439 protein-coding genes, 5 tRNA genes and 3 pseudogenes (2 of these 447 running past the window's edge) are annotated in these 457969 nt (G+C 59.9%); 255 read left to right on the top strand and 192 right to left on the bottom strand.

Features of this window, described 5'->3' with window-relative positions:
* From DFR46_RS08005 to DFR46_RS07990, 4 genes are all read left to right on the top strand, one after another.
* A protein-coding gene (locus DFR46_RS08005) for an SDR family NAD(P)-dependent oxidoreductase (RefSeq protein ID WP_116235970.1) crosses the window boundary here: on the top strand, nucleotides 1-693 show its 3' portion. 111 nt of this gene lie to the left of the window's left edge; only the last 693 of its 804 coding nucleotides appear in the window; the start codon falls outside the window, past its left edge; it ends in the stop codon at nucleotides 691-693.
* A complete protein-coding gene (locus tag DFR46_RS08000; RefSeq protein WP_116235969.1) occupies nucleotides 693-1490 on the top strand; it encodes an SDR family NAD(P)-dependent oxidoreductase in 798 nt (265 codons plus the stop codon). Before DFR46_RS08005 ends, DFR46_RS08000 begins: the two co-directional genes overlap by 1 nt.
* Nucleotides 1491-1602: 112 nt before the next feature.
* The gene (locus DFR46_RS07995) at nucleotides 1603-2559 is read left to right on the top strand and encodes an aldo/keto reductase (protein WP_116235968.1); all 957 of its coding nucleotides are present in this window, start codon (nucleotides 1603-1605) and stop codon (nucleotides 2557-2559) included.
* Between the two features lie 51 nt (nucleotides 2560-2610).
* Nucleotides 2611-3390, top strand: a complete 780-nt coding sequence (locus DFR46_RS07990) for a thioesterase family protein (RefSeq protein ID WP_116235967.1) — start codon at nucleotides 2611-2613, stop codon at nucleotides 3388-3390.
* A 33-nt stretch (nucleotides 3391-3423) separates the two neighbouring features.
* Here DFR46_RS07990 and DFR46_RS07985 read toward each other — a convergent pair whose 3' ends face one another.
* Nucleotides 3424-5115, bottom strand: a complete 1692-nt coding sequence (locus tag DFR46_RS07985; protein ID WP_116237226.1) for a class I adenylate-forming enzyme family protein — start codon at nucleotides 5113-5115, stop codon at nucleotides 3424-3426.
* Nucleotides 5116-5365: 250 nt separating this feature from the next.
* Here DFR46_RS07985 and DFR46_RS07980 point away from each other — a divergent pair, with 250 nt between their 5' ends.
* The 4 genes from DFR46_RS07980 (at nucleotide 5366) to DFR46_RS07965 (ending at nucleotide 11263) form a co-directional block, all read left to right on the top strand.
* A complete protein-coding gene (locus tag DFR46_RS07980; protein WP_116235966.1) occupies nucleotides 5366-7417 on the top strand; it encodes a 3-hydroxyacyl-CoA dehydrogenase NAD-binding domain-containing protein in 2052 nt (683 codons plus the stop codon).
* A 35-nt stretch (nucleotides 7418-7452) separates the two neighbouring features.
* A complete protein-coding gene (locus DFR46_RS07975; RefSeq protein WP_116235965.1) occupies nucleotides 7453-8772 on the top strand; it encodes an amidase family protein in 1320 nt (439 codons plus the stop codon).
* A gap of 84 nt (nucleotides 8773-8856) precedes the next feature.
* Nucleotides 8857-9942: an acyl-CoA dehydrogenase family protein gene (locus DFR46_RS07970; RefSeq protein ID WP_116235964.1), complete on the top strand. Its 1086-nt coding sequence runs from the start codon at nucleotides 8857-8859 to the stop codon at nucleotides 9940-9942.
* Nucleotides 9943-9985: 43 nt separating this feature from the next.
* Nucleotides 9986-11263: an MFS transporter gene (locus tag DFR46_RS07965; RefSeq protein WP_245953750.1), complete on the top strand. Its 1278-nt coding sequence runs from the start codon at nucleotides 9986-9988 to the stop codon at nucleotides 11261-11263.
* A gap of 78 nt (nucleotides 11264-11341) precedes the next feature.
* On the opposite strand, the gene hmgA is transcribed toward DFR46_RS07965, so the two are convergent.
* Together hmgA and hppD are read right to left on the bottom strand one after the other, a co-directional pair.
* Nucleotides 11342-12634 (bottom strand): homogentisate 1,2-dioxygenase, encoded by a 1293-nt coding sequence (hmgA, locus tag DFR46_RS07960; RefSeq protein WP_116235962.1) that lies wholly within the window; start codon nucleotides 12632-12634, stop codon nucleotides 11342-11344.
* Nucleotides 12635-12850: 216 nt separating this feature from the next.
* Nucleotides 12851-13924: a 4-hydroxyphenylpyruvate dioxygenase gene (hppD, locus tag DFR46_RS07955; RefSeq protein WP_116235961.1), complete on the bottom strand. Its 1074-nt coding sequence runs from the start codon at nucleotides 13922-13924 to the stop codon at nucleotides 12851-12853.
* Between the two features lie 409 nt (nucleotides 13925-14333).
* On the opposite strand from hppD, the gene DFR46_RS07950 reads away from it, so the two are divergent.
* Nucleotides 14334-15053, top strand: coding sequence for a hypothetical protein (locus DFR46_RS07950; protein ID WP_211306395.1), 720 nt, complete (start codon nucleotides 14334-14336; stop codon nucleotides 15051-15053).
* A gap of 225 nt (nucleotides 15054-15278) precedes the next feature.
* On the opposite strand, the gene DFR46_RS07945 is transcribed toward DFR46_RS07950, so the two are convergent.
* The 4 genes from DFR46_RS07945 to DFR46_RS07930 form a co-directional block, all read right to left on the bottom strand.
* Nucleotides 15279-16010 carry a TonB family protein gene (locus tag DFR46_RS07945; protein WP_116235960.1) on the bottom strand — a complete coding sequence of 244 codons (732 nt, stop codon included), beginning with the start codon at nucleotides 16008-16010 and terminating at the stop codon, nucleotides 15279-15281.
* A 66-nt stretch (nucleotides 16011-16076) separates the two neighbouring features.
* Nucleotides 16077-17267, bottom strand: a complete 1191-nt coding sequence (locus DFR46_RS07940; RefSeq protein WP_116235959.1) for a CaiB/BaiF CoA transferase family protein — start codon at nucleotides 17265-17267, stop codon at nucleotides 16077-16079.
* Nucleotides 17267-18478, bottom strand: coding sequence for an acyl-CoA dehydrogenase (locus DFR46_RS07935; protein ID WP_245953748.1), 1212 nt, complete (start codon nucleotides 18476-18478; stop codon nucleotides 17267-17269). The genes DFR46_RS07940 and DFR46_RS07935 overlap by 1 nt, the downstream gene beginning before the upstream one ends.
* Before the next feature lie 387 nt (nucleotides 18479-18865).
* The gene (locus tag DFR46_RS07930; RefSeq protein ID WP_116235958.1) at nucleotides 18866-20050 is read right to left on the bottom strand and encodes an acetyl-CoA C-acyltransferase; all 1185 of its coding nucleotides are present in this window, start codon (nucleotides 20048-20050) and stop codon (nucleotides 18866-18868) included.
* A 148-nt stretch (nucleotides 20051-20198) separates the two neighbouring features.
* On the opposite strand from DFR46_RS07930, the gene DFR46_RS07925 reads away from it, so the two are divergent.
* Both DFR46_RS07925 and DFR46_RS07920 read left to right on the top strand, forming a co-directional pair.
* Nucleotides 20199-23420, top strand: a complete 3222-nt coding sequence (locus DFR46_RS07925) for an amidohydrolase family protein (protein WP_116237224.1) — start codon at nucleotides 20199-20201, stop codon at nucleotides 23418-23420.
* 163 nt (nucleotides 23421-23583) lie between these two features.
* Entirely contained in the window at nucleotides 23584-24762 is a 1179-nt protein-coding gene (locus tag DFR46_RS07920) for a serine hydrolase (RefSeq protein ID WP_116235957.1), read from the top strand.
* A 12-nt stretch (nucleotides 24763-24774) separates the two neighbouring features.
* Here DFR46_RS07920 and DFR46_RS07915 read toward each other — a convergent pair whose 3' ends face one another.
* From DFR46_RS07915 to DFR46_RS15040, 4 genes and pseudogenes are all read right to left on the bottom strand, one after another.
* Nucleotides 24775-26397, bottom strand: a complete 1623-nt coding sequence (locus tag DFR46_RS07915; RefSeq protein WP_116235956.1) for an alkaline phosphatase D family protein — start codon at nucleotides 26395-26397, stop codon at nucleotides 24775-24777.
* A gap of 65 nt (nucleotides 26398-26462) precedes the next feature.
* A complete protein-coding gene (locus DFR46_RS07910; protein ID WP_116235955.1) occupies nucleotides 26463-27263 on the bottom strand; it encodes a tryptophan 2,3-dioxygenase in 801 nt (266 codons plus the stop codon).
* A gap of 66 nt (nucleotides 27264-27329) precedes the next feature.
* Entirely contained in the window at nucleotides 27330-28124 is a 795-nt protein-coding gene (locus DFR46_RS07905) for a substrate binding domain-containing protein (protein ID WP_245953746.1), read from the bottom strand.
* A 9-nt stretch (nucleotides 28125-28133) separates the two neighbouring features.
* A pseudogene (locus DFR46_RS15040) lies at nucleotides 28134-28256 on the bottom strand (LysR family transcriptional regulator); the annotation flags it as partial.
* 94 nt (nucleotides 28257-28350) lie between these two features.
* Between DFR46_RS15040 and DFR46_RS07900 the strand changes: the two are divergent.
* Both DFR46_RS07900 and DFR46_RS07895 read left to right on the top strand, forming a co-directional pair.
* A complete protein-coding gene (locus tag DFR46_RS07900; RefSeq protein WP_116235953.1) occupies nucleotides 28351-29169 on the top strand; it encodes an isocitrate lyase/PEP mutase family protein in 819 nt (272 codons plus the stop codon).
* Nucleotides 29169-29501, top strand: coding sequence for an antibiotic biosynthesis monooxygenase family protein (locus tag DFR46_RS07895; RefSeq protein WP_147297642.1), 333 nt, complete (start codon nucleotides 29169-29171; stop codon nucleotides 29499-29501). Before DFR46_RS07900 ends, DFR46_RS07895 begins: the two co-directional genes overlap by 1 nt.
* A 53-nt stretch (nucleotides 29502-29554) precedes the next feature.
* Here DFR46_RS07895 and DFR46_RS07890 read toward each other — a convergent pair whose 3' ends face one another.
* Nucleotides 29555-31645: a RelA/SpoT family protein gene (locus tag DFR46_RS07890; protein WP_116235951.1), complete on the bottom strand. Its 2091-nt coding sequence runs from the start codon at nucleotides 31643-31645 to the stop codon at nucleotides 29555-29557.
* A gap of 70 nt (nucleotides 31646-31715) precedes the next feature.
* A complete protein-coding gene (locus DFR46_RS07885; RefSeq protein ID WP_116235950.1) occupies nucleotides 31716-32024 on the bottom strand; it encodes a CC_3452 family protein in 309 nt (102 codons plus the stop codon).
* Between the two features lie 243 nt (nucleotides 32025-32267).
* Between DFR46_RS07885 and DFR46_RS07880 the strand changes: the two genes are divergently transcribed.
* The gene (locus DFR46_RS07880) at nucleotides 32268-32747 is read left to right on the top strand and encodes a winged helix-turn-helix transcriptional regulator (protein ID WP_116235949.1); all 480 of its coding nucleotides are present in this window, start codon (nucleotides 32268-32270) and stop codon (nucleotides 32745-32747) included.
* Nucleotides 32748-32834: 87 nt separating this feature from the next.
* Here the strand turns inward: DFR46_RS07880 and rpoZ are convergent, their stop codons facing one another.
* Nucleotides 32835-33179: a DNA-directed RNA polymerase subunit omega gene (gene rpoZ / locus DFR46_RS07875; protein ID WP_116235948.1), complete on the bottom strand. Its 345-nt coding sequence runs from the start codon at nucleotides 33177-33179 to the stop codon at nucleotides 32835-32837.
* Between the two features lie 116 nt (nucleotides 33180-33295).
* Here rpoZ and DFR46_RS07870 point away from each other — a divergent pair, with 116 nt between their 5' ends.
* Nucleotides 33296-34459 (top strand): phospholipase D-like domain-containing protein, encoded by a 1164-nt coding sequence (locus tag DFR46_RS07870; RefSeq protein WP_116235947.1) that lies wholly within the window; start codon nucleotides 33296-33298, stop codon nucleotides 34457-34459.
* Nucleotides 34460-34478: 19 nt separating this feature from the next.
* Here the strand turns inward: DFR46_RS07870 and DFR46_RS07865 are convergent, their stop codons facing one another.
* The gene (locus DFR46_RS07865; RefSeq protein WP_116235946.1) at nucleotides 34479-35096 is read right to left on the bottom strand and encodes a class I SAM-dependent methyltransferase; all 618 of its coding nucleotides are present in this window, start codon (nucleotides 35094-35096) and stop codon (nucleotides 34479-34481) included.
* A gap of 183 nt (nucleotides 35097-35279) precedes the next feature.
* Between DFR46_RS07865 and DFR46_RS07860 the strand changes: the two genes are divergently transcribed.
* On the top strand, nucleotides 35280-36548 hold the full coding sequence (locus tag DFR46_RS07860) for an MFS transporter (protein WP_245953744.1): 1269 nt from the start codon (nucleotides 35280-35282) through the stop codon (nucleotides 36546-36548).
* Nucleotides 36549-36557: 9 nt separating this feature from the next.
* Here DFR46_RS07860 and DFR46_RS07855 read toward each other — a convergent pair whose 3' ends face one another.
* Complete coding sequence (locus DFR46_RS07855; protein ID WP_116235944.1) at nucleotides 36558-38870, bottom strand: CDC48 family AAA ATPase; 2313 nt, start codon at nucleotides 38868-38870, stop codon at nucleotides 36558-36560.
* Nucleotides 38871-39170: 300 nt separating this feature from the next.
* Between DFR46_RS07855 and DFR46_RS07850 the strand changes: the two genes are divergently transcribed.
* Nucleotides 39171-40100, top strand: a complete 930-nt coding sequence (locus tag DFR46_RS07850; protein ID WP_162843426.1) for a LysR substrate-binding domain-containing protein — start codon at nucleotides 39171-39173, stop codon at nucleotides 40098-40100.
* On the opposite strand, the gene DFR46_RS07845 is transcribed toward DFR46_RS07850, so the two are convergent.
* From DFR46_RS07845 to DFR46_RS07835, 3 genes are read right to left on the bottom strand one after another with little or no spacing between them, the layout of a single operon-like run.
* Nucleotides 40081-40842: an SDR family NAD(P)-dependent oxidoreductase gene (locus DFR46_RS07845; protein ID WP_116235943.1), complete on the bottom strand. Its 762-nt coding sequence runs from the start codon at nucleotides 40840-40842 to the stop codon at nucleotides 40081-40083. The genes DFR46_RS07850 and DFR46_RS07845 overlap by 20 nt on opposite strands.
* A gap of 10 nt (nucleotides 40843-40852) precedes the next feature.
* Entirely contained in the window at nucleotides 40853-41299 is a 447-nt protein-coding gene (locus DFR46_RS07840; protein ID WP_116235942.1) for a peptidylprolyl isomerase, read from the bottom strand.
* 39 nt (nucleotides 41300-41338) lie between these two features.
* Nucleotides 41339-42364 carry an LLM class flavin-dependent oxidoreductase gene (locus tag DFR46_RS07835; protein WP_211306394.1) on the bottom strand — a complete coding sequence of 342 codons (1026 nt, stop codon included), beginning with the start codon at nucleotides 42362-42364 and terminating at the stop codon, nucleotides 41339-41341.
* A gap of 118 nt (nucleotides 42365-42482) precedes the next feature.
* On the opposite strand from DFR46_RS07835, the gene mgtE reads away from it, so the two are divergent.
* A complete protein-coding gene (gene mgtE, locus DFR46_RS07830) occupies nucleotides 42483-43889 on the top strand; it encodes a magnesium transporter (protein WP_116235940.1) in 1407 nt (468 codons plus the stop codon).
* Between the two features lie 36 nt (nucleotides 43890-43925).
* Nucleotides 43926-44330, top strand: coding sequence for a DUF1489 family protein (locus DFR46_RS07825; RefSeq protein ID WP_116235939.1), 405 nt, complete (start codon nucleotides 43926-43928; stop codon nucleotides 44328-44330).
* A gap of 36 nt (nucleotides 44331-44366) precedes the next feature.
* On the opposite strand, the gene DFR46_RS07820 is transcribed toward DFR46_RS07825, so the two are convergent.
* Together DFR46_RS07820 and DFR46_RS07815 are read right to left on the bottom strand one after the other, a co-directional pair.
* Nucleotides 44367-45083 (bottom strand): GIN domain-containing protein, encoded by a 717-nt coding sequence (locus tag DFR46_RS07820; RefSeq protein ID WP_162843425.1) that lies wholly within the window; start codon nucleotides 45081-45083, stop codon nucleotides 44367-44369.
* On the bottom strand, nucleotides 45080-45700 hold the full coding sequence (locus DFR46_RS07815; RefSeq protein WP_116235937.1) for a class I SAM-dependent methyltransferase: 621 nt from the start codon (nucleotides 45698-45700) through the stop codon (nucleotides 45080-45082). Before DFR46_RS07815 ends, DFR46_RS07820 begins: the two co-directional genes overlap by 4 nt.
* Nucleotides 45701-45807: 107 nt before the next feature.
* On the opposite strand from DFR46_RS07815, the gene DFR46_RS07810 reads away from it, so the two are divergent.
* Both DFR46_RS07810 and DFR46_RS07805 read left to right on the top strand, forming a co-directional pair.
* Nucleotides 45808-46092: an ArsR/SmtB family transcription factor gene (locus DFR46_RS07810; protein ID WP_211306393.1), complete on the top strand. Its 285-nt coding sequence runs from the start codon at nucleotides 45808-45810 to the stop codon at nucleotides 46090-46092.
* A 1-nt stretch (nucleotide 46093) separates the two neighbouring features.
* Nucleotides 46094-46624: an SRPBCC family protein gene (locus DFR46_RS07805; RefSeq protein WP_162843424.1), complete on the top strand. Its 531-nt coding sequence runs from the start codon at nucleotides 46094-46096 to the stop codon at nucleotides 46622-46624.
* Between the two features lies 1 nt (nucleotide 46625).
* Here DFR46_RS07805 and DFR46_RS14685 read toward each other — a convergent pair whose 3' ends face one another.
* The gene (locus tag DFR46_RS14685) at nucleotides 46626-46820 is read right to left on the bottom strand and encodes a hypothetical protein (RefSeq protein WP_147297641.1); all 195 of its coding nucleotides are present in this window, start codon (nucleotides 46818-46820) and stop codon (nucleotides 46626-46628) included.
* A gap of 224 nt (nucleotides 46821-47044) precedes the next feature.
* Here DFR46_RS14685 and DFR46_RS07795 point away from each other — a divergent pair, with 224 nt between their 5' ends.
* Genes DFR46_RS07795 through DFR46_RS07780 form a run of 4 tightly spaced genes read left to right on the top strand, consistent with a single transcriptional unit; the run spans nucleotide 47045 to nucleotide 51062 of the window.
* Complete coding sequence (locus DFR46_RS07795; RefSeq protein WP_116235933.1) at nucleotides 47045-47977, top strand: SGNH/GDSL hydrolase family protein; 933 nt, start codon at nucleotides 47045-47047, stop codon at nucleotides 47975-47977.
* A complete protein-coding gene (locus tag DFR46_RS07790) occupies nucleotides 47974-49224 on the top strand; it encodes a GDSL-type esterase/lipase family protein (RefSeq protein WP_116235932.1) in 1251 nt (416 codons plus the stop codon). Before DFR46_RS07795 ends, DFR46_RS07790 begins: the two co-directional genes overlap by 4 nt.
* Before the next feature lie 6 nt (nucleotides 49225-49230).
* Nucleotides 49231-50640 (top strand): MBOAT family O-acyltransferase, encoded by a 1410-nt coding sequence (locus DFR46_RS07785; protein ID WP_116235931.1) that lies wholly within the window; start codon nucleotides 49231-49233, stop codon nucleotides 50638-50640.
* Between the two features lie 17 nt (nucleotides 50641-50657).
* On the top strand, nucleotides 50658-51062 hold the full coding sequence (locus tag DFR46_RS07780; RefSeq protein WP_116235930.1) for a hypothetical protein: 405 nt from the start codon (nucleotides 50658-50660) through the stop codon (nucleotides 51060-51062).
* Between the two features lie 62 nt (nucleotides 51063-51124).
* Here the strand turns inward: DFR46_RS07780 and DFR46_RS07775 are convergent, their stop codons facing one another.
* The gene (locus tag DFR46_RS07775) at nucleotides 51125-51742 is read right to left on the bottom strand and encodes a cell wall hydrolase (protein ID WP_116235929.1); all 618 of its coding nucleotides are present in this window, start codon (nucleotides 51740-51742) and stop codon (nucleotides 51125-51127) included.
* A 444-nt stretch (nucleotides 51743-52186) separates the two neighbouring features.
* Between DFR46_RS07775 and DFR46_RS07770 the strand changes: the two genes are divergently transcribed.
* Entirely contained in the window at nucleotides 52187-53395 is a 1209-nt protein-coding gene (locus DFR46_RS07770; RefSeq protein WP_162843423.1) for a CapA family protein, read from the top strand.
* A gap of 2 nt (nucleotides 53396-53397) precedes the next feature.
* Here DFR46_RS07770 and DFR46_RS07765 read toward each other — a convergent pair whose 3' ends face one another.
* The 6 genes from DFR46_RS07765 to DFR46_RS07740 are packed head-to-tail and all read right to left on the bottom strand — an operon-like array spanning nucleotide 53398 to nucleotide 59420.
* Entirely contained in the window at nucleotides 53398-54291 is an 894-nt protein-coding gene (locus DFR46_RS07765; RefSeq protein ID WP_116235927.1) for an RDD family protein, read from the bottom strand.
* Nucleotides 54278-55288, bottom strand: a complete 1011-nt coding sequence (locus DFR46_RS07760) for a stage II sporulation protein M (RefSeq protein WP_116235926.1) — start codon at nucleotides 55286-55288, stop codon at nucleotides 54278-54280. The genes DFR46_RS07765 and DFR46_RS07760 overlap by 14 nt, the downstream gene beginning before the upstream one ends.
* Nucleotides 55289-56626, bottom strand: a complete 1338-nt coding sequence (locus DFR46_RS07755) for a DUF58 domain-containing protein (protein ID WP_116235925.1) — start codon at nucleotides 56624-56626, stop codon at nucleotides 55289-55291.
* Between the two features lie 7 nt (nucleotides 56627-56633).
* The gene (locus DFR46_RS07750; RefSeq protein ID WP_116235924.1) at nucleotides 56634-57590 is read right to left on the bottom strand and encodes an AAA family ATPase; all 957 of its coding nucleotides are present in this window, start codon (nucleotides 57588-57590) and stop codon (nucleotides 56634-56636) included.
* Nucleotides 57580-58779 carry a DUF4350 domain-containing protein gene (locus DFR46_RS07745; protein ID WP_116235923.1) on the bottom strand — a complete coding sequence of 400 codons (1200 nt, stop codon included), beginning with the start codon at nucleotides 58777-58779 and terminating at the stop codon, nucleotides 57580-57582. The genes DFR46_RS07750 and DFR46_RS07745 overlap by 11 nt, the downstream gene beginning before the upstream one ends.
* Nucleotides 58776-59420: a hypothetical protein gene (locus tag DFR46_RS07740; protein WP_116235922.1), complete on the bottom strand. Its 645-nt coding sequence runs from the start codon at nucleotides 59418-59420 to the stop codon at nucleotides 58776-58778. The genes DFR46_RS07745 and DFR46_RS07740 overlap by 4 nt, the downstream gene beginning before the upstream one ends.
* Before the next feature lie 133 nt (nucleotides 59421-59553).
* On the opposite strand from DFR46_RS07740, the gene DFR46_RS07735 reads away from it, so the two are divergent.
* Nucleotides 59554-60477: a DUF7847 domain-containing protein gene (locus DFR46_RS07735; protein WP_116235921.1), complete on the top strand. Its 924-nt coding sequence runs from the start codon at nucleotides 59554-59556 to the stop codon at nucleotides 60475-60477.
* A gap of 66 nt (nucleotides 60478-60543) precedes the next feature.
* Entirely contained in the window at nucleotides 60544-61548 is a 1005-nt protein-coding gene (locus DFR46_RS07730; RefSeq protein WP_116237222.1) for a fumarylacetoacetate hydrolase family protein, read from the top strand.
* A gap of 202 nt (nucleotides 61549-61750) precedes the next feature.
* Here DFR46_RS07730 and DFR46_RS07725 read toward each other — a convergent pair whose 3' ends face one another.
* Complete coding sequence (locus tag DFR46_RS07725) at nucleotides 61751-62170, bottom strand: DUF2147 domain-containing protein (protein ID WP_162843422.1); 420 nt, start codon at nucleotides 62168-62170, stop codon at nucleotides 61751-61753.
* A gap of 108 nt (nucleotides 62171-62278) precedes the next feature.
* Here DFR46_RS07725 and DFR46_RS07720 point away from each other — a divergent pair, with 108 nt between their 5' ends.
* A complete protein-coding gene (locus DFR46_RS07720) occupies nucleotides 62279-63163 on the top strand; it encodes an S-methyl-5'-thioadenosine phosphorylase (RefSeq protein WP_116235919.1) in 885 nt (294 codons plus the stop codon).
* Nucleotides 63164-63201: 38 nt separating this feature from the next.
* Here DFR46_RS07720 and DFR46_RS07715 read toward each other — a convergent pair whose 3' ends face one another.
* Both DFR46_RS07715 and DFR46_RS07710 read right to left on the bottom strand, forming a co-directional pair.
* Complete coding sequence (locus tag DFR46_RS07715) at nucleotides 63202-64041, bottom strand: radical SAM protein (RefSeq protein WP_281270040.1); 840 nt, start codon at nucleotides 64039-64041, stop codon at nucleotides 63202-63204.
* Between the two features lie 186 nt (nucleotides 64042-64227).
* Nucleotides 64228-65679 (bottom strand): dihydrolipoyl dehydrogenase family protein, encoded by a 1452-nt coding sequence (locus tag DFR46_RS07710; protein ID WP_245953742.1) that lies wholly within the window; start codon nucleotides 65677-65679, stop codon nucleotides 64228-64230.
* Nucleotides 65680-65829: 150 nt separating this feature from the next.
* Between DFR46_RS07710 and DFR46_RS07705 the strand changes: the two genes are divergently transcribed.
* The 3 genes from DFR46_RS07705 to DFR46_RS07695 all read left to right on the top strand — a co-directional run bounded on the left by DFR46_RS07705 (nucleotide 65830) and on the right by DFR46_RS07695 (nucleotide 68959).
* Nucleotides 65830-66873 carry a methyltransferase domain-containing protein gene (locus tag DFR46_RS07705; protein ID WP_116235917.1) on the top strand — a complete coding sequence of 348 codons (1044 nt, stop codon included), beginning with the start codon at nucleotides 65830-65832 and terminating at the stop codon, nucleotides 66871-66873.
* A gap of 1 nt (nucleotide 66874) precedes the next feature.
* Nucleotides 66875-67960: an SDR family oxidoreductase gene (locus tag DFR46_RS07700; protein WP_116235916.1), complete on the top strand. Its 1086-nt coding sequence runs from the start codon at nucleotides 66875-66877 to the stop codon at nucleotides 67958-67960.
* A 216-nt stretch (nucleotides 67961-68176) separates the two neighbouring features.
* On the top strand, nucleotides 68177-68959 hold the full coding sequence (locus tag DFR46_RS07695; protein ID WP_116235915.1) for an arginyltransferase: 783 nt from the start codon (nucleotides 68177-68179) through the stop codon (nucleotides 68957-68959).
* Between the two features lie 11 nt (nucleotides 68960-68970).
* On the opposite strand, the gene DFR46_RS07690 is transcribed toward DFR46_RS07695, so the two are convergent.
* The 6 genes from DFR46_RS07690 to DFR46_RS07665 form a co-directional block, all read right to left on the bottom strand.
* A complete protein-coding gene (locus DFR46_RS07690; protein ID WP_281270039.1) occupies nucleotides 68971-69708 on the bottom strand; it encodes a proteasome-type protease in 738 nt (245 codons plus the stop codon).
* Nucleotides 69709-69833: 125 nt separating this feature from the next.
* Nucleotides 69834-70658 (bottom strand): transglutaminase family protein, encoded by an 825-nt coding sequence (locus tag DFR46_RS07685; RefSeq protein WP_116235913.1) that lies wholly within the window; start codon nucleotides 70656-70658, stop codon nucleotides 69834-69836.
* Nucleotides 70659-71594, bottom strand: a complete 936-nt coding sequence (locus tag DFR46_RS07680; RefSeq protein WP_116235912.1) for an alpha-E domain-containing protein — start codon at nucleotides 71592-71594, stop codon at nucleotides 70659-70661. It abuts the gene before it with no gap.
* A complete protein-coding gene (locus DFR46_RS07675; RefSeq protein ID WP_116235911.1) occupies nucleotides 71594-73048 on the bottom strand; it encodes a circularly permuted type 2 ATP-grasp protein in 1455 nt (484 codons plus the stop codon). The genes DFR46_RS07680 and DFR46_RS07675 overlap by 1 nt, the downstream gene beginning before the upstream one ends.
* Nucleotides 73049-73250: 202 nt before the next feature.
* Nucleotides 73251-73952 (bottom strand): response regulator transcription factor CtrA, encoded by a 702-nt coding sequence (ctrA, locus tag DFR46_RS07670; protein WP_116235910.1) that lies wholly within the window; start codon nucleotides 73950-73952, stop codon nucleotides 73251-73253.
* A 102-nt stretch (nucleotides 73953-74054) separates the two neighbouring features.
* Nucleotides 74055-75029 carry a LysR family transcriptional regulator gene (locus DFR46_RS07665; protein WP_116237220.1) on the bottom strand — a complete coding sequence of 325 codons (975 nt, stop codon included), beginning with the start codon at nucleotides 75027-75029 and terminating at the stop codon, nucleotides 74055-74057.
* 95 nt (nucleotides 75030-75124) lie between these two features.
* On the opposite strand from DFR46_RS07665, the gene DFR46_RS07660 reads away from it, so the two are divergent.
* From DFR46_RS07660 to DFR46_RS14800, 6 genes are all read left to right on the top strand, one after another.
* On the top strand, nucleotides 75125-75841 hold the full coding sequence (locus DFR46_RS07660; protein WP_116235909.1) for a pirin family protein: 717 nt from the start codon (nucleotides 75125-75127) through the stop codon (nucleotides 75839-75841).
* 77 nt (nucleotides 75842-75918) lie between these two features.
* Nucleotides 75919-76521 carry an FMN-dependent NADH-azoreductase gene (locus DFR46_RS07655; RefSeq protein WP_116235908.1) on the top strand — a complete coding sequence of 201 codons (603 nt, stop codon included), beginning with the start codon at nucleotides 75919-75921 and terminating at the stop codon, nucleotides 76519-76521.
* Between the two features lie 53 nt (nucleotides 76522-76574).
* Nucleotides 76575-77219 (top strand): RluA family pseudouridine synthase, encoded by a 645-nt coding sequence (locus DFR46_RS07650; RefSeq protein ID WP_116237219.1) that lies wholly within the window; start codon nucleotides 76575-76577, stop codon nucleotides 77217-77219.
* Nucleotides 77220-77282: 63 nt separating this feature from the next.
* Nucleotides 77283-77696, top strand: coding sequence for an alternative ribosome rescue aminoacyl-tRNA hydrolase ArfB (arfB, locus tag DFR46_RS07645; RefSeq protein WP_116235907.1), 414 nt, complete (start codon nucleotides 77283-77285; stop codon nucleotides 77694-77696).
* Nucleotides 77697-77712: 16 nt separating this feature from the next.
* Nucleotides 77713-78207, top strand: coding sequence for a GAF domain-containing protein (locus tag DFR46_RS07640; RefSeq protein WP_116235906.1), 495 nt, complete (start codon nucleotides 77713-77715; stop codon nucleotides 78205-78207).
* A gap of 141 nt (nucleotides 78208-78348) precedes the next feature.
* Entirely contained in the window at nucleotides 78349-79503 is a 1155-nt protein-coding gene (locus tag DFR46_RS14800; protein WP_162843421.1) for an RcnB family protein, read from the top strand.
* Nucleotides 79504-79614: 111 nt separating this feature from the next.
* On the opposite strand, the gene DFR46_RS07630 is transcribed toward DFR46_RS14800, so the two are convergent.
* Nucleotides 79615-80070, bottom strand: coding sequence for a universal stress protein (locus DFR46_RS07630; RefSeq protein ID WP_116235905.1), 456 nt, complete (start codon nucleotides 80068-80070; stop codon nucleotides 79615-79617).
* Between the two features lie 38 nt (nucleotides 80071-80108).
* Here DFR46_RS07630 and DFR46_RS07625 point away from each other — a divergent pair, with 38 nt between their 5' ends.
* From DFR46_RS07625 to lpdA, 3 genes are read left to right on the top strand one after another with little or no spacing between them, the layout of a single operon-like run.
* Nucleotides 80109-80627: a hypothetical protein gene (locus DFR46_RS07625; protein ID WP_147297640.1), complete on the top strand. Its 519-nt coding sequence runs from the start codon at nucleotides 80109-80111 to the stop codon at nucleotides 80625-80627.
* Nucleotides 80628-80656: 29 nt separating this feature from the next.
* Complete coding sequence (locus DFR46_RS07620; RefSeq protein WP_116235903.1) at nucleotides 80657-81916, top strand: pyruvate dehydrogenase complex dihydrolipoamide acetyltransferase; 1260 nt, start codon at nucleotides 80657-80659, stop codon at nucleotides 81914-81916.
* On the top strand, nucleotides 81916-83316 hold the full coding sequence (lpdA, locus tag DFR46_RS07615; RefSeq protein ID WP_116235902.1) for a dihydrolipoyl dehydrogenase: 1401 nt from the start codon (nucleotides 81916-81918) through the stop codon (nucleotides 83314-83316). Before DFR46_RS07620 ends, lpdA begins: the two co-directional genes overlap by 1 nt.
* Nucleotides 83317-83352: 36 nt before the next feature.
* Here lpdA and DFR46_RS07610 read toward each other — a convergent pair whose 3' ends face one another.
* Both DFR46_RS07610 and DFR46_RS07605 read right to left on the bottom strand, forming a co-directional pair.
* Complete coding sequence (locus DFR46_RS07610) at nucleotides 83353-83784, bottom strand: bactofilin family protein (RefSeq protein WP_245953739.1); 432 nt, start codon at nucleotides 83782-83784, stop codon at nucleotides 83353-83355.
* Nucleotides 83759-84787, bottom strand: coding sequence for a M23 family metallopeptidase (locus DFR46_RS07605; protein ID WP_116235900.1), 1029 nt, complete (start codon nucleotides 84785-84787; stop codon nucleotides 83759-83761). The genes DFR46_RS07610 and DFR46_RS07605 overlap by 26 nt, the downstream gene beginning before the upstream one ends.
* 324 nt (nucleotides 84788-85111) lie before the next feature.
* On the opposite strand from DFR46_RS07605, the gene DFR46_RS07600 reads away from it, so the two are divergent.
* Both DFR46_RS07600 and DFR46_RS07595 read left to right on the top strand, forming a co-directional pair.
* Nucleotides 85112-86035 carry an aminotransferase class IV gene (locus DFR46_RS07600; protein ID WP_116235899.1) on the top strand — a complete coding sequence of 308 codons (924 nt, stop codon included), beginning with the start codon at nucleotides 85112-85114 and terminating at the stop codon, nucleotides 86033-86035.
* Nucleotides 86032-86760 carry a sulfotransferase-like domain-containing protein gene (locus DFR46_RS07595; protein ID WP_116235898.1) on the top strand — a complete coding sequence of 243 codons (729 nt, stop codon included), beginning with the start codon at nucleotides 86032-86034 and terminating at the stop codon, nucleotides 86758-86760. Before DFR46_RS07600 ends, DFR46_RS07595 begins: the two co-directional genes overlap by 4 nt.
* 9 nt (nucleotides 86761-86769) lie before the next feature.
* Here the strand turns inward: DFR46_RS07595 and DFR46_RS07590 are convergent, their stop codons facing one another.
* From DFR46_RS07590 to DFR46_RS07580, 3 genes are all read right to left on the bottom strand, one after another.
* Nucleotides 86770-87633, bottom strand: coding sequence for an alpha/beta hydrolase (locus DFR46_RS07590; protein ID WP_162843420.1), 864 nt, complete (start codon nucleotides 87631-87633; stop codon nucleotides 86770-86772).
* Between the two features lie 25 nt (nucleotides 87634-87658).
* Nucleotides 87659-88933: a serine hydrolase domain-containing protein gene (locus DFR46_RS07585; protein WP_116235896.1), complete on the bottom strand. Its 1275-nt coding sequence runs from the start codon at nucleotides 88931-88933 to the stop codon at nucleotides 87659-87661.
* A gap of 97 nt (nucleotides 88934-89030) precedes the next feature.
* On the bottom strand, nucleotides 89031-89609 hold the full coding sequence (locus tag DFR46_RS07580; protein ID WP_116235895.1) for a uracil-DNA glycosylase family protein: 579 nt from the start codon (nucleotides 89607-89609) through the stop codon (nucleotides 89031-89033).
* Between the two features lie 305 nt (nucleotides 89610-89914).
* Here DFR46_RS07580 and rpsL point away from each other — a divergent pair, with 305 nt between their 5' ends.
* The 33 genes and pseudogenes from rpsL (at nucleotide 89915) to rimK (ending at nucleotide 111013) form a co-directional block, all read left to right on the top strand.
* Nucleotides 89915-90286, top strand: coding sequence for a 30S ribosomal protein S12 (rpsL, locus tag DFR46_RS07575; RefSeq protein WP_116237218.1), 372 nt, complete (start codon nucleotides 89915-89917; stop codon nucleotides 90284-90286).
* 24 nt (nucleotides 90287-90310) lie between these two features.
* The gene (gene rpsG, locus DFR46_RS07570) at nucleotides 90311-90781 is read left to right on the top strand and encodes a 30S ribosomal protein S7 (RefSeq protein WP_116235894.1); all 471 of its coding nucleotides are present in this window, start codon (nucleotides 90311-90313) and stop codon (nucleotides 90779-90781) included.
* 67 nt (nucleotides 90782-90848) lie between these two features.
* The gene (fusA, locus tag DFR46_RS07565; RefSeq protein ID WP_116235893.1) at nucleotides 90849-92927 is read left to right on the top strand and encodes an elongation factor G; all 2079 of its coding nucleotides are present in this window, start codon (nucleotides 90849-90851) and stop codon (nucleotides 92925-92927) included.
* Nucleotides 92928-92976: 49 nt separating this feature from the next.
* Nucleotides 92977-94167, top strand: a complete 1191-nt coding sequence (gene tuf, locus DFR46_RS07560; protein WP_116235892.1) for an elongation factor Tu — start codon at nucleotides 92977-92979, stop codon at nucleotides 94165-94167.
* A gap of 119 nt (nucleotides 94168-94286) precedes the next feature.
* The gene (gene rpsJ / locus DFR46_RS07555; RefSeq protein ID WP_116235891.1) at nucleotides 94287-94598 is read left to right on the top strand and encodes a 30S ribosomal protein S10; all 312 of its coding nucleotides are present in this window, start codon (nucleotides 94287-94289) and stop codon (nucleotides 94596-94598) included.
* Between the two features lie 189 nt (nucleotides 94599-94787).
* A complete protein-coding gene (gene rplC / locus DFR46_RS07550) occupies nucleotides 94788-95639 on the top strand; it encodes a 50S ribosomal protein L3 (protein ID WP_116235890.1) in 852 nt (283 codons plus the stop codon).
* A 3-nt stretch (nucleotides 95640-95642) separates the two neighbouring features.
* Nucleotides 95643-96269 carry a 50S ribosomal protein L4 gene (rplD, locus tag DFR46_RS07545; protein WP_116235889.1) on the top strand — a complete coding sequence of 209 codons (627 nt, stop codon included), beginning with the start codon at nucleotides 95643-95645 and terminating at the stop codon, nucleotides 96267-96269.
* Complete coding sequence (locus DFR46_RS07540; RefSeq protein WP_116235888.1) at nucleotides 96262-96576, top strand: 50S ribosomal protein L23; 315 nt, start codon at nucleotides 96262-96264, stop codon at nucleotides 96574-96576. Before rplD ends, DFR46_RS07540 begins: the two co-directional genes overlap by 8 nt.
* A gap of 2 nt (nucleotides 96577-96578) precedes the next feature.
* Nucleotides 96579-97418 (top strand): 50S ribosomal protein L2, encoded by an 840-nt coding sequence (gene rplB, locus DFR46_RS07535; RefSeq protein ID WP_116235887.1) that lies wholly within the window; start codon nucleotides 96579-96581, stop codon nucleotides 97416-97418.
* A 2-nt stretch (nucleotides 97419-97420) separates the two neighbouring features.
* Entirely contained in the window at nucleotides 97421-97693 is a 273-nt protein-coding gene (gene rpsS / locus DFR46_RS07530; protein WP_116235886.1) for a 30S ribosomal protein S19, read from the top strand.
* A 2-nt stretch (nucleotides 97694-97695) separates the two neighbouring features.
* Nucleotides 97696-98073, top strand: a complete 378-nt coding sequence (rplV, locus tag DFR46_RS07525) for a 50S ribosomal protein L22 (RefSeq protein WP_116235885.1) — start codon at nucleotides 97696-97698, stop codon at nucleotides 98071-98073.
* A complete protein-coding gene (rpsC, locus tag DFR46_RS07520; protein ID WP_116235884.1) occupies nucleotides 98073-98774 on the top strand; it encodes a 30S ribosomal protein S3 in 702 nt (233 codons plus the stop codon). Before rplV ends, rpsC begins: the two co-directional genes overlap by 1 nt.
* A gap of 21 nt (nucleotides 98775-98795) precedes the next feature.
* Nucleotides 98796-99218 (top strand): 50S ribosomal protein L16, encoded by a 423-nt coding sequence (gene rplP / locus DFR46_RS07515; protein ID WP_116235883.1) that lies wholly within the window; start codon nucleotides 98796-98798, stop codon nucleotides 99216-99218.
* Nucleotides 99219-99229: 11 nt separating this feature from the next.
* Nucleotides 99230-99442, top strand: coding sequence for a 50S ribosomal protein L29 (gene rpmC, locus DFR46_RS07510; protein ID WP_116235882.1), 213 nt, complete (start codon nucleotides 99230-99232; stop codon nucleotides 99440-99442).
* 12 nt (nucleotides 99443-99454) lie between these two features.
* Nucleotides 99455-99709, top strand: a pseudogene (rpsQ, locus tag DFR46_RS07505) (30S ribosomal protein S17); the annotation flags it as partial.
* 132 nt (nucleotides 99710-99841) lie between these two features.
* Nucleotides 99842-100210 (top strand): 50S ribosomal protein L14, encoded by a 369-nt coding sequence (rplN, locus tag DFR46_RS07500; protein WP_116235880.1) that lies wholly within the window; start codon nucleotides 99842-99844, stop codon nucleotides 100208-100210.
* Nucleotides 100211-100212: 2 nt separating this feature from the next.
* Nucleotides 100213-100533 (top strand): 50S ribosomal protein L24, encoded by a 321-nt coding sequence (gene rplX, locus DFR46_RS07495; protein WP_116235879.1) that lies wholly within the window; start codon nucleotides 100213-100215, stop codon nucleotides 100531-100533.
* A complete protein-coding gene (gene rplE / locus DFR46_RS07490; protein ID WP_116235878.1) occupies nucleotides 100526-101119 on the top strand; it encodes a 50S ribosomal protein L5 in 594 nt (197 codons plus the stop codon). Before rplX ends, rplE begins: the two co-directional genes overlap by 8 nt.
* Before the next feature lie 40 nt (nucleotides 101120-101159).
* A complete protein-coding gene (gene rpsN, locus DFR46_RS07485) occupies nucleotides 101160-101465 on the top strand; it encodes a 30S ribosomal protein S14 (protein ID WP_116235877.1) in 306 nt (101 codons plus the stop codon).
* A 10-nt stretch (nucleotides 101466-101475) separates the two neighbouring features.
* Nucleotides 101476-101871, top strand: coding sequence for a 30S ribosomal protein S8 (gene rpsH, locus DFR46_RS07480; RefSeq protein ID WP_116235876.1), 396 nt, complete (start codon nucleotides 101476-101478; stop codon nucleotides 101869-101871).
* A 1-nt stretch (nucleotide 101872) separates the two neighbouring features.
* Complete coding sequence (gene rplF, locus DFR46_RS07475) at nucleotides 101873-102406, top strand: 50S ribosomal protein L6 (protein ID WP_116235875.1); 534 nt, start codon at nucleotides 101873-101875, stop codon at nucleotides 102404-102406.
* A gap of 3 nt (nucleotides 102407-102409) precedes the next feature.
* Entirely contained in the window at nucleotides 102410-102766 is a 357-nt protein-coding gene (rplR, locus tag DFR46_RS07470) for a 50S ribosomal protein L18 (protein ID WP_116235874.1), read from the top strand.
* Between the two features lie 224 nt (nucleotides 102767-102990).
* Entirely contained in the window at nucleotides 102991-103695 is a 705-nt protein-coding gene (gene rpsE, locus DFR46_RS07465) for a 30S ribosomal protein S5 (protein ID WP_116237217.1), read from the top strand.
* Nucleotides 103696-103700: 5 nt separating this feature from the next.
* On the top strand, nucleotides 103701-103895 hold the full coding sequence (gene rpmD / locus DFR46_RS07460) for a 50S ribosomal protein L30 (RefSeq protein ID WP_116235873.1): 195 nt from the start codon (nucleotides 103701-103703) through the stop codon (nucleotides 103893-103895).
* 56 nt (nucleotides 103896-103951) lie between these two features.
* A complete protein-coding gene (rplO, locus tag DFR46_RS07455) occupies nucleotides 103952-104482 on the top strand; it encodes a 50S ribosomal protein L15 (protein ID WP_116235872.1) in 531 nt (176 codons plus the stop codon).
* 176 nt (nucleotides 104483-104658) lie between these two features.
* Nucleotides 104659-106050, top strand: a complete 1392-nt coding sequence (gene secY, locus DFR46_RS07450) for a preprotein translocase subunit SecY (RefSeq protein ID WP_116235871.1) — start codon at nucleotides 104659-104661, stop codon at nucleotides 106048-106050.
* Complete coding sequence (locus DFR46_RS07445) at nucleotides 106047-106697, top strand: adenylate kinase (protein WP_116235870.1); 651 nt, start codon at nucleotides 106047-106049, stop codon at nucleotides 106695-106697. Before secY ends, DFR46_RS07445 begins: the two co-directional genes overlap by 4 nt.
* A gap of 85 nt (nucleotides 106698-106782) precedes the next feature.
* A complete protein-coding gene (locus tag DFR46_RS07440) occupies nucleotides 106783-107301 on the top strand; it encodes an SRPBCC family protein (RefSeq protein WP_116235869.1) in 519 nt (172 codons plus the stop codon).
* Nucleotides 107302-107399: 98 nt separating this feature from the next.
* Nucleotides 107400-108758: an NADP-specific glutamate dehydrogenase gene (gene gdhA, locus DFR46_RS07435; RefSeq protein WP_116235868.1), complete on the top strand. Its 1359-nt coding sequence runs from the start codon at nucleotides 107400-107402 to the stop codon at nucleotides 108756-108758.
* 8 nt (nucleotides 108759-108766) lie between these two features.
* The gene (locus DFR46_RS07430; RefSeq protein ID WP_116235867.1) at nucleotides 108767-109174 is read left to right on the top strand and encodes a DUF3052 family protein; all 408 of its coding nucleotides are present in this window, start codon (nucleotides 108767-108769) and stop codon (nucleotides 109172-109174) included.
* Between the two features lie 73 nt (nucleotides 109175-109247).
* A complete protein-coding gene (locus DFR46_RS07425) occupies nucleotides 109248-109574 on the top strand; it encodes a hypothetical protein (RefSeq protein WP_116237216.1) in 327 nt (108 codons plus the stop codon).
* Nucleotides 109575-109631: 57 nt separating this feature from the next.
* Complete coding sequence (locus tag DFR46_RS07420) at nucleotides 109632-110111, top strand: ATP-dependent zinc protease family protein (protein WP_425453156.1); 480 nt, start codon at nucleotides 109632-109634, stop codon at nucleotides 110109-110111.
* The gene (rimK, locus tag DFR46_RS07415; protein ID WP_116235866.1) at nucleotides 110108-111013 is read left to right on the top strand and encodes a 30S ribosomal protein S6--L-glutamate ligase; all 906 of its coding nucleotides are present in this window, start codon (nucleotides 110108-110110) and stop codon (nucleotides 111011-111013) included. Before DFR46_RS07420 ends, rimK begins: the two co-directional genes overlap by 4 nt.
* Nucleotides 111014-111025: 12 nt before the next feature.
* On the opposite strand, the gene DFR46_RS07410 is transcribed toward rimK, so the two are convergent.
* Nucleotides 111026-112099: a succinylglutamate desuccinylase/aspartoacylase family protein gene (locus tag DFR46_RS07410; RefSeq protein ID WP_116235865.1), complete on the bottom strand. Its 1074-nt coding sequence runs from the start codon at nucleotides 112097-112099 to the stop codon at nucleotides 111026-111028.
* A gap of 216 nt (nucleotides 112100-112315) precedes the next feature.
* Here DFR46_RS07410 and rpsM point away from each other — a divergent pair, with 216 nt between their 5' ends.
* The 6 genes from rpsM to DFR46_RS07380 all read left to right on the top strand — a co-directional run bounded on the left by rpsM (nucleotide 112316) and on the right by DFR46_RS07380 (nucleotide 117844).
* Nucleotides 112316-112684, top strand: coding sequence for a 30S ribosomal protein S13 (gene rpsM, locus DFR46_RS07405; protein ID WP_116235864.1), 369 nt, complete (start codon nucleotides 112316-112318; stop codon nucleotides 112682-112684).
* A 72-nt stretch (nucleotides 112685-112756) separates the two neighbouring features.
* Complete coding sequence (rpsK, locus tag DFR46_RS07400) at nucleotides 112757-113146, top strand: 30S ribosomal protein S11 (RefSeq protein ID WP_116235863.1); 390 nt, start codon at nucleotides 112757-112759, stop codon at nucleotides 113144-113146.
* 98 nt (nucleotides 113147-113244) lie between these two features.
* Nucleotides 113245-114318, top strand: coding sequence for a DNA-directed RNA polymerase subunit alpha (locus DFR46_RS07395; protein ID WP_116235862.1), 1074 nt, complete (start codon nucleotides 113245-113247; stop codon nucleotides 114316-114318).
* 191 nt (nucleotides 114319-114509) lie between these two features.
* Nucleotides 114510-114935: a 50S ribosomal protein L17 gene (rplQ, locus tag DFR46_RS07390; protein ID WP_116235861.1), complete on the top strand. Its 426-nt coding sequence runs from the start codon at nucleotides 114510-114512 to the stop codon at nucleotides 114933-114935.
* An 88-nt stretch (nucleotides 114936-115023) separates the two neighbouring features.
* Nucleotides 115024-117186 carry a prolyl oligopeptidase family serine peptidase gene (locus DFR46_RS07385; protein WP_116235860.1) on the top strand — a complete coding sequence of 721 codons (2163 nt, stop codon included), beginning with the start codon at nucleotides 115024-115026 and terminating at the stop codon, nucleotides 117184-117186.
* Between the two features lie 145 nt (nucleotides 117187-117331).
* Nucleotides 117332-117844: a hypothetical protein gene (locus DFR46_RS07380; protein ID WP_116235859.1), complete on the top strand. Its 513-nt coding sequence runs from the start codon at nucleotides 117332-117334 to the stop codon at nucleotides 117842-117844.
* Between the two features lie 65 nt (nucleotides 117845-117909).
* Here DFR46_RS07380 and DFR46_RS14990 read toward each other — a convergent pair whose 3' ends face one another.
* Entirely contained in the window at nucleotides 117910-119007 is a 1098-nt protein-coding gene (locus DFR46_RS14990) for a methyl-accepting chemotaxis protein (protein WP_116235858.1), read from the bottom strand.
* A gap of 114 nt (nucleotides 119008-119121) precedes the next feature.
* Here DFR46_RS14990 and guaA point away from each other — a divergent pair, with 114 nt between their 5' ends.
* The 8 genes from guaA (at nucleotide 119122) to DFR46_RS07335 (ending at nucleotide 125420) form a co-directional block, all read left to right on the top strand.
* A complete protein-coding gene (gene guaA / locus DFR46_RS07370; protein ID WP_116235857.1) occupies nucleotides 119122-120690 on the top strand; it encodes a glutamine-hydrolyzing GMP synthase in 1569 nt (522 codons plus the stop codon).
* On the top strand, nucleotides 120687-121640 hold the full coding sequence (locus DFR46_RS07365; protein ID WP_162843419.1) for a GIY-YIG nuclease family protein: 954 nt from the start codon (nucleotides 120687-120689) through the stop codon (nucleotides 121638-121640). Before guaA ends, DFR46_RS07365 begins: the two co-directional genes overlap by 4 nt.
* Nucleotides 121641-121662: 22 nt before the next feature.
* Entirely contained in the window at nucleotides 121663-122376 is a 714-nt protein-coding gene (locus tag DFR46_RS07360; RefSeq protein ID WP_116235855.1) for an endonuclease III domain-containing protein, read from the top strand.
* The gene (locus DFR46_RS07355) at nucleotides 122363-122800 is read left to right on the top strand and encodes a GNAT family acetyltransferase (RefSeq protein WP_116235854.1); all 438 of its coding nucleotides are present in this window, start codon (nucleotides 122363-122365) and stop codon (nucleotides 122798-122800) included. Before DFR46_RS07360 ends, DFR46_RS07355 begins: the two co-directional genes overlap by 14 nt.
* A 35-nt stretch (nucleotides 122801-122835) precedes the next feature.
* Nucleotides 122836-123555: a DUF4336 domain-containing protein gene (locus DFR46_RS07350; protein ID WP_116235853.1), complete on the top strand. Its 720-nt coding sequence runs from the start codon at nucleotides 122836-122838 to the stop codon at nucleotides 123553-123555.
* A gap of 71 nt (nucleotides 123556-123626) precedes the next feature.
* Nucleotides 123627-123860 carry a hypothetical protein gene (locus DFR46_RS07345; RefSeq protein WP_116235852.1) on the top strand — a complete coding sequence of 78 codons (234 nt, stop codon included), beginning with the start codon at nucleotides 123627-123629 and terminating at the stop codon, nucleotides 123858-123860.
* A gap of 1 nt (nucleotide 123861) precedes the next feature.
* Nucleotides 123862-125058, top strand: coding sequence for a formate-dependent phosphoribosylglycinamide formyltransferase (gene purT, locus DFR46_RS07340; RefSeq protein ID WP_116235851.1), 1197 nt, complete (start codon nucleotides 123862-123864; stop codon nucleotides 125056-125058).
* Between the two features lie 2 nt (nucleotides 125059-125060).
* The gene (locus DFR46_RS07335) at nucleotides 125061-125420 is read left to right on the top strand and encodes an ArsC family reductase (protein ID WP_116235850.1); all 360 of its coding nucleotides are present in this window, start codon (nucleotides 125061-125063) and stop codon (nucleotides 125418-125420) included.
* Nucleotides 125421-125434: 14 nt separating this feature from the next.
* Here the strand turns inward: DFR46_RS07335 and DFR46_RS07330 are convergent, their stop codons facing one another.
* Both DFR46_RS07330 and DFR46_RS07325 read right to left on the bottom strand, forming a co-directional pair.
* Complete coding sequence (locus DFR46_RS07330) at nucleotides 125435-125761, bottom strand: TfoX/Sxy family protein (RefSeq protein WP_116235849.1); 327 nt, start codon at nucleotides 125759-125761, stop codon at nucleotides 125435-125437.
* Between the two features lie 8 nt (nucleotides 125762-125769).
* Entirely contained in the window at nucleotides 125770-126213 is a 444-nt protein-coding gene (locus DFR46_RS07325) for a GFA family protein (RefSeq protein WP_116235848.1), read from the bottom strand.
* Between the two features lie 93 nt (nucleotides 126214-126306).
* On the opposite strand from DFR46_RS07325, the gene DFR46_RS07320 reads away from it, so the two are divergent.
* Both DFR46_RS07320 and DFR46_RS07315 read left to right on the top strand, forming a co-directional pair.
* Nucleotides 126307-126666, top strand: coding sequence for a winged helix-turn-helix transcriptional regulator (locus tag DFR46_RS07320; protein ID WP_116235847.1), 360 nt, complete (start codon nucleotides 126307-126309; stop codon nucleotides 126664-126666).
* Nucleotides 126667-126707: 41 nt separating this feature from the next.
* Nucleotides 126708-126989, top strand: a complete 282-nt coding sequence (locus DFR46_RS07315; protein ID WP_116235846.1) for a DUF427 domain-containing protein — start codon at nucleotides 126708-126710, stop codon at nucleotides 126987-126989.
* A 6-nt stretch (nucleotides 126990-126995) separates the two neighbouring features.
* On the opposite strand, the gene DFR46_RS07310 is transcribed toward DFR46_RS07315, so the two are convergent.
* A complete protein-coding gene (locus tag DFR46_RS07310) occupies nucleotides 126996-128123 on the bottom strand; it encodes an endonuclease/exonuclease/phosphatase family protein (RefSeq protein WP_162843417.1) in 1128 nt (375 codons plus the stop codon).
* Between the two features lie 105 nt (nucleotides 128124-128228).
* Here DFR46_RS07310 and panB point away from each other — a divergent pair, with 105 nt between their 5' ends.
* From panB to DFR46_RS07280, 6 genes are all read left to right on the top strand, one after another.
* A complete protein-coding gene (gene panB / locus DFR46_RS07305; protein ID WP_116235844.1) occupies nucleotides 128229-129101 on the top strand; it encodes a 3-methyl-2-oxobutanoate hydroxymethyltransferase in 873 nt (290 codons plus the stop codon).
* Between the two features lie 122 nt (nucleotides 129102-129223).
* The gene (locus DFR46_RS07300; protein ID WP_245953737.1) at nucleotides 129224-129946 is read left to right on the top strand and encodes a tetratricopeptide repeat protein; all 723 of its coding nucleotides are present in this window, start codon (nucleotides 129224-129226) and stop codon (nucleotides 129944-129946) included.
* The gene (locus DFR46_RS07295; RefSeq protein WP_116235842.1) at nucleotides 129943-131259 is read left to right on the top strand and encodes an outer membrane protein assembly factor BamB family protein; all 1317 of its coding nucleotides are present in this window, start codon (nucleotides 129943-129945) and stop codon (nucleotides 131257-131259) included. Before DFR46_RS07300 ends, DFR46_RS07295 begins: the two co-directional genes overlap by 4 nt.
* A 22-nt stretch (nucleotides 131260-131281) precedes the next feature.
* On the top strand, nucleotides 131282-132646 hold the full coding sequence (gene der, locus DFR46_RS07290; protein ID WP_116235841.1) for a ribosome biogenesis GTPase Der: 1365 nt from the start codon (nucleotides 131282-131284) through the stop codon (nucleotides 132644-132646).
* Nucleotides 132636-132869 (top strand): sulfurtransferase TusA family protein, encoded by a 234-nt coding sequence (locus DFR46_RS07285; RefSeq protein ID WP_116235840.1) that lies wholly within the window; start codon nucleotides 132636-132638, stop codon nucleotides 132867-132869. The genes der and DFR46_RS07285 overlap by 11 nt, the downstream gene beginning before the upstream one ends.
* A 129-nt stretch (nucleotides 132870-132998) precedes the next feature.
* A complete protein-coding gene (locus DFR46_RS07280) occupies nucleotides 132999-133430 on the top strand; it encodes an Hpt domain-containing protein (protein WP_245953735.1) in 432 nt (143 codons plus the stop codon).
* A 9-nt stretch (nucleotides 133431-133439) separates the two neighbouring features.
* On the opposite strand, the gene bfr is transcribed toward DFR46_RS07280, so the two are convergent.
* The 4 genes from bfr to DFR46_RS07260 all read right to left on the bottom strand — a co-directional run bounded on the left by bfr (nucleotide 133440) and on the right by DFR46_RS07260 (nucleotide 136201).
* Complete coding sequence (gene bfr, locus DFR46_RS07275) at nucleotides 133440-133922, bottom strand: bacterioferritin (protein WP_116235838.1); 483 nt, start codon at nucleotides 133920-133922, stop codon at nucleotides 133440-133442.
* Between the two features lie 97 nt (nucleotides 133923-134019).
* Nucleotides 134020-134190, bottom strand: a complete 171-nt coding sequence (locus DFR46_RS07270; protein WP_116235837.1) for a (2Fe-2S)-binding protein — start codon at nucleotides 134188-134190, stop codon at nucleotides 134020-134022.
* Between the two features lie 59 nt (nucleotides 134191-134249).
* Entirely contained in the window at nucleotides 134250-135497 is a 1248-nt protein-coding gene (locus DFR46_RS07265; protein ID WP_116235836.1) for a DUF418 domain-containing protein, read from the bottom strand.
* 29 nt (nucleotides 135498-135526) lie between these two features.
* Nucleotides 135527-136201, bottom strand: coding sequence for a nitroreductase family protein (locus DFR46_RS07260; RefSeq protein WP_116235835.1), 675 nt, complete (start codon nucleotides 136199-136201; stop codon nucleotides 135527-135529).
* Between the two features lie 84 nt (nucleotides 136202-136285).
* Here DFR46_RS07260 and DFR46_RS07255 point away from each other — a divergent pair, with 84 nt between their 5' ends.
* Nucleotides 136286-137110: a Coq4 family protein gene (locus DFR46_RS07255; protein ID WP_116237214.1), complete on the top strand. Its 825-nt coding sequence runs from the start codon at nucleotides 136286-136288 to the stop codon at nucleotides 137108-137110.
* Nucleotides 137111-137123: 13 nt separating this feature from the next.
* Here the strand turns inward: DFR46_RS07255 and purL are convergent, their stop codons facing one another.
* The 4 genes from purL to DFR46_RS07235 form a co-directional block, all read right to left on the bottom strand.
* Nucleotides 137124-139313: a phosphoribosylformylglycinamidine synthase subunit PurL gene (purL, locus tag DFR46_RS07250; protein ID WP_116235834.1), complete on the bottom strand. Its 2190-nt coding sequence runs from the start codon at nucleotides 139311-139313 to the stop codon at nucleotides 137124-137126.
* 113 nt (nucleotides 139314-139426) lie between these two features.
* A complete protein-coding gene (locus tag DFR46_RS07245; protein WP_147297639.1) occupies nucleotides 139427-140650 on the bottom strand; it encodes a hypothetical protein in 1224 nt (407 codons plus the stop codon).
* Between the two features lie 203 nt (nucleotides 140651-140853).
* Nucleotides 140854-141294: a hypothetical protein gene (locus tag DFR46_RS07240; RefSeq protein ID WP_116235832.1), complete on the bottom strand. Its 441-nt coding sequence runs from the start codon at nucleotides 141292-141294 to the stop codon at nucleotides 140854-140856.
* Nucleotides 141295-141395: 101 nt separating this feature from the next.
* The gene (locus DFR46_RS07235; protein ID WP_245953733.1) at nucleotides 141396-141950 is read right to left on the bottom strand and encodes a DNA-deoxyinosine glycosylase; all 555 of its coding nucleotides are present in this window, start codon (nucleotides 141948-141950) and stop codon (nucleotides 141396-141398) included.
* A gap of 135 nt (nucleotides 141951-142085) precedes the next feature.
* Here DFR46_RS07235 and DFR46_RS07230 point away from each other — a divergent pair, with 135 nt between their 5' ends.
* The 31 genes from DFR46_RS07230 (at nucleotide 142086) to DFR46_RS07080 (ending at nucleotide 176255) form a co-directional block, all read left to right on the top strand.
* Nucleotides 142086-143735 (top strand): AMP-binding protein, encoded by a 1650-nt coding sequence (locus DFR46_RS07230; RefSeq protein WP_116237213.1) that lies wholly within the window; start codon nucleotides 142086-142088, stop codon nucleotides 143733-143735.
* Nucleotides 143736-143936: 201 nt separating this feature from the next.
* Nucleotides 143937-144932 (top strand): cysteine synthase A, encoded by a 996-nt coding sequence (locus tag DFR46_RS07225; RefSeq protein WP_116237212.1) that lies wholly within the window; start codon nucleotides 143937-143939, stop codon nucleotides 144930-144932.
* Complete coding sequence (locus DFR46_RS14880; RefSeq protein WP_211306392.1) at nucleotides 144933-145256, top strand: hypothetical protein; 324 nt, start codon at nucleotides 144933-144935, stop codon at nucleotides 145254-145256. It abuts the gene before it with no gap.
* 353 nt (nucleotides 145257-145609) lie between these two features.
* Entirely contained in the window at nucleotides 145610-146143 is a 534-nt protein-coding gene (locus DFR46_RS07215) for a division/cell wall cluster transcriptional repressor MraZ (protein ID WP_147297638.1), read from the top strand.
* Entirely contained in the window at nucleotides 146140-147105 is a 966-nt protein-coding gene (gene rsmH / locus DFR46_RS07210) for a 16S rRNA (cytosine(1402)-N(4))-methyltransferase RsmH (protein WP_116235829.1), read from the top strand. Before DFR46_RS07215 ends, rsmH begins: the two co-directional genes overlap by 4 nt.
* A complete protein-coding gene (locus DFR46_RS07205; protein ID WP_116235828.1) occupies nucleotides 147102-147662 on the top strand; it encodes a hypothetical protein in 561 nt (186 codons plus the stop codon). The genes rsmH and DFR46_RS07205 overlap by 4 nt, the downstream gene beginning before the upstream one ends.
* Nucleotides 147659-149359, top strand: a complete 1701-nt coding sequence (locus tag DFR46_RS07200; RefSeq protein WP_116235827.1) for a peptidoglycan D,D-transpeptidase FtsI family protein — start codon at nucleotides 147659-147661, stop codon at nucleotides 149357-149359. The genes DFR46_RS07205 and DFR46_RS07200 overlap by 4 nt, the downstream gene beginning before the upstream one ends.
* Entirely contained in the window at nucleotides 149356-150777 is a 1422-nt protein-coding gene (locus DFR46_RS07195) for a UDP-N-acetylmuramoyl-L-alanyl-D-glutamate--2,6-diaminopimelate ligase (RefSeq protein WP_116235826.1), read from the top strand. The genes DFR46_RS07200 and DFR46_RS07195 overlap by 4 nt, the downstream gene beginning before the upstream one ends.
* Complete coding sequence (locus DFR46_RS07190; RefSeq protein WP_116235825.1) at nucleotides 150774-152159, top strand: UDP-N-acetylmuramoyl-tripeptide--D-alanyl-D-alanine ligase; 1386 nt, start codon at nucleotides 150774-150776, stop codon at nucleotides 152157-152159. The genes DFR46_RS07195 and DFR46_RS07190 overlap by 4 nt, the downstream gene beginning before the upstream one ends.
* On the top strand, nucleotides 152147-153217 hold the full coding sequence (gene mraY / locus DFR46_RS07185) for a phospho-N-acetylmuramoyl-pentapeptide-transferase (protein WP_116235824.1): 1071 nt from the start codon (nucleotides 152147-152149) through the stop codon (nucleotides 153215-153217). The genes DFR46_RS07190 and mraY overlap by 13 nt, the downstream gene beginning before the upstream one ends.
* Entirely contained in the window at nucleotides 153214-154491 is a 1278-nt protein-coding gene (gene murD, locus DFR46_RS07180; RefSeq protein ID WP_116235823.1) for a UDP-N-acetylmuramoyl-L-alanine--D-glutamate ligase, read from the top strand. Before mraY ends, murD begins: the two co-directional genes overlap by 4 nt.
* Complete coding sequence (locus DFR46_RS07175) at nucleotides 154488-155696, top strand: FtsW/RodA/SpoVE family cell cycle protein (protein WP_245953731.1); 1209 nt, start codon at nucleotides 154488-154490, stop codon at nucleotides 155694-155696. The genes murD and DFR46_RS07175 overlap by 4 nt, the downstream gene beginning before the upstream one ends.
* The gene (murG, locus tag DFR46_RS07170) at nucleotides 155696-156856 is read left to right on the top strand and encodes an undecaprenyldiphospho-muramoylpentapeptide beta-N-acetylglucosaminyltransferase (RefSeq protein ID WP_425453113.1); all 1161 of its coding nucleotides are present in this window, start codon (nucleotides 155696-155698) and stop codon (nucleotides 156854-156856) included. The genes DFR46_RS07175 and murG overlap by 1 nt, the downstream gene beginning before the upstream one ends.
* On the top strand, nucleotides 156856-158262 hold the full coding sequence (murC, locus tag DFR46_RS07165) for a UDP-N-acetylmuramate--L-alanine ligase (RefSeq protein WP_116235821.1): 1407 nt from the start codon (nucleotides 156856-156858) through the stop codon (nucleotides 158260-158262). Before murG ends, murC begins: the two co-directional genes overlap by 1 nt.
* Nucleotides 158263-158264: 2 nt before the next feature.
* Entirely contained in the window at nucleotides 158265-159167 is a 903-nt protein-coding gene (gene murB, locus DFR46_RS07160; protein WP_116237210.1) for a UDP-N-acetylmuramate dehydrogenase, read from the top strand.
* Entirely contained in the window at nucleotides 159164-160084 is a 921-nt protein-coding gene (locus DFR46_RS07155; protein ID WP_116235820.1) for a D-alanine--D-alanine ligase, read from the top strand. Before murB ends, DFR46_RS07155 begins: the two co-directional genes overlap by 4 nt.
* Entirely contained in the window at nucleotides 160081-160998 is a 918-nt protein-coding gene (locus DFR46_RS07150) for a cell division protein FtsQ/DivIB (RefSeq protein WP_116235819.1), read from the top strand. The genes DFR46_RS07155 and DFR46_RS07150 overlap by 4 nt, the downstream gene beginning before the upstream one ends.
* 18 nt (nucleotides 160999-161016) lie before the next feature.
* Nucleotides 161017-162276: a cell division protein FtsA gene (gene ftsA / locus DFR46_RS07145; RefSeq protein ID WP_116235818.1), complete on the top strand. Its 1260-nt coding sequence runs from the start codon at nucleotides 161017-161019 to the stop codon at nucleotides 162274-162276.
* A gap of 122 nt (nucleotides 162277-162398) precedes the next feature.
* Nucleotides 162399-164054, top strand: coding sequence for a cell division protein FtsZ (ftsZ, locus tag DFR46_RS07140; protein ID WP_116235817.1), 1656 nt, complete (start codon nucleotides 162399-162401; stop codon nucleotides 164052-164054).
* Between the two features lie 205 nt (nucleotides 164055-164259).
* Entirely contained in the window at nucleotides 164260-166329 is a 2070-nt protein-coding gene (locus tag DFR46_RS07135; protein ID WP_211306391.1) for a CHAT domain-containing protein, read from the top strand.
* The gene (locus DFR46_RS07130) at nucleotides 166326-167504 is read left to right on the top strand and encodes a deoxyguanosinetriphosphate triphosphohydrolase (RefSeq protein ID WP_116235815.1); all 1179 of its coding nucleotides are present in this window, start codon (nucleotides 166326-166328) and stop codon (nucleotides 167502-167504) included. Before DFR46_RS07135 ends, DFR46_RS07130 begins: the two co-directional genes overlap by 4 nt.
* Nucleotides 167505-167600: 96 nt before the next feature.
* Nucleotides 167601-167906 carry a ferritin family protein gene (locus DFR46_RS07125; RefSeq protein ID WP_116235814.1) on the top strand — a complete coding sequence of 102 codons (306 nt, stop codon included), beginning with the start codon at nucleotides 167601-167603 and terminating at the stop codon, nucleotides 167904-167906.
* Between the two features lie 131 nt (nucleotides 167907-168037).
* Nucleotides 168038-169768: an arginine--tRNA ligase gene (argS, locus tag DFR46_RS07120; RefSeq protein ID WP_116235813.1), complete on the top strand. Its 1731-nt coding sequence runs from the start codon at nucleotides 168038-168040 to the stop codon at nucleotides 169766-169768.
* On the top strand, nucleotides 169768-170535 hold the full coding sequence (locus DFR46_RS07115; RefSeq protein ID WP_116235812.1) for an SPOR domain-containing protein: 768 nt from the start codon (nucleotides 169768-169770) through the stop codon (nucleotides 170533-170535). The genes argS and DFR46_RS07115 overlap by 1 nt, the downstream gene beginning before the upstream one ends.
* Nucleotides 170536-170582: 47 nt before the next feature.
* On the top strand, nucleotides 170583-171590 hold the full coding sequence (gene nagZ / locus DFR46_RS07110; RefSeq protein ID WP_116235811.1) for a beta-N-acetylhexosaminidase: 1008 nt from the start codon (nucleotides 170583-170585) through the stop codon (nucleotides 171588-171590).
* The gene (locus DFR46_RS07105) at nucleotides 171587-172357 is read left to right on the top strand and encodes a segregation and condensation protein A (protein ID WP_116235810.1); all 771 of its coding nucleotides are present in this window, start codon (nucleotides 171587-171589) and stop codon (nucleotides 172355-172357) included. The genes nagZ and DFR46_RS07105 overlap by 4 nt, the downstream gene beginning before the upstream one ends.
* Complete coding sequence (gene scpB / locus DFR46_RS07100; RefSeq protein ID WP_116235809.1) at nucleotides 172354-172932, top strand: SMC-Scp complex subunit ScpB; 579 nt, start codon at nucleotides 172354-172356, stop codon at nucleotides 172930-172932. The genes DFR46_RS07105 and scpB overlap by 4 nt, the downstream gene beginning before the upstream one ends.
* 26 nt (nucleotides 172933-172958) lie before the next feature.
* Nucleotides 172959-173210, top strand: a complete 252-nt coding sequence (tatA, locus tag DFR46_RS07095) for a twin-arginine translocase TatA/TatE family subunit (protein ID WP_116235808.1) — start codon at nucleotides 172959-172961, stop codon at nucleotides 173208-173210.
* Between the two features lie 65 nt (nucleotides 173211-173275).
* Nucleotides 173276-173767: a Sec-independent protein translocase protein TatB gene (gene tatB / locus DFR46_RS07090; RefSeq protein WP_116235807.1), complete on the top strand. Its 492-nt coding sequence runs from the start codon at nucleotides 173276-173278 to the stop codon at nucleotides 173765-173767.
* The gene (tatC, locus tag DFR46_RS07085; protein WP_116235806.1) at nucleotides 173764-174558 is read left to right on the top strand and encodes a twin-arginine translocase subunit TatC; all 795 of its coding nucleotides are present in this window, start codon (nucleotides 173764-173766) and stop codon (nucleotides 174556-174558) included. Before tatB ends, tatC begins: the two co-directional genes overlap by 4 nt.
* Nucleotides 174555-176255: a phospholipase D family protein gene (locus DFR46_RS07080; RefSeq protein ID WP_116235805.1), complete on the top strand. Its 1701-nt coding sequence runs from the start codon at nucleotides 174555-174557 to the stop codon at nucleotides 176253-176255. The genes tatC and DFR46_RS07080 overlap by 4 nt, the downstream gene beginning before the upstream one ends.
* Before the next feature lie 270 nt (nucleotides 176256-176525).
* Here the strand turns inward: DFR46_RS07080 and DFR46_RS07075 are convergent, their stop codons facing one another.
* Together DFR46_RS07075 and DFR46_RS07070 are read right to left on the bottom strand one after the other, a co-directional pair.
* Nucleotides 176526-178079 carry a sensor histidine kinase gene (locus DFR46_RS07075; RefSeq protein ID WP_116235804.1) on the bottom strand — a complete coding sequence of 518 codons (1554 nt, stop codon included), beginning with the start codon at nucleotides 178077-178079 and terminating at the stop codon, nucleotides 176526-176528.
* Nucleotides 178080-178109: 30 nt separating this feature from the next.
* Nucleotides 178110-178307 (bottom strand): NepR family anti-sigma factor, encoded by a 198-nt coding sequence (locus tag DFR46_RS07070; protein WP_116235803.1) that lies wholly within the window; start codon nucleotides 178305-178307, stop codon nucleotides 178110-178112.
* A gap of 202 nt (nucleotides 178308-178509) precedes the next feature.
* On the opposite strand from DFR46_RS07070, the gene DFR46_RS07065 reads away from it, so the two are divergent.
* Nucleotides 178510-179316: a response regulator gene (locus DFR46_RS07065; RefSeq protein WP_116235802.1), complete on the top strand. Its 807-nt coding sequence runs from the start codon at nucleotides 178510-178512 to the stop codon at nucleotides 179314-179316.
* A 290-nt stretch (nucleotides 179317-179606) separates the two neighbouring features.
* On the top strand, nucleotides 179607-180254 hold the full coding sequence (locus tag DFR46_RS07060) for a sigma-70 family RNA polymerase sigma factor (RefSeq protein WP_116235801.1): 648 nt from the start codon (nucleotides 179607-179609) through the stop codon (nucleotides 180252-180254).
* Nucleotides 180255-180263: 9 nt separating this feature from the next.
* Here DFR46_RS07060 and DFR46_RS07055 read toward each other — a convergent pair whose 3' ends face one another.
* The gene (locus DFR46_RS07055) at nucleotides 180264-180449 is read right to left on the bottom strand and encodes a hypothetical protein (protein WP_116235800.1); all 186 of its coding nucleotides are present in this window, start codon (nucleotides 180447-180449) and stop codon (nucleotides 180264-180266) included.
* A 67-nt stretch (nucleotides 180450-180516) separates the two neighbouring features.
* Here DFR46_RS07055 and glnE point away from each other — a divergent pair, with 67 nt between their 5' ends.
* The 5 genes from glnE (at nucleotide 180517) to erpA (ending at nucleotide 185699) form a co-directional block, all read left to right on the top strand.
* Entirely contained in the window at nucleotides 180517-183231 is a 2715-nt protein-coding gene (glnE, locus tag DFR46_RS07050) for a bifunctional [glutamate--ammonia ligase]-adenylyl-L-tyrosine phosphorylase/[glutamate--ammonia-ligase] adenylyltransferase (RefSeq protein ID WP_116235799.1), read from the top strand.
* Nucleotides 183228-183689, top strand: a complete 462-nt coding sequence (bcp, locus tag DFR46_RS07045; protein ID WP_116235798.1) for a thioredoxin-dependent thiol peroxidase — start codon at nucleotides 183228-183230, stop codon at nucleotides 183687-183689. The genes glnE and bcp overlap by 4 nt, the downstream gene beginning before the upstream one ends.
* Before the next feature lie 8 nt (nucleotides 183690-183697).
* The gene (locus tag DFR46_RS07040; protein WP_245953729.1) at nucleotides 183698-184495 is read left to right on the top strand and encodes a ferritin-like domain-containing protein; all 798 of its coding nucleotides are present in this window, start codon (nucleotides 183698-183700) and stop codon (nucleotides 184493-184495) included.
* Nucleotides 184496-184819: 324 nt separating this feature from the next.
* A complete protein-coding gene (locus tag DFR46_RS07035) occupies nucleotides 184820-185287 on the top strand; it encodes a M23 family metallopeptidase (protein WP_342769829.1) in 468 nt (155 codons plus the stop codon).
* 76 nt (nucleotides 185288-185363) lie between these two features.
* Complete coding sequence (erpA, locus tag DFR46_RS07030) at nucleotides 185364-185699, top strand: iron-sulfur cluster insertion protein ErpA (protein WP_116237209.1); 336 nt, start codon at nucleotides 185364-185366, stop codon at nucleotides 185697-185699.
* Here erpA and DFR46_RS07025 read toward each other — a convergent pair.
* The gene (locus tag DFR46_RS07025) at nucleotides 185696-186193 is read right to left on the bottom strand and encodes a GNAT family N-acetyltransferase (protein ID WP_116237208.1); all 498 of its coding nucleotides are present in this window, start codon (nucleotides 186191-186193) and stop codon (nucleotides 185696-185698) included. The genes erpA and DFR46_RS07025 overlap by 4 nt on opposite strands.
* Nucleotides 186194-186245: 52 nt before the next feature.
* On the opposite strand from DFR46_RS07025, the gene xth reads away from it, so the two are divergent.
* Nucleotides 186246-187019, top strand: a complete 774-nt coding sequence (gene xth / locus DFR46_RS07020) for an exodeoxyribonuclease III (protein ID WP_116235795.1) — start codon at nucleotides 186246-186248, stop codon at nucleotides 187017-187019.
* Between the two features lie 16 nt (nucleotides 187020-187035).
* Here xth and DFR46_RS07015 read toward each other — a convergent pair whose 3' ends face one another.
* From DFR46_RS07015 to lptF, 5 genes are all read right to left on the bottom strand, one after another.
* Nucleotides 187036-188184, bottom strand: a complete 1149-nt coding sequence (locus DFR46_RS07015; protein WP_116237207.1) for an N-acetyltransferase — start codon at nucleotides 188182-188184, stop codon at nucleotides 187036-187038.
* A 20-nt stretch (nucleotides 188185-188204) separates the two neighbouring features.
* On the bottom strand, nucleotides 188205-188912 hold the full coding sequence (locus DFR46_RS07010; RefSeq protein WP_116235794.1) for a sterol desaturase family protein: 708 nt from the start codon (nucleotides 188910-188912) through the stop codon (nucleotides 188205-188207).
* Between the two features lie 207 nt (nucleotides 188913-189119).
* The gene (locus tag DFR46_RS07005; RefSeq protein WP_116235793.1) at nucleotides 189120-190583 is read right to left on the bottom strand and encodes a lipopolysaccharide biosynthesis protein; all 1464 of its coding nucleotides are present in this window, start codon (nucleotides 190581-190583) and stop codon (nucleotides 189120-189122) included.
* Between the two features lie 67 nt (nucleotides 190584-190650).
* Nucleotides 190651-191754 carry an LPS export ABC transporter permease LptG gene (gene lptG / locus DFR46_RS07000; protein ID WP_281270017.1) on the bottom strand — a complete coding sequence of 368 codons (1104 nt, stop codon included), beginning with the start codon at nucleotides 191752-191754 and terminating at the stop codon, nucleotides 190651-190653.
* A gap of 3 nt (nucleotides 191755-191757) precedes the next feature.
* The gene (lptF, locus tag DFR46_RS06995) at nucleotides 191758-192957 is read right to left on the bottom strand and encodes an LPS export ABC transporter permease LptF (protein ID WP_116237206.1); all 1200 of its coding nucleotides are present in this window, start codon (nucleotides 192955-192957) and stop codon (nucleotides 191758-191760) included.
* Nucleotides 192958-193033: 76 nt separating this feature from the next.
* Between lptF and DFR46_RS06990 the strand changes: the two genes are divergently transcribed.
* From DFR46_RS06990 to DFR46_RS06980, 3 genes are read left to right on the top strand one after another with little or no spacing between them, the layout of a single operon-like run.
* Nucleotides 193034-193609 (top strand): DUF2141 domain-containing protein, encoded by a 576-nt coding sequence (locus DFR46_RS06990; protein ID WP_245953727.1) that lies wholly within the window; start codon nucleotides 193034-193036, stop codon nucleotides 193607-193609.
* Nucleotides 193610-193613: 4 nt separating this feature from the next.
* Nucleotides 193614-194588 carry a diacylglycerol/lipid kinase family protein gene (locus tag DFR46_RS06985; RefSeq protein ID WP_116235791.1) on the top strand — a complete coding sequence of 325 codons (975 nt, stop codon included), beginning with the start codon at nucleotides 193614-193616 and terminating at the stop codon, nucleotides 194586-194588.
* The gene (locus DFR46_RS06980) at nucleotides 194585-195505 is read left to right on the top strand and encodes a hypothetical protein (protein ID WP_116235790.1); all 921 of its coding nucleotides are present in this window, start codon (nucleotides 194585-194587) and stop codon (nucleotides 195503-195505) included. The genes DFR46_RS06985 and DFR46_RS06980 overlap by 4 nt, the downstream gene beginning before the upstream one ends.
* 20 nt (nucleotides 195506-195525) lie before the next feature.
* On the opposite strand, the gene DFR46_RS06975 is transcribed toward DFR46_RS06980, so the two are convergent.
* From DFR46_RS06975 to DFR46_RS06965, 3 genes are all read right to left on the bottom strand, one after another.
* Nucleotides 195526-197490, bottom strand: a complete 1965-nt coding sequence (locus DFR46_RS06975; protein WP_116235789.1) for an ATP-binding protein — start codon at nucleotides 197488-197490, stop codon at nucleotides 195526-195528.
* A gap of 90 nt (nucleotides 197491-197580) precedes the next feature.
* Nucleotides 197581-198834 carry a serine palmitoyltransferase gene (gene spt / locus DFR46_RS06970; RefSeq protein ID WP_116235788.1) on the bottom strand — a complete coding sequence of 418 codons (1254 nt, stop codon included), beginning with the start codon at nucleotides 198832-198834 and terminating at the stop codon, nucleotides 197581-197583.
* On the bottom strand, nucleotides 198831-199073 hold the full coding sequence (locus tag DFR46_RS06965; RefSeq protein ID WP_116235787.1) for an acyl carrier protein: 243 nt from the start codon (nucleotides 199071-199073) through the stop codon (nucleotides 198831-198833). Before DFR46_RS06965 ends, spt begins: the two co-directional genes overlap by 4 nt.
* 138 nt (nucleotides 199074-199211) lie before the next feature.
* On the opposite strand from DFR46_RS06965, the gene DFR46_RS06960 reads away from it, so the two are divergent.
* Entirely contained in the window at nucleotides 199212-200903 is a 1692-nt protein-coding gene (locus DFR46_RS06960; protein ID WP_162843416.1) for a TIR domain-containing protein, read from the top strand.
* Nucleotides 200904-200923: 20 nt separating this feature from the next.
* Here the strand turns inward: DFR46_RS06960 and DFR46_RS06955 are convergent, their stop codons facing one another.
* From DFR46_RS06955 to DFR46_RS06940, 4 genes are read right to left on the bottom strand one after another with little or no spacing between them, the layout of a single operon-like run.
* Entirely contained in the window at nucleotides 200924-201835 is a 912-nt protein-coding gene (locus tag DFR46_RS06955; protein ID WP_116235785.1) for an NAD-dependent epimerase/dehydratase family protein, read from the bottom strand.
* Complete coding sequence (gene proB, locus DFR46_RS06950) at nucleotides 201832-202956, bottom strand: glutamate 5-kinase (protein ID WP_116235784.1); 1125 nt, start codon at nucleotides 202954-202956, stop codon at nucleotides 201832-201834. Before proB ends, DFR46_RS06955 begins: the two co-directional genes overlap by 4 nt.
* On the bottom strand, nucleotides 202953-203990 hold the full coding sequence (gene obgE / locus DFR46_RS06945) for a GTPase ObgE (RefSeq protein WP_116235783.1): 1038 nt from the start codon (nucleotides 203988-203990) through the stop codon (nucleotides 202953-202955). The genes proB and obgE overlap by 4 nt, the downstream gene beginning before the upstream one ends.
* 57 nt (nucleotides 203991-204047) lie before the next feature.
* The gene (locus tag DFR46_RS06940) at nucleotides 204048-204641 is read right to left on the bottom strand and encodes a TetR/AcrR family transcriptional regulator (protein WP_116235782.1); all 594 of its coding nucleotides are present in this window, start codon (nucleotides 204639-204641) and stop codon (nucleotides 204048-204050) included.
* A 48-nt stretch (nucleotides 204642-204689) separates the two neighbouring features.
* Between DFR46_RS06940 and DFR46_RS06935 the strand changes: the two genes are divergently transcribed.
* Entirely contained in the window at nucleotides 204690-205556 is an 867-nt protein-coding gene (locus DFR46_RS06935) for a metal-dependent hydrolase (protein WP_116235781.1), read from the top strand.
* Nucleotides 205557-205610: 54 nt separating this feature from the next.
* On the opposite strand, the gene DFR46_RS06930 is transcribed toward DFR46_RS06935, so the two are convergent.
* The 7 genes from DFR46_RS06930 to DFR46_RS06900 all read right to left on the bottom strand — a co-directional run bounded on the left by DFR46_RS06930 (nucleotide 205611) and on the right by DFR46_RS06900 (nucleotide 210961).
* The gene (locus tag DFR46_RS06930) at nucleotides 205611-206159 is read right to left on the bottom strand and encodes a GNAT family N-acetyltransferase (RefSeq protein ID WP_116235780.1); all 549 of its coding nucleotides are present in this window, start codon (nucleotides 206157-206159) and stop codon (nucleotides 205611-205613) included.
* 165 nt (nucleotides 206160-206324) lie between these two features.
* On the bottom strand, nucleotides 206325-206591 hold the full coding sequence (rpmA, locus tag DFR46_RS06925) for a 50S ribosomal protein L27 (protein WP_116235779.1): 267 nt from the start codon (nucleotides 206589-206591) through the stop codon (nucleotides 206325-206327).
* A 2-nt stretch (nucleotides 206592-206593) separates the two neighbouring features.
* Nucleotides 206594-207088: a 50S ribosomal protein L21 gene (rplU, locus tag DFR46_RS06920; RefSeq protein ID WP_116235778.1), complete on the bottom strand. Its 495-nt coding sequence runs from the start codon at nucleotides 207086-207088 to the stop codon at nucleotides 206594-206596.
* Nucleotides 207089-207211: 123 nt separating this feature from the next.
* A complete protein-coding gene (locus tag DFR46_RS06915; protein ID WP_245953725.1) occupies nucleotides 207212-208060 on the bottom strand; it encodes an alpha/beta fold hydrolase in 849 nt (282 codons plus the stop codon).
* A 62-nt stretch (nucleotides 208061-208122) separates the two neighbouring features.
* A complete protein-coding gene (locus DFR46_RS06910) occupies nucleotides 208123-209799 on the bottom strand; it encodes a PHA/PHB synthase family protein (protein ID WP_116235777.1) in 1677 nt (558 codons plus the stop codon).
* Nucleotides 209800-209933: 134 nt separating this feature from the next.
* Nucleotides 209934-210749, bottom strand: a complete 816-nt coding sequence (locus tag DFR46_RS06905) for an enoyl-CoA hydratase/isomerase family protein (RefSeq protein ID WP_116235776.1) — start codon at nucleotides 210747-210749, stop codon at nucleotides 209934-209936.
* Between the two features lie 29 nt (nucleotides 210750-210778).
* On the bottom strand, nucleotides 210779-210961 hold the full coding sequence (locus DFR46_RS06900) for a hypothetical protein (RefSeq protein WP_116237203.1): 183 nt from the start codon (nucleotides 210959-210961) through the stop codon (nucleotides 210779-210781).
* 98 nt (nucleotides 210962-211059) lie between these two features.
* Here DFR46_RS06900 and DFR46_RS06895 point away from each other — a divergent pair, with 98 nt between their 5' ends.
* From DFR46_RS06895 to DFR46_RS06885, 3 genes are all read left to right on the top strand, one after another.
* A complete protein-coding gene (locus DFR46_RS06895; protein WP_116235775.1) occupies nucleotides 211060-212235 on the top strand; it encodes a winged helix-turn-helix domain-containing protein in 1176 nt (391 codons plus the stop codon).
* A 55-nt stretch (nucleotides 212236-212290) separates the two neighbouring features.
* Nucleotides 212291-212836, top strand: a complete 546-nt coding sequence (locus DFR46_RS06890) for a GNAT family N-acetyltransferase (protein WP_162843415.1) — start codon at nucleotides 212291-212293, stop codon at nucleotides 212834-212836.
* Nucleotides 212837-212985: 149 nt separating this feature from the next.
* Entirely contained in the window at nucleotides 212986-214491 is a 1506-nt protein-coding gene (locus tag DFR46_RS06885) for a WS/DGAT/MGAT family O-acyltransferase (protein ID WP_211306390.1), read from the top strand.
* On the opposite strand, the gene DFR46_RS06880 is transcribed toward DFR46_RS06885, so the two are convergent.
* The gene (locus tag DFR46_RS06880; RefSeq protein ID WP_147297633.1) at nucleotides 214488-215276 is read right to left on the bottom strand and encodes an esterase/lipase family protein; all 789 of its coding nucleotides are present in this window, start codon (nucleotides 215274-215276) and stop codon (nucleotides 214488-214490) included. The genes DFR46_RS06885 and DFR46_RS06880 overlap by 4 nt on opposite strands.
* Before the next feature lie 80 nt (nucleotides 215277-215356).
* Entirely contained in the window at nucleotides 215357-215740 is a 384-nt protein-coding gene (hspQ, locus tag DFR46_RS06875) for a heat shock protein HspQ (protein ID WP_116235771.1), read from the bottom strand.
* A gap of 126 nt (nucleotides 215741-215866) precedes the next feature.
* On the opposite strand from hspQ, the gene DFR46_RS06870 reads away from it, so the two are divergent.
* A tRNA-Ser gene (locus DFR46_RS06870) sits at nucleotides 215867-215955 on the top strand.
* 239 nt (nucleotides 215956-216194) lie between these two features.
* On the opposite strand, the gene DFR46_RS06865 is transcribed toward DFR46_RS06870, so the two are convergent.
* The 5 genes from DFR46_RS06865 to DFR46_RS06845 all read right to left on the bottom strand — a co-directional run bounded on the left by DFR46_RS06865 (nucleotide 216195) and on the right by DFR46_RS06845 (nucleotide 223842).
* Nucleotides 216195-217670 carry a hypothetical protein gene (locus DFR46_RS06865; RefSeq protein WP_147297632.1) on the bottom strand — a complete coding sequence of 492 codons (1476 nt, stop codon included), beginning with the start codon at nucleotides 217668-217670 and terminating at the stop codon, nucleotides 216195-216197.
* 232 nt (nucleotides 217671-217902) lie between these two features.
* Complete coding sequence (locus DFR46_RS06860) at nucleotides 217903-220257, bottom strand: TonB-dependent receptor (protein ID WP_116235769.1); 2355 nt, start codon at nucleotides 220255-220257, stop codon at nucleotides 217903-217905.
* A gap of 385 nt (nucleotides 220258-220642) precedes the next feature.
* Nucleotides 220643-221419 carry an SDR family NAD(P)-dependent oxidoreductase gene (locus DFR46_RS06855; RefSeq protein ID WP_116235768.1) on the bottom strand — a complete coding sequence of 259 codons (777 nt, stop codon included), beginning with the start codon at nucleotides 221417-221419 and terminating at the stop codon, nucleotides 220643-220645.
* 3 nt (nucleotides 221420-221422) lie between these two features.
* Nucleotides 221423-222220 carry an enoyl-CoA hydratase/isomerase family protein gene (locus DFR46_RS06850; RefSeq protein WP_245953724.1) on the bottom strand — a complete coding sequence of 266 codons (798 nt, stop codon included), beginning with the start codon at nucleotides 222218-222220 and terminating at the stop codon, nucleotides 221423-221425.
* Between the two features lie 14 nt (nucleotides 222221-222234).
* Complete coding sequence (locus tag DFR46_RS06845) at nucleotides 222235-223842, bottom strand: class I adenylate-forming enzyme family protein (protein ID WP_162843414.1); 1608 nt, start codon at nucleotides 223840-223842, stop codon at nucleotides 222235-222237.
* A gap of 128 nt (nucleotides 223843-223970) precedes the next feature.
* Between DFR46_RS06845 and DFR46_RS06840 the strand changes: the two genes are divergently transcribed.
* The 15 genes from DFR46_RS06840 (at nucleotide 223971) to DFR46_RS06765 (ending at nucleotide 238461) form a co-directional block, all read left to right on the top strand.
* A complete protein-coding gene (locus tag DFR46_RS06840; RefSeq protein ID WP_162843413.1) occupies nucleotides 223971-224549 on the top strand; it encodes an FAS1-like dehydratase domain-containing protein in 579 nt (192 codons plus the stop codon).
* Entirely contained in the window at nucleotides 224546-225013 is a 468-nt protein-coding gene (locus tag DFR46_RS06835; protein ID WP_116235766.1) for a MaoC/PaaZ C-terminal domain-containing protein, read from the top strand. The genes DFR46_RS06840 and DFR46_RS06835 overlap by 4 nt, the downstream gene beginning before the upstream one ends.
* Nucleotides 225014-225108: 95 nt before the next feature.
* A complete protein-coding gene (locus DFR46_RS06830; protein ID WP_116235765.1) occupies nucleotides 225109-226248 on the top strand; it encodes an acyl-CoA dehydrogenase family protein in 1140 nt (379 codons plus the stop codon).
* Nucleotides 226241-227041 carry an enoyl-CoA hydratase/isomerase family protein gene (locus tag DFR46_RS06825; RefSeq protein WP_116235764.1) on the top strand — a complete coding sequence of 267 codons (801 nt, stop codon included), beginning with the start codon at nucleotides 226241-226243 and terminating at the stop codon, nucleotides 227039-227041. The genes DFR46_RS06830 and DFR46_RS06825 overlap by 8 nt, the downstream gene beginning before the upstream one ends.
* Nucleotides 227031-227792 carry an enoyl-CoA hydratase/isomerase family protein gene (locus tag DFR46_RS06820; protein ID WP_162843412.1) on the top strand — a complete coding sequence of 254 codons (762 nt, stop codon included), beginning with the start codon at nucleotides 227031-227033 and terminating at the stop codon, nucleotides 227790-227792. Before DFR46_RS06825 ends, DFR46_RS06820 begins: the two co-directional genes overlap by 11 nt.
* A 1-nt stretch (nucleotide 227793) precedes the next feature.
* A complete protein-coding gene (locus DFR46_RS06815; protein WP_116235762.1) occupies nucleotides 227794-228258 on the top strand; it encodes a MaoC/PaaZ C-terminal domain-containing protein in 465 nt (154 codons plus the stop codon).
* 6 nt (nucleotides 228259-228264) lie between these two features.
* A complete protein-coding gene (locus DFR46_RS06810) occupies nucleotides 228265-228738 on the top strand; it encodes a Zn-ribbon domain-containing OB-fold protein (protein WP_116235761.1) in 474 nt (157 codons plus the stop codon).
* Complete coding sequence (locus DFR46_RS06805; protein WP_116235760.1) at nucleotides 228735-229715, top strand: VOC family protein; 981 nt, start codon at nucleotides 228735-228737, stop codon at nucleotides 229713-229715. The genes DFR46_RS06810 and DFR46_RS06805 overlap by 4 nt, the downstream gene beginning before the upstream one ends.
* A 5-nt stretch (nucleotides 229716-229720) precedes the next feature.
* Nucleotides 229721-233185, top strand: coding sequence for an indolepyruvate ferredoxin oxidoreductase family protein (locus tag DFR46_RS06800; RefSeq protein ID WP_116235759.1), 3465 nt, complete (start codon nucleotides 229721-229723; stop codon nucleotides 233183-233185).
* 19 nt (nucleotides 233186-233204) lie between these two features.
* Nucleotides 233205-234086 (top strand): SDR family NAD(P)-dependent oxidoreductase, encoded by an 882-nt coding sequence (locus DFR46_RS06795; protein ID WP_116235758.1) that lies wholly within the window; start codon nucleotides 233205-233207, stop codon nucleotides 234084-234086.
* The gene (locus DFR46_RS06790) at nucleotides 234083-235243 is read left to right on the top strand and encodes a thiolase C-terminal domain-containing protein (RefSeq protein ID WP_116235757.1); all 1161 of its coding nucleotides are present in this window, start codon (nucleotides 234083-234085) and stop codon (nucleotides 235241-235243) included. The genes DFR46_RS06795 and DFR46_RS06790 overlap by 4 nt, the downstream gene beginning before the upstream one ends.
* A gap of 14 nt (nucleotides 235244-235257) precedes the next feature.
* Complete coding sequence (locus tag DFR46_RS06785; RefSeq protein WP_162843411.1) at nucleotides 235258-235662, top strand: VOC family protein; 405 nt, start codon at nucleotides 235258-235260, stop codon at nucleotides 235660-235662.
* 42 nt (nucleotides 235663-235704) lie between these two features.
* Entirely contained in the window at nucleotides 235705-236412 is a 708-nt protein-coding gene (locus tag DFR46_RS06780) for an SDR family NAD(P)-dependent oxidoreductase (protein ID WP_116235755.1), read from the top strand.
* 219 nt (nucleotides 236413-236631) lie between these two features.
* Entirely contained in the window at nucleotides 236632-237252 is a 621-nt protein-coding gene (locus DFR46_RS06770; RefSeq protein ID WP_116235753.1) for a TetR/AcrR family transcriptional regulator, read from the top strand.
* 18 nt (nucleotides 237253-237270) lie between these two features.
* Nucleotides 237271-238461: an acyl-CoA dehydrogenase family protein gene (locus DFR46_RS06765; RefSeq protein WP_116235752.1), complete on the top strand. Its 1191-nt coding sequence runs from the start codon at nucleotides 237271-237273 to the stop codon at nucleotides 238459-238461.
* Between the two features lie 23 nt (nucleotides 238462-238484).
* Here the strand turns inward: DFR46_RS06765 and DFR46_RS06760 are convergent, their stop codons facing one another.
* From DFR46_RS06760 to DFR46_RS06720, 9 genes are all read right to left on the bottom strand, one after another.
* Complete coding sequence (locus DFR46_RS06760) at nucleotides 238485-239714, bottom strand: acetyl-CoA hydrolase/transferase family protein (protein WP_116235751.1); 1230 nt, start codon at nucleotides 239712-239714, stop codon at nucleotides 238485-238487.
* Between the two features lie 23 nt (nucleotides 239715-239737).
* Nucleotides 239738-240922, bottom strand: coding sequence for a cytochrome P450 (locus tag DFR46_RS06755; RefSeq protein WP_162843410.1), 1185 nt, complete (start codon nucleotides 240920-240922; stop codon nucleotides 239738-239740).
* A gap of 17 nt (nucleotides 240923-240939) precedes the next feature.
* Nucleotides 240940-241755: an enoyl-CoA hydratase-related protein gene (locus DFR46_RS06750; RefSeq protein ID WP_116235749.1), complete on the bottom strand. Its 816-nt coding sequence runs from the start codon at nucleotides 241753-241755 to the stop codon at nucleotides 240940-240942.
* Nucleotides 241752-242783 carry an acyl-CoA dehydrogenase family protein gene (locus DFR46_RS06745; RefSeq protein WP_116235748.1) on the bottom strand — a complete coding sequence of 344 codons (1032 nt, stop codon included), beginning with the start codon at nucleotides 242781-242783 and terminating at the stop codon, nucleotides 241752-241754. The genes DFR46_RS06750 and DFR46_RS06745 overlap by 4 nt, the downstream gene beginning before the upstream one ends.
* A complete protein-coding gene (locus tag DFR46_RS06740) occupies nucleotides 242780-243928 on the bottom strand; it encodes an acyl-CoA dehydrogenase family protein (RefSeq protein WP_116235747.1) in 1149 nt (382 codons plus the stop codon). The genes DFR46_RS06745 and DFR46_RS06740 overlap by 4 nt, the downstream gene beginning before the upstream one ends.
* Nucleotides 243929-244112: 184 nt before the next feature.
* Nucleotides 244113-244886, bottom strand: coding sequence for an SDR family NAD(P)-dependent oxidoreductase (locus DFR46_RS06735; RefSeq protein ID WP_116235746.1), 774 nt, complete (start codon nucleotides 244884-244886; stop codon nucleotides 244113-244115).
* A 37-nt stretch (nucleotides 244887-244923) separates the two neighbouring features.
* The gene (locus DFR46_RS06730; RefSeq protein WP_116235745.1) at nucleotides 244924-246123 is read right to left on the bottom strand and encodes an acetyl-CoA acetyltransferase; all 1200 of its coding nucleotides are present in this window, start codon (nucleotides 246121-246123) and stop codon (nucleotides 244924-244926) included.
* The gene (locus DFR46_RS06725) at nucleotides 246116-247594 is read right to left on the bottom strand and encodes a 3-oxoacyl-[acyl-carrier-protein] synthase III C-terminal domain-containing protein (RefSeq protein ID WP_116235744.1); all 1479 of its coding nucleotides are present in this window, start codon (nucleotides 247592-247594) and stop codon (nucleotides 246116-246118) included. The genes DFR46_RS06730 and DFR46_RS06725 overlap by 8 nt, the downstream gene beginning before the upstream one ends.
* Nucleotides 247595-247734: 140 nt before the next feature.
* Nucleotides 247735-248802, bottom strand: a complete 1068-nt coding sequence (locus tag DFR46_RS06720) for an aromatic ring-hydroxylating dioxygenase subunit alpha (protein ID WP_116235743.1) — start codon at nucleotides 248800-248802, stop codon at nucleotides 247735-247737.
* Nucleotides 248803-248959: 157 nt separating this feature from the next.
* On the opposite strand from DFR46_RS06720, the gene DFR46_RS06715 reads away from it, so the two are divergent.
* Together DFR46_RS06715 and DFR46_RS06710 are read left to right on the top strand one after the other, a co-directional pair.
* The gene (locus tag DFR46_RS06715) at nucleotides 248960-250123 is read left to right on the top strand and encodes an acyl-CoA dehydrogenase family protein (RefSeq protein ID WP_116235742.1); all 1164 of its coding nucleotides are present in this window, start codon (nucleotides 248960-248962) and stop codon (nucleotides 250121-250123) included.
* A 7-nt stretch (nucleotides 250124-250130) separates the two neighbouring features.
* Entirely contained in the window at nucleotides 250131-250502 is a 372-nt protein-coding gene (locus tag DFR46_RS06710) for a PaaI family thioesterase (protein WP_116235741.1), read from the top strand.
* A 3-nt stretch (nucleotides 250503-250505) separates the two neighbouring features.
* Here DFR46_RS06710 and DFR46_RS06705 read toward each other — a convergent pair whose 3' ends face one another.
* From DFR46_RS06705 to DFR46_RS06670, 8 genes are all read right to left on the bottom strand, one after another.
* Nucleotides 250506-251891: a sulfatase family protein gene (locus DFR46_RS06705; protein ID WP_245953722.1), complete on the bottom strand. Its 1386-nt coding sequence runs from the start codon at nucleotides 251889-251891 to the stop codon at nucleotides 250506-250508.
* A gap of 230 nt (nucleotides 251892-252121) precedes the next feature.
* The gene (mobA, locus tag DFR46_RS06700) at nucleotides 252122-252661 is read right to left on the bottom strand and encodes a molybdenum cofactor guanylyltransferase (RefSeq protein ID WP_116235740.1); all 540 of its coding nucleotides are present in this window, start codon (nucleotides 252659-252661) and stop codon (nucleotides 252122-252124) included.
* A gap of 47 nt (nucleotides 252662-252708) precedes the next feature.
* Complete coding sequence (locus DFR46_RS06695) at nucleotides 252709-253524, bottom strand: peptidylprolyl isomerase (protein WP_116237199.1); 816 nt, start codon at nucleotides 253522-253524, stop codon at nucleotides 252709-252711.
* 8 nt (nucleotides 253525-253532) lie between these two features.
* The gene (narI, locus tag DFR46_RS06690) at nucleotides 253533-254228 is read right to left on the bottom strand and encodes a respiratory nitrate reductase subunit gamma (RefSeq protein WP_116235739.1); all 696 of its coding nucleotides are present in this window, start codon (nucleotides 254226-254228) and stop codon (nucleotides 253533-253535) included.
* Nucleotides 254221-254958 (bottom strand): nitrate reductase molybdenum cofactor assembly chaperone, encoded by a 738-nt coding sequence (gene narJ, locus DFR46_RS06685; RefSeq protein ID WP_116235738.1) that lies wholly within the window; start codon nucleotides 254956-254958, stop codon nucleotides 254221-254223. Before narJ ends, narI begins: the two co-directional genes overlap by 8 nt.
* Complete coding sequence (gene narH, locus DFR46_RS06680; RefSeq protein ID WP_116235737.1) at nucleotides 254958-256484, bottom strand: nitrate reductase subunit beta; 1527 nt, start codon at nucleotides 256482-256484, stop codon at nucleotides 254958-254960. Before narH ends, narJ begins: the two co-directional genes overlap by 1 nt.
* Entirely contained in the window at nucleotides 256481-260227 is a 3747-nt protein-coding gene (locus DFR46_RS06675; RefSeq protein ID WP_116235736.1) for a nitrate reductase subunit alpha, read from the bottom strand. Before DFR46_RS06675 ends, narH begins: the two co-directional genes overlap by 4 nt.
* Before the next feature lie 12 nt (nucleotides 260228-260239).
* Entirely contained in the window at nucleotides 260240-262978 is a 2739-nt protein-coding gene (locus tag DFR46_RS06670; protein WP_116235735.1) for a nitrate/nitrite transporter, read from the bottom strand.
* A gap of 242 nt (nucleotides 262979-263220) precedes the next feature.
* Here DFR46_RS06670 and DFR46_RS06665 point away from each other — a divergent pair, with 242 nt between their 5' ends.
* The gene (locus DFR46_RS06665) at nucleotides 263221-263955 is read left to right on the top strand and encodes a cyclic nucleotide-binding domain-containing protein (RefSeq protein WP_116235734.1); all 735 of its coding nucleotides are present in this window, start codon (nucleotides 263221-263223) and stop codon (nucleotides 263953-263955) included.
* Here DFR46_RS06665 and DFR46_RS06660 read toward each other — a convergent pair.
* From DFR46_RS06660 to DFR46_RS06645, 4 genes are all read right to left on the bottom strand, one after another.
* Entirely contained in the window at nucleotides 263919-265106 is a 1188-nt protein-coding gene (locus DFR46_RS06660; protein WP_211306389.1) for an NnrS family protein, read from the bottom strand. The two genes, DFR46_RS06665 and DFR46_RS06660, sit on opposite strands and share 37 nt — an antisense overlap.
* Nucleotides 265103-266335: an alginate export family protein gene (locus DFR46_RS06655; RefSeq protein ID WP_116235733.1), complete on the bottom strand. Its 1233-nt coding sequence runs from the start codon at nucleotides 266333-266335 to the stop codon at nucleotides 265103-265105. The genes DFR46_RS06660 and DFR46_RS06655 overlap by 4 nt, the downstream gene beginning before the upstream one ends.
* 130 nt (nucleotides 266336-266465) lie before the next feature.
* The gene (locus DFR46_RS06650) at nucleotides 266466-267656 is read right to left on the bottom strand and encodes an acyl-CoA dehydrogenase family protein (protein ID WP_116235732.1); all 1191 of its coding nucleotides are present in this window, start codon (nucleotides 267654-267656) and stop codon (nucleotides 266466-266468) included.
* Between the two features lie 588 nt (nucleotides 267657-268244).
* Nucleotides 268245-269102 carry a LytTR family DNA-binding domain-containing protein gene (locus DFR46_RS06645; protein WP_162843409.1) on the bottom strand — a complete coding sequence of 286 codons (858 nt, stop codon included), beginning with the start codon at nucleotides 269100-269102 and terminating at the stop codon, nucleotides 268245-268247.
* Between the two features lie 310 nt (nucleotides 269103-269412).
* On the opposite strand from DFR46_RS06645, the gene DFR46_RS06640 reads away from it, so the two are divergent.
* Nucleotides 269413-269916, top strand: coding sequence for a MarR family winged helix-turn-helix transcriptional regulator (locus DFR46_RS06640; protein ID WP_116235730.1), 504 nt, complete (start codon nucleotides 269413-269415; stop codon nucleotides 269914-269916).
* On the opposite strand, the gene DFR46_RS06635 is transcribed toward DFR46_RS06640, so the two are convergent.
* Entirely contained in the window at nucleotides 269913-270584 is a 672-nt protein-coding gene (locus DFR46_RS06635; RefSeq protein ID WP_162843408.1) for a TetR/AcrR family transcriptional regulator, read from the bottom strand. The two genes, DFR46_RS06640 and DFR46_RS06635, sit on opposite strands and share 4 nt — an antisense overlap.
* 319 nt (nucleotides 270585-270903) lie before the next feature.
* On the opposite strand from DFR46_RS06635, the gene DFR46_RS06630 reads away from it, so the two are divergent.
* Nucleotides 270904-273807: a TonB-dependent receptor domain-containing protein gene (locus tag DFR46_RS06630; protein ID WP_116235728.1), complete on the top strand. Its 2904-nt coding sequence runs from the start codon at nucleotides 270904-270906 to the stop codon at nucleotides 273805-273807.
* Nucleotides 273808-273958: 151 nt separating this feature from the next.
* Here DFR46_RS06630 and DFR46_RS06625 read toward each other — a convergent pair whose 3' ends face one another.
* The gene (locus DFR46_RS06625; RefSeq protein WP_116235727.1) at nucleotides 273959-274516 is read right to left on the bottom strand and encodes a PadR family transcriptional regulator; all 558 of its coding nucleotides are present in this window, start codon (nucleotides 274514-274516) and stop codon (nucleotides 273959-273961) included.
* 133 nt (nucleotides 274517-274649) lie between these two features.
* Between DFR46_RS06625 and DFR46_RS06620 the strand changes: the two genes are divergently transcribed.
* From DFR46_RS06620 to DFR46_RS06550, 15 genes are all read left to right on the top strand, one after another.
* Nucleotides 274650-275828, top strand: a complete 1179-nt coding sequence (locus tag DFR46_RS06620) for a BaiN/RdsA family NAD(P)/FAD-dependent oxidoreductase (protein ID WP_116235726.1) — start codon at nucleotides 274650-274652, stop codon at nucleotides 275826-275828.
* Nucleotides 275829-275911: 83 nt separating this feature from the next.
* A complete protein-coding gene (locus DFR46_RS06615; RefSeq protein ID WP_116235725.1) occupies nucleotides 275912-276748 on the top strand; it encodes an ImuA family protein in 837 nt (278 codons plus the stop codon).
* 1 nt (nucleotide 276749) lies between these two features.
* Nucleotides 276750-278204 (top strand): Y-family DNA polymerase, encoded by a 1455-nt coding sequence (locus DFR46_RS06610; RefSeq protein WP_342769828.1) that lies wholly within the window; start codon nucleotides 276750-276752, stop codon nucleotides 278202-278204.
* Nucleotides 278204-281467, top strand: a complete 3264-nt coding sequence (locus DFR46_RS06605) for an error-prone DNA polymerase (protein ID WP_116237197.1) — start codon at nucleotides 278204-278206, stop codon at nucleotides 281465-281467. The genes DFR46_RS06610 and DFR46_RS06605 overlap by 1 nt, the downstream gene beginning before the upstream one ends.
* A gap of 63 nt (nucleotides 281468-281530) precedes the next feature.
* Nucleotides 281531-282883: a serine hydrolase domain-containing protein gene (locus DFR46_RS06600; RefSeq protein ID WP_116235723.1), complete on the top strand. Its 1353-nt coding sequence runs from the start codon at nucleotides 281531-281533 to the stop codon at nucleotides 282881-282883.
* Between the two features lie 401 nt (nucleotides 282884-283284).
* The gene (gene ccoN, locus DFR46_RS06595; RefSeq protein ID WP_116235722.1) at nucleotides 283285-284949 is read left to right on the top strand and encodes a cytochrome-c oxidase, cbb3-type subunit I; all 1665 of its coding nucleotides are present in this window, start codon (nucleotides 283285-283287) and stop codon (nucleotides 284947-284949) included.
* Between the two features lie 11 nt (nucleotides 284950-284960).
* The gene (gene ccoO / locus DFR46_RS06590; RefSeq protein WP_116235721.1) at nucleotides 284961-285695 is read left to right on the top strand and encodes a cytochrome-c oxidase, cbb3-type subunit II; all 735 of its coding nucleotides are present in this window, start codon (nucleotides 284961-284963) and stop codon (nucleotides 285693-285695) included.
* Nucleotides 285692-285853 (top strand): cbb3-type cytochrome c oxidase subunit 3, encoded by a 162-nt coding sequence (locus DFR46_RS06585; protein ID WP_116235720.1) that lies wholly within the window; start codon nucleotides 285692-285694, stop codon nucleotides 285851-285853. Before ccoO ends, DFR46_RS06585 begins: the two co-directional genes overlap by 4 nt.
* Nucleotides 285846-286781 carry a cytochrome-c oxidase, cbb3-type subunit III gene (gene ccoP, locus DFR46_RS06580; protein ID WP_116235719.1) on the top strand — a complete coding sequence of 312 codons (936 nt, stop codon included), beginning with the start codon at nucleotides 285846-285848 and terminating at the stop codon, nucleotides 286779-286781. The genes DFR46_RS06585 and ccoP overlap by 8 nt, the downstream gene beginning before the upstream one ends.
* Nucleotides 286768-288240 carry a cytochrome c oxidase accessory protein CcoG gene (gene ccoG / locus DFR46_RS06575; protein WP_116235718.1) on the top strand — a complete coding sequence of 491 codons (1473 nt, stop codon included), beginning with the start codon at nucleotides 286768-286770 and terminating at the stop codon, nucleotides 288238-288240. The genes ccoP and ccoG overlap by 14 nt, the downstream gene beginning before the upstream one ends.
* Nucleotides 288237-288689: a FixH family protein gene (locus DFR46_RS06570; RefSeq protein WP_116235717.1), complete on the top strand. Its 453-nt coding sequence runs from the start codon at nucleotides 288237-288239 to the stop codon at nucleotides 288687-288689. The genes ccoG and DFR46_RS06570 overlap by 4 nt, the downstream gene beginning before the upstream one ends.
* Complete coding sequence (locus tag DFR46_RS06565) at nucleotides 288686-290809, top strand: heavy metal translocating P-type ATPase (protein WP_116235716.1); 2124 nt, start codon at nucleotides 288686-288688, stop codon at nucleotides 290807-290809. Before DFR46_RS06570 ends, DFR46_RS06565 begins: the two co-directional genes overlap by 4 nt.
* Entirely contained in the window at nucleotides 290806-290964 is a 159-nt protein-coding gene (gene ccoS, locus DFR46_RS06560; protein ID WP_116235715.1) for a cbb3-type cytochrome oxidase assembly protein CcoS, read from the top strand. The genes DFR46_RS06565 and ccoS overlap by 4 nt, the downstream gene beginning before the upstream one ends.
* Nucleotides 290961-291215 (top strand): hypothetical protein, encoded by a 255-nt coding sequence (locus DFR46_RS06555; protein WP_116235714.1) that lies wholly within the window; start codon nucleotides 290961-290963, stop codon nucleotides 291213-291215. The genes ccoS and DFR46_RS06555 overlap by 4 nt, the downstream gene beginning before the upstream one ends.
* A gap of 57 nt (nucleotides 291216-291272) precedes the next feature.
* Nucleotides 291273-291974, top strand: coding sequence for a Crp/Fnr family transcriptional regulator (locus DFR46_RS06550; protein ID WP_116235713.1), 702 nt, complete (start codon nucleotides 291273-291275; stop codon nucleotides 291972-291974).
* Nucleotides 291975-292029: 55 nt separating this feature from the next.
* On the opposite strand, the gene DFR46_RS06545 is transcribed toward DFR46_RS06550, so the two are convergent.
* Nucleotides 292030-292692 carry an OmpW/AlkL family protein gene (locus DFR46_RS06545; RefSeq protein ID WP_116237196.1) on the bottom strand — a complete coding sequence of 221 codons (663 nt, stop codon included), beginning with the start codon at nucleotides 292690-292692 and terminating at the stop codon, nucleotides 292030-292032.
* 126 nt (nucleotides 292693-292818) lie between these two features.
* Here DFR46_RS06545 and hemN point away from each other — a divergent pair, with 126 nt between their 5' ends.
* Nucleotides 292819-294138 (top strand): oxygen-independent coproporphyrinogen III oxidase, encoded by a 1320-nt coding sequence (hemN, locus tag DFR46_RS06540; protein ID WP_116235712.1) that lies wholly within the window; start codon nucleotides 292819-292821, stop codon nucleotides 294136-294138.
* Here the strand turns inward: hemN and DFR46_RS06535 are convergent, their stop codons facing one another.
* Complete coding sequence (locus tag DFR46_RS06535; RefSeq protein WP_116235711.1) at nucleotides 294139-294354, bottom strand: hypothetical protein; 216 nt, start codon at nucleotides 294352-294354, stop codon at nucleotides 294139-294141.
* A gap of 184 nt (nucleotides 294355-294538) precedes the next feature.
* Here DFR46_RS06535 and DFR46_RS06530 point away from each other — a divergent pair, with 184 nt between their 5' ends.
* Entirely contained in the window at nucleotides 294539-295486 is a 948-nt protein-coding gene (locus tag DFR46_RS06530; protein WP_245953720.1) for a crotonase/enoyl-CoA hydratase family protein, read from the top strand.
* On the opposite strand, the gene DFR46_RS06525 is transcribed toward DFR46_RS06530, so the two are convergent.
* Both DFR46_RS06525 and DFR46_RS06520 read right to left on the bottom strand, forming a co-directional pair.
* Nucleotides 295473-297446 (bottom strand): putative bifunctional diguanylate cyclase/phosphodiesterase, encoded by a 1974-nt coding sequence (locus tag DFR46_RS06525; RefSeq protein WP_116235709.1) that lies wholly within the window; start codon nucleotides 297444-297446, stop codon nucleotides 295473-295475. The two genes, DFR46_RS06530 and DFR46_RS06525, sit on opposite strands and share 14 nt — an antisense overlap.
* Nucleotides 297447-297561: 115 nt before the next feature.
* Nucleotides 297562-299862, bottom strand: coding sequence for a putative bifunctional diguanylate cyclase/phosphodiesterase (locus DFR46_RS06520; RefSeq protein ID WP_211306388.1), 2301 nt, complete (start codon nucleotides 299860-299862; stop codon nucleotides 297562-297564).
* A gap of 281 nt (nucleotides 299863-300143) precedes the next feature.
* Here DFR46_RS06520 and DFR46_RS06515 point away from each other — a divergent pair, with 281 nt between their 5' ends.
* Complete coding sequence (locus DFR46_RS06515) at nucleotides 300144-302321, top strand: M3 family metallopeptidase (RefSeq protein WP_116235707.1); 2178 nt, start codon at nucleotides 300144-300146, stop codon at nucleotides 302319-302321.
* A gap of 138 nt (nucleotides 302322-302459) precedes the next feature.
* Here DFR46_RS06515 and DFR46_RS06510 read toward each other — a convergent pair whose 3' ends face one another.
* Nucleotides 302460-303194, bottom strand: a complete 735-nt coding sequence (locus DFR46_RS06510) for an META domain-containing protein (RefSeq protein WP_116235706.1) — start codon at nucleotides 303192-303194, stop codon at nucleotides 302460-302462.
* A gap of 131 nt (nucleotides 303195-303325) precedes the next feature.
* Here DFR46_RS06510 and DFR46_RS06505 point away from each other — a divergent pair, with 131 nt between their 5' ends.
* The 8 genes from DFR46_RS06505 (at nucleotide 303326) to DFR46_RS06475 (ending at nucleotide 311264) form a co-directional block, all read left to right on the top strand.
* Nucleotides 303326-304612, top strand: coding sequence for a 3-methyl-2-oxobutanoate dehydrogenase (2-methylpropanoyl-transferring) subunit alpha (locus tag DFR46_RS06505; RefSeq protein WP_116235705.1), 1287 nt, complete (start codon nucleotides 303326-303328; stop codon nucleotides 304610-304612).
* Nucleotides 304609-305667, top strand: a complete 1059-nt coding sequence (locus DFR46_RS06500) for an alpha-ketoacid dehydrogenase subunit beta (RefSeq protein ID WP_116235704.1) — start codon at nucleotides 304609-304611, stop codon at nucleotides 305665-305667. Before DFR46_RS06505 ends, DFR46_RS06500 begins: the two co-directional genes overlap by 4 nt.
* Nucleotides 305654-306919 (top strand): dihydrolipoamide acetyltransferase family protein, encoded by a 1266-nt coding sequence (locus tag DFR46_RS06495; RefSeq protein WP_116235703.1) that lies wholly within the window; start codon nucleotides 305654-305656, stop codon nucleotides 306917-306919. The genes DFR46_RS06500 and DFR46_RS06495 overlap by 14 nt, the downstream gene beginning before the upstream one ends.
* A 116-nt stretch (nucleotides 306920-307035) precedes the next feature.
* Nucleotides 307036-307173, top strand: coding sequence for a hypothetical protein (locus DFR46_RS14795; protein ID WP_162843407.1), 138 nt, complete (start codon nucleotides 307036-307038; stop codon nucleotides 307171-307173).
* 13 nt (nucleotides 307174-307186) lie between these two features.
* Complete coding sequence (locus DFR46_RS06490; protein ID WP_116235702.1) at nucleotides 307187-308179, top strand: hypothetical protein; 993 nt, start codon at nucleotides 307187-307189, stop codon at nucleotides 308177-308179.
* Nucleotides 308164-309057, top strand: a complete 894-nt coding sequence (locus DFR46_RS06485) for a transposase (RefSeq protein ID WP_116235701.1) — start codon at nucleotides 308164-308166, stop codon at nucleotides 309055-309057. The genes DFR46_RS06490 and DFR46_RS06485 overlap by 16 nt, the downstream gene beginning before the upstream one ends.
* Nucleotides 309058-309103: 46 nt before the next feature.
* Entirely contained in the window at nucleotides 309104-309514 is a 411-nt protein-coding gene (locus DFR46_RS06480) for a winged helix-turn-helix domain-containing protein (protein ID WP_147297631.1), read from the top strand.
* Between the two features lie 121 nt (nucleotides 309515-309635).
* Nucleotides 309636-311264 carry a TIR domain-containing protein gene (locus DFR46_RS06475; protein ID WP_116235699.1) on the top strand — a complete coding sequence of 543 codons (1629 nt, stop codon included), beginning with the start codon at nucleotides 309636-309638 and terminating at the stop codon, nucleotides 311262-311264.
* On the opposite strand, the gene DFR46_RS06470 is transcribed toward DFR46_RS06475, so the two are convergent.
* The 4 genes from DFR46_RS06470 to DFR46_RS06455 all read right to left on the bottom strand — a co-directional run bounded on the left by DFR46_RS06470 (nucleotide 311261) and on the right by DFR46_RS06455 (nucleotide 315320).
* Nucleotides 311261-312418 (bottom strand): aminotransferase, encoded by a 1158-nt coding sequence (locus tag DFR46_RS06470; protein WP_116235698.1) that lies wholly within the window; start codon nucleotides 312416-312418, stop codon nucleotides 311261-311263. The two genes, DFR46_RS06475 and DFR46_RS06470, sit on opposite strands and share 4 nt — an antisense overlap.
* Entirely contained in the window at nucleotides 312415-313461 is a 1047-nt protein-coding gene (locus tag DFR46_RS06465; protein ID WP_116235697.1) for an AI-2E family transporter, read from the bottom strand. Before DFR46_RS06465 ends, DFR46_RS06470 begins: the two co-directional genes overlap by 4 nt.
* Before the next feature lie 74 nt (nucleotides 313462-313535).
* Nucleotides 313536-314369, bottom strand: coding sequence for an S-formylglutathione hydrolase (fghA, locus tag DFR46_RS06460; protein ID WP_116235696.1), 834 nt, complete (start codon nucleotides 314367-314369; stop codon nucleotides 313536-313538).
* Between the two features lie 42 nt (nucleotides 314370-314411).
* On the bottom strand, nucleotides 314412-315320 hold the full coding sequence (locus tag DFR46_RS06455; protein ID WP_116235695.1) for an alpha/beta fold hydrolase: 909 nt from the start codon (nucleotides 315318-315320) through the stop codon (nucleotides 314412-314414).
* Nucleotides 315321-315531: 211 nt separating this feature from the next.
* Between DFR46_RS06455 and DFR46_RS06450 the strand changes: the two genes are divergently transcribed.
* A complete protein-coding gene (locus DFR46_RS06450; protein ID WP_116235694.1) occupies nucleotides 315532-315864 on the top strand; it encodes a PilZ domain-containing protein in 333 nt (110 codons plus the stop codon).
* A 10-nt stretch (nucleotides 315865-315874) separates the two neighbouring features.
* Here DFR46_RS06450 and DFR46_RS06445 read toward each other — a convergent pair whose 3' ends face one another.
* Nucleotides 315875-316492 (bottom strand): DNA-3-methyladenine glycosylase family protein, encoded by a 618-nt coding sequence (locus DFR46_RS06445; RefSeq protein ID WP_116235693.1) that lies wholly within the window; start codon nucleotides 316490-316492, stop codon nucleotides 315875-315877.
* Between the two features lie 82 nt (nucleotides 316493-316574).
* On the opposite strand from DFR46_RS06445, the gene DFR46_RS06440 reads away from it, so the two are divergent.
* Nucleotides 316575-316892 carry a 2Fe-2S iron-sulfur cluster-binding protein gene (locus DFR46_RS06440; protein WP_116235692.1) on the top strand — a complete coding sequence of 106 codons (318 nt, stop codon included), beginning with the start codon at nucleotides 316575-316577 and terminating at the stop codon, nucleotides 316890-316892.
* A 14-nt stretch (nucleotides 316893-316906) separates the two neighbouring features.
* Here the strand turns inward: DFR46_RS06440 and DFR46_RS06435 are convergent, their stop codons facing one another.
* Nucleotides 316907-317647 (bottom strand): TrmH family RNA methyltransferase, encoded by a 741-nt coding sequence (locus DFR46_RS06435; protein WP_116235691.1) that lies wholly within the window; start codon nucleotides 317645-317647, stop codon nucleotides 316907-316909.
* A gap of 377 nt (nucleotides 317648-318024) precedes the next feature.
* Between DFR46_RS06435 and DFR46_RS06430 the strand changes: the two genes are divergently transcribed.
* A tRNA-Tyr gene (locus tag DFR46_RS06430) sits at nucleotides 318025-318110 on the top strand.
* A 46-nt stretch (nucleotides 318111-318156) separates the two neighbouring features.
* Here DFR46_RS06430 and DFR46_RS06425 read toward each other — a convergent pair.
* Nucleotides 318157-318741, bottom strand: coding sequence for a DUF4019 domain-containing protein (locus DFR46_RS06425; protein ID WP_116235690.1), 585 nt, complete (start codon nucleotides 318739-318741; stop codon nucleotides 318157-318159).
* A gap of 201 nt (nucleotides 318742-318942) precedes the next feature.
* On the opposite strand from DFR46_RS06425, the gene DFR46_RS06420 reads away from it, so the two are divergent.
* Nucleotides 318943-319833 (top strand): alpha/beta fold hydrolase, encoded by an 891-nt coding sequence (locus DFR46_RS06420; protein WP_116235689.1) that lies wholly within the window; start codon nucleotides 318943-318945, stop codon nucleotides 319831-319833.
* 4 nt (nucleotides 319834-319837) lie between these two features.
* Here DFR46_RS06420 and DFR46_RS06415 read toward each other — a convergent pair whose 3' ends face one another.
* A complete protein-coding gene (locus DFR46_RS06415) occupies nucleotides 319838-320485 on the bottom strand; it encodes a TetR/AcrR family transcriptional regulator (RefSeq protein WP_116235688.1) in 648 nt (215 codons plus the stop codon).
* Between the two features lie 128 nt (nucleotides 320486-320613).
* Between DFR46_RS06415 and DFR46_RS06410 the strand changes: the two genes are divergently transcribed.
* The 3 genes from DFR46_RS06410 to DFR46_RS06400 all read left to right on the top strand — a co-directional run bounded on the left by DFR46_RS06410 (nucleotide 320614) and on the right by DFR46_RS06400 (nucleotide 322920).
* Nucleotides 320614-320687: transfer RNA gene (locus DFR46_RS06410), tRNA-Gly, on the top strand.
* A gap of 48 nt (nucleotides 320688-320735) precedes the next feature.
* Complete coding sequence (locus DFR46_RS06405; protein ID WP_116235687.1) at nucleotides 320736-321491, top strand: alpha/beta fold hydrolase; 756 nt, start codon at nucleotides 320736-320738, stop codon at nucleotides 321489-321491.
* A 97-nt stretch (nucleotides 321492-321588) separates the two neighbouring features.
* Nucleotides 321589-322920, top strand: a complete 1332-nt coding sequence (locus tag DFR46_RS06400) for a methyltransferase family protein (RefSeq protein ID WP_116235686.1) — start codon at nucleotides 321589-321591, stop codon at nucleotides 322918-322920.
* A 107-nt stretch (nucleotides 322921-323027) separates the two neighbouring features.
* On the opposite strand, the gene DFR46_RS06395 is transcribed toward DFR46_RS06400, so the two are convergent.
* The 4 genes from DFR46_RS06395 to DFR46_RS06380 all read right to left on the bottom strand — a co-directional run bounded on the left by DFR46_RS06395 (nucleotide 323028) and on the right by DFR46_RS06380 (nucleotide 328194).
* Entirely contained in the window at nucleotides 323028-323846 is an 819-nt protein-coding gene (locus DFR46_RS06395) for an arylamine N-acetyltransferase family protein (RefSeq protein WP_116235685.1), read from the bottom strand.
* A 3-nt stretch (nucleotides 323847-323849) separates the two neighbouring features.
* Nucleotides 323850-325223, bottom strand: coding sequence for a glutamate--cysteine ligase (locus DFR46_RS06390; RefSeq protein WP_116235684.1), 1374 nt, complete (start codon nucleotides 325221-325223; stop codon nucleotides 323850-323852).
* A 108-nt stretch (nucleotides 325224-325331) separates the two neighbouring features.
* Nucleotides 325332-327260 carry a proprotein convertase P-domain-containing protein gene (locus DFR46_RS06385; RefSeq protein WP_245953717.1) on the bottom strand — a complete coding sequence of 643 codons (1929 nt, stop codon included), beginning with the start codon at nucleotides 327258-327260 and terminating at the stop codon, nucleotides 325332-325334.
* A gap of 187 nt (nucleotides 327261-327447) precedes the next feature.
* Nucleotides 327448-328194: a 16S rRNA (uracil(1498)-N(3))-methyltransferase gene (locus DFR46_RS06380; protein WP_116235682.1), complete on the bottom strand. Its 747-nt coding sequence runs from the start codon at nucleotides 328192-328194 to the stop codon at nucleotides 327448-327450.
* A gap of 107 nt (nucleotides 328195-328301) precedes the next feature.
* Between DFR46_RS06380 and ubiA the strand changes: the two genes are divergently transcribed.
* The 3 genes from ubiA to DFR46_RS06365 are packed head-to-tail and all read left to right on the top strand — an operon-like array spanning nucleotide 328302 to nucleotide 331381.
* Nucleotides 328302-329219, top strand: a complete 918-nt coding sequence (gene ubiA, locus DFR46_RS06375) for a 4-hydroxybenzoate octaprenyltransferase (protein ID WP_116237195.1) — start codon at nucleotides 328302-328304, stop codon at nucleotides 329217-329219.
* Between the two features lie 46 nt (nucleotides 329220-329265).
* Nucleotides 329266-330612 carry a TldD/PmbA family protein gene (locus DFR46_RS06370; protein ID WP_116235681.1) on the top strand — a complete coding sequence of 449 codons (1347 nt, stop codon included), beginning with the start codon at nucleotides 329266-329268 and terminating at the stop codon, nucleotides 330610-330612.
* Nucleotides 330605-331381 (top strand): 3'(2'),5'-bisphosphate nucleotidase CysQ, encoded by a 777-nt coding sequence (locus tag DFR46_RS06365; RefSeq protein WP_116237194.1) that lies wholly within the window; start codon nucleotides 330605-330607, stop codon nucleotides 331379-331381. Before DFR46_RS06370 ends, DFR46_RS06365 begins: the two co-directional genes overlap by 8 nt.
* Before the next feature lie 6 nt (nucleotides 331382-331387).
* Here the strand turns inward: DFR46_RS06365 and DFR46_RS06360 are convergent, their stop codons facing one another.
* Both DFR46_RS06360 and DFR46_RS06355 read right to left on the bottom strand, forming a co-directional pair.
* Nucleotides 331388-331804 carry a CoA-binding protein gene (locus tag DFR46_RS06360; RefSeq protein ID WP_116235680.1) on the bottom strand — a complete coding sequence of 139 codons (417 nt, stop codon included), beginning with the start codon at nucleotides 331802-331804 and terminating at the stop codon, nucleotides 331388-331390.
* Between the two features lie 52 nt (nucleotides 331805-331856).
* Complete coding sequence (locus tag DFR46_RS06355; RefSeq protein ID WP_245953890.1) at nucleotides 331857-332621, bottom strand: Mrp/NBP35 family ATP-binding protein; 765 nt, start codon at nucleotides 332619-332621, stop codon at nucleotides 331857-331859.
* A 301-nt stretch (nucleotides 332622-332922) separates the two neighbouring features.
* On the opposite strand from DFR46_RS06355, the gene hflK reads away from it, so the two are divergent.
* The 4 genes from hflK to DFR46_RS06335 all read left to right on the top strand — a co-directional run bounded on the left by hflK (nucleotide 332923) and on the right by DFR46_RS06335 (nucleotide 338317).
* Nucleotides 332923-334059, top strand: coding sequence for a protease modulator HflK (hflK, locus tag DFR46_RS06350; protein ID WP_116235679.1), 1137 nt, complete (start codon nucleotides 332923-332925; stop codon nucleotides 334057-334059).
* A complete protein-coding gene (gene hflC / locus DFR46_RS06345; RefSeq protein ID WP_116235678.1) occupies nucleotides 334056-334925 on the top strand; it encodes a protease modulator HflC in 870 nt (289 codons plus the stop codon). Before hflK ends, hflC begins: the two co-directional genes overlap by 4 nt.
* Nucleotides 334926-335042: 117 nt before the next feature.
* Nucleotides 335043-336605 (top strand): Do family serine endopeptidase, encoded by a 1563-nt coding sequence (locus DFR46_RS06340; RefSeq protein ID WP_116237192.1) that lies wholly within the window; start codon nucleotides 335043-335045, stop codon nucleotides 336603-336605.
* Between the two features lie 119 nt (nucleotides 336606-336724).
* Entirely contained in the window at nucleotides 336725-338317 is a 1593-nt protein-coding gene (locus DFR46_RS06335) for a helicase HerA-like domain-containing protein (RefSeq protein ID WP_116237191.1), read from the top strand.
* Here DFR46_RS06335 and DFR46_RS06330 read toward each other — a convergent pair whose 3' ends face one another.
* From DFR46_RS06330 to queF, 3 genes are all read right to left on the bottom strand, one after another.
* Complete coding sequence (locus DFR46_RS06330) at nucleotides 338318-338734, bottom strand: acyl-CoA thioesterase (protein WP_211306387.1); 417 nt, start codon at nucleotides 338732-338734, stop codon at nucleotides 338318-338320.
* 76 nt (nucleotides 338735-338810) lie between these two features.
* Complete coding sequence (locus tag DFR46_RS06325; RefSeq protein WP_116235676.1) at nucleotides 338811-339896, bottom strand: glutathione S-transferase; 1086 nt, start codon at nucleotides 339894-339896, stop codon at nucleotides 338811-338813.
* 32 nt (nucleotides 339897-339928) lie between these two features.
* Nucleotides 339929-340375 (bottom strand): preQ(1) synthase, encoded by a 447-nt coding sequence (gene queF, locus DFR46_RS06320; RefSeq protein ID WP_116235675.1) that lies wholly within the window; start codon nucleotides 340373-340375, stop codon nucleotides 339929-339931.
* Nucleotides 340376-340496: 121 nt separating this feature from the next.
* Here queF and DFR46_RS06315 point away from each other — a divergent pair, with 121 nt between their 5' ends.
* The 5 genes from DFR46_RS06315 (at nucleotide 340497) to DFR46_RS06295 (ending at nucleotide 346816) form a co-directional block, all read left to right on the top strand.
* Complete coding sequence (locus tag DFR46_RS06315; protein ID WP_116235674.1) at nucleotides 340497-341738, top strand: hypothetical protein; 1242 nt, start codon at nucleotides 340497-340499, stop codon at nucleotides 341736-341738.
* Nucleotides 341739-341812: 74 nt separating this feature from the next.
* On the top strand, nucleotides 341813-343315 hold the full coding sequence (locus tag DFR46_RS06310; RefSeq protein ID WP_116235673.1) for a S10 family peptidase: 1503 nt from the start codon (nucleotides 341813-341815) through the stop codon (nucleotides 343313-343315).
* A gap of 125 nt (nucleotides 343316-343440) precedes the next feature.
* Nucleotides 343441-344286, top strand: a complete 846-nt coding sequence (gene sseA, locus DFR46_RS06305; RefSeq protein ID WP_116235672.1) for a 3-mercaptopyruvate sulfurtransferase — start codon at nucleotides 343441-343443, stop codon at nucleotides 344284-344286.
* Nucleotides 344241-345485, top strand: a complete 1245-nt coding sequence (gene metC, locus DFR46_RS06300) for a cystathionine beta-lyase (RefSeq protein ID WP_116235671.1) — start codon at nucleotides 344241-344243, stop codon at nucleotides 345483-345485. Before sseA ends, metC begins: the two co-directional genes overlap by 46 nt.
* On the top strand, nucleotides 345473-346816 hold the full coding sequence (locus tag DFR46_RS06295) for a mechanosensitive ion channel family protein (RefSeq protein ID WP_116235670.1): 1344 nt from the start codon (nucleotides 345473-345475) through the stop codon (nucleotides 346814-346816). The genes metC and DFR46_RS06295 overlap by 13 nt, the downstream gene beginning before the upstream one ends.
* Here the strand turns inward: DFR46_RS06295 and DFR46_RS06290 are convergent.
* Complete coding sequence (locus tag DFR46_RS06290) at nucleotides 346813-347154, bottom strand: hypothetical protein (protein WP_116235669.1); 342 nt, start codon at nucleotides 347152-347154, stop codon at nucleotides 346813-346815. The two genes, DFR46_RS06295 and DFR46_RS06290, sit on opposite strands and share 4 nt — an antisense overlap.
* 259 nt (nucleotides 347155-347413) lie before the next feature.
* On the opposite strand from DFR46_RS06290, the gene DFR46_RS06285 reads away from it, so the two are divergent.
* Entirely contained in the window at nucleotides 347414-348121 is a 708-nt protein-coding gene (locus tag DFR46_RS06285) for a TorF family putative porin (RefSeq protein WP_116235668.1), read from the top strand.
* Here the strand turns inward: DFR46_RS06285 and DFR46_RS06280 are convergent.
* From DFR46_RS06280 to DFR46_RS06235, 10 genes are all read right to left on the bottom strand, one after another.
* Nucleotides 348118-349671 carry an ATP-binding cassette domain-containing protein gene (locus tag DFR46_RS06280; protein WP_116235667.1) on the bottom strand — a complete coding sequence of 518 codons (1554 nt, stop codon included), beginning with the start codon at nucleotides 349669-349671 and terminating at the stop codon, nucleotides 348118-348120. The two genes, DFR46_RS06285 and DFR46_RS06280, sit on opposite strands and share 4 nt — an antisense overlap.
* The gene (locus tag DFR46_RS06275) at nucleotides 349668-350501 is read right to left on the bottom strand and encodes an ABC transporter permease (RefSeq protein ID WP_116235666.1); all 834 of its coding nucleotides are present in this window, start codon (nucleotides 350499-350501) and stop codon (nucleotides 349668-349670) included. The genes DFR46_RS06280 and DFR46_RS06275 overlap by 4 nt, the downstream gene beginning before the upstream one ends.
* The gene (locus DFR46_RS06270) at nucleotides 350498-351421 is read right to left on the bottom strand and encodes an ABC transporter permease (protein ID WP_116235665.1); all 924 of its coding nucleotides are present in this window, start codon (nucleotides 351419-351421) and stop codon (nucleotides 350498-350500) included. Before DFR46_RS06270 ends, DFR46_RS06275 begins: the two co-directional genes overlap by 4 nt.
* A gap of 125 nt (nucleotides 351422-351546) precedes the next feature.
* Nucleotides 351547-351960: a DUF3035 domain-containing protein gene (locus tag DFR46_RS06265; RefSeq protein ID WP_116235664.1), complete on the bottom strand. Its 414-nt coding sequence runs from the start codon at nucleotides 351958-351960 to the stop codon at nucleotides 351547-351549.
* The gene (gene lspA / locus DFR46_RS06260; protein WP_116237190.1) at nucleotides 351960-352475 is read right to left on the bottom strand and encodes a signal peptidase II; all 516 of its coding nucleotides are present in this window, start codon (nucleotides 352473-352475) and stop codon (nucleotides 351960-351962) included. Before lspA ends, DFR46_RS06265 begins: the two co-directional genes overlap by 1 nt.
* 51 nt (nucleotides 352476-352526) lie before the next feature.
* Nucleotides 352527-355301, bottom strand: coding sequence for an isoleucine--tRNA ligase (gene ileS / locus DFR46_RS06255; RefSeq protein WP_116235663.1), 2775 nt, complete (start codon nucleotides 355299-355301; stop codon nucleotides 352527-352529).
* Nucleotides 355302-355449: 148 nt separating this feature from the next.
* Nucleotides 355450-356385, bottom strand: coding sequence for a bifunctional riboflavin kinase/FAD synthetase (locus DFR46_RS06250; protein ID WP_116235662.1), 936 nt, complete (start codon nucleotides 356383-356385; stop codon nucleotides 355450-355452).
* A gap of 56 nt (nucleotides 356386-356441) precedes the next feature.
* Nucleotides 356442-357611 carry a dipeptidase gene (locus tag DFR46_RS06245; RefSeq protein WP_211306386.1) on the bottom strand — a complete coding sequence of 390 codons (1170 nt, stop codon included), beginning with the start codon at nucleotides 357609-357611 and terminating at the stop codon, nucleotides 356442-356444.
* A complete protein-coding gene (locus DFR46_RS06240; RefSeq protein ID WP_116235661.1) occupies nucleotides 357608-358105 on the bottom strand; it encodes a dihydrofolate reductase in 498 nt (165 codons plus the stop codon). The genes DFR46_RS06245 and DFR46_RS06240 overlap by 4 nt, the downstream gene beginning before the upstream one ends.
* 113 nt (nucleotides 358106-358218) lie before the next feature.
* On the bottom strand, nucleotides 358219-359013 hold the full coding sequence (locus tag DFR46_RS06235) for a thymidylate synthase (RefSeq protein ID WP_116235660.1): 795 nt from the start codon (nucleotides 359011-359013) through the stop codon (nucleotides 358219-358221).
* Nucleotides 359014-359210: 197 nt separating this feature from the next.
* Between DFR46_RS06235 and DFR46_RS06230 the strand changes: the two genes are divergently transcribed.
* Both DFR46_RS06230 and DFR46_RS06225 read left to right on the top strand, forming a co-directional pair.
* Nucleotides 359211-359600: a JAB domain-containing protein gene (locus DFR46_RS06230; protein WP_162843406.1), complete on the top strand. Its 390-nt coding sequence runs from the start codon at nucleotides 359211-359213 to the stop codon at nucleotides 359598-359600.
* A gap of 87 nt (nucleotides 359601-359687) precedes the next feature.
* Complete coding sequence (locus DFR46_RS06225) at nucleotides 359688-360470, top strand: DUF2189 domain-containing protein (protein WP_116235658.1); 783 nt, start codon at nucleotides 359688-359690, stop codon at nucleotides 360468-360470.
* A gap of 57 nt (nucleotides 360471-360527) precedes the next feature.
* Here DFR46_RS06225 and DFR46_RS06220 read toward each other — a convergent pair whose 3' ends face one another.
* Complete coding sequence (locus DFR46_RS06220) at nucleotides 360528-361220, bottom strand: class I SAM-dependent methyltransferase (protein ID WP_116235657.1); 693 nt, start codon at nucleotides 361218-361220, stop codon at nucleotides 360528-360530.
* Nucleotides 361220-362347, bottom strand: a complete 1128-nt coding sequence (gene prfB / locus DFR46_RS06215; protein WP_116235656.1) for a peptide chain release factor 2 — start codon at nucleotides 362345-362347, stop codon at nucleotides 361220-361222. The genes DFR46_RS06220 and prfB overlap by 1 nt, the downstream gene beginning before the upstream one ends.
* A 172-nt stretch (nucleotides 362348-362519) precedes the next feature.
* Here prfB and DFR46_RS06210 point away from each other — a divergent pair, with 172 nt between their 5' ends.
* Complete coding sequence (locus tag DFR46_RS06210) at nucleotides 362520-362993, top strand: GNAT family N-acetyltransferase (protein WP_211306385.1); 474 nt, start codon at nucleotides 362520-362522, stop codon at nucleotides 362991-362993.
* 20 nt (nucleotides 362994-363013) lie between these two features.
* Here DFR46_RS06210 and DFR46_RS06205 read toward each other — a convergent pair whose 3' ends face one another.
* Together DFR46_RS06205 and DFR46_RS06200 are read right to left on the bottom strand one after the other, a co-directional pair.
* The gene (locus DFR46_RS06205) at nucleotides 363014-365542 is read right to left on the bottom strand and encodes a penicillin-binding protein 1A (protein WP_116235654.1); all 2529 of its coding nucleotides are present in this window, start codon (nucleotides 365540-365542) and stop codon (nucleotides 363014-363016) included.
* Nucleotides 365543-365649: 107 nt separating this feature from the next.
* Complete coding sequence (locus tag DFR46_RS06200) at nucleotides 365650-366858, bottom strand: N-acetylmuramoyl-L-alanine amidase (protein WP_245953715.1); 1209 nt, start codon at nucleotides 366856-366858, stop codon at nucleotides 365650-365652.
* A gap of 567 nt (nucleotides 366859-367425) precedes the next feature.
* Here DFR46_RS06200 and DFR46_RS06195 point away from each other — a divergent pair.
* The 3 genes from DFR46_RS06195 (at nucleotide 367426) to DFR46_RS06185 (ending at nucleotide 372175) form a co-directional block, all read left to right on the top strand.
* A complete protein-coding gene (locus tag DFR46_RS06195) occupies nucleotides 367426-369927 on the top strand; it encodes an Rne/Rng family ribonuclease (RefSeq protein WP_211306384.1) in 2502 nt (833 codons plus the stop codon).
* Nucleotides 369928-369994: 67 nt separating this feature from the next.
* The gene (locus DFR46_RS06190) at nucleotides 369995-371392 is read left to right on the top strand and encodes a M48 family metalloprotease (protein ID WP_211306383.1); all 1398 of its coding nucleotides are present in this window, start codon (nucleotides 369995-369997) and stop codon (nucleotides 371390-371392) included.
* A 21-nt stretch (nucleotides 371393-371413) separates the two neighbouring features.
* Nucleotides 371414-372175: a DsbA family protein gene (locus tag DFR46_RS06185; protein WP_245953713.1), complete on the top strand. Its 762-nt coding sequence runs from the start codon at nucleotides 371414-371416 to the stop codon at nucleotides 372173-372175.
* Between the two features lie 21 nt (nucleotides 372176-372196).
* Here the strand turns inward: DFR46_RS06185 and DFR46_RS06180 are convergent, their stop codons facing one another.
* Together DFR46_RS06180 and DFR46_RS06175 are read right to left on the bottom strand one after the other, a co-directional pair.
* On the bottom strand, nucleotides 372197-372838 hold the full coding sequence (locus DFR46_RS06180; protein WP_116235653.1) for an RlmE family RNA methyltransferase: 642 nt from the start codon (nucleotides 372836-372838) through the stop codon (nucleotides 372197-372199).
* Nucleotides 372835-373911 carry a Ppx/GppA phosphatase family protein gene (locus tag DFR46_RS06175; RefSeq protein ID WP_245953712.1) on the bottom strand — a complete coding sequence of 359 codons (1077 nt, stop codon included), beginning with the start codon at nucleotides 373909-373911 and terminating at the stop codon, nucleotides 372835-372837. Before DFR46_RS06175 ends, DFR46_RS06180 begins: the two co-directional genes overlap by 4 nt.
* A gap of 145 nt (nucleotides 373912-374056) precedes the next feature.
* On the opposite strand from DFR46_RS06175, the gene DFR46_RS06170 reads away from it, so the two are divergent.
* Nucleotides 374057-374130: transfer RNA gene (locus tag DFR46_RS06170), tRNA-Gln, on the top strand.
* 73 nt (nucleotides 374131-374203) lie between these two features.
* Here the strand turns inward: DFR46_RS06170 and DFR46_RS06165 are convergent.
* Nucleotides 374204-374503, bottom strand: coding sequence for a hypothetical protein (locus DFR46_RS06165; RefSeq protein WP_147297630.1), 300 nt, complete (start codon nucleotides 374501-374503; stop codon nucleotides 374204-374206).
* A gap of 123 nt (nucleotides 374504-374626) precedes the next feature.
* Here DFR46_RS06165 and DFR46_RS06160 point away from each other — a divergent pair, with 123 nt between their 5' ends.
* A complete protein-coding gene (locus tag DFR46_RS06160) occupies nucleotides 374627-375508 on the top strand; it encodes a cytochrome b/b6 domain-containing protein (protein ID WP_211306382.1) in 882 nt (293 codons plus the stop codon).
* On the top strand, nucleotides 375505-376278 hold the full coding sequence (locus DFR46_RS06155; protein ID WP_116235651.1) for a molybdopterin-dependent oxidoreductase: 774 nt from the start codon (nucleotides 375505-375507) through the stop codon (nucleotides 376276-376278). The genes DFR46_RS06160 and DFR46_RS06155 overlap by 4 nt, the downstream gene beginning before the upstream one ends.
* Here DFR46_RS06155 and DFR46_RS06150 read toward each other — a convergent pair.
* On the bottom strand, nucleotides 376275-377003 hold the full coding sequence (locus tag DFR46_RS06150) for a hypothetical protein (protein ID WP_116235650.1): 729 nt from the start codon (nucleotides 377001-377003) through the stop codon (nucleotides 376275-376277). The two genes, DFR46_RS06155 and DFR46_RS06150, sit on opposite strands and share 4 nt — an antisense overlap.
* An 8-nt stretch (nucleotides 377004-377011) precedes the next feature.
* The gene (locus DFR46_RS06145) at nucleotides 377012-378223 is read right to left on the bottom strand and encodes a toxic anion resistance protein (protein WP_116235649.1); all 1212 of its coding nucleotides are present in this window, start codon (nucleotides 378221-378223) and stop codon (nucleotides 377012-377014) included.
* Between the two features lie 152 nt (nucleotides 378224-378375).
* Here DFR46_RS06145 and DFR46_RS06140 point away from each other — a divergent pair, with 152 nt between their 5' ends.
* The 4 genes from DFR46_RS06140 (at nucleotide 378376) to DFR46_RS14985 (ending at nucleotide 382036) form a co-directional block, all read left to right on the top strand.
* A complete protein-coding gene (locus DFR46_RS06140; protein ID WP_116235648.1) occupies nucleotides 378376-379299 on the top strand; it encodes a glutaminase in 924 nt (307 codons plus the stop codon).
* A 178-nt stretch (nucleotides 379300-379477) separates the two neighbouring features.
* A complete protein-coding gene (locus DFR46_RS06135) occupies nucleotides 379478-380914 on the top strand; it encodes a cytochrome ubiquinol oxidase subunit I (RefSeq protein WP_116235647.1) in 1437 nt (478 codons plus the stop codon).
* Entirely contained in the window at nucleotides 380911-381915 is a 1005-nt protein-coding gene (gene cydB, locus DFR46_RS06130) for a cytochrome d ubiquinol oxidase subunit II (RefSeq protein ID WP_116235646.1), read from the top strand. The genes DFR46_RS06135 and cydB overlap by 4 nt, the downstream gene beginning before the upstream one ends.
* Nucleotides 381896-382036: a DUF2474 domain-containing protein gene (locus DFR46_RS14985; RefSeq protein WP_116235645.1), complete on the top strand. Its 141-nt coding sequence runs from the start codon at nucleotides 381896-381898 to the stop codon at nucleotides 382034-382036. The genes cydB and DFR46_RS14985 overlap by 20 nt, the downstream gene beginning before the upstream one ends.
* On the opposite strand, the gene DFR46_RS06120 is transcribed toward DFR46_RS14985, so the two are convergent.
* Entirely contained in the window at nucleotides 382033-383007 is a 975-nt protein-coding gene (locus DFR46_RS06120) for a bile acid:sodium symporter (protein WP_116235644.1), read from the bottom strand. The genes DFR46_RS14985 and DFR46_RS06120 overlap by 4 nt on opposite strands.
* 102 nt (nucleotides 383008-383109) lie before the next feature.
* On the opposite strand from DFR46_RS06120, the gene DFR46_RS06115 reads away from it, so the two are divergent.
* Together DFR46_RS06115 and typA are read left to right on the top strand one after the other, a co-directional pair.
* Entirely contained in the window at nucleotides 383110-384171 is a 1062-nt protein-coding gene (locus DFR46_RS06115; RefSeq protein WP_116235643.1) for a TIGR00341 family protein, read from the top strand.
* Nucleotides 384172-384245: 74 nt separating this feature from the next.
* The gene (gene typA, locus DFR46_RS06110; protein WP_116235642.1) at nucleotides 384246-386063 is read left to right on the top strand and encodes a translational GTPase TypA; all 1818 of its coding nucleotides are present in this window, start codon (nucleotides 384246-384248) and stop codon (nucleotides 386061-386063) included.
* On the opposite strand, the gene DFR46_RS06105 is transcribed toward typA, so the two are convergent.
* A complete protein-coding gene (locus DFR46_RS06105) occupies nucleotides 386060-387214 on the bottom strand; it encodes an inorganic phosphate transporter (protein ID WP_116235641.1) in 1155 nt (384 codons plus the stop codon). The genes typA and DFR46_RS06105 overlap by 4 nt on opposite strands.
* Nucleotides 387215-387335: 121 nt before the next feature.
* On the opposite strand from DFR46_RS06105, the gene DFR46_RS06100 reads away from it, so the two are divergent.
* Nucleotides 387336-387752, top strand: coding sequence for a DUF805 domain-containing protein (locus DFR46_RS06100; protein ID WP_116235640.1), 417 nt, complete (start codon nucleotides 387336-387338; stop codon nucleotides 387750-387752).
* A 148-nt stretch (nucleotides 387753-387900) separates the two neighbouring features.
* Nucleotides 387901-388323 carry a hypothetical protein gene (locus DFR46_RS06095; RefSeq protein WP_116235639.1) on the top strand — a complete coding sequence of 141 codons (423 nt, stop codon included), beginning with the start codon at nucleotides 387901-387903 and terminating at the stop codon, nucleotides 388321-388323.
* Here the strand turns inward: DFR46_RS06095 and DFR46_RS06090 are convergent.
* Nucleotides 388320-388883 carry a CHAP domain-containing protein gene (locus tag DFR46_RS06090; protein ID WP_245953710.1) on the bottom strand — a complete coding sequence of 188 codons (564 nt, stop codon included), beginning with the start codon at nucleotides 388881-388883 and terminating at the stop codon, nucleotides 388320-388322. The genes DFR46_RS06095 and DFR46_RS06090 overlap by 4 nt on opposite strands.
* A gap of 151 nt (nucleotides 388884-389034) precedes the next feature.
* Nucleotides 389035-390975, bottom strand: a complete 1941-nt coding sequence (locus tag DFR46_RS06085; RefSeq protein ID WP_245953708.1) for a M1 family metallopeptidase — start codon at nucleotides 390973-390975, stop codon at nucleotides 389035-389037.
* Between the two features lie 221 nt (nucleotides 390976-391196).
* On the opposite strand from DFR46_RS06085, the gene DFR46_RS06080 reads away from it, so the two are divergent.
* Nucleotides 391197-392384, top strand: a complete 1188-nt coding sequence (locus DFR46_RS06080) for an acyl-CoA dehydrogenase family protein (RefSeq protein ID WP_116235636.1) — start codon at nucleotides 391197-391199, stop codon at nucleotides 392382-392384.
* A 120-nt stretch (nucleotides 392385-392504) separates the two neighbouring features.
* Nucleotides 392505-394025: a class I adenylate-forming enzyme family protein gene (locus tag DFR46_RS06075; protein WP_116235635.1), complete on the top strand. Its 1521-nt coding sequence runs from the start codon at nucleotides 392505-392507 to the stop codon at nucleotides 394023-394025.
* Between the two features lie 21 nt (nucleotides 394026-394046).
* Here the strand turns inward: DFR46_RS06075 and DFR46_RS06070 are convergent, their stop codons facing one another.
* From DFR46_RS06070 to DFR46_RS06030, 9 genes are all read right to left on the bottom strand, one after another.
* A complete protein-coding gene (locus DFR46_RS06070; protein WP_116235634.1) occupies nucleotides 394047-394391 on the bottom strand; it encodes a hypothetical protein in 345 nt (114 codons plus the stop codon).
* A gap of 117 nt (nucleotides 394392-394508) precedes the next feature.
* A complete protein-coding gene (locus DFR46_RS06065; RefSeq protein ID WP_116235633.1) occupies nucleotides 394509-394997 on the bottom strand; it encodes a hypothetical protein in 489 nt (162 codons plus the stop codon).
* A gap of 178 nt (nucleotides 394998-395175) precedes the next feature.
* Nucleotides 395176-395499 (bottom strand): hypothetical protein, encoded by a 324-nt coding sequence (locus tag DFR46_RS06060; RefSeq protein WP_116235632.1) that lies wholly within the window; start codon nucleotides 395497-395499, stop codon nucleotides 395176-395178.
* Nucleotides 395500-395652: 153 nt separating this feature from the next.
* Nucleotides 395653-396870 (bottom strand): serine hydrolase domain-containing protein, encoded by a 1218-nt coding sequence (locus tag DFR46_RS06055; protein WP_116237182.1) that lies wholly within the window; start codon nucleotides 396868-396870, stop codon nucleotides 395653-395655.
* 59 nt (nucleotides 396871-396929) lie between these two features.
* Nucleotides 396930-398012 carry a Zn-dependent alcohol dehydrogenase gene (locus DFR46_RS06050; protein ID WP_116235631.1) on the bottom strand — a complete coding sequence of 361 codons (1083 nt, stop codon included), beginning with the start codon at nucleotides 398010-398012 and terminating at the stop codon, nucleotides 396930-396932.
* A gap of 68 nt (nucleotides 398013-398080) precedes the next feature.
* Nucleotides 398081-399367, bottom strand: a complete 1287-nt coding sequence (locus DFR46_RS06045) for an acyl-CoA dehydrogenase family protein (protein ID WP_116235630.1) — start codon at nucleotides 399365-399367, stop codon at nucleotides 398081-398083.
* A 29-nt stretch (nucleotides 399368-399396) separates the two neighbouring features.
* Entirely contained in the window at nucleotides 399397-400866 is a 1470-nt protein-coding gene (locus DFR46_RS06040) for an MFS transporter (RefSeq protein ID WP_116235629.1), read from the bottom strand.
* 6 nt (nucleotides 400867-400872) lie between these two features.
* Complete coding sequence (locus tag DFR46_RS06035) at nucleotides 400873-401721, bottom strand: SDR family NAD(P)-dependent oxidoreductase (RefSeq protein WP_116235628.1); 849 nt, start codon at nucleotides 401719-401721, stop codon at nucleotides 400873-400875.
* A 93-nt stretch (nucleotides 401722-401814) separates the two neighbouring features.
* Complete coding sequence (locus DFR46_RS06030) at nucleotides 401815-403155, bottom strand: spinster family MFS transporter (protein WP_245953706.1); 1341 nt, start codon at nucleotides 403153-403155, stop codon at nucleotides 401815-401817.
* A gap of 101 nt (nucleotides 403156-403256) precedes the next feature.
* Here DFR46_RS06030 and DFR46_RS06025 point away from each other — a divergent pair, with 101 nt between their 5' ends.
* The 6 genes and pseudogenes from DFR46_RS06025 to DFR46_RS06000 form a co-directional block, all read left to right on the top strand.
* Nucleotides 403257-404438, top strand: coding sequence for an acyl-CoA dehydrogenase family protein (locus tag DFR46_RS06025; RefSeq protein WP_116235627.1), 1182 nt, complete (start codon nucleotides 403257-403259; stop codon nucleotides 404436-404438).
* A 59-nt stretch (nucleotides 404439-404497) separates the two neighbouring features.
* Nucleotides 404498-405634 (top strand): acyl-CoA dehydrogenase family protein, encoded by a 1137-nt coding sequence (locus DFR46_RS06020; protein WP_116235626.1) that lies wholly within the window; start codon nucleotides 404498-404500, stop codon nucleotides 405632-405634.
* Between the two features lie 107 nt (nucleotides 405635-405741).
* Nucleotides 405742-406887 (top strand): acyl-CoA dehydrogenase family protein, encoded by a 1146-nt coding sequence (locus DFR46_RS06015; RefSeq protein ID WP_116235625.1) that lies wholly within the window; start codon nucleotides 405742-405744, stop codon nucleotides 406885-406887.
* Between the two features lie 27 nt (nucleotides 406888-406914).
* Nucleotides 406915-407706 carry an SDR family oxidoreductase gene (locus DFR46_RS06010; protein WP_116235624.1) on the top strand — a complete coding sequence of 264 codons (792 nt, stop codon included), beginning with the start codon at nucleotides 406915-406917 and terminating at the stop codon, nucleotides 407704-407706.
* 229 nt (nucleotides 407707-407935) lie between these two features.
* A complete protein-coding gene (locus tag DFR46_RS06005; protein WP_116235623.1) occupies nucleotides 407936-409597 on the top strand; it encodes a GSCFA domain-containing protein in 1662 nt (553 codons plus the stop codon).
* A gap of 3 nt (nucleotides 409598-409600) precedes the next feature.
* A pseudogene (locus DFR46_RS06000) lies at nucleotides 409601-409735 on the top strand (SDR family oxidoreductase); the annotation flags it as partial.
* A gap of 4 nt (nucleotides 409736-409739) precedes the next feature.
* Here the strand turns inward: DFR46_RS06000 and DFR46_RS05995 are convergent.
* The 7 genes from DFR46_RS05995 to DFR46_RS05965 all read right to left on the bottom strand — a co-directional run bounded on the left by DFR46_RS05995 (nucleotide 409740) and on the right by DFR46_RS05965 (nucleotide 418287).
* Nucleotides 409740-410138, bottom strand: a complete 399-nt coding sequence (locus tag DFR46_RS05995; RefSeq protein WP_116235622.1) for a PaaI family thioesterase — start codon at nucleotides 410136-410138, stop codon at nucleotides 409740-409742.
* Nucleotides 410135-410611: a PaaI family thioesterase gene (locus DFR46_RS05990; RefSeq protein WP_245953703.1), complete on the bottom strand. Its 477-nt coding sequence runs from the start codon at nucleotides 410609-410611 to the stop codon at nucleotides 410135-410137. The genes DFR46_RS05995 and DFR46_RS05990 overlap by 4 nt, the downstream gene beginning before the upstream one ends.
* Nucleotides 410601-411851, bottom strand: coding sequence for a UDP-N-acetyl-D-mannosamine dehydrogenase (gene wecC / locus DFR46_RS05985; RefSeq protein ID WP_116235621.1), 1251 nt, complete (start codon nucleotides 411849-411851; stop codon nucleotides 410601-410603). Before wecC ends, DFR46_RS05990 begins: the two co-directional genes overlap by 11 nt.
* Complete coding sequence (gene wecB, locus DFR46_RS05980) at nucleotides 411841-412959, bottom strand: non-hydrolyzing UDP-N-acetylglucosamine 2-epimerase (RefSeq protein ID WP_116235620.1); 1119 nt, start codon at nucleotides 412957-412959, stop codon at nucleotides 411841-411843. Before wecB ends, wecC begins: the two co-directional genes overlap by 11 nt.
* An 87-nt stretch (nucleotides 412960-413046) precedes the next feature.
* Complete coding sequence (locus DFR46_RS05975; RefSeq protein ID WP_211306381.1) at nucleotides 413047-415137, bottom strand: glycosyltransferase family 4 protein; 2091 nt, start codon at nucleotides 415135-415137, stop codon at nucleotides 413047-413049.
* Between the two features lie 88 nt (nucleotides 415138-415225).
* Nucleotides 415226-416389, bottom strand: coding sequence for a glycosyltransferase (locus DFR46_RS05970; RefSeq protein WP_116235618.1), 1164 nt, complete (start codon nucleotides 416387-416389; stop codon nucleotides 415226-415228).
* Nucleotides 416377-418287, bottom strand: a complete 1911-nt coding sequence (locus DFR46_RS05965) for a glycosyltransferase family 4 protein (RefSeq protein ID WP_116235617.1) — start codon at nucleotides 418285-418287, stop codon at nucleotides 416377-416379. Before DFR46_RS05965 ends, DFR46_RS05970 begins: the two co-directional genes overlap by 13 nt.
* A 445-nt stretch (nucleotides 418288-418732) precedes the next feature.
* Between DFR46_RS05965 and DFR46_RS05960 the strand changes: the two genes are divergently transcribed.
* The 4 genes from DFR46_RS05960 (at nucleotide 418733) to DFR46_RS05945 (ending at nucleotide 423801) form a co-directional block, all read left to right on the top strand.
* The gene (locus DFR46_RS05960) at nucleotides 418733-420898 is read left to right on the top strand and encodes a hypothetical protein (protein ID WP_116235616.1); all 2166 of its coding nucleotides are present in this window, start codon (nucleotides 418733-418735) and stop codon (nucleotides 420896-420898) included.
* A gap of 270 nt (nucleotides 420899-421168) precedes the next feature.
* Nucleotides 421169-422185, top strand: a complete 1017-nt coding sequence (locus tag DFR46_RS05955) for a glycosyltransferase (protein WP_116235615.1) — start codon at nucleotides 421169-421171, stop codon at nucleotides 422183-422185.
* Nucleotides 422186-422863, top strand: a complete 678-nt coding sequence (locus tag DFR46_RS05950; protein WP_116235614.1) for an acylneuraminate cytidylyltransferase family protein — start codon at nucleotides 422186-422188, stop codon at nucleotides 422861-422863. It begins immediately after the preceding gene.
* 41 nt (nucleotides 422864-422904) lie between these two features.
* Nucleotides 422905-423801 carry a phosphoglycerate dehydrogenase gene (locus DFR46_RS05945; RefSeq protein WP_211306379.1) on the top strand — a complete coding sequence of 299 codons (897 nt, stop codon included), beginning with the start codon at nucleotides 422905-422907 and terminating at the stop codon, nucleotides 423799-423801.
* Between the two features lie 23 nt (nucleotides 423802-423824).
* Here the strand turns inward: DFR46_RS05945 and DFR46_RS05940 are convergent, their stop codons facing one another.
* Nucleotides 423825-424748, bottom strand: coding sequence for an SMP-30/gluconolactonase/LRE family protein (locus DFR46_RS05940; protein WP_116235612.1), 924 nt, complete (start codon nucleotides 424746-424748; stop codon nucleotides 423825-423827).
* A gap of 9 nt (nucleotides 424749-424757) precedes the next feature.
* Nucleotides 424758-425705 carry a Gfo/Idh/MocA family protein gene (locus DFR46_RS05935; RefSeq protein WP_116235611.1) on the bottom strand — a complete coding sequence of 316 codons (948 nt, stop codon included), beginning with the start codon at nucleotides 425703-425705 and terminating at the stop codon, nucleotides 424758-424760.
* Between the two features lie 434 nt (nucleotides 425706-426139).
* Here DFR46_RS05935 and gmd point away from each other — a divergent pair, with 434 nt between their 5' ends.
* Together gmd and fcl are read left to right on the top strand one after the other, a co-directional pair.
* Entirely contained in the window at nucleotides 426140-427213 is a 1074-nt protein-coding gene (gmd, locus tag DFR46_RS05930) for a GDP-mannose 4,6-dehydratase (RefSeq protein WP_116235610.1), read from the top strand.
* Nucleotides 427206-428198, top strand: coding sequence for a GDP-L-fucose synthase (gene fcl / locus DFR46_RS05925; RefSeq protein ID WP_116235609.1), 993 nt, complete (start codon nucleotides 427206-427208; stop codon nucleotides 428196-428198). The genes gmd and fcl overlap by 8 nt, the downstream gene beginning before the upstream one ends.
* A 393-nt stretch (nucleotides 428199-428591) precedes the next feature.
* Here the strand turns inward: fcl and DFR46_RS05920 are convergent, their stop codons facing one another.
* The 5 genes from DFR46_RS05920 to DFR46_RS05900 all read right to left on the bottom strand — a co-directional run bounded on the left by DFR46_RS05920 (nucleotide 428592) and on the right by DFR46_RS05900 (nucleotide 437748).
* Complete coding sequence (locus DFR46_RS05920) at nucleotides 428592-430427, bottom strand: WcbI family polysaccharide biosynthesis putative acetyltransferase (protein WP_162843404.1); 1836 nt, start codon at nucleotides 430425-430427, stop codon at nucleotides 428592-428594.
* Nucleotides 430428-430910: 483 nt separating this feature from the next.
* Nucleotides 430911-431861, bottom strand: coding sequence for a sulfotransferase family protein (locus DFR46_RS05915; protein WP_116235607.1), 951 nt, complete (start codon nucleotides 431859-431861; stop codon nucleotides 430911-430913).
* A complete protein-coding gene (locus DFR46_RS05910) occupies nucleotides 431858-433195 on the bottom strand; it encodes a coiled-coil domain-containing protein (RefSeq protein ID WP_116235606.1) in 1338 nt (445 codons plus the stop codon). Before DFR46_RS05910 ends, DFR46_RS05915 begins: the two co-directional genes overlap by 4 nt.
* Complete coding sequence (locus DFR46_RS05905; protein WP_116235605.1) at nucleotides 433195-436368, bottom strand: glycosyltransferase; 3174 nt, start codon at nucleotides 436366-436368, stop codon at nucleotides 433195-433197. The genes DFR46_RS05910 and DFR46_RS05905 overlap by 1 nt, the downstream gene beginning before the upstream one ends.
* Nucleotides 436369-436893: 525 nt before the next feature.
* Nucleotides 436894-437748 (bottom strand): hypothetical protein, encoded by an 855-nt coding sequence (locus DFR46_RS05900; protein ID WP_116235604.1) that lies wholly within the window; start codon nucleotides 437746-437748, stop codon nucleotides 436894-436896.
* Between the two features lie 967 nt (nucleotides 437749-438715).
* Here DFR46_RS05900 and DFR46_RS05895 point away from each other — a divergent pair.
* A complete protein-coding gene (locus DFR46_RS05895) occupies nucleotides 438716-439642 on the top strand; it encodes a tyrosine-type recombinase/integrase (RefSeq protein ID WP_116235603.1) in 927 nt (308 codons plus the stop codon).
* 326 nt (nucleotides 439643-439968) lie between these two features.
* Here the strand turns inward: DFR46_RS05895 and DFR46_RS05890 are convergent.
* Together DFR46_RS05890 and DFR46_RS05885 are read right to left on the bottom strand one after the other, a co-directional pair.
* A tRNA-Arg gene (locus tag DFR46_RS05890) sits at nucleotides 439969-440045 on the bottom strand.
* 17 nt (nucleotides 440046-440062) lie between these two features.
* The gene (locus DFR46_RS05885) at nucleotides 440063-440974 is read right to left on the bottom strand and encodes a phytanoyl-CoA dioxygenase family protein (RefSeq protein ID WP_116235602.1); all 912 of its coding nucleotides are present in this window, start codon (nucleotides 440972-440974) and stop codon (nucleotides 440063-440065) included.
* Between the two features lie 62 nt (nucleotides 440975-441036).
* Between DFR46_RS05885 and DFR46_RS05880 the strand changes: the two genes are divergently transcribed.
* Both DFR46_RS05880 and DFR46_RS05875 read left to right on the top strand, forming a co-directional pair.
* Nucleotides 441037-441771, top strand: a complete 735-nt coding sequence (locus tag DFR46_RS05880) for a queuosine precursor transporter (protein ID WP_116235601.1) — start codon at nucleotides 441037-441039, stop codon at nucleotides 441769-441771.
* Complete coding sequence (locus tag DFR46_RS05875) at nucleotides 441771-442085, top strand: hypothetical protein (RefSeq protein WP_116235600.1); 315 nt, start codon at nucleotides 441771-441773, stop codon at nucleotides 442083-442085. The genes DFR46_RS05880 and DFR46_RS05875 overlap by 1 nt, the downstream gene beginning before the upstream one ends.
* A gap of 28 nt (nucleotides 442086-442113) precedes the next feature.
* Here the strand turns inward: DFR46_RS05875 and purQ are convergent, their stop codons facing one another.
* Nucleotides 442114-442779: a phosphoribosylformylglycinamidine synthase subunit PurQ gene (purQ, locus tag DFR46_RS05870; RefSeq protein ID WP_116235599.1), complete on the bottom strand. Its 666-nt coding sequence runs from the start codon at nucleotides 442777-442779 to the stop codon at nucleotides 442114-442116.
* Nucleotides 442779-443015 (bottom strand): phosphoribosylformylglycinamidine synthase subunit PurS, encoded by a 237-nt coding sequence (gene purS / locus DFR46_RS05865; RefSeq protein WP_116235598.1) that lies wholly within the window; start codon nucleotides 443013-443015, stop codon nucleotides 442779-442781. Before purS ends, purQ begins: the two co-directional genes overlap by 1 nt.
* A 241-nt stretch (nucleotides 443016-443256) precedes the next feature.
* Between purS and DFR46_RS14790 the strand changes: the two genes are divergently transcribed.
* Nucleotides 443257-443421 carry a hypothetical protein gene (locus tag DFR46_RS14790; RefSeq protein ID WP_211306468.1) on the top strand — a complete coding sequence of 55 codons (165 nt, stop codon included), beginning with the start codon at nucleotides 443257-443259 and terminating at the stop codon, nucleotides 443419-443421.
* Between the two features lie 29 nt (nucleotides 443422-443450).
* Here DFR46_RS14790 and purC read toward each other — a convergent pair whose 3' ends face one another.
* Entirely contained in the window at nucleotides 443451-444230 is a 780-nt protein-coding gene (gene purC, locus DFR46_RS05855) for a phosphoribosylaminoimidazolesuccinocarboxamide synthase (protein ID WP_116235596.1), read from the bottom strand.
* 251 nt (nucleotides 444231-444481) lie between these two features.
* Here purC and DFR46_RS05850 point away from each other — a divergent pair, with 251 nt between their 5' ends.
* Nucleotides 444482-446773: a CHASE domain-containing protein gene (locus tag DFR46_RS05850; protein ID WP_116235595.1), complete on the top strand. Its 2292-nt coding sequence runs from the start codon at nucleotides 444482-444484 to the stop codon at nucleotides 446771-446773.
* 77 nt (nucleotides 446774-446850) lie between these two features.
* Here the strand turns inward: DFR46_RS05850 and DFR46_RS05845 are convergent, their stop codons facing one another.
* Nucleotides 446851-447075 (bottom strand): hypothetical protein, encoded by a 225-nt coding sequence (locus DFR46_RS05845; RefSeq protein WP_116235594.1) that lies wholly within the window; start codon nucleotides 447073-447075, stop codon nucleotides 446851-446853.
* A gap of 112 nt (nucleotides 447076-447187) precedes the next feature.
* Here DFR46_RS05845 and DFR46_RS05840 point away from each other — a divergent pair, with 112 nt between their 5' ends.
* From DFR46_RS05840 to parC, 4 genes are all read left to right on the top strand, one after another.
* A complete protein-coding gene (locus DFR46_RS05840) occupies nucleotides 447188-448126 on the top strand; it encodes a LysR substrate-binding domain-containing protein (protein WP_211306378.1) in 939 nt (312 codons plus the stop codon).
* A 35-nt stretch (nucleotides 448127-448161) separates the two neighbouring features.
* On the top strand, nucleotides 448162-448605 hold the full coding sequence (locus DFR46_RS05835; RefSeq protein WP_116235593.1) for a hypothetical protein: 444 nt from the start codon (nucleotides 448162-448164) through the stop codon (nucleotides 448603-448605).
* Between the two features lie 109 nt (nucleotides 448606-448714).
* Nucleotides 448715-449572, top strand: a complete 858-nt coding sequence (gene purU / locus DFR46_RS05830; protein WP_116235592.1) for a formyltetrahydrofolate deformylase — start codon at nucleotides 448715-448717, stop codon at nucleotides 449570-449572.
* 281 nt (nucleotides 449573-449853) lie between these two features.
* A complete protein-coding gene (parC, locus tag DFR46_RS05825) occupies nucleotides 449854-452121 on the top strand; it encodes a DNA topoisomerase IV subunit A (protein WP_116235591.1) in 2268 nt (755 codons plus the stop codon).
* A gap of 84 nt (nucleotides 452122-452205) precedes the next feature.
* On the opposite strand, the gene DFR46_RS05820 is transcribed toward parC, so the two are convergent.
* From DFR46_RS05820 to DFR46_RS05795, 6 genes are all read right to left on the bottom strand, one after another.
* Entirely contained in the window at nucleotides 452206-452577 is a 372-nt protein-coding gene (locus tag DFR46_RS05820) for a DUF6768 family protein (RefSeq protein ID WP_116235590.1), read from the bottom strand.
* Nucleotides 452577-453113, bottom strand: a complete 537-nt coding sequence (locus DFR46_RS05815; protein ID WP_116235589.1) for an RNA polymerase sigma factor — start codon at nucleotides 453111-453113, stop codon at nucleotides 452577-452579. The genes DFR46_RS05820 and DFR46_RS05815 overlap by 1 nt, the downstream gene beginning before the upstream one ends.
* A 159-nt stretch (nucleotides 453114-453272) precedes the next feature.
* Nucleotides 453273-454466: a CCA tRNA nucleotidyltransferase gene (locus DFR46_RS05810; RefSeq protein WP_116235588.1), complete on the bottom strand. Its 1194-nt coding sequence runs from the start codon at nucleotides 454464-454466 to the stop codon at nucleotides 453273-453275.
* Nucleotides 454463-455068, bottom strand: a complete 606-nt coding sequence (locus DFR46_RS05805; protein ID WP_116235587.1) for a CoA pyrophosphatase — start codon at nucleotides 455066-455068, stop codon at nucleotides 454463-454465. Before DFR46_RS05805 ends, DFR46_RS05810 begins: the two co-directional genes overlap by 4 nt.
* Entirely contained in the window at nucleotides 455065-455637 is a 573-nt protein-coding gene (locus DFR46_RS05800) for a DUF1285 domain-containing protein (protein WP_116235586.1), read from the bottom strand. Before DFR46_RS05800 ends, DFR46_RS05805 begins: the two co-directional genes overlap by 4 nt.
* A gap of 5 nt (nucleotides 455638-455642) precedes the next feature.
* Nucleotides 455643-456167, bottom strand: a complete 525-nt coding sequence (locus DFR46_RS05795; protein WP_116235585.1) for a GNAT family N-acetyltransferase — start codon at nucleotides 456165-456167, stop codon at nucleotides 455643-455645.
* A gap of 100 nt (nucleotides 456168-456267) precedes the next feature.
* On the opposite strand from DFR46_RS05795, the gene DFR46_RS05790 reads away from it, so the two are divergent.
* Nucleotides 456268-456663 carry a dihydroneopterin aldolase gene (locus DFR46_RS05790; protein WP_116237178.1) on the top strand — a complete coding sequence of 132 codons (396 nt, stop codon included), beginning with the start codon at nucleotides 456268-456270 and terminating at the stop codon, nucleotides 456661-456663.
* Entirely contained in the window at nucleotides 456660-457418 is a 759-nt protein-coding gene (locus tag DFR46_RS05785; protein ID WP_116235584.1) for an SDR family oxidoreductase, read from the top strand. Before DFR46_RS05790 ends, DFR46_RS05785 begins: the two co-directional genes overlap by 4 nt.
* Before the next feature lie 9 nt (nucleotides 457419-457427).
* Here DFR46_RS05785 and DFR46_RS05780 read toward each other — a convergent pair whose 3' ends face one another.
* A protein-coding gene (locus DFR46_RS05780; protein WP_245953698.1) for a hypothetical protein crosses the window boundary here: on the bottom strand, nucleotides 457428-457969 show its 3' portion. The gene runs 292 nt beyond the window's last position; only the last 542 of its 834 coding nucleotides appear in the window; its start codon lies off the right edge, out of view — the gene reads right to left on this strand; its stop codon occupies nucleotides 457428-457430.

Here is a 457969-nt window from a genome sequence, read left to right as displayed (position 1 = left end):
AAGATGCCGACCGTACATGAAACGGTCCAGATGATCACTGCCGACGGCGGCACTGCAATCGGCGTCGAAATGGATGCCGGCAGCGAAAGCGATGTGAAGGCGCTGGTCGACCGGGCGATAGCCGAAAATGGCGGGATCGACATCGTCTTCGCCAATGCGGGAATCACCGGCGGCTTGTCTGGCGGGCTGTTCGATTCAGACGCAGAGAGCTGGGCCGAAATACTGCGCGTCAACCTGATCGGGCCATATCTGGCGATCAAATATGCCGCGCCGGAGATAGAAAAACGCGGCGGCGGTGCGATTATCTGCACGGCTTCGGTGGCCGGCATCCGGTCGGGCGCTGGGCCGAGCTCCTATTCCGCCTCCAAGGCGGGCGTCATCAATCTCGTCAAGACGGCGGCGCAGCAGATGACGGGTAGCAATGTCCGCATCAATGCGGTTTGCCCCGGCATTATTGAAACCGGCATGACCAAGCCGGTGTTCGATTATGCGCGCGATGCCGGGAAGCTCGAGAAGATCGGCCAGCTCAATCCGCTGAAGCGCGGCGGCCAGCCGGAAGAACTGGCGGGTGCGGTTACGTTCCTCGCGTCTGACGATGCCAGCTATGTCAATGGCCAGGCGCTGGCGGTCGATGGCGGGCTGTCCTCATCCCATCCGGTTACGCGGCAGCTTCCGAAGCAGGCGGCACACTGATGGCAGAGGATTTTTTCGCAGGCAAAGTGGCAATCGTCACCGGCGGCGGGCGGGGGATCGGTGCGGCCACGGCGAGGTTGCTGGCCGGCCGCGGCGCGAAAGTCGCGATCAACTATTCGAAGAGCAAGGACGATGCAGAGGCTCTTGCTGCCGAATGCGGAGGCAATGCGAAGGCTTTTCGGGCGGACCTGTCGGCCGGCGAGGCTGGCGGGCTGGCCGAAGCCGTGAAAGCGGAATGGGGCCGGATCGATCTTCTCGTCAACAATGCCGGGACGACGAAATTCGCCAACCATGAAGATATGGATGCCCTCGATGCAGAGGATTTCCTGACCATCTATCGGCTGAACGTCGTCGCGGCTTTCGAGATGATCCGCGCCTGTACGCCGGCAATGCGGGAAGCGGGTGGCGGAACCATCGTCAATGTAGCGTCCGTCGCCGGAATTTTCGGCAATGGCTCTTCGGTTGCCTATGCTGCCTCCAAAGGCGCGATGGTCACGATGACAAAATCGCTGGCCCGGGCGCTGGCCCCCGATATCCGCATCAATGCCGTCTGTCCGGGCTATGTCGGCACCGGCTGGTTCGCCGATCGTTTCGGCGAAGAGGGGTTGAAAGCGCTAAACGCATCCATCGCAGAGAAAGTGCCGCTCGCTCATGCTGGTCAGGCCGAAGATGTCGCTGACGGCATTGTTACTCTGCTCGATGGCGCGACGCGGCTGGCCACGGGAGAGACTTTGCTGCTGGATGCCGGCGCGCATCTCGATGTCGGCCTGTCCCGGCGGCCCGGCAAGGAATTCTGAAGAAACGAACCACTGGCCCTGAGCTTGTCGAACGGTCGCCCTTTTTTATTTGAAAACACTGATAAGAAGGGCAGGGCTTCGACAGGCTCAGCCCGAACGGAGGTTGGGAAGCATGAAATATCGCAAATTGGGATCGAGCGATCTCGAAGTATCCGAGATTGCTTTTGGCACCTGGCTCACCACAGGTGTGGGGGTTGAGAAAGATGCTGCCATTGCCTGTATCGACCGCGCCTTCGATCGCGGGATAAATTTCATCGACACGGCAAATGTCTATGGGCGCGGCGCATCCGAGCTGGTGACCGGCGAAGCTCTGCAAAGCCGGGCGCGCGACAGCTATGTTCTTGCCACCAAGGTTTGGGGAAGAATGTCGGAAGCCGAGGAAGATCAGGGGCTTTCGCGCGCGCAGATAGAGAAGCAGCTTGATGCGTCTCTTGAAAGGCTGCGCACAGACTATGTCGATCTCTATCAGTGCCATCGCTACGACCCGAATACTCCGCTGGAGGAAACAATGGCCGCGCTGACGGCGGCGGTGCAGGCGGGCAAGGTGCGCTATATCGGCTTTTCCGAATGGGAGCCCGATCAGATCCAGGCGGCTCTCGATATGGTGCCGGGCGTTGAAAAATTCGTCTCCAGCCAACCGCAATATTCGCTTCTCTGGCCCAGGCCGGAAAAGGCCGTCATTCCGCTTTGCGTGGACAATGGAATTTCCCAGATTGTCTGGTCGCCCCTGGGGCAGGGTGTGCTCACGGGCAAATATAGCGCCGACGCTCCTCCACCAGAAGACAGCCGCGCGGCGAGTGATGCCATGGGAGGCTTTATGGAGCTTCTGATGCGACCCGAGGTGATCGGCGCCGTCGACCGGATCAGGCCGCTGGCCGAAGAAGCCGGGTGCAGCATGGCGCAGTTCGCGCTGGCCTGGGTCTTGCGCGAGCCCAATGTCGCATCGGCCATTGTCGGGGCGAGCCGCCCGGAGCAGCTGGACGACAATGCCGCTGCGAGCGGCCTTGAGATCGATCCGGCACTTTTCGCCCAGGCGGAAGCGATCGTCGCGGCGATCCCGCGACCTTAACCGGAAAAAACCGCCCAGCTTTCGACCTACGAAATATGCAGAGACCAGAATATGCCAACCAATCTCCAACAAATACTCGAGAGTTTCGCGCCTGCCGGCGAAGGGTACACCGTCGAGATTCCCTCGACCTGGATGCAGGGCCGTACGGCCTATGGCGGGCTCAGCGCTGCGCTTGGTCTGCATGCCGCGCAGCAGTCCGCCGACGATCTTCCGCCCCTCCGCTCTGCGCAGATATCGTTTATTGGCCCGCTTGCCGGCGAAGTGACCGTTACAACCAAATTGCTGCGGCGCGGGCGGACGGCGGCCTTTATCCAGTCCGACATCCACTCCGACAAAGGGCTGGGGCTGCGCGCGATTTACGTGTTCATGCAGGCGCTGGAATCCGAGGTCGATTATGCGCATCACGACGCGCCCAATATCGGCCCGCCGCCGCCCGACGACGCCCTGCGCTCCGGTCCGCCCGAATTTTTCACCCATCATTTCGAATATCGGGAAAGCCGCAATCCGGATGCCGAGGGCCTACCGCGCTTTACGCGCTGGCTGCGCCTTGCCGAACGCGACGGGATCGATCCGATGATCGAGATGATGGTGATGGGCGATGCGCTGCCCCCGGCGGCTGTGGCGCTGCAGTCGCGCGGTGCACCGGTGAGTTCAATCAACTGGTTCGCCAGTATCCTTGAGCCCGCGCCGGTGACTGAAAACGGCTGGTGGCTGTTGCGCACGGAATCGGATCTCGTCCGCCACGGCAACAGCAGCCAGCAAATGGGCCTGTGGTCGACGGACGGAACCGCCGTGCTTGCCGGGATGCAAAGCGTCGCGCTGTTCAGCTAAGTCGCCGCATTTCAGCACCGCCGATTTGATGGCCTAGGCTGCTGCCTCCGGAAAATAGAGTTTCGGCAGATCCTTTTTCAGGATCTTGCCGTTCGCGTTGCGCGGCAGCGTTTCTTCGACAAAGACGATCTTCACCGGCACCTTGAACTTGGCCAGCCGTTCGGCGACCCAGGCTTGCAACTCGGCCTCGCTCACCTCATGGCCGGGCGCGCAATGGACGACAGCGGCAGGTTCTTCGCCGAGCTGCTTGTGCGGAATACCGACCAGCGCGGCATCGGTTACGGCCGGATGATCGTAGAGGCAGTTCTCGACTTCGCTCGAATAGATATTCTCGCCACCGCGGATGATCATGTCCTTGGCCCGGTCGCAGATATAGCAGAAACCTTCGTCGTCCAGTTTCGCAAGATCGCCGGTGCGGATCCAGCCGTCGACAAAGGCCTCCTCATTCGCTTCCGGCTTGTTCCAATAGCCTTTGACGACCATCGCGCCAAACGCCCAGAGTTCGCCGATCTCTCCTACGGGTAACTCCCGCGTACCGTCTTCCGACATGATTTTGAGCTGCGCGACCGGAACGGGCGGGCCGCAGCTGTCCGGGCGGTTGAGATAGTCCTCGGCGCTGTGGCCGGTCACCGTGCCCGAGGTTTCGGTCATCCCCCAGCCCATGGCTGGCGAGGATTTGAAATCGCTTTTGATCTTGCGGACGAGATCGGGCGATGCCGGGGCACCGCCATAGGTGATGCTGTCGAGGCTAGAAAGATCGTATTTGTCCCGGTCGGGGTGTTCGAGAATCTGCCAGGCGATCGTCGGGACGCCGCCAGTCAGCGTGACCTTCTCGCGCTCGATCAGCTCCATCGCGCGAACGGTGTCCCATTTGCGCATCAGCACCAGTTTCGATCCGCCGGCCATCACCGGGCCCATCATGGCGGTGCATCCGGTAACGTGGAACAGCGGGATGACGAGCAGCACCGTCATCGGATCGGGCAGCGTGCCGGGCGGCGGCAGCTCCTCACCGCGCCGGAGCGCGCCGCGCGTGGTGGCATAGGCGGAGGAAAGCAGGTTGGTCAGCGAATTGCGATGCGTTGCGACCGCGCCCTTGGGCTGGCCGGTCGTGCCGCTCGTATAGAGAATGGACGCGTCGGTCTCCGGGCCGATATCGGCTTCGGGAAAGTCCGTGTCGGGAAGGCCTGCCCATTCATGGCTCGTTCCGATCAGATCGGCGAGGGCGATAACCCCCTGATCGAGATCGCCGGCGGGCCGCGTTACGATAATATTCTCGAGTGTCGGCAGGTTTTCGAGATGTGGCTTGATCCGCTGATAGAGCGAGCCATCGGCAATAAGAATTTTGGCCCCGGAGTCCGTCAGTCCATATTCGAGCTCGCCGCCCGTCCACCAGCCGTTGAGCGGAACCGCGATAGCGCCGAGCGAAAGCGTGGCGAAATAGGCCACCGGCCATTCCGGCAGGTTGCGCGCAGCAAGTGCGACGCGATCGCCTTTTTCGACGCCCATTTCGCGCAGCTTATGCGCCAGCGTTGCGGCCGCGCGGAACCAGGCGTCATAGGTCACCCGTTCGTCTTCGAAGATGATGAACTCACGGTCGCCAAAGGCAGCGCGAGCGAGCCGGGCAAAATCGGCGAAGGTGGGCGGGATGCTCTTCCAGACTGTCGTCGGCCGGCCGTTGATCTCCACCACCTCTGTCTCGAACGGACTCCCTTCGGAGGTCAGCATCGCATTGGCCCTCGCGAGGGAGACAACAGGCCAGTCGGGATGGTCGGGATTCAGATTGATCTCGGTCACGTAAATTCTCTCCAAAAGGAATGGCCGGTGGATTTGCGATTCCCCGGCTTCTGGCTTTTGCTCTTGCTATGAGGCGAAGCGCCTAATCACAAGGGGCGGCTTCCCCTTACGTAACGTCAGCCTTGCCAGCCCCCCGGTCGATGCGCGACAAGCGAAAGAAAACGCTAGCGGAGAATTCCCCATGTCAGTGATCACCACCGAACGTCATGACGATGTGCTCGTCATCATTTCAAACAATCCGCCTGTCAATGCGCTGGGCCAGGCTGTCCGGCAGGGGTTGGCCGATGGTATCGAGGAAGCGCTTGGCGACGACAGTGTTAAAGCGGTTGTGATTCGCTGTGACGGACGGACCTTTTTTGCCGGTGCGGACATTACCGAATTCGGCAAGCCGCCGCAGGGGCCGGGGCTGGGCGATGTGCTCGATACGATCGAGGCGAGCGACAAGCCCGTGGTTGCCGCCATTCATGGCACGGCGCTCGGCGGCGGCTGCGAAGTTGCATTGGCCTGCCATTACCGCGTGGCCGTTCCCTCCGCGAAACTCGGCCTGCCTGAAGTCAAGCTCGGGCTCATTCCCGGTGCCGCCGGTACCCAGCGGTTGCCGCGGGTCGTAGGCGCGGAGGCCGCACTGCCGATGGTTGTCGTCGGCAATCCGATTGCGGCCAGCAAGGCCCAAGCCATCGGGCTGGTCGACGCGATCGTCGGCGAAGAGAGTCTGGCGGAAGAAGCGGTCGCCTTTGCGCGCGCGCAGACGGATAAGCCCGTGCCGCGCTCGAGCGAGGGCACAGCGAACCGCGATGGCGTCGAAAATCCGGCGATCTTCGACGAGTTCCGCGCCAAACATGGCCGCAAACTGCGCGGTTTCGACGCACCGGCCGCCGGTATCGAGGCGGTGAAAGCTGCCGGCGAGATGTCCTATGAAGACGGCGTCAAGAAAGAGCGCGAGCTGTTCATGGGGTTGATGGGCGGCACGCAATCGGCCGCCATGCGTCATTATTTCTTCGCCGAGCGCGCCGCGAACAAGATCGAAGGCATCGCCAGGGATATCGAACTTCTGCCGATCAGAAAGGTTGGCGTGATCGGGGCCGGCACGATGGGTGGCGGCATTTCGATGAATTTCCTCTCCGCCGGTATCCCGGTGACGATCCTTGAGATGGAACAGGAGGCGCTGGACCGCGGCACGGGCGTGATGCGCGCCAATTATGAACGCACGGCCAAGCGTGGACGGATGACCGCCGAACAGGTTGAGCAGGCGATGGGCCTGCTGACGCCGACCCTGGACTATGACGATCTGGCTGATTGCGACCTGGTTATCGAGGCCGTGTTCGAGAATATGGACGTGAAGAAAGAGGTGTTCGCCAAGCTGGATTCGGTGGTGAAACAGGGTGCGCTCCTTGCTTCCAACACCAGCTATCTGAATGTCGATGAGATCGCGACGGCGACCAAGCGTCCCGAAGCCGTTCTCGGCCTGCACTTCTTCTCGCCGGCCAATGTCATGAAGCTGCTGGAGGTGGTGCGCGGCGAAAAGACCGCCGATCAGGTGCTCGCCACGGCGATGAAGCTGGCCAAGAAGATCGGCAAGATCGCCGTCGTTGCCGGAGTTTGCGACGGTTTTATCGGCAACCGCATGCTCAGCCCGCGCCAAGGGCAGGCCAATGCGCTGATCATGGAAGGCGCCAATTACTGGGAAGTCGACGAGGTTTTGCTCGATTTCGGTTTTCCGATGGGGCCGTTCCAGATGTCCGATCTTGCCGGCCTCGATATCGGCTGGCACCGCGACCCGACCCGGATCGAAAGCATCCGGGACGCGCTGTGCGCGATGGACCGGCGCGGCCAGAAAACCGGGGCAGGCTTTTATGACTATGACGAGGCGCGGCAGCGTACACCGTCCGACGATGTCAAAAAGCTGATCGCAGACTTCGCAGAGAAGCAGGGCGTCGAACAGCGCGATATCTCCAAGGAAGAGATTCGCGAGCGGCTGCTTTATCCGATGGTCAACGAAGGCGCGCTGATCCTGGAGGAAGGCATGGCGCAGCGGGCGAGCGACATCGATGTCGTCTGGATCAACGGCTATGGCTGGCCGCTTTATACGGGCGGGCCGATGTTCTGGGCCGATACGATCGGGCTGGACACGGTCGTTGCCGGCCTTGAAAAGCACAAGGAGCGACTGGGCGAGAATTTCCGCCTGTCGCAACTGCTGAAGGATAAGGCGGAGAAAGGCGAGCGGTTTAACTAGCGGCCTTCAGTCTCAACGATTCCCCGGAGAATGCCATGATTAGCGTCAGCGAGAAGACCGCCATCGAAACCGCCCAGGCCATCGCCAGAGGCGAATCCAGCGCGGAAGCGGAATGCGAAGCGGCAATTGCCCGGATCGAAGAGCGGGATGGCGACATCAATGCGGTCGTCGTTCGCGATTTCGACCGGGCCCGCGAAACAGCGCGCGCGGCTGACAAGGCAAACACCGCTGGTGAGACGAAACCGCTGCTCGGGGTGCCGATGACGATCAAGGAATCGCACGACGTTGCTGGCCTGCCAACGACCTGGGGTCTTGAGTCGGCGAAGGACTTCGTTGCGCAGAAGGATTCGCTCGTGGTCCAGCGCCTCAAATCGGCCGGCGCTATCCTGCTTGGTAAAACCAATGTGCCGCCTATGCTGGCCGACTGGCAGTCAGAAAATCCGGTCTATGGCCGAACCGGCAATCCCCACGATCTTTCGCGGGTCGTTGGCGGTTCGTCGGGCGGCTCGGCGGCGGCGCTTGCCGCGGGAATGGTGCCGCTTGAATATGGGTCGGATATTGGCGGCTCGATCCGCATTCCGGCCAATTTTTGCGGCGTCTACGGGCTCAAGCCGAGCTATGGCGTCGTGCCGCTCGAAGGCCATTTCTTCCCTGGCACGGATGGCGCCGATATTCCGCTCTCGGTCACCGGGCCGCTTGCGCGCAGCGCCGCTGACCTGGCTCTGGCGCTGGACCTGACATCGGATATCGCGCTGCCGCGAACCCGGCGGAAGAACCTGGATGAGTGCCGCCTGCTCGTCGTGACAGACAGCGACCTCGCGATTGTCGACGATGCGATTGCGGCAGCCATTGATGAGACGGTGGAGCGCTGCGAGCGCGCGGGCGCAGCGGTTACGCGGCAGAGCGACCTGCTGCCCGATCTTGCCGCTCTGCATCGCCAATATCTCCATATGCTGCTGACGGTGCTGGCCGCCCGCGATCCGGCATCGGACTATCCGCTGCCCGATTTCCCCGGCTGGATGGACATCCTCGACCAGCAGGCGCGGGCCCAACGCCAGTTCCGCGCCTTGTTCGGCGAATTCGACGCGATCCTCTGCCCCAATGCCGGCACCACCGCATTTCCGCATTCGTCGGTGCCGATGGGCGAACGCAAGCTGGTCGTGAATGGCGAGGAACGCCCGTTCGGCGAGCAGTTCGGCTGGGTCAGCATAGCCACCTATCCGGGCTTGCCTGCCGCCAGCGCTCCAATCGGTGAAGATGCGGACGGCCTGCCCATTGGGCTCCAGATCATCGGCGATTTCCACGCCGACCAGACAGTGGTTGCCCTGGCCCGCATGATCGGGGAACTGGCCTAGCCTTCCCCTTGCCATAGTCGCGCGACTATGCTTGACGTTAACGGAAACCAACGGCGCCCCGATGGCGAGCGAAAGAGGATAGCAATGGTAGGTCTTACAGACGAACAGGTGATGTTGCGCGATATGGCGCGCGAATGGTCGGACAAGGAAAATCCGGTCGCCGCTTTCCGCAAGGCGCGAGATGCCGGCCATGCCGAAGGCTATGATCCTGCCGTCTATGCGCAGATGGCCGAGATGGGCTGGACGGGAATCATCATTCCCGAAGAATTTGGCGGCAGCGACTTCGGTTTTGCCGGTCTCGGGCTGGTTCTCGAGGAGTTGGGCCGCAACGTTGCGGCGGCGCCTCTGGCGGCAAGCTCGACGGCGGCAATGGCCATCATACTGGGCGGGTCCGATGCGCAAAAAGCCAAATACCTGCCTAAAATCGCCAGCGGCGAACTTGTGGCGACACTGGCCATCGACGAAGGCGCGCATCATAATCCCGAGAAAATCGAAACCGTAGTGGAAGGCGGCAAGATCAACGGGGCTAAGGCCTTTGTCGCCGAGGGCGATAGTGCCAGCCTGTTTGTTGTGGCGGCAAAAGACGGGCTCTACCTTGTGGATGGCGATGCGGATGGCGTGTCGCGGGCAAAGCGCGCCGTTGTCGACTCCCGCAGCCATGCAGAAATCGCGTTCGACGATGTCGCGATCGGTAATGATTCCCGGCTCGCCGAAGGGGGAGACGATCTGCGTGGCAAGGTTCTCGATTGCGCTCGTGTGATTGCCTGTGCCGAGATGCTCGGGCTTGCCGTGCAGGCTTTCGCAACCACCAACGATTATCTGAAAACGCGGGTCCAGTTCGGGCAGGTGCTCTCGAGCTTCCAGGCGCTCCAGCACCGGATGGCCGAGATGTTCGGCGATCTGGAGATGATGCGTTCGGCCGTCGAGGCCGCCCTTCAGGCCCTCGATACGGATATTGGCAGCGCCGCTGAGACGGTTGCCGTCGCCAAGGCCACCGCAAACGATACGGTCCACCGTCTGACGCATGAGATGATTCAGCTTCATGGCGGCATCGGCATGACCGACGAGCATGACGCGGGCTTCTATTTCAAGCGCGCCCGCGTGCTGGAAAGCCAGTGGGGCGGATCCGGCTACCACCGCGAGCGATTCGCCAAGCTCAACAGCTATTGATCGTCCGACTGCCTCTCCGCCACCCGCCTCTCCGCCGTCATCCGTGAGCGACGGTCCGGCTGATCTGGCGCGGCGGGAAGCCGAATATGACCAGTTCGTCGAGAACAATCTCCGCGCCAACTATGTAGCGCATTTCGCCCATGGCATGCTCGGCATGACAGGGTTTCGCATATTGATGGCGCCGACTTTCCTGCCGGCCTATCTGTTTGCGCTGACCGGCTCGAACGCTCTTGTCGGGCTGGGACAGGGGCTGTTGCAGGCCGGGGCCGCCGTTTCGCCCATGATCAGCGCGTCCAATCTCGAGCACCGGACCCGTGTGATGCCGCGCGCGATCCAGATCGGCATCGCCATGCGCGTGCAGATACTGGGCCTGGCGCTTGCCGGCTTTTTCCTGACCGGTTCGCTCCTTCTGTTCGCGACATTCCTGTTCCTTTTTCTGCTGGGCTTTTTCCAGGGGCAGCAGCGCGTTGCTTTCCAGATGCTGCTTTCAAAGGTTATTCCGATTGCTCGGCGCGGGCGCCTGCAGGCTTATCGCAATGTCGCCGGTGCGGGGATCGCGGCCTTGCTTTCCTATTTTGCCGGCGCCTGGTTCATCGAACATGAAACGCTTGGCAATGGCTATGCGACGACATTCCTGCTCTGCTTCGTTCTGACCAGTATCGGCCTCTACGTCCTTTACCGTTTCGTGCGCGAGCCCGAACCGCCGACGGTGCGGCCGAAAATGTCGATACGGGAACGGCTTCGCGACTTTCCGGAATTGCTGTCCGACCGCGATTATCGCTGGTTCGTGATTGCCCAGCTTTTTGCGGTTGCCGCCCGGATATCCATGCCCTTCTACATTCTCTACGCAGCCGACCGGATGGAATTGAGCGGGGCGGCGCTTGGACTGCTGACGGTCGCGTTTCTCGGCGCGGATACCATCTCGAACCTGCTCTGGGGGCATTTGGGGGATCGGCGCGGCTATCGGTTGACGATGATCCTCGCCTTGCTGGTCTGGCTTGCGGCGCTCGCTTTGCTGCTCGTCGCAAATGGCCCGATACCTATCTTCATCGCCTTTCTTGGGATCGGGGCGTCCATGTCCGGCTATATGATGAGCGCGACGACCATCGTGCTCGAATTCGGTAGCCGGGAAGACCTGCCGATGCGGCTCGCGCTATCGACAACGGCGGAAACGAGTATGGCGGCGCTTGGGCCACTCGCGGGCGGCCTCATCGCGGCGTCCTTCGGTTATGTCCCGCTGTTCTGGATTTCGATCGGCCTGATCCTCGCCGCGCTCATTGCGATGATAGGTTTCGTTCGCGATCCCCGAACGCGTGCCTGAACTCCCGCGCTCGTGCTGAGCCCGTCAAAGCGTTTGTGCGGTGCTCCGACGGGTTTAGCGTTGACGAAATGGAGTGGTCTAAGGCAGCTTCGCCTTGTCGAATCCAGCCCAGCACTCGTCATAGCCTGTCTGCAGCAGGGATGTGTCCATGGCGAAGCGGGTCGGCCGGATCGGCAGGCAACTTTCGAACATGAAGGCCATGGTATCGTCTACCTTTTGCGGTTTCAGGTCGGTGACCATCGCGTTTTCGGTCGAGGTTTTGTCCGGCCCGTGCGCGCTCATGCAATTGTGCAGTGACGCGCCGCCCGGAGCGAAGCCGCCGGCCTTGGCGTCATATTCGCCATGAACGAGCCCCATGAACTCGCTCATGATATTGCGGTGGAACCAGGGCGGGCGGAACGTGTCTTCGCCGACCAGCCAGCGCGGCGGGAAGATCACGAAATCGCAATTGGCGGTGCCGGGGCTTGCCGAAGGCGATGTCAGCACCGTGAAGATCGACGGATCGGGATGATCGAAGCTGATCGAGCCGATCGTGTTGAAATTGGCGAGATCGTATTTCACCGGCGCGAGATTGCCGTGCCAGGCGACCACGTCGAACGGCGAATGATCGAGCGTTGTGACCCATAGACCGCCGCTGAATTTCTGGATCAGTTCGACGGGTTCGTCGCTATCCTCGAATGCCGCAACAGGGCTGAGGAAATCGCGCGGATTGGCGAGACCGTTGGAGCCGATCGGCCCGAGATCGGGCAGGCGGAACGGCGCACCGTAATTCTCGCAGACATAGCCGCGCGCTTCGCGATCGGTGAGATCCACGCGGAATTTCAGGCCGCGCGGAATGACGGCGATCTCGTTTGGCGCGACGTCGAGCACGCCCATTTCGGTTACGATCCGCAGAGCGCCCATTTGTGGAACGATCAGCATCTCTCCATCGGCGTTGAAGAACGCGCGGCCCTCCATAGACCGGTTGGCCGCGTAAAGATGAATGCCGATCCCGGCCTGGCTGTCCGCCGCGCCATTCCCGGCCCAGGTGACGAGCCCGTCGACCCAGTCCAGCTCGGCCTCGGGCGTCGGCAGTGGATCCCAGCGCAGCCGGTTGGGTTCGAAGGTCACGCCCGATATCGGCGCGGTCTCGATCCGTTCTCCGCCGCGATAGGGTTCGAAGCGATCATGCATGGCGCTCGGCCGCATCCGGTAGAGCCAGCTCCTGAGATTGCGGTCACGCGGCACGGTGAAGGCCGTGCCGGAGAGCTGTTCGGCATAAAGGCCGAAAGCAGGGCGTTGCGGGCTGTTGCGGCCCTCGGGCAATGCGCCCGCGACAGCCTCGGTCGCGAACTCATTGCCGAAGCCGGATTGGTATTTGAAGTCTGTCATTCGCCGTCTCCTTCCTTCTCCCTCGATGGGAGAAGGATATAAAGCCTTGGCACCGCAGGTGCTTAGGCGCAGTTGGATGAGGGTGAGCGGAGCTTTGCTCCGCGCGCTTTCCATGAAAGCGATTACCCCTCACCCAGCTCCGACTAGGCGACCCTTCGACAAGCTCAGGGGCGCCAAGTCTGCGCAACCCTCTCCCACAAGGGGAGAGGGAGGGCGTTACGCTTCCTCTTTCGCCGGAATCACGCCGCGATTGATCTGGTCGAGCTCGATGCTCTCGAACAGTGCCTTGAAATTGCCCTCGCCAAAGCCTTCATTGCCCTTGCGCTGGATGATCTCGAAGAAGATCGGCCCCACCATATTCTCGGTGAAGATCTGCAAGAGCAGACCGCCGCCGGTTTCCGGCGCGCCATCGATCAGGATCTTGCGTTTGCGCATCGCTTCCACGTCATGGCCATGGCCGGGAAGGCGTTCGTCGAGCAGGTCGTAATAGGTGTCGGGCGTATCCTGGAAGCGGACGCCGCGCTCGCGCAAGGCATCGACGGTGCCGAAGATATCGTCAGTCGAAAGTGCGATATGCTGGATACCTTCGCCCTTATAGTCGCGGATGAATTCCTCAATCTGCGAATGTTCGTCCTGGCTTTCGTTCAAAGGAATTCGGATCTTGTCGTCAGGCGCGGTCATCGCGCGGCTGAAGAGGCCGGTCTGCGCGCCTTCGATGTCGAAATAGCGGATTTCGCGAAAATTGAAGATGCGCTCATAATATTCGGACCAGACATCCATCTGTCCGCGCTTGAGATTGTGCGTCAGATGATCGAGCGTGTGCAGACCGACGCTGTTCGCTTCCGCCACCGCGCCTTCGACCGGCTCGAAATCGATATCATAGATGGTCGCCGCACCGGGCTTGTCGACCAGATAAAGGTTGGCCCCGCCAATGCCCTCGATCGCCGGGATGTTGAGCTCCATCGGGCCGACCTTGCCGGTGACCGGCGTTGCGCCGCGTTCGACGGCGAGTTCGAGCGCCTTGTGCGCATCGGCGACGCGGAAGGCCATCGCGTTGGCGGAAGGACCGCGCTCCTCGCGGAACTTCGCAGCCTGCCCGTCCGGCTCCATATTGAGGATGAAGTTGATGTCGCCCTGCGTATAGCGGCGAACGTTCTTGCTGCGGTGATTGCCAATATGGGTGAAGCCCATCCGGGTGAAGAGATCGGCCAGCGCATCGGGGTCGGGGCCGGTGAATTCGACAAATTCGAAGCCATTAAGGCCCATAAGGTTTTCGGGTGTCTCGGTCATAAAACTATTCCTGTAAAAGCGATCGGAGGTGCATATCGCCAGCCTTTTCCGGGCGTCTCGCCCGCTGGCGTGGGAGTGCGCGCAGAGGCGCGCGCCGGAGCTAGCTCGCGAGCGAGCGGCTCAGCCGATGGACCGTCCAATAGGCAATGGAATAGAGAATGCGGTTCATGACGCGCAGTATAGCGAAAATTTTGGGGTTTGTCAGGAGGTGTGAGGTGGAGGCCAGTGACTCAGTTTGAATGTCCGCTATCGATCCATTGCGGACGTTCCGCTTCCCAAAATAACGCCGGCACAGAGAAAGACGCAGAAATGCGATCTGTTATCATTTAGATAGTGTTTTTGACACGTTCATGTACGATCATTACACCCAATGGCAGGGCGCGCGTAACTCCATTTTGGGGAGGGCTTGATGAGTAAGAAACTCGATCGCCGATTGTTTTTGAGACGGGTCGGCGCCGCAGTTGGTGTAGGCGCATTGGGGGCTGTGGCAGGATGCGCCCATCCGCGAGGATACCAGGTCACCGACCGCGACGCCGGCAGGTACGCCGATCCGATAGGCGGTGGACGCGGCGGCGGTCGCAGTGGCATTACCGACAGCGATACCGGCAACTATGCCGACCCGGTTGGCCGCGGACGCGGCGGCGGTCGCAGTGGCATTACCGATAGCGACACCGGCAACTATGCCGATCCGGTAGGCCGTGGCCGTGGCGGCGGCCGGAGCGGCATTACCGACAGCGACACCGGCAACTATGCCGATCCGGTAGGCCGTGGCCGTGGCGGCGGCCGGAGCGGCATCACCGACAGCGACACCGGCAACTATGCCGACCCGGTTGGCCGTGGCCGTGGCGGCGGTCGCAGCGGCATTACCGACAGCGATACCGGCAACTATGCGGATCCAGTAGGCCGTGGACGCGGCGGCGGTCGTGGCGGCATTACCGATAGCGATACTGGTAGCTATGCCGATCCGGTGGGCCGTGGACGCGGCGGCGGTCGTGGCGGCATTACCGACAGCGATACCGGTAGCTATGCCGATCCGGTAGGCCGTGGACGTGGTGGCGGTCGGGGCGGCGTTACCGACAGCGATACCGGTAGCTATGCCGATCTGGTAGGCCGTGGACGCGGCAGGTAGCATCCTCGGTAGCAGGGGCGTCACGGATAGTAATAGCGACTCCAACTCTGATCGCGGCAGCTCCGGCCAGGGAACCAATCACCAGAACTTATTCGGGCATCGCATCGGCATTCAGCTGAAGCGATGTCTGGACAAGAAAATGGCCAAATGTGGATAGTCCTGGTCGGAAAGTCTGCTTTCCGCCCATTGCGGACGTTCAAACTGAGCCTCTAGCAAACAATGCCCTCAATCCCGCCCGAGCCACCAACGTTGTTCGCGGCCCGCGACATCTGTGATGGCCTGTCCGCGCGCATTCATCGCGGGTTCGTAGCGGAAGCGTTCGCGAATCAGGTGGCAGGTCGTGGCGTCGAGATCGGCATTGCCGCTGCTGTTGACCACTTCGCAGCGGGTGACGCGGCCATCACTGCCGACATACACGCGAGCGCCGACGGTGCCCTCGGCCCGGGCGCGGCGGGCGGCTCGGGGATAGTCGCGCGGGGTGATATAGCCTGCGATCCGCCGGGCGCGGGAGACCAGAGCGCCGCCGCCAGGGCCGTTTCCGCCAGCGCCGCTGCCCGTACCCGTGCTTTCGCCGCCTGCGCCGGTTCCCACGCCGGGCGTTTCGGCTGCCCCCTGCGTATTGGCTGCGCTTCGATTGGGGTCTGGCGATGCGGCGATAGTCGGCGGGGTGGGCAGCTGGATCACGGGGTCCGGCGCGACTATGGGAGTGGCTTCGGCGCGTAGATCGGGCGGAGCCGCGCCGCCCTCTTCCTCGGGATCGGGGGGTTGGGTGCTTTCGGGCGGAGGTGCGGGTTGCCGAAATTCCTGCATCTCGACGATATTGAGCCGCTCGCCAGCATCGCGGACGATATCCATCGCCAGGCCTGTCAGCAGCGCATAGCCGAGCAGCAGATGAACGAGGATGACACTCGCGATCGCGCTCAGCCGCTTACGGCTCGAGAGATTTTCAATGGCCATGCGGATCGTATCGCAGGAAGAAGCTGAACTTGTGCTGATATCCGCTGAGAAGCGGTCGCCGCAGATTTAGCCGATCACGCCTTCGTCGCGCAGCGCAGCGCGCGCATCGCCCAACAGGCCGAGCCGCTCTTCGAGCACCGTATCGGTATCCGCACCCAGCGCGGGCGGCGGGGTCGCGCCGTCCTTTGGTGAAGCCTCTAACCGGAGCGGGCTGGAGACCTGCGGAATGCCGCCAATTTCTCGGCTCAGCCCGCGATGTGTGGCCTGGGGTTCGGCAAAGGCCTGTTCGATCGTGTTGATCGGGCCATGCGGCACCTTTGCTTCGATCAGCGCCGCGGTCCATTCGGCGCTGGTCCGGGTTCGCATTGCATCGACAAGCGGGGGGATCAGGCTGTCGCGATTTTCCACGCGCGCCGCGTTCGTCCGGTAGCGCTCGTCTTCGGCCATGCCACCCTCGCCAGTCAGCGCCGCGAACCGGGCGAACTGGCTGTCATTGCCGACCGCGACGATGATCCAGCCATCGGCGGTCTCGAACGGCTGATAGGGGACGACATTGGGATGGGCATTGCCGGTGCGGCCCGGTGTGTCGCCGGAAACGAGATAATTGAGCGCCTGATTGCCGAGGCTGGACATGGCGACATCGAACAGGGCGATATCGATATGCTGGCCCTCACCCGTTTTCTCGCGCTGGTAAAGGGCGGCGAGGATCGCGGCGGCGGCGTTCATGCCAGTCGTGAGATCGACCATGGCGACACCCATGCGGCGTGGCGGACCTTCGGCATCGCCGGTGATCGACATGAAGCCGCTCATCGCCTGGATCATCAGATCGTATCCGGGCTTGTCCGCATCCGGGCCGTCCTGGCCGAAACCGGTGATCGAACAATAGACAAGTTTGGGGTTGATCGCCTTGAGGCTCGTATGATCAAGGCCATATTTGGTAAGGCCACCTCGCTTGAAATTCTCGACCACAATATCGCTTTGCGCCGCAAGATCGCGGATCAGTTTCTGACCTTCCGGCGTGGCGATATCGATGGCGACCGATTTCTTGTTGCGATTGGCGGCGAGATAATAGCCGGCCGTCCGCGCTTCGCCGTCGCCGTGCCAGGGCGGCCCCCAGCCGCGGGTATCGTCGCCCACACCCGGCTTTTCGATTTTGATGATATCCGCGCCCAGATCGCCCAGCATCTGTGTGGCCCAGGGACCGGCGAGAATACGGCTGAGGTCGAGGACGCGGACGCCGGAAAGGGCTTTGGGCATCAGCTGCTGAAAGCCTGAATGCCGGTGATCGCGCGGCCAAGGATCAGGGCGTGGACATCATGGGTGCCCTCATAGGTGTTCACCGTTTCGAGATTCACGAGATGGCGGATCACGTGGAACTCGTCGGCGATGCCGTTGCCGCCATGCATGTCCCGCGCGTTGCGGGCGATATCGAGCGCCTTGCCGCAATTGTTGCGCTTGATCAGGCTGACCATCTCGGGCGCCCATGTGCCGTTATCGATATTGCGCCCCACGGTCAGCGCGGCGTTGAGTCCGAGTGCGATCTCTGTCTGCATGTTGGCAAGCTTGAGCTGGACAAGCTGGGTCGCGGCAAGGGGGCGGCCGAACTGCTTGCGGTCCAGCGTATAGGTTCGCGCCCGGTGCCAGCAATCCTCGGCCGCGCCCATCGCGCCCCAGGCAATACCGAAACGCGCCTTGTTGAGGCAGCCAAACGGGCCGCCAAGGCCTTTGGCGTTGGGGAGGCGATTCTCTTCCGGAACGAAAACCTCGTCCATCACGATCTCGCCGGTGATAGAGGCTCTGAGGCTCATCTTGCCTTCGATCTTGGGCGTGGAAAAACCTTCCATCCCGCGTTCGAGGATGAAGCCGCGGATTACCCCGTCATCGTCCTTGGCCCAGACGACCGCGATATCGGCGATCGGCGAATTGGTGATCCACATCTTCGCGCCGGACAGCGAATAGCCGCCATCGACCGATTTGGCGCGCGTCTTCATCCCGCCCGGATCGGATCCCGCATCCGGCTCTGTCAGGCCGAAACAGCCGACCCACTCGCCGGTCGCCAGCTTGGGGAGAAATTTTTCGCGCTGTTCCTCGGAGCCATAGGCATGGATCGGGTGCATGACGAGCGAGCTTTGTACGCTCATCGCTGAGCGATAGCCGGAATCCACCGCCTCGACCGCGCGTGCGACAAGGCCATAGGCGACATGGGAAACACCTGCGCAGCCATAGCCGTCGATTGTCGCGCCGAGCAGGCCGAGTTCACCCAGTTCGGTCATGATCTCGCGGTCAAAACGCTCTTCACGGGTTGCCGTCAGCACCCGCGGCAGAAGTTTTTCCTGCGCATAATTGCGCGCCGTTTCATAGACCATCTTCTCTTCGTCGGTCAGCTGCTCCTCCAACAGGAACGGATCATCCCAGCGATAGGTGAAGTTCTTCTTTTCGGCGGGTTTTACGGCGGTTTCTGTATTCACGGATTGGCTTCCTCGGATGGATTTGCGGGGGCATTAGCATAGCCGGCCGGGGAGTGCGACATATCGGCGCAAACCCGATGTCATCAAAATCGGTGATGTGCGTCACATTCCGTTCATCGAAACTGGGCAATAGCTGTCTCACCCGGACAGGGGCGCATCGAGCGAATTTGTTCGGCACAAGCCATCATGGGATGTTCCGGTTTTATGCGACCCGGCCGGACTTCCATGGTGGCTTGACCATTTCCGTCAGACCTTCGCCTCGCTCAGGCGCCGCACCAGCCCGCTCCCCCACCCGGCCTCCCACTCAGTGTATTCTATGGGAGGCCGGGTGGGGGAGCGGGCTGGTGCGGCGATTTCCTGTTAAGGAAATTCTGACAAATAAATCTCCTAAACCAGCTCCACCGCGATCGCCGTGGCTTCGCCGCCGCCGATGCACAGGCTGGCGACGCCGCGTTTCAGGCCGCGCTTTTCCAGAGCATTCAGGAGCGTCGCCATGATCCGTGCGCCCGATGCGCCGATCGGATGGCCGAGCGCGCAGGCCCCGCCATTCACGTTGATCTTGTCATGCGGGATACCGAGTTCCTGCATGGCGATCATGGCTACCACGGCAAAGGCCTCGTTGACTTCGAACAGATCGACATCGTCGATGCTCCAGCCGGCCTTGTCGAGCGCCTTGCGGATCGCCGGGACGGGGGCGGAGGTGAATTTTCCGGGTTCCTGGGCATGGGCCGCATGGGCGACGATCCGGGCCTTGACCGGCATGCCTTTATCGTTCGCCACGCTTTCACGCGTCAGCACCAAAGCGGCAGCGCCGTCCGAGATCGATGACGCGTTGGCCGCCGTTACCGTGCCATCTTTGGCAAAGGCTGGTTTCAGCGTCGGGATCTTGTCGGGCCGGGCGTTGCCGGGCTGTTCGTCGGTTGTGACGGTTTCGCTGCCCTTGCGGGTCTTGAACTCGACTGGGACCACTTCGCCGTCAAATGCGCCGCTCTCGATAGCCGCATTGGCGCGGGCGAGACTCTCGATGGCGTAATCGTCCTGCTTTTCGCGGGTGAATTGATATTCCTGCGCGGCTTCCTCGGCAAAGGCGCCCATCAGCTTGCCCTTGTCATAGGCGTCTTCGAGTCCGTCGAGGAACATCGAATCCTTCATCACATCATGGCCTATGCGCGCTCCTGCGCGGTGCTTCTGCATCAGATAGGGTGCATTGGTCATGCTCTCCATGCCGCCCGCGACGATGATGTCGGCAGTGCCGGCCTTCAGTGCGTCGTGCGCCATGATTGCCGCCTGCATACCGCTGCCGCACATCTTGTTGACGGTGGTGGCTTCGGTGGAAATCGGCAGACCGCCGCCCATCCCGGCCTGACGGGCAGGGGCCTGGCCTAGACCTGCGGGGAGAACACAGCCCATGAGAATCTGCCCGACATCGTCGCCGGAAACCCCGGCCCGATCGATTGCCGCGCGAACGGCTGTTGCACCCAGCGCCGGTGCTTCGACGGCGGACAAGGCGCCCTGGAAGCCACCCATGGGGGTGCGAGCATAGGAGGAGATGACGATGGGATCGGCGGTCATGACAGAATTCTCTCTTTTCGTTGTGCGACAAGGTCTGTGTTCACCAGTTAGTCCTTCGATGAACGGCTTTCCAGAGCCGACGTCCAACCTTTCATATCTGCCCCTTTATGCTAGCTATCGCCGCAACAATATTTTCGAGGGGAACACCATGTCGCGGGCCATATTATTCCAATTCGCAGCCAGCGCGCTGGCACTAACGCTTGGCGCTCCGGCGATAGCGCAGGATGCTGCGGGCGAGGCTGCCGAGTGGGACGTCAACAACCCGCCTCTGCCGACGCGGCAGGTGAATATCGATGTGGCCGAAGGGACATGGATGAATGTGGATGTCAGCCCGGACGGGCTGACGATCGCGTTCGATCTGCTCGGCGATATCTATACCATGCCGATCACCGGCGGAACGGCAACCGCGATCGCCACCGGCCTTGCCTGGGAAGCACAGCCCCGGTTTTCGCCCGACGGTACGCGCATAGCCTTTACCTCGGATCGCGGCGGCGGCGACAATATCTGGATCATGAACAGCAATGGCAGCGATATGCGCCAGCTGACCAATGAGAGCTTTCGCCTGCTGAACCAGCCGGACTGGTCTCCCGATGGCCAATATGTCGTCGCGCGCAAACATTTCACGACCCAGCGTTCGCTCGGTACAGGAGAGGTCTGGCTCTATCATGTTTCCGGCGGTGCCGGCGTGGCGCTGGTCGAGCGCGCTGATGAGGCCTTGCAGAAGGATCTTGGCGAGCCGGTTTTCTCGCCCGATGGCAGCAGTGTCTATTTCAGCCGCAACACAACGCCAGGCAACCAGTTCATCTATGCGCAGGATTCCAATACGCAGCTGTTCGCCATCGAACGCTATGACATGGAAACCGGAGAGCGCGAGACGGTCGTCGACGGCCCCGGCAGCGGCCTCAATCCGCGTCCTTCGCCCGATGGCCGCTATATCGCCTTTGTCCGGCGCGAACGCACCCAGTCGGTGCTCTATGTCAAGGATCTGCGTACCGGCGAAGAGCGGCGCGTCTATGACCAGCTCGACCGCGACATGCAGGAAACCTGGTCGGTCTATGGGACCTATCCGCGCATCGACTGGACGCCGGACAGTCAGAGCCTCGTTTTCTGGGCCGGCGGCGAGATTCGCCGCGTTGGGGTGAATGGCGGCGAGGCGCAGACGATTCCGTTCCGGGTGACGGGCACGCGCGATGTTATCGATCCGCCGCGCCCGTCCGTCGAAGTCGCGCCCGACAGCTTCATGACGCGCATGCCGCGCTTCGCCAATGTATCGCCGGATGGCAGACAGGTCGTGTTCGAGAGCATGGGCCGTCTCTATGTCCGCAATACCGCCAATGGCACGCCGCGCCGGCTGACTCGCCAGACGGAGGCGTTCGAGCTTTTCCCGAGCTGGTCGCGTGACGGACGGCGGATAACCTATATTCGCTGGACCGATGACGGCCTTGGCCAGGTGCGCGTGATGAACGCCAATGGCAGCGGCGACCGGGCCGTAACCAGCGAGCCCGGCCATTATCGCCGGCCGCGTTTCTCGCCCGATGGCGGCACCATTGTGTTTGAAAAGGGCGAGGGCGGTTTCCTGACCTCGGGTGATTGGTCTGAGCGGGCCGGGATTTATGCGGTCCCCACCGCCGGTGGGGCAGCGCGGCGCGTAACCGACACGGGCGGCAATCCGCAATTCGGAGCAGGTAACGACCGGATATTCCTGACCGTCAATGAAGAGAGCAAGCAGCGGCTGATCAGCGTCGATCTGTCCGGCAACGATCGCCGCGTTCATGCGACGGGTGACCTGGTCACCAGTTACGAAGTCGCGCCGAATGGCCGATCGCTTGCCTTTACCGAGAATTACCAGGCGTTTGTCGTCCCCATGTTGCCGGGTGCGCAGGACATGCAGCTCAAATCCGATGCGACGACCCTGCCGATTGTGCGGGTGAGCGGCGACGGCGCCAGCTATCTGAGCTGGAGCAATGGTGGGGACAGGCTGAACTGGTCGCTCGGACCGACACTCTATTCGGCTGCGGCGAGTACGATCTTCCCGACTTCTCCGCCCGCAGAAGGCCAGGAGCGCCCGGCCTTCACCCCTCCGGCAAGCGGCGTCTCGCTGTCCATACCGGTTCAGGCTGCGCGGCCCGATACCCGGGTTGCGCTGACCGGCGCGCGGATCGTGACCATGCAGAGCGAGGATGGCGGCATCATCGAAAACGGAACGATCGTGATCGACGGGGACCGTATTGCCGCCGTTGGTCCGGCCAGCTCCACCGCGATCCCGGTGGGCTACCAGACCGTTGATATGGCCGGGACAACCATCGTGCCCGGCTATATCGACGCCCATTCGCACGGGCCACAGGGCACGGACGATATCGTGCCGCAGCAGAACTGGCACACCATCGCCCATCTCGCCTTCGGGGTGACGACGGTCCACAACCCCTCGACATCGTCGAGCGAGTTTTTCTCGGCAGCGGAGATGCAGCAGGCGGGGATGATCCTTGCGCCGCGTCTCTTCTCGACCGGCGAAATCGTCTATGGTGCCCGCGCACCAAGCGTTTATGCGCAGATCGACAGTCTTGAAGATGCCCGGCACCATGTCCGCCGGCTACAGGCGCAGGGCGCGCACAGCATCAAGAATTACAACCAGCCGCGGCGTGAACAGCGCCAGCAGGTCGTGGCCGCTGCGATCGAGCAGAATATCGCCGTAGTGGCGGAGGGCGGCTCGCTCTTCGGCATGGATATGGCGCTGATTGCCGACGGCAACACGACGCTTGAGCACAATATCCCCCAGGCCGTGCTCTATGAGGATGTGCTGAGCTTCTTCAGCCAGACCAATGTCGGTTATACGCCGACACTGGTGGTGACCTATTCCGGCCTCGCCGCCGATCCCTATTGGCGCGCGCATACCGATGTCTGGCGGCACCCGATCCTGTCCCGTCATGTTCCGCCCCGGCAATTGCAATCCAATAATGTCCGCCGGACGATTGCGCCGGAAGAGGATTATGTCGACGATGAAGCCGCGGCAGGCGCCCATGCGCTGGCATTGCGCGGCGTGCCGGTCTCCATCGGAGCCCATGGCCAGGAAGAGGGGCTCGCCGCCCATTGGGAAATGTGGAGCTTCGTAAGGGGCGGGATGAGCCCGCTCGAGGCGCTGCGCGCAGCGACCATCGTACCGGCCCAGTCGCTTGGCTTTGCGAACGATATTGGCAGCCTGGAGACGGGCAAGCTCGCCGATCTCGTGGTTCTCGATGCCGATCCGACCGCCGATATCCAGAATAGCGACGATATCCGTTATGTCATGATCGGCGGCCGGATGTACGATCCGGTCACGATGAATGAGACGATCACCGGCAATCGGACGCGCCAGCCCTATTTCTGGGAGTAGTATCGGGGCTGCACTTCGCCGGAGTACGACGAACCGACTCAGTCTTGCGGTGCGCTGTTGCGTAGCGGCTGTTCGCTCATTCGCGCGCAAGGAAGCAGGGCCTATACTCAGCGAATACTGGCGAGCCGCAGCTTGCCCGAAGTTCGCGAGGGGAAGGTTCGTCATGCGTTGGAAAAATTTCGTTCGGAAACCGCCTATTTGGCGAAAGGCGCTGCTGGCCGGATTGCTGGCCGTGCCGATCGCGGGTTGCGCCGGGGTTATCCCGCAGGCGACAGCCCAGACGCCGCAATCGAGTGCGCCCTATATCGCGCCGCCGCCTGCCGAGGCGCGCCAGCCGGCGCGCCGCGAACCGGTTGAGGTTACGCGCGGGCCATCGCGCCAACTCAGCGACAGCGTTACCGCTCTGGGCAGTGCCTTTAACGGCGAAGTCGGTATCGCCGTGCGCGATGTCGAGGAAGGCTGGACGGTCTCCTGGAATGGCGAACGCTTCCTGCCGCAGCAAAGCGTCAGCAAGACCTGGGTTGCGATGACGGTTCTCGATCAGGTCGATCGTGGCGAAATGTCGCTCGACCGGATGGTCCGCGTCCGCCCGGAAGATGCGGTGGTCTTTCACCAGCCGATGCTTTCCCGGATGGGCAATGGCGGGTTTCAGGCTTCGATTCGCGAGCTTTTCACCCAGGCAATGACGCGGAGCGACAATCTCGCCAATGACCGGTTGTTATGGCTTTCTGGCGGCCCGGAGGCCGTTCGCGCCTTTTTCGCCCGCAACAATCTCGAAGGATTGCGGTTCGGGCCTGGAGAGCGCGAGTTGCAGAGCGGCATTGCCGGTCTGACCTGGCGGCAGTCCATGGCGCGCGGACGACAATTCTATTCCGCCCGATCGGCACTGGCGCAATCCGTTCGCCGGGCGGCGATGGATCGCTACCTTGCCGATCCGGTTGATGGCGCGACCGCCAATGGCATGGTCGAGGCGCTGGCCCGGCTGGTGCGCGGCGAATTGCTGTCCGAACGCTCGACCGAGCTGATGATTTCAACGATGCGCGCTTCGCGCACCGGGCCGCAGCGGCTGCGCGGCGGTGTGCCTGAAGCGAGCGGTTGGCAATTCGGCCACAAGACGGGCACGGGTCAGAATCTCAACGGTATGGTTGCCGGTTATAACGATGTCGGGATCGTGACGACGCCCGATGGCCGCAACTATGCAGTGGCTGTGCTGATCGGCAACACGCGGGTCGGCATTCCCGCGCGTCAGCGGCTGATGCAGGCGGTTATGGGCCAGGTTGTCAGCCATCATCTGCGCCGCCGCTACGAACTGTTCAGTGGCGGGACTCTCCAGACCAATTAGACTCCGTCGGGATCAACCATCGGCAAAGGCCCGCGCACCATGCTCGACCCGCTTGGTGCTGCTCTGCGCCATGGCGACCGAACGTTCGCGCACCGTCTCCAGGAACAGCCATTCGCCGCGCACTTCCGCCGGGGTGAGGGTAACGGTCAGATAGCCGCGCCGCGAACTGTCGGTCCAGCGCAGGTCCGGACTGGCTTCGACAAGAAGGCCGGCGAGCGTTTCCGGGTTCATCTGCGGCAGGAAGCTCTCAAAGCCTGGCGAGGTCACGCTGTGTCCGGCCATTTCAACGCCGACATTGGCGCCATCCTGATGCAGGTCGAAGGCCCAGGCGTTGTGACTGTCTCCGCTGAGCACGATCAGGTTCGCATCCGCCTCCTGTGCGGAGGCGAGAAGCCGGGTCCGCGCGGCCGGATAGCCGTCCCACGCGTCGAGATTGAGCGGTAGCCCCGCCTGCGTCGCAGCTGCGAAAAGCGCGCCGCGCTGGCGGACCAGTGCATTATCGCTGCCGGCAATTTCGGCGGCAAGCGGCAGCGGGAAATTGGTGCGTCCCATGATCACTTGCTGGCCGAGGATCTGCCAGCGGGTTCCGGACGCTGTCGAGACAGCCAATTGAGCCGCGACCCAGGCTTCCTGTTCGGCACCCATTATTGTTCGTGCCTCGTCCGACCAGGGGCCGTCGCGAAACGCGGCGAGGCTCTGCGATACCGCGCTGCCATCTCCCACTGCCACGGCGTAATCCAGCTGTTCGCTGCGCGCAGTCAAACGGGTTTCGGGCAGGATGATCGTGGCGAGATCGCCAATCTGATAGCTGTCCCATGGTGCATCGGACACGGGCATCCAGTCATGATAGGCCTGCATGGCCGCGCGTTTTCGGGCGTTCCAATCGCCTTCGTCCGGCTGATGGTTTTCCGCCCCGCCATGCCAGGGATCGTTGGCGATTTCATGGTCGTCCCAGCGCGCGATCATCGGGAAATTGCGGTGCAGCGCAGCGAGATCGGGGTCGGCGCGGTATGTCGCGTAGCGCAGCCAGTAATCGGCAAGCGCGATAATCTCGGCGGAGGGCATCAGTTCGCGCCCGGCCAGGGCCTGTTCCTCGCTTGGATATCTGCCCATTTCATATTCGTAGAAATAGTCGCCCGTATGGATGATCAGGTCGAGATCGTTGCGCGCGGCCGCATGGCGATAAGCGTTGAAATGTCCAAAGCGGAAGTTGGAACAGGAGAAGACGCCGAGCGTGAACTCGCCGACCGGCCCTTCGGGCAGAGTGCGGGTTCTCCCGGTGACCGAAGCCGTGCCGTCCGGAGCGATGAAGCGGTAGAAATACCAGCGGCCCGGCTCAAGTCCCGGAATGACGATCTTGGCGGTGAAATCATGCGCATTGCGCGCCGTGGTTTCCCCCCGCGCCACGATCCTGCCGAATTCTGCATCCTCGGCGATCTCTGCCCGCAACACGGGTTCGCCCTCGGACACATAGCGCGTCCAGAGCAGGACGGAATTCTGCGTAGGCTCACCCGAAGCGACCTGGTGGGTGAAGCCTCGCGCGGCGAGCAGCCGGGCCGCGCCCGGCGTCGCCACGGCCGCCAGGCCGAACAACCCGCTTTGCAGAAGAAGCCGTCTGTCCATCGTAATCGTCATGCCTGTTCCTCTCTATCTCCCGGCGCTTATTGCCGCGCCACATTGCAAGCCGATGACGGCCCGCGTCAAAGTTGCGTGCGCAGGCTCCACAGTTCGGGGAAGGCGCGCTTCGACAGTGTCGATTGCAGATAGGGTACGCCTGCCGTTCCGCCAGTGCCTCGCTTGCCGCCGATAACGCGTTCCACCGTCACCACATGTTTGTGCCGCCAGCTTGCCATGGCGTCGTCGACATCGACGAGCTTTTCGGCGAGCTGGTACAGCTCCCACCATTTCTCGGTATCCCGATAGACTGCGGCCCAGCCATTCTCGACGGCTTCGCTCGGCACATAGGGTGCAGACCAGTCTCGTTCGGTTGTCTCGGCGGGGATATCGAGACCGGCGCGCGCCGCCGCGCGGTTGGCCTCATCCCACAGGCTGGGCGCATTGAGAGCCGCCCGCATCGCCGATTGTTCGGCGCTGTCGTCATCCTGATGCTTGAGATGGCTCCCGTCCTTCAGGCCCAGCATGAATTCGACCTGCCGGAATTGCGCGGATTGGAAACCCGAACTGTGGCCCAGAACTTCGCGAAAGCGCGTATAATCGGCCGGGGTCATTGTTGCCAGGACATCCCAGCTCAGGGTCATGACCGCCTGGATCCGGCTGACCCGCGCCAGCCCCTTATAGGCCGGGACGAGGGAATCCTCGCGTACCAGCGCCAGGGCCTGTTCCAGTTCGTACACTATCTGTTTGAGCCAGAGTTCCTTGGTCTGATGGATGATGATGAACAGCATTTCGTCGTGCAGCCCCGATATCGGGTGCTGTGCCGAGAGCAGCGTGTCGAGCGCGAGATAGCGCCCATAGGTCATTTCTTCGGATGATTGTGTCATGATCGGATATCTAGCTGGCCCCGCCCGGTGCCGCCAGAGGATTTAAGCGCGCTCGAGAGCGCAGTTTCACGATTCCGAACCGGCCGCCACCGGCTCTTTGGCAGACAGGCGGGACCGAATGAACGATATGAATGCCGACACCTTCTTGGGCATATGCTTTCTATTCGGATAAACGGCGGAAATTGCGGTTTGATAATTGGTCGGCGTGGCTAACATGTCGGGGAAAAGGTCGATCAGCCTCCCGGTCGATAGATCCTCGCCGATCAACCAGTCGCTCAGCAGGACAATGCCTTTCCCGTGGAGTGCATATTCCCGAAGTATGAGTCCGCTATTTGCCGACATGGTCGATGAAATGGGCACTTCTGTCTCTTTGCCCGTGGAAGATCTGAATCGCCAGACGCTCGAAAAGCCCGGCAACGGAAATATCAGGCAATCGAGTTTGCTGATTTCCTCCACCGCTTCCGGTCGACCGTTCCGTTGCAGCCATTCCGGGCTGGCGCAGGCGAAATAGCGCGTTTGAAGTATCGGTTTTGCAATCAAACTGGAATCGGGAAGCGGGCCGTGGCGAATGGCAAGGTCAAATCGCTCGCCAACTATGTCAACGATCCGGTCATTGAGCGTGATATCCAGCGTGATCCCTGGATAGGTGTCTGAAAAATCTGCCAGATGCGGGCCCAGACATTTGATTCCAAATGAGTGTGATGCGGATATTCGCAACTTTCCCGAAACTTCATCCCCGGCATCAGCCGCCCTTGATCGGATCGAGCGCAGCGCCTCGAGCGGCTCTTCCACCTGAGTGGCAAGCAACGTGGCGGCTTCGGTCGCCGCAATATTTCGGGTCGTGCGATAGAATAGGAGCATGTCCAGATCAGCTTCGAGCGCTGCAATCGCGCGGGAGATGGCCGATGGGGAAACGCCGCGCTGCCGGGCGACGGCGCTGAAGCTCCCGGAATAGAAAACCTCGCTGAAGATCTCGAGATTGGTCAAATTCATTTATGCGTGTTCCGCAATAGTGTTTCGCATTTCATGCGGTAGATGCAATTGGGCGAACGGTCTACTCCATCCCTGAACTTGAAGGAGATTGCTGATGAAGACACTTGTCGAGAAAGGGCGGGCCTTTCGCGCGCTGCACGAGACCGGAGAACCTTTTGTTCTCGCAAATGCCTGGGATGGCGGCTCGGCAAGGCTGCTCCAAGGTGCTGGCGCTGTGGCGATCGGCACGACGAGTGCCGGCTTCGCCTTTTCCATTGGCAAGGTCGACAACGAAACCGGGCGCGACGCGATCCTGGAGAACGCGCGCACTATCGCGGCGGCCACCGATTTGCCGGTTAGCGGCGATCTTGAGAACGGATTTGGAGCCGATGCTGGTTCTGTTGCCGAAACGATCCGGCGTGCCGGTGCGGCGGGGCTTGTCGGTGGCTCGATCGAGGATTCAACCTATGATGCCAGGGCGCCGCTCTACGAGACGGGACAAGCGGTTGAACGGATCGAAGCTGCGATGGAGGCCGCGCGCTCCCTGCCGTTCGATTTTACACTCACCGCCCGGGCGGAGAATTATCTCGCAGGCAGACCCGATCTGGCCGACACGATCGCACGCTTGCAGGCGTATCAGGATGCGGGGGCCCATGTTCTTTATGCTCCTGGATTGACCGACCCGGAAGATATTCGAAGCGTCGTGTCCTCGGTCGATCGACCGGTGAACGTTGTTGTGGGGCTGTCCGGAACCATGCCAGATCTCGATGCGTTTCGCGATCTTGGCGTGGCCCGGCTGAGTATCGGCAGCGCCTATGCCCGGCTTGCCTATGGCGAGGTTGTGCGCGCGATGGAGGCCATTTTGAAAGACGGAAATTTTGATGCGCTGGCCGCAGCCATGCCATATGGCGCGATATCCGAAAGGCTTTCTTGATGGATAGAAAGCCGGCGAAAACGCCAGCGCCGCCATATTATTCGGTTACGACAACGGCATCCCTTGGCAAAAAGCACGATCCTCACCGCCATGTGAGCCTTGGCCTGGCTCTGTACGCCCAGGCTGAGACGATTGACGGTTTCCTGGGGTGGGAGGTTATGATGGAAACGGATTTTTCAATCGCGATCTCCTACTGGCGTTCACTCGGATCGATTGAAACCTGGCGCCACCATGAGGGGCATTGCGGGGCAAAGCAGCTTGGGAAGAAATGGTTTAGCCACTGCATCACAAGAATTGCCCTGGTCGAGCGTGACTATGGATTCGAAGAGTAGGTCCCTTGGAATTTGCATGGATGCGGAGTGACGAGGAGATTTGACGAGAGGCCCTAGATCCGCTCCGCCTGGCTGACGCATTCGGCCGCGCGCAGGGCCGCCACGATGCGCATCAGGTGCGCCCGGTCATGCACTTCGATATCGACGCAGAAGCTGTGAAAGCTGCCATCGCGATTTTCCAGCTTCACATTGATGATGTTGGCGCCATGTGTGCCGAATATCCCGGCCATCACCGCAAGCGAACCGGGCTCATTCTTGAGCACGACCCGCAGCTGCGCCGTGCCGCCATCCGAACCGTCGCCCCAGTTGACCGCCAGCCAGTCGGCGTCATTGCCGTCGGCGAGCGTGTCGCAATCAATCGTGTGAATCTCGATATCCTTGCCAGTGCGCCGGATGCCGACGATCCGGTCCCCGGGGAGCGGGTGGCAGCACTCGGCAAGCTGGAAGGCGACCCCCGGTGTCAGTCCCTTGATCGAAATCGCATGGCCGGTCGGCGGCCTGACATTGTGCAGGTCTCCGCTTCCCATGCCCGGCATCAGGGCTTCCATCAGCGCGCGATCGTCGATTTCCTTGCGCGCGATTTTCTCCATCAACGCGTCTTCCTTGGCCAGCTTCAGGCGTTGGAGCGCCGCCTTGGTGGCTCCGCGGCCGAGCGGCGCCGGCAGCCGCGCGACAACCTGGTCGAACAGTTTCCGGCCGAGCGAGATCGTCTCTTCCTTTTCCTTCTGGCGGACGAAACGGCGGATCGCCGCCCGCGCCTTGCCGGTGACCACAAAGCTCAGCCAGCCGGGATCGGGATGCTGGTTGTCCGATCTCAGGATCCGCACCTGATCGCCATTTTCCAGCTGGGTCCGCAGCGGCACGACCCGGCCGTTCACCTTTGCGCCAACCGTCTGACTGCCGAGGTCCGTATGCACTTCGAAAGCGAAATCGACGACCGTTGCGCCCTTGGGCAGCTGGATCAGTTCGCCAGCCGGCGTGAAGGCGAAGATCCGATCCTGGTACATCGCCATGCGGGTATGTTCGAGCAGCTCTTCGGGGCTGTCGGTGGTTTCGAGAATCTCGATCAGGTCGCGGATCCAGCCGGCCTGGCCGTCCGGCCGGTCTCCCTGCTTGTAACTCCAATGGGCAGCCAGGCCATGTTCGGCCTGTTCGTGCATCGCCTTGCTGCGGATCTGGATCTCGATCCGTCGGTCTTCGCCATATTGGACGGAGGTGTGGATGGATCGGTAGCCGTTGCGTTTCGGCGTCGAGATGTAGTCCTTGAACCGGCCGGGAACCATGTGCCACTTTTCGTGCAGGATGCCGAGCGCCTGATAACAGGCGGCGACATCCGGAACGATTGCACGAAACGCCATCACGTCGGTCAGCGTTTCAAAGGAAACATGGCGCTCCGCCATCTTTCGCCAGATCGAATAGGGGTGTTTCTCCCGCCCGGTGACATCCGCGTCCACACCATGGCTGCCGAGCACAATTTTGAGCTCCTCGGCGATCCGGTCGATAATGGTGGCGCCTTCCCCTTCGCGGAGCCGGTCGAGACGGGTCGAGATCGACTCCCATGCGTCGGGCTCGAGATGCTGGAAGGACAGCGTCTGCATCTCCTTCATGAATTCATACATGCCGATCCGCTCGGCCAGCGGCGCATAGATATCCATCGTCTCGCGCGCGATGCGGCGGCGCTTGTCGTCATTCTTGATGAAGTGCAACGTGCGCATATTGTGCAGCCTGTCCGCCAGCTTGACGAGCAGGACGCGGATGTCGCCTGACATGGCGAGCAGGAATTTGCGCAGATTTTCGGCCGCGCGTTCGGTATCGGACTGGGCCTCGATCGTCGAAAGCTTGGTAACGCCGTCAACCAGGCGCGCGACATTCTCGCCGAACAGCCGCTCAATCTCTTCCTGCGTGGCGACGGTATCTTCGATTGTATCGTGGAGGATCGCGGTGGCGATCGTTTCGTCGTCGAGCCTCAGATCGGTAAGGATGCCGGCGACTTCGATCGGGTGGCTGAAATAGGGATCGCCGGAAGCGCGCTTTTGCGTGCCATGGGCATTGACCGAAAACACATAGGCGCGGTTGATCAGGGCCTCGTCGGCCTCCGGGTCATAGCTTTTGACCTGTTCGATCAGTTCATATTGTCTCAGCACCCGGCCAAGATGGCCGGGTGCTGGGATATTGCAACCAAATTAGTGGCTTTGGGGCCGGTTGAAGCGGGAATTATCTTACAGCTTCGTTGCACCGGGCGAGTTCTTCTTCGGTCAATGCTTCATTGTCGGCCGAGAAGGATACCAGCGTGCCGAGTTCGCGTGCGACGGAGTAGCAGGTGTTGGCCGGCCCGCTGCGGGCCTGATCGGTGGCGCAGCTATTGCCGTCGCAAACCCAGGGGGCTCTGCGGATCACATGAACCCGGTCGCTCGGCGCTTCGGCCAGCGTCGCCTGGTAGACGGTACGCGCCTGTGCGCCGGTGGCGGTGAACAGGAAGGCGACAGTGACGAGGGAGAGGAGAAGGGTGAGGGTGCGTTGCATGATATTCGTCTTTCTTGGACAATAGGGGAGGATTAGGTCGCGCTGCTTATGCGGCGGTTGCCATGAACAGCGCTGTGGTAGCTACGAACGAGAGAAGTGCGGTCAGGATCTGTTGCATGATTCGGGGCCTTCGCTTTAGGTTGCGAATCACTACTTAGTCGAATCAGTTTTAAGTTGCAACTAAAAACTAGTCGAGGTAGATAGATTTTGCGAATCCACCGTTTTGCAGTAGGCTGAACTCTTATGGGCAAACTAACCGAACCACTTGGCGATATTGGCGATGATGAATGCGGACTTCCCCGTGCGCTGGAAGCGATGGGGGAGCGCTGGTCATTTATGATTTTGCGCGCGGCTTTCAATGGCCTCAAACATTTTGAGGAAATGCAGTCCAATCTCGGCATCGCGCGCAACATATTGGCCAACCGGCTCGGTCGGCTCGTGGAGAGCGAAATCCTTGAGCGCCAGCCATGCCCCGATGATCGTCGCAAGATCGAATATAAGCTCACCGAAAAGGGCGAATCGCTGCTGCCGACGATGATCGCGCTTAGGCAATGGGGCGAAAAATGGGGCACGGGCGTGCCCTCAAACCCGGTATTGTGCGACGAACGCGATCGTCAGCCTGTCCAGACTATCCGGGTGCACGCGCATGACGGTCGGCCGCTCGACTGGCACGACCTGTTATGGGTCGATCAGAGCGATGTGGTTGCCGAAGCCGCCGAATAGAAACTGCTAGCCGGAATCGTTGGGATGCAGAAACAAAAAGGCCCGCGCAATGCGCGGGCCTTTTTGTTTGATCGTCCGGAAAGCGAATTAGCCTTCGTAATCGGCCGCGACATTCGTGTTGCGAGGCGGGGCGGAGGCCGTAAGGCGCAGCGCTTCGGCGGACTGGGACAGCGAACCGACTTCATCGGCTTCTTCCTCATCGTCGATCTGAACCCGCTGCAGGCTTTGCACCAGCGCCTCTTCAAGATGCTTCGGCTTGATAGTCGCTTCGGCAATTTCGCGCAGCGCGACGACCGGATTTTTATCGCGATCGCGATCAAGCGTCAGCTCGGCGCCGCCCGAAATCTGACGCGCCCGCTGGGCCGAGAGCAGGACCAGATCAAAACGGTTGGGAATCTTGTCGACACAATCTTCGACGGTAACGCGCGCCATGGCTTGTTCCAATTGTCAGCAATACGGGAAAGGCGGCGAAATAGGTCCGGGCGCGCGGATTGTCAAGAAATTCTCCCGCTTGCGGCGCGGGGCATATGCAGCCTAGAATCGTGTCCATGGCAGATCAGGAAAGGCCCCACTACCCGTTGCCGGACGTTGCCGGGCACCGTTTCGACCTGTTGTCGGAAGGTCCGGAGCGGCTCGAGGCCCTGATCGCGCTGATCACCGATGCCAGGACAAGCGTCAAACTGCTCTTTTACATCTTTCTCGAGGATTCCGCGTCCATTCGCGTGCGCGACGCGCTGGTGGCTGCTCACAAGCGGGGGGTGAAAGTGGCGCTGCTGGTCGATGGTTTCGGCAGCGCCAAGGCCAGCGATGCTTTTTTTGCGCCATTGGCCGAAACAGACTGCATCTTTTGCCGTTATGAACCCAAGCGCAGTCGCCGGTACCTTTTGCGCAACCATCAGAAAATGGCGATCGCCGACGACCGGCTGGCCATGATCGGAGGTTTCAATGTCGCGCAAGGTTATTTTGCGGCCTATCGCACCGAAGGCTGGCGCGACCTGGGGCTGAAAGTCGAGGGGCCGGCGGCCGCCCGTCTGGCCGATTATTTTGACGATATCGTTCGCTGGTCGGGAAATCCGCGCTCCCAGATGGAGGATTTGCGCGAAATCTTGCTGCGCCATCATGAGCAGGATGGGGATGTCCGGCTCTTGTTCGGCGGGCCCACGCGAGAGCTGAGCCCATGGGGCCAGACGCTTCGCAATGATCTGAACGGCGGTGCGATGATTGATGTTATCGCCGCCTATTTCGCGCCCTACGCGCCGTCTTTACGGCCGATCCGCCGGGCTGCCCGGCTGGGGCGTTCGCGAGTAATTACAGCGGCCAAGTCGGACAATAATGTGACGATTGCCGCGGCACGCAACCGCTATCGCTATTTGCTGCCGGAAGTCGAAGTGTATGAGTATCAGCCGATGATGCTGCACACCAAGCTCTACGTGATCGACGATATCGTCTATATCGGTTCCGCCAACTTCGACGTTCGCAGCCTGTATCTCAATCTGGAAGTGATGCTGCGCGTCCGCGATGCAGGTTTCGCTGCATCGATACGCAATTTCGTGGATGACGAGATTGTCGACTGCAAGCGCATCACGGCAGAAGACTATGCCCGCAGCCAGACCTTGTGGACACGGATCAAGGGGCGCCTGTCCTATTTCCTGATGGCGGTGCTCGACTATAATGTCTCGCGCCGTCTGAATTTCGGGATTGACGGCCAGTGAAGCCAGTCGGGAACGCCGGCTAGCTTTCGTTCTTCCAGCCCCAGAACAGGACCGCCGGCGGGATGTTCCACCATGACCGGCCCCTGTCGACCCGATCGAAGTTGGGCACGATATAGTCGCGGCACTTGGGCGAGAACTGATACACCAGAAACGCGCCGCCCGGGCGGACGACGCGGCCCGTCGCCTTGCCGATCTCGTCACCTACGCCGTCCGGCAGGGTAGAGAAGGGCAGGCCCGAAACGACATAGTCGGCCTTTTCAAAGCCCTTTTCCGCAACGATCGATTCGACGTCCGCGGCTGAGCCTAGCACGACATGGAACCGTGGATCGCGGATTTCGCGTCGCAGATAGTCGACGAAATCGGGATTCGTATCGATCGCGATCAGGACGGCATCGGGGCGAAGTTTCTCGAGTATGGGCCGACAAAAGGTCCCTACACCCGGCCCATATTCGACGAAAACCTTGGTGTTTTCCCAGTCGACGGGTGCCAGCATCTGCCTGATGAGCGACTTGGAAGACGGGATAATCGACCCCACCATCACCGGATGTTTCAGGAATCCTTTGAAAAACAGGGCGAGCGCGCCCGGCCCGCTGGCGGCGGTTTCGCGCTCGGTTGCTTCGGAAGCGGTATCAGTCATGCGTTTTATTTATCCTGGGAAATTGCCGGACATGCGTTCGCAAATGCCCGGCCCGATGGCAAGCCATTGCTGACTATCGCATATGCATGGTTGCCGTTAAGGGAAGGTGATGCAAACCGGATATGTGAATGACGTAGTGGCCCTTTTGGTGGCTCGGTCCTCCTGATGGCCGGCGCACCGAATATGCAGATCCGTCGGGACCGGTTCGTGGTCCTGTTCCTCGTCATGCTCACGGCAGCGGCGGGCAACACGGCAATGCAGTCGGTAATGCCGACGATCGGCCGGGCGCTCGACATTCCCGATTTCTGGGTTTCACTCGCCTATACATGGTCGGCCTTGCTCTGGGTGTTGATGGCGCCATACTGGGCGCGACAGTCAGATCGCCGCGGCCGTAAGCCGTTGATGCTGCTGGGTACCCTGGGCTTCATATCGTCGATGGCGATCTGCGGCGTCATTCTCTGGCTGGGATTGACCGGGTGGCTGCTGCCAGCGACGACTTTCCTAATTTTTGCCGCCGCGCGCAGCCTGTATGGCGGGTTCGGTTCGGCGGCACCGCCAGCCGTTCAGGCCTATGTCGCCGCGCGGACAGACCGGGACAACCGCACCGCGGCCCTCTCGGTCATCGCCTCCTCTTTCGGGCTGGGAACGATACTTGGCCCGGCGCTGGCCCCTGCCTTTGTCATGCCGATCGAAGGCGGACTTGCCGGACCGCTGATTGTTTTTGCATTTCTCGGCTGCATGGTCTGGCTGGCGCTTACATTCCTCTTGCCTAGCGATACGCCGCAGCATGAGGCGCGGGGCACAATTTCCAGCGAACCGTCCATCGGCGGCCTGTCCGTTGCATCCGCGCCGGCGCACGATGACGATGATGACGATGCTCCTGCCGGACGCTTGCGATGGCGCGATCGGCGCATTTTTCCCTGGTTGCTCATCGGCGTTCTGGGCGGGCACGGCCATGCGGCCATTCTCGGTGTCATCGGATTCCTCGTGATCGACCGCATGTCGGTGCCTCTTGGTGAGGCGCAGCAGGCGATCGGGATTGTGCTCATGGCTGGCGCGGGCGCGACACTGCTCGCGCAATGGGGTCTGATACCGCAACTGAAGGTTCCGCCGAAAAGGCTCGTTATCTGGGGCTTTGTGCTGGGAGCCGCCGGTTGTGTGGTGACGGCACTGGGGACGACGCTGCACGGTATTACCCTGGGCTTCGCAATCGCATCGCTGGGAATGGGGCTTTTCCGCCCCGGCTTTACCAGCGGCGCGTCGCTGGCCGTGAACCGCGCCGAGCAGGGCCAAGTTGCGGGAATGGTCGCTTCGGTCAACGGCGCCGCTTTTGTCGCGGCACCGGCGCTTGGGGTGCTGATCTACGGCGTGTCGATGCCGCTACCCTTCCTGATCAGCGCCGCGCTTTTCGGAATCCTCACAATCTGGGCAGCGTTCAAGCTGGAAGACTAGGCTCGGATCCTATTCATGCTTGTCTTCATTTGTCGGGCTCAGCATGCCGGGCGAAATGAAGCCGATCGGATTGATGGCGAGCGAATCCTGTTTAAGCTTGGCCGCCATCAACTCATATTCACGTTCCATTTCGCCGGTGACGCTGGCCCGGGTATCGCCCAGCGCCGCTTCGAAATCGATCATGGCGACTTTTTCCGCCGTTATCGACCGGCGCAAGGCGTATAGCCCCGCGCGCCGCGTCAAATCCTCAAGATCGGCGCCTGTGAACCTGTCCGTCCGCCCGGCCAGTATATCGAGATCGACATCGTCCGCGAGCGGCATGGTTGAGGTATGGATCGCTAGGATCCGCCGGCGGCCCGCTTCCTCGGGAACCGGCACATAGACCATCTCGTCGAACCGCCCGGGCCTGAGCAGCGCAGGATCGATCAGGTTGGGCCGGTTGGTAGCTCCTATCACGACAACCGATTGCAGCTCCTCAAGCCCGTCCATTTCGGCCAGGATTGTGTTTACCACCCGTTCGGTGACCTGCGGTTCGCCGAGGCCCGCGCCGCGCGCCGGGACAAGGCTGTCCAGTTCGTCGAAAAAGATCACGGTGGGTGCAACCTGCCGGGCGCGGGCAAAGAGTCGCGCGATCTGCTGCTCGCTCTCGCCATACCATTTGGAAAGCAGGTCGGATGATTTGGTGGCGATGAAATTGGCGTTCGATTCATGCGCCGTGGCCTTGGCCAGCAGGGTCTTGCCCGTGCCCGGTGGCCCGTACAGCAGGAACCCTTTCGCGGGGCGGATGCCGAGACGCCGGAATGCGTCCGGATCCTTGAGAGGCAGTTCCACGCCTTCTTTCAGGCGTTTCTGTACCTCGTCCAGCCCGCCGATATCGTCCCACCGGACGTTGGTCGCCTGCACCATTACCTCGCGCAAGGCGGAAGGCTGGATGCGCTTGAGCGCTTCCTCGAAATCGCGGCGATCGACAGACAGTTCGTCGAGAACTTCAGTCGGGACGGTGCGGTCTTCGAGATTGAGTTTCGGCATGATGCGCCGCACGGCCTCGATCGCCGCTTCGCGCGTCAGCGCGGCAAGATCCGCGCCGACGAAGCCGTAGGTTTGCCGCGCAAGATCGCGCAGGCTGACATCTTCGGCCAGCGGCATGCCGCGGGTATGAATAGCAAGGACCTCGCGCCGTCCGCGCTCATCGGGTACGCCAACGATAATTTCGCGGTCGAACCGTCCGGGGCGCCGCAGCGCCTCGTCGATCGCTTCCGGCCGGTTGGTGGCGGCCACCACGACGAGGTTTGCGCGTTTCTGCAGACCGTCCATCAATGTAAGCAGCTGCGCGACAAGCCGCTTCTCCGCCTCGCCGGCAACCTTGTCGCGCTTCGGCGTGATCGAATCGATCTCGTCGATGAAGACGATGGATGGTTGGGCTTCGGCGGCCTTCTCGAAAATTTCGCGGAGCTTCTTTTCACTCTCGCCATAGGCGGAACCCATGATTTCCGGGCCATTGATAAGGAAGAATTCCGCGTCGCTTTCATTGGCCACGGCGCGTGCCAGCAGGGTCTTGCCGGTTCCGGGCGGTCCATGGAGCAGCACACCCTTGGGCGGTTCGACACCGAGGCGCTGGAAAAGCTCGGGATAACGGAGCGGCAGCTCAACCATTTCGCGAACCTGGTCGATCGTTTCGCCCATCCCGCCCAGATCGTCATAGGTGACATCGGCGCGGCGCGCTTCGGTAGGCTCGGTATATTCGGTTTTCAGTTCGACAACGGTGTTCGCATCAATATGGACGATGCCCTTGGGCGTTGTCGCCGTGACGAGGAGCCGGATTTCCTGCAATGCATAGGCCGGCGCGTTCATCATCTGGCGCAGCTGGGGCGGCATTCCGGCCTGGTCGACCGGGCGCTGCCCGGCGGTCGCAACAACATCGCCCTGGGTGAGCGGTTTCATGCCGAAGCTGCGTTTCAGGGCCTCGGCATTGCCATGCAGCCGCAGATTGCGTTGGGCGGGCGCGAATATAACGCGCTTTGCGGCCTTCGATTCGGCCTTTTCAACAGTCACAAAATCGCCGGACCCGGCGCCGGCATTGGCGCGTTGAAGCCCGTCAATGCGCAGGATCGCAAGCCCTTCATCGTCCGGATAGGGCAGAACCGCGCGAGCGGGTGTTGTGCGTTTTCCGGTTATCGTCACGACATCGCCCTCCGCTAGGCCGAGCGTCGTCATCGTTTCCCGCGACATACGGGCAAGTCCCCGTCCGGAATCTTCCGGCCGCGCATTGGCGACTTGCAGCTTGTGGCCTTCGGTAACGGGGGGCGTTTCGGCGTCGGCCATGGGAACTCCGTTTCTGTGACGAAGTCCTACATAGGTGCTGACGCTGCTCTTGCGAACCGTCTCCGGCCGGCAAATCTCGATTTTCGGGCTGGTTGGCAATCGGCCAAAAAAAATCGGGTCGGCCGGAGAGGGGGGGTGGCCGACCCGAAGGTCTTAGGAGAGGATGCCTGTAAGGCCCCGCCTAAATGGGTTTCAAAATGCAATTGTGCAAATGCGAAAAGCTTGTTAAGGATTGCAGTTATTGCAACTCACCTCCCCGTGACACCGGATATGGGATTGTGAACCGGAAGGAGCCAGTTCATGCGCCGATTGCCGCCGCTGACCGCCATTGAGGCCTTTGTGCAAGTTGCTCGCTTGGGGTCGGTCAAGGCTGCGGCAGAGGAACTGTCCCTTTCTTCGCCCGCACTCAGCCGCCGGGTCCAGAATCTTGAGCATTTTCTAGGCCGGGCGCTATTCGAGCGCCGTCATCATGCGATGGTATTGACGGAGGACGGCGAGGCTTTGTTGGCGCGTGTTTCGGCGCCGCTGAACGATCTTGCCAATGCGATCGAGGTGTCTACCGGGCAGGCGGATCTTGTCCGGCTGAAGCTCGGTGTGTTGCCGCTTTTCGCTTCGCAGCGGTTGATTGGTAAATTGCCGGAATTGCGCCAGATGCATCCGGAGCTTCATATCGACATTGATACTGCGGCGCATGGGACAGCACGGCTTGGCGATGGGCTGGATGCTGCAATCACCCTCGCCCAGTCGATCGACCCGGGGCTCTACTCGCGCAAGATCGATCACAATATCATCACCCCGATTGCTGCGCGCGGTCTCGCGCTGCGTGGGGCTCCCGTTGTCGAGCCCGAGCAGATCGCCGGCCTGACGATCCTTCTGCACCGGGATATGCCGGAAACCTTCCATTTCTGGCGCAACGCGATCGGCTATCCGAATCTCGAACCCGCGGCGGAGGATCATTTCGATTCCGGCCAGCTGATGCTCGACGCGGCGGCGCAGGGGCTGGGTGTTGCCTTCATGCTCGATTCGCATCTGCACGACGCTTCCGACGATCGCTTGGGCAGCCTGTTCGATACAGCGGTTGAGAGCCCGTACAGCTACTGGTTCTCCTGCCGCCGCTCGGCATTGCGGCGCAAGCCGATCCGGCAATTCCATGACTGGCTGTTCAGCCGGGTGTGCCGCCAGGCAAGCGGTCAACCGCCAGCGAGCGAGGCTATTGCTGTAACAGCTTGACGATTTCGCGGCTCACGCTGCGCGGGGTCAGCCGGTTGGATTGGACCATTGCCTTGTTGACCGCGCCGGGGACGACGATCGCCTTGTTTTTGGCAAGTCCTTTCAGGCCTGCGGCAACCACGGATTCGGGATCGCCTGCGAAACTGGAGAACAATTTCGTATCGGCCATATCGGCCTGCTCGGCGAATTCCGTCTTGGTCGGTCCCGGGCAAAGGGCGGTTACGGCGATGTTATGCGGCTCCAGTTCCTCATGCAGCGCTTCAGACAGCGACAGGACAAAGGCCTTGCTGGCATAATAAACGGCCATGCCCGGCCCGGCCTGGAACGAAGCGGTGGATGCCACGTTGAGGATCGCGCCCCCGCCATTGGCAATCATCATCGGCACAACCCGGTGACAAAGTTGGGCGACGGCGATCGCGTTGACATGGATCATGTCGGTCTGATCGCCGATCGGCAGCTCATGAAAAGCGCCGCGCGCGCCAAAGCCCGCATTGTTGATCAGGATATCGACATGGGCTCCGGCATCCTCAATCGCCTCGACGATCGCTTCGGGCGCGTCATAGTCGCTCAGATCTTCCGATATGACGATTGTTTCCGGGCCGAGTTCCCTGGCCAGTTCCTTGAGCTTGTTCTTGCGCCGCGCGACTAGCGCAACCCGGTCACCGCGCGCCGCGCAGGCCCGCGCAAACAATGTGCCGAGCCCGCTCGATGCGCCTGTGACAAGAGTGACCGGATTGGCCATGAATAGGAGTCTAGCTTACCGTCATCGATTTGATGACGCCCGGCTGCGCGGGCGGCTCGCCTTTGGGTAGCGCGTCCACATGTTCCATCCCGGACGTTACCTGGCCCCAGACGGTGTACTGGCCGTCGAGGAATTCCGCGTCGTCGAAGCAGATGAAGAACTGGCTGTTGGCGCTGTTCGGATCCTGGGAACGGGCCATCGAACATGTTCCGCGGACATGCGGTTCGCTGTTGAATTCCTGGGCGAGGTTCGGCTTGTCGGAGCCATGCATGCCGGTGCCGGTCGGGTCGCCGCCCTGCGCCATGAAGCCCGGAATGACCCGGTGGAATACGACGCCGTCGTAAAAGCCGTCCTTGGCGAGTTCGGTGATCTGCGCGACATGGTTCGGCGCGAGGTCCGGCCGCAATTTGATGACAACATCGCCGCTGTCGAGTGAAATGGTAAGCGTATCGGACATGAATAGTGTCTCCTGGTCAGGTAATGCGTGTCGGTGTCCCTAGGCAGCCTTGGCCCGCGGCGCTAGTCCATATTCCTGCGCCACCAGCCGATAACTGTCTCGCCGGGCCGTATGATCGGACATGATGTTTACCAGCATCATCTCGTCCGCGCCATATTCCGCGGCAACCGTGTCGACCTGCGCATGGACATCGGTGGCGGTTCCGTGGATCACCCGCCGCCGGTGCGAGGAAAGTGCGGAGGGATTGTCAGCCAGCCAGTCTTCCGCCGTTTCGATGGAGGGGACGGGGATAAGGACATTGCGCCGAAGGAGCGCTCCCAGCATCGCTGCAGGCTTGCCGAGCCGCTCGGCCCTTTCGGCCGTATCCGCCGCGATCACCCAGCTTGCGACCATCACATGGGGCTGGGTCAGGCGGGAAGACGGTTTGAAACGCGCCCGATATTCGGCTGTCATCGAAGCGCCGTCAGGGTTGATGAAATCGGCAAAACAATAAGGCAGGCCCGCTTCGGCTGCCCATAATGCGCTGTCCATCGACGAGCCCAGAAGCCAGGGCTCGGGCATGCCGCCGCCCGACGGCAATGTGTCCATCAGCGGCGCAAAGGCATGATCCTCGGGCAGAGCTTGGTCGAAATAGGCGAGCAGCTCGGCAAGATTGTTCGGAAAATCATCATGGGCCATGCGCCTGCTGCGGTCGCGCTGCAGTGCCAGCATTATCCGGCCATCTCCACCGGGTGCCCGGCCAAGACCAAGGTCGATGCGTCCGGGAGCCAGCGCGCTCAGCAGACAGAAGGTTTCGGCCACTTTGAACGGCGAGTAATGGGGCAGCATGATGCCGCCCGACCCCACTCGGATCTGCGTGGTGGCCTGCGCTATCGGCCCGATCAGGGCTTCGGGTGCCGCGCCGGCCAGCGCCGGGCTCGCATGGTGCTCGGCAACCCAATAGCGGTGATAGCCCAACGCATCGGCATGGCGCGCCAGATCGAGCGTATCGACAATGGCATCGGCGGCACTTCGCCCTTCGGAAATGGGCGACTGGTCGAGCACGGAAAGGGTATAATGTGGCATTTGCCGCATAGTAACCGATCACGGTGCCGAAGAAAGGCTGACAAGCCGATCAGTTTCGGTTTAAGGCGGCGTCGGGCCGGTTGCATCGTCGGATGCATGACAAGAGGGAGGACGCCGCATGAGTGATATTGCCGCTGACGCTCCCGATACCGAAGATCCAGAGACAGAACTCGACAAGGATGACCGGCTAAAGCCTGAATTCGTCGATGCCGTTATCGACGCGGTCGAAACTGGCGACGATGAGGCGGCGCGCGAGCTGGCCGGGCGCCTCCACCCCGCAGACATTGCCGATCTGTTTGAACAGGTCGGGCGTGACCAGCGCTCGGATCTGGCTGCAGCGCTTTCCGAATTGCTGGACGGCGAAGTCCTCGCCGAGATGAACGATTTTGTTCGTGAGGATCTCGTCGACCAACTGGACAATGTGCAGGTTGCGGATCTCGCGGGGAATCTCGAGACCGACGATGCTGTCGCGATTATCGAGGATATGGAAGCCGGCGACCAGCGCGAAGTGCTCAGTGCGCTCGATCCCGACGACCGCGCTGCTATCGAGGAAGCGCTTACCTATCCGGAAGAATCCGCCGGCCGCGTCATGCAGCGCGAACTGGTCGCGGTATACGAGAATATGACGGTTGGCGATGTCATCGACTATCTGCGCGACAATCAGGACGACACGCTGGAGTTCTGGGAAATTTTCGTTGTCGATACGGCCCATCATCCGGTCGGCACATGCGCGCTGAGCTGGATCTTGCGTACGCCGAGGGAGTTCCTGATCAGCGATGTCATGAAACGCGAGCAGACGCTCATCCCGGTCGATATGGACCAGGAAGAAGTCGCCTTGCGGTTCAAGAAATATGGTCTGATTTCCGCTGCCGTCACGGACAGTTCTGGGCGGTTGGTGGGTGTGATTACGGTCGACGATATCGTCGACATTATCTCCGAAGAGGCGGGTGAGGATATTTTGCGCCTTTCCGGTGCCGGCGAAGGCGATATCAACCAGCCGGTCAGCGAAGCCTATGGCGGCCGGGTACGATGGTTGATCGCCAATCTGGGCACGGCGCTGGTCGCGAGTTTCATCATCTCGATATTCGGCGCAGCGATCGAGGAAATGGTGGCACTCGCCATCCTGATGCCCATCGTGGCGTCGATCGGCGGCAATGCAGGGACACAGACCATGGCCGTGGCCGTGCGCGCGCTGGCGATGAACGAACTGACCCGATCCAATACCTGGCGAACGATCCGCAAGGAACTGACGGTTGCGACATTGAACGGCGCGACCATCGCCATCCTTATCGGAATCGGCGCCGGACTGGTCTTTTCAAACTGGCTGCTGGGTGCGGTGATTGCCACGGCGATGCTCGTCAACATCGTGGTGGCGGGCCTGGCGGGCGTGTTCGTTCCCGTAACGCTTGAGCGCATGGATCAGGATCCGGCCGTGGCCTCCTCCGTTTTCGTGACGATGATCACCGATTCCATCGGGTTTCTTGCTTTTCTTGGGCTCGCGGTTGCGGCCGGACTGGTGGGATAGCTTGATCGGCGGCGCCCTGCGGCCCAGATAGCTCCCATGGCCAAGCTGCACATCACCAAACCCGCCGTCGGTTGCGATTCAATCGCGCGGATCCGGGAGCGGCAGGCGCCGCGGATCGCAGATGGCGAGGTGACGATTACGACGCGCTATCGCCCAACCCGCCATGAAGAGCTGGTCGGCGGTTCCATTTTCTGGATCATCAAGCACCGGCTGGTCGTGCGGCAACGGATTCTGGGTTTCGTCGAGAATGACGACGGGCGCTGGAATATCCGGCTCGATCCGAGGCTTGTTCCCGTGCGGACCCGCCCGAAGCGGGCCCATCAGGGCTGGCGTTACCTGAAGGGGGAGGATGCGCCCAAGGACTTCCACGGCGACGAAGACGGGATTGCCGAAATGCCGCCCAAAATGCTGAACGAACTGGCGAAGCTGGGCCTGGTTTAGGGTGCTGTGACGTTGCGCCAGCAACGTCCCGACAAATCAACGCCGGTTGAGAAAACCGCCGCAGCTCACATTGCCCGATCCGATACTTCGATCGGTGCAGGCCGCATCGCCGAGGACGGTTACGACACCATTGCCGACCGACGTGACTTCCGCTTGGCGCTCGGCGGCCACTTCAATGCTGCCCGGCCCGTTGAGATTGACGGTAAGGTTTTCGATCACCAGCCCGGAAGCGGATACCGTGCCCGGTCCCTCCACTGTCACCCGCCCTGTTTCCGCATGGCCGCCAACCTCCATCACCCCCGCACCGGTGACGGCCAGCGCGACATGATCGGCTTCGATCTCGCCTATTGCGAGCCGGCCATTGCCGCCCAGGCTGGCCAGCAGCCGTCCGCCTTCCATCCGGTCGATCTCGAGATCGCCGGTGCCGATAACCGTCGCCTGTTCCAGTTCATGCGTCGTCAGATACAGGATGGCGGACTGCGTTTCGCGCTCGCCCGGATAGCCGCCCCAATTGGTCGAAAGATTGCGGCGGACGCGCAATGTGTTGCCCATCACCTGCACCGAAATTTCGTTGATCGCCCGGTGGTCGCCCTCGGCATAGGCCGTTGAGCCGCTGCCGGTGGTCAGGCGCACGACGAACGGGCCGTGCACCTGGATCCGGGTGAAGCCGGTCACTGAATAGCCGCGCCGTTCGGCCGCAACAGGAATAGCGAGCGACAGGGCCGCAACTGCCATGACGGCTCGTGCAATCATATCCGGGCTTCTCCCCATTCAACCCAGCCTGCCCAGCGGGGCGAGTGTTCCATATAGCCCTTCTCTTGCTCGACGATCCTGAATCCAGCCTGAGCGACGGCGGTGCTGACCGGTCGTGTGAGATGGCATCCGCCACCGATCCGTTTCCATACCGGTTCGATCCGGCGTTGCCATTTGGCGACCTTGGCGTCGGGGGCCGCGCCATGCTCGCAAAAGAGCAGCTGGCCGCCGGGTTTCAGCACGCGTTTCGCCTCGACAAGCGCCTGTGCCTGGTCCTGCACGGAACACAGCGTGAAGGTCGTGAGTACCGTATCGAAACTTGCATCGTCGAAGGGCAGGTCTTCGGCGATGCCGCGCTCGATAGAGAAGGGCAGGCCGATAGTCTTGGCCGCCTCATGCGCGCGCGACAGCAATTCGGGCGAAGGGTCTACGCCCTCCACACTTGTGACGCGGCTCGAATCGTACAGAGCGAAATTGGCCCCGCCTCCAGCACCCAGCTCAAGCACCTTACCCTGTGCGCGGGGCACGACCTTGGCGCGGCGTTTCATGATCGGCGGTTGGGTACAGCAATAGCCGATCAACCGCGGTACCACATATTTATCCCACAGTCCTGCCATCCAGCGTTCGTGCCATGTGCCGGGCCTTCTGCCCAGCTCTATTTTAATTAAGCATTGACTTAATTAAACTATGGATTAGATTTTGCGGGATGGACCCATTTGCCGCCTTGGCTGATTCGACACGACGCAGGATTGTCGGGCTGTTGTCCGAAGAGGATCGGAGGGCAGGCGATATCTCTGTCCATTTCGAGACAAGCCCGCCGGCGATTTCCCAACACCTCAAAATTCTGCGCGAAGCCGGAATTGTGCGTGTCGAAAAACGCGGCCGGGAGCGGATTTACAGCCTCGACCCTGAGGGGCTGGCGGCGATGGAAAGCTGGGTCAGCGACACCCGCAGGAAATGGAATGGGCGTCTCGACCGGCTGGCAGACATGCTCAAAGAGGAAGAATGATATGCGCGAAGATTATGGCACCCAACTTGAAGATGGCTCGCTCCGCTTCGTGCGCGATCTGCCCCGTCCGATCGAACGGGTCTGGGACTATCTGGTCGATCCGGAGAAACGGGCGCTCTGGTTTTGCGGAGGCAGCATGGGCGGGAGGCCCGGCGACGGTTTCACCATGGCGTTCAACCATGATCATCTTTCGCACGAGCCATTACCGGACCGCTATGCGTCGATGCAGGGAGGTATCGATCTCGCTGCCCGGCTCATTGCGATCGATCCGCCACATCTCCTGATATTCAAAGGCGTCAATGAAGAGGAAGAGACCCGCATCGAGCTATCCGAGGAGAAGGGCCGGGTGCGGCTTCTCCTTATCCAGGCCCCGCCGGCCGACTTTGCCCAGTTGACCGATATGGCGGCCGGCTGGCACGCTCATCTCGGCATTCTTGTCGATCAGCTGGCCGGCGAAAAACCGCGCGGTTTCTGGACGGATCACGAGGAAGCAGCCGACTATTACCGGGCGGCGCTCAGCCCTGCATCTTGAGCTATTCCTGGTTTTTCTGCCAGTCCTGCACAGCCCGGAAATAGGGCATGCCGCCAAGCGCTGCGCCAAGCCCGATTATTCCGCCGCCCACTGCACCGCCGACACCGAGCACGAGATGGGCGACAACCGCCCCGGCCACGGCGCCGATGATGATGAACGCCAATTGCTTGCCGGTTGGTTTTGGTCGACTGGCCATGCTTCATTCCCCCTCGAAAATGCATCCCTACTCGCAGGCTATGCTGGAAACGGCCTGAAAAGCAAGGATCCCGATATCCGGTCGCTCATTGATCGATTGATTCCACTCCGGTTCATACTGATGCATGCACATGCCTTTCCCATGGAATTACGCAGGGTGCTTGCCAATCCTCTCGGCATTGGACATGAACGCGCGGCATTGGTGCCAGAAGACGGAGAGGCGCGGTGGAGAAGCTGATACTGTTGCTTGATCGAACGGCTGTTCTGTTCATCGGCATTGCTGTCGGGGCGGTGATCGGGCTTGCGTTTCTTGGCGGGAGCAATGGCGGCGAGGCGGTCGCCAGTGCGCCGGCACCGGTTGTGGTGCCTGCCGAGACGGCTTCGACTGAAGTCACGCCCAGCGAATGCGCCGTGCAGTTCAACCGCAATCTCACCCGGTCTCTGGGCGCGGGCGAACCCGTGCAAATCGGTGTGTTCGGCGACAGTTTCGGCGATGGCCTCTGGGCGGCACTGTACCGGGGGTTTCGCGGCGATGAAGATTTCGTCGTCCATCAATTCTCGCGTCAGTCGACGGGTTTTACCCGCTATCGCAGCCTCAATATATTCGAGGATATTTCAGAGCGCCTCGCTGAACAGCCTGTTGATATTGCAGTACTTTCCTTCGGCGCGAACGATACGCAGGGCATCTATACCGGCAATTCCGGCGCGGCGTTCATGAGCGAAGAATGGCAGGAAATAGTCGGCGAACGCGTCGATGCTATTGTCCAGTTGCTGCGCGACCAGGGGGCCATTGTCTATTGGGTCGGCCTGCCGAAAATGCGCCGGGAGAGTTTCGATGCCCAGATCCAGCAGCAGAACGCATTTTACGTCGCGCATATGCGGCAACTCGGCGTACCCTTTATCGACACCGTGTCGCTCAGCGTCGATGAGGCGGGGGACTATGTTGCCTATCTCAACAATCCCGAAACAGGAGCACGAACCCTGGCCCGCGCCAATGACGGCATCCACATGACCGGCATGGGCTATGGTTTCCTCACCCATGCGCTGGAACAACGGATTCGCGGCTATGTCGACAGTGCCCGTGCCGAAGCCGTGCGTGAGCGCGAGCGGCGCAACGCCGGCAATGAAAACGCCGAAACCGGGCAAGCAGACGGATGAAGGCAGCGATTGTATTGACGGCGCTGGCTGCGGCCCAGTCGGCATCGGGGACATGCACCGAAACGCTCTGCTACGAAGATAATCTCGCGCCCTTTTTCGAGCGGCTGGAAGCGAGCGAGAGCGGCGGCGCGCCGGTCCATATTCTCCAGATCGGCGATAGCCACACCGCTGGCGACATGATCACCAATGGCTGGCGCGAAGAATTGCGCGATCGCTACGGCCATGGCGGGCGCGGTGTTCTTGCCGCTGGTCGACCCTATGGCGGCTATCTGACCTGGGGCGTTACCGCATCCCAGACCAGCGGCTGGGAAGTGAATTCGATCTTCGGGCGCGGCTATGCGAATTACGGGCCGCCGCTGGGCCTTTCCGGTTTCAGCCAGACGGCGCGGGCGGAAGGCGAGATGCTGGGGATATCGGCAGATTCTCCCGACCAGTCTTTCGACCGGATCATTGTGTGCGCGATCAGCCAGCCGGGTGCCGGCACACTGACCATGCGGCTCGGTTTCGAGACAGAGCGTTGGGAGCTGGACGGCCCGGCCCGGCAAACCGCCTGCCGGACGGTGGACAGCGATTATCCGCAGCTTGGCGCATCCGTGACGACATTGGACGATCGCATCGTGACGGTCACGTCCTTCGCAACGATGCGGCAGGAGGGCGGTGTTGTACTTTCCAATCTCGGTGTCAGTGGCTCCCAACTGGTTCATGTCGGGCGGTCGAGCGACGAGGTGGCAACGGCAGAATTTGCCGCTTATGCGCCGGACCTGCTCGTCATCGCTTTCGGCACCAATGAGGGCTTTTCACAACAGTTGACCGCGGCCGGGTTCGAGAGCGATTTACGGGCGCAGGTGAACCGCTTGCGCAGGCTGGCGGGGCGGGAAATTCCGATCCTCCTCATCGGCGCGCCCGATGCCAATACGCGGAACCGGGCGCTTGCCGACAATGCCGGCCCGCCGTCTCCCTGTCCCGATCCTGCGGGCGTGAACAGCGGGTCTCGGCCTTGGTACACGCCCACTTTGCTCGCAGAGCTCAGGGACCGACAACGGCGCGTCGCGCGTGATATGGGATTGGCATTCTGGGATTGGAATGCGGCAATGGGGGGGCGCTGTAGCGCGCATCAATGGCGCAATCGGGAGCCAGCACTGATGCGCGGCGACCATGTTCATTTCAACCAGACCGGGGGCGCTAGGATCGGTCAAATGCTGTTTGCCGACCTTGAAAGGGCGGCCGCAGCGTACAGCGAACGCTAACAGCCGGTGCTGTTTCCCACGCTCACCTTCGGGCTGTTCTTCCTTGCCGTTTATGCGGTTGCATGGGGCCTGAAAGGCTCCAATGAATGGCGCAAGATATTCCTGCTGGTCGCCAGCTGGTTCTTTTACGGCGCCTGGGACTGGCGTTTTGTCGCACTGCTGATTTTCAGCGGGTTCTTGAACTGGGGCGCGGCGTGGCTGATCGTCCATTTCGAGAACGATCAGAAGCGACGCAAACTCTTCCTTGTTCTCGGGGTGATTGCCAATCTGTGTATCCTGGGCTGGTTCAAATATTACGGCTTCTTCATGGAGCAATTTGCCGCCCTGCTGGCCGGGTTCGGCTGGGAACGCGACCTTTACATCATGCAGGTCGTCCTCCCTATCGGCATCTCCTTCTTCACCTTCCAGGGGATGAGCTATCTCATCGATATCTATCGCCGGCAGACCGAGCCGGCGCGGCTGCTCGACATGGTGCTCCTCATGTCCTTTTTCCCGCATCTCGTGGCCGGGCCTATAGTGCGGGCTTCGCATCTGATCCCGCAGTTTCAGAGCGTACCGAAGATGGACAGGGGCATGGCCGCGATGGGGTTGCTGCTGATTATCTGGGGCTTGTTCAAGAAAGCGGTGATCGCCTCCTATCTCGCCACGGAATTCGTCGATCCCGTGTTTTTCGATCCCGCCGCACATTCCAGCCTGGACCTGATCCTCGCCGCCTATGGCTATGCGGTCCAGATCTATTGCGATTTCTCCGCCTATAGCGACATGGCCATCGGGTTGGCGGCATTGCTCGGCTACCGCTTCCCGCACAATTTCAACCAGCCATACCGGGCGGCTTCGCTGCAGGATTTCTGGCGGCGCTGGCATATCAGCCTGTCGAGCTGGCTGCGCGATTATCTCTATATTTCGCTTGGCGGTAGCCGCCACGGCAGGGCGCGCCTCTATCTGGCGCTGATGACCACCATGCTGCTTGGCGGGCTCTGGCACGGCGCGAGCTGGAATTTCGTGATCTGGGGTGCCATCCATGGCGGCGTACTTGTCGCCGAACGGCTCTGGCGCGAATACAGGCCTGCGCAATGGCCGGAGCTGCCGACCGCCGCCGGCATTGTCATCACTTTCCATATCGTCACGCTGGCCTGGATTTTCTTCCGCTCGGCAACCTTCGACGATGCCAGCCAGTATCTGGTGGGGATCGCCGCCCTGGATTTCACGACAACGACGCTTGCGCCGCTCGGCCTTGCACTGATCCTGATCGGCACAGCGCTGCATGCGCTGCCGTCCAACGCCATCCAGCGCAACGCCCTCTGGGTCCGTAGACAGTCTGCCGTAATGGTTGGCCTGGGTGCGGGCGCGTTGATCCTGATTATCGACGCGATGCGGCCTGAGGGCGTCGAACCCTTTATCTATTATCAATTCTAGGTGGAAAGGCGCGAGATATGAGCAATGCTGACATGACTTCGCCGGTCGACCTGCCGCCTCCGGACGGCGAGGAGCCGCATCCGTTGCTCTGGGCTTCGACCGCGATTGTCGTGGCGACTGGTTTCCTCCTACTGTTCAACGCATCGGCACTCCGCGGCTGGGCATTCGAGCTTGAACCGAGTTCGCAGAATGAGCGCGTCGTCGCAGTTGCCGATGGCTGGTATCAGAAGACCGAAATCCTTTATCTTGACCGGCCCGTGGCAGCGATGAGCAGCTGGTGGCTTGCGGTCAAGGCGCTGGAATTCGGTTCGGCAGACGAGGCGGCGGACAGGGAAATCGGCCCAGATCCGGTCGCTGTGGAGGAAGGTACCTCACGCTCCGCGACAGATGATGCGGAAGGTCCGGGCTTCTCCCTACAATAGCAAAGGCCGCCTCCCCGCAATGAGAAGACGGCCCATGCGACCCGGTAAGGAAGGGGGATTCTCTACCGGTAAAAAATATGGTCTTCGATCTGCGTTACCCGCGGCCGCGACCGGTGGAAACGCGGCGTTACATAAGCCGCATGATAGAATACGGCTTCGCCGACGACCGGATCGCTGATCCCGTTCCGGGCATCGAGCGCAACTTCCATCGCATTTTCCCAGCGCTGATCGTTACGCGAAGGGTTATAGGCGTTGGTGTTGAAAAACTGCCCGCGCTGGTGCGCGACGGCACAGATCGAATTCGGAAAACGCGGCGATTCGACGCGGTTCATAACGAGCTGCGCAACGGCAAGCTGACCAGTCATCGACTGGTTGGCCGCTTCATGGCGGACGATTTTCACGAGGCAGATCAGATCGGCATCCACGGTATCGTCGATTGCCGCGACTTCGGTTACGGGGGCTTCCGCTTCCACTGCCTCTTCCGCGATGGTAGCGGCTTCATCGTCGAGCTGGATGACAGGTTCCAGAATTTCGGAACCCGGCACTGCGACAGGGCTTTCGATACCGCTGGCGGCAAGCAGCTCACCATCGACATCGTCAAGAACGGTGTCTTCGCTTCCAAAAGCGAAACCGGTTGCCATCGGTAGGGTGGCAACCGCAACCGCAGCGACTGCGGCCATTCCAAAAATTATGCGTTTACGTCCAAAGGACATAAAGTCTCCATCAGATGCGCCAAATGGCGCGGGTCGGCGCCAAAAACATACTCAAAACTACTTGCTGACCCGCTCTGCATTTCACGGCTTGCAAGATGGACGCAGGGGCGACGCATCTGTGCCTTGTTCGAGCACCTACCTAAATTGTGCAGTGCAGCATTACAAGCTGATTACGATGAGCTGAGGACCCAACGGGACGACTTGCGCAACAAAATTACAAGATATCCGTTAGGTGAAATCCGGTAAGCCATTGAATTATAACGAGGCTGAGTCAGTTCCAAAAAGAAACACGATGAATTTTCGATGAAATTTGCTCTTTGCGGTTTCGACTCGCCGATATGCATCTGGCTCTGCTATTCAGGTTTTAGAGAATCGCCCAGAAGCACCTGCAGAACAAGAGATGAGGATGAAATGCGCCGATCGCCGTTGGTATCGATAGTCGCTTTTGGCATGTTTGCCGGGGCCGTGCTCGGCGGCTGTACCGAGGCGCAGACAGCGCCTCTCGGGATGGCCGCAAGCCAGGGCGCCGGTGCAGTGGCGGTCGCACCCTCGCTAACCAAAAGTGCCGCGGTTCAGAATAATATGCCCGTCAGCGCGCAAGATAGCGCGGTCGAGGCAGAACGGACGTATAGTATAGTCGGCGTCGGCGACATGATGATGGGGAGCGACTGGCCACAACCGGGCATGGATCCACGCGTCACCCCCGGCGCCAATGCATCTGCCGTACTCGGACAGGAGCTTGCGGGCATATTCACCGATGCCGATGTCGTGTTCGGCAATTTCGAGGGAACGCTCCACAGCAGCAGCAGAGAAGCGAAAGCCTGCGGCTCATCGCGCTACTGCTATGTCTTTCGCAGCCCGCCTTTTCATGCGGAATATCTGCGGCGTGCCGGATTTACGTTGATGTCGAATGCGAATAACCATTCGCGCGATTTCGGCGAAAGCGGCCGCACGGCGACTGTCACAAATCTGACCAATGCCGGCATTGCCGTGGCAGGCGGCGACCGGGATGGCATGCGCATTGCCACCCAGACGCTGGACGATGGCAGGCGGGTGGCGCTGGTCGCCTTTGGGCATAATCCGGGCCTGCTGCGCGTGCAGAATTATGCGCGCGTTACGGAAATGGTCCGCGCAGCAGATGCCCAGGCGGACATCGTGATGGTCTCCTGTCATATCGGGGCAGAAGGCGCTGCCCATGACCGGGTTACCCGGGCAACCGAAACCTATCTGGGCGAGGATCGCGGCAATCCATACCGGTTCGCACGTACCGCCGTCGATGCGGGCGCCGATATCGTGTTTTGCCATGGCCCGCATATCCCCCGAGCGGTCGAGGTCTATCAGGGGCGCTTCATCGCATACAGCCTTGGCAATTTCTGGACCTATGGCCGGTTCAACCTGAGAGGTCATAACGGCCTCGCTCCCGTTGCCCGGCTTGAGGTGGATGGCGAAGGGGCGCTGGTTTCGGCCGACATCGTGTCGGCGCGGCAGGATCGCCCGGGCGGGCCTTATCTGGATCGTAGCAATGCAGCCGCGCAGCGGATCGCGGAGCTTACAGCCCGCGACTTCCCCGAAGGCCGGGTGTCGATCGATGCAAGCGGACAGCTGGACTGGCCCCGCTAGGCTCAGCCTTGCGCCTCTCCGCTATCGAATTTGTCCAGCCGCCGGTTCCCGAATAGCATCCGGCGTTCGAGGCGCGTGCTCAGCGCTGAGTAATAGGCGCTGAGGAAAGCGCGGTCGTCTTCCCCTTCGCTCCAGTCCCAACCGATCTTGCCGCGGATCGTGGCCGCCACATTCTCTTCGGTCCCACTGTTGCCGGATCTGAGAACATTCTCCAGCGTCTGCAGCTCATATTCGCCATAGGCATCGAGCTGCGCGTCGGTAAAGGCGAAGGCCCCGGCTTCTGCGTGGTTTTCGCTGGCGAGATCGACAGCAAGCTTCCGGCGCGGAGCGTGCACGACCCAGGTTCCCGCGATGATGTCGCCGGCGCGCAGTCGATCCCTGTTGAACAGAGGAAAGAACAGGAAAAGCCCGGCCCATACCAGGCCGATCAGTGCGATAACACCATCTACCCCTTCGCCACCACCCAGAAAGGCCAGCGGCAGGAATATCTCGATCTCGCGCATCATATTGCGCGCTATGACGGCATCGGCGGTTAGCCGGCCACCATCGCGGGCCACAACGCGCAGCCCCATGACACGTTTGCCGAGAGTTGCCGAGCGCCGGCCCATTTCGAACGCGATGAAATAGAAATTCCGGAGCAGGAAAAAGCCGAGCAGCCAGATTACGCCGACAATCTCGATGCCGTCGACCGAGCCGGTGCCGAGCGTTCCGAGCCCGGCTGCGACAACGACGATCGAGAAGACCACCAAAATCGCGATCAGCAACAAAAAATCGAGAATGAAAGCGCCTGCCCGCTGGCCTGCCGTCGCCAGTTTCAGTCGCAAATCCACGCCTTCGGGGGTAATCAGCGTACGCTCGGTATGCGCGGCCGTATATGCGGGGCTAGCGCTCGCCACGGTCAAGCCTCGGAATGTAGAAATAAGTGCACCAGACTGTGATCATCAACGCCGCTATCGCATAGCGGGTCCAGTCGTCGGTGATGAGCTGGCGGCCAAAGCCTTCCAGCAAACCGGCAAAAAGCAGCATGACGATTACGCCGATCATCGCAGTTGCTGCCGTGCGCCCGGCGTTGCGGGCTGCGGCAAGGCGGGTCTGTGCTCCCGGAAACATTATCCTGGTGCCGATGTGAAGCCCCGCCGCGCCCGCCAATGCAATGGCAAACAGTTCGGTGGAGCCATGGATTAGGAGCCAGCCGCCAAGTTCGAAACCGAGCCCGTTTCCTGTGAACAGGGCGATCATGGCACCAAGGATCGCACCATTGTAGACCATCAGCAGAGCGGTCGGCACGCCAAAGGCAAAACCCAGCGCAAAGGCAAATATCGACACCTGCGAATTATGGGTGAACAGATAGGTCGCAAACACGCCCAGGGGGCTTTCCCCGCCATCGTCGTAAAGCGTTGCTCGCAAGGCTTCGGTTGTCGCATCCGGGCCCCGGTCTCCCGCAAGCTCGCCGGGAATAATCGCGCTGAACCAGTTCGGATCGTTGCTGACCAGCAGATAGGCGGCCAGCGTTCCGGCCAGCATGAGGGCGATGGACACCAGCGTTTCGCGCCACAGGGCCCGGATTGCGATCGGCCAGTCCTCGGTGAAAAAGCTTATCGCCCGCTGGCCGAAACTGGTGCGCACACCATAGACGAAGAAATAGGCCCGGGTGCAAAGCCCTTCCAGATAGGCGATCAACGCCATATCGAGCGATGTGGCGCGCGCCACGGAAAGCGCCGAGAGCGCCGAGCGATACAGGACCGGCAGCTCGAGCAGGTCTTCGTCGGAAAGCCGTTTTACCGAACCGCCCTCGGCCCGCCGCAGCAACTCTTCGAGCCGCGCCCAGTCCGCTTCGCGTTCAGCGCGGAATGTGCTGCTGCTGAAGACGGCCTGGTTGGCTACGCTATCCATCTAGATCAGGCTCCGGCGTTTGAGGTCGATGTAATTGGCAACCAGCCGTGTTCCGACCTCGTCATGGTTCGCTTCGAGCACATGTGCGCCCATCCGCTGCAGCCGCGCGATGACGATCGCCCGTTCGCGCAGCAGGGCGCTGGCTGCCACGGCGCGGGAAACGTCGTCCGGTTCCTCCGGCTTTTTTTGCGCTAGCGCCGTCAGTTCGGCATCGCGCAGCACTACGAAGAGAACGAGATGCCGGTCGAGCAGACGGCCGGCCGAGCGGAGCATGAGCTCGGCGCTGGTCGGGTCCGCGAAATCCGTAAAGACAATGACCAACGACCGGTGGTGAAGCTGCGAGGCCAGCGTCGTCAGGGCGAGCGTGTAATTGCTCTCTTCCGGCGCATATTCGATATCGGCGGCAGCACGCTGCAGGGCAGAAAAGGCCCGCGCGCCGGTTACGGTTGGGCTGGCTAGCTGCGGTCGCCCGGCAAAGGCGAACAGGCTCGCCCGGTCACCCGCCTTCAGCGCGACATAGCCAGTCAACAGCGCCGCCGAGATCGCGCGATCTATCCGCGGCAGCCCGTCAATCGGTTCACACATGGTCCGCCCGGCATCGAGCGCGAAAACGATATGGTTGTTGCGTTCGGTGCGATATTCCTTGGCCAGCAATGTCGTATGCCGCGCCGATTGCTTCCAGTCGATCGTGCGCCGATCCATGCCGGACTGGAATTCGGTCATCGAATCAAACTCGGTGCCGTCGCCCCGGTCGAGCTGGGCGATCAGACCGTAAGCGGCATCGCGCAGATAGAGCTGGATGCCCTTGTCCTGGATGAAACCGATATTGGGCGTAACGAGTATTTCCGTGCCGAAATAATCGCGCGTCTGAATCCAGGCGAGGCCGAGCGGTCCCGTCCAGCGGGCCCAGAGATGCCCGATGGTTGCCTTGCCGCGCCGATTGGCGGTGAAGACCGTGTCATGTTCGGCCCTGCCGTCGATCATGAAAGTCCGGCCACGTCGTCCGCCGCCTGCATCAAGCTTCTCGTCGATGCCCAGTGCGACTTCGATCTGTTGCGGCGTACCACGCCTTTCGATTGTGCCATCGCCTTCCCGGAAGCACAGTCGGCTCGTCACCGTAAAGGCTTCGCCGACACCGGTCGTGCTGGGTTTGTCGATCTCAACATCGAGCCGGCGTGCGCGTTTCGCAGCCAGGGCATCGAGCAGGATGAGCGCGCCCATGATCGCGATCCAGATTAGCCCGAAATACCAATATTGCGGGACAACCACGCCGATGACGAGCGCAGCCGGGGCACCGAGCGCCACTAGCACAACCGAACGGGCGGTCGGATAGATCATGCCTGTATCACCGGGGCGCTTCGACCTGTTCGATCAGTTTCTCGACAATGCTATCGGCATCGCGTCCGTCGATCTCCGCGGCGGCGGAAAGGATGACCCGGTGGCGCAGCACGGCCGGTGCGAGAGCCTTCACATCGTCGGGGATCACATAGTCCCGGCCGTCGAGCGCGGCACGTGAGCGCGCTGCACTGGCCAGCATTGCCGCCGCGCGCGGGCTGGCACCGGCATCCAGATCGGCGGTTTCGCGGGTCGCCCGGATCAGGGAAACGATGTAATTGGTGACATCGGGTACCAGCTTCACGCTGGCGACCACTTCAATCGCAGCGGCAATCAAGGCCTTGTCGGCTACACATTCAATCGCGAAATCCGCGGCCTTAGGTGCGCCGAACCGGCTGCCATGTACGGTCACGATCTTCTGCTCCTCTTCCTCGCTCGGATAACCGACGGCGAGCTTGAAGAGAAAGCGATCGAGCTGTGCTTCGGGCAGGGGATAGACGCCCTGCTGCTCGATCGGGTTCTGGGTTGCGACAACCATGAAGCGATCGGAAAGCGCATGCGTTTCCCCGTCGATTGTGACCGCGCGTTCCTGCATCGCTTCGAGCAGGGCGGCCTGGCTTTTAGGCGGTGTCCGGTTGATCTCGTCGGCGAGCAGCAGTTCGCAGAAGATCGGCCCGCGGGTGAGCTTGAACTCGCTGGTTTGGAAGTTGAACAGGTTCGCGCCGATAATATCGCTGGGCATCAGGTCCGGCGTGAACTGGATGCGGCCGTAATCGAGCCCCAGCGAGCGGGAGAAGCATTGTGCGAGGAAGGTTTTCGCCGTTCCGGGCGGACCTTCGAGCAGGCAATGACCAGAGGAAAACAGCGCGATCAGCAGGTGATCGACAATCTCTTCCTGCCCGACGATCGCCTTGGCGATTTCGGCATGAATGCTCTCGCCCAGCGGTTTGATGTCTTCAACCTTCATGAGTTACGGCCTTTCTCCATTCGTAAAGCGCCCTTGCGGCGTTGCGGATATCTTGGCGATTATGTGCGCGCTGTGCCGACAGGGCGAGCGTAGTGAAGCGGGGCATGGTCGCCGGACCCAGCCCGTCGAGCCAGCTGTCCAGCGCCTCGCCGCTGAGTTGGCGCGGATTGCCTATCGCGGCGACCGCGGCTTCGCGGGTCATGGCGGCATAGCGCTGGCTCGACAGATGTTCGCGCCTGGCGACGCGCAGCAGTTCGGCGCTGTTGTCGACCAGCGCGCGCTTGCCAAAGGCGATGGCGCGTGCGGGCCTCAATGCTGGACCGAAACGGTACATCGCCTGCACCCCGGCAAGCAGTGCAGCGGCTAGAAGACACAGGGTCATTGCAAGAAACGGCGGTTCGAAGGCCAGGGTCAGCAGGTTGCGGGAACCGCCAAAGCCGTTGGCGACAAGCTCGAACCAATAAGGGCCGCCCGATTCATTGAGCTCGGCGAGTAGCAAAAGTGCCGCGCGCGCGCTGCCGGGGTCGGCCAGTGTCTGGTTGTTCAGGAAATCGGGATCGGAAAGGATGTAGATTTCGGTGTCGGTAACCTGGGCCAGGACGGATTCGTTCTTCGCGGTTTCCATCAGCGGCATCAAGGCCGGGCCGGAGATGGTCTGTAGGTCGCCTGGCGTCAGGAATTCGGTATCCCTCAGCATCCCGCTCTGCAGGCGCGATCCGGCAGGGGTCGCGCTCGTCGAAACGGAAATATCAGCGACACCGGAGAGCATCGCCGTGACGCTTCCCCCCATGCCCGACCGAAACCATTGCACCCGGTCCCGCTCGCCGTCGACCGGCAGGGTGCCCCATTTAGGAAGGACGATCAGCAACGGCCCGGATCCCTCATTGAGCAGTGTTTCCACCCGTTCGGCATTGCTGCCCGGTTCGAGCGTGAGGAGGGTCAGTCCCGGATTGTCCAGCATCGCTTCGCTGCGCACATAACGGACATCGGCACCTGTATTCTCGAGCAGCCTATACACGCCGCGGAAACCCACTGCCGATGTCGAAAGGCCGTGCGCGCGGCCATCGCGGCCGCTGCGAATATCGGGGGCGTAAGCGGAAAGGATCAGGAACGCGGCGAAGCCGACAACGCCTGCAATCACCAGCAGGACGACGGTCCGCGCGCGGAAGGGGGATGCATTTTCGCTCATGCCCAACTCTTGCCAAAGGCGAACTGTTCATAGGCCGAACGCGCCTCCGCCCAGCCTTGTTCATCGACAGGCTGGACGGCGAAAATGCCGCGTTCGACGATATGGGCAATGGATGAGAAGGCGGTGCGGGCCGGGGCGGGCAGGGCGGCGGCGTCGGAAATATCGCGGCTGGTCAGCGCCGGGCGCATGAAATCGGGCAGTCGTTCCTCGATATCCGCAATGCTTCGAAACAATAGCAGATGCGCGGCTTCGGCATAGCGCCCCTGTTTCGCCATTGCGTCGGCCTCGCCCAGCAACCCATGGGCTGCTTTGGCTTCGGGACGCCAGTGTTCGGTGCCGGCTTCATCCTCTTCATCGCTGGCTGCAGGATCGGAAAAGCGGCGGTATAGTGCACGCCCGATACTGAACAGGATGATCGCGGCAAGGCCTCCGACGACAATCCAGAAAAGCCCCTGCCAGACAGGACCAAGCGTTTCGAGCCAGCGAAGCAGGTCGGCGAGCCAGTCCGGCGGTTCGCGGGGAACCGGCGGTTCGAACTCGGTCATCTCCGTCTGAAAACGATCGCTCTCGATCAGCTCGCGATAAGCCTGATCGAATGTCTGCGCATTTTCATTTCCGGTTGGCGGTGCCGCTGCCGTCATACGCTTCGAAATCCCCTTGCGACCTCAGACTGCATATCGCGCCTTTCGTCCCATGGCGAGGCTGGGCTGGACATTTCCGGGCCAATAAGAAAAACCGGTCTGCCCGTAACTCGCTGCGAGCGTAGGAGAAACAATGGCGACGCTGCCTTCGGAAAACCCCCGGTTCAGCTTTGGCGCGACCGTGAACGACATGTTTTCGGCGATTGGCCGCAATTTTCTGCTGATGACGGGCCTGGCCCTGATCTTTGCCGGTGTGCCGAACGCCGTCTATTCGGTGGTTACGCTCAATGCCATGGAGGGTCTGTTTGGCGTGGCATCCCCGGATATCAGGCAGATATTGACCGATTGGAGATTGCTTCTTGGCGGCGGCTGGCTGGTTGTGACCCTGTGCGGCGTCTTTGCGCAGACGGCGATATCCTGGGTGGCGCTGCGCGGGCCGGATGAAGCATCGCCGTCCATTGGCGATGCCGTTGGCGCCGCACTGCGCCATTTTTTCCCGGTGCTGGGAATCATGCTGATCTATTATCTGGCGATATTCCTCATCGCCGGGTTGCCCGCGATGGCGCTTTTCGGGCTGGCTGGCGTCTCTTTCACGGAGGGCTTTTCCAATCCCGATGGATTGGTCGCCGCCAGCCTTTCCATAATGCTCGTCACGCTGTTCGTGATCTTCCCCCTCCTGCTGTTCCTGATGGTCGTCTGGATCGCCGCCATTCCTGCGGCCATCCAGGAACATCTCGGCCCGATCAGGGCGCTTGGGCGAAGCTGGGCGCTGACCAGCGGACATCGCTGGAAGCTTCTGGCGATGGTCATCATCTTTTCCATTGTGGTGATGATGGTTTCGGGCACGTTGAGCGCGGCGACAATGCCGATGATGGCGTTCGACATGTCTGGCGGGGGCAATCCGTTTTCCTGCATGATGCTGGCGACGGTTCTGCAATCCCTGCTCGGATCGCTGACACTGGTCGTCACCTATCCGGCCCTGACCGCGACCTACATGAATTTGCGGATCGCCAGGGAGGGTCTTCTCCGGGAGAATGTGGGCGATATTTTCGATTAACCCAAAACGCCTTTGGACCGGGATGGTTCACCGGGCTATGAGGGGATATTCATTCAGGAGATACAGATGAAATTGGGATCGCTCAAGGCAGGCCGGGACGGGCAGCTGGTCGTTGTCAGCCATGATCTCGCCTGGTGTGCGGATGCATCGCACATCGTGCCAACGCTGCAGGCCGCGCTCGACGATTGGGATAGTGTCGCACCGCAGCTTCAGAATCTGGCGACGGATCTGGCGCACGACGTGATACCCAAGCAACGGTTTCACGAGCATGATGCAGCCTCGCCACTGCCGCGCGCCTATCAATGGGCGGATGGCTCGGCCTATGTGAACCATGTCGTCTTGGTGCGGCAGGCCCGCGGTGCGGAAATTCCGGACAGTTTCTGGGAAGATCCCTTAATGTATCAGGGCGGCTCGGACGGGTTTATCGGTCCGCGCGATCCGATTCCGCTTCCCGACGAGGAATGGGGCTGTGATCTCGAGGCCGAGATCGTCGTCGTCACCGGCGATGTGCGGCAGGGCGCGAGCCGCGAAGAAGCGCTTGGCGCGATCCGGCTGGTGGGGCTCGTCAACGATGTATCGCTGCGCAACCTGATCCCGGCGGAGCTCGGCAAGGGATTCGGTTTCGTCCAGTCGAAGCCGGCCAGCGCCTTTTCGCCCGTGTTCGTGACGCCAGACGAACTGCCGGGCTGGAAGGACGGCAAGCTGCACGGACCGCTGATGGTCGATCTGAACGACAAACCGTTTGGGCGGGCCGATGCGGGCGAGGATATGACCTTCGATTTTGGAACGCTCGTCTCGCATCTCGCCAAGACGCGCAACCTGATCGCGGGTTCGATTATCGGATCGGGCACCGTCTCCAACCGCGATGCCGATGGCGGCCCGGGCAAGCCGATCGACCAGGGCGGGCTCGGTTACAGCTGTCTCGCCGAAGTTCGCATGGTCGAGAAGATCCTCGAGGGCGAGATGAAGACGCCTTTCCTCTCGCACGGCGACACCGTGCGCATCTGGATGGAAGACGAGCACGGCCATGCCACGTTCGGCACGATCGAGCAGGAAGTGGTGAAGGTTTAGTATTTGTCAGATTCAACCTGGCGGTTAAGCGCTGCACCGGATTTTGTTTGTCAGACCTTCGGCTTCGCCTCAGCCGCCGCACCGGCCCGCTCCCCCACCCGGCCTCCCAATGAGTTTACCCTGTGGGAGGCCGGGTGGGGGAGCGGGTCGGTGCGGCGATTTCGCGCTAACGAAGGTCTGGCAGACAAAAAGGTCCGACAAGTTACCTACGCGTCCAGTTCTGCGACTGGCAGATAATTCCGCCGAGCACGCAACCCGTAACGCGCAATGTCCCGTCCCGGTTCAGCCGAAGGCGGGCATTGTAGCTCCGGCCGTTTTCCGGGTCGTAGACCTGCCCATGACGATATTGGCCGCGGTCGAACCGGAAACCGGTAAGCACGCGCGATCCCTCTATCCTGCGGTTGCGCAGATTGGGATCGGGATTGTTGACGTCGCGCTGGCCTGCTTCGGTCGGTACGAGGATGCGGGTGATCCGGCCGCATAGCGTTTCGCCGCACCGTCCGATGGCGATCACCGCGCGATTGTCTTCGGTCAGCCAGTTTCCGGTGATGCCGGATTGCGCGGCGGCAGGCGCGGACAGCGCGAGCAGGCCAAGCATTGCTGCGAACGAAAAGAATTTCATCAACCTCTCCAACATATTGGATCGCCCCGATCAGATCGCGCCTAGCGCGATTTCCCCTGCTGCACTAGACCCGGACATCTGCATTGCCGCTGAACGGAGTAGGGCTGGATGAGCGACGGGGAATGGGTGATCGGTGTTGTCGGCGGTTCGGGGTTGTATGCGATCGATGCGCTGGAAAATGCTCAGTCGATCCGGGTTGAGAGTCCCTGGGGGGAAGCGTCGGACGAGCTCGTGATCGGCGAGATTGCCGGCAAGCGTTTCGTGTTCCTCCCGCGCCACGGCAAGGGCCACCGGATATCGCCGAGCGATCTCAACTTCCGCGCCAATGTCGATGTGCTGAAGCGTGCCGGTTGCACCGACTTGATTTCGCTTTCCGCCGTGGGTTCGCTGCGCGAGGATCTGCCGCCGGGCAAGTTCGTGATCGTCGACCAGTTTGTCGACCGGACCTTTGCGCGCGAGAAGAGCTTTTTCGGGGCCGGTTTGGTCGCCCATGTCTCGATGGCCGATCCGGTGTGCGGCAGGCTTTCTGATATGACCGAAGCTGCAGCGAAGGCGGCGGGCGCAGACGTTCATCGCGGCGCAACTTATCTGGCGATGGAAGGGCCGCAATTCTCCTCGCGCGCCGAGAGTGAGCTCTATCGCCAATGGGGTTGCGACGTGATCGGGATGACGGCGATGCCGGAAGCCAAGCTCGCGCGGGAGGCGGAGCTGCCTTATGCGCTCGTCGCGATGGTCACCGATTACGATTGCTGGCGCGACGATACGGCCGATGTCGAAGTCCACGATATTCTCGAAACCTTGCAGGTCAATGCCGGCATGGCTGCGCAAACGGTCGTCGAGTTTGCGAAGGCTCTACCCGATGAACGCCCCGCCAGCCCGCTCGATACGGTTCTCGATCACGCGATCATCACTGCACCGGATGCGACCGACCCGGCGTTGAAAGCGAAGCTCGATGCGGTTGCAGGCCGGGTTTTCGCGGCGCGAGCTGGTTGATAGCAAGTCTCAACCTGCCAAGGAAATGCTGACGATAACTAAGCTGTGCAGCTCGCTCCGCCCAGCACGCAGAAACGCGCGCAATGGGGGTGATTGAGCGGCACATCGCGGCTGGCTTCGGCCAGAGTTTTGCCCATCTGGAAATCCTCGCCGTAAGGCAGCAGCGTACAGGCGGTGACCATCGGCCCGTCCGCGCCTTTGTGTTTCACCACCATCCGGCTCGATGCGCACATCATCGCATCCGGATCGACATCGAGTATGCCCCAACAGGCGGTCGTGATCTCGGGGACGTCTGCGTCCGCGTCCATTTCCGGGAACAGGACGAGCCGGGCCGGGTCCAGAGCGTTGATCGCGATTCCGGTTTCCGCGAACAGCGCCGCATAGCCGCTACGCGCCATTGCATCGTCTTCATGCGCGAGATGACGTCCGGCGACGGCGATGGAAAAGCCGTTGTCGGATAGCCATTGAAGGCCGGCCATGCCCGTGTCCCAGCTATCGGCGCCGCGTTCGGCCTCATGCGCGGTCTGGGTGTAATGATCGAGGCTTACGCGGAAGGTCATCCGGTCGCCGTAGCGCGCCTTCAGGTCGAGCAGCGCCTCTTCGAACCGCCGCATCGGCCGCATCGCATTGGTGAGGATAAGCGCCTCGAACCCGCGCGCAAGGCAGCTTTCGAGCATCGAAATCATGTCACGATTCATGAAGGGTTCGCCTCCCGTGAAGCCGATCTCGCGCGTTTCGAGTTCATCGCGCTCAATCTCGTCCAGATAGGCGTCGACCTCAGCGAGCGTCAGATAGACGAGCGCATCATTGGTAGGAGAGCTTTCGATATAGCAGCTCTTGCAGGCGAGATTGCAGAGCGTTCCCGTGTTGAACCACAGCGTCTCCAGCCGATTAAACGCAATGTGCGCGCGCGGCTCGCCCTTGGCCGTTACAGCCGGATCGCGGAACTTGTCCCGTGCGATCGGCGCTGCATCGGCGATTTCGAACGGCGAGGGGCCGGGAAGGGGCTTGGTGGCGATGGCGGGTGGTCCTTTGTGTCGATCCGCTGATAGGGGCTGCAGGCTCTAAAGCAAATATTTGGCGCGAAACTGCGCCCAGCGTTTCGCCGTGTTGCCGAAGATTGTCGGCTCCCAGACGGCAAAGCCGGCCTGCTTGGAGATGTCGGAACGTGTCGGATAGGGGACGATGGCGCCGCCGATCGCAAAGGCATTGGCCTTGCCGCCGATGGCCAGGCTCCAGGGCAGCAGCAATTCGCCGGCATGCGGGCCGACCACGGTCACGCCGAGGATCTTCTTGCCCTTGCGGATGACTTTCAGGAAGCCGTGCGCATCGTTCTCCGCGCGGGCCCGGTCATTCCCCGCAAAATCCTGTCTGGTGATGGCGATTTTGTCGCCATATTTTTCGCGTGCGTCTTTCTCGGTCATGCCGACATGGCCGAGCTCGGGATCGCTATAGGTGACCCAGGGGAGCGCCTTGTAATCAGCCTTGCTAGGCAGGCCGAGCGCGACCTGCAGCACGATGAGTGATCCTTCATAGCCCGAGGCATGGGTGAAGCGCGGGCCGACCCGGCAATCGCCGATCGCATAAATGCGCTTGTTCGAAGTCCGGCGTCGCGCATCGACCGGGATACCGCGCGGGCTCCATTCGACGCCGCCGTTTTCGAGGCCGAAGCCGGTGAAATCGCACGTTCGGCCCGTGGCGACGAGCAGATGGCTCGCCTCGACCGGATCGCCGCTATCGGTTTCGATACGGACACCGCCGCCCACCGGGCTGACTTTCACGACATCGGTGCGTTCGTGCATGACGACGCCCTCATGCTCCAGCTTCGCCTTGACGACGGCAACCGCTTCCGGGTCGTCCTTGCCGAACACCGTGCCGCGTTCGAACACCGTCACCTCGCTGCCGAGGCGGCGGAAGCTCTGGGCCATCTCCATGCCGATCGGGCCGCCGCCCATGATCGCCAAGTGGTTCGGCCGCTCGGTCAGGCCGAAAATCGTTTCGTTGGTCAGATAGGGCACGTCCCCGATCCCTTCCACCGGCGGAATGAAGGGCTTGGACCCAAGGGCGAGGCAGATGCGCGGCGCTTTCAGCCTCTGTCCGTTGACCTCTATCGTCGACCCGTCAATCATTTGCGCCGTACCGCGAAAAACCTCGACACCGAACTCCTCTTCGAAACGCTCCTGGGAGTCGTCTACGGCAATGGCGGCAATCGCGGCCTGCACATGATCGTGCACTGCCTTGAAATCGATTGCGGGATCGACATTGGCGATGCCGTATTTTGCGCTCTCGCGCATCGCCTGGGCGCGCCGCGCCGCCGTTATCAGGGCCTTGGAGGGGACGCAGCCGGTATTCAGGCAGTCGCCACCCATAGGGCCTTTCTCGATCAGCGCGACCTTCAGGCCGAATTGCGCGCAGCCGCCGGCAGCGGTCAGCCCGGCGGATCCCGCGCCGATTACGATCAGGTCATGCGTGCGTTTCACGTCGATCCATTCCTTACCATTGCCGGGACTTGCCATTATTTGGGCTTGTCGCTGCCCGTTGCGGTGCTGCCTCGACCAGGATTTTCGCGACGAGTCCGATAGAAGTTACAATGCCCGCGCATTTGTGTAACCGGACGGTGCATCAATACGAAGCCCATCTCAACATCCCTCCCGCCGGAGACAACAGTGAATATCGAGAATAGCCGCGACTATTATGGCCAGGTTCTACAAGGCTCCGACGATCTGAAGACGGACGCCTGTTGCACGATGGAAGCGCCGGTGCCTGAAGTTATCGCGGCACTGGCCCATGTCCACCCAGATGTGAAAGCGCGCTATTATGGGTGCGGCCTGATTGCACCGGAGGCAGCTGCCGGCATGCGCATTCTCGATCTTGGCAGTGGATCGGGTCAGGACGCCTATTTGCTGGCCCAGCTGGCGGGTTCTGAGGGCAGCGTTGTCGGGGTCGATACGACGCCCGAACAGCTTGCTGTAGCCCGCGAGCATCTAGATTGGCACGCGGACCGGTTTGGCTATCGCAATGTCGAATTTGTCGAAGGCGATATCGAGCGGCTCGATACGCTCGATCTGAAGCCGGCCAGTTTCGATCTCATCGTCTCCAACTGCGTGATCAATCTGGTTGCGGACAAGGCTAAGGTGTTTCGCGATGCCCATACCCTGCTGAAACCGGGGGGCGAATTCTACTTTTCCGATGTTTACGCCGAGCGCCGCGTGCCCGCCGCTTTGCAGGCCGATCCGGTGCTGCACGGCGAATGCCTGTCCGGCGCGCTCTATTGGGGCGATTTCGACAGGCTGGCGAAAGAGGCCGGTTTTCGCGATCCCCGGCTCGTGACCGACCGGCCCCTCGCGATCGGCGATCCGGCCGTTGCCGATAAAGTGGCGGGCATCCGTTTCTTCTCCGCCACCTATCGCCTGTTCCGAATCGACGAATTGGAACCGCGCTGCGAGGATTATGGCCAGGCCGTCCGCTACAGGGGCACGATCCCCGGCCATGAGCGCGCCTTCACGCTCGACGGGCATCACTTCATTGAGAAAGGCCGGATGTTCGCCGTATGTGGCAATACGTGGCGGATGCTCGCCGACACACGCCTTGCCAATCATTTCGAGTTCTTCGGGGATTTTTCGACGCATTTTGGCATCTTCCCGGGCTGCGGCGATCTGATGCCTTTCAGGGAAGCGCCCGCGAGCGACGATATTTCGAGTTGCTGCTGAATTGACCTGTTATCTTGTTACCGGAGCGGCGGGCTTGCTCGGCGGCGAAATCGCGGCGGCGCTGGCCGACAAGGGGCATCGCGTGATCGGCCTTGTTCGCAAGAGCCGGACCGTGATGCGCGGCAATGGCGAGCAAATGCCAGCCGGCGACTGGCAGGGCGGCATACCCGAGCCGGGCAAAATCCTGCTTGTCGAGGGCGATGTCCGCGATCCGCATCTCGGCCTGGAACGCCAGGCTTATGACCGGCTGGCCGGGCAGGTGGATCGCATCGTCCATTGCGCGGCAATCGTGCAGTTCGATGCCGATCCGGAAATCTATGAAGCGGTCAATATCAATGGCACGGGCCATGTGATCGATTTTGCCAGGGCTCGTCCCGATGCTCCTGCCGCGCTCGTTGCCGTCAGCACTGCCTATGTCTGCGGAGAACGCGACGGCCCGATTAGCGAAGCCGATGCGGAAAAGCCCGATCGGTTCGCCAATCCTTATGAAGCCAGCAAATTTGCTTCGGAGGCCAAGGTCCGCGAAGTGATGGCCGACGGAATGGCGGCGGCCATCGCCCGACCAAGCATCGTGGTAGGGCGCTCAAAGGATGGCGTAATTGCCGCATTCGATACGATCTACATGGCATTCAAACTGCTGGCTGAGGGGCGTATCAGAACGATCCCGTCAACGCCGGGCGCGACGCTCAACTTCGTGCCGCTCGACCACGCCGTAAATGGTATCGTAACGATTGCCGAACGGATCGAAGAGGCGCAGGGCAAGGTCTTCCATCTTGTCGCCGGCTCTCCGATGCCGGTGGCCGATTTTTTTGCGCTGGTGCGTGACTATCCGCAATTTTCCAATCCGGACCATGTTCCGCCGGAGCGGTTTGATCCCTCGATGCTGTCGCCGCTCGAACAGCGTTTCCATCGCCGCGTTGCCGCGCTCTACACGAGTTACTTCCAGCGTAATCCTTTGTTTTTGGAGAGTAATACCGAAAATCTCATGGGATGCGGAGGGCCAGCCGCCGACGAGGCTCTGATGCGCAGGCAGATCGACTTTGCGATTGGCGCAGGCTTTCTTCCCGCCGAGTCGGTCACGGCCTGACACGCCTGTCCGGCGTTCGCCTGCAAAGCAGCACCAAAGTGGGACGGCCGAAACGGTTATCCACAATCTGGGTCAAGCCTTGTGGTTAATCTTCACAAGAAATTGCCGTTCCGGCGCATTTTAACCCTTTATTTAGGGTAAACGGTCTTCCCAAGGTCCGGTCATCCGGTCATAAAAGTGTCTGATTCTTTCAGCTTGATGAGAGGCGGCCTTACGGTGAGCGCACCTTTTCGGTTTCCCAGATTTTTCGTAACGGCGCCCAGTCCGTGCCCCTATCTGCCCGGCAAAACGGAACGAAAGGTGTTTACGGAGCTGCGCGGGCCGCACGCGCCGGAACTTAATGAGGCGCTCGGGCGTATCGGATTCCGGCGGAGCCAATCTGTCGCCTATCGTCCGAGCTGTGCCGGATGCCAAGCATGCGTTTCCGTCCGTGTGATTGCCACCGAGTTCAAGCCCAATGCCACCCAGCGCCGATTGATGCGGCGTAACAGCGATCTCGAGATCAGCGCCTGCGAGGCTTGGACTACGGAAGAGCAGTTCGCATTGCTGCGCCGCTATCTGAGCGTTCGCCATCCCGATGGCGGAATGCACGATATGGACGAGATGGATTTTGCCGACATGGTCGAGCAAACACCTGTAGATACGTTCATGATCGAATATCGCGAACCGAGCGTGGATGGAAAGCCGGGCCGGTTAATTGGGGCCTGTCTGACGGATCGCCAGTCTGACGGCCTTTCGATGATTTACAGCTTCTTCGATCCCGATCACCCCGACCGGGACGGGCTGGGCAATTATATAATTCTCGATCATATCGTCCATGCGGCGAAAGCGGGATTGCCGTATGTCTATCTCGGCTATTGGGTCGAGGGCGCACCGCGCATGCGGTACAAGGTCCGTTACCGGCCGCTTGAAAGGCTCACGCCGAAGGGCTGGGAAGCATTCGAACCGCAGCCCGTGCAGAAAGTATCCGCCAAGACGATGCTAGCCAGCGCCGAATAGCCGGACTGGCCTTAGCGGTCATTTTCCATAAAGGGCGGCATCGGAATGGATGCGCGAGCCTCGACAAGTGCAAGCGCCCATTTGGATGAAAGCAAATCGAAATATTCGTCCGTTTCCTCAATTCGGAGAAACCGGACAGCTTTACTCTCGTTTGTTGGAAATATCGCCAGATCGAGGGGGCGTCCGACACTGAGATTGGACCGCATCGTTGAATCGAACGAGACGAGCCCCGTTTTCACAGCATCGTCGAGCGGTGTTTCATATTCGAGCGCGCGATCCAGCATCGGCTTGCCATATTTGGTCTCGCCAATCTGCATGAAGGGTCGGTCGGGCTGGCAACTGATAAAATTGCCTTCCTTGTAGATGTGGAAGAGTCTCAGGGGCCGTCCCTTGAACCGTCCGCCCAGGAGCATTGACCCGGAAAAGCTGTACTGGCTGTTTTCGCCCGCAGCATCCTTGATCTCGTCGCTGGCCAGATGGAGCGCTTCGCCGACAAGGCTGGCCGCGCGGTGCATGTTCGGCATGTCACGAACAAAGCGTCGGCCGTCGCTGTCTTCATCTTCTTCCAACCCCTCTTTGAGAAGTGCGAAAGCAGACTGTGTTACCGAGAGATTGCCTGCTGTGCAGGCGATGATCGTGCACTCCTCGCTCTGTTCTATGATGTGGAGCTTCTTGTAGGAGGAAATATTGTCGACGCCCGCATTGGTGCGGGTATCGGCCATCATTACAAGCCCGTCTTTCAAAAGCATTCCGAGGCAATAGGTCATAACATTCCGGTCGATAAAATCGTGATGTCAGCGGTTAGCCGGGAAGAACAGTGGCGAAAAGGACTGAATTTCACGAGGACGCAAATCTTCCTGTTCCGGCTTCCCGCCTAATTTTGCGACTGGCTCTGGGCTTGCGTAACGCGCACGTCAACGGAAAGCGATTCATCGCCGCCGCCTACACGCCGCCCGGCAATGGGTGCGGCGTCGCGATAGTCGAGGCCGATGGCAGTGCGAACATAGGCATCGTCCGGGCTGATTCCGTTGGCCGGATCGAAACCGACCCATCCGATCGACGGCAGACAGGCTTCTGCCCATGCATGGCTGGCTTCCTGCTGCTCCGCACCGTCGCGGCGAAACAGATGGCCCGAGACATAGCGGGCCGGGATGCCCATCGCGCGCGCGGCGGCGCAGAAGATATGGGCATGGTCCTGGCAGACACCCTGGCTCGCTTCGAATGCTGTAGCGGCATCGCGCTCCACCGCGTCGAGTGTCGGCTCGAAATGAATGCGCTCCAGCAAGCGCGCCATAAGAAGGTGCATCCGCTCCAGCGGGTCCTTTTTCGCTTTCGCTATCTCTTTTGCGAATTTCCGGATTGCCTCGTCGGCCCGGCTCAGCCCCGTTGTGCGAAGAAAAGCCTGAGTGGGCAGCCTCTCGCCAGCATCCTCGACCATTCCCGAACGGTCGTCGGTAAGCACCTCGCCCGACACACGCAGCGCAACATTGCTGATCGGCCCGTCGATATAGAGCGTGGTGACATGGTTGCCGAAGCCGTCGCGATGGTTGCGCAGCCGGGCGTCGCAATCGACATCGATGTGCCAGTCGACAACATGCTGGGCGGCAAAGTTGATTGGGGTGACCCGTAACAGCTGAACAAGCCTGCGCTGCGGCTCGCTAAACACATAGTCCGTGCGATGGTCGACATGGAGGCGCATTTAATCGAACCGGAACTGTCTGGTGATGGCCTGGCTCAGCAAGCGGTTTTCCTCGATAAAGGACTGGAGATACTGGTGCAGGCCGCCCGTGATGATCTGGCGGATTTCCGTTGCCCTGATCCGTTGCTGTCGCAGTCGTGCAAGCCGGTCGGCCTCACCCTGATAGCCGGTGAACTTTCCCAGTTCCAAAAGCAACGAAGCCACTTCATGGACTGTGGCGGCAATCGATCGCGGCAGTTCGCGCCGCAGGATCAGCATTTCGACCACGCGCCGCGGCGAAAGGCCATCGCGGTATAGCCAGCGAAAGGCGGTGTTGGCGGAGACGGTCTGGAGGATCGTACCCCATTGATCGCGATCGACCATGCCGCCCACTTCCTCCCCCTCCGGCAGGATGATGTGATATTTGACATCTATCAGCCGGGCGGTGTTGTCGGCGCGCTCGACATTTTCGCCCAGCATGAGGAAATAGTAGCTTTCCTGCCGGAGCATCCGGTGAAGGGCGCCTTCGAAGCCGCGATTTTCCGCGATCAGCGCTGCGAGCAGATTGATCGTTCCCTGCGCGCTCCCGACCGAACTGCGCCCGTCAATACCAAGCCAGGCTCGGTTGATGGATTCCCACCCCTCGCGGGTCAGGGCCGTACGGACGGCACGGGCATTCATCCGCGCGGTATAGAGACAATTGTGGATCGAGTTGGGATTGTCTTTCGAAAAGGTGAGGAAGTTGGCAACATTTGTCGGTGTTATGGATTCATCCGTTTGCTCGAAATCCTCGCGCGCAGCGGCAACGGAAAGGGCGCTAGACCATGCCGCTTCGCCCGCCGGACGTGCGGAAAGCGCGTCGAGCCGGAGAGTCGCTTCGACTAGGCGCGCGGTAAATTCCGCACGCTCCATATAGCGGCCAATCCAGTACAGGTAGGAGGCGGTACGGGCGAGCATCAGTCCTGCGCTTCCGCCCGTTCGCTCTCGGGCCGCAGGACAAGGCTGTCCTTCGTTCCGCCGCCCTGGCTCGAATTCACGACCAGCGATCCTTCTCGCAAGGCTACCCGCGTCAGGCCGCCCGGAACTGTCGTCACACTTTTACCGTCTGACAGGCAGAAGGGCCTGAAATCGACATGCCGGCCCTTGATACCCTTGTCGGTCAGTGTCGGCACCGTGGAGAGGTCGAGTGTCGGCTGCGCGATATAACCGTCCGGATTGGCCTTGAGCGCGGCCCGAAATTCCTCGATTTCCTCCTTTGTCGATGTCGGGCCGACAAGCATGCCGTAACCGCCCGACCCGTCGACTTTTTTCACCACCAGGTCGGCGAGATTGTCCAACGTGTATTTGAGTGCATCGCGCTCGCGGCAGCGCCAGGTTTCCACATTGGGAAGCCTGGCATCCTCACCCGAATAGTATTTCACGATTTCCGGCATATAGGAATAGATCGCCTTGTCGTCGGCAATACCGCCGCCCGGCGCGTTAATCAGGGTCACATTACCCGCGAAATAGGCGGCCATTAGCCCGGGTACGCCGAGCATCGAATCCGGCCGGAAGACGAGGGGATCGAGAAAGTCGTCGTCGATCCGGCGATATATTACGTCGACTCTCTTGCGGCCCTCGATAGTGCGCATCCAGACGATATCGTCGTCGACGACAAGATCGGCAGCCTCGACCAGTTCGATCCCTATATTGTCGGCGAGGAAGCTGTGCTCATAGAAGGCGCTGTTGAAATGGCCGGGCGTCAGCAGTACGCAGCATGGGTCGCCCGGTGCGCCTTCCGGCGCAACCGCCTGCATCATCCTGCCCAGAGCGTCGGGATAGCCGTCCACCGGTTCCACCTCGAACGTCTCGAACAGTTCGGGGCAGAGCCGGAGCATCGCCTCCCGATTCTCCAACATATAGGAAACGCCGGACGGCGTGCGCGCATTGTCTTCCAGTACGAGAAACTCGTCGGGTCCGGTTCGCACCATGTCGATCCCGCAGATATGCGCATAGATGCCATGCGGTGGGCGATGGCCGTTGACCAGCGGAGTGAAGCCCGGGTTACACAGGACGAGATCTGCAGGAACCACACCGTCTTTCAGAATTTTCCGGTCGCCATAAACATCTTCAAGGAACATGTTGAGCGCCGTTACGCGTTGCTCCAGCCCGACGGAGAGCGAACCCCATTCCGCAGCGGTAAAAATACGCGGAACGATATCGAAGGGGATGATCCGTTCCGCTTCGTCTTCATCGCCATAGACGTTGAACGTGATACCGAGCTGTCGGAAGGCGGCTTCTGCGGAGTTCTGACGGCGGCCCAGTTCGCGTCTCGGGGTTTCGCGGATCCATTGTGCGATGGACTCAAAACCGGGCCGGGGCTTTCGCCCCCTGCTCTTTCCCCAAATCTCGTCAAAATATGTTCTTGCCATTGTGCATTGTAATCAATGCACGAGCGGGGTCTTTTGTTCAACTCACCTGGCGGCGCTTGGCGATATGAGCGCGCATATTGCCGGTCAGGAAGGCCGGGACGGAGTTTGGGCCGCGGGCAGATGAAAAAGGCCGCGGCCTTTTCATGCCGCGGCCTTGCCCCATTATCAAGATTCGGAAACCCCGCTCAGTAGCGTGAAACGATCAGGCGACCTGCGCCTGTTCTTCCTCTTCCGGGTCGCGCAGCACATAGCCGCGGCCCCAGACGGTTTCGATGTAATTTTCGCCGCCGGATGCGAGGCTGAGCTTCTTTCTGAGCTTGCAGATGAAGACGTCGATGATCTTGAGTTCCGGTTCGTCCATGCCGCCATAAAGGTGGTTCAGGAACATTTCCTTGGTCAAGGTCGTGCCCTTGCGTAGCGAGAGCAGCTCGATCATCGCATACTCCTTACCGGTCAGGTGAACGCGGTTGCTATCCACTTCAACGGTCTTGGCGTCGAGATTAACGGCGAGCTTGCCGGTCTTGATAACCGACTGGCTATGGCCTTTGGAGCGGCGCACAACAGCATGAATGCGGGCGACCAGCTCTTCGCGGTGAAACGGTTTGGTGACATAATCGTCAGCGCCGAAGCCGAAGCTGCGGACTTTGCTGTCCATCTCGGCAATGCCGGAAAGAATGAGCACCGGGGTCTGGACCTTGGATAGGCGCAGCTTTTTCAACACGTCATAGCCGTGCATGTCCGGCAGGTTCAGGTCGAGCAATATGATATCGTAATCATAGAGCTTGCCCAGATCGAGGCCTTCTTCGCCAAGATCGGTGGTATAAACATTAAAGCCTTCGGTCGTGAGCATCATTTCAATGCTCTTTGCCGTGGTGGGCTCGTCTTCGATCAGCAGCACGCGCATCAGGTTACCCCTTGTTTGTGGCACCGAACGAGAACATGTCCCGAACGGCTGAGTGCAATTCATTAACCATGAGAGATATGAACGCAAAAGGTTAAAGGCCCGTTAACTCCGCGAGTCGCGCACCTGTGACATTTGGGACTCAGTGGTTTGCGGGCTGGAATTGTGGGTCTTTTCCCATGACGACCGGCCGAACCGTTTGGCCAGAAAATCGACCAAAGCCGTCACGCGCGTCGGGCGCAGGCTACCGGGAGGGGTGACCAGATGGAGCGCGACGGACGGCGCCGACCATTCTGTCAGCAATTTTTCCAGGCCCTGCCCGTTCTCATGCTGTTGCAACATGAAGTCGGGGACAAGCGCTATGCCATGTCCGGCTTTGAGAGCCGGTATCATCGCATCGCTGTTATTGGCGCGCAGCGGGCCGCTTGGCCGAATATGCGCTTCCTCGCCATTTTTGTGAGTGAAGCGCCAGCTCTCCGGATTGGGCAGATAGGCATAGCAGAGACAATCATGGTCTTTGAGTTCCGATGGGTGCGCGGGGCGGCCGCGGCTTTCGAGATAGGCTGGCGAGGCGACCAGATGGCGGCTGACCGGCGCGAGGCGGCGCGCTTTCAATGTGCTGTCGGGCAATGCGCCGATCCTGAGCGCGGCGTCGAACCCGCCAGCGACAATATCGACGACCTCGTCGCTCAGATGGAGATCGATGGCGATATCCGGGTAGAGCGCCAGAAAATCCGGCAGTGCCGGGCCGACATGGGCAATGCCGAAACTCATCGGCGCGGCAAGGCGGACCAGCCCGCGCGGATTGGTTGCTTCGTCGCGCGCGGCGTCCTCCGCTTCCTCGCCAAGGCTGAGCAGTTGCTGAGCTCTCCCGGCAAGCTCCCGTCCGCTTTCCGTCAGCGACAGATGGCGTGAGCTTCGGTGGAAAAGCTGCACGCCCAGGGACCGTTCGAGCCGGCTGACGGCCTTGGATACGGTCGCCTTCGAAATCGTGAGCTCTTCCGCAGCAGCAGTGAAAGACCGCAGTTCGACGACTTTGGCGAATATCGCCCAGGCTTCGAGATCGGGTAGATTGGGCATAAAATGGAAACGATGCTTTTCCAATGTTTCTATTTATTGCCAATCGCAGAGCGCTATCTGGGTGTCAACGAGATAGTAAAGCAAGGAACAGTCAGATGATCGAGAAACGCCCTTTCACCAGTCTTGGCCATGCCAATCATGGTTGGCTCAATGCCCGCCACCATTTTTCCTTTGGCGATTATCGTGATCCCGCACGGATGGGCTGGGGCGCGCTTCGCGTCTGGAATGATGACGAGATTGGCGCGCAAAGCGGTTTTCCCACCCATCCGCATCGCGATATGGAAATCGTCACCTATGTTCGTCAGGGTGCCATCACGCACCGCGATTCCATGGGCAATGAAGGCCATACTCTGGCCGGCGATGTCCAGGTGATGAGCGCCGGTACGGGCATTCAACACAGCGAATATAATCTCGGCGACCAAGAAACCCGGCTGTTCCAGATATGGATTGAGCCGAAGGAGAATGGCGGCATGCCGCGCTGGGACGCCAAGCAGTTTCCCAAGGGCGATCGTGCCGGCTCGCTCGAAGTGTTGGCCAGCGGTTTCAACGCCGATCTTGAACAGGGCGCATTGTGGATCCGCGCCGATGCCCGGCTCTCCGGTGCCACGCTAACGAGTGGTACGGAGATCGAACATGAAATTGCGGAGGGATATCGCGGCTATCTGGTCGTTTCGGAAGGGCGGTTGCGGGTCAATGGCGTTGATCTCGACGCCCGCGATGCCGCTGCCATTGCCGATGAACCGTCGCTCAGCATCGAAGCGCTGGACGATACCGAGTTTCTCCTCGCTGAAGTTCCAGCCGCCACGCACTAGCGAAAGAGGGGCCTGACCGCTCCTCGTTCGATCTCACACCCGATTTTCCCATTTTCCATCGTTCCAAGGAGATTCCGATGTCCATTACCCATGCTCCCACCCTGCTGCGTATCGATTCCAGCGGTCGTTCCGCCGGATCGAATTCCCGTGCGCTTACCGATCATCTGATCGCCAAACTCGCGGCGGAAAATCCTGATGCGGCAATTGTAGCGCGCGATGTTGCCCAGGGTTTGCCGTTTGTTAGCGACGATTGGATCAACGCCAATTTCACAGCGGCGGAAGAGCGGGATGACAGCCAGGCAAAGGCTCTGACGCTTTCCGATACGCTGGTCGCTGAGCTTGAAGCGGCCAAGATAATCGTAATCGGCACGCCCATTTACAATTTCGGCATTCCGGCAAGCCTCAAAGCCTGGATCGACATGGTTGCCCGTGCGGGCAAGACCTTCAAATATACAGACACCGGGCCGGTCGGCCTATTGGAAGGCAAAAAGGCCTATGTGGCAATTGCCTCCGGCGGAACCGAAGTCGGCAGCACGATCGACTTTGCCAGCGGGTACTTGAAACATGTGCTCGGCTTTCTCGGCATTCATGACGTGGCGTTTTTCGCCGCCGATCAGTTGATGATGCATGGCGATGAAAAGGTTGCGGCAACCAAGACGGCCATCGACGCTGTGGTTTAGCAGGACACCGCTTTCTGTTGCTTGCCGCGCACCGCACTGTCATGGCGGGGCGCATGTTGGATGATCGCATCCTCTTCTCCGACGGCGAGGCTATCGTCATCGACAAACCTGCCGGTTTGCCCGTAACGCGGACGAAGCGCGGCGGTGATTGTATCGAGGACCGGCTAGAGGAATTGCGCATGGGCTTTGCCCGGTCGCCGATGATTGTTCACCGCCTCGATCAGGATACCAGCGGCTGCCTTTTGCTCGCGCGCAATCCCAAGGCGCTTAAGCGCTTCAACCGGAGTTTTTCCGAGGGTCTGATAACCAAAGTCTATTGGGCTGTGCTCGATGGCGAGACCGATGGCGAAGAGGGGCTGATCGATATCCCGCTTGAGAAAAAGTCGACCCGCGAACGCGGCTGGTGGGTGGAGGGGAGCTCGCGCGGCAAACCAGCAAGGACGCACTGGAAACGGCTGATAACGGACGGCGGCAAAACGCTGATCGAATTTCGACCTGAGACGGGGCGAACGCACCAGCTGCGCGTCCATGCACAAGAGGGGCTCGGCGCACCGATCATGGGCGATCCGGTCTATGCCAATGGCAAGGGGCCGATGCTGCTCCATGCGCGGTCGATCGGTGTGCCCCGCCAGGGCAAGGCGGCGATCGAGGCGGAAGCCCGGGTGCCGGACAGTTTCGGCGACTGGACGCCTGGCTAACCGAAGGGTTGCGTTTGCTGACCCGATTTGGACAGCTCCTCCCGAGTTCGGTTAAAGGGGCGCATGGCCGGTTTCGATTTCTCCACTATTCCTCCCGATGCCGTCGAGGAGCGCCATCTCTCTGGCACGGGCCCTGGTGGGCAGAATGTCAACAAAGTGGCGACGGCCGTGCAAATGCGTATCAACGTCTTTGCGCTTGGTCTGGCGCCGTCGATATATCGGCGACTGCGGGAACTGGCCGGCAACAGGATGACCGCAGAGGGTGTGCTTGTCGTTACCGCGCGCAACCATCGGAGCCAGGAAGCCAATCGCCGCGAGGCCATTGCCCGGATTACCGCATTGCTCGAAAAAGCCCATCACCGCCCAGCCCGCCGGATAAAGACCAAGCCGAGCCGCGCGGCCAAGGCAAGGCGGGTGGACAGCAAAAAGGTGCGCGGGCAGATCAAACAGGCGCGCGGTAAACCGCAAATCGACTAGAATCAGGACCGTTACCATGCACAGTTTCGATATCGCCGAACCTTCGGACAAGGCGGCGCTCTATGCAGACCTCGTCTCGGCGGTTGACGGCCTGACCGCCGACGAACCCGATGCAATCGCCAATATGGCCAATATCGCAGCCCTGCTCTGGGAATATCTGCCCGATATCAACTGGGCGGGATTTTACCGGATGATTGATGACGAGCTTGTTCTGGGGCCCTTCCAGGGAAAGGCGGCCTGTATTCGCATAAAGGTGGGGGCGGGTGTTTGCGGAACGGCTGCCGCGACGCGCGCTACGCAGCTCGTCGACGATGTCGAGGCGTTTCCGGGCCATATCCCCTGCGATGCGGCTTCAAGGTCCGAACTCGTCGTGCCGATCATGGTCGAGGGCGCATTGATCGGGGTTCTCGATATCGACAGTCCGATCGCCGCGCGATTCGATGCGGAAGATGCCGCGGGATGCGAGGCGCTCGTTGCACTGGTCGCGCCGAGGGTCGTCGAAACCCCGTAGGACACCCATAGCAACTGCCTCAAATCGGGACAGAAATGCGCGATGCGCGCCGTGGCATGAACCGGGCAAAACTGTTAAGAATGTATGAATGCCGGGGGCCATGACGCTCTTTGGCCGATTAATTCTATGGAAGGGCATATTATGCGTAGCTTAGCTTTTCTGGGCCTTATGGCGTCCATGACGATGATTCCGGTGACGGCGCAGGCACAGACCGACTCCGGAGCAAGTTCATCCGCTGCGGGCGTTGCCCTTGCGACCCAGGCTATGCGCGGCATGAGAGGCAATCGTGGCGGTCATGGCATGCGTGGTCGTCATGGTACGCGCGGCGGCAGTTATGGCAGGACGCGCGTTTGGCGCGGAGGCGGTCGCTTCAACCGCGGTACGCGCTTCTTTGCCGGCGGGTTCCTGCCCAGCTATTTTCTCGCGCCCCGCTATTATGTGGTGAACTATCCGAGATACGGTCTGGTCCAGCCCCGCAGCGGTTATCGCTGGGTACGCTATTATGACGATGCCTATCTGGTCGACGGGCGGGGTCAAATTGCCGACCAACGCTATGGCGTGCGCTATGATGGGGGTGGCGGTTATTATGGTGACGATGGTCGCACCTACGACGATCGTCGCTACTATGACGACCGACGCTATTATGATGACCGGCGCCGCGGTAGTTCGGGCGATGCGGCGGCAGGCGCTGTCATTGGCGGCATTGTCGGTGGGATTGCCGGAAACCGGATTGCCGGCCGTGGCAATCGTACGGAAGGTACGATTATCGGCGGCGCCGTTGGCGCCATAGCGGGCGGTGTGATCGGCAGCGAAGCCGGACGTTCCGACCGTTATGACCGGCGTTACCGTGAGGGGCGCTATCGTGGCGACCGCCATGATCGTCACCATGCGGACTCCCGCTATTCCGAAGAGCGGCGACATTATTATCGCGGTCCCGTTCCGGAATATGTCGGTCGCGGCGATTATTACCCGCCGGCCGCTCCGCAGATGGAATATGGCACCGATTATGATCGCGGCTACCGGACGGAAGAACGCTATATCGAGTATCCGCCCGTCCAGCAGGTGCCGCCTGTTCAGACGCATATTGGCGTGAGCGGCCCGGGCACCTATGCGGTCAATCATTCCAACGGCGTGTCCCAGAGCGCCACGACGACCATCGTTCTGAACTCCGCTCCGGCGACAACCACCACAACGACAACCTTCATCGAAGAGGAAGTCGAATATGTCGCACCGCGTCGCAGGGCGCGCCGTGCGGCCCGGCCGGCCAGGCAGGCACGCAGTTGCAATTGCCGGTAGGCCAGCTTCTCTGCTCCCGGGGGGGAGCAAGGGGCAAGGAAGGGCGGTGGGAGCGATCCTGCCGCCCTTTTTCAATTGCGCGGCCTGGATGAAGGCGCAGGCGCGGCTTGCCTAGCCGAGCCGCTCCAGTTCCTCGAAGCTCAACGCGCCGGGCACGATGATGACCGGGCAGGGCAGCTGGCCGGCGACACTACCGGCAAAATGGGCAACGAGCGGGCCGGGTGGTCCCTCCGCGGCGGCCCCCAGCATGATACCGGCGATATTCTCGCTCTCGTCAATGGCCTCACGCACCATCTTCACCGGGTCCCCTCGTTTCACGACAATCTTGGGGTGCACACCCGTCGCCTCGACCAGTTCGCCGGCCGCCTGGGCAACAGCGGCTTCCGCGCGCAATTGCGCCTCTTCCTCGAAGGTCGCCTCGACGGCTGCCCAGTTCACGAATTCCTGTGGCGGGATCAATGCGACGATCTCTACGGTCCGGCCAAGCCGGATGGCCCGCACGGCCGCATAGTGCAGTGCCGCGCGCGCTTCCGGTGTTTCGTCGATCACTACCAAATAGGTCCGCATCGCGACCCTCCCCCTATCGATAGGAAGATTGGGGGAATATGATCGGGCTGGCAAGCGGGCGGGCATCGTTCAGGCTGTTCCTGGCCGCGTTTCGCCGCTACGGTAACCGCCGAAAATATCTTGGGAGGGCGCGCTCCATGCGCAACGGAATTTTCTGGATCGTCAGTGTGCTCGCGTTGCTGTGGAGTCTGACGGGCCTTTACGACCTCTACATGACGCTGACCCTCAATCAGGATTATCTTGCCCAGTTCCCGCCGCAGATGCTGTCGATGATCGAGGCATTTCCCGAATGGCGGCGCCTGCTCTGGACGACCAGCGTGTTTCTCGGTGTGATTGCGGCCGCTCTGCTGTTGCTCCGCCGTGTGATGGCCGAGCGCGCCTTCTGGGCCACCGCCGTGATGATGGCGATAGGCTTTCTTGGCTATGACCTGCCGTTCGCCGACGGAATCACAGCCTATGGCACGTTCGGCGTCGTTTTCTCCCTCATTTTGATAGCGATCCAGATCCTCTTGGCTCTTTACGCGCGCTGGGCGGCGCGGCATGGATTGCTCAAATAGATACCGACCTATGAAGTCAGGGACAAACCATGCCGATTGAACTCAAAATGCCTGCCCTCTCGCCGACCATGGAAGAAGGGACACTGGCCAAATGGCTGGTCAAGGAAGGCGATGAGATCAGCTCGGGCGATATCATGGCTGAGATTGAGACCGACAAGGCGACGATGGAATTCGAAGCGGTCGATGAAGGCGTGCTGGCGAAGATCCTGATTCCTGAAGGCACGGACGAAGTGCAGGTCGGCACGGTTATCGCGATCATTGCCGAGGAAGGCGAGGATGCGGCGAGCATCGAAGCTCCGGCGAAATCGGAAGCCCCGGCGAAGAAGAAGGAAGAGGCACCCGCCGCTGAGCCAGCGTCCGCTCCGGCGGCTCCTGCGAAAGTGGCGGCGCCGGCTCCCGCGCCCGCCGCGCCATCCGGCGACGGCGATCGCATCGCGGCGAGCCCGCTGGCCCGCCGTCTTGCCGAACAGAACGGCCTCGATCTGGCGCAGCTTTCAGGGAGCGGGCCAAGGGGCCGGATCGTCAAGGCCGATATCGAGGCCGCGCTCGAAGGCGGGGCTGCGGCAGCGCCCGCATCCGCGCCCGTCGATGCCGGCGATATCCCGCATGAGACGGAAAAACTCTCCAATATGCGCAAGACGATCGCGCGCCGCCTGACCGAGGCGAAGCAGACCGTTCCGCATATCTATCTCACCGTCGATATCCAGCTCGATGCGCTGCTCGATCTGCGCAAACAGCTCAACGCGTCGCTCGAACCGCGCGACATAAAACTCTCGGTCAACGACCTTTTGATCAAGGCGCTCGCCGCCTCGCTGATGCAGGTGCCGAAATGCAATGTATCCTTCGCGGGCGACCAGCTGATCAGCTATCACCGCGCCGATATCGCCGTGGCGGTCAGCATCCCGGGCGGCCTGATCACGCCGATCGTGACGGGCGCGAACGAGAAATCGCTGTCCGCCATCTCGGCCGAGGTGAAGGAGCTCGCCGGCCGCGCGAAGGAGGGCAAGCTCCAGCCGCACGAATATCAGGGCGGCACGGCGAGCATTTCCAATATGGGCATGTTCGGCATCAAACAGTTCGACGCTGTCATCAATCCGCCCCAGGGCATGATCATGGCGATCGGCGCGGGCGAGAAACGGCCCTATGTGGTCAATGAGTCCTTGCAAATCGCAACCGTGATGAGCGCCACCGGCAGCTTCGACCATCGCGCCATCGACGGCGCGGACGGCGCCCAGCTTATGCAGGCGTTCAAGCAGCTCGTGGAAAATCCGTTGGGGATGCTCGCATAATGACTAACCAATACGATCTCATAATCCTCGGTTCCGGCCCCGGCGGCTATGTCGCGGCGATCCGGGCTTCGCAGTTGGGCATGAAGGTGGCGATCGTCGAGCGGGAGAAGCTGGGCGGGATCTGTCTCAACTGGGGGTGCATCCCGACCAAGGCGTTGCTCCGCACGTCCGAAATCTATCATTATATGACCCATGCCGAGGCCTATGGGCTGAAGGCGGAGAAGACGGGCTTCGATCTCGCCAAGGTCGTCGAGCGCTCGCGCAAGGTGGCAGGGCAGCTCAACCAGGGCGTCACCGGGTTGATGAAGAAGAACAAGGTCGATGTGCATGAAGGCTTCGGCACGATCACGGCCAAGGGGAAGCTGACCGTCAAAACCGAGGACGGCAAGACGATCGAGCTTTCCGCGAAATCCATCATGATCGCGACCGGCGCGCGGGCCCGCGATCTGCCGTTCGCCAAGGCGGACGGCAAGCGCATCTGGACCTATCGCCACGCCATGGTGCCCGAAGAGGTACCGTCGAAATTATTGGTCATCGGCTCGGGCGCGATCGGCGTCGAATTCGCCAGCTTCTATTCGGATATGGGCGCCGAGGTGACGATCGTCGAAATGCTGCCGCGCATCCTGCCGGTCGAGGACGAGGATGTTTCGAAGCATATGCTGAAGGCGCTCAAAAAGCAGGGCATGACCATCATGACCGGCGCGGGCGTCGAAAAGCTGGAGGCCGGTGCGAAATCGGTCAAAGCCGCGATCAAGGACGCCAAGGGCAAGGTCGCGGAAAGCGAATTCAGCCACGCCATCGTCGCCATCGGCATCGTCCCGAACACCGAGGACACGGGCATCGACGCGCTGGGCGTGAAGACCGGCAAGAACGGCCATATCGAGGTGGACGGCTTCGGCCGGACCAATGTCGAGGGCATTCTCGCCATCGGCGACGTGACGGGCCCGCCCTGGCTTGCACACAAGGCGAGCCATGAAGGCGTCGTTGCCGTCGAGAAGCTGGCGGGCGAAAACCCGCACGCCTTCGAGACGGGCAATATCCCGGGTTGCACCTATTCGCGGCCGCAGGTCGCGTCTGTCGGGCTAACCGAAGCGCAGGCGAAAGAGGCCGGGCACAAGGTCAAAGTCGGCAACTTCCCTTTTATCGGCAATGGCAAGGCGATTGCGCTGGGCGAGGCGGAGGGCTTCGTTAAAACCGTGTTCGATGAAAAAACGGGTGAGCTATTGGGCGCGCATATGATCGGCGCGGAAGTGACGGAGCTGATCCAGGGCTATGCCGTTGCGCGCCAGCTCGAGACGACCGAGGCGGAGCTGATGGAAACCGTCTTCCCGCATCCAACGCTGAGCGAGATGATGCACGAAAGCGTACTCGACGCCTATGGCCGCGTCATTCATATGTAGGTTGTATGTCTGGCAGAGGCGCGTCTCTGCCGAAAGCTAAAGCGCCGAAGTCTGGGTCGGCTTGGTGGCGGGCGCTTCGTCGACCAGCTTCAGCGACGCATCCTTGGGGTCGTCCTTCTGGAGTGTACCAGCGCTTTTATACCGGAAGCTGCCTTCGACATGGCCGCCTGTTTCGATGCTCAGCTTTTCATAGGTGACATCGCCGATCACCTTGGCCGATGCTTCGACGATCAGCTCCTTGGCGGTGATGGAGCCTTCTACGCGTCCGGCGATGCGGGCCTGTTCGGCACTGACATTGCCCTTGACCGTGCTGTTATTCGCCTGGACCAGCGTCGCGCAGCGGATATCGCCCTCGATCCGGCCATCGACATGCAGGTCGACAGAAGCGTCTATATCGCCCGTGACGGTGACGTCCGAGCCGATGACCGAAAAGGTCGACCGGTTATCCGCGCTCGACGGGATCGCCATTTCTTCTTTCGGCGACGGATTGGATCTCGAGAACATCGCGGTCTGCCTCCAATAGGGGCCGGGGATTTACCGCCCGGCCGTTGATTCGCACTTCATAGTGCAGATGAGTGGCAGTGGAACGGCCTGAGCTGCCCATTCTGCCGATCCTGTTCCCCCGGCTGACTTCCTGACCGACTTCGACGTCGATACCCGAAAGATGCGCATAACGCGTTACCACGCCGGCGCCATGATCGATTTCGATGCAGCGACCATAGCCGCCTTTCCAACCCGCAAAACTCACGCGGCCCGGGCCGGTAGCCAATATACCCTGGCCGGTGGTGCCGCGGAAATCGATCCCGTTATGCATTGCGCGGCCCCGCGTGAACGGGTCGCGGCGCAGGCCAAAAGGGCTGCTCATCGAGCCATAGGCGGTCGGCTGGGCAGAGGGAATTGCGCGCAGCGAAAGCTCCATCACGGCCAGGCGGTTCAGGGCAATCTCGAGATCGGCGATCTCGCTGTCTATGGCGCCATTTTCGGTTATCGCCGTGTGCACCGGCTGCAGCGGGCCGCCCTGGGCCTGACGGCTCATCGCGCGTGGGTCGAAGCCGAATCCGCGAATGGCCTCTGCCGTCTGCCGCGTGCGGGCTTCAACCGCACCGCGCAATGCACGGGCAAAAGCGACCTGATGTTGTTCGAGTGCCTGCAGGGCGGCCGCTTCGGGAATGGCGGCGCCGGTTTCGTCGGCGTCCGCGCCGTCTTCGGTCGCAGCCGCATCGCCGTCTTCGATATCAAGATTGCCGAAATGCCGCCGGACAAGCGCGTCGAGAACTGCCTGGCGCTGCTCGACGCGCGCAACCTGATCTTCAACCGAGCCGCGATACTCGGCGACGCGCGCTTCGGTTTGGATGACGTGCTGTTCGCGTTGGTCAAGTGCGATTCGGTCGCTCGCACCCTTTACCTGAAGCCCGACCATGACCAATGTCACGGCCAGCCAGGTGAAGGCTCCCAAAGCCGCGATCGACACGACCCTGATCTGTAACTTACTGGAAATCCTGAAAAAGCGCAGCTTACCGCCGGAGCGGATATGCAGCTCATGGTCAGGAAAAAGGCCCTTGAACCGAGACCATAGGCTCGGGCCTTCCTTTAGATTTCTAGACACGTGCAACCCTGTGAATTGAAATTTGTGAAGTCCCGCTAGCAACAAAATGCTGAAACAGCGAATCTATCGAACCCAGCCGCGATGAATCGTTGGCGACTCGGGTCGAGTCGACGGAACAAACGCCCGGTGCGTGTTTTTGGGGCTCGTTTTTGCTTGGAATGGCGGGCTGCCGCCGCCTATAGCGCAACGATGGGCAAGGGAACACACGACTATCGCGAGGACCCGCGCAATGCGGCGATCCTGATCAATATCAATGGAGATATCCTGCCACGTGCCGAAGCAATGGTATCGGTGTTCGATTCCGGTTTCATGCTGGGCGACGGCATTTGGGAGGGGCTACGCGTTCATCAGGGCCGGATTGCCTTTCTCGACCAGCATATGGACCGGCTGTTCGAAGGCGCCAAGGCGATCGACATGGATATCGGGATCGACCGGGAAGCACTTGAACGGAGACTCTACGAAACAATCGATGCCAATGGCGATTCCGAAGGCGTGCATATCCGCCTGATGGTGACGCGCGGTATTCGCTCGACCCCATATCAGGACCCGCGCGTCGTGGTGTCCCCGGCAACCATAGTCATCGTACCCGAATATAAGGAGCCTCTGCCGGCGACGGTCGAAAACGGCATCCGGCTGTTTACCGTTCATGTAAGGCGCGGCGACCCCGCGGTGCAGGATCCCAAGCTCAATTCGCATTCCAAACTCAATTGTATCACGGCCTGTATCCAGGCGACCAAAGCGGGTGCCGATGAAGCGCTGATGCTCGATCCCCAAGGTTTTGTGGCGACCTGCAACTCTACGCATTTCTTTATTGTACGTAAGGGGGAAGTGTGGACGTCGAGCGGCGATTATTGCCTCGGAGGGATTACCCGCAGCACGGTTGTCAACCTGTGCCGCGAAGCCGGAATTCCGGTGTTCGAGAGGAATTTTTCGCTGACCGACGTTTATGGAGCGGATGAGGCTTTTGTGACTGGTACTTTCGCTGGAGTCGTTCCCGTTACCGAGGTTGACGGACGCAGGATGACGGAAGGCAGGGGGCCCATGGTGAAACGATTGCAGGAGTTGTATGGCGCGCGCCTTGCTGCCGACACCGCTGCGCGGTCGCGCCCGTGACCGTCCGGATCGCAATGTGGTCGGGACCGCGCAATATCTCGACCGCAATGATGCGCAGCTTTGGCAGCCGGCCCGACTGCACGGTTTCGGACGAGCCATTTTACGGGGCCTATTTGAAGGCCACGGGGTTCAAACATCCGATGGCCGACGCGATCATTGCCGATATGGATTGCGACTGGCGATCCGTGGCCCGCGCGATGAACGGCAATCCTGCTAGTGGTGAAGCTATCTGGTATCAGAAGCATATGCCCTCTGAAATGGTCGGGGCGGTCGGAATACAGGACCTGACTGCGCATCGGCACGCATTCCTGATCCGCGATCCGGAGCGGATGATCGCCAGCTATGCGAAGAAGATGGAGGCCGTTTCCTTCGAGGATATGGGGCTGGAACGGCTGCACCTCTATTTCCGGATGGAGGCGGATCGGCTGGGCCATGCGCCGCCCGTTGTCGAAGGTGCGGATATCCTCGATGCACCTGGACTAATGCTGGAAAAACTGTGCGATGCGCTCGACATTCCCTGGGACCCGGCGATGCTCGAATGGGAAGAGGGACCACGGGACACGGACGGCGTATGGGCACCGCATTGGTATGGGAGGGTCGAACAGAGCACGGGGTTCGAAGGCGATGATCGCGGAAAGGTCGAGATATCCGACCAATATCGCGCGCTCGCCGATCGTTGCCGCCCTCATTATGAAGCGCTGAGGGCGCACCGCCTGATACTGTAGATGGCGCGGTCAGCGCGTCGCGCATGCGTCCTTGCTCTCCCAGCTGGCCGTGCCCTCGATAGAAATTTCGCGTCCCTGACTGTTTTCAAGCGCATCGATCCAGCCGACGAGCAGCGGTTCGACCAACCGGATATTCGGTCGATGCCGGACCCCAGCGATGATGGCGAGGGCGGCGAGCGAACAGCTTGTCGCATAGAGACGCCGTGAATGGGCAGGCTCCACATAATCGTCGTCCGCTCCATGGATAAAAAGGATCGGTTCTGTGACGCGGCCCAGCGTGGCGATGCTCGCCCAGCTGTCCGGAATAAAAATTTCGCTGAAATAGGGGGCCGCTTCATCAAGATCGCTGAAGGTGGCCAATGTTATGACTCCCGCCAGCTCTTCTCGCGCGGCAAGCTGGATCGCCACCGCGCCGCCAAGCGAATGGCCAAAGACATATACGTCGGCATTGCTTCCCGCCTGTTCGCGCGCGAACCGGAAAAAGGCCCGGGCGTCTGCAACCAGGCCAGCCTCGGTCGGCGAGCCCGGATTGTCATTGAAGCCTCGATAGGAGGCGACAAGGACACCGCGTCCACTGGCTGCGATCCGCTGGACATATCCGGCCATCCGTCCCGCATTGTCGCGCCTGCCGTGCAGGACCAGTATAATGTCCTGATTGCCATTGGTCGCAGGCCAATAGAGGCCTGCAAGACCGAGCCCATCCTCCGTCGTGACGGAAACGCGCTGCGGTGCCGCTCCATCCCATTCCGGCATGGCGATGGGGCCGACCGGTGGCGCATAGAGCTGCTCACGTGCAAAATGTGCACAGCCCGATTGCGCGACCAGCATCGCAATGCTGACCAGGAACAGGAGCATGAATTGGGCGCGCGGCATATCCGGTCGCCTAGCTGTCCCGATCTTAACGGGAACTGTCCGCCGCTTCAGGATCGATCCAGTTGGCGTCGGGCAGACCGTATAGCTGATCGAATACATCCATCGGAATGCCGAATGGCCGGCCATTGCCGGAATTCGAGAGCACGACCACGCCGGTCCGTAACGCAGGATCGAACATGATCATCGCCCGATACCCGCGCACGGCTCCGCGGTGGGAGATGACGGTATGGCCGGCATAGTCATAGACGCGCCAACCCAGCGCATAATGGGTATTGGATATCCTCTCCGCGTAGCGCCGGTTGCGCCGGTCTTCGCGTTCCGTACGGACAACCGGGCGATGGGTTGTGGCGAGTATCGAGGGGGGAACAATATCGGGCGCGCCATTAACCTGTGCCTGCATCCACCGGGCAAGGTCGCGGATCGATCCGTTCATACCGCCGGCGGCCGGTATCCGGTAATAAGGCTCCACGACCGGCACCTCTATGCCTTCGCCGCGATGGCTGCGGGCCCAGCTCTGACTCTCGAACAGACCGCGGCGTGATACGCTGGCAGTCCGCATGCCGAGCGGCTGCAGCAGGCGGCGTTGCACGGCAATTTCATAGCTTTGCCCGGTAATGCCCTCGATTATCTCGCTCGCCGCATCGAAGCCGATATTCTGATACCGATGGCAGGTGCCCGGTGTGCAGACCTCAGGACGGCTGCCAAGCGCCGTGCGCAGGATCAGTGGATCCTCGCCGGCTTCGAGTCGGTTGTCGAGCGCGTTGCGTTCAATGCCCAGCCGGTGAGACAAGAGATCGGCAATGGTGATGCGCATCTGGCCGGATGCCGGCAGCCGCAGCGAGGGCGCAAACCTGGAAACCGGTGCGTCGAGATCGAGGGCACCGTCTTCTGCCAGCAGCGCTATCATTGTCGATGCGATGCCTTTTGAGAGCGATGCCCAGCGGAAAACAGTGTCGACTGTCACCTCCTCGCCGCTGCCATACAAGGTTTCGCCATAGCCGCGTGCAAATGTGATCTGGCCATTTTCCATGATCGCAACCGAAAGCCCGACCATCGTACCTTCTTCCATCAGGGCGTCTATTCGGCGTTCGATCTCGTTGTAATCGATCAGCCCGGACCGGCCGTTGAGTTCGATAATATCGCCGCCCGGTTCCGGCGTGGCCTCTTCCGGCGGAGCGAGCGTGACGGACAAGGCATTGGATACGGCGTGGGTTGGAAAGGGCCCGCCGATAATATCCGCCATGAGCAGCGTGCCGAGCGCGACAATTGCCAGAGTTATAGGAAGGGCGAGGCGGTTCATGGACAGGGAGGAGCGCCGTTGATGGTCATGGAACTACAGGAGTTTGCAGCGCGGTGATGGCAGAATATCGCATGAGAGAACAGTGCTTATTGCACCGTCAATCGCGTAGCGCCCCGGCAATTTTCCGGCGCAGTACGGGGAGCAGTTCGGCTGCGAACCAAGGATTTTTCGAAAGCCAGATATTGTTGCGCGGGCTGGGATGGGGCAGCGGTATCTCAGCCTCGCCAAAATCGCGCCAGTGCCTCACGGTCTCCGTCAGTGTCCGGTGCGGCGTATCGAGATGCCAGCCCATCGCATATTGCCCGATCACCAGCGTCAGGCGGATATTCTTCAGTCCTTCAAGCAGGTTTTTCCGCCATGTCGTGGCGCAGATGGGCGGCGGAGGAAGGTCGCCGGACTTGCCCGTTCCCGGATAGCAGAACGCCATGGGCAGAATGGCAATCCGCTCGGGATCGTAAAATGTTTCCGGGTTCACGCCCATCCACTCCCGCAGCCGATCTCCGCTGGCATCGTCGAACGGGATACCGCTTGCCTGAACCTTTCTGCCCGGCGCCTGCCCGGCGACGAGGACGCGGGCATTTGCACCCGCCTGCAAAACAGGCCGGATTGGATCGGGAATGGTTCCCGCGCACAGCCGGCAGTTGCGTACGGAAGAGAGATGGACGTTCAGCTTCATCAATCAAACTCTCTACGCAATCTCGATGCACTGTGCACCTGCGACATATTGTTGCGCTTGCGCCATTGACCGTCTGCCGGACCGGGGCTATATCGCCGCCCGTCCCGAGGATCGGTAGTAGGGTTTAACCCGGAGACGATTCGACATGGGACAATGAGCTTGAACATTGCCATTGGCGTGTATGGGGCCTTGCGGAGCCGTTAGCGGTTGCCGGAAGGCCTTTGTGCGTTTCCGGCTTCCGGATACCGGACTCGGAAACATGCGGCGTGCCCGTGACAGAGTAACTGACAAAGGTGAAGGGCTTCATGCCAACGATCAATCAGCTGATCCGCAAGGGTCGCACGCCGCAAAAGGCGAAATCGAAAGTGCCCGCGATGGAGGCGAACCCGCAGAAGCGGGGCGTTTGCACGCGCGTTTATACGACGACCCCGAAAAAGCCGAACTCGGCTCTGCGTAAGGTTGCCAAGGTCCGCCTGACCAACCAGCGCGAAGTCATCAGCTATATCCCGGGCGAAGGGCATAACCTGCAGGAGCACTCTGTGGTGCTGATCCGTGGTGGTCGTGTACGCGACCTTCCCGGCGTCCGCTATCATGTGCTGCGCGGTGTTCTCGATACGCAGGGTGTGAAAGACCGCCGGCAGAGCCGTTCGAAATACGGCGCCAAGCGTCCCAAATAAGATTGATCGAAGAGGTTTAACGATATGTCACGTCGTCGCCGTCCCGAGAAACGGGAAATTCTGCCCGATCCCAAATTTGGAGATCAGGTGCTTTCGAAATTCATGAACAACCTGATGTACGACGGCAAGAAATCCGTCGCTGAAGGTATCGTCTATGGCGCGCTCGACCAGGTCGAAGCGAAATCCAAGGCCGATCCGGTTCAGGTGTTTCATGACGCATTGAACAACATCAAGCCCGGTGTTGAAGTGCGCAGCCGCCGCGTTGGCGGTGCTACCTATCAGGTGCCGGTTGAGGTTCGCCCGGAGCGCGCTCAGGCGCTGGCCATTCGCTGGCTCATCGGCGCCGCGCGCAGCCGTGGCGAGAATACGATGGCGGCACGCCTTTCCGGTGAGCTGATGGATGCGTCCAACAATCGCGGCAATGCGGTCAAGAAGCGTGAAGACACGCACAAAATGGCTGAAGCCAACCGCGCCTTCTCGCACTATCGCTGGTAACCGGCGCCGGTAGCACAGACACTGAACTGAATTCGGCCCTGCTGGCCGATCACTGGAGCAATTTGAAATGGCCCGCGACACTTCGATCGAAATGTATCGTAATATCGGCATCATGGCGCACATCGATGCCGGTAAGACGACGACGACCGAACGCATCCTCTATTATACCGGTAAGTCCTACAAGATCGGCGAGGTCCATGATGGCGCGGCGACGATGGACTGGATGGAGCAGGAGCAGGAGCGTGGTATTACCATTACCTCTGCTGCAACAACGACGTTCTGGAAAGATCACCGGATCAATATCATCGATACCCCGGGCCATGTCGACTTCACGATCGAAGTCGAGCGCGCGCTTCGCGTCCTCGATGGCGCGGTTGCCGTGTTCGACGGCGTTGCCGGTGTCGAGCCTCAGTCCGAGACCGTGTGGCGTCAGGCCGACCGGTATCAGGTGCCGCGGATGTGCTTCATCAACAAGCTCGACCGCACGGGTGCGAATTTCGACATGTGCGTCGAGATGATCGTCGATCGCCTCGGCGCGACGCCGCTGGTGCTGACTTTGCCGATCGGTCTCGAATCCGACCTTAAAGGTGTTGTCGATCTGGTCGCCAACAACGCGATCGTCTGGAAGGACGAATCGCTGGGCGCGGAATTCGAAATCACGGACATTCCCGCCGACATGGTCGACGCTGCCGCCGCCGCGCGCGAAACGATGCTCGAGCTTGCCGTTGAGCAGGACGACGATGTCATGACCGCCTATCTGGAAGGCAATGAGCCGGATATGGCCACGCTGAAAAAGCTCATCCGCAAGGGTACGCTGGACCAGAAGTTCGTTCCGGTACTGTGCGGCTCGGCCTTCAAGAACAAGGGTGTCCAGCCTTTGCTCGATGCTGTGGTCGACTATCTGCCGAGCCCGGTCGACGTTCCCGCCATCAAGGGCATCAAGCCTGGCGACGAGGAATCGGAAGAAACGCGTGCTGCCGATGACAGCGCCCCGTTCTCCGCGCTGGCTTTCAAGATCATGACCGACCCCTTTGTCGGTACGCTGACCTTCTGTCGCATCTATTCCGGCCAGCTTTCGCGGTCCGACCAGGTTCTGAACTCGGTCAAGGATTCGAAAGAGAAAATCGGTCGCATGCTGCTTATGCATGCCAATGACCGTGAGGATATCGATGTCGCCTATGCGGGAGACATTGTCGCCATCGCCGGCCTGAAGGATGTGACGACGGGCGATACGCTGTCTTCGTCAAGCGCGCCGGTTATTCTGGAGCGTATGGACTTTCCCGATCCCGTTATCGAGGTTGCCGTTGAGCCGAAGACCAAGGCCGACCAGGAAAAAATGGGCATCGCACTCAATCGCCTCGCTCAGGAAGATCCGTCTTTCCGCGTGACCAGCGACTATGAAAGCGGCCAAACGATCATCAAGGGGATGGGCGAGCTCCATCTCGAGATTCTCGTTGATCGCATGAAGCGTGAATTCAAGGTGGACGCCAATGTCGGTGCGCCGCAGGTTGCCTATCGCGAGAGCCTGGCCAAGCCGGTTGAGCTTACCTACACCCATAAGAAGCAATCGGGTGGTTCGGGTCAGTTCGCCGAAGTCAAGATTGCAGTTCAGCCGGGCGAGCGCGGTTCGGGCATTGAATTCGAAGATTCGGTCAAGGGCGGTAACGTTCCGAAGGAATATATACCTTCGGTCGAGAAAGGTATGCGTGAAACGGCCGAAACCGGTTCGCTCATCGGCTTCCCGATCATCGATTTCGCGATTCAGCTGCTCGACGGTAAATATCATGACGTCGACTCTTCTGCGCTTGCATTTGAGATTTGCGGCCGTGCCGCAATGCGCGAAGTGGCGCAGAAGGCCGGTATCAAGCTGCTTGAGCCTGTTATGAAGGTTGAGGTTGTGACCCCGGAAGACTATCTGGGCGATGTAATCGGCGACTTGAACAGCCGTCGCGGCCAGGTTCAGGGAACCGATAGCCGGGGCAATGCGCAGACGGTGGATGCGATAGTACCTCTTGCTAATATGTTCGGCTACGTTAATGAGCTGCGCTCGTTCAGTCAGGGGCGTGCCCAGTATACGATGCAGTTCTCTCACTATGAGGAAGTGCCGCAGCAGGTTGCTGATGAAGTGAAGGCCAAGCTTGCATAAAGGTTGGCAGCTAGATTTTTGAAGACGTAAGAAAGACAAGGAATTAATTATGGGCAAGGCAAAGTTCGAGCGGACCAAACCGCACTGCAATATCGGCACGATCGGCCATGTTGACCATGGCAAGACAACGCTGACAGCTGCAATTACCAAAGTTCTCGCGGAATCCAGCGGCGGCGAAGCTGTCGATTTCTCCAATATCGATAAGGCTCCTGAAGAGCGTGAGCGCGGCATCACCATTTCGACAGCGCATGTCGAATATGAAACCGAAGCACGTCACTACGCGCATGTCGATTGCCCGGGTCACGCCGACTATGTGAAAAACATGATCACCGGTGCCGCCCAGATGGACGGTGCGATTCTCGTTGTGAACGCAGCTGACGGCCCCATGCCGCAGACCCGCGAGCACATCCTGCTTGCCAAGCAGGTCGGTGTGCCGGCGATGGTCGTTTACATGAACAAGGTTGACCAGGTCGACGACGAAGAGCTTCTCGAGCTCGTAGAAATGGAAATCCGCGAGCTGCTTTCGAGCTACGATTTCCCGGGCGACGATATTCCGATCGTTAAGGGTTCGGCTCTCGCCGCTCTTGAAGGTCGCGACGACGAGATCGGCAAGAACTCGATCCTCGAGCTGATGAAAGCTGTCGACGATTACATCCCGCAGCCGGAGCGTCCGCTGGACAAGCCGTTCCTGATGCCGATCGAGGACGTGTTCTCGATTTCGGGTCGCGGTACGGTTGTTACCGGCCGTGTAGAAACCGGCATCGTCAACACCGGCGACGAAGTTGAAATCGTCGGTATCAAGGATACGTCGAAAACCACGGTTACCGGCGTTGAAATGTTCCGCAAACTCCTCGACGAAGGCCGTGCCGGCGACAATATCGGTGCGCTGCTTCGCGGTGTTGAGCGTGAAGGTGTTGAGCGTGGTCAGGTTCTCGCCAAGCCCGGTTCGATCACGCCGCACACCGAATTTTCGGCTGAAGTTTATGTGCTGTCGAAAGACGAAGGTGGCCGTCACACGCCATTCTTTGCCAACTATCGTCCGCAGTTCTATTTCCGCACGACGGACGTCACCGGTGAGATCACGCTGCCCGAAGGCACCGAGATGGTCATGCCCGGCGACAATGTTAAGCTCGGCGTGAAACTGATCGCGCCGATCGCCATGGACCAGGGTCTGCGCTTCGCTATTCGCGAAGGTGGCCGCACGGTCGGTGCAGGGGTTGTCGGCGACATCTCTGCATAGTATAGGATGTGCATAGCCCGCCCGATTCCTTTATGGAGTCGGGCGGCTTGCTTTTGTTTTAATTGGTTTTAGAGCCCGGTTCCGGCCGGGTTTTGGCTCTTTCGCATCGGTAGTTGGACATGGAAACGCAGAATATTCGTATTCGTCTGAAGGCATTCGATCATCGTGTGCTCGATCAGGCAACTGGCGACATTGCCGATACGGCTCGCCGTACTGGTGCACTTATTCGCGGACCCATTCCGATGCCTACGCGAATTGAAAAATTCACGGTGAACCGTGGCCCGCATGTCGACAAAAAGTCGCGCGAGCAGTTCGAGGTTCGCACGTATAAAAGGCTGCTCGATATCGTGCAGCCGACGCCGCAGACGGTCGATGCGTTGATGAAGCTCGATCTGGCCGCTGGTGTCGATGTTGAGATTAAGCTGGCCTAGCCAGAGCGCCGCCCGGAGTTGAGGGTGGCAAATATTGGGATACCGCGCAGCGATGCTGTGGTCTGCGTCCCCCGTCTGCTTCGCGGTTTTCGCGAGGCGCTCAGCCCGGACGGGGCGATGCATGGAAATTTGGGTTGATCATGCCCGCGGCAATCATGTCGTGGGCCTCTGTTGAGGAGAATTGCTGTGATGCGCAGTGGCGTTATCGCGAAGAAGATGGGGATGACCCGCCTGTTCCAGGCGGACGGTCGGCATGTGCCAGTTACCGTCCTGCAGCTGGACAATTGCCAGGTGGTGTCGGTCCGCGAAGCAGAGCGCGACGGATATACCGCCGTGCAGCTGGGTGCCGGTACGGCCAAGGCGAAAAATGTTTCGAAGCCGGTCCGTGGCCATTTCGCGAAAAATGAAGTTGAGCCCAAATTGCGGGTTGCCGAGTTCCGGGTCGACGAAGAAGCGCTGCTTCCCGTCGGTGCGACGCTGACGGCAGACCATTTCGTCGCCGGCCAGATCGTCGACGTTACCGGGCAGACGCAGGGCAAGGGTTTTGCCGGTGCCATGAAGCGGCACGGCTTTGGCGGCCTGCGCGCAACGCACGGTGTTTCGATCTCGCACCGTTCGCACGGTTCGACGGGGCAGCGCCAGGATCCCGGCAAGGTGTTCAAGAACAAGAAGATGGCCGGCCATATGGGCGATCGCCAGCGCACCCAGCAGAATCTGGAAGTCGTGCGCACGGACGCCAATCGCGGCCTTATCTTCATCAAGGGTTCGGTTCCCGGTCACAAGGGCGCGTGGCTCATCATCAACGATGCCATGAAGGTTCCCCTTCATGCCGACGCGCCGATCCCGGGCGGCCTTCGCCGCAATGCCGATGAAACGGCAACCGAGGATGCGCCGGCCGGCATGATCGAAGATGCCGCGGTGCACGAAGCTGCAACCGGCCCAACCGATGCTGAAATCGAAGCGGCTGCAGCTGCAGCGCCTGCCGAAGAAGCCTCCAAGTCGGATGAAAATTCCGGCGATGACGCGAAGAAGGAGGGCTAAGCCATGAAACTCAAGGTTAAAACCCTCGACGCAAAGGCCAAGGGCGATATCGATCTGAAAGACGATATTTTCGGCCTCGATCCGCGCGCCGATATCATGCACCGCGTTGTGACGTGGCAGCTCGAGAAGCGCCGTGCGACGGCGCGTCCGACCCGGGAACGGTCGGATGTAAACCGCACCGGCAAGAAATACGGCAAGCAAAAGGGCGGTGGTACCGCTCGTCATGGCGATCGCCGTGCTCCGATCTTCATCGGTGGCGGCAAGGCTCATGGCGCGCGCAAGCGTGATTTCGATCCGTCGCTGAACAAGAAGGTTCGTGCGCTCGGCCTGAAAATGGCGCTCTCTTCGAAAGTTAAGGCCGAAAGCCTGATCGTCGTGGAGAATATCGATCTCAAGGAAATGAAGACCAAGGCGCTCAAGGGTCATTTCGACAAGCTTGGCCTGGGCAAGTCTGCGCTGGTTATCGACGGCGAGGCCGTGAACGATAACTTCCGCAAGGCATCGGCCAATATCATCGGCGTCGATGTGATGCCGGCGATGGGTGCCAACGTCTATGACATCCTCAACCATGATACGCTGGTCCTGACCCGCGCAGCGGTTGAGCAGCTGGAGGCGCGCTTCAATGGCTAAAAAGAAAACCGAAGCGGTTGCGCTTGAGCATTATGACGTGATCAAGGGTCCGCACATCACGGAAAAATCCACTTTGCTGAGTGAAAACAACGCGGTTGTTTTCCGGGTCAGCAAGGATGCGACCAAGCCCGCCATCAAGGCGGCTGTTGAAGCACTGTTCGATGTTCGGGTGACCGGCGTGAACACGCTGATCCAGAAGGGCAAGAAGAAGCTCTGGAAGGGTCGTCCCTACAAACGGAACGACATCAAGAAAGCGGTTATCACGCTTGCTGATGGTGATTCCATTGACGTTACGACGGGGATCTAGTCATGGCACTTAAATCAGCCAAACCGACGAGCCCTGGCCGGCGCCATCTCGTCATCGTCGACAAGTCCGGCCTCTGGAAGGGCGGACCGGTCAAGTCGCTCGTCGAAGGCAAGCGCAAGACCGGCGGCCGCAACAATATGGGCCATGTCACCGCGCGGGGCATCGGCGGCGGTCACAAGCAGAAATATCGCAAGGTCGATTTCAAGCGCCGGAAATGGGATGTGGAAGCCACGGTCGAGCGGATCGAATATGATCCCAACCGGTCCGCATTCATCGCGCTGCTGAAATATGCCGATGGCGAACTGTCCTACATCATCGCGCCGCAGCGGCTCGATGTTGGCAACACTGTGATCGCTGGCGAAAAAACCGATACCAAGCCTGGCAATGCCATGCTTCTGGGGCAGATGCCGGTCGGCACAATCTGCCACAATATCGAAATGCGCCCGGGCAAGGGCGGGCAGATCGCCCGTGCCGCCGGCACCTATGTTCAGCTGGTGGGCCGCGATCGCGGCATGGTGATGGTTCGCCTCAAATCGGGTGAGCAGCGCTTCGTTCCTGCGGATTGCATGGGCACGGTTGGTGCTGTTTCCAATCCGGACAACAGCAACACCTATTTCGCCAAGGCAGGCCGCAATCGCTGGCGCGGCATCAAACCGCTGACTCGCGGTGTGGCCAAGAACCCCGTTGATCACCCGCATGGTGGTGGTGAGGGCAAGACATCCGGTGGTCGTCATCCGGTTTCGCCAACGGGCAAGTCCGCCAAGGGCGCCCGTACCCGTAATCCCAAGGCTGCCTCGAACAAGATGATCATCCGTTCGCGGCACAAGAAGAAGAAGAGGTAGTCATGGCCCGTTCCGTATGGAAAGGTCCCTTTGTAGACCTTCATCTCCTGAAGAAAGCCGAAACGGCGCAGGACGAAAACTCGAACAAGCCGATCAAGACCTGGTCGCGGCGTTCGACGATCCTGCCGCAGTTCGTTGGCTTGACCTTCAACGTCTATAACGGCCGCAAGTTCGTGCCGGTGTCAGTGAATGAGGACATGGTCGGGCACAAGCTCGGCGAGTTCGCGCCGACCCGCTTCTTCCCCGGCCATATGGCCGACAAGAAGGGACGCTAGGCATGAGCAAGCAAGCCAATCCCCGCCGCGTGGCCGACAATGAAGCTTACGCTGTCGGCAGTTCGATTCGCGGATCCGCGCAGAAACTCAATCTCGTCGCCGGTCTGATCCGCGGCAAGAAGGCTGAAGAGGCGCTCAACGTGTTGAGCTTCTCGAAGCGCGCCATGGCGGTCGACGTTCGCAAGGTTCTGCAGTCGGCGATCGCCAATGCGGAGAATAACCATAATCTCGACATCGACGCGCTGGTCATCAGCGAGGCAAGTGTCGGCAAGGCGCTGACGATGAAGCGCTGGCGCGCTCGTGCCCGTGGCCGTTCGGCCCGGATCATGAAGCCGTTCAGCCGCATCCGCATTGTCGTTCGTGAAGAGGAAGACGCGTAATGGGTCATAAGTCCAATCCGATAGGCATGCGCCTCCAGATCAACCGGACCTGGGACAGCCGCTGGTATGCCGAAGGCAGCGAATATGGCCGGTTGCTGCTCGAGGATCTCAAGATTCGCAAGTTCATCATGGAAACGGTGGCCCAGGCCGCTATTTCCAAGGTTGTGATCGAGCGTCCGGCAAAACTGTGCCGCGTGTCCGTCTATGCTGCCCGCCCCGGTGTGATCATCGGCAAGAAGGGCGCCGACATCGAGAAGCTGCGCAAAAAGCTCGGTGAGATGACGGAAAGCGACGTGTCGCTTAACATCGTCGAAATTCGGAAGCCCGAAGTCGATGCGCGTCTCGTGGCCCAGTCGGTCGCAGATCAGCTCGAACGCCGGATCGCTTTCCGCCGCGCCATGAAGCGTGCCGTTCAGTCGGCCCTGCGTCTCGGCGCAGAGGGTATCAAGATCACGTGCGGCGGTCGTCTCGGCGGTGCCGAAATCGCGCGTACCGAATGGTATCGCGAAGGCCGCGTGCCGCTTCATACGCTGCGCGCCAATGTCGATTATGCCGAAGTCGCAGCCCATACGGCTTATGGCGTCTGCGGTGTGAAATGCTGGATCTTCAAGGGTGAAATCATGGCCCATGATCCAACGGCGCAAGACCGGCTGATGGTCGAGGCTCAGACCTCGGGCGTTCGTCCGGCGCAGCGACGCTAGTTTTTAGGAAGGTACGGCACGATGCTGCAACCCAAACGCACGAAGTTCCGCAAGGCCTTTAAGGGCCGGATCAAGGGCAATGCGCCTGGCGGTACGGATCTCAATTTCGGATCCTTCGGCCTGAAGGCGATGGAGCCCGAGCGGATCACGGCTCGCCAGATTGAGGCGGCACGCCGCGCGATCACGCGTCACATCCGTCGTCAGGGCCGGTTATGGATCCGCGTTTTCCCGGATGTTCCCGTGTCCAAAAAGCCTGCAGAAGTTCGTCAGGGTAAAGGTAAGGGTTCGCCGGAATATTGGGCGGCTCGCGTCAAGCCCGGCCGAATTTTGTTTGAATTGGACGGCGTTCCCGGCCCGCTCGCTAAGGTTGCTTTCGAGCGTGCGGCCGAGAAATTGCCGATCAAGACCAAGGTGGTCGCCCGCCTTGGTGAGTCGATTTACTAGGAGGCGCCGCAATGGCACGGCCAATCGAGGACCTTCGGGTCAAGAATGACGATGAGCTGGCAGCAGAACTTGCTGACCTGAAGCGCGAGCAGTTCAACCTGCGCTTCCAGTCGGCGACGAACCAGCTTGAACGACCGGCCCGGGTAACCGAAGTCCGGCGCAATATTGCCCGTATCAAAACGCTGCAGGGCGAACGCGCTCGCGCGGCCGCTGAAACGGCTTAAGGAGTTTTTGCAATGCCCAAGCGCGTGCTGACCGGGATGATTGTGTCGGACAAGACCGACAAGACGATCGTCGTCAAAGTCGAACGGAAGGTGAAGCACCCTCTGTACGGCAAGATTATTCGGCGTTCGAAGAAATATCACGCCCATGACGAAAAGAACGAGTTCGCGATCGGCGAAACCGTTCGGATCGAAGAAACGAAGCCGATTTCGAAGCTCAAGACCTGGAAGGTCGTCGGGCGGGTCGATGTGAGCAAGGCGCCGAAGCATGTTGAGAAGATAGACATTGCGGAAAGCAAGGATGTCGATCTGGAAGCGGCGCGCGAACCGGAAGCAAAGACCGAAGCGTAATTTTTGAGGTTTCTCCGCTTCGGGCGGAGATGAGGAAGAAGGAACGGATCGATGATCCAGATGCAGTCAGTTCTCGACGTCGCCGATAATAGCGGCGCCAAGCGCGTCCAGTGCATCAAGGTGCTGGGCGGCTCGAAGCGTCGTACCGCGACCGTGGGCGACATTATCGTCGTCTCGATCAAGGAAGCTGCGCCGCGCGGCAAGGTCAAGAAGGGCGATGTCCATCGCGCTGTGATCGTGCGCACTCGCAAGGATGTGAAGCGCGCCGATGGCTCGACGATCCGTTTTGACAGCAACGCCGCTGTTCTGGTGAACGCCAACAAGGAGCCGATTGGTACGCGTATCTTCGGCCCGGTCGTTCGCGAACTGCGCGCCGCCCGTCACATGAAAATCGTCAGCCTGGCACCGGAGGTTCTCTAGTCATGGCCGCTAAAATCAAAAAGGGCGACAAGGTCGTCATTCTGGCCGGCAAGAACAAAGGCACGCACGGCACGGTAACCAAGGTTCTGCCGAAGGTGGACAAGGTTGTCGTGGAAGGCGCGAATATCGCCGTCCGTCACCGCAAGCCGACCCAGCAAAACCCGCAAGGCGGCATCGAGCGCAGCGAAGCACCGCTGCACGTCTCGAACGTCGCGCTCGAGGATCCGAAAACCGGCAAGCCGACCCGGGTCCGCATGGAAACCAACAAGGATGGCAAAAAGGTTCGCGTTGCAGCGCGCTCCGGGGAGACGATCGATGGCTGATTACGCACCACGTCTACGCGCCGACTATAAGGATCGCATCGTCAAGGCGATGACCGAAAAGTTCGGCTACAAAAATCACATGCAGGTGCCGCGGATTGAAAAAGTCGTCATCAACATGGGTGTCGGCAAGGCCGTGGACGACAAGAAGCGCGTGCAAAAGGCTGCGGCGGAGATGGAAAAGATTGCCGGCCAGAAGCCGGTTATCACCATCGCCAAGCAGTCCATCGCCAGCTTCAAGCTGCGCGAAGGCATGCCGATCGGCTGCAAGGTAACGCTGCGCGGCGATCGCATGTTCGAATTTGTTGACCGGCTGACCACTATTGCGATGCCGCGTATTCGGGATTTCCGGGGCCTGAACCCGAAAAGCTTCGACGGACGCGGGAACTTCGCAATGGGTCTCAAGGAACAGATGGTATTCCCCGAGATCAAATATGACGATGTCGACGAAGTACGCGGCATGGATGTAATTGTTACGACGACGGCTACGACCGACGAAGAGGCGCGCGAACTGCTCCGGCTGTTCAATTTCCCCTTCCCGCCGGAAGCCGACGAAACCGAGAACGAAGAGCAGAAGGCAGCGGCGTAAGCCCGTTCCCTTCTCGCAACAAGGAGCGAGAACTTAAGTCATGGCGAAACTGAGTTCCATCAAGCGGAATGAGAAGCGCAAGCGTATGGCCAAGAAATTTGCGGCCAAATACGCCAAGCTTAAAGCAACGGCGAACGACAAGTCACTCGACGATGGCGAGCGACTGATTGCGCGCCTCAAAATGGCGGAAATTCCGCGCAACGCGAACCCGACCCGTATCCGTAACCGGTGCGAGCTGTCCGGGCGTCCGCGCGGCTATTATCGTAAATTCAAACTCTCGCGCATCGCGCTTCGGGATCTGGCCAATAAGGGCATGATTCCCGGTGTGACGAAGTCGAGCTGGTAGGGGTAACGCAATGTCTATGACCGATCCCCTGGGTGATATGCTCACCCGCATCCGCAATGGCCAGCAGGCGAAGAAGGACTCTGTGATGAGCCCGGCTTCCACCCTGCGCGCGCGCGTACTCGAAGTATTGCAGCGTGAAGGCTTTATTCGCGGCTACACGGAGGAAGAGCTCGGCAAGCATAAAGGCCTGCGCATCGAGCTCAAATATTTCGAAGGCCAGCCGGCCATTCAGCACGTAGCGCGCGTCTCGACCCCGGGCCGCCGCGTTTACAGCGGATCGAAGGATCTGCCGCGTGTGCGCAACGGCCTTGGCATCACCATCGTCTCGACACCACGCGGCGTGCTTTCCGATGCGGAAGCACGCGAGCAGAATGTCGGCGGCGAAGTGCTGGCGGAGGTGTTCTAGGATGAGCCGTATCGGTAAACAGCCGGTCGCAATCCCCGATGGGGTAACGGCCGAAATCAAAGGCAGCGAACTGAGCGCCAAAGGCAGCAAAGGCACGCTGACGATGACGCTGATCGACGATATCTCCTATGAGATTGAAGACGGTTCGATCCTCGTCAAGCCAGCCAACGACACGAAGCGAGCACGCGCCTATTGGGGCATGCAGCGGACGTTCGTTGCCAATCTGATCGAAGGTGTCTCCGAGGGTTACACCAAGGTGCTCGAGATCACCGGCGTTGGTTATCGCGCGCAGATGCAGGGCAAGACCCTGAAGCTGCAGCTCGGTTTCAGCCATGATGTTAATTATGCGATTCCCGAGGGCATCGAAATCAAGACGCCGGATCAGACGACGATCGAGATCAGCGGTATCGACAAGCAGAAAGTCGGTCAGGTCGCTGCAGAAATCCGCGCATGGCGGAAACCCGAACCCTATAAGGGCAAGGGCATCAAATATCGCGGGGAATATGTTTTCCGCAAAGAAGGAAAGAAGAAGTAAGCCATGTCAAAACGCCTTACTCCTTTCGAAAAACGCCGTCAGCGCGTTCGCGTGGCGCTCCGCCGCAAGGCTGGCGGTCGTCCCCGTCTCTCCATTCACCGTTCGGGCCGGCATATCTATGCGCAGGTCATCGACGACAAGGCTGGCACGACTGTTGCCGCGGCCTCGACGCTCGACACGGACTATAAGGGCAATTCCGGCGCTAACGTTTCCGCAGCTGCGGATGTTGGCAAGCGGGTTGCCGAACGTGCTGTCAAAGCCGGCGTCAAGCAGGTCGTGTTCGATCGGGGCGCCTTTCTGTTTCACGGGCGCGTCAAGGCGCTCGCCGATGCCGCCCGCGATGGCGGACTGGAGTTTTAATGATGGCTGACGACAAGAAGACAGAAGCCGCACCGGAAGAGGCGAAAGCCGAAGAAACCGAAGCGAAAAAGCCCGCTGCCAAGAAAGCTGCGCCTAAAAAGGCTGCTGCGAAGAAGGAAGAGCCGGCTGCGAAAAAGGAAGCTGCTCCCGCCGAGGAAACGCCTTCAGCGGAAGCCGCAGCCGAGAAGACCGATGTTCCGGAACCGGTGGTTGCTGAAAAGCAGCTGGCAGAAGACGCCACCACCGAGACGGTAACCCCACCTGCTGCGGAACCGCAGGCCAAAGCGCGTCCCCCACGGGGCGGTCGCGGTGGCGGCAACAATCGCGGCGGCAACAATCGTGGCGGCGGCCGCGGTCGTGGCGGTCGTGACAATCGCCGCGACGATGATGGCGAAGATCTGGTCGAGAAGCTCGTCCATATCAACCGCGTCTCGAAAACGGTTAAAGGCGGTAAGCGGTTCGGTTTCGCCGCGCTGATGATTGTCGGTGACGGCAAGGGCCGCGCCGGTTTCGGTCACGGTAAGGCGCGCGAAGTGCCTGAAGCCATTCAGAAAGCGACGGCTGCTGCCAAAAAGGCCATGATGCGGGTTCCTCTGCGTGACGGCCGCACACTGCATCATGACGGCCAGGGCCGGTTCGGTGCGGGCAATGTCACCGTGCGTTCGGCGCCTCCGGGTACCGGCATCATTGCCGGTGGTCCGATGCGTGCAGTGTTTGAAAGCCTCGGCGTTGCTGACGTTGTGACCAAGTCGGTCGGCACGTCCAATCCTTACAACATGATCCGGGCGACCTTCGAGGCGCTCAAGGATCAGTCGAGCCCGAAATCGGTTGCGGCACGGCGCGGCATGAAAATTGCCGAGCTGGTTCAACGTCGCGGTGATGTCGGTGCCGAAGAAGCCAAGGCAGAAGCCGAGGCGGTTACGGAGTAACGAACATGGCTGCAGCGAAAAAAAATACGATCAAAATCAAGCAGGTCGGGTCGCCGATCCGCCGCAAGCCGGATCAGCGCGCAACGTTGATCGGCCTTGGCCTTAACAAGATGAACAAGACGGTTGAACGCGAAGACACGCCCGCTGTGCGCGGCATGATCAGCAAGGTTCAGCATATGGTCGAAATTCAGGACAGCTAAACACACGCCTCCGCCCGGAGGCGATAGCGCGAACCAAGCGAAAGCGAGTGCAGACAATGAAACTCAACGATCTCAGAGACAATAAAGGCGCCCGCAAGGAGCGCACCCGCGTCGGTCGCGGTATCGGTTCCGGCAAAGGTAAGACCGGCGGCCGTGGCATCAAGGGCCAGAAAAGCCGCTCGGGCGTAGCCATCAAGGGTTTCGAGGGCGGCCAGATGCCGCTCCACATGCGTCTTCCGAAGCGTGGCTTCAACAATCCGTTCGGCAAGGACTATGCCATCGTCAATGTCGGCGCGGTCCAGAAAGCCATCGACGAGAAGAAGATCGACGCCAAGAAAACTGTCGACCAGGCTGCTCTGAAAGCGGCGGGCCTTGTGCGCGGCGGGAAAGACGGCGTGCGCCTGCTCGGCAAGGGCGAGATCTCGGCCAAGGCGAATTTCGCCGTAGCCGGTGCCTCCAAGGGCGCGGTCGAAGCTGTCGAAAAGTCTGGCGGCAAAATTGAAATGCTGGCTCCGACCAATGTCGAGGTGAAAGCAGCCAAGGCTGAAAAGACCGAAACCAAAAAGGCAGCCAAGGCGAAGAAATAGTTCCATCGTCACCCCGGAGCTGAGCCGGGGGTCCAGGGCGGCGTGCGATATTGTCTATGGCCCTGGTTTCCGGATCTATGCCGGGATGACGGTTGAAGTAACAATCGAGCGGGCCTTGCTGTTTGGCACTCCCGTTCCGATATAACGGTCTTCGCGGATCGGGGATGGGATAGACGATGGCAAGCAACGCCAATGCCGGAGCAGGGCTCAATCTGGGAAAATTCGCCCAGGCTACGGAGCTACGCCAGCGGATCTGGTTCACCCTTGGTGCGCTGATTATTTTCCGGCTGCTCAGCTTCGTGCCGCTGCCGGGCATCGATCCCGTTGCCCTCCAGCAAGTCGTTTCGACTATGCAGGATAACACCGGCGGCGGCGGTATTCTCAATGTCTTCAACACATTCTCGGGCGGTTCGCTGGAGCGGATGAGCATCATCGCGCTCGGCATCATGCCCTATATTACCGCGTCGATCGTCGTACAGATGGCCGCAGCGCTTTCCCCCACGCTCAACGCGATCAAGAAGGAAGGCGAAAGCGGGCGCAAGAAGCTCAACCAGTATACGCGCTACGGCACCGTCGGTCTGACTATCGTTCAGGGTTATTTCCTCGTCGTCGGTCTGGAAACCATGGGCGCGGCCCAGGGCGTCCAGGTGGTTGTCAGCGACAGCATGATGCTGTTCCGCCTCGGCGCCGTGGTCAGCCTTGTCGGCGGTACGATGTTCCTGATGTGGCTTGGCGAGCAGATCACGTCGCGTGGCATCGGCAACGGTATTTCGCTGATCATCATGGCGGGCATTGTCGCCCAGATGCCGACCGAACTGATACAGCTGTTCGCATCGGGCCAGACTGGCGCGATCCCCACCGGCTATGTCGTTGGTTTCCTGCTTCTCTTCATCGGCCTGATTTTCGGCATCTGCTTTATGGAACGCGCCCAGCGCCGCGTTCTGATCCAGTATCCGAAGCGCGCCCAGCAGCGCGGCGGCATGACGCAGGAGAAATCGCATCTCCCGCTCAAGATCAATACGGCCGGCGTTATCCCGCCGATCTTCGCGTCATCGCTGCTGCTGATGCCGCTGACCGTGGCGCAGTTCATGTCGGGCGGGGTCACCGATACGAGCGGCACGGGCAACGAGCTTCTGCTGACGATCACCAACGCGCTGGGCCGCGGCGGTTCGCTCTATCTGCTGCTTTATGCCAGCCTTATCGCCTTTTTCTGCTTCTTCTACACGGCGGTTGTGTTCAACCCCGAAGAAACCGCGGACAATCTGAAACGCTATGGCGGCTTCGTTCCGGGCATCCGCCCGGGTGAACGGACTGCGGAATATCTCGATTATGTACTGACCCGAATCACTGTGGTTGGCGCAATCTATCTGGTTACCATCTGCCTGATTCCGGAATTCCTCTCGACCCAGGTCGGCATCCAGGCCTTTGTGCTTGGCGGAACCAGTTTGCTTATTGTCGTCAACGTCACCATTGATACTGTCAGTCAGATCCAGAGCCACTTGCTTGCGCACCAATATGGTGACCTGATCAAGAAGGCGAAACTGAAGGGCGGGGGACAGCGTCGGTGAATATAATTTTGTTGGGCCCGCCTGGTGCGGGTAAAGGCACCCAAGCGTCCAAGCTCGAAGACGAGCGCGGCATGGTCCAACTTTCCACCGGCGATATGCTTCGCGCCGCCGTGGCTGCGGAGACTCCGATCGGCCTCAAGGCGAAAGACGTTATGGCGCGCGGCGATCTCGTTTCCGACGAAATCGTCACCGGCATCCTCTCCGACCGGCTCGATGCGGACGATGTGAAGCAGGGTTTCATCCTTGATGGCTATCCGCGCACCGAGGCGCAGGCGCATTCGCTGGACGCGCTGCTCGCCGAAAAGGGCATGAAACTCGATCATGTTGTTGAACTTGTCGTAGACGAGGATGCGCTGGTCGAGCGGATCACCGGCCGCTTCACCTGCGCCAAGTGCGGCGAAGGCTATCACGACACGTTCAAGCTGCCCAAGGTTGCCGGCGTTTGCGATGAATGCGGCTCGACCGAATTCAAGCGGCGCCCGGACGACAATGCCGAAACGGTGCGCACCCGGATGGAAGAGTATCGCACCAAGACCGCGCCGATCATCCCGCACTACGAGCCGAAGGGCCTTGTCCGCCGGGTCGATGGCATGGCGGATATCGAAGCGGTCAGCGATTCGATCGATGCGGTTCTCGACGCGGGTTGAGCCCTGTCGGACCGGGGCCGTGCGCCGGCCCTCGCACAATTGAAAATCTTCGCTATGCTTACCCTTTCCTAGCGAGGGGGAAGCGATGACCGTCCGAGTGAGTGTGATCCTGGCGGCGTACGTCGTTGCGGCGCCATCGCCCGCCGAAGTGACGCTGTCGGACACCGGGTTCACTGCAACCAACAGCGCCGCCGTATCGGCCCGGCCGGCAGATGTCTGGGCGGCCCTGATCAATCCGGTGCTCTATTGGAACCCGAACCATAGCTGGTTTGGCGATGCCTCCGGCTTTTCGCTCGATCCGGTCGCCGGGGGTTGTTTCTGCGAGAGCAATGGCGACGGCGGCAGTGCAGAGCATATGCGCGTGGTGATGGTGCAACCGAACCGGACACTGCGGCTGTCGGGCGCGCTCGGCCCTCTGCAGGGCGAAGGGCTGGCCGGCGTTCTGACCTGGCAGCTTGACGAGATCGAAGGGGGGACCCGTGTCACCCAGACCTATTCGGTGGGAGGGCATATGCAGTTTGATCGCGAAGAACTGGCCCCGGTCGTGGATGGTGTCGTTCGCGAACAGCTGGAACGGCTTACCGCGCTTTTCCCGAGCGATTGATGAGCTGGTCACGCCATTCGGGTCTGCTACACTGATTTCCGAACCGGGCTCGAATCGTCCGGCGGGGCGCGCTTGGTATTTTAACGGGGGAAGAGATTATGGCAGTTGGCGATCATGTAGATCTTGAAGGCTTCATGGCTGGCGTCGAGAAGCGCAATCCGGGGCAGGTGGAGTTCATCCAGGCGGTTCGCGAAGTCGCGCAGGACATTTTCGAATTCATCGAAGACAAGGAAGAATATCACGAGGCGCAGATTCTGCGCCGGATCGCCGAGCCCGACCGGGTTGTCTCTTTCCGGGTCTGCTGGGAAGACGATAATCACTGCATCCGGGTCCAGCGCGGGTGGCGCGTCCAGAACAACAATGCGATCGGCCCCTATAAGGGCGGGATCCGCTTCCACCCTTCGGTTACAGAAAGCGTGCTCAAATTCCTCGCTTTCGAGCAGACTTTCAAGAATTCTCTGACCGGCCTGCCCATGGGCGGCGGCAAGGGAGGATCCAACTTCAATCCCAAGGGCAAGTCGGACAGCGAAGTGATGCGATTCTGCCAGTCCTTCATGACCGAACTCTATCGCCATATCGGCCCGGACACGGATGTGCCGGCCGGCGATATCGGCGTGGGCGGGCGCGAGATCGGCTATATGTTCGGCCAGTATAAACGGATCACCAATCGCTGGGAGGGCGTCCTCACTGGCAAGGCCCGCGAATATGGCGGCTCTGCCATGCGGCCCGAAGCGACCGGCTATGGCGCGGTGATCTTCCTCCAGAACATGCTCAAGCATCAGGGGCAGGATGTCGAAGGCAAGACGGCGGTGATTTCGGGCTCAGGCAATGTCGCGACCCATGCCGCGGAAAAGATCGCCCAGCTGGGCGGCAAGGTGCTGACCCTTTCTGACAGCGGCGGGTTCATTCACGATCCCGACGGTATCGACCAGGAGAAGATCGACTGGGTCAAGGAGCACAAAACCCATCGCCGCGGCCGGATCAGCGAATATGCCGACACGTTCCCGAATGCCTCTTTCCATGAAGGCGCGCGCCCCTGGGGTGTGGCATGCGATCTGGCGCTGCCCTGTGCGACCCAGAACGAACTGAACGGCGAAGAGGCGAAGACGCTTGTCGACAACGGCGTGATCGCGGTTTCCGAAGGCGCGAACATGCCGACCACGCTGGAAGGCGTGGATATCTTCCACGACGCGCATATCATGTATGCGCCGGGCAAGGCGGCCAATGCCGGCGGCGTTGCGGTTTCCGGTCTCGAGATGAGCCAGAATTCCGAGCGGGTGTCCTGGAACACCGACCGGCTCGGCGATCTGCTGCAGGATATCATGACGGATATCCACGCCCAATGCGCGCAATATGGCGGCGGAGAGGGCGATAATTATGTCAATTATGTCAAAGGCGCGAACATCGCCGGCTTCAAGAAGGTCGCCGATGCGATGCTGGCCTTCGGCGTCGTCTAAGAGCATTTATGCCCGCGGGCTATTCGGGAACACCGCTGGCGAAGAAGCTCGGCTTCGGGGACGGGGCGACCGTCTGGCAGCGCGGCGTTCCCGATAGCGTGCGGGCGACAATTGACGGCCAGGCGGATGTGATATGGGAAGCGGGCGATATCCGATCTCCCGTTGCCGCGCATATCTTTGCTACCGAACGTGCCGAGATGGAGGAGCTGCTTCGGGTCTTGCGAAGCAACATGGCACAGCATGGCTTTGTTTGGATGTCCTGGCCGAAAAAGGCTTCGAAAGTCCCGACGGATATTACTGAGGATGTGATCCGCACGGTCGCGCTGCCCATGGGGTTCGTGGATATCAAGGTTTGCGCCGTCGATGAAATCTGGTCGGGCCTGAAACTCGTGATCCGCAAAGAGCTGCGCAGGTGACCCTGCGTGTAACCCGATGCGCCTGGGGTCCGAACCGGTCGTCATCGGCACATCTTCTGCCGCGGAGGCTGCAATGATCGAAGCAATCAATACATGGTTTCTGAGCCTGGGCGCGGATTATGGGGTCAATCCCTATATCTTCGGCGGCATCTATGTGGGGGCAATTCCCTTCTTCCTGGCCACTGTCGGGTGGATGGTTCGCCGGAAACGCCAGGGCCTGCCGATCACCTTCCAGCTTATCATCGCCGGCTTCCTGGCGATGTCCGCCTATATCTACCTTATCCTTGCCGGTCAGAATCTGGCCTGGTGGGTTTATGCGATAATCGCGCTGCTGGTGCTCTACTCCATCTGGTCGCTGATCAAGAAAGCGCGCGAGCCGGCTGCCGAACCGAACATGTAGCGCGCCGCCACGTCAAAGAGATTGCGCGGGGTGGCAGGAACGCGGTAGTTGCGTTTGGTGGAAATAAAGAAACGCATTGGTCGCAAACGGCTCAGGGAACCGGTCGAGATCGGATGGTGCGAGCTGGTCGATTTGCCCGATCTCGGGCTGTTCGGCATGCATGCGAAGATCGATACCGGCGCACGTACTTCGTCGATCCATGCTACGCGCATCCGGACCTTTGAACGGGATGGCGAGGAATGGGTCCGTTTTCATTCGCCGCGCTCGGCAGGCCATGGCCCGCAGGATTGCGAAGCGCGGCTGATCGAACGGCGGCTTGTTACCAGCTCGAACGGTAGCCGGCAAAACCGCTACGTCATAGGGACGACGGCCCGGCTCGGTCCATTGACCTGGCAGGCCCAGATAACGCTTGCGAATCGCGCGACAATGGCGTTTCCGGTTTTGGTCGGACGCCGAGCATTGAAACGCGGTTTTCTCGTCAACAGCGGCAAGAGATGGTTGCTCGGCAAACCACCCAAAGAGGAAGGCCTGTCATGAAAATCGCAATGCTAGCGCGTAACCCCAAGCTCTATTCGCACCAGCGCCTGGTTGAGGCGGCGGAGGAGCGCGGCCATACGATGCATATCCTGAATACCCTGCGCTGCACGATGAACATTACGTCGCACCGGCCGTCGATCCTTTACAATGGCGAGACGCTGACCGGTTTCGATGCGGTGATCCCGCGGATCGGCGCATCGATCACCCATTACGGTCTTGCCGTGCTGCGCCAGTTCGAGATGATGGGAGTTTGGCCGCTCAACGAAAGCGTCGCGGTGGGGCGCTCGCGGGACAAGCTGCGCTCGATGCAGATTTTTGCCAAACACGGCCTTGGCCTTCCGGTCACCGCCTTCGCGCATGATCCCAAACAAACTGACGAAGTACTCAAGATTGTCGGCGGCGCTCCGGCGGTGATCAAGCTTCTGGAAGGGACGCAGGGCATTGGCGTCGTGCTCGGCGAAACCGCCAACTCCGCCAAATCCGTGATCGAAGCTTTTCGCGGCCTGAACGTCAACATCCTGGTGCAGGAATTCATCAAGGAAGCCGGATCCAGCGATATCCGGATTTTCGTCGTCGGCGGCAAGGTCGTCGCCGCGATGATGCGCACCGGGGCGGAAGGCGATTTTCGCTCCAACCTCCATCGCGGCGGTACGGCGAAGATGGTCAAGATTACGCCGGAGGAACGCTCGACGGCAGTGCGGGCGGCCAAGGTGATGGGGCTCAATGTCGCCGGCGTGGACATATTGCGCGCCAATCACGGGCCGGTGATCATGGAGGTGAATAGCTCGCCAGGGCTTGAGGGCATCGAAAATGCGACAGGCAAGGATGTTGCCGGCATGATTATCGAATTTATCGAAGCCAAGGCGAAGCCGGGCAACACCAAGACGCGCGGCAAGGGATAACAGGCCTGCCGCCTAGAGAAGTTCGTCCTCGTCGAGCATCACATCAGACAGGATCGTATCGGTGATTTCGTCGACCCGGTCGGCGACCGTGTCGAACCGCTTGACCTCGGCGATATGGATCAGCGCATCGCCCTGATTGACGATCGGCAGAGTGGAATGGCCGATTATGATGCCGTCGATGGGGCTGCGCACGATTTCTTCCTCGTCGCCGGCCGGATCACCCACCTTTGCCAGGGCCTGGTCTTGCGACACGATCGTGCCGGCATGGGCCGTCAGATTGGCGATACCGCCGCGCGGCGCCCGAACCCAGGTGCTGCGCGTCGAACGTGCTGGCGTCGGCAGCTGTTTTTCCAGTCGTTTCGAATGGATCATCCCCATCGCGCACATGACCCGCATGACCCCGTTAACGCCTGTCCGGATCGAAAAATCGTCAAAGCGCAGTCCTTCTCCCGCTTCATACAGCAACATTTCGACACCGGCATCGAGGGCAACCTTGCGCAACGATTTTTCGCGCAAAGCTGATGTGATGACGGCGGGTGCGCCGAACGCGAAAGCCATTTCTTCGGATCTGGCGCAATCGGCGCTGATCCGAATCTGTGGCAGGTTCATCCGGTGGACGGCGGCGGAATGCAGGTCGATGCCGAAATCGCTGCGTTCAATGATCTCCGTACGAAACAGATGGGCAAGCTGCCCGGCCAGTGACCCGTTCGGCGAACCCGGAAAGGAACGGTTGAGATCGCGACGATCCGGCAGGTAGCGGCTGTTGCCGACAAATCCGTACACATTGACGATCGGGACGCAGAGCAATGTGCCTGCCAGCGTCTTGGGCGATATCTTCTTGAGCAGCCGGCGGACGATCTCGACGCCGGTAATTTCGTCGCCATGGACGGCAGCGCTGACGAACAGTACGGGCCCCGGCTTCCGGCCGTGAACGATGCGCACGGGCAGAGACACTTCATTGCCGGACGAGACCCGGCTGATTGGCAACTCGAAGGCGCGCAGGCTGCCGGGAGCGACACTATCGCCTGCAAATTCAAAGGGGCTGGCCGTGTCGGAGTATGGATGGGGTTTCGATTGTTCGGTCATGGGCGATCCTTAAGGCGCAACGGTCTAGCCGGGAACGGGAATTCCCGCCAGCAAGCTTGACACAACAGGGCGAAATTCCTATTTCACCCCCACTCCGAAGACACCGGTCTACCCGGCGGCGCGATTCGTGCGTCCGTCGGGTTCGTTCGTTTTCGGTTCATGAAGCTTTGAGATGGGCAGCTAGCCAAGCGGCCCGTGGAGCAGGAGAAACATAACGTGGCACGTATCGCAGGGGTCAATATTCCGACCCACAAGCGCGTCGAAATCGCGCTAACCTATATCCATGGCATTGGTCCGACAACGGCCACCAAGCTGACGGAGCAACTCGGCATTCCTTCCGAACGCCGCGTCCAGGACCTGACCGACGCCGAAGTCGTTCAGATTCGCGAGGCGATTGATAACGATCTTACCGTTGAGGGCGATCTTCGCCGCGAAACGGCGATGAACATCAAGCGTCTCATGGACCTTGCCTGCTATCGCGGGCTGCGTCATCGCAAGGGCCTCCCGGTCCGCGGCCAACGCACGCACACCAATGCGCGCACCCGCAAGGGCAAGGCCAAGCCGATCGCCGGCAAGAAAAAGTAGCGAATGTTTTGCGCGCCGCATGAGCGGCCGCGCGAAGCGTTCTTCCAGGATATTTAGGTAGGAATTGAAACCATGGCTCGCGAACCACAACGGGTAAAGCGCCGTCAAAAAAAGAACATCACATCGGGCGTGGCCCATGTGAATGCGACCTTCAACAACACGCTCATCACCATCACCGATGCCCAGGGTAATGCCATCAGCTGGTCCTCGGCCGGGATGATGGGCTTCAAGGGCAGCCGCAAGTCGACGCCTTATGCTGCGCAGGTTGCCGCAGAAGACGCCGGCAAAAAGGCCCAGGAACATGGCGTACGCACGCTGGAAGTTGAAGTGAAGGGCCCGGGCTCGGGCCGTGAATCGGCACTGCGCGCACTGCAGGCGGTTGGTTTCACGATCACTTCGATCCGCGACGTAACCTCCATCCCGCATAATGGCGTACGGCCGTCCAAGCGTCGTCGCGTCTGATTGCGTAACGGGAGGCGGTGGGCTCCGCGCTTCCGAAAAAGAACCGTTTTACAGGCAGAGGCCAGCCCCGCCTCCGCCAAGATGCCAAGGGGAATACCGTGTCCGTTAATATGAAAAACTGGCAAGAACTGAAGAAGCCCAACGGTCTTGAAAAGAAGTCGGGTGGCGATGCCACGCGCAAGGCGACCTTTGTTGCTGAACCGCTGGAACGCGGCTTTGGCCTGACGATGGGCAATGCGCTCCGCCGTACGCTTCTGTCGTCGCTGCAGGGCGCCGCGATCACGTCGATCAAGATCGAAAATGTGCTCCACGAATTTTCGTCGCTGGCCGGCGTTCGTGAAGACGTCACCGATATCGTGCTCAACATCAAACAGGTCGCTATCGCGATGGAGTCGGAAGGCACGAAGCGCCTCCAGCTTTCCGCAACCGGCCCGGCCGATGTTAAAGCCGGTGATATCACGACATCGGGCGACATCGAGATCCGCAATCCGGACCTGCTGATCTGCCATCTCGACGAAGGTGCGACGCTCAACATGGAGCTGACCGCCAGCACGGGCAAAGGCTATGTGCCGGCTGCCCAGAACCGTCCGGCCGATGCGCCGATCGGCCTGATTCCGGTCGACAGCCTGTATTCGCCGGTAAGCCAGGTGGCTTACAAGGTCGAGAATACTCGCGTTGGGCAGGAGCTCGATTATGACAAGCTGACACTGACCATCGAGACCGATGGCACGGTGACCCCGGAAGACGCACTCGCCTATGCGGCGCGCATCCTTCAGGACCAGCTGCAGCTTTTCGTGCATTTCGACGAAGAACTGCCAGCACCCACGCAGACGATCGGCGAAGCAGCCTCACCGGGCATGCTCGGCGGCGCATCGGCCGAAGGCGATGCCAACCAGCTCAACCGCTACCTGCTCAAAAAGGTCGACGAACTGGAACTGTCGGTGCGTTCGGCCAACTGCCTCAAGAACGACAATATCATCTATATTGGCGATCTCGTGCAGAAGACCGAAGCCGAAATGCTGCGGACGCCGAATTTCGGTCGCAAGTCACTGAACGAGATCAAGGAAGTCCTTGCCACCATGGGCCTGCGCCTCGGCATGGACATCCCCGGCTGGCCGCCTGAGAATATCGAGGAAATGGCCAAGAAGCTGGAACAGGAACTTCTTGGTTAGGTAAAACGGCACCGGCTCACTCCCCCTCCCGACCTCCCACTCAGTGTATTCTATGGGAGATCGGGAGGGGGAGTGGGCCGGTGCCGAACCCGCCATGAGGCGGGAAAAGAGGTGTTGGGCGGCGACCCTTTTCAACTGCCGCCTGGTCCGGGGTACCTCACACGGCCCCTGAACGAACGAAGGAATGAACCATGCGGCACAGAAAAGCGCATCGTAAACTCAATAAAACATCGAGCCATCGCAAGGCGATGTTTCGCAACATGGCGGCGGGCCTCATCAAGCATGAGCAGATCCTGACGACTTTGCCCAAGGCTAAGGAGCTCAGGCCCTATATCGAGAAGCTGATCACGCTCGCGAAAAAGGGCGGCCTTTCGAATCGCCGCCTCGCCATGTCCCGCCTGATGGACGAAACCCAGCTCAAAAAGCTGTTCGACGTTCTGGGCGAGCGCTATTCTGATCGCAATGGCGGTTATTGCCGGGTCATCAAGGCCGGCTACCGCGCCTCCGACGCCTCGCCGATGGCGGTGATTGAACTTGTCGACCGCGACGAAGACGCGAAGGGCCAGGATTCCGGCCCCGTCGAAATGGCCGAGGACTATGAAGAGGCGATGGCCTGATCGGCTGACTTCACAGCTTCCCATTTCGGGATTTTCTAAAGGGATCGCGGCTGCTAGGCTTGCGGTCCCTTTTGCTTTGAGGTGTCCGATGACCGCTGCCCGATTGCTCCTCCCGCTTGTCTGTCTCGCCGCGCCTACCCTGGCCGGCGCCCAGGGATCCGCACCCATGGAAACACCTCTCACCTATCCCGATACCGAGCGCGGCGATGTTGTCGAGGAGCAGTTCGGGGTGGCGGTTGCCGATCCCTATCGCTGGCTCGAAAACGATGTGCGCGTCGATCCGGCGGTGCGGGATTGGGTGACGGAGCAGAATGCGGTCACCGATGCCTATCTCGAAACGCAGCCGGGGCGCGATGCCATTGCGGCGCGGCTTGCCGAACTGTGGAATTATGAGCGGGTTGGAATCCCAGCAAAGCGCGGCAATCGCTATTTCTACACGCGCAATGACGGGCTGCAGAACCAGTCGGTGCTCTATATGCGCGAAGGCCTGGACGGCGAGCCCCGGATTGTAATCGACCCGAACAGCTGGTCGGAAGATGGTACAACCGCGATGGCGCAATGGGTGCCATCGCCCGATGGCCGCTACATCGCCTATGGCGTCGAGGATGGCGGCACCGACTGGCGGACGATCCGCATACTCGATGTCGAAAGCGGCGAGACGCTGGCAGACGCGGTCGAATGGGCCAAGTTTACCAACATCGCATGGGTCGAGGGCGGAGCCGGATTTGTCTATTCGCGTTTCCCGGCGCCCGAAGCCGAAGGTGAATTCCAGTCGCTCAACATGAACCATGCGATTTACTATCACGCGATCGGCAGCGACCAGTCCGAAGACCGGCTGATCTATGCGACGCCGGACCGCCCTGCACTCAACCATTTTGCCGAGGTGACTGACGACAAGAGATGGCTGCTCATCTATTCGTCCGAAGGCACTGACGATGCCTATGAGATGACGCTGGGCGATCTGACGCAGGACGGTGTGCCCGTTCGGGCGATCATCACCGGGTTCGAGAATAACTGGGACCTGGCCGGGTCATCGGGCGATGCTCTCTATTTCCGCACGAACCGCAATGCACCGCGCGAGCGGATCGTTCGGATGGACGTGTCCGGCGATGCGCCTGTCATCACCGAACTGGTGCCGGAAGACGAAGCGACCCTGGAAGGCGCTTCGCTGGTCGGTAACCGGATCATCGCCACCTATCTTGTCGATGCGCGCAATGAAGCCCGGGTCTTCGACCTTGAGGGCAATCTGGTAAGCACGGTGGACGTGCCGGGTATCGGCAGTCTTGGCGGTTTCCGCGGCGGCCCGGAGGATCCGGAAACCTTTTTCGCCTTTGAAAGCTTTGCCCAGCCGACAACGATTTACCGCTATGACAGCGCAACCGGAGCAACCGATGTTTTTGCGGAACCCGAGGTCGCTTTCGATCCTGCCGATTATACGGTCGAACAGCGTTTCTATGCATCGGCTGACGGGACGCGCATTCCGATGTTCATCGTCCACCGGGCGGATCTCGATCTGGACGAGAGCCGTCCGACTTTGCTCTATGGTTATGGCGGGTTCAACATTTCCCTCACCCCTGAATTCATTCCCGCGCGCGTCCAGTGGATGGAGTCCGGCGGTGTCTTCGTGCTCGCCAATATTCGCGGCGGCGGGGAATATGGTGCGGCCTGGCATGATGCGGGGCGTTTGCAGAACAAGCAGAACGTGTTCGACGATTTTATCGCTGCGGGCGAATTCCTGATCGCCGAGGGCATTACTTCGTCCGACCAGCTGGCCGTTCATGGCCGCTCCAATGGCGGGCTGTTGATCGGCACGGTGGTCAATCAGCGCCCTGACCTGTTCGCTGCTGCCATCCCCCAGGTCGGTGTTATGGACATGCTCCGGTTCAATCGGTTCACGGCGGGTCGCTATTGGGTGGATGATTATGGCCATCCCGACCGGGAAGAGGATTTCCGGACGCTCTACGGTTATTCGCCCTATCACAATATCCCGGAGAGCGGAGATTATCCGGCGATCATCGTACCGACAGCGGATACCGACGACCGCGTCGTCCCGGGGCACAGCTTCAAATATATGGCGGCCCTGCAGCATGCCGAGCTGGGCAACCGGCCTCGCCTGATTCGGATCGAGACGCGCTCGGGCCATGCGTCGGGCGGCGCGGGCAGGCCGACCCGTCAGCTGATTTCCGAATATGCCGACCTGTGGGCGTTTATCGGTTATTGGACTGGAATGGAGGTTCCCGACACCGAATAGCCCGGATATCCGGCATTTTATTGTTCATTAAATCGTGAGTTTATATTAACGACGCCCTACAGGCGAGTTCAGTCGGTGCTCAGAGCGACTCCCCTAAACCGTATGCAGTTCTTCAGGAACTATATGCAGCAAAGGAGCCGCAAACATGAATATTCTTGGAAAAACCCTTATGGGCGCCACCGCAGCGACCGCCCTTGCCGTCGCTGCTCCAGCCCAGGCCCGCGATCGTGATGGCGTTGATGCCGGAGATGTTATTGCAGGCGCATTGATCCTCGGCGGGATCGCTGCGGTTGCCGCTGCCGTTTCCGATGGTAACGATGATAATCGCTATGATCGCCGTTACAGCCGCAATGACGATTATGACCGCCGGTACAATCGTCGCCACCAGGGCCAGCGCATGCGTCCTCGGCGCGCCATTCGCCAGTGTCGCCGCGCCGCCCGGCATGAAGCATCGCGCTATGGCCGTGCGCAGGTAACCGAGATCACCGAAGTCGACCGCCGGCGTGACGGATATCGTATCCGGGGTCGGTTGCTCGTCGAGGAAGGCCGTTATGGGCGCCGGGGCCACTATCGGAATGCCGGATATGACGAAGGCCGTTTCTCCTGCCGGATCCGTTATGGCCGGATCGATCGATTGAGAGTGCGTGGCCTCAACTAGGAAAGGCCGTCGCTAGAAGAAAGGGTGCGGAATCGGCATGGGTTTCGCGCCCTTTTTCATGCCCGTCAGGCGGCCTTGTCCCGGGCCGCGCCGTCCGGCCGGTCGCTTTCATCGCCCAGGCCCAGAACAGCCAGCAATTCCTCCGGACTGCGCATTTCCCGCTCGATCACGCTGCACAGCTCCAGGCCGCCAAAGCCGTTTTCGATTTCGCCCCTGGCGAAGGAGATGCTCTTCTGGCCCAGGGTATAGGAGCCCCGTTTCTCACCGGACTTCTGCAACGGATAATGGGTGCCAAAACTGTCTCCAGCCGAACTGCCGACGATATTGTCATCCTTGTCGAGCAGGAGGAAGCGATCACCTTTGCGGTTATTCTGGTGCAGCATGCCCTGAACGGCGACGAGCGAATTGGCGTACCGACCCCAATCATATTCGAGGTAGAGCGCGCCGATAACATCGCCGCCTTCCAGGCCGTGTTCGCGAACGCCGCAAACGAAAAATACGCATGGCCGGTCATTGCCCTGCGGATTGAGCCAGATTTCATCGGCCGACCACTGATCGGCGCTGGCGGTATGAATGGCGCGTTCGAATTGCGGCTGTCCCTTCAGGTTGAAGGCCATGAATGTGGGGTTTTCCTCGATGCTCAGCTGGATCGTGCCGTCCGTCGAAACGAGAAAGGCGTTGCGGTAGAAATCGGAGAAGGCGAATTGCATGCGCAGCCGTTCGCGCGCGGCAGCCTTTTTTTCCACATCTGCCAGATCCTGCAGAAAAGATCGGATGCTGGGCTCGGTGGCGAGTATTCGTAAATCTATGCTGCGCTCGGAAATACCGCGCAGGGCCAGGTCGTTGAACGCATGGGCGAGGTCGGCAAGCCGGGCACCTTCCAGTTCGTCGACCAGCTCGTCGACGATATCGGTGCTTCGGGAAAGCCGGTCGATAATCGTTTGCCTAAAATCGCTGGCCGCATTCGAGGCGCTGGTGGCAAGCGACTTCACCTCCTGGGCGACGATCGCGAAGCCGCGCCCGGCTTCACCCGAGCGCGCGGCTTCGATCGTGGCGTTGAGCGCGAGCATCTTGGTTTGCTGGGCGATAGCATCGCTGGCGGCGGCATAGCGGCCAGTTTCATCCTCGAGCAGGTCGAGCAGGGCCTTGATACGTCTCGGCATGGAAGCTCCATCAAAGTCGACCGGATCCTTCTAGTTGCCAAAGGCTAATGACCGGTTAACCATGTGCGCGCCCGATTGCTGGACAGGCCCGGCCTGCAAATCTATTGCCCTGTCATGACAATTCAGACCTCTTTTCACGGCGAATCGATCCTGATCGTCGACTTTGGCAGCCAGGTGACGCAGCTGATCGCACGCCGCGTGCGCGAAGCGGGTGTTTACTCCGAAATCGCCCCCTTCAACGCGGCCGAAGAAGCTTTTGCGCGCATGCAGCCCAAGGGCGTTATCCTGTCCGGCAGCCCGGCATCCGTGCCCGATGCGGATAGCCCGCGCGCGCCCGATGTGATCTTTGAGAGCGGCCTGCCGATCCTCGGCATCTGCTACGGCCAGCAGGTCATGACCGAACAGCTTGGCGGGAAGGTGGAAGCCGGCGAAAGCGGCGAATTCGGCCGCGCCTTTATCGAGATTTCCGACGATTGCGTGCTGTTCGACGGGCTTTGGGAAACCGGGGAGCGACACCAGGTCTGGATGAGCCATGGCGACAAGGTGACCCAGTTTGCCGAAGGCTTCCGGATCGTGGCAACCACCGAAGGCGCGCCTTTCGCGCTGATTGCAGACGATGCCCGGCGCTATTACGGCACCCAGTTCCATCCCGAGGTCGTGCACACACCGGATGGCGCAAAGATGATCGCCAATTTCGTCCGCCATGTCTGCGGCTGTGCCGGCGACTGGACGATGGCGGAGTTCAAGGCCGCCAAGATCGCCGAAATCCGCGAACAGGTAGGCGACGGCAAGGTTATTTGCGGGTTATCGGGCGGCGTCGACAGCGCTGTCGCCGCTGTGCTGATCCACGAAGCGATCGGCGACCAGCTGACCTGCGTGTTCGTCGACCATGGCCTCATGCGGCAGGGCGAGGCCGATCAGGTCGTGTCCCTTTTCCGGGGGCATTATCACATGCCGCTCGTCCACCGCGATGTGGAGGAGATGTTCCTCTCCGGGCTGGCAGGGGTCACCGACCCCGAGCTGAAGCGCAAATTTATCGGCAAGACCTTTATCGACGTGTTCGAGGAAGAGGCCAAGGAAGTGGGCGGGGCGGATTTCTTGGCCCAGGGTACACTTTATCCGGACGTGATCGAGAGCGTCAGTTTCACGGGCGGCCCCAGCGTGACCATCAAATCGCACCACAATGTCGGCGGGCTTCCGGAACGCATGAACATGCAACTGGTCGAGCCGCTGCGCGAGCTCTTCAAGGATGAGGTCCGCGAACTCGGGCGCGAACTCGGCCTGCCCGACGCGTTCGTCGGCCGCCATCCGTTCCCGGGCCCCGGCCTTGCGATCCGCATCCCGGGCGAGGTGACCAAGGAGCGCTGCGACATTCTCCGCAAAGCCGATGCGATCTATCTCGAGGAAATCCGCAACGCCGGGCTCTACGACGCGATCTGGCAGGCCTTTGCCGTGCTGCTCCCGGTGAAAACCGTCGGCGTGATGGGCGACGGGCGGACCTACGATAATGTGTGCGGCCTGCGCGCCGTGACCTCGACCGACGGCATGACCGCCGACGTCTATCCCTTCGACGCGAGCTTCCTGACCCGCGTGGCGACGCGGATCGTCAACGAGGTGAAGGGCATCAACCGGGTGGTGTATGATTATACGTCGAAGCCGCCGGGTACGATTGAGTGGGAGTGAGCCAGCCTCGTTTTTGGCTTAAAGCTTTTTGGGGATTTGATCCCGATAATGAAGGTTACCTCGGCTTCACTAACGAGGGCGGTCGTACGCGTCTGCTTGAGAACTACGAACCCGGCGATCTTATTTTGATATATGGCGCGGATAGCGAGCTGACCGCTGCAGAGGAACGTCGACAGGTTCTCGGTATTCTGGAAATCGTTCCAGAACCGATAAAGGATGTGGACCGGATGTCCGAGACCGGGAAGCATCGCAAAGAAGTGAATGGTTGGACAGATCGGTGGACGTATGCCGTGCCGGTAGTCCGAGCATGGCAATTTCGGCAGAAGGTCGGTGTTTCCGATTTATTTCCTGATACTTACACTCATAAAAATGCCAGAGTCCTTGGTTCCTACGGGGTCTTAGTGACCGAACGGGAAGCAAAAAACGTTATGAGCTGGCCAACTCGTCAACTTTCAGTTTACGGGATGACGCCGTTGGCTGAAGGCAATCAAAGTTTTCAACCGTTCGAAGAGCATTGGCAACCAACAAAAGGACCGAAGCCAAGCTTTGGGAAGCGAGAATTCGAAACCGAAGATAAGGGTAGCTTTCTTTATCTGATGAAGTTCGATGGAGATTTGTCTTCTTTCATGGGCGGACGCGCACATGAGTATGTCGGCAAGGGCTTATATAAAGTTGGCCGAACTTCTCATCTTGAGCGCCGTTGCAAAGAGCTGAATTCAGGTTTTCCGCCAGCTTGCGGCAGCCGTTGGAGAGTCATCCAATCATCGCGAAAATTTGAGTCCTCTAATGATGCGGACAATGCAGAGTCAGATCTGAAATCCCTTTTCAAGAAGGAGTTTAGCAGCGTCGGCGGTGAGTTTTTCGTTTGCTCAGAAAAATCTGTCGAAGCGAGGTTCCACGATATTTCGCGACGTCTTGAGTCCATTATCGGCCCGCCGCGACATGAATAACGAGATTTAACTTCGAGTAGCCATGCAACTCCCCCTCGGCCCGGACCCGCGCACCGAAACGCTCCAGCGTACGCATGACCTGTTGATCGCCCATTTCGGCCGGGTGATCCGCCCACCCGAGAAGCGCCGGGATCCGGTCTGGGTGCTGGTGCAGGGCGTGATCGGGGCGCGGACGAAGACGATCCATTCGAACCGCTCGGCCGACCAGCTGCTGGCGCATTTCAGCTCCTGGGAGGCGGTCGCGGCGGCGTCGGAGGCGGAGCTGTTGCGCTTTCTTCAAACCGCGACCTTTCCCGAGCTGATGGCGGAGCGGCTCAAGGCGTGTCTCATGGAGATTGTCGAGCGGCGCGGGGCGGTCACGCTCGATCATCTGCACAATCTGCCCACCGAAGAGGCGATGGACTGGCTCGAAAGTCTGCCGGGCGTCGCGCGAAAGGTGAGCGCCGGTGTGATGAATGCGAGCACGTTCAAGCGCGCCGCGCTCGTTATCGACACCAACCACCGCCGCGTGATCCAGCGCATGGGGCTCGTGCCGGCCAAGGCCGATACCGCGAAGGCGTATGACACGCTGATGCCGATCCTGCCCGAGACGTGGACCCCCGAGCATGTCGACGAGCATCATCTGCTCGTGAAGCGCGTCGGCCAGCGCTTCTGCCGCCCGCAGGAGCGGCATTGCGCGGCATGGCCTGCGCGGCCAGAGTGCCGGACGGGGAGGGTAGAGGATGACGGCCATTGATGAGACGGATATCGCCGCCGCGCAGGATAGCGACCGGGATGCCGTTATTGCCCTGTGGCGCGCCAGCGGTCTGACGCGGCCGTGGAACGATCCGGTGGCCGATTTCCGGCAGGCGGTCGAAAACTCCACGTCCGACATTCTCCTCCTCCACGAAGCCGCGACCCTGATCGCAACCGTGATGACTGGTTTCGACGGGCATCGCGGCTGGGTCTATTATCTCGCTGTCCATCCCGATCATCGCCGAAAAGGGCTGGGCAAGCGGATGATGGCGGCGGCCGAAGCCTGGTTGCGTGCGCGCGGCGCGCCGAAGATCCAGCTGATGGTGCGCAGCGACAATGCGGATGTGATCACCTTTTACGAGGCGCTTGGGCTGGCGCGGCAGGACGTGGTAACGCTCGGCCGCCGGTTCGACCGGAAGGGCTGATTCCGGAGCCGGGGGCGATAGAAGGGAGACAGGAGATGCTGGAGCCGCTGGGGCCGGATATCTGGGTCGCGGAAGGCGGAATCGTCAATTTCTTCGGGTTCGCCTATCCCACGCGCATGGTCGTCGTCCGGCTGGAGAATGGCGGTCTGTGGATTTGGTCGCCCGTTGCGCTGACGGACGAACTCGCCGAAAGCGTAGACCGGCTAGGCCCGGTGCGCCATCTCGTCAGCCCCAACAAGCTCCATCATCTCTTCCTGCCCGAGTGGAAGGAGGCCTATCCCGATGCCGCGCTTTGGGGCCCCGAAGAGACCATCGGGAAACGGCAGGATCTGACATTTGCCGGCGCGCTGGACGACGACCCGCCGGATGTATGGGCGGGCCAGATCGACCAGTATCACTTTGCCAATTCCTCCTTTCTGGAAGAGACTGTTTTTTACCACCGCTCCTCCGCGACCGTGATCTTCGCCGACCTTTCCGAGAATTTCAGCGAGGCCTTTCTCGAAAAGCACTGGTCCTGGTGGCAGCGGCCGATCGCGCGGCTCTGGTCGATCGTCGAAGGGAAGGGCTATGCTCCGCTGGAACTGCGGGCAACCTTCCGCAATCGGGAGACGGCGCGGGCGAAACTGCGCGACCTCATCGCAATCGGGCCCCGCAATGTCGTGATGGCGCATGGCGAGATCGTGCGCGATGACGGAACGGCCTTTCTTCGTCAGGCCTTTGCCTGGCTTCTGAAGGAAGAGCGCCGGCACAGCTGACGGACCGCCCGGTTTTCGTTTCGGCGCCATCGGGGCTTGAGGCGATACCGGCAGAGGCGTAACCAGCGGCCATGAAGGTCAAATATCGGGTCATCCATCAATCGAAATCGATCTGGCAGGCGCTGGCGCGCGGCCGCTCCTGGACCGAATGGTATCTGGCCCAACGAAAGGGATTCTGGGGCTGGAAGACGCTCGGAACCTATCAGACCGTCGAGGAGGCGGAGCAGGCCTGCGCCGAACATGCCAAGGGCGAACTGCTGAACTGCGGCTCGCGGATCGTTTCCGAATTTGCCGAGAGGGAATAGGATGACGCCGACCGCCAGGATCCTGCTGCTCGGTTCGGGCGAGCTCGGGAAGGAATTCGCGATTTCCTGCCAGCGGCTCGGTTGCCATGTGATCGCCTGCGATTCCTACGATAACGCGCCTGCGATGCAGGTGGCGGACGAGCGCGAAATATTCCCGATGCTCGATGGTGCGGCGCTGGGTGCGGTGATCGAAAGGCACGCGCCCGATTTCATCGTGCCCGAGATCGAGGCGATCCGGACCGAGGTGCTGGCCGAGTATGAGGCGAAGGGATTTCGTGTCGTGCCTTCGGCCAGGGCGGCGCAGATGACGATGAACCGCGATGCGATCCGCGATCTGGCATCCGAAGAACTCGGGCTGAAAACCTCCACCTATCGCTATGCGGAGAGCCGCGAGGAATTGCATGCGGCGGCGCAGGCGGTCGGCATGCCCCTCGTCGTGAAACCGGTCATGTCCTCTTCGGGCAAGGGGCAGAGCACGGTGCGCGACATGGGTGAGGTCGATGCGGCATGGGACTATGCGGCGGAAGGCATGCGGGGCGATCGGCAGCGCGTGATCGCCGAGGCGTTCGTCGATTTCGATTATGAGATCACGCTGCTCACCGTCCGCGCGAAGGATGGCGTGCATTTCTGCCCGCCGATCGGCCATCGGCAGGAGCGCGGCGACTACCGCGAAAGCTGGCAGCCGGCGGCGATGTCAGAAAAGGCGCTGGCCGCGGCGCAGGACATGGCGGCGAAGGTCGTCGAAGCCCTGGGCGGGGACGGGCGCGGCTGGGGCATTTTCGGCGTCGAGTTCTTCGTGAAGGGCGATACGGTCATCTTCTCCGAATTGTCGCCCCGTCCGCATGACACGGGGATGGTCACGCTTGTTTCGCAGGATCTCAACGAGTTCGATCTCCATGCCCGGGCGATCCTCGGTCTGCCCGTCCCGCCTATTGCGACGAAAGGCGCATCGGCCAGTGCGGTGATCCTAGCCGATCGCGAGGCGGAGGATTTTGCCATTGAAGGTGTGGAAGACGCGCTGGGCAAGGGGGGCGACGGCTGCCATATCGATGTACGACTGTTCGGCAAGCCGGTCACCCGGCCATGGCGACGCATGGGCGTCGCTTTGGCGCGCCTGGATGACGGCACGGTTGAAGAAGCATGCGCGGTGGCTGTGGAAGCGGCGGCGCACATCAACATTGTTTACAGGGAAGAATGACGATGGATCCGACTCTCTATGGCATCCCCAATTGCGACAGCATCAAAAAGGCGCGGAAGTGGCTCGAACGCCGCGGCGTCAACTACGCCTTTCACGACTATAAGAAAGCCGGCATCGACGAGGCCAAGCTGCGCGAATGGATGAGCGAAGTGGGCTGGGAAGTGTTGCTCAACAAGCGCGGAACGACTTTTCGCGATTTGCCCGACGAGATGAAGGCGGATGTCGATGAGGATATTGCGGTGGCGCTGATGAAGACGCATCCCTCAATGATCAAACGGCCGGTTCTAGAGAGCGAAGGCCCGCTGATCGTCGGGTTCAAGGGCGGCGAGTATGAAACGGCGCTCGGACTGGAGCCCGAATAAGGCTAATTGACCGCCTATTTGGGCGGTAGGCTGCCGACAAACCGTTCGGCCATCGCGATCCAGTTCTCCAATCCGGCTTCCCGCGCCGCATGTTCCTCAACCCAGATGATACCGCCCATCTTGCGGCCGTTGAAGTTGACCAGTTCCGCGCCCGGCCTTTCGAGCGCCTCTGCCTGCAAATCCTTGCCGACGCGGAACATGAAGCGGCCGACTTCGACCCCGCACAGCATATTGCCGTTGAGCATCCAGCAATAGCCGCCGAACATCGCCTTACGCTCGACATCGGGCCGGGCCGCGAATGCCGCTTCCAGTTCGTCGGCGAGATGCGGATCATAAGCCATCGTGGCAACTACATGGCATCGGCGATTACCTGTTCCGGCCCGCCCTCGGGGATGGTGTCGAATCTCGGCAGGGTCGGGTCGATATGGTCCCAGGTCGCACCTCGGCTCGCATAGACGACCATTTGCGGGCTGACGATATCGGGATCGTCAAGCGATGAGGCGCGCACAAACACCATGCCCGGCATCGCACTGTTGGTGGACAGGATCGCGCAGCCACAATGCGCGCAGAAATGACGGCTGACGATGTTACCGCTATCAGCGGGATGATCGTAGCTCGTCGTTTCGCCGGTCTGTCGATAAGCGGGTTCAGGCAGGACTATATGAGTGCCATGGCCCGTACCGCTCGCCTTGCGACAATCGACGCATTGGCAGTGCGCGGTCATCACGGGATCTGCGGCACTTTCATAGCGGACATCGCCGCACAGACACCCACCTGAAAAACCCTCACTCATGTCATGCTCCCTTACTTGCGATTCGCTGGATATTATGCGCATCCTATCCATATGACTTGTAACTTGCAATTTAAAAGTCACTAGGAAAAGCTGATGTCCGATATCTTCCGCTCTGGCTGCCCGATTGCCACGACACTCGATCTGGTCGGCGACAAATGGACGCTCGTGCTGATCCGCGACATGCTGAACGGCAAGGCGCGCTATTCCGAATTTCTGGACTCGCCGGAGCGGATAACGACCAATATCCTAGCCAGCCGACTGGAAGCGATGACTGCCAACGGCCTTGTCGAGCGTAAACCTTATCAGGAACGGCCAACCCGCTACGCCTATCGCCTTACCGAGAAGGGGAGCGAACTGCATCCGGTGCTTTTGGCGATCTGCGCGTGGGCCAACCGGCACTATCCGGAAAGCTGGGTACCGCCTGCCTCTTTCATGGAGCCGCTCGAGGCCTAGATTAAACCCTTGAACCCCTATCAGCCCCGAAAGGAACTCCCATGGTCACCGCTAGATGGAATGGCGAGATTATAGCGCAGAGCGATGCGACGATCGTCGTCGAGAACAACCATTATTTTCCGCGGGTCGCGGTCAACGAACATCTGCTGGTCGAGAGCGATACGAAGAGCTTCTGTCCCTGGAAGGGCGAGGCGTCCTACTATTCGCTCAGCGTTGCCGGCGAAACGAACAAGGACGCGGCCTGGTACTATCCCGATCCCAAGGAGAAGGCGGCATCGATCCAGGATCATATTGCCTTTTGGAAGGGCGTCGAGGTCGGCTAGGCGCGGTTACTCCTCGCCCGTCGCGCGTTCCATCACCTGGTCTTCGCGATAGGCCTGCATGACTTCTTCGAGATCGCCGGCATCGTCGGCCTCCGCTTCCTCGGGCGTGTTGAGCCTCTCTCCCTCGCCCGGGACGAGACAGACTTCGGCGCGCACCGGCAGGTGATCGGACCCGACGGCCTCGCCTGTGCTCAGGCTGTAAAGGCCGAACTCCTCGGTGAAGAACACATGGTCGAGCGGCCAGCGAAACGCCGGGAGCGAGGCTGGAAAGGTCGCATAGAAACCGCGCCCGATTCGCGGATCGACATAGCGCCCGATCCGGCGAAACAACTGGGACGTTTCGGACCAGCCAACATCGTTGAAATCGCCAACCGTAAAGGTCGGCATTCCGCTGTCGCGCGTCATCATCGCGGCGATGGCGATCTCCGCATCGCGTTCTTCAGTATCCTGGCCGGGATGCGGAGGGCGAGGGTGGAGGGCGGAAAGCCGGAAAGCATTGCCGGCGGGGGTCTGCAAAATTCCATGGAAGGATGGTGTGCCCGGCTCGGTCAGGTTGACCATGCGGCCTTCGCTGACAGGCAGGCGGGACGCAAAAACCAGGCCATATTTGTTGGAGAGGGGCGCTTCGAAGCGATGGGAGAACCGGGCAAGCGCCGGCTCCATTGCCGCGATCCAGGCCGCGTCGGTCTCCATAAGTACCAGAATGTCGGGATTTTCCCGCGCTATCAGCGCCAGAGTGCGATCATAGTCGCGATTGTCCTGCAATACGTTGAGGCTGAGCGTCAGGAAACAATGGGCTTCGCGCTCATCGTCCGTGATGTCGATGGTCTGCGCTTCGACGCTAGCCAGCACCGTGTAAGGCCAGATATGGCCTGCATGGTAGGCGAGCGCCGCCAACAGGGTCGCGCTCACCGCCCAGCGCCATCGAAAGCGAATGAAGCAGATCGCAAGAAACACCAGCAGCCCCACGGTGAGCAGAGCGAGCCGCGGGAAATCCCATATCCGGATCCACCACTGATTGGAGGGGACGGCGCTGGCGATCGTTGCGAGAATGATGAAGAGCGCTGCCAGGGCAATCAGCGCGGCTGCGGCGAAGCGCCATGAGAAACCGCTGCTTTTTTCTGAAGCCGTCAATATTGTGCCTTCCCAAATTGCCAGCAATGATAACGGCTACTCTCTTCCGAGGCGTATCGTTGCGATAGCTGGCCAATCCTCTCAGACAAAGCTAAAACGCGCGCCATGTCTACCACCTATACCCTCGATACCAAAACCGATCGTGCGCATCCAACGCCCAAGCCGATGAAACGGCTTACCGTGCCGGCTATCAGGTCACGGAAAACCGACGGCAAAACGGGCGAACCTCTGGTCATGCTCACGGCCTATACTGTGCGCGCGGCGCAGCTGCTCGATCCGCATTGCGACATGTTGCTCGTCGGGGATTCTCTCGGACAGGTCGTCTACGGTCTGGATTCGACGATTCCGGTGAGCCTCGACATGATGATCGCGCATGGCGCGGCAGTGGTCAGGGGCAGCTATCACAGCGTCGTGATCGTCGATCTGCCGTTCGGTTCCTACGAGGAAAGCCCGGAACATGCGATCCGTTCGGCGACCCGCGTGATGAAGGAAACCGGCGCCGCCGCCGTCAAGATGGAGGGCGGCGAGGCGATGGCCGGAACAGTTGCGTTTCTGACGGCGCGGGGCATTCCGGTGATGGGGCATGTCGGCCTGACTCCCCAAGCCGTAAACATTCTCGGCGGCCACAAGGTGCAAGGCCGCGACGATGCGACAGCGGCCAAGGTTATCGCGGACGCCAAAGCGATAGATCAGGCCGGTGCCTTCGCCATCGTTATCGAGGGTGTGATCGAGCCCATCGCCATCGAGGCGACACGGGCGGTATCCTGTCCCACAATCGGTATCGGCGGATCGGCGCAATGCGATGGCCAGGTGCTGGTGACCGAAGATATGCTTGGCATGTTCGATCGCGTCCCGCGGTTCGTCAAGAAATTCGACGACCTGGCGACGAACATCAGCAATGCCGTTGAAACCTATGCTGCCGACGTGCGCAGCCGGAGCTTTCCCGAAGAGGCGCAGACATATCAACCCAAGAAATAGGACCGCCGCCGCGGCCGTGGTTCACAATTGCTTTCCCTTGGCGCGGCGCGCCGCTAAGGTCCGCCGCCATAACGAATTGGAGACGAGAGTTGGCGATTGCGCCGCAAGATAATTCCGCTTTCATGCGCGAAGTCGACGAGGAGGTCCGCAAGGAACAGGCGGTCCAGTTCTGGGACCGTTGGGGCAAGTGGATCGCCGGACTGGTTATCATCGGCCTCGCGGCCTTTGGCGGCTGGCTTTACTGGAGCAACCAGCAGACTTCGGCCGCTGAAGCCGAAGCCGAGCAATTGTCCATGTTGCTCGAAGGTTTGAGTGACGGAACCAACACGGATGTGGAAGACGAGCTTAGTGCGCTGGCGGAATCTCGCCGCCCGATCATTCGCGCGGAAGCCTTGCTGACCCAGGCAGCACTGGCGCTGCAGGGCGAGGACCGGGCACGCGCCATAGAGGTTTTTGCCGTTATTGCTGCGGATGACGGGCTTCCGCAACAGTTTCGCGATATTGCCACGATCCGCCAGACGGCCGTCGAGTTTGAAGATATGGAGCCGCAGGCGGTGATCGACCGGCTGGCAAGCCTTGCAGTACCAGGCAATCCATGGTTCGGCAGCGCTGCGGAACTCACCGCGGTAGCGATGATCCGGATGGGCGATGAAGAAGGTGCCGGGGCGCTGTTCGCCCAGATGGCGAATGACGAAAGCGTTCCCGAAACGCTTCGGACACGTGCGGTTCAGATGGCCGGCGTATTGGGTGTGGATGCCGTGCCGGATGAGCCGGTAGATATGGAAGAACAGACTGTTCCGAACCAGCCTCTGGCAGCGGAAACAGCGGAGGAAGCAAGTTCATGATGCGTATTCTGATTCTCTCTTGCGCGGCGCTTGCGCTGAGCGGTTGCGGCTTGTTCAGCGGCAGCGACGATGCGACGCCGACGGTTGGCAATCGCACACCCATACTGGTTTCCGAGAATGACGTTCAGGCAGATCCGCAAATTGCCAGCGTTCCCGTTGTCCTGCCGCCGGCTGCGGTAAATGCGGGCTGGACCCAGCCCGGCGGCAGCGCCAGCAAATCGCTTGGCCATCTCGCGTTGAGCAATATGCCGGTTCGAGTATGGTCGACATCGATCGGCGATGGCGGCGGATCGCGCGCACGCCTTGCGGCGGCTCCGGTCGTGAGCAATGGCCGGGTCTTCACGATCGACACCGAAGCGACCGTGCGCGCCTTCGATGTGCAGACGGGCGGCGAAGTCTGGTCGATGCGGTTCGGCACGGAGATCGGCAGCGAGCCGGCTCTTTTCGGCGGCGGGATCAGCATTTCCGGCGATCGCCTCTATGTGACGAACGGTGTCGGTTATGCGGGCGCGCTCAATATCACCGACGGCAGCCAGATCTGGAAAGTACGCCCCGGTGGCCCGTTGCGCGGTGCGCCGACGATCGCCAACAATAATGTCTATGTGTTGAGCCAGGACAATCAGATTTTTGCGCTCGATCCCGCCAATGGGGAAACGCGCTGGACGGTGTCGGGTACGCTTGAAGTGTCCGGTGTGTTCGGCGTTGCCGCTCCTGCTTCAGCGCAGGGGACGCTTGTCGCCGGTTTCTCTTCGGGGGAGCTGATCGCCTATCGCTATGAAAACGGGCAGATTGTCTGGCAGGATGGTTTGAACCGCACGAGTATTTCCACGTCGGTCTCGACGCTTTCCGATATCGATGCGAGCCCGGTGATCGACAGCGGGTTTGTCTATGCCATCGGCCAGGGCGGCCGCATGGTGGCGCTTCGGCTGATCACCGGTGAACGGATATGGGAGGTTAATGCCGGGGGCCTGTCCACGCCCTGGATCGCAGGCGACTGGATGTTTGCCGTTACCGACGATGCCCGTGTGATGGCAATCGCCCGCGCCAATGGGCGTATCCGCTGGATCACGCAATTGCCGCGCTATCGCAATGAAGAGAAGCGCAAGGGCCCGATTTTCTGGCGCGGACCGGTTCTGGCAGGCGGGCAGCTTGTATTGGTATCCAGCCGTGGCCATCTGGTTTTCATGGATCCGGCATCGGGGACTGTAAGCCGGACCGATGAACTGGACGAAGGTGTCGAACTTTCGCCGGTCGTTGCCGACAATACACTCTTCCTGCTCGACAGCGATGGTGAACTGAGCGCCTGGCGCTAACGATAGAGAGAGGCGCATAGTCATGGTGCGGCTGCCCGTTATTGCGATTATCGGCCGCCCCAATGTCGGCAAATCGACGCTGTTCAACCGGCTCGTGGGCAAGAAGCTTGCGCTCGTCGATGATCGGCCGGGGGTTACCCGCGATCGGCGCGAGGCTGAGGGACATCTGTTCGACCTTGATTTCAAGATCATCGATACCGCCGGCTATGAAGACGAGGATCCTAAAAGTCTGCCGGGACGGATGCGCCAGCAAACCGAGCGCGCCATCTCCGATGCGGATGTCGCGCTCTTCATGTTCGACGCGCGAGTTGGCCTTACGCCGCTCGACGAAGAAATCGCCCGCTGGCTTCGCGGTACCGAAACTCCGATCATTCTCGTCGGCAACAAGGCCGAAGGTCGCGCGGCAGAACCCGGCCTCTATGAAAGCTACAAGCTGGGTCTTGGTGATCCCGTGCCGCTCAGTGCCGAGCATGGCGAAGGCATGGCAGACCTGTTTCAACTGTTGCAGCCGCTCATTGAAACTGATGCATTTGGTGAAGACGGTGAAGAAACAGAAGATGAAGGCGGCCCCCTGAAGCTCGCCATCGTCGGCCGCCCGAATGCCGGAAAATCGACACTTATCAACAGGATGTTGGATGATGACCGGCTGATAACGGGTCCCGAGGCCGGTATCACGCGCGATTCCATCGCGGTTCCCTGGGAATGGCAGGGAAGACCCGTCGAACTGATCGACACAGCCGGGATGCGCAAGCGCGCCAAGGTGCAGGACAAGCTCGAAAAGCTGTCGGTCGCCGATGGCCTGCGCGCCGTAGATTTTGCCGAAGTGGTGGTTCTGTTACTTGACGCGACGCTCGGCCTCGAAGTGCAGGACCTGAAGATTGCGGACCGCGTTCTGGAAGAGGGGCGCGCGCTCGTCATCGCCATTAACAAATGGGATATCGCGGCGGACAAGAAGGCGCTTTTCGAAGGCATCGGTACCGCCCTTGATGAGGGGTTGGCACAGGTGCGCGGAGTGCCGCTGGTCGCAATTTCGGCGGTTTCGGGTAAGGGTATTGACGATCTGATGGAAGCGGCTTTCACGGTCCGCGATGCATGGTCGAAGAGGGTTACGACCGGCGAGCTCAATCGCTGGTTCCGCGATGCGGTGGAACGCAACCCTCCGCCCGCGCCCAAAGGCAAACGCATCAAGCTGCGCTACATGACCCAGGCGCGCAATCGTCCGCCCAGCTTCGTGCTGTTCGGCTCGCGCGTCGACAAGCTCCCGATGAGCTATCAGCGCTATCTGCTGAACGGCATCCGCAACGACCTCGGATTTGGCGGAATACCGGTTCGATTGACCATGCGATCGCCGAAAAACCCATACGGGAATGGCGGGAATGACCAATAACGCCGCTGCCGGAGATGCAACCGTCGATATCGATGCCCGGGGGCTGAAATGTCCATGGCCTGCGCTCCGCCTCGCGCGGGCGATGCGGACGCAGAAATCCGCGGCGATCGTCGCCGACGATCCGATCGCACCGGCGGAAATCTCATCCCTGGCGGCGGAGAAGGGCTGGACGGTCGAGGAAATCCGGACCCCATTGGGCACCGGATGGCGTATTTTTCGTTAAAATCCGCGGCTCGGGGCCGGTTTTGCGGGTTAATTGCCTGAAACCGATGCAAATATTTCCGTGGGTAAACCAGTTGTTTACGCTCCCCGGCTAATGACAGGACGGGGCTTTTGGAAAAGGGAGCGCGTCGTGTCGTTCCAGAACGTAGATTTGGTGGATTGGACAGAGTTTGATTCGGTTCGGGAAGAACTCGGATCGAATTTTGCGCGCATACTCCGATATTATAGCGAAGACGGAATCAAGTCGGTCGAAGCAATCGAAGAAGCGATCCGCAACAAGGTTTCCGCGGCCCTGATCGTGCCAGCGCATACGCTGAAGGGTGAATCGCTCCAATTTGGCGCAATTCGCGTGAGCATGATTGCCGAAAAGATCGAGATGACTGCCCGTCACCTTGTCGAGATTCAGCAGACACCGGAAGAGCTTGTGCCCGATGCCGCCGAGCTGCGCCCCGCGCTCAAAGAGACGATGGAGAGGCTGGAAGAAGCGACAAATCCGCTCGTCCAGCGCCACCATGGCATTGACGAGCGGCATGCCGCCAATCAGAAATTCGGCAGGCTTTAAGAGGCCGGACTAGCCGTCTTCCGCCGGTTTCGACTGAAGCTGGCAATAGTTTTCGATCCCCATCCGCTCGATCATGTCGAACTGCTGTTCGAGGGTGTCGACATGATCCTCCTCGCTATCGAGAATCGATGCAAACAGATCGCGGCTGACATAGTCGCGAATCTTTTCGCAATGTTCGATCGCGTCCCTGAGCAGGGGGATCGCTTCATTCTCGAGTTCAAGATCGGCCTTGAGGATTTCTTCGACGCTTTCGCCGATCCGCAGACGCCCGAGCAGCTGGAAATTGGGAAGGCCGTCTAGGAAGAGAATGCGTTCCGTCAGCTGGTCGGCATGCTTCATCTCGTCGATCGACTCTTCATATTCGAACTTCGCGAGCTTCGCGATGCCCCAATTGTCGAGCATCCTATAATGCAGGAAATATTGGTTGATCGCGGTCAGCTCGTTCTTGAGCGCCTCGTTCAGGAATTCGATGACCTTTGCGTCGCCCTTCATGCCGGACCTCCTTGTTCTGATCCGGGCGTTATAGCGGCAAGGATGGAGGGAGAGAAGGCCAAAAACCCCCAGTTTTCGGGGCTTTCAGATGTTGATGCTACGCAGTCGCAGTTTCGGATTGTATAATCTGCCGTGCAAAGGATACACATTGGCCGCACCGGGCCTTGCATCCCATCTGCGCATAGGCGGAAGATGGGGTCGCGGCCCCCTTCTGGGCGGCAGCGCGAAGGTCTTTTTCGCGAATCGCATTGCAGATGCAAACAACCATAGCCCTGCCATAGCGCTAATGAGATTAAGTCGCAATAATAAAAATGACCCCCGCCCATGTTATTTACGGATGGGCTGCAACTCGCGACGGGCAAGGCTCCGCCAGAGCCATTCGAGCGGACCATAGCGGAAACGTTCGAGCCAGGGCTTGGACCAGAGCAGGATCAGCACCCAGACGCAAAGGACGACGATATAGAGCGCTGTGCGGCTCAGCTCGCCATACAGGCCGAAGCCATAGCCGTAGAAGATCGTCGTGCAGACGAGGCTCGTGCCGATATAGTTGGTGAAGGCGGCGCGGCCGGCCGCCCCGACCCGGGCGATGAACTGGCTTCCGGCAGACGATTTCACCCAGTAGAGGATGAGCGCGGCATGGGCGAGGATTACCGCCGGGTTGATGGCGGTCTGTGCGGCGAAGTCCAATGCGAAAATCGTTACCGCGTCGAAGCCGTTTGCCATCGTTATCAGGGCAATCCCCGTTAGCAGCGGAAGGCCGATCAAATAGCCTGTCCTGGCGTAACGGGCGTAGCTGGCCCGATCCCATTCGCCGGTCAGGAAGCCGCTCTTCAGTCCGGCCATTCCGAGCAGCATCAGCCCCAGCGTATCGAGCGCGGCGGTAAGGTTTGCCTGTATCGGGTCCCAGAAGCCCGGCCCTAGCCGATGGGCGAGAATATCGGCATAATTCCCGCGATACCGCGCGAGTTCCTCGGCAAGTTTATCGGGCGGCATCGTACCGAATTGCGCATCGATCGCCAGCCATTGCCGCACCAGTTCCGCATCGGCGCCTGGCGCCAGAGCCGATTCGCGCAGCAGCCATATCGATCCGGCCAGCAGGGCGAGAAAGATCGCCTGCACCGCGATCAATATGATCCCGAGCACAACCAGTTTATGCGTTTCCATCTTGCGAAAGAAAAAGGCGATCGAACCGATCACCGCGTAGAGCATCAATATGTCGCCATACCAGATTGCGTAGGCATGGATGGCCCCGAACAGGAGCAGCCAGGTCATGCGAGAATAATGGGTGAGGGCGGGGCTCTGCTCCTTCGCTTCGGCGCGCTGGATGACGAGCAGCATCGAGGCGCCGAACAGGACGGAGAAGAGCCCGCGCATCTTGCCGTCCGCCAGCACGAAATTCGTAGCCCAGACAGCCAAATCGACCGGACTCTCTCCACCATAGGCAAGCGGTGTGAAATAAGCGGCGCTTGGCAGGGAGAAGGCGACAATGTTCATGAGCAATATGCCCATCACCGCGATACCGCGTACGACATCAAGGCTGATGAAACGGCTGTCCGTTGATGCAGTGCTGGCCATAGCGACGATTCCCCCTCCGACCCCGAAGGCTATAGCCAGCTGGCTATAGCGTCGAGCTGCTTTTTGCTGAGTGCATGAGTAGGGACTGTCGCGTCGGGAGCCGGTTTGCCGGCAACGACAATCATCATCGGTTTTTCGTTGGCCGGACGTTCGCACACCTCGTTCAGGAACTTCATCGGATTGGGTGTGTGGGTCAGCGTTGCCAGCCCGGCATCATGCAGCGCCGCGATAAGAAATCCCGATGCGATGCCTACCGATTCCGTTACATAGTAATTCTGCTTGTCGTCGCCCGGATTTGGCCCGCCGCGTCGCTGCCCGAAAATCACGATCAGCCAGGGCGCGATCTCGAGATAGGGCTTGTCCTTATCGGTGCCGAGCGGTGCGAGCGCTTCGAGCCATTCATCGCTGGCCTTGGTCTCGTAAAAAGCTTTCTCCTCCACCTCGGCCGCTTCGCGAACCGCCCTCTTCCTCTCGGCCGAGCCGATAACGGCGAAATGCCAGGGCTGGTGGTTCGCGCCATTGGGCGCTGTGCCGGCTGCGAGAATGGCCTGTTCGATCACCGCGCGCGGGACGGGTGCATCGCTGAACTGGCGACATGTCCGCCGGGTCCGGATTGCTTCGTAAAAACTCTTCGCACGCGCGATTCGTTCTTCGTCCGGATAGGCGGGAAGATCGGCATAGGGGACAGTATCATGGTCGGTCATGACGCCTGATAGACGGTGACGCCGCCCTCGCAAAGGGGCGGGCTTGCTATTGACATCAATGTCAGCAAATAGCATTTCATGCGCATGGAAACGATAGCTGCAATCTCGGATATGCCTGTTGCCGTGCATCCCGACCGGCCGCGGCTCAGAAAGCGGCCGCTGAAAGCGCTGCACCATTTCCGCGAACTTCTGAAAGACAAGGAAGATACGGAACAGGTTTTCTGGATTTTCGAGGCGCTGGCGCGGAAATCCTTCCGCGATGAAGCCGTCCGGTTCGGGACCAGCGAGCAGGGCCGCGCCATCCATGCCAGCGAACCCTATCTGCCGACCATTCTCGACGATCATGATCGGCTCCGCGCCATGCCCGAAGGAAGCGTCGCCCATGCCTATTGCGATTTCATGGAAGCCGAGGGCCTTACGGCCGCCGGCCTCGTCGCGGAAGGCGAGAAGATGGGCAAGCCGCGCTATAATGATCTGATCCAATGGTATGGCAACCGGAACCGGGATACGCATGACCTGCTGCACGTCCTGACCGGTTATGGTCGGGATAGCCTGGGCGAACAGTGCGTCCTGGCCTTCACCTATGGCCAAGATCCCTCTTTCGCCCATCTCTTCATCGCCTATGCTGGCGGCTTCAACCTGAAGAAGGAGACCGGGACAAGGGCACCGATTTTCCGCGCGATCGGAGAAGCGAAACGCCATGGCAAGGCCGGCCCGCGGGTGTGGGAGATGAACATCACCGAACTGCTCGCCGAGCCCCTTGATGCAGCGCGCGAACGGCTGAACATCGGGGTGCCTCGCGCCTATCATGAAGCGCACCGCATCCTGCGCGAAGAAGGCCGCGATCCATACGATCTGCTGGCGAAGAGCGGGCCGTCGGACGGCATGGAATCCGCCCAGCCCGCCTGAGCGACGATCCGCTCTAGCGGCCCATCAGATTTTCGAAGAAGCTTTCATTGGCCGCGCGCAGATCGGCGAGCGGGATGTCCGCGCCGTTCACGCGAACGGCGTCGCCGCCAACCGTTCCGATTTTTTCGAAAGGAACCGCATTGCGATCGAGCGGCGCATCGGTGCGATAGGTTACCAGATAGCGCGCCTGGCACTCGTTGAAGGCGAAGGCCGCGTCCATCGCATCGAGTTCGATGCCGATGTTGCCCGCCAGCGCCATTTCCGTGACAGCGACGAGGAGGCCGCCATCGGAAATGTCATGCACCGCAGTCACCGCGCCTTCATCGATGAGCCGGCGGACAATATCGCCATGGAGCTTCTCATCCTTCAGATCTACGCGCGGCGGCGGTCCGTCTTCGCGGCCATGGATTTCGCGCAGCCATAGCGACTGGCCAATATCCGGATAGCTGGCTCCGATCACGGCCAGACATTCGCCTTCGGCCTTGAAAGCCACGGTCGCCATCTTCTCGATATCGTGAAGCAGGCCGATGCCGCCAATAGCCGGCGTCGGCAGGACGGGCGTAGCCTTGCCGTCGGAATCCGTCGTTTCGTTGTAGAGTGAGACATTCCCGGAGACGATGGGCATATCGAGCGCGGCACAGGCCTCGGTCATGCCTTCGATACAACCGACGAACTGCCCCATGATCTCGGGTTTTTCCGGGTTGCCGAAATTCATGCAGTCGGTCGTCGCGAGCGGCTTGGCGCCGACTGCGGAGAGGTTGCGATAACATTCGGCGATCGCCTGCTTGCCGCCCTCGACCGGGTCGGCCTTGCAGTAGCGCGGCGTACAATCGGTGCTGATCGCAAGGCCCTTGCTGGTGCCATGGACGCGGACGACAGCGGCATCGCCGCCGGGCCGCTGGATCGTATCGGCCATGACCATATGGTCATATTGCTCCCATATCCATCGCCGCGAGGCGAGGTCGGGCGAGGCCATGAGCGTCAGCAGGTCTGCGCCGATGTCCGTGCTTTCCGGGATGTCGGTTAGCGGGGCAGCCTTGGGCGTCGGAACATGGGGGCGATCGTAATTGGGCGCGTCTGCGGCGAGCGGCCCAAGCGGAATATCGCAGACGGTTTCGCCCTCGAAAGTGAGGATCATGTGCCGCGTATCGGTGACTTCGCCGATTACCGCGAAATCCAGTTCCCATTTCTCGAAGATGGCACGGGCCATGTCTTCGCGGCCCGGCTCCAGCACCATGAGCATGCGTTCCTGGCTTTCCGACAGCATCATCTCATAGGGCGTCATGCCTTCCTCGCGGCACGGCACCTTGTCCATGTCGAGGATGATGCCGACTTCGCCGTTGGTCGCCATTTCGACGGATGAGGAGGTCAGCCCCGCCGCGCCCATATCCTGGATTGCGACGATCGCGTCCGACGCCATCAGCTCCAGACAGGCTTCAATCAGCAGCTTTTCGGTGAACGGATCGCCGACCTGAACAGTCGGGCGCTTGTCCTCGCTGTCTTCGTCGAATTCCGCGCTGGCCATGGTTGCGCCATGGATGCCGTCGCGGCCGGTTTTCGAGCCTACATAGACGATCGGATTGCCGACGCCCGAAGCCGCCGAATAGAAGATCTTGTCGGTATCGGCGATCCCCACCGTCATCGCATTGACGAGGATGTTGGTGTCATAGGCCGAGTGGAAATTGACCTCGCCGCCGACGGTCGGCACGCCGACGCAGTTCCCGTAACCGCCGATGCCGGCGACCACGCCGGACACGAGATGCCGTGTCTTGGGATGGTCCGGCCGGCCGAAGCGCAGCGCGTTCATGTTCGCCACCGGCCGCGCGCCCATGGTGAAGACATCGCGCAAAATACCGCCCACGCCGGTCGCCGCGCCCTGATAGGGTTCGATGAAGCTGGGATGGTTGTGGCTTTCCATCTTGAAAATTGCGGCCTGGCCGTCGCCGATATCGACGACCCCGGCATTCTCGCCGGGACCACAGATGACCTGCGGGCCTTCCGTCGGCAATTTCTTCAGATGGCGGCGCGAGCTTTTATAGCTGCAATGCTCCGACCACATGACCGAAAATATGCCAAGCTCGACGATATTGGGTTCGCGGCCCAGTGCCGAGAGGATGCGATCATATTCATCGGGCGCGAGCCCGTGTTCGGCGACGATTTCTGGGGTGATGCTCTGTTGCGATTCTGAGGCGGTGTCTGACATGCGAAGCGCCTTAGCGCTGGCGGAGCGATTCAGCTAGAGCGAAACGGCGCTCCCATGGGCACATGACAGGATACGTGTCTGCAATGGCGATATTCTTTTCCAGCCTGTTTGAATTACCGAACCCGTACTGTTGACGATATGCGGTTCAGGTCCTCGGTCGAAGTCTGGAGAGCCAGTAGCTGGTTTATCAGAGAAATGATCTGCAGTGACCGGTCATCATAGGCCGCAGTGGGCACCGACTGACCGCCATGGGCGTCCAAATAATACCGGTTTCCGCGATAGTTCACGCTGACTGCCGCACTTGCAGAGCCCTGTCTCAGATTGAACAACAACACAGTCGACCCGTTTTCATCTCTGACCAGCGGCGTGTATCGCGCCCTGAGAATCTCGCCGAGATAGTAAATTATGCCTTGTGTCGATCGAATATGTACTTCGGTTCCGCCATTTCGGCCGAGAGTGGCGCTTTCCGAAGCTGCGCAACCGCTCAGTGCGTTTTGGATACGGTCCGGGAAGGCGAAAGTGATTTCGACATCGTCGTCGCGCTCAACCGACACGATATGGCCGGGAGGGCTGCCTTCACGTTCCGGAGCCTGACCGCTCTGCTCGATCTCATACCGACTGGAATTCGGCGCCATGAGCATGTCCGCCAGATCATTGCCGTTCAGCTCGATCAGGAACTGCGATCGTTTGTCGGTCGAGATACCGATGTCGATCTCTGCGAAATCCTGCAGGTCGATGGCAGCTGGCACAACAGTATCGCTTGTTGCCGGGTTCGAGCCTCGCGAAAGTCTCGATTGCGCAAAAGTATAGGGGTGGTTCTCGATCGTAATCTCGTTCGTTCCGGTTGAGGTAGTCGCCTCGCCGCCGGACTGTCCTTTGTCGCCGGCACCCGCGATACAGGTGATCCGCTCGATGAGCAGGGGTGCCAATATGTCCTCCCGCCATCCCTGTTGCAGAAGCAAGGCGATGGTTGCGGGCCGAACTGGTGTCAGCGCTCCTCGGACAAAGTCGTTCGAATTGAGCGGGACTACCGTGAAGCTGGGCTCCGAACTCATACTAACGCCCAGCGATGGTTTGGTGGTATTCGCATTGTCAGTCGCCGGATTGCCGTCACCGACAAGACTCAGATCCAAATTGGCTTCGGCCCCGATTGCTATCGCGCCCTCGATCTGTGAAACGCTTGAGTAATAAAGGGGTTCCCGGTGTTGCGCTCGCAAGATATTCAGCAAGATCATCTCATTGCGCGTATCGGCGATTACGCGGTTATAGTCCGTCGCGAAATCTGTGATAGGTGTTTGCAGGGATACGCAGCCCCCAAGCATTGCTATCGCCGCCAAAAGTCCGGATGTCCTTGAAAACCGTCCTCTCATCTGTTGCCCCCAAACCGCTGATGCCCCAACCGCAGATCGTGGATATAGTGGATTTGCGCCCATTTATCCAGAACCGTGCAATGACAGGTCGGTCCGATTCGGGCGCAACGAAAAAGGGCCGGCAGCGCGATGGCGGCCGGCCCGGTGAATGGTAAAAGGCAAGCGCCCGTTTAGCTGTGGCAGCTCTGCAATGCGCCGCCGTTGCGGGCAAACTGGATGCTCGACGCGTCGCTCTCTCCAACCAGCGTATAGCCTTCCGCGGAATAGCGAGGCGGGCCGGAAGGTGCTTCCGCGGCTTCCTCGCCGCCTTCTTCAGCAGCAGCCATGGCAACATTGGGAAGCAGGGTCTGAATGGCGTCCCGCTCCATGGAGACACCCACCTGGCTGTCATTGGTATAGAAGCTGACATAGACGACGCTGTTGTCGGCACAGCGGAAGCTGGCTTCGCGCGTGCGCATCGGCGGCAACTCTGCGGGAGACAGCTCTTCAATCTCTTCGTGATTGGGATCGGCCATGCCGCCAACGATTTCGGGTTCAGACTCGCCGCAGGCAGCAAGAGCGATAAGGGCCGCCACCGGAGCGACCGCGAGGGGGGATATGATTTTAGTCATGGGCGCGGCTTTTCGCGATTGCAGTATGTTTCGTCAACCGTGTTTTTATGACAATTCCATGACCGTAGCCTGACCTTCGATCAACGCCGTCCATTCGGGCGCTAAAAATTCGGATCCTGATCCTCTGTGCCACTCTGGCTGTCCAAGCGATCTTCGGGCTTGTCAATCATGCTTCCGATTACCGCCCAGTGAGAGAGTTTTTCCCCGAATGGCATGGCTGCATAGGCAGGGCTGGAAGAGGGAAGATCGACGAGGCGGTAGCGCCCGCCTAGCTCGCCGAGCTGCTCGCGGCCGATGTTAGCGGATTTTCTGCCATTGAATACAATGGCTTGTAGCGAAGGCAGGGAGTTCGCCAGTTGGCACAGATCATTGCCGCGCGCGTCGCGAATGGCGCTGTCCAGGCTGCCCGTGCGCCGCGCTTCGGCAATCACATCCCATAGCCCGATGTGACGACCGAGCAACGCCTCCAGCCGATCCCGATAGGCAAGTCCGCGCAGGTCCGTGTCGATGGCGCCGCCGACCAGATCCCAGAAGCTGTTTTGCGGATGGGCATAATATTGCGCCTGACGCAGCGATTCTTCTCCCGGCAGGCTGCCGAGAATCAAAATCCGCGTGTGGGGATCGACGACCGGAGGAAAGGAGCTTTTGCGGCGCACGGATGGGAGATGCGGCGATCGGGCGGGGGGATCAAGAGCGATTCTGCCGGTTTGACCGCTTCCAGCCCATTGCGGAGCGCGCCATTGTCCGTACATACTGTTATGCAACCCACGCATCTGCAGGAGCATCAGCGAATGAACGACGGCACCAATATCTGGAACTATGCCAATATCTGGGAATCGATTGCCGCGGCGCAGCCTCTGGAAAATGCGGTTGTTCAGGGCGAGGATACCGTGAGCTGGGGGGAGTTCGATCGCCAAGCCGACGGGCTTGCGAATTTCCTCGTCGATCAGGGATTGGAGCAGGGGGCAAGCGTCGCCGTCTATTCCCCCAATCGCGCGGAATTCCTTGTCGGATATTTCGCGGCCTTCAAGGCCGGACTGACGCCGCTCAATATCAACTACCGTTATACCTCGTCCGAACTTGCCTATCTGATCGACAATGCCGACGCGAAGGCGGTACTGTTCGATATCGCCTATGCGAAGATCATCGAGGAAGTGCGTGAGACGCTCGGCACCGTTACGCGCTGGATCGCGATCGGCGCCGATGAGGATAACTGCCCGGACTGGGCCGCACGCTATGAAGAAGCCGTCGCGACGGCACCCGCCAGCCGGCCCTATGAGGCGCCCTGGGGGCGGAGCAATAAAGACTTGCTTATGATTTATACCGGCGGGACGACGGGGATGCCCAAAGGGGTGATGTGGCGGCTTCATGATCTTCTGGCGAAGAGCGAATTCGGCGCCGTGCCCATGCTGGGCGTGCCGCCGCTCGAGCGGCCTGAAGATGCCGGCCCCCGCGCCGTCGCTTCGCCGATCAAATCGCGCTCGCTGATCGCGCCGCCATTGATGCATGCGACCGGACTGCTCACTTCCTTTGCTGCACTGGTTTCGGGCGGAACGGTGATTCTGCTGCCGACCGGCAAATTTTCAGCCGAGGAGATGCTCGACATCGCGGCCCGCCACAAGGCGACACGATGCACGATCGTCGGCGAACCTTTCGCCCAGCCGCTGCTGGCAGCGCTCGACGCCGAGCCGGGGCGCTGGGATCTGTCCAGCCTTTTGCTGATGACATCGTCCGGCGCCATGTGGACGCGCGAGACGAAACTCGGCCTGATCCGTCATATGCCGCAGGTCAACCTGATCGACAGCTATTCCTCGTCCGAAGCGCTTGGCATGGGGATGTCGGTTACCAATGCGCAGGGCGAAACTGAAACAGCCCGGTTCGAAACCGGCGAAACATGCGCCGTTTTCACCGAAGACCATCGCCGTATCGAACCGGGATCCGGCGAAAAGGGCATGCTTGCGGTCGGCGGCTACTGCCCGATAGGCTATTATAAAGACGAAGAAAAATCGGCGAAAACCTTTCCCGTTATCGACGGCGAACGATGGAGTATGCCCGGCGACTGGGCGATGGTGAACGAAGACGGCACGCTCGAAATTCTCGGCCGCGGTTCGCAATGCATCAATTCCGGTGGCGAAAAAATCTTCCCAGAGGAAGTAGAGGAAGCGTTGCGGCGCCACGAAGCGGTGCGCGATGTAGCGGTGACCGGTTTGCCGGACCCGCGCTGGGGTGAACGTATTTGTGCCGTGGTGGAATTGATGCCGGGCGCCGAAAATCCCGGCGACGTTTCTTTGGCCGACTGGGTGCACGGCCAGCTCGCCGACTACAAAACGCCGCGCAGTTTTGTCTATGTCGAGAGCGTCGGCCGCGCGCCGAACGGCAAGCTGGATTACAAAGCGATCAAGCAAACCGCGCTCGAGGCCGAAGAAAAAGCGATCGCATAGCCCGCGGAGGCGGAGCGTAGAAGCGGAGGCGATCGCGGTACGTACGGTAATGAAGCCGGATCGGTTGCATATCGGCCCGTTTGGCATCCGCATCTTCCGGCCTTCGAAATTCCGTTCGCCGCATGGTCAAAGCTACGGCTATCCGCTCCCCAAGCCAAGATTGCTTGCTCCGTGAAAGCCGCATGGGGTATGCCTTCGAACATGACCATTATACCCAATTCCCTCGCGCTTATCGGCAACACGCCGCTTGTTCGTCTCAACGGCCCGTCCGAGGAAAGCGGATGCACCATTCTCGGCAAGTGCGAATTTACGAACCCCGGCGGTTCGGTGAAGGATCGGCCCGCGCTCTACATTGTTGAAGAGGCGGAAGAGCAGGGTCTGCTCAAGCCGGGCGGCACAATTGTCGAAGGTACCGCAGGCAATACCGGTATCGGGCTTGCGCTCGTCGCCAATGCCAAAGGCTATAAGGCGATCATCGTCATGCCCGACACCCAGAGCAAGGAGAAGATGGATACGCTGCGCGCGCTTGGCGCCCGGCTCGTCCTTGTCCCGGCCGCGCCCTATTCGAGCCCCTGCCATTTCGTGCACCAGTCGCGCCGGATCGCCGAGGAAACCGACAATGCGCTCTGGGCCAACCAGTTCGACAATATCGCGAACCGCCGTGCGCATATCAAAACCACGGCCCGGGAGATCTGGGAACAGACCGATGGCGAGGTGAATGGCTTTACCTGTGCCGTCGGGACCGGCGGAACGCTGGCCGGCGTCGCGATGGGGCTGAAGGAATTTTCGGAAGATGTGCGGATCGCCCTGTCCGATCCGCACGGCGCGGCGCTGTATGAATATTATGCCCATGGCGAGCTGAAGTCCGAAGGGTCTTCGGTGGCGGAAGGGATCGGCCAGGGCAGGGTCACCGCCAATCTCGAAGGCGCGCCGATAGACACGCAATTCCGCATTTCTGATGCGGAAGGGCTGGCCTGGGTGCACCGAATGCTTTCCGAAGAAGGGCTTTGCCTGGGCCTTTCGTCCGGAATCAACATCGCCGGTGCGGTGGCGCTGGCCAAGCAGATGGGGCCCGGCAAGACGATCGTCACCATCCTGTGCGACAGCGGGCTGCGCTATCTTTCGACACTGTACAATGCCGATTGGCTGGCCGAAAAGGGGCTGGCCGTTCCGCCATGGCTGGAAGAGGGGGACTAGGTGGTCGAAAATTCCGCAAACGATAGCCCCGATCCGCGTCAGGAACGGATCAATCGGATACGGATCGGCGCCACTGGCCTCGCCACTATCGTCCTGATCGTCCTGCTTGCCGCGACCTTTTCCGGCACGGCGAGCAATGAACCGGAATTGACGCCCGAAGGCATGGCTGAGCAGGCGCAGGACGATAGCGCTGCGGTTGCGATCGACGAGCAGCCCCAGGAGCCGCTTGCCGAACTGGGTGTGGCTCCTGGCCCCGGCCCGGCTGAAGATCAGGCAGCGGAACCCGCCACCGAGCCCCCGGCTGCCGATTCTCCCGAAAACTGAGTCGCGCGAATCCGGCCGCTCTGAGTCGGAGATGGCCCGCGCCCGTCACTGCCTATCCGTAGATCCCGTCGATTCCGCGCCTGCCCGGTTGGTTGGGCGGGCTTTCTGCCGCATACCCCGTCTCCAAGACAAAAGAAGAACATCGTTGCATTTGCGCGGTTTTGATGGTCAGGTGAGTCAGGGGGTGGTATAAAAACCCATAAAATACCCATGAAATGGTATTGATACCCAGCGTTAACCTTGATACGCAAATCGTCCTGTAAAGGGGCAGGGCGTTCCCAACATTCAATTTCGGCGCTGAATTTTCGTGATTCAGCGATGGGGAGAGCTTTGCGCCGCAGGAGAGGATCGGCGTGGAATTTTCAATTCCCTTTGGTGGACAGGCGTTGAACGCCGTGGATGGGAAGGGGCGCGTTTCGCTTCCCGCCGATCTGCGCGCGACTGTCGATCGCCGCGCCGCACAAGCCAAGGCCGCCAATATGCCGGTCGACGACAAGCTACTCTATATCTCCGAAGACGAAGAGCTGCCCTGCCTTACGGGCTTCGACGAGACAGAGTATTTTTCACTTGCCGCCGAGTTGCGGGCTCAGCGGGCGCGCGAAACCCGCGAGGAAGGACGCAAGAGCCTGATTCGCCGCGACGGCGGCGGTGCAGAAACTTTCGCGCCGCTCCAGCGGACCGTGTTCGATAAGGCCGGCCGGATGGTGTTGTCCGGCCTGCTGCGGGAAGCTGCCGGGATCGGGGATTACGCCTTCTTTGTCGGCAACGGCCCCTATTTCGATATCTGGTCTCCGGAGCGCGGCCATGCGCATTTCACGGCGACCGGGGATCGGCGCATGATCCGCATTCTCGAAAGCCTGTGCCGGGACAAGGGAGTGGCATTATGACCGTCACGACCGACCCCCGCCATGAACCCGTTCTGATCGACGAGGTGATTGCCGCGCTCGATATCGCGCCGGATGAAATCCATGTGGACGCGACTTTCGGCGCCGGCAGTTATTCGCGTGCCATGTTGGCCAATGGCGCGGTCGTCTACGCCTTTGACCGGGATCCGGATGCGATTGCAGAAGGTGCGGCGCTTGCCGAAGAGAATGAGGGGCGGCTGCATCTCATTGCGCGCCGTTTTTCCGAGATGCGCGAGGCGCTTGCGGAACAGGGCGTCGATCGGGTTGATGGTGTGGCCATGGATATCGGCGTGTCGTCGATGCAGCTCGACCGGGCAGAGCGAGGCTTCTCCTTCCAGGCGGACGGGCCGCTCGACATGCGGATGGAGCAGGTGGGCGAAAGCGCCGCCGATTTCATCAACACGGCGGACGAGGGCATGATCGCCGATACGCTGTATGCCTATGCCGAAGAACATCGTTCGCGCCGTATCGCCCGCGCCATCGTTGCCGCACGTCCGATCGAAACGACCGGGCAGTTGGCGGCGGTCGTCCGCAAGGCAGTCGGCCATCACCCCGGCGCACCCAAAGATCCCGCGACGCGCACCTTTCAGGCGATCCGCATTCACCTGAACCGTGAGCTGGATGAGCTGCGCGACGGGCTTGCCGCCGCCGAAGCCGTGCTGGCGCCGGGCGGGCGGCTGGCTGTCGTTACCTTTCACAGCCTTGAAGACCGGATCGTCAAACAGTTTCTGCGGGAACGCAGCGGGCAGACGCCTGGCGGGTCGCGCCACCTGCCTGAGGCCGTGCAGGACGGCCCCGCTCCCAGTTTCGACAAACCTGCCAAACCGACAAGAGCCGGTCAGGCCGAGCTCGACCGCAATCCGCGCTCGCGATCAGCAACCTTACGCAGCGCTCGGCGCAGTGCAGCGCCACCCTGGCCGTTGCAGAGGAGGGTACCAGCATGACCATTACGCGCAAATTCAGCTCGGTCGCATGGGCCGCGGCCGTCGCTTCGGCTGCGCTCAGCTGCTATCTGATTTCGCACCGCGTGTCCGCGGAGCGCAATGCACTGGAAGATATCGAACGCGATATCCAGATAGCGCGCGACGATATTCTCTCGCTCAACACAGAGTTCCAGACGCGCAGCAGGATGAGCCAGATCGAGGTTTGGAATCGCCGGGATTTCATATTGACAGCGCCCGGCGCCGGCCAGTTCCTCGAGGGCGAATTCGCGCTGGCAAGCCTGATCGAAGGGCCGCAGTCTCCCTCGCCCGTCCGGCAGGCGTCGGCACCCGATGACATGGCCGATACGCCCGACGACCGGCAGGTCGACGAGGATGTATTCGAAGCGCCCGACGCAGGCGATATTCCGCAGGTCCAGCAGGCATCCTATCTTGTTCCGGACGGTATTGCAGCCAGCGCGCGGGGCGAACGCATCGCCTTTCTCGATGCCCAGCTGCGTGGTGACATCGCCGGCCAGGCGGCTGTTGAGCAACGCGAGGAGGACGGCGCGGATCAATGAGCCGGCTCGAAGCCAAACCTGCCGAAGTGCGTAAGGTGAGCCTGCGACGGGAAATGCAGCCGATTGTCCAGCAGCGGCTGATGATCGTGATGCTGCTTTTGTTGTTCGGTGTGGTTGCAGTGACGGTCAGGATCGGCTGGCTGACGGTATCGAGTGGCGGCGAAGCCTATGCTGCAAGCGGCGACACCACCCTTCCTCCCCGGGCCGATATCGTCGATCGCAACGGCGTCACCCTGGCGCGCACTATCGATGCCTGGTCCATCGCGATCCATCCCGACCGGGCGATAAGCGCGCCCGAAGAGCTTGCTCCCCGTCTCCAGGCGCTGATGCCCGAACGATCTGTCGAAGACTATCTGGACATCCTGAATTCGGACCGGCCTTTTGTGTATCTCCGCCGCCGCGCGCTGCCCGAGCTGGTGGCCCAGGTGAATGCGCTTGGCGAGCCGGCGATGGAATATCTGCGCGAGCCCGAACGCCTCTACCCGCAGACCAATCTGGCGGCCCATGTACTCGGCTGGGTCAATCTGGACGGTGAAGGCGTTACCGGGATGGAGGCCGTGCTCGAAGAGCGGCTGATGGATCCTGAACAACGCGGCGAACCCGTGGCGCTCTCTGTAGACAGCCGGGTGCAGGCCGCCGTGCAGAGCGAGCTGGCAACGGCCATGCGCCGCTTCAATGCGATCGGCGCGGCGGGGATCGTGCTGGACGTGCATACGGGCGAATTACTTGCTCTGACCTCGCTCCCTAATTTCAACCCCAATGCCGCAAACCGGTCGAGCGACCACGCACGTTTCAATCAGGCGACGATGGGCTTTTATGAGCTGGGCTCGACATTCAAGCCGATCACCATGGCCGCGGCGATCGAAGAGGGTGTCGTCACCGATATTTCGCGCCGCTACAATGCCGAAGAGCCCCTCGAAATTGGCCGTTTTACCATCAGCGACGATCATCCCCAGCGCCGCTATCTCAATGTACCGGAAACCCTGGTGCACAGCTCGAACATCGTAACGGCGCGGATTGCGGACCAGCTCGGAGCGGAGCGGATGCAGGCGGTGTTCCGCGAACTTCATTTCGACGATCCCGTAGAGTTTGAACTCCCGGTGCGCGGCCGGCCGATCTGGCCCGAATACTGGGCGCGGACGACGATCATGACGGCGGGATACGGGCATGGCATTGCCATCACTCCGCTCCACCTCGCCAACAGCTATGCGACGCTGGTCAATGGCGGGGTGTACAGGCCGCTTACCCTGATGCGCCTGCCGTCCGATGCCGTGCCCGAGGGCGAGCGCGTGTTCAGTGAAACAACGAGCGATCAGATGCGGGGGCTGCTGCGCCTGATCGTGCAGGAGGGCACCGGTCGCAACGCCGATGCCGATGGCTACCGGGTGGGCGGGAAAACCGGAACGGCGGAAAAGGCCAGCGAGGGCGGGTATCGACGCAATGCCTTGATCTCAACCTTTGCCGCGGCTTTCCCGATGGACGATCCTCAATATGTAATCGTCATCATGCTCAATGAACCGCGCGGCGATGCCGGGACGGGTGGCGCATCCACCGCCGGCTGGACGGCGGCGCCCGTGGTCAGCCGGGTGGTGTCGCGGATCGGGCCGTTACTTGGCGTTATCCCGAGTGAGACCCGCGATATCGATACGGCCAATTTGCGGGCGATGCTCTGGCGTGCGCCATCGGAGCGGTCATGAAGCTATCGGCACTCACGGAATCGGGAACCGGCGACAGTCCGGTGGTGACGGGTTTCGCCATCGATCATCGCAAGGTTGCACCGGGCACGATCTTTGGCGCCTTTCGCGGCGAGAAGTTTAACGGCGAGGATTTTATCCCCGATGCAATTGCGGCGGGGGCCATCGCCATCGTGTCGCGCCCCGAGGCGATTGTCGAAGGCGTTCCCCATATCGCCGACGAAGTGCCGCGCCGAGCGTTTGCCCAGCTGGCGGCAAAATTCTTCGCGCCATTTCCCGATATCAGCGTTGCCGTGACGGGAACGAACGGCAAGACATCGACGGTAGAGCTGACGCGGCAGTTGTGGCGCATGGCCGGCCAGAATGCCGCATCGATCGGTACGCTTGGCGTCACGACGGCCGATGAACAGGTGAAGACGGGCCTCACCACGCCCGATATCGTTACCTTCCTTTCCAATGCCGCCGGGCTGAAACGCGAAGGCGTCACGCATCTCGCCTTCGAAGCCTCCAGCCATGGTCTCTCCCAGTATCGCACCGAGGGATTGCCCGTCGGCGCGGCGGCCTTCACCAATCTGAGCCGCGATCATCTCGACTATCATCTGACGATGGAAGCCTATCTGACGGCCAAGCTGCGGTTGTTTACCGAAGTTGTCGACAAGGATGGAACGGCGATCGTCTGGGCAGACGATCCGTCCAGCGCCGAAGTCGTCGCGGCTATCGAGGGGCGCGGTGTGCGCGGCATTTCGGTGGGCGCGAAAGGTACAGCGATCAAACTTGCGGACCGGGCACCAACTCCGCTTGGCCAGACGCTGGTGGTCGAGGCCGAGGGCCAGACTTTCACGATCAAGCTGCCGCTGATCGGCGCCTATCAGGCCAACAACGCGCTTGTCGCGGCCGGCCTAGTCTGGGCGACGGGCGGCGATCTGGCAACGATATTCAGTAATCTCGCACGGGTTCAGCCGGTGCGCGGACGGCTTGAGCGCGCAGTCATCAGTCGGGCCGGCGCGCCAGTATATGTCGACTATGCGCATACCCCCGACGCATTGCAGGCCGCGATCGACGCGTTGCGCTGGCACGCCAGGGGCCGGCTGATTACCGTATTCGGTGCGGGCGGCGATCGCGATACGGGCAAGCGCCCGTTAATGGGGGCGGTCGCAACGAAATATTCCGATCATGTCATTGTGACCGATGACAATCCGCGCTCTGAAAATCCGGCGGGCATCCGCAAGGCGATCCTGATGGGGGCGCCGGGTGCCGTCGATATCGGTGGGCGCCGGGAAGCCATTGCTGCGGCTATCGACGAGGCCGGTCCGGACGACATCGTCCTTCTGGCCGGCAAGGGCCATGAGCAGGGGCAGCAAATTGGCGATCGCACCTTGCCGTTCGACGACGTAACGGTCGCCCGGGAGTGCGTGGCGTGACTGCGCTCTGGACCTCGGATGAGATCGCCGCAGCTGTCGGTGGCGAAGCGCATGGCGCATTTTCCGCCGATGGCGTAGCCTTTGACAGCCGCGAGGTCGGCCCGGGCGATCTGTTTGTCGCGCTCAGGGGCGAAGCGACGGACGGGCATAAATTCGTCGATAGCGCGTTCGGCAACGGTGCGGCCGGCGCGATCGTCAGCGAAGAGTGCGGCCACCCCCATATCCGCGTCCCCGACACCGTTGCCGCGCTTGATGCCCTGGGCATTGCATCGCGCGCGCGCACCGAGGCGAAAATCATCGGCGTGACCGGATCGGTCGGCAAGACGAGCGCGAAGGAAGCGCTGTTCGCCGCGCTCGATCGTTCCGCCGAAGGGCGGACGCATCGTTCGGTCAAAAGCTACAACAACCATACCGGCGTGCCGCTCAGTCTGGCGCGGATGCCCGCCGGGAGCCGGTACGGCGTGTTCGAAATGGGCATGAACCATGCGGGAGAGCTTTCCGCGCTCACCCGGCTGGTCCGCCCGCATGTCGCGATGGTGACCGCGATCGCCCCGGCGCATATCGAGTTTTTCGACAGCATCGAGGCCATCGCGGATGCCAAGGGCGAGATTTTCGAAGGACTGGAGCCGGACGGCACCGCGCTCATTCCTTATGACAGCCCGCATCGCGACCGTCTGATCGCGGCGGCAACCCCGTATGCGGCCCGGATCAGGACCTTCGGCCTTGGCGAGGGCGCGGATATCCGTGCGGTCGAGATATCGCGGGAGATCACCGGCACGATAGTCAGCGCGGTCCTGCCGGAGGGTGAGCTGACCTTCACCATCGGCCTGCCAGGCGAACACTGGGTTTCCAACGCGCTCGCCGTGATCGGCGCCGTAGAGGCGGTCCGCGGCGACCTTGCGGTGGCCGGGCTCGCCCTGGCCGAAATGGCCGGTCTGCCCGGCCGCGGTGCGCGGTCGGCGATCCCGCTCGAAGACGGAGAGGCGCTGCTGATCGACGAGAGCTATAATGCCAATCCGGTGTCGATGGCGGCCGCTCTCGATACTCTGGGCGACGAACCGGCCGAGCGCCGCATTGCAGTGCTTGGCGCGATGGGCGAGCTGGGCGAGGACGCCGAAACCTATCATGCCCAGCTGGCCGGGCCGATCGCCGGTGCCGGCGTCGATATGGCCGTGCTTGTCGGCGCGCCGATGAAGGTGTTGGCGGACGCGCTTGGCAACACAATCGACTTGGTTCATGTGCCCGACGCCGCTGCGGCGCTGGCGAGTCTCGAGGGGGAGATTCGCGCCGGTGACGCCGTGCTCGTCAAGGGAAGCAACTATATTGGACTGGCCCGTCTCGTCGAGGCGCTGGCCAGCGGAAAGACAACATGCTCGATCTGATCGCCAGCTATTTCGACTATGCGGGACCGTTCAACCTGTTTCGCTATCTTAGCTTCCGCGCCGGCGGAGCGACGGCGACAGCGTTGCTGATCGGCCTGATGATCGGGCCGCGTTTCATCGGCTGGCTCAGGATCAAGCAGGGCAAAGGCCAGCCGATCCGCGAAGACGGTCCGATCACCCACCTCAAAAAGGCCGGCACGCCGACCATGGGCGGACTGATGATCCTCGTTTCGCTGACTGTCTCGCTGCTGCTCTGGATGGATCTGACGAACAAGCTTGTCTGGGCCTGCCTGTTTGTGACGCTTGGCTTCGGGCTGATCGGTTTTCTCGACGATTACGACAAGGTCACTAAGCGGCACCATGCCGGGATCTCCGGCAAGATCCGGCTGGTTGCCGAATTTGCCGTGGCCGGCATCGCCTGCTGGATCATTCTCGGCGAGACGGGCACGAACCTGTACCTGCCATTCTTCAACGGCCCGGTCGGCGATATCGGCTATGCCTATTATGTCTTCGCGATGCTCGTGATCGTTTTCACCGGCAACGCCGTGAACCTGACCGACGGTCTGGACGGGCTGGCGACGATGCCGGTGATCATCGCCTCGGTCGCTTTCATGATGATCATCTATCTTGTGGGGCGGGAGGATTATGCGACTTATCTCGGTATTCCCTATGTCGCAGGGGCAGGCGATCTCGCGCTGATCTGCGCGGCCACCGTTGGTGCGGGACTTGCTTTCCTCTGGTTCAACGCGCCACCTGCTGCGGTCTTTATGGGCGATACGGGCAGCCTCGCGCTGGGCGGCGCGCTCGGGGCGATCGCCGTCACCGCCCATCATGAGGTTGTATTGGGGATCGTCGGCGGGCTTTTCTTCCTCGAGGCGGCTTCGGTCATCATCCAGGTCTTCTTCTTCAAGCGGACCGGCAAGCGCGTTTTCAAGATGGCGCCGATCCATCACCATTTCGAGCAGATGGGCTGGTCTGAGCCGACCGTCGTCATCCGCTTCTGGATCATCTCCTTCGTGCTGGCGCTGGCCGGCCTGTCGACGTTGAAGCTCAGATGAAGCCAGCGCGCGCCTTTGCCGGAAAACGCTATGCGGTGCTCGGTCTCGCGCGGACCGGGCTTTCGGTCGTCGACTATCTGTGGAATTCGAGCGCCAGCCTTGTCGCCTGGGACGACCGCGAGGAAGCACGGGAACAGGTGCAGGGCAAGGCAAGACTGGCCGACCCGCTCGGCATGGACCTTGGCAAGTTCGACGGCATCGTGGTTTCGCCCGGCGTGCCGATAAACCGGCACCCCATTGCGCAAAAGGCGCGCGAAGCGGGGGTGCCGCTGATCGGCGATATCGAACTGTTCGCCCAGGCCCGCGCCGAACTGCCGCCGCACAGGGTGGTCGGCATCACGGGGACCAACGGCAAATCGACGACGACGGCGCTTATCCACCATATCGTCAAGACCGCAGGCATCCCCGTGCGGCTCGGCGGGAATATCGGCAAACCGATCCTCGGCGAACAGGAGCTGGAAGAGGGCGGCGTTTATGTCCTCGAACTCTCTTCCTTCCAGATCGACCTGACCCAGAGCCTGGATTGCGATGTCGCGATCCTGCTCAATGTCACGCCCGATCATCTCGATCGCTACGAGAATTTCGAAGCCTATGCCGCATCCAAGGCCCGGCTGTTTGAAATGCAGTCGGCCGGCCATGCGAAGATCATCGCGATCGACGACGCGCCGAGTCAGGCTATCGCCGCCGGGGCCGAAGGGGCCGTCATGCAGATTTCAGCGGGTGGGTGCATGGACCAGTCCAACTGGCCCGCGCTGCAGGGGCCGCACAATGCCCAGAACGCCATCGCCGCGATGAGCGCCGCGCGCCGGCTCGGCATAGGCGAAGAGGCGATCGAGGCAGCGCTGCGGACATTCCCCGGATTGCCGCACCGTATGGAACGGGTCGGAGACCGGGGCGGCGTCTTGTTTATCAATGATAGCAAGGCGACCAACCCGACATCGACGGCGCCTGCGCTCGCCGCCTATCCGGCGATCCACTGGATAGTGGGCGGCCGGGCGAAGGCGGATGACCTTGATGCGTGCGAACCGTATTTTGGCCATGTGCGGGCGGCCTACACAGTCGGCGAGACGGCGGCCACGTTCGAAAAACTGCTCACGCCATGGATGCCGGTCAGTAATTGTGGAACGATACGACAGGCCGTGCAGATCGCTGCCCAGGCCGCACGGCCCGGAGAAACGGTGCTGCTCTCTCCGGCATGCGCTTCGTTCGACCAGTATCGCGATTTTGAAGAACGTGGCGACGATTTCCGCGCCGCAGTTGGAGGGCTGTCATGAATATGGAGGCCACCGTCGTGAAAGCCAGCATCGCGAAAACCGGACGCCGCCCGCTTGGCGATTATATCGGCCGTTCCCATCAGGGCCCGCTCAGCGAGTGGTTTTGGGAAATCGACCGCGTCCTGCTGCTGCTGGTCACGATCCTGATTTCGATCGGGCTGATCGCGGTCGCCGCGGCATCGCCCGCCGCCGCCGAGCGCTATTCGGGTGACAGCTTTCAGTTCCAGCAGCTTCACTATTTCTATCGCCAGATCATCTGGTTCAGCGTCGGCATTCCGATCATGCTCGTCATCTCGACCATGCCCAAGGAACTGGCCAAGCGCTTCGCACTTGCCGGTGCGGTCTGTTTCTTCGTCTTGCTGGTTTTCGTGCCGTTTCTCGGAAACGAAGTGAACGGCGCGCGGCGCTGGATCGGTTATGGCATGGCCACGCTCCAGCCTTCGGAATTCCTCAAGCCCTTCTTCATCGTCGCGATCGCCTGGTTGCTTTCCCTGCGCGTGACGCAGGATCATACGCTGCCCGTCGTTCCCGCCACGGCCATCGTGACCGGCGTGATCGCGCTGCTGCTGATGCGGCAACCCGATTTCGGCCAGACGGTGATTTTCGGTTCGGTCTGGATCGTGATGCTGATGATTTCGGGCGTGTCGACCAAGCTGCTTGGCGGGCTTTCCGCGCTCGGCGTTGGCGGTCTTGCCGCCGCCTATTTTTTCTATCCGGTGGCGACGACGCGGATCAACAATTTCCTCTTCGCTGATGGCGACAGCTATCAGGTCGACAACGCGATGCGGACGCTGACCAATGGCGGTTTTTTCGGAACCGGGCCGGGCGACGGCGAAATGAAATACCGCCTGCCCGAGCCCCACACCGATTACATCTTCTCCGTGATCGGCGAGGAATTCGGTCTCGTCGCCTGTTTTGCCATCGCCCTGCTTTTCGGGGCGATCGTGGTGCGGGTCTTTGTGAAGCTGATCAACGAAGAGAATATCTTCTATGTACTTGCGGCCGCCGGCCTTGCCACCCAATTCGCCATTCAGGCGCTCATTAACATGGCAGTAAATCTCGATATGGCACCCTCCAAGGGCATGACATTGCCCTTCATTTCCTATGGCGGATCGTCGATTATCGCGCTGTCGATCGGCTTCGGCCTGTTGCTCGCCTTTACCCGGCGCAATCCGCATCTTCCCGCTTTGGACAAGAGGCTCTGATGGGCAAAAGGCACTTCGTTCTCGCAGCAGGCGGCACGGGCGGGCATATCATCCCGGCCTTTGCGTTGGCGACCGAGCTCAAGAAGCGTGGCCATTATGTCGCGCTGATCACCGATGAACGGGGCGCGGCGATTCCTGGCACGTTCGAAGGCGATGAGAAACATATCCTGCCTGCCGGCCGCTTCACGAAAAACCCGCTCGGCTGGTTTGCCGCGGCGCAGAATATCTGGCGCGGCCGGGCGATGGCACGGCGGCTTTACGAAAGCTTCAACCCGGAAGCGGTTATCGGTTTTGGCGGTTATCCGGCGCTGCCCGCCGTGCTCGCCGCGCTCAAGGACGATATTCCCTGCGCCGTGCATGAGCAGAATGCGGTGCTCGGCCGCGTCAACCGTCTGCTTGCCAGCCAAGTCGATGCGATCGCCGCCGCCTATAAGCAGGTGGGCCGCCTCAAGGACAAATATCTGGGCAAGACCCATCTAATCGGCAATCCGGTCCGCGAAGAGGTTTCGATCCTGCGTTCTCAGCCTTTTCCCGCGCTCAGCGAGGAGGGAATTTTCCGGGTTCTGGTGACCGGCGGCAGCCAGGGGGCGAGCATCCTCTCCAATGTCGTGCCCGACGGGCTGGCCTTGCTCCCCTTGTCCTTCCGCCGCCGCATGCAGGTTACCCAGCAATGTCGCGAGGAAGATATCGAACGCGTGCGGGATCGGTACGCCGATCTCGCAATCCCGGCGGATCTCGCCACCTATCTGCCGGACCTGCCTGAGCGGCTTGGCTGGGCGCATATCGTGATTGCGCGCGCAGGGGCCTCGACAATAGCCGAGCTTACTACCGCGGGTCGTCCGGCGATTCTCGTTCCGCTGCCGATCGCCACCGATGATCACCAGACCGCCAATGCGCGCGAGATGGAGGCCAGCGGCGGCGCGCGGGTGATCAAGCAGAGCCATTTTACCCCGGCCGAACTGGCCAAGCAGATGCAGAAGCTCGGCCTTGAACCGGAAGCGCTGATGAATGCTGCCGGGCGCGCACGCAATGCCGGATATCCCAACGCCACGCGCGATCTTGCCGATCTTGTCGAACGGCTCGGTCAGGGGCTGGGCGGCGAAGCGATACCGGCTGGCCAGCCTTCCGGCCTGCGCACAGCAGTGCAGGGAGCGTCCTGATGCACGGATTCGGAACCGATATCGGAATCATCCATTTCATCGGGATAGGCGGCATCGGCATGTCGGGTATTGCCCGCGTGATGCACAATCTCGGTTATACGGTGCAGGGGTCTGACATCGCCGAAGGCCCGGCCGTGGAAGCGTTGCGCGAAAAGGGCATGACCGTGTTTGTCGGCCATAGCCCAGAAAATCTGGGCGATGCGGCGGTGGTGGTAACCTCGACTGCGATTCAGCGCGGCAACCCAGAAGTCGAAAGCGCGCTTGAGCGGCGCATCCCGGTCGTCCGCCGGGCCGAGATGTTGGCCGAGCTGATGAAGCTGAAAGCAACCGTTGCGATAGCCGGTACCCACGGCAAGACGACGACAACCTCGCTGGTCGCCGCGATGCTGGATGCCGGCGAGCTGGATCCGACGGTAATCAATGGCGGTATCATCAATGCTTATGGTGCCAATGCGCGGGTCGGCGAGGGCGACTGGATGGTCGTCGAAGCCGATGAAAGCGATGGCAGTTTCCTCAGGCTCGATGGCACGATCGCCGTCGTCACCAATATCGATCCGGAACATCTCGACCATTATGGCTCGTTCGACGCGGTCAAGGACGCCTTTGTCGAATTTGTAGAGAATGTGCCCTTTTACGGTGTGGCCCTGCTGTGCCTCGACCACCCAGAGGTGCAGGCGATTATTCCGCGCGTCCGCGACCGCCGGATCGTTACCTATGGCTTCACCGCCCAGGCGGATATCCGGGCCGAAAATATCGAAGCGGAAAATGGCGGCAATCGCTTCGATGTCGTGGTGCGGGATCGGGACGGGGAGTCTCGCCGGATAGACGGCATCTATCTCCCGATGGCGGGCCGCCACAATGTGCAGAATGCGCTGGCCGCGATCGGTGCGGCGTTGGAGCTTGGCATCGACGACGCAGTGATCGCGAAGGGTTTTGCCGCATTCGGTGGGGTGAAGCGGCGCTTCACCAAGGTCGGCGAGATCGATGGCGTGGCGGTGATCGACGATTATGGCCATCATCCGGTGGAAATCAAAGCGGCACTGGCGGCAGCGCGCGAGGGCAGTGCGGGCCGTGTGTTCGCGGTTGTCCAGCCGCATCGTTTTACGCGCCTGCGCGACCTGCTCGCCGATTTCGAAATTGCCTGCAACGATGCCGATTCCGTTTTCGTGACCCCGGTCTATGCCGCTGGCGAGGAGCCGATTGAGGGGATTTCAGCCGACACGCTGGTCAATGGCCTCAAAGAACGGGGCCACCGTTCGGTACAAGCGATTGCCGATGAAGCCGAACTGGCGGGGGCGCTCGCTGAAGCGATCGCAAGCGGCGACATGATCATCTGCCTTGGGGCGGGCGACATTACCCGATGGGCGGCCCGGCTGGCCGACAATATTGGGGAGGTGCGCGCATGAACATGACGGACACCTGCACCGGCGTTCCTCCGCTCGAGGGCACGGTGAAACGTGGCGGCAGCCTGGCCGATTTCATCTGGTTCCGCTGCGGCGGTCCCGCGGAATGGCTGGTTCGCCCGACGGATGTCGAAGACCTGTCCCAGTTTCTGAGCCAGCTCGATCCCGCCATTTCCGTGCTGGCGGTTGGCGTGGGCTCCAATCTCATCGTACGCGACGGTGGTGTTCGGGGCGTGGTTGTGCGTCTGCCGAAGAGCTTTGCCGAAATCACCATCGAAGAGGGCAATCGCGTTCGCGCCGGCGGTGCGGCCATGGGCATTACGGTTGCCAGCAAGGCGCGCGATGCCGGGATCGCGGGCCTTGAGTTCCTGCGCGGCATACCAGGTACAGCGGGTGGCGCGGTGCGGATGAACGCCGGAGCTTACGGCCGCGAAGCGCAAGACATACTCGTCGAGGCGACATTGGTGATGCGGGACGGCACGGTCGAGGTCTGGCCGCTCGAGCGGTTCGAATACAGCTATCGCCATTCTGCCGTTCCGGCCGGCGCTATTATTGTCGAGGCGCTGTTCGAAGGCGTGCCGGGCGATCCCGAAACGATCGGTGCCGAAATGGAGAGGATCGCGGCCGAGCGCGAGGCCTCCCAACCGCTGCGTTCGCGCACCGGCGGCTCGACCTTCAAAAACCCGCCCGGCGGGAAGGCGTGGCAGCTCGTGGATGCTGCCGGATGTCGCGGACTAACGATCGGCGGCGCCCAGGTTTCCGAAAAACACACCAACTTTCTGCTCAATATCGGCGGGGCGACGGCTGCCGATATCGAAGCTCTGGGCGATGAGGTTCGCCGCCGGGTTTTCGAGCATTCGGGTGTCGAGCTTGAATGGGAAATCCAGCGCGTGGGAGATGCCGAATGACGGGCAAGCTTCATATCGCGGTTCTGATGGGCGGCTGGTCTGCCGAGCGCGAGGTTTCGCTGATGAGCGGAGAGGGCATTGCCGATGCGCTTGAAAGTCTGGGCCACAGGGTGACGCGCGTCGATATGGATCGCAATATCGCGCTGGTACTGGACGGTGTGAAGCCCGACATCGTGTTCAACGCGCTGCACGGTACACCCGGCGAAGACGGATCGGTGCAGGGCATGCTCGATCTGATGCAGATTCCCTATACCCATTCGGGTATGGCGACCTCGGTTGTTGCGATCGACAAGGTGCTGACCAAACAAGTGCTGATGCCGCACGGCATTCCCATGCCCGGCGGGCTGATCGTCGAGAGCGAAAGCCTGTACACGGCAGACCCGATGCCGCGGCCCTATGTTCTGAAGCCGGTCAATGAAGGCTCCTCGGTCGGTGTCGCGATTGTAAACGATGAGAGCAATTACGGTTCGCCGATCGGCCGAGATACGGTCGGACCCTGGCAGGAGTTCGAGACCCTGCTCGCCGAACCCTTCATTCGCGGGCGCGAACTGACAACGGCGGTGATCGGCGACGAAGCCCTTGCTGTGACTGAGCTCGTGCCGAAAAGCGGCTTCTACGATTATGATGCGAAATATACCGACGGCATGACCGAGCATATCTGCCCGGCGGACGTTCCCGACGACATTGCCGGGCTCTGCAGGGAGATCGCGCTCAAGGCGCACCGGCTGCTCGGATGCCGCGGCACCAGCCGCTCGGATTATCGCTGGGATGACACCAAAGGCGTGGACGGATTGTTCCTGCTCGAGGTCAACACCCAGCCGGGGATGACGCCGCTCAGCCTCGTGCCCGAACAGGCCAAACATGTCGGACTGAGCTATGCCGAGCTCGTCCAGCGGATAGTGGAGGAAGCCTTATGAGCCAGACCCGAAAACCACGCCGGACAGCTGCGCCCAAGAAGCGTGCCACCGTAAAACGCAAACCGGCCAGGAAAGCGCAGCGCCAGCCCATGTCTGCGCAGCTCGCCACGGTTCTTCCGATGCAGGAAGACACGATCCGCCGTACCGGAGGCTGGATGGTGATTGCCCTTCTGGCAACGCTGGTGATCGGCGCGGCGATGATCCTGCGTCTGCCGCAGCTCGCCGCATGGCAGCTGGGTGAAGGCGTCGGCCGTCTCGGCTTTACGGTCGAGCGTGTGGAGATCCAGGGGATCGACCAGATGGAGCGCCTGCCCGTATATGCCGTCGCGCTCGATCAGCCATCCATGGCCATGCCCAATGTCGATATCGCCGCGATCCGCGCGCGGGTGGAAGCGTTCCAGTGGGTCCAGTCGGCCCGCGTGACGCGCCGCCTGCCCGATACGCTCGTCGTTTCGATTACCGAACGCACGCCGACGGCAATCTGGCAGCATGACCAGACGCTCTATCTCGTCGACAGCGAGGGCGAGGTGCTTGAGGAAGTGGCGCTCGATGCGATGCCGGACCTGCCGCTCATCATTGGCCCGGCCGCCAATCGCCAGGTTGCCAGTTTCGAACTGCTGATGGATCGCGCACCCGCACTGCGCCCGATGCTGTCTGGTGCGACATGGGTCGGCAACCGGCGCTGGGATCTGCGCTTCCAGTCGGGCGAGACGCTGGCCTTGCCGGAAGGCGAAGAAGATGCCGGCCGGGCGCTGCTGAATTTTGCGCGGATGGACAGCCAGAACGGATTGTTGGGCGAGGGTTTTCGCCGCTTCGACATGCGGGTGCCCGATCGCTTCGTCGTGCGCGTCGCGCGCGAGGCCGAAGCCGCGCCGGCGCAATCCGATGACAGCGCGGATTCCGATACGATCTGAACAGGGGGAACGGGGACTATGGCACAGGGCCGCAACGACAATCTGATCACCGTGCTCGATATCGGGTCTTCAAAGATCTGCGCGATGATCGTCCGCAATCCCGAAGGCAGCGATTTGCAGGTGCTGGGCACCGGCCAGCGCGAAAGCCGAGGAATCCGCCGCGGCTATATCGCCGATATGGAACAGACCGAGGCGGCGATCCGCGCTGCGGTCGAACAGGCAGAACGTATAGCCGGGATCAATATCGACAGCGCCTGGGTCGGCTTTTCTGCCGGTGGCCTGGTCAGCAAGGTCACCACGATCGAAGCCGATCTCGGTGGTTATCGGATCGAAGATGCGCATATTCGCGACCTGCATATAGCCGGACTCAATGCGATTGACCCCGAAGACATGGAAATTCTCCATGCCCATCCGACGCTGTATACGCTGGATGGGCTCGAAGGCGTCAAGAATCCGCTCGGTCTCCATGCCGATCAGCTCGGCGTCGACATCCATGCCGTGCTGACCGAACGTTCGCCAATGCGCAATCTCGATCATTGTGTGCGCAGCGCCTATCTCGGCGTTGAGGGCATCGTCGCTTCGCCGGTCGCCACCGGTTATGCCTGTCTCAGCGAAGAGGAGCGCGAGCTTGGCGTGGCGCTGGTCGAACTTGGCGCCGGGGTCACCAATGTTTCGCTTTTCGCGGGCGGGATGCTCGTCGGGCTGACGTCCATTCCGATTGGCGCAGCCGACATCACCGATGCCGTTGCAACCCAGTTTGCAATGCCGCGGGCCCAGGCGGAACGGATCAAGTGTTTCCATGGCTCCGCCACAACCAGCCCGCGCGACAATCATGACATGATCGACATCACGGGCAATTCCGATGAGGAAAGCAGCGATACGCCGCGTATTACCCGCGCCCAGCTGATCGCCGTCATCCGCGAACGGCTCGAAGACCTTATGGCGGAAGTCGGCAAGGCTCTGGACGCGATGGGCTTTGCCGGCCCGGTCGGCCGACAGGTGGTGCTGACCGGCGGCGGTGCCGAGCTGAAAGGCATAGCCGATTTTGCACAAGGGGCGCTTGGACGGACCGTGCGGACGGGCCGGCCGATAGCGCTCGCCGGGTTGCCGGAAGCGCATTCGGGACCGGCTTTTGCGACGCTTGCCGGGCTTGCCAGGTTCGCGGCCGAGGGGCCGGTGGACCTGCGGGTCATGCAGGATGAGGCGCAGCTTGTGCACCGAACGGCGAAAAGCGGACTGTGGAGCCGATTCATGACCGCGTTCAAGAGTGAGTATTGAGCGATAAAGCGAGCTTTATCCACGAGTCGCACCACTTTTTCGCTGGCTTCGCCGAGTCATTCTGTTGTAGTAAAGGTTAACACTCTGATCAGGATGCGAAATCGCAAGGGGGAGACCAAGTCATGAGCATCGAATTCACCCGTACTGAAGTTAGCGAATTACGCCCGAAAATCACCGTGATCGGTGTCGGTGGCGCTGGCGGGAATGCGATTGCCAACATGATCGATGCGGACGTGCAGGGCGTCGATTTCATCGTTGCCAATACCGACGCTCAGGCACTCAACCACAGCGATGCGGACACGCGCATTCAGCTCGGACCGAAGATCACCGAGGGCCTCGGTGCCGGATCGCGTCCGGAAATCGGCCGCGCCGCAGCGGAGGAAACGCTTGCCTCGATAGACGATGCGCTCGATGGCTCGCACATGTGCTTCATCGCCGCCGGCATGGGCGGCGGCACGGGTACTGGCGCTGCTCCGGTAATTGCCGAAGCGGCCCGCAAAAAAGGCATTCTTACGGTTGGCGTCGTTACGAAGCCGTTCAGTTTTGAAGGCTCGCGCCGGTCCAAATCGGCCGATTCCGGCATCGAAGAACTGCAAAAGCATGTCGATACGCTGATCGTCATCCCCAACCAGAATCTGTTCTTGATCGCCAACCCAGACACGACGTTCAAGGACGCGTTCAAAATGGCCGACGAGGTTCTCCAGCAGGGTGTGCGCGGGATCACCGACCTGATGGTTATGCCCGGCCTGATCAATCTCGACTTTGCCGATGTCCGCTCCGTGATGGAAGAAATGGGTAAGGCGATGATGGGTACCGGCGAAGCCGAGGGGGATAATCGCGCCCGCGAAGCTGCCGAAAAAGCAATCGCCAACCCGCTGCTCGATGGTGTTTCGATGCAGGGTGCGAAGGGCGTTATCATCTCGATCACCGGCGGCGAGGATATGCGCCTGATGGAAGTCGACGAAGCGGCCAACCATATCAAGGAACTGGTCGATCCCGATGCGAACATCATCTGGGGTTCGGCGTTCAATGACGATCTGGAGGGCAAGTTGAGGGTTTCGGTCGTGGCGACCGGTATCGAGGCCGAAGCCGGTGGCGAAGCCAAGCCGCTGCCTGCGAAGGTGTTCACCTTCCCGTCAGCTCGCGACAAGGCAGAGGAAGCAGAGCCCGAAACAGCCGAGCAGGTCGAAGAGACGGTTGAAGAGATGGCTCCGCTTGCAAAGGATGAACCGGAGATCGCCGAACCGGCCGAGCCGGAAATCGAAGAAATTGCGGCCGAAGACAATGCGGCAGAGGTCGAAGCTGTTGCCGAAGAGGCTGCTCCGGAAACGCCTGCCGAAGCAGAGGCTGAACCGGCGACGCTGGTATTCGACGATACGGCGCCGATTGTATCCGAACGGACGCCAGTACGCACCAGGCCTACCTTCACGGTTCGCGCGGCGGGCGAAGAGCCGCGCCAGATGTCGGCAGACGCTCAGGCGGCGGCCGATGCAGATGAAGACGAGCTTTTGCTCGATGCCGGCAATATCGTGTCCTCGTCGGATACGCCCGACAAGGAAGCGGTCCCCGCTTCCAGCAAATGGATTTCAGAGGAAGGCGCTGCGAAAGAGGCCCCTGCGGCCAAGCCGGCTCGTTCGGGCGGAACCTTGTTCGAGCGGATGTCTAACATCGCGCGCGGCGCGGCCAAGGTGGATAGCGGAGAGAAGAAAGCGGCCTCCGGCGGCGATCGCGATTCGCTCGACATTCCGCAGTTTCTGAACCGTCAGAACAACCAATAACGGATAATTCCGGCATCTTCTCGCCACTTTGGTGTCGGGGAATGCCGGTCTTTTCCTCTTCGCCGTCAAAGGACAACGCTTTGTCGCGTAACGGTGCAATCAGGGCCGTGCGTTCGGAAAACACGCCGTCTATAATCGACCGGTGATGGTTCACCGAAATTCCGTATCTAAGCCGCGCAGCGTCCGGCGTGCCCGCACCCTGTGCTTGTTAGCCCTGCTGGCGGGTACCGCGCTGCCCGTCCAGGCCCAGCAGAGCGACGCTTTCCCGTTTATGAATCGCGCGAGCGACGGGCAAACGCCGGCGCAGAATCTGGGCCGCTATCTGACGATGCTGGCGGATAATCCCAACAATGCACAGGCGCTTGTCGGCGCGGGGCGCGCGGCGCTCGATATTGGTGATGCGGATGCCGCGCTCGGCCTGTTCGTTCGTGCCAACGACCTGAGCCCGCGAAATGGCCAGGTGAAGGCTGGCCTTGGCGGGGCTCTGGTACGCCTCGAAAGGCCATTGGCGGCCATGCAGCAGTTTCGCGAGGCCGAGCGGTTGGGCGTCCGCCTTTCGGAATATGCTGCGGATCGCGGGTTTGCCTATGATCTGCTCGGCCAGCCGGAACTGGCCCAAGCCGATTACAGAGTCGCCATCGCGCAGCGATCGACGCCGGAACTTCTGAAGCGACTGGCAATCAGCCAGGCGATCTCGGGCGATCGGAACGCGGCGCTCCAGACGCTTGACCCCCTGTTGCGCGCTCAAGACATGACGGCTTGGCGAACCCGCGCCTTTGTCATCGGATTGACCGGCGAGGATGTTCGTGAAGCGGTCGAGGCTGCGGCCATCGCCATGCCGCGCCGCGAGTTGGAGATCCTGACGCCCTATCTCGGGCGATTGTCGAGCATGAGCAATGCCGGCAAGGCGCAAGCGGTCCATTTCGGGAATTTCCCGGCAAGCGGAGACGGGCCACGCTATGCATTGAGCGATTTTCCGGAACTGGCGGCCGCCGGAACGCCGGGCGCCGGTCTGGTGCCGCAGGGAGCCGCGCTGGGCGCGCGCTCTCCAGCCGAAATTCGTCGCGACACGGCGCGCGAACAACGCCGCCGCGAACGTCGCGAGGCGGTTGCCCGCAGGCTGGCCGCACGCGAAACCCAGTCCCGCCGCCGTCCGGGCCGCAGCAGCGCACCGGTCGAAGTCGCGCAAGCGGCTCCGCCACCACCTCCTCCGCCGCCACCTCCACCTACACCTCCGCCTCCACCGCCGTCAGTTGCGGTGGAGCAGACAGAGCCTGACATGCCGGAAACTCTGGGCCCTCGACCCGGCTTTTCGCAGCCGTCGGCTCCCGTGGAGGCCGCAGTGGCAGCTGACGTCGAGAACGGCAATGTACCGGTGACGCCGAGCAGTTTTTCGCTCGCCGATCTCGAGGCCGATCTGCGCCGCAGGGCGCAGCGCGAGCAAGTTGAGGAGACGCAACAGGCCCAGGGCCCTGCACCAGAATCGCTCTTGCCGGCGGCGCTCGCTGCGATCACGCCCGGACCGCCACCGCCACCGCCACCGCCACCGCCACCGCCACCGCCACCGCCACAGTCTGCTCCCGTTCCCGCTCAGGCCGAGACGCCGGCTGAAACGACCGCCTCGGCAGCACAGGCCGAACCCGCGCGCAGCTGGGTGCAGCTTGCAACCGGTCCGACCGAGGAGGGGATGCGGTTTACCTATCGGCGCTATGCGCGGGCCAATGCGATTTTTGCCGGGCAGGAGGGCTGGACAACGCCGCTCGGACAGACCAACCGGCTGCTGGTCGGCCCTTTCGCGAGCGGCGCGGCAGCACAGGAATTCATCAACACACTGGCCGAAGTCGGAATCGAAGCGCTTCGCTGGCGCAGTCCGGAAGGGCAGGCGATCGTGCGCCTCTACAGGGAAGGGCTTTCTCCCCAGCCTACCGAAGCCGCCATGGCCGCGGGATCGACCATGTCCGCTCCGGCCGCAGAGGCTCTGTCGGCAGCACCTTCGCATCCGGCACGCCACTGGGCGCAGGTTGCCATCGGCCAGCAGGTCGATGCGCTGCGCTTCACCTATCGCCAGTTCTCGCGCCGTGCACCGCAGGCGTTCGAGGGCAAGACTGGCTGGTTCACGCCGCTTAATGCCACGAACCGGCTGCTGGTCGGTCCGTTCGAGAGCCGTGCGGAAGCGCAGGCCTTCCTCAATGCGGCGTCAGAAGAGGGCGATATCCAGGGTCTGACCTTCCGCAGCGCCGAAGGACAAGAGATAGAACGTCTCAACCGCCGATGACGACGCTCGCGCTTTTCGCATCCGATCCCGCCCATTCGCGCGGCCGCCTGCATAACGAAGGCCGGGTTGCGCTGCCTGTCGAGGTCAGGGGGCCGCGCGATGCGTTTCAGCGCGACCGCGATCGGATTATCCATTCCGTCGCCTTTCGCCGCTTGCGCCGCAAGACGCAGGTATTTGTCGCGCCCGATGGCGATCATTTTCGCGTTCGCCTGACTCACAGTCTGGAAGTCGCGCAAATCGGTCGCACCATAGCGCGTGCGCTCGGGCTGAACGAGGATCTGACCGAAGCCCTGTGTCTGGCGCACGATATCGGCCATCCGCCGTTCGGCCATGCCGGGGAAGACGCGCTGCAGGCCGCGCTGGCCGATGCAGGCGGGTTCGATCACAATGCGCAGACATTGCGCATGCTGACCCGGCTCGAACATCGTTATCCCCTGTTTGCCGGGCTCAATCTGAGCTGGGAGACTCTGGAGGGATTGGCCAAGCATAACGGCCCGGTCGCCGCCCCGCCCTGGGCCCTGCGGGATGTCGACGATGAGTTCCCTCTCGAACTGGGCAGCTACGCCAGTTTGGAGGCGCAGGTCGCGGCGCTTGCCGACGATATTGCCTATGACAATCACGATATCGATGACGGCTTGCGCGCTGGGCTGTTCGGGGTCGATGCCCTGATGGAGATTCCGGGCATAGCGGAGATATGGACGCGTGCCGCCGCCCGGTTTCCCGATGCCGGGCCCGATCTTCTCGCCTCCGAAGTGATCCGCGAGCAGATCGGCCTGATGGTCAACGACCTGATCGAAGAGACCGAGCGCGCCATTGCCGAATCCGGTGCCCGAAGCGTCGAGGATGTCCGCGGGGCGGGGCGGTCTCTGGCGGTCTTTTCGCCCGAAATTGCCGCGCATGAGCGATCCCTCAAGGCCTTTCTCTATGCCCATATGTACGAGCACCCCAAGCAGGTCGAGGTGGCCGATGCGGTGTGCGATGTCGTCGCCGGCCTGTATGCGGCCTATCGCGATGAGCCGTCGCTGATGCCGGAAAACTGGCGTCGATCTCTGCCGGACGACGAGCCGCACCGGGCGCACCATATCGCTGATTTCATTGCGGGAATGACGGACAGCTATGCGATTCACTGTTACCGGGAGACGGTTGGCCCCGTCGCGCTGCCCGAGGGTTTTTAGGGGCGTCGGCAATGGCCCCGGCGACGGTTGCTTCGGCCACGCCCCGGGCATATCGTACGACCGATAATCCATTCGACCAAAAGATGAGGTGAAATTATGGCCAGCGATACATTGCATGCCCCGCGCGAGAAGCTCTCCAAGGAAACGCTGGCCATGCATCACGCGATCGTGTCGCTGATGGAGGAGCTGGAAGCCGCCGACTGGTACAAGCAGCGGGCCGATGATTGCGAAGATGCGGCGCTCAAGGGCATTCTCATGCACAATATGCGCGAAGAGATAGAGCATGCCGCGATGATCATCGAATGGCTGCGCCGCAACAGCGACGATTTCGCCAAGGAATTGAAAGAGTATCTGTTCACCGAGGGCGATATCGCGGCCCTGGAAGAGGTTGCGACCAGCTAGCGGCACGTCCGGTCCGTCGGTCCGGACGCGCGAGCCCTGCGCAGGCCCCGGGCGGGCTTTGTCCTTCGCGCTTCAAATGCCCGTCGATATCGCCTATCCGCCCGGGCTTGGTTTGAAGATCGGATTGTAACGTGACCCTCTACACCCAGTTTGCCGAGCATATCGGCGCGATTCTCGACCGGCTCGAGGCTGCGGGCGACATCCCCGCCGGGATCGACCGCAAGAATGTGGCCGTCGAGCCGCCGCGCGATCCTTCGCATGGCGACCTCGCGACCAATGCGGCCATGGTGCTGGCCAAGCCGGCTGGGAAGAACCCGCGCGAACTGGCGGCCTTGATAGCACCCAAGCTTGCGCGGCTGGACGGTGTGTCCGGCGCAGAGATTGCCGGGCCCGGTTTCATCAATATCCGGCTGGACGAAGATGCCTGGCGCGATGAGCTGCGCACGATAGCGGCTGCAGGTGGGGATTACGGCAAATCGGCTATCGGTGCCGGTAAGACGGTCAACATCGAATATGTCTCCGCCAATCCGACGGGCCCATTGCATATGGGCCATTGCCGGGGTGCGGTGGTCGGCGATGCGCTGGCCAATCTTCTTGAATATGCGGGCCATAAGGTGATCCGCGAATATTATGTCAACGATGCGGGCGGGCAGGTGGATACTCTCGCGCGCTCGGTGCATATCCGGTACCGCGAGGCCCTGGGCGAGGATGTCGGCGAGATACCCGATGGTCTGTATCCGGGCGACTATCTGAAGCCGGTTGGCGTAGCGCTGGCTACCGAATTTGGCGATTCCTATGCGCAAGCCGAAGAGGGCGAATGGCTGACGCTGTTCCGCGAGCGCGCCGTGGCGGCGATGCTGGAGCTGATCCGCTCCGATCTCGCTCTGCTCGGTATTCGCCATGATATCTTTGCGTCGGAAGCCGATGTGCAGGCAGCGGGCAAGCCGCAGGCCGCCGAGGCGGAACTCCGTTCGCGCGGCCTTGTCTATGACGGCGAGCTTGAGATGCCCAAGGGCAAGACGCCGGACGACTGGGAACCGGTCGAACTGCCGCTGTTCAGGTCCACCGAATTCGGCGACGATCAGGACCGGCCGATCCGCAAGTCGGACGGGTCATGGACCTATTTCGGCAACGATCTCGCCTATCATTTCCAGAAAAGCCAGACGGCCGATGTGCTGGTCGATATCTGGGGCGCCGATCATTCGGGAACGGTAAAGCGGATCAAGGCGGCGGTTGAGGCGCTGACCGGCGGCAAGACCGAGTTTGACGTCAAGCTCGTCCAGATGGTCGGGCTGCTCCGCGATGGCGAGCCGGTGAAAATGTCCAAACGCTCGGGCAGTTTCGTGACGCTGGCTGATGTCGTCGAGGAAGTCGGCAAGGATGTCGTGCGCTTCACCATGCTGACGCGCAAGGCTGATGCGCAGATGGATTTCGATTTCGCCAAGGTGGTGGAGGCATCGAAGGACAATCCGGTATTCTACGTCCAATATGCCCATGCGCGGATACGGTCCGTGCATCGCAAGGCCGCGGCCGAAGGGATCGATATCTCCGGCGAGGCGGATCTTGGCCTGCTCGATGGAGCGGAACTGGCGCTGGTAAGGCACGCCGCGCAATTCCCGCGCATCGTGGAGGCCGCGGCGGGGGCTTATGAACCGCACCGGGTTGCCTTTTACCTGTTCGATCTTGCCGCCGGATTCCACGCACTCTGGAACCGCGGCAACGATCATCCTGACAAACGCCTATTGGTGGTTAATGATCCCGGTTTGACACGTGCACGTCTGGCCTTGGCGGCCGGAATCGGGCAAATCATACGCAACGGCCTTGCAATCATGGGGGTTGAGGCTGTCGAGGAGATGGAGTGATGGGTAACGAGGACGCGCTGGACGCAAGCGAGGAAGATCGTCTGCCGTGGCTGGAAGCGGTCGAAGAGGATGAAGACGAAGGCGTTGGCCTTCTGACGCTGATCGGCGGTATCCTGGGTGTTCTCGTGGTCATTGCTCTGGTTATCGGCGGCATCCTTTGGTTGCGCGGCCAGGATGGCGCTGCGCCCGATGGCGCGGAACTGATCGCGGCACCCGAAGAGGATTACCGCGTCCGGCCCAGTGAGGCCGGCGGCATGGAAGTGGAAGGCGAAGGCGACGCCGCCTTTGCCGCAAGTGAGGGCGGGAGCCCCGAAGGCCGGATCGACCGCAGCGCAACGCCCGAAGAACCGGTCACCGGAACCCGGGTTGCGGCAACGGCGGGCGAAAACTCCGGCAATGACGCCGATGGCCAGCCAACCGGTGCGGCAAGCGCGCGAATCCCGGCGAGCAACAGGCAGCTTGCCGAGTCTGCGCCGCGAACGTCGGGCGACAATGCAGCAGCCTCAGCGGGCGGCGCTACGGCGGCCAGCGGACGACTTATCCAGCTTGGCGCATTTTCCAGCGAGGCGGCTGCCAACAGGGCGTGGACGCAAATGGTATCGCAGAACAGAACGCTGAGTTCATTGACGAAATCGGTCACACCGGTCCAGGCGGGAGGGCGGACACTTTATCGTCTTCGCGCCGCTGCCCGCTCGCGCGACGTGGCCCGATCGCTCTGCTCCAGCTTGCGCAATGCCGGGCAACCGTGCAGCGTGGTGGTCAATTGACCTGTGGCCGTTTGGCCGTGAACAAGACCGTCAACTAAGAGAGCCGAATGAAGCCCGTAGTCTTTGGCATTGCCGCGGAAACGCTGAATGACGAAGAACGCGCGCTGTTTCGTGACTGCGATCCGGCAGGGTATATCCTGTTTGCCCGCAATATTGCGGATCGCGACCAGCTCCGCGCGCTGACCGACGATCTTCGCGAGGTGTCGGGTCGCGGAAATGTCCCTATCCTAATCGATCAGGAGGGCGGCCGGGTGACGCGGATGAAACCGCCGGCCTGGCCCGAATTTCCGCCTTGGGCGAAGTTCGACGCGTTATACGACATAGCTCCTATCTCGGCGATTGAAGCGGCACGCAGCAATGCGCACGCGATCGGGCTGACCTTGGCCGAATGCGGGATCAACGTCGATTGCCTGCCGCTGCTCGATGTCCGCCAGCCCGGCGCCCATGACGTGATCGGTGATCGGGCATTGGGTTTCGAACCGTTGCGGGTGGCCGCACTTGGCCGCGCCGTGCTTAACGGGCTTGGCGATGCCGGGGTGGCGGGCGTGGTCAAACATATTCCGGGCCATGGCCGCGCGCTGGTCGATACGCATAAGGCTTTACCGCGCGTGACGGCGTCTGCGGAAGAGCTGGCTACCGATATCGCTCCGTTCAAAGCTCTTGCAAACGCGCCGATGGCGATGACCGCGCATATTGTTTTCGAGGCCTGGGACGGCGATCGCTGCGCAACGCTCTCACCGACGATCATCAACACCATCATTCGCGGCGAGATCGGTTTTGACGGGCTGCTTTTTTCAGATGATCTCGACATGCAGGCACTTGACGGGGATCCCGCGCGCCGTGCAGCTGCGGTCGTTGAGGCGGGATGCGATATCGCGCTCAATTGCTGGGCGCGGATGGACGAGATGAAAGCGACCGTCGCGCTGCTCGACGATATCTCGGCAGCGTCGCGGGCGCGTCTCGACCGCGCGATGGAGAGTATCGGGCCCGCCCGTACGGCCGACGCGCTCGACGCGCTGCTCGACAAACGCGATAGCCTGTTGGCTCTGGCATGAGCGAAGCGAACGACGATAAATTTGACGATGCGCCGGAAATCGCGGTGGCGGAACGGCTGACGCTCGATCTTGACGGCTGGGAAGGCCCGCTCGACTTGCTGCTTAGCCTTGCGCGCACGCAGAAGGTCGATCTCAGGGAAATCTCGATCCTGGAACTGGTCGAGCAATATCTGGCCTTCATCACCGATGCCAAGGCACTGAAACTCGAGATCGCGGCCGACTATCTCGTGATGGCGGCCTGGCTTGCCTATCTCAAATCCTGCCTGTTGCTGCCCAAGGACGAGCAGGAGGACCCCAGCCCCGAAGAGCTGGCGCTCAGGCTTCAGCTACGGTTGCAGCGCCTCAACGCGATGCGGGAAGCCGGAGCGAGGCTGATGGCGCGTGACCGGATCGGACGCGACGTGTTCCTCCGCGGCGCGCCCGAGGGCATTCATGTTGTCCGGAAAAGCCGATGGCAGGCCGAGTTGTACGATCTGATCGCGGCCTATGGCCAATTGCGGGCGCGCACCGAACCGGCCGTTCATATCGTCGCGCATCGTCCGGTGATGACGCTCGATGCGGCGCTGGAGCGGCTTGAACGGCTGATCGGCCAGTCGGTCGACTGGGCAACCCTGGAAAGTTTCCTCCCACAAAGCGCTGACAATGCCTATCGCAAGTCGGCTCTTGCTTCGAGCTTCGTCGCGGCCCTTGAGCTGGCGCGGCAGGGCAAGGCGGAACTTCGGCAGGAAGATCATTTCTCCGACCTTATGGTGAGAACAGGTAAATGACCGAAATATCAGACGATGTCCGCGCGGTCGAAGCGGCGCTCTTTGCGGCCGAAGAAGCTCTTACGCTCAATGATATTGCCCAGGCGGTTGGTGAGGATGTCGATGTCCGGGCTGCGTTGGAAGAGCTTACGGGCCATTATGCCGGACGGGGCATCGGCCTGGTCGAGCGCGGCAAGCGCTGGCATTTCGAAACCGCCCCGGACCTGGCCCATGTTTTGCGCCGTGAACGCGAAGAACCCCGGAAATTGAGCCGTGCGGCAACCGAAACACTGGCGATCATCGCCTATCACGAACCGGTCAGCCGGGCCGAAATCGAGTCCATTCGCGGCGTGCAGATATCCAAGGGTACGCTCGATGTTCTGATGGAAGCGGGCTGGGTGCGCCCCGCCGGTCGCCGTGAAACTCCGGGAAGACCGTTAATTTATGCAACAACCCCTGTTTTTCTTTCGCATTTCGGGTTAGAGACTCGGCGCGACCTACCCGGGCTTGACGATCTGAAAGCTGCCGGGCTGCTCGATCCTGTGGATACCGCGCTCGAAGAACTCGAGCTGGAATCTGCTGAACAGGATGACTAACTAGGCGTGTAAATAGGAGAACTATTATGTCGCCAGGTATTTGGCAGATTGCAATTGTCGCCATCGTTATCATCGTGCTGTTCGGCCGTGGCCGTATTTCGGGCATGATGGGTGATCTCGGTAAGGGTATCACCAGCTTCAAACGCGGCCTGAAGGACACCGACGAGAGCGATACCAGCGCCTCCTCGTCGGAAGCGCCGCGTATTTCGTCTTCGCCGCCCGCAACGCCGGCTTCGGAAACGACAGTGGAAGCCACGCGCGAAGACAGCGCCAGCTGACACCGTGTCTTGCGCACGCCCGGTCGGGCTGCGTGAATTCCGGCCATTGAGGTAGCGAAGCGCCTATGTTCGATATCGGTGCAGCCGAACTCCTGCTTGTCGCGATAGTGGCGCTTGTCGTTATCGGTCCAAAAGATCTGCCAGCGGCCCTGCGCGGCGTCGGGCGGGTCATGGGGCAGTTGCGCAGCTTTACCAGCCAGTTCCGGTTCAGCCTGGATTCCATGATCCGCGAGGCAGAGATGGAGGGCCAGGAAAAGGAATGGGCGCAGCGCAATGCCGATATCATGGCGAAACATCCGCACAGCGAGGGCGATCCCGATTCCGGTCAGGAAATGCAGGGCCAGCCGCGCGACGAGGCTCCCGCAGCGCAGGATACCGTATCGCCGGGCGATGACGGGGGGGAAGGGGCGATGAAGCCGCTCAAGCCGATTGCCACGGACGAATCGGGAGAGATTTCTTCGGGCGAAGCGGCATCTGCGCCGCAGCCATCGGCAGAGCCCGGTGCCGGTACGGCGGAGGATTCGTCGCAGATCGATCTGTTCGGTGGCAAGTCATGAGCAGCGAATTGCAGACCGAACCCGAAGAGATCGACGAAGTCGATGCCAGCACGGCGCCGCTGCTCGATCATCTGATCGAATTGCGGAATCGCCTCTTATGGTGTGTGCTCGGCTTCATCATCGCATTCGGCTTCTGCTTCTATTTCGCGACGGAGATTTTCGCCTTTCTCGTGCATCCGTTGCAGGAAGCCTTTCCGCCCGGGCAGGGCAGGCTGATCTATACCCAGCTCTACGAGGCGTTTTTCGTCGAGATAAAGGTCGGCATTTTCGGGGCGTTCGTCATCGCCTTTCCGCTGATCGCCTGTCAGATATGGCTGTTCGTCGCGCCCGGCCTGTACAAGAATGAGCGTGGCGCTTTTTTACCCTTTCTGTTTGCGACGCCCGTCCTGTTCACGCTTGGTGCGGCGCTCGCCTATTTCGTCGTCATGCCGTTGGCATTTGAATTTTTCCTTGATTATCAAGGGGAGGTGAGCGGGTTGGATCAGGAGGCGCTGCCAGCGATAGGAGAATATCTGTCTCTGGTCATGCGGTTCATCATCGTTTTCGGACTGGCGTTTTTGCTGCCGGTGCTGCTGCTGCTGCTCAACCGCGCGGGCCTTGTCGGCCGGGCGCAGCTGATCCGCGCACGCAAATATATCATCGTGGGCGTTTTCGTCATCGCCGCGATCTTCACGCCGCCCGACCCGGTTACCCAGCTGATGTTGGCTGTTCCGCTATTGCTGCTCTTTGAAATGACCCTCGTGATTATCTGGTTCACGGACAGGCGCGGCAAAAAGGACAAAGAGACTTGAACCGCGACTTGCTCTTCCTACGCGAGCAGGGGGAGGGTTTTCCGGTTCGCGACGGGTGCCGGGTGAAACCGCTGATCGATTCGGCGGAAATGTATCCCAGGCTCGAAGAAGAAATGCTCGCCGCGGAGCGCAGTGTCTGGCTGGCATTCCGCATCTTCGACCCATCGACGAAACTGCGATCCGATGCAGCGCGCGCCAAGGGGCTCGAAGATTGGGCGGGGCTCATCCGCGACACGGTAAAACGCGGTGTCGAAGTTCGGATGCTGCTGGCGGATTTCGAACCCGTAATGGCGAATGACCTTCATGCGGGATCCTGGAGCAGTTTTAATCAGATCCAGGATGTACGCTCGGCACTGACCGAAGCGGAACAGGAACAGCTGCAGATCATAGTTGTCCAGCATGCCGGTGAAATCGGATGGTTCTGGCGGCAGATATTGCGGTTCGCCCTGCGCAAGCGGGTCCGCAAACTGATACGGCACCTTCTGGATAAATCCAGCCATGTGCGACACGCTTTCGAAGTGCGCCCGGGCTTGTGGCGATGGCTGCACTGGGAAGGCGACCGACCAGCCGGATGGAAGTCCGGGCCGCCGCCGAGACTGTGGCCGGCAACCTATCATCAGAAAAGCGCGATAATTGACGCGAAAACCGCGTTTATCGGCGGGCTTGACCTGGACGAACGTCGCTGGGACGATGCCAAGCATGATCGACCGGCAGACGAAACCTGGCACGATCTTTCAGCCTTTGTCGCAGGGCCGCTGGCCGCTGACGCAGCCCGCAATTTCACCGAGCTCTGGAATCTCGAACTGCCGCGTTTTCGCGAGATTGTCGACCAGTGGACCAGCGATGCGTCACGCACTATTGCGGCCGGTCCGCTCAGCGAGGCGATAGCACCGGAACAGGGAGAATCGCTGAGCGAAGGCAAGGCCACTACCCAGCTCCTGCGGACGCGGTCGCGCGATGCGACATCCATATTCGCGCTCGGGCCGGTTCCCGACATCCGCGAACTCAAAGCAGCTCATCGCAACCTGATCCGTTCGGCCCAGAATCTGCTCTATATCGAAGCGCAATTTTTCCGGTCGCGGGAGGCCGCAGATTGGGTGATCGAGAGCCTACGCCGTAATCCCGGGCTCGATGTCATTATCCTGATAGCCAATGTGCCAGAGGAAATCGCCTTCCTGGGCGCTGGCGACAATCCCGCCCATCGTCATGGCGAATATCTCCAGGCCACGGCTCTGAGTCGTCTCCTCAAAGCTGTTGGCCCGGACCGGGTGGGGCTGTTTACGCTGGTTCGCGACGAACCGGCCGACGATGCCGAGCATGATTACGCGGGCAGCCGGGGAACCGCCTTTGGCTCCGGGATCATATATATCCATGCCAAATTGCTGATCGCCGACACGCAGGCATGCCTGATGTCCTCCGCCAATATCAACGGGCGGAGCTTCGAATGGGATACCGAGCTGGGCTTTTTATGGTCGCAGGAGGATGCGGTTATTGCGGGCTTCCGCGACCGGCTGTGGTCACGCCTTTCAGACGGCGCGCTTTCCGGTACATCCGGGCTGGCGGACTGGCGCAGCCTGGCGGAGCAAAACCGCCTTGCCGAGCCGGATAAGCGGCGCGGGTTCGTCGTGCCCTATCAACGTGGTCGGGCGTGCCGCTTCGGCGGTTCGCGTCTCTATGTGCCTGACAATATGGTCTGACCGTTTCCGGTTGGGAACGCCGGTCTCTAACGACGGTTATTATCGCGGTTTGGGCGGGGAAATTATTAAGCCCGGAAGCGCCTTCCGGGGGGGATGGAGGCGCTTCCGGGCTAATTTTTGGATAGCGAGAGCGGGGGGCAAAAAGGTCACTATCCGACTAGCAGAACGAGGAACGGCGCGATTGGTTCCCAAAAAATTCGGAAAAAGAGGAAAAAAATCCAAAAAACGTTATAATTCAATTATTTAATGGAAAATTCTTTTTTTCGTCCGTTACAATATCGGGATCAATATCGCATATATTGTGCCGGACTCGTCTTCGTCCAGGCTGGCCTGCAGTTGACGCGCCATACCGGTTAATACCCTCCGATACCGTGGAAACGAGCTTCGTTCCGATGCCCGGGCAAGGGCCGCAGAACGAACCGACAGCCGGGCGCACTGATCCGGCAATGCCTGGACGGAAAGGGCGATTTCGAGCCGTCCGCCGGACAGCATGGCGAGTTCAACCAGTTCGGTGATGAGGAACGCCGCCGGTGCTGCGATATCCTGACTGACGCGGATCGGGTCGACATCCAGGGTGATCGCAACCTCGACGTTCGGCGGAGCGCTTTGCTGAAGGCCCGAAGCGAGTTCCGCAATGACCGGCCGGATCAGCAATCCATTGTCGGTATCGAGTTCGGAAAACAAATTTCGCTGGACGATCGCCAGTGCATCAACCCGGCGCTGGATTGACGCATACGCGGCGGCGCTGTCTTCGGATTTGGCGGCGCGCGCATGTAGGCTCAAAAGGCTGGCGATGATTTGCAGATTGTTCTTAACCCGGTGGTGGACCTCCCGGGTGAGGCGGGTTTGTTCTTTCAGGCCGATGGCAAGCTGCTCTTCGTGACTGCGGAGCGTGTCGAAAGCCTTTTCGAAGGCTTGTGCGAGTTGCTGAATTTCAATCGCGGAGATCCGAAACGTCGGAATTTCAAAATCAGTTTCACCTTCAGCATGGCGGACCACGGCACGACGCAGTTGTTTGAGCGGACGGATCAGAAGCTGAACAACTGCAATCCAGCCAAGAAAGGCGGCGATGCCCCACATCAGTATCGGAAGCACGATCCCGAACAATTCCGCCGAGGTCAGCGGCGCGCGCACAAAGCTTGCGGTCAGCAGAAAAGTGCTGCCGTCGACGGGTTGGGCCGCACTCACAATGGCATCGCCCGAAACGGTTTGGGACCATGGCCGCACCAGGATCATATCGTCATCGTGCGACAAAGCGATCTGGAAATTGCGGTCCAGCATCGAGGGGCGCGGCAGAAGGGCAAGAGATTCGCGCGTCAGTTCGGCAACCCCGGTCAGGCTTCCGTCGGCGCTTGTCTCCGCCAACAAAATCAGACCGTGGTCGGCATCCAGCGTTACTTTGGCGGTTCCGTTGTCCGGCAGGTCTTCGATCAGGCCGGACATAAACCCATCGGTGGCGCAAATCTGTTGGCCTTGCCGGTCCAGCAGGGCGAAGGTTGGTTTTCGGGTGTCGACGGCGACGGCCGCGTCCAATGTGTCCTGACACTGGCGTTCGATATTCTCGCTTCTGGATAGCGTTGTCAAAGTCGATCGCAGGCTGAACTCCGTGTGGGAGATCGCGGTGGACAGGTGCCTGGCTCCAACCTCGGCCAGCAGTTTCACTTCGGCGAAGCGGCTGTCTCTGGCTCCGTTGGCGGCGTTGATCGATGAAAAGACCGCAACAGCGCCCAGCGGCAGAAGCGCGAGACCTAGCAGGACAAGTGTCTTGATACTGGTGGGAAGTCTTCTGAGGCGCTTTTGAGGGCTGTCGGTTCGGCTGGTCATCGGATTGGCTTCAAAATTGCCACTCAGGGATCAATTGAGTTTGCCGAGTAAATCCAGCATCTCTTCTGGAATATCCTCGCTGACGGCCTCGTCATATGCAGAGCGCAGGGCATCTCCAATGTCGGCGCCGTCCTTGTCCTTGGAGGTGTCCGCAGCTGTGCCGATATTTTTCTTGTCTGGCTTGCGCAGATTTTTGCCAACTGAAGCCAAGATCTCAATTCCCGTCATACTCACGACCGTGCCCCTCCTAGCCTTTTAGTCGCGGGTTTCGCAACTGCGAATACTGTGCCGATGTTCCTTTCTTTCAAACCGACCGGATGTTTGATAATATTAGCCAATTCCAATTGGCGTGAAAATCGAATTTTGCTCTTGAGTTCGTTCGGTCGAACCGCCTAGTCAGGTCGGCAATAGTGCAACGGAGGAATCGCGAATGGCGTCATTGGGTGAGCAGCTTGCGCCACATCTTTCTCTCTTGAGGCGTTTCTCACGTGCTTTGACCGGCGATCAGAAACAGGGCGATGTGTTCGTCAGGCGAACGTTGGAATCGATTGTCGCCGAACCCGGCGCATTTCCCGAAGATGTCGATCCGCGACTTGGTCTGTACCGGGCCTTTCTGGAGATCTGGGCATCGACCAAAGATGCGGAGCATGCGGTCGCGCAGCTGGCGGAAGGCGATCATAAGAGCGAAGCGATCGCCAATGCGCGGCTTGCCATGATCGACAAAGTTTCACGACAGGCGCTGTTGTTGATCGAGGTCGAGGGTTTCTCGAATTCGGAAACCGCCTATCTTCTCGGTCGCGCGGAAAGCGATGTCGAATCGCTGATCGCGGAGGCGCGCGCCGAGATCGAAGCGCAGTTGAAAACCGAGGTTCTAATTATTGAGGATGAGCCGATCATCGCGATGGATCTGGAATCCATTGTTCGGGATCTTGGCCATTCGGTAACGGGTATCGCGGTGACGCGGGACGAAGCCGTTGCGGACGCGGCGAACCGCACGCCGGGACTGGTTCTCGCTGACATCCAGCTTGCCGATGACAGTTCGGGTATTGACGCCGTCCAGGACATATTGGCGAAAATCGACGTTCCCGTCATATTCATTACCGCTTTTCCCGAGCGCTTGCTTACCGGCGAGCGCCCGGAACCGGCGTTTCTGATAACCAAGCCGTTTCAGAATGCGACGGTGAAGACTGCTATCGCCCAGGCGCTGTTCTTCAACAAAACAACTGTGCCTGCCTAAATCCGTTATCCGTATCAGTTGATTTGATTGATGCTACACAACGCCGAGATGGGACGAAAAGGATACAAATGCCTGATAGCCGACCCCATTTGTCCAAGAATGACGCGCGTGCCGGAACGACCCCGAAAATGACCCGGACAGTTCTGGTCGTTTCGCTTGCGCTCATCGTTGCGGTATTCGGAATTTTGTTTTGGGCATGGTAATTTCGGCGCGATCCGTGTATGCGCATGCAGAAAATATCGAATATCACGTAAGATATTGATTTAATTGTGAAATTATACGTTCAGTAAATGAGTTTACCGGGGGGTACTGCAATTTCAAAGGCGGACAGTTCAAATGATGCGGCAGCGGAATCCGAACCGCTCAGCGATTCCGATTTCAAAGATCAGCTCGCCGAGGTCATCCCGCATCTCAGGGCTTTCGGCCGGTCATTGTCGGGGAATCGGGACACGGCCGACGATCTTGTCCAGGAAACATTGCTCAAGGCCTGGTCGGCCCGCAGCCGGTTCCAGGCCGGCACCAACATGCGTGCATGGACCTTCATCATCCTTCGCAACCTGTTTCTCTCGCAGATGCGCCGATCAAAGTTCACCGGGGAGTGGGACGATCTTGCCGCCGACAAACTGCTCGCCGCACCGGCTAGCCAGGATCGTCACGTCGAATTGGGCGATTTGCAGAGAGCGTTGATGGAATTGCCCGAGACGCAGCGCGAGGCGCTGATTCTGGTTGGGGCCGGCGGTTTTGCCTATGAAGAGGCTGCCGAAATTTGCGGATGCGCTGTCGGCACAATCAAAAGCCGCGTTGCGCGCGGCCGGACCGCGCTTGAGGAAATCATGGAAGACGGGAAGCTTGCGCCGCGGCAAACGCAGGAAAGCGACAATGAGAAGACGGCGATCCAGGAAATCATGAATGAAGTGGACGATCTCAGCAGTCGCTGAGTTGTTGGCCTATTTCAGCAAGTTGAGCAGTTCGTCTATCCTGTCGCCCCGCTTTACTTCCAGATCGTCATCTTCAAACGCCCTGCGCAGGCAATTGCCGATCAAACCCGCTTCATTCGGCCGAAAATCGAGACGGGCCCGGCTATCGGCGTGATTGCGCGAACCTGATTGAGGACGAGGCGAATTGTCGCTCATGCTCCAACAACGTAAGAGGCGCGAAATAGTTTCCTAGCGCTCAAAATATGGGGTTGCCCCAAACATCATGCTGAACATTTCCGCAAAAAACCGGATCGTTGATGCACTTGGTCGCGCCCGGGCCCATGCCCCGTTTCTCAATCGCCTGATCGAAGCCAATCCCGAATTTGTTGCAGAGCTTGAAACAGGCGATTTTTCAGAGCGGTCCAGTGACTTTTTACAGCGCCTGGAGCCGGTGCAGGGCAATCCGATGCAGCAACTTCGCCGCAACCGGCAGACGTTGGCGCTGTACGCCGCAATCGGGGACTTGTCGGGCCAGTTCACGCTTGAGGATACCGTCGGATTGCTCTCCGATTTCGCCGATTATGCATTGGACGCGGCGATTGCAGCCGCTTTTGACGAGCGCATGCCGGGAGAGGTGCCTGCCGGTTTCGCGGTCATCGCACTGGGCAAGCATGGCAGCCGCGAATTGAACTATTCCTCGGATATCGACCTGCTGTTTCTCTTCGATCCCGAAACCATGCCGCGCAGGCCGAAAGAGGAGGCGCAGCAGGCCGCCGTCCGGATCGGACGGCGGGTCGCCGAGATCCTGAACCAGCGCACGGGCGACGGATATGTATTCCGGGTTGATCTGCGGCTCAGGCCATCGCCGGAGGTAACGCCCATCGTGCTGACGATCGGTGCTGCGATTGCGCATTATGAAACCAGCGCCGAGCCCTGGGAGCGTGCCGTTTTCATTCGGGGGCGCGCAGCTGCCGGGGATATCGCGTTAGGGCAGGGCTTCCTTGATGCCATCCAGCCCTTCGTCTGGCGGCGATCGCTGGATTTCGGGGCGATCCGTGCGATCCGGGCCATGTCCCATCGTATTCGGGACCATTATGCACAAGGCCAGAAGTTTGGCCCGGGCTTCGATCTCAAACGGGGGCGGGGAGGCATTCGCGAGATCGAATTCTATGCCCAGATCCATCAGCTCATCCACGGCGGGCGTGAGCCGGAGTTGCGCGCGCCTGCCACGCTCGATGCTCTTTCAGTGCTGGGAGAGGCCGGCCAGATTGCGGCGGAAGACAGTATGCAGTTGGCGGATGCCTATCGCCTGTTTCGGACGATCGAGCATCGCTTGCAGATGATCGAGGATCAGCAAACGCATAGCCTGCCCACCGATCAGGCGGCCCTGGACCAGATCGCGCGGCTCCACGCCATGGCGGATGGCGCGACTTTGCTCGAAACGTTGTCAGGGCCGGTGGATTATGTCGGTACGCTCTACGATCAGCTGGACGACGAACGGCAGGAGAGGTTGCCTGGCGATCAGGGCCGTCTCGAACATGCATTGAAGCAACAGGGTTTCGCAGAGCCCCGGGACGCGCGGCACCGGATCGATGGATGGCGCGCGGGGCGGCTGCGTTCGACCCAATCCTCGGTGGCGCGCGAGGCGCTGGAGGCGGTATTGCCGTCCCTTATTTCCGAAATGGGCAAATCGCCGGACCCGACCGGCGTGATCAACCGGTTCGATGTGCTGCTCGATCGCATGCCCAGCGCCGTAAACCTGTTCCGCCTCCTCGAAGCCCGTCCGGGATTGTCGCATATGCTGGTTGCGGTGCTCAGCCACGCGCCGGCGCTTGCCGACGAACTCGCGCGTCATGCGGAGCTGTTCGATGGCCTGATCGATGCGACGGCGCTTGATTCGCCCGAGCCCCTGGACGAATTGACCGAGCTGCTGGAAAGTCGCAGCGCTTCGGCGGATTATCAACGGCGTCTCGACAATATGCGGCGGTTGGTAGGCGAGGAGCGTTTTGCGCTGGGTGTGCAGCTGATCGAAGGGCGAAGCGACCCGCTCGACGTTGCCGCCGGCTATTCGCGCGTTGCCGAAGCCGCGCTCAGAATACTCGCCGATGCGGCAGTTGCCGAGTTTGAAACCGTGCATGGCCGGATCGACGGCTGCGAGCTCGTGATACTGGCGCTTGGCCGATTGGGCGGGGAGGCGCTGACTCATGCTTCCGATCTCGATCTGGTTTATCTGTTTACCGGAGATCATTCAGCGCGATCCGATGGAGAGCGGCCGCTGGGTGCGACCAGCTATTTCCAGCGGCTGGCGCAGCGGGTTACGGCCGCGCTCAGCGTGCCGACGGCCGCTGGGCCCTTATATGAGATCGACACCCGGTTGCGGCCGTCGGGGGCGCAGGGGTTGCTGGCTGTCTCCTTCGACAGTTTCGAAGCCTATCATCGCGACAATGCTTGGACATGGGAACATATGGCCCTGGCGCGTGCACGGCCCGTCTATGGGTCGCAAGGCGCGCAGGTTGCTTTGAGGGGGATGATAGCTGCGATCCTGCGCCGGGAGCGGGAAACCGGGCCTCTGATCGCCGATATCCGCAAGATGCGAGAAGGGATCGCCGATCACAAACCCGCGGCGGGGCCGTTCGACGTGAAGCTTATCGAAGGCGGACTCGTCGATCTCGAATTCTGCGTTCACCTGATCCAGCTGCGCGATCATGCCGGACTTCATCCTCAGCTTTCCAAAGCCATCGCTGAGCTTGTTGCTGCGGGTTCGCTCGATGCCGGATTGGGTGCGGCGCACGATCTTCTCACGCGGATGCTCGTGACGTTGCGGCTGGTCGCTCCAACCTCGAAAAACATCGACAAGGCGAGCCGGGAACTTGTTGCCCGGCGATGCGGCATGGCGGACTGGGACGCGCTGCTTGCGGACTATGCCCGGGCAAGGCAATGCGTGACCACGGAATGGCACAGGCTTGCCATGATTCAGCAACAGGGAGATCATGAGTGATTGAAGAAGGCCAGATGGCACCGGGTGTGAAATTGCAGCTGTCGGATGAGAGCGAAGCAAAACTGAGTGCCTATCGCGGCAAGCCCGTGATACTTTATTTCTATCCCAAGGACGATACGCCGGGCTGCACCAAGGAAGCTATCGCCTTTACCGATCTTGCAGACGAATTCGCACAGGCCGGCGCGACCATAATTGGCGTTTCGAAGGACCCGCCGGCGAAACATGTGAAATTTGCCGCCAAACATGACCTCAAAATCACTCTCGCGACCGATGCAGATGGTTCGGTGACGGAGAGTTTCGGCGTCTGGGTCGAGAAGAATATGTATGGCCGGAAATATATGGGAATCCAGCGCGCAACCTTTCTGATCGACAGCGACGGCAAGGTCGCCCGCGTCTGGCCCAAGGTCAAGGTCGCCGGGCATGCCGAAGCCGTGCTCGAAGAGGTCAAGGCGCTCTGACGGCTCCTGTGACGCAACCCAGCCTCGCTTCGGCCGTGGCCGGCGTTCTGAGGACGGCGGACCCCAAAGCGAAGATATTTGCGGCGCGATCGACGGCAAGGGCTTGGCGGCGCGGGCATCTGGCCCATCTGTTCGACGAACCGATGCCGGACAGGCCCGCTCGCCCGCCCCGGCCCGAACTGCTTCCGCCCGCGAAGATGCCCCGCCGCGGAAAGGGAGGATCGGAGCGCGGGCGTATCGCGATGCTCCATGCAATCGCGCATATCGAATTTGTCGCGATCGACCTGGCATTCGACATGATTGGCCGTTTCGGCGCCGAATTTCCGGCAACCTTTGTGGATGACTGGATGCGTGTCGGCGCGGAAGAAGCGATGCACTTCGCGTTGCTTGACCGCCGTCTCAAAGCGCTCGGGTCGGGATATGGCGTGCTTCCGGCCCATGACGGCCTGTGGGAAGCGTCCGAAACGACGGCGCATGACGCTTCCGCCCGGCTGGCTATCATACCGATGGTGCTGGAGGCGCGCGGGCTGGATGTGACCCCTGCGATGATAGAACGGTTCGCTCAGGCCGGGGACGGGGCGTCGGCGGACATATTGGCGCGGATCATGGATGACGAAATCCGGCATGTCGGATTCGGCGTCAAATGGTTTGAATCATGCTGTGAAACGCTCGATGTTGCGCCGCAGCAACAGTGGAAAAGGTTGGTTTCACGCTATTTTGCCGGACAGCTAAAGCCGCCATTCAACGATTCAGCGCGCCGACAAGCCGGTTTGACCCGGGATTTCTATATGTCGCTTGCCAGTTAGACACTTCGTTAACAATGTCGCCTCACACCGGAAGCGGGGAGGCACAATACCGTCTCCGGGATGAGCAATTTTTCTGGTTTGCGCGTCGGATGGCGCTGCAGACCGCTAGTAACGGGTCGCAAAACCATTATGATTTCACGATTTTTCGCATTCGCCGGACGCTGTGTTTCAGTTCCTGCTTTTGCTTTCGCCGCTGTTCTGGCCGTCTGTGCCGTTTCAGCACCGGCTTCTGCTCAGACTACAACATCTGCCAGCGTCGAAAGTTCCGACGTTCGGGCATTATTCGCAAGCTGGCGGCAGGATGAGCGCCAACGCCGCGGTGTGATGGCTATTCCGTCGCTACAGCCTGTCGAAGGCTATCGCCTGACGAGTAGCTATGGCACGCGGAGCGATCCGTTCCGCCGGGGTCGCCGGATGCACAACGGTCTCGATATGGCCGGCCCGATCGGTACGCCGATATATGCAACCGCAGATGGCATTGTTGGCCGTGCACAATGGGTTGGCGGTTACGGCAAATATGTGGAAATCAATCATGGCGGCGAGATCCAGACTCGCTACGGCCATATGTCGGCAATTCTGGTCCAGCCAGGCGCACGCGTCACGCGCGGACAACTGATCGGTCGGATGGGATCGACGGGTCGCTCGACTGGCAGCCATCTGCATTATGAAGTGCGTATCTCCGGGCGCCCGGTCAATCCCGTGCCTTTCCTGACATCCGGCGACTATCTTGCTTCATTGCCCGCGACGAGCAGCCCGGCAGATGGTCCGGTCGCCGTTGGTGCCGGCCAGTAACGCTCTCCTGTTCCGGGAATAGAGAAAAAGGGGTTGCCTGCTTGTCGTGGGCGGCCCCTTTCCCTATTTTGGGGACATGACAGACGCTCCCACCATTGATTTGACCTCGTCTGCCGCAGCGCGCGTGGCTGCTATTGCGGATCGCCAGGGCAAGCCGGCAATATTGCGGTTGGCTGTGGACGGTGGCGGGTGCGCCGGTTTCCAGTATCGTTTCGAGCTTGCCGACGGCGTGACGGATGACGATGTCCTCACTGAACGCGATGGCGTGCAGCTGGTTGTCGATACGATCAGCCTTGATCTCGTGCGCGGCAGTTCGGTCGATTTTGTTGAAAATCTCGGTGGGGCGGCGTTCCAGGTCAACAATCCCAATGCCCAGTCGGGCTGCGGCTGTGGGACCAGTTTCTCGGTCTAGCTTAAACCGAGCTGCATGGCGCAGCGGCGGCCAGCATCGAACCCATGTGCGATTTCCTCTTCCAGCTCGGCTGTGATGGCCGCTGGTGGACTGGGCCATTCCTCAAAACCGAGCCGCGCATAAAAGGGCCCGTTCCAGGCCAACTCCCGGTCTGTCGTCAGCGCTATGCGGTCGAACCGCCCGCGCGCCTCCTTGATGCCCGTTTCCATCAACGCCCGGCCCAGGCCGTGCCCCTGATATTCAGACGCCACTGCCAGTTCATCGATATAGAGCAGCCTTTCGAGCGGGGTAGCGCACAGAAAACCCGCGCATTCGCCCTCATGCTCGGCAACCCAGAGGGTGCTGCACAACAATGCGCGCTCCAGCGTGGCGCGGTCCAATGGCGGATCGTCCATGGCGAATTCCATAACGGTGCCGCGAAACAGCTCGCTTGCCGATAGTTCAATTGCTGCAAGCTCTCTGATGTCCGCATGCTCGGCAGGTCTGATCGCCATATTCTGCCTTCCCACTGGCTGTTCGTGTTTCGACAAGGCATAAGTGTTCGCCATGAAAATTGCGACCTACAATGTAAACGGTATCAACGCCCGCTTGCCCAGGCTCATCGAATGGCTGGATGAACAGAAACCTGATGTGGTTTGTTTGCAGGAACTGAAAGGCGATGGCGACCGTCTGCCGATCAAGGCGATAGAGGAAGCCGGCTATGGCGGCGTCTGGATGGGGCAGAAGGGTTTCAACGGCGTTGCGATTCTCACGCCGGGCGGCGATCCGCGGGAATATCAGCGCGGCCTTCCCGGAGATCCGGAGGATGTACAGAGCCGGTATATCGAGGCGGAGATCGGCGATGTCATCGTCGCGTCCATCTACCTGCCCAACGGCAATCCGCAGCCGGGACCGAAATTCGATTACAAACTGGCTTGGATGGAGCGGTTGCTGGCGCGCGCTGAGGAACTGTATGCGCTTGAGCGGCCGGTAATACTCGCTGGAGATTATAACGTCATTCCCACGGACAATGATGTCCATTCGCCGGCTGCGATGGAAGATGACGCGTTGACCCAGCCGGAAAGCCGCGCTGCATTTCGGCGGCTGGGAGCGATGGGCTGGACGGATGCGCTCCGGGCGCGCTTCCCTTCGGGCAAGATCTGGACCTATTGGGACTATCAGGCCGGGGCCTGGCAACGCGATGCGGGGCTGAGGATCGATCACCTGATGCTGAGCCCGGTTGCCGCCGACCGCCTCGTCGATGCCGGCGTGGACAAGGAGTATCGCGGCCGGGAAAAGGCCTCCGATCATACGCCAGTATGGATCATGCTCGCCGAATGAGCCTTTTTGGGCTGCGCTACAGGGCCTTTTCGAAGATCGAATAGGTTCGGTTGATCTCGCCATTGATAGCATCGGCGATGGCGTTCATGCCCTGATTGTCTTCGAGGATCCAACCGACCTCAGCCCGGTCCGCGCCATAATTGTTGACGCCGCGTTCGCGGATCGTTTCGATCATCATGAAAGCCAGCTGGCTCGCAAGCCGGCTGTTCTGGTGCTTTTGCGCGACACCCATGAGGGGCACTCGATAGCCCGACCAGTGCTTCTTCCAGAGCCCGTAAAGCAGCTTCGCCCAGTTGAATGGCAGCAAAGAGCCGCCGCTGGTCTTGAGGACCTCATTGATATCGGGAAGTGCCAGCATGAATGCAGCGGGCTCGCCGTCATATTCCGCAATCAGGTTAACCTCTGGAATGATCGCGGGTTTCAGCTTCTTTTTGACATATTGCACTTCGCTGTCGGTGAGAGGAACAAAGCCCCAGTTTGCGCTCCAGGCTTCGTTGAGCAACGACAGGATCGTTGCCGCTTCCTCCTCATACCGGCTCATATCGATTGGCCGGATCACAATACGGCCATTCTTCATGCCGGATTTCACAATCCGATCGATGATTGGCGGAAAACCGCCCTTCACCGGAACGATAAAGGTGTGGAGTTTCTTGGCTTCCTGATGGCCCAGCGCTTCGATCCATTGCTGATAGGCCGGGTTGTGATGTCCCATCATGATCATCGGGCTGTGATCATGACCCTTGGTCAGGAGCCCGGGCTCATCCCAGATCGACAGGCTGAGAGGCCCCAGTGCGCGGGTCATGCCCTGTTTGCGGAGCCACTGTTCAGCCGCTTGCATCAATGCGGCGGCTACATCTTCATCCGCTGCCTCAAACAGACCCCAATTGCCGGTGCCGGGCCCCATACCCTGCTCCGGGGGCTGCTCCAGGGCGAGATGATCGATATGTGCAGAGATTCGCCCCACCGGCTGTTCACCGCGCCATGCGACAAACAGCTGTACGGTGGCATGCTCATAAAAGGGGTTTTTGCCCGGTGTAAGCAACTCCGCGACATCGCTGCGCAATGGCGGGACCCAGTGCGGGTCATTGGCGTTCAACTGATAGGCCGAATCGACAAAGGCTTTGAAGTCTGCCTTGCCGGCGACTGGACGAACAGCAATTTTCATGGTCATGCGGCGGGGGCTGGCTAGCCCTGCGTGCGCTGGCTCGGATGCCCGGTGGCCACCCCGCCCGACAGCTCGCTGACCCATGGATAGCGCTTCGCTTCCTCGGGCGTGTAACCGAGGTTGAACACCGTCGGGCTTTTTTCCTTCCGGTCCGGACGTTCGTAGAATGTGCCGAACGCTTTGTCCCAGAGGAAGCTGGTGATGCCGTAATTGCCGTTCTCATCATGGAAATGATGGGCCATGTGCCGCGCCTTCATCTTCGCAAGCCACGGATTGCGGGGCTTGTACTTCAGATGCTGGATGCAGTGGCAGAACTCATAGAAACAGGTGATCAGCAGGCCGGTGCCGACAGCCGCAGCTGCGCCGCCAATACCGCCAATCAGATACCCCACGGGGGTGAGGAACAGGATGATGGTCGGCAGAGTCGTGTAGAGCGCGCCGAAAAGCACTTCGAGATGGTTCGGATCCTGATGATGATCATAATGGATACGTTTCCAGACCGATGCGAAGACCTTGGTCTTGTACATCCAGCGGCCGTGCAGCACCCAGCGGTGGAGAATATACCAGGCCAGCGGGTAGAGGACGATCGCCGAAACGATGCTCGCCACAGTCTGGACTAGGGGCACAGGCTGCCATGCATAGACGCCAAAGGAGACGACGGCGAGAACCAGATAGGCGATGATCGCCGGATACTGAAAATATGCGACAACGAGTTCTTTTAGCGTCATCTTGTCCAGATAATGTGACCGCTTCCAGATTCCTGGCCGCGATGTTGCTAAGGCTCTCACGTCTAACTTCCTTTGTTCATTGACCTTTATGGGTCCGTAGCCGGGCTGCGGACTGCTCTATTGAGTCGCATATGAACAGGCAATGAGGCAGCTTTGCGACGAAAATCGAGCGCTTCTGGTGCCGGACAGACCGACTCGGCGTACCGGTTAGATGAGGCCGGTCCGCCGCGCGAAAGCGCCGAGCGCCTCGCGGTCTCCCTGATCGAGTCCAAGACGCAATGTCACCCAGCACAGTGGGGCGATCAAGACAAACAGAGCAATGGCCCGAACCGGAGCTCCCAGCGGCTCGAAAACCATGCCGAACAGAGTTAGTAATGCGACGCCCACGCTGCCGGCAACCAGCCCGCGCAGAAAGGCGAAGTCGAACGGATGGAGGCCGTCGCTCAATTGAAGTTCAATCACGGCGGCAAGGGCAATGGCTACGGCCCCGCAGCTGACGGCGAGCGCCATTCCTTCCGGCCCGTGCTCGGCAACCGACATCCAGCTGACAACCGCCCAGACACAAACTCCGATCATGCTGTTGATCAGCGGTAACAGGCGGTGGCCGGTCATTTCGACGATTGGCGTTGCCGGCCCGATTACCGCTTCGCCCATGCGCCCGAGTGTCAATATGACAAGCGCGACCATCGCGGTTTCCGCGCCCGGGCCGAACAGGCTCAATATGTCGGAACCGAGAAGGATCAGGAGACCGCCGATCGGCATAACAAGCGCAACCGAAAGGCGGGAGGAAAAGGCATAAAGAGGTGCTATCTTGGCGCGGTCCAGCGCGGCCTGTGCCGAACTGAGTGGGGCGAGTACATAGAGAAAGGCCTGCCGTACGATCAGCGGAACCGATGCGACCTTGCGGGCAATGCCGAACAACCCGGCAGCCGTGGCGCCCTGGGCACCGGGCAGGATCAGGTTGAGGATGATCGGCGGGAGATCGTTCAATATGCGGCGGGCAATGGCGCTTGGCGACAAGGCTATGCCGGAGAGCAGGATATGGAGGCGCAGCGCCGCCGGAACCGGCACGCGCATCATCAGGCGCAGATCATAATAGCGGCCGAGCAACCGCAGGGAGAGGATCGCCACGAGAAACAGCGACAAGAGATGCGCGAGGAGCAGGCCGATACTGGTCCATCCGGCGAAGAAAAAGCCGATGGCAAAAACGAGCCGTGCACATTGTTCCCAGAATATCCGCAAGCGGATTTCCGGCCCGAAGGCGCGGCGCGCGCGGGCGGCCGATGTCGCCACTTCGACAAAAGTCCAGAGCGGCAGGGCCCAAGCGAACAGGGCTATCATTTGCGGAAGCCGGGCGGCGTCTTCTGGTGCGGCAGAGATACAGCCAGCGATCTGCGGCGAAAAAAAGGCTATGAGTGCGGCGATGAGCAAGGCCGGGATCACTGTTACCAGCAGCGCGAATTTTACGGCGCCATGCGCGGATTCTTCATTTTCGACCGGAACAATCCGTTGCAAGGCCTGGGTCAGCGACAGGTCGACAACCTTCTCGGCCATGTTCACGGCAGACCAGAAGACTATGTAAAGGCCATAGGTCGCGATGCCGAACAGCCAAGTATAGATAGGCTGTGCGACGACTTCGATCAGTGCGCCCATCCGGGCCATTGCCGCCATCGCAGCACCCTTGGCCACATCGCCGCGATCGACCGTCGTCCCGTTGGTCTGGCCTTGCGTTATCGCCTTATTCCTCGGTTCGAATCAGCACGGCTTCGCCGATGAGCAGAAACAGGACGAAGGGAGCCCATGCCGCAAGCAATGGCGGGTATGCGCCGATATTTCCCATTGCGAGGGCAAAATTGTCGGCGACGAAATAGGTGAAGCCCAGCGCCATTCCGATGATAGCACGGATGAAGAGCTGCCCCGAGCGCGCGAGACCAAAACCGGCAACCGCACCCAGCAGCGGCATCAATAGTGTGGAGAGCGGCCCGGAAATCTTGTGCCAGAGCCCGGCTTCGAGCGAACTGGTAGAACGCCCGGCCGCTTCGAGATCCGCGATCGCCTGGCGCAGTTCGAAGAAATTCAGCGAACGCGCTTCGACATTGGCGAGCGTGAACTGATCCGGCGTTACGCCTTCGGCGATGACAATCGATTCCGGGCTTGTTTGTTCGACGGCGGAAACATCGAATTGCCGAGGGTTATCGAGCTGCCAACCCGATCCTGTATAGGTTGCGCGTTCGGCGCTGACGAGGAATTCGATCACGCCGCCCGTCCGGTCATAAACCGTAACACCTTCCAGCCGGGTGGTATCGCCTCGTCCGGAAACGCTTCGGGCATTGATGAGATCGTTCCCGTCCCGCACCCAGACATTGGTCGCACCGGCGCGCTCGTTCGGAATGGGGCCATAATCGACTGCCTCCCAAGCTGTCAGCGTACCATAGGCCGGTGCCACCGCACGTTCGTTGAAGATGAACAGCCCGACGCCGACTATGAAACTGGTGAGGATCAGCGGCGCGAGAATCTGATGGGCGGACGCTCCGGCCGCTTTCATCGAGATGATCTCGCTGTTGGCGTTCATCGATCCGAGCGCGATCAGGGTTCCCAGCAAGGCGGAAAAGGGCAGAAAGCGCTCGATAAGCTGGGGGACGCGCAGTGAAACATAGAACCAGAGTTCGGCCTCGCCATTGCCTTCCGGCGCCAGAATTTTGCCGGACTCGCCAAGCAGATCCAAGGTCATGAGTATTACGACCAGGCCGCCCAGAACCGCGAATGTGCGGGTCAGGAACATCTTGGCCATGTAGAGCGAGATGGTTCGCGACGGGAAGAATTGAAGCTGCGGAGTTTTCACGGATCAGTTCCCGATGGGCCGTCGCCGGCGCAGGAACAATCGCCTGACAAGCGTCGCCAGTTTTGAAAAACCCTTTTCGAGGGCGCCGATCGGCTGCCCGCCGGGCACATAGGCGATATGGTAGTACATCCAGACAATCAGGGCCGCGAACAAGAGAAATGGCAGCCAGAGCGATACGAGGGGATCGACGCGGCCCAGCGCGGCGACGTCTTCACCATATTGGCATATCTTGTGAAAGGTCGTGATCATCACAACCGACAGAAACACGCCAAGCGCCGATGTCGATCGCTTGGGTGGAACCGCAAGCGCAACCGCCAGCAGGGGCAGCAGGAACATCATGAGGACCTCGGCTATTCGGTAGTGAAAATTCGCCCGGCTGGCGAGACGCAGTTCTTCGGACGCCGAGGCGTCCCCTCCCACTTCGGCCAGTTCGAACAAGGTGAGTTCGCGATGTTCCCCGCCACGGCCCCGGAATTGTTCGATCCTTGGCAGGTCGATCGGCAGGTCATGGCTTTCAAAACTGAGGACGCGGGGGCTCTCGAAATCGGCCTGGTTATGGATCAGCCGACCGTTGGTGAGGCGCAGGAGGATGGTGTCTTCCTCATCCGTCGCCATGAATGTGCCATGGTCGGCTGAAACCGAGAGCTCGCGGCCTTGCGGGGAGACCGTACGGACGAAGATGCCGGAAAGGTCGCGCCCGTTGTTCGTGCTTTCCTCGACCCGGAGCGTCATATTGCTGCCGAGATTATTGAACTCGCCGACGCTGATCGACGCCCCAAGGGCACCGGAGCGCAGCTCGAACTGCAGGTTTTCGTAGGAATAGCGCGCTATGGGCTGAAAATAGCTGACGATCAGCAGATTCAGGATCACGAACCCGATCGTGAAGAGATAGGGGACGAAAAGCAGCCTGCGATAGCCGATCCCGCAGGCGCGAAAAACGTCGAGTTCCGAGGACAGGGCAAGCTTGCGAAACGCAAAGAGGATGCCCAGCATCAGCCCAACCGGAATGGCGAGAGACAGATACTCGGGCACCAGATTCGCCAGCATCTGCCACACGACGTTCACTGGCCCGCCCTCGCGCGCGACGAAATCGAACAGGCGCAACATCTTGTCGAGCACGAGCAGCATCGCAGCGATAATCAGCGTTGCGACAAGCGGCACGACGATCAGCCGGAACATATATCGATCGGTGGCAGTAAAAATTTGCAAAGTTCAGACGCTCCGTGACCATAATTTGGCCGCAAGCATTGGGGATATCCAACAGAAATAGGGGATTAGTTTGACTTTTGCCATGCCTGATCTGGGCAAATGGGCCTGGCAGATATCCTTGGAGTTCAATTTGATGTTCGTAAGCAAGATTATTCCGGTGGCTGCGGCTCTGTCCATGGCGGCAATCGCAACTTCGGCCGACGCGGGAACGCGGGTTGCCAACGATCTTTCGCAATGCCGCGCCGGTGCGACCGGAACGGCAGCACTTGTGCGTGTCGTGGGCTTCCGCGATGCCAATGGGCGCGTGCGCGTCCAATCCTATGGCGGTGAAAGCAGCTGGCTGGAGCGTGGGCAATGGCTTCACCGGGTCGATGTGCCCGCCCAGCCCCGCAGCCGCAACATGACCGTCTGCCTGCCGCTGCCGGGCCCCGGAACCTACGGCATTGCCGTCCGGCATGATTCGAACGGTAACAACAGTTCCGACCGGCGCGACGGCGGCGGTTTCTCCCGCAATCCGGATCTGTCCTTCCCGTTCAATCTCCAGCCGGATTTCGACGAAGTCTCATTTCGCGCCGGTCGTGGCGTTACGCGCATCAATGTTGTCCTGAATTATATGCAAGGCACATCAGTGGAACCGATCAGCTAACGCGATGGTGTGCGTCGCCCTTCTCTCCAACCCCCGCTCGACGGGGAATGTCGCCATGTTGCCGCGCATTCGCAAATTTTGCGCGCAGCGGGCGGACATTTTCCACTACGAGGTGGAGGATGTGAGCCAGATCGGCGATGCGCTGCAGACCATTGCGAGGGTCGACCCCCAGATACTGGTGATCAACGGTGGCGACGGGACGGTGCAGGCAACGCTGACCGAGCTGCATCACGGCAAGCATTTTGCCGATACGCCGCCGCCCGTTGCCGTGCTACCCAACGGCAAGACCAATCTCATTGCCCTCGATCTCGGCGCCGAAGGCGATCCTATCGAGGCGCTGAAGCGGATTATGGAGCTCGCCCGGTCGGATCTCACCGATCATATCGTGAGCCGGGAACTGATCGCGCTGACCGGCGGCAACGCGAATGGCCGGCCTGTTCTGGGCATGTTCCTCGGCGGGGCGGGGCTTGCCGATTCGATCCTGTATTGTCGGCACAAGATTTACCCGCTCGGCCTGCCCAATGGATTTAGCCATGTCATCACGGCGATTGCCGTCGTGTTTTCGGCCCTGTTCAGGATCAAGGCTCGTTTCCTGCCGCCACAGACACGGCCGATTAGCGTTACCCTCATCCACCAGGGCGAAATTCAGGGCAAGTTCGCACTGTTGATGGTGACGACGCTGGAACGCCTGCTGCTCAACAGCCAGACCAATCTGGGGTCGACGACATCGGGGCCGCTCAAGCTGATGATGGTTGAACAAAAACCGCTCGCCTTGCTGCGCGCGCTATGGGCAAGCCTTTTCGGCCGGCTCGAGGGTTCTCAGCTTTCCGGCGTCCATCTCAGCCACAGCAATGAAATCCGCATCGAAGGCGACCGATCGAACGTCATTCTGGATGGTGAACTGTTCGAGGCACGGGCCGAACATCCGATTGTGCTGACCCCGACCCTGCCTGTGCCGTTTCTTTCCCTGGCCGCGTGACGCCCCTTCAGGATCTGGTGCGCGAGGAGCTTTCTGCTCCGGTGGACGCGCGCGTTGCTGCCTTTGCGGAACATGTGGCTGAACTGTTCGGCGATTCCGCTCGGGCGGTCCTTTTCTATGGATCCTGCCTGCGAACGACCGAACTCGAAGGCCAGATGCTCGATTTCTATGTCATCGTATCCGATTATCGAGCGGCATACGGCAAGCGTTGGCTGGCAATGGCCAACCGGCTGATTCCTCCCAATGTCTTTCCCGTCCAGCATGACGGGCTCCAGGCGAAATATGCGGTATTGAGCGAGAGCGATTTTGCGCGGTTGGCGTCATCGCGGACGCGCAATGTTTCCGTTTGGGCCCGTTTTGCCCAACCGGCCCGGCTCGTATGGAGCCATGATATGGATGCTACCGAACGAGCTGTCTCGGCAATCTCGCTGGCTGCTCCCGCGCTGCTGGAAGCCGCGCTGCCGATGGCGGAAGGCGATGTCAGCGCGCTTGATCTGTGGCGCCGGGCTTTCGCCCTGACCTACGCTGCGGAACTGCGCGCCGAACGGCAGGGCAGGGCCGCCTCGGTCGTCGATTTCGATCCTGATCGCTACCTCCGCTTCACCGCTCCTGCGTTGGCGGCGCTGGGCATGGATGTCGAAGTCGAAGAGGATGAACCGCTCCCGCTTGGTATTCACAAGCCGAGCCGTGCCGCACGATGGACATGGGTGCGCCGCCGGACTGAAGGCAAATTACTGACCCTGGTCCGGCTCGCAAAGGCGAGCGCGACCTATGCGGGCGGGGTCGACTATCTGGCGTGGAAGATCAATCGGCATGCGGGTACGCAGATCGCAGTCAGGCCCTGGCAAAGGCGCTGGCCACTGCTTGGGGCGGCATTTCTCCTGCCGCGGCTGCTTATGCGCGGAGCCGTGCGTTAGGCGCAAACGGGCAAGTTGCTTCAACCTTCCGATTCCGAAGAGTCCAAAGTCGCCATTTCCACAGCGTCGGCAAGGGCGGCGATGGTAAACGGTTTGCGCAGGACCCCATGCCCGGAAAATTGCTCGCTATCCGCTGCTTCGCCGGCATATCCGGTGACGTACAGGACCGGCAGGGCAGGGTGGCTGTTCGCGATCTTCGCAACCAGTTCCGGGCCGGTCATTTCGGGCATCACAACATCGGTGAGAAGCAAGTCGACATCAGGGCGTTCGGCAAGGATTTCGATCGCTGTCTGGCCGTTGGTGCAGGCAAGAACGGTATGGCCGAGTTCTTTCAGGCTCGCGGCTGTCGACCTGCGTACACGCTGATCGTCTTCCACCATGATTATGGTGCACGCACCATTGGCTTTGTCGTCGCCGACATATCCGTTGCCGGATGAAGCGGGTTTGCGGGCTGTAACGTCGCCGTTGAAGCGTGGCAGGAAGAGCGACACGGTCGTGCCTTCGCCCGGGGTTGAATCAATGTCGACATCGCCGTCCGATTGACGGACAAAGCCGAATATCTGGCTTAGGCCAAGGCCCGTGCCCTTGCCGACCGGCTTGGTCGTGAAAAAGGGCTCGAAGACATGGTCGATCACATCCGCATCCATCCCGCACCCCGTATCCGTGACGGCGATCTGCAGATAGTCGCCAGAGGGGATCTGGCCGATTTCCCCGTCTGTGAGCTTCCGGTTGCAGATTGCGATTGTTAACTCGCCTTTGCCATCCATCGCGTCGCGCGCGTTTACGGCCAGGTTCAGCACGGCATTTTCCAGCTGGTGGGGATCGACCCAGACCGGCCAAACTTCGTCATCGGCGACGATGGAAACGGAAACCCGTTCGCCGATCGAACGGCGGAGGAGATCGGTGATGGATGCAATCAGTTCAGCGGCGTCGGTTCCTTCCGGCAGGAAAGGCTCGGCGCGTGCGAAGGTCAGCAGACGCCGGGTAAGGGCGGCCGCCCTATTGGCGCCCTCAAGCGCGTTTTCGATATGTGCATTGGCGCGGTCCGGCTGTTTGAGAAGCTTGCGCTTCGCCAGATCGAGACCGCCGATGACGACCGCCAGCATATTGTTGAAATCATGGGCGATTCCGCCTGTCAGCTGACCGACGGCTTCCAGTTTCTGGACCTGGTTCAGTTTCTCTTCGGCCGCTGCGCGTTCGGCCATCTCGGCGCGCAGCTGGGCGTTCAGCGCCTCAAGCTCAGCGGTGCGCCGGGCGACCGCATCTTCCAGTTCATCCGCACGCTGATCGGCGTGCGATCGTTGGCGGAACGCCTGGACGGTCGTGTAGGCGAGAAACAGGGCCGCGAAGGCGAGGATAATCCCCGCTACCGTCAGCAATGTCGCCAGCAGGCGGGCGCGATCGTTGGTTTCGATGCGGGCAGCCGAACGTTCGCTGAGCAATTCCCGTTCCTGTTCGGTTATCTGTTCGAGAGTCCGGATCGCCGACACGCCATTCTGGCTGTTCGCAACGCTGTTGTATCGCGCAAGGGCATCGAAATTTTCTCCGGTGGCCGCCAAGCGAGCGGCTACGACAAGCTCGCTTCCATAGTCGATATACAGCGTTTCAAGCGCTTCCGCTCTCGCCGCTTGCGACGGGTTTCTGCGAAGAATACGCTGGAGTTGCTCAATCTGCCGACCGGCTTCGCGCCATTCGTTGCGATACAGTGTCGCCGGAATTTCGTCGCCGTTGATAATGAACCTGCCAAGCGCCGCTTCCGATCGCGCAATCGACTGCTCGATGCTCCGCGCAGTCATGATGATTTCGAAACTCTGCCGTTCGCTTCGCGCCGCGGCGTCACGCTCATTGTTAGATTCGGTGACGAGATAGATGAGCGCCGCGAACAGCACTGCAAGCACAAGCGCCGCCGCGCTGGCGAGTCCGCTACCCCAAACTTCATTGCCGGAAGAATCGAACCCGCTCGTCCGTTCCAATCCCTCTGTCATAGCGCCGCGACTATACAGCGTTCAGGCGGTGCGGGATAGCAGGACAGTTGCATTCGTCCTCCGATCAGGATCGGTTGAGCCTGCGAAATGCTACGAAATCGATCCCGTGGCCTTGCCCGCCGCCTCGAACATGTCGAGAATCTGTTCAACCTGCTCGGCAGTGTGTTCTGCGCATAGCGAGCATCTGAGCAGATAGACGCCGGCCGGGGTTGCCGGTGGGCGCGCCATGTTCACATACAGGCCCTGTTCCAGCAGCGCCTGCCACATGCGCACCGCTTTTTCCTGATCGGGAAGCAGAACGGCGAGAATCGCACTTTCCGGTTCTTCCGTTGCGAGCGTAAAGCCGAGATTCCGCAGCCCCTTATGGAGCCTTTTGCTGTTTTCCCACAGATGAGCACGCTTATTCCCTGCATACATCAGCTTGCGAATCGACGTTGTCGCGGTAGCCACGACCGAGGGCGGGAGCGAAGCCGTGAAGGTATAAGGGCGGCAGACAAGCCGCAGGAAATCCGTTTGCGGATGGTTCGAGACGCAGAAGCCGCCGACAGTGCCGACGCTTTTCGAGAATGTGCCGATGATGAAATCGACCTGGTCCATCACGCCTTGAGCTTCAGCTACGCCGCGGCCATGTTCGCCGAAAAAGCCCATCGAATGCGCTTCGTCGACCAGTACCATCGCGCCATATTTCTTGGCGATGGGTACCATGATGTCGAGCGGCGCGATGTCGCCAAGCATGGAATACACGCCTTCAAGAACGACCAGCTTGCCCGCCTCTGGGGGGAGCTTGGCAAGGCGTTTTTCGAGGTTTTCGGGATTGTTGTGGCGGAACCGCACGATATCTGCGTTGCCGAGAAAGCAGCCGTCATAGATGGATGCGTGGCTGTCGGCATCGAGGATCACATAATCGCCCTTGCCGGCCAGCGTTGAAACAATGCCGAGATTGGCTTGGTAACCGGTGGAAAAGACCATCGCATGGTCCATCCCGTAAAATTCCTCCAGCGCTTCCTCACACGCCTTATGGCCCTGATACGTGCCATTGAGGACGCGGCTTCCGGTTGTGCCGGCACCGAATTTCTCCAGCGCCTCCTTGCCTGCCGCGATCACGTCCGGGTCGAAAGTCATGCCCATATAATTGTAGGTACCGAGCAGGATCGTGTCCTTGCCGTCGATAACCGCCTCGGTTGGCGATTTGACTTCGTCCATGACGATAGCGAACGGATCACGTACACCGGTTTCCAGCAGGGTATCGCGTTCCCGGATCAGGGGCGCGAATTTGGCAAACAGATCCGCGGCTTTCGGCTCTTCGGTTGCCGGGGTGGTTGCATGCTCGGTCGTTACCGTCATTCTTTCGACTCCTCGACGGCGTCAACAAGTTGGCCAACGGTCTCGATTTCGGCTTGCTGGTTCATGGTGATGACGATGTCGAACTCGTCTTCAATCGAGGCCACAAAGTCCATTACTGTCAAGCTGTCCCATTCCAGATCGCCAGCAAAGGTCGTGCTCTCTCCAAGCTCCACACCTTTGGCGTTGAATGGTTCTATCAACGCTTCCACGGAAGCGAAGGTCGTCGCGCGGTCAGTCATAAAGCATCCCTAAAATGTATCAAAATGGCTTGCCAAGGGAATGCGGCGGTAAAACGGCAAAGCGATGACGACGGCGGCGTTTTGGAACTCGGCTCGGTTCGATGGTATGCAACCGATTCGGGCGGGGGGCCAACCATAATGACCGATGTCTTCATCAGCTATAAGCGCGAAGAACGAAACCGCTGTATCGCCATCTATAACGCGCTGCTCGACCTGCGGCTCTCGGTATGGTTCGATGCGCATATCGATCCCGGCACGTCCTTCGATCGGGAGATTGAGCGCGAAGTCCAACGGGCCAAAGCGATTCTGGTGCTGTGGTCCCGTCGCGCCAAGGAAAGCGATTGGGTTCGCGCGGAGGCGCGCCTCGGGAAACAGGGCAACCGGCTTGCCGCGGTCCGTCTCGACGACTGTATCTTGCCGCTCGAATTTGCATCGGTGCAGACAGTCGACCTGTTCGAAACGGATTCGATCAGAGGCAGCGAGGAATGGGCGCGGGTTACCGACAGGATCGGCGGCCTCGTAGGGCGGCCAGGGCTCGGCGATTTCGTCCGCTGCGAGCAATCGGCCGATGCCGGACGCTGGCAGTCATGGATTGATCGGTTTGCAGACGTTCCATTGGTGCCGGTCGCCGAAGGCCGCCTCAAGGCGTTGCATATGGCCATGCCGCAAGGCAGCGGCCGTGTGCCCGGCGGCCGGAAAATTCCCGGCGCCGAATCCGGGGGCGCCAGTTCGGACATCCCCGTACAGGAGGAAGAGGAGGCCGAGAGCGATACTGCGGCGGACGTGCACGCGCAAAGGACCGCAACCGGAGCGGCGATCCCTGCCGAGCCTCCCCGCCGGCCGGCGGACTCCGAACCCTTCGAAGATCGAAAAAATGGCGACGATCGCCGTGCACATATTTTCTGGGCCCGCGCGCGCGAAATCGCGGAACGGACGACAATTTGGCAACGGGCTGCGGTCGGAGCGGCGCTGGCGGTTATATTGCTGCTATTTCTGTGGCCGTTCACCGGCGCGCAAAACGACGCGCGGGAGGTCGCAGCCGAAACAGCCGGCGAGGCGACGGATGAAACGCCTTTCGCGATCGATTGCGAGGCGATCGGCGATCCGGGCGAGCAAATCGTCTGCGATAGCGAAGAGCTTCGCGCGCTCGACCGCCAAACCGCAGAGCAATTCGGGGAAATGCGCGAGGGTGCCGACGAACAATTGAGGACGATGCTCGATATTGCCCAGAACGCCATGATCCGGCAGCGAAACAGATGCGAGACCACCGGCTGCGCACGGTCTGCCTATGAGGAATTTCAGGAACAGATGGCGCTGGCCGTCAACGGAGAAGATGCGCCGCTGGAAGAGGGCGAAGACGGAGAAAGTGCTGGCGAAGAGAATGTCGAGACAGTGGAAGAAGCGCCGCAGGAAACGGAAGGCGAGCGGCGACAAAGGCTGGCCATGTCGCTGGCCCGAAACAGGCTCTCGAGCGCGCGCTCCTATCTGGTTGCGCGGGGCGTGGCCGCAAGCGACATATCCACCTCGATAGTTACCGAGAGCCTTGCAGGCGTCTCCACCGCCGACGGCGTCAGGGATCAGCAAGCCCGGAGGATAGAAATCACTTTCGGCCCGGACACGTCCGCACAAACGGACAGGGTGCAGCAACGCCAGGCCGGTGCGCCGCCGCCCCCGCCATGCGAGTCTGGCCCGTACCTCATTTTCTTCGACTGGGAAGACGCCGGAATCCGGCCCGATGCAGGAGCGGTCCTTGACGCCGTTGCGGCTACCTACCAGTCAGGCCGGTGTCCGACGAGAATATTGATGCAGGCGAATCTCTCCCCAACATGATGGCCGCGAGGGCCGTTCGACTACCGCAGCCAACCCTGTTCGCGATACCATCGGGCCGTGTCGGCAAGCCCGGCTTCATACGGAATCGAGGGCACCCACATGTCTGCCGGAGGCGTGAGCGCGGGGTTCGCAACCCAGTCTGAGTGGCAGAAATAGCGGGCCCGGTCGGGCGTGAGCTTTGCGTTTTCGCCTCGGAACAGGCGGTCCAAACGCGCGCCGAGCCGTACGAGAGGCGCGGGCATCGATACTGCCCTGACCGATCGATCGACGGCGCGGCCCAGCGCATGGGCGAATTCGACATGGCAGAGGCCGTTGCGCGTCCCGTCATCGGGTTCGTAGAACGCGCCGATGGTCGCGTCCGACGCGATCGTCGCTAGGATGAGGCGGCACAGGTCCTCGACATGAATCAGCGACGTCCGGCCTTTTGGCGGCAGGATCACCAGGCCGCGCCTTGCCATGGCAAACAGCTCGAGCGTTTCGCGATCTCCTGGACCATAGACCGCCGGCGGACGGATGATCGTCCAGTCGAGGCCGGAGTCCCGCACAATCTTTTCGGACTCGGCCTTGGACCAGCCATAGTCGGAGACATTGGGTTCGCGGGCGGTGAGCGAGGATATATGGATAAATCGGCTGACCCCGGCCCTGCGCGCTGCATCGACCATATTTTGCGTGCCGGCGATGTTGGGGGCCTCGAAACCGGAGCGATCGGCCGCCCGGATTGCGCCCGCAATATGGATGACGGCGTCTGCGTCTTGCGACAGGTCATGGAGACTTTCGCGATCTCCCAATGTGCCCGGAATCCAGTCCACATCGTCGCAGGCAGGCCGCTCCGTGCGGGTCAGGGCCTGTACGCGATGGCCCGCGCCAACCGCCAGCGACAGCAATTGGCGGCCGACGAAACCGGTGCCACCAGTGACCGCATAGACGCTCAAAAGAGAACCATGTGATCCCGGTGGACGATCGCCGATCGCGGCGCATAACCAAGGATCTCTTCGAGTTCGACCGACTTTTTACCGACAATCCTGGCAGTCGATACACTGTCATATTCCGCAAGACCGCGGGCGATGACCTTGCCGTGCTTGTCGGCGATATCGACAACATCGCCGCGTTCGAACATGCCCGAAATCGCCACAGCGCCCGCGGAAAGCAGGCTGCCTCCGCCGCGCAATGCCTCCACCGCACCGAGATCGATGACGATTTGTCCCTGCGAAGTCAGCCGGCCTGCAAGCCAGGCCTTGCGGGCCGAGGCTGGCGGCTGGGCCTTGAAGATCGTGCCGACATTGTCTTTTGCATAGCTGCCGAGCGGATTGGACCGTTTGCCGGAAACGATCGCGAGCGGAATTCCGGCACTCGTCGCGATTTTTGCCGCTTCCAGTTTCGACACCATGCCTCCGGATCCCATGCCGGATCCGGATCCGCGATCGGCCATGGCCATGATATCGTCGTCGATATCCGAAATTTCGGGGATCATTTGCGCCCCGGCATCCTTGTCTGGATTGGCATTGTACAGCCCGGCAACGTCGGACAGAAGGATCACGCCCTTGGCGCTCCCTGCCTGCCCCACGCGAGCCGCGAGCCTGTCATTATCGCCGAAGCGGATCGCCTCGGTGGCTACCGAATCATTCTCGTTGACGACCGGAATGGCGCCGAGGCTGAGCAATCGGTCCAGCGTGGCCGAGGCGTTAAGATAGCGTCGTCGGTCTTCGAGATCGCCGAGGGTAACCAGGATGAGTGCCGCCATCATATCGCGCGCGCCAAGGAGTTCGGCCCAAGCCTGCGATAATGATATCTGCCCGACTGCCGCGGCGGCCTGGGCATCTTCCAATCCCCGACTCTCCGCCTTGTCGAGCTCTAGAATATGTGAACCCAGGGCGACCGAACCGGAGGATACGACAATGATTTTCTGGCCCCGCGCATGCCGGTCGGCAATGTCGTCTGCCAACCCGGCCAGCCATTCCCGGCGAACGGCACCGTCTTCGCCGACAAGCAGGGCAGAGCCGATCTTGATGACAAGACAGGAGCAGTTATCGGGATCGAAAATATCGGCACTCATGACAGCGGGGTCCATTCGCGATCTTCGGATTGCTCACTGGTATCGGGAGATGTGCCGATTTCCTTCACGACATGGTCGAGAACCGTTTCCAGTCCCGCACCGGTAGCGCCCGAGAGCGGCAACACCGTGGATCCGCTTGCTTCGGCGAGTTCGGCGCAAAGCGCCTCCATTAGCTCTTCATCGAGCAAGTCGGCCTTGTTGAGCGCCAGAATTTCCGGTTTGTCCGCAAGCCCGGCTCCATATCCGGTCAGTTCTTCTCGCACTGTTTTCCAGGCTGCAATCGGGTCGTCGACGGTCGCGTCTATCAGATGCAAAAGCACCCTGCAGCGTTCGATATGGCCGAGAAAGCGGTCTCCGATGCCAGCACCCTCAGCCGCTCCCTCGATCAGGCCGGGAATGTCGGCCATGACGAAATCCTGGCCCTTGTGCAGGACAACACCGAGCTTGGGATGGATCGTCGTGAACGGATAGGCACCGACCTTCGCCTTGGCGTTGGATACGGCATTGAGGAAGGTTGATTTTCCGGCATTGGGCATGCCGAGCAATCCGGCATCGGCGATGAGCTTGAGCCGCAACCACACCCACAGCTCTTCGCCGGGTTCGCCGGGCTGATGCTGGCGCGGCGCGCGATTGGTCGAACTTTTGTATGAGAGGTTCCCGCGGCCGCCAATGCCGCCTTCGAGCATGGCCTTGCGTTGGCCGACCTTCGTAAAATCGGCGAGCACGACTTCCTTGTCTTCGGAAAGGATTTGCGTACCTACCGGAACCTTGATCACCAGGTCCTTGCCGCCGGCGCCGGTTTGTTGTCTGCCGGCACCGCCTTTTCCGCGCGGCGCCTTGAAATGCTGGGAATAGCGAAAATCGATCAGCGTGTTGAGGCCTTCGACCGCCTCGAACACGATATCGCCGCCCTTACCGCCATTGCCGCCGTCCGGGCCGCCATATTCGACATATTTTTCGCGCCGGAAGCTGACGGCTCCGGGGCCGCCCGCGCCGGACTGAATATAAATTTTGGCCTGGTCGAGAAAATGCATGGATTATGTGTAGGGACTCGCACTGCCTGCCGCTAGAGCTAGCGAACGCGATTCGAATTATTGGTCGTTTGCGAAACCGTAGGATGCGCGGGATGCGCTCAGTTGCTCGGTTGCCATGTCGCGCGCCGTTTCGCGCGGCAGGCCGAGCGATTTGGCCAGGGCGCCGCCCAGCAGGGCATCGCCCATTGCCCACAATACCAGGCCGAGCGTGTCCTTGTGCATCGGCAGATCGTCATGTCCTTCGCCGAGTTGATCCACCAGATTGTGTATCGTTTCGACGATCGGGTTGAGAGCGTCTTCATTGCCGGTGAGAATCATCCAGCTTGCAAGGGCGCCAGCGCCCTCCTTGTCGAACGCGTCGAAGGTAAGGTCGACGATTTCGCGTGGCTCGCTCTCTCCCGCGCGCGCCTTGAGCACAACGGCTCCGATTGAGGTGCAAACGTTCTCCGCGAGCGTCCGGGCCAGCTCGCGCTGTAGGCCGGATGCCGATCCGAAATGGTGCAGCAGATTGGCATGGGTCCGCCCGATGCGCCCGGCCACCGCCTTCAGGGTTACGGCCTGTGGTCCGGCTTCGATCAATATCTCGCGCGCCGCCTGCAATGCTGCCGTTCTACTCTGCTCTGGCGTGAGGCGCTTTCTCACTATTGACATCGATGTAAGTAGCCTTCAGATGCTGAATAAATTCAATGGAGTCGCACCATGGCCAAAGACAAGACACCTGTCGACCTTGAGATAACCCCGCGCGACCGCCGGTTCGGGCGGGATATCCAGCAGAAGCGCTGGTGGATGAACAATGATCCGGTTGCCACAGCTTTCTATAATGCGCTGTCCGTCACTTTTCCGCGCGGCGAGGCCTATTTCATCGAAGCGGTGAAAGCGCATCGCGAGGGCGTATCCCCGCGGCTCGCACGCGAAATCCGTGCATTCGTGCAGCAGGAAGTGATGCACACGCGGGAGCATGTGGCCTTCAACCGCAAGGTTACCGAAACCGGCTACGATATCTCGGAACTTGAGAAGACCGTCGAGGAATCGATGGAAAAAACCAAGGACCGCCCAGCCATTATCGATCTGTGCGTTACCATGGCGCTCGAACATTATACGGCGATTCTCGCACACCAGTTCCTGCATTACAAAGATCTGCTCCATGGCGCTGACCAGGAATGGGGCGATCTGTGGCGCTGGCATGCGATCGAAGAGATCGAGCATAAGGGCGTTGCCTATGACACCTGGCTCCACGCGACCAAAGACTGGTCCCGCTGGCAACGCTGGAAGGTCAAGGCGCGCGTCATGCTGCTCGTGACCATGATGTTCTGGCCCAAGCGGGTTCGCGGCATGCGTACGCTGCTTGCCCAGGACGGCATCACCGGCTGGCGGGCACTGGCGCGGATCAACTGGTATCTGTGGGGGCGTCCGGGCCAGCTTCGCCGCGCGCTCAAGCCTTGGCTGGCCTATTTCCTGCCGGGTTTCCATCCGTGGAACCATGACGACCGCGCGCTGATCCGGCTTGCGGACAGCGATTATGTCGATGCGCTGCTGCCTGAGAACAGGGAAGCGGTCGCCGCGTAGGATACCGGGTCATGCGCCGTTTTCCGGCACATGACCCGCGCATATGGACGGCTTTCACGCAGCGAGGGCGGATGGAGCGCTAAGCGCCATGTCTTCCTCCACGGATTCGAACATTTCGCATTCGACATCGTAACCGCGCGCGAGAGAGAAGCGCCGCGTATATTGGCCGATCCGCCTGAAACCCAGCTTTTCGAGCACCCGGCCCGATGCCGGATTATCGACGAAATGCCCGGCAATGATCCGGTTATAGCCCAGCGATGATCGAACCGCAGCAAGGGCGGCCTTCGCTGCCTCCGTCGCATAGCCCTGATTCCAGCTGTCGGGCCGTATCCAATAGCCAAACTCTGGCGCGCCCTCGCCTTCCATGAAGCCGATTCTCCCGATCAGGCGAACCGGATCGACTGTCCGGTCAATGATCTGGAAGTTTGGATATTCCGATTCCTGCTCGCGTGCGAGATACTCCTCCGCATCCTTCTGGGTGTAGGGCCAAGGTATCCGGGCGGTATTCCGCGCAATTCTCTCATCGTCGACCGCTTTGGCGAGGGCAGGGGCGTCCTCTGCCCAGCCAGGTCTCAACAACAGTCTCTTAGTAACCGCGAACATGTCTCTCTCCATGTCGCCCCCAACGAGCCCTTAGGCGCGTTCGATGACGATTATATGAGGGAGACAATAAAAAAGGGAGACCGGGTCAGCCCGTCTCCCTCAATCGGCCCCGTTTCCGGAACCATCGGGCTGCCCTCCCAGAGGACAGCCCTTTATCGACTGTCCTTATTCCGCCGCTTCGGCCATTTCCACGCCCACATAGGTGCGGTTGTTGCGGCCTTTTTTAAATCGGACGGTGCCGTCCACGAGCGAAAAGATCGTGTGGTCGCGGCCAAGACCGACATTGTCGGCCGGAATCCATTTGGTCCCGCGCTGACGCACGATAATGTTGCCGGCAACGACGTTTTCGCCACCGAACTTTTTGACGCCCAGGAATTTCGGGTTTGAGTCACGACCGTTGCGTGACGAACCGCCTGCTTTCTTATGTGCCATGGTTACGCGTCCTTATCGTCTGTCTTCGGCGCTGCCTTTTTGGCAGGCGCTTTCTTGGCCGGAGCCTTTTTCGCAGCGGCCGGCTTTGCAGCTTTGGTCGTTGCCGTCTTTTTGGCCGGGGCCTTTTTCGCAGGCGCGGCTTTCGCCGTGTCGCCATCGTCAGCCTTTGCAGCGGCCTTTTTCGGTGCCGCTTTCTTCGCCGCGCCGATTCCCGTGATCTTGATCTGGGTCAGCATCTGGCGATGGCCGTTTTTCCGGCGGTAATTGTGACGTCGCTTCTTCTTGAAGACGATGATTTTTTCGCCGCGGCCCTGTTCGACGATCTCGCCGGAAACGGTGAGGCTCTTCGTGTCCTTCAGGGTGGCGCCTTCGCCAGCCATCAGAACATCGTCAAACGAAACCGAATCACCGGCTTGGCCAGCGATCTTCTCGATTGTGATTACATCACCTTCAGCGACGCGATATTGTTTGCCGCCCGTGCGCACGACTGCGAACATGGTACCCAACTTTCATCTGTTTTGCGATCCGCACGAGCACAAGGCCACGGCCAAGCCCCCGCGCGGGAAAGCGCGCCAAATATGGGAAGCGCGCCAGCTTGTCAACCGATTGCCATGCCTTAATCAGGCCGCCTCGGCGCTTTCTGCATCCTCTGCGCGATCGAGAAATTCGCGCGCATGCGTTATAAACTCTTCCGCATGGCTGAGCATGAACAAATGCCCGCCATCCTCGATGAGAATGAGCTCGCTCCCCGGGATCAACGCATGCAACATTCGCCCGTTTATCGGCTGCACGATCGGATCGCGATCGCCGGTCATGATCAATGTCGGTTTGCGCAGGAACGGTAGCGCCGGCGCGCTTGTCCAGCCGAACATCGCCAGAAGCTGATAGAAATAGCCGATCTTGGAGGGAGCCTTGATCCGGTGGATATGGCCGTCGGATCCTTCGGTCGATCCGCCATAAAGCGTTTTGAAGTGCTTCTCCATGAAGCTCGGATCGATATAACGGCGTGGGTCCACCATTTTCGAGAGCGCTTCGAACTTGCCGGGAACCATCAGCATGCCGGCCGTCGTAGCGACCAGGATCAGTCTGTTTACGCGGTTGCCATGTTGCAGAGTGAAGTGCTGCGCCATCGCGCCGCCCCAGCTCACGCCCATAACGTCGACCACCGGCATTTCGTAGCGATCCAGCAAAAGCGCGCTGATCCGCGCCATGATAAACGGGTTGTAGGGGATGGTCGGTTCCGGCGATTCGCCGACACCGGGCATATCGAAAGTGATAAAGTCCCGATCGTTCAGCATTGTCGGCAGGGGCGCCGCGACTTCCGTATTCGCGCCGATGCCGTTGAAGAACAGCAACGGCGGCTTGCCGTTGGACGGCCCCGAATAGCGCCAATAGGCAACCTGCAATTGCCGCCCATCGACGGTTTCTAGGGTGTATTCGGGTGCTTCCATATGGCTGGCTTTGGTCATTGATGACTTTCCGTTGCTTGGGGGCTGCCGGAGATCAGCAGGGATTGGCCTGTTCGGGAGGACTATTCCAGAACATAGGTGCCCGGCGCGGCCTCCATTGCCTTGTTCGTCTTGCTGCCAAGCATTTTTGGCGCGGCTTTCTCATCCCCGGAGCGGGCCTGAAGCCATTCCATCCAGTAAGGCCACCAGCTATCCTTGATTTCCTCGGTGCCTTCCATCCATTTATCCACAGAAGCGGGCGGCTTGCCCTTCTTTTTCATTTTGAAATATTTGGCCTTTGGATTGCCCGGAGGATTGAGGATCGCCTGCATGTGACCGGCCTGCGACAGGACAAATTCGACATTTTTCGAGCCGAACAGCTGGGTCGAGCGATAACAGGCGCGCCACGGCGTGATGTGATCGGTAACCCCGCCTAGGATGAACATATCGTTCTTGACCTTTGTGAGGTCGACGGTGTGGCCGGCAATGTCGAACTTTCCGGGCTCGGCATAGGCATTGGCCTCGAACAGATCGAGGAAATCGCCCATCAGCGTCGCCGAGAGGTTGGTCGCATCCGCATTCCAGAACAATACGTCAAAAGCGGGCGGATCGTCGCCCATCAGATAATTGTTGATCACATAGTTCCAGATAAGGTCGTTCGGCCTGAGCCAGGCAAAACTGCGAGCCAGTGAATTCGCTTCGATCACGCCCTTGCGCCTGGCGCGCTGCTTGGCGAGCGCGATACCATTTTCGGATACGAGGGAACTTGCCTCGGTATCGCCGGGCTTGGGCTCGAGCACGCAAACCATCATGGTCGCCGCGTTGATGCTGTCATCCTTCTCCGCGGCCAGCTTGGAGAGCAGGACGGACATGGTCTGCCCGCCCGAACAGCCGCCCGACACGTTAACTTTGTCCGAACCGGTGATTTCCTGCACCGTGGCGAGCGCGCGGATACAGGCGTCGACATAGTCGTCCATGCCCCACACGCCCATGTCTTCCGTCGGGTTGCGCCAGCTGATGACGAACGTCTGGATGCCGTGATCGACCTGAAATTTCACCACGCTTTTTTCTGGTGAGAGATCGTTGATGTACATTTTGTTGATCTGCGGCGGGATGGTGAGCTGCGGGATCGCATAGACTTTGTCAGTGCTCGGCTGATACTGGATCAGCTCCATCATATCGTCGCGGTACACGACCGCGCCGGGCGATGTGGCGACATTCTCGCCCAGCTTGAACGGCTTCTTATTGACTTGGCTGACCATGCCCTGGTTCTTGGTCAGGTCTTCATAGGCGTTCTTGAGGCCCTTGATCAGGGAAAGTCCACCACTGTCGATGGCCCGTTTCTGCGCCATCGGATTGCCGGCAAAACTGTTGGTCGGAGACAGCGCATCGATCACGATCTGGGAGATGAAGCTCGCCCGATCCTTTTCCAGCGCATCGAGCTCAAGGTCTTCGATCCAGGTCTTTGTGCCTTTTTCCACTGCGAGGAAATACTGCATCCCCGCTTTATAAAAGGGATTGAAGGTGAAGGCAGGGTCCATGAACCGCTTGTCGCGCGGGTTGGGCGCCAGTTCCGACTTGCCCGTCATGATCTGCACCACGTCTTCGGAAAAACTCGATGCGTGCTTGAACGCCTTTTGTGGATCGCTGGCGGTTTCCCGCAGCAGCATGGCTATGGCGCCGACAAAATCCTCGCGCGCCAGGCCGACAAGCGGCCCCAGTGCCATGGTTGCTTCCGGTTCGCCTTCGAGCTGCGCCATCGCATCATTCTCCTAGTTTTCTTTGAAGGGTGGCGCGTCGGGAGCGCGCCTGTCAATTCTTTTGCGCGTACCGTTTTGGGAAGGGCGGTTGGTGGCGCGAAGGAGTTCAGGCCTATGCTGCCGATTTTCTACGCTTAATCGCCTGTAAAATCGGGTTTTCTCTTTTCAAGAAAGGCAGCCACGCCCTCTTTCTGGTCCGCGCTCATGGAGGTCAGCAGAAACTGGTCGCGATCCATATAGCTGGTCGCATGGTTCAATGCTCCCGCAGCGGCATTTATCGCCTGTTTGGTCATGCGTAGTGGGATGGGCGGCATAGCGGCATAGCGCTCCGCCAGCGCCCTGGCTGCATCCAGGGCGCTGCCGGGCGGCGCAATTTCGTCGACCATCCCCCATTCCAGAGCCTGTGGGGCGTTCAATTTCTCACCGAGTATCGTGAAGCGCTTCGCGCGCGACGGGCCGATCAGCGAAACGGTTCTCGGATTGCTCTGCCAGCTCATATTCATGCCGAGCGGGATCTCGGGCAATCGGAAATGGGCGTCTTCGCCAGCGATCCGGTGATCGCAGGCGATTGCCAGTGCAACGCCCCCGCCGATGCAGAACCGTTCCACGGCCGCGATGGTTAACTGTTCCAGCTTTTCCCATGCCGCGCACATATCCGGTCCGACTTTCAGAGCCTGGCGGCGGTCCAGCAGCGTCGGCTTTTCGGGTGCTTTGCTGTCCGGGGTCTTGAGATCGAAACCGGCGGAAAAGCCGCCTTTGCCAGCCAGGACGATCGCCGAGCTCTCGGTGTCGTCGGAGAGCATGCGCGCACAGTCGGTGAGTTCGCGCATCGCATTGTTCGACAGGGCGTTCATGCCGTCGCCGCGATCGAAGGTGACGATAACGACACGGCCATCGCGCTCCAAGGAGAGAAACTCGCCGAAGCGCTCCGGTTCGGGCGTTTCAGTCATTTCGATTCCTTCCCCGCTATCGTTCTGGCCTAGTGAAGCTTGGCGATCTTCAGCTTGTCCGCCTTGGCGCGTTTCTTGACGGACTCCTCGCTGCGGGTGAGCGCCTTTGCGATCTGCTTCAGCGGCACGCCTTTTTGGGCAAGCCGGTGTAGCTTCTGGATTTCATCGCTTGTCCAGGCCTGCTTGTGTCGTTCGAAACGTTTTTCCGCCATGGCCTCCATTCACAGCATATCGCCGCCGGATGCAATGGAAAGCATTGTCGCCGAATGCTGTCTTCCTCTTTCCATCCATCTGATGCACTGTCCTGTGAATGGGCCTGAAGATATCCAATCGCGACGCGCGTCGGCTCTGGATCGATGCACAGGGGCTCTCGCAAACCCCCACGGGCCCGCTCGATGTGATGGCCATTATCCGCAGGCTGGGGTTTGTGCAGCTTGATACGATCCAGGCCGTTGCACGCGCCCATCATCACATCCTGTGGTCGCGCAACCAGAATTATCGCGAACCGATGCTGGATCGGCTGCTGGCGGAAGACCGCTCGATATTCGAGCATTTCACCCATGACGCTTCGGTTTTACCGATCGAAACCTACCCCTATTGGCGGCGACAGTTGGACCGACTGGGCGAGAGGACAGGGCGCTGGGCACAAACACGTTCCATGGTGGATGCCGAGGGGATGGCGGCGATCAGGGCACGGATCGAGGCGGAAGGCCCGCTTTCCACCCATGCCTTCGATACCAAAAAGACCTCGAAGGAGATGTGGGCGCGCCCGCCGCATAAGCTGGCCCTCGATCATATGTGGTATGCTGGCGAGCTGGCGACATCGCATCGCACCAACTTCACCAAATATTACGATCTGAGCGAGCGGGTGATCCCGGGCCATGTACGCGAAGAGGTGCGTAGCGATGCGGAACAGCTCGATTGGCTATGCCGCGCTGCGCTCGACCGGCTGGCCTTTGCCAGCGAGGGCGATGTCATGCGGTTCTGGGGCGCGGCGGCACTTGCCGAGGTAAAGGCCTGGCGGCGCGCGGTGGCCGATGAGCTGGTCGAGGTCGAGATCGCCTGCGCGGACGGCACGAAGCTGCCCCTCTTTGCTCCGGCCTCGATAGAAAAAAAGCTGGATAATGCTCCCGCGCCAACATCGCGTCTGCGCATCCTCAGCCCCTTCGATCCGGTCGTGCGGGACCGGTCCCGTATCTCGCGCCTGTTCGGCTTTTACTATCGCATCGAGATCTTCGTCCCTGCGGCCCAGCGGAAATGGGGCTATTATGTCATGCCGATACTGGAAGGGGATCGTTTTGTCGGACGGATCGAGGCGAAGGCGGACCGCAAGGCGGGCGAGCTGATTGTCCACAATACCTGGCCTGAACCCGGCGTTAGATGGGGGCGTGCACGTTGGCAGAAGCTGGATGCCGAGCTCGACCGGCTCGCACGCTTCGTTGGAATGCAGACAGTGATCTGGAAGAAAGGTGCACGCGATGGCTGAGATGGACATTCGACTCCCCGAAACAATGCGCAGGGCCGCCCAATCGGATTGGCGAATGATCGGAGCGATCACCGGGGATGCGTTCCAAAACGATCCCGTTTCGAGCTGGGTCTTCGGGAACAAGCGGCCCATGGCGGCGGTGTTCGGCCGGATGGCGCGCGATATCTATCTGCCACACGGCATCTGTCATCTCGCGGGCGACGATGGGGCGACCCAATGGCTGTTGCCCGGGGTGAACAATACTATGCCGCTCGCCGGGCAGATGAATATTGCATGGCACATGATCCGTGGCGGCGGTTTCGGCTCGCTGAAACGGGGAATGAGTGCGGGGAGCGCTATGGCGCGGCATCACCCCAAAGAACCTCATGCCTATCTCTATACTATTGCAGTACGCGCATCGGCACAGGGACGGGGCCTCGGCCGCGCGCTTCTGGCGCCGATGCTGGACGCATGCGATCGTGCGGGCTTGCCTGCCTATCTGGAAAATTCGAACCCGCGCAATCATAGCTTCTATGCCGGGCAGGGTTTCGATCATATCGAGCATTTTTCGCCAGGGCCCGCCGCACCGCCGCTGGAAGCCATGTGGCGGGAGCCGCGCTGAGACACTAAGGCGATCCGATATCCTGTGTCGTTTGGGGATAGGAACGCCCCGGATTGGCGCTGCTGTATCAAAATCCGCGATATTGCATTAGTTTCGCCAATTGCAGTGACAAGAATCCGGGAATACCGGATCTGCCCTGGGAGGAAATGATGCAGCAGCTTAGCCCGATGGACGCGTCTTTCGTTTATATGGAGACGCCATCGACACCGATGCACATCGGATCGCTGGCACTATACGACCCGTCGACATCGCCCAATGGCAAACTCCGTTTCAAGGAGGTTCTTGAGTTTATCGAGGGCCGGCTGGACGGGGCTTGGGCCTTTCGGCGGCGGCTGGTGCGCGTGCCTTTCGATCTCGATCATCCTTATTGGATCGAGGATCCCGATTTCGATTTGGAATATCATGTTCGGCATGTCGCCCTGCCCGAGCCCGGGGACTGGCGGCAGTTGTGTATTCTCGCGGCGCGGCTGCATTCCCGTGCGCTCGATCTCACCAAACCGCTCTGGGAATTCACAGTGATCGAGGGCCTCGACAATATCGAGGGCCTGCCCAAAGGCTGCATCGCAATCCTCTCCAAAATCCATCATGCGGCGATCGACGGCATGTCGGGGGTTGAAATCACCACGGCCGTGCATGACCTGACCCCCGATGTGCCGGAGCGCAGCTTCGACATGAACTGGAAAGCGGACAGTAAACCGGCCGATGCGGAGCTTCTCGTGCGCGCGCAGATCAATGCCGTGCGCCAGCCCTTCAAGATCGCCGATATCGTCGCCCGCAGCATTCCGGGCATGGCCAAGGCCGGCGCCGGCCTGCTGACGCGCGACCTGAACCTTCCATCCAGCGGCAGCGCACCCAAAACCCTGTTCAACCAGACCATCTCGCCGCACCGGGTGTTCAACGGCGTTCGGTTCGACCTTGCGGATATCAAAGCGATCAAGACGGCCGTTGAAGATGCGACCGTGAACGATGTAGTGCTTTCGATCTTCGGCGGCGGCCTGCGCAAATATCTGATCTCGAAAGACGATCTGCCCAAGGACGACATGACGGCCATGGCGCCGATTTCAGTACGCTCGGACGATCAGAAGGCCGATCTGGGCAATCAGGTCTCGGCGATGATCGTCGGGCTTGGCACCCATATCGAGGACCCGGTCGAGCGGCTCAATTATGTCCACGACAAGGCGCAGAAATCGAAGAATCTCACCAATGCGATGGGCGCGCGCAACCTCTCGCGCATGAGCGGGATGATGCCCGGCGCGCTGATGGGGCTCGGCGCGCGGCTCTATGCCCGCGCGGGGCTTGCGAGCGCGCATGCACCCGCCTTTAACTGCGTTGTCACCAATGTGCCGGGTCCGCCGATGGATATCTATTTCGCCGGAGCGCGGCTGATCGAGCAATTCGGTGTCGGCCCGATTTTCGACGGGATGGGGCTAATCAATATCGTCTACAGCTCGGGCGGCACATTGACGCTTTCCTTCACCGCCGATCGCGAAGCGGTCAGCGATCCTGAAAATTACGCCCAGGCGCTACGCGATACGTTCGACGAACTGATGGCCGCATTGGTCGCTTCCCAGCCCAAGCCCAAACCCAGGAAAAATGCGGCGAAGAAATCGGCGGCAAAGAAATCGAAGGCCAGGCGCAAGGCCGCAGCCGGCTAGTTGTGCGAGGGAAAAATCGCCGACTGGAGGCCCCTGGCTTCGAACGGCGCCCATTCGCCTTCTGCCTGGGCCAGGCGATTGGCGATCAGATAGAGGACGGGCCCGTTCACGCCGAGGCCGCAATGGCTACCATAAACGCCGACATTTTCCGAATGGGCGCTCTCGGTCACCAAACAATTCTGCCATGGCACGACGCCATCCGCCTTTGAGTATACGGCCGTGGTCGGTACTTTCGGTACTGCGGAAATTTCAGCCATCTGCTGCTGCATCTTGGCGCTGCTGACCCGTTCACCGGTTGCTGCCTCATAGACGCGCCACACAGTGGTGGACTGCGCATGGCCGCGCATCGGCGAACCAAGAGTAACAACCTGCCTTATCATTTCAGGCACGCGCTGGCCGAGCTGGCGCGACATGGAGCCGCCGAGGCTCCACCCGACGAGGCTGACCTTTTCACCAGTTTCCTCGTGAATTTCGTGCAGCTTTTCGATCAGCAATTCGCCTTCATGACCGATCGCCTTGGGGCCGAGGTTGCGGCCGAGGTCCCAGCAATATGTGTCATAGCCCAGCCGGTCGAGATAACGCCGGATGACCCGCGTCGAACGGCCGCTGGCCATAAAGCCCGGCAGTACCATCACCGGATGGCCATCGCCGCGCGGGGCCGAATAGAGCAACGGCGAGGATAGCGGCAGGGTTGCCATCTCGAACGCCGCCCGATGCAGTTCGGAAAAGGCCAGAAGGCGGGACGGGCGGGGTACTGCGCTATGGTCCATTGCTGCGGTTGCCAAAACTATGCTCTCCTGCATGTCATGTGGTGTTATGTTTTCCTGTCGTTTCCACATGGCGGCAGGATTTGTCGGCTCGGAGTCTAATGGCGATGTTCGGGTTTCAGCGTGTAACGCCCCTTGGTAATGCCATCGAAAATGCCGGCAATGGCCGGATGGTCGATCGGCTCTTCGCTTTCGTCATGCAGCAAGTTCTGCTGGCTGACATAAGCGACATAGCTGCTTTCCGCATTTTCCGCGAGCAGGTGATAAAAGGGCTGATCCTTGCGGGGACGGATATCCTCCGGAATGGCCTCATACCAATCGTCGCTATTGGCAAAAACGGGGTCGATATCGAAGATAACGCCGCGAAAGTCGAACATGCGGTGCTTCACGATATCGCCAATCGTAAAGCTCGCATGCGCCACTGGTGGCGCGTCTTTCGCGAAAATATTGCGTTCGCGCGGGGAGGGAATATCCGGGTCCATTGCAAATAATGTAGGTGCGGCCCCCTCTGGTGACAAGCGCGGACTTGGCAAGCGCTGTGGGGTAAGCTAATGCGCGCCGCTTGAACGGCCCGCCCGGCAGCAATGCCGGTGTACCTTGATTCTTGCGGAGAGGTGCCGGAGTGGTCGAACGGGGCGGTCTCGAAAACCGTTGTGCCTTATGGGTACCGTGGGTTCGAATCCCACCCTCTCCGCCAAATTATAACTTAAAAACAATTAGATAGAGATTCTGGTATTTGCGGAAGCACGACCCAGATTCCGTCTTCGGGACGCGGGATGTCATCCTGTCATTTCATCCGGCTGCCCTGACGATGAAGCGACGGCGGTCTCGAATCCTGTCAGGATGCTCTTCAGGCGAGATTTGTATTAAAAATCAATCGAATATAACTCTGGAGCCTCAAGCCTATCCGGCAGTATTGCCTTCCCTACGCGAATTCTAATTGGCGTAGCAGACGTCTGACGGGTTATAGCCAAGGTCTTCATTGCCTGTCGCCGTCAACTGCCGCGTTTCCACGACCGGAGAACCGGCCGCATAACCGCTATGTACGGTGGCAGTCATACCAGCGATATTGATCGAGATACGCGGTGAACTGGAACGACGCCGCCTGGTGAAAATCATGGTCACATTGCCGAGGTCACGGTCCCATTCATCGTAATAAGAGCAGCCATTTTCGTCCGACATATCGATCCATGATCCGGCCCCGAGCCGGCGAAACTGGCCTCCCTCATAATCTATGGTCGTCATCTCGGTCGCGGTCATATCGCGTCTTTGCGATGCCGTTTCCCAGGCGAATTCGGGAGTAGTTTCCGTGATTGGATAGAATTGGTCGACAACGCCGTTCAGGCTGAAAACAGAGAGTGATCGATTGTCGAGTTCGATCAGCGCATAAACTTCATTTGCTTCATTATAGGCGAGCAGATGGCTATCGCTGCTCTCCATGACGTCATAGGGCAGCGTCTCAGTGGCCCGTTCCAGGTCCCCATGGACGGCGAAATAACTCCACTGATCGTCCGAAATTCGCGAGAATACCCCGATACGGGTTTGGATGGTTTCCAGGGGAAAATTGCCGGATCCGCTATCCGTTGCCGGTGAGGGAATCGGGGCGGGCCGATCGTTGCAATCGCGCATCGGATCGAAATCCCGCTCTCTTGACACCTCTGTCAGGCGATACCCGTCGATCGGCGATCTCACGCCTGCGTTCAGCCTTTCGGCCTGCATCCCCATCGTATCGAGGTAGATTGTCAGGACGATATCGTTTTCCTCGTCCCAGATGGAGAAATCGATCATACCCGCGGACCAGGAGCGATAGATGCTGCAGTGGCCATCATCGTCTCGCCTGATCCATTGCCCGTACAGGCTGCGGCGCAACTGTCCGCCTTCGAAATTCGCTGTTTGGAGATCATACATGCTGGGGCGGTGCGGCCGCGGATAGCTGCGCGGGACCGCTTCGGCCGCCGTGACCTGATGGGACCGTATGAGGGAGCCATCGGCGGCACGGATGAAGATCGCGCCGTTGCTGAAGGATATGCTGGCGCGAACATTCCGGTCAGCATCATGAAATGACAATGCGTTTCCCCCGGGCCTGCCCGTAACGAGATCATAGGTGAAGACCTCGCCGGAATCTCTGGTTTCCGTCCAGCCGTCTGACGATTCCCGGAATATTCCGCCATCATAACGGAAAACTGTCGCGTCCTCCTGCGTCACGCCATTGAATGAAAAGTCCCTTCTGAGCTCCGGCGGCGGAGATTTTGATGCGGTGTTATCCTGTTTCGCAACCATATCGGCCGCGACTGCTTGCGGGACCTGCGTCTGCGCGGGCCAGGCCCACATAGCCAGCATTGCCGCACCCGCCAGCCGCAATCCCCATTGCGCCGTGGCCTCACCTGCCCCGTTCATTTGCAAATATTCCATACTGTCCCCCGCTACAAAGCATAGTTAGAGCAGTGCCGGGCCGGGAACGCCAGAAACAATTAAGGCCGGTTAGCCGTACGCGACGGCAATTGGGCCGGTCGGCAAGAAGGGCGGAGCATCTTCGACGAACTACCCCTCTTGCCGGGGCTATCGGCGGCAGGCAGCATTACCCAAAAAAAGAAGGCGGGGTTTGCCCGACAAACGGACAGACCCCGCCTTCAGGAGAGACATGCTAGTAGCGGTAGCCGACGGATATGCCGTAGGTTGCCGGCGCGCCGGTCAGACGTGAAACATAGTCGGTGAGATGGGTCACATTGGTCCAATAATGCTCGTTTGTGACGTTGCGGCCCCAGACCTGCGCCGTCCAATGGCCGTCTGCGGCTTCTATGCCGGCCCGCAGATCCACCAACGTGGAGGAAGGCAGCTGGAACACCGGATTGTTGCCGAATGCCGCCGGACTGCTGCTGCGATAGGTGAGCGATCCGCCGACAAAGCCGCGAAGCCCGCCTGCACCGATCGGGAATTCATATTCGGCATCGCTCACGATCTGCCATTCCGGGGTGTTCGGAAAAGATTCCCCGACATAGCTGGTCAGCCCGCCAAACGGGCCTCTGGGCTCAGCGGGAGCAACTGGGTCCGTCAGCACTTCGGAAGCAACATAGGTGATGCCCGTGCTGAGCCGCAGACCTTCAACCGGGCGGGCGGCCAGATTGACCTCGAAACCATAGACTTCGGATTCCGGTATATTAACCAGCTGGGGCAGGGGACCGAACACCGGCGTCAGCACGATGCCTTTGAGCTGCTTGTCCTCATAGTCATTGTAAAAGGCCGCGAATTCGATGCTGAACCGGTTGTCGATGGTCGACAGGCGGGTGCCGGCCTCGAAGGCGAGCACGGATTCCTGCGTTACCGGGGTGAACTGGCTGGAGAGAATGCCTGGTACGAGAGCATAACTGCCGGATTTATAGCCGCGGGTGACATTGGCATAGATCATCGCATTGTCATTGAAACGATAGTCGGCACCGAGCCGCCATGAGAGATTGTCTTCATCGAGGCTTGAATTGGCAAGGCCGGGGGCAAAGGTGGTTGCGTCCAGTGTGACGCAGCCGCCTGCCGGAATGGTCGTTGGCGTTCCCGAGAATATCGTTGCCAGGAAGCTGAAGGCCTGGGCGGCGCTGACACCTACTGCGCCGGCACCGGCATCCCGGATACAGCCGCTAAAGTCCCGATTCTGCGATGCATAGCGCGCAGAACCCTGCAAGGTCAGCTGGTCGGTTACGTGGAAATCGAGACTGCCGAAAACAGAAATCGTGTCGATGGACTGATTGGCTATCTGCCCGAGCGGCGTGAATATGAACGGCCCGATCTGGCTGTTCGTGCCCTGCGCGTTTGTCCGCGTCGATTCATTGGCAATCTCGTCCTGGTAATTACCACCGATCATCCAGTCGACCGGGCCGGACGTGCCGGCAAAGCGCAGTTCCTGGGAGAAGGTTGTCAATTTGGTGTCATGCTCCTGCACCAGGAAAGCGTTGAAGGCGGTGCCGTCGATATCGATCGGCGAATCTCCGCGGAAATCGGAATAGGCCGTAATCGACGTCAAGGTGATATCGTCCGTCAGTTCCCAGTCTGCACGAAGGGAAACCTGCCGGAAATCATCGCCGCGCGTAAGATCGGTATTGGGATCCCAATCGGCTTCACGCGGATTGTCGCCGGCCACCGGAGACGCATTCATCGCATCCGCGACGAATTGGGTCAGCGGGGTGACGGGAACGGCCGGCGAGAATTGCACAAACTGCGCCGCCTGGTTTTCCGATCCGTCATGCCAGGCGCTGAGGCCGAGCTGGAAGGAGAGCCGGTCGCTTGCCTGCCAGTCGATCAGCAGGCGTCCGTTGATGAAATCCTTGTCGCCCAGCCGGTCATTCGGGCGGGTCGTGCTATACTGCCAGCCGCTGGAGCGTTCGACCTGGATCGCTGCGCGGGCCGTCACCGTGTCGGTAAGCGGGCCGCTGATAAAGGCCGAAAAATCCACTTCGTTGAACCGGCCGACGCTCAGGTCGACACCGGCTTCGAAACTGCTCGTGGGTCGGGCTGCGACGAAATTGATGGCACCGCCGGTCGAGTTCATTCCGAATAATGTGCCCTGGGGTCCCTTGAGCACTTCGACCCGCTGGAGATCCATGATCGCACCGCGCGCCATCACCGAATAGGGAAGGGCGACCTGGTCGATATAGGCGGTTACGGTCGAGCCGGCCGTCACGGAATTGTCGTTATAGCCGATGCCGCGGATCGAGAGGATCGGCGTACCGAAAGCGCTTTGCTGGGCGCTGAAGCCGGGAACGGCCTGACCAAGCTGCGAAGGTTCGCTGATGCCGCTCCGCACGAGGTCGTCGCCGGTTATGGCGGTGATGGACATCGGAACGTCAGTGAGCCGCTCCGAACGCTTTTGTGCGGTCACGACGATTACGCCGTCGGAAACGCCGCTCTCTTCGGCCGCCGGTTCCGATGTTGTCTGCCCCTGTGCTGCCGTGAAAGGCAAAATGCACAACGCGGTGCCGACCAGATATGTGTTTATGATGTTCCTACGCATGTCCCAACTCTCCTACAGATTTCATGGCGATTGTCTCGTGGTTGATTCGGTGTGGGCGGGCGTCCCCCAAGGCCTGACGACATTGTGGGCGCGCCCCGGTTGAATGCATATGCGCGGCTGAATGGCGGATGCCGTAACGGCGCCTACCCTGCATGCGCAGCGTGCATGTGGATCATTTCTGCGAGCTTCCCCTTCCCGGCGGTCGATCTTTTTGATCGGATCCTATGCGCCTTCATCCCTGGGAGCCTTTGAACCCCTCTTTGTGAGGATTGGGGTAAGTGAGGCTTTGCTCACATCCTACTCGTCTTGGTTCCGGTACGGTTATAGATTGGCTCGAAAGGAGCCCTCGAAAAGCAGAAGCGCACCAGGGTCTGGCGCCAGAAATTCAGCGCTCAAAGGCCTCGACGACCGTTTCCGAACGGGCGGCTACCGTATCCCGCCATTCGGGATGGGTCGGCGCGTGGAGACGCTTTGCGAGCATGGCGTCAAGGATGATCCGCGCGGCTTCGCCAGGCGCTATGACGCGCGACAATTCGGGTGGGAAGGACGGCTGGGGCGCGTCCGGGTCGGTCGGCTGAATGGCCGTTGCAATCCATCCGGGGCAGGCAACCGTTACACTGATTCTCGTAGAGTCGAGTTCTTTCGCCAGCACTTCGGATAGGCCGACCACTGCGAATTTCGTCGCGACATAAATTCCAAAGCCTTCGAGCGGAAGAAGCCCTGCCATCGAGGCGATATTGACAATATGGCCGCTGGTCTGCGCGGCAGTCATCCGGGGCATGAAAGCGGATATGCCGTTAGCGATTCCGAGCAGGTTGACCCCGATAACCCGGTTCCAATCCTCTTCGCTGGTGTCGACCAGCGGCTTGTAGATCGCAATTCCCGCATTGTTGATCAAATAGTCGCACCCGCGAAAGCGGTCATAACATGCCTGAGCCAGCGCGTTGACCGAGTCCCTGTCCGCGACATCGGTGTGCACGGCCAGCGCCGCGCCGCCATCGGCGACGATGCCCTCGGCAACCTCGCGCGCATGGTCCATGTCGATATCGGCGATGACGACGTTACAGCCCTGGGATGCACAAAGCCGGGCAAGCGCCTTGCCCAGTCCCGATCCAGCTCCGGTAATCACGGCGGTTTTCCCGGCCATAATTTCGAGATCCATCGTCTAGCGCCCAACGAACACGGGTTTGGAGCGATTCTTGAACGCGTCGACGGCGATCTTGTGATCTTCCATCAGCATGGTCAGATTCTCATAACCCGCCGCCCGGTCGATAACCGCGTTGGCGGTTACCTTCAGCCCGGCGTTGATCGATGCCTTGGTCCATTTGATGGCATGGGTTGCGCCGTTGGCCAGCCGGTCCGCCATGGCGGCCACCGCTTCGTCAATTTCTTCGACCGGAACGGCTTCTGTGATCAGGCCGATCTCGGCGGCTTCAGCGCCGAAAATCGGATCGCCGGTGAGCAGATATTTGCGGGCCCGCGCATAGCCGATAAGCTGTGGCCAGATGACGGCGCCGCCGTCGCCTGCGACAAGGGCCACCGACACATGCGGATCGGCAAAGCGCGCGTCGGGCGTCGCGTAGACAAAGTCGCAAAATAGCGCGAGCGAGCAGCCCAGCCCGACCGCCGGACCGACGACGCGGGCGATGATCGGTTTTTCAAGATCGAGCAGCGAATTCTGGATCCTGCGGTCATTCTCAATACTGGCGGACGTCGCGATCGCGTCGCCCTGGAGCGAAACCAGCCAGTCGATATCGCCGCCGGCGCTGAACGCATCGCCCGCCCCGGTCAGGACCACCACCGAGACTTCGGGATCCCTGTCGATATCGTAGAAGATGCGAGAAAATTCGTCGTGAAGTTGCGGATTTACGGCGTTCTTCACCTCGGGGCGGTCGATCGTCAACGTCAGGATCGATCCGTTTTTTTCGATCTTGAGCGCTTCATAGGCTGCGTAATTCATCATGGGTCTCCAATCGATTATTGTTCAGGGGAAAGGTCGAAATGGGCCTGCATTTCGGGAATGAGCTCATGCTTCTTGATTTTGCCCGACGGGGTTGCGGGCAGGGTATCTACAAAGGCGATGTAGCGGGGCACCTTCCAGCGCGAGACACGGTCCCGACACCAGGCGCGGATCGTGTCGGCATCGGCATGATCAGGATGCGAGGGCCGCAGCACGGCGCACATTTCTTCGCCATATTTTCCATCCGGAAGACCAATCACGGCCGCTTCGGCGATATCGGGATGCTCGATCAGATAGGCTTCGATCTCCGCCGGATAGAGATTCTCTCCGCCACGAATGATCATTTCCTTGAGCCGCCCGACGATCGCGACATAGCCATCGGCATCCATCGTCGCGATGTCGCCAGTCTTCAGCCAGCCATCGGCATCGAAGGCCTGGCGGGTTGCCTCGGAATCTCCATAGCGCAACATCTTGCCAGGGCCGTCTGCGCATAATTCCCCCGGGACGCCGCAGGGCTGAACGCGCCCGGCGCTGTCGACCACCTTAAGACTAACCCCGGGAAGGGCGACGCCGCTCGTCGCAATCTTCTTGTCGGCATCGTCGCCGGGCCGAACGCTGGCGCTGACCCCGCAGCTTTCGGTCTGGCCATAGCCATTGAGCATTTCGACGCCGAACATGTCTTCGCATCGCTTCAGGAAAGGAGAGGGAACGGACGCGCCGCCAACGACGATGCGTTTCAGAGCCGAAAGGTCGCGCGACTGCAGAGTGCCTTCCTCCATGATGGCGGTGAGCATGGAGGGCACCCCGATAAAGCCGGTACAGCGTTCCTGCTCCAGAATGTCGAGCGCTTCGCCGGCGCGAAAGATATGGATGGGCAGTGTCGTTGCGCCAACGATCAGCGATCCGGGCGTGGAATTGCCGGAACCGCCGACATGGAACATCGGAAAGCCATGGCAGACCCGGTCGCCGGCGCCAAAGCCCCATCGCTCGTAGGTCCGTGCGGAGATTGTCGCGATCGATCCGTGCGGCAGCCAGGCCGCTTTGGGCACTCCCGTCGTGCCCGATGTATATTGGATCATGAAAAGGTCGGCCGGATCGACTTGCGGCAATGCGCCCGAATCCGGTGCGTTCGCAAGCAGGTCGTCGAGGTCGCCGGAGAGCGAATAGATGCCGCGCAGGAGCGGCGTACCGGAAGCGGCGGCATCGATGGTCGCCCGCATCGGATCGCCGCCCACTGTGTCGGCATGGAATATCGCGGCGACATCCGAAACGGCGAGCGCATATTGCAACTCGGCCGCCCGGTAGAGCGGGTTGATGGCGACGATCACCATCCCGGCCTTGGCAATCGCATATTCGAGCAGGATCCAGTTGGGATGGTTGGGAGCCCAGATCGCGATTCGCTCGCCCGGCTTGTATCCCGCCCCGATGAGCGCGTGCGCCAGTCTGCTGGATTGGGCATCGAGATCGCGGAACGTCCAGCGGACTTCTTCGATTTCGGGCTGGCAGGCAAAGACGACGGCCTCGGCATCCGGCCATGCTGCAGCAGACCGGGAGACGGCGGCGCCAATGGCGATATTGTCGCGTTCAGGACCATCGGCACTGCCGATCCACAAAGACTGCGCCAAGCCCAATTATGCCTCCCTATCCGCTTTCTGTTCAGGGTGCAGAACTAGTCGCATATGAAGGGCTTTCGCTGCTCGCATATCGCTCGCAGTCCGGTCGCGTTGTGCCTCGGGCGATTGCGGCACGGTGGATGTCGGTTCTAGATGGCTGGCATGAAATGCGCGTTCTCGAAGCGCGCAGCGAGGATATCGAAATGAATGATTTGCCGCAGCAGGTGAAGGACTGGCTCGGGAAGCCGGTGATCGTTGTCGATCACGTGGTGACTGTCGAGCAGGGCCTGTGGACCAATTTTTGCGTGGCGGTGGAAGACGGCAATCCGCTTTACTGGGATTATCCGCTTTCACGAGACGAGACGGAATCCGTTATTGCGCCGCCAATGATGTTACCGAGCTGGGCGATCGAGCATGACTGGCTTCCCGATCGCGCAGGCCCCGGTATGCGCACACTGGAACTGCATTTCATGGTCAAGGATGCGCTGGGCATCAAGAACGGGCTTGTAACCGAGGTCGAACTGGAGCTGCACGAGCCGTTGCGGCACGGCGACTCCGTGCGGGCCGAGCAGATATTACGTAGGGTCGACGAAGAGCGGGAGACGAAGCTCGGGGTCGGTCGAAACTGGGATATCGATGTGGTGTACCGCAAGCCCGATGGCAGCCTGGCGGGTATCCAGTCGCTCCATTTTCTGGGTTATGGAAAGGTTGAGGCATGACCAGAATACCGAAGCCGCATATCGGTCTGAGTCTGCCGGAGCTTGCCCTGCCGCTGACCCGCAAGCTGATCGTCATGGGCGCGGCCGCGACCCGCGACTGGCAACCTCAGCATCATGATCCCGATTGGGCAAAGGAAGCCGGCCTGCCCGACATCATAATGAACAACTATACCCAGGCAGGCCTTATCAGCCGTTTCGTCACTGACTGGAGCGGCCCGATGGGGCGGATAGGGCGGTTGCGCTTTGCGATGCGGCGACCGGTCTGCCCGGGCGGAACGGCGACGATCAATGGCATGGTGGTCGATCTGTCGGCCGAGATCGACGCGATGACCTGGGTTGAGATCGATATCGAGATCGCTGTCGATGAAAAACTCGTCACCACGGCAACGGTAAAACTTGCCTTGCCCGCCACAGCGCAATCGCGTTCGCCCTGGCATTGCCCGGCCATGAAATGGCGGCCCTGAGGAGCCCTCCAAATGTGAGCGCGAACAGAGTTGAGATGGAAGGGCGGGGCCGCGCACAACCCTGACTGCAGCAATGGCACAGGGCGGCGTACATCATGGAATTGGGACTATCCGAAGAACAGACACTGCTCCAGGATATGGTGCGGCAACTCTGCGAGGATCGGTTCCCGCTTGAAACGCTGCGGCAGATAGAGGCCGAACCTGACGGATTTCCGCGCGCATTCTGGCAGGAGCTTAGCGAACTTGGCGTGCCAGGCATTGCTATTGCCGAGCAATATGGCGGCCTTGAAATGGGGCTGTTCGAAACCGCTTTGGTGCATGAGCAGCTGGGCCGGCATCTCGCGCCGACACCGCATTTCGTCAGTTCGATTCTGGCTGCCCAGTTTCTTGCTCGGGCTGGAGACGAGGCCATGTGCAGCCGCTGGCTGCCGTCGATTGCCGATGCCAGCCAGATCGTTTCCGTCGCATCTGAAGAGCCGGGGGTCGGGTTCGATATCACTCGCCTGTCGACTGTGTTCGAGCGAAAGGGCGATCGGCTCTGCCTGAACGGGAGCAAGCATTTTGTGCCTTTTGCCACGGTTGCGGATCAGATTCTTGTTATCGGCCGTTTTGCTGCAACCGGTGCGATAGCCGCTTCCATTATTCCGCGGGACACGGCGGGTGTCAGTGTCCGGGGCCAGGCCAATTTGGCCACCGAGCCCTATTACAGCATTACATTCAGCGAGGTTATCGTTGCCGAAGAGAATTTGGTCTGTGGCGGCGCGGATATCGCTGCCGCCTGGCGCGGCGCGATGTTCCGGGCGCTTGTTGTGCTGGCGGCGCAGGCTGTCGGCGCGGCGCGGCGTATCCATGAAATCAGCACAGCCTATGCCAAGGAACGCGAGGCTTTCGGTCGGCCGATCGGCGGGTTTCAGTCGATCGCCCATTATCTTGCTGACGCTCTGGTCGAGATCGAAGGCTGCCAGACGCTGGTCCATCAGGCCGGTTGGCTGCACGACAATGGCCGCGCGTTTGAAGCCGCCGCGGCCATCGCCAAGCTCCAGGCCTGCGCCATGTTCAGGCAGGTTTCCGCGCTCGGCATTCAGGTGCATGGCGGCATGGGCTATACGACCGAAGCCGATCCCCAGTTGTTTTTCCGGCGCGCCAAACAGTGGCAGTCGCTCAACTGGGACGACGCGTATCTCGAAGATCAGATCGCACGGATGACGATCGACGGCGAGGCGGCCGATGTTTGAGACGCTCGCCTATGCGGTCGAAGATGGCATCGCGACCATCTGCCTCGACCGGCCGGATCGCCATAATGCGATCAACCAGCAAATGCATCTCGAGCTTCCGCAGGCTTGGGACGCCTTCAACCGAGACCCGGAAGCCGTGGTCGCAATCGTGACGGGATCTGGCGGGAAAGCCTTTTGCACCGGCGCCGATGTTGCGGACCTGCCGCAACTGGATCGCGACAACGCTCCGAGCCATGATGCAATCCGCTGGACCGGTTTGCAGAATCGCGTCTGGAAGCCGGTAATCTGTGCGGTTAACGGCCTCACGGTCGGCGGTGGCCTGCATTTCATCGCCGACGCAGACATCGTTCTGGCCAGCGAAACGGTGAGCTTCTGCGATACCCATGTCAGTGTCGGTCTGGTGGCAGGATTGGAGCCTGTGTCGCTGGCCCGGCGGATGCCGCTGGAAGCGGTGTTGCGGCTCGCTCTGCTCGGGCGCGACGAGCGGATGCCGGCTGAACGGGCGCTCGCGCTCGGCATGGTTGGGGAGCTTGTCTCCCCGGACGCGCTCATGGATCGGGCACGGGAAATGGCGGCGTCGATTGCGAAGAATTCGCCGTCGGCCATGGCGCGGACCAAAAGGGCGATCTGGCAGTCGCTCGAACTGCCGCTGGGCGCGGCTCTGGACGGCGCCTGGCAGGAAATACTGACCCATAATGAGGGGCCGGACTTTGCCGAGGGTGTCGCGGCTTTTCTCGAGCAGCGTGCGCCGCAATGGCAGCCTTTCGATCCGGAGACTCTCGATGACCGGTGAGCGTGAAGTGCAGACGGAGCGGGACGGCAAGGTCGGTGTCATTACGCTGGACCGGCCGGACAAGCTCAACGCCTATACGCCGGACATGGGCGACGAACTCGTCGATGCCTTCCGTACGTTCTCCGCGGATCCGGAAATTGGCGCCATCCTGCTGACGGGCAACGGCCGTGCCTTTTGTGCGGGTGCCGACAGGGCCTTCCTGAAGGGCGAGCGTGGACGCAACGGACTGCAGATCGGGGAAGAGCATTTCATCGACGGTTTTGTCAGCGAGCTTTTTGCCATCGAAACGCCGATCATTGCGGCCGTGAATGGGCCGGCCGTCGGTATCGGCGCGACGATGTTGCTGGCGCTCGATATGCGCATAGCGTCGGAAAGCGCCAGTTTCGGTTTTCCTTTCGCGAAGCTCGGCCTGATGCCGGGTATGGGGTCTACCGTTCTGCTTCCCGCGATTGTCGGCCTGTCGCGAGCGAAGGATATCCTGCTCAGCGGCGCGATGCTGACGAGCGTAGAGGCGCTCGAAGCCGGTCTGGTCAGTCGAATGTGCGGCGATGACGAACTGCCCGAAACTGCTCGCGAACTGGCCCACAGGGTGGCGGGCAATGACGGGTCGGCCATGGCGGCGAGCAAGCGAGCATTGGCCGGGCAGCTGGGCACAGCGCTTACGAATGCGATCAAAGACGAACAGCGCGAAGCCCAAAATCTGGCGCATAGACGCGTCGCAAGACTCTATTCTCTAACGAATGACGGATAAGATGGACGAGATACGATATGACGACATAGCGGCGCTCACGGCCCGCAAATCGGAAGAGTTCGGACCCTGGAGCGCGCCGCTGGACGTGCCGCAGGAGATGATCACGGCTTTTGCCGAAATGACCGGCGATCGCCAGTGGATCCACGTCGATCCCGAACGCGCCGCCCAAAGCGCCTTTGGTTCTACGATTGCGCATGGTTTCCTGATCCTCGGTCTGTCGACCATCATCAAGAACAATGCCGATTATGCGATCGTCGGCCATGGCAATGCTTTGAATTACGGCCTGGAACGGGTGCGCTTCGTCGCCCCGGTTCCCGCCGGTGCTGCAATTTACGGGCACACGCGGATCGTCAACGTTGCAGAGGAAAAGGGCGGCACGATGCTGACGGTAGGCGTCGCAATCCATGTGGTAGGGGCCGAAAAACCGTCGGTCTGCTTCGACTGGAAGCTCCTGTATCGTGGATGACCGGGCATGATTGAAACCATCCCGCTTCCGACGACGGACGATCCGGTCGATCGCGCATTCTGGCAAGGATGCATGGACGGGCGGTTGCTCGTCCAGAATTGCAACGATTGCGGCCATGTCCAGCATCCTCCGCGGGCCATGTGCCCGGCGTGCCAGTCGATGGAACTCGGCTGGAAGCAGACCTCGGGCAAGGGAACGGTCTGGTCTTACACGATGCCGCATCCCCCCTTGCTCCCCGCCTTTACGGAGATCGGGCCCTATATCGTGGCGGTCGTCGAGCCCGATGATTTCCCCGGCCTGCGGATCGTCGGTGCACTGAGCAATCCGGAGGGAGATTCCATCGGCGGAATCGACCCCGATGCGGTTCGGATCGGCACACCCGTCCGTCTTACATTCGTTCAACTCGCCGAGGATGTCGCCCTGCCATGCTGGTTTCCAGCAGGGGCTGGCATCCCCCCGGAAAAGGAAATGCAGCAATGAAGATCAAATCGCTTGGCTATATCGGCATTGGTAGCACCGACCCAAATGCCTGGCTGACCTTCGGGACGGAAGTACTGGGGATGATGCCAGCGCGCGCCATTCCGGGAGAAGGCTGGGGCGGCCCTGGAGATAACGAGGCCGCAAGCGGCAAACCCGGCACGGCGCCCGATGGCAGCGTCTATCTCAAGATGGACGAGCGCCAGTGGCGGATCGCGGTCCATCCGACGGACGGCTCGCGCGACCTGCTCTATATGGGGCTCGAACTGGACGGGCCTCTCGAACTCGAAGCCGGTATCGTCGAACTGCGCGAAGCGGGGCACGCGGTTCGCGAAGGCAGCCCCGATGATGCTTTTGGCCGCGCGGTTACCGCTATTGCCTATTGCGAAGATCCAAGCGGCAATCCGATCGAGCTCTATTATGGTCCGACGACGGACTATAAATTCGCTTCGCCCGTTCCCGGGCTGGAATTTGTCGCCGGGCATCTTGGTGTCGGTCATTTCAACCTGTTCGTGAACGATCAGCCCGCCTGTTTCGATTTCTACACGCGGCTCCTTGGGTTCAAGCTGTCGGATTATATCCGTTACGGCCCGGATGCCGCGCTCCAGTTCCTGCGGTGCAACGAACGGCACCACAGCCTGGCGATGGTCGATCTGGGCGGCGGCAACGCGCTGCAGCATATGCTGGTCGAGATGGCCACGATCGACGATGTCGGCATGGCGCTCGACCGGGCCAGGCAATCGGGTGTGGCCGTCGTCAGTTCGCTCGGCCGCCATCGCAACGATGGCATGCTTTCTTTCTACATGCGTTCGCCGGGGAATTTCGACGTCGAAATAGGCTGCGGCGGAAAGCGGCTCGACGAGACATGGTCTCCCAACGAGTTTTGCGAAGGCGATGTCTGGGGTCATGACGGGCTGGTCGAAGCGGTGATCGAGGCCGGCGAAGCCGCTCGTCAGCGGAACGCGGAAGGATCGTCCTGATCGCCATGCCGGATACAGGTCCAATCACCGTCGACACCGAATATCGGCTGGAAGATCGCTATTCGCGCACCGAAGGGCGGGTTTTCCTGTCCGGGTCGCAGGCGCTGGTCCGCCTGCCGATGATGCAGCGGCAGCGCGATGTCGCGGCCGGTCTCAACACAGCGGGATTTATTTCCGGATATACCGGTTCGCCGCTCGGGGGCTATGATATTGCCCTCAACCAGGTGCCGGACCTGCTCACGGAAAATCACATCCATTTCGAGCCGGGTATCAATGAGGACCTCGGCGCAACGGCGGTCTGGGGATCGCAGCAGGTCGGCCTGTTCGGCAATGCGCGCTATGATGGCGTGTTCGGCATCTGGTATGGCAAGGGGCCCGGCGTCGACCGGTCCGGCGATGCGCTGAAACATGGCAGCTATTCGGGGGCGTCTCCCCATGGTGGCGTGCTGGTTCTGGCCGGCGACGATCACGGTGCGAAATCATCGACCATCGCGCATCAGAGCGATCACGCCTTTATCCATTTCGGCATGCCTTTTTTCAACCCGTCATCGGTACAGGATTATATCGATTTCGGCTTGCATGGTTTTGCCATGTCGCGCCATTCGGGCTGCTGGGTAGGCATGAAATGCGTGACCGACACCATCGAGAGTAGCGCTTCGGTCGATATCGACCCGAACCGGATCGAGATTGCCCTGCCGGAAGACGAAAACACCGATGGTAAGCGCAGCGCGCGCTGGATGGTGCCGGCGCTGGTTGCCGAGAAACGGCAGTATCAGGAACGCATTCCGGCGGTTCTCGCCTATGTTCGCGCGAATAATCTGAATCGCACGATACTCTCTTCTTCCCGCAAGAATCTGGCGATCATCACGACCGGGAAGAGCTTTCTCGATGTGATGCAGGCGCTGGACGATCTCGGCCTCGATGCCGCGCGGAGCGAGGCACTCGGCGTTTCGCTCTACAAGGTTGCGATGCCCTGGCCGCTCGAGCCCGAGGGTATATCCGCATTCATCGAAGGCAATCGCGAAATTCTCGTCGTCGAGGAAAAGCGCCCGATTATCGAAGACCAGATTGCACGGCTGCTCGTCAACATGGCCGACCATCCCGGGCTGCTCGGCAAGCAGGACGCGACGGGCGCGCCGCTCTTCTCGGCCGAAGGAGAGCTTGCGCCGGCCACGATTGCGCAGGTGATAGCAGACCGGCTCAGGATGCTGGTTGGTGAGGGCGATGCTCTGGGCTGTATGGCCGCACTCGGCAATGACGGGGACAATAGTGTTTCCGGGACGGCGGCACTTGCGAGAATGCCAAGCTTCTGTGCCGGTTGTCCGCACAACCAGTCGACCAAATTGCCGGAGGGAAGTGTCGCCTTTGGCGGCATCGGCTGCCATGGCATGGCAACCTTCCTGCCGGAACGGAACACGCCGACCCTGTTCCAGATGGGCGGCGAGGGGGCTCCCTGGATCGGCATCGCGCCCTTTACCGAAACACCGCACATCTTTCAGAATCTTGGCGACGGGACCTACTATCATTCGGGGTTGCTGGCGATCAGGGCGGCCGTCGCCGCAGGCGTCAACATCACATATAAAATCCTCGTCAACGATGCGATCGCGATGACCGGCGGGCAGCCGATCGCGGGCAAGATGCGGGTCGACCAGCTTTCCAAACAGGTGCAGGCCGAGGGTATAGGGGCGATTGCGGTCGTTACCGATCATCCTGAAAATTATGGCGCGGACGCCGATTTCGCGCCGGGTACAACAGTGCATCACCGCCGCGAACTGGATGCGGTCCAGCGTCGCATGCGGGACATTCCGGGTGCAACGGCGATCATCTATGACCAGAATTGCGCAACCGAACTGCGCCGCCGCCGAAAGCGCGGCAAGGCTGAAGATCCTGACCGGCGGCCGTTTATCAATCCCCGGATCTGCGAAGGCTGCGGCGATTGTTCGGTTCAGTCCAACTGCATTGCGATCGAACCGGTTGAAACCGAATTCGGGCGTAAGCGGCGGATCAATCAGTCCGCCTGCAACAAGGATTTTTCCTGTCTCGAAGGCTATTGCCCGAGTTTCGTGACCGTCCACGGCGGACGGCCAAGAAAGCGCGGCGGCGGTGGCCACAGCTATCGGAATATCCTTGCCGATGTGCCCGCTCCCGAGCCCGCCTCGGTTGCCAAACCGTTCAGCCTGCTTGTTACCGGGATCGGCGGCTCCGGTGTGGTCACGCTGGGCGCGATACTGGGCATGGCAGCTCATCTGGAGGGGAAAGGCTGTTCGGTGCTCGATGTTACGGGCCTTGCCCAGCGCAACGGCCCGGTAACCAGCCATGTGCGCGTTGCCGTCTCGCCGGAAGCGCTTCAGGCCACCCGCATATCCGCCGCCGATCTGGTGATCGGAAGCGATATCGTCGTCACGGCGAGCGCGGACGTGCTCGGCCGAATGCGCTCGGAAATGACCCGCGCCATCGTCAACAGCCGTGTTGCGCCAACATCTGATTTTGCGAGCAATCCTGATCTCGATCTCAGCGCCGGCAAGATGAAATCGCTGATCTCCCAGTGCGGTGATACAGTCGAATTTATCGAGGCTAGCCAGCTCGCCTATGCGCTGATGGGCAATGAGGTGGGCGCCAATCTGATGCTGGTCGGTTATGCCGCGCAGCGTGGCTGGTTGCCGATTTCCCTCGCTGCGCTTGATCGCGCGGTGGAGCTGAACGGGACGGCTGTCGAAATGAACCGCGCGGCCATCGCCTGGGGCAGGATCGCAGCGCATGATCCGGCAAAGCTAACTGGCGTGCTTGCACCCGAAAAAGCAGACGAGGTCGAGGATCTCAACGCGATTGTCGATCGCAACGCAGCCGAACTCGAACGTTATCAGGATCGCGCCTATGCGGATCGCTACCGCGCGTTAGTCGATCTGGCGCGCGGCGCTGAGCGGCAACTGGACGATGTCCGCGACGATCTCGCCCGGGCCGTTGCGCAATATTACTTCAAGTTGCTCGCCTATAAGGATGAATATGAGGTCGCACGCCTGCTGAGCGGCGCAGAGTTCCGGCGTACGCTGGAAGAAGAATTCGAGGGCGATTTCCGCATCGAATATCATATGGCGCCGCCGATCCTCCAGCGACGGGATCCGCAGACCGGGCGCTACCGCAAGCGCAGCTTCGGTGGCTGGATACGGCCGGCAATGGGCCTGCTCGCGAAATTTCGTCGGTTGCGCGGTACGCCTTTCGATATCTTCGGCTATGCGGCGCACCGCCGTCTCGAGCGGGGTCTTATCGCCGAATATGAGAGCGATATCGCGATGCTAACCGGGCGTCTCGATCCGGCGAATCACGATGTGGCCGTGCGCATTGCCGAATGGCCCGAACAGGTTCGCGGATACGACACCGTGAAGGATGAGCATATCGCCAGGATGCGGGATGCGAAGCGGGAATTGATCATCGAACTGGAGGAGGCCCGGCGCGAAACCGTGCCTGCCTAAAGACAATGGGAAAAGCAGAATGAAGATTCTTGAAGGCAAGGCGGCCGCGGTTACCGGCGGCGGGCGCGGCATTGGCAGGGGGCATTGCCTGGCGCTGGCCGAAGCCGGCGCGGGGGTGATCGTCAACGACATCGATCCCGAGGCTGCGGCCGAGGTCGTCGGAGCCATCGAAGCGGCGGGCGGCGAAGCCTTAGCGAGCGATGCGAATATCGGCAGTCGGGCCGGTGCCGAGGCGCTGGTCGAGGCCTGTATAGACCGGTTCGGCAGGATCGATGCCATGGTCAACAATGCGGGTAATTTACGCGACCGGTCTTTTCTCAAAATGTCGGACGAGGAATTCGATCAGGTCTGGACTGTGCATGTCAAAGGAACCTTCTGGTGCAGCCAGATAGCGGCGCGCGCGATGCGCGAGGCGGGTCAGGGCGGTGCGATCGTCAACACGACCTCGGGCGCGCATTTCGGCAGCTTCGGCCAGACCAACTATGCGGCATCCAAGGGCGCGATCGCGTCCATGACCTATACCTGGGCACTGGAACTTGCCCGCTACGGGATTCGCGTTAACGCGATCGGCCCCACAGGCACCACCCGCATGTCTGACACTTTTGCCGGTGAGAAACTGCCTTTTGTCGATCCGGAACTGAACGGCCCGCTGGTGGCCTTCCTGGCGAGCGACCTCGCCAAGGCGGTCAGCGGCCAGATTTTCGGTTCGGGCGGCGAACGCGTCGCGCACATGGTCCAGCCGCACTACGGCAAGACGCTGGTGCGTGAGGGCGGATGGACGATCGAAGCGCTTGCCGAGCATTTCATGCGGCAGCTGCCGGGGGAATTCGGTGCGCTCGGGATGCTGGGCCAGCCCTATCCGTTCCATGACGGCGTGAAAGCGCCCGAGCCAGCCGCATGAGCGGGAGCGCCGCCTTCAAGGACAAAACCGCGATAGCGGGGATTGGACAGACGGCTTTCGCCAAGGGATTGCCCGAGACGGAGCTGCAGCTCGCCTGCATGGCGATCCGCGCCGCGCTGGACGATGCGGGGGTGGATGCGAGCGAGGTCGACGCACTGGGCTGTTTTACCCAGGAGACGACGCCGGAGTTCGAGATCGCCCGTAATCTCGGTTTTGGCGAGTTGCACTATTTCAGCCAGGTGGCCCATGGCGGCGGGGCGATTTGCGGGGCGATCGGCCAGGTCGCCATGGCGGTTGCGCTGGGCATTGCCAATGTTGGTGTCGTCTGGCGTTCGCGCAAAAGGGGTGATCCTTCGAAACGGCAATGGGCTGGCGTCCAGCCTCGGATCGACGATCACTGGAAATGGTCCCGGCCGCACGGCCTGTCGCGCCCGGTCGACGAGGTCGCCATGATGATGCAGCGCTACATGCATGATCATGGCGCGACGCGGGAGGATCTTGCCGCGGTCGCGCTGGCCCAGCGGGCCTATGCGAATAACAATCCCGATGCGCTGATGCGGGAAAAGCCGATGGACATGGCCGCCTATTTGGATGCGCGGATGATAGCCGATCCGCTGTGCCTGTTCGACAATTGCCTGGAAAGCGACGGGGCTATCGCAATTGTCGTTACCCGCGCGGACCATGCGCGCGACCTGTGTGAGCGGCCGGTTCTCATCCACGCTTTTTCCCAGGGCATGACGCGCGAACATCAGCTGATGACCGACTATCACGGGGCCGATCCTTTCCGCAGTTCTTCGGGCGCAACCGCTGACAATTTGTGGCGGCAGTCCGACATTGGGCCGTCTGATATCGGCGTTGCCCAGATCTATGATGCTTTTTCCCCGCTCGTTCTGTTCAGCCTTGAAAATTACGGTCTGTGCGGACGTGGCGAGGCGGCGGCATTCGTCGCCGGGGGCGGAATGGGGCCAGACGGCCCATTGCCGGTAAACACTTCGGGCGGAAGTCTGTCCGAAGTTTATCTCCATGGCGCCAACCTTGTGACCGAGGGCGTGCGCCAATTGCGGGGTTCGGCCATCAACCAGGTCGAGGGTGTAGAAACCTGCCTGGTCAGTACATGCGACAGCACGCCCAACGGCGCGCTGGTCCTCAGGCGCTAGAGGGGAGAGCCATCATGGCACTCAAAGTTACGGATAAATCCGTCGATATTGGCATCGTGACGACCAATGAGGCGGCGATGCGGGGTTTCTATGAGCAGTTGCTCGGCCTGCCGGAAGTCGGCGAAGTGCCGATCGGCGATACCGGCCGGATCGTCAAACTCCAATGCGGCGGCAGCATCATCAAGCTGTTCGTTCTCGCCGAACCACCGCAGCGTGATAGCGGCTCCGCCCACTATCTGGCCGCAACGGGCCTGCGTTATTTTACGATTCCGGTCGGAAACCTTCGGGAAAGCATCGATATTTGCCGGGCGGCGGGCGTCGTCATCGTGAACGATGTCGTCGAGCCCCGCCCCGGCCTTCTGGCAGCCTTGATTGCCGATCCGGACGGGAACACAGTCGAACTGATGGAAACGGCGTAAGCGCATTGCCAGAGGCAGGCGCTTCTTGGGAGGGGTAAAAGCATGAATTCGATATCCGGACAGACGCTGGTGATTACAGGCGGGGGCAGGGGCATTGGCTTTGCAACGGTGAAGCGGTTCGACCAGGCAGGGTTCGAGATCGTCAACCTCGCGCGCTCGCCGATCCCTATGGATAGTGCGCGGCAGATTACCGTGGATTTTGCCGAGAGCGGCTGGGAAGAGGCCGTCGGCGAACAGCTGACCGAGGCGCTGGATGGGGCCGGCCGGATCTGCCTGGTCCATAACAGCGCGTTCCAGCAGCCGGGCGACGTCGCGCAAATCGATATGGCGGGCCTCAGAAATTCGCTTGAGATTAACGTGGTGGCGCCGGCCGCTCTCAACCGGCTCGTCCTGCCTTCCATGTCGGAGGGATCGTCCATCATTTATGTAGGTTCCACCCTGAGCCAGCGCGCAACCCGGGGCATGGCCGCCTATGCGACGAGCAAGCATGCCGTGGCGGGCCTCATGAAAAGCACGGCGCAGGATCTGGCCGGCACGGGTATCCATACGGCCTGTGTCTGCCCGGGTTTTACCGACACAGAGATGCTGCGGAGCTATGGCGGGGAGGCGTTGGAACATCTGGCGTCGCTGGTCACGCAAAACCGCCTGATTGCGCCGGAAGAGATTGCCGAAACGATCTTTCATGCTGCCCAAAGCCCCGTGCTGAACGGGGCAATGCTGCAAGCCGATCTGGGCTTCATTGAGCCCTGATATTTGCCGCATTTCAGAACGCGAGTTTAATGTGAGCAAAGTTTCAGTTTTTGTGATAGCACTGAAATTGGATTTCGCGATGCCGAAAACGGACCACGCGAAGAACCGGGACGAAGCCAATCAGTCTCAGCCGATACTGACCGGGTTGCAAACCCGATTGGGGTTCGGCGGCTAAACGCTTCACCGATACGCCGGTCAGCGGCGGAGGAGAGACCGTATATGAGTGCACTGGAAACCCAACTTGCCCCGCGTAAAGTACCGCAGCAGCAGCGAGCGCAATTCACCGTCGATTGCATACTGAAGGCTGCCGAATCGATCATCCTCAAAAGCGGGTATGACGCGGCAACGACCAATAATATCGCGGAAGTCGCCGGGGTGAGCATCGGTTCGCTCTACCAGTATTTTGCAAGCAAGGAAGCAATTGCCGCGGCGCTCGTCGAAAGCGCTGTGATGAACGCGACCGAGGTGCTGCGTGACTGCCTGATCGAGAATATGACGAAGCCGCTTGATGAATCGGCGCGGGAAATTATCCGATCGATCCTCGAAACGCGCAAGCGGTACAGCTTCATCTTTCTGCGGCTGCCGCGCGAGGTTCCGAAACTTGGCCGCCTGTCGCGCAACGTGACGACAGAGAAATTCCTCTACAATACGATACGTGCCTATTATCAGCAGCATCGCACCGAGATTATGGTCGCAGACCTGGAAGTCGCGATGTTCGTTGCCGAACATATCATAATCGGCAGTATCGATGCCTATCTGGACAATAATGCCCCGGTCGTTTCCGACGAGCAGCTCATTGAGCAGCTGTCCGATGCATTTGTGAAATATCTTACCAAATGACAGTAACGGAGCCCGCCAGTGGATTTTGATTTCGATGCCGATCAGCTTGAATTTGTAGCTGAGGTCAGGGCTTTTCTCGATGAGGTTCGGCAATGGCCCGATGCGGCCGATATCATGTGTCCCGAGCGCGAATCGGATTCGATCCTGGCCGACACGCCAGCGCGCAAGGCATTCAATAAAGAGCTTGCGAAACGGGGCTATCTCGGCATGTCATGGCCGCAGGAATATGGGGGGCAGGGCCGCCCGGGCATCTACGAGTATCTGCTGAATGAGGAACTATCGCGGGTCGGCGCGCCGCTGATCGGCAAGGGCGTGGGTTGTGTCGGACAGACGATCATTCGCCATGGCTCTGACAAGCTGAAGCAGGAATTTCTGCCGAAAATTTTGCGTGCCGAGGTCGAGTTCGCCCTTGGCTATTCCGAACCGCATGCCGGCTCGGATCTTGCGGCACTCAAGCTGCGCGCAGAGCGGGAAGCCGGCGGCTGGCGGATCAATGGCCAGAAAATGTTCACGACCTCGGCTCACTTCGCCGACTGGTACTGGCTTGCCGCCCGGACCGATTTCGACGCCCCCAAGCACAAGGGGATCAGCGTTTTCCTCGTCCCGATGGATCAACCCGGGATAACGATCCATCCCATCGAAACCATGGGCGAACATGTCACCAACCAGGTGTTTATCGACGATGTCTTTGTCGAAGACGCCTATCTGGTTGGTGAGTTGAACCGGGGATGGACCTATATTTGCGAAGCTCTCGATTACGAGCGCTTCACTTTCTACACGTTCAGCCCGCTTGAAGAGAAGCTCTTCGCGCTGCGCGACCTGTTGCGAACTGCCCAGCGAGATGGGGCGCCGGTTATTGCCGAACCGCATGTCCGGCGGCGGCTGGCGAAGCTCACGGCCGAAGTCGAAATGTCCAAGATGCTGCAGAGGCGGGTGATCTACGCGTCGTCGCAGGGCCGGGTCCCGAGCATCGAGGCGGCTATGTGCAAGCTTTACAGCACGAGCCTGCATCAAAGGCTTGCGGATTTCGCGCTCGACAGTCTTGGCACCGAAGGCTTGCTGCACAAGGACGATGCCGAAGCGCCGGCGGCGGGCAAATGGGAATGGTCCTACCGGGCAACGGCGCTCGACACGATCGGCGCCGGCACTTCGGAGATCCAGAAGAACATCATCGCGCGGCGGGCGTTGGAGCTACCGCTCACCTATTGAGGGCGCGCGTCGCCTGATGCGGCTTACGAATAGCGTTTCAGTGCCGGCCGCGCATCGGGCGCGGCAATATCCGCCAATGCCCGTGCGCGTTCGTCCGGTGTTTTTCCGCGCAATTCGGCAATACCATGTTCCGTCACGACGAAGTCCACATCGGCGCGAGGGACCGTGACTGGCGCGTCGTCGGGAAGCCTGGCAACGATACGTGAGCGCGTCCCACTCGTGTCGGTTGCAGGCAGCGCAATGATCGAACATCCACCCGGGGAGCGATGCCCGGCAGCCGAGAAATCGGGCAAACCGCCGGCTGCGCTGACGATACGGTCGCCAGCTTTCTCTGCATTGACTTGGCCAAGCAGGTCGACTTCGATCGCCGAATTCACTGTGATTAGTCCATCGATATTCGCGAGCGTCGAGGGGTGATGGGTATGCTGGATCGGGTGAAGGCGAAAATCTTCCCGCCCGTCCAGCCAGTGATAAAAGTCGGTATCTCCCGTTAACGTTGCGCAATGCATCGGGCTATCCGGATCGATCGCCCCGGCTTCGACCAGCGTCCGGATCTCTCCCGATATCAGTCCGGAATGGATTCGAAGACTGCGATGGCCGGTCAGTTTCGAGAAGAGCCTGCTTGGTACCCGCCCAATGCCGGTTTGTAGCGTCGCCCCGTCACCGATCAGGCGGGCGAGATGGTCGGCGATCGCATCGGAAACCGGGTCGCCGCCCAGGTTGTTGCTGGGAAGACTGAGAGGAGGCGTAGTGTCGACAAGGCTGTGACTGAACCGGTCGAGTGACAGACAGGCATTGCCCGGGAGAACCGGCAGGGACGGAGAAATGATCGCAATTCTCTGCGATGCTGTCTGAAGAGACGTTTCGACAAATTCCGCAGACAGACCCGGTGTCACCATCCCGCTCCTGTCGGGAGGGCTTACCGGAATGAAAACCGTGTCCGCTGCGAACGCCCGAACGCTCTCCGTCACGCCGAAATAGGTCGAAATAACCTGTCGATAGGTGTCGCGGGCTTTCGCGCCGGCCGGAAAAAAACCGGAAACGCGTGCAGCGTTGTCGAACAGGGCGCAATCGAACCGATTGATACCCGATACGAACGAAGTAAGGATCGTGAGCCGCGAGATGGCCGAGGGGTCGTCGGCGATGATGGCATGGAGGCTGCGCGGTTCGCCCGACATCCCCTGCAGGAACAGGGTCTCGGCTTCTCGCAACAGCTGCCTCGCGCCAGCGGCGTCGATCTGTTTCGCGCCCATCGGATGCTATGCCAGGATCGCAGCTATTGCGGGCGAAACCGGATGGGCATGGCGGAATAGCCTTGCAGAAACTCGCCAACGATACGCTTGCACCCGGCCTGTTCGATCTCGAAATCGGGTATCGAACCGATCAGTTCTTCAAGGAGTACGCGGCCTTCCAGGCGCGCCAGATGCTGGCCGAGGCAGAAATGCAGACCGGTGCCGAAAGACAGATTACGCCGCTGGCGCCGCTTGATGTCAAACCGGTCGGGAGCATCGAATTCGCGCTTGTCCCGGCATGCCGCTGCATAGAGGAACAGGACGGACTGTCCGGCGCGTAGCTCCTGTCCGTGCAGTTCGGTGTCCTGGGCTATGCGCCGACCGAGCAGGTTGGTCGGCTGATCGTAGCGAGCCGCTTCCTCAAAGGCGTTGGCAACGAGAGAGATGTCATCGCGGACAAGCGCCAGCTGGTCCGGATGCTTGTTGAGATAGTAGATGCTGCCTGCCGTCGTCAGGGGTACGGTGTCTGACCCGGTAATCACCATCGCGAAAATGCTGTAGAAAATCTGTTCGTCCGACAGCCGCTGGCCATCGACTTCAGCGTTGAGCCAGGTGGAAATATGGCTCTGCTCCGCTAGAGGCTGTTTGCGGTATCTATCGATCAGTCCGTAGATATATTCATGGGCTTCGACAAAGGCTTTCGCGCCGGCTTCGGTCGTTCCCTGCACGCCGGATTCACGCTTGAAAAAGCGATCCACCAAGCTGCGAATATGCTGCACCTCTTCCAGCTGCAGGCCGGTAAAAGAGGCGATCATTTCGAGCACGGTGCGGCTGCCCAAGGCATAGACATCCAGTTCGCCCTGTTCGAGCATCGGCTTCAGATGCTTGCGGACAACCGTGCGGACCTGGTCTTCGACCACGGCAACCCTGTCCTTCCGATAGGATTTCCCGATCAGGCCGCGATGTTTGGAATGTTCCGGCGGATCCATGAACAGAAAAACATTGGGCGGCGGTTCGCTCGCCAGAAACAGGGCATCTGGAGAGGTGCCATGGGTCGCCGTGAAATTCTTGCGATCCATGCTGGCCTGCCAGACATCTTCGAAGCGCGATAAAGCCCAGCAATCGAGATCTTCGATATAATAGGCCGGGGCTTCGTCCTGCATGCGCTTGTACATCGGCCAAGGGTTGGACCACAGGTTTTCATCATAGGGTGAGTATCGAAGGGTCATTGATTCCGAACCTTTCATTAGGCTTTGGAGGTGATTTTGCTGATGGCCGCTGCAACGGCCGCGTCATGCTCGGTGCCGTGATGGGCGAGGGCCTGCAGCCCGGCGCAATGATCGAGAAAATCGTCGAGCGGCATCCGTTGTCCCATGGCGAGCAGCCTTTTTGCGAGCCGGATCGCCCGTCGGGGCTGACCGGCAAATCCGGCGGCGAGCACGAGGGCGCGATCGAGTAGGGCATCGGGTTCGCACAGTTCGAGGAACAGCCCGATTTCAAGCGCTTCGTCGGCTTCGACCAGGCGCCCGGAAAAGGTCATCTCTGCAGCGCGTTGCGTGCCGACCACGCGCGGCAGGAACCAGGCCCCGCCATCGCCGGGTACCAGACCGAGCGTGACGAAGGATTCGGCGACCTTGGCCCGGCGCGAACCCAAACGGATGTCGCACATGCAGGCAAGGTCGAGCCCGGCTCCGATCGCTGCGCCGTTAACAGCCGCGATCACGGGTATTTCAGTACGGTAAACGGCGAGGCTCATCTTTTGGATACCGCGCCGATAGGCGTCCTGAACCGCCATGGGTTCGCCGCCGAACATGCCCGATTTCGAGGCCATGTCCTTGATATTCCCACCCGCGGAAAACGCTCTGCCGTTGCCATTGAGGATCAGCGCCCCGACCCGCTCGTCTTCATTCGCCCAGTTGCAGACGTTGACGATATCGCCAATCAGAGCTGTTCCGGTCAGGGCGTTGCGGACATCGTCGCGGCAGAAACGCAACAGGGCGACACCGTCGGTCAGACTGAGATCGCTGTCGGTGCATTGTGGAAGATCGCGCGCTGGGCTCATGACTGGCCTCGCTGCTCTCTGGCAAGCACATCGTCGCTGCGTGCGGTGAGCCAGTTCCAGAGCGGATCAGGCCGCGCTTCCAGGGCGAACCGGCCGAGCCATAATGCCCAATGCCGCTCATTACCAAATTCGCGAGCCCAGGCCTGGGCCTGCTGGCTGAAATGACGGAGAGAATATTCGCGGGTAAACCCGATGGCGCCATGGACCTGATGGGCGATATCGGCGGCGAGGGTAGCGGCGCGATTCGCCCGGAATTTGGCGGCGGCCATTTCGAATTGTGCATCGCCAGCGAGGGCCGCCTGACAGGCGCTTGCCGTGGCGCAGGAAGCCGCCGCATTTTCCTCGGCCAGCATCGCTAGCTGGTGCTGGATCGCCTGAAAACGCGCCAGCGGCCTGCCGAACTGCGTCCGGTCCAACGCATGGCCGAGGGTGATCCGGAGCATTGTTTCGGTAGCACCGGCAATCTGGCAGGCCCGCATCAACGCGGCTTCCGAGAAAAATGCCCTGTCGCCGGTTTCGAGTGGGCCGTTCGCCACACTCGTCGAGATGTTGCACCGTAAAACAGCGCCGGATTTGGCGGACGGGGAGCGATCCGCATTGCCGGTCGGAAGCAGCGACCAGCGATCCGGTTCCAGCGCGAAAATCCATTGCGCTTTCGCAAATCCGGCGCCGTTGCGCAGGACGAGAACGTCTCCGGTCCGGGATTCCGCGAAAGCAGGCTGGATTATGCCCTCGGGAATGTCTTGCCCCAGTCGATGGAGCCAATGCTGCGCGAGGATATTTTCGCCGAGAGGAAGGGTGATGCCATAACTTCCCAGGGCCTTGAAAACCGGGCCCGCATCTTCCCAATTGCCATCGAATCCGCCGGCCTGTTCGGGAATCAGCAACCGGGTGAGCCCCAGGCCCTCGATGGCCCTCCAGTGACGAGAGAAATCTTCGGCGGAAAGATTGTCCCGAACGCCGTTTTCGACGAGCTTTGTAAAAAGCTTGTCGACCATATCCAGCAGCATCGCCCGATGTTCGCTCATCGGAGGCCAAGCCCGCGGGCGATGATGCCGCGCAAGATTTCGCGAGTGCCGCCGCGCAGGGAAAAACTGGGCGATGCGCCGACCAGATAGGTGAGCGTCTCATCCAGTTCGCCGCTTTCATCGGCGATGTCTGCCTGGTCCCACGCGGCTTGCAGATCGCGAGGCACCGACTGTTCGAATTGCGCGCCAAGATCCTTGACGATCGAGGCTTCGACCATCGGGTCGCCGCCCCGTTCGAGCGTGCCGGCAACCGCCAGGGACATTTGCCGCAGCGTCCACAATTCTGCCGTCCAGTGGCCGACCAGTGCGGTCAGCGTTTCGGAGGGGTTCTCGGACAGCGCCTTCAGCGCCTCTTCGATGAGGACATGGCTGCTGAGAAAACGCTCCGGGCCGCTGCGCTCGAGCGCCAGCTCCGCATTGACCTGTGCCCAGCCATTGCCCGGTTCGCCGAGAAGCATGTCGGCAGGCACCAGGACATCGTCCAGGAAAATCTCGCAGAAATGCGCGTCGCCGGTCTGGTCCTCAATGGGCCGGATGGTAACGCCCGGCGAGGAGAGGTCGATTATGAGTTGGCTCAGGCCGGTGCGCCGATCGCTTTCGTCGCTTCCGGTCCTGACAAGGGCGATCATATAGTGTGCGTGCTGGGCATGGGATGTCCATATTTTCGAGCCCGTGACGCGCCAGTCTTCCCCGTCGCGCCTGGCCTCTGTCCGCAGCGCGGCGAGATCGGAGCCGGAATCCGGTTCGCTCATGCCGATGCAGAAATAAAGCTCGCCGGCAGCCATGCGTGGCAGCAACCGGGCCTTTTGCCTTTCGCTCGCGTAACGCAGCAGCATCGTGCCGCTCTGCCGGTCGGCAAACCAGTGCGCGGCTACCGGTGCGCCTGCGGCAAGCAGTTCCTCCACGATCCGGTAACGGACAAGATGGCTAGCCGCCTTGCCGCCGAATTTTTCCGGCCAGGTGAGGCCGATCAAGCCTTGCTTTCCCAACTCTTCGCTGAACCGCGCGTCGCAGGCCGACCAGCTTCTGGCCCGTTCGGCGGGCGAGAACGGGTCCAGCTGCTCATCCAGAAATGCGCGGATATTCTCGCGTTCCGGTGCGCCTTCGGGCAATACGCGGATTGGCGGGAAATCGGGGATCATCATACTGGCGTTTCCCCGTACAAATGCGTGACCGGACCTGAGCCCAACTGGGTCTCTTCCAACTGAACTATTCGGTCTCAAAGACTATCGGAGGACCCAATCAGCAGCACCTCGCATCGCGCTCACTTCTGGCCTCCGGGCCGGACGGCCAGCTGGCGGTCTCCCGGTCCCGCTATGGAAGCGCGCCCTAAGTGGCGATGTGAAAGCCGCCATCGACCGAAAGATGTTGGCCGGTCACATAGCTGGCGGCGTCGGTGAGGAAGAACCATGTGGCCGGGGCGACTTCCTCGGATCCGGCAAAGCGGCCGAGCGGAATCTGTTTGAGATAGCGATCGCGGAATTTCTCGGCGCGGATCGTGTCGGTCATCGGCGTCTCGACAACGCCGTAACAGATGCTGTTCACCGTGATATTGTGGCGCGCCCATTCGCGAGCCGCGCTCATCGTCAGACCGAGAACGCCCGATTTCGCCGCGCCATAGTTGATCTGGCCTATCGTTCCGCGGCGTCCGGCATCGGAGGAGATGTTGACGATCCGCCCGGGAGCGGCGTCGCCATTGCCCGCCTTTTCGATCAGGGCCTGGCCGACCGCGCGCAGACACAGAAAGGCGCCCGTCAGATTGACGTCGATGACCTGCTGCCAGGTTTCAAGGCTCATTTCATGGGCCATGGCGGCACGGACGATGCCAGCATTGTTGATCAGGCCGTGAAGATCGCCGAAATGGCCAAGCGTCTCGCTCACCAGCGCGTTGACCTCGGTTTCGTCGGCCACATTGGCGGAGATGCAGTGCAGGTTCGGACTGTCGATTTCGTCGGCAACCTGCTCCAGCGCCTCTGCGTTGATGTCGACGAGTGCGATCTTTGCGCCCTTTTCGATGCCGAATTCGGCAAGCGCGCGGCCCACGCCCTGTGCGCCGCCGGTGACGATATAGGTTCGGCCTTCCAGCCCGAATGGGTCAGTCATGCAATTTCTCGCTTCTATGATTGGGAAAAGGGCGCGTTCAGCATGTTCCGATGACGGAGATGCTGCACACATTCTTGTTGGGAAAGCCGCCCAGATTGTGCGTCAGACCGAGCGTCGGCGCATCGAGCTGCCGGTCTCCTGCACTGCCGCGCAACTGCTGGTAGAGTTCATAGACCATGCGCAGTCCGGTTGCGCCGATCGGATGGCCGAAACATTTGAGGCCGCCATCGATATTGCACGGAATTTCGCCGTCGCTGTCATATTTCCCGGCCAGCACATCCTGCCAGCCACGGCCGATATCGGACAGGCCCAGATCCTCCATCGTCACAAGCTCGGTGATCGAGAAACAGTCATGCACCTCGATCAGGTCCAGCTCGGCGCGCGGATCCCTGATGCCGGCTTCGCGATAGGCGCGCTCCGAGGCAATTCTCGTCGTCATCGCATAGCTCCCGTCCCAGCTGTCATGGCCGATTTCGGAACCGTTGCTGAGGGCAAGTTGCATTGATTTGACGGTCACCAGCGGGCCGCTGCCGCCCAGTTTTTCGGCGATTGCCGGGGTTGTCACGATAGCGCAGGCGGATCCGTCGCTGACACCGCAGCAGTCGAACAGGCCCAGTGGATAGGCGATCATCGGCGCGCCGAGAATCTTTTCCTTGGTCACCCGCTTGCGCAGATGGGCCTTTGGATTGAGCGCGCCGTTTTCGTGGCTCTTCCAGGACACATGGGCCATCGCTTCCTTGAGCTGATCCATGTCGATGCCATGGCTGGCGACATAGGCGCTGGCGAACTGGGCGAAGCTGCCCGGCGCGGTTACGCTGGGAAACCACAGGTCTTCGAATGTGCCCTTGGTGCGCTCCGGCAAGCCGCCATAACCCGTGTCCTTGAGCTTCTCGACGCCGAGCGCGAGCGCGATGTCATAAGCCCCCGAGGCAACGCCATAGACCGCGCCGCGCAGCGCTTCGGTTCCCGTGGCGCACATATTTTCCACGCGTGTCGCCGCGATGTTGGGCAGGCGCAGCGTGGAGGAAAGCGAGAGCGCGGACTTGCCGGGCCCCTGATCGTCCGAGGACAGGCCGAACCAGGCCGCCTCGATCCGGTCGCGCTCGATATTGGCGTCGGCCAGTGCTTCGCCGAAAGATTCGACCATCAGGTCTTCGGCGCTGCAATCCCAGCGTTCGCCGAACTGCGAACAACCCATGCCGACGATGGCAACCTTATCACGAATACCTTCAGCCATTGGCGTTTCCTTTGGATTGGGGGGATGGGGAGCGCGGCGGTACGGCCTTCCAGCAATAGCGCCGGAATTCGCGCTTTTCGTCGATATCCTTGATGCGAAACTGCATGGCGAGCGGGGCGTCGACCGAGACCTCGCCCGGTTCGAAGTCGCTGAATTCCAGCATCGCGACACCGCCGCCTTCGAAGCGGACATTGCCGTAAACAAGAGGCGGGTTGAAGGAGAGTGCCAGCCAGTCCTCGGTAAAGGATTTCACCGAAGCGGGTTTGTCGGCAAACGGCTCGGGCTGCTGGGTGTCAGTCTGCCGGCATTCGGGATTGGCGCAGATCCGGCTCATAGGAAACTGGGGCGTGTCGCATGCAGTGCAGCGTCCGCCGATACAGCTCGTTACCGTTTGGCGGTGCCGGTAGAAGGCGGACTGGGCAGTGCGGTTGTCGCGTTCGGCCCGCATGCCCCAATCCATCGCGACATGCCCGTTGAAGGAGAGGAAGCGCAGATAATTGTCATCCGCGACGCCGCTTTCCAGCATGGCGTCGGTCCCGGTCATCGCGGCGGCTTTACCGATATTGCCGGTCGCCCGAAACAGGAGCGCCTCTGCGCCCTGCCCATATCCCAGAACCAGGATGAGATCGCCCGGCGCGGCGGACTGCAGGGCCTTGGTCAGCAGCAGCAACGGATGGCCGGTACCGGTATCGCCGCAATTGGCATGAAGGTCCGGTGTGACGGCGCCTTCCGGGATACCGCAGCGACCGGCCACGGCCTTCGCGTCGCGTCCGCCGAGCCCGGCGACGACGAAATGCGCGATTGCCTCGCCGGCAGTACCGTTTTGATCGAGCAGCTCCTGCACGATCGGCGGAATGATCTTCATCACGCCTTCGTCGCGTGCCCAGCGCTCTTCGAGCTGGTAATCGAAATCGGAATCGCTGGTCCGGTAATGATCGGTAAAGTCGATCGAAACCGCCGTGCCGCCAAGATAGTCGGCGATCAGCTCCTCAGATCCGGTGACAAGAGCTGCCGCCGCGTCGCCAAGGCGCAGTTCCTGCGCGCTTCCTGGCCGGGTCAGACGCTTGTCGGATGCCACGACTATGGTGTCGCCCGGGCCGTCAAGCGCCGTGCGAAGGGCACCCACGCCGGCCCGCAAAGACCCGCCGGCATCGGTGCTCCTGATAGCGGAGGGGAGGGATACTGCCTCGGCGATCAGGCCCGCATTCTGGCGATCGGCGAAGGGCATCGTCGTCGAGGCGAAGAAAAGGGCCTCTATCGCAGCGGAGTCCGGCAAGGCCGAAAGCGCAAGGCGGGAGGCTTCCACCGCCATTGTCAGGCTGTCTTCATCATGCGCGCAGATGGCACGGTCGCCCCTTGCCGCGGAGGCCAGTCCGGGATTGGCCCAGGCATTGGCTGCGCCGATGGCTTTTCTCGCCAACCTGCGCCTCGGCACATAGGCACCGAACGAAACGATCCCGCGATGTTGCAATAGAGTCTCCTGTGACAAGTCGGCCCCGGGCCGGGCGCAGCATCCGCGTGCGGCCCCGCCCCCTGGCGAATGCCGATCTCGCTAAGCCGAGCCCGGCTCAGCTTGAACTCGCATCGAAGTCGCTGGCGGTATGAGCGCGGTCAGTTCGGCGTCGCGCCGCTTGGCCTGTTGCTCTGCGCATTGCGTTCGGATCGGGCCATCTGGCGCAAAATACCGCGCATCTGGTTTATCGCGGCGTCCGCTTCCAGGGCGGTGCGGGCGATCGGTTCGTCCGGTTCTTTCAGGAGCAACTCCTGCTGGGCCTCGATGATGGTGCGGTCTTCTTTGAAAGCCGCCAGCGTGCCGCCGAGCAGCTGTTCCAAGGAGGCTTCGGGCTCGCTTCGGGGCAGGCCGATCGAAAAGAAATAATGGGCGGTATTGGCGGTTTCCGGCGTTACCGCCTGCGCGCTGAAATTGCCCAGGGCATCGTCGATTGCGATCGCCTTGCGGGGTGCCTCTCCGGCGGGCTGCATTGCCGTTCTGACGGTAAGAATGCCCGGGGCGTCGAATTCATAAATGTTGAGCAAGTCCATCCGCGCGTTTTCGGGAAACGCGCTCCTGAAAATCGGCGGTGGGGGAATGTCCGGGAACCAGCGTTCGAACCGGAACCCTTTATCCCGTCGCGACATATCCGGTTTGCAGGACCAGTCGGCTCCGCCGCCGAAGGTGTTGCGATGGACAAATTGCAGATGGGAAAAATCGAGAAGGTTATCGTGGATCAATCGCGCATCGGCCGCATAGTGCAGATAGCCCGTCCGCATCTGGAACGAGGGATCTCCAAGCGGATTTATGTCCGGGATCAGGGTCTCATCCATCAATTTCGGGTCGCCCGGCCAGACCCAAACCCATCCTGCACGGTCAATTGCGGGATAGGTGGTCGCGCGGGCGGTTGGCGGGATAAGGTCCTGCCCGGGAATCTCCAGGCATTGTCCCTGCGGATCGAACAGCATGCCGTGATATCCGCAGCGGAGATTGTCGTTCTCCCGAATACCGCAGGATAGCGGAACGGAACGATGGGGGCAGCGATTGCGAAAAGCGACGATTTCGCCGGTCGAGATTCTGAAGAGGGCGAGGCGGTGTCCGAGGATCGTGCGATCGAGCACCGATATATCGTCTATTTCATTGCTCCAGGCCGCGACATACCAGCAGTTCTCGGGAAAATCGCCCATCTTGTCCTCGCTTTTCCGGCGAGACTATCCGCTGGCCTGCTCACATTTTACTCGCGATGGAGATGGCCAATCTACGCCAATTGCGAGTTTGAACTGAGGTGCAGGCGTCCTAGCGATTGGCCCCTCTCGATCACCGCCATTTGCGAAAGGGCATGCCATGAACGCCGCCGGAGAAGCCGACCACATTGTGATGCTGCGCGACACCATGCGCCGTTTCATCGACAAGGAAATGCCGCGCGAGCTGGCCCAGAAATGGGACAAGGAGAACGTCTTCCCGCGCGACGTGCATGACAAGCTTGTCGAGCTTGGCCTGACGGGTCTTACGGTTGCCGAGGAATATGGCGGCAGCGGGCGGGACATTACCGCGACGATCATGGTCATTGAGGAATTATGCTCGCGCAGCATGGCGGTTGGCTGCGCTTACATCCAATCAACCTGCTATGCCGGCCTTAATATCAGCGAAGTCGCGAGCGAAGAGCAGCGCCGGACATTGCTGCCAAGGGTCGCGTCCGAAGGGCTGATGGTCGCCTATGGTTTCAGCGAACCGGATGTCGGAGCCGATCTGGCGAGCGTTCGGACAACGGCCGTGCGCGAAGGCGACGAGCTGGTCATCAATGGCAATAAGCGATTCTGTTCAGGCGCGAAGATCTCCGAATATATTTACGCCCTGGTCCGCACCGGCCCGGTGGAAGAAAAGTACAGAAACCTGTCGCTCGTTTTGATCCCGCCCGATTCCGAGGGAATTGAGATGACGGCGCAGGACACGATGGGCCTGAAAGGTGGCGGAACGTTTGATATCAGTTTCGATGACGTTCGTGTGCCGGTTTCCAATGTCGTCGGCGGCGAGGAAGGGCTCGGTCAGGGTTGGTCCAAACTTGTCGGCCCGGGGCTGGATATCGAGAAGATTGAAGTGGCGGCCATGGCGCTCGGCATTGCGCGCGGAGCCGTGAATGACGCCTGGAACTATGCGCAGGAGCGCGTTCAGTTCGGCAAACCGATCTGTACGATCCAATCGGTCCGCCACATGCTCGCCGATGTGAAGACAAAGTTCGAAGCCTGTCGCCTCATGACGTACAATGCCGCTGCGTTGATCGATGCCAATCAACCCGCCGCGGCAGACACATCGATGGCCAAGCTGTTCGTCTGCGACACGGCGCGCGATATCGTGCTGACCTGTCAGCAGATCATGGGCGCTTATGGCTATGTTCGCGATTTCGACATGCAGCGCTACGTGCGCGATGTTCTCGTCATGCCCATCTTGGGCGGGTCGTCGGCAATCCAGCGGAACAATATCGCCAATCTGCTGAAACTTCCGCGCTAGGCCGTTTGTGACCAGCGGTTTCAACGCGCTGCTCGGGCTGAACATTGTCGGCCTGTCCGACGAGCGGTTCACAGTCGAACTGGATGTCGACGACCGCCATATGCATGATCTGGGACAGGTGCATGGCGGCGTCTATCTGGCGCTGGCGGACACTGTTATGGCCCGCGCCGCACGCACCCGGATCGATGCGGACGAATATTTGCAGACCGTGGACTTGCGGACGAGCTTCCTGCGGCCTTGTGCGGAAGGCCGGATTGTCGCGGGCGCCTCGATCATACGGTGCAGCAAGCGGTTCGTGTTTGTCGAAGCCGAACTGGAAAACAGTTCTGGGAAATTGCTGGCGACGGCATCGGCAACCATGGTGCGCACCAGACGCTGACGCCTAGTCGTGCTCGGCAATCTGGCCGGCTCCGTTTAGTGAATAGCTGAACGAATCGTCCGGATAGGGCAGCATTGTGGCGTTCCAGGCTTCCCAGTCCGCCCTGAGCTCGGCGAAAATTTCGGGTTGGTGATCGGCAAGATTGGCGCGTTCCTGGCGATCCCTGGACAGGTCGAACAGATATTCATGGCCATTGATGCTCAACCATTTCCACTGGCCGAAGCGCACGGCTTTCTGATCGTTCGCCTTGTGACGCCAATACAGTTTGCGATCTACCGGTTCCGCCGAACCGGTGATCTGCGGGAGGATGTCGATCCCGTCGGCCGGGTAGCGCGGATCGGGCGTGCGTCCTGCGGCAGCCAATAGAGTCGGCATGAAATCCATCGACATCGCAGTCTGCTCGGAAACGCTTCCAGGCGCGATGCGGTCCGGCCAGCGGATCAAAAGGGGTACCCGGATACCGCCTTCGAGAAGATCCCCCTTCATGCCGACATAGGGCCATGTGTAAGAAAAGCGCTCGCCGCCATTGTCGCTCGTGAAAACAATGATCGTATTGTCAGCCTGATCTGACCTCTCAATGGCATCGAGCACCCGCCCGATACCGCGATCGAGCGCGCCTACCATCTCGGCATAGGTCGCCTCGCTGCCGCCGTCATGATGGAGGAGATAGCGGATATGGCGCGACGCCTCCTCATCCTCGGGGCCTTCCCAGGGCCAGTGGGGGGCGGTGTAGTGCAGGCTTAAGAACAGCGGAACCCGATCTCTCGCGGCCGCGGCGATATCGGTTGCCGCGCGATCCGAGAGCAAGTCGGTCAGATAACCGTGGCGTTCGATGATCTGCTGACCTTCGTAGAGGCCGCTCCCTCCGGAGCCATCGATATGATCGCTATGGCTGAAATAGTCTGCATAGCCGAGCCGGACGCCGAAAAAACTGTCATAGCCGCTGAGCGTGGGGCCATAGTCGGGCAGGGATCCCATATGCCATTTACCGACCAGACCCGTCCGATAGCCAGCATTGCGAAACTCGGACGCGATGGTCGGATGCTCAGGCGGAAGGCCGACGGGTTCGGGTTCCGCGCCTATTGGCTCCTCAAGGCCACCGCGCAGCCGATATTGATAGCGCCCGGTTGCGAGCGCAAAGCGGGTCGGCGAACACACTGAAGAATTGGCATAGCCCTGGGGCAGTATGACGCCGCCGGTGCCGATACTGTCGATGTGAGGCGTTGAATATTCGGTTCGGCCCAACAGGCTGATATCGCTGCATCCAAGGTCGTCCGCGAGAATGAACACGATGTTCGGTGGGCGCCGGGATGGGCTTGCATGGGCATGCCCCATAGAGGCCGCGAGTGCGCCGACGCCTGAGATAAACTGCCGTCGATTGAAAGGCATATTGCCCCCTGTGCTGGCTGGCCCAGGCCGGATTGGGTGCTCACCGTCGCCATGGATATCTGTGCCGGTGAATGGCCGGGCTGAGTGTCGGGCCGAACCGGCCTTGCCGGCAACTCGCATTCGGTTGTCTTTTTGCGTTGCGATTGGACAGCGACCGTCTGGGTGCTGCAGCGTGACTGGCCTCGAACGTGCGGCTCATCAGGAAATGGAGAGGGGGTTGCGGATACCCGCTAGGCGCATTGCCGCAGTCGTTCCAGATCTTCGGGACGGTTAATATTCACCAGCGGTTCCGGCAGCGTTATCCGCTTTGCGCCGATCATATCGGCAAAGGCATAAAGGGAGCGGCCTCCGCTATCGAGAAACCTGTCGAGGGGGCCGGCAAGGGCGGTAGGCCAGCAGCCAATGACGGGCAGTTCGGCAACGATCGCAGCGCCATCGCCCGACAGGCGATCGGCAATGTCCGCAGGGAGGTTCAGGATATCGCACCCGGTGCTGAGAACTGCGCGCATATTCCGGCGCCGTGCATAGTGCAGGGCTCCGGCCAGGCCGCCCAGGGGGCCGAGACCCGGTTCCGGATAGTCCGCGACACATGTGCGGGCCGGCAGCCTCCGCCCGCAGATTATCAGTTCGGATACCTGCGGCTCCAACTGTGCAATGGCGCGGTCTATCAGGCGTTCGCCGTCAACCAGGGCCTGGGCCTTGTCCGAGCCGAAGCGGCGCGCCTGGCCGCCCGCCAATATCGCTCCGCACAGTCTGGCTTTACTCCCCATTCGGGGCCTCGCTTCGCAAAACCTGGATTGGTTCTTTACGCATTTCTCTACTGGACCAGAGGGCTGGCATTGCCCTGAAGGTCGAGGCCCTGAAGTTCGGCCCGCCCGGCGAGGATCCCAATATACTGGGCGACAGCCCGTCGCCAACTTGCCTCTTCCAGATAGTCGGCAATCCGAGCGCGAACGGCTTCGAACGGGAGCGTCTCGCCGGCCATTTTGCGACCGACTTTCAAGACATGCGCGCCGTATCGCGTTTTGACCGGGACCGGGCAGAGTTGCCCTTCCTCGAGATTGAACAGAAAGGTATCGAACTCGTCGACCGTCTGACCGGGGCCGAGTTGCCCCAGATTTCCACCTTGATCCGCCGACGGACAGGCCGAATGCAGCTTGGCCAGATCGGCAAAGTGCTCGGGATTGTCCTTCAGCTCCGCGATGATGCCCTGAGCATCGGCGACGGCCTTGCTATAAGCGGTTTCGTCATCCTGCCGCGCCGCGAACAGGATATGGGAGGCTTCAGCCAGATCGGGGCTCGTGAACCGGGATTTGTGCTGCTCATAGAAGCGCAGACAGGTTTCTTCATCGGCTTTGGGCGTCTGCACTTCCTGCTCGAGCAGGGCCTCTATCCGGGCGTCTTCGGGCGCCAGCTCGCGGCCTTTGTCATCCTTAAGCTCAGCGACTTCGATTTCCAGTCGCTCCGCTTCGCCGAGAAGCAGTGCTTTGACCGCCAGGGCCTCTGCTGCTGCGGCCCATGCCGTTTCGGGGTTGTCCGAGGGATGGTTCTGCGCCTCGGCGGCAATCGCCTCGGGCGGAACTGGTGTGCCATTGACGCTGATTGGCTCGCCGCCCTGCGGATGTTCGCTCATGCCGGTGATCATGACAGCGCCTTTTTGCTGCGCACGATCTGGTATCCGGGCCGCCAGATATAGCGGACCGGGGCGGACAGCATGTGAACCAGCCGTGTGAAGGGAAAGAGCAGCAGGATCGTCAGGCCAAGGAAAAGATGCGCCTTGAAGATCGGATGAACGTCCAGAACATAGCTGGCTGCACCCGCTTCGAAGGTGAAAATTCCCTGCGCCCAGGACATGAATTTCACCATTTCATGGCCATCGAGATGGTCGAGCGAAACAAAAATCGTCGCCATGCCGAGCACCAGCTGCAACCAGAGCAAAAACAGGATCGCTATGTCGCTGAAGCTCGAGGTGCGGCGGATGCGTGGATCGAACAGCCGCCTGTGCAGGAGCATCGTCGCGCCGACAAAGGCGAACAGGCCGGCCACGCCGCCGGCAACGATTGCAAGAAGCTGTTTTGCGCCATGGCTGACGCCGAGCGCATCGAAAAATGCGATGGGGGTCAGCAATCCAACGAAATGCCCCGCGAAAATCAGCAGCACACCGAGATGGAACAGTACCGATCCCACCATCAGCTGGCGGCGGCGCAGGAGCTGGCTCGAGCCCGACCGCCAGCTATAGGGTTCCCGGTCGTAGCGAATGACGGACCCGATCGCGAGCACGGAGAGCGCGATATAGGGATAAATGCCGAAGACCATATTGTTCAAAAAATCAGCCATTGTTCGCGCTCCCGCTCTGAACGGTTTCGGCCCCTGCCGCCTTGGCCGGGGAAGTGATCTCAGCCGCCAGCCGATCCAGCATTCCGTCGACCTTTGGGCAGCCTTCATCGGGAGAGCCGGGCCCGAAAGTTACATTCTCGGCCTCCCAAACGGCATCGAGGGCCTCCAGGTCGTCAGGATCGTCGTCGGGCTCGTCGAGCAGCGCCTTGATCGCTTCGGGGTCAACCTCAGCCATCGCAGCGAGTGCCAGCAACACGGCCGCATAGCCGCTTTCCCGTTTGGCGAGCCTCTCGCCGAGCGCGGCTATCACATGAGCCGGCTGGCCGAGCAGATCGATCGCGTCCTCTTTGGGCAGCGTCGAGATAAATTCGAGAAAAAGCGGGATGAAATCGGGCAATTCCTTGCTGTCGATCTCCAGTCCGCGATCCTCGTACATGGCCTTGAGGTCGACCATGGCCTGACCGCGGTCCCGGCTTTCGCCATGGACATGCTCGAACAGATGCAGGGAGAGAGAGCGGGTGCGGTCGAACAGCAGCACATAACGCTCCTGCAGATCGAGCAACTCGCGGCTCCGATATTCGTCTATCAGCCGGTCCAGCGCCGCCAGATGCTCGGTCGGAACCAGGCCTTCGCCTGTCAGGATGTCGCTAAACTCGCACGATGCGGCCTGAATATCGATTGTCGGATAGGCCAGCAACAGCGAGAGGACCTGGAAGCTTTTTACCGTCATCAGAATATCTCCGTCGGCGTCTGGACGCGTTTCTTCGTCGGCGTGCCGAACAGGTTCGGTTCGGAGGATCCCCCCGAACAGCCATTGCCGAATGAAAAGCCGCAGCCGCCGCGCACATCATAGGCGTCCTCCACCTCTTCCCGGTGCGTGGTCGGGATGACAAAGCGATCCTCATAATTGGCAATCGCCATGATGTGATACATGTCCTCGACCTGCTGGACGGTCAGGCCGACCTTTTCGGCCGTATCGGATGCAATGACACCGTCTATGGTTTTCGAGCGCATATAGCTGCGCATGGCGAGCATCCGCTCGAGGCACAGCGCGACCGGCTCTTCCTTGCCCGCCGTGAGCAAATTGGCGAGATATTTGAGCGGGATACGCAGCGAACGGACATCGGGCATGTCGTCATTGACCGCTATCTGCCCGGCATTGGCCGCCGCGTTGATCGGCGACAGGGGCGGGACATACCAGACCATCGGCAGCGTCCGGTATTCCGGATGGAGCGGGAAGGCGACCTTCCAGTCCATCGCCATCTTGTAGACGGGCGATGTCTTGGCCGATTCCAGCCAGGCATCGGGAACGCCATCCTTGCGGGCCTGTTCGATCACCGCGGGATCATTGGGGTCGAGGAAGATATCGAGCTGGGCCTGGTAAAGATCCTGCTCGTCCTCGGTCGATGCAGCTTCCTCTATCCGGTCAGCATCGTAAAGCAAAACGCCGAGATAGCGGATGCGGCCGACACAGGTTTCGGAACAAACGGTTGGCTGGCCGGCTTCGATCCGCGGATAGCAGAAGATACATTTTTCGGATTTGCCGGTGTTCCAGTTGTAGTAGATCTTCTTGTAGGGGCAGCCCGAAACACACATCCGCCAGCCCCGGCATTTCTCCTGGTCGATCAGGACGATGCCGTCTTCCTCGCGCTTGTAGATGGCGCCAGAAGGGCAGGCGGCGACGCAGGTCGGGTTAAGGCAATGTTCGCAGAGCCGCGGCAGGTACATCATGAAGGTATTTTCGAACTCGCCGTAAATGTCCTTCTGGATGCCCTCGAAATTGTAGTCTTCCGAGCGTTTGGAGAATTCGCCGCCGAGGATTTCCTCCCAGTTCGGGCCCCATTCGATCTTTTCCATCCGCTCGCCCGAAACCAGCGAACGCGGCCGCGCCGTCGGCATAGCTTTCATTTCGGGCGCGTTTTGCAGATGCTCGTAATCGAAGGTGAAGGGTTCATAATAATCGTCGATCTCGGGAAGGTCGGGATTGGCGAAAATTTTCGCCAGCACCCGCCATTTGCCGCCCATCCGCGGGCGGATCCGACCACTGCGTATCCGTTCCCAGCCACCATTCCAGCGGTTCTGGTTTTCCCAGTCCTTCGGATAGCCGATGCCGGGCTTGGTCTCGACATTGTTGAACCATGCATATTCCATGCCTTCGCGGCTGGTCCAGACGTTCTTGCAGGTGACGGAGCAGGTGTGGCAGCCGATACATTTATCGAGATTCAGCACCATGCCGATTTGTGCGCGGACTTTCATTCTGCTGCCTCCATATCCGGGGACAGCCTGTTTTCAGGTCCGTCAAGCCAGTCGACATCCGTCAGTTTGCGAACGATCACAAATTCGTCGCGGTTCGATCCGACCGTTCCATAATAGTTGAAACCGTAGCTTTGCTGGGCATAGCCGCCGATCATATGGGTCGGTTTCAGGATCGCGCGGGTAACCGAGTTATGGATGCCGCCGCGATTGCCCGTGACCGGCGATCCTGGCACGTTCACGATCTTTTCCTGTGCATGATACATGAACAAGGTTCCCTCTTTCATGCGCTGGGAGACGACGGCCCGGGCAACGAGCGCACCGTTGGAATTGAACGCCTCCACCCAGTCATTATCCACGATCCCGGCTTTGGCCGCATCGATTTCCGACATCCAGACAATCGGGCCGCCCCGCGACAGGGTCAGCATCAGGAGGTTGTCGGTATAGGTTGAATGGATGCCCCATTTCTGATGCGGCGTGATGAAGTTCAGGATTACATGGTCTTGCCCCTCGGCACGATCGAGCATTGGCTTGACGGCCTTGGTGTCGATCGGCGGGCGATAGACGCAGAACCCTTCGCCGAATGCCCGCATCCATTTGTGATCCTGATACAATTGTTGCCGTCCGGTCAGCGTCCGCCAAGGGATCAGCTCATGAACGTTCGTGTAGCCGGCATTATAGCAAACGCTTTCGCTCTCGATTCCCGACCAGGTTGGCGACGAGATTATCTTGCGCGGCTGGGCCACCACATCGCGATAGCGGATTTTCTCATCTTCCTTGGGCCGCGCCAGATGCGCATGATCGCGCCCGGTAAAGCCTTCCAGAGCCTCCCATGCCTTGACGGCGACCTCGCCATTGGTTTCGGGTGCCAGCATCAGAATTACCTCGGTGGCGTCGATATCGCTTTCGATCTTCGCCATGCCCTTGGTCGGGCCTTCATCGGTCACCACGCCGTTGAGCGCTTTGAGATGATCGACCTCATCTTCGGTGTTCCAGCCAATGCCCTTGCCGCCATTCCCAAGCTTGTCCATCAACGGGCCAAGAGCCGTGAATTGCTTGTAAAGGTTGGGATAATCGCGTTTCACGACCGCAATTTGCGGCATGGTCTGGCCGGGGACGGGATCCACCTCGTCCTTGGTCCAGTCCGCAACATCCATAGGCTGGGCGATTTCGCCTGGCGTGTCGTGCAGGATCGGCGTCAGGACGACATCTTCTTCCTCGCCCAGCACTTCGGGCGCGATCTCGGAGAATTTCTTGGCGATCGTCTTGTATATTTCCCAGTCGGAACGGGACTCCCAAACCGGATCGACGGCAGCCGACAGCGGATGGATGAAGGGGTGCATGTCCGAGGTGTTAAGGTCGTTCTTTTCGTACCAGGTCGCGGTCGGCAAAACGATGTCCGAATAGACGCAGGTCGTCGACATGCGGAAATCGAGCGTCACGAGGAGGTCCAGTTTTCCCTCGGGGGCTTCCTCATGCCAGACTACGTCTTCGGGCTTGGTATGGCCCATCTCGCCAAGATCCTTACCCTGCACACCATGGCTCGTGCCGAGCAGGTGCTTGAGCAGATATTCGTGGCCCTTGCCGGACGAACCGAGCAGATTGGATCGCCAGACAAACATGTTGCGCGGCCAGTTGGCCGGATCGTCGGGATCGTGACAGGAAAGTTCGAGATCGCCGGATTTAAGCGACTCCACGACATAGTCTTTCGGCTCTTTTCCAGCCTCTTTCGCCGCCTTCGCAATATCGAGCGAATTGGTTTTGAGCTGGGGTGCGGAAGGCAGCCAGCCCATCCGTTCGGCACGAACATTGTAATCGATCAGCGAACCGCCCCAATCGCCTTCGGGCGCGGTGGGCGACATGATCTCGCTGACGTCCAGCGTTTCGTAGCGCCATTGATCGGAATGGGCATAGAAAAAACTTGTCGAGTTCATCTGCCGTGGCGGCCGGCTCCAGTCGAGGCCGAAGGCGAGCGGCAGCCAGCCCGTCTGCGGGCGCAGTTTTTCCTGTCCGACATAATGCGACCAGCCGCCGCCGGACTGCCCCACGCAACCGCACATGATCAGGAGATTGATGATCCCCCGATAGTTCATGTCCATATGGTACCAGTGGTTCAGCCCGGCCCCGAGGATGACCATCGATTTGCCTTTGGTCTTTTCGGCATTGGACGCGAATTCGCGGGCAACGGTAATGATATGGTCGGCGGGAACCCCGGTTATCTGTTCGGCCCAAGCGGGCGTATAGGGTTCGTTCTCGTCGTAACTCTTGGCCAGGTTATCGCCGCCCAGCCCCCGATCGAGGCCATAATTGGCCATGAACAGGTCATAGACCGTGGCGACATAGGCTTCGCCCTCCGCCAGCGCGATTTTCTTTACCGGAACCCGCCGCATCAGCGTGTCGGGATGGTCTGTTCCCTCGAAATAGTCATGATCGCGATTGCCGAAATAGGGAAAGGCGACATCGAGGACGCCGTCTTGGTCCTGATCGAGAATATTGGTCAGGCGCAGTTTTGTATCGTCGCCGCTGCTTTCCTTCTCTTCCAGGTTCCATTTGCCCTTGTCGCCCCAGCGAAAACCGACCGAGCCGTTCGGAGCAACGATAGTGCCGGACTTTTCGTCGAACGCGACCGTCTTCCACTCGCCATTATTGTCTTCGCCCAGCGCACCCTCGAATTCGCTGGCACGGACCAACCGTTCGGGAACATATTGCCCGTCCTTCGCGACGAGGCGTACGAGCATCGGCATATCGGTATAGCGGCGGGCATAGTCTTCGAAATATTGGGCCTGCCGGTCGAGATGATATTCGCGCAGGATGACATGGCCCATGGCCATGGCCAGTGCGGCGTCGGTGCCCTGTTTGGGATGGAGCCAGATATCCGAGAATTTGGCCGCTTCCGAATAATCGGGCGAGACGACTACCGATTTGGTCCCTTTGTAGCGCGCTTCGGTATAGAAATGGGCGTCCGGCGTACGGGTCTGGGGCACATTCGAGCCCCAGAGCATCAGGAAGCCGGCATTGTACCAGTCGGCGCTTTCGGGAACATCGGTCTGCTCACCCCACGTCATCGGCGAGGCCGGCGGCAGATCGCAATACCAGTCGTAAAAAGACATGCATGTGCCGCCGAGCAGCGACAGGTAACGCGATCCGGCTGCATAGGAGACCATCGACATGGCGGGGATCGGCGAGAAGCCGATAACCCGGTCGGGTCCATGTTCGCGGGCTGTATAGGCGTTGGCAGCTGCGATGATCTCCGTCACCTCGTCCCAGTCGGCGCGGATGAAGCCGCCATGGCCGCGGATCTTGGTGTAGGAATCCCGTTTCGCCTTGTCCTTTACGATTGAAGACCAGGCGGCAACGGGTTCCATCGTCTTGCGGGCCTCGCGCCACAGCTTGACGAGCCGCGATCGCACCAGCGGATATTTGAGCCGGTTGCCCGAATAGATGTACCAGCTGTAGCTCGCGCCGCGCGAGCAGCCGCGCGGTTCATGATTGGGCAGATCCGGGCGGGTTCGCGGATAATCTGTCTGCTGGGTTTCCCAGGTGACGATCCCGCCCTTGACGTAGACCTTCCACGAACATGAGCCGGTGCAGTTCACGCCATGCGTCGAGCGCACGATCTTGTCGTGCTGCCAGCGCTTGCGATATCCGTCTTCCCAGCGGCGATCCTCTTTCGTGGTCACGCCGTGCCCGTCCGAAAAGGACTGTTTGGCGGTGAAGAAATTCAGGCGATCGAGAAGATGGCTCATGGCATCTATTCCTTACTGGGCGGGCTGTGGTTGGAGCGGGATTTCACGGCCGCGTTCGATATCGTGGAGCAGGCCGCCCCGGCGCGAGTAAACGAACCAGGTGACCACGGCGCAGGCGGCGTAGAAGATCAGGAAGCCCCAGAGCGCTGCATTGGGCGCGCCGGTCATCGAAATCGACGTGCCGTAAGATTTCGGGATGAAGAAGGCGCCATAGGCGGCGATCGCGGAGGTGAAGCCGATAATCGCTGCGGACTCCTTTTCTGCTCCGCGCAGCCGCTCAGCTTCTGGAAGCTCCGGCATAAGCCGTGCCGTTTCCTTGCGCATGATGATCGGGATCATCTGGAAGGTGGAGGCATTGCCGACGCCGGTCGCGAAGAACAGCAGCATGAACATGGCGAAGAAGCCCCAGAAAGCACCCGGTTGATCCTTGATCCCGAGGAAATAGAGAACCCCGGCAACCGCGACGATCATCACGAGAAACACCCAGAAGGTAACCCGGGCGCCGCCCCATTTGTCCGACACCCACCCTGTTGCAGCGCGCGAGATCGCGCCGACCAATGGCCCCAGGAACACATATTTGAGGGAGTCGATTTCGGGGAAGGCGATATTGGCGAGCAGCGGGAAGCCTGCGGAATAGCCGATGAACGAGCCGAATGTGCCGGTGTAGAGGAAGCACATGATCCAGTTGTGCTTCCGCTGGAAAATTACCGCCTGTTCGGAGAAGCTCGCTTTGGCCGAGGCTATGTCGTTCATGCCGAACCATGCCAGGGCGGCGCTGATCAGGATGAAGGGTATCCAGATAAAGCCGGCATTCTGAATCCAGAGCGGGTCACCGCCTGCCACCGGTTGCGGATCGCCGCCAATTGCTCCGAACACGCCCATCGTGATGACGATCGGTACGACGAACTGCATCACCGAGACCCCGGCATTGCCGAGCCCCGCGTTCAGCGCGAGCGCATTGCCCTTCTGCCGTTTCGGGAAGAAGAAGCTGATATTGGCCATGGACGAGGCGAAATTGCCGCCACCGAAGCCGCACAGCAGAGCCAGCGTGAGGAAGATGAAATACGGCGTTTCCGGGTTTTGTACAGCATAGCCGATGCCAAAGGCCGGGATGACCAGCGACAGGGTGCTCAGCGTCGTCCATAGCCGTCCACCGAAAATCGGAACCATGAAGCTGTAGAAAATCCGTAGGGTTGCGCCTGACAGTCCTGGAAGTGCGGCCAGCCAGAAGAGCTGGTCGGTCGAATATTCAAATCCGATAGCCGGGAGTTTCGCGACCACGACGGACCAGACCATCCAGACGGAAAAGGCAAGCAACAGGCAGGGAATCGATATCCACAGATTGCGCTGGGCGATCTTCGCTCCCTTGTCGGCCCAGAACTCCTCGTCCTCGGGTCGCCAGTCGGTGAGCGTTGCCGCTTTCGTCTCGCGATGCTCTTTCGGCTTGTGAATATCCTGCATTTCCGGAAATTCGGGCAGCTCGGACAATTTCTCGCCAACGGCTTTCTGTTCCATCTGCCGCACCGCGAAGTGCATCCAGAGCATGGCAACGGCGACCAGCGCAAAGAGCAGCATGAAGCAACTCGTCCAGATTCCGGTCAGGTCGTTCATCGCGCCAAAGGCGATCGGCAGGATGAAACCGCCAAGGCCGCCGATCATGCCGACAAGACCACCGACCGCGCCGACATGGCCCGGATAATAGACGGGAATATGCTTGTAGACGGCCGCCTTGCCGAGAGACATGAAGAAACCGAGGACGAAGATCGCGAGAACGAACGGGACCAGCCCCATCGACGTCGAGAATGCGATCGGCCCCTCTATCCCGTGAATGATATAATCGGTTTCGGGATAGGACAGCATGAACAGGCACAACAGCGACACGCCGAAGGTCGCGTACATCACTTTACGCGCGCCGAATTTGTCCGACAGATGGCCGCCATAAGCCCGAAAGAGGCTGGCTGGGATCGAATAGGCAGCCGCCAGGATGCCGGCCGTTTTGATGTCGAGGCCGTACACATCGATCAGATAGTGCGGCAACCACAGAGCAAGAGCGACAAAGGCCCCGAAAACGAAGAAATAATAGAGCGCAAAACGCCAGACCTGCTGGTTTTTGAGAGGTTCGAGCTGCGTCAGCATAGACCGCGGTTTCTCACCGCTTTGCTTGCGCACCTTGCGTTCCGGATCGTCTTCCGTTGTCAGCCAGAAGATGATGGCGGTAACCGCAAGCACGGCGGCCCAGACCTGGGCGACCGATGTCCAGCCATAAGCGACGAGCACCATCGGCGCGAGCAATTTGGTAACCGCGGCACCGACATTGCCGGCACCGAAAATGCCAAGCGCGGTGCCCTGCTTTTCGGTGGGATAGAATTTGGAGACATAGGCGATGCCGACGGCAAAGCTGCCGCCAGCCAGGCCGACACCCAGTGCCGCCAGAAGCATGACCGGATAGCTGGTCGCATAGGATAGCAAGAACGTCGCCGCGGCCGCGCACAGCATGGTGAGCGTGTAAACCAGTCGCCCGCCATATTGGTCGGTCCAGATGCCGAGGAAGATACGCGACAGAGATCCGGTTAGGATCGGCGTACCGACCAGCAGGCCGAATTGCGCTTCGCTCAACCCGAGATCCTCTTTGATCTGGATCCCGATGATCGAGAAGATTGTCCAAACCGCAAAACAGATCGTGAAGGCTGCTGTGCTCATGCCCAGCGCTTTGTGTTGCTGGCCCGGTTTCAAGTCGGCGACGTCCTGCATTTCTCGTTCCCCTGATCACATGTGAGTCGCAATGCGCCCAATGCTCGGAAAGGGTCTGCGTGAGGGGCGAGGGAGGCATCTTGATTTATATCAAATATGTAGCTTTGCATAAGAAAATCAGGCATTTATTGGATCGTTATTTGACAAATATCGATCCACTTCCGGTATGTCGGCAAGGCATAGCTTGATATTTGTCAAATGTTGCGGAAGGTCGAAACCGCACAGCAGAAAGATTCCTTCCCATGCGCCCTGAAGATATCCCGGTCGTCCGCAACTTGCCGTTATTCGCCGATATGGACGATCGGCGATTTGACGAACTGGTCAAGGCGGCGCTGCTCCAGACCTTCCCTCCCCAGGTAGATCTGATCCGTGAAGGCGATCCGGCCGATTTTCTCTATGTGCTGGTCGAGGGTGCGGTTGAACTCTATGCCGGGCACAATGGCCGCGAGACGACGATGGCCGTTATCGAGCCTACCTCAGCCTTCATTCTGGCGGCCGTTTTGAACGATGCCGTTTTCCTGATGTCGGCGCGGACATTTCTGCCTTCGCGAGTGATGATGATTCCCAATGAGCATATTCGGCGCTGTTTTGCCGAAGACAAAGCCTTTGCTGCGGCCGTCGTCGCCGAACTTTCTCAAGCCTATCGTCAGCTCGTCAAGCAACATAAGGAGATCAAGCTCCGCCTGGCCGCCGAACGGCTGGCCAATTATCTGCTCCGCCAGTCCCAGGCGCGCGGCGATCCAACCCACTTCAAGCTGCCGGCGGGCAAGGGTACGATAGCGGCGCTGCTCGGCATGACGCCCGAGAACCTCTCCAGGGCCTTTGGCGCATTGTCCGCCTATGGTGTGAGAGTAAGGGGCGGCAGCATTCATATCGACGATGCGGCCCTGCTCGCCGACTTCGCCAAGCCGACGCCGCTGATCGACGGCGTTGAAGAAATCTATGAGCGGCGCGGCGTGAAGAGCATCGGGCCGTAAAGGATCGCGAATAACAGGAAACCAGATATCCAGAGCGTGCCGCTGATCGTCATGACCAGTGCATAGTCGCTCATCGCGAATGGGCCGGCAATCCGTGTGGCAGCGCCGAGAAAGATGAGCGCGTAGATTGTCACCGTACCCGTGCCTGCCTCCAGCGGGCGCCCGCAATGGCCTAAAGTCGCCCGCGTCATCACCGCCATCGTCAATTGTCCGATCGCTCCGGCAGTCAGAACATGCAGGGCGAGTGTCGGGGAGACGATATCGGGCCTGAGAATGGATGCCCCAATCGCGAGGAACGCCGCCATCAACCACGCATAGGCAATATGCAGAATCGCAACCAGCGGTTCGGCGAAGGTTGACCAACCCCGCCAACGCGCAAGGCGGACAAGGTGAAGGATACCGACGGCCAGCAGCGCATAGCCGGTGCCCGAACGGTCTGGGGCGGCGACCCATCCGATCATCACGAACCCTGTCGCCAGCAGCACCACCTTGTCGAAGGAACCGAAGGGTGAGGGCAGGGGGTGCCGATCCTGTTTCTTCATCCAGTTGATGGTGAAAGACGGAATGATCCGTCCGCCAATCAGCGACATCAGCATGGCGGCAATGGCGAGCCCGGTTCGCTGGCCAATGCCGAACGGCAAGGCAAGGTGGGATTCCAGGTGGAACAGAATATTGCCCAGCGCAAACAGGCTGACGAAGAAACAAATAGGCAGGTTACGCCAGTTCCTGCCGTTGAGGACCTCGCGCCAGGCAAACCCCGCAAGCAGGAGCAGGAAGGCGCTGTCCGCGGTCGCCACCAATATTCCGTCACCCGACGCCATCGCGATGCGGCCTGCGATCCAGGTGAATACGAACAGGAACAGCGGCAGCCCCATGACCGGCAGTCGGCCCGTCCAGTTCGGGATGGCCGTCATCAGGAAGCCGGCAATGATGGCGGCCAGATAGCCGAACAGCATTTCGTGCACATGCCAGCGCATGGGGTCTCCGCCAACGCCATATCCATGGGTGAAGGCGGCCAGCCAGAGCGGGATGGCCAGAGCCGCAAAACAGGCGCCCAGGAAAAAGAAGGGGCGAAAGCCGTGGCTCAAAAACGCAGGGCCTGTATAGGCACGCCGCTTTTCGCCGGCCGTAATTTCGGCAGCGCCGCTCAAAAGCTTATCTGTGTCGTTAACCAGAATTTTCGGGTGTCGGTCGCGAACCGGTCTGCGTCATAGTCCGCATATTTGACCGCAACCGACCATCCGGGGCGAAGCGGTACCGTGAATTGGGCATTCCACTCTCGGCCATAATGCATGTCCGCGCGGGTCGAACGGAAATCGTGATAGGCGATCCGGAAGGCGCTGTTCTGCAAAAAGCCGCTGCGGAATGGCCGGATGGTTGCATCGGCGTAGAGATCGCGCAGTCCGTTCGGCGGGGTCCGGAGGAATTTGTCGGACCAGCCGTTAAAGGCGTGGAGTGTCGCGAGCGGCGTTTGCAATGCATCGACCCCGTTGCCCCCTAGGCGCTCATAGCCGAGCCGGAGGGCGACCGGCCCGGCTGTGATTCCGGGCTGGAGGAGAAGATAGGAAAGCGAAAAATCGCGTGGGTGGCCGGCATGGTCGCTCTGGCGAGCATATTCGGCCGCATATGTGAGGGTGATGTCGCCACCGGCCGGTTGCTGGCCCGTCAAACGCAGACCCCAGGTTCGCGATGAATTTACCGGAGCATCGGGAATATCGAGCAGATAGCCATAGGCGCTGATCGTTCCGACATTTTCCACATCGAGAGATCCGCGGATCATGTGAATGTCATTGTCCCGCCAGATACCCTGCGGAGAGTCGGGCCCGAATATCCGGTTGACCCGCCAGGCATAGCCATAGGTTATGCTGGTCGCGGGCGACGGGTGCGCCGTTGCAAAGGCTGCATCGAAAGTCTGGTCATTCTGTCGCCATCCAACGGAGCCGATCCAGCGTTGATTGTCGATATTGATAACCTGGCGACCGACGCGGGCGTCGACGCGGTCGGGAAGCTGCCAGCGAATATAGGCCTGATTGAGCAGCAGGTCTTCCGGATCGGCGACGACGGGAAAGGCACCCCGGCCATTGACGGTATCGTTGAAGTCCTCCGGTCCGAGATGCACGATGCCTTCGGCCTGAACATGGGCGCTTAATCCATTCCATTCCCGTGTCCGAACCCCGGCGCGGATCCGCAATGTCGAAGCGGTTGCGTCATTCGCGAATCCGTCCTGATCGACCAGTTCGAGTCGGTAGCGAAAATCGACATAGGGATCGATGATCGGCGGCGCTTCTTCGGCCGTATCCGTTTCGGTCGCACCGGCGATTGCCGGAAATCCGCATAGCGGCGCAATGATCAGCAGACGAGTGAGGAATCGCTTTTTCATAGCGCCGATTTAGCGAAAGATCGCAACAGATATTTGATATATATCAAATCAAATCGAGCTGGAGATTTGCCGAGACGAGCGTTTCCATGCGTTGCTGTTCGCTAGTCGCAGGGAAGGCGGGTGACCCCGCCTATAAACCCAGGACCCGCTTGGCGATAATGTTTCGCTGTATTTCGTTCGTGCCCCCATAAATGCTCTGCGCGCGCGTACCGAAATAGCTGGCAACACCGGGAGCTGCGAAACCGGAGTCGCCCGTCCATTCGGGGCTGACACTGTCGTTGAATTTGCGCATGCCATGATCGGCTGCGGCTTCAAGGAACAGGGTTGTTATTTCCTGCGCGATTTCGGTTGCCATGATTTTCAGGATCGATGCTTCGGTGCCGGGGGAGCCGCCATCCCGTACCGAGCTAAGCACTCTCAAAACGGTAATTTCCAGCGCATCGACCCGGATTTCCACCTGGCTCAACCGGCTTGCGAACTGGCTGTCATCGATCAGGCGCCGGTTTCCGCCGGCAGGAATATGGGAGGCGATGGCGCGAATGTCGGCCAGCTGCTTCCGTTTGCCTCCGATCCGGGCGTAAGAAGTACGTTCGTTGCCCAGCAGATATTGGGAATAGGACCAGCCTTTCCCTTCTTCTCCGATGCGGTTGGTAACGGGTACCCGGACATCCACGAAGTCGCACTGGCTCAGATGATATTTGCCATCGATGGAGATAATGGGTTTCACAGAGACGCCCGGCTGGTCCAGCGGGCAGCAAATGAAGGTGATGCCCAGCTGCTTCTTTTCTTCGCGGGAGGTGCGCGTCAGCAGGAAAATCCAGTCCGCATGCTGGGCTGCCGAAGTCCAGATCTTGGTGCCGCTGAGCACATATTCGTCGCCGTCCTGCACTGCGGAGAATTGCAACGATGCAAGATCAGAGCCAGCTTCGGGTTCGCTATAGCCCTGGGCCCATCCTACCGATCCATCGGCAATCCCGGGCAACCAGCGCGCCTTTTGTTCGTCGCTGCCAAATGTGTAGATAACCGGCCCGACATAAACGACACCCATAGGTGTGACGGTTGGCGCACCGGCGCGTTCCAGTTCTTCGTCGAAAATATATTGTTCTTCGATCGACCAGCCCGGGCCGCCATGTTCGGCGGGCCAGGCGCTGGCCAGCCAGCCCTTTTCTCCGAGCGCCATTTCGGCACGCCGGACCTCGTCTGTCGTCAGACTGGCCCCGGCTTCCATTTTCCGGAGAATCTCTTTCGGATATGCGGTGGCAAAGAAAGACCGCACCTCTGCGCGAAAAGGTTGCAAGCTCGGGTCGGCATCCAGGTTCATGATCGCATATATCCTCTTTTCAAGGCCTATATAGATCGGTGAACCCAACGTCACCCGAACCGGTGCGTTGATAGGGCGGCGCTCTCTGGTGGGCCGGCGGAATGCTTGACCGGGGGGCTGCCGCTGGCGGCGCGCAATCCACCGGGAGCCATGGCTTGCGGATCACGTCCGGCGGATGGAAATTTCGGGTGTGGGTCAGAGAATTCCGCTATTTTTTTTAGAAAGCCCTGTGCCGGCCTTCGGCATCAGTCGATCTCGCGATCCGCATGGGCTGCCCGCAGAAAAATGCGCGGAACGGTTTGCCACATATATTCTGGCTGGCGGTGTCTTGGGTCGGGCAGTCCCGATCGGCCCGTGGTCATGTTTCATGGATTTCTGCTCGAATTCGATCCTCGTGGAAGTTCGCCTCCTGTGGTCATCAGGTGCGATCAATCTAAACTCTGTCGAAACAGTGATGTGCGGATTTCTCTCACGGGAGCCGCATCAGCGAAAGCGGCCCGGTGCCCGATAGTGACGAACAAACGGTTCTTGATGCGAATTTGCAGAGGTTTGGGACGAGCAATCAGGTCGGTTGCGGACTGGAAGCCATCAGGCGGCGATATGCCCTGTCCGGAGCAGGCCTTTCAGTTGCTCCTGATTGCCGGCGCTGACCGGGAGTTGGCGCCCGCCTTGCAGATGGATGTCTTTGATACGGCCATCGGCCCGCGTTACGGATGCTATGGAATCCGCGCGCGCAAGATGCGACCGGTGCACCTGGACGAAGCCGTGGCGGTCCAGCTGTTTCTTCATTTCCGCCAGAGTCGTGCGGTGCAGGAATTCCGATTCCCGGGTGATGAGGGCGACATAATTGCCCTGAGCACTCGCCGCGATCACATCGTTTATGTCGACAATGTCGACCCTGGACGCCGAACGCGCCATGATCTTGCCACCGCCTATCCCGAGCTCGGTCGGCAGGGAATTTCTCCTGATTGTCCCGAGTATCTGTCCAGACAAAAGGGCAACGATAAAAAACAGGATGTCCCATATCCAGTCGCGAAACTCGGTTGCCTCAATGATAACGTCAATCGTGGTGCCCCAGAACGGCGCCATAACAAAGGTCATGCTGACGAGCATAAGGGCAAAAATAGCCAGTCCCACAACGACCGTTTCAGCGGCTCTCGCCAACCAGCTATACCGAAGCACTGCCTGACGAAACCCAGTCAAGACGACCGTCGGGGCGGCAACCAGCCAGGGCAGGAAGCCGATGGCGGAAATTGTTACGCGTTGAATCCATGTGGCATTGGGAACATCGCCGTCGAGATAGGCTGCGGTGCCAAAGGAAAGCACGAAAATGACGACGAGGGGCGTCGTAATCAGGGCTATCCACAGAAAAAGCGCCGCAGAACGCTTGGACAGCAAGCGCAGATAGGGCGAGGTCATCCTGTCGGCCGTGTCCATTGTCGTCATGGGAGTGCCGCCATCGTCACGGCTTTGCACATGCCGTTTTCGGCTGGCCTGGAAGTTGTGAAGTGCATGGTCATTGCACTGGAGCATCCCTTTGGTCGTGGTCTGGAAGTGCGCTCATCTTGTTGTCTCTTGCTTATGCCTGAGTCGCCCCAATTCCGCAACTGGTTGTATAAATAACGAAATCGTGCGACATATTTCCGACGAAAAACTGTCGAACTATACATTAAGGGGTGCAAATGAAGTTTCGCATTGATCTCCGCGAGTTGCTGTTCGCGCCGTCGGGTGTCGCCGCCGGATTGCGGTCGTCCGCGTGACCGATTTCGCCGATGAACTTGGCCCGGCTTATCTGAACCTTGTCATACGCCGCCTGGCGCGGCGGCTGTCCGCTGACGGTAATGCCTATTTCAGCCATTGTGATCTTGCAATTCCCGCTCAGGCTACAGCGATAATGGCTTATCTCGCACGCCGGGAAAATGTGTCTGCGGCATCCATTGCGGATGCGTTGGGATATTCGCATCAGGCGGTTGCCAAGGCGGTCGACAAGCTGGAGCGTGCCGGACTGGTGGTAAGCGGGATAACCAAGGCGGACTTGCGGGTGCGCGGTCTTTCGATGACCGAAGCAGGGCGTTCCGAACATGCCAGGCTGGAGGCTGTCACCGACCAGATCCATTCGGTATTCTCATCGATATTTGATGAATCGGGTGTGGATCTGTTTCGGGCCATTCGCCAGTTTGAAAAGGCGCTGGACAGAGATTCGCTGTTTGACCGGCTTATTGCCCAAAATACCGAAATTGATTGCCTCACGCCAGATTAAGCCGCTGCGGGCACGCGCCGGTCCGGATTGCTGTCGCCGAATCCATCGAATGTGCAGGTGGCGGCAAAAACCTGTTTGGCAGTCGTTGCGACGGTGTTTTCGAATTGCGTGTTCGGGAAATTGTCGCGCCCGAGCAGCTTCGGAAGGGCGAGCGTGGCTTCAAGTCTGGTCAGATATGCATCCCGCTCGCCGTGAAGAACGTACAGATCCAGGCCGTTCCGCGATCCAGCTTGCGCGATCGTGTTTTCAAGGCCCTGGCAGAGCGGTTCGGCAATTTTCTGGTTGTAGGCCGCTTTGACAAAGGGATTTGTATGCTGGTCGCGAAGGCAGAGAAACAGAAGCTTTCGATACTCGTCGCTGCCGACGATACCGGCGGCGTATCTGATATATTCCTGAATGGACTGGCTGACCGAAAGCTTTGAGTGAGCAGTGAAACTGTCCCTATTGGTGATCGTATCGACAAGGCGATTGATGGCGGCGCGGTAGATATCTTCCTGGCCGTCGAACGAATAATAGATCTTCCAATAGCTGGTACCCAAGCGTTCGGCGATGTCGTCGATACTTACATTTGGCCACGGCTTCTCAAGATAGAGATCGAGAACACCGTCGGCGATTGCGGCTCGTCTCGTCTGCCAATTGATGCATGGTGTCGCCGGCCGACTTTCCATCTTTAGACCTTTCATAATAATACGTGAAGCATTAAAAATACATATATGAATGTCACGGTCAACTCATGAAAACTCGAATTATCTTCCGTTAAATGACGATATATCGGGTGTGCTCTCTCTGTCACAGGGAGTTATATAATGCGTCACGTAGTAAAAAAATGTTGAGCGAAGCAAGACGCGCCGTCATAAGCGCCCCACCAAATCATGTGGCGCCCGATCAAGGGCCGTTCGCATGATGGCTATGGTTTGAAACAGGCGCGAACCCGGAACCTTTGGTTCGACTGGTCCGTGGGGCGCCTCAATAAGGGGTTTGATTTCGATGATTGACAAGACTTCCAGCACAGGACCGCGCACGCGCAAATATGTGGTTCGGAGCCTGATGATAGGTTCGGCCGCGAGCGCGCTGATCACCACGCCAGCTTTCGCGCAGAATAATGACGAACTGGCGGCCGCCACGGCTAATCAGCCAGCCATCGTTGTTACGGGTTCGCGCATTACGAACCCGAACCTCGAACAGTCGAGCCCGATCCAGGTCGTTGGCACTGATGAGATTGATTATCGTCAGGCAACCAACGCTGAAGAGCTGATTGGCGAACTGCCGGGCATCGCTGCTGGCACCAACAACTCGGTCAACAACGGTTCGAACGGTACGTCGACACTGAACCTTCGTAACCTCAGCTCGACACGCAGTCTCGTACTCCTGGACGGTACGCGCCTTGTTCCTTCTACTCTTGCCAGCCAGACCGATTTGAACATCATCCCGGTCGCGCTGGTCGAGCGCGTTGAAGTCATCACCGGCGGCGCATCGTCGGTGTACGGTGCCGACGCCATTTCGGGCGTTGCCAACTTCGTGCTGCGTCGTGATTTCGAAGGTCTCGAAGCGGCCATGACATACGGCATCACCGAGCGTGGCGATGGCGAGCGTGTTCGCGGAGACCTGACCCTGGGCGCCAATTTCGATGACGGCCGCGGCAACGCAGTCCTCTCGATCGGTTACCAGGAAGTCGACGATGTCCTGCAAGCCAACCGCGCAATTTCGCAGGTGGCAACCTTTGGCGGTCAACCGGTCGGCTCGGGCACAACAGTGCCGACACGCTTCAACGGCCAGCAGGTTGCGCCAGATGGGTCGCAACTGGTTCCGACCTACAACACGTTCAACTTTGCGCCGTTCAACTATTTCCAGACGCCGCTTGAACGTTACAACATCTTTGGTTCGGCCAATTATGAAGTCACGCCAGGCATCGAAGTTTACACCCGCGGCATGTTCACGAACAGCACGGTCAGCCTGCAGCTTGCACCATCCGGCCTGTTCGGTGCGCCGTTTACGCTGCCGCTGAACAACCCGTTCATCAACGACACTGTCGGGCAGCAGATTTGCGCCAGCTTCGCTGTGCCGATCGATCCGGTAACCTGTCAGGCTGCGCTTGACGCGGTTGATCCGAACGATCCCGGTTATCTTGCTCCGCAGACAATCATCAACCGCCGGTTGGTTGAGCAGGGACCACGTAGCAGTGACATCGTCACCAACCAGTTCCAGATCTGGGCCGGTGTGCGCGGCGATCTCAGCCCGACGATCAGCTATGATGTCTATGCGACATATGGCGAATCGCAGCGCACCCTGACGCGCAGGGGCTGGGGCCTGAAGTCGCGCATCGAGCAGGCGCTCAATGCGATCAGTCCAACACAGTGTTTCGATCCATCGAACGGCTGTTTCCCGATCAATCTTCTCGGCGGGGGAACGGGCACGAACATTGATCCGCGTTCGGTTGCCTTCTTCAACCAGCCTTCGGGCTTCACCGACTCGACCTCGCTGTCGGTCGTCAACGCTTCGCTCAACGGTACGTTTGGTGAGACGGGCTTCTTCACCCAGACCCCGATCGGCTTCGCTGTCGGTGTCGAATATCGCGAATATAGCGCCAGCCGTGTTGCCGACGTTTCCGCCGGTACGCAGGGCGAAGTTCTCGGTTCGGGTGCTCCTTCACCAACCTTTACTGGTGGCTATGACGTCATTGAAGGCTTTGCCGAACTGATCGTGCCGATCCTCGAAGACGTTCCGGGCTTCTACAGCCTCCAGGCTGAAGGCGCGATCCGTGTGTCGGATTACTCCAACACCGGCACCAGCACGACCTGGAAGGCGGGTGGTAGCTGGGAACCGTTCGAAGGCTTCCGCTTCCGTGGTATCTATTCGATATCGGTTCGTTCACCCAACATCGGTGAGCTGTTCGGTCCGGTCACCACGGGCCTTACCGCGCTGACCAACGATCCGTGTCAGCTTGGCAATCCGGTTGGCAATGCAACGCTGACCGCGATCTGTATTGCGCAGGGGGCCCCGGCTGCCACGATCGGTATCATTCCGGTTCCGTCTGCCGCGCAGATCAATGCCACGACGGGTGGTAACGCCAATCTCGATACTGAAGAAGCCGAATCGATCACACTCGGTCTTGTGGCGACCCCGCCGCAGGTTCCGGGCCTGGTTGTCTCGGTCGACTACTTCAACATCAAGGTAACGGGTGCCATTACGAACCCGGCGCCGGGCGACATTTTGACGCCCTGCTTTGGACCGAACAATGATGGGGCGGGCTCCGATGCCACAGCATGCGCCAACATTCGGCGTAACCCGATCAACGGTTCGTTGAACGGCGGTGGCGAGACGCTGGGTCTTATCCTGCAATTGTCGAACCTGGGCGAACTGGAAACCAGCGGTGTCGATTTCCGGGTCAATTACACGTTGCCGATGAGCTTCGGTTCGATCAACTGGGATCTGAACGGCACATGGACCGAAACGCTGACGTTCAATGCAAACCCGGCAAACCCGATCAACATCACTCGTGAATGTGTTGGTCTGTTCTCGCCTAACTGCGAGCCGATTACACCGGAATGGGCGTTCAACCTGCGGACGACAGTCAGCATTGACGATCTTGTCGATATCTCGCTGCTGTGGCGCTGGATCGATGGCGTGGAATATGAGTTCATCGGTCAGGGTCAGGGGTTCCTGCCAGAATCGGAAGCCTTTGACGCTGCGAACTATTTCGACCTGACGGTCCGTTCGAATGTCAGTGAGAATTTCGATCTGACGATCGGTATCCAGAACTTGCTGGATCGCGATCCGCCGCAGACCAGTTCGTTCATCGGTTCGAGTTCGTTCAACTCGGGCGACACCTATCCGACGAGCTATGACACGCTGGGTCGCCGCTACTCGGTGACCGGCAGGCTCCGGTTCTAGTTAGAACGTTTGGTCACGTTCTTGTTGGTGGCGGGGGTGAAACCGGAAGTCTCACCCCCGCCATTTTTGTCCAGACGATATGCAGTTGGATCGTCAGAATTCGCAATGGACGTACAGAGTCGGCGGCGGAAAATACGGCCGCCTTGTGGCTCTAGTCTTTGTGCCTACCGCTCTTTACGATCTTGCCCAAAACCCTGTCGAGCCAGTCCATGCGTGAGCGCAAGCTGCTAACCACATTGTCGTGAACGGCCTCCTGATAGGGAAGCTCGACCTCCTGATCATAGGCAATCTGCTCTTCGAGCTTGGCTGAAAGCTCGGCCTTCACATCGACCAGCCACAAGATCCGTTCTTCCTGCGTTAGCAGGTCGAAGGACATCAGTTTAGTGCGGAGCGGATCGTCCATCAGGAGATGCGACGACTTGATGTCAAGGACCCAGTTGCGGAGCGCTTCCTGCCCTTTTTTGGTGCATGTCCATGTCGCCGTCCCGCGGGCGTCGCCCTCGACCGCCACACTCTCAACCAGGCCGGCCTTGGCCAGCCTTTTGATCGTCGGATAGACTTGGCCGAGACTGGAGTTAAAGGCCGCAACCGGGCTCATTTCGAAGATCTTCACGATTCTGTACGCTGTAACCGGCTGGGTACGGCGTACCAGATCAAGCAAGGCCCCTTCATGGTCGCTAAGGCGCGGCGGATCTTGTTCTTTGTTCATCTTGGCCTGCCTTATCTGATTAGAAACAGACCGCCAACTCAGCTTGGATGCATCCGATGAGGTTTGTTTGCCAGCCTGCCGCTTAGCCCAGATCAGAATTGCCAAATAGCATCGAAGTGTTCAGCACCGGCGGATGGCCAATTCCTCTCATGATGTGATCATTCTTGGCGCCGGGGCTGCTGGCCTGCTTTGCGCCGCGATAGCGGGGCAGCGCGGGAAGCGGGTTCTGCTGATCGAACGCGCGGACCAGCCGGGCAAGAAGATACTGATTTCGGGCGGTGGGCGCTGCAATTTCACGAACATCCACACTGCGCCGGATCGCTATCTTTCGGCCAATCCGCATTTCGCCAAATCCGCGCTCAGCCGTTATGGTGCGCAGAATTTCATCGCGCTCGTCGATCGATACGGGATCGCCTGGCATGAAAAAACACTCGGCCAGCTCTTCTGCGACGGCTCTGCCCGCCAGATTGTCGATATGTTGCTCGAGGAAGGCGCGAAGGGCGTCGTCGACCTGGTCTGCGGAGAGGAGATCGCCGACACAAGTCACGCCGATGGCCGGTTCCGGGTGAAAACAGGCAACCGGACGGCGGAGGCTCCGGCGCTGGTCATCGCGACGGGCGGGCCATCCATTCCGAAGATGGGAGCGACCGGCTTTGCCTATGATCTGGCGCGGCAGTTCGGCCTGAAGGTTGTCGAACCGCGCCCGGCGCTCGTCCCGCTGACATTGGGCGGCGATGACATATTGTTCCGGGAACTTTCGGGAGTTGCCGCAGATGTCGTCGTGCGATGCGGCAAGACGGCGTTCCGCGAGGCGGCGCTGTTCACCCATCGCGGACTTTCGGGGCCAGCCATTCTGCAGATATCCTCCTATTGGCGGCATGGCGAAACGGTCGGGATCGATTTTTTGCCGGAACGGGAAAGGGGCTGGCTCCTCGAAACCAAGCGCAGCACCCCGAGCGGTACGATACGTGCCCTGCTGCGCGATGCTTTGCCGGATCGGCTTGCTACAACGCTGGCAGAAAGATTGGCGTTGGGCGGCGATCTCGGAAATATGACGGACAAGGCGCTGAACCGGGCAGAGGCACAGCTCGCCGATTGGCGTTTCGCCCCGAACGGCACCGAGGGTTTTGCCAAGGCCGAAGTTACGGTCGGCGGGATCAGCACGGCCGAACTGTCTTCGAAAACCATGGAGGCCCAATCGGTACCGGGCCTGTATGCAATCGGAGAAGCGGTGGATGTGACGGGCTGGCTGGGCGGCTATAATTTCCAATGGGCCTGGGCCAGCGGATGGGCGGCCGCGCAGGTGCTCTGACAGACGGACTTTCGCTGTCTGGCCGCTTGCCCGCTTGACTCCTGCCTTATCAGTCACGCTATAAGAACAAAACAAGAACAGTTATGCGTGAGTCGGCTCCTATCCTCTCCGCGCTTCGGGCGCGCCTGGCGAAAGATGCGCCTGATCGTTCGGTAAACCGCGCGGACGGGAGCTCCGATATTCTGGCTTTGGGTCATGCATCGCTCGACGACTATCTTGATGGAGGTTTGCGGCGTGGACAGCTGCATGAGATTTTTGCCGGTGAAGGCGAAGATGGTGGCGCGGCCACTGGCTTTGCCACGATGCTCGGCATATTGGCGCAAGGGACGGGGAAGGGCGGTGCCAGGCCCCTGCTCTGGTTACGCAGCGAAGAGGCGCAAAGGCGGGGCGGGCGGCTATATGGAGCGGGTTTTGCCGAGCTGGGCGGCGATCCGGCGACGCTTGTCCTCGTTACCGTTCCCGACACGCTGGCCCTGTTGCGCGGAGCGGCCGACGCGCTGCGCTGCGGCGGGCTGGGCGCGGTAATCGTCGAATGCTGGGGCAATCCTCACTTGCTGGACCTGATGGCCAGTCGCCGGCTGACGCTGGCGGCCGAACATTCGCGTGTCACGGCGCTGATGCTGCGGCTAGGGGGCACGCCTGCACCGAGCACCGCCGATACGCGCTGGTCGGTATGCGCCGCGCCGTCCCGCCCGCTGGAAGCCAATGCGCCGGGCTCTCCGGCCTTCGACCTTGCCTTGCTCCGCCGCCGCGCCGGCCCTGCGGGGAAAAGCTGGCGGCTGGAATGGCATCGTGACCGGCGCATTTTCCATGAAGTCATTCCGGAGCTTGGGCGGGAAACGAAGACTTCTGGCGCTCCACTTTCCGTTCCTGTCGGCGGACAGGCTGAAGATTTGCGGGTCATCGCCCTCAGCGCCTGACGTGCCGCTCGCCTTTGTCGAAAAGGTGAAGGGTGCGATGCGGATCAGGGCGGTCGACCGGACGGCACGGGCGCTGGGCCTCGGGCCCGGCCTGACACTGGCCGATGCGCGGGCGCGGGTGCCGGATCTGGTTGTGGAGGATTATGATGCCCCGGCCGATACCGGCTGGCTCGACCAGCTGGCGGACCGATGCGTACGCTTCACCCCGATGGTGGCGATTGATCCGCCGGACGGGCTGCTGCTCGATATTACAGGCTGCGCACATCTGTTCGGCGACGCGGAAAATCTCACTGCGACGATCAGCGCATGGTTTGGCGAGATGGGCGTGATGATGCGGTCCGCCCGCGCGTCGACGGCCGAGGCTGCGCACGCTCTTGCACGTTTCCATCGGGGAACCGTTAGCGACGAGCAGGCGGCGGTCCGCAGCCTGCCCGTTGCCGCCCTGGAGCTTGATAGTGAGAGCGACCTGGGGTTGCGCCGTGCTGGGCTGAAAACAGTGGGTGCGGTTGCGAACCGGCCAAGGGCGGCGATTGCAGCGCGTTTCGGTGCGGCTTCGGTGCTGGCGCTCGACCGACTGCTGGGCGTAGCCGAAGCGCCGCTCAATCCGCGCTATGCGGAGCCGCCGCTTGTTCTTGAGCGCCGTTTTGCCGAGCCCATAGCGAATACGGATTATGGGCTGCGTATATTGCGGGAATTGACGGAGGAAGCGGCTGTAGAGCTGGCCGAAAAGGATCAGGGCGGCCGTGCTTTCGAAGCGATATTCATCCGTTCTGACGGACGGATTCAGCGACTGCAGGTCGAGACGGGTCTGCCAACGCGCGACAGCGACGCCATTATCCGGCTGTTCAGCGAGAAGGTGGAAACGCTTGCCGATCCGCTCGACCCGGGTTTCGGGTTCGATAGTGTGCGGCTTTCCATCCCCAGGACCGAAGCCTTGCGCCCGAGCCAGAAACATCTTGAAGGCGAAATGCCCGGGGAAAGCGATATCGCCGCGCTGGTCGATCGGCTGAGCGTTCGGCTCGGTCGTCACCGCGTGCAGCGGTTGCAGCCCTGCGACACCCATATTCCCGAAAAAGGCCAGGCCGCGCGGCCTTTTATCGAGGTGTCGGCGCATAAGTCCTGGCCGGTACCGAAAGCAGGAGAGCCGCCATCCCGTCCACTCCACCTGTTCGATCCGCCAGAGCGCATCGCCGTGCTTGCCGCAGTGCCGGACGGGCCGCCGCACCGCTTTACCTGGCGGCGCAAAGTCCATGATGTCCTGCGCTATGAAGGGCCGGAACGCATTGCCTCGGAATGGTGGCGCAGCAAAGGCGATCCACTGGGTGAGAAGCGACTGACGCGCGATTATTACCGGATCGAGGATGCGAACGGCCATCGATACTGGGTGTTTCGTCATGGCCTGTACGGGCGCGAGAAAACCGATCCGGACTGGTATCTGCACGGGTTGTTCGCGTGATGGCCGGCTTTGCTGAATCTTTTGCCGAACTCGCCGCCGCGACCAACTATTCCTTCCTGCGCGGGGCTTCGCATCCGGGCGAGATGGTGCATGAGGCCATTCGCCTTGGCATGGCGGGCATCGGGATTGCGGATCGCAATTCGGTCGCCGGTGTGGTGCGCGCGCTTATCGCGATGCGGGATGCGCTTGAAGATTTGCCTGAAGACCGGCGCGCCGCATTCCCGTTTCGCCTGGTCGTTGGCGCGCGGCTCTGCTTTGTGGACGGTACGCCGGACATTATCGCCTATCCGGCCACTCGCTATGGCTGGGGGCGGCTCACGCGCCTGTTAACTGTTGGCAACCGGCGCGCAGTGAAAGGCGATTGCCTGCTTCAGCTCAAGGATCTGCTCGAACATTCAGAGGATCTGCTGCTGACCGCAATGGCTGATGAAAGTGATGAATTTGCGCTGCGGCGTTTACAGGAAAGCACGATGGATCGGCTCTGGCTTGGCGTGACCATGCCGCGATCGGGTTGCGATCATCGCGTGCTGGAGAAACGCGCCTGTTTTGCAGAAAAACTCGCCATTCCGATGCTCGCCACCAATGATGCACTCTATGCGACGCCGCAGCAGCGGCAGCTTCACGATGTCCTGACCTGCATCCGCGAAGGCACGACTATCGCCCATGCCGGGAAACTGCTTGCCACCAACGCCGAACGCCATCTGAAACCGCCAGAGGAGATGGCGCGGCTGTTTCGCGATTATCCGCAAGCGATCGCCGCAACGACCGATCTCCTGGCGCGCATCGCTTTTTCGCTGGACGATCTGCGCTACGAATATCCGCATGAGCCTGTGCCGAAGGGCTGGGAACCGCAAAGCTGGCTCGAGCATATCGTGATGGAGGCGGCGCATGAGCGCTATGGCAGAGCCATCCCGCCCGAGGCGCAAAAGCTGATCGACGAGGAGTTCTCGCTGATCCGGGATCAAGATTACGCCTATTATTTCCTGACCGTGCACGATGTCGTGAAATTCGCGCGCGCGCAGGATCCGCCGATTCTCTGTCAGGGGCGGGGGTCGGCCGCCAATTCGATGGTCTGCTTCCTGCTCGGCATCACCTCGGTTGATCCGGTCCGCTACAATCTCCTTTTCTCCCGCTTCGTGTCGCGCGAGCGCAAGGAGCCGCCCGATATCGATGTCGATTTCGAGCATGAGCGGCGCGAGGAGGTGATGCAGTATATCTACGATCGTTACGGCCGGGAGCGCGCCGGGATCGCGGCGACGGTGATCCATTACCGCCCGCGCAGCGCCGTTCGCGAGGTCGGCAAGGCGCTGGGGTTTTCGGAAGATGTCACCACCCGGCTTTCGAGCACGGTGTGGGGCAGCCATTCGCGCGCGATGCAGGAACAGCGGATCGCCGAAAGCGGGTTCAGTCTCGACAATCCCGAGATTGCGCGCCTCAAGGCGCTGGTCGACCAGATCCTCGAATTTCCGCGCCATCTCTCCCAGCATGTCGGCGGCTATGTCCTCACCGAAGGGCGGCTCGACGAGCTTGTGCCCATCCATAACGGCGCGATGAAGGACCGGACGTTCATCGAATGGGACAAGGACGATATCGACGCGCTGGGCCTGATGAAGGTCGATATCCTAGCGCTCGGTATGCTGACCTGCATCCGGAAAAGCTTCGATCTTATGCGGTTGCACGGTCTGGGCGACTATGCGCTGGATACGATCCAGCATGAAGACGCAGCGGTCTACAAGATGCTGCAAAAGGGTGACAGTATCGGCGTCTTCCAGGTCGAGAGCCGGGCGCAGATCAACATGCTGCCCCGCCTCAAGCCTGCGGTGTTTTACGATCTTGTCATCCAGGTAGCGATTGTCCGCCCCGGGCCGATCGAGGGCGATATGGTACATCCCTTTTTGCGGCGGCGGCAGGGGATCGAGAAGGTCGTTTTCCCGTCCCCCAATGCGCCGCATGATCCGGATGAACTGAAAACTGTGCTCGGCAAGACCATGGGCGTTCCGCTGTTTCAGGAACAGGCGATGAAGCTTGCCATCGTTGCAGCGGAGTTCTCGCCAGAAGACGCCAACCGGTTGCGCCGCGCCATGGCGACCTTCCGCAATGTCGGGACGATCGACCAGTTCGAGAAAAAGATGATCGAGGGTATGGTCTCGCGCGGCTATGAGCGCGATTTCGCCGAACGCTGCTTCCGGCAGATCGAGGGATTCGGCAGCTACGGTTTTCCCGAAAGCCACGCATTGTCCTTCGCTCGGCTCGTCTATGTGTCGAGCTGGATCAAGTGCCACCATCCGGCGGTGTTCACCTGCGCCTTGCTCAATTCCCAGCCCATGGGTTTTTACGCGCCCGCCCAGCTTGTCCGCGATCTGCGTGACCATGGCGGTGAAGTGCGTGAGCCCGATATCAACGCCAGCACTTGGGACAACAGCCTTGAGCCTTTGGGCGACGATCTCGCCCTGCGCATCGGCTTTCGCCAGATTGACGGATTCCGGGCGGAATGGGCCCAGCAACTTGAGAAAGCCCGGGAGAAAGGCGCATTCATTACGATGGAGGATCTCGCGCGCCGTGCAAATCTTCCTCGCCGTGCACTCCGTCTGCTTGCCGATGCCGATGCCTGCCACTCGATCGGCAAGAATCGCCGCCAGTCGTTATGGGATGTGCAGCGCATGCCGCAGAGCGAGCTGCCCCTTTTTGCTGCTGCCAAAGAATGCGAGCTACGGGATGAAGCCGATCCGAACCTTCCTGCAATGCCGCTTTCCGAACATGTTGTCGCCGATTACCAGACGGTGCGGCTCTCGCTGAAAGGCCACCCCATGGCGTTTCTGCGCGCGCTCTTCGAAAGCGAAGGCGTACTGAGTTGTGCTGCGACCAACGCCGCGAAGAACGGCAAACAGGTCCGTACGGCAGGCGTTGTCCTGATCCGCCAGCGCCCGGGCAAGGGCAATGCGATCTTCATCACGATCGAGGACGAAACCGGCATCGTCAATGCGCTGCTCTGGGCCCGGCATCTGGAGCGGTTGCGCCGTGCGGTGATGGCTTCCCGGCTGATGGAGATCCATGGCGAGATACAGCGGAGCGCGGAAGGCGTCGTGCACCTGATGGCGACGCATGTCGTTGACCGTACAGAGGCACTCGACAGGCTATCCGACGGGCAGGGCGTGGAACCGGAATTGTCGCCTGCCGATGAAATCAGGAATTCCCAAATTCCGCGCGGGCGGGGGCATCCGCGTAACGTACGCATCCTTCCGAAATCGCGCGATTTTCATTGAGGGCTGGCCGTGCCGAGTTGGCTTGTTATATGTACTGGGTCCCAAACGAGATCGGGTTCCTGAATGTTCCGCCATATCCGCCTCGCTGCTTTGGTTTTGTGCTGGTTCGTTCTGCCTAATGCTGCCCTTGCTGAAGAGGCCGCGGCCGATCGTTTGCGCACCATCGCTTCGGAGGCTTATGACGGCAATCGTCCCGGCGCGAGCGTGATCGTGTACCGCAATGGTGAGATCCTGCTGCACGAAGCATATGGCCTGGCCAACCTCGAGCTGGGCGTGGCGATGACGACTGCGAACCGGTTTCGGATTGCATCCGTGACCAAGCAGTTCACCGGTGCAACCGTTATGCGACTGGTCGAGGATGGGGTTCTCGATCTGGACGCAAATATCCGCACTTACCTGCCAGACTTTGCCGATAAAGGCGATACAATCACCTTGCGTCACCTGTTGGGACACACATCCGGGCTCTACAACTACACTAATCATGATGATTACGAGGCAATCGCCCACACCGATATCAGCCTCCAGGACACGTGTGCCTATTTCGAAGACCTGCCGCTCGACTTTCCGGTCGGGAGCGAATGGTCCTATTCCAATTCCGGCTATGCATTGACGAGCTTGATCATCGAGACCGTCACCGGTCGCGAATTCGAAGATATTGTGGCCGAGCGGATTTTTGCGTCGGCTGGCATGACCCAGTCTCAATTCCAGCTAGCTGGACAGGTGATGGCCAACAGTCCCAACCAATACTGGCATGGCGAGAACGGTTTCTATCCGGCCCAGCGGGCAGGGATATCTGGCCATGGTGACGGTGAGATATATTCGACGACCGGCGATTTGCTTCAATGGTATCAGGCGTTGCGCGATGACCGGCTCTTCAATGCCGAGACGCGCGAAACCTTCTATGCCTCACAAATCCTGCCAGACGGCCGGGATACACGCTATGGCCTGGGCCTCTTCCACGGCCGCGTCGGCCCCTATGCCACCTACGAACATGGCGGCAATGTCGGCGGCTGGCGGGCCTATGTGATAATGGTGCCCGAACAGGATGCTTTTGTCGCCCTGCTTGCCAATGCCAATGACACTGATGAAGGCCTTATCGCGAGCCGTCTGATGAAAGCCGCGCTCGGTCTGGAAAACGGCGCATCGATTGAAATTTCTCTCGAGCAGGCCGCGTTGGAGGGATTTGTCGGTACCTATCGGCATGGACCAGGTGACGTGCGCCGGATTCGCTTCGAAGCCGGCCGCATCCAGTCGAGCCGAGGCGGCGGAAACTGGCATAATCTCGTTCCCATCGGTGAGAGCCGGTTCATGTTCCAGGCGGATCCCGATACCCAGATTCAGTTCACCGATACGGGGCTGAATGTTAGCTATCGTTACGGTATGGATCACGAGGCCGTGCGAATTGAGGAAGAATAGCATCGTCGCGCGGCAATGCTATTGTGGAACGAACCTCGATCTTTGTAATTGTCACGCGTTGGGCAACAATGCAGCAATGTCGGGAAATATCCTGCCCCTACGAGCTATCGGCGTCGGATATCTCAATATTCTCTACATGACAAAATCTCGCGATTTCACTGCGGCATAGGCCAAATCGGTGCTGCGATTGCCAGAAATTTCGATAATTTCGTGATTGCGCTTCCCCTTTACCAGCCGCGTAGCGCAAACTTTTCCCGGACAAGCGGAGGTGGGGTACCAAAATGGAATTGCTCTGCCTAAAGGCTCATTAATTGCATTCAGGGCAGCTTCTTGATCCCGATCAAAAAGGAGCCCAACATTGTCCACTAGTGGCGGGGCACGCTTTAGCAAGGGAAGGGCGCATGGAAACTCTGACAATGAAGGTCGGCAGCTTGCTGCTGGTCGCATTTCTGGCATTTGTGGCTGCAGCTTCGGCCGCCGATAGCGGTTTTGCGGTCCATATGTGGATCGTGGTTGCGGCGGCTCTGCTCGCGACATTCGTGATTGCGAACAAGGCGGATTTTGCCGCCCTGGCCAGAGGAGGCGCGCCCAAGCCCGATCAGAGCCGGTATGACGACGACCCGGTGCGCTGGGGCGTTATTGCGACCGTTTTCTGGGGCATGGCGGGATTTCTCGCCGGGCTTTATATTGCGCTCCAGCTCGCCTTTCCGGTTCTCAATCTCAACCTTGAATATACGACGTTCGGGCGACTGCGCCCGCTCCATACGTCGGCCGTTATCTTCGCTTTCGGAGGCAATGCGCTGATTGCGACGAGTTTCTATATCGTCCAGCGCACCTGCCGGGCGAGGCTTGCCTTCCCTGGCCTCGCCCGCTTCGTTTTCTGGGGCTACCAGCTGTTCATCGTGCTGGCGGCCACCGGTTATCTGCTCGGCATTACGCAGAGCCGCGAATATGCCGAGCCCGAATGGTATGTCGATCTTTGGCTGACGATCGTCTGGGTCGCCTATGCTATCGTCTTCATCGGCACGATCGCGAAGCGCAAGGAGCCGCATATCTATGTGGCGAACTGGTTCTTCCTCGCCTTCATCCTGACGATTGCAATGCTTCATATCGTCAACAATCTGGCCGTGCCGGTCAGCTTCATGGGGTCAAAAAGCTATTCGGCTTTTGCCGGTGTGCAGGATGCCCTTACGCAATGGTGGTACGGGCATAATGCGGTCGGCTTCTTCCTGACGGCCGGCTTCCTCGCCATGATGTATTATTTCGTGCCGAAACAGGCCGAACGTCCGGTCTACAGCTACCGGCTGTCGATCATTCACTTCTGGTCGCTGATCTTCCTCTATATCTGGGCAGGTCCGCACCATCTCCATTACACTGCACTGCCGGATTGGGCGCAGACGCTGGGTATGGTGTTCTCGATCATGCTGTGGATGCCGAGCTGGGGCGGTATGATCAACGGCCTGATGACTCTCAATGGCGCCTGGGACAAGATTCGCACCGACCCGATCATCCGTATGATGGTGATGGCGCTCGCCTTTTACGGGATGAGCACCTTCGAGGGGCCTATGATGTCGATCAAGGCGGTCAACTCGCTCTCGCACTATACTGATTGGACAATCGGCCATGTGCATTCGGGCGCGCTGGGCTGGAACGGCATGATAACCTTTGCCGCCATCTACTATCTGGTACCGCGACTATGGGCGCGCGAACGGCTCTACAGCCTGCGCATGGTGAACTGGCATTTCTGGCTCGCGACGGTCGGGATCGTTCTCTACGCCGCCTCGATGTGGGTTGCCGGCATCATGCAGGGCTTGATGTGGCGGGAATATGGGGCGGATGGCTATCTGGTCTACGCCTTCTCCGAAGTTACCGCTGCAATGCACCCGATGTATCTGATCCGGGCGACGGGCGGTCTCCTCTATCTCGCTGGGGCCATCGTTATGACCTACAATGTCTGGCAGACAATCGCCGGACGTAGCCGGACAGAAAAACCGATGAGTGACGCGGCCTTCGATCCCGAAGCGGATCGCCCGATCGTCTCCCCGCAAACCGTTCCAGCCGAATAAGGACGCGAGACATGGCATCCCGATTTTTCGATCACAAAAAGCTCGAACGCAACGTCACCCTGCTTGCTATCGGTGCATTCATCACCGTGGCGATCGGCGGTATCGTCGAGATTGCACCGCTATTCTACATCGACTCGACAGTAGAGGAAGTGGAGGGTGTGCGGCCCTATACGCCGCTCGAACTGGCCGGACGGAACGTTTATATCCGCGAAGGCTGCTATACCTGCCACAGTCAGATGGTCCGTCCGTTCCGCGACGAAGTGGAGCGTTACGGCCATTACAGCCTGGCGGCGGAAAGTATGTACGACCATCCCTTCCAATGGGGTTCGAAACGGACGGGGCCGGACCTTGCCCGCGTCGGCGGCCGCTATTCGGACGAATGGCATGTCCAGCATCTGACGGATCCGCGCTCGGTGGTTCCGGAATCGATCATGCCGCCCTATGCGTTCCTCGCAACCCGCGAAATCGACTTTGAGGATATTGACGGAGACCTCGGCGCGCTGAGCTCAATTGGCGTTCCCTATGACGAGACGATGATCGAAAATGCGGCAGCCGATTTCGCGGCACAGGTCGATATTTTCGGCGATGCAAGCGGCCTTCGGGAGCGTTATGGCGACGTCCAGATACGCGATTTTGATGGCAATCCGGCAATGCTGACGGAGATGGACGCGCTGATCGCCTATCTCCAGATGCTCGGCACCCTTGTCGATTTCGAGGCGGCGGCGGCCCAGGAGGAAGCGCGATGAGCTACGAAGCCTTTCGCCATTTTGCCGACAGTTGGGGCCTGTTATTCATGGTCCTTGTGTGGATCGGTTTTGCCCTTTGGGCATTCCGCCCGGGCGCCAAGCAGCATCATGAAGACGCCGCAAACATGATTTTCGACGAGAGTGAGAACGATGGCTGACAAACGCGTCGACGAACCCACGGGCACCGACTTTGTCGGGCATGAGTGGGACGGTATCGAAGAGCTTGATACGCCGCTGCCGCGCTGGTGGCTGATCATATTCTATGCCTGCATCATCTGGGCGGCGGCATATACCGTCGCCTATCCGGCCTGGCCGCTTATCAATAGCGCAACCCAGGGGGTACTCGGTTATTCGAGCCGAGCCGAACTGGCTGAGGACATGGCTGCGGTGGAGGCCGAGCGCGCGCCGCTGCGCGCCGCGATAGCCGAGATCTCGATCGAAGACTTGCCTGCCGATGAGCAGTTGATGCAAACAGCGGTGCAGGGCGGACGCTCCGCCTTTATCGTGCATTGCGTGCAATGCCATGGCTCCGGGGCCGCGGGCAGCGCGGGTTATCCCAACCTCAATGATGATGACTGGCTCTGGGGCGGCGATATGGCAGCGATTGAATATACGCTGATCCATGGCATCCGGAACCCGAATCACGATGAAACCCGTATTTCGCAAATGCCTGCATTCGGCGCAGACGGTATATTGAACGACCGCCAGATTGCCGATGTCGTTTCCTATGTTCGCACGTTTAACGGCGCGGAAGAAGCGAGTGCCGCATCGGCACGGGGTGCGGAGCTCTACACTGCCAATTGTGCTGTCTGCCATGGTGAAAATGGCGGTGGCGACCAAACCCAGGGCGCGCCCAATCTGCGCGATACAATCTGGCTTTACGGTGGAGATCGCGCCGCGATCACCAATACTGTGACGAACAGCCGGTTCGGTGTGATGCCGCGCTGGGGCCATCGCCTCGACCCAGTAACCATCCGGATGCTCGCGGCGTATGTCTGGTCGCTGGGCGGCGGTGAAACTGCGCCCACCGTGCCTGACGACGAGGGCGAAGATGTTGCCGAGGCGCAGAGCAATGAACCTGGCTGACCTCGCCGCGCCGGAAGGATCGCCCAAGCCCGATCTCTATGAGAAGCGCAAGGGCGTCTATCCCAAGGCGGTGAATGGCAATTTTCGTCGCCTGAAATGGACGATCATGCTGTTGACGCTGGGCGTCTATTATATCACGCCCTGGATCCGCTGGGATCGCGGCCCCTACGCGCCGAATCAGGCTGTGCTCGTCGACCTCGCCGGGCGGCGCTTCTATATGTTCGGCATCGAGATCTGGCCTCATGAATTCTACTATGTAGCGGGTCTGCTGATCATGGCCGGCATCGGCCTGTTTCTCGTAACTTCTTCGGTGGGCCGGGCCTGGTGCGGCTATGCCTGTCCGCAAACCGTGTGGACGGACCTTTTCCAGCATGTCGAGCGTTGGGTCGACGGGGATCGCAACGCGCAGATCCGTCTCGAAAAAGCGCCATGGACGTCCAAAAAGGTCGTCAAACGCGTTACAAAATGGGGGATATGGCTCCTGATCGCGGTGGCGACAGGCGGCGCATGGATCTTCTACTTCGCCGACGCTCCAACGCTGTTCCTGTCCCTGTTCACGGGAGACGCGCCGTTCGTGGCCTATGCGACCATAGGCGTGCTGACATTCACCACCTTTACGCTGGGCGGGTTCATGCGTGAACAGGTGTGCATCTATATGTGCCCCTGGCCGCGTATCCAGACGGCAATGATGGATGAAAAGTCGCTTACGGTGACCTATAAGGACTGGCGCGGCGAACCGCGGAGCCACGGCGTAAAGCGGTCGCGCGAGAATCCGGGCGTTTTCGGCGACTGTATCGATTGCGACCAGTGTGTCGCCGTCTGCCCGACCGGTATCGATATCCGCGAAGGGCCGCAAATCGGCTGCATCACCTGTGCGCTTTGCATTGATGCGTGCGACAAGGTCATGGGTCAGATCGGCAGGCCGCGCGGATTGATCGACTATGCAACGCTTGAGAGTAGCGAGCTTGAGGCAGGCGGGGCCTCCGTGCCTTCGCTCAAGCGCACGATATTCCGGCCGCGCACACTGATTTATTTCACGCTTTGGGCAGGTATCGGTCTGGCCATGCTCTTTGCTGTCGGTACGCGTGACCGGCTGACGATCAACGCTATTCAGGAGCGTAACCCGACCTTCGTCCAGTTGACTGGCGGTCAGGTTCGTAACAGCTTCGACGTTAAGATCCGCAATATGGAAAACCGGCCACGCACGATGACGCTTGAATTGGAAGGCCTGGAAGGCGGGGTTATGTGGGCCGGTTCCGGCAACCGCGATCAGGCCCTGCGCGCGTTTGACATTACCGTGCCCGCAGATCAGCTGCTCAACACCCGGGTGTTCGTTGCGGCCCCACATGACGGGGAAGCACGGGAAGATTTCACCTTCATCGTCACGGCAACCGGTGGCGAGGAAGAGGAAACAGCCTTTGAATCCGCCCGCTTTTCCCGCCCCGGAGCAGAACAGTGACCCGGCGGTTCAATGGCTGGCACATGACCGCCATCCTTGTCGCCTTTTTCGGCGTAGTGGTTGCAGTCAATATGGTGATGGCGACCTTTGCGACGCGCAGCTTCGGCGGCACGGTTGTCGATAACAGCTATGTCGCAAGCCAGAATTTCAACGCCTGGCTCGAAGCCGCGCGGGAGCAGGGCAACCTGCAATGGGCCGAGACTGTCGAGCGGGGCGAGGACCGGGTGGCGGTCACGATCGATACGCCCGAAGGGCCGTTGTCTGGTGCGGTTGTAACCGGCATTGCCAGCCATCCTGTTGGCCGGGCCGACGAGGTTTTGCTCTCCTTCGCAGAGACTGGCGATGGCATGTACCGGAGCAATGAAGCACTTGGCAGCGGTCGCTGGCTCGTGCGGATTGAAATTGTGAGAGGCGCCGAGCGTAAACGGGTGCTGGTCGATATCCGATGAACGCACCGCTCCAGGCCAAGAAGCCGGTTTCGGCAGAGGAAAGCCGCTTTGCAGTGCCGGATATTCATTGTGCGGGCTGCATTTCAAAGATTGAGCATGGCCTGATGGCGCATGCCGGGGTTCATGCCGCGCGCGTCAATTTCACTAGCAAGCAGGTTTCGATCGCGCATGACAAGGCACTGTCCGATCTCGATCTTGCGGAGGCCATTCGCGGCCTTGGTTTCAAACCGTCCCTGATCGCCGAAGACCGGAGTGACGAGGCGGCTGCCGCTGCGGGTCGTGAATTGCTCAGATGCCTGGCCGTTGCCGGGTTTGCCGCAATGAATGTGATGCTACTTTCCGTCAGCATCTGGTCTGGAGCCGATGGCGCTACGCGCACATTGTTTCACTGGATTTCGGCGCTGATTGCCCTGCCGGCAATTGCCTATGCCGGCCGGCCGTTCTTCCGTTCTGCATGGCAGGCGCTTCGCCATGGCCGGACCAACATGGATGTGCCGATAGCTATAGGCGTGACGATTACCGCCGCGATCAGCCTGTACGAGACGATTGTCGGCGGCGATCATGCTTATTTCGAGAGCGCGCTGATGCTGATCTTCTTCCTGCTTGTCGGCAGGGCGCTCGACGCCATGATGCGCCGCAAGGTTGGCGATGGCGTGGCGGCGCTGGCCCGCCAGTCGGCACCGGGTGCGCTGGTGATCGACAGCGACGGAAGCAGCGCATGGCACAAAGCCGCGGAATTGCGACCTGGCATGATCATGCAGTTGGCGGCGGGAGAGCGCCTGGCGGGGGATGGCATTGTCGTCGAGGGCGAAAGCGCGATCAATGCGTCGCTGCTGACAGGCGAAAGCGCGCCGCAATCGGTGGGGCCCGGGGAACAGGTTTTCGCCGGTACGCTGAATGTTGCCGCACCGCTCACGGTCAAAGTGACGGCCGCCGCCGACGATACGGCGCTGGCCGATATCGGGCGGCTGATGGCGACGGCGGGTCAGAGCAAGTCCCGCTATGTGCGGATTGCCGATCGCGGGGCCCGTCTCTATGCGCCTGTGGTCCATTCACTTGCTCTGTTGACCTTTGTCGGCTGGATGATGGCGGGGGCGGACTGGCACCAGGCGCTCCTGATCGGCGTTGCGGTGCTGATAATCACCTGCCCCTGTGCGCTTGGCCTGGCGGTGCCGGTGGCGCATGTCGTCGCGACGGGTTCGCTGATGAAACGGGGCATTCTTGTCAAACATGAATCGGCGATCGAACGGCTCGCCGAAGCTGATCGCGCGGTTTTCGACAAGACAGGGACACTAACGCTCGACCGCCTTGTGGCGGAGAATCTCGAAGAGCTGAACCATGATCAGAAAGCCATTGCGCTTGCCCTGGCCCGCGCTTCGCGACACCCCCTGGCCACGGCCATTCGGGAGGGTCTTGAATCCGAGGGCGTTCGCGCAGTTTCCATCACCGGGCTGGCCGAACTGCCGGGAACCGGAGTGACCGGGATTTACGAGAAGACCAAGGTCGCGCTTGAAGCGCCGGAGGGGTCGCAATCAACCCCTGCCGTAGCATTGACCATCGGCGATGATCGTACGGCGATTATCCGTTTCCGCGATACACTTCGCCCCGATGCCGAAGAAGCGGTCGCGGACATCGCCGGCCTTGGTTTGCCCGGCACTATTCTCTCTGGTGACAAGAGCAGCGCAATCCAGCCGATCGCCGGCGCGCTCCATCTGACCGCTCAGTCGAACGCCCGTCCGGACGACAAATGCGAGGCGCTTGAGCGGTTGCGCCGGCAGGGCCATCGTGTTTTGATGGTGGGCGACGGGTTGAATGACGGCCCGGCCCTGGCCGCCGCCCATGTTTCCATCGCGCCGGGTTCCGCCAGCGATGTCGGGCAAAATGCGGCCGATCTGGTTTTCCTCGGAGACAGCCTCGCACCGATCCCCTTTGCGATCCGCGCTGCGCGGCGAACCATGGATATCGTGCGACAGAATTTCGGTTTGGCGCTGATTTACAATGTGGTGGCCGTGCCGCTCGCGATCGGCGGTTTCGTAACGCCGCTGGTTGCCGCCGTCGCCATGTCGCTTTCGTCGCTGATCGTTATCGCCAATTCGCTTCGATTGCGGAGGGTTCGATGACAGGACTGGCTATCCTCATTCCGGTTGCGATCGGCCTGGGTCTCGCTGGTCTTGCCGCCTTTTTCTGGGCTTTGTCCAACAATCAGTTCGAGGATCCGGACGGCGCGGCGGCCCGGATTCTGGACGATGACGATGATGAGCCGGTCGGGAAATGAAGATAATCGAGCAGCTTTTTGCGGTCGGCGCATTGCTTGGCCTTTCGGCAAACGGGCTTGTTCCCCCGGCCACCGAAGAGAATATCCTGTGGGCCGAGGTGTGCGGGCGCCCGGGCATGCGCGTCGCGATCCCGCTAAATGGCGAGCCGTCTAACGAAAAACGCGATTGCGCCGAGGCCTGTCATGCAGCTTTGTGCCGCAAGTCGACCGGCGATTTGCGCAACGGCGGCGCTCGCGGCGCCGTTGTCTGATCCGTATAGCGACAAAAAACGGCTGACCTCGCCGCTTTCTTCCGCTAACCCGGCCGCATGTCCAGCTGTGATACCTGCCTTGTTCGCAATCGGGCCATCTGCTCCGTGCTCGAAACCGATGCGCTTGATGAGCTGAATCGGATCGGCCGCCGCAAAAATGTGCGCCGGGGCGAGACCGTAATCTGGGAAGGCGATGATGCCCCCATCGTTGCCAACGTCATCGATGGAATGCTGAAACTGACAACGGCGACCGGCGATGGGCGCGAGATGATTGTCGGCATCACCTATCCGTCCGATTTTATTGGCCGGCCGTTCGGCGCGAGCAGCTCCAATTCGGTGACTGCGCTGACGGACGCGCAGCTTTGCGTGTTTACCCGCTCCAGTTTCGACGGCTTCGCCAAACAGCATCCGGGTCTTGAGCATGAATTGCTCGAACGGACGCTGGGCGAGCTGGATCGGGCCCGGGACTGGATGTTGCTTCTCGGCCGGAAGAGTGCGGCCGAGCGTGTGGCGTCCTTCCTCATCGAAATGTCGAAGCGTCTTGGCGGACGGGCCTGCGAGGGGCCGACGGGCCCTGCGGACCGGTTCGAACTGCCGCTGTCGCGCCAGCAGACAGCTGACATATTGGGTCTCACTATCGAGACGGTCAGCCGTCAGCTTGGCCGGTTACGCGATGCGGGTATGATTTTGACGCCGGACCGGCGTACGATTGAAATCACCGACTGGGCCGGGCTCGAACATGAGTCCGAACGCGGCTGAAAAAACGGGCAGGCCGCAGAGGGTGGCGACCTGCCCGAGAGGGACGCATTACCGGTTAGAGCCGGAACCCGATCCCAATTCCGAAAACGAACGGGTCTAGGTCGATGTCGACCTGTTGTGTGCCGAGCGTCGCGTTGCGCAGCGTCGCCGTGGTATCGATGTCGATGTATTTGATGTCGAAATTGAGAAAGATGTCCTCGTTGAGATCGACGTCCACACCCGCCTGCAGGGCCCAGCCCCAGCTGTCGCTTAGCGACACCGATGTCGGCCCGACGGCGTTTTCAAGGCCGTTGGTCGCGTCCTCGGAATAGAAGACGGTGTAGTTGACGCCCGCTCCGACATAGGGCCGTACCGAGCTTTCCGGCGAAAAATGATACTGGGCGGTGAGAGTCGGCGGCAGAACCCAAGTCGATCCGAGTTGGCCAATCCCACCGGTCACGCCCGATGTTCCGCCGAAATCATGCTGGGTCGTCGCGGCGATCAGCTCAAAGCCGATATTGTTGGTCGCCATATAAGTGATGTCGACTTCCGGTGCGAAACTGTCGGTGACGTCTACTTCTTCGCCGGGAAAGGCAGGGAGGATCGATCCGGAATCCTCGTTGGGGGAAACCACGACCGCCCGGACCCGCAACAGCACATCGCCAGCTTCGGCGAAGGCCGGGGCCGGAACAGCTGCAATGGCGAGCAGGGGCAGGAGGGGAAGCGCACGCATGATCATACCTTTCAGTTCGGTTTGTATGGCCATGGTCTGGGGAAAAGGCGGCACCGGCTCTTTGATATCAGTCAACCGCTTCTTTGATTATGGTCAAGGAGTCGCACGCTATCATCTGGTCTCTGGCGAGGCATGTGGCCTTATATCCCAGAATTGCTCGAGCAACCCGTTCCGCGATATACGAGCTATCCCACTGCAGCAGAGTTTGAGCCGGTAGATGCCGGCTTTCACGAGGCCGGATTTGATGAACTGGCTCCGGGCACCGCCGTTTCGCTTTATGCCCATATCCCGTTTTGCGACAAAATCTGCTGGTACTGTGGATGCAATACAGGTGCCGCCAATCGCGCGGACAGGCTAACAGCCTATCTCGATGCGCTGCATATGGAAGTCGAAACGGTTGCCGAGCGCTTGGGGAACCAGAGGCCGGTGACCCAGCTGGCCTTTGGCGGCGGCAGCCCGAATGCGATTGAGCCGGTCGATTTCGTCAGGTTGCTGGATCATATCCTGATCGCTTTCGACGCGTTGGATGCGCGCATATCAATCGAACTTGATCCGCGCAGCCTGACAACCGAATGGATGGCATTGCTAGGCCGGGCGGGGGTCAGTCATGCAAGCCTCGGCGTACAGACATTCGATGCCGGTTTGCAGGCGCGGATCGGGCGAATACAGCCGGTAGAGAGCATAAAGCGAGCGGTTGCAGGGATGCGCGACAATGGCATTGCCTCGCTCAATTTCGATCTGATGTACGGGTTGCCCGGCCAGACCATTGCCGACCTCACGGCAACGCTCGAACAGGCCGTGGCGCTGAAACCGGAGAGGATAGCCCTGTTCGGCTATGCGCATCTGCCAGCCGCCATCCCGCGCCAGCGCCAGATTGATGCGAGCGACATGCCCGATGGGCGGGCGCGGTTCGAGATGGCCGATCTTGGTTTCTCCATGCTGACGGCTGCAGGCTATAGGCCTATCGGCTTCGATCATTTCGCGCTCCCGGACGATCCGTTGACGCTGGCCTGCGAAACCGGCGGTATGCGCCGGAACTTCCAGGGATTCACCGATGATAAGAGCGAAACCCTTATCGGTCTTGGCGCCAGTTCCATCAGCAGTTTTCCGGATCGTCTGGTGCAAAATCAGAAGAATAGCGGGCGGTATCGAGAACTGGCGGGTGCGAACAGACTGGCGACGGAACGCGGCATTCTGCGCGGAGCGATCGATCGAAAGCACGGGGCGGTGATTGAAGATCTCTTATGCGCGGGCACGGCAAATATCGGCGTGCTGGATATCTCTCCCGACACTCACATCCGGCTAGGCAAGTTTTGCCAGCTGGGCCTGCTGGAGCAGAATGCGGATAATATTGCCATTACCGAGGATGGCAGACCTTATAGCCGGGCCATCGCCAGTCTCTTCGATCTCCATCGTATTGCTGAGGAGCAGCGCTTCAGTCGCGCGGTCTGATCATTCCTGACGCCGGGCGAAGGCCAGATCTTGAAAGCGGATGATATGATCTGTGTGCCGGATTTCGGGAAGCCGTGTGAAACGCCCGACAAATTGCTCGCAGCCGGCGCTCAGGCGAAATGTGATTATCGTTCCGTCATCGAGATGAAACTTCGCTTCACGGAGCTGAACATAAGGCTTGTGCGCGCCAGGTGTGCGGTTTCGGTCCATCGTCATGACATGAACGCCAGAACTTAAGAAATTATGGACGGACCCCTTGCGGACGCGGTTCGTTAACCATCTTCGATCGGTCGACGTAACTCTGTCTTGCAACGAGACCGTTGGAAAAAAACCCGAATATAATTTGCTCGGTGAAACCAAATATGTTTAGATTCCATATACCTTGTTCGGAGATTGTTTAGTGGACCAGAGCAGGATCGGATCGACGGACAGTCACACGCTCTCTGAAGAGGTGGCGGATGCGTTGCTCGAGGAAGCCGAACTTCGGCAACTGACGGACCAGGAACCGTCGCCACTTTTCGATCTCGGTCAACTCGATGTAAGCTGGGATGCCGAACGCAAGGCCCTGTGGACCTATATGACGCCGACCGGGCGGCCGAGTTTCAACCTGCCGATGCTCGGCGATTTCGATGTCTGGCAGAATGAGATTACGCGGCTGTACGGTGATGGCGGCGAAGAATTGCGCTATCTCATACTAGGATCGCGCTTTCCCGGCGTTTGGAACTTTGGCGGGGATCTGGGGCTTTTCTCGAACTATATTCGCAGCCGGGACCGCCAGGCTCTCGTCGATTATGGCCGGGCCTGTAACAATATTCTCTTCCGGAACATGAAAAGCCTGGATTTGCCGATTGTAACCATAGGACTGGTTCAGGGGCAGGCGCTCGGCGGTGGTTTCGAGGCGCTGATGTCCTTCAACGTCATCATTGCGGAGCGGAGCGCGAAATTCGGTTTGCCCGAGATGGCATTCGGCTTGTTTCCGGGCATGGGCGCTCATGCTCTGCTGGCGCGGCGACTGGGGTTTGCAAAGGCCGAAACGATGATCCTCAGCGGCAAGACCTATACTGCCGCGGAGATGCAGAAACTGGGCCTTGTCCATTATCTCGTCGAAGATGGCGAAGGCGAGCAGGCGGTTATCGACTATATCAGCCACAACAGCAGGCGGCATGCCGGCAACCGCGCTGTGTATAAGGCCAGCCGTGAAGTCTGGCCGGTTTCGCTCAAAGAACTGAACGCCATTGTCGATATCTGGGCGGATACAGCGCTCAAGCTGAAAGAGAGCGATTTGCGGCTGATGGAAAGACTGGTACGTGCGCAGACAAAATTGTCTGCAAAACTCAGCGCTGGTTGACGATTTTCAACGGGCCGTCGTCGGGCAATTCTTCCTGTACGAGGCGCTCGGTCGCCTGGGCTGCGGTCATTGGTCTTGCATAATAGTAGCCCTGGACACGGCTGCAGCCCGCCTCGCGTACGCGCGACAGCTGTTCTTCTGTTTCCACGCCTTCGGCCACTGTCGCCACATCGAGTGATTTGGCCAGCTGTACGACCGCGCCGATAATCTTCTGGTCCGTGGGGCTGTTGCCGATGTTGCGGATAAAGGACTTGTCGATCTTGATCGTGTCGAATTCCCAGCTGCGCAGATAGGTGAGCGAGGAAAAGCCCGTGCCAAAATCATCAAGGCAGAGGCGCAGGCCCATCTTTTGCAGCTGACGGAGCAGGGAGTTGGTGTGCGGATTCTTGTCGAGTAGCACCGATTCCGTGATTTCGAGCTCGAGCCGGCGGGCAACCATGCCGGTATTAACCAAGGTTTCGATGATCGTAACCGGAAGATTGTTCTGCTTGAGCAGGGCCGGCGAGATGTTGACCGATATGTGCACATCCTCCGGCCATTCGGCAGCCGCCTCGCAGGCTTTGCGCAGTACCCATTCGGTGATGTCGCCGATCAGGCCTGCGCTTTCGGCGACGGGAATGAACATCGCAGGGCTGACATCACCCAGTTCGGGGTGCTTCCACCGCAAAAGCGCCTCGCAGCTTTTGGTTCGGCCCGTCGCAAGGTCGATGATCGGCTGGAAAAGTACCGTGAATTCGTCATTTTCCAAGGCGTCGGTCAAACCGGATTCGATCTGGCGCAGCATGAGGAAATCTTCATGCATGAACGGTTCGAATATCTGGACACGCTTTCCGCCCTCATTTTTCGCGTGGTAGAGCGCGATATCGGCGTTTTTGAGCATGATTTCGCTTTGACGCCCATGATCGGGAGCAACGGCGACGCCGAGAGATGCCGCAACCTCTACGATGTTTTCGTTGATGCTGACGGGCTGAGATACCGATTCGAGAATCTCGGCGCCGAGCGTGCCTGCCTCTTCGGAACTGGACACAAGCGCCATGATCACGAATTCGTCGCCGCCGAACCGGGCAAGCCACCCGCGATCGCCGAGTACGGCTTTTACGCGCTGGGCGGTGACGATCAGCACTTTGTCGCCCGCGAGATGGCCGAGCGTATCGTTGATTGTCTTGAAATGATCGAGATCCATCCAGATCACAGCGAGTTTTTCTGATTCATCCGGGTCGACTGCATCGAGCAGCTCGCCCAGACGCATCTGCATCGCGAGACGGTTGTCCAGGCCTGTCAGCATGTCGCTACGCGCCATTTTTTCAAACCGTGCTGCGACTTCGCTCTTTTCCTGCTTGCCGGAAAGAGCCGTGTAGACGACCTCATAGGTCTGCAGGCTGATATCGACCATGCCCATCATGAAGATGATAGTGCACAGGCCGAGAGTTATGCTTAGCGGCGTTCCTGTGACAAAAAGACCGATAGCCATGGGAAGTGTACCCAGGCAGAGCTGGCCGATAGCGATAATCGGGCGGCCTGCGTTGCGCGCGGCAACGCCGGCGGAATAGCCGGTTGCCATGATTGTCGCCATCAGCAGGAGCATCGTCTCGCTGCTTTGGGTGAGGGTTAGGAATGCCTGGGCACCCAAAAGCGATGCATAGAGCCATGCGCCGATCTCGTAGATGCGCTCCCAATGCAATTGTTCGTCGGGCGAACCCACAGTCTTTCTGCGAATATAGATAACCGCACTGAAGATGCGCAGAATGCCCACAAGATGTATAGCGATGGAGCAGATCAGCAGGGAAAGGCTGCCGGATGCATAAGCGATACAACCGGCCGTCACGCTGCCGGCGATAGCGCCGATGGCAAGGGAGGCGGGCGATGTATAGAGAGTGCCAACAAGGGCTCCGCGAACCTGTCGCGCCAGCGAGCTTTCCGAAGCCGCTAAATGCCGTAATTTACTGCCGACAGTCGGCATCTAAATCTCCCATGCCCAATAGTGATAATGGCATATGGTTAAGGATATATGGGTGTTTGTACCCGCGATCAGATATTTTCCGGCGCGGCAGGGGCGGAATATCGCCCGCTCGAGGCTAGCCGACAAGCCGGTGTTCCCATTTGCTGCCGACAATTTCTCTTGTCCGTTCGATCGGCATCGGCCTTCCGAACAGATAGCCCTGTATCTGATCGCATCCGAGGTCGCGCATTCGGTTGAAATCCTCTGCTGTTTCAACCCCTTCGGCAGTGATCGTGAGACGAAAACTATTCGCCAGCATTACAATCGCCTTGATGATTGAAATCGTTTCTTCCTGGGTTGCTGCATTACGAACGAAGCTGCCATCGATTTTCAGCTTGTGAAAAACGGCCTTGTTCAGATAGCCGAGCGACGAATAGCCGGTACCGAAATCGTCGAGAGCGATACCGACGCCTAGCCCGCGCAGACGTTTCAAAACGTCGACGGCATTCCCGGCGCCGCTCATAAATACCGATTCCGTTACTTCGAGTTCAAGCCGGTTGGCAGGCATGCGCGCCTTTTGAAGCGCACCCGATACCGTGTTCGGCAGCGCCGGAACGACAAGCTGGACCGGCGATACGTTGACTGCGACGGTGATTTCGTCGGGCCAGGTCGTCGCATCTATGCAGGCCTTGCGCAGCACCCACGCCCCCAATTCTTCGATGAGACCGCTTTCTTCGGCAATCGGAATGAAAACGGCCGGAGAGATAGGACCGCGCGATGGGTGGTTCCAGCGCAGCAGGGCCTCAAAACCCGTAACCCGTTGCGTGGATGAAGATACCAGAGGCTGGTAGAGAAGATGGAATTGGTCGGTGCCGATTGCCTGGCGCATATCATGTTCCAGCCGGACACGCTCTTCAGCGTCGACCTGCATTTGCGGATCGAAATTGCAGAAAGTGGCGCGTCCCAGCGATTTCGCCTGATAGAGGGCGAGGTCCGCCTTGCGCACCAGATCGTCAACTGTATCCCCGTCGATCGGGCCATAGGAGCAGCCGATGCTCAACCCGATCCTGATCTGGACGTTGTCGATCATATAAGGTTCGCTCACCGCGGCGATCAGCTTTTCGGCCAGCGCTTCCACGCCGACCCGGCTTTGGGCATCGTCGAGAACGATGGCGAATTCATCGCCGCCGATCCTGCCGACCGTGCCGCGTGGGCCCACAAGGTCTCTCAGCCGCCGTCCAACGGTTTTCAGAACGGCATCGCCCTTCGGATGGCCGAAGGTGTCGTTGACCGGTTTGAACCCGTCCAGATCGAGGAACATGATCGCGCAGGGAATGTTCTTCTGCTTGGCTTCGCTCAAAGCGGTATCCAGCAGGGTTCTGACGCGAGACCGGTTCGGTAGGCCCGTCAGGACGTCAAGATTGGCGAGATGTTGCAGCTTGGCATGGGAGCTTTTGGTGTCGGTAATGTCCAGCCCGACGCCCCGATATCCCTGAAACTGGCCATCTTCATCGATGATTGGGCTGCCGGACAGGGTCACCCACCGGCATTTGTTTTCAGCACCGACCTCAAGCTCAATCTTGTCGAACCGTTCCCTGTTTGCCAGAATTTGCGACAGGCTTTGCTTGTTGCCCAGCACTGTTGCGAGAGGCTTGCCGAGCAGCTGATAAGTGGCTGCGCCGACCAACTCGCCCATTCTCGGCGATACATATGTCAGTTGGAACTGGCTATCGACCTGCCACAGCCAGCCGGCGCCGCGGTCTTCATATTCCTGAAGCAGGTACCGGATATCGGAACGCTTGGCCGCGAGCACACCTGCACGGTCAATCTGGCCCTGCCAGGAACGAGCGAGCAGGAGAAAGCCGACAAGCGCAGCACCGGAATAGGCGATCAGGATGGCGATGCCGGGGAATGCCATCGCGCCGCCGCCATAATAGGCCGCAAAGGCGAGGCCGGCACCGAGCAGGGAAATCCAGAGGGTGATCGCGGCGGGTATAACGGCGACCGAAATACCGCTCACCATCATCATTGCGACAAGCCCGCCGGTAAAAGCATAGTTGATCGGGGCGCCGGAAAGAGCGGCATATACCGGCATCGCGATCCAGAGCGCCGCTCGAATTGCACCGTCGAGCGCGGCGATCCTGATTTTCATGACAGGTTGCTGATCGCTCCGCCGGACCATGGTTGTGCGGTTCAGCCAACGCGCGGAAATATAGGTCGCGGCGATGATCAGGCCGAGCCAGCCGAGCAACACCAGCATGGGAAGGTGCCGGTATTCCAGAAGGGCGAATACGACCGCGCAAATGGTCTGGGTTGCCCCGGAATAGAGCGTGAAGCGGGAAAGGATCGTGAGCTGCGCGTTGCGCACTTCGCCGGCAGGCGCGTGGCGTTCTTCAATCCTGTGTGCAGGATTGCGGGAGTCATTTTTGCGCCGCATGGGCGATTGTGCTTCGCGCACTCGCAGGGAGTCTTGTGCTGCCATCGGCTCCGGCTCGAATTAATGCAGCCTCCTTTTAGGCATGAAGACTTTGATGCTTGGTTAAGACGGCGTTGGGAATAAATATACTGGATCGGCTGGGGCCCGCCCGTCGCCTGCGCCGCAGCGAGCGGAAATGCGTTATATATTTTGCGAATCCCACCTTTTTCGCATAGATGACGGTCAATCGATATTGCAGGGTCGCCGTTCGGCTGGACCCTTGCATCTTTAGGAGAGCATCAATGCGTCAAGCCCTTTATCTTGCGGTCAGCGGACTAGCCCTGACAGCGTCTATCACGCCTTTTGGACAGGATGCCGCCATGGCTAATCATCACTCCGAAACCACGGAAGCGCCGGCTACCGAAAATCCGCTTCTTGCCGACTGGACAGGCCCGTTTGAAGGCGTGCCACCCTGGGATGAGATGCAGCCCGAACATTTCGCGGGCGCTTTTGAAGCTGCGATGGCGGAAGCCCGCGCCGAGGTGCAGTCGATCATCGACAATCCCGAGGCGCCCAATTTCGAGAATACCAATCAGGCGATGGAACTGATGGGCGATCGCATGAGTAATATATTGTCGATGTTTGGCGTCGCGGTAAGCAATGTCAGCAACGACGAATACCGCGCCGTTCAGGGCGAATGGTCGCCGCGTATCGCCTCCTTTTATCAGGAACTTTACCTTCAGCCCGAGCTGATCGCACGGTACCGGGCGGTTTATGAAGGCCGTGAAGATGCGGACCTGACACCTGAACAGTTGCGTCTTGTCGAACGGGATTATGAGCAGTTGCTGCGTCAGGGCGCATTGCTTGAGGGCGAAGATCGCGAACGCCTTGCGGCTATCACGACGGAACTTGCCGGGCTCTACAGCGAATTCAGCAACAAGGTGCTGGCCGACGAGGAAACCTATATCCTGCTCGACAGCGAAGACGATCTGGGGGGGCTGTCGGACAGCTTCATCAGCTCGATCCGTTCTGCCGCTGAGGAGCGCGGCGAAGAAGGCTGGGCGCTCGTCAACACCCGCTCGGTCATGCAGCCTTTCCTGCAAAATTCGACGCGGCGCGATCTGCGCGAGCAGGTCTGGACGGCCTATGTGAATCGCGGTGACAATGGCGATGCCAATGATACGAACGATATCATCGCCCAAATTCTTGCCCTGCGTGCTGAACGTGCGGCGCTGCTCGGCTTTGAAACCCATGCCCATTGGCGGATGGCCGATACGATGGCCGGCACGCCGGAAAATGCCACCGACCTGATGATGCGTGTCTGGCCGGCTGCGGTCGCGCGCGTTCACCAGGAAGTTGCCGATATGCAGGCAATTGCCGATGAAGAGGGCGCGGGCATCACGATCGCGCCCTGGGACTATCGCTATTACGCCGAAAAAGTCCGGCAGGCGCGCTACAGCATCGATGAAGCCGAGATCCGGCCCTATTTTCAGCTCGAAAATATGGTCCAGGCGATGTTCTACGCTGCGGGCCGTCTCTACGATCTCGAATTCACCGAAAATACGGGCGATGTGCCGGTTTTCCAGGAAGATGTCCGCACCTTTGTTGTGACGGACGGTCGGGACGGTTCGAACGTCGGGCTTTTCTATCTCGACACCTATGCGCGGACAGGCAAACGCTCCGGCGCCTGGATGACGACCTATCGCAGCCAGCAGACGCTGGGCGGTGAGCGCAATGTTCTGGCTTCGAACAACAACAATTTCACCGAACCGCCCGAAGGCGAGCCGGCATTGATCAGCCTCGACGATGCGCGCACACTGTTCCACGAATTCGGCCATGGCATCCATTATCTGTTGCAGGATGTATATTATCCGGGGCTCGCGGGAACGCCGCGCGACTTTGTCGAATATCCAAGCCAGGTGAACGAAAATTGGGTGCTTACGCCCGATGTCCTCAACCGCTTCGCGCGCCACGTTGAGACGGACGAACCGATGCCGCAGACGCTTCTGGACCGGATTGCGGCGAGTGAGACATTCAACCAGGGCTTCTCGACAGTCGAATATCTGTCGTCGGCCCTTGTCGATATGATGCTGCATAACCGCACCGAGCCGGTTACCGATGTTGACGCGTTCGAGCGCGAGACGCTGGAGGCGATCAACATGCCGGACGAGATTGTGATGCGTCACCGTTTGCCGCAGTTCAACCACCTCTTCTCGTCCGACTCCTATTCGGCCGGCTATTACAGCTATCTCTGGTCCGAAACGATGGATGCCGACACCTGGGAGGCCTTTGTCGAGAGCGGCGATGTCTGGAATCGCGAGATCGCAGACCGCTTCCGCGCGACATTGCTCTCGACCGGTAACGAAACCGACCGGGCGGAAGCCTATCGCCAGTTCCGCGGCCGCGATCCGGACGTGAATGCGCTACTCAGGAAGCGCGGATTTCCGGTGCCGGAGGCCGATGCCGATACCGACGACTGATCGGGAATGATCTGATCAGTAAAAGGAGGGAGGACGACCTGTCCTCCCTTTTTGCCTGTCAGATTAGTTCAACGGCCCGGTGTGGCGGCAATTCCGGTGGATTGTCGCGGGGAAATCAGACGGTGTTCGTGCTGATGGCTAACGCCTTGCGGTAAGTACCGGGTCAGTTTCGGAATATAGGGTCAAGCTTCCATCGTCATCGACCTGGAGGCTGATGACGGTGCCAAGCGCTGCGAACAGCTGGCGTTCCAGGCGGCTCGCTTCGGGATTGGTACAAGCGCGCCGTGTTGATGCGACCGGTCCGATGCTCAGTCCTTCGTCCAGGGTATATGTCGCAGTGAACCGGTTGCAGCCGCCATTGCCACTCATACCGCCCGAACCGTCAAACGCGAAGCTTAGCCCTGCGCTTTCGGATACGGTTTGGCCCATCAGTTCGGTCACGATCCAGTCTTCGCCCCGCAACACGTCCTGCGGGTCGCCGCCACATCCCGCGAAAGCATAGCCATCGACGAAGACGCGAACCGATTTGGGGTAGGGCGTATCCGACATGCCGTCGCCGCACAGGCGATCTTCAATCAGCACGATGAAGTCGCGCTGCCCCTCATTTTCGGATCGGCTGCTGAACACCGTGGCGCCGCCTGAATATTGGGACTCGGGCCGAGCCGCCTGGGCGGTAAGCACGTCGAAATGCTCAAATGACAATCTCTCATCGGTGATCCTCAACGTCCAGAAGGGTTCCGTTCCGAGTCCGCGAAACCCGGTCCAGGGATCTGCTGCCGTTTCCGTTTCCGTCTCCGCGCCGTGGTGATCGGCTTTTGCCGGAGTGGCACAGGCAATGGCGAGAAGGGCGAGGGCGGCAGAAAGCTGTTTCATAGTGCTTGTTCTCGCAAAATCCGGACCCGCGATCAATCGCAGATATGGGCCAAATTCAAGGGAGCTATCCGAAGGCCGTGTAATTATATTATAAGGGGTGACATAAACGAATCGGCTGGACTGGATATCTGATGGCTAGCGATACCGAGCGGCGCAATCTGCCGCCTCTTGAACTTCATGTGCCCGAGCCGAAATTTCGGCCGGGCGACGATGCCGATTTTTCGGACATCGCGATACCGACTGTCGGTGAAACACGGCGGCCCGATATTGCCGACGATCATCGCGATATGCCGGACCTTTCGTACGGACTGGTCCGTGTGCTTGATGATGACGGGAAAGCGGCTGGCCCCTGGGATCCGAAGCTCGATCCTGAAACACTGCGCAAGATGTTGCGCGCCATGGCGCTGACGCGCGCCTATGACGGACGCATGTTTCGCGCCCAGCGCCAGGGCAAGACAAGCTTCTACATGAAATGCACGGGCGAGGAGGCAGTGGCTGTTGCCGCGACCTTCGCGCTGGACCGGGATGACATGACTTTCCCGTCCTACCGCCAGCAGGGCATATTGATCGCGCGGGACTGGTCTCTCGTCGATATGATGAATCAGGTCTATTCCAACAAAAAAGACCGGCTGATGGGCCGCCAGCTGCCGATCATGTATTCGACCAAACAGGGCGGCTTCTTCTCGATCTCGGGCAATCTCGCCACACAATTCCCACAGGCCGTTGGTTGGGCAATGGCCAGCGCGGCGAAGGGCGACACGCGGATCGCGGCGACCTGGACCGGTGAGGGTTCGAGCGCGGAGGGCGATTTCCACTCCGCCTGTATATTCGCTTCTGTCTACCGGGCGCCGGTAATCATGAATGTCGTGAACAACCAATGGGCGATCAGCTCGTTCAGCGGGTTTGCGGGCGGCGATGAAACAACCTTTGCTGCGCGCGCGGTGGGCTATGGCCTTGCGGGCCTGCGCGTCGACGGGAATGACGCGCTGGCCGTGTATGCCGCGACCCAATGGGCTGCCGAACGCGCGCGCACGAACAATGGCCCGACCCTGATCGAGCATTTCACCTATCGGGCGGAAGGCCATTCGACCTCTGACGATCCGGAACAATATCGTTCGGCCAATGAAGCGGCGGATTGGCCGCTTGGCGATCCGATCGCGCGGCTGAAAAAGCATCTTATTTCAATCGGCGAATGGGATGAAGAGCGTCACGCCGCGATGGATGAGGAGGTCGCCACCCAGGTGAAGACCGCCCAGAAACAGGCCGAGAAGAACGGCATATTGGGCCATGGCCTCCACCAACCGCTGGAAACCATGTTCGAGCAGGTTTTCGAGGAGATGCCCTGGCACCTGAAAGAGCAGATGCAGGACATGCTCGACGAAAATGATGCCGCAAACGGGGTATGCAAAACGCGATGAGCAAGGGCGAGGAAAACAAGGGTGCCACCACACAGCGCAACATGATCCAGGCGATCAACAACGCCATGGACGTGTGCATGGAGCGCGACGATAATGTCTGCGTATTCGGTGAGGATGTTGGCTATTATGGCGGCGTATTCCGCGCGACGGCGGGCTTGCAGGAAAAATACGGCAAGACGCGCAGCTTCGATACGCCGATTAACGAATGCGGGATTATCGGCGTGGCGGTCGGCATGGCAGCATACGGGATGCGTCCGGTCGCGGAAATCCAGTTTGCCGACTATATCTATCCCGGTCTCGACCAGCTGGTTTCTGAGGCTGCGCGGCTGCGCTACCGGTCGGCCGGGGAATTCACATCACCGCTAACGATCCGCACGCCCTTTGGCGGCGGTATTTTTGGCGGCCAAACCCACAGCCAGTCGCCTGAAAGCATCTTTACCCATGTCTGCGGCGTGAAAACGGTGATCCCGTCGACGCCTTATGACGCCAAGGGCCTCCTGATCGCTGCGATCGAAGACCCGGACCCGGTCGTCTTTTTCGAGCCCAAGCGCATCTATAACGGCCCGTTTGACGGTCATTATGATACGCCGGTCCTGCCCTGGTCCAAGCATCCGGCGAGCGAAGTGCCGGATGGCCATTATGCAATCCCGCTCGGCAAGGCCAATGTCCTGCGTGAAGGCAGCGCGGTCACGATGCTATGCTATGGCACCATGGTGCATGTGACCGCTGCGGCCGTTGAGGAGCTGGGGATCGACGCCGAAGTGATCGATCTGCGTACGCTGCTGCCGCTCGATATGGAAACCATAGAGGCATCCGTGAAGAAGACCGGGCGGTGTGTTATCGTCCATGAAGCAACCCGGACATCCGGCTTCGGCGCCGAGCTTTCCGCGCTCGTCCAGGAGCGCTGCTTCTATCATCTCGAAGCGCCCATCGAGCGGGTGACGGGCTATGACACGCCCTATCCGCACAGCCTGGAATGGGCGTATTTCCCGGGGCCGGTGCGGCTGCGCCTCGCAATTGAACGCGTGATGGAGGACGTTAGTGGCAACGTATAAATTCAAGCTTCCGGATATTGGGGAGGGCATAGCCGAGGCAGAGATAGTGGCCTGGCATGTGCAGGTCGGCGACGAGGTCGAAGAGGATCAGGGCATTGCCGATGTGATGACCGACAAGGCGACCGTCGAGATGGAATCGCCGGTTACCGGCAAGGTCGTGGAACTGAACGGCGAAGCGGGCGAGATGCTGGCCATCGGTTCCGTTCTTGCCGTGATCGAGACCGATGACATTCCCGACGAAGACGATGTTGCGCCGGTCGTTCAAAAGGCTGCACCGGAGCCCGCGAAGGAAGAACCGACTGAAGCAGCGAGCGAACCGGAAACTGTCGCGCCTGCGTCAACTCCTGCGCCTCAACCAGTGGCTGAGGCAGCACCCGCGCCGTCGCCCAGCGCGCCCATTCTCGCATCGCCCGCCGTGCGCGAGCGTGCCCGCGACCTTGGTGTCGACCTCGCCCAGGTTCAGCCGCATGGCGACCGGATCCGGCATTCCGATCTCGACGCCTATCTGAGCTATGGCAGCGGACAGGGCTATCGGGCTCCCGGCCGCTCGAGGAAGCGTGAAGACGAAGAAATCAAGGTTATCGGCATGCGCCGGCGGATCGCTGAAAATATGGCAGCCTCCAAACGCAACATCCCGCATTTCACCTATGTCGAGGAAATGGATGTTACCGAGCTTGAGGATATGCGGAATGACCTGAACGGGTCTCGCGGCGATCGTCCCAAGCTTACCGTCCTGCCCTTCATCATCGCGGCGATCTGCAAGACGCTGCCCGATTTCCCGATGCTCAACGCCACCTATGACGATGAGGGCGGCACGGTCACGCGGCATGGTGCAGTACATCTCGGCATGGCCACGCAGACCGATGCCGGTCTGACCGTTCCCGTGATCCGCAATGCGCAGGATATGAACGTCTGGCAGCTGTCGCTCGAAATCGCGCGGCTTTCCGAAGCGGCCCGGACCGGCAAGATCAAGAGCGAGGAGCTTAGCGGCGGCACGCTGACCCTCACTTCACTGGGCCCCTTGGGCGGCATCGCGACCACACCGGTAATCAACCGGCCCCAGGTCGCGATCATCGGGCCGAACAAGATTGTCGAGCGACCGGCCATCATCGATGGCGAGCTGGAAGCGCGCAAGCAGATGAACATTTCCATCTCCTGCGATCACCGCGTGGTCGATGGCTATGATGCGGCAAGCTATGTTCAAGCGCTGAAAAAACTCATCGAAACGCCCGTCCTCATCTTTACCGACTAAGGCGCCGATCCGGTTTGAGGGGCGGGGCTTTCCGTTCCTCAAACATTACAAAAGCTTAAATATTATTCGGGCCTGGATCGCCCTACTTCCCTGATTGAACGAAACAGGGGGGCGTCGTGGAAGATCGTGCAATCGATATTGAAGAACTGCCGGAGCTGGAGACCAGCGTTGCTGCGCATGGTTCGAACGTGCAGCAGGAGGTTGGCGGCGCCCAGTGCATCGCCATTCTGATCATCAACCCGCCCAGCAGCTGAACTGGCAACAGCGATGAAGCCGCGTGATGAATTTCGGGCCTGGCTCGACTGCGCAGACCTCGACAATACCGGACGGGAACGCACGGCGGCAGCGCGCCGCCGCCTTGAGGCATTCCCGCCGGTGGCGGCTTTCTTGCAGGCTGTAGAGGGGCTGGGAGAAGATGAATGTGGCACTATCGGCACGGCGATAGAAAAGCTGTTCGCGGACACGGACTGGGTGACCATGCTCACTCGGGACTGGATCGGGGAGGCGGGAAAAGACTGTTTCTTCGTGCCACCCTTTCGTCCCGCGTCGGGCGCTTTTCATGAAAGCGCCCTGCTGCTCGAACTGCCCGGTGTCACCATATCTCTGTGCGCCATCGACTCCGCCCGGCTGCGCGCATGCAAGCGTCAGAGACAGGAAAAGGGATCGGTCTTTTTCTCCGGCAGCCGCGCCTGGTTGAAATTTCTCGAACCGGGCGGCCTGCGCATGTCTTTTTGGGAAAAGCATGGCCGGAGCGACACAAATCCTGATGCAGGGACTCAATGTCTGCGCCTGGGTGATAAAGAGATTGCCCAGGCCGAACTGCTCTCCATCGATCTGGCACAGCGAAGCTTTGTGTTCGACCATGCCGATAGCCTTGTGCTCTTCCTATACGGGGAGCTGCGGGTTGGCGGTGCAGAACTGGCGCGGGAATATGAGGCCGACTCGGGCCAGTGTGTCGGCCGGAGCAGCGGCTCGGAGGCCTGGTCCCGGGTTCAGCTCATGGCGAGCTTTCTCTCCCGTTTCGGTGTGCCTAGCGCACCGGCCGTTTTTAATCGGGTGATAGCCGAAGCACCTTTTTACGTACGCTGGGATGTGATGCGGGAATGGGTTTCCCTGGATCCGGTCTCGGCATTGCCGCGATTGACCGAAATGGCGAGAAACGACCCGCATCATGAAATTCGGTTTGCCGCATGCCAGACCCTGGATCTGCTCCGGCGCCTCTCCGGCCCGAAAAGTCCGTCAGTATGCCAGTCGAGCTAAGCTGCCCCGATACCGATGCGATCGGTTTGGAAGAGTTTGTTGAGTCGGTCGACGCGGGCAATGTCGATCCCTGCGACGAGGCCTCGCTCGCTGCGTTTGCACCGCAGCTCGGCAGGCTGGCGAACAATCGCCGCTTTCTGGCCGAGTTCGTCATCCGGGAGCTCGAAAACCGCTGCGGCGAACAGGCGCGCCACAACCGTTACGGCATACAGGTTGTCATGCTCCATGCCGGCAAGGGGTATTTCGTGCGGGCAAATTTCTGGCCCTCGGAACGTGACAGCATCGTCCGGGCCAGCGGCCAGCACGCTTTTTTCTACAATCTCCCGCACGATCATAATTTCAGTTTCCTGACCGTCGGTTATGCGGGCCCCGGTTATTGGAGCGACTATTACGAATATGACTATGAGGACGTCGCCGGATATCCGGGCGAGGCCGTACCGCTGCGCTTCATCGAGCGCTCGCGGCTGGAACAGGGTCGGGTGCTGCTGTATCGCGCGCACCGGGACATTCATCGTCAGTTGCCGCCCGAAACCCTCTCTGTTTCGATCAATCTTATCGGATCGTCATCCAGATCCGGTTGGTCCGATCAATATCGTTTTGACCTTGAGGAGAAGAAGATTGCCGGCCTGCTCACAACCATGCCGAGCGCGATGGTGATGCGGGCGGCGCTTGCGACAGGCGGTGAGACGGGCCGGGCGCTTGTCGCGGATTTCGCCGGTCGCCATCCCAGCGATCATGTGCGGTTCGATGCCATTGTCGCACTTGTCGACGGTGCGGGCGATGCGGAGACCAAGCAGGACATGCTGGAACGGGGCGCCGGCGATCCCAGCGGGCAGCTTGCCGGTCTTTGTCGCAACTGGCTGAACCGCTCCGACTGAATGTTACGGGCTGAACCGGGTGTCCGGCATCGCAGGTCTGTCGAATATGGCCATAGTGCATCTGGCTCTTTCGGTCTTGTGCGGGCAGGTTTCGGCGATGGATGTCGCCCGTTTCGAATTTGGCTTTGATCGTCTTCGTATCAATCTTCTTCACCGCCGGGTTCGCTATGACGGGAAGCCGATCTCTCTCTGTACGCGCGAGCTGGATTTACTCGTGCACCTTGTCTTGCGATGTCCGGTCATCGTTTCGCGGGCGGAACTGCTGCGCCATGTCTGCAAGCTCTCCATCGATCCGGGGACCAATGTGATCGATGTGCATCTCTGCCGGCTGCGCTCGAAACTGAGGGAAGTGGGCGCGGCGCGTCTGATCGAAACGGTCCGGGGGGAGGGGTATCGCCTGGCGATTTCCCATGTGGACTGCCGCTCAATCCATCGCTCCCTGCCCGGCAAAGTGTAACATTGCCGTCGAGAGAGCGGTTGCCTAGTGTAATCGTATCGGTCCATATGCCGAAGAAATCGGGATATGCGGTGGTAGCAGGGGGTTAGCATCGGCCGATTGCAGGATTTTGGGGGCGGGAATGGGCGCTGAAGGCGCGGACACGAGCGGTCAAAGGCGCCCTGTAGCCTTTATCAGTCATCACAGTTCCCAGGTCGAAACCGCCCGCCAGCTCAAAAAGGTATTGGGCAGCAACGGCGTGGATGGCTGGATGGCGCCCGACGATATCGATCCGGGTCGGCCGTTCGATCAGGCGATTATCGAACAGGTGCGTCGGTCCGACCTGATCATTCTCTTGTTCTGTTCGCGGTCCGATCAGTCGCGCCACGTGAAGCGAGAGCTGATGATGGCGGAAAATGGCGACAAGCTTATCTTTCCCGTCCGACTTGAGAATATCGATGCGGAAGGCCTGGCTTATTGGCTGAACGACTATCAGTGGATCGACTGGTTCGACCGGCGCGACGATACGATCCAGCGGATGATCGATACGATCAAGCGGATCGTTGCGATGAGTGTGGCCAAGGAGCAGGCGGGCGAACCTGTCGCTTCTGCAATTGTACCGCCGCCTGAGGAAAGCGCCGTCGCTTCGCCTCCTGCGGTGCCGCCGGTCCCGCCAGAAGAGACGGAAAGTGAAAAGGAATCCGAGACCGAGCCGGTTGCCGCCGACATCGGCGTGCCGTCTGTAGTGCCGCCGACTCCACCCGCCGAGCAGTCGCCGGCACAGGCGACTGCAAAGTTGCCCGAGCCGCCCGACACCCCGGATCAGCCAAGCCCGTTAAAGGTGGCACCCGTTGCATCGGGGCGCGCCGCGCCCGGGGACGGGGAAGCCGGAGGCAACCCGCCGAACCGGAAGACGATGATGGTTATCGGGGCGGCAGTGCTGGCGATAGTCGTGATTCTCTTGCTATTCTTTTTCCTGTCCGGTGGAGAATCCGGTGAGGAAGCTGAGAATAGCGTCCTTTCGCCAAGCGTGGATTGCGCCAATACCGATCTGGCCAGCCATGGCATCATTTGCGCCAGCGAAGCGCTGCGCAGTCGCGAAAGCGAATTATCGGATCTCTATGAGGCCGTTTTGACGCAGGCCGATGGTCAGCAGCGGATTGCCCTGCAACAAGGTTATGCCGCCTACCAGGCGCGGCGTGACGAATGCCGGACGGCGGCTTGCGTCGCCACCGTCTATGATGCCCGGGAAGGGGAACTCGGTCAGTATGATCTGCCTGTGGAGGCCGACCCGGACCCCGCCGCAGAGGAAGACCAGTCGGAAGAAGCAGCCCCGGAGATGCAGGTGCCCGAGAGCCCCGGCGAGACGGCACCGGCAGAACGCACACCGGCAGCCGAGCGGCCGACCACGCCGGTTGAGACACGGCCGGCCGAGACGCGGCCTGCTGCGCAACCCGATCCGCCCCGCACAACCAGGACCACGCCTCCCGAGCCGATCGGAAATCCGGGAAACTGGGTTCGCGCGAGCGACTATCCGGCGAATATCCTGCGTAACGGCGAGGAAGGTACGTCGCGCTTTCAGGTGCGGGTCGGCGCAAACGGTGTGCCGACCGCCTGTTTCACGATCGGGTCGAGCGGTCATTTCCAGCTCGATGCCAGGGCCTGCAACATGGTGATGAGCCGGGGACGCTTCCGGCCGGGACGCGATGCTTCGGGTAATCCCGTGGCCGGGCTCTATTCGGGCAGCTATCGCTGGCGCGCGCCGCGCTAGGCAAATAATTGGTGGGCAGCCGCCAGCTTTTCGGCCGCGCTATCCAGCACATCGTCGCTTTTCGCGAAGCACAGGCGGACGATGTTGGTGACCGGCTCTGTTTCGAAAAAGGGCGATATCGGGATCACCGCGACGCCGGCTTCTTCGACCAGCCGGATCGCAAAATCCCGGTCGGTCATGACGAGGCCGGACCGTGTAAGGTCGATCGAGAGGAAATAGGTCGCCATACCGGGCAGCACGGCATAGCCGCCGGCGGACAAGGCGTCGGTGAGCCGGTCCCGCGAAGCCTGATACCCGGCGCGCATGGCCGTGAAATAGGTCATGTCCTTGCCGAGTCCGTAGGCGACGGCGGCCTGCAGATTCGGTGGGGTCGTGAAGGTCAGGAACTGGTGGGCCTTGGCGATGGCCGCGGAGAGCGGTGCAGCCGCAATGACCCAGCCGACCTTCCAGCCGGTGAGCGAAAAGATCTTGCCGGCCGAGCCGATCTTCACGGTTCGCTCCCTCATTCCCGGCATGGTCAGGAGCGAGCGGTGCGTATGGCCGTCAAAGACGATATGCTCCCATACTTCGTCGCAGATCGCGATCAGGTCATGCCTGACGCAGAAATCGGCGAGTAGGGCGAGTTCTTCATCGCCGAGCATGGTCGCGGCCGGGTTGAGCGGGCTGTTGAGGATGATGAAGCGGGTCTTGTCGCCAACCGCCGCTTCGAGCATTCCGGCGGCGATCGACCAGTCAGGCGGGTGTGTGGTTACGAAGCGCGGTACGCCGCCTGCCTGCCGTACAAGCGGTGCATAGGCATCATAGGCAGGCTGGATCAGTATCACTTCGTCGCCGGGGGTGACGAGGCCCAGGATCGAAGCGGCCAGTGCCTCAGTTGCGCCGGATGTGACGAGAGTTTCGCTTTGGTCGTCGAGATCCAGCCCCTGATGCGCGGCATAGTGGCTGGCGATAGCGGCCCTGAGTTCGGCTATACCCCGCATGGGTGGATACTGGTTCCAGCCTGAGAGCACCGCCTCCGCTGCGACTTGCCGCACATCGTCCGGCCCCTCGGAATCGGGAAACCCTTGTCCGAGATTGATCGCCCCGCTCGCCCTGGCCCGGCTCGACATCTCTTCGAAAATGGTCGTCGGCAGTGCGCTCAAAACCGGGTTCATTCGGCCGAAGCGCCCCCTGCCGGCCTTTTCGGTTCCTTCTGCAACACCTGTTCGATGTAGACGCGCTGGACCAGAACAAAACCGACCACGGTAAGCGGAGCGGAGAGGAGGATGCCCACTATGCCGAACAGGCTGCCCGCCGCCACGACCGCAAAAAGCAAGACGGCCGGGGAAAGGTCGACCGAGCGTTTCTGGATGATCGGCTGGAGGATATTGCCCTGCAATTGCTGGATCAGGACATAAACGCCGAGCGTCCATGCTGCCGTAACCGGGCTGACGCTAAAGGCGACGAGGACCGCCGGGATGCCGGCGAAAACCGGGCCGATGAACGGAATGAAATCGAGCAGGGCCGCGATGATCGCAAGGGCCGCCGCGGAAGGTACGCCGATAATTTTCAAGGCAACATAGATCAGGATGCCGACAATGAACGAGGACAGGATCTGCGCTCTCAGCCACAGCCCGAGCGCGCGGCCGATATCGTCGCAGGTCTTGCGGGCCAGTGCTTCGCGCTCTTTCGGGATCAGCCGTAACAGGCCTTCGCGATAGAGCTCGGGCTGGGCGGCGAAGAAGATCGCTCCGGCGAGAACGAGGATGACATTGGTCACGGCCCCGCCGGCCGACACCGCAAAACTGCCTGCGCGCCTCGACAGGCCGGAAATCTGCGCCATGATATCGCGGCTGGCCTGCCGCACATCATAGTCGATGCCCCAGCTGTCAAAAGCGACCTGGGTCGCATCGATTGCTTCGGGTATCCTGACGGCCAGGGCCGCGAACTGGGTGATGATAAGCCCGCCAAAGACCCAGGCCACCGAACCCAGCAGCGCGAAAAGAGCGAGCACGGCCAGCGTAACCGACAATCCCTGGGGGAGGCCGAAACGCATGAACTGGCGCGCAATGGCGCGAAGGATGACCGCGACGACGAGCGAGGCGAATATCAGGAGCAGAAGATTGCCCAGCGCCAGGATGACCGCAGCCAGCGCCACGATAGCCAGCACGGCGAAGCAGCGCCTTACAAAGCTGTTATGCGATGCCTGATCGTCCATGATTTACCTCTCTCGCCTCCGCGTCGCTTTATCGGCGCGATTTTGCCCGCGGGCAAGCATTTGGCGATACCGTTTCAGCCGAGCCGTTGGGCATGCCAGCGCAAATGCGCGTCCATGAAGGTAGAGATGAAATAATAGCTGTGATCGTAGCCAGTGCGAAGAGTCAGCGTGAGCGGAATATCGGCCTTTGCGCAGGCTTCTCCCAGCAGATGCGGTTTGAGCTGTTCGTCGAGAAAATTGTCGGCCTCGCCCTGATCGACGAGAATCCCCGAAATCCGCGCGCCGTCTTCGATCAGCGCGCAGGCGTCATAGGCCCGCCAGGTCGAGCGATCGGTACCGAGATATCCGGTCAGCGCCTTATGGCCCCAGGGGCAATTGAGTGGCGATACTATGGGTGCAAAGGCTGACACGCTGCGAAAGCGATCGGGGTTACGCAATGCGATAGTGAGCGCGCCATGCCCGCCCATCGAATGCCCGGTGATGGATTGGCGCTCCATGTCGGCCACCGGAAATTCCTTGGCGATAAGCGCTGGCAGTTCTGTTTCGATATAGCTGCGCATCCGGAAGTTCCTGGCCCAGGGCTCTTCGGTCGCATCGACATAAAAGCCCGCGCCCTGGCCAAAATCATAGGCTTCTTCATCGGGAACATTATCGCCGCGCGGCGATGTGTCGGGCGCGACAAAGATCAAACCGAGCTCCGCACAAGTGCGCCGGAACTCGCCTTTGTCGGTGACGTTCGCATGGGTGCAGGTCAGCCCCGACAGATACCAGACAACCGGCAGTTTCGCCCCTTCATCATGATCGGGAACGAACACGGAAAACCGCATCTGCGTTCCGGTTTCCTCGCTGTCATGCGTGTATATGCCTTGGGTGCCGCCAAAGGCCCTATGGGTCGAATCTGTTTCCATGATCGCGATGTATCATTCTTTGATCCGCGCGCGATAGACTGTTCAGCCGGAGAGCAACGCCCGCATCGCCGCCACCAGGGCCAGGGGCTGATCGACCATTATATGATGTCCGCTATCGGGAATCGCGACGAACGGCGTGCCCGTCGGCATGATCTCGTGCAGATGGGTCAAGGCTTCTTCATCCATCAGTGCCGAGCGTTCGCCATAGAGAACGGCCATCGGGCAATGCGCCTCCCTCACCATTTCGGCAATTTCGAGATGTTTGGTGCTGCCAAATCCGTTGGGATCGAGCGACCAGCTCCAGCGCCCCGGTTCGATCTCGACAATTCCGTCGCGCGCGATCATGTCGGCGACATAGTGATTGTCGCACGATTGCGGGGGCAGAAAGCGGAACCGGGCCAGACCTTCCTCCAAACTGTCGAAATATCGTCGCTCGCGCCGCGCAGGGCCGTGCTGGTCCGGCGAATGGCGCATTTGAAGCGAGGAGTCGATGATGAAGGCGCGCCCGACCCAGCCCGAAGGATCGGCAGCTGCCGCCGCAGTGGGTGCGCTGCCGAAACTGTGTCCCGCGACGACCGGTTTGCCGGCCGCAAAAAGCCCGACCGCCTCGGCAACGGTTCGCATGTCCTCGGCATGGCCTGCGATCGAATATTCATCCTTCCAGCCCGAATTTCCCATGCCCGCCATCGACATTGCGGCGACCCGATAGGTATCGGCAAAGAAGGGCGCGATATGCGCCCACCAAAGCCCATGGGCCCCGCCGCCATGCAGCAGGAACAATCCCGGTTTGCCCTCATTGCCCCAGGTGAAGCATTCGATAGCGGCGCCGTTGCTCTCCACCTCGTGGCGTTCTGGCCTGTGAGTCAGCGCTTGGGTGAACCAGTCCGGCGCATCGGGTTTGGCGCCTTTGTAGGAAGCGAGAACATTGGCGGGAGGCGGCGAAGCGTTCATGGCAGCTATCGAGCATGACTTTACGCTAACGTCAACTGCGAAAGAGCGGCAAAGGCTCCATTGTCCATTAACCTTTCCGGCGCTGGTACGAATGCCGCGTGATGCGCGATATCCGCCAGCGGACTGCAAATTAGCTCGATGTTAACCGCGTCGTTCAATTCAATGTTCACGAACTTGGCCGATACCCGGATGAACGAGAGAAGGGATATCGATGTCCATCACCGCTCAATTGCTGACCAGGGTCGACGATACCGTCGAACGCCGATTGTGTTCGCGCACGCCGGTGGCAGTGCAGGCCGGATTCCGCAAATCTGGCCTGGACGCGGCCAGGGCGGATATCAGCAACCTTTCGAGGACGGGATGCAAGGTCGATAGTGCGATCAACCTACGCGCAAAAATGCAGGTCTGGATCAAATTGCCGGGGCTCCAGGCGATGCCGGCAACGGTGATCTGGGTGAATGGTTTCGAGGCCGGGTGCGAATTTTCGGCTCCCTTTTACGAGCCGGTGCTCGACAATTTTCTGAGCCGTCACAAGACTGCGTAAAAAACGGTCTCTAGATGACTTGCGTATTGTAGGAATGCCAGGCGAAAATAGCTGCCGTGCCGCGATGCGGCCGCCATGCTTCCGCCGTCTCGCGAATATCCTGCTCGCTGGGTCGTTCCGCTTGTCCCAAAATCTTCCCCGTTTCTATTCGCACGGCGAGATCGCCGGCGGGCCAGATGTCCGGGCGCCCTTCGGCGAACAGCAAATAGACTTCGGCGGACCAGCGGCCGATGCCTTTTACAGCAGTTAGGGCCGCGATGGCTTCTTCATCGTCCTCCGGAAGCGCGTCGAGGTCGAGAGCGCCCGATACAACCCGTTCCGCCAGGCTGCGTGCATATCCGCTTTTCTGCCGGCTCATGCCGGCACCGCGCAGTTCTTCGTCGCTTGCCGTGATGAAATTTTCCGGATCGGATGCATCGCCGAGCGCATCGGAAAGCTTACGCCAAACGGCATCGGCGGAGGCAACGCTAACCTGCTGACCAAGAATGGTGCGCAACAATGTTTGATAACCGCGATCCCGGATGCGGGGCGGTGGGTAGCCGATTTCGCCGAGGCGTTTGCCGAAGGCGGGTTCAATCATCGCCAGAGCATCCATCGACTTTTGCAGCTGTTCTTCGCCAATTCCCACTTATACGGCCCTTGATTTCATCTGCGGGCCATCACATAGCCGCGCCGCAGCATTTGTCGAACCTGCCCAAAAGGAACTGTTCATGCCCAAGCTTATTGTCGTCAATCGCGATGGCGAAGAAACCACCGTCGATGCGGATAACGGCCTCACCGTGATGGAAGTAATCCGTGACAATGGCTTTGACGAGCTCCTTGCTCTGTGTGGAGGATGTTGTTCCTGCGCGACCTGCCATGTGCATGTCGATCCGGAATTTGCGGCCAAACTTCCCGAGATGGACGAAGACGAGAATGATCTTCTCGACAGTTCCGACCATCGCAATGAAAGATCGCGCCTTTCCTGCCAGATTCCGTTCGAAGACGAACTGGACGGCCTGAAAGTCACGATCGCGCAGGAAGACTGAACCCGGCCTTCGGTCTATTCGCTGGTCGCCGCGGCATAGAGCGCGATTGCAGCGGCGTTCGAAACATTCAGGCTCTCGATCTTGTCGCTGATCGGCAGGCGAGCAACGGCGTCGCAATGGCTTGCGGTGTTCGGGCGCATCCCGGCACCCTCCGCGCCAAGAACCAGCGCAATCCGCTTGCTTCCCAAAGCATCGGACAGGGTGAGTTCGCCTTCGCCGGCAAGGCCGATTCGCCAGAATCCCGCATCGGCAATCTGATCCAGTGCCCGGGCGAGATTGACGACCCGGCACCAGGGCAGTGTTTCCAGCGCCCCGGACGCGGATTTGGCCAGTACTCCTGATTCGGGCGGTGCGTGCCGGTCCTGCGTAACCAGGCCCAGTGCGTTGAAGGCGAGGGCGGAGCGCATGATTGCGCCGGCATTGTGGGGATCGGTCACCTGATCGAGAACCACCAGGGGGCGGCCATCCTCGGCACCCGCGAGCAGATCCTCCATTCCGATATCATCAAGGGGCTCGACTTCGATCACCAGTCCCTGATGCGGCGCATCCTGCGGCACGAGGCGGCCGAGATCGGCAACTCCCGCCATTTCGATCTGCAGGCCGGAGGGAATATCGACACCGGCTATCCCTTCATGCGTCGCCCAGAGTTTGCGAATCGTCCGTGCCGGATTGTCCAGTGCAGCAAGCACGGCGTGACGCCCCCAGAAGCGTGGTGCGCGGCTCTCGCGCTGTTTTGCCTTGCGTCTCTTTGCCATAGGGCCGTGCTTTCTGGGGTCAGGCTCCATTGGCTGCGCGGAGCGTGGTTTGAAGCGCTTGGCCTTGGCGGGAGGAAGGAAAGCGCGGCGATAGCCGTGCTATTGCAAGTTTTTCCGACGAAGCACAGAGGCGAAGCGATCAAATCCCGAAGGGACGGCGAAATGACATCGATCTCAAGCAAAAAATCGCCCTTTAAAAGGCAGTCAGCCTTCCCGCCGGGCAGTTTCACTCGATATCTTCGTCATTTCGCCGCCACGCCCGTGCAGCCAATGGAGCCTGACCCAGGTAACCGGCGTTGACAGGCAAGCGGTGTTTCGCCATTGAGCCGCCCTTCACCGCGTTAGTTGCATGGCTATTGCCGGTGTTTGATCCCGATGGACGGGTGGCCGAGTGGTTAAAGGCAGCAGACTGTAAATCTGCCCGCGTAAGCGTACGCTGGTTCGAATCCAGCCCCGTCCACCATTCTCGAAAATCGATGTGCTCAGGCGGTCCGAAGATGTCTTCGGACTCAGCGATTGATAACAGGCGCGCGGGGCCGGTACCGGCGTTCGTCCGATTCCGTCATGATTACAGAGGTCTCGCCAAAGGGGCGGTTTAGGAGCGTCCCTCCGCCGAAATACCATTGGCCGCCCCTGAGCGCCATGGCGACATATTCAGGCTGTGGCGGCGCGGCATTTTCATATTCGGTTGCGAGGGTGAAAAGCACATATTCTATGCCGGGGCGGTAGCAATGGCCCTGTTCAGAACAGGGCAGCTGCTCCGCGGTAACTTCCGCCTGGCCCAGGATAGCGTATGAAATCAACGCGCCGTTGGTGCGCCGCGCGTTCCTCATCACCCGATTCCAGAGGCCGCGTGGACGCCACCGGCGGATACGGGAATGGGTGAGCCGCCATTGTTCCGCATAATCACCGGCCCGATATGATTCGATCCAGGCAGCCAGCGCTTCGCGCGCATTTGCGACACTGGCTGACGGTGCCCCCTCCGGCAGCTGTGATTGGTTTGCAGCGGGGGAGGCCATTTCCGTGCCCGGTGCGCCCAGGAGAAAGAGGCAGGCGATGCCCGTTCCGTGCGAGATGCGGTGCAAGATGCTCATGACTGGCAATATCTCCCCCTGCGGAGCGTTATCGGTATTCGCGCCTGTCCTCTCAAACCCCATGCGACAAAGTTGCGATTCGGCTCGACAAAAAGCCCCACTTGGGAGGGGGTGAACGGCGCGCCATGCCGGGCACGCGGCATTTCGGGCGCGACAAACGACATTTTTTTCCTATAAACTGCGTTCCGGGGAGACAGGACAATGCAGCTTACCGCCAACGGTATCAGCCTTGAAGTGGAAGATCATGGGGACAGAAATGATCCCGCGCTCCTGCTGATAATGGGTTTTTCGGGTCAGCTTTCCCTCTGGCCCGACGCCTTTGTCGACGGGCTTGTCGATCGCGGGTTTCGCGTCATTCGTTTCGACAATCGCGATATCGGGCTCTCGGACAAGCTGCATGGCGTGAAAGCGCCGCATCCGATCTGGCAGCTTCTGGTCAAGCGCTTTTTTCCGGGTCGCCGGCTGGCGCCGTACCGGCTTACCGACATGGCGGCCGATGCGGTTGGGGTGCTCGATGCGCTGGAGATAGCGCGCGCGCATGTTCTGGGCGTTTCGATGGGCGGGATGATCTCGCAAATCCTCGCCGCCGACTATCCCGAACGGGTTTCGACGCTGATGCCGGTGATGACCTCGACCAATGCGCCTGGGCTTCCCGGCCCCGATAGCGAGGTCAGGAAAGCCCTGATAAAGGCGGCGCGCAACAGGCCGGAGACAGCCGAAGAGGCTTTGGAATCCGGCATGAATTTCTTCACCGTGATCGGTTCGCCGGGCGGGGAGGAAAGGCGCGCCGAGATCGAAGAGCTGATCCGCAAGAATGTCGAGCGCAGCTTTTATCCCGAAGGCCCCTCGCGCCAGATGGCGGCAATCATCGATACCGGGAACCTGAGGCCATGGGCGTCGCGGGTGCAGGCGGATACCGTGGTGATTCACGGCGCGGACGATCCTCTTATTCCTTATGCGTGCGGCGAGGATGTCGCGGCCCATATCGACGGCGCCCGCTTCGCATTGATCGACGGCATGGGGCATGACCTGCCGCAGGACAAACATGCACAGCTTACCGATACTGTCGCGGAGCATTGCCTGGGGCGTTGAGGCGCTATTCGCTGCGATAGACGCGCAGGAAGATATTGATCCCGCGGCGAACATGGCTCCTGATTTCGTCCCGGCTCGTCATTTTGGCGACGCCGAACCGGGCTTCGATATCCTTGAAACCCCTCCACAGGGAGAGGAGATCCTCTGCGGCCCGTTGGGGCTCGTCCAGCGTCAGGTCGCCGCGTGCTTGGGCGGCTTCCAGAATGGCTGTCAATTCGCTGCGCATCGTGCCCGGACCGGCATCGAAAAACCGTCTGGTCGCTTCGGGATGGCGCTGTTTGCCGATGGCGAGCATCGAATCGAAATAGAAATGCTGCTCCTCAAGCAGAAAGCCCATCAGGGTGCAGCCGAAATTTGCGAGCTGTGCCTCCAGCGTCGCGGCATCCCGATTGGCCTTGCTGATGATTTCGGTCATATGCCGGGCCTGACGACGGACCAGGGCTTCCAGCAGACCGATTTTGTCGCCGAAGCGATTGTATATGGTGACCTTCGAGACACCGGCCTGCTCGGCGATGCCTTCTATCGAGGCCGCGCCAAAGCCATGACGGAAAAACACGGCTCTCGCCGCGTCGAGAATGGCCTCTGTCTTGCGTTCATCGGTTGGTCGTCCCGCACGCAGCGGCGCGGTAACCCTGGTGTCTTCATGGTTCATCACGGGCAGTCTTGCACATGTTATGGCCTAACGTCACCTGTAATCCCCACGTTAATGATAGGGGCAATACGCAGCCGGATATTGCATATGGTGTAGCAACCGCCTAACTCCCGCCTCGCGCGTGGCGAGCGGGTATAGCTCAATGGTAGAGCACTAGCCTTCCAAGCTTGTGATGCGGGTTCGATCCCCGCTACCCGCTCCAGCGTTTTCCAGTTCGACGCGTGTGCAATTCTGGGCTATCCCATGCGCGATGGGAACCACCAAGATTTTTGTGCACGGCGTGCCGGATACGCCGGCGATCTGGGGGCCGCTTGTCGCGGCGCTGGGCGAACTGGATGGTCCGGTCCGATGCCCAGCATTGCCCGGCTTTGTAGACGCCGCGCCGGACGGATTTCCGGCGACCAAGGAAGCCTATACCGACTGGCTGATCGACTATATTCGCGCTGCCCATGCCGAGGCCGGACCGGTCGACCTGATCGGGCATGACTGGGGCGCGGTACTCGTGCTGCGCGCGGCGAGCCTCGTGCCCGAACTGGTCCGCTCCTGGATCGTCAGCGACGCGATGATCGACCCGGATTATCGTGGCCATCCGATGGCGCGCAAATGGAATACGCCGCTGGTCGGCGAACTGGTCATGGCGCTCGCCCGGCCGGCTGCTCTTGCCAAGGGGCTGGCCGGGGCCGGCATTCCCGCCGATATCGCGGCGCATGACGCCGAAACCTGGACGCGCGGCAAGAAGCGGGCGATCCTCAAACTCTATCGCAGCGCAGACGGCCTGCGCTTTACCGGCGACTGGATCGAGCGACTGGCCGATATGCCGAAACAGGGGATTGTCGTCTGGGGCGAGACCGATCCCTATGTCGAGCTGCATTATGCGGAAGCTTTTGCCGAACGCTGGGCGGTGCCGCTGCACATTGAGCGCGGCGCCGGGCACTGGGCGATTGCCGAGCGAGCGGACAGCATCGCCGCCCGGATCGCGACATTCTGGGCGGATATTCCGGCCTGACTGGCTGAAAACCGGGATGTGAAGCAGGTTTTTCGCCGCTTCGCCCCATCGCCGATCTTCATCTAATACTTACCATTATTCCCTAGATTTGCGCCCTATGAACGTGCACCGCGATATCGCGCCGTCCGCCGGGGCCGCGCATGCCGATCCGCGGCCGCCCTCGGCGGTCTCCAGCGGTGTCGGCTTTGCCGGGCTTTTCGGCCTGTTGACGGCGATCGTTGTCGGGCGGATGACGGGCGCTAACGGCCCGGTTTCCTCGATGCTCGCCGTTATCGCCTGCGGCCTGCCGATGGTGCTCTGGACGGTGTTCGTCGACAGGGCCTGGAAGAATGAAAGCACGGGTTTGGACTGGTCGCGCAGTCTGAAATCGCATGACGAGACCCGCGAGATCAGCATCGCCAAGCTGGCCGGCCTCTGGGCGACCTGGGCGATCATCGCCGCCATCTATTGCATCGCGCGCTATTACTGGGACGGGCAGTATCTGTTTGCGATGCGGATGCTGGCCTGGTCCGCGCCTGTGCTGTTCTTCGTCTCCATCCCCTATATTTTCTGGATCGACCGGCGACTGAGAGAGCCGAAGGACGGCGCCTATATGCTTGGCGCCTGGTTAATGGGCGAGCGCGCCGGTATCGACCGGGAAAAGCTGGTCGGCCATTTCCGCAGCTGGGCCGTGAAGGGCTTTTTCACCGCTTTCATGATCTCCATCGTACCGGGCAACTGGTTCGAGGTGCTCAGCTGGACCAATGCGCAGATCACATCCGATCCCGTTGCGATGAGCCGCTTCCTGATCGGCTTCCTGTTTCTGGTGGATGTCGCCTTTGCCACGGTCGGCTATGTGCTGACCCTGCGCCCGCTCGATGCGCATATCCGTTCCGCCAACCCCTATGCGCAGGGCTGGGTCGCGGCGTTGATCTGTTACCCGCCTTTCATCCTGATGAGCCCGGGCGGTCCGCTCGATTACAGCCAGAACACGGCCGACTGGAGCTATTGGCTGCAGGGCGCACCCGCCGTGATGCTGGGGATCTATGGCGGCGTGCTGGTGCTGCTCACGGCGATCTACAGCTGGGCGACGGTCGCTTTCGGCATCCGCTTTTCCAACCTCACCCACCGGGGCATCCTCACCCACGGCCCCTATCGCTGGACGCGCCACCCCGCCTATGTCTCCAAGAACCTCTTCTGGTGGCTGGCGACCTTGCCGTTCATTGTGACCAGCGGAAATCCGGTCGACATGATCCGCAACACAGTCATCCTGGGGCTTGTCAGCGGCGTCTATTACTGGCGCGCCAAGACCGAGGAACGCCACCTGATGGCCGACTCCGCCTATCGCGACTATTTCGACTGGATGGAGCGAAATGCGCCCGTGCCGAGGCTGTTTGCATGGGCGACGGGGCGGCAGAGCAAACCGGGTGAGATGGTGCCTACGGGATAGGCATTAGGCCAGGCCAATGGGGAAGATGGCGCTAAAAGGAAGGCTTGCAGCGCTGCGACTGCATATTTCGTACCGATGCGCGGCTTGCGAAAATCGTGGAACGGTGTTCAGCCCGGCGCTGTACCCTTCATAGCCCATAACCGGGCAATGTCTTCGCGGGGCATCGGTATCCCGAAAGTCTGCGAAAGCAGAGTTTCCAGATCTTCCGGCGCCTCGAGCGTGCACATAGTCAAGCCGTTTTCGTTAAGCGTCTCGTGGACCGGCAGCGTGAGCATCTCTAATCGTCCCTTCCGATAGCCGTTGACGACGAGAGTGCGGCGGAAGGGCGAATCCGGGTGCGACTGCTGCCATTGGTTTCGCGCCTCCAATAAGGAAATGTCGGTAATGCCGGGCGCAAAATCGAACGACGGCGGCATCACGCCTTCATGGCCGTGAAACCGCCACCAGATTGAGTCGATCTTTTCCAACCGAAAATGGGCGGGGCCTTGTGCGAACGACCCCTCCGTGAGCTTGGCCGGCTCAATCAGGCCTTTGCCGAATCCAGCATCAGCAACATAGACCCTGTCCAGCTGGACAAGCATCACCAAGTGATTGCCGATCATCTCGTCGCCTCTGGCGGCCCGGTTGACTGCCCCTGCGAGCCATGTGACCTGAAATCCGATGGCCTCGAGCATCCAGCCCATCAGACCGTTCATTTCATAACACCAGCCGCCACGTTTCCGGTCGACGATCTTCTCGAACGCGTCGACAGGATCGCGGGTCAACGGACGGCCGAGCGCGACATCGATATTCTCCCAGACAATATTCTCGACATGACCCCGGTGGACGGCCGTCAACGTGGCGAGGTCGGTTTTCGGCATACCCGTAAATCCTATCGTGTCGAGATAGGCGGAAAGCTGCGTGGCCGTCGGCGATACGGCGCTCATGGCTTAAAAACTCTCTTCCTCATACACTTTGGTCACGTCGCCGCCCCAGGCGCCGTGATAGCGCTCCAGCAGGCGTTCAGCGGGGGTCTTGCCGCTGGCGACGATCTCGCGCAGCGGATCGAGAAAGCCGCTTTCATTGTCGCCGCTGCCGTTGAGGCGGCCACGCGCGCTGAGCCCGGCGGTGGCGATGTCGAGGATTCCGGGGGCGATATCGCCCAGGGAGCGGCCGCCCGGCACCGGCGCTTTCAGACCGAGTTTAGGGACGCTATCGCGCAGCGCCTCACGCTCTTCCAGCGTCCAGCCCTTCACCATGTCCCAGGCCGCATCGAGCGCGCCCTGATCGTAGAGCAGGCCGACCCAGAGCGCGGGCAGGGCGCAAATCCGGTTCCACGGGCCGCCGTCCGATCCACGCATTTCGAGGAAGCTTTTGAGGCGGACCTCGGGGAAGATCGTCGAGAGATGATCGTTCCAGTCCTCCAGCGTCGGCTTCTCGCCGGGCAGGATCGGTAGTTCGCCGTTCAGAAAATCGCGGAAATCGAGGCCCGAGGCGTCGAGATATTTCCCGTCGCGATAGACGAAATACATCGGCACATCGAGCGCGTAATCGGCATAGCGCTCATAACCGAAACCGTCCTCGAAAACGAAGGGCAGCATGCCGGTGCGGTCCGGGTCGGTGTCGGACCAGATATGGCTGCGATAGGAGAGGTATCCGTTGGGCTTGCCCTCGGTGAAGGGCGAGTTGGCGAACAGCGCGGTGCCGAGCGGCTGGAGGGCCAGCGCGACGCGGAATTTCTGCGCCATGTCCGCCTCGCTCGCATAGTCGAGATTGGTCTGGATGGTGCAGGTGCGCAGCATCATGTCGAGCCCGAGATTGCCCTTTTTCGGCATGTAATCGAGCATGATGCCGTAACGCCCCTTGGGCATGATGGGCAGTTCGGCGCGGGTCTTGTCCGGCCACATGCCCAGACCGAGAAAGCCCTTGCCGGTCTTTGCGCCGATGGCTTTGACCTGTTCGAGATGGCGGCCGGTTTCGGCGCAGGTCTCGTGCAGATTGTCGAGCGCCGCACCGGACAGTTCAAGCTGGCCGGCCGGTTCCAGGCTCACCGTGCCGTCGGCGCCGCGCATCGCGATGACCTTGCCATTTTCCTCGATCGGCTCCCAGCCGAACTCGGTCAGCGCGAGGAGCAGGTCCCGGATGCCACCGGGTTCGTCGTAAGAGGGGGCGTGGTAATCGCCGCGGCAATAGACGAACTTCTCATGCTCGGTGCCGATCAGCCATTCATCGACTGGCTTTTCGCCGCCGGCAAACACGCTCAGCAGCTCTTCGCGGTTTTCGATGGGTGGTGCGTCGCTTTTTGAAACTGTTTTCGTGCTCATGGATCGCCTTTAGCCATGTTGGATGCTGCGCACCAGTATAGGAAGGCTTGGCGGGGTCCAAGAAAAGGCGTCGATACTGGTTGGCGGGACGCCTCAGCTTCGTCAGGCCTAGTCGACGGTCGCCCGGAATTTGAGGGCAAAAGCCGCGCTGGGTCCGAGGGAGGCGGCGGTGGCGGTGATCGTCGTGCCGCTGATCGATGCGCCGAAGGGATCGCTTTCGTCAGCTCCCGTCGCGTTGTCGTCCTCGGCGGTGGATGCAGCTGCGCAGTTCGGGCCGCTGTTCAACGATCCGGCGGTATAGGTGATATCGGCGGGCAGCGCGTCGGTCGCCGTCACCGATGTCGCCGTTGCCGAACCCGGGTTCGATATCAGGATGCAATATTCGATCACAGCGCCAGGAATGGCATAGGGATCGGTTGTGGCATTGACTGGATCGCTGATGAGGGAGCTGATTTTGGTGACGCTGAGTGTCGTTTCGGGATTGCAGAAATTGAAGTCGTAGATCGACGCCGCCTGGCCGTCGGGATCCGCAGGCGCGGTTGTGTGGTTGCCATAGACTATCGTCACCGTGTCGACCGGCGAGAGGAAGGTGACGACGACATTGCCATCGGCGGAGCTCCCGCCGGACCCGGCATCGCCGATTGCGACATTGCCGATCACATAGTTGGCAATGCCGTTGGTCAGGACGGGTGTCACCGGCGAGCCGTTGAATGTGCCCGTCACCGTCAGCTTGTCTGCGAAATCATTGGCGGCAAAGTCGATGTCGAACACCGTGAACTGCAGGCCGGGCACTGCCGTCGGCAGGGTGAGGACTGTGGTCGCGACCTGGTCGCGGTTCGAATATTCCAGATACTGGTACAGGGCCTGCTGTGTCCCGCCGAACCCGCCTGTATTGCTGCTCGTGTCATCCGGCGTGGAGTTTACGAAGGTGCCATTCGTCGAGATATCGAAAATGATCGTGCCGATATTGGCGACGTTATAGCTCGCATTGAGCGCGCCGGCCGTCCAGCTGCGGGTGTTCCAGTCGAACAGGGTCCGGTTGATCGGCAGGCAGACGGCGGAGAGGCTTGGCGGCGTGCCGGCTGTGCGTGTGCCCGAAACCGTGAAGGTCGCCGTGTCATAATCGTCTTCGCTCGAAACGCCGTTGCCGGGCGTTGAATCACTGTCGGCAACCGATGATGCCGAGACTTCGGCAGTGTTGGTGACGGTGGCACCCGAGGTCGCCGTGACGGTAGCCGTGATGGTCAGCGTTCGCGTTTGCCCGGGGGCGATAGACGGCACGGTCCAGGTCCCGCTGCCGCTGTTATAGGTGCCATAGCCCGAATGGCTGGAATAGCTGACACCAAGCGGCAGGCTGTCGGCAACCGATACCGCTGTCGCGGTCTGGGGCGAACCGCCCGAATTGGTGAGCGAGAGCGTGTAGGTGATGCTTGTCCCGTTCGCCGGGCTGCTGTTGCTGACCGATTTCGAAAGTGTGAGATCGGCATAATTGGTCGGGGTCTGTGTAAGAAACAGGTCCGCCTGGTAGAAATTTCCCGAATCCTGATTGTAGCGATCACAGATTTCCAGTTGCCAGGTGCCCAGCGAATTCTGCCCGTTGAACGCGGACAGCGCGTTGGCCGGTGCAAAACTGCGCTGATAGGGTGGAACGGTGGTTCCAGCAGTCGCAGTGTCGTCGGCTGTATGGGTTGTGACGGAGGTTCCTGCCGAACCATCCATCCGCACGTTGAAATTGTTCGCGCCGTCTCCGGTGCCGGTGAAAATCTGCACCCGGGTACCGGATGGGGAGCTGAGATACATGAGCAAGTCGCCCCGGTATGTGTGGGCGAGCAGAACGCCGATATCGACATCGGAAACGATATAGCTGGTGCCAACCGAGAAATTCCGCACCAGATAGCCCGAAGCGCTGCAGGGCGTTGCGGTTTCGTTGACCGCGCCGTCTATTGAGTTGGTGTAGACTGTCGTTTGCGCATGGGCGGCGACGGCGAAAAAGCTCCCGATGAACGCCGCGCACAGATATAGCCACGACTTCAGCACGACAAAGCTGAAATCGAAACTTCGAATTTGTGCAATGATCCCCCGACTATGCATGGGGCCGGAATAGCGAAAGCCCGCTAATTTTTGGTAAATATTGTGCTAAATCTTACAAGCGGGATCATGCCGTCTCTGGGGACCGATATCCGCTCCAAGCACCTACGATCTTTAGATAAATATTGTGAACCAGCTAATTCCAGTCACCCCGGCCAGCCATCCAGAGGCTGATTGCGGCCGCCGCAGCGGTATCTGCGCGAAGAATCCGTGGGCCAAGAGAGACGGGTGCCGTCTGGGGCAGGGCGCGGATTGCCCGGTCTTCGTCATCCGTGAAACCGCCTTCCGGCCCGATCAGGATGGCCGCTGGTCCGTCATGGGCAACCAGCGCGGCGCGAAACGAATCTCCGCCCCGCTCCGCCGCATAGAATAGCGTCCGATCCTCCGGCCAGTCGCTCAGCAGCGCGGCAAGGGGCGTCAATTCCGACAATTCGGGAAGAGCTGTTCGCTCGCATTGTTCGGCGGCCTCGATCAGATGGGCTTTCAGCCGCTCCTGTTTGAGCTTGTCGACAATCGTCCGCTGCGTGCGGACCGGGACCATGCGGGCCACGCCCAGCTCGCAGGCCTTTTCCACCAGCCAGTCGATCCGGCCTTTCTTGATTGGCGCGAAGCATAGCCAGAGATCGGGAACATCATCCCGCTCGCGCAATTTGCCCTCGACCCGCAATATCGCATCGCGTTTGCCGATATGGGCGATCTCGGCGAGCCATTCTCCGGTCCGGTTGTCGAACAGTTTGACTTGCGCGCCTGCCTTCAGCCGCAGCACGCGGACCAGATAACTGGCTTGGGCCGCGTCGATGACGATCTCTTCATCGATGGCCAGGGCCGTATCGATGAAAAGCCGTGGCAGGCTGCCGGGAGGCCAGGCGGGCGTTGCGGGCATAATTGTCTCAAAACTCCGTTTGGGCCAAGCCTGTCCAAGCCCTGTTCTTTCTTCAAGGAAAATCGGCTCTTCGACAAGATCGGGGCAATCGGTTTATGAGGCGCCTGATGACCCAAGCTTCCGACTCCGCGCTCCCAGATACCGAGCGACACTGGTTGATCGCCGCCTTGCCTGCCGCGGCGCGCCCCTTTGGCTTGTTGGCCCGTTTCGACCGGCCCATCGGGTGGTGGCTGCTCTTCTGGCCATGTGCCTGGAGCGTGGCGCTGGCTGGCGGCGCGCAGGAGCGCTGGGATCTGTTGCTGTGGTTCCTGCTCGGCGCGATCGCGATGCGCAGTGCCGGCTGTGTCTACAACGATATCGTCGACCGCGATCTCGATCGTAAGGTGGAACGGACGCGCTCGCGGCCGCTGGCCAGTGACAGGGTGTCGGCGCGGGCGGCATGGATCTGGCTGCTGTTGCTGTGCCTGATCGGCCTGGTGGTCCTGCTGCAATTGCGGTGGGAGGCGCAGCTTGTGGCGCTGGGCAGCCTAGCCCTTGTCGCCGCCTATCCTTTTATGAAGCGGATCACCTGGTGGCCCCAGGCCTGGCTCGGCTTGGTTTTCAGCTGGGGCGCCTTGGTCGGCTGGACCGCAATCACGGGCGACTATGCGCCGGCCATGATCTGGCTCTATGCCGGTTCCGTGTTCTGGGTCATCGGGTATGACACCATCTATGCCCTGCAGGACATAGAGGACGATGCACTGGCCGGAGTGAAAAGTACGGCGCGAAGATTTGGCAAGAATGCTCGTGCCGGAATTGCGTTTTTCTACATAGCCGCGTTGATATGCTGGTGCCTCGCGTTCTGGCAGATTCGGCCGCAATTGTTGGGGTTGGCGGCATTGCTGCCGGCGGCGCTGCATCTAGGCTGGCAGATAATCACGCTGCACCGGCAAAATGGCAAGGATGCACTCGCCAAGTTCCGGTCGAACCGCGAAGTGGGCCTACTTGTCGCACTGGCCTGTTTTGTCTTGGGGGCGACCGCCTGACCCTATTCGGGGTGACAAGCCCTTACCGCCTCCCTAAATCGCCCCCATGCTTACCGTCACCGAAGCGCAGGCGCGCGTCTCCGATCTTGTCACTTCCGCGAAAAATGCCGGAGCCGATGCAGCCGATGTGCTGTATTCTGGCGGGGTGTCCACCGAAGTTCAGGTGCGTCTGGGCGAGCTGGAGGATGTGCAACGTTCGGAAGGGGAAGAAATCGGGCTGCGTTTCTTTGTCGGCCAGCGATCGGCCAGTGTATCGTCTTCGGACCTGTCGGCGGATGCGCTAGCAACCCTTGTTGAGCGTGCGGCGGCGATGGCACGCGAAGCACCCGAGGATGCCTATGCCGGGCTTGCACCGGCGGACAGGCTTTTTCATAATGCCCTACCGGATCTCGATATCGACGATGGCTGTGATGCCGAACCCGAAGCTCTGCGCGCGAGCGCGCTGGAGGCTGAAGATGCGGCACGCGCGGTAGACGGTGTAACGAACAGCGAAGGCGGAGGAGCGTCAGCCAGCCGGTCGATCATGGCTCTGGCGACCAGCCACGGCTTTTGTGGCGGGTACCAGGCGTCGAACTATGGGTGTTCGGCGAGTGTTATTGCCGGCGAGGGTAGCGATATGCAGCGCGATTATGCCTATCGCACAGCGCGCCATCTTGCCGATCTCGATAGTGCGGCCAGCATCGGCCGGCGGGCCGCCGAAAGGACTGTCGCGCGCCTCAATCCGGCGAAACTTCCAAGCGGGGCCATGCCAGTCGTGTTCGATCCGCGCGTTTCAGGTGGGCTGCTCGGCCATTTGATCGGTGCAATCACAGGCTCCGCTATCACCCGGGGCACGAGCTTCCTGCGCGATTGCCTTGGCGAACAGGTTTTTCAGACCGGCGTTTCGGTGCTCGACAATCCCCTGCGCAAGCGCGGGTTGCGCTCGCGACCCTTTGATGGCGAGGGGTTGCCAGTAGCCGAAAGCGCGATCATCGACGATGGCGTACTGACCAGCTGGCTGCTCGACAGCGCATCGGCCCGCCAGCTCGGCCTGGAACCGACCGGTCATGCCAAGCGGGGGATTGGTGGCCCTCCAGGTGCGGGAACGAGTAATCTGCATATGAAAGCCGGCGCCGTATCGCGAGACGATCTTATCGCTGACATCGCCCAGGGCGTTCTGGTGACGGAACTGATCGGTATGGGCGTGAACCCAGTCACCGGTGACTATAGCCGCGGGGCATCGGGCTTCCTGATCGAAAACGGCGAAATCGGCGCACCGGTTGCCGAAATCACGATCGCGGGCAATCTGAAGGATATGTTCCGCGAACTGACGCCAGCCGATGATCTGGAGATTATTCGCGGTGTCGATGCGCCGACCCTCCGGATTGACGGCATGATGGTTGCCGGTGCCTGAAGTCACGCTCGCCCGGATAGCCGAAATCGCTGCCGAGGCGGCGGAGAAGGCGGTTGAACGCTGGCAAGGCGAATTGGAAATCTGGGAAAAATCGCCGGACCATCCGGTTTCCGACGTCGATCTGCTTGTCGACGATTTCCTGCGGGAAAGACTGGCCGCGCTGGATCCAGAAGCCGGTTATTTATCCGAGGAAACGGTCGATACTGCCGCGCGGCTCGGGAAATCGCGAGTATGGGTTGTCGATCCGATAGACGGCACGCGTGACTTTATCCGCGAGCGGACGGGTTGGTGCGTCTCGGTCGCGTTGATCGAAGACGGCCAGCCGATCTTCGGCGTACTCGAAGCTCCGGCGCGCGGCGAACGCTGGATGGCCAGCGCGGGCGGGGGCGCGACGCGCAATGGTTTGCCGATCGGCGTGAGCAATCGCACGGCCCTTCCGGGCGCGCGTATCCCCTACGCCAATCTGGAGAAGGGCTCCGACCTGGTCGCCGTCGAGCAGCCCAATTCCATTGCCTTGAGGATCGCCATGGTGGCGGCGGGCGAGGCCGATCTCGTGGCGACTCTGCGCTGGGGCCATGAATGGGATGTCGGCGCGGCAGCCCTGATTGCAAGCGAGGCTGGGGCAACGGTTACCGATGCGCTGGGCGCGCCGCTGATATTCAACACCCATGCGGCGGAAGCCTTTGGCGTGCTGATCACCGCGCCGGGCATTCATGCGGCGGCGGTTGAGCGGCTGCGCGAGGAAGCCGAGCGGCTGTCGGTTCGATAGGCCGGACTAAAGGCCCAGCCTCGGTATTTCCTGTGCCGGACATTTGTTCATCACAACTTTAAGCCCTGCCGCTTCGGCACGCGCGGCTGCCGCTTCGTTGATCACGCCAAGCTGCATCCAGACCGCCTTGGCGCCGACGGCTATTGCCTGGTCAACCGCTTCTCCGGCGGCTTCGCTGTTGCGGAAGATATCGACCATGTCGACCGGTCCTTCGATATCCGAAAGAGCGCCGACGACAGGCGTACCGTGGATTCGCTGGCCTACGCTTTCCGGATTGACCGGAATCACTTTAAAGTCCTTGTGGAGCAGGAATTCGAGCACATGATTGCTCGCGCGTTCAGGATTGGACGATGCGCCGACCATCGCGATAGTCCTGGTTTCGGTAAGCAGGGTCTTGAGCTCTTCGTCGTTCGTCAACGGCATCGAAATTTCCTCGGTTTTGGAATGGCTCGGGCTTCGAAATGATCGGTGGGTGTTACCCATCCATCCAGTCGGTCAGTTTTCCAGCTATCGTGTTGAAGGCGTCCGCACTTCTGCCATTGCTTGCGGCGGGCGGAACGCCATTATCCGAAGCCAGTCGGATGTCGATATCGAGCGGGATCCGGCCGAGAAAATCATAGCCAAGTTCTTTGGAGGCCGCTTCTGCGCCGCCGGTTCCGAACGGATCGGAGATTGCGCCGCATTCCGGGCACTCATAACCGGCCATATTCTCCACAAGCCCGATAATCGGCACGTCGGCTTCGGTGAACAGGTGGATCGCCCGCCTCGCATCGATGAGCGCCAGATCCTGCGGCGTCGACACGATGAGCGCGCCGGCCGGTTTGTATTTCTGTACCATCGTCAACTGCACATCGCCGGTGCCGGGGGGAAGATCGATGATCAGCGTTTCGGTGTCGCCCCAGTCGGCATCGATCAGCTGGCCCAGCGCATTGCCGGCCATCGGACCGCGCCAGGCAATGGCCTGCCCGGGTTTGACGAGCTGTCCCATGCTGAGCATCGAGATCCCGAATTCGGTTTTTACCGGGACGAGTTTTTTATATTCATTTGCAGTCGGCTTGCGATCCTCGGCGCCCAGCAGCCGCGGTTGCGACGGCCCGTATATGTCGGCGTCGATCAGGCCGACGCGAAGGCCGCGGCGGGCGAGTGCGATGGCCAGATTGGCCGAGAGTGTCGATTTGCCGACCCCGCCTTTGCCCGAGCCTATGGCAATGATCCGCCGGGTCGTGCGCTTGCTTGTCATGGCGACCCGGACGGTTTTGACGCCGTCGATTGCCTCGAGCGCCCGGTTGATATCGGCTTCGATCAGCGCACGTTTGTCTTCATTGATATCGGTTACGTCTAGGATAACGCTGGCAATGCCATCTGCAAAACGCGGGGCGGGAGCGCGTTCGGAATCGATCAGTCCTTTACCGGAAACTGGATCGACAATGCCATTGAGGGCGGCGGTGAGTTGGTCGTTTATTTCGGTCATCTCGGTCAAATAGGGAGCCGTCGGGCAAATGACACTGTTTTTCCCTGCAAGGCTTCCTATAAAGAGAGCTATGAGCGTTTTAACCGGTTTAGGTGCCAGACTTGGCACATTCTTGAATAGCGAGGGCCGCGGCCCTTGGGGTGGCCGCGGCAGCGGTGGACCGGGCGGCAATGGCTCGGGCGGTGGCGGAGGCGATGATGGCCCCAAAAACCCCTGGTCGCAGCCGCCGCGCAAAAGGCCTACGGGTAGCCAGGGCGGCCCGACAGCGCTAGACGATTTGCTGAAGCGCGGCCGCAGCCAATGGGGCGGCAGCGGCGGGCGCGGCCCCAACCTGCCGACCTTCGGCGGCCGACCGATTTGGTTCTGGGCGATCATCGTTCTCGTACTGCTATGGCTCTTTTTCACGTCTTTCCATCTGGTGGGCCCGCAGGAGCGCGGCGTGCTGACACGGTTTGGAAACTATCAGGGAACGTTCGAGCCGGGCGTGAGCCTTTCCTGGCCCGCGCCAATTGACCGTGTGCAGATTATCGATGTCGACAATATCCGGACGATCGACATTGGCGGCGGCGGAGAGAATGCCGAAAACCGCGTGCTGACCGGTGATCAGAACATTGTCGATCTCGCCTATCAGATTCGCTGGAACATCAAGGAACCGCAAAATTACCTGTTCCAGATCGCGGATCCCGACACGACCATCCGGGAAGTGGCCGAAAGCGCCATGCGCGCCGTCATGGCGCGGATCACGCTCGACGAGGCCATCGGATCGGGCCGTGCCGAAGCCGAGCAGCGGGTTCAGGTGCTGATGCAGGAACTGCTCGACGGCTATGGCGCTGGTGTGCTTATTCAGGGCGTCGCGATCGAAGAGGCCGATCCTCCAGCAGCGGTGGAAGAGGCATTCCGCGAAGTATCTGCTGCCCAGCAGACCGCCCAAACCTATCTCAACGACGCCCGCGCCTATGCGCAGCAGCTGACCGCACAGGCGCAAGGTGAGGCAGCCGCCTTTACGCGCGTCTATGAAGAATATCGGCTGGCGCCCGAAGTGACGCGTAGGCGCATGTATTATGAGACGATGGAACAGGTTCTGGGCCGCGTGAACATCACGATTGTCGAAAATGACGGAGTCACGACATATCTGCCTCTGTCCGAGGTGCAACGCCGGGCTCGCCAACAGGCAACGCCCGCGCCCCAGACAGGAGAAACTCCATGAGCGTCGTGAGCCGCGTAGCCCGCAACCCGATCGCTTATGGCATTCTTGCGGTTGTTGTCCTTGTCACCATTTTCAGCAGCTTCTCGATCGTCCCGGAGACCCGACAGGCGGTTATCGTCCGCTTCGGCCAGCCGGACCGGATCGTCAATCGCTATGAACCTGGGGTTGCCTTCGGTTCAGGCAGTGCCGGGCTGATGGCGCACATACCCTTTGCGGAACAGGTCGTGTGGATCGACCGCCGCATCCAGAATGTCGAGATGGAGCGCCAGCAGGTGCTGTCGACGGACCAGCTCCGGCTGCAGGTCGATGCATTTGCCCGCTATCGGATCGTCGATCCCCTGCAGATGTATATCTCTGCGCGGACCGAAGAACGTGTGAGCGAGGCTCTGCGCCCGATCCTCGCTTCGTCGCTGAGGAACGAACTTGGCCGCCGGCCATTCGCGGCGCTGTTGAGTCCCGAACGGGGCCAGGTGATGGATAATATCCAGGAGAGCCTGAACCTTGCCGCGCGCCAGTACGGCGCGGAGATTGTCGATGTGCGGATCAAGCGTGCCGACCTTCCGGAAGGACAGCCGCTGGAATCGGCCTATGTGCGGATGAGTTCCGCGCGCCGTCAGGAAGCGCTAACCATTCGCGCCCAGGGGGCCAAGCAGGCCCAGATTATCCGGGCCGAGGCCGATGCGGAAGCGGCGCGCACCTATGCGGAAGCATTCGGCGCCGATCCCAATTTCTACGATTTCTATCGGGCGATGATCTCCTACCGGTCGACTTTCGGAGTGACTGGCGGTGATTCCGATCAGGGCGAAGCAGCGATCGTGATGTCTCCCGACAACGAATATCTGCGCCAATTCCGTGGACAGCGCTAACTAATCGACCAACGGCATTGTGACCCTCTATGTTCAATATGTGTTAAGGCGCTATTGCGCAGATAACAGACAGGTGTCGTAACCGGATCAAGTGGAAGAGATTGGAGAATTATGGCCGTGCGTTACGCTTATGCGATCACAGGAATTCTACTGGCTGGAGGCACAGCGGCGACATTGGCGCTGCAGCAACCGGTTGGCGCGCAAGTTGCCCAAAATGCCCCCTCAGCCATGCCACGGGCTAGCGCCCCCGGCAGTTTTGCCGATCTGACGGAGCGGCTCGCGCCCTCGGTCGTAAATATTTCAACGACGCAGACGATCGAGGTGCAGGGACAAAGGCGCAATCCCTTTGCCGGCAGCCCCTTTGATGATTTTTTCCGGCAGTTCGGTCAGCAGCGGGGCAATGGCGCCCCGATAACCCGCGAAGCGACTTCGCTGGGTTCTGGCTTCATCATTTCGACAGACGGCTATGTGGTTACCAACAACCATGTGATTTCGTCCCGCGGCCGCAATGGCCAGCCGGGAAGCAACCCCGTGGACACGATCACGGTGACGCTGTCCGACCGTACCGAATATGAAGCGCGGATCGTGGGCAGAGACCCGGCATCTGACCTTGCCGTTCTGAAAATCGACGGGACGGATTTGCCGTTCGTCAATTTCGGGGATTCCGACGAATTGCGCGTGGGTGACTGGGTGCTTGCGATCGGCAATCCGTTCGGCCTTGGCGGCACGGTGACAGCCGGTATCGTTTCCGCTCTCCAGCGGACGATCGGGCAGGGCGGTGCCTATGACCGCTATATCCAGACAGACGCTTCGATCAACCAGGGTAATTCCGGTGGCCCGATGTTTGATCTTTCGGGCAATGTTGTCGGCATTAACAGCGCGATTTTCTCACCGACCGGCGGCAATGTCGGTATAGGTTTCGCGATCCCTGCATCCGAAGCATGGCCAATCGTGCAGACGCTGATGCGCGGTGAACGTGTTCAGCGCGGCTATCTTGGCGTTTCGATTCAGCCATTGGGCGACGATATCGCCGATTCCCTTGGTTTGCCGCATAATCGCGGCGAGATCGTTGCGCGCGTCGAGCCCGGCGAAGCGGCACAGCGCGCGGGCATTCGGCAGGGCGACGTGATTGTCAGCGTCAACGGTCGCGATGTGACGCCGGACGAGACCCTGTCGTATATCGTTGCCAATCTTCCGGTAGGCGAACGCGTGCCGATCACCCTGATCCGGGATGGCGAGCGCATCCGCGTTACTGCGACGATGGGCGAACGGCCGACGGACGAGGAACTGATCGCCCGCGCGCAGCAGAACCAGCAGGAAGATGAAGGCCTCCAGGAGCCGACCAAGGAAGACCCGGGAAGCGACGAATCCGAAGCCACGATGGAGGCCATCGGTATCGGCTTCCAGACGCTGACGCCGCAGATCGCCCGCCAGATCGGTATTCCCGGCGGCGTGCGAGGACTGGTAGTGAATCAGGTCGATCCTTCGAGCGATGCCGCTCAAAAGGGTATTCGTCGAGGGGATGTGGTTCTCTCGATCAATCGGACCGCAACGCTGCAACCCTCTGACGCTGTACGGGTAATTACCAGTGCGCAGCGGGCCGGACGCGGTTCGGTTCTCCTGCTGCGACAGCGCGGAAACTCCATTCCGCTCTATGTCGGCGTCGATATCATCGAATAGGCGTGAACCCCCGGCCGCGACCAAGCGGCGGGGGGCGCACATGAGTCTGAGGATTGGCGGTTTGCATCGCCAATCTGGCCGTCTATCGTTTCCGCAAAGGCAATTTTGGGGGCGTATCGATGAGTGAATCGGCAGGCATATTTCTCGGCAAGGGCGGGGGCGAAAAGCAGTTTCTCAACCTTTCCCGCGCCAACCGGCACGGTCTGATCGCCGGCGCCACGGGCACCGGCAAGACCGTTACCGTGCAGGGCTTGTGCGAGAGTTTCTCCAATGCCGGCGTTCCGGTTTTCGTGGCCGATGTCAAAGGCGACCTTTCCGGCGTTGCCATGCCCGGCAGCGAGAGTTTCAAGCACCATGACAAGCTGATCGAGCGTGCGCAGGAGATCGGCCTGGAAGAGTATCGCTATCTCGACAGCCCGACGATTTTCTGGGACCTGTACGGCGAAAAAGGTCATCCGATCCGCACGACTATCAGCGAGATGGGGCCGCTCCTGCTCGGGCGGTTGATGGATCTTTCCGATGCCCAACAGGGCGTTCTGGAAATTGCATTCCGCTTTGCCGACGACGAAGGCATGCTGCTCCTCGACCTCGAAGACCTGCAGGCGATGATGGTCGCCACGTCGGAACATGCGAAGGAATTGTCGGCGCAATATGGCAATGTGTCGCGGCAGAGCGTTGGCGCTATCCAGCGCAAACTTCTCCAGCTCGACAATCAGGGCGCTGCCGAGTTTTTCGGCGAACCAGCACTCGACATCGACGATTTTTTCCGCAGCGACGATCAGGGGCGCGGTTTCGTCAATATTCTGATGGCTGACAAGCTGATGGAACAGCCGAAGTTATATGCCACTTTCCTGCTCTGGCTGATGAGCGAACTTTTCGAAGCTCTCCCCGAGGTCGGGGATCCCGACAAGCCAAAGCTCGTCTTCTTCTTCGATGAAGCGCATCTGCTCTTCGACGATGCTCCGGATGCGCTTCAGGACAAGATCGAACAGGTTGTTCGCCTGATCCGGTCCAAGGGAATCGGCGTCTATTTCATCACGCAGAACCCGATCGATATCCCGGAAAAGGTTGGTGGGCAGCTGGGCAATCGTATCCAGCATGCGCTGCGCGCCTTCACCCCGCGCGACAAGCGGGCGATCAAGGCGGCGTCGGAGACATTCCGGATCAATCCCGATCTCGATGTCGAGACCGCGATCACCGAGCTGAAGGTCGGCGAAGCGCTGGTTTCGACGCTGATGGACGATGGCGCGCCATCTCCGGTTGAACGGACGCTGATCCGCCCGCCTTATTCCCGGATGGGGCCGATCTCTACGGGAGAACGGGCGGCGATCCGCGCAGCTTCCCCTATCGGCGATATTTATGATGAGCGGGTCGATCGCGAATCTGCCGCCGAGATATTGGAGCAGAAGGCTCAGGATGCCGCGGAAACCGCTCAGGAGGTGGCAGAGCAGGGCGAGGAGGCAGTGCGTGAACGGCCGCGCAAGAGCAAGTCGCTCTGGGCAAGGGTAGGCCGGGCGGCGGCAGGCGCGGCCGCCGCGTCCGCCGGGGCCGCATTGGGGCGCAGAATGTCCGGACGCACGAGCCGCGCCAATCCGACGGCATCAGCGGCCAGCGCCGCGGGCAGCACAATCGGTAATGAGATCGGCAACGCGATCGGCATTCCGGGCGTAGGCCGCTTCGTCCGCGGCGTACTGGGCGGGCTGTTGCGCTAGTTAGCGTCCAGATTTATCGGGCAGGAAGAGCGCCGCGATTTCCTCGGCAATACGGGCCGGGCGCAACGTTTCCGCGTCGATGCAGCACCAGCGGGATTTTACCTCGGCCAGCACTTCTTCCCCGCGTTTGATGACGGTGTCGTAAAAGGCGCTCGCGCCCTGCACTTTTTCGACGACGACCGAAGCTATTACGTTGTCGTCGAGAAATGCGGGTTTGCGATAGGTGATTTCGTGCTTGAGCGCGACCCAGAGGTGCGCTGCAACCGCCTGAGGTGGTGCGATTTTCTGCCAGTGCGCTAGAACGGCGTCCTGCACCCAGTTCAGGTAATTTGCGTTGTTCACATGACCCATGAAATCGATGTCTTGCGCATCGACGGCAATAGGGTGCTCATGGCGGGGAAGGGCAATATCAGTCACGATTTTCCGGATACTCGTTTACACGTTCGACCACATATATAGCTAACAACTATGTCAGTAAAGCGACTGTCCGCCGCTAGGCTTGGCTCATCGCCCCATTGCCGAAGTTGATGGAAGGAAAGGGCGCGAAATCCTGGAACGCCGATCCGCCGACCGCCTCGAGAAGGGCATCGACCGCCGCTTTGTCCGCACCGTCCAGCGCGCGATAGAATTCCAATGGCCGCTGGAGCATCCAGAGGGAGAAGGGCGAGGCAAACCGCTCGTTGGCCACACCCTCGATAGTATAGGGAGCCATGCCGACCGCGCGCGGTACGGCCGCCCCGGGATTGGTTTCGGTCCAGGCAGTATAGAGTTTCGCAACTTGTTCGAGATGCGGCAACTGCTCGTCCATCATGCGACGCAGCACAGGCAGCAACGTTTCCGGTATCGCGTCATCCTCCAGGAAATCGCCGGAAAGGGGCATTGCGGCGTCCATCATCCGCTCGACCCACAGGGCGACATTGGGAGCAAGCCGTTTCATCAGCTTGCCGGATTCCGGATCGCGGTAGAGATGGGCATAAAACGGCCCGATCAGGCCGTAATCGCCTATCGACGGCCTCGTGCCGAGCAAATAGTCATGCTCCGTGAAATGGGTCTCGAGATCCGCGAGCAGCGCTTCATAGCTTTGTTCGATCGCGGGGATTGTGGTGTCGTTGATGCCGAGCATCGGGACAAAGCCCTTGAACCGTTGACCGATTTCGCGGCCGCGATCGGCCTGCTCTTTCGCGCTGCCGTCCGGCAGATTGGCCTTGCCGAATTCGCCGTAAATCCATTCCTCATTATAGTTCCAGCGATAATGCATGGCGGGAATAACGAGCCATTCATCGCCATAGAGCTCGAACAGCAGGGCGACGAGTTTCTGCACTGGCGTGTCCGGATAGACGGATGGTCCGCCCGCTTCGGTCTCGAAATGATCGATAATGCTCGTCGTATCCTGGATGATCGTGCCATCCTCCTTCCGGACGACCGGAACGACGGGATAGCCGACCGCCGGGATGATAACGTCCCGCATCACTTCCGGAGACGGCATCTGTTCCTCATAGTCGATCCGTTTCCAGTCGAGATAGGATCGGGCCTTGCCTGAAAAGAGCGAGGCGGGTGCTCCATAGAGGATATGCGTCATCGATATGTCTCCGCGATGGGAAAGGGGGAGCCCTAACCGCGTCCGCGATAGGGCGGGACTCCCTGATCCGGCAGCCACAGCCCTTCGGGCGGTGTGCCGGATTGCCAGAAAACATCGATCGGAATGCCGCCACGCGGATACCAGTAGCCACCGATGCGTAACCATTGCGGCTGCATCTCCTCGAACAGTCGTTTGCCGATACCTACGGTGCAATCTTCGTGGAATGCCTGATGGTTACGGAAGCTTCCGAGAAACAGTTTTAAAGATTTGCTCTCAACAATCGTCTGGCCCGGCGCATAATCGATGACCAGATGTGCGAAGTCGGGCTGGGCAGTGACCGGGCAGAGCGAGGTGAATTCCGGTGCGGCGAATCGCACCAGATACAGCTCTCCCGTACGCGGGTTGGGAACATAATCGAGCGATGCGTCTTCGGGAGACGAGGGCAGAGACGAGCTCTTGCCGAGATGCTTGGCGTCCATGGCGCTCATCTAGTCGATTTGGTGGTTGATGTCATTCCCGGCATGCGGTTCACTGACGATTAAGCTGGCGCAGCGTTGGTTCTACGCTGTATCGGGGCTGGGGCAGAATAGGGTAGCAACAGTGCGGCGTAATGCGTTTTTCATACTTGGAATTCTGGCGGCATTTGCCGCGCCGCTTGCCCCTGTCTCGGCGCAGGAGGCCGAAACCGAGGCTGAGACCAGCCCGACTACGCAGTCGCAGCGACCACCTGTGTTCAGCCTGCCACCCGGTGAAGTCCGCGAACAGGCCCAGCCGAATGTGCAGGGACCGCGGGCTCCCGGTGTCTCCTCTCCGCGCCTGATCGATCCCGATGCCGATCCAACGCCGTCATCCTCTGTGAACACTTCCCGCCCGGCCATGACTTCGCGCCAGCCCGATCCAGCTCCCGCCGTAACGGTGAGCAGGCCGCAAAGCGCGCCAGATCATGCCGCCCAGTCCAGAGTATCTGTTTCGCGGCCGCCATCTAGCGCGCCGGAAACCGATTCGTCGTCGATCGCGGACCTGCCGCGGCCGCTGATCGCCGATCAGTCACCGGTGCCCGAACCGGCTGAGACGGACGCAAGTCCGGTCGCCGATGCGCCTCTCGATCAGCGCGGCATTGCATGGTGGGTCTGGTTGCTCGGGCTGGGCGCGATTGTCGGTCTTGCCGTTGTGATACGGATAGTGAGCAGCCCGAAGCTCGTTAAAGAAGAGGAAGCCCCCGAGCTTGCACCTCTTATTCGGAAAAAGGCACAACCAGACGCCGAACCAGAAGCGCATCGAGCACCGACGCCAGCTCCAGAGACACCAACGCCAGCTATGGCCGCAGCACCTGTCGCGTCGCCCGCTGCGGATGCACCGTCCCGGATCGAAGTCGATTTCCAGCCCTTGTCGGCGCGTCTGTCCACGCTCGGATTGACACTCACCTATCGGCTGACGCTGTTCAACATCAGCGATGGGCCGCTGCAGGACATTGCCGTCCGGCTGGGGATGCGCTGTGCCGATAGCAGTGCGATGGAAAGCGCGGCCGAAGCCGGCCCACCCTGTGTTTCGTTCGACACGCTGGAGGCCGGTGCCTCGCATACCCATACGGGTGAAATCCGCCTCGATCCCACGGTCTTCAAACCGCTCCAGTCGGATGGCAAACCCATGCTGGTACCCATTGTCGATATGGTCCCCTGCTACAGGGACAGCGACGATGTGCTGCATGAAATGCATGCCGCGATGCTTGTCGGTCGCGAACTGGAACCGCCAACGCCGAAAATGCAGCCCTTCTGGCTGGAACGGGGTTTTGGTCAATTTGGCGCGATCGGTTGCCGGATGCTGAGCGTCAAAACCGCCTGACCCTGACCTTGCTTCGCTTGTCGCTATCGGCGCTTCATGCCATAGATTGGTTGATTTTTTCAGAGGGGTAGCGCATGATTTTCCGATCGATAGCGGCGGGTTTGGCGATTCTGGCAATGACGCCGGCACTCGCCCAGGAAGCACAAGAAACCGCCGCCCAGCCAGCGGTGGAAATTCCCGATCCTGTCGTTTCGGTTACCCGACATCGCGGTGCATTCGGCGGCCAGTCATTTGCCTATACAGCAACGGCCGGAGAGACTTATCTGACGGATGATGACGGCAATCCCAATGCCCGTATTTTCTCGGTCGCCTATATCCGCGATGGCGGAGATGTCTCGCGGCCCATCACGTTTCTGTTCAACGGCGGGCCTGGCTCCGGGTCGCTATGGCTGCACATGGGGGCGTTCGGGCCGCGCCGCGTCGCGATTCCTTCCAACGGTACGGATGACGGCGCGCCGCCTTATCGCATGATAGACAATCCGGACAGCTTGCTCGACGTTACCGACATCGTCTTTATCGATCCGGTCGGTACGGGATTCAGCACGACTCTCGGTGATACGGAACCAACGGAATTTTGGGGTGTCGATGCCGATGCTCGATCGATTGGCACTTTCATCCGGCGCTGGCTGTCCGAAAATGGCCGCTGGAATTCACCGAAATACCTAGGCGGGGAAAGCTATGGCACGACACGGACGGCCGCCGTCGTCAATGTGCTTGAAGGCAGTTTCAACGATGTCGCGTTTAACGGATTGCTGCTAATTTCGACGATCCTGGATTTCGGGGCACAGGCAGAGGTTCCGGGCAACGAGATGCCTTATGTCCTGCATTTGCCGACGATGGCCGCGACGGCATTCTATCATGGGCGTGCGCCGGCGGACGTTTCCGACCTTGAAAGTCATGTTGCGGCGGCGCGCGAATTCGCCCGAGGCGAATATCTGACAGCACTGATCCGGGGCAGCGAGCTGCAAGCCGATACGCGCGCCGATATCCGCCGCCTTCTCGCCTATTTCACGGGCCTGTCGGAGACGTATCTTGAGCAAGCCGATCTGCGCGTTTCTCCGCGCCGTTTCTACAAGGAGCTTTTGCGCGATCAGGGGCTGACAGTGGGGCGGCTCGATTCCCGCTATACGGGCCGCGATTATGACAATGCTGGGGAATCGCCGGACAATGATCCGAGCTTCTATGGGATCGATGCCAGCTATACGGCGGCGCTCAACAGCCATGTCCGCGAGACGCTCGGTTTTAACCCGGATCGCCAATATGTGACGATCGGCGGGGTCAGCGAATGGGACTGGGATTTGAGCCGAGGCGGCAGGGACAGCACCTATTATCGCAGTGTCGCGCCCTATATCGGTCGCGCGATGCGGGAAAATAGCGGCCTCAATGTTTTCGTCGCCCAGGGCTATTTCGATTTCGCCACACCGTTTTTCGGCGCCGAATATGCGCTGTCGAGAACCGGCATGCCCACTGAACGTATTCACTATCGCTATTATGATGCAGGCCACATGATGTATGTGAACGAGCCGGAACTGACCCGGCTGACACAGGATATTCGCGCTTTCATTCGCAGTCGGTGATCTGGCTGGCCGGCAAAGTCCCCACGGGCAGGTCATTGTCCATTTGGTGAGGGAATCCCTCGACTAGGCCGACGGCCAAAGCTAAGGATTGGGGGACTCGAAACCCAAGCAGGAATTAGTTGAACATGGAAATGCTCGTCTCGACCGAATGGCTCGCCGGAGAAATGGGAGCCAGCGATCTGCACATCATTGATGCGACGCAGTTCCTTCCCGATGCAGGGCGCGATGCGAAGGCAGAATATGGCTTCGAGCATATCCCCGGCGCGGTTTTCATGGATCTTGAAGAGGTGTGCGATACGTCGAGCAATCTTCCGGGAATGCTGCCGACTGCGGAGAAATTCGCCAGCCGGATGCAATCGCTCGGCATCGGCGATGGCCGCCGTATCGTGATCTACGATAATTCGCCGCTGCACAGCGCCGCCCGCGCCTGGTGGATGACCAAGGATGTTTTCGGTGCGCATAATGTTGCCGTTCTGGATGGCGGCCTCGCCAAGTGGAAAGCCGAGGGCCATGCCGTCGAACAGGGAAAACAGCAGGTTCGCCACCGGCATTTCACGCCGTTTCATGACGACAGTTCGGTTCGCGATCTTGACGCAATGAAAGCGCTGGCCGGATCGGACGAGGTCGAGATCGTCGATGCCCGCCCCGAAGAACGTTTCAGGGGAGAAGGCCCGGAACCGCGCCCCGGTGTTGCGCCCGGCCATATTCCGGGTTCCAAAAATGTACCGCATTCCACTCTGTTCAATGATGACGGCACCTGGAAGCAGGGTGACGATCTGAAGGCAGCCTTCACCGCGGCCGGGGTCGATCTTGGCAAGCCGATGGTTACAACCTGCGGCGGCGGCACGACGGCGGCGGTACTTCTGTTCGGTGCCAAACTGCTCGGTAAGGGCGATGTGGCGCTCTACGATGGTAGCTGGGCCGAATGGGGCGGGCAGGCGGATACCGAAAAAGCGACCGGAGCCGCGTGAGGGGAGGCGGGTCCGACAAGAAACCCGCGACGCGCCTTGTAACGGGCGGTCGGCGCAAGGAATGGACGGGTGCGGTCGTTAATCCGCCGGTCTGGCGCGCCAGCACCCATTTATATGATTCCGTTGCAGATATGCGCGCTGGCAAGGCCAGTAACGAGGATGGCCGTTTTTTCTACGGTCGGCGCGGATCGCCGACGCAATGGGCCCTTGCCGAAGCGCTGACCGAGCTGGAACCGGGTGCGCATGGGACAATGCTGTTTCCGTCCGGCGTTTCAGCGATTGCCTGTGCGCTGCTGGCTGTGTTGAGGCCCGGCGACGTGCTGTTGATGGCTGACAGCAGCTATGACCCGACCCGCAGCTACGCCGAAGCCTTCCTGAAGAAATGGGGCGTGGAAACCCGCTATTATGATCCTTTGATCGGCGCGGGTATTGCCGATCTGATCTGCGAGCGGACCCGCGCAATCATGATGGAAAGCCCGGGCAGCCTGACGTTCGAGATTCAGGATGTGCCCGCAATCTGCGCCGCTGCGAAAGACCGCGGTGTAACGACCCTGCTCGACAACACCTGGGCGGCTTCCTATTTTTTTCGCGGTATCGAACATGGCGTCGATATTACGATCCTTGCCGGCACCAAATATATTGTCGGCCACAGCGATGTGATGTTGGGTTCGGTCACATGCACCGAGAAATACTGGCAGCGCGTGCGGCGCACGGCGCAGCAACTGGGACAGGTCATTGCCCCGGACGATGCTTATCTCGCGCTGCGCGGGCTGCGTACGCTGGATGTACGAATGCGCCAACACCAGGATTCAGCCCTCAAGATCGCGCGCTGGCTCGCCGGTCAGCCCCGGGTCGCCCGAGTGCTGCACCCGGCGCTGCCCGACTGCCCCGGACACGCCATCTGGCGGCGAGATTTTTCCGGATCCGCCGGACTGTTTTCCTTTGTCATGGATGGCGGGGATGCCGATGCCGTTGCGGCATTTGTCGATGGGCTCGCGCTGTTCGGTATCGGCTATAGCTGGGGTGGATATGAGAGCCTTGCCCTGCCAGTCGATCCTACGCCCGACCGATCGGCCACCGAATGGAAGGCCGAGGGACCGGTAATCCGGCTCAACATTGGCCTGGAAGACTGCGCCGACCTGATGGCTGACCTTGCGAAGGGCCTGGAAAGATACGAGAAGACAGCATGCAAGAGGTAATCGCCCTTCTCACCCGTATCGGGGTTCCCCTGCCGGACGATCTCAACTGGCTCGCTGTTGCGATCGGCCTGTTCTTCGTCGGGACCGGTACGGCGATCGGCTGGGTCATAAGCCGTTGGGCCGGGCAGCATCTTGCGGGTTTCTGGGACAAGGCTGTCGGCGATCGCGCCGAGGGGCTCAGTGCGCGAATGGTGCGTATCATCTACCACGCTACCGTTTCGATTGTCCTCGCAATCGCGTTCTTCGCCATGGACTGGTGGACCTTTACCGATCTTGTGATTGGAGCAGGGTGGGGCCTGTGTGCAGGTTATCTGGTCTGGCACATTGCGAGGGCGATCAATTTTTCCCGCTGGATTTCGCTGACAGTGGGGCTGTTCACGTTCGGCGTGATCCTGAGCAATGCGGTCGGCGGACTGGAACGCGTCACCTTTGTCTTCGATCGCATCGGGGTCACGGTCGGAAGCACCCGGATCTCTTTGCTCACGGTCATGATAATCGTCATTACGGCGCTCGCGCTGTTCGCCGTCGTCCGCATCATGCGCCGTGTCATCAGCCATTCGATCCAGAGTTCCAGCGGTCTTGATCCGGCCCAGAAACTGCTGGCCGACAAGCTGGCGACCGTCGTCATTATGGCGGCGGCCTTTTTCATCGGTATCGATATTCTGGGTATCGACCTTACGGCGCTGGCCTTCTTTTCAGGTGCGCTTGGTCTTGCCGTCGGTTTCGGCATGCAGAAGACGGTCGGCAATCTGATCGCCGGCATCATTCTGCTTATGGACCGCTCGATCAAACCTGGCGATGTGATTGCGGTCGGCGAGAGTTTCGGTTGGGTCAATAAGATCGGTGTACGTGCGGTTTCGATCATTACGCGTGACGGCAAGGAACATCTGATACCGAACGAAAACCTGATGACCGAAGAGGTGGAGAACTGGTCCTATTCCAGCCTGGAGGTCCGCGTTCATATCGAGGTTGGCGTATCCTATAACTGTGACATTCGCTTGGCGCAGGAATTGATGGTCGAGGCGGCGCTTGATGCTCCGCGTGTTCTCAAAAGCCCGAAGCCCAAAACACTCTTGTTCGAATTTGGCGATTCGTCGGTGAATTTCGATGTACGCGTCTGGATCAAGGATCCCGAAGAGGGTGTTGCCAATGTCCGCTCGGAGATTCTCAACCGGATCTGGTGGAAATTCAAAGAGAATGATATCGAGATTCCGTTCCCGCAGCGCGATCTTCACATCAAGGAATGGCCGGAAGGCAAACCGATGGCGCTGGCCGGGGATGACATAGCCGCGTCCGCACCGGTGGCCCCGCCAAAGCCGGGCGCCAGCTAAAGCCCGACAAATCTGCCGAGCTGGAATATGCGCTGACGCAGGTGGCGCGCCAGTTCTTCCGCCGCGATCGATGCCTCCGGGCCTTTGCCGAGCAAGGCGCGCGCGCCGGCTGTGGCGGCAAGAACGGTTTGGTCCGCGACCGATTGAAAGCCGTTCCTGGCTATGCCCGGTGTCCGGCCGAATGCCCTGCGCAATGTCGCTTCGTCGGGAATATCGCGTGATTTCGCATCCTGAGGCACCATCTGTTCGACGATTGACAGCACTGTATAGAGCCGGGAAACCTGCTCCAGCTCGGATCCAGCGCTTTCCTGCGCAACTATCTGGTTTTGAACGGTCATTGTACGGCTCTTTTCATATCCGCTGTCATAATCGCCCAAAGCTTCTAATATTTGGCTAAGCTCACCCCGGCGCAGCGAGAATGTTGCAGCGCAGCAACATTCTTGATCTTTTGCGCTCTATTCTTTGAAATATCATTGTGTGCATGTGCGAACATCTGCATGTTCATAATCAATAGCCCTATCGGTCCGCCTTTGCAGGACAGAGAGCGAGGGGTGCGCTGGGACGAATAGAACCGTATTCGAACAAAAAGGATATATTATGCGCACCTCGATTTTTGGCCTCGCTCTTTTCGCCACCACCGCCATCGCCACGCCGCTCCATGCCGAAGAACTTGGCGGCGGTTTCAACCTTTCCGGCAATGCCGCGCTTGTGACGGACTATCGGTTTCGTGGCGTTTCCTTTTCTGACGAGGATATCGCGATCCAGGGCGGGATCGATATCGAGCATATCAGCGGTTTCTATGTCGGCACCTGGGCGTCGTCGATCGAGGACAGCCCGGTTTTCGGCCATACCGAGCTGGACATTTATGCTGGCTGGTCGGGCGAAGTCGCATCGGGCCTCAGCCTCGATGTCGGCATACTCGCCTATCTCTACCCGAACGGCAATGTCGGCGATGCCGACTATGTCGAGCCCTATGCCTCGCTTACCTATGCAATCGGCCCGGCCGAAGTCACGACCGGGGTCGCATGGGCGCCGAGCCAGAATGCGATCGGCAATGACGACAATCTCTATGTCTATTCCGATATCGGTATCGGTATTCCGGGTACGCCAGTCTCGGTTGGCGGCCATCTCGGATACACCGATGGCAGCCTGTCGGTCGATCCGGACGGCGATTATTGGGATTGGGGACTGAGCGCCGAAGCCGTATTCGGCATGCTCTCCGTCGGCGTCGCCTATGTCTCGACGGCGGTGGACGGGCCGGGCACGGACGGCGCGGTTGTCGGTACGCTCGGCGTCAGCTTCTAAACGCCCGAGGCCGTGACAAGTTTTTGCGTTGCCCGATGGGCCGGTGTGGCGATTATCCGCTGCGCCGGCCCTTCTTCGACAATCTCTCCCGCCTCCATCACCGCAATGCGGTGACAGAGCCGCCGCGCAACGGCGAGATCATGGGTGATGAACAACAGCGCCAGATTGCGCTTTTGGCGGAGCCGTTCGAGCAGATCGAGGACCCGGCCCGCGACAAGGACATCGAGCGCCGATGTCGCTTCGTCGAGCACCAGCATCTCGGGCTCGCTGACCAGTGCCCTTGCGATGGCGACCCTCTGCGATTGGCCGCCGGAAAGTGCGCGCGGCAGACGATCGGCAAACTCGGCCGGCAGGTCGACCTCCTGCAGGGTCGCTCCGACGAGTTCAGCCCGATCCCCTTTTCCAAGCCCCGGGCGCAAATGGCGAAGCGGTTCGGCGATGATATCCGAGACCTGCCATTGTGGATCAAGGCTTGCAGCCGGATCCTGAAAGACCGGCTGGATCAGACGGCGATAGCGGGGGAGCATGCGCTTGCGTTCGGGCAGGGTCTCTTCGCGCCAGCAAACCTGCCCGCGATCAAGCGGCCCAAGCCGCGCAATGGCGCGTGCGAGCGTTGATTTGCCCGACCCCGACCCCCCGACGAGCGCCAGCGCTTCGCCTTCATGCACGGTCAGCGATGCACCGGAAACCGCCTCGATGCGGCCCCGTCGCCAGCCGGGGCGGGGAAAGGAGACATGGACATTCTCGGCCAGCAGGAGCGGGGCCCCCGTTTCGGCCAGATCGGGCGGTGGATCGGTCAGCCTGGGCGTCGCTGCGACCAGCTCCCGCCCATAGGCGCTGGTTGGGGCGGCAAGATGCCGGGCAGCCGGGCCGCTTTCCTCGACCCGGCCGCCGCGCAGCATGACCAGCCGGTCGGCATGGCGGCCGATGGCAGCCAGATCATGGCTGACCAGCAGAAGGGCGAGGCCGTCCTCGCGCCGCAATGTGTCGAGCAGGGCCATGATTTCCGCACGCAAACTGGCGTCGAGCGCGCTGACGGGTTCGTCGGCAATCAGCAGTTTCGGCCGGTGGGCGATGGCCATGCCGATCAGCGCACGCTGTCGCTGGCCGCCCGACAGGCGGTGCGGAAACTGATCGAGCCGGTTTTCCGGTTCGTCGAGGCCTACACGGTCCAATGCCGCAATCATGTCGCTGCGCGAGGGCGGCGGTGCACCGCCTTGCCGCCAAGCCTCGGAGAGCTGCGCGCCGATGGTCAGGTGCGGAGTAAGGGCCGTCAGCGGATGCTGGAAGACAAAACCGACATCCTTCCCGCGTATCTGCCGCAGCGTGGCCGGATCGGCGCCGATCAGTTCCGTCTTGCCGAGCCGGGCCGACCCGGCCGGGATACCGGGCGACAGGCCGAAAGGCGCAAGGCAGCTCTGGCTCTTGCCCGAGCCCGAGGCCCCGGCCAGCGCGACGCACTCGCCTGCACCGACCGCGAAACCGACATCCTCGACGACGAGCTCTCCGTCGATCCGGACATGCAGCCCGTCGACGGTGTAGACGCTCATCGGGCCAGCCTGTCGCGCAGGCGCTCGCCCGCGATGGTCAGGCAGACGATGACGAGGACCAGCACGCCGCCCGGTATCAGCAGGGCATGGGGCTGGAGATCCATATCGTCGGCGCCTTCTTTGACGAGGATGCCGAGCGAGGTCAGCGGTTCCTGCACACCCAGCCCCAGAAAGGAGAGGAAACTCTCGACCATCACGACCTGCGGCACGGTGAGGAGCAGATAGGCGAGCGCAACACCGGCGACATTGGGCAGAATATGGCCGGTCAGGATGCGCACAGGCGAAGCCCCCGCGGCCTCGGCGGCCGTGACGAAGGGGCGTTCCTTCAGCGCGATGACCTGTCCCCGCACGACCCGCGCCATGGTCAGCCATTCGACCGCGCCGATACCGATGAAGACGAGGACGATGCTGCGTCCGAACACGACCATCAGCAGGATGACGACAAACATGAAGGGGAGGGCGTAAAGCCCGTCGACGATCCGCATCATTGCCTCGTCGATCCTGCCGCCGCACCAGCCGGCGATCGCGCCCCATGCCGTTCCGATTATCAGCGCGACCAATGCGGCTGCTAGCGCCACGGCGAGCGTGACGCGCGTGCCGACCAGAGTGCGGGCCAGCAGGTCACGGCCCACCGTATCGGTGCCCAGCAGGTGTCCGGGTGCGAAGAGCGGGGCGCGGACAGCGTCCCAGCCGATCGCGCTGTGCGTCCAAGGCAGGAGAGGCGGAACGACCAGGGCCGCAAGCGCGATCGCCGCGACGATCAGGAGCGGGATGCGGCCCGGTCTGCCGCGGCCAGTGCGGGGATTGTCTGGGGTGGCCCGGCGGTTCATTCGGCACGCATCCTCGGGTCGAGCCAGCCATAGATGAGATCGGCAACGAGATTGAACAGGATGATGAGCCCGGCATAGAGGGTGACGACGCCGAGCACGAGCGGATAGTCGCGGTTGAGCGCGCCTTGCACGAAATAGCGGCCGAGGCCGGGCAGGGCGAAAACCGTTTCGATGATGACGGCACCGGTGAGCAGGCCCGCCGCTGCGGGACCGAGATAGCTGGCGACCGGAACGAGCGCCGGCCGCAGAGCGTGGCGCGCGATGACCTGGCTTTCGGCGAGGCCGCGTGCCCGCGCCGTGCGAACATGATCCTCGTTCAGCGCCTTTGCGAGGCCCGCCCTGGTGAGTTTGGCAATGGCACCGGCAAATGGCAGGGCGAGGGCGACGACCGGGAGGACGAGATGGGAAGGGCTGCCAGCTTCCCAGCCCGAGACCGGCAACCAGCCCAGGCCCAGCGCGAAGATCAGCACGAAGAGCGGCCCGGTGACGAATACTGGCAGGGCCGTCAGCAGCGTTGCGGCACCCATGACCGCTTCGTCCTGCCATCGCCCGGCGCGAACTGCGGCCCAGAGACCTCCACCGATGCCCAGCGCGCAGGACAGCAGCAGAGCCAATCCGCCGATGGTGAGCGAGACCGGCAGGCCCTGCGCGATCAACTCGCTGACGGTGAAGTCCCGATAGACGAGGCTCGGCCCGAAATCACCGCGCACGATCCTGCCGATATAGAGTATGATCTGTTCGCCGAGCGGCAGATCCAGACCATAGGCCGCATCCAGTGCTGCGCGGGTCTCTTCGTCAAGCGCGCGTTCGCCGTCGAACGGACCACCGGGCGCAAGCCGCATGAGCACGAAAGAAAGGACCACGACGCAAAGCAGCGTCGGGATCGCGGTTAGCAGTCTACGGAAGAGGAGGGCGCGCATGAATCGCTTACCCCGCCCGTCGGGGCTGAGCGTGTCGAAGCCCTGTCCTTAATTCTTCAACGGGAGAGAGAAAGAGCAACCCTTCGACAAGCTCAGGGTAAACGGTTTCTCTCAAATCTCTCGCCTTATTGCGGTGTCGAAACCGTCGCTTCGGGGGCATCGCCCTCGGGCGCATTCAGGATCGCCTGCGTCGTCGAGCCATAGTCGACCGCTTGGGTATCGGGATCACCGACATTGCTGCGAATGCCGGGCCGGGCCGAAGCGGGATCGGCTTCGCCGATTAGCGCTGCTTCAGCCGCACTGCGCGGAGCGGGGCCGCCGAACATGGCTTGCAGGGCCTCGGTGCTCGAATCGGCGCCGCGGGCTGCCGGTTCGCCGGGGCGCGGCGGGGTCAGTGCGAAATCGGGCGGAATCACCAGCGGCGCGGAACGCGACACGAGAAACTCGTCAGGACGATCCCGACCACCGCCGAAAACGCTGCATGCCGAAAGACTTGCGCCCATCACAACAAGGCTCGTTACCACCATCACTTTACGCATTACTCTGTCTCCGCCGGTTCAGGCTTGTCGCGTAGCAGAAAAGCCCGCAACACCAAAATCACAACCCCCATGGTAATCGCCGCGTCCGCGACATTGAAGACCAAAAAGGGCTGAAAGTCTCCAAAATGCAAATCGATAAAATCCGCGACATAGCCGTAGCGGACCCGATCGACGAGATTGCCGATCGCGCCGCCCAGCACAAGGCCAAGGGCCAGCACATCCTGTGTGCGCTTTTCCCGCCAGATCCAGATTACCACCCCGAGCGAAATCGCACCCGTCAGCCCGACAAGCAGCCAGCGCTGCATATCGGACGAAGCAGTCAGCATACCAAGCGAGACACCGCGATTTTCCACCCAGGTGAAATTGAGGATACTCATCAGCTCGATCTGCCCGCGCTGGGGCAGTTGGAGCAGTGTAATGATCCAGTATTTCGATATCTGGTCGATCAGGAAAATCGCCAGTGCGAGGACGTAACCAATCACAGTAGCACGCGCTAAGCGCTTGTTTTCGCTCATGCTGCGATCCGCCAGGTTGACACTGGTTGACACAGGTCGGGGGTTAGAGCGCTAGGCACCGATCACCTCCGCACAGCGTCCGCACAGCGCGCCGTCTTCCTCCACATCGGGCAGAAGACGCCAGCAGCGGCCGCATTTGCTGTGGTCGGTTTTCTTCACACTGTATGTCTTTGCATCGTGAACAGCCGCGACGATAGCCACTTCGGCGAAGGTCTCTTCATCGAATGGCATATCCCGGATCGGCATATACAGTTCCGCTTCCAAACTTGAGCGAATGATCTTGTCGCGTCGAAGCGGTTCTATCTGTTCTGTGGCGTGTTTCCGAATTGAAACGATCTCATTCCATTTTTCACGATGTTCAAAAATCCGCCATTCGGGGTTAACCGCAGGCCATTCTTCCAGATGGATCGACCCGGCATCCGGATAGCGTGTCTGCCAGACCTCTTCCGCCGTGAAGCAGAGGACCGGCGAGGCATAGCGCACCAGCGCGTGGAACAGCGTGTCGAGCACCGTGCGATATGCGCGGCGCTTGGGATCGTCCGGCGCGTCGCAATAGAGGCAATCCTTGCGGATATCGAAGAAGAAGGCGGACAGGTCTTCGTTCGCAAAATCGGTCAGCGCTCGGACATAGCGGGGGAAGGCGTAATCGTTGACGGCTTCCTTCAGCGTCGCGTCCAGCTCGGCCAGCAGGTGCAGCACATAGCGCTCAAGCTCCGGCATGTCGGCAACGGCGACACGCTCGCTCTCGTCGAAATCCGATAGCGCGCCGAGCATGTAGCGGAAGCTGTTGCGCAGCTTGCGGTACATGTCCGTCACGCCTTTCAGGATTTCCGGGCCGATCCGGTGATCCTCGGTGAAGTCGACGGTCGAAGCCCAAAGGCGCAGGATATCCGCGCCATTGACGTCGATGATCTTCTGCGGATCGAGCGTGTTGCCGAGGCTCTTCGACATTTTGAAGCCCTTGGCGTCCAGCGTCATGCCGTGGGTGAGCACGTCCTTGTAGGGTGCGCGTCCCCGCGTACCGCATGATTCCAGAAGACTCGACTGGAACCAGCCGCGATGCTGGTCCGAGCCTTCGAGATAGAGATCGGCGGGCGAACGGAGATTGGGCCATTTGCCGCTCTCCAGCACAAAGGCATGGGTCGATCCGCTGTCGAACCAGACATCCAAGATGTCCGTGACGACTTCCCAATCGTCGAGGCTGTATGTGTTGCCGAGCAGCGCCTGGTGATCGGCGGCGAACCATGCATCGGCCCCGCCATTGCGTACGGCCTCGATAATCCGCGCATTGACCTCGGGGTCGTTCAGATAGTTTCCGTCCTTGTCGGCATAGACAGTGATCGGCACACCCCAGGCACGCTGGCGGGAGAGCACCCAGTCCGGGCGGCCTTCGACCATCGAGCGCAGACGCTTGCGGCCCCGTTCCGGCACGAAGCGGGTTGTGTCGATTTCGGAGAGGGCGGTTTCGCGCAGGGTTTTCCCGCTCTCCAATGCCTCATCCATCCGCACGAACCATTGCGGCGTGCAGCGATAGATGACCTTGGCCTTGGATCGCCAGCTATGCGGATAGCTGTGCTGGAAATCGTCCGACGCCGAAAGCAGCGCCCCGGCTTCGCGCAAATCCGAACAGATCGGCCCTTCGGACGAATTGAACCGCTTGTTGATGACATTGCCCGCCCGCTCGTCGCCGCGCGGCAGCCAGAGCCAATCCTCGCGATAAACGCCATCGTCATCGACCGCGAACACAGGATCGATGCCATGTTCCTTGCAGGCAAAGAAATCTTCTTCGCCATGATCGGGCGCCATATGGACAAGGCCGGTGCCGGCCTCGGTTGTCACATGATCGGCGGCGATAAAAGGGCGTGGGTTGGCGAAAAAGCCGCCGAGCTTGTGCATCGGATGACGGGCGATAGTGCCGGCGAGCATGTGTCCCATGACATCATTGATAGTCGTTAGCTCAATGTTGCCCATCCGCGCCCGGAACTCGTTCCACAACTCCGATGCGACAAGGTAGACCGGACCCGTGCCGTCGAGCGCCTGAATCAAGTCGTATTCAATACCTTCTCCGTACGCGATCGCCTGGTTGACCGGAATCGTCCAGGGCGTCGTTGTCCAGATAACGGCATGCGCGCCGACCAACTCGGGGATCGGGCTTTCCGTAATCTCAAATGCCACATCGATCTGCGTCGACTGAACATCCGCATACTCGACTTCGGCCTCGGCCAGCGCTGTCTTCTCCACCGGTGACCACATCACCGGCTTCGCGCCGCGATAGAGCTGGCCGCTTTCGGCGAATTTCAGAAACTCCGCGACGATGGTCGCCTCGGCGTCGAAATCCATGGTGAGATAGGGCTTGTCCCACTCGCCCATCACGCCGAGCCGCTTGAACTCCTCGCGCTGCACATCGACCCATTTCGCGGCATAGTCGCGGCATTCCTGGCGGAACTCTGCGGCGGGAACCTCGTCTTTGTTGCGCTTTTTCTTGCGATACTGCTCTTCGATTTTCCACTCGATGGGAAGACCGTGGCAATCCCAGCCCGGAATATAGGGCGCGTCCTTGCCGAGCAGGCTCTGCGAACGCGCGACAAGATCCTTCAAAATCTTGTTCAGCGAATGGCCGATATGGATATTGCCGTTCGCATAGGGCGGGCCATCATGCAGGATGAATTTCTCGCGGCCTTTGCGCGCCTCGCGCAGCTTGCCGTACAGGTCATGCTCTTCCCAGCGCGCGAGGATGCCCGGCTCCTTGTTGGCCAGGCCAGCTTTCATCGGGAAATCGGTCTTCGGCAGGAAAACCGTGTCTTTATAGTCGGGCTGTTCGGACATTTGGGGCGATGTAAGGGGGAAGGGGCAAGGCGTCTAGCGGTTTTACGCCGGGAGTTCGTCACCCCGGACCTGATCCGGGGTCCAGAGCTGTATGCGAGAACGTGTTTGGCCCTGGATTCCGGATCAAGTCCGGAATGACGATGATGTTCTAGAGCACGTGCCGCGTCAGCCGTCTTTCGGCTTCCGCGCAATCTTCGGCCATCTGCACTTTCAGCGCGTCGAGATCATCAAACTTCGCTTCCTCGCGGATGAAGCTGACGAGTTCGACGGCAATCGTCTGGCCGTAAAGATCGCCGGTGAAATCGAAGAAATGGGGTTCCAGCAGTTCGGTTGGCGGATCGAAGCTCGGCCGGATGCCGAGATTGGCTGCGCCGTTCAGCGTGCGCCCGTCGGGCAGGCGGCCGCGCACCGCGTAAATTCCGTATTTCGGCCGGATATAGCTGCCGAGGCGGATATTGGCGGTCGGGTAGCCCAGTTCGCGGCCCTGTTTTGCGCCATGCTCCACCACGCCTTCTATGGTGAAGGGCCGGGTCAGGAGATGGGCGGCGGTTTCGCAATCGCCCGCCTTCAGGGCCGCGCGAATGCGGCTGGACGAGATGACATACTCATCTTCCGTAACCGGCGCTGCGATTTCCGTGAAAAAACCGCGCGATTTTGCATAGTCCGCCAGCATCACGACATCGCCCTTGCGGCCCTTGCCGAACACGAAATCATTGCCGGTAACGATGCCCGCGACGCCAAAACGGCGGAGCAGGATTTCCTCGACGAAATCCTCGGCAGATGTGCTGGCCAGCTCGTCGTCAAAGGCGAACACCATCATCGCATCGGCGCCTGCTTCCTTGAACAGCTCTTCGCGCTGATCGAGCGTGGTCAGTCGAAAGGGAGGCGCATCGGGCTGGAAATGACGGACGGGATGCGGATCGAAGGTGGCGACAATAACCGGGCGGTCATCGTCATGGGCGTGCTGAACGGCCCGGCCGACAACGGCCTGGTGCCCCCGGTGAAAGCCATCGAAATTGCCAAGTGCGATAACGCCGCCCCGCAAATCACCGGACACGGTATCGCGGTGGAAAAGCCGCTGCATCGGATGCCTATAGGGGCGCGGGACGAGAGCGGCAATGCGGCTCCATCACCAGCCCCTCAGCCCTGCGGAAGCCCGTCACGCAGCAGGCGGATCACATTGCCGCCCATCACCTGCGCGATTTCTCCCTCGCTCAGGCCCGCTTCCATCAGCAGCTGTGTGATGATCGCAAGCTCGCTCGTGTCGAAGCCGACCATGGTCGAGCCGTCATAGTCTGATCCGAGACCGACATGCCGGACACCCACAAGGGCGCGAACATGGAGGATGGACCGGACGACATTGGCCGGCTCGAACGAACAGAGTGCGCCGTCCCAATAACCGATGCCGATTACGCCGCCGGTTGCGGCGACCGCGCTGATCTGCGCGTCGTTCAGGTTGCGGTTTACATCGCACACCGCCTGTACGCCGCCATGGCTGGACACGACGGGCCGGGTCGCCATGGCGAGGATTTCGTCGACCATGGCCGGGCTGGCATGGGCGATGTCGATAATCATCCGGCTTTCTTCCATCCGCCGAATGATGTCGCGTCCGAAATCGGTGAGCCCGCCTTTTTCAAGCCCATGCATCGATCCGCCTAGCTCATTGTCGAAGAAATGGGTCGGGCTGGCCATGCGGAAACCTGCATTGAACAGCCGGTTCAGATTGGCGGCTTCGCCCTCCAGATTGTGCAGCCCCTCGATCGAGAGCATCGCACCCGTTACCTGCTCTCCGCGCTGCCGGTCGGCGAGCAGCGTATCGATATCGCGCCGGGACCGGATGATGCGCAGCGTTCCGCCGCTGTTTGCCTCGGCTCGCGCCAGCTTGTCGGCATGGTAGAGCGAACGTTCAACCAGGGAGCTCCAGGTCCGGAACGGCTGGAGCTGGGCGATGGCCAGCCAGAGTATATTGTCACTATCCGCTGAGTTGGAATCATAGTTGAGGCCCGGCGGCGATTGGGTCACCGACGAAAAAACCTGCAGCGCGACATTGCCATCCTGCAGCCGGGGCAGGTCCACATGGCCGCGCGCGGCGCGATTCAGCAGATTGCGATCCCAGAGCAGTGTATCGCCATGCATATCGGCAATGATGAGCCGTTCGTGCAGCGCCTGGGCCTCGGGAGAGACTGTCGGCAGTGCGACATCCGCACGCTGGTTCATGCCGCGTTCGAGGATGCCCGGGCCAAGCGTAAAGAACAAAGCGGCCAATATGGCGATTACCAAAAAAACGCCGATCAGGATTTTGCGGATCATGTTTTGCGCTCCAGAGTGACGAAACTGAAAGCGGGTTGACCGCTTTCTGCCGGGAAATCCTCCCGCGCCGTTTCTGTCCATGTTTCGGGGTCGAAATTGTCGATACTTGCATCGCCGTCCGGCTCGCAATGGACTTCGGTCAGCTCGATACGGTCGGCCCGGGGCAGGAACAGGCGGTAGATTTCAGCGCCGCCGATAATGGCGATATCGCTATCATCCCCGGCCAGCGCAAAAGCCTCTTCCGGGCTGTGCGCAACTTCGGCTCCTGCCGGCGACCAGTCCCGCGATCGCGTCAGCACGATATGGCGGCGCCCCGGCAATGGGCTCGGAAAGCTCTCGAACGTCTTGCGGCCCATGATCATCGGTTTGCCCATGGTGCTCTTCTTGAAGCGCTTCAGGTCCTCCGAAATCCGCCAGGGCAATCGGCCATCCTTGCCGATAACACCGTTATCGGCGCGGGCGAGGTAGAAGACGATGGAAGGCTTGGCGGGCATTGGGCTCTATCCACTCCGTTTGAGTTGAGCTTGTCGAAGCCCTGCTCTTTCTGTCAGCTGTTTTAAGGAAGTACAGCCCTTCGACAAGCTTGGGGCAAACGGTGGGTGAAAAACTATACCGCCACCGGGGCGGCGATATGCGCGGCCGCCTCATAGCCGGCAATCTCGAAATCCTCATAATCATAGCCGTCGATGCTGCCTGGATCGCGGAGGATATTGAGGGTCGGTAAAGGGCCCGGGGTGCGGGTCAGCTGTTCGGACACCTGGTCGAGATGGTTCACGTAGAGATGGCAATCGCCGCCGGTCCAGATGAAGTCTCCGACGTCCAGCCCGCATTGCTGGGCGAGCATATGGGTGAGAAGGGCATAGCTGGCGATGTTGAACGGTACGCCGAGAAACACGTCGCAGCTGCGCTGGTAGAGCTGGAGGGAAAGCTTGCCGTCCGCGACATGCGTCTGGAACAGGCAATGGCAGGGCGGCAGCGCCATATTGGGCACATCCGCCGGGTTCCACGCCGAAACGATCTGCCGGCGCGATGCGGGGTGGGATTTGATCTGTTCGACCAGATCGGTGATCTGATCGATATGCACGCCGCCCGGGCCGATCCAGTCCCGCCATTGTTTGCCGTAGACCGGCCCGAGATCGCCATCCCCATCGGCCCATTCGTCCCAGATCTTGACCTTGCGATCCTGCAGCCAGCGGACATTGGTGTCGCCGCGCAAGAACCATAAAAGTTCGATAATGATCGAACGAATATGGAGTTTCTTCGTGGTTAGCAGCGGAAAGCCCTGCGACAGATCGAAGCGCATTTGATGGCCAAAGACGGAGAGTGTACCAACGCCCGTGCGGTCGTCCTGACGGACTCCGTCGTCGCGTATGCGCCGCATGAGATCGAGATATTGCTGCATCGTTCCGGCCTTATGGCGAAGAGGGTGCGTCCGGCCAAGCGGGATAACTTTGTCCGATGTGGAGGATTCGGTGCCAAGTCCCACCATCCCGGGGGTATTTCTCATCGGTTCCGGACCGTTTGTCGTTTACATCCAATTTTTGGTCAGCCTCGGCATTGAGGCATGGTGATTGCGGATCGGATGTTCGGGGAGGGAGCATGGCTGCAACTGGGGCACTTTTGAGCAAAACAGGGGTCGACGCGGGGCTCTTCGCTCCGCTCGTCGTGCATCATTGCCATGAGCATGCGGTTGTGGCCCATCTCGATGTGAGGGGCCGTATGGTTGCCCTCAGCGAGGCGCAAGGAAGCGAAGAGCGTATCATCCTCCCGCTCCGCAGGATCATCGGCGATGCCCTTGCCCATGACGGGCGCGCCGTGATGCTTGCCCACAACCACCCTAGCGGCGATCCCACCCCGAGCCGGACCGACATCGAGACTACCCGCAAGCTCGCAGACCTGCTCCGGCCGCTCAACATCCGCGTCTATGACCATCTGATCCTGACCCGGAACGGAGCCTCGACAAGTTTTCGCGATCTCGGCTGGATCTAGGCTCCGAACCTGGCTGTCAGCCGGAGAACCTTGATACGGCGACGGAGTTGTTGCACCATCCTCGGGCGCTTCACAGGGAGAGGAGCCATGAGCACCGGCGAACACGCCCAGATCGCACCGGCAACGGTCGCGAGCGATCTCAATCTAAGTGACCTTCGCAACGCACTTGCGGCGGGATGGAGCGACTTCAGGGCCTATCCTGCATTCGGCCTGTTCTTCGCCGCGATTTACGTTGGCGCGGGCATGTTTCTCTATTTCGCCCTGTTCTCGAGAGGTGAGATCGGCTGGCTGGTCCCGGCCGCGGCGGGGTTCCCGATCCTCGCGCCCTTTGTCGCCGTAGGGCTGTATGAAGTCAGCCGTCGCCGCGAAACCGGATTGCCGATGAGCTGGGGCGCGATCCTCGGCGCTCTGCGAGGGCGTGGCGACGATCAGATTTTGAGCATGGGCGTTATCGTGTTTGTCGCCTTTGCGTTCTGGCTTATGGTCGCGCACGGGATTTTCGCCATATTCCTTTCGGGATCGGGAATGGGGACGGAATCGATCGAATTTCTGCGTACCGAAACCGGAATCGTCATGCTGGCTGTGGGCAGTGCCGTCGGCGCGCTGATGGCGCTCGCCTTTTATGCGATCACCGTCGTCAGCCTGCCGATGCTGGTCGATCGCGATGTCGATTTCATAACCGCAATCATCGTAAGCTTGGCAACGATGCGCTCGAACAGTTTCGTGCTGCTGGCCTGGGCGGTGATGATTGCGGTGGCCCTGTTTGTGGCCATGATTCCCTTGTTTCTGGGGCTCCTCGTCGTGCTGCCGGTGCTCGGTCATGCGACATGGCATCTGTATCGCCGCGCGGTCGACGAGCCTGCGGCATAGCGCCCTCCGTCGTTCCCGGCGCGATATGGCTACCCGATCATTCTGCCGATCCGGCGCTCAATCCTGCCCGCAGGGCTCGATATCGCCGGGATCGGGGCGCGGGCCGGCTCTGACGAACATGGCAAAATAACCGCCGATACCGGGCATCTCACGAAAGACGACTCGGCGATAGCCGACAGCTTCGAATTCGCAGTTCAGAAGGTCCGGCGGGGTGCCGTGCCGGTTGGTGGGCCGGTCCGCATCGACGACGACAACCCGGCCGTCGTCACGCAGGGCAGGGCGCATGTTCCAGAGAAACTCGTAGGGACTTTCGATCTCGTGATACATATGCACCATGAAAATCCGGTCGAAACTGTCTGCGGGCAATTTGGGATCGGCAAACTCGCCCAGCCTTACGCTGACATTGTCGAGCCGTTCGCGCGTGACCCGCTCGGCCAGCCTGTCGCGGGTTTCCGCAATGACGTCCTGAGCCAGCACCCGGCCAGTTTCGCCCACACGCGGGGCCAGGCGGATCGTGTAATAGCCATTGCCGGCACCGATATCGGCCACGGTCATGCCCGGCTCGATCTCCGCCATGTCCATGACGGTTTCGGCTTCGTTGCGTTTGTCGCGCGTTTCCTCGTCGGAAAACTGGCTGGAAATAATGTCGGATACGGGGCGGTCGGCCGGCGGGAAGTCGGAATCACCGGATCTCCCCAAAGCGTTGCAGCTTCCGGCAAACAGCAAGAGCAGGCACGCGGCACGGCGCATCAGTCTATATCCTCGACCTCGACTTTTTCCCCTGTCACCTGCTGCGATAGCGCCGCAGCCATGAACTTGTCGAGATCGCCATCCAGAACATCGGAGGGCGAAGAGGAGGTTATGCCTGTCCTCAGATCCTTCACCATCTGATAGGGCTGGAGGACATAGGACCGGATCTGGTGGCCCCAGCCGATATCGGATTTGTTGGCCTCCACCGCATTGGCCTCTTCTTCGCGGCGGCGCAATTCGGCTTCATACAGGCGCGCCTTGAGCATGCTCATCGCCTCCGCCTTGTTCTTGTGCTGAGATCGGCCGCTCTGGCAGGCGACAACGATACCGGTTGGCTCATGCGTGATCCGCACCGCGCTGTCGGTCGTGTTGACATGCTGGCCGCCCGCGCCGCTTGCCCGGAAGGTATCGATCCTCAATTCGCTTTCATTGATCTCGATATCGATATCTTCGTCGATCACCGGATAGACCCATACGCTGCAGAAGCTCGTGTGGCGGCGCGCCGAGCTGTCATAAGGCGAAATCCGGACAAGACGGTGCACGCCGCTTTCGGTTTTCGCATAGCCATAGGCGTTTTCGCCTTTCATCTGCAGGGTTACGGCTTTTACGCCGGCCTGCTCGCCCGCATGATAATCGACAATTTCGACCTTGAAGCCGCGCCGCTCGCCCCAGCGCATATACATACGCTGGAGCATTTCGGCCCAGTCCTGGCTTTCGGTGCCGCCGGCCCCGGCGTGAATTTCCAGGTAGGTATCGTTGCCATCGGCCTCACCGGCAAGCAGCGCTTCGGTCTTGTCGCGCTCGGCACGTTCGGCCAGTTCGGCGAGCGCCTCGATCGCGTCGTTGATCAGTCCCTCATCGCCTTCGGCTTCCGCCATCTCGATCATCTCGGCCGCATCGTCGCGTTCCTGGCTGATCGAGCGCACTGCCGTAATCGCGGTGTCGAGCCGGCCGCGTTCGCGCATTACCTCGCGTGCCGCCTTGGGATTGTCCCACAAGGTCGAATCTTCAACCTTGGCGTTGAGCGCATCAAGTCGCTCCTTCGCCACGTCCCAGTCGAGGAACCGTCGCAGGAGGTTCACAGCCTGGTTGATCTGTTCGATATGGGCTTGCGCTTCAGCGCGCATAGGGTGTTAACTCCGGATAATGGGATAAGCGGCTTCTCGAAATAGCCGCTGGAACCCAATAGTAAATGATAGTCCGCCAGTCGAGCCGTATAGTTGGGCTCCCGGCGGGAGAAATAATGGCGGGGGCAATATCATCGAAATTCAGAGACTGGAAACCGAGCGGCTCGCGCTGGTGCCGCCGACTGCGCGGCATGCGGCGCTTTACGAACGCTTTTATACCGATGCCGACGCATCCGCGCCTTATGGCGGCCCGATAACGCGGGCGCAGGCGTGGAGCAGGCTGGCTCAGGATATCGGCCATTGGCAGCTCCGCGGATTCGGCGTCTGGATTATCGAGACGAAGGACGCGCGCGCGGCGGTTGGCACCTGCGGTTTCTGGCAGGGGCTGGATTGGCCCCGCGAATTGACCTGGTGGCTGACCCCCGATGCCCGCGGGACGGGATATGCGACTGAGGCATCCCGGGCGGCGATCAGCCATGCCTATGCCGGTTTTGGCTGGTCTGAGGTGCAAACATATATGGACGACAGCAATGAAGCGGCACGAAAGCTCGTTTTGCGGCTGGGCGGCGAGATGGTTGAGCGGATTGCTTTTCCGGACGGGAAGATGCGGGATCTTTTCAGTATCCCGAAACCGGGAAAGAACTGATTGGCCGGATCGGCAGCGGACTAGTAAATTCCGCCCTCGGATTGCAGGAATTCGCTGTCGTTGCGCGGCGCATTCGACTCAATTGTGTTCTGCGCTTCCTCAAGCGGCACGGCACGGACCGGGCGGCGGGCGACGACATCGCGGCGGATTGTTCGGGTCGGCTCGCTATCCGGCCGGAACGCTTCCCAGATGATAGCACTGCGCGGATCCCGGCTCGGCCAGCCGCCAAACACGCGGCGACCGCTCCGCCGGTCAATACGAACCATGCGAATTCCGCGCGGCGCCCGGAAGGGAACCACGGCCCGGCCTTCCATCGTTTCGGCCATGAACTGGCGGAAGATCGGCGCGGCCAGAGTGCCGCCCGCGCCATAGCCCAGCGAGCGGGCTTGACGGTCATAGCCGAGATAGACGCCGGCAACGATATTGGGTGTGCCGCCCACGAACCACACGTTGGTCGGGCCTGTCGTCGTTCCCGTTTTGCCGAACACCGGCCGGTTGAGATCACGGAGCAGGGTCGCTGTGCCTCGCTGGACAACGCCCTGCAGGATATGCACCATCTGGAACGCGGTCATCGGGTCGACAACCTGTCGGCCGGGGATGGGGGGACGCGGCATGCGCTCGCCGTCCCAGTCGCGGGCATTACATCCTTCGCAGGCGCGCCAGTTGGCCGGGTAGATCACATCGCCATCGCGATTCTGGACATAATCGATCAGCGATGGCCCGACATCGCGGCCATGATTGGCGAGCATGCCATAGGCGTTTACGAGGCGCAGAACCGTAGTATCGCCGGCTCCGAGCGATGTGGAAAGAAATGGCTCGTGCTCTCCGATCCCGGCATTGCGTATCAGTTCGACGACATTTTCCATGCCGATATCGGATGCCGCCCGCACCGTCATCAGATTGCGTGAATTTTCGAGCCCCCAACGCAGGGTTTGCGGTCCGGCAACCCCGCCGCCGGAGTTGCGGAAGCATTTGTTGCCGAGGCGCGCCCCCTGGTACACACAAAATGGACCGTCGACTATGATCGAGGCCGGTGTCATCCCGTTCTCGAGCGCCGCTGCATAGACAAAAGGCTTGATGCTCGATCCCGGCTGGCGTTCGGCCTGCGTTGCGCGATTAAAGGCTTCGAGGGTCGAGCTGAAGCCGCCCTGCATGGCAAAGACGCGCCCCGTCTGGACATCTTCAACAACCATGCCGCCCGAAATGTCCGGAACCCTGGCCAGTGCATAGCCGCTGCCGGTCGGGCGGACGGTGATGATGTCGCCCGGTTCGATCGTCGAAAAGGCCGTGCCGCCGCCGCGCCGCGCTACCGAGGCGGCCGAGCGCGGAAGGGACGCCGTCTCGCCATCCGAAAATCCGATCTGCGCCGCGTTTCCATCTTTCGAGATAACAACCGCAACGCGCCAGTCTTCGTAGCCAACGCTGAGATTGGCGCTACGAAGACGCGATTGCCATTCGCCGTCATCCATCGGGATCGAAGCGACCGGCCCGCCCCAGGGGCGGCCGCGATCGAAGCGCAGCAGCCCGGCGCGCAGCGAGTTTTCGGCGCTGGTCTGCATGTCGGGATCGTATGAAGTGCGCACCCACAGGCCGCCCGTATAGATGCCATAGGGGCCGTCTTCGGCATTCTCTCCAAAGCTGTCGACCAGGATCCTGCGGACCTCTTCCATATAATAGCCGCCGACATTGTCGGTGACCGACTGAGTGGTGCGTGTGGTGCCGAGCGGCGTCGCCCGTGCGGCGCGATGCTCCTCCGCTGTAATCCAATCATTTTCGAGCATCATGTTGAGCACGAGATTCCGGCGCCGGAGCGCAAGATCGGGATTGGTTATCGGGTTGTACCGGGATGGCGCCTGGGGAAGCCCGGCCAGGAAGGCCGCTTCATGCAATTCGAGATCGGCGACATCCTTGTCGAAATAGGCCCGGGCGGCGGCCTGCACACCGTATGAATTGCGACCGAGGAATATCTGGTTGAGATACAGTTCGAGTATCTGTTCCTTGGTCAGAACATTCTCGATCCGGGTGGCCAATATGGCTTCGCGAATCTTGCGGGTGATCGAATAATCGTCCGTCAGGAGCAGGTTTTTGGCGACCTGCTGCGTAATCGTAGATCCGCCGCGAGCGCGTTCGCCGGAGCCCATCTTGGACACATAGTCGATAACCGCACCGAACAATCCGGTATAATCGAGGCCATTATGGGAGAAGAATGTCTTGTCTTCCGCCGCCAGAAAGGCGCGGATGAGAACGGGAGGAAATTCCTCATAAGCCAGCTCTACCCGGCGCTCACGCGCGAAGCTTTGTACCGGTTCGCCGTTCACGTCGCGCACGAACGTAGGAAGGGCAGGTTCGTAGTCGAGCAGGCTTTCCGCCGAAGGCAGGTCCCGCATGAATGTCATCCAGAACGCTAACATCGCGATCAGCGCAACTACCAGCAGATAGAGCGGCCAGCGGTAGCGGCGCTTGCCCAGGACGCGGCGGGCACCTGCGATGAAGCCGGTCGCCTCACGGCGCAGCTTTACATTCATGTCAGGTTCGGTGGCTTCCGTCATCGCGCGCCGGTTTACCAGCTTTGGCTATCGATGCCAGCCGGTTTTTGAACCCGCGGAGTTTCGCGGCTGCCCGTCTTCGGGCCAGGTCAGCGCGACCGGCCGACGCGTCAGTCCGTGCTTGCCGTGCTCCGCGCAAAATGGGTTTGAATCGCTGTCGCGAGCCCGTTGGCGATCGCTCTTTGGCCTTCGCGCGAGAACAGACGGCGTGCGTCTGATGCGTTGGTCAGATAGCCTGATTCGAACAAAATAGACGGCATATCCGGTGCTTTTAGGACCGCAAAATCTGCGGAACGGTGAAAATCGCTTCGAAAGGGCACAGCGCTTCCCGCTTGGCGGCGCAACAGGGATGCGAAACGCGCCGAAATATTCATGGTTTCGCGCTGTGTAAGGTCAATGAGAATCGAACGGACATCTGCATCCGCACCGCCCAAATTGACTCCATTGATGACATCGGCGGCATTTTCGCGTCCGGCGAGTCGGGCGGTTTCGCGGTCGGAAGCCACTTCGGAAAGCGTGTAGATCGTTGCACCATGTGCATCGCTATTTTCCGCGCTGTCGGCATGGATGGATATGAAGAGTTCTCCGCCAAGTCGGCGTGCGATTTCGTAGCGTTCGCGCAGAACCAGAAAGCGATCGTCGCTGCGGGTCAGCGCAACGCGGACGCGGCCAGAAGCAAGCAAGGCGTCGCGGGTGGCCAGAGCAATGGCAAGCGTAGCGTCTTTTTCATGGCGATTGCCGAATGGCGAGATTGCACCTGGATCATGGCCGCCATGGCCAGCATCGATCACGACCAGCGGGCGTCCGCGCGGGCCCTGAATTTCGGGCAGTTCTGTCTGTCCTGCAGGGGTTGCGCGCGGCAGGCGAACCGTCAGTTCGCCGCGGCCGCGCGGCGGACGGGCGCGAAACGCCATTGGCGGCAGAAAGCTCGCCCGGCCGGCATTCGCCGCGCTCGCAAAGCGGAGCTGGCTCACAGGCTGGATATCGAGAGTGAAGGTACGGCCATCGTCAGAAAAGCTGCCGTTGCCGAATATTGCCGGTCTGGCGAGATCGAGAACGAGCCGGGCGGTTTGCGGGTTATATTGCCCCTGGCGCACGGCCCGAACGGGGCCGGCTTGTCCGCTGCCCTGGCCGGCGCGCGCGCCGGCTACATCGATAGCGATCCTGTATGGGTTTTCGAGAACGAATGCCGAGGCGTTTTCGACATAGTCGTCGAATTGCACGGTAATCCGTTCCGGAGTCACGTCCACGGCCTCGATGGCGGTCGCCAGAGCGGGCTGCCAACCGATTATCGCGAATAAGGCGAATAGCAGGGACATGGTCCCATATTGCCGCGCTTCGCCCCTCTTGGTCCAGCACAAAGACATCATTAAGGTTACCCTTGTTGGTTTTTCTTCGATGTCGGGACTAGGGTTGGCGCTTCAAAACGGGGTGTAAAAGTCCAGTTAACGGCGAGTTCACTATGTTTGCCCGATGTTTATCTGCCGTCGTTGAGATGCTTTTTCTTGCGGCGGCCGGGCGGCGCTGCTAGCGCAATTGCGATCAGGGGGTTGAATGTGCCGGTCGGCATGGCAACGTCCTGACCCATATGGCCGATGAATTTTCACGCGGCCCACCAGGTTGACGCTGCATGAGGCACATATTTCCCGAACAACAGGCGATGCGCGAACCGCGCCGTCTTGCGTTCGTGGGAATCAGTCCCGCCCCCGAGGCCGGACATGCCAAGGCAGCAGAAGCGATTTTTCTTAATTCACCCCGAATGGGCGCGACGCCTCATGTGCGTATCACAAGGATTGCGCACGGTGCGGCCGCAAATCGCTCATTCCCAATAATTCACATGCCTGCCCGGCCCCGTTGGCCTGCCTGGCATGTTCGGAGAAACATAAATGGCAACGCGTATGCTAATCGATGCGCGCCACCGGGAAGAAACCCGTGTGGCGGTCGTCAAGAACAACCGGATCGAGGAATTTGATTTCGAATCCGAAGAGCACAAGCAGCTCAAGGGAAATATCTATCTAGCTAAGGTTACCCGGGTCGAACCGTCGCTTCAGGCGGCGTTTGTCGACTATGGCGGCAACCGGCACGGCTTTCTGGCCTTCAGCGAAATTCATCCCGATTATTACCAGATCCCCAAAGAGGATCGCGAAAAGCTGCTCGCCGAAGAGGTAGAGCAGGCCAAGGAAGAGGCGCAGCTCCGGGAAAGCGAAGATGATGCGCATATCAAATCCGATGCCGGTGAGTCCGGCGAAGAGGGCGAAGAAACGGAAGTCGAGGAAACCGGCGATGCCGACGCTGACGAAGAGCCTCAGGACGAGCCTTCGGTCCAGAATATCCGCAAGCGCCGGATGGACTTGCGCCGCCGGTACAAGATCCAGGACGTTATCCGCCGCCGCCAGGTTCTGCTCGTCCAGGTCGTCAAGGAAGAACGCGGCAACAAGGGCGCTGCGCTGACCAGCTATCTTTCGCTTGCCGGGCGCTATTGCGTTCTTATGCCCAACACGTCGCATGGCGGCGGAATCAGCCGGAAAATCTCCAATGCGTCGGACCGCAAGCGCCTGAAGTCGGTGATTTCCGATCTCAGCTTGCCCGATACGATGGGCTGTATCGTCCGCACGGCGGGCATGACGCGGACCAAGACCGAGATCAAACGCGATTTCACCTATCTCGCCCGCCTCTGGGGCGAGATCCGGGAGGCCACGCTCGGCGCCACGGCACCGTCCAAAATCTATACCGACAGCGATCTCATCAAACGGGCGATCCGCGATATCTATAATCGCGAGATCGACGAGGTGCTGGTTGAAGGCGAGGAAGGCTACAAGGCCGCCAAGAACTTCATGAAACTGCTGATGCCGAGCCATGCGCGCAAGGTGAAGCAATATGCCGAAGTGACGCCGCTGTTCCAGCGTTATCAGGTCGAAGACCAGCTGGGCGCGATGTATCAGCCCGTCGTCCAGCTCAAATCCGGCGGCTATCTGGTGATCAACCCGACGGAAGCCCTGGTGTCGATCGACATCAACTCGGGCCGCTCGACGCGCGAACACAATATCGAACAGACTGCGCTCAAAACGAATATCGAGGCGGCGCGCGAAATCGCCCGCCAACTGCGTCTGCGCGATATGGCCGGTCTCGTCGTGATCGATTTCATCGACATGGATCACCGGTCGAACAACCGGAAGGTCGAAAGCGCCCTCAAAGACGCGCTGAAAAACGATCGCGCGCGTATTCAGGTCGGGCGGATATCCTCTTTCGGCCTGCTTGAAATGAGCCGTCAGCGCCTGCGGACCGGCATGCTCGAAGCGTCGACGCATGAATGCCCGCATTGCGAGGGAACGGGTCTGATGCGCACGGCATCGTCGGCCGGGCTTTCCGCGCTTCGGATGCTCGAAGAGGAAGCGGCCAGGGGCAAGGGCTCGAAACTGGTGCTGACCTGTTCGCGCGATGCGGCCGTCTATGTGCTGAATTCCAAGCGCAGGGAACTGGGCGAGATTGAAGAGCTGTACGGCGTTTCGATCGAAGTGCATCCCGATCGGACATTGGAAGGCGCGGCGATGGAGGTTTCGGCCTCCGGCCCGGCGCCGACGAAGAAGGTCGAGATCGTTCCGCTCGCGCTTGACGACGATGATGATGACGAGATCGAAGAGGAAGATGAGGAACAGAGCGATGAGGATCGGCCCCGTTCGCGCCGTCGGCGTGGCCGCCGGGGTGGTCGCGGCCGCCGCAGCAAGCCGCAGTCGGGCGATTCCGAATCCGGAAATTCCGAAGGCGAAGAAAAGAGCGAAGGCGAACAGCGCCGGACTGCCGATAGTGACGAAGATGGCGACGGTGCGCCGCGCAAGAAATCGCGCCGGGGGCGGCGCGGCGGTCGTCGCCGGAAGCCGGCTTCGGAAGGTCAGGATGGCGAGCTCGCTAACGAAAATGGCGATGACAAGGGCGACGAGAAGACGGAAGATGCTCCCGCGGCGGATCCTGTAGCGGCTGACACTGCTGCCGAGGAAAGCGAGCCTGCAAAGCCGAAGCGTCGTCGTACGCGGAAAAAGGCGGAGCCCGAAGCGGAGCCGGCGTCCGAAGCTACCAAGGCAGATGAAGCGTCCGCTGAGCCTGCTGCCGAAGAAAAGCCGGAGAAGCCGAAACGCGCTCCGCGCCGCCGCACCGCCAAAGCTGCGGCGGAAAAAACCGAGGCGGCTCCGGTTGCGGAAGCCGCTGCTGAAACGGAAACGCCCGCGGAGTCGGCACCGGCAAAGCCGAGGCGTTCGCGGAAAAAGGCTGAGACGACTGCGGCTGGCGATACGCCGGCTGCGACCGAAGAGCCGACGTCCGAAGCCGGACAAAGCGGCGGCGGCAACGAGCCCGTCCGGCGCGGCTGGTGGCAGCGGACATTCGGCGAATAGAATAACGATGTTCTCCGGGATCCAGTTTTCATCCCCGGTTCAGGCGCAACGCCCGAAAGCGGTTGCGATGACTGGGTCCCGTTCGTTTCACGCCGTTCCCCTGCGCTTGCTTATGCGGGCGAGCCTGGTGCTGCTGCTCGGTCTGGTGATGGCCATCAGGCCGGTTGCCGCACAGTCCATATTGCGGGACGCGGAAACCGAGATGCTGCTCAACGACATTTCCGAGCCGTTGATCGCGGCGGCCGGTCTCGAGCCCGGTGGTTTCGAGATCGTTCTGGTCAGCGACCCCAGCATCAACGCCTTTGTCGCCGGCGGGCAGCGCGTTTTCATTCATTCGGGTCTGATAGTCGCTGCCGACAACGCCAATGAAGTGCAGGGCGTCATCGCGCACGAGATCGGCCATGTCACTGGCGGGCACTCGATTGCCATTCAGGAGGCAGCGGGCGATTTCGCGGGCATCAGTATTCTATCCCTCATACTCGGCGCCGCAGCGATTGCGGCCGGCGCACCGGAAGCAGGCCTTGGCTTGCTTTCCGCAGGCCAGCGCGCGGCTATCGGCAATTTTCTCGCTTTCAGCCGATCTCAGGAAGCCACTACCGATCTCGCCGGGGCGCAGTATCTCTCCACGGCCGGGATTAGCGGACGCGGCAGCCTTGCTTTTTTCCGGCGACTGCAGAATCTCGAATATCGGCTCAACATTCCGCAGGATGAGGGTAGCTACGACCGAACCCATCCGCTGACGCGCGAACGGCTCGCGATCCTCGAAGAGCTTTATCAGAACGATCCGGCCTGGGCGGTAGAGACCGATCCGGCCCTTGAAGCTCGTTTCCAGCGCGCGCGCGCCAAGCTGATCGGCTTTATTTCCGAACCCGAACAAACGCTGATTACCTACCCCGAAAGCGATACCAGCGTGCCCGCGCGTTACGCGCGCGCCTATGCATGGCACAAACAGGCTTTTGCCGATCGGGCGCTTGCCGAGGTGGACGCATTGCTGGCTGGTGCGCCGGACGATCCTTTCTTCCTTGAACTCAGAGGGCAGATACTGCTGGAGTCAGGGCGGCCGGATGAGGCTCTGGAGGATTTACGAACGGCTCTGGCCAATTCGCGCAACAACGCCCTTATCGCTTCGCTTTTCGGCCATGCCCTGATCGCGACCGAGGATCCCGATCATCTCGCCGAGGCGCGGCGGGTGCTCCGCACCGCGGTCCAGCGTGACAATCGGAATCCTTTCGCCTGGCGCAGGCTGGGCTATATCTATTCGCAGGAGGGCGACATTGCCCGCGCCTATCTGGCGACGGCCGAATATGCGACTCTGGCGGGCTCTCCGCAGGAGGCTCTGGTCAACGCGCGGCAGGCCATGCAGGGGATCCCGAGCGGATCGCCCGATTGGGTACGCGCGCAGGATATTGCGTTGATCGCTGAAACTGCCATTGAACAACAGGACGGCCGCCGCCGCAATCGGTAAGCGCTGGGGACAGGAATTCGAATGACCGTTAATCGCTGGATGTTGAGCGGCGCTGTTGCGCTGATCGCTGCTGTGGCAGCCTTTTTCCTGCTGCGCGCCGATGGGTCGCAGAGCGTTGAGGGCCAGACGGCCGTCGACCTGCCTGCCGGCCTTGAACGCGCCGACCTCGAAATCGTCATCCGCGAGTATATTCTCGCCAATCCCGAGATCATTCCCGAAGCCATGGAACGGTTGCAGGAGCGCCGGATGGTGCAGATGATCTCGACGGTGCGGGACGGTCTGGAAACGCCGTTTGAGGGTGCCTGGGCCGGCTCCGCCAATGCCGATGTCACGATTGTCGAGTTCTTCGACTATGCCTGCGGTTTCTGCCGTACCAGCCTGCCGGATATTGAACGCCTGCTGGCCGAGGATGACAATCTACGCGTTGTCTATCGCGAATTGCCGATCCTGAGCGAGGAAAGCGTGGAGGCCGCACGGGTCAGCCTGTCGGCGGCCCGTCAGCGTCAGTATAATGATTTCCACCATGCACTGTTCGCGGCTGGCCGCCCGGGCGACGCGACGATTGCCGAGGCGCAGCGTAGCGCGGGGCTCAGCCCGGCCCGTGTGCGGAGCGATATTGCGGATCCGGCGATCGAGGCGGAAATCCGCAACAACCGGGAACTTGCCGGCAGGCTCGAACTCACCGGGACGCCTGCATTTGTGGTCGGCGATCGGATATTGTCGGGTGCGGTTGGCTATGAACGCCTCAAGGAAGCGGTCGAAGAAGCGCGGCGTCGAGGCTAGATATTCCGGGGCGGGTCGCCCCTATGATCGGCCCTTGAACCCTTTTGCGATGACATACCATTCCGATGAGCCCTTGCGGCTGGCTGGGGGTTTGGCATGTTTTACGCTCGCGAAATTGCGCTTGAGTTCGGCCACCATCGTGTTGTCTGCGCCGCCCGCCAGAACTTTTGCAATGAAAGTGCCGCCCGGCCTCAATATTTCGGTGGCAAAGAGTGCGGCTGCTTCGACCAGTCCCATCGTCCGCAGATGGTCTGTCTGTTTATGGCCAACCGTATTAGCCGCCATGTCGGACATGACGAGATCGGCCTCTCCGCCCAGCGCTTCAGTGAGTTTTTCGGGGGCGTCCTCATCGAGGAAATCCATCTCGAATATCGTCACGCCCTCGATCGGATCGGTGGGTAACAGGTCTATCCCGACAATCTTTGCATGGGGCACTTTCTTACGCGCGACCTGCGCCCAGCCGCCCGGTGCGATGCCAAGGTCGACGATCCGCTGTGCGCCTTTGAGCAGTTCAAACCGCTCATCCAGTTCGATCAACTTATAGGCGGAGCGCGCGCGGTAGCCATCCGTTTGCGCGCGCTTTACATAGGGATCGTTGATCTGCCGTTGGAGCCAGCGACGGGAAGACTCAGAGCGGCCACTCACCTTGCGTACCTGTTTCATCGCCTGTCCTGTGCCATCATGGAGCGTAAAATGCCTTCGCGAATGCCGCGATCGGCAATGCCTATGCGCTCTGCGGGCCAGATGTCGAGGATAGCTTCGAGGATCGCGCATCCGGCCACGACAAGATCGGCCCGTTCCGCACCGATACAGGGAATCTCGGACCGCTCCGGCACGGATTTATAGGCAAGGTCTGTGCTGACCATGCGCAGGGCCTCTGAAGGCAGGACGAGTCCGTCGATCTTGCTGCGATCATAGCTGGGCAGTTCGAGATGTACGCTCGCCAGGGTCGTGACCGTGCCGCTGGTGCCCAGGAGTCTGGGCTGGTAGCCGATCGTTGGCAGGGTGGAGGCGAAATCAGCAAAGCTCGCCGCAACGCGGCTGCGCATTCGCTGATAGGTTTCGAGCCGGTCATCCAATGTCGTCAGGTCGTTGAATTCCTTCTCGGCAAGACTCACCACACCCCAGGGCGCGCTGTACCATGAGAGGATTTTAGGCTCGCCGGCCTTTGCGCCTTCGGTTCCCGGATCGATCAGCACCAGCTCGGTTGAGCCGCCGCCGATATCGAAGATCAGCGCCGGGCCGTCGCCGGGCTCAAGCAGGATATGGCAGCCCAACACCGCCAGGCGGGCTTCTTCTTCCGGGCTGATGATGTCGAGCGCGATGCCGGTTTCCTCACGCACGCGGCGGACGAAATGGCGGCCATTGGCAGCGCGGCGACAGGCTTCGGTGGCCACAGACCGCGCCAGACTGACATGCCGCCGCCGCAATTTGTCACCGCAGATGGCGAGGGCTGAAACCGCGCGGTCGATCGCCGCATCGCTCAATCGCCCGGTTCTCGAGAGACCTTCGCCGAGTCTGACGATTCGGGAAAAGGCATCGATAACGGTGAACCCGTCCGCTGCAGGCCGGGCCACGAGCAGGCGGCAATTATTGGTGCCGAGATCGATGGCGCCATAGCTGCGCCGGCTATTGAACTTCTGACGATGCCGGGATGTGTCACCGGATTTCCGGTTGGCTGAGCCACCCGAAGCCAGTCCGGGTTCCGATTTGGGGCTGGCGATGTGTTCGTCCACGCCGTTTTCTTCTTCTGATCTTATGTTTTCCGATACGGCTTGTGCCGCCGGTACTTGGCGGTGAGACTAGCGCAAAGACACGCCAAAGAGCAAGCGGAGCGGATTGACAGCATTTGCATCGCTCCCTATGTCGCCGCCTCCCGGTTGCCCCGTCGTCTAATGGTAAGACTACGGACTCTGACTCCGTCAATTGTGGTTCGAATCCACACGGGGCATCCAGTTTTTCCCGTAAGCAAAAGAAAAACGCCGCCGGTTTCCCGGCGGCGCTGATATTCGCTTGGGGGACCTCGCCCTAGAATTCGACCGCGACCGAATCTTCACCGTTGCCAACGCTCGCATCGATATTGTCGCTTTCGACATCGAGACGGGCGCCATCGGGGCCGATGCTGAGCCTTGTGCCATCGCCGGCGTCGGCCTGTGGGGCTTCGTCGGCAATCAATTCGCCGGCATCGACCGACGGGTCGGCATCATAGGCGCCGTCTGCGCTTGTTTCGATGGTTTCGCTATCGGTGCTGGCTGTTTCCTCACTGGCACAGGCGGAAAGCTCGATTATGGCGGGCATCGAAAAGGCGACAATCATGGTCTTTTTCATGGATTCCTCCTTGGTCCTTTTGCGATAACGCATGACCGGTCCCGGTGTTCCATTCTCCATCTGTAACGTGATGGCGATATCCAGCGAATTGAGCGATAAGCGCTGAATGGAAAGGGTGCGGATATGGCGATAGAAGAGGATATGGCGGCCGAGCCGCAACCGGGTGCACTGGTAAAGCGCCACCGTATTTCCACGCGGCTCTGGCACTGGACCAACGCGATAGCGATCATCGTCTTACTGATGAGCGGGCTTTCAATCTTCAACGCGCATCCACGGCTCTACTGGGGCAGCTATGGCGCCAATCCCGACACTCCCTGGCTACAAATCTCGAACGAGGGGAATCGCGGCTATCTACAGATCGGCGAAACGCAGATCACGACTACCGGCGTGCTGGGTCGCTGGCGCGAACCCGATGGCGATATCTCGACCCGGGCATTCCCGCATTGGGCAACGATCCCCGGCTATTACAGCCTGGCGGCCGGACGGCTCTGGCATTTCTTTTTCGCGTGGATTTTCGTGTTGTCGGGGCTTGCATATTGGGCGTGGAGCTTTGGCAACAGGCACATTCAGCGCGATCTCAAACCCAGCCGCAAAGAATTGTCGCCGAAGCATATTTGGAACGATATCGCGAGCCATGCGCGGCTTCGCTTTCCGACCGGCGCGGCGGCGCTCAAATATAATATTCTGCAAAAGCTCAGTTACCTGATCGTGCTGTTCGTGCTGCTGCCGCTGATCGTGCTGACCGGCCTGACCATGTCGCCGATGATGGACACGGCATGGCCCTGGTTGCTGGATCTGTTTGGCGGGCGGCAATCGGCGCGGTCCATCCATTTCATCGTGGCGTTCCTGATAGTCCTGTTCATCGTCGTGCATCTGGCGATGGTTGTTTTGGCCGGGCCGTTCAACGAGGTTCGTTCGATGATCACCGGCAAGTTTCGTTTACCGAAAGCGCGCGGGGATGCACGGCCACTCCGCCCTGAATTTGCCGAGGAGCAGGCCCAATGAGCAAGCTGATTACCACCCGCCGCAAACTGATTGCGGGTATCGGCAGCAGCGTCCTCCTTGCGGGTTGCGACAGCTGGAGCCGGAGCGACCGGGTGAAGAATATCCTCGCGTCTGCCGAAGGGCTGACGATGCGGGCCCAGCGGCTGGTGACGGACCGCAACGCGCTGGCCCGTGAATATACGATGGCCGATCTTTCTCCCAGCTTCCGGGCCAATGGCAGCCGGACGGCGGACAGTGTCGAAGGATCCGAATATCAGGCGATGCTCGCGAACGGATTCGCCGATTTCCGGCTACGCGTGGACGGACTGGTGTCGCGGCCGCTGTCGCTGTCCTTGGCGGATCTGCGCGCTATGCCCAGCCGTACCCAGATCACCCGGCATGATTGCGTCGAGGGCTGGAGCGCTATCGGCCAGTGGAAAGGCACGCCGCTGTCCCGCGTGCTCGATCTGGCGGGCCTGCGAGACAACGCCAACTATATCGTCTTCCATTGCGCCGATACGCTGGGTCGGCAAAACCGGCCCTATTATGAGAGCATTGACCTTATCGATGCTTTCCACCCGCAGACTATCCTGGCCTATGACATGAACGGTGCGGCGGTGCCTGAACGCCATGGTGCGCCGATCCGAGCCCGGGTCGAGCGGCAGCTCGGCTATAAACATGCAAAATTCGTGATGCGGCTGGAAGCGGTCGCGAGCCTTGACGGGATTTACGGCGGCAAGGGTGGTTATTGGGAAGATGTAGGCGATTACGCCTGGTATGCGGGGATTTAGGCGCTCTCGTCGCTGCGAATATCCTCGTCGCCGCGATATTTGAGTTCGAGATATTTGCCCTGCGTCGCCAGCGCGTCGAGTTCGCCGCTCGCCAGTTGGCGGGTCATCCGGCTGATCTCTTCCTCAACGATTTCTAGCCCGTCTGTCAGCTGTTTCTGCGGGGTATGGCCGCCATGACTGGGGTTGCGGCGGAGATGGTCGGGCACGCGCTTATACCCTTCCACCAGTTCGGGCAGCTCGACGCCGACAAGACGGCGCACTTCCACGGCAGCCGGTTCGCGCGGATCGAGATTGGCGAGCTGCGGCCGTAGTTCCTCCAGCCGGGTCGCGATCTTGTCGAGCGTGCGATTGGCCGGAGCGGGCAGTGCAAGCCGCTGCTTGGAGAGCCATGCTTCCGTGTTGGAGGGAAGGGCTGGCAGCTCGCTCTCCATCAGCTTTTCCTGGGTCACTTCCTCGCCCTGCGGCGCGATCAGGAAAGCAAAGCCGACAAGCGTGGTGATAAGCAGGGTCAGCATCACCCATGAAAAGCCGATGCTGCTGATGATGCCGCCGACAACGCTCATGCCGATCACGATGGCGATGGCTGCGATGACGGCGCGGCGCAGGCGGCGCACCAGCGCCTCATTGCGGCGCTGGCGTTGCCGCCGGGCGAGCTCGCGCGCCTGTGGCGAGACCCGGCGGAGGAGCTCGTCGGCCTGGGCGAGGATGCGGTCGCTGGTAGTCACGCTTTCCCCTAACCCTCAATCGCTTCGAACGGTGCAGACTGGCTTTTCGCCGCGCCCTCGGCCCGGGCGATATAGCCTTTCGATTTCTCGACCTCATCGGTGAGCACATTCACTGTCTGCTTCATCGAACCCAGTGCCTCCAATTTGAAGCGGTCAATCTCGTCCATCGTGTCATAGATGTTCTGGAAAGCGCGTTGCAGCGTTTCGAGCGGGATAGTGGAGGCTGCCGCCTGCTGATGGATCGTGGCGGTCTGCGTACGCAGCATCTCGCCGGTCGAATCGATCATGTTCGCGGTCGTCTCATTGAGAGCGGTAATCTGGCCGAGCACCAGCCGCTGGTTCGTCATTGCCTGGGCGACGGTAACCGCGGTGCGCAATGCGCCCACGGTCGTTGTCGAGGCGCGGTCGACGCCCTTGATGAGCTCGACATTGTTTTTCTTCACCAGGTCGAGCGCGAGATAGCCCTGCACCGACACCGCCATCTGGGTCAGCAGGTCCTGGGTCCGTTGCCGTACATAGAAAAGTGCGGATTCCTTGATCGCTTTGGATTTTTCCGGATCGATTGATTCCAGCTCGACGGCCTTATCTTCAAGGGCTGAGTCCAGCGCCTTGGCGACGTAGATCATCTCCTCGAGACGGCCCATCGCATCCCAGAGCTTCTGACGTTCGACCGCAATTGCCGCATTGTCCTTGATCAGCTCGTCCTTGCCCGAGGCAAGGCGCTTGAGGATCGCTGCAATATGGTTCTGCGCGCTTTTGTAGGAATCGAAATAGACGCGCAGCTTGTTGCCCCAGGGGATGATGCCGAACAGCTTGCGCTTGGACGTCATGTCGCCGCGCTTGCCAGGGTCGAGATCCTCAACCGTGCGGCGAAGTTCCGAAAGATCGGTGCCGATCGCCGAGTTTTCGTCCATCGAGCGCACAGGCCGGTCAAGAAAACGGTTCGACTGCCCCGCGGCATCGGCGATTTCCTTGCGCCCCATGCTCGTGATCTGATCGACTTTCTCGCCAAATTCCGGGCTGTTCGCATCGAGACCGACCAGTTCGTCGACAAAGCCGGCCACCTTCTCGTTATGCTTGGCCTGTTTTTCCGCATCGACAGGAACAAGGCCCACGGCCTTTTCCGCCGTGACCGCCGGAATGGGATCAGGTGCATCTAGCGACAGGCTGGTCGCGCTTTTCGTCGCGGTCGTCGTTTCGGTCGGCGGTGTCGTTGCCATGTTTGATTCCTTCTCCTCGGACTTCACCCTAGATGCCGCCCGAACGTTGGTTTTTCAAGGTGCGTGTTACACACATAATACACTTGGGGCAATATAGCATCTATGCACCGATATCCCTTGGCTTTCACCTCTATTCGGCGGCATGAAGCGATATGGACCTAGATAGCATACTCAATCACGTGGCCGAAAAGGTCGAGCCGCACCGCGGAAGCGGCAAGGTGGCCAATTATATTCCCGCCCTGGCTTCGGTCGATCCGAACAAGTTCGGCCTGGCGATAGCGACGAAAGACGGCAGCTGCTACCGGATCGGGGATGCGCAGGAAGCCTTCTCGATCCAGAGCATTTCCAAGGTTTTCACATTGTCACTGGCGTTGCAGAAAATGGGCGATGCCCTTTGGGAACGGGTCGGGCGCGAACCGTCCGGCTCCGCTTTCAATTCGATCGTCCAGCTTGAGCACGAAAAGGGAATCCCGCGCAATCCGTTGATCAATGCGGGCGCCATCGTCGTCACCGATCATCTGGTTGAGAATGGCGATGCCGATGCGGCGATCAACACTCTGTTGGGCGTTTTGAGGGATCATGCGGAAGATCCCAGCATCGATATCGATTATGAGGTCGCGAAATCGGAAAGCGAAACCGGTGCGCGCAACCGTAGCCTTGCCCATTTCATGGCGAGCTTCGGCAATCTCGATAATGAGGTGGAGGCCGTGCTCTCCGCCTATTTCCGCCATTGTGCGCTGTCGCTCTCATGCAGCCAACTCGCCCGTGCTGCCCTGTTCCTGGCGTTTGACGGCGAAGACCCGGTCACGGGCGAACGGATCGTCACGTCACAGCGCTGCAGACGGATAAACGCGGTGATGATGAATTGCGGGCACTACGACAATTCAGGCGATTTTGCGTTTCGGATCGGCCTGCCTGGCAAAAGCGGCGTGGGCGGAGGTGTTCTCGCCATTGCTCCCGGTGAAGGCGCAGTTGCCGTCTGGTCGCCCGGACTGAACGACGCCGGGACGTCCACCGTTGGCGCCATCGCGCTTGAGGCGCTGATGGCCGAGACGGGCTGGTCCGTTTTCGGATAGGAGGCACACCCGCATGCCGCGCACTGAGACGCGAGCAATCCATGATTTCGCTTCGACCCTCAAGAGCCCGCACTATCGGATGGAAGTATTGACGATTGCAATTCTTGCAACTGAATGGACGCACTTCGCAGAGGATGGGTGATGCATTGTCGGTCTCTTCGGGCTAGATTGCCTGTCCATGGCCGAGACCGAATTAGCCTTGCTCCTGGCGCGAATGCAGTTCGCCTTTACCGTCAGTTTTCATTTCATCTTCCCCTCATTCACCATCGGGCTGGCGAGCTATCTCGCCGTCCTTGAGGGGCTGTGGCTGAAGACCGGGAACGATGTGTATCTCCGCCTGTTCAAATATTGGCTGAAGATATTTTCGCTTGTTTTCGGGATGGGCGTCGTTTCGGGCATCGTCATGTCCTATCAGTTCGGTACCAACTGGGCGATCTTTTCCGATCGTGCGGGGCCGATCATCGGGCCATTGATGGCCTATGAAGTGCTCACCGCCTTTTTCCTGGAAGCCGGTTTCCTGGGCGTCATGATGTTCGGCATGGATAAGGTCGGCAAGAAGCTGCATTTCACGGCTACGGTCATGGTCGCTATCGGCACCGCAATCTCGGCTTTCTGGATTCTCTCGGTAAACAGCTGGATGCAGACGCCGACCGGCTTCACGACCAACGAGGTCGGCCAATATGTGGTCGACGGCGGATGGTGGGATGTCGTATTCAATCCGAGCTTTCCATACCGGCTCGTGCATACGGTGATCGCTGCCTATCTGACGACAGCGTTGGTCGTTGGCGGCGTAGGGGCGTGGCATCTGCTCAAAGGCCGCGATCTGCCCGGCGTGAAAAAAATGTTCTCCATGGCGATGTGGATGGCGGCGATTGTCGCACCGATCCAGATTTTCGCGGGCGACATGCATGGCCTCAATACGCTGGAGCACCAGCCGATGAAGATCGCCGCGATGGAAGGGCATTTTGAAAGCTATGAGCGCGCTGCGCCGCTGATCCTGTTCGGGATACCCGATAGCGAAGAGGAAGAGGTGCATTATCAGGTCGCCATTCCGGGCCTGGGTTCGCTGATTCTCAGGCATGATATCGATGCCGGGCTGGACGGTCTGGACACGGTCGCACGGGAGGATCGTCCGCCGGTCGGCATCGTCTTCTGGTCGTTCCGGATAATGGTTGGCCTGGGATTTCTGATGGCCGGCCTTGGCCTGCTCAGCCTGTTGGCGCGCTGGCGGGGGAAATTGTACGACTGGCGCTGGCTGCACCGGTTCGCGCTTGCGATGAGCCCGGCAGGGTTTGTCGCCGTGATTGCCGGCTGGATAACAACCGAAGTAGGCCGCCAGCCATGGGTCGTCTATGGTCACATGCGTACATCAGAGGCTGTCTCCGCGATTGACGCGCCAGCCGTCGGCACGTCGTTGCTTGCCTTTGTGGTCATCTATTTTGCAGTCTTCGGCGCGGGCACGCTCTATATTCTCAAGCTGATGTCCAAGCCGCCGGCGCACAGCGACTCCGAACTTGGCGACATGCCGGTCCGGGCGGCGGGGATCACCCCGGCTGCCGGTCTCGAACTGGAGGATGGAAATCCGTCCCCCGATCAAGAGGAGGGTGCGACATGAGCGATCCCATAGTGACGATCATCTGGGCCGCGATCATTGCCATCGGGATAGCCGCTTATGTTGTGATGGACGGTTTCGATCTCGGCATCGGTATTCTCTTTCCGCATCTCAATGTCGGGCCGGAGCGGGATATGGCGATGAACAGCATCGCGCCGGTCTGGGACGGAAACGAGACCTGGCTGGTGCTGGGCGGGGGCGGGCTGCTCGCAGCTTTTCCGCTCGCCTATGCCGTGATCCTGCCTGCGCTGTATGCGCCGCTTATTGCAATGTTGCTCGGACTGATTTTCCGCGGCGTCGCCTTCGAGTTTCGCTGGCGCGATCCCGGTCATCGCCGTTTCTGGGATTTCGGATTTTTCGCCGGTTCGCTGATCGCGACGCTGGCACAGGGCATCACGCTCGGCGCCCTGTTGCAGGGAATCGAAGTGCAGGACCGCGCCTATGCCGGCGGGTGGTGGGACTGGCTGACACCTTTCAGCCTGTTGTGCGGTGCCGGGCTCGTTGTCGGTTATCGGTTGCTTGGCGCCTGCTGGCTGGTGATGAAAACGACTGGGACGCTCCATGTGAAGGCACGGCGGTTTGCCAAATGGCTGACGCCTTTCACCCTGTTCATGATCGGCGCGGTCAGTCTCGCTACACCCTATGTCGAGGAACAATATTTCACGCGCTGGTTCGAATGGCCAGGCCTTGCCGTCACCATCCCGATGCCGCTGCTGGTGCTGGGCGCGGCCTACATGCTCTGGCGCGATCTCGAATCGGGATATGACTACCGGCCTTTTGTCTGGGCGCTCGGCCTGTTTCTGCTTTCGATGATCGGCCTCGGTATTTCGATGTGGCCCGATGTCGTGCCCGGCAGCATCTCAATCTATGAAGCCGCCGCCCCGCGCGAAAGCCAAATATTCATGCTGGTGGGCGCGGTGATCCTCGTACCGGTCATCCTGGGCTATACAGCTTGGGCCTATTGGGTGTTTCGCGGCAAGGTCGATGAGACCGGCTATCATTAAGGACGCGCGCAACCGGGAGCGCCCGCTCTGGCAGAAGCTTGCCTGGTTTGTGGGGCTATGGGCGGCGAGTGTCGCAACGATTGCGGCAGTGGGCTTCGTGCTGAGACTCTGGATCGCTTAGCCGGGCGCGTGCCTCGCCCCCATTCGGGCAGCCATGATCGCCGAGACGGTCATCATCGGCACATAGTAGACGAGCAGCGGCACGATGATCAGCCCGGCCTCCGCTCCGGGGAACAGGATGCGGGCCATCGGCGTTCCCGATATGACGCTCTTTTGCATCGCGGCGAAGAGCAGGGCGGTGCCGTCACCAAAATTGAACCCGAGCACCCGTGCGGCGAGCATCGCCGTTCCGATCACCAGCGCCAGCAGGACTAGCATCAGGGCGAGCAGCAGCAGGAAGCGGCCCAGGCCGAGCCCGTCCAGCAAACCGCCACCGACCGCTGCGGACAGCGCGACATAGATGGCGAGCAGGATGGTCAGCCTGTCCAGCGTCCGACTGACACCGGGATGGGCTTCGACCCAGGCTCCCACGGCGGGCCGGCACAACTGGCCCACGGCGAAGGGCAGGGCGAGGATCAGCACGACCTTGCCGATGCCGGATATGTCGATCGGAGCGCCGGATGTGGACAGCAATGCGGCAAACATCAGGGGCGTCAGTACGACGCCAAGCATCGAGGAAAGTGCCGCCGCGATAACCGAGGCCGCGATATTGCCTCGTGCCATCGACACCATGGCGATGGACGATGCGACGGTTGTCGGCAGCGCACACAGGAAGAGAATGCCCGGGACAAAGGCCGGATCAATGAAGGGGGCGGCAAGCGTGGTCAGCGCGAGGCCCAGCAGAGGGAAGGTGAGGAAGGTAAATCCGACAATGGCGAGATGCAGCTTCAGCCGGGTAAATCCGCCCAGTACCGCCTGGCGGCTGAGCCGGGCGCCATGGACGAAGAACAGCAACACGATGCAGATCGTTGAAACCGTTCCCAGTAAGTCCAGCGCCATTCCGCGCGCGGGCAGGAGCGCCGCCACACCGACCATCGCGAGCAGGATAATGATGAACCGGTCGGGAACGAGGATTGATGCGAGGCGTTGCATCGGGCGGCTTTAGCGCGCTTTGCCCAATTGGCGATAGCGTACGCTTTTGTTCGACACGCGCGGCCAACCGGCTAGACTGCCCCGATTGAAGAGCGAGGTGCCATGTCTGCGCGAATAGTCGATATCATTGTGCCAGATGCCGAAGTGGCGGGGGCCCGCGAGGTTATCGGCCGTCATTGTCGCCGTTTCTGGCAGGAGATGGTGCCGGATGGGCGCGAAAAATTCTCCTGCATCGTGCAGCCGCGATATGTTGAACGCTTGCTTGCTGAACTTGATCAAAGTTTCGGTGCGATTGAGGGATTCTCGACGACCGTTGCGGCGCTTGAAGCCGTCCTGCCGCCGCTCGAGGAAACGCCGGAAACCGCCCTTCCCGGGCCAGATCTGCCGCCGCCGACCCGGCTGGAAGCCTTTTTCAGCCGGGATCGGATCAGTACCGACGAGATTTACGATGACATCGCGGAGAGCATCGCGATCAGGCCCTCCTATCTGTTGACGGTCGTCCTGTCGGCGGTGATCGCCGCGCTTGGCATGCGCAGCGGACAAGTTGCTGTAGTGATAGGTGCCATGGTCATCGCGCCGTTGCTTGGTCCCACCATGGGCATGGCACTGGCTGCGACAGTCGGCGATCGGGACATGGCATGGCGGGCAACGCTCACGCTTGCCGTCGGTGCGCTCGCGGCGCTTGTCGCGACCTTTGGCCTGGGTTTCTTGATCGTCGTCGACCCGACGGTGCCTGAACTGTTCAACCGGTCGATCGTTTCGCCTGCCGATGTCGCGCTGGCGCTGGCTTGCGGCGCGGCCGGTGTGCTCGCATTCAGCCGCGGCGCATCACTGTCTCTGGTCGGGGTGATGATTGCTGTGGCCCTCGTGCCGCCGATCGCCGCGGCCGGGCTGTTCTTCAGCCAGGGATATGAGGTGCTCGGCTTCAATGCGCTGTTCCTCTTCGCGACAAACCTGGTCTGCGTGAATCTTGCCGGGATCGCGATGTTCCTCTTCCAGGGCCTGCCGCCGAAAAGCTGGCGGATGACCGGAAGCATCGCGGCAGTATGGGCGGTTGTGCTCATGCTTTTCCTTGCAGTCATGGCTGGCAGGATCGCTTTTGGCATCGGATCGAAAGGTTTGATCGAGCAGGTGCTGGATCTTATAAGCGCGCCCTTGGGTTAATCTCTTGTTGCGGCGCACCAGAGTCTCTATATGCGGCCGGTAATCTGACGCTCCTTACAATTGAGAGATACCCTATGGGCCTTCGTAACGTGGCCATCATTGCTCACGTCGATCATGGCAAGACCACGCTCGTCGACCAGCTTTTCCGCCAGTCCGGCACCTTTCGCGAGAATGAGCGCGTCGAGGAACGGGCCATGGATTCGAACGAACTCGAGAAGGAGCGCGGGATCACGATTCTCGCCAAATGCACGAGCGTCGAGTGGAACGGCAACCATATCAACATCGTCGATACGCCCGGCCACGCCGATTTCGGCGCCGAGGTGGAGCGTATCCTGTCGATGGTGGACGGGGTTATCCTGCTCGTCGACGCGGCCGAAGGCCCGATGCCGCAGACCAAATTCGTCACCGGCAAGGCTCTGGCGCTCGGCCTCAAACCGATCGTCGTCGTCAACAAGATCGATCGGCCAGATGCGCGCCCGGCCGAAGTGCTCGACGAGTGCTTCGAGCTGTTTCTCGCGCTCGAGGCCAATGACGAGCAACTCGATTTCCCGACGCTCTATGCGAGCGGCCGTTCCGGCTATGCGGGCAAGGAAGACACGGTTCGCGACGGCGATCTGACGCCGCTTTTCGAGACCATCATGGAACATGTTCCCGAGCCCGATGCGGACCCCGATGGCGAGTTCAAGATGCTCGCAACCTTGCTTGATCGCGACAATTTCATGGGCCGCGTGCTGACCGGCCGTATCCAGAGCGGTCGGCTCGAGATGAATATGCCGATCAAGGCGATCGATGCCGAGGGCAAGGTTGTCGAAAGCGGCCGGGCAACCAAAATTCTCGCCTTTGAAGGACTTGAGCGCGTTCCGGTGGAATCCGCGAAAGCAGGCGATATCGTCGCCATCGCGGGGCTGACCGACGCCACCGTATCGAACACGATCTGCGCGCTGGAAGTCGACACGCCGATCGATGCACGCAAGATCGATCCGCCGACGCTCGCCATGACCTTTGCCGTCAATGACAGTCCTTTTGCCGGCAAGGATGGCGACAAGGTCCAGAGCCGCGTCATCCGCGAGCGGCTTGAAAAGGAATCCGAAGGCAATGTCGCGATCAAGATCAGCGAAAGTGCCGAAAAGGACGCGTTCGAAGTCGCCGGCCGGGGCGAGCTCCAGCTTGGCGTGCTGATCGAGACCATGCGCCGCGAGGGCTTCGAGCTCTCGATCTCGCGCCCACGCGTGCTGTTTCGCGATGGCCCCAATGGCCGCGAAGAGCCGTATGAAACCGTGGTTGTCGATGTAGACGACGAATTTTCCGGTACGGTCGTCGAGAAGATGGCACTCCGCAAGGCCGAGATGACCGATATGGCGCCTTCGGGCGGCGGTAAGACGCGGATTACCTTTTCCGCCCCGTCGCGCGGCCTGATTGGCTATCATGGCGAGTTCCTGTCCGATACACGCGGCACGGGCATTATGAATCGGGTATACGAGAAATACGGGCCCTATAAGGGCACGATCGAAGGTCGTTCGGTTGGTGTTCTGATTTCGATGGAGCAGGGTCAGGCGATCGCCTATTCGCTCAACACGCTGGAAGATCGCGGTATCCTGTTCGTTTCGCCTGGCGATGCACTCTATCAGGGCATGGTGATCGGCGAGAATGCAAAGCCGCAGGATCTTGAGGTTAATCCGACCAAGACCAAGCAGCTCACCAATATCCGCTCATCGGGCAAGGACGACGCTATCCGCCTGACCCCGCCGCGCCGGATGACCCTGGAACAGGCGATTGCCTATATCCAGGAAGACGAACTCGTCGAAGTGACGCCCAAGGCGATCCGTATCCGCAAACGCCACCTCGATCCACATGAGCGGAAAAAGGCGTCACGCAAGGTGGATGCAGCCTAGGCCAGCCATCCGATTGCAAAGGCTATTCCCGTCGCGACCGGCAAAGTGGCGACCCATGAAAGCACGACGTTGCGGACGACGGACAGATCGAGCGTTCGGCCCGCCGCCCCGGTGCCGATGATCGAGCCGACGGACACATGCGTCGTCGAAACGGGCATCCCGAGGCGGCTTGCGAACAGCACAAGGCCCGCGGTTATCAGGTTCGCGGAAATGCCCTGGGTCGTGTCCAGCTGATTGATCCCGTGGCTCATCGTTTCGGCGACACGGCGCGACAATAACCAGCCGCCCACTGCCATTGCAGCGGTTATCGCCAGGGTTGATACAATGCCGTCGAACAGATTTGCGGTGAGCAGCAATGCCGCCAGCTTGGGCGCGTCATTGACCCCGCGGGCAAAGCAGATGGTGCCGGCTGAAAACAGATGCAGCCCGTCGCGCAGGCGGCTGACAGACGCGCGGGCGACGGGTTGGGCACCTACGGCGCATGCCTCTTGTGAGGCGATAACCAGGTGGGGTGCCAGGCAGGCCGCGTCCTTCCGCTCGACAAGGCCGACATTGGTTGTGGGCACCGGTTGCCCGCCGACCAGACAGATGCAGTCTGCTCCGGTTGGTTTCGAACCTATCCGGCTGAGAATGAAATAGACGGCACAGGCCATCAGCGCGGCGAGGATCGGGCTGATGAGCAGCGGTAACAGGAATTTCGACCCGAGATTTCCAAGATTGAGCGCGCTGGTGCTATTGGCGAGGCCAGCCCCGATCAGGCCGCCGACCAGCGCATGGGTGGTCGAAACCGGAAAACCGAACCGCGTTGCCAACATCACCGTGATCGCCGCGCCTCCGCCGACGGCCAGCGCGAAAGCCGGTGCGTTTGCAAGCGCGTCGGGAACCAGCCCCTTGCCGGAAAATTGCAGGACGAGGGTGTCTGCGATCAGGATCGAAGCGATACCGCCAAGGATCGTAGCGCCGGTCGCCAGTATAAGGGCCTGCCGATAGCCGAGCGAGGCCGATCCCCATATCGTCGCGAAACCCTTGAAATTATCGTTGGCCCCGTTGCTGAAGGCGAGGAACAATGCGGTCGATGCGAGAAGGATGACGAGCAAGGCGGGCCTTTCGGAAACGGTAGAATTGCGGAATGTTCCGGATGCCCGGGTCATTCGGCTGAAAAGGGTCGTCGGTTACAGGGCGTCGATGACGCCAGAGCGCAGGCGAATTGCCAAGATTCGAAATTCCATGCATGTTCCCGGGCGGGGTTGCATTCAAAGGGGGGATTTTCCGATGGAATGGATGTTGATGCCGCTCAGGCGCTATGCGGATTTTGAGGGGCGGTCGCGGCGGCTGGAATATTGGATGTTCTACCTGTTCACGCTCATCCTCGGCATGGCCGCGGGGGTGGTTCTCCTGGCCATCGCGCTGCTGCTCTACACCATGAATTTCAGCGAATCCGTGATGGGGATGGTGCTGGTGCCGCTCTACCTTGTCCTGTTTATCGGCTGCATGGCGCTTCTCGTCCCGACCCTTGCCGTCGCCGTCCGGCGTTTTCACGATCAGGACAAATCCGGCTGGATGATCCTGCTTGCGCTGATTCCCTTCGTTGGCGGCATCATCTTCCTCGTCTTCATGTGTCTGGAGGGGACGCCCGGCCCCAATCGCTATGGCCCCGATCCGGTCGATGACCGGGAACGGACAGGCTAAGCGCGCTAGCCCGGCTACAGTCATGAAATCGACTGCTCCCTGCTCGCAATCTCATTCTGTCTGGCTTAGTATCGACGTGGACAGCATCTGATGTTTTGGAGGATATGTGAGGCGAAGGTCGTACTGGTGTGCCGCGGCGGGGCTGTTGATGCTCACTGCATGCAATCCGAATGTCGAGCAGAATAGCGGATCGGGCACGGCGCCTATGGATCGCGGTGGGGGCGACAGCTCCAATGAGCTGGTGCAGCCGGTGGTGGTCGGCCAGTTCGGGCCGCGCTTCGATGCGTGCCAGGCAACCGGGGTTGTTCGCGGCGTAAGTGGTGAATTGCCGGTGCGGGCTGCGCCTTTCGATCAGGCCCGACAACGCGATACGTTAGCCAATGGAGAGCTGGTGTTCGTCTGCAATCGCAGCCACGACCAAAGCTGGCTTGCGATCATCTATACCGGGAATGGAGACATTTCCGATGCGTGCGGGGTGTCCGTTCCGGTCGCTTCGCGCCGCGAATATGACGGTCCCTGCCTGAGCGGATGGGTTTCGTCCGCCTTTATCCAGCTGCGCGCTGTACGCTAGTCCAGGTTTTCGATTAGCTGACCGATCGGGTCGGTGGAATCCGGATTGTAATTGGCAAGCAGAACCCGGTTTGCATCGACCTGGGTGGCCGCGACCTGCACTTCCGGTTCGGCCGGTTCAGCCTCGTCCGAATAGATGAAGCCATATACCGGATAGTTGGTGATGCCGAGCTGGCCGGTGGGCGTGTGCCAGACCTTAACGACGCTCCAGTCGTTGTTCGACGAGACATCTTCGGCAAGCACGTTGCTTTCCACCATACCGCGGCGCGACCAGTTGGCATGATTCAGGCGAATCTGGCGGTTGTTCACCACTTCGCGAACCATGGCGACATGGCCGAGGCGCATCCGGCCGTGTGGACGGAGAACCATGACGGAGCCGGCTGCGGGCGTGCTGCCGCGTTCGTAGCGGCCGGCGGCCGATGCCCACCAGGTATGGGCGTTGCCGCGAATTTCGATGTCTGAAACGCTGCGTGCATAGGTAACACACTGCCAGCGGGCTTCCCGCGCCTCGGCGGGAGAGGCAGCGGACAAGGTAAAAATTACAACGGCAATCAGGCTCAAAACTGCCTGTAAACGACCCGGAAACATGTGCGACCCTCAAAAACAGATGCGATGAATAAGCATCTGCTAGTGCCCTTTCCCGAGAATAGCGTGAAGCGAAAGGGTTAACGCGACAAATGGTTCAGAGTCGGGGTTAAATCGCGGAACTTTCTCAGTCGTCCGACGTGCCGACCGTTTCATCGACGGTGTTTGTGGTAACCGAATGGTATCGCGGCCGTGCTTCGGCATAGATTCGCCGGGCCAGAGGCTGGCCCCATTCGCCTTCAGCCATCAGTGACTCGAACAGTGGCGCGACAAATTTGCGCCGGCCCATGCCCAGCAGAAAGTCTTCGGCGGAATCTCGCGCATCGTCATACCGGTTGGCGATGGCGAGTTTGAGCCAGGCGAAGCGGATTTCGCTGTTGCGGGCTTCGTTCAGACCGAAGGTCGTTTCGAGTGCCTCGAGCCGGTCGTCGTCCAGCTCACGGGGCAGTCCTTCCAGAAAGCGCTGGCGTTCCTGGGTTGTCCATTCCCGCCAGTTGACGACCGTCACGCCGCCGCTCTCTGCGAAATTGGCGATCGCCTGATCGACAGCGCGGAACCGGTTCGATTGTATATGGACTGCATTTTCCGGCAATCCGGGCTCGTAGATCCAGCGTTCGAGGCCCAGATCGTCGGCTTCGCTACCCGTGAAGAGATTGGCGCGAAGGTCGGCAATGAGCCGTTCGCTTGTTTGCGGCTGGAAGGCATTGCGGGAAAAATAATCGCCGAGCCATGCGTCGAACCGCGCGCGGCCCACCGTTTCCTCGATGGTTCTCAGGAACACCGCGCCTTTCTCATAGGCGATATCGGTCATGCCGTCATCGGGATCGCGCCCGGCAAGATCGAGATGGAGCTGCGTATCGGGTGATGTCAGTCCGCCCAGATCCTCGATATCGTCCATCATGTCCGTCCAGCCGAGATCGGCGAGCATGGCGGCGCGTTCGCGGCCATAGACCGCCTCCATGATCCGGTTCTCGAAATAGACGGTGAAGCCTTCGTTGAGCCAGAAATCGTCCCAGCTCGCATTGGTGACGAGATTGCCGGACCAGCTATGTGCCAGTTCATGCGCGATCAGGCTAACCAGCGATTTGTCGCCAGCAAGGATCGTTGGCGTAACGAAGGTCAGCCGGGGGTTTTCCATCCCGCCGAACGGGAAGGAGGGCGGCAGGACGAGAAGGTCGTACCGGCCCCAGCGATAATCGCCATACAGGCCTTCGGCTGCCGTGATCATCTCCTCGATATCTTCGAATTCTTCGACCGATGCTGCCAGCATGGACGGTTCTGCATAGACGCCGCTGCGCTCTCCCAGTTCCTGGAACGCCAGATCGCCGGCCGCGATGGCGATGAGATAAGGTGCAACGGGTTCGGCCATGCGAAAACGGAAAGCGCGGCGGCCCGGTTCGCCGTCGATCATCTCGCCCTCGGGCGTGAGCATCTCGGCGCTCATCACGACGCGCAATCCTTCCGGTGCGGTGATCCGCGCGTCCCAAGTCTGCCGGATGCCGGGGCTGTCCTGCGTGGGAATCCAGGTTCGGTTGAGGATCGCCTGTCCCTGGCTGAAAAGGAACGGATCTTCGCCGCCGGCCGTTTGTTCCGGGCCAAGCCATTGCAGGGCTTCGGCACCGGGCGCCGAGGCATAGGTAATCTTGACCTGTTCGGCCCCTTCGAGTGAGATTGTCAGCGGCGCGCCATGCACATCGCCGCTATCCTCGCCCATCTGCCACTGCAGGGCTTCGCCGTCGCCATTCACGACTTCCCGGATTTCGAGATCCTTGCTGTCGAGCACCACTTGTTCGGCATCCTCGGCGACTTCGAGGTCGAGTGTCGCCGAGCCGACCATGCGCTGTGCTTCGAAATCTGCATTCAGATCGAGCGAAACATGGGTGACACGGGCTTCCAGCGGGCGGGCATAGCTGTGGCTGTCTTGTCCTTCTTCGCTGGCGAAGATGCTCGTTCCGTCGTTCGCCATCGCACCGTTTCTGTCATTGCTTGCGCCGCCGGTGCCGCAGGCCGCCAGCAATGCGGCCGCTGCCAGAGGCGCGAGGAAACGAAAGGGGTGAAACAACATCATGATCTCCGGTCGAATTGGCCTGGGGCGCAGACTAGCCGCTCAACTTTTGCCCGTCACGCTGAACTTGAATCAGTCCTGTTGAGCGCAAGCATGGCCGAATGCTGCCAGACACATGACTAACGGTTGCTGAACCAAATTCAGCTGCGCGATCTCTTGACCTTGCCCGCCATTTCGCCGACAATTGACGTGAACGTAAAGCAGAGCCTTTTAGGAGAGTTGTGATGGCCGTCGCTGAATCATTGGAAAATTTTCGTACCGAGGTGCGCGACTGGCTCACGGATAATTTCGATCCCGCTCTGAAAGGCCGGCACAACCCGTTGGGCATGGTGGACGGACCGACGGATATGTCACCCGACATGGTGGCTTGGCGCAAGGCGCTCGGCGAGCGCGGTTTCGGTACGCCGAGCTGGCCGAAGGAATATGGCGGCGCGGGATTGTCGCCCAAAGAGGTCGCCATACTGGATGAAGAAATGCGCAATGTGGGCGCCTATAATCCGATCGGGGGACTGGCCATTGGCATGTTTGCGCCAACGCTCATGGAATATGGCACCGAAGAGCAGAAGCTGAAATGGCTGCCGCCGCTTTCCGACGGCTCGATGCGCGGGTGTCAGGGCTATTCGGAACCGGGTGCGGGGTCCGATCTCGCCAATGTGCAGAGTTTTGCCGAAGACAAGGGCGACCACTATCTGATCAATGGCCAGAAGACCTGGCAGTCCGGCGGGCAATGGGCGGATTTCTGCTTTGGCCTGTTTCGCACCGATAAAGCCCATAAGCATGACGGGATCACCTTCATCCTCGTCGACATGAATTCACCAGGTGTCGAGCGCCGCCCGATCAAGATGATCTCCGGCGCCTCGCCCTTTTGCGAGACATTTTTCACCGATGTGAAAGTACCGAAAGAAAATCGTGTCGGGGAAGAAGGCAAGGGCTGGACGATCGGGAAGCGCCTGCTGCAGTTCGAGCGTGCAGGGATTGGCGGCGGTGGTGCCCGCGGGATGCTGCGTTCGCTGGCCGATCATGCCAAGCAATATGTCGAGCTCAACGACAATGGCGAAATTGTCGATCAGGTGTTGCGCCAGAAAATCATCAAACATGAGATGGCCGTGCGCAATTTCATGGGCACTGTCGGCCGTGCCCGACGGGAGGCACGGGCGCAAGGCGGCCCGAGCGCGACCAGTTCGGTTCTCAAAAATGTCGGCGCCAAGCTGGCACAGGAACGTAGCGACCTGATGGTCGAAGCGATGGGCATGCAGGGGCTTGGCTGGGAAGGCGAGGGCTTTGACGCGAACGAGCTGAAAGCGACGCGCACCTGGCTGTGGAATCGCGCCGTGACCATTTATGGCGGCTCGACCGAGATCCAGAACAACATCATCTCCAAACGCGTGCTCGGGATGCTTGATCACCAATAACTCGTTGATTGAACACAGTCGTCATTCTGGGCTTGATCCGGAATCCAGAACTGTAGGCGATTTGCCTTTTTCCCCTGGATTCCGGATCAAGTCCGGAATGACGTGTGAGAGGATAAGACCATGACCACCGCTGCCGAGATGTTGCAAAGCGAATTCTGCTCTTTCGCCGATGTCATTCACGCCCATGCGACCGAAAGGCCCGGTGCGGGTGCGATCGTGGCTCCAGGAAAGAGGCTGACCTTCGCCGAGTTGGACAGCTATGCAGACCGGATCGCGGTCGGCCTGCAGCAGCACGGTGTGCAATCGGGAGATTGCGTCGCCATTTGCGGTCTTAACGGCTGGGCCTATGCGGCGCTTTGGGTTGGCATATTGCGGGCAGGGGGCTGTGTCGCGCCGCTTGCGCAGAGTTCGACGCCCGAGGCGCTTGTGCTGATGCTGGCGGACAGCGCAGCGACCCTTTTTTTCGCCGATGCCAATATCGCGTCAGAGATGGATCTGCCCGATACGGTTACCCATGTGTCGCTCGACAGCGATGCCGCGTTCGGGGCGTGGTTGCCGGAAGAGGGCGTTTCGCCGGATCCCGTCGCGATCGATCCGGAACAGGGCTTTAACATCATCTATTCCAGCGGCACGACCGGAACCCCCAAGGGCATCGTGCACTCGCATCAGATGCGCTGGCGGCAGGTTACGGCCTTTGGCGGCGCGATCTTCACGCCAGACTCTTCGGCCATTCTCTCCACGCCGCTCTATTCAAACACCACGCTCGTCACCTTCCTCCCGTGCATCGGTAATGGCGGGAAAGCCGTGCTGATGCAGAAGTTCAAAACCCGGGAATTCCTGGAACTGAGCGAGCGCGAGAAGGTTACAACCGCGATGCTCGTGCCGGTGCAGTACAAGCGCCTGATGGAAGAGCCGGATTTCGACAGCTTCGATCTTTCGGCTTACCAGGTGAAATTCTGCACGAGCGCGCCTTTTGCGGCAGAGCTGAAAGCGGACATATTGAAACGCTGGCCGGGTGGGCTCGTCGAATTTTACGGAATGACCGAAGGCGGGGGCAGCTGCGCGCTTCGCGCCCATGAATTTCCGGACAAGCTCCATACCGTTGGCCAGCCCATGCCGGGCCATGAAATCCTTCTGATCGACGAGGAAGGCAAGCCGGTGCCGCAGGGCGAGGTCGGCGAGATTGTCGGGCGCTCGGGCACCATGATGAAAGGGTATAAGAATCGTCCCGAACAAACCCGGGAAACCGAATGGTATGATGAAGCGGGCAACCGTTTCATCCGAACCGGCGACGTCGGCCGGTTCGATGAGGACGGGTTCCTGACGCTGATGGATCGTCGCAAAGACATGATAATCTCAGGCGGATTCAATATTTATCCCAGTGACCTGGAAGCGGTTGTTGCAGAACATCCTGAGGTTGAAGAAGTCGCCGTGATCGGAGTTCCGAGCGAAGATTGGGGCGAATCGCCGGTTGGCGTCGTGGTCGGCCCGAGCGATGCCGAAGCGGTCAGGAACTGGACCAATGAAAAACTCGGCAAGACGCAGCGGCTTGCCGCTGTCCACATCGTCGACGAGCTTCCGCGCAGCGCAATCGGCAAGGTGCTCAAGCGCGAATTGCGGGACAGACTGAAGCTTGGCTAGCCATGCCCGCTGTGGCCGCGTCTATTCCGGATTGTTGACCCTGTCGCAGCTGAGCTGGGGCGCACCCGTCACATCGGTATAATAGCGGCAATCCACGGTGAGCTCCGCGCCGGATTCCGCATCGCGCACTATCGCCCGCCCGGTATAGCGGGAGCCGTCCGGGGCAAGCTCCATCGTGATTTCGGTAACTTCCGCGCCCTCGGCTTCATAGGCGTCCCGCACGGCATTCTCGACGAGCATCTGCTCCCTCGCGGCAGTCTCTTCCTCGGTGAGCGGAGCATCGCGGGATGGCGCGTCGGACGCAGAGCAGGCGACCAGCGCAAGGCCCGCACCAACAGCGAGTGTAACATTCGGAAGGCGTGACATTTCGATCCCCAAATTGCCTGGCTGAGAATGGCAGAGTGCGATCTTATCCGGCCTTTTGTTCCCAGATGCCAGTGCAGAATGAGCGTTCCCGCCACATCGACCGACAATCCCCGATTGTCAGGGAGAACATTGCCAGTCGGACGCGTCTCCTGCGAGATTGAAGGTGCAGTTGTGGCGAAACGCCTGGCCGCTATTCGGGTCGGTATAGTCCACATGGCCCGCATAGGCCTGCTCGCCATTTTCAGTCAGCTCTGCGCTGACCTGCGCCGCGCCGCGCTCCGAATAGGCGGTCACAATCACCTGCTCCAGATCCTCGATTCTCGGCAAACACTCCCAGGAAACTTCGGTGCCTTCACCCGGTTCGGCAGTGCAGGCGAGGTTGCGCACTGTTCCCGTGTCGGGAATGGTGAACTCGACTTCCCCGGTATAGCTGCCGTCATCCGACGGTTCGAGCCGGACCGAGATATTCTCATAACCCTCGCTCTCGTAATTCTCGACAATCGATTCCTCGATATCCTCCTGGCTTGGTCCGCCGATGCTGAATGAGCAGCCAGCGAGAGCAACAGCCAGCGCCGTTGCCGCGAGAATTCCGAATTTCCGTGTCATGATGATACCCCCAGTCTGAGTCGCGCCCTGACCGAAAAACTGGGGCAAAGCGGGTGAGGAGTCAAAGCGGGGCCGGGCATCGTCCGATAGTCGGGCCGGATGGATGTCTGCTTGCTATTCGAAAAATTGCGCTTCCGATAACGCGAACCGATTGATCGGGGCGTTATCCGGGCTCAGCCTATTGTTCGCAGTTGAACGAATATTGGCCGTCCTCCGATGGCTCGGCGAGGCAGGCGACTTCGATTTCCTCGCCGCTATTCGGTTCGACAACTACCGCCGTTCCGGAATAGGTTATGCCGTCCGCTTCCGGGGCGAAGGTCACATCGACAACTTCCATGTCGCGCGATGCATAATCGTCGACAATGCCCTGTTCGAGCTGGGCAGCCAGCGAGTCGCCCGCTTCACCGCTCTCACCGGCATCGGCCGCTTCTTCGACCGTTTCGCCTTCCTCTACGCTGACGCTGCAACCCGCGGTCAGAGCGGCTATTGCGCCTATATACAAGGCTGTTCGCAATCCTCTCATTTGTCTACTCCCCCAGTCAGACGCATCGAAATTGGTTCACGCGCCACGCGCATGCATGCTCGCGAGAGGGGCAGATGTAAAGAATTGCGACCGTTCGCGCCGCGATGGCCGACACCGCCGGGCCCGGTGCAATCAGGCCAGTGCGGAGTAGATCAGTGTCTTCAGCTCGCGCCGGATCGGGTAGACGTTGGAAGGCTGGAGCTGGGTCATGAACACCATCGTCAGATCCTCGAGCGGATCGACAAAGAAGGCGGTCGAATACAGGCCGCCCCAGTAAAATTCGCCTTTCGATCCCGGAATCATGGACCGGGCGACATTGTCCGTCACGGCGAAGCCGAGTCCGAAACCGGTTCCGGCATTCTGCGCCTCGCTGAACATGGCCTGCGACATTTCGGTCAGCTGCTTGCCTTCGGGCAGGTGGTTCTGCGTCATCAGGGCGATGGTCTTGCGGCTCACGATCCGGGCATCTCCCAATGCGCCCTTGCCGAGCAGCATCCTGCAGAAGCGGTGATAGTCCGCCGCCGTCGAGACTAGCCCGCCGCCGCCGGAAAGCAATTTGGGCGGCTTGGACCAAAGGCTCTTTTCCGCCCGGTCATACATGACTGGCTCTTTGGGGTTCCAGGTCCAGCAATCGCCGAGGCGGCCGGTCTTGTCTTCGGGTACGGTGAAGAAGGTGTCATGCATGCCGAGCGGCGCGAAGATATGCTCGGCGAAATAGGCGTCGAGGCTCTGCCCCGATACCCGCTGGATCACCGCGCCCAGAACATCTGTCGAGACCGAATAGTTCCAGGACGTGCCCGGTGAAAATTCCAGTGGAAGGCGGCCCAGTTCCGCGATGAAGCCGTCAAGATCGTAATTGCCGTGCCAGTTCTCCAGCTTCCGTTCGCGATAGGCGAGGTCGATATTAGAGCGGTTCTGGAAAGCATAGGTCAGCCCCGATGTATGCCGAAGCAGGTCGACCATCCGCATCGGGCTGTCGGTTGGTCTGGTCGTGAAGGGCACGGCGCCCCCGCCGCCTGCATAGACGCCGATATCCTTGAACTCGGGGAGGAAACGATGAACCGGATCGTCGAGCGCAACCTTGCCTTGCTCGACCAGCTGCATGAAGGCGATCGAGGTCACCGGCTTGGTCATTGATGCGATGCGGAACAGCTGGTCGTCTGCGACCGGAGTTCCGTCTTCCCGGGCAATGCCGCCGGAATCGAACAGCGCGACATCGTCGCCCCGGCCAACAAGCAGCTGAAAGTTTTTGAACTTTCCGCTCGCGATATAGCCTTTGGTGAGAAAGGCGGGGAGGCGGTTCAGTCGTTCGGGGATGAAGCCAAGGGTGTCTGCATCGGCAGTCTGCATGTGTCTGCTTTCTTCATTCATCGTCACGCCGAAACAGCTTCGGCGTAACGATTTGCAACCTAGTCGAACATGATCACGGAACGAACGGAATCACCGCCGCGCAGCTTGTCGAACCCGTCATTGATTTCTTCCAGCGTAATCCGCTCGGCAATCACTGAGTCCAGATCGAGCCGCCCGTCGAGATAATAGGCGACCAGCTTGGGCATATCGCGCATGAAGTGCGCCGACCCCATCAGCGAACCCTTGATCGATTTGCCCTGCAGGAAATCGGGCCCGTGAATTTCCAGCATTTCGCCGGGGGCAATCATGCCCAGCACGGTTGCCGCGCCGCCTCGCCTCAGCACTTTCCAGGCGATTTGTACGCTGTCCGTCCGGCCAACGGCTTCGACTGCATAATCGACACCGCCGCCGGTGGCTTCGATCACCTGTTTGACGACATCTTCGTCCCGCGCATCGAAAGTTTTGGTCGCGCCCATTGCCTTGGCCAGTTCGCGTTTCGATGCGACGGGGTCGATGGCGATGATATCGCCCGCGCCGGCGATCTTGGCGGCATTGATGGCGGAGAGGCCGATCCCGCCGGCCCCGACAACCGCCACGGTTTCTCCGGGTTTGAGGCCGCAATCGTTGAAGATCGACCCGGAACCCGTGATCACCGAACAGCCGATCAGGGCTGCCCGATCCATCGGCATGTCTTTGTCGATGGCGACACAGGCATTTTCGTGCACCAGCATTTTTTCCGCAAAGCCCGAAAGGTTGAGGAACTGGGTGATCGGTTCGCCATCTCTGCTCAGCCTCGGGGCATCGCCTTCGGCGCGCTTGGTCGACGGGTCGACACACAGGCTTTGCTGGCCATTCTGGCAGAGGTTACAGGTTCCGCAAAAGGGCGCGAGAAAGGTGATGACATGATCGCCGACTGCGACATGCCCAACTTCGCTGCCCACGGCTTCCACCACGCCTGCGGCTTCATGTCCCGGAATGGTCGGAAGGGGATAGGGATAGACGCCATCCACGAAATGCAGGTCGGACCGGCACAGGCCTACCGCCTTTGTTTTGATCAGGACTTCGCGGGGCCCCGGTTTGCCGATCTCGACATCATGGATTTCGAGCGGTTTGCCGGGTTCGACAAGAAGGGCAGCTTTCATTGTGTTTTCCTGTGTTCTGGTTCCTGTACCCCCTCCCCGGAGGAAGGGGGTGTAGCGGTTTCAAAGAACTAGCGCGTAACGCCAAGATCGCCGCTGGACATTGCGCCGTCATCATCGAGCGGCGCATGGCGACCGAATTCCCAGCGGGCGACGGCGCGGGCATGGACCTCGTCGGGCCCGTCGGCGAGCCGCAACGTACGCTGGCCGGAATAAGCCTTGGCAAGACCAGGATCAGTGGTGACGCCAGCGCCGCCAAAGGCCTGGATCGCATCGTCGATAATCTTCAGCGCCATGGTTGGTGCCGAGACTTTGATCATCGCGATCTCGTTGCGTGCGGACTTGTTGCCAGCGCGGTCCATCATGTCGGCGGCCTTCAGACAGAGCAGCCGGTTCATCTCGATATCGATGCGGGCCTTGGCGACACGCCATTCCCAGATCGAGTGATCGGCAATCGTTTTGCCGAATGCGACGCGCGACTGGAGCCGCTTGCACATCTTCTCGAGCGCGTCCTCGGCGACGCCGATGGTACGCATGCAATGGTGGATGCGGCCCGGCCCGAGCCGCCCCTGTGCGATCGCGAAGCCCTGGCCTTCGCCGAGCAGAAGGTTGGTCACGGGAACCCGGACGTCCTTCAGTTCGACTTCCATATGGCCGTGCGGCGCGTCGTCATAGCCGAAGACCGGCAGGTGGCGGATGATATTCACGCCCTCGGCATCGACCGGCATCAGAATCTGCGATTGCTGCGAATGGCGGTGTGCGTCGGGGTTGGTCTTGCCCATTACGATCGCGACCTTGCAGCGCGGATCGCCGAGCCCGGAGCTCCACCATTTGCGTCCGTTGATGACATATTCGTCACCATCGCGTTCCATCCGCGTCTCGATATTGGTGGCATCGGACGAAGCGACGGCGGGCTCGGTCATCAGGAATGCTGACCGAATCTCGCCGTTCATCAACGGGCGCAGCCACTGCTCTTTCTGCTCGAGCGTGCCGTAGCGATGGAGCACTTCCATGTTGCCGGTGTCGGGAGCCGAGCAGTTGAAACATTCCGACGACAGGCCGACGCGGCCCATTTCCTCGGCGCACAGCGCATATTCGAGGTTGGTCAGCTGCTCGCCTTCGAATTCGAAACTCTCGTCGACATGCTTCTGCCCCGAATGCGGTGGCATGAAGAAATTCCAGAGACCTGCTGTTTTGGCCTTGGCTTTCAGCTCTTCCAGTACCTCGCTCGTGCCCCAACGATCTTCGGGCGGGAACTCGGCGGCGTAATCGGCGACGCGGGGCCGAACTTCCTTGTCGATAAAGGTTTTGACGCGGTCTCTGAAATGTGTCTCGCGGTCGCTTAGGGTGAAATCCATGAGTGTCTCCTTTGGCTTTTTCGTGGATATTAGGGTGTTTCAGTGAGGCCGCGCATGCGTGCGATGCGGGCATGGTGATCGGCCTCCTTGATGGGAAAACGGGTCATGACATAGGCTGCTATAAGGCCCAGGGTCACGATTAAACTGACATAGATCAAGGCCAGATTGGTAAGCACTGTGTCAGCGACTTCGCCGGGGACAGCCTGTTCGGGGAATGCGGCAAAAGCGAGAATCGCCGCGGATATGAACACGCCGCCGCCCGACACGCATTTCTGGATGAAGAACTGGCCTGCGAAGAACAGTCCTTCCGACCGCCGGCCCGTTTTTTCCGCATCGTCCTCGATCACATCGGTTAGCATGGACGATTTGAGAATAAGGGCGGCGACCAGGGAACCGGTGCCGATGGCAATGAAAAACAGGATTGTCGGCATCAGCATCGGGTCGCCATTTTCAGGGATGATCCCGAGCACCCGGCCGATATAGGGCAGCGGCTGGAGGATCACGGCTCCGACTAGGAAAATCGCGGCCGCGCGCGGCTTGCCCACGCGGCGGGACAGCATGCTCGAGCCGATCACCGCGCCCAATATCCCGAACAGCAGCGTAAACACGTACCAGGCCAGCGCCGACGTGCTCAACTCCCAGAAGTAGGTGATGAAATAGGTCAGCAGCCCGAACGATATGCCCTGGCTCACATTGGCGCAAAAGCCGCCCAGCATGAGAATGAGAAATGCCCTGTTGCGCAGCGAGGCGAAGATGCCGCTGAACGTTTCCCCCAGGGTCATCCGCACCCGTTCAACCTGCGGCAGATATTTGATCTCGCTATGCGTGCCGAACGCGGACAGCATGATCGCGCCGGACATGATCACCGATGCGATGATGGCGTAATCGCGATAGCCCTGCGGGTTGAGCTGGCCGTCCGGATAGGCTTCCGTAGGTGCCAGCAGAACGGCAAAGGTGAAGAGCAGCATGGTCGCGCCGCCCAGCCAGCCGAAGAAAAAGCGCAGGCCGAAAATGCGTGTGCGTTCATGATAGTCGCTGGTCAGTTCCGGCCCGAGCGCCGCCATCGGCACTTCGAAGCAGGACATGGTCACCCGGACCAGGAAGGCGATGCCCAAAATATAGAAGAACATGCCTGTATCGCTGGCTTCGGGCGGGTTCCAAAGCAGCAGGAAAAACAGGCCCGCCGGAATCGCCGACAGATACAGGAAGGGATGGCGGCGGCCCCATTTGGTCCGCAGATTGTCTGACATATGGCCGACGATCGGATCGAAAAAGGCATCCATCACAAGGGCGATGAGCACTGCCGTGCCGACAATTGCAGCCGGTACGCCGATCACCTGATTATAGTAGATTAGCAGGAGCAGCGAAAAGCCGTTGTCCTTGATCCCGAATGCAATCGCCCCAAAGCCGAAGAAGAACTTCACACGGCCGGGAACCTTCCGGTCCATGGGGACGGCACGTTCGCGCGGTGCTTTTTCGGCTGGGGATGTGTCGGTCATTGCGGCTTACGCCTCGCCGTCGGCTTGCGCCTGAATAAGATCGAGCAAGCCGGGCGTGTCTGGATCCCAGCTGTGGCGATGGCCGACCGTGATGCCGCCATCGACGGTCAGGTCGATACCGGAAACAAAGCCGCCCTGATCCGAGCTGAGATAGAGCACAGCCTGGGCGATGTCTTCCGGCATGCCCGACCGGGCGACCGGCTGCGCCATCGGGGAAAAGGCGTGGATGGCCTCGTCGATCTTCCTGGCTTCTTCGGGTTCGTCCTTTCTGGAATCGGCGAAGATGTTGGTCATGATGAAGCCGGGGCTGATCGAATTGACGCGGATATTGTGGACGGCGAGCTGGGCGGCGGACAGCTTCGACAGATGCCGCACACCGGCCTTGGCCGTTGCATAGGCGACCGGACCCCATCCCGCTTCATGGGCGTTGATCGAAGAGGTGTTGACGATCACGCCGCCGCCGGCCTTTTTCATATGGTCGACCGCATAGCGCGTGCCCATGGCCACGGACCGGAGCAGCAGGTTCATCGTGCTGTCCCATCCTTCGGCGGTCATTTCGTCGATCCGCTCGGGCGCGCCTCCGGCCCCCGCATTATTGAACAGGATGTCGATGCCGCCGAAATGGCCGGCGGCGCTGTCCAGCAGGTCCTTGATCTCGCCCACTTCGCAGACATCGGTTTTCTGGAAGGCGAGGCGATTGTCGAATCGGGTATCCGCAGCCATCGCATCGCCGGCCTCAGCGTTGAGATCCCCCATCATCACCTGGGCCCCCTCGGCGATGAACGCCTCGGCTGTCGCCCGGCCGATGCCGGATGCCCCGCCAGTAATTACGACGCGTTTACCTTCGAATCTCATAATATTCCTCTCTGTTCCTATGCTAGGCCAATGCGTTGCGGCTTGAAACCCATTGTCGGGTCAGGGGCCGGATGAAGGGGATGCGGACGGCCATCACGATGCCGGTGCCTCATCGCGGCGCTTGAGCAGAACGCCCGCGCGCCAATAGTGGAAAATCGCCCAGGGCGTGGCCATGGCGACGATCAGCAGGGCATAGCGCAGCGATTCTTCGCCGAAGCGTGGTTGCAGCAGATCGCTGAGCACGCCGATCAAAGTCGGTCCGATGCCAAGCCCGATCAGGTTGATGACGAGAAGCGTGATCGCCGCCCATAGCGCCCGCAGCTTTACTGGAGCCAACCCCTGGATCAGGGCGAAAGTCGGCCCGAGATAGCTGGACGCAAACAGGATCGAGATGCCGTAAAGAATGATGCCGGTGGTCGGATCATCGACCAGATAGATGCCGACTGCGAAGGGGAAGGCGATGAGTTTGAACACTGCCACCATCGCGCTTTGCGCCCAGGTGCCCCAGCGCCGCGCGACCCAGTCGGCAACCTTGCCGCCACCGACGCCGGAAATGATGCCGATAACCATCAGGATCGGCGCGATCACCATTGCGATCTGGGCGACGGAAAGACCGAAGGAGCGCTGATAGTAGGTCGGCCCCCAACCGGTGAGGGCATAGCCGATCAAGGAAGTGAGCGTGACGCCAAGGACAAGATGGCGGGCGGCTGGCATCTGCCACATCGAGGCGAAGCCTTCGCGCAGGGACGGCATATCGCCAGCTTGGGCGGCCAGCTGGTTGGCATCTGAAAGGCCGCGCCGGGGCTCGACGACGAACAACCGGACGAAGATCGCCAGAACGATTCCGGGGATACCGATGCTGACCATCGCCCAGCGCCAGCCATAATAGGCCGATATCGTCCCGCCGATTATGATGCCGAGTCCTGCGCCCAGCGTAACCCCCAGCGAATAGATCGCCATCGCCCCGGCCCGTTTTTCCGGCGGATAGAGATCGGCGATAATGGAATGGCTGGGCGGACTGGACCCGGCTTCGCCGATCCCGACGCCGATTCGCGCGAGCAGCAGATGGGTGAAATTCTGGGCAAGGCCGCACAGAGCGGTCATAGCGCTCCAGATTGTGAGGGCGGCGGCGATGATATTGCGCCGGTTCATCCGGTCTGCGAGCCGGGCCACCGGGATCCCGAGCGTCGCGTAGAAAAGCGCGAAGGCGAAGCCGGTAAGCAACCCGAGCTGGGTATCGGAGAGCAGCAGGTCCGCCTTGATGTCTTCCAGCAGAATCGCGAGGATCTGACGGTCCATATAGCTGAAAAAATAGGTGAGGGTCAGCAGCCCCAGCGTCAGCGATCGGCGGCGCAGGGCCCGCTCGTCATCAGTTTCCTGACGCGGCGCAATTGCTTGAGCAATGTCCGGCAAATCCACTCCCAAAACGCGCACCCGGTCTTTTGCCGGCTATTCGCTATGCTGGACTTGAATTGACGTGCACGTCAAGCGTACAATCGAAAGAAAAATGAGCGACTCCTGAGGAGCACCCGAATATGTCCGACCTTGAAACTTTCCGCGCGGAGACGCGCGACTGGCTGGAAACGAATTGCCCGGCTGAAATGTGCGAACCGGTGCGCGATGACGACGATGTTTTTTGGGGCGGTCGCAACGCGACGTTCAAAAACGAGGCTCAAAAAGCGTGGTTCGAAGCCTGTGTCGCCAAGGGCTATACCGTTCCCGAATGGCCGGAGGCTTATGGCGGGGCGGGGCTGAGCCCGGTCGAAGGCAAGGTTCTCAAACAAGAAATGGCGCGGATCAAAGCGCGTCCGCCGCTATCGAGTTTCGGGATTTGGATGCTCGGCCCTGCGCTCCTGCAGTTTGGCAACGAAGAACAGAAGGTGCATTATCTGAACCAGATTGCGCGCGGCGAGATTCGCTGGTGCCAGGGATATTCCGAACCGGGGTCGGGTTCCGATCTCGTCAGCCTGCAGACCTTTGGCGAGGACAAGGGCGACCACTGGATCGTCAACGGACAGAAAATCTGGACCAGCTATGCCGACAAGGCCGACTGGATCTTCTGCCTCGTTCGCACCGACAAGAGCGACAAATATCGCGGTATCAGCTTTCTGTTGTTCGACATGGAAAGCGAAGGCGTGTCGACAAAACCGATTCTGCTGATCTCGGGAAACTCGCCTTTTTGCGAGACATTTTTCGACAATGTGAAAGTGCCCAAGCATCAGATTGTCGGCGAGCTCAATCGCGGCTGGGATGTCGCCAAATATCTGCTCGGTCATGAGCGCGAGATGATTTCCAACATGGGCGGCGGCGATGGCTCGGGATCGCTTGGCAAGGCGATGAAGCCGAGTCTGGGAACCGATGCGATGGGGCGGCTCGACGAGCCCATATTGCGGGCCCAGCTCGCCGAACTGGATGTCGACGCGCTGGCGTTCAAGGCGATGGCCGAGCGGTTCATGGACGAACTGAAGACGAAGAAGAACCACCCGGCCACACCCAACATGATGAAATATGTCGGCACCGAACTGAACAAGCGCCGGCATGAGCTGGTTATGAGCGCCGGCGGTTCCGAGGCGCTGGAATGGGAGAGCGAAGCATCGGGCGGCGGTGCGAAATCGCGCGACTGGCTGCGCACCAAGGCGAACAGCATCGAGGGCGGCACCAGCGAAGTGATGCTCAACGTGATCTCGAAACGGATATTGGAACTGCCGGACGGCTGAAGCCGCCTGATCGCACCGACCAGTAATCCGACAAGATAAGCAGAAAGAAGAGAAGCAGGATGCCCCTTTACCTCAATGACGACCAGGCGATGTTGCAGGACAGCGCCAGCGAATTCATGAAGAACGAAGCGCCGGTCTCGCATCTGCGCGAATTTCGCGACATGAACTGCAAGGATGGCTTCGGCCATGCGTTGTGGAAGCAATTTGCCGAAATGGGGTTCACTGGAATCCTGGTAAGCGAAGAGGATGGCGGCCTCGGACTCGGCAATGTCGAGGCGGGTATCGTGCTTGAGGAGATCGGCCGGAACCTGACGCCGTCACCTTTCCTCACCACTTCGGTTGCGGGCGTCGAGGGGCTGAACGCGGCTGGCAAGGATATGCGCGATCGCTGGCTGCCCGGCATCCTGTCGGGCGATACCGTTCTGGGCCTTGCCATCGACGAAAGCACCAAACATCGCCCGGAAAATATCGCCATGAAAGCAGAGCGTTCCGGTAACGGCTTCCGGCTCAATGGCAAAAAACAGTTCGTGATCCAGGGGGGCTCCGCGGACATGATGATCGTGGCCGCTCGCACGGGCGGCACTGCGGGCGAAACGGACGGCCTGACCGTGTTCGCCGTGGAAAAAGATGCAGCCGGCCTGTCGGCGGAAAGCGCCCGTCTGGTGGACAGCGCCATGGCCGCCCATGTTGAATTCGACAATGTCGAAGTGACCGCAGACGCGGTGATCGGTGAAGTCGACCAGGGCTGGGATGTGCTCACCCGCATGCTGCGCGCCGGGCGCGTCGGTTCCGCTGCTGAAACGGTCGGGGTGGGGGCCGGAGCGATGGACATGACCATCGACTATCTCAAACAGCGCAAGCAGTTCGACAAGGTGATCGGCTCCTTCCAGGCGCTCCAGCATCGCACGGCTCATCTTTATAGCGAGATGGAAGTCGCCCGTTCCGCCGTTATCAAAGCGCAGCAGCTGCTTGACGAAGGCAATGACGGGGCCGAGCTGATGGTGTCAGTTGCAAAGGCCAAGGCCGGGCGTGCCACCAACCTTGCCGTGCGCGAAGGCGTACAGATGCATGGCGGCATCGGTATGACGGATGAATATGATATCGGCCTCTATATGAAACGGGATCGCGCGCTCGCCGAATTCATGGGCGATGCGAATTATCACGCCAACCGCGTGGCGGAAATGAACGGCTATTAGGCCATAATGACACACCCGTTTGGGCTGAGCGTGTCGAAGCCCCGTTCTTTCCTGAAGGAAAGGACGACCCTTCGACAGACTCTGGGAGAGCGGATTGGGAGAGTGAAATGGCTTTGGATGACGAAACCTTTAACCAGCTTCTCGAAACCATTCGCCGTTTCGTTCGCGAGCGACTGCGCCCGCTCGAAGGCGAGGTCGAGGCCAACGACGCCATTCCAGCCGACGTTGTCGAAGAGATGAAGGCGATGGGCCTGTTCGGGCTGTCCATTGCGCCCGAATATGGCGGCATCGGCCTGACGATGAGCGAGGAAGTGCGCGTCGCCTTCGAACTGGGCGGTACGACCCCGGCCTTCCGCTCAACCTTCGGCACCAATGTCGGGATTGGCAGCCAGGGCGTGGCGATCGCGGGGACCGACGAACAGAAAGCCGAATGGCTGCCCAAAATGGCCAGCGGCGAAGTCGTCGCCAGTTTCGCCCTCACCGAACCGGATGTCGGATCGGATTCAGGCGCGGTGAAAACCAGAGCCGTGCGGGATGGCGACGTGTACCGGCTCTCCGGCACCAAGCGATACATCACCAATGCCGACAAGGCTTCGGTCTTCACCGTCATGGCGCGGACCGGAGAGGAAGCGGGCGGGCGAGGGGTTTCCGCCTTTCTCGTGCCGCGCGATCTGCCGGGCGTTTCGGTCGGCGAACCCGAAAAGAAGATGGGTCAGCAAGGCGCCAAGGTCTGCGATGTCATTTTCGACGATACGCCGGTGCCGGCGGCCAATCGGCTGGGCGCTGAAGGCGAGGGTTTCAAGGTAGCGATGCAGGTGCTCGATCGCGGACGCCTGCATATCAGCGCCGTATGCGTCGGCATCGCGGACCGGCTGATCGCTGACTGCGTGGCCTATGCGATCGACCGCAAGCAGTTCGGCCAGTCTCTGGCCGATTTCCAGCTTATTCAGGCGATGATCGCCGACAGCAAGGCGGAAAGCATGGCGGCAAAAGCGCTGGTGCTCGAAGCCGCCGCCAAAAAGGACGCGGGTGAACGGATTACGCTCGAAGCCGCTGCGGCCAAATATTTCGCCAGTGAGATGGTCGGCCGCGTTGCCGACCGCGCCGTGCAGATTCATGGCGGCGCTGGCTATATTGCCGATTATGGCATCGAACGCTTTTACCGCGATGTGCGGCTGTTCCGGATCTATGAAGGCACGAGCCAGATCCAGCAGCTGATCATCGCGCGGGAAACCATCAAGAACGGCGGGTAACGCCGCGAACAGGAAGGAATTAGATCAATGGATATCGCAAAACTTTTCAGCCTCGAAGGCCGCACCGCACTGGTAACCGGCGGCTCGCGTGGCATTGGCAAGATGATCGTCGAGGGCTTACTCTCGGCGGGTTGCCGCAAAGTCTATATCTCGGCGCGCAAGGAAGACCAGATCGCCGCCGCCGTGGAGCATTTTGGCGACAGGGTGGTTGGCATTCCGATGGATATTTCCACCGTTGAAGGGTGCAAGGCGCTCGCTGCGGCGATTTCGGAGCATGAGGAAAAACTCGATATCCTCGTCAACAATGCCGGTGCGGCCTGGGGCACGGATTTCGACGAATTTCCGGAGGCTGGCTGGGACCGGGCGATGGATTTGAATGTTAAATCGCCATTCTTCCTGACCCAGGCGCTGCACCAGTTGCTCAACAATGCGGCAAGCACCGAGCAGCCCGCCAAGGTCATCAATATCGGATCGATTGACGGGATGCGGCTCAACCCATGGGAAACCTATAGCTACCACGCATCCAAGGCGGCGATCCTGTGGCTGACCAAGCGGATGGCGGCCCGGCTGATTCAGGACAATATCATCGTCACGGCGATTGCCCCTGGCGCCTTTGCGTCGGACATGAACAAGGCCGCGCGCGATGCGGGCGATGCCGTGGCCCAGTCCATTCCGGCGAGGCGGATCGGCGAAGCCGAAGACATGGCGGCAGCCGCCATCTACCTTGCCAGCCGCGCGGGAGACTATGTGATCGGCGAAACGCTGACCGTCGATGGCGGCCTCGTCCATGCCGATACAAGGACCAGCATCGCGGGTTGACCGTTCAGCCCTTATCCCTGACGAGCAGGAAGTTCATCCGTGCCGCTGCAATCGGTTGCCGCCGCCCGTAGCTTAAGCTGGAAGGCTCTCGAGAGGCTAACCAGTTCTATAAACGTCTTTTTCTATCCGCCTTCTGATAAATTTGATTGTGTGATCGGAAGTCGATCCTCTCGTTCATATCAAGAAGTGGCTACCTTGCGCTCTTCGTCAGAAGCTATAGATCGAATCCATGCCTATTGTATCATTGAATGGCCCTGAGGCGTTGCGTATCCGCAAGACTAACGGTCTTGCCACTTGGGGCGTCAGAGACGAAGAAAATCGTATCGAACCGATTGCCAAACCGGCTTTCGATGTTCCCTTCCGGCTCAAACCGGGCGAGCGCATATTTACCATTGGCTCCTGCTTTGCACGCCATATCGAAGGAGAATTGCGTGATCGTGGTTTCAAGATACCGATGCGCGACCTTTTCACAAAAGGTGTGTTTGAAGGATTGCCGCCCGAAATTGTAAATAACTTTGGTACTCCCTCGATCTTTAACGAGTTTGCCTGGGCCTTTGGCGAGGAGGAGTTTGACGAGGATCAGGCGATCCTTGAGGTTGGTCCCAACAAATATGTCGATCTGCATATGGTCAACAGCATTCGGCCAGGCCCGCTAGCTGACGTACTCGCGCGCCGCCACGGACTGATGGAAGTGACGCGATCACTTGCAGATTGCCGGTTGCTTATAATAACCTTGGGCCTTGCCGAAGTATGGTGGGATGAGGCTGCACAGGTCTATCTCAACACGGCACCTTTGCCGGGCGCGATGAAGGCAAATCCTGAGCGTTTCTCGCTTCATGTTCTGAGTTTTCAGGAATGCCATGACTATCTGCAACGGGCGTTGGATATCGCCTTCAAGCATGGTCGTGATGACCTTCGCGCTATAATCACCGTCTCGCCAGTACCGATGATGGCAACCCATCGCCGTGACGATGTCATAACAGCCAATTGCTATTCAAAATCGGTCCTGCGAGTGGTTGCTGAGCAGATCGTCGCGGGTGATGATCGCATCACATATTTTCCGAGTTATGAATCTGTGACCTTGACGGACAGGCGCATCGCCTGGGCCGATGATTTCGTTCACACGACGCGGGCAATTGTGAAGTTCAATGTCGAGCGAATGGTCAATGCATACCTAGGAAATCGCGAAGCGGGGCAGGAGGTTTTGCCAGGTGTTGAGGAGTTTCCTACGGAATCGGCCGAAGCCCTTCTGTTTGCCGACAGGGCACGCGAGCAAAGGGTGAGGGGAGACCATGCCTTTTTCGAGGAACATGCCGGGCGGGTGAAAACATCGCCGGCATTCGCGATAGAGTATGCTCGCTTTCTTGTCTCAGATGGGCGCCCAAAAGAAGTTCTCGAAGCGGTCGACGGGTTGGAGCAGAGCGAAGCGAAATTGTTGCGCGCAAAAGCACATCTCAGCCTTCGCGACTATGATGCTGTCTTGGCATCGGTGCTGCCTCTCTGCAAACCGGGAACCAAGGGTATTCAACATTGGACGATGTTGATCGAGGCAAGGGCAGCCATGCAGGGCAAGGCGGGCATTCTTGATGCCGAGAAACTCTGGATGGAAACATCCCCCCGGCAGCGCATTCAGATTCTAACCTATATCGGAAATGCGCTGAGCCTCAAGAATGAGCATGACGAAGCGATTTCCCGGTTGGAGGAAGCTATTGAATCAGGCGAGAGCCCTCCGTTGGCGTCGATAGCGTGCGCCAAGTCTCTGCTTGCAACCGGCAACCCTAAAAGGGTTAAAACCTTGCTGGAAAAGGTGACCGGCAACACCGAATGGCAATTCAAACAGATCAAGACCTTGCTGAGTGAAGCAAGCCGTCAAAGCGCTGAATCGACTTAAAATGTCGGCGAAGCCGACGACATGGCCGCGGCGGCGATTTATCTGGCGAGCCGCGCCGGCGATTATGTGATCGGTGAGACGATCACCGTCGATGGCGGCCTCGTCCATGCCGATACAAGGACCAGCATCGCGGGCTGACCGTTCAGCTCTTATCCCTGACGAGCAGGAAGTTCATCCGTGCCGCTGCAATCGGTTTCGACTCCTCTTCCTGCCAGGCGAAGCTTTCGACATTGGCCATCCGCTGGCCCAGCCGGGAAATCACGGCTGCGGCGTAAGTGAGCCTGGCGCGGCCGCCGCGCATATAGTCGGTCGTTACCGTGATCGGTTTGATCTGCACCGTGGCCTCTTCGTCGCCCAGCGCATCGCGGAGCGAGGCAAAGGCGGCGATTTCCAGCAGGCCTGCTATCGCGCCGCCATGGAGGAAGTTCGGCCGGCCCTGGACATGGCTGCCAAAGGGCATCGTCAGTACGATCCGGCCGTTATTGTCGCGCGACGTTTCGATGCGCAGCGCCTGCGCATAGGGAGGGAGCGCGATTGTCATTCCGGCGCTCCCAGGAACATGAAGGTGCCGGCGACATTGGCTATCGGGCTGTCGGCCTCGCCGTCGTGGGCGAAACCGCGGACAAAGGCCACATTCCTGGTGTAGCGATAGCATTCCATATGGGCCGTCACACGCTGACCGACCTTGGCGGGCCGCAGATAGTCGACGCGCAGATCGATCGTGACTGTCTGGAAGAACTTGCCGGTCGTCAGCATGATGCACATGCCGGACGCCATATCGCACAGGCTGATGATCGGACCCGACGCTAGGATTCCCGTCGCCGGGTCGCCGACAAGTTTCTCGTCATAATCGATCGCCAGTTCGACCCACTTGTCGGCGTTGGCGACATACTGGACGCCGATCAGCCCGTTATGGCTGTGCTGGTTGAGCATCTTGAAAAAGGCGCGCGGGCCGATTTCGCCCGATGTAAGCTTTTCGCGAATCGCGTTCACATCATGCTGGTCAGGCGACATGGGGTGATTCCCGCCACAGGCCGACAGCGTCGATCACGGTGCGGCCTTCGACATCGCCTTTGCGTTTTAGAAAGGCTTTATGGCCAACCAATAATGCCACAATATCGGATTTGGCGAGAGCTTCGTCGAACCCGGCGAGCCTGATATTGTCATGCCTCCAGAGCCTTTCCGGCAAGGCGTTTACATGCGGTTCGACCGCGTAGATCTCGAATCCCTCTTGTGCCAGGCCGACGGCGATATCGATTGCCGGGCTTTCGCGCAAATCGTCGACATTGGGTTTGAAGGCGAGGCCAAGGCAGGCAATTTTCTTAGTTCCGGCTTTTTTCGCTGCCGCGCGGATCTTCTCGATTACGGATTTCGGACGGCCGTCATTCACGCGCCGTGCCTCGGCCATCAGCCCTGTCAGGTCGTTATTGTCGGAAATCAGGAACCAGGGATCGACGGCGATGCAATGCCCGCCAACGCCCGGTCCCGGGTTGAGAATATTCACCCGCGGATGCCGGTTGGCCAGCTCGATCGCCTCCCACGGGTTGAGCCCGTGCGCTTCGCCGACATTGGCGACCTCATTGGCGAAGGCGATATTGACGTCGCGATAGGCATTCTCGATCAGCTTGACCAGTTCGGCGGTCTTGGCGTCCGTCATGTGAATTTCGCCGCGCACGAAACTTTCATAGAGATCGCGGGCGCGTTCCGCGTCCGCCGGTGTCAGGCCCCCGACGATGCGGTCGTTCTGGACCAGTTCCCTGACCATCTGGCCCGGTAGAATACGTTCCGGGCAATAGGCGATGGCCACTTTCAGCGTTTCGCCCTCGACAAGATCGGGGCGCGCTTCCCGAACGATGGCGGCCACGCCATCGGTTGCGCCCAAAGGGCTGGTCGATTCCAGGATGATCAGATTGCCAGCCTCCAGCACGGGCGCGACTGAACGGGCAGCGGCCTCGACAAAGGACATGTCGGGCGATTTGTCATCGCGGATCGGCGTGGGGACGGTGATGATAAATGCATCTGCTGGTTGCGGTTCGGTATAGGCTTTGAGTCTTTCGCTGCTGACCGCGCCGCGCACCAGCATGTCGAGATCGGGCTCGGAAAAATGCGCCCGGCCCTCGTTCAATTCCTCGACAATATGTTCGGAAATATCTGTTCCTTTGACAGCGAAGCCCGCCGAAGCCAGCGTCGCAGCTGTAGGCAGGCCGATATAGCCCAGCCCGACCACGCAGACTGTTTTGAATTCATTGGGCATTTTTCATTGCCTTCACGATCTGTGCGGCGGCGGTACCGTCGCCAAAGGGGTTTCTGATCGCGCTTACCCGCGCATATTCCCCTTGATCGTCGATTAAGGTTTCGGTTTCGCTAACGATACGGTCGATATCGGTGCCCACCAGTCTGCACGTGCCCGCCTCTATGGCTTCCGGCCGTTCCGTCACGTCCCGCGTGACGAGCACCGGCTTGCCGAGGGAAGGGGCCTCTTCCTGGATGCCGCCGGAATCCGAAATGACGAGATGGGCTCGGTCCATCAGATAGACGAACGGCAGATAGTCCTGCGGTTCGATCAGATGCACGGCTTCGGTGTCCGATAGGACGGCGTTCGCAGCGCGCTGGACATTGGCGTTGAGATGCACCGGATAGACGATTTCGGTATCGCCCCGCCGGGCAATGCGGACAAGCGCCTCGCACATCCGTTCCAGCCCGCCGTCGAAATTCTCCCGCCGATGCCCGGTAACGACGATCAGTTTCTTCTCGGGATCGAGAAAATCGAACTGCGCGTCGAGCTCTGCCTTGCGCGCTCCACCCGCGTGGATATCGCCGACAACGGTCAGAAGCGCATCGATCACCGTATTGCCGGTCACGAAGATGTGGTCCGGATCGGCGCCTTCGTTCATCAGCGCTTTGGCGGCCTGCTTGGTCGGCGCAAACAGCCATCGCCCCATCAAATCAATGACGCGGCGGTTCATCTCTTCGGGCCAGGGCGCGTAAAGATCGCCGGTGCGCAGCCCGGCCTCGACATGCCCGACGGGGACCTGTTCGTAAAAGGCCGCCATTGCAGCCGCCATGGCCGATGTTGTGTCGCCATGCACGAGAACCGCATCGGGGCGATCGGCGGCGAAGATATCGCGCAGGCCCGTCATCGTGCCCACGGTCACATCGGTAAGCGTCTGCTGCGCCTTCATGATGTCGAGATCGATGTCGGGTGTAATATCGAACAGAGAGAGGACCTGGTCGAGCATCGAGCGATGCTGTCCGGTAACGCAGACGGTGGTTTGGAAAGCTGGGTCCGCGCGGAAGGCTTTGACCACGGGGGCCATTTTGATGGCTTCCGGCCTAGTGCCGAAGACTATGAATATTTTCATTAAAATCCTCAAACCAGGCTTCAGCGATATCAGGTCAGTCGCAACTGTGTTGCATGCTAATGCCTTTGGACGAGCTAAAAAATCAAGTCAGACGGACGCGTTCCGTCGATAGAAACTATTGTTGTGGACGGTTGGGGTATCAAAATACTTGGTCAGCAGGTTTGACAATGTATCGTGATCAATACCAATTTCGCTCTCCGCGCGCTGGTAAACATCCTCAACGCGACGGGCTGCTTCGGTCCAACTCCGTTCCGCTTTTACGAACGCCCGAGCGCTATTTCCAAGCCGTTCCCGCAACGCTGGATCCGAAATAACACGCTCCAGTGCCGCACGCAGGTCCGTGGCATCGTCCTTATCAAACAGAAGGCCGGTACGGTCGTCCTCGATCATATCCTGTAGCCCCCCGACATTCGATCCGATGACGGTCTTTCCCGCTGCCATCGCCTCCAAGGGCTTGAGTGGCGATACAAGCTCGCTCACCGCAAGGGCTCGCCGCGGATAGGCGCAGATATCAAACAGTCCATAGAGCCGCTGTGCCATATCCGGCGATACGCGGTCGACGAGCCGGATTGCATTGCCCAAGTCAAGTTGGTCGATCTGGCGCCGTAGCCCCTGTTCGATCGATTGTGGGTCGTTTGTATTTTTCGGGTCTGCACCAACGAGAATCAGCTTGATATGTTGATTGTTGCGGATCAGCGGGGCGGCGGCTTCGATCAACAGGTCCAGGCCTTCATAGTGCAGCATGGCACCCATATAGCCGATAACAACATCGCCCGGCTCCACCCCATATTCGTGCATCAAGGCTGAATCCGGAGAGGCGGGAGTGAAGCGGTCGGCTTCAACGCAATTGGGAATGATTGTGATGCGCGCATTGTCTGCGCCCATGCCGATCAAATGATCCCGCATCTGGTTGTTGAGAGTCATAACCTGATCCGCCAGCGCTAACACGATGGCTTCCAGGGCATTGTCCCTGGCTGCCTGTGGCGTGGTTGCAAAACCCGGTTGCCTGGCCTCACGGGTGATCGCCCAGAAACTGCGAACTTCGTACACAAATGGTAGACCTGCCCGGTTTGCAGCGAGGGCCGCCGGGAGTGCAGTCCAGAAATTGGTGGCGGCATGGACGATGCCGATCTGGTTTGCTGCGAAAGCCTGTTCGAAATAAGCGGCGGCTTCGGCGATATAGCCGAATGTTCGGCCCCTGCGGCCAAAGCCATTCTCGAAATGATAGGGGATGCCATCGATTAGCTGCTGCCCAGACGGCATTTCGTCAGGCAATGCTCCATCGCTCGGAAAGCCGGGTCGCGCGAATGCGGCCAGCGGACGACCTGCGTTGGTAATCGCTGCGGCAAGCGAATGGCTGCGCATCGCATAGCCGCCATGGGCATAGTTCCGCGCATTGTGCAGGCAATAGGCGATTTTTCGATGCACAGCAGTCTTGCGGGAAGTGGGGCGCGGCATCCGGCGCAGTTCGTCAACGACATCGCAATAGGCGCGCAATTCAGCAATATGGTCCTGAAACGGCCCGTTCGCCAGGTCGGGTTTTGCTTCGAGGGCGGCTTCGGCAGCAATGATCGCACTACGATAATTTTGGGCGTTGGCGTATGCGAAAGAAAGGAGACGCAACTGATTTGGCGATTTGCGAATTTCGGTTGCTCTGGACAGCAGCTGTGCTTCGGTTTCGAAGAATCCGAGCCGACGCGCAACCGCCGCACAACCCCGTAAAATTTCGAACCTAGTATCTTGATCAAGTTTGGCAAATACGTCGTCGTTGAGAGGCAGATGACGACAGAGCTTGCTTAGCACCGACACGACAGCCTTAATTATCTGGTTATCTTCAAGGGCTATGAGTGTGTTCAGCGGATCGGGAAGCGTGGCTCCAAAACATCGGAAATGCGTATCGCTTCCCTCAGGTGCGTTTAGAAAGATCCGCTGTCCCGGTGCTCGTATAAGCCAACTCATTGACCGAGATGAAGCTTCGAGAGCTTCTCCAGATTCAAATATTTCGGACTTGAACGGTGTTGGGTCGACCGAAAGCTGAATAGGACCGTTCGCGTGTGTGAAGTGGACCCATGCCCAATTCCCATTCTTCTGTGGCGTAATAATTTCAACTTGGCCGTCTGACGAAGAAACTTGCCTCTCTGCCATCAGGTCGGCGTCATGAATGGAAACTATCAGCATGCGTCTGGCTTCAGGATTTCTTTCGTTGGGGTGCGACGTGGCAGGCATGGTTTGTAACTAGCGCTCCTCTCTGACGACGTGGATATGACTAGTTTGCCGTCGAGCTGATCAGCTGGTCTATACCAGCAAGAAAAAGGTCGGAGACAGCGTCGGGATCAAATTTGTTTTTGAAGCCTTTGTTGGCAGTTTGCAGTGATGGAGATACACCGACAAGCGCTGCAGATAGTGAATGCACCTCATTCCTGTCGTACGTTGATACTCCATAGTCAGTGAGTGCGGAAAAGGCCGGTTCGTCTGGCGCAATGACAGGACAACCGAATGTCAGTGCCAGCATGGCTGCTCCTGAGTTTAATTGATTGCCCGCGTAGGGCAAAACAACGGTGTCAGCAGCCCGAAAATAGAGCTGAACCTTTTCGTCGGCGATCTTTTGAGACACGAATCTTATCGCTGGATCTTCGGATATCAGTGTGAGAATCTCATCTACGTAAGCCGCATCACTGGGAAAGCCCGCTATGGCGAGCCGCAGTTCAGGGTGTGATTCAGCGCGGGCTTTTCGGAATGCCGCGATAAGGTCTTCGAGCCGTTTATAGGGTCGGATAGAACCAAAAAAAAGCAGAATGGTTGATGATGGGTCAAATCCTAGCGCATCCCTAGCTTCCTCTCTCGATATTTGGTCAGCATGAGCAGGCCCATAATGGGGGTGCGGCGCAAACAGAGTGTGAGTTGGGCGTTCACCGATCAGATTCTCGAGAAGCGCCGGATGACTTTTATCCATGAAATGAACCAGGTCGAACCGCTCGATGATCCGGCGCCTCAATTCGATGTCTGTCTCCGGAAAAGCTGAGTTGTGAGGCAGCAAATTATGTGCTGTCCAAACCATCTTGCAGGCGGTGCGTTGCTGGAATTCCAAGATCAGTTCAAAGGCATCATCAATATTCTGCCTAAATACCACTTCGCTGTCCGCTGATTTTGAGAGTTGTCCAAACCAGTGCGCGTGGAAAATTACCGGACCTGGCCAGTAAATCTCTTTGAGATCATCAAGCTTGCCAATTCCTTCTACGGCATATCCAAATTTGGCGGCATTCCTGTAGAGCAGGGATTGATATTTGTTCACCCTGGAGGATGGCCAGCAAACAATTAGCGCAGGCAGAGAATTTTCAGCATTTGAATGCTCGCAAAACTTCCTCGCCAGCGAATCTGCTCGGCTGCAAGGTAGCGGCGCAACAAGTAAAGGGTCTTTCATATCTGACATGCCGCTTGTTCATGATGCTCTCGGGCGGCGGCATAGACATCGTTATAGAGTTTGACATTTGTAGACCAACGACGCTGTTGCTCGACCCACCGACGAGCCTGTTCGGCTCTGCGAGATGCGGCAATAGGGTCTTGCAAAATCTGTTCCATAACGCCGTGGAGACTTTCACTGTCGCCTGTCTTGAAAAATAATCCCCGCTCTTCAGCGCCGATCAACTCGCGGAATACTGGGTGGTCAGACATGATAACGGGAGCGCGCATAGCCATAGCTTCTATGGCGGTCATGGGCGAAACATAGTCGGATGTGCAATCGGGGATTCGCGGATCGACGAAGATATCGATTGAACTGTATGCAGCCAGTACCTCTTCATAATCGATGGTGCCTGTGAATATTACAGAGCCACCAAGTCTGAGTTCCGAGACGTGCTGTTCAAGTTCCGTTCGAACCGGTCCGTCGCCCACGATGAGCAAGCGTGTCTCGGAATGACGAGCATGTAGACGCGCAAAGGCGTCGCATAATATCTGATGACCCTCCCGCTTCGAGATATTGGAGATGCAACCGATGACCTGATGGCCGTCAAGCTTCCAGCGCTCTTTGAATTCTTGCGTTACACTGTTTGACGCCGTTTTGAGAAACCGTTCGTCGACTGAATTTGGAATGATGGATATTTTGCCAGCAGGTACACCGAAGCCAACAAGATCTTCCGCCATTGCATCTGATATCGTTACTATAGCATCGGCTTCCGCCATGCACCGGTTCTCTTGTGCCGCACGTAGCTGTGTATGCGGTGCATTGAGTATCCCTTCGAAAAAATCGGTCCATTTGTGCTCATGAAACGAGCGTACTTCATAAACAAAAGGTATGCCGCGACTCTTTGATAGAGCTATGCCCTTCAATGCATTGTCAAAACCGCGAAATCCGGATGCCGCATGGATGATTGATGGATTAACGCGCGCGCATATATGTGCGAGCAGCTTGGTATCGAACGTAAGGAGTGTGTCGCGCGGGATTTTTTTTCGCGGCATATTCTGGAAGTGGCAGAACCAAGTTTCGACGCCATCATTATCTACTGTGAATATTCCGTCGCGCGTTGCGCGATCGATCGCCAGTTCGTCGGAAATTCTAGTTGGGGCCACCGATATGATGGGTTCAAGTCCCATTTCTTTTTGATGTGTAGCAATAGACCGATTGCGCACCGCGTGTCCGTTCAAATCAAGCGGATAGATTGTTTTGAAAATGTGAAAAATTTTATGTGGGTCCGCCTCGACAGAAGGCTGTTTGGGAAGCGGCGGAAGCCAATCGGGGGCAAGTTCGATAAGTTGCCCCCGTTTGCGGCGTAGCGCATGGGCTGCGCCGTCTGTTCCCGTCTTGAACCACCGGGTTGCGGCTAATTTAACCGCAAGTCTCAGGTCTCCAATCTGCGTTGCTTCCGTGGTTAGAGTAAGTAGGCGCTTTTCGTTCAATTGGGCGAGTTTTTCAACGTCGAGGTTGCGCGCTATGTCCAGCGAAAAGGCAGTTTGCGGCCGCTCCGAGTTCGCTTCACCGATGCTTGGTTCGGTGGGTTCGCTTTTCAATTCTATGCGATGTCGACGATAGGCGATCCATTCTCTTGCCAACGTGTAAGGTAGGACAAACATACGCAGCGGGTTTTTAAAAGCCCGAACCAGTTGCAACCCGAAGCGATAGGCAAGCTGATTTTCTACGGCCCGCGTTGATTGAGCGACGGCATCGCCTTGGGCGCGCGTTGCTTTGCGAAGTTGTTCTTCGTGGGCGGCTTCAAGTTCGCCAACGGTGTCTTCATAAATTTGTAATTGCGATAAAAGCGCTCGCACAACATCCGCAGGCGTTTCTTCATCGCCGTTTGCAGCTTTCGGGTTGGATGATTTTTCCATAGTCATTTAAGTCGTCGCTCAGCTATGCGTTTGGAATTGTCAACTTTGCTAGCTGTGGCTTAGGGCCATGCTTCAATCAGGGTTTCATTCCAATAGTGCTGGGCACACACACGGTAAGGATTTTGCTTCACCCGGCCCGCTGTGTTGTACGATCAATTGGCCGACGAAGCGAATTTGGCATTTCGCGGGCGTACTCGTTCAGGGTATTTGGTCTCTATCCAAAGGTGTTGTCATCCTCCTTCAGGATCGCAAGTTGACCTTGCTGATATATTCGCAGATCAGTATGGCCCACCCGTGGAAGCACGGAATTTCGCGCACAATATGGGGAACTTTTAATGCTCATGCGCAGGTTCACAGAGCATGGGCTACTCTGGGATCGGGTCTTTTCAGGCATTGCTTTTTGCCGGATCTTAGCGCGATTTTGTCTTGGTTCGCGAAAGAAGGCTATTAGATGCGGATAGCCTTCCTCGCCGAAACTGCCGCGAAAGGGCAAGATGCAACCGAAAGGCGACGTGTAGCCCATCTCTGGCGTGCGTTAATTCGCATGGAACACGCTTTTCCGGAATTCATCGATGCGAACCAACCCTGCTCGATATCGCAGGGATCACGCGCTCGGGGCGATGGCCCTAAGCAAGTTGTCTGGGATGTCGTGGTGAATGCGACCAATGACCCTAATGCTGCGGATGCATTCTATGCGGCCGCGAATAGGATCTGGGTTCCACCCTCCGATGCCAGTGCGGTCAATCCACATAGCATGAAAAATTGCGACGCGACTTGGCTTTGGGAAGACGGACCGTCGAATGAGTCGCAAGCTCTGGCCGATCACATTCTTCCTGACATATATGAGACAGCACTGGATCATTCCATCGCAACCTATCCTGAAGGAGCGATCCTTGCTGATTCTTCGATTGTCGAGAACCAGAGCCACGGGATAGTCGAACTACTGAAGGCGAATCCGACAGGTGAAACAGGGTTGCCAGTCGAACTGACGCAATTGTTGGCGCCAAGTCTGGACTTCGATCAATGCTCAATCGTACCGTATGAGAATCTCGAAGCGCTCGGGCGAGCATCGGTTCTTATTAGTGACTTCTCTCCGGCCTACCGAGAATTGGCATTCACCGCGCTCAACAATGGTGCGAAAGCGATCCTAGTCGGGACTGGAAAATACATCGTTCTCGGCGGTAGACGTTATGGCATTCCGCAGTCGGATGATGAGTTGATTGCCGGCGAGGCAATGGGATGGTCCAGTACACAGCAGCGGACGTTCGATGATCTGACGAGATCAGTGAAATCGGCATTACAATCGATAACCAGTGGGACTGGTTTTTATACAGCCGAGTTGGATAACTCCACAGTATTCGAGTGTGAATTGAAGAGGCACTCTTTCAACCCACACACTGGCCTCTTGATCGCGTTCGTCTCCTGTCGCTGCCCTTTTATCAATGACATGATCTTCGATGGTCTGGCCGTTATTTCGGGAGATACCGAACTTCCTGATGTTCGTTGTCGAAGAAATGCACCTGCCGACATAGAAAATGGACTGCTGCTGCGAATAGTGGCGTTTCTGCCTGCTGGATTGTCTGTTCAGGACGTCAACATACAAATCTTGGTTGAAGGGGTGATTTCTTACGATGTGGCGCTACCTCCAACCATAACATTCCAACAGGCCGGTTTTTTATGCGTAGAGAGTGCGGGAGAAGACAGGTGGGCTGTCGAGCATTGGAGCGCATCGTCGAAGACGTGGATAGATTGCTCAGATGGGGAGGTCATCGACCAATCGATTGTTCCGAACGCAACTGGTCTGCATTTTTGTCGATCCACCATTCGTATTGACACCCAAGATAATAGAATGACAGCCCAACCTGATGAGGGTGTTGGGCAAACACTCTTCGGAAGTGGCAGGTATATGGCGCCTCAGAGCGTCTCTTCTGACAGGCTCGTGCAGTTGAAAGATGCGTATCGTGGGCAGTCCGCCTGGCTGATCGGAAATGGCCCATCAGTAAGACCCGCCGATCTCGACCGTCTGCAAGGACGACTTTGTTTTGCATTTAACAGATTTCATCTCGCTTACTCCGAAACCTGTTTGCGGCCGCAATTTACGCTGTGCAGCGATCGCCAGACGATCGAAGATTTTTTCGAAGAAATCGTCGCGCAAGCGGGAGGAATGGTAATGCTGGCCCAAGCTGATCGCCCCGATAAATCAGGCGCGGCGGAATGGCTCCGGGTGGCGCCGGTCTTTCCTCCGTTATTCTCGAAGAACCCCGCCGTTCGGGTATCGGCAGGGGGATCTTCGCCATTTATTGCGATGCAAGTCGCCCATTATCTCGGGATCAGGCGGCTCTATCTTTATGGTATGGATTTCACGTACAAGGTTCGGAAGAACGCACTGAGCAAGGATCCCATGCGGGGGGGGGTCGGTGAAGGCAATCACTTCATAACAGATTATAGAGCGGGGCTACCATGGTCGCCGCCCAATACTTTGAACATACTTATGGCCTTTCTAACTGCGCGTGAGATTTTCGCCGCCGATGGGGGGAGCATACGAAACGCTACGCGAGGCGGGGCGCTCGAGATGTTTGAGCGGTATGATTTTGAAAAAGCGTTGAGGGACGAATGATAAAACTCGATGAATTAAAACTCTCTAGTGATTTCAAAATGGACGAACTCCAAATTTGCTCCACATTCTTATCGAATATATTTTCATTCCCTCACAAATGCTGTTGTTGTTCACAGCTTTTTGTTCGTCATTCTTGCGCAATTCACACGCAATCTTCCTACTTTCCGACCAAGGGTAGTGGTTGTTTTCATTCGGCAATGTAGCTAGACGCGCGACTGCGCTCGTGGTGTGCGCGGTATGATGCGGCGTATAATTCGGTGCTAGGAGCTTATGAGAATAATGTCTGATCCAGGTCGGTCGCCCGCGGTCCCCCGCTGCTCAATCGTTATTCGCTGTTTCAATGAAGCTGAGCATATTGGTCGGTTGCTTGAAGACATTGGTCGCCAGACCCTTGCGGATATCGAAATCGTTGTCGTTGATTCCGGGTCAACTGATGGGACCGTAGATATTGTCCGTCGTTACCCCACGCGGCTCGTTTCGATCAGCCCGTCCGAGTTTACCTTTGGCCGAGCGCTCAACATCGGGTTCCGTGCGGCGCGTGGCGAGTTTGTCGTCGCTGCCAGTGCGCATGTGTATCCGGTTGACGATGACTGGCTCGCAAACTTGCTGGGCCCGTTCGAAGATGAACGAGTTGGGCTAGTTTATGGTAAACAGCGAGGACCGGAAAGTTCACATTATTCGGAGTTGCGCTTGTTTGAGAGCTGGTTTCCCGAAGAGTCCAACGCTGATCAGGACCATCCCTTTTGCAATAACGCCAATGCGGCGGTCCGCCGGGCATTGTGGTTGGACCAGCCCTACGATGAGAGCTTGACGGGCCTTGAGGATCTCGACTGGGCGAAGAAGGCGATGGCGCGAGGGCATCGCATCGCTTATGCCGCCGATGCCACGATCATTCATGTTCATGACGAGACCTCGGCTCAGGTCCTGAACCGCTACCGTCGCGAAGCTATCGCGCTCAAGCATATTTATCCAAGTGAACGGTTCAGTTTCTGGAATTTTCTCCATCTTTTTGCCAGCAACGCGCTCTCGGATCTCGGCCACGCCCGTCACGAGGGTGTTCTGATCCGGCGGTTCTGGGATATCGTCAGTTTCCGTTTTCTGCAGTTTTGGGGCACATATAAAGGCTATCGCCAGTCTTCGCTGACCAATGCCGAAATGCGCCAGCGCTTCTATTATCCGAGTGGCCGCGCGCGTGATCGATCTGATCACGGCCGGAAGAAACTTAAATCGGAAAACGGGGTTACAAGCGAAAACCGGTCTGCCGGGTCACTCACTAAGGACAGCTAGATGAACCAGACAATAGCGGCGATCGTTCCGATGCGGCACAGCAGCGAACGTGTGCCGGGCAAGAATTATCGCGATTTCGCCGGCAAACCGCTCTATCATTATGTTGTCGAGACGCTGCGCGATTGCCCGAGCATAGATCAGGTGGTCATCGACACCGATAGTGATCTTATCATGCAAGATGCGCGCGAGCATTTCCCCGATGTCGAATTGCTCGAGAGACCTGAACATTTGCGATCAGGCATGACGTCGATGAATTCCGTACTAGAACATACGATTACGCAGATTGAAGCCGACTATTATCTGCAAACACACAGCACCAATCCGTTGCTCGGCGCTGATACGCTGGAGGCGGCGCTGCAGCGATTTTTCGATGCGATGCCTGATTATGACTCACTGTTTTCCGTGACGCGGCTGCAAACGCGACTTTGGGATGAGCTTGGCCGGGCAATCAACCACAATTCCTCTATTTTGTTACGCACTCAAGACTTGCCCCCGGTTTATGAAGAGAATTCATGCTTTTATCTGTTCACCGCTGATATTCTGTCTCGCTATCAGAACCGCATTGGTGCGCGCGCGATGATGGCGCCGATCGATCCGATCGAGGCGATGGACATCGATGAAGAAGTTGATTTCAAGCTCGCCGAGGCGGTGCAACTGATGCGGGAGCGCGGCGAATGAGCCATCATGTTCTCATCTCCTGCACGCATTTGCAGCGCGAAATGCATCGCTATCATGACCGCTTTGTAGAACGTGAGATCACCTATGATTGTCCGGATTTCTCACAACAACTGGTCGAAAGTGAACTGCTTGAGATCGTTGATCGCTATGACGGTGTGATCGCTGGTGACGACGAGTTTACCGCGAAAGTAATTGAGCGCGGCAAAAAGCTGCGAGTGATTGCAAAATGGGGCATCGGCATGGACGGGATTGCGATCGACGCAGCGCGTGAACGCGGCATCGAGGTGTGTAATACGCCCGACCTGCTGTCGGAAGAGGTCGCAGATGTCGCGATCGGCTATGCCGTTATGTTGGCCCGTGAATTGCACAAGATTGATCAGGCAGTGCGCGCTGGCGAGTGGTACAAACCGCGCGGCATTTCTCTTGGAGGAAAGGCAATCGGTCTCATTGGGGCGGGCGGTATTGGACGTGCGGTCTTGCGCCGTGCTCACACCATGGGGATGGAATTGCTCGCGAGCGATCCTGCTCCGCTGCCTGATGAATTTGTACAGCAGACAGGCGTCGAACAGGTGGCGCTCGACAACATGCTCGAACGCGCTGATTTCATCGTCCTGACTTGCGCCCTGACCCCGCACAACCGCCATATGCTTTCAACTGAGCAATTCAGCCATGTGAAGTCTGGCAGCTATCTGATCAATGTTGCTCGCGGACCGCTAATAGACGAGGCGGCGCTCATCGAGGCTTTGAACGAAAACCGGTTCACTGGTGCCGCGCTTGATGTGTTCGAAGAAGAGCCGCTGGCGGCCGATCATCCGCTGCGCAGCTTCGACAATTGCATCTTCGGTAGCCACAATTCGTCCAACACGATCGATGCTGTTCTGCGGGTCAATGAGGCGGCGATTGCCAACCTGTTCAAGGGGCTTGGGGTAAACCCCTAATCTTCATTCCTGCTCCGATGAGATCACATAGGGGGTCCGAAGTGACTGAGCCGATTGGCTCTATTGCCAGTGACATTCGTTTGGCAGCCGAATAAACTACCATCAAATCGGGTTGGAGTTGGCGTATCTATTGCCGCGCTGGTCACGAAGAGTCTGTTTTGGCGGTCATCGCCGAAGACACAATTTGTCGGATTGTTCGCGGGCAGTTCGACAATTCGGTCTACACGACCATCGGGTGATATCCGCAACAGGCAACTGCCGCCGAAACGGCAATTCCATAGATAACCTTCCGAATCGAGTGTCGATCCGTCTGGAACCCCGCGAGGATGATCCGCAAGCAATTCACGTTCGTCAGTCAATTTCGCCTTTCCGGCTTTCCAGCCAAATGACCAGATTATGTTGCGTAAAGAGTCGGCGAAGTAGAAGCGATTGCGATCTTCGTCCCAGCACACCGTGTTGGCGATGCCGATTTCGTCTTTGACGATTTCAAAACCGTTGTGATCAATACGGTATAGCGAACCCATCACTTTTTTAACAGGCAGCGGCTCACCGTCCGGGCCGAGGTTATTTTGCATCGATCCAATCCAGATCGAGCCGTCGGGCGCGATTTGCCCGTCGTTGAGCCGTACTTCCGGATAGCTGTCGAGTGTGAATATTGGATCGGAGATACTCTCCTGTTCGGGGCTCCAGAGCACGATGCGTGACGCCATGGCGAGCACGATCTCATTGCGTTCCCGTCCGAGCATTATTGAAACGACTGGCTCATCGAACAGCCAGCTTTTGCAGCAGCCGCCATGCGGGTCATAGCGGTAGACAGCAAACCCGTTGATATCGCACCAATAGAGCTGTCCGATCCGGTCATCCCAGACGATACCCTCGCCGCACAGATTTCCTGCGGGGAATACCTGCTGGACATTCAAAATTGTTAAAGGCTTTGGCATGGTCATAAGGGAAGCTTAAATCTGTTCAATGTCAATCGGAGCCACGGTGGTCGCTTTTCCCCGGTTGAGGGCATCCAACACAAGCTCGAGCGGGCGAGTTTCGACGCTCGATTGATGACGATCAATCAAATTAGCGAATTTGCCATAGACCCGCTCATATTCTGCCGTGCCCTCGGTGGGCATCGTGCGACCGTTAATGTCCAGGCGCTTGCCACCGTCCAGCAACAAGAGTTCGCTTCCACCTGACAAGATCGAGATTGCCCAGACCGGTGCTCCAGGATGCAATAAGTCGAGACTTGCCAATCCGATCGGCCTCCCGTTCAAAGCAAATTGCAATTCCGCCGTTGCCGGAGTTGCGACATTTTTCGGGATGAACAATTCTGCTTCGGAAATCGACAATGTGCCGGGAAGAATATGGTCCAAGATGGAGAAGGCGTTTATTCCCGCGTCGAACACGCCAAACCCGTTTTCGCGCCAAAGCCAGTTTTGATTGGGGTGCCAATCGTTGACATGTTCGAGCCAGCGGAGTCGCAGTTCGTGCACTGGATGGCGCTCCAGCCACCGCGCTGCCGCATCGACCGCAGGGTTTTCCACGCTATGCCAAGTGGCGAAGATGCTGCAATCAACGGGATTGGGCAGTTCGCGTAATTTTTCCAGATCATTGGCCGTAGCGACTGGTGGCTTTTCGAGCATGATATGCCAGCCTGCCTCAAGGCACTGACCAATAAGTGATACGCGATCCGAAGGAGGCGTGCACAATGCAACCGCATCGATCTGCAAGTGCGATTTCTGCAATGCAGCAATCGAGGTGAAGCAGTCAATATTCGCATACGTGCTGACAGGATCTACGATCGCGGTGAGCTCGAACCGGCCCGAATCTGCGATTGCGGGCAGGTGATTGGCCCTAGCGCTGACACCAAATCCGATTAAGGCAAGTTGGAAGTTGATTTTCTGGTTCCGCATCTATGGATAATTTTTGAGAAAATCCGGATTGTTGGTGCAGGCACCATATCTATTATAACAGCTCTGCGGTTGCGAAAGAATCAACACGCCGCATAGCGGTGTATTGCATCTAGCCGACATCGCATTCTGCCGAAAGTCACTCATTTGTGGGAGAGCTCGCGCAATATTAATAGATCGACTCTTCGGGACTAAGAAATTTCTGCCGAAATTAGTCTAAGAATTCCCGGCTCACAATCCAAAGTTACGCTTGTATTTTGGGTTATATACTGCTTGGGATTTGCGATTGCAGCGGCCTGCGCCCAACGAATCTTCCCTTGAGGATGAAATAGTTGTTGCGGGTTGAGTTAAGCATATTGGCTTTCTGAAATGGGGCCTTTACTCACAGAGCCATCTATATGAATCCCATTTTGATAAGCGCTTAATAAGGAGAAATCATGTCCCGCGGCAAAACTGCACTTGTAACCGGTATCACGGGGCAAGACGGTGCTTATTTGGCAGAATTGTTGCTTGGTAAAGGATACACCGTACATGGCGTCAAGCGACGTTCGTCATCCTTTAATACGGCGCGTGTGGATCATCTTTATAATGATCCGCATGAACATGAGACACGTTTTCACATGCACTATGGTGACATGACGGATTCGACGAACATCATTCGCCTGGTTCAGGAAACGCAGCCGGACGAGATCTATAATCTTGCTGCGCAAAGCCATGTTCAGGTGAGTTTCGAAACCGCTGAATATACGGCGAATGCTGACGGCATTGGGCCTTTACGTCTCCTAGAAGCTCTACGCATATTGAAACGGGAAGACGAGGTTCGATTTTATCAGGCCTCTACTTCTGAGCTTTATGGCAAGGTTCAGGAAGTTCCGCAGTCGGAAACAACACCTTTTTATCCGCGCAGTCCATATGCAGCGGCAAAGCTCTATGCCTATTGGATTGCGGTCAATTACCGCGAAGCCTATGGTATTCACGCGTCAAACGGCATCCTTTTCAACCACGAAAGCCCCATACGCGGGGAGACCTTTGTCACCCGCAAAATTACCCGTGCGGTCGCTGCAATCGAGCTGGGGCTTCAAGAGGCTCTCTATCTTGGAAATATCGATGCCAAGCGGGATTGGGGTCATGCCCGAGACTATGTCGAAGGCATGTGGCGTATCGTGCAGCATGACAAGCCTGATGACTGGGTATTGGCAACCGGCGAAACGCATACTGTGCGGTCTTTTGTCGAAGCGGCTTTCGCTGAGGTCGGACGACATATTTCCTGGGAAGGAAAAGGCGCTGACGAACTAGGGCGCGATTCGAAGACAGGTGCAATCCTCGTCAAGATCGACCCGCGCTATTATCGACCGACCGAAGTTGACCTTCTAATTGGCGACGCCTCTAAGGCACGAAAACACCTTGGATGGACGCCGAAAATCACCATGGCTGAACTCGTGCAGGAAATGGTGGTTGCCGACCTAGATACCGTCAAAGCCGAAGCTGGGCGCAATGACAGGCATGAGTAGGGGAGCGGTGTCACAACTTTATTCCCTCAAAGGCAGGCGGGTCTTTGTTGCCGGCCATCGCGGCATGGTGGGTTCTGCGGTTTGCCGACGTCTCCAATCGGAGGATTGCGAGATAGTAACGGCTGGACGTGAGCAAGTCGATTTGCGGGACCAAGCGCAGGTGCGCGCCTTCCTGGCCGATGTCAGGCCGCAGGCGGTCGTGTTGGCCGCAGCGAAAGTCGGGGGGATTGTCGCCAATGATTCCTATCCGGCGGACTTTCTATATGAAAACCTCGTCATCGAGACGAATGTCATTGAGGCTGCATTCCGGAACGACGTTGAGAAGCTCCTGTTCCTTGGTTCATCTTGCATCTATCCCAAATTCGCGCCCCAACCCATACCAGAGTCGGCGCTTCTAACCGGGCCGCTCGAGCCAACAAATGAATGGTATGCCATTGCGAAGATTGCCGGCCTCAAGCTGTGTGAGGCGTATCGCAAACAATATGGCGTGGATTATATCTCTGCCATGCCGACAAACCTCTATGGACCCGGCGACAATTTCGACCTTACTTCCAGCCATGTCCTGCCCGCTTTGATCCGCAAGGCGCATAAAGCGAAGGAGCAGGGTGAGTCCGGGATGGTTATATGGGGAACTGGAAGCCCCCTCCGTGAATTCCTGCATGCCGACGACTGTGCTGACGCGCTGGTTTTCCTGCTGAAACATTATTCCGATGCCGAGCATGTCAATATCGGTTCGGGCGAAGATATCACAATTGCGGACCTAGCGCGCCTCGTTATGGAAATCGTGGGCTTTGAGGGCGAACTGGAGTTCGATACTTCGAAGCCTGACGGCACTCCACGCAAGCTCATGTCGGACGAAAAGTTGAAGAGTCTGGGGTGGAAGTCCTCAATCAGGCTGCAACAAGGTATCGCTGATGTCTACGATTGGTGGTTAGAATCTGGAACGTATATCACTTCGTCAATTGATCCGCCCACAAGTCTGTAACCGTTACTCGACAGATGTTCTCTAGCACTGCCCTATCCAGAACAGGCCGCCATAACGGGAGACAGAGGAGAAGCCGCTGACAACGGAGATTACCGACCTCTCTTTGCACGGTGGCCGGGGCAATTGTCGCCGGATTACAGCCCTGCCGCGCAATAAAGGTTGGTTGGCGAAGGCAAAGCCGGTCCGGAACAATAGAGAAAATGCTGCATACGCAAAGCAGCGACGATACTGACCGAATGCGGGCATACCTATTAAGACGCGCTCGCGTCGCACTGATCGCTCGGCCGTGCGCCACTTCATCGCAAACGATCTCCCTCTACTGATTGATCATAGCCCCGCCGCCAAGATTTCAACGCTATCGGTGGGCTATTCCAAAAGACTCACTCGATCGAACTAAAATAGTCTTCGAGGAATGCTAAATCGATCATATTCTACTTTCTGCGACCACGCAAAAGCTGCGTCGACGAATGACGAAAGCGCTCTAGGCGACACCGCAGCGATATCTGTCTGAATCATCCGTCTGTGCTTCTGAGCGAAAGCAAATCCTCGCTGATAATCGTTCCAAATGTGCTTTCTATGACCATGGAATATCTGTTTCCCAATCGAATTAGTTCCTGACCGGGAAACATCAAAAAGCTCCAAAGTCAGGTCATTGTGCTGACCAACGAATAGATACTCTGTATCGAACAGGACGAAACCTCGTTGATCCAGAAACTCAAGTAAGCCAGGTTGGCCACCATACTCAATCCACATCCAATGGACAGTTTCGAGCAGATCTCCCATGCCCTTCAAGGCTGGCAGTTCACCACCTTGAAGGTCCAATTTGACGAAATGTGCTTCGTTGATGTTCAGTTCTGCAAGACTATCGTCCATGCGCACTACCGGTACCTCATATCGATCACCGGGCGCACTTTGATCATTTGAAGTCTCAAGCTTGCCAACAAAGCTCGTTCCTGTCTTCAGAAACGATGTTCGGATTGACTTTTTCGTCGTGTCGGTAATCAGAAAAGAGGCCGTCCCGTTCGAATCACCCAGAGCGCTTGGTACGAGCGTTAGATCGTCGTGTGTATATATAAATTCTTCTACATTGTTGGCGTTGGGCTCGTAGGCCACCACACGCACATCACCCATCTCGGTCCTATGAAACATTTTTTTCGCGGTTTCCCCCAACCCTGCACCACCATCGATCAAAACACTACAGTCAGGTCTGAGCGCACGATATTTCGGCAATATTTCTGAAAAGCACGGAACTCTTATGTCGGAAATCAATGAACTAATATACATATTTGAACTCCTTTTTCTTTTATCTACTGCAATCGTTTTGGTACTTTGAGGATTTGTATTGGTCTTGTAGTCCCTATATCTCTCGATCATTTCATCAATATTTAAATTTTCCGGGAACCTTTTTCTATTTGATCTGCAGATTGCCAAAAAATCTTCAAAATTTTTGTAAACGATGAAGTATTCGGCAACTAGTTTTTCATGCTCAAAAACTTCGCCATTAGTCATATAATTCGGCCGTCTAACTTGGACATTCAGATCCCTCAGCAAACTGTTAGGAATCGCTGCGCGATTTTCTCCGAGATACTGCATTTTTGGAACTGAAAACTGCTCTCTAATTGGAAGTTCAAGGATCTTCAGCACTTGTTCAGCGACATGCCAAAGTACTGAATTTGGTGGATGATTATAGGTGAAAAACGGATCTCCGCCACGCAGCCGGTCTTTCACGATATCCATGACCTTGATGTCTGTGGTCGCTTCCTTCGATCTCGACTCGGATAGACATGCCTCGAAGAACGGTCGATGATCGCCGTCACCTTGACTTAGGATGATGGTCGTCTCTTCTATGCTCAGGCCGGCGAGAAATGCGGCCACAATTCGGAGGTCATGATACTCGGAGAATGGGCCAGTCAATGTCCCAGCATCTGGCACCCTCAAATAGGAAAGATAAGGAAACAATCCGCGGAAATAAATGGACGGAAAAGAAACAAACGTTTTGGTTGGATACTCATTCTTCAGCATCTCGGTCGCGAGAGGACCAAAATTGTCGCTAATTGGCTGATGCACAATGACGTCGCATGCTTCTACGAGTTGCTGTATCCTAGGAATGTCCGAACTAGTGAGAGTATGAACCGCCGGACAGCGAATGATCTCGAGATCGGAATTCGCCAATCCGAGCAAGCTTGATACGGGACCGGCTTGGCAGTTCGCGTACACCATCAATTTCATTTTCTGCTCCTTCTCAACCTTGCTTCGACCCATTCGTTCGAGCCAATTTTAGCGACGAAATCTTTGGAACGCTAAGCCATATAGCGTTAGCCCGATTTTCAAAACGGCACAGCACAAATCCAAATCTCAAATCTTATAGAAGGTTTCACCCTGTGCACTTTGCGCCGCAATTCGGCTGTTCGTTACACGGCGCTTTCATCGAGCACAGGGCGCGCCAGTAGTTCGGGCTCCCAATCTGGCCTTTATCCCTTCATATTGGGTCCCCTGGTAGCGCTCCTACCCGGGCTGGTTGAAAACTGTGCCAGTCAATCTGCATGATGGCGGAGCCAGGCGACGATGCGGGCGTCCTATAGTCTCGAAAGCTCTCCGACTGTTGGATCCGTCAGCTTCAACCGCACAGACAATTTTTTCTATTTTGATGTTTGAGCATGCTCTCCCTGAAGCCGATTGCGCTGAGAAGATTTGGTTGACGTCAGATTGTCGTCAGCATTCGAGAGGGGCGTTAGCAGCAGCCGCGAAATTTGGATCATAATCCAGCCGTTCGCACAACGTCGAATAACTGGGACTCTCGCACTCTTGCGACTTCAAGCTATCGGGGATCTCTTGACGAGGCCTTCCCTGGATCACATCGCCTCTCCGCCCGCTATCGCCAGAAAGAACGACGCCCTGCATAATCTCCTGCCAGTTGGACGCAATCGAAATCTCATAGAACGAAGCGATCTTTGCTAAAATTTCGCTGGGACGCGCCACAAAATCCTCATATCGGAAAACTGGACTCTCCGCGTAGGCATCAAGGAATGCATGGTAACGCCTCGCATACTCCTCCAGCGTTTTTGGTTCGAAATGAATCCAATTTTGTCGCATAATCGACAGGAATGAATCGAGGGGATGCCGGACCGTAATCACGCTCCTTACTTCAAATTTTCCACGCAGGAGATTTTTCATCACTGGCCGTGAACCTATATCATTTTCCGTGCAGAAATGAGAATGTGTGTGATCGCGTAAAATGAGCGTTTGACCTGCCATCCGCAGCTGTTTCCGAAACACCTCAAGCCCGGCTAGAAACACGGCTCCAGCCCCGCTCCGTTGATATGCCCGCACACCTATATCGCCGAGTGCGACTATGTCTGTCGGTCGAAAAAGCCCTGCTTTCTTGTCTAAAGAGCTAAATGGATCGACCTCGCTCAGTAGGATAATGTTTGGTTGCGCTGCGATTGCACGGCTAATCAGTGTCCCACCTGTGCCGGCGAAATGATGAATCGTACGCAATCGAGCTCTCTGAAAGCCATTTTGGGCTCTGAGCTTTTGGCAATCGGAAAGTAGGTCAACAATTGATCTGGATGCGTCTTGTGATTTGACTTCCTGTCCCGCGTAGGGTGACAACAAACCTCGCAGAATCTTAAAGTGGAATTTCTGTGCATCCGTGAAGGTCAAATTTGACGCCCTTTCTTCGCCTTTGAGCTTTTCGGCGACGTCGATTTTCCGTTGTCCTCTTGTTTCGACTTATCTGAGATAGGATTTCCCTCAACCAATCTTTCCAATTGATCTGCCACCATCGCCAAAAGTTCGTTTTGCTCGTCTTTTTCTATGCGGACGTTTTCATACTTCGATTGGAGGTACTTCAGATCATTTAAGGATGCGAGCCGTACTCGATCGGCAGCGGCCAGTTGTTCCGACATTTCAGACTCATATTTTTCTCGATCTTCAGCTTGTTTCGCATTTTTCGATTGAGCATCAGCTAGAGCGATGTCGAGCTTCGATATGCGCTCATTCAAGGCTTCACGATCAGCTTCAAGCTCCGCAATTCGATCAACCTGTTTGGTACTCGCTGATTGCGCATCAGCTAAAGCGGAATCCAGTGCTGATATGCGCTCATTCAAGGCTTCACGATCAGCTTCAAGCTCCGCAATTCGATCAACCTGTTTGGCGATCGCTGATTGTGAATCGGTTCGGGCGGAATCCAGTTCCGATACGCGGTTGCGTAACGTCTCACTGTTGGCTTTCAGCTCGGTAATGCGGGCCTTTACTTCCTCATGGCCCGATTTTGCTGCGGAAAGGGCGGCTTGCAATTCCGAATCGCGAGTATTTGCCGCAGTTATCTTCGTTCTCAATCTGCCAATCTCGGCCAATAACCGTTTCTTTTCGCGGTCAATAGTAGCCTCGAGAAACGGACGGTAGGGGTCACTGTCAGGCCTAATCGAAACCTCGTATCCGGCTTCTTTCAAAATCGCTTCGCCATCTTTGATCAAACCTTCACCAGCATATAGTTCGCGATACCCATTGCGAAGCTGGACCGCGGAGAAGCAATTGAGCAACTCTGCGGCGCGCAATCTTTCCAGAATGCCGACTGCTTCACCTGGAGCATCAAGGATTAACCAGTTCTCAGCGTCCTGATTCAGCTCTAGACTCTCGCAAAGTTCGGCTGGATCCAAGGGTTTCATCGGAATTGTCGCCGTCGTTCGGAGGCCGGGATACACGTCGAGCAGTCCTGTCGGGGATCGCAAACTGCTAAGGCCAGAGAAAGAAAGCCGGTGAAACGTCCGCAGGGTGACATCAGCTGAAACGGCACGTAAAACAATGCGAACAGTATCATCGGCCAGATCGGCAAGCCTCAATGCGTGTTGGAAATCCGCTTCGACCAAAGTAATCGACCGCGCATCGACCGAGCGTAACTTTTCGACTTCGCGGCCGTCACCTACTCCGACGTACAAAATATTCTCGACTGGCAGTCGCAGACCAAGGGGTACCCGAAAGCTCATGGATGACATTAGGCTTGCCGTTCGGGCAACAAGTTGGCTTTGATCCATCGCAGCGGCGCCGTAGCGCGCCAAGATCCTGATTGCCGAATTTCGGATATCAGCGTTTCCCGCTCTTTGATATTCTCTCGTAAAACAGAAATTTCTTCAGTCTGCAGTTTCTGCTTCTCGTTCTGAACTTGCAACGCACCACGCAATGAATCGGCCGCCTTGAGCCGACTTTTGATTTCTCTATACTGTGCTGCAATCTCCTGAATGGTTAAATCGGATGGTACTTGTATATTTGCGGGACGTAATGCGCTCGCCTGCATCTCCTGGAAAAGGCAATGAGCGACCGCATCGCGCTCAAGCACGATACGTGCCAGAGCAATGCTGGCCGCACAAGGGACCGATGTCGAATCGCCATCAAAATTAGGAAGTTGGATCGATTTTTCAGCAAACGCAACACGATAGAGATTCGGATCTTGCTGAACATTTTCAAGCTCGACGAGAATCAATCTGTCGCGGTTCTTTCGAACGACATCTAACATTTCAGAAGCCCAAAGCCGCCATCTCGCAAGAAACGCCTTGTGATCGCTATCTGCCTCGATGACACGCGACAACATCAGAATGGGGTCTTCATAACAGAGCAGTAAAGCTCCCGAATTCTCGGCCAATTCGATTTTCACGTCACATGCTTCTGTGGGATTCCAAAGAGACGTGGTTTCGATTGAAGTGATCGCGACAGCAGGTCCTTGATTTTCGCCTGCTTCTGCATTCACCCCGTGTTGATCAAGAACGACCTGAAGTAACTTGGTCCACGTAGAATCGCGGAGATATCCCATTGCCGCGTTCCGAGTCGCAGATGCGAAGTCCGAATATCTCTCCAGAACCCATTGGACCCCCTCAGCCAAGGCCTGGCCCGTCGGGCGAACCGCGACGCCTGTGCCGTGCCGGACAATTTCATCGGCAAGCCACGTCCCTTGGACGGCCACAACTGGAATCCCCAGCAACATAGCATCAACGAGCATTCCCGACGTTCGATTCGAAAACGCCTCCGGAAGGTATGGCACAACGATTACATCGGCAGATTTCAGCCATGAAACGAAATCATCATTCTCGAAGTCTTCCTCGACAAGGATCGTATTCGTCGATTTCAACGCATCGAGCACGGCTAGCATCGCGCCAGGTGTGTTTTCTGCTTTTCTTGCGCGAAAGGACACTTCCATCCGATCTCCCCGATCGAGTATTTCGCAAGCCTTCGCGCCGATGGCATAGCCCTTTTCGGGCCTCGCACCGCCGGGGAATAGTATCCGAGCGGGTCTATCGCGTCTTAACCAGCGCTCTGAGTCCGAAGCCAATCGCTGCGCCGCGACATCGCCAAAAGTGGTTGACGGGTGCGGCAGGACCGGAATCTCAATAGAATAGTCGACAAAATAGTCGGCGGTGATCTGCTGAGTGGAATGCATGATTCGCACTCTGCCCGTGCCCTTCGCCAGCCGCTGAATCAGTGACCGCCATTGATTGGTATAGGCTGGATCGGTAATATCGAACCCATAGGCCCAAAAGAGGTTGATCACCGCCCTCACGCGAGGATGGCTAACCAGAACGTGCTCAAGGATATCCGCTACTTCGATTGAACCGCAGTACATGAAGAGCAGGATGTCGCCTGACACTTTTCTTTCCAGCTCGCGAATACCCTGCTCTATCTCTGTCGCGAACGCATCGAGATCTTCCGTCTTTACGTCTGGCCACTTGTTGCCCAACGTCCAGCTGTGCCGCGAGAAAACGGGAATGATCTGATCCTTTTTTTCTCCCGCCAAGTTTGAAAGTTCCTTCCTGCAAAGGATATAGAAATCCAATCCAGCATTTTCTGCCACTTCGCCCAGTCGACGATCATAGGAAAGAAAGTGTCCCCATTCTCCCTTTGCATCGGGATCGATAATGGCGACGGTCTCAGGCAGATAGCATTGCCCTTCTTGGTCTTCGGCCCGCAAAAGATCTGTCCCGTTCCGCGCAAACAACGCGGGTAGATATGATTGTGTTTCGTTAACGCAGGTGCGACCGTCACTTTCCAAAGCGCTCAAAACCGTTTCCAAATTTCGGTTATGTTCTAGATAATAGTCATTATAGTCGATAGCGAAGAAAGCAGGATGAGTGGTCTTAATGTCATCCATCTTGTCTACAAATTGCGCCTTTTTGTCATGTGCCCAGAATGCCGAATTTTGAGAAACCGGACGTCCATCGCATCCGGCAATATGGATATTTCGCGAAAAGGTCGAGGCAAGCGGTAGAAGCATTAGGGTCAGGATATTTCCATATGGCTTCAGCCTGAAGTTCTCTGTGAGATCGGACGGCGGCACCATTTGCGCGTCGAAGGGAATCCCAACGATGCGATCGTGAACATGTTGCGGCAGATAGGTCAAATAGATCTGAACATCGCGAAGCGGGCAGACTAACCACGCTTCCGTCTTGTCCATTGCCTTGACCAAAGCTGTTCTGAACGCGGCAGCATAATTTGAGCATCCTGCGTGGAATATCGGGTCTCCTGCGGCAATGATACGCGGAGCAAGTTTGTCCAGTATGTCATCGTTCATTACGATCGAATTTGCGACAATCGTCAAACCATCTGCAAAATCGTTTTCATCTACGAATTTACTGAGGGATGGACCGGTTCCGAAAACGTATGACTTGTCATGCTCCCCAATGTCATCTGCCATTTCGGCAAATTTCTTTGAGAACTTCTCCGCTTCAGCCTTCTCATCTCGAAAAGCATGTAGCGTCGCCCAAAGGTAGAACGATCCTTCCATCCGAACGTTCTGTGGATCGATTCTAAAAAAACGCTGGTTCCCTGAGAATCGTCTCGATTCATCTGCAAAAGCCGAAAACGACCCCTCGTCTGCCAACAAAAACAGGTGCTTCCTAGGATCAACCGAATTGAGGTTCGACCGCAAGGTTTCTTCGGACGTAAGACTGATTTTTGCCTTCAGTGCGTCAATATGCTGTTGAATATGAGTATCCAGATTATCCGGAACATTTATATCCTCGATATCTTTTTCTTTTGCTTGGATTTTGATTACACCGATCTTGTCGAGATATGGCGAGAGGTGCCAAGCCAAACGGCAAATGAGATCGTTCCAGCGATCTTGCTCTGCGAAACATCCCGCAACGTACACATTAATCGTATTTTGCATCTCAAACGCCATCCGTACCGGTTCTCCGTTTTGGTCGCAATTTAGCTGCCTAGCAGATAACGCGGAATAGCGAATTAACCGATTGAGGCAATTGCTAAAGCAGTCACCGTCGCACAGATCGGTTGCCACAGACGTATTTTTATACCTATTCGATCGGCAGCAGCGATATTTGTTCGTTCCAGGCAAATTTTTTCATTGCGGGTAGATTGCGACGACCGAGTGGTTTCTGATATAATCTCCCGCGAATTTGAGATGCCGATTGAGGTTTCCTCTGCAAACCGTGCCAAAAATAAGCGTATGCGACTTCTTATAGCGAGATGCGGGAGGCCTGACTTGGAATGAACCGAAACGCGCAATCGAATGTTGAATGAACGTTTCAAAGTTTTGGGCCCACAACATGCGGTTATCGGCGCAGCGCCTACGACTGGGTCGGTGCCGGTTGCTGACAGTCCGGTTTCAGCGGTCGACATGCCAAAAGCGGGCATTCCGCTTACGACCCATAGCGGATTGAAGACTTCACTCTGATCCGGTCAGGCCTTACAATCCTCTGATGCCGTCATCAGGATGGCGATAGACAAATCGGAATGGCCAAAGATGCTGCACGCTCACAGCACGAAAACCCAGAGCGTGGATTTCCGGCTCATGGATCTGAATTGTGTCGGCTGTGTCAGACCACGGCCTTACAACATTGTGATCAGACATTGTGAAAATCTGTGCCCTGCGATTGAAGGGCATTACGGAACCGACCCTGTTAACGACATGGCCGCTAACAAAGGGAGCCGCGCCGAGGGCCAAAAAACGGCGCAGTCCGGCCAGTTTCGCCATTTGCCACATAGCTGACATTGCAGTGCTACGCCTGCGCCGAACGCTTCCAGTGACAATGGGCTCGCCCCTGTTGCCCGTCACTGCAAACTCTAAACCCTTGGGTGAATCGCCTTTGAACAGATCAAATTCGCCATATTCCGCATTCAGGCCAAGATACTCATTATTGTACGCGATTACCGGCCTCGTATTGTTCCAGAGGCGCATACACACGGTTGCCCATTTGGGTCGTGTCGCCATGGCCAAGGGGAGTGCAAAAGGTGATGCGCCAATGCTCCGGTCTGCATCGTCGCTCGTCAGAACGAAAAACTGAAGCTCACAATGCGGCCCCATGCTTGCTTCGTGGAAATCGGCAAGGATGAAGCCTGCTGCCATCCGGCCCCTGAATGTGGCAACCGGGTGGATCGCTTCGTCAGCAAGGTTTGACTGCAATGCATCGCCGTCAACCGACCCAAAAACCAGAAGCGCCTGGCCATCATGAACCAGATAAGGCGTGGGCGCCTTTCCGGTCGACAGATCAACACTGGACGTGATCGGATTGTCCTCAAAAATTGCAGTTTTCTTCGACACTTGCTTTCCACCTTTTGCAGAGGTTTAGACTTGCCTGATCTATTGTCAGCTTAGCACCAGCAGCCGGCTTTCGGACAGCGTCCAGTCAATGCTCGCTTTCCACCAATCTCGGTCATTTGCTAGCGCAACGCCGAAAATGCGAAGCGGACCGTCTGCTAACGACCTAACAGCGGAAGCTACTTCCGCTACGCTCGCTAACGACAGTCGACCAACATTATCGTTTCTCTCCGCTCATATCTGGAGGCATAGCTTCTTTGGCCCGATCACCCGCCAGTAGCAGCACTGCGGCGAGCATATTTGCCCAAGGCGAGGTATCGCCGCATATGGAGTGTTTGATCAGACTCAGGAAACGCGTCGAAGCGAAATCAACATTGGAGGCGTATCTGTATGGTTAAGGCGCATTCCTGCCCGCGCTGCTCAATTGCGATCTCAAGTAAGCCGCGAACCGCTAAAGGTCAGCTTCCAGGATTAGCGATCGGTTTTGAGAACGGTCGATTTTGGGGCGCAAAACGGACATCTGGTCGATCGGCACTCAATGTCCGCTATGGGTCGGAGGCGAACGTTGTCGGCACCTCCACCGTCTTCATTGTGGCAACATCGAGACCCCATGATCACATAACATCCGCTAGAGATTGAAAGCCGACATCCAGACTGGACTTGCTGCGAGAACTCAGCATTGCTGTGTGACAGATGGCCGTTCTCCGCTGCCGCAAAGCTATAGTATCCAGTATCGACTTCGTCGTTCTCGCATCAATCAAGCGCTGCGCGTTATTTGTCCACGAAGTCTAAAAAGTTGGGCGTCCTTGTTTTCAATGAACGTATTTATTTCTGTCATTCCATATAAGGCTTTTAGCTGATTTGTTATTATTAATATCAATATATTTTAATACAAAATTCAATATTAATTTAATAATTGAAATGGATTTGGAGTTTAACATTCAAAATTAGATATAATCGGAGTACCGTAATGATTTTTGGTGGAATTATTAGCAGATTATTTGATATAGAAAATAATATGAGACCAAGTTTTGAAAGTGTTGCAGATACTTGGCTATCAATGGTCGCGGAGAAGAATAATAGAAGCTGGCGGCAGCAGCGCCGTCAGCTAGAAATGCACGTGCTCCCGTATTGGGGCAAACGGCCCATTTCAAAGATACATCGTTCCGACGTCCACGAACTTCTTGATAATTTGGATGGAAGCGTGCTCCCGAACCGAATTTTGGCTCTACTCAAAACCATCTTCCAATATGCTTGCTCTCGGGATTGGATAGTGGCCTCTCCTGTGGCCGGAGTTTCCAAGCCGCGCAGAGAAATACCGCGGTGCCGAGTGCTTGAAATGGAGGAAATAGGCCGAGTGTTTTCAGCTGCCATGATAGTCGGTTATCCATTCGGGTGTTTTGTACAAGGGCTGATCTTAACTGGACAACGGAGATCCGAGGTTGCAGCAATGACATGGAATGAAGTTAACCTCGCAATCAAGGTGTGGCGACAATCTAGCGAAAACAAAGGCAGGCGCGCGCATATCGTGCCACTCTCACCAATGATGTTGCAGCTTCTGGTTGATGTTCCTCGCCGCGGAAACTTTGTGTTTTCCAATGATGGAACAACTCACGTCAGCGCTTACAGCAAGGGAAAAAGGAAGATTGAAAGCATCCTGCCTGGTGTCGGAGGAGCGATCCAGGACTGGCGTTTTCATGATCTCAGGCGATCCGTGGCGACGCATATGGTGCGTCTAGGTGTCTCAGAAACGGTCGTAAAACGAATGCTGAACCACAGCCCTGGAAATGTGCTAACTCAGACTTATCTATTGCACTCGTACCAACCAGAACTTCAAAAGGCCTATGACAAATGGGAGTTTGAGCTTGCACGCGTAGTGAGGGTGCGTGCAGATTAAGGGCGTCTTTTAGGGCCGCCGTTTTCATGATTGCGTTCTTATCGTGATTTCCTCCTCCACGGCACTCTCGGTTGAGAAGAAAGCTGAAGCATGAGGGCTGGAAATAAGCATGCAAACCCGAACGGTTCCTACAATTCCCTGGTTTGCTCACGTTATTCCCTGTTCACCCGAGTAATTTACCCTGTTATGCAGCATAGGGAATATGACCGAGAAACCCTTGAATCGTGAGGGCTCTCGGCAAGTGGAAACACGAGAAACTCACCAAAATTCAAAATTTTCCCAGTAGTTTCCCACAAAACAGGGAAACCCGAAATGCACAATTGAGTTGGCGCGCCCGGCAGGAGTCGAACCTGCGACCTCAAGATTAGAAGTCTCGCGCTCTATCCAGCTGAGCTACGGGCGCGCGCTGCATCCCTGTAGCTAGCTGCCGAGCGGAATAAAAGGCTGTGGTCGGTGATTGCCGTATAGCGACAGCCGGTCCGTCCCGGGAACGGCATCGCCGCGGCGGTGAAAGCCGAAGACATTGGCGACGACGAGCGTGTTGCCGGGCACGGGATAGCTTTGCGGTGGCGGCAGGCCGAGCGCGGCCAGCTCCTCTCTCTCGATGCGGAAGGAGCCGGTCATACCCCGGCGATTCTGCTGCAGGCGCGCCTCCACCGCCGCCTCGGCTTTTTTCTCTTCCCAGGCGATGCGTTCTGGGGTCAGCTTGTGGCTGCCGGGCACATAGACGAACGGGCCATCTTCCTCGCGCACGGGATCGATGAAGAACCAGTATTTCATGCAGTTGAAAAAGGTGTCGCGATGGAATTCGCGTTGCTGGTCCGGGATCTCGGTGTCGTCGCCATTGACCGTCTGGTAAATCCAGTTGCGGCGCGCCGCCATCGTCTTGCCGGTTACGATGCGGGCGAGGCGCTTGAAGCGCCGGTTGCGCGGAAAGGCGGCGGCGAGTGGGCCGGGTCTGATGAAGCGGTTGAGGGTGCTGCCGTCGAACCGGTCGAAACCCCAGTCATGCCGGTCGCTGTCGCCAAAGCCCCATACTTCCGGTTTTGCGGGCAGCGGGGTGATGGCCTTTGCGGCGTCGACCGAGGCATGGCACTCCGCGCGCAGGGCATCGAACTCGTCGGCGGGCAGGAAATTCTCGATCGCGACAAAGCCCTGGTCGAGCAGGTGCTGCTCATCCCTGTCATAGCGGTGGACGGTCTGCGCGCGGCGGAACCGCGATATCGCCTGCGCCGCTTTCAGCCGTTTGCGATGCATGCCCAGCCGGTTCAGTCCGGGATGGCCGACCCATGGGTCGCTGAACACCTTCATGGATGTGAAAATCGAATACATCGCGCGACTTTCACGCCAATTTCGGCTGGATTGCAAGGCGGAGTTGGGGCAGGGGGAGGGGCATGAGCGACACACCAATCGAGAAAATCGACGCTTCCGTGCTGGGCAACCGGCGGATGCGCTATTTCGATTTCGTGATGGTGGCCTTTGTCGTCATTCTGCTCCTTTCCAATGTGATCGGCGCTGGCAAGGTCGCCAATGTCGATCTGCCCGTGATCGGCGCCTATGCGTTCGGCGCCGGTATTCTCTTCTTCCCGCTTTCCTATGTGATAGGCGACGTGCTGACCGAGGTTTATGGCTATGCCCGGGCGCGGCGGTGCATCTGGGCCGGCTTTGTCGCGATGCTGTTCATGGCGATAATGGCCGCGGTCGTCGTTGCCATGCCGCCCGACGGCAACTGGGCCGGGCAGGACGCCTATGAGCAGGTGTTCGGGCAGGTTCCGCGGATCGTGTTCGCCTCGATCGTCGCTTTCTGGGCGGGCGAGTTCGTCAACAGCTATGTCATGGCGCGCATGAAAGTGTGGACCCGGGGCCGGCATCTCTGGTCGCGGACGATCAGCTCGACGATTTTCGGCCAGGGCATAGACAGCCTGATTTTCTACCCACTCGCCTTTTGGGGCGTGTGGGACAACAGGCTCGTCGTCACTGTCATGATTACCAACTGGATGCTCAAGGTTGCCTGGGAGGCTCTGCTGACGCCGGTAACTTATGCCGCAGTCGGCTGGCTCAAGCGGCGAGAGGGGCTGGACGTGTATGACGCGCATACGGGTTTCACGCCGTTCAAGACGGCTGTCTGATGAGCGTCTTTCAGGAGACGAAAATCCTGCTGCTCGATACGGTCGGCCTCTCCAGGGATGCGCTGCACATCTATGTCGGGCTGATCGTGTTTTTCGGGACCGCGCTGACCTTCCGGCTGCCGCTGAGCGATATCCGGCCATGGTGCGCCGTCCTGCTGGCTGCGATACTGGGCGAGGTCTGGGACATTTACGATACCGAAGTGATCGGTGCGACGCAGGTCTATGCAGGCAACTGGCACGACATCTGGAATACGCTGTTCTGGCCGACCGTGATCATGCTGCTGGCGCGATTCACACGGACCGAGATGCGTTAGTTCCTCAGCAGGTGCCTGTCGGCAATCCTTAACCCAGCGCTTGGACCAGCCCGTCGAACAGCCGCTTGCCATCGGAACCGCCATGGGCGGGTTCGATCATGCGTTCGGGGTGGGGCATCATGCCGAGAACATTGCCGGCCGCGTTGACGATTCCGGCGATATTGCGCGCCGATCCGTTGACGCTTTCGTCATAGCGGAAAGCGACATGGCCTTCGCCTTCGATCCGGTCGAGCGTATCGTTATCGGCGAAATAATTCCCGTCATGATGCGCGACGGGAATGGTGATCGTCTCATCGGATTGGTAACCGCTGGTGAACGCGGTCTGGCTCGATGCGACTTTCAGCGCGACATCGCGGCAGATGAAATCAATGCCGGCATTGCGGAGCAGTGCGCCGGGCAGCAGGCCCGCCTCGGTCAGCAGCTGGAAGCCGTTGCAGACGCCCAGAACGGCAACGCCGCGATCGGCAGCCGCCTTCACTTCGCGCATGATAGGAGAATTGGCGCCGATCGCGCCGGAGCGCAGATAGTCGCCATAGGAAAAGCCGCCGGGTAGCGCGATCAGCCCGATACCGTCCGGCAGTTCGGTTTCCCTGTGCCAGACCATATGCGGTTTTGCACCGGTCGCCTGCTCAAGCGCCACCGCCATATCGCGGTCGCAATTGGATCCGGGAAAGACGATGACTGCGCTCTTCATCAGGCGGCCTCTCTCTCGATCTCGAAATTCTCGATAACCATATTGGCGAGCAGCTTGCGGCACATCGCCTCGATATCCGCGTCGGACACGGAGTCGTCTAGATCGAGTTCAATCAGCTTGCCCTGGCGGACATCGTTGACGCCCTCAAAGCCCAGCGATTCCAGCGCGTGATGAATGGCCTTGCCCTGGGGATCGAGGACCCCATTTTTCAAGGTAACATGGATACGTGTTTTCATGGTTTGCATCTCCCCGCAGGGCCAGAGTCGCGCGCTCTATGCTGCCATCGCCGTCCCGTGGCAAGGGGGTAGCCAGCACAGCCTGTGCAAGCGCGGTTTCGCGGGCGCTGGCGGAGCGGGAAGAACAGGCCCAGACGTGGCAAGGCTGCCAAAGTGTTTATACGCCGTTTACCGAATCTCAATGCCCGTATCGTCAGACTGTCGGCGCCCGCATTCCGCGCGCGGCGACAAGAGGTTGTTTTTGGGAGCCGTTGCCATGGTCGTACTGGCGTTGGGTATGTTTATCGCGCTGTTCGCCTTTGGCGGGGAGCTGCTAGGCTATCGCGATCCCGAGGGCATGGTGAAGTTGGCGCTTGTCGCTACCTTTGTCTTCGGGATTATCTGCGGCAACAAGATTGGCCGGTAAGCACCTGTTTTCCGGTCCTATTCCGGCTGCTATTTCCCGCGTTTCTTCCGGTGCTGCTCCAGATCGAGCACCTCGTTTTCAGCGCCTTCCGGCAACAGTCCGAAGCGCCGGGCGACTTCCTGATAGGCTTCGACCTCTCCGCCGAGATCGCGGCGGAACCGATCCTTGTCGAGTTTCTCGTCGGATTCCATATCCCACAAGCGGCAGCCATCGGGGCTGATCTCGTCGGCGAGTAGCAGCCGTGGATATTCATTTTCCCACACCCGGCCAAACTCGAGTTTGAAGTCGACGAGGCGGATGTTGATGGCGGAAAACAGGCCGCACATGAAATCGTTGATGCGGAACGCCATTTCGGTGATGTCGCGCATCTCTTCGTTGCTGGCCCAGCCGAAGCACTCGATATGATCCTCGCCGACCAGCGGATCGCCCAGTGCATCGTCCTTGTAGCAATATTCGACCAGCGCCCGGGGAAGGGGGGTGCCCTCTTCCAGGCCGAGCCGCTTCGCCAGGGTGCCGGCGGCGACATTGCGGATGATCACTTCGATAGGAACGATCTCGACCTGACGAACAAGTTGCTCGCGCATGTTGAGCCGCCGGATGAAGTGATGCGGGATGCCGATATGGCCGAGGCGCGTGTAGATATGCTCGGAAATGCGGTTGTTGAGCACGCCCTTGCCGTTGATCGTGCCCTTTTTCTGATTGTTGAATGCGGTCGCGTCATCCTTGAAATACTGGATGATCGTTCCGGGTTCCGGCCCCTCATAGAGGATCTTGGCCTTGCCTTCGTATATCTGACGGCGGCGGGTCATCGCTCACACTCCGTGAAAAAGAAACACGCCCCGGACGCGGTGGATAACGCGCGGACCGAGGCGGGGCGAAACCATATAGCCGAGTATGGGAAGGCGCGCAATTGTGCACGGCGTGTAGGCCCGGGAACGAAAATCCGCTTCATGCACAGAAGCCCTTCGCCACATGGTCGCCGGTGAAGAACTTGTCCGTTAAGCTCTCAGGCGACGATAAAAAGAAACGAATAGCGAGAGGTCGGGGCTGTAAATTGAAGATGAGTATTCAAAGGATATTGGTTGTCGGCGGTTTGTTGCTCGGTCTTTCGGCATCGTTATTGATTGCAATTCAACTATCGCGAACAAATGATGCCCGGGTTGGCGATCGTTTTGCCAGTTCGGCTGAAGCAATTGTCGGAGCGGTCGAAAATCAGATTGAAACCCAGTTGACGCTGCTGCGCGGCACCGCTGGGTTTTTCGCTGCCTCAGAAGCGATCACCGTCGACGAGTTTGGCGCCTATATCGACCGGCTCGATCTGGAGCGCAATTATTCGGGCGTGCTTGGAATCGGGTTTTCGGTAACACGCGCTGAACGTGTCGCGCTGGAGCGGCTGGCCAGCCAGCTCGACCCCGGCAGAATGGTGCAGGTTGAAGCCTGGCCGGAAGGCGACCGGGACGTCTATTCGACGATCCTCTTTCTCGAACCGCGTAACGAAATGAATATGGAAGCCATCGGTTTCGACATGATGAGCGAGGAAACCCGCCGTACTGCAATGGAAGAAGCAGCGCGTACGGGACGAACGACGGTGAGCGGCAAGGTACAGCTGGTCCAGGAGATCGATCCCGAGAAGCAGCCTGGGTTTCTCGTTTATTCGGCGCTCTATCGCAATGCCGGCGGTGCTGGGCGGGAGGAGCATTACGGCTGGGTCTACAGCCCGCTTCGCGCCTATGATCTGTTCGATTCATTATTTCCACAGGACGATCGTGCCGATGTTTCGATAAGCATCTACGATGGCGCGCCGTCGCAGGACAATCTCCTTTATCGTTCCGCCGCAGCACCGGACGATGCGATCAATCGGACCGTCGAGACGATCAATGTCGGCGGGCGGCAATGGTATATTGAAGTGGTTGCGCTTCCGGGTTTCGCATCGGGGATCAATTCGGCGCTACCCTGGATAGTGGGGCTCGTCGGCGGGTTGATCACGCTGACGCTGGCATTGCTGCTGTTTCAGCAAGTCCGCGCGGCCGAGCGGGTCGACCGGCAGGTGAAAAGCCGCACCGCCGAACTCCAGGCGACCAACACTCGCCTTCGTGACGAAGTTACGGCGCGTGAAAAGGCGGAGTCCACCGTCCGCCAGATGCAGCGCGTGGAGTCTGTTGGTCAGCTGACGGGCGGCATCGCGCATGATTTCAACAATATGCTGGCGATTGTTGTTGGTAATCTCGAAATGGCGAAGCGGCGGTTACAAAACCCAGAAACGCTGTTGAAATTCATCGATCAGGCGAAACTGGGTGCGGAGCGGGCTGCTGCGCTGACCCAGCGGCTTCTCGCATTTTCCCGGCAGCAGCCTTTGTCGCCGAGCCGGGTGGATCCGAATGCGCTGATCACCGGGATGAAAGAGCTGTTGGCGCGAACGATCGGCAAGCAGGTCGATGTGCGGACGGAACTTTCCGCAGACATCTGGCCGACCCTTGCGGATGCAGGACAACTGGAAAACGCCGTCCTCAATCTCGCGATCAATGCCCGGGACGCGATGGAAGACGGGGACATGCTGACCATTGTCACGTCGAACGATGTGCGGGAGATCTCCGGCGGTTCGCAAGCCGGGGTGATGGATGAATTCGTCGCCATTACCGTCCGCGATACCGGCAGCGGTATGTCTCCAGAGGTTCAGGCGAAGGCGCTCGATCCGTTTTTTACGACGAAAGAAGTCGGAAAAGGAACGGGGCTGGGGCTGAGCCAGGTGTTCGGTTTCGTCCGTCAGTCTGGCGGGGACCTTGCAATCGAATCTGCCGAGGGTGAGGGAACGGCGATCACGATCTTCCTTCCGCGCTTCGTCGGCGAGGATCGCGGGGAAGATGCTGCCGAGCAGCCGGACGCATCCCGTGTCGATATTCCGGGCGGAATCTCACAGGAGATGATCCTGGTGGTCGACGATGAGGAGCAGGTGCTCGCGATGACCGTCGAGCTATTGCGCGAGCTCGGCTATTCGGTGATCCATGCTCCCGGCGGCCAGGAGGCGCTCGACAAGCTCTCCGGCAATCCGGGCATTCGCGTCGTCCTGTCGGATATCGTCATGCCCGGCATAAACGGGTATCAGCTGGCTGAGCGCGCTCTGGCGGCCGTTCCGGACCTGAAATTCGTGTTGGTCAGCGGTTTCGATACGATCGGTGAAAAATCCGCGATTGTCGAAGAGCATGGGATAGCAAAGCTTCAAAAGCCATTCACGCGGCAGGAACTCGCCCTGGCAATCCGCGCCGCTTTCGATGCCGCAAGAGGCTTTGGCGATAGTGATGGCGGGAGCGGGCGGGCCTGTGAAGCGTCCGATGATCCCACCGATGAAGCCTAGCCCGTACGGAGCAGATAGCCCGAGGGCCGACAGGGCCACCGCATCGCGATGACCCTGTCGGATGGGGGCATTCAGGTTCAGGCGCCGGTTGCCGGTCCGACTGCCGCGAGGATCGTGGTTCCGCTCACCATCGCTGCGGCAAGCATGGCGGTGCCATGGAAGCCGACATTGCGGGCGTTGCGCATCAATGCATGGCGTGTGCCTGTCAGGCCGTTCGCGCCGTCTTCGGCAATCTTCTTCAGCATGATGCCGACGCTGTCGTGATCGGCGTTCCAGATCCGGGAATCAAATTCATCGCGCATCGTCTGTCTCCTTCGGTCAATCGCTCAGTGATGGTGCGGAGATAGGTGACATCGCCGGAAGCCGCCAACTAAATGCTCGACACAAAGCATAAGGAGAGCTTATATCTATGTTATGCGCACACTGCCTCCCTTGTCGGCGATCCGGGTGTTCGAGGCGGCTGCCAGACACCAGAATTTCACCAATGCGGCCGAAGAGCTCGGCATGACCCAGGCGGCAGTCAGCTATCAGATAAAGTTATTGGAGCGCTGGCTGGAAGCCCCTTTGTTCTTGCGTGAACGTGGGCGCGTCGCGCTGCTCGACACGGCCGTCCCGCTTGCGACCAAGGCCACGGCCGCGTTCGACTTGCTCAGCGACGCGGTGGCGCGGATGCGCGAAGCCGATGACAGCCAGCTCACAATCAGCAGCTACGGGACCTTCTCAAATCGCTGGCTGGCGATGCGGCTCGGCAATTTCCAGCTCAACCAGGCCAATCTCGCTGTCCGGCTGGACGTGAATGACGGGCTCGCCGATTTCGCGCGGGACGATGTCGATGTGGCGATCCGCATCGGCAGGGGCGGATGGCCGGGCCTTCACAACCAGTTCCTGATGCGCGTGCATTATGCGCCCATGGCAAGCCCGGAATTTATCGCCGCCCATGGGCCGCTCGATACCCCCCAGCGCATTATGGCCTCGCATCTCCTGAGCCCGGACGATCGCTGGTGGATCAACTGGTCGGCCCATCACGGGATTACCGATACCAAGCCGCTGCCGTCCGTGCGGCTCGATTCCCAGATGATCGAGGGGAGTGCGGCGATCGCGGGGCAGGGCATCGCGATCCTCGACCCGGCCCTGTGGGCGGACGAGCTCGCCGATGGCCGTCTCGTCCAGCTCGGCAAGGCGATTTACGGCCGCACCAGCGTATGGATCGTCTGCCCGGAACTTCAGCGCAACCAGCCCAAGATAAAAATGTTTCGCGACTGGCTGATCGAAGAAGCGGAAAATCATCCAATGCATGCGATCATTCGTCTCGATCCGGACGATCCGCGCCGGGAGGTCGATAGCGGGCGCTAAACAGAGCATAGAAAGCGAAAAAAGGAGGAAGGACTATGGATTTCAGCAATATGGATACCGTGATTTCGGGGATTTACACGGCGATCTCCGGACCGCCGGGCGGCCAGGATTGGGAGCTGGAAGACCAGCTCTTTCACGCCGATGCACGGCTTGTGCGGACCCGGGTTGCCGAAGACGGTACGCCGATCCACTTCGCCTTTTCCGTTGACGAATTTCGCGAGGCGACGATCCCGCTATTGGCCGACCAGCATTTCTATGAGATCGAAACCAACCGTAAGGTGTTCCAGTTCGGCAATATCGCCCAGGCGTTCAGCGAATATGAGGCGCGCGATGCGAAGGAAGATGGCACCCTGATGTTCCGCGGCATGAACATGATCCAGCTGTTCTGGGACGGCGCCCGCTGGTGGATCATGCACATTATCTGGGACAATGAGCGCGATGGTGTGACGCTGCCCGATGCCGACTGGTATCGGAGCTGAGGCAGCCGAATTGTGTGTGTTTGGAACGAATGAATGCTTGCAATTGAAAGGGTTCGGCGAAAGGAACGGCATTCGCCTCCCTTTGAAATGCAAAACCCACAGGATAATCATGGCAAGCCATATATTGACGCTGACGGCAGAAGACCGGGTGGGGATTGTCGCTGCCGTGACGGGGTTTCTGGCAGAGCATGACGGCTTCATTCTCGATAGCCAGCAATATGCGGACCTGGAAGCCAACCGCTTTTTCATGCGGGTCGAGTTCAAGGATGCAGGGCCCAAATTCCCGGCCGGCACCGACCGGCTCAGAGCGGCGTTCGGCGAAGTCGCGGATCGCCAGGGCCTTGATTGGCGGCTGGGCCGGAGCGACGTTCATCCGAAGATCGTCATTGCCGTTTCGAAAGCCAGTCACTGCCTGAACGATCTGCTGCACCGCTGGAAAACCGGTGCGCTTCCGGTCGAGATTGCGGGTGTCGTTTCCAACCATGAAAGCTGCCGGGCGCTCACCGAATGGCACGGCGTGCCCTTTCACCATCTGCCGGTGACCGACGCCAATCGCGAGGCACAGGAACAGCAGATGCTGGCGATCATGGCGGATGCAGGTGCGCGCACCCTGGTACTGGCCCGCTACATGCAGGTCTTGTCGGGCGAGCTGGTTGAGCGACTGGCCGGACGGTGCATCAATATCCACCATAGTTTCCTGCCGGGTTTCAAAGGCGCGCGGCCCTATCACCGCGCCTATGAGCGGGGGGTAAAGCTGATCGGGGCGACCGCGCATTTCGTCACGGCCGATCTCGACGAAGGGCCGATCATCGAACAGGCCGTGGAGCGCGTCGATCACCGGGCCAGCGTCGACGATATGATCCGGATCGGCCGGGATATCGAGGCGCAGGTTCTGGCGCGCGCCGTGAAGTGGGTCGGCGAACGCCGGCTGCTGGTCAATGGCACGCGTACCGTGGTGTTCAGCTAGGCAAAAAACGGTTTCCGCTAGTGCAAGCTGGCTCAGATGCTGCAATCGATCTGAAAATATGCTATGCGAGTCGCACCACCCGGGGATAAATGCCCGGGCGACATTGACGGGAGCCATAGCTTCCCGCCCAGCCTCCTCGGCCGCTTAACGCGAACTGCGAATAGCGACACGGGGAGGTTTCATTTTGAGCCTCGATGATGAATTCGAAGGTTGGGATTTTCCTCCCATTTTTGTGGAAAGCCCTCTCGCAGCCCTAGCGCGGCCCTGCTAATCCGCAGCCCATGACTATCGATACCGCCGACCCTGCCGATTCAGACGACCCGTTCGATCGTATCGCCGATGCGCCGTTCGACGAGGCTATCTCCGAGCGGTATCTCGTCTATGCGCTGTCGACGATAACGGCGCGCTCGCTGCCCGATCTGCGCGACGGGCTGAAGCCTGTTCACCGCCGCCTCCTTTGGGCGATGCGGCTGCTTAAGCTTGATCCGGCCAATGGCTATAAGAAATGCGCGCGCGTTGTCGGCGATGTGATCGGCAAATATCATCCGCATGGCGATCAGAGTGTTTATGATGCGATGGTCCGGCTCGCCCAGCCTTTTGCCATGCGCTACCCGCTGGTCGACGGGCAGGGCAATTTCGGCAATGTCGACGGCGATAACGCGGCCGCCATGCGCTATACCGAAGCGCGGCTGACTCATGCTGCGATGGACCTGATGGACGGCCTGAACGAAGGCACCGTCGATTTCCGCCCGACCTATAACGGCGAAGAGGAAGAGCCAGAGATTTTCCCGGGCCTGTTCCCGAACCTGCTCGCCAATGGTTCTAGCGGCATCGCCGTGGGCATGGCGACCTCTATTCCGCCGCATAACGCCGCCGAGTTGATCGACGCTGCGACGCACCTGATTGAGAATCCGAAGGCCGAAGAGGCCGAGTTGATGGATTTCGTGCAAGGGCCGGACCTGCCAACAGGCGGAATACTCGTCGACAGCAAGGATGCGATTGCCGAAGCCTACCGCACCGGGCGCGGTGCCTTCCGGGTTCGCGCGCGCTGGCATCAGGAAGATCTGGGCCGCGGCGCATGGGAAGCCGTGATCACCGAAATCCCGTTTCAGGTGGCAAAGTCGAAACTGATCGAAGCCATCGCCTCTCTGATTGCTGAAAAGAAATTGCCGATCCTTGCCGATGTGCGTGATGAGAGCGACGAGCAGATCCGTATCGTGCTGGAGCCGAAGAACCGCACGATCGAGCCTGATGTGCTGATGGATTCGCTGTTCCGGCTGACGGATCTCGAGACGCGCGTCTCGCTTAATCTCAACGTTCTCGATGCCAACCGCACGCCGCGTGTGATGAGCCTCAAGGAAGTACTCGGCGAATGGCTCGAGCATCAGTTTATCGTGTTGGTCCGCCGGTCCGAGTTCCGCCTCGGCAAGATCGACGACCGGATCGAGCTGCTCGATGGCTATATCGTCGCTTACCTCAACCTGGACCGGATCATTGAAATCATCCGCTATGAGGATGAGCCGAAGAAAGTGATGATGGCGGAGTTCGAACTGAACGACCGTCAGGCCGAAGCCATTCTCAATATGCGGCTGCGCAATTTGCGCAAGCTGGAAGAGATGGAGCTTCGCCAGGAACGCGAAGATTTGCTCGCCGAGCGGGAAGATCTGGACAAGCTGATCAACTCGAAAGCGCGCCAGAAAACGCGGATGAAGAAGGATCTGGCGGGTCTGCTCAAACGCTATGGCGCCGATACCGAACTGGGCCGCCGCCGGACTTTCCTTGAGGAAGCCGCCCCGGCGCGCGAAATCCCGCTCGAAGCGATGATCGAGAAAGAGCCGATCACGGTCGTCATGTCCGAGCGCGGCTGGATCCGGGCGATGAAGGGGCATATCGACGCCGCCGGTCTTGCCAAACTGAAATATAAGGAAGGCGACGGCCCCGCCTATGATTTCCACGCCCAGACCACGGACAAGCTGCTGCTCGCCGTGGATGATGGCCGTATCTATACGCTGGGCGGGGACAAGCTGCCCGGCGCGCGCGGTTTTGGCGAACCGGTGCGCTCAATGGTCGATATCGAGGACGGCGCGGAAATTGCCGGGCTGTTGAAGGTGGAGCCGGGCGGCCGGCTGCTGCTCGCCAGTTCCGCCGGCAAGGGCTTCGTCGCCAATGCGGAAGAGATTGTCAGCACGACCCGCAAGGGCAAGGTTGTCGTGAATGTGAAGGGCGGGGCGAAGCTCATCGTCGTCCGCGCGATCCCCGAGGGCGCGGATCATGTCGCGGCGATCGGCGAGAATCGCAAACTGCTGATCTTTGCACTGGATGCGCTGCCCGAAATGGCGCGGGGGCAGGGCATCATGCTGCAGAAATACAAGGATGGCGGGCTCTCAGACGCGATTGCCTTCACGCTGGAAGAAGGATTGAGCTGGGCCATGGGCGGCGATACGGGCCGTACCCGCACCGAGACCGAACTTGGCGACTGGATCGGCAATCGCGGCAGCGCCGGGCGGATGCCGCCAAGGGGTTTTCCGCAGGATAATCGATTCTCCTGATTTGTCCTCCTGAACGTGTTTCAGGATTCACTGTGCATTTGCAGACAGGCCTCAGCGAAATAAGAGGTGGATGCTGAAACACGTTCAGCCCCGCTCCTCAATCCGCGCGATCCTGAGCTCAATGCGCTTCAACTCGCGAAGTACAGTCATCAGATTCATTCGCTCGAAAAACCATTGTTTGATCATTCCGGTTGAGATGAGGGCGGCCAAGGCACCAAGCGCCCAGACGAAAAACTCCCTGTCGGTTTCGGCGATCGTCACGCGGTAGATTGTGTAGAACATCACCACTGCCATCAGGAACGCGACTACAAAAACCAGCTTCGCCCAGCCGCCAAGCGGGCCGGAGAGCGTGTCGCCAACCTGGGCGAACAGCCCCCGCTCGCTGTCGAGTTCGTTCAGAAATTCCTGGTCGTCTGCGTCGAGCGCGGCGCGCAGCCTGTTATCAACTTCGGTCATCATATTTCTCCTTCCAATAGGGTCTTGAGGGTTTTACGCGCGGTAAAGATGCGCGATTTTACGGTGCCGAGCGGTACGCCGGTCGCGGCTGAAATCTCGTCCAGTTTGAGCCGTTCGACGAAATAGAGCGTCGCGGCAATCCGCTGGTCTTCGGGCAGCCTGGCAAAGGCTTGCGCAATCGCCGCCTGATCCTCCCCGCGCGGCGAAATTGCCGGCGCATTGTCCTCGGTCAGCTCGTCCGAGCGGGGGCGCAGCTTGGCATGGGCCTTGATCTTCTCCGCACAGCGGCGGCGCAGGATCGTAAAGGCCCAGCCGGGGAATTTTGCCGGATCATTCAGCCTTTTCAGCCCGGCAGTGATGCCGAGCCAGCATTCCTGAACCGCTTCGCGTGCCAGCTCGTCATCGCCGGTAAAGCGCCGCGCAGAACGCAGCAGCCGCGGCTGCCAGCGCGACGCCAGCCGCTCCAGCGCCCGCCGGTCGCCATTCTGGACATGCAGAACGAGCAATTCGTCATAAACCCGCCCGCTCTGATCCATCCAGAATGTCTCCCGTTACGGGTATATAGTCAGCGGGGAGGAGGAAAAGGTTCGATTGTTTTTCCTTGTCATCCTGAACTTGTTTCAGGATCCACTCTGCATTTCGGTAAAGCCTGCTCAGATTGAGGGGTGGATGCTGAAACAGGTTCAGCATGACGCCTATTCTAGCAATGCCGCCGCAATTTGCTTGACCCGCGCCTCATTCGGAAAGTCTTCCGCGATCCAGGCCTCCTCAATCTCGCGCAGTTTCGCCGCCACTTCCGGCCCGGTTTCCATGCCCATCGCGATCAACTCGCCACCCTTGAGCGGGAAACGTGGGGGTGGGTTGGCGATCAGATGGGCGAGGCCATTGCCGGTGACGATATCGTTGGTCGGGCAGAGCAGCAGTCGGTCGATCGCGCCCTCCATTCCGTGGCGATAGGCAAGCGCGCGCGGTTCGGCCGTGTCGCCGGGAATGCGCGCGGTTGCCGTGGCAAGGCGGGTGCGCTGGGCGCGCGACAGCTTGAGGCGGGTGGCGACGGCGCGCGCGGTGTCGGGCTCGGGCGGCAGCAGGGCGGCGAGGCGGCGGACCGGATCGCTGGGCTGATCGAACCGTTCCTCGCGCCCGATCAGGCGGGCCAGCGCATTGGCGCTCACAATCTCCGGCAGTATGGGCGCGAAGATGCCATGTTCGATCATCAGTGCCACCGTGTCCGCCGGATTCGGCAGAGCGAGTGTCTTCAAAACCTCGTCGGCAATGCGTTCGCGCGAGAGCGCCATAAGGCTGTTGGCGTGCTTCTCTGCTGCCGCCAGCCCAGCTGGATTGGGCAAGCCTTCCCCAAAACGCGCATGGAAGCGGAAGAAACGCAAAATCCGCAGATGATCCTCGGCAATTCGCTCGGCAGGCAGGCCGATAAAGCGCACGCGGCGGGCGTCCAGATCAGTTTCTCCGCCAAAATAATCGAAAATCTCACCGGACAGAGGGTCGGCGGAGAGCGCGTTGATCGTGAAATCGCGGCGGGCGGCGTCTTCCTCCCAATCCTCGCTATATTCGACCGTCGCATGGCGGCCATCGGTGGAAACGTCGCGGCGCAGCGTCGTCACTTCGATGACATGTTTCTCGGGAAGGACGGCGGTGATCGTGCCATGCTTGATCCCCGTGGGCACGGCCTTGATCCCGGCGGCCTCGATTCGCCTCATGACCTCGTTGGGCGGAAAAACGGTTGCGCAATCCACGTCCTGCACGTCGATGCCCAGCAAACTGTCTCGCACGGCACCGCCGACATAACGGACCTTTCCGTCTCCGGCATCAAGCGCGGCAAGCAGCGTATCCATGCCCGGCCAGTTTCGCCATTCTGCGTCCGGCAGCCTCATGCTTCCACCGCCCGCAGCCGGTGCGACAGGTTCATGATGATCGCGGCTGTTACACCCCAGATGCGCTGTTCCTCCCAATACATCTGGAAATAGCGGCGCATGCGCCCCTGCCATTCCAGTTCATGTTCTTCGTAATTGGCGACGTCGAACAGATGGTCGAACGGCACTTCGAATATGGCGGCGACTTCGCCGGCCTCCGGCACAAGCCGGATGTCGGGCGGGATGACGCCGATGACCGGGGTGATGTGGAAGCCGGTACCCGTCAGATAGAGATCGGTCGTACCGACCAGCTCGACACGGTCGCGAGGCAAGGCGATTTCTTCCTCGGCCTCGCGCAGGGCAGCGGCGATGGAATTTTCATCCCCGGGATCCACCTTGCCACCCGGAAAAGCGACCTGACCGGGATGGCTGGGCAGCGCATCGGTGCGCCGGGTAAGGATAACGGTAGGTACAGGGCGGTCGACGACCGGAATCAGGACCGCCGCATCGACCGCTGCACCGCGCGCCAGGATCTCCTCTCCGCGCACGTCCGACGAAGATATGGGAAGGTCCAGCTCATGGGATCTTTCCAGCTTGGTCCGGAGTTGGGTGACGAGGCTCATAATGTTGTTTCCAGCGGAAAAAATACGCCATCACTGGTAATGCCGATGGGGTGGTCGGCTGCTTGTATCGCGTGCTCCATCAGTTCGTAATAGACGGGGCGGGCAAGCAGCGCCCAAAGATCGCCCCGCACATGCAGATAAGGCAGCGCTTTGTCGCCATCGCCGCGCAGTTCAAGCGCATGCTCCTGACCCGCAACGATGATTTCCCCGGTGTTCAACCGGAAGACAGCCCGTTCGCCATCGCCGGGATCGGCGACGAGTTTCATTTCGACTGCCAAAAAGGGCGCATCCTCAACCTCAATCGTCAGCTTTTCAGCGGGTGTTACAAGCACATGGCTGCCATCGGGTTCGCGGCGCAGAATCGTGGAGAAAAGCCGGACAAGCGCAGGACGACTGATCGGGTCACCCTCATGATACCAGCTGCCATCGCGCGCAATCCGAATGTCGATCTGTCCCTCGCGCTCCGGATGCCATGTTTCGACCGGTGGAAGGCTCTTATCCTGCGCCAGTCTGGCTATGGCATCCAGCGACAGTGAAGCGAGATCGGCGGAAGGGGCAGGTGACGGCATGGGCCCTAGTTAGGCATTCGCTCGCTGGAGCGCAAAAGGTCTGGCTCCAGAAAGCCATCGGGGGGCCAGTCGCCGCCGGAAGCGGGGCGTAACAATATGCGGTCCGGCTCAACGGGCCCCGGCAGGGTCCAGTCCCTGGCCGGGCCTGAGCGAAAGCCGAAAGGCGAATAATATTCCGGATCGCCAATCATCATCGCCGACTGCCCCGCAAGGTCCAGCCGCTCCGCAACTATGCCCGTCATATGTTTGCCGATGCCCTGATTCTGGTGATCGGGGTGAACTGCGACCGGGCCCACCATGGCAAGAGGGAGGCTGTCGGAATCGGGCCGGCTCAGCGAAACCGGCCAACACTGCAGCGATCCTGCAAGCTTCCCATCAAGCAACGCGACAAAAGACAGTTCTTCCAGTGGCTCCGTTCCTTCGCGCACGGCATAGGCGGTGCGGCCGTGTCGGTCCGTTCCGAAAGCCAGGTCGAGAAGGGCTTCGAGCGCGGCTGGCGCTATCGCGGAAAGGGGTTGGAGATCGATCATGGATTTTCGCTGGTCTTTCGTCTTGCCAATTATCGGGCCATTTACCTTGAGCGCCGTGGCGATTAGCGGTTCGCAGGCAAAAGGAAAGCGCGAATCATCTATGGCAAGCCAATTGACCGAGCTGGGGACTGACATGCTGCGGCTCGAAGTCCGCGATGTCGAAGTCATGATTTTGACCGGAATCTATTCGGAAGAAACCAAGTTGCCGCAACCGCTCCGTATATCGGTTGTGGCGGATATGGCCGCTGGAGACCGGTTCAATCCGGATACTCCGCTGTCGCGCTCCAAAAATTATATGGACCTCAAACATGCGATGACGGACGCGTTGCCCAAGGATCGGCATTTCACCTTGATCGAGGCTGTCGCGGACCACATCGCCGATACGATTTTTCTGCAGGATCAGCGGATCTTGCGCGTCGCCATCGAAATCGTGAAACTCGCCATCTCCGAAAATGGGGAGCAGATTGGTATAACCATGGTGCGGAATAAACGATGAGGGTGGCGATCGTCACGGGTGGCTGTCGCCGTCTTGGCGCGGCGATAGCCGGGCGGCTGGCGAACGAGGGCTACGCACTGGCCTTGCATGCGTCGGAAGATATCGATCCCGAGCCGGCCTTGCTCGCGGCCATCGAGCAGGCCGGTGTACAGTGGCAGGGGATCGTGGCGGATCTGTCGGACCCCGTGCAGGTCGAGCATCTGGTTCCAGCAATTGCCGATCGGTTCGGTTCTGCGCCCGACTTGCTGGTGAACAGCGCTGCGCGATTCGGTGACGATCGCCCGGAGACCGCCGATATGGACGGATTGCTTTCGCATTACGCCGTTAACTGTGCAGCGCCGGCCATTCTCGCGAAATCCTTTGCTGCTCTCAAGCGCAAGGGAAATGCCGGGATCGTGAATATTCTCGATCAGAGGATTGCGAATCCCCATGGAGACCAGTTCTCCTACACGCTATCTAAGCTCGGACTGGCCGGGCTTACGCGCATATTGGCCGGCGAGCTCGCGCCGGCAATTCGCGTCAATGCGGTGGCGCCGGGCCTTACGATACCGACGGATTCCTATGACGATGCCATGATGGAATACGCGGAGGCGTTGATGCCGCTTAAAACATTGCCTGCACCGGCCCAGGTTGCCGATGCCGTCGCCTGGCTCGCCCAGGCCGATGCCGTGACAGGGCAGACCATATTCGTCGATGGCGGCGCCCATATGGAGGCGTTCGAACGCGATTTTCCCAACCTCACCCCGGACAGTTAGGCGCTCGCGCTAGCTGCGTTTGCGCTGGCAAATACCCAGATCTTCGCGAACCAACCGATAATCCGCGCGGGCCACGGAAATCTGCCGGTTGTCCATATTCTCCAGGCTCGCATCGGGCAGGCTGTCCGGCAGGAAGCAGGCCAACCGGTACCATAATATCGTGTTGCGCTCGGGCGGCGGGGACGCGCGTTCGACGATTTCGCCGAGCGAAACCGACCATCGTGGCTCCTGATTCGGTCGGCGCAGGATGCTTAGGGAAACCGGACGGCCGTCGCTGGTTGCGAGAAAAATCTGCGTTTCGCTTTCGCCGGGAAGCGTTCCGGGTACACTGAAGGTGCTGCCGACGCCGGTGACTGTACCCGGTGCGTCATCCGATGCGGCTTCCGAGAGAATTGCGCGAACGACCTGCTCGCGGTGCTGGCTCCAATCGATCTGCGCGTCGGGGGCTATCAACTGCAGTTCACCGCGACGCCCGGGAACGGGAGCGGCAAGCAGAATAACCTGCCGGTCGCGAATGCGCGGGCGTCGGCCATCGGAATCGCGGGGCACGT

Source organism: Parasphingopyxis lamellibrachiae (genome assembly GCF_003385775.1).
GTDB lineage: Bacteria > Pseudomonadota > Alphaproteobacteria > Sphingomonadales > Sphingomonadaceae > Parasphingopyxis > Parasphingopyxis lamellibrachiae.
The sequence above is the reverse complement of the archived record's forward strand: the minus strand, read 5'-3'. Positions and strand labels throughout refer to the sequence as shown.

Coding starts and splice junctions, on each gene's coding strand:
- DFR46_RS08000 (WP_116235969.1), top strand. CDS start 693: ATGGCAGAGGATTTTTTCGCAGGCAAAGTGGCAATCGTCACCGGCGGC.
- DFR46_RS07995 (WP_116235968.1), top strand. CDS start 1,603: ATGAAATATCGCAAATTGGGATCGAGCGATCTCGAAGTATCCGAGATT.
- DFR46_RS07990 (WP_116235967.1), top strand. CDS start 2,611: ATGCCAACCAATCTCCAACAAATACTCGAGAGTTTCGCGCCTGCCGGC.
- DFR46_RS07985 (WP_116237226.1), bottom strand. CDS start 5,115: ATGCTGACCTCCGAAGGGAGTCCGTTCGAGACAGAGGTGGTGGAGATC.
- DFR46_RS07980 (WP_116235966.1), top strand. CDS start 5,366: ATGTCAGTGATCACCACCGAACGTCATGACGATGTGCTCGTCATCATT.
- DFR46_RS07975 (WP_116235965.1), top strand. CDS start 7,453: ATGATTAGCGTCAGCGAGAAGACCGCCATCGAAACCGCCCAGGCCATC.
- DFR46_RS07970 (WP_116235964.1), top strand. CDS start 8,857: ATGGTAGGTCTTACAGACGAACAGGTGATGTTGCGCGATATGGCGCGC.
- hmgA (WP_116235962.1), bottom strand. CDS start 12,634: ATGACAGACTTCAAATACCAATCCGGCTTCGGCAATGAGTTCGCGACC.
- hppD (WP_116235961.1), bottom strand. CDS start 13,924: ATGACCGAGACACCCGAAAACCTTATGGGCCTTAATGGCTTCGAATTT.
- DFR46_RS07950 (WP_211306395.1), top strand. CDS start 14,334: ATGAGTAAGAAACTCGATCGCCGATTGTTTTTGAGACGGGTCGGCGCC.
- DFR46_RS07945 (WP_116235960.1), bottom strand. CDS start 16,010: ATGGCCATTGAAAATCTCTCGAGCCGTAAGCGGCTGAGCGCGATCGCG.
- DFR46_RS07940 (WP_116235959.1), bottom strand. CDS start 17,267: ATGCCCAAAGCCCTTTCCGGCGTCCGCGTCCTCGACCTCAGCCGTATT.
- DFR46_RS07930 (WP_116235958.1), bottom strand. CDS start 20,050: ATGACCGCCGATCCCATCGTCATCTCCTCCTATGCTCGCACCCCCATG.
- DFR46_RS07925 (WP_116237224.1), top strand. CDS start 20,199: ATGTCGCGGGCCATATTATTCCAATTCGCAGCCAGCGCGCTGGCACTA.
- DFR46_RS07920 (WP_116235957.1), top strand. CDS start 23,584: ATGCGTTGGAAAAATTTCGTTCGGAAACCGCCTATTTGGCGAAAGGCG.
- DFR46_RS07915 (WP_116235956.1), bottom strand. CDS start 26,397: ATGACGATTACGATGGACAGACGGCTTCTTCTGCAAAGCGGGTTGTTC.
- DFR46_RS07910 (WP_116235955.1), bottom strand. CDS start 27,263: ATGACACAATCATCCGAAGAAATGACCTATGGGCGCTATCTCGCGCTC.
- DFR46_RS07905 (WP_245953746.1), bottom strand. CDS start 28,124: ATGCTCCTATTCTATCGCACGACCCGAAATATTGCGGCGACCGAAGCC.
- DFR46_RS07900 (WP_116235953.1), top strand. CDS start 28,351: ATGAAGACACTTGTCGAGAAAGGGCGGGCCTTTCGCGCGCTGCACGAG.
- DFR46_RS07895 (WP_147297642.1), top strand. CDS start 29,169: ATGGATAGAAAGCCGGCGAAAACGCCAGCGCCGCCATATTATTCGGTT.
- DFR46_RS07885 (WP_116235950.1), bottom strand. CDS start 32,024: ATGCAACGCACCCTCACCCTTCTCCTCTCCCTCGTCACTGTCGCCTTC.
- DFR46_RS07880 (WP_116235949.1), top strand. CDS start 32,268: ATGGGCAAACTAACCGAACCACTTGGCGATATTGGCGATGATGAATGC.
- rpoZ (WP_116235948.1), bottom strand. CDS start 33,179: ATGGCGCGCGTTACCGTCGAAGATTGTGTCGACAAGATTCCCAACCGT.
- DFR46_RS07870 (WP_116235947.1), top strand. CDS start 33,296: ATGGCAGATCAGGAAAGGCCCCACTACCCGTTGCCGGACGTTGCCGGG.
- DFR46_RS07865 (WP_116235946.1), bottom strand. CDS start 35,096: ATGACTGATACCGCTTCCGAAGCAACCGAGCGCGAAACCGCCGCCAGC.
- DFR46_RS07860 (WP_245953744.1), top strand. CDS start 35,280: ATGCAGATCCGTCGGGACCGGTTCGTGGTCCTGTTCCTCGTCATGCTC.
- DFR46_RS07855 (WP_116235944.1), bottom strand. CDS start 38,870: ATGGCCGACGCCGAAACGCCCCCCGTTACCGAAGGCCACAAGCTGCAA.
- DFR46_RS07850 (WP_162843426.1), top strand. CDS start 39,171: ATGCGCCGATTGCCGCCGCTGACCGCCATTGAGGCCTTTGTGCAAGTT.
- DFR46_RS07845 (WP_116235943.1), bottom strand. CDS start 40,842: ATGGCCAATCCGGTCACTCTTGTCACAGGCGCATCGAGCGGGCTCGGC.
- DFR46_RS07840 (WP_116235942.1), bottom strand. CDS start 41,299: ATGTCCGATACGCTTACCATTTCACTCGACAGCGGCGATGTTGTCATC.
- DFR46_RS07835 (WP_211306394.1), bottom strand. CDS start 42,364: ATGCCACATTATACCCTTTCCGTGCTCGACCAGTCGCCCATTTCCGAA.
- mgtE (WP_116235940.1), top strand. CDS start 42,483: ATGAGTGATATTGCCGCTGACGCTCCCGATACCGAAGATCCAGAGACA.
- DFR46_RS07825 (WP_116235939.1), top strand. CDS start 43,926: ATGGCCAAGCTGCACATCACCAAACCCGCCGTCGGTTGCGATTCAATC.
- DFR46_RS07820 (WP_162843425.1), bottom strand. CDS start 45,083: ATGATTGCACGAGCCGTCATGGCAGTTGCGGCCCTGTCGCTCGCTATT.
- DFR46_RS07815 (WP_116235937.1), bottom strand. CDS start 45,700: ATGGCAGGACTGTGGGATAAATATGTGGTACCGCGGTTGATCGGCTAT.
- DFR46_RS07805 (WP_162843424.1), top strand. CDS start 46,094: ATGCGCGAAGATTATGGCACCCAACTTGAAGATGGCTCGCTCCGCTTC.
- DFR46_RS14685 (WP_147297641.1), bottom strand. CDS start 46,820: ATGGCCAGTCGACCAAAACCAACCGGCAAGCAATTGGCGTTCATCATC.
- DFR46_RS07790 (WP_116235932.1), top strand. CDS start 47,974: ATGAAGGCAGCGATTGTATTGACGGCGCTGGCTGCGGCCCAGTCGGCA.
- DFR46_RS07780 (WP_116235930.1), top strand. CDS start 50,658: ATGAGCAATGCTGACATGACTTCGCCGGTCGACCTGCCGCCTCCGGAC.
- DFR46_RS07775 (WP_116235929.1), bottom strand. CDS start 51,742: ATGGCCGCAGTCGCTGCGGTTGCGGTTGCCACCCTACCGATGGCAACC.
- DFR46_RS07770 (WP_162843423.1), top strand. CDS start 52,187: ATGCGCCGATCGCCGTTGGTATCGATAGTCGCTTTTGGCATGTTTGCC.
- DFR46_RS07760 (WP_116235926.1), bottom strand. CDS start 55,288: ATGGATAGCGTAGCCAACCAGGCCGTCTTCAGCAGCAGCACATTCCGC.
- DFR46_RS07755 (WP_116235925.1), bottom strand. CDS start 56,626: ATGATCTATCCGACCGCCCGTTCGGTTGTGCTAGTGGCGCTCGGTGCC.
- DFR46_RS07750 (WP_116235924.1), bottom strand. CDS start 57,590: ATGAAGGTTGAAGACATCAAACCGCTGGGCGAGAGCATTCATGCCGAA.
- DFR46_RS07745 (WP_116235923.1), bottom strand. CDS start 58,779: ATGAGCGAAAATGCATCCCCCTTCCGCGCGCGGACCGTCGTCCTGCTG.
- DFR46_RS07740 (WP_116235922.1), bottom strand. CDS start 59,420: ATGACGGCAGCGGCACCGCCAACCGGAAATGAAAATGCGCAGACATTC.
- DFR46_RS07735 (WP_116235921.1), top strand. CDS start 59,554: ATGGCGACGCTGCCTTCGGAAAACCCCCGGTTCAGCTTTGGCGCGACC.
- DFR46_RS07730 (WP_116237222.1), top strand. CDS start 60,544: ATGAAATTGGGATCGCTCAAGGCAGGCCGGGACGGGCAGCTGGTCGTT.
- DFR46_RS07725 (WP_162843422.1), bottom strand. CDS start 62,170: ATGAAATTCTTTTCGTTCGCAGCAATGCTTGGCCTGCTCGCGCTGTCC.
- DFR46_RS07720 (WP_116235919.1), top strand. CDS start 62,279: ATGAGCGACGGGGAATGGGTGATCGGTGTTGTCGGCGGTTCGGGGTTG.
- DFR46_RS07710 (WP_245953742.1), bottom strand. CDS start 65,679: ATGGCAAGTCCCGGCAATGGTAAGGAATGGATCGACGTGAAACGCACG.
- DFR46_RS07690 (WP_281270039.1), bottom strand. CDS start 69,708: ATGCTTTTGAAAGACGGGCTTGTAATGATGGCCGATACCCGCACCAAT.
- DFR46_RS07685 (WP_116235913.1), bottom strand. CDS start 70,658: ATGCGCCTCCATGTCGACCATCGCACGGACTATGTGTTTAGCGAGCCG.
- DFR46_RS07680 (WP_116235912.1), bottom strand. CDS start 71,594: ATGCTCGCCCGTACCGCCTCCTACCTGTACTGGATTGGCCGCTATATG.
- DFR46_RS07675 (WP_116235911.1), bottom strand. CDS start 73,048: ATGGCAAGAACATATTTTGACGAGATTTGGGGAAAGAGCAGGGGGCGA.
- ctrA (WP_116235910.1), bottom strand. CDS start 73,952: ATGCGCGTGCTGCTGATCGAAGACGAGCCCACCACGGCAAAGAGCATT.
- DFR46_RS07665 (WP_116237220.1), bottom strand. CDS start 75,029: ATGCCCAATCTACCCGATCTCGAAGCCTGGGCGATATTCGCCAAAGTC.
- DFR46_RS07660 (WP_116235909.1), top strand. CDS start 75,125: ATGATCGAGAAACGCCCTTTCACCAGTCTTGGCCATGCCAATCATGGT.
- DFR46_RS07655 (WP_116235908.1), top strand. CDS start 75,919: ATGTCCATTACCCATGCTCCCACCCTGCTGCGTATCGATTCCAGCGGT.
- DFR46_RS07650 (WP_116237219.1), top strand. CDS start 76,575: ATGTTGGATGATCGCATCCTCTTCTCCGACGGCGAGGCTATCGTCATC.
- arfB (WP_116235907.1), top strand. CDS start 77,283: ATGGCCGGTTTCGATTTCTCCACTATTCCTCCCGATGCCGTCGAGGAG.
- DFR46_RS07640 (WP_116235906.1), top strand. CDS start 77,713: ATGCACAGTTTCGATATCGCCGAACCTTCGGACAAGGCGGCGCTCTAT.
- DFR46_RS14800 (WP_162843421.1), top strand. CDS start 78,349: ATGCGTAGCTTAGCTTTTCTGGGCCTTATGGCGTCCATGACGATGATT.
- DFR46_RS07630 (WP_116235905.1), bottom strand. CDS start 80,070: ATGCGGACCTATTTGGTAGTGATCGACGAAACACCGGAAGCGCGCGCG.
- DFR46_RS07625 (WP_147297640.1), top strand. CDS start 80,109: ATGATCGGGCTGGCAAGCGGGCGGGCATCGTTCAGGCTGTTCCTGGCC.
- DFR46_RS07620 (WP_116235903.1), top strand. CDS start 80,657: ATGCCGATTGAACTCAAAATGCCTGCCCTCTCGCCGACCATGGAAGAA.
- lpdA (WP_116235902.1), top strand. CDS start 81,916: ATGACTAACCAATACGATCTCATAATCCTCGGTTCCGGCCCCGGCGGC.
- DFR46_RS07610 (WP_245953739.1), bottom strand. CDS start 83,784: ATGGCGATCCCGTCGAGCGCGGATAACCGGTCGACCTTTTCGGTCATC.
- DFR46_RS07600 (WP_116235899.1), top strand. CDS start 85,112: ATGGGCAAGGGAACACACGACTATCGCGAGGACCCGCGCAATGCGGCG.
- DFR46_RS07590 (WP_162843420.1), bottom strand. CDS start 87,633: ATGCCGCGCGCCCAATTCATGCTCCTGTTCCTGGTCAGCATTGCGATG.
- DFR46_RS07585 (WP_116235896.1), bottom strand. CDS start 88,933: ATGAACCGCCTCGCCCTTCCTATAACTCTGGCAATTGTCGCGCTCGGC.
- DFR46_RS07580 (WP_116235895.1), bottom strand. CDS start 89,609: ATGAAGCTGAACGTCCATCTCTCTTCCGTACGCAACTGCCGGCTGTGC.
- rpsL (WP_116237218.1), top strand. CDS start 89,915: ATGCCAACGATCAATCAGCTGATCCGCAAGGGTCGCACGCCGCAAAAG.
- rpsG (WP_116235894.1), top strand. CDS start 90,311: ATGTCACGTCGTCGCCGTCCCGAGAAACGGGAAATTCTGCCCGATCCC.
- fusA (WP_116235893.1), top strand. CDS start 90,849: ATGGCCCGCGACACTTCGATCGAAATGTATCGTAATATCGGCATCATG.
- tuf (WP_116235892.1), top strand. CDS start 92,977: ATGGGCAAGGCAAAGTTCGAGCGGACCAAACCGCACTGCAATATCGGC.
- rpsJ (WP_116235891.1), top strand. CDS start 94,287: ATGGAAACGCAGAATATTCGTATTCGTCTGAAGGCATTCGATCATCGT.
- rplC (WP_116235890.1), top strand. CDS start 94,788: ATGCGCAGTGGCGTTATCGCGAAGAAGATGGGGATGACCCGCCTGTTC.
- rplD (WP_116235889.1), top strand. CDS start 95,643: ATGAAACTCAAGGTTAAAACCCTCGACGCAAAGGCCAAGGGCGATATC.
- DFR46_RS07540 (WP_116235888.1), top strand. CDS start 96,262: ATGGCTAAAAAGAAAACCGAAGCGGTTGCGCTTGAGCATTATGACGTG.
- rplB (WP_116235887.1), top strand. CDS start 96,579: ATGGCACTTAAATCAGCCAAACCGACGAGCCCTGGCCGGCGCCATCTC.
- rpsS (WP_116235886.1), top strand. CDS start 97,421: ATGGCCCGTTCCGTATGGAAAGGTCCCTTTGTAGACCTTCATCTCCTG.
- rplV (WP_116235885.1), top strand. CDS start 97,696: ATGAGCAAGCAAGCCAATCCCCGCCGCGTGGCCGACAATGAAGCTTAC.
- rpsC (WP_116235884.1), top strand. CDS start 98,073: ATGGGTCATAAGTCCAATCCGATAGGCATGCGCCTCCAGATCAACCGG.
- rplP (WP_116235883.1), top strand. CDS start 98,796: ATGCTGCAACCCAAACGCACGAAGTTCCGCAAGGCCTTTAAGGGCCGG.
- rpmC (WP_116235882.1), top strand. CDS start 99,230: ATGGCACGGCCAATCGAGGACCTTCGGGTCAAGAATGACGATGAGCTG.
- rplN (WP_116235880.1), top strand. CDS start 99,842: ATGATCCAGATGCAGTCAGTTCTCGACGTCGCCGATAATAGCGGCGCC.
- rplX (WP_116235879.1), top strand. CDS start 100,213: ATGGCCGCTAAAATCAAAAAGGGCGACAAGGTCGTCATTCTGGCCGGC.
- rplE (WP_116235878.1), top strand. CDS start 100,526: ATGGCTGATTACGCACCACGTCTACGCGCCGACTATAAGGATCGCATC.
- rpsN (WP_116235877.1), top strand. CDS start 101,160: ATGGCGAAACTGAGTTCCATCAAGCGGAATGAGAAGCGCAAGCGTATG.
- rpsH (WP_116235876.1), top strand. CDS start 101,476: ATGTCTATGACCGATCCCCTGGGTGATATGCTCACCCGCATCCGCAAT.
- rplF (WP_116235875.1), top strand. CDS start 101,873: ATGAGCCGTATCGGTAAACAGCCGGTCGCAATCCCCGATGGGGTAACG.
- rplR (WP_116235874.1), top strand. CDS start 102,410: ATGTCAAAACGCCTTACTCCTTTCGAAAAACGCCGTCAGCGCGTTCGC.
- rpmD (WP_116235873.1), top strand. CDS start 103,701: ATGGCTGCAGCGAAAAAAAATACGATCAAAATCAAGCAGGTCGGGTCG.
- rplO (WP_116235872.1), top strand. CDS start 103,952: ATGAAACTCAACGATCTCAGAGACAATAAAGGCGCCCGCAAGGAGCGC.
- secY (WP_116235871.1), top strand. CDS start 104,659: ATGGCAAGCAACGCCAATGCCGGAGCAGGGCTCAATCTGGGAAAATTC.
- DFR46_RS07440 (WP_116235869.1), top strand. CDS start 106,783: ATGACCGTCCGAGTGAGTGTGATCCTGGCGGCGTACGTCGTTGCGGCG.
- gdhA (WP_116235868.1), top strand. CDS start 107,400: ATGGCAGTTGGCGATCATGTAGATCTTGAAGGCTTCATGGCTGGCGTC.
- DFR46_RS07430 (WP_116235867.1), top strand. CDS start 108,767: ATGCCCGCGGGCTATTCGGGAACACCGCTGGCGAAGAAGCTCGGCTTC.
- DFR46_RS07425 (WP_116237216.1), top strand. CDS start 109,248: ATGATCGAAGCAATCAATACATGGTTTCTGAGCCTGGGCGCGGATTAT.
- rimK (WP_116235866.1), top strand. CDS start 110,108: ATGAAAATCGCAATGCTAGCGCGTAACCCCAAGCTCTATTCGCACCAG.
- DFR46_RS07410 (WP_116235865.1), bottom strand. CDS start 112,099: ATGACCGAACAATCGAAACCCCATCCATACTCCGACACGGCCAGCCCC.
- rpsK (WP_116235863.1), top strand. CDS start 112,757: ATGGCTCGCGAACCACAACGGGTAAAGCGCCGTCAAAAAAAGAACATC.
- rplQ (WP_116235861.1), top strand. CDS start 114,510: ATGCGGCACAGAAAAGCGCATCGTAAACTCAATAAAACATCGAGCCAT.
- DFR46_RS07385 (WP_116235860.1), top strand. CDS start 115,024: ATGACCGCTGCCCGATTGCTCCTCCCGCTTGTCTGTCTCGCCGCGCCT.
- DFR46_RS07380 (WP_116235859.1), top strand. CDS start 117,332: ATGAATATTCTTGGAAAAACCCTTATGGGCGCCACCGCAGCGACCGCC.
- DFR46_RS14990 (WP_116235858.1), bottom strand. CDS start 119,007: ATGCCGAGACGTATCAAGGCCCTGCTCGACCTGCTCGAGGATGAAACT.
- guaA (WP_116235857.1), top strand. CDS start 119,122: ATGACAATTCAGACCTCTTTTCACGGCGAATCGATCCTGATCGTCGAC.
- DFR46_RS07360 (WP_116235855.1), top strand. CDS start 121,663: ATGCAACTCCCCCTCGGCCCGGACCCGCGCACCGAAACGCTCCAGCGT.
- DFR46_RS07355 (WP_116235854.1), top strand. CDS start 122,363: ATGACGGCCATTGATGAGACGGATATCGCCGCCGCGCAGGATAGCGAC.
- DFR46_RS07350 (WP_116235853.1), top strand. CDS start 122,836: ATGCTGGAGCCGCTGGGGCCGGATATCTGGGTCGCGGAAGGCGGAATC.
- DFR46_RS07345 (WP_116235852.1), top strand. CDS start 123,627: ATGAAGGTCAAATATCGGGTCATCCATCAATCGAAATCGATCTGGCAG.
- purT (WP_116235851.1), top strand. CDS start 123,862: ATGACGCCGACCGCCAGGATCCTGCTGCTCGGTTCGGGCGAGCTCGGG.
- DFR46_RS07335 (WP_116235850.1), top strand. CDS start 125,061: ATGGATCCGACTCTCTATGGCATCCCCAATTGCGACAGCATCAAAAAG.
- DFR46_RS07330 (WP_116235849.1), bottom strand. CDS start 125,761: ATGGCTTATGATCCGCATCTCGCCGACGAACTGGAAGCGGCATTCGCG.
- DFR46_RS07325 (WP_116235848.1), bottom strand. CDS start 126,213: ATGAGTGAGGGTTTTTCAGGTGGGTGTCTGTGCGGCGATGTCCGCTAT.
- DFR46_RS07320 (WP_116235847.1), top strand. CDS start 126,307: ATGTCCGATATCTTCCGCTCTGGCTGCCCGATTGCCACGACACTCGAT.
- DFR46_RS07315 (WP_116235846.1), top strand. CDS start 126,708: ATGGTCACCGCTAGATGGAATGGCGAGATTATAGCGCAGAGCGATGCG.
- panB (WP_116235844.1), top strand. CDS start 128,229: ATGTCTACCACCTATACCCTCGATACCAAAACCGATCGTGCGCATCCA.
- DFR46_RS07300 (WP_245953737.1), top strand. CDS start 129,224: ATGCGCGAAGTCGACGAGGAGGTCCGCAAGGAACAGGCGGTCCAGTTC.
- DFR46_RS07295 (WP_116235842.1), top strand. CDS start 129,943: ATGATGCGTATTCTGATTCTCTCTTGCGCGGCGCTTGCGCTGAGCGGT.
- der (WP_116235841.1), top strand. CDS start 131,282: ATGGTGCGGCTGCCCGTTATTGCGATTATCGGCCGCCCCAATGTCGGC.
- DFR46_RS07285 (WP_116235840.1), top strand. CDS start 132,636: ATGACCAATAACGCCGCTGCCGGAGATGCAACCGTCGATATCGATGCC.
- bfr (WP_116235838.1), bottom strand. CDS start 133,922: ATGAAGGGCGACGCAAAGGTCATCGAATTCCTGAACGAGGCGCTCAAG.
- DFR46_RS07270 (WP_116235837.1), bottom strand. CDS start 134,190: ATGGTTGTTTGCATCTGCAATGCGATTCGCGAAAAAGACCTTCGCGCT.
- DFR46_RS07265 (WP_116235836.1), bottom strand. CDS start 135,497: ATGGCCAGCACTGCATCAACGGACAGCCGTTTCATCAGCCTTGATGTC.
- DFR46_RS07260 (WP_116235835.1), bottom strand. CDS start 136,201: ATGACCGACCATGATACTGTCCCCTATGCCGATCTTCCCGCCTATCCG.
- DFR46_RS07255 (WP_116237214.1), top strand. CDS start 136,286: ATGGAAACGATAGCTGCAATCTCGGATATGCCTGTTGCCGTGCATCCC.
- purL (WP_116235834.1), bottom strand. CDS start 139,313: ATGTCAGACACCGCCTCAGAATCGCAACAGAGCATCACCCCAGAAATC.
- DFR46_RS07240 (WP_116235832.1), bottom strand. CDS start 141,294: ATGACTAAAATCATATCCCCCCTCGCGGTCGCTCCGGTGGCGGCCCTT.
- DFR46_RS07230 (WP_116237213.1), top strand. CDS start 142,086: ATGAACGACGGCACCAATATCTGGAACTATGCCAATATCTGGGAATCG.
- DFR46_RS07225 (WP_116237212.1), top strand. CDS start 143,937: ATGACCATTATACCCAATTCCCTCGCGCTTATCGGCAACACGCCGCTT.
- rsmH (WP_116235829.1), top strand. CDS start 146,140: ATGACCGTCACGACCGACCCCCGCCATGAACCCGTTCTGATCGACGAG.
- DFR46_RS07205 (WP_116235828.1), top strand. CDS start 147,102: ATGACCATTACGCGCAAATTCAGCTCGGTCGCATGGGCCGCGGCCGTC.
- DFR46_RS07200 (WP_116235827.1), top strand. CDS start 147,659: ATGAGCCGGCTCGAAGCCAAACCTGCCGAAGTGCGTAAGGTGAGCCTG.
- DFR46_RS07195 (WP_116235826.1), top strand. CDS start 149,356: ATGAAGCTATCGGCACTCACGGAATCGGGAACCGGCGACAGTCCGGTG.
- mraY (WP_116235824.1), top strand. CDS start 152,147: ATGCTCGATCTGATCGCCAGCTATTTCGACTATGCGGGACCGTTCAAC.
- murD (WP_116235823.1), top strand. CDS start 153,214: ATGAAGCCAGCGCGCGCCTTTGCCGGAAAACGCTATGCGGTGCTCGGT.
- DFR46_RS07175 (WP_245953731.1), top strand. CDS start 154,488: ATGAATATGGAGGCCACCGTCGTGAAAGCCAGCATCGCGAAAACCGGA.
- murG (WP_425453113.1), top strand. CDS start 155,696: ATGGGCAAAAGGCACTTCGTTCTCGCAGCAGGCGGCACGGGCGGGCAT.
- murC (WP_116235821.1), top strand. CDS start 156,856: ATGCACGGATTCGGAACCGATATCGGAATCATCCATTTCATCGGGATA.
- murB (WP_116237210.1), top strand. CDS start 158,265: ATGACGGACACCTGCACCGGCGTTCCTCCGCTCGAGGGCACGGTGAAA.
- DFR46_RS07155 (WP_116235820.1), top strand. CDS start 159,164: ATGACGGGCAAGCTTCATATCGCGGTTCTGATGGGCGGCTGGTCTGCC.
- DFR46_RS07150 (WP_116235819.1), top strand. CDS start 160,081: ATGAGCCAGACCCGAAAACCACGCCGGACAGCTGCGCCCAAGAAGCGT.
- ftsA (WP_116235818.1), top strand. CDS start 161,017: ATGGCACAGGGCCGCAACGACAATCTGATCACCGTGCTCGATATCGGG.
- ftsZ (WP_116235817.1), top strand. CDS start 162,399: ATGAGCATCGAATTCACCCGTACTGAAGTTAGCGAATTACGCCCGAAA.
- DFR46_RS07130 (WP_116235815.1), top strand. CDS start 166,326: ATGACGACGCTCGCGCTTTTCGCATCCGATCCCGCCCATTCGCGCGGC.
- DFR46_RS07125 (WP_116235814.1), top strand. CDS start 167,601: ATGGCCAGCGATACATTGCATGCCCCGCGCGAGAAGCTCTCCAAGGAA.
- DFR46_RS07115 (WP_116235812.1), top strand. CDS start 169,768: ATGGGTAACGAGGACGCGCTGGACGCAAGCGAGGAAGATCGTCTGCCG.
- nagZ (WP_116235811.1), top strand. CDS start 170,583: ATGAAGCCCGTAGTCTTTGGCATTGCCGCGGAAACGCTGAATGACGAA.
- DFR46_RS07105 (WP_116235810.1), top strand. CDS start 171,587: ATGAGCGAAGCGAACGACGATAAATTTGACGATGCGCCGGAAATCGCG.
- scpB (WP_116235809.1), top strand. CDS start 172,354: ATGACCGAAATATCAGACGATGTCCGCGCGGTCGAAGCGGCGCTCTTT.
- tatA (WP_116235808.1), top strand. CDS start 172,959: ATGTCGCCAGGTATTTGGCAGATTGCAATTGTCGCCATCGTTATCATC.
- tatB (WP_116235807.1), top strand. CDS start 173,276: ATGTTCGATATCGGTGCAGCCGAACTCCTGCTTGTCGCGATAGTGGCG.
- tatC (WP_116235806.1), top strand. CDS start 173,764: ATGAGCAGCGAATTGCAGACCGAACCCGAAGAGATCGACGAAGTCGAT.
- DFR46_RS07075 (WP_116235804.1), bottom strand. CDS start 178,079: ATGACCAGCCGAACCGACAGCCCTCAAAAGCGCCTCAGAAGACTTCCC.
- DFR46_RS07070 (WP_116235803.1), bottom strand. CDS start 178,307: ATGACGGGAATTGAGATCTTGGCTTCAGTTGGCAAAAATCTGCGCAAG.
- DFR46_RS07065 (WP_116235802.1), top strand. CDS start 178,510: ATGGCGTCATTGGGTGAGCAGCTTGCGCCACATCTTTCTCTCTTGAGG.
- DFR46_RS07060 (WP_116235801.1), top strand. CDS start 179,607: ATGAGTTTACCGGGGGGTACTGCAATTTCAAAGGCGGACAGTTCAAAT.
- DFR46_RS07055 (WP_116235800.1), bottom strand. CDS start 180,449: ATGAGCGACAATTCGCCTCGTCCTCAATCAGGTTCGCGCAATCACGCC.
- glnE (WP_116235799.1), top strand. CDS start 180,517: ATGCTGAACATTTCCGCAAAAAACCGGATCGTTGATGCACTTGGTCGC.
- DFR46_RS07035 (WP_342769829.1), top strand. CDS start 184,820: ATGGCTATTCCGTCGCTACAGCCTGTCGAAGGCTATCGCCTGACGAGT.
- erpA (WP_116237209.1), top strand. CDS start 185,364: ATGACAGACGCTCCCACCATTGATTTGACCTCGTCTGCCGCAGCGCGC.
- DFR46_RS07025 (WP_116237208.1), bottom strand. CDS start 186,193: ATGGCGATCAGACCTGCCGAGCATGCGGACATCAGAGAGCTTGCAGCA.
- xth (WP_116235795.1), top strand. CDS start 186,246: ATGAAAATTGCGACCTACAATGTAAACGGTATCAACGCCCGCTTGCCC.
- DFR46_RS07015 (WP_116237207.1), bottom strand. CDS start 188,184: ATGAAAATTGCTGTTCGTCCAGTCGCCGGCAAGGCAGACTTCAAAGCC.
- DFR46_RS07010 (WP_116235794.1), bottom strand. CDS start 188,912: ATGACGCTAAAAGAACTCGTTGTCGCATATTTTCAGTATCCGGCGATC.
- DFR46_RS07005 (WP_116235793.1), bottom strand. CDS start 190,583: ATGGCGGCAATGGCCCGGATGGGCGCACTGATCGAAGTCGTCGCACAG.
- DFR46_RS06985 (WP_116235791.1), top strand. CDS start 193,614: ATGGTGTGCGTCGCCCTTCTCTCCAACCCCCGCTCGACGGGGAATGTC.
- DFR46_RS06975 (WP_116235789.1), bottom strand. CDS start 197,490: ATGACAGAGGGATTGGAACGGACGAGCGGGTTCGATTCTTCCGGCAAT.
- spt (WP_116235788.1), bottom strand. CDS start 198,834: ATGACGGTAACGACCGAGCATGCAACCACCCCGGCAACCGAAGAGCCG.
- DFR46_RS06965 (WP_116235787.1), bottom strand. CDS start 199,073: ATGACTGACCGCGCGACGACCTTCGCTTCCGTGGAAGCGTTGATAGAA.
- DFR46_RS06960 (WP_162843416.1), top strand. CDS start 199,212: ATGACCGATGTCTTCATCAGCTATAAGCGCGAAGAACGAAACCGCTGT.
- proB (WP_116235784.1), bottom strand. CDS start 202,956: ATGAGTGCCGATATTTTCGATCCCGATAACTGCTCCTGTCTTGTCATC.
- obgE (WP_116235783.1), bottom strand. CDS start 203,990: ATGCATTTTCTCGACCAGGCCAAAATTTATATTCAGTCCGGCGCGGGC.
- DFR46_RS06940 (WP_116235782.1), bottom strand. CDS start 204,641: ATGTCAATAGTGAGAAAGCGCCTCACGCCAGAGCAGAGTAGAACGGCA.
- DFR46_RS06935 (WP_116235781.1), top strand. CDS start 204,690: ATGGCCAAAGACAAGACACCTGTCGACCTTGAGATAACCCCGCGCGAC.
- DFR46_RS06930 (WP_116235780.1), bottom strand. CDS start 206,159: ATGTTCGCGGTTACTAAGAGACTGTTGTTGAGACCTGGCTGGGCAGAG.
- rpmA (WP_116235779.1), bottom strand. CDS start 206,591: ATGGCACATAAGAAAGCAGGCGGTTCGTCACGCAACGGTCGTGACTCA.
- rplU (WP_116235778.1), bottom strand. CDS start 207,088: ATGTTCGCAGTCGTGCGCACGGGCGGCAAACAATATCGCGTCGCTGAA.
- DFR46_RS06915 (WP_245953725.1), bottom strand. CDS start 208,060: ATGACCAAAGCCAGCCATATGGAAGCACCCGAATACACCCTAGAAACC.
- DFR46_RS06910 (WP_116235777.1), bottom strand. CDS start 209,799: ATGGCGCAGCTCGAAGGCGAACCGGAAGCAACCATGGCACTGGGGCCG.
- DFR46_RS06905 (WP_116235776.1), bottom strand. CDS start 210,749: ATGACTGAAACGCCCGAACCGGAGCGCTTCGGCGAGTTTCTCTCCTTG.
- DFR46_RS06900 (WP_116237203.1), bottom strand. CDS start 210,961: ATGGCGGAAAAACGTTTCGAACGACACAAGCAGGCCTGGACAAGCGAT.
- DFR46_RS06895 (WP_116235775.1), top strand. CDS start 211,060: ATGGGCCTGAAGATATCCAATCGCGACGCGCGTCGGCTCTGGATCGAT.
- DFR46_RS06890 (WP_162843415.1), top strand. CDS start 212,291: ATGATCGGAGCGATCACCGGGGATGCGTTCCAAAACGATCCCGTTTCG.
- DFR46_RS06885 (WP_211306390.1), top strand. CDS start 212,986: ATGCAGCAGCTTAGCCCGATGGACGCGTCTTTCGTTTATATGGAGACG.
- hspQ (WP_116235771.1), bottom strand. CDS start 215,740: ATGGACCCGGATATTCCCTCCCCGCGCGAACGCAATATTTTCGCGAAA.
- DFR46_RS06865 (WP_147297632.1), bottom strand. CDS start 217,670: ATGGAATATTTGCAAATGAACGGGGCAGGTGAGGCCACGGCGCAATGG.
- DFR46_RS06860 (WP_116235769.1), bottom strand. CDS start 220,257: ATGCGTAGGAACATCATAAACACATATCTGGTCGGCACCGCGTTGTGC.
- DFR46_RS06855 (WP_116235768.1), bottom strand. CDS start 221,419: ATGGATCTCGAAATTATGGCCGGGAAAACCGCCGTGATTACCGGAGCT.
- DFR46_RS06850 (WP_245953724.1), bottom strand. CDS start 222,220: ATGATGAATTACGCAGCCTATGAAGCGCTCAAGATCGAAAAAAACGGA.
- DFR46_RS06840 (WP_162843413.1), top strand. CDS start 223,971: ATGTCGGTTCTAGATGGCTGGCATGAAATGCGCGTTCTCGAAGCGCGC.
- DFR46_RS06835 (WP_116235766.1), top strand. CDS start 224,546: ATGACCAGAATACCGAAGCCGCATATCGGTCTGAGTCTGCCGGAGCTT.
- DFR46_RS06830 (WP_116235765.1), top strand. CDS start 225,109: ATGGAATTGGGACTATCCGAAGAACAGACACTGCTCCAGGATATGGTG.
- DFR46_RS06825 (WP_116235764.1), top strand. CDS start 226,241: ATGTTTGAGACGCTCGCCTATGCGGTCGAAGATGGCATCGCGACCATC.
- DFR46_RS06820 (WP_162843412.1), top strand. CDS start 227,031: ATGACCGGTGAGCGTGAAGTGCAGACGGAGCGGGACGGCAAGGTCGGT.
- DFR46_RS06815 (WP_116235762.1), top strand. CDS start 227,794: ATGGACGAGATACGATATGACGACATAGCGGCGCTCACGGCCCGCAAA.
- DFR46_RS06810 (WP_116235761.1), top strand. CDS start 228,265: ATGATTGAAACCATCCCGCTTCCGACGACGGACGATCCGGTCGATCGC.
- DFR46_RS06805 (WP_116235760.1), top strand. CDS start 228,735: ATGAAGATCAAATCGCTTGGCTATATCGGCATTGGTAGCACCGACCCA.
- DFR46_RS06800 (WP_116235759.1), top strand. CDS start 229,721: ATGCCGGATACAGGTCCAATCACCGTCGACACCGAATATCGGCTGGAA.
- DFR46_RS06795 (WP_116235758.1), top strand. CDS start 233,205: ATGAAGATTCTTGAAGGCAAGGCGGCCGCGGTTACCGGCGGCGGGCGC.
- DFR46_RS06790 (WP_116235757.1), top strand. CDS start 234,083: ATGAGCGGGAGCGCCGCCTTCAAGGACAAAACCGCGATAGCGGGGATT.
- DFR46_RS06785 (WP_162843411.1), top strand. CDS start 235,258: ATGGCACTCAAAGTTACGGATAAATCCGTCGATATTGGCATCGTGACG.
- DFR46_RS06780 (WP_116235755.1), top strand. CDS start 235,705: ATGAATTCGATATCCGGACAGACGCTGGTGATTACAGGCGGGGGCAGG.
- DFR46_RS06770 (WP_116235753.1), top strand. CDS start 236,632: ATGAGTGCACTGGAAACCCAACTTGCCCCGCGTAAAGTACCGCAGCAG.
- DFR46_RS06760 (WP_116235751.1), bottom strand. CDS start 239,714: ATGGGCGCGAAACAGATCGACGCCGCTGGCGCGAGGCAGCTGTTGCGA.
- DFR46_RS06755 (WP_162843410.1), bottom strand. CDS start 240,922: ATGACCCTTCGATACTCACCCTATGATGAAAACCTGTGGTCCAACCCT.
- DFR46_RS06750 (WP_116235749.1), bottom strand. CDS start 241,755: ATGAGCCCAGCGCGCGATCTTCCACAATGCACCGACAGCGATCTCAGT.
- DFR46_RS06745 (WP_116235748.1), bottom strand. CDS start 242,783: ATGAGCGAACATCGGGCGATGCTGCTGGATATGGTCGACAAGCTTTTT.
- DFR46_RS06740 (WP_116235747.1), bottom strand. CDS start 243,928: ATGATGATCCCCGATTTCCCGCCAATCCGCGTATTGCCCGAAGGCGCA.
- DFR46_RS06735 (WP_116235746.1), bottom strand. CDS start 244,886: ATGACTGACCCATTCGGGCTGGAAGGCCGAACCTATATCGTCACCGGC.
- DFR46_RS06730 (WP_116235745.1), bottom strand. CDS start 246,123: ATGGCTGAAGGTATTCGTGATAAGGTTGCCATCGTCGGCATGGGTTGT.
- DFR46_RS06720 (WP_116235743.1), bottom strand. CDS start 248,802: ATGGGCGATTTTCCCGAGAACTGCTGGTATGTCGCGGCCTGGAGCAAT.
- DFR46_RS06715 (WP_116235742.1), top strand. CDS start 248,960: ATGAACGCCGCCGGAGAAGCCGACCACATTGTGATGCTGCGCGACACC.
- DFR46_RS06705 (WP_245953722.1), bottom strand. CDS start 251,891: ATGCCTTTCAATCGACGGCAGTTTATCTCAGGCGTCGGCGCACTCGCG.
- mobA (WP_116235740.1), bottom strand. CDS start 252,661: ATGGGGAGTAAAGCCAGACTGTGCGGAGCGATATTGGCGGGCGGCCAG.
- DFR46_RS06695 (WP_116237199.1), bottom strand. CDS start 253,524: ATGAGCGAACATCCGCAGGGCGGCGAGCCAATCAGCGTCAATGGCACA.
- narI (WP_116235739.1), bottom strand. CDS start 254,228: ATGGCTGATTTTTTGAACAATATGGTCTTCGGCATTTATCCCTATATC.
- narJ (WP_116235738.1), bottom strand. CDS start 254,958: ATGACGGTAAAAAGCTTCCAGGTCCTCTCGCTGTTGCTGGCCTATCCG.
- narH (WP_116235737.1), bottom strand. CDS start 256,484: ATGAAAGTCCGCGCACAAATCGGCATGGTGCTGAATCTCGATAAATGT.
- DFR46_RS06675 (WP_116235736.1), bottom strand. CDS start 260,227: ATGAGCCATCTTCTCGATCGCCTGAATTTCTTCACCGCCAAACAGTCC.
- DFR46_RS06670 (WP_116235735.1), bottom strand. CDS start 262,978: ATGCAGGACGTCGCCGACTTGAAACCGGGCCAGCAACACAAAGCGCTG.
- DFR46_RS06665 (WP_116235734.1), top strand. CDS start 263,221: ATGCGCCCTGAAGATATCCCGGTCGTCCGCAACTTGCCGTTATTCGCC.
- DFR46_RS06655 (WP_116235733.1), bottom strand. CDS start 266,335: ATGAAAAAGCGATTCCTCACTCGTCTGCTGATCATTGCGCCGCTATGC.
- DFR46_RS06650 (WP_116235732.1), bottom strand. CDS start 267,656: ATGAACCTGGATGCCGACCCGAGCTTGCAACCTTTTCGCGCAGAGGTG.
- DFR46_RS06645 (WP_162843409.1), bottom strand. CDS start 269,102: ATGACGACAATGGACACGGCCGACAGGATGACCTCGCCCTATCTGCGC.
- DFR46_RS06635 (WP_162843408.1), bottom strand. CDS start 270,584: ATGGAAAGTCGGCCGGCGACACCATGCATCAATTGGCAGACGAGACGA.
- DFR46_RS06630 (WP_116235728.1), top strand. CDS start 270,904: ATGATTGACAAGACTTCCAGCACAGGACCGCGCACGCGCAAATATGTG.
- DFR46_RS06625 (WP_116235727.1), bottom strand. CDS start 274,516: ATGAACAAAGAACAAGATCCGCCGCGCCTTAGCGACCATGAAGGGGCC.
- DFR46_RS06620 (WP_116235726.1), top strand. CDS start 274,650: ATGGCCAATTCCTCTCATGATGTGATCATTCTTGGCGCCGGGGCTGCT.
- DFR46_RS06615 (WP_116235725.1), top strand. CDS start 275,912: ATGCGTGAGTCGGCTCCTATCCTCTCCGCGCTTCGGGCGCGCCTGGCG.
- DFR46_RS06605 (WP_116237197.1), top strand. CDS start 278,204: ATGGCCGGCTTTGCTGAATCTTTTGCCGAACTCGCCGCCGCGACCAAC.
- DFR46_RS06600 (WP_116235723.1), top strand. CDS start 281,531: ATGTTCCGCCATATCCGCCTCGCTGCTTTGGTTTTGTGCTGGTTCGTT.
- ccoN (WP_116235722.1), top strand. CDS start 283,285: ATGGAAACTCTGACAATGAAGGTCGGCAGCTTGCTGCTGGTCGCATTT.
- ccoO (WP_116235721.1), top strand. CDS start 284,961: ATGGCATCCCGATTTTTCGATCACAAAAAGCTCGAACGCAACGTCACC.
- DFR46_RS06585 (WP_116235720.1), top strand. CDS start 285,692: ATGAGCTACGAAGCCTTTCGCCATTTTGCCGACAGTTGGGGCCTGTTA.
- ccoP (WP_116235719.1), top strand. CDS start 285,846: ATGGCTGACAAACGCGTCGACGAACCCACGGGCACCGACTTTGTCGGG.
- ccoG (WP_116235718.1), top strand. CDS start 286,768: ATGAACCTGGCTGACCTCGCCGCGCCGGAAGGATCGCCCAAGCCCGAT.
- DFR46_RS06565 (WP_116235716.1), top strand. CDS start 288,686: ATGAACGCACCGCTCCAGGCCAAGAAGCCGGTTTCGGCAGAGGAAAGC.
- ccoS (WP_116235715.1), top strand. CDS start 290,806: ATGACAGGACTGGCTATCCTCATTCCGGTTGCGATCGGCCTGGGTCTC.
- DFR46_RS06555 (WP_116235714.1), top strand. CDS start 290,961: ATGAAGATAATCGAGCAGCTTTTTGCGGTCGGCGCATTGCTTGGCCTT.
- DFR46_RS06550 (WP_116235713.1), top strand. CDS start 291,273: ATGTCCAGCTGTGATACCTGCCTTGTTCGCAATCGGGCCATCTGCTCC.
- DFR46_RS06545 (WP_116237196.1), bottom strand. CDS start 292,692: ATGATCATGCGTGCGCTTCCCCTCCTGCCCCTGCTCGCCATTGCAGCT.
- hemN (WP_116235712.1), top strand. CDS start 292,819: ATGTGGCCTTATATCCCAGAATTGCTCGAGCAACCCGTTCCGCGATAT.
- DFR46_RS06535 (WP_116235711.1), bottom strand. CDS start 294,354: ATGACGATGGACCGAAACCGCACACCTGGCGCGCACAAGCCTTATGTT.
- DFR46_RS06525 (WP_116235709.1), bottom strand. CDS start 297,446: ATGCCGACTGTCGGCAGTAAATTACGGCATTTAGCGGCTTCGGAAAGC.
- DFR46_RS06520 (WP_211306388.1), bottom strand. CDS start 299,862: ATGCGGCGCAAAAATGACTCCCGCAATCCTGCACACAGGATTGAAGAA.
- DFR46_RS06515 (WP_116235707.1), top strand. CDS start 300,144: ATGCGTCAAGCCCTTTATCTTGCGGTCAGCGGACTAGCCCTGACAGCG.
- DFR46_RS06510 (WP_116235706.1), bottom strand. CDS start 303,194: ATGAAACAGCTTTCTGCCGCCCTCGCCCTTCTCGCCATTGCCTGTGCC.
- DFR46_RS06505 (WP_116235705.1), top strand. CDS start 303,326: ATGGCTAGCGATACCGAGCGGCGCAATCTGCCGCCTCTTGAACTTCAT.
- DFR46_RS06500 (WP_116235704.1), top strand. CDS start 304,609: ATGAGCAAGGGCGAGGAAAACAAGGGTGCCACCACACAGCGCAACATG.
- DFR46_RS06490 (WP_116235702.1), top strand. CDS start 307,187: ATGAAGCCGCGTGATGAATTTCGGGCCTGGCTCGACTGCGCAGACCTC.
- DFR46_RS06485 (WP_116235701.1), top strand. CDS start 308,164: ATGCCAGTCGAGCTAAGCTGCCCCGATACCGATGCGATCGGTTTGGAA.
- DFR46_RS06480 (WP_147297631.1), top strand. CDS start 309,104: ATGGCCATAGTGCATCTGGCTCTTTCGGTCTTGTGCGGGCAGGTTTCG.
- DFR46_RS06475 (WP_116235699.1), top strand. CDS start 309,636: ATGGGCGCTGAAGGCGCGGACACGAGCGGTCAAAGGCGCCCTGTAGCC.
- DFR46_RS06470 (WP_116235698.1), bottom strand. CDS start 312,418: ATGAACCCGGTTTTGAGCGCACTGCCGACGACCATTTTCGAAGAGATG.
- DFR46_RS06465 (WP_116235697.1), bottom strand. CDS start 313,461: ATGGACGATCAGGCATCGCATAACAGCTTTGTAAGGCGCTGCTTCGCC.
- fghA (WP_116235696.1), bottom strand. CDS start 314,369: ATGGAAACAGATTCGACCCATAGGGCCTTTGGCGGCACCCAAGGCATA.
- DFR46_RS06455 (WP_116235695.1), bottom strand. CDS start 315,320: ATGAACGCTTCGCCGCCTCCCGCCAATGTTCTCGCTTCCTACAAAGGC.
- DFR46_RS06450 (WP_116235694.1), top strand. CDS start 315,532: ATGTCCATCACCGCTCAATTGCTGACCAGGGTCGACGATACCGTCGAA.
- DFR46_RS06440 (WP_116235692.1), top strand. CDS start 316,575: ATGCCCAAGCTTATTGTCGTCAATCGCGATGGCGAAGAAACCACCGTC.
- DFR46_RS06435 (WP_116235691.1), bottom strand. CDS start 317,647: ATGGCAAAGAGACGCAAGGCAAAACAGCGCGAGAGCCGCGCACCACGC.
- DFR46_RS06425 (WP_116235690.1), bottom strand. CDS start 318,741: ATGAGCATCTTGCACCGCATCTCGCACGGAACGGGCATCGCCTGCCTC.
- DFR46_RS06420 (WP_116235689.1), top strand. CDS start 318,943: ATGCAGCTTACCGCCAACGGTATCAGCCTTGAAGTGGAAGATCATGGG.
- DFR46_RS06415 (WP_116235688.1), bottom strand. CDS start 320,485: ATGAACCATGAAGACACCAGGGTTACCGCGCCGCTGCGTGCGGGACGA.
- DFR46_RS06405 (WP_116235687.1), top strand. CDS start 320,736: ATGGGAACCACCAAGATTTTTGTGCACGGCGTGCCGGATACGCCGGCG.
- DFR46_RS06400 (WP_116235686.1), top strand. CDS start 321,589: ATGAACGTGCACCGCGATATCGCGCCGTCCGCCGGGGCCGCGCATGCC.
- DFR46_RS06395 (WP_116235685.1), bottom strand. CDS start 323,846: ATGAGCGCCGTATCGCCGACGGCCACGCAGCTTTCCGCCTATCTCGAC.
- DFR46_RS06390 (WP_116235684.1), bottom strand. CDS start 325,223: ATGAGCACGAAAACAGTTTCAAAAAGCGACGCACCACCCATCGAAAAC.
- DFR46_RS06380 (WP_116235682.1), bottom strand. CDS start 328,194: ATGCCCGCAACGCCCGCCTGGCCTCCCGGCAGCCTGCCACGGCTTTTC.
- ubiA (WP_116237195.1), top strand. CDS start 328,302: ATGACCCAAGCTTCCGACTCCGCGCTCCCAGATACCGAGCGACACTGG.
- DFR46_RS06370 (WP_116235681.1), top strand. CDS start 329,266: ATGCTTACCGTCACCGAAGCGCAGGCGCGCGTCTCCGATCTTGTCACT.
- DFR46_RS06360 (WP_116235680.1), bottom strand. CDS start 331,804: ATGCCGTTGACGAACGACGAAGAGCTCAAGACCCTGCTTACCGAAACC.
- DFR46_RS06355 (WP_245953890.1), bottom strand. CDS start 332,621: ATGACAAGCAAGCGCACGACCCGGCGGATCATTGCCATAGGCTCGGGC.
- hflK (WP_116235679.1), top strand. CDS start 332,923: ATGAGCGTTTTAACCGGTTTAGGTGCCAGACTTGGCACATTCTTGAAT.
- hflC (WP_116235678.1), top strand. CDS start 334,056: ATGAGCGTCGTGAGCCGCGTAGCCCGCAACCCGATCGCTTATGGCATT.
- DFR46_RS06335 (WP_116237191.1), top strand. CDS start 336,725: ATGAGTGAATCGGCAGGCATATTTCTCGGCAAGGGCGGGGGCGAAAAG.
- DFR46_RS06325 (WP_116235676.1), bottom strand. CDS start 339,896: ATGACGCATATCCTCTATGGAGCACCCGCCTCGCTCTTTTCAGGCAAG.
- queF (WP_116235675.1), bottom strand. CDS start 340,375: ATGGACGCCAAGCATCTCGGCAAGAGCTCGTCTCTGCCCTCGTCTCCC.
- DFR46_RS06310 (WP_116235673.1), top strand. CDS start 341,813: ATGATTTTCCGATCGATAGCGGCGGGTTTGGCGATTCTGGCAATGACG.
- sseA (WP_116235672.1), top strand. CDS start 343,441: ATGGAAATGCTCGTCTCGACCGAATGGCTCGCCGGAGAAATGGGAGCC.
- metC (WP_116235671.1), top strand. CDS start 344,241: ATGGGGCGGGCAGGCGGATACCGAAAAAGCGACCGGAGCCGCGTGAGG.
- DFR46_RS06295 (WP_116235670.1), top strand. CDS start 345,473: ATGCAAGAGGTAATCGCCCTTCTCACCCGTATCGGGGTTCCCCTGCCG.
- DFR46_RS06290 (WP_116235669.1), bottom strand. CDS start 347,154: ATGACCGTTCAAAACCAGATAGTTGCGCAGGAAAGCGCTGGATCCGAG.
- DFR46_RS06285 (WP_116235668.1), top strand. CDS start 347,414: ATGCGCACCTCGATTTTTGGCCTCGCTCTTTTCGCCACCACCGCCATC.
- DFR46_RS06280 (WP_116235667.1), bottom strand. CDS start 349,671: ATGAGCGTCTACACCGTCGACGGGCTGCATGTCCGGATCGACGGAGAG.
- DFR46_RS06275 (WP_116235666.1), bottom strand. CDS start 350,501: ATGAACCGCCGGGCCACCCCAGACAATCCCCGCACTGGCCGCGGCAGA.
- DFR46_RS06270 (WP_116235665.1), bottom strand. CDS start 351,421: ATGCGCGCCCTCCTCTTCCGTAGACTGCTAACCGCGATCCCGACGCTG.
- DFR46_RS06265 (WP_116235664.1), bottom strand. CDS start 351,960: ATGCGTAAAGTGATGGTGGTAACGAGCCTTGTTGTGATGGGCGCAAGT.
- lspA (WP_116237190.1), bottom strand. CDS start 352,475: ATGAGCGAAAACAAGCGCTTAGCGCGTGCTACTGTGATTGGTTACGTC.
- ileS (WP_116235663.1), bottom strand. CDS start 355,301: ATGTCCGAACAGCCCGACTATAAAGACACGGTTTTCCTGCCGAAGACC.
- DFR46_RS06250 (WP_116235662.1), bottom strand. CDS start 356,385: ATGCAGCGGCTTTTCCACCGCGATACCGTGTCCGGTGATTTGCGGGGC.
- DFR46_RS06245 (WP_211306386.1), bottom strand. CDS start 357,611: ATGATCCGCAAAATCCTGATCGGCGTTTTTTTGGTAATCGCCATATTG.
- DFR46_RS06240 (WP_116235661.1), bottom strand. CDS start 358,105: ATGCCCGCCAAGCCTTCCATCGTCTTCTACCTCGCCCGCGCCGATAAC.
- DFR46_RS06235 (WP_116235660.1), bottom strand. CDS start 359,013: ATGCAGCAATATCTCGATCTCATGCGGCGCATACGCGACGACGGAGTC.
- DFR46_RS06230 (WP_162843406.1), top strand. CDS start 359,211: ATGGCTGCAACTGGGGCACTTTTGAGCAAAACAGGGGTCGACGCGGGG.
- DFR46_RS06225 (WP_116235658.1), top strand. CDS start 359,688: ATGAGCACCGGCGAACACGCCCAGATCGCACCGGCAACGGTCGCGAGC.
- DFR46_RS06220 (WP_116235657.1), bottom strand. CDS start 361,220: ATGCGCCGTGCCGCGTGCCTGCTCTTGCTGTTTGCCGGAAGCTGCAAC.
- prfB (WP_116235656.1), bottom strand. CDS start 362,347: ATGCGCGCTGAAGCGCAAGCCCATATCGAACAGATCAACCAGGCTGTG.
- DFR46_RS06205 (WP_116235654.1), bottom strand. CDS start 365,542: ATGACGGAAGCCACCGAACCTGACATGAATGTAAAGCTGCGCCGTGAG.
- DFR46_RS06200 (WP_245953715.1), bottom strand. CDS start 366,858: ATGTCCCTGCTATTCGCCTTATTCGCGATAATCGGTTGGCAGCCCGCT.
- DFR46_RS06195 (WP_211306384.1), top strand. CDS start 367,426: ATGGCAACGCGTATGCTAATCGATGCGCGCCACCGGGAAGAAACCCGT.
- DFR46_RS06190 (WP_211306383.1), top strand. CDS start 369,995: ATGACTGGGTCCCGTTCGTTTCACGCCGTTCCCCTGCGCTTGCTTATG.
- DFR46_RS06185 (WP_245953713.1), top strand. CDS start 371,414: ATGACCGTTAATCGCTGGATGTTGAGCGGCGCTGTTGCGCTGATCGCT.
- DFR46_RS06180 (WP_116235653.1), bottom strand. CDS start 372,838: ATGAAACAGGTACGCAAGGTGAGTGGCCGCTCTGAGTCTTCCCGTCGC.
- DFR46_RS06165 (WP_147297630.1), bottom strand. CDS start 374,503: ATGAAAAAGACCATGATTGTCGCCTTTTCGATGCCCGCCATAATCGAG.
- DFR46_RS06160 (WP_211306382.1), top strand. CDS start 374,627: ATGGCGATAGAAGAGGATATGGCGGCCGAGCCGCAACCGGGTGCACTG.
- DFR46_RS06155 (WP_116235651.1), top strand. CDS start 375,505: ATGAGCAAGCTGATTACCACCCGCCGCAAACTGATTGCGGGTATCGGC.
- DFR46_RS06145 (WP_116235649.1), bottom strand. CDS start 378,223: ATGGCAACGACACCGCCGACCGAAACGACGACCGCGACGAAAAGCGCG.
- DFR46_RS06140 (WP_116235648.1), top strand. CDS start 378,376: ATGGACCTAGATAGCATACTCAATCACGTGGCCGAAAAGGTCGAGCCG.
- DFR46_RS06135 (WP_116235647.1), top strand. CDS start 379,478: ATGGCCGAGACCGAATTAGCCTTGCTCCTGGCGCGAATGCAGTTCGCC.
- cydB (WP_116235646.1), top strand. CDS start 380,911: ATGAGCGATCCCATAGTGACGATCATCTGGGCCGCGATCATTGCCATC.
- DFR46_RS14985 (WP_116235645.1), top strand. CDS start 381,896: ATGAGACCGGCTATCATTAAGGACGCGCGCAACCGGGAGCGCCCGCTC.
- DFR46_RS06120 (WP_116235644.1), bottom strand. CDS start 383,007: ATGCAACGCCTCGCATCAATCCTCGTTCCCGACCGGTTCATCATTATC.
- DFR46_RS06115 (WP_116235643.1), top strand. CDS start 383,110: ATGTCTGCGCGAATAGTCGATATCATTGTGCCAGATGCCGAAGTGGCG.
- typA (WP_116235642.1), top strand. CDS start 384,246: ATGGGCCTTCGTAACGTGGCCATCATTGCTCACGTCGATCATGGCAAG.
- DFR46_RS06105 (WP_116235641.1), bottom strand. CDS start 387,214: ATGACCCGGGCATCCGGAACATTCCGCAATTCTACCGTTTCCGAAAGG.
- DFR46_RS06100 (WP_116235640.1), top strand. CDS start 387,336: ATGGAATGGATGTTGATGCCGCTCAGGCGCTATGCGGATTTTGAGGGG.
- DFR46_RS06095 (WP_116235639.1), top strand. CDS start 387,901: ATGCTCACTGCATGCAATCCGAATGTCGAGCAGAATAGCGGATCGGGC.
- DFR46_RS06085 (WP_245953708.1), bottom strand. CDS start 390,975: ATGATGTTGTTTCACCCCTTTCGTTTCCTCGCGCCTCTGGCAGCGGCC.
- DFR46_RS06080 (WP_116235636.1), top strand. CDS start 391,197: ATGGCCGTCGCTGAATCATTGGAAAATTTTCGTACCGAGGTGCGCGAC.
- DFR46_RS06075 (WP_116235635.1), top strand. CDS start 392,505: ATGACCACCGCTGCCGAGATGTTGCAAAGCGAATTCTGCTCTTTCGCC.
- DFR46_RS06070 (WP_116235634.1), bottom strand. CDS start 394,391: ATGTCACGCCTTCCGAATGTTACACTCGCTGTTGGTGCGGGCCTTGCG.
- DFR46_RS06065 (WP_116235633.1), bottom strand. CDS start 394,997: ATGACACGGAAATTCGGAATTCTCGCGGCAACGGCGCTGGCTGTTGCT.
- DFR46_RS06055 (WP_116237182.1), bottom strand. CDS start 396,870: ATGCAGACTGCCGATGCAGACACCCTTGGCTTCATCCCCGAACGACTG.
- DFR46_RS06050 (WP_116235631.1), bottom strand. CDS start 398,012: ATGAAAGCTGCCCTTCTTGTCGAACCCGGCAAACCGCTCGAAATCCAT.
- DFR46_RS06045 (WP_116235630.1), bottom strand. CDS start 399,367: ATGGATTTCACCCTAAGCGACCGCGAGACACATTTCAGAGACCGCGTC.
- DFR46_RS06040 (WP_116235629.1), bottom strand. CDS start 400,866: ATGACCGACACATCCCCAGCCGAAAAAGCACCGCGCGAACGTGCCGTC.
- DFR46_RS06035 (WP_116235628.1), bottom strand. CDS start 401,721: ATGAGATTCGAAGGTAAACGCGTCGTAATTACTGGCGGGGCATCCGGC.
- DFR46_RS06025 (WP_116235627.1), top strand. CDS start 403,257: ATGTCCGACCTTGAAACTTTCCGCGCGGAGACGCGCGACTGGCTGGAA.
- DFR46_RS06020 (WP_116235626.1), top strand. CDS start 404,498: ATGCCCCTTTACCTCAATGACGACCAGGCGATGTTGCAGGACAGCGCC.
- DFR46_RS06015 (WP_116235625.1), top strand. CDS start 405,742: ATGGCTTTGGATGACGAAACCTTTAACCAGCTTCTCGAAACCATTCGC.
- DFR46_RS06010 (WP_116235624.1), top strand. CDS start 406,915: ATGGATATCGCAAAACTTTTCAGCCTCGAAGGCCGCACCGCACTGGTA.
- DFR46_RS06005 (WP_116235623.1), top strand. CDS start 407,936: ATGCCTATTGTATCATTGAATGGCCCTGAGGCGTTGCGTATCCGCAAG.
- DFR46_RS05995 (WP_116235622.1), bottom strand. CDS start 410,138: ATGACAATCGCGCTCCCTCCCTATGCGCAGGCGCTGCGCATCGAAACG.
- DFR46_RS05990 (WP_245953703.1), bottom strand. CDS start 410,611: ATGTCGCCTGACCAGCATGATGTGAACGCGATTCGCGAAAAGCTTACA.
- wecC (WP_116235621.1), bottom strand. CDS start 411,851: ATGCCCAATGAATTCAAAACAGTCTGCGTGGTCGGGCTGGGCTATATC.
- wecB (WP_116235620.1), bottom strand. CDS start 412,959: ATGAAAATATTCATAGTCTTCGGCACTAGGCCGGAAGCCATCAAAATG.
- DFR46_RS05975 (WP_211306381.1), bottom strand. CDS start 415,137: ATGCTGATAGTTTCCATTCATGACGCCGACCTGATGGCAGAGAGGCAA.
- DFR46_RS05970 (WP_116235618.1), bottom strand. CDS start 416,389: ATGTCAGATATGAAAGACCCTTTACTTGTTGCGCCGCTACCTTGCAGC.
- DFR46_RS05965 (WP_116235617.1), bottom strand. CDS start 418,287: ATGACTATGGAAAAATCATCCAACCCGAAAGCTGCAAACGGCGATGAA.
- DFR46_RS05960 (WP_116235616.1), top strand. CDS start 418,733: ATGCGGATAGCCTTCCTCGCCGAAACTGCCGCGAAAGGGCAAGATGCA.
- DFR46_RS05955 (WP_116235615.1), top strand. CDS start 421,169: ATGAGAATAATGTCTGATCCAGGTCGGTCGCCCGCGGTCCCCCGCTGC.
- DFR46_RS05950 (WP_116235614.1), top strand. CDS start 422,186: ATGAACCAGACAATAGCGGCGATCGTTCCGATGCGGCACAGCAGCGAA.
- DFR46_RS05945 (WP_211306379.1), top strand. CDS start 422,905: ATGCATCGCTATCATGACCGCTTTGTAGAACGTGAGATCACCTATGAT.
- DFR46_RS05940 (WP_116235612.1), bottom strand. CDS start 424,748: ATGACCATGCCAAAGCCTTTAACAATTTTGAATGTCCAGCAGGTATTC.
- DFR46_RS05935 (WP_116235611.1), bottom strand. CDS start 425,705: ATGCGGAACCAGAAAATCAACTTCCAACTTGCCTTAATCGGATTTGGT.
- gmd (WP_116235610.1), top strand. CDS start 426,140: ATGTCCCGCGGCAAAACTGCACTTGTAACCGGTATCACGGGGCAAGAC.
- fcl (WP_116235609.1), top strand. CDS start 427,206: ATGAGTAGGGGAGCGGTGTCACAACTTTATTCCCTCAAAGGCAGGCGG.
- DFR46_RS05920 (WP_162843404.1), bottom strand. CDS start 430,427: ATGAAATTGATGGTGTACGCGAACTGCCAAGCCGGTCCCGTATCAAGC.
- DFR46_RS05910 (WP_116235606.1), bottom strand. CDS start 433,195: ATGTCATCCATGAGCTTTCGGGTACCCCTTGGTCTGCGACTGCCAGTC.
- DFR46_RS05905 (WP_116235605.1), bottom strand. CDS start 436,368: ATGGCGTTTGAGATGCAAAATACGATTAATGTGTACGTTGCGGGATGT.
- DFR46_RS05895 (WP_116235603.1), top strand. CDS start 438,716: ATGATTTTTGGTGGAATTATTAGCAGATTATTTGATATAGAAAATAAT.
- DFR46_RS05885 (WP_116235602.1), bottom strand. CDS start 440,974: ATGTATTCGATTTTCACATCCATGAAGGTGTTCAGCGACCCATGGGTC.
- DFR46_RS05880 (WP_116235601.1), top strand. CDS start 441,037: ATGAGCGACACACCAATCGAGAAAATCGACGCTTCCGTGCTGGGCAAC.
- DFR46_RS05875 (WP_116235600.1), top strand. CDS start 441,771: ATGAGCGTCTTTCAGGAGACGAAAATCCTGCTGCTCGATACGGTCGGC.
- purQ (WP_116235599.1), bottom strand. CDS start 442,779: ATGAAGAGCGCAGTCATCGTCTTTCCCGGATCCAATTGCGACCGCGAT.
- purS (WP_116235598.1), bottom strand. CDS start 443,015: ATGAAAACACGTATCCATGTTACCTTGAAAAATGGGGTCCTCGATCCC.
- purC (WP_116235596.1), bottom strand. CDS start 444,230: ATGACCCGCCGCCGTCAGATATACGAAGGCAAGGCCAAGATCCTCTAT.
- DFR46_RS05850 (WP_116235595.1), top strand. CDS start 444,482: ATGAGTATTCAAAGGATATTGGTTGTCGGCGGTTTGTTGCTCGGTCTT.
- DFR46_RS05845 (WP_116235594.1), bottom strand. CDS start 447,075: ATGCGCGATGAATTTGATTCCCGGATCTGGAACGCCGATCACGACAGC.
- DFR46_RS05840 (WP_211306378.1), top strand. CDS start 447,188: ATGCGCACACTGCCTCCCTTGTCGGCGATCCGGGTGTTCGAGGCGGCT.
- DFR46_RS05835 (WP_116235593.1), top strand. CDS start 448,162: ATGGATTTCAGCAATATGGATACCGTGATTTCGGGGATTTACACGGCG.
- purU (WP_116235592.1), top strand. CDS start 448,715: ATGGCAAGCCATATATTGACGCTGACGGCAGAAGACCGGGTGGGGATT.
- parC (WP_116235591.1), top strand. CDS start 449,854: ATGACTATCGATACCGCCGACCCTGCCGATTCAGACGACCCGTTCGAT.
- DFR46_RS05820 (WP_116235590.1), bottom strand. CDS start 452,577: ATGACCGAAGTTGATAACAGGCTGCGCGCCGCGCTCGACGCAGACGAC.
- DFR46_RS05815 (WP_116235589.1), bottom strand. CDS start 453,113: ATGGATCAGAGCGGGCGGGTTTATGACGAATTGCTCGTTCTGCATGTC.
- DFR46_RS05810 (WP_116235588.1), bottom strand. CDS start 454,466: ATGAGGCTGCCGGACGCAGAATGGCGAAACTGGCCGGGCATGGATACG.
- DFR46_RS05805 (WP_116235587.1), bottom strand. CDS start 455,068: ATGAGCCTCGTCACCCAACTCCGGACCAAGCTGGAAAGATCCCATGAG.
- DFR46_RS05800 (WP_116235586.1), bottom strand. CDS start 455,637: ATGCCGTCACCTGCCCCTTCCGCCGATCTCGCTTCACTGTCGCTGGAT.
- DFR46_RS05795 (WP_116235585.1), bottom strand. CDS start 456,167: ATGATCGATCTCCAACCCCTTTCCGCGATAGCGCCAGCCGCGCTCGAA.
- DFR46_RS05790 (WP_116237178.1), top strand. CDS start 456,268: ATGGCAAGCCAATTGACCGAGCTGGGGACTGACATGCTGCGGCTCGAA.
- DFR46_RS05785 (WP_116235584.1), top strand. CDS start 456,660: ATGAGGGTGGCGATCGTCACGGGTGGCTGTCGCCGTCTTGGCGCGGCG.